General features: G+C 71.8%; 417 protein-coding genes, 4 tRNA genes and 2 pseudogenes (2 of these 423 running past the window's edge). 135 read left to right on the top strand and 288 right to left on the bottom strand.

What is annotated here, in order from left to right; all coding sequences use genetic code 11:
* Window positions 1-894, bottom strand: the 5' portion of a protein-coding gene (locus tag NR112_RS02645; protein ID WP_256792427.1) for a spermidine/putrescine ABC transporter substrate-binding protein. It extends 357 nt beyond the left edge of the window; only the first 894 of its 1251 coding nucleotides appear in the window; it begins with the start codon at window positions 892-894; its stop codon lies off the left edge, out of view.
* A gap of 128 nt (window positions 895-1022) precedes the next feature.
* Window positions 1023-2471: a gamma-aminobutyraldehyde dehydrogenase gene (locus tag NR112_RS02650; RefSeq protein WP_256792428.1), complete on the bottom strand. Its 1449-nt coding sequence runs from the start codon at window positions 2469-2471 to the stop codon at window positions 1023-1025.
* Window positions 2472-2584: 113 nt separating this feature from the next.
* Between NR112_RS02650 and NR112_RS02655 the strand changes: the two genes are divergently transcribed.
* The 3 genes from NR112_RS02655 (at window position 2585) to NR112_RS02665 (ending at window position 5382) form a co-directional block, all read left to right on the top strand.
* Window positions 2585-3088: an Lrp/AsnC family transcriptional regulator gene (locus NR112_RS02655; protein ID WP_256792429.1), complete on the top strand. Its 504-nt coding sequence runs from the start codon at window positions 2585-2587 to the stop codon at window positions 3086-3088.
* Window positions 3085-4524 (top strand): aspartate aminotransferase family protein, encoded by a 1440-nt coding sequence (locus NR112_RS02660; protein WP_256792430.1) that lies wholly within the window; start codon window positions 3085-3087, stop codon window positions 4522-4524. Before NR112_RS02655 ends, NR112_RS02660 begins: the two co-directional genes overlap by 4 nt.
* Before the next feature lie 180 nt (window positions 4525-4704).
* Complete coding sequence (locus tag NR112_RS02665; RefSeq protein ID WP_256792431.1) at window positions 4705-5382, top strand: hypothetical protein; 678 nt, start codon at window positions 4705-4707, stop codon at window positions 5380-5382.
* 116 nt (window positions 5383-5498) lie between these two features.
* On the opposite strand, the gene NR112_RS02670 is transcribed toward NR112_RS02665, so the two are convergent.
* Together NR112_RS02670 and NR112_RS02675 are read right to left on the bottom strand one after the other, a co-directional pair.
* The gene (locus tag NR112_RS02670; protein WP_256792432.1) at window positions 5499-6233 is read right to left on the bottom strand and encodes a hypothetical protein; all 735 of its coding nucleotides are present in this window, start codon (window positions 6231-6233) and stop codon (window positions 5499-5501) included.
* Window positions 6234-6287: 54 nt separating this feature from the next.
* On the bottom strand, window positions 6288-7247 hold the full coding sequence (locus tag NR112_RS02675) for an AEC family transporter (RefSeq protein WP_256792433.1): 960 nt from the start codon (window positions 7245-7247) through the stop codon (window positions 6288-6290).
* Between the two features lie 61 nt (window positions 7248-7308).
* On the opposite strand from NR112_RS02675, the gene NR112_RS02680 reads away from it, so the two are divergent.
* Window positions 7309-8421: an LOG family protein gene (locus tag NR112_RS02680; RefSeq protein ID WP_256792434.1), complete on the top strand. Its 1113-nt coding sequence runs from the start codon at window positions 7309-7311 to the stop codon at window positions 8419-8421.
* A gap of 120 nt (window positions 8422-8541) precedes the next feature.
* Here NR112_RS02680 and NR112_RS02685 read toward each other — a convergent pair whose 3' ends face one another.
* Both NR112_RS02685 and NR112_RS02690 read right to left on the bottom strand, forming a co-directional pair.
* The gene (locus NR112_RS02685; RefSeq protein WP_256792435.1) at window positions 8542-10449 is read right to left on the bottom strand and encodes an AMP-binding protein; all 1908 of its coding nucleotides are present in this window, start codon (window positions 10447-10449) and stop codon (window positions 8542-8544) included.
* A 4-nt stretch (window positions 10450-10453) separates the two neighbouring features.
* Window positions 10454-11827, bottom strand: a complete 1374-nt coding sequence (locus tag NR112_RS02690) for an MFS transporter (RefSeq protein WP_256792436.1) — start codon at window positions 11825-11827, stop codon at window positions 10454-10456.
* A 71-nt stretch (window positions 11828-11898) separates the two neighbouring features.
* On the opposite strand from NR112_RS02690, the gene NR112_RS02695 reads away from it, so the two are divergent.
* Window positions 11899-12906, top strand: a complete 1008-nt coding sequence (locus tag NR112_RS02695) for a GlxA family transcriptional regulator (protein ID WP_256792437.1) — start codon at window positions 11899-11901, stop codon at window positions 12904-12906.
* 87 nt (window positions 12907-12993) lie between these two features.
* On the opposite strand, the gene NR112_RS02700 is transcribed toward NR112_RS02695, so the two are convergent.
* From NR112_RS02700 to rpsB, 15 genes are all read right to left on the bottom strand, one after another.
* Complete coding sequence (locus tag NR112_RS02700) at window positions 12994-14142, bottom strand: N(5)-(carboxyethyl)ornithine synthase (RefSeq protein ID WP_256792438.1); 1149 nt, start codon at window positions 14140-14142, stop codon at window positions 12994-12996.
* A 92-nt stretch (window positions 14143-14234) separates the two neighbouring features.
* Window positions 14235-15458, bottom strand: coding sequence for a 23S rRNA (adenine(2503)-C(2))-methyltransferase RlmN (rlmN, locus tag NR112_RS02705; protein WP_256792439.1), 1224 nt, complete (start codon window positions 15456-15458; stop codon window positions 14235-14237).
* A 104-nt stretch (window positions 15459-15562) separates the two neighbouring features.
* Entirely contained in the window at window positions 15563-16378 is an 816-nt protein-coding gene (locus NR112_RS02710; RefSeq protein ID WP_256792440.1) for an SDR family NAD(P)-dependent oxidoreductase, read from the bottom strand.
* Window positions 16379-16381: 3 nt separating this feature from the next.
* Window positions 16382-17350, bottom strand: coding sequence for a phosphatidate cytidylyltransferase (locus tag NR112_RS02715; protein WP_256792441.1), 969 nt, complete (start codon window positions 17348-17350; stop codon window positions 16382-16384).
* Window positions 17351-17366: 16 nt separating this feature from the next.
* Window positions 17367-17924 (bottom strand): ribosome recycling factor, encoded by a 558-nt coding sequence (frr, locus tag NR112_RS02720; RefSeq protein WP_256792442.1) that lies wholly within the window; start codon window positions 17922-17924, stop codon window positions 17367-17369.
* Window positions 17925-18037: 113 nt separating this feature from the next.
* Window positions 18038-18766: a UMP kinase gene (gene pyrH, locus NR112_RS02725; protein WP_256792443.1), complete on the bottom strand. Its 729-nt coding sequence runs from the start codon at window positions 18764-18766 to the stop codon at window positions 18038-18040.
* Between the two features lie 79 nt (window positions 18767-18845).
* Window positions 18846-19985, bottom strand: coding sequence for an aminotransferase class V-fold PLP-dependent enzyme (locus NR112_RS02730; RefSeq protein WP_256792444.1), 1140 nt, complete (start codon window positions 19983-19985; stop codon window positions 18846-18848).
* A gap of 14 nt (window positions 19986-19999) precedes the next feature.
* The gene (locus tag NR112_RS02735) at window positions 20000-22714 is read right to left on the bottom strand and encodes a DUF4153 domain-containing protein (RefSeq protein WP_256792445.1); all 2715 of its coding nucleotides are present in this window, start codon (window positions 22712-22714) and stop codon (window positions 20000-20002) included.
* Window positions 22711-23478 carry a response regulator transcription factor gene (locus tag NR112_RS02740; protein WP_256792446.1) on the bottom strand — a complete coding sequence of 256 codons (768 nt, stop codon included), beginning with the start codon at window positions 23476-23478 and terminating at the stop codon, window positions 22711-22713. Before NR112_RS02740 ends, NR112_RS02735 begins: the two co-directional genes overlap by 4 nt.
* Window positions 23479-23591: 113 nt before the next feature.
* The gene (locus tag NR112_RS02745) at window positions 23592-24110 is read right to left on the bottom strand and encodes a DsrE/DsrF/DrsH-like family protein (protein WP_256792447.1); all 519 of its coding nucleotides are present in this window, start codon (window positions 24108-24110) and stop codon (window positions 23592-23594) included.
* Complete coding sequence (locus NR112_RS02750; RefSeq protein ID WP_256792448.1) at window positions 24110-24424, bottom strand: TusE/DsrC/DsvC family sulfur relay protein; 315 nt, start codon at window positions 24422-24424, stop codon at window positions 24110-24112. Before NR112_RS02750 ends, NR112_RS02745 begins: the two co-directional genes overlap by 1 nt.
* Window positions 24425-24455: 31 nt before the next feature.
* A complete protein-coding gene (locus NR112_RS02755; RefSeq protein ID WP_256792449.1) occupies window positions 24456-25703 on the bottom strand; it encodes an NAD(P)/FAD-dependent oxidoreductase in 1248 nt (415 codons plus the stop codon).
* Window positions 25704-25831: 128 nt separating this feature from the next.
* Window positions 25832-26425 (bottom strand): antibiotic biosynthesis monooxygenase, encoded by a 594-nt coding sequence (locus NR112_RS02760; RefSeq protein WP_256792450.1) that lies wholly within the window; start codon window positions 26423-26425, stop codon window positions 25832-25834.
* Window positions 26426-26576: 151 nt separating this feature from the next.
* On the bottom strand, window positions 26577-27407 hold the full coding sequence (tsf, locus tag NR112_RS02765; protein WP_256792451.1) for a translation elongation factor Ts: 831 nt from the start codon (window positions 27405-27407) through the stop codon (window positions 26577-26579).
* 63 nt (window positions 27408-27470) lie between these two features.
* The gene (gene rpsB / locus NR112_RS02770) at window positions 27471-28433 is read right to left on the bottom strand and encodes a 30S ribosomal protein S2 (RefSeq protein ID WP_256792452.1); all 963 of its coding nucleotides are present in this window, start codon (window positions 28431-28433) and stop codon (window positions 27471-27473) included.
* Between the two features lie 286 nt (window positions 28434-28719).
* On the opposite strand from rpsB, the gene NR112_RS02775 reads away from it, so the two are divergent.
* The 3 genes from NR112_RS02775 to NR112_RS02785 all read left to right on the top strand — a co-directional run bounded on the left by NR112_RS02775 (window position 28720) and on the right by NR112_RS02785 (window position 32784).
* Entirely contained in the window at window positions 28720-30636 is a 1917-nt protein-coding gene (locus NR112_RS02775) for a DUF6541 family protein (protein WP_256792453.1), read from the top strand.
* A gap of 240 nt (window positions 30637-30876) precedes the next feature.
* Entirely contained in the window at window positions 30877-32067 is a 1191-nt protein-coding gene (locus NR112_RS02780; protein ID WP_256792454.1) for a pyridoxal phosphate-dependent aminotransferase, read from the top strand.
* A 177-nt stretch (window positions 32068-32244) separates the two neighbouring features.
* Window positions 32245-32784 (top strand): peptidoglycan DD-metalloendopeptidase family protein, encoded by a 540-nt coding sequence (locus tag NR112_RS02785; protein WP_256792455.1) that lies wholly within the window; start codon window positions 32245-32247, stop codon window positions 32782-32784.
* 17 nt (window positions 32785-32801) lie between these two features.
* Here the strand turns inward: NR112_RS02785 and NR112_RS02790 are convergent, their stop codons facing one another.
* From NR112_RS02790 to rplS, 9 genes are all read right to left on the bottom strand, one after another.
* Complete coding sequence (locus NR112_RS02790; protein WP_256792843.1) at window positions 32802-33731, bottom strand: tyrosine recombinase XerC; 930 nt, start codon at window positions 33729-33731, stop codon at window positions 32802-32804.
* A gap of 115 nt (window positions 33732-33846) precedes the next feature.
* Complete coding sequence (gene dprA, locus NR112_RS02795) at window positions 33847-34950, bottom strand: DNA-processing protein DprA (RefSeq protein WP_256792456.1); 1104 nt, start codon at window positions 34948-34950, stop codon at window positions 33847-33849.
* Between the two features lie 66 nt (window positions 34951-35016).
* The gene (locus tag NR112_RS02800; protein WP_256792457.1) at window positions 35017-36579 is read right to left on the bottom strand and encodes a YifB family Mg chelatase-like AAA ATPase; all 1563 of its coding nucleotides are present in this window, start codon (window positions 36577-36579) and stop codon (window positions 35017-35019) included.
* Window positions 36579-36944 (bottom strand): YraN family protein, encoded by a 366-nt coding sequence (locus tag NR112_RS02805; protein ID WP_256792458.1) that lies wholly within the window; start codon window positions 36942-36944, stop codon window positions 36579-36581. Before NR112_RS02805 ends, NR112_RS02800 begins: the two co-directional genes overlap by 1 nt.
* 102 nt (window positions 36945-37046) lie before the next feature.
* Window positions 37047-37367 (bottom strand): DUF2469 domain-containing protein, encoded by a 321-nt coding sequence (locus NR112_RS02810; RefSeq protein ID WP_028785386.1) that lies wholly within the window; start codon window positions 37365-37367, stop codon window positions 37047-37049.
* Entirely contained in the window at window positions 37364-38134 is a 771-nt protein-coding gene (locus NR112_RS02815; RefSeq protein WP_256792459.1) for a ribonuclease HII, read from the bottom strand. Before NR112_RS02815 ends, NR112_RS02810 begins: the two co-directional genes overlap by 4 nt.
* Window positions 38135-38151: 17 nt before the next feature.
* Window positions 38152-39045, bottom strand: coding sequence for a signal peptidase I (lepB, locus tag NR112_RS02820; RefSeq protein WP_256792460.1), 894 nt, complete (start codon window positions 39043-39045; stop codon window positions 38152-38154).
* Complete coding sequence (gene lepB, locus NR112_RS02825; RefSeq protein ID WP_256792461.1) at window positions 39045-39833, bottom strand: signal peptidase I; 789 nt, start codon at window positions 39831-39833, stop codon at window positions 39045-39047. Before lepB (NR112_RS02825) ends, lepB (NR112_RS02820) begins: the two co-directional genes overlap by 1 nt.
* A 42-nt stretch (window positions 39834-39875) precedes the next feature.
* Window positions 39876-40250 carry a 50S ribosomal protein L19 gene (gene rplS, locus NR112_RS02830; protein ID WP_256792462.1) on the bottom strand — a complete coding sequence of 125 codons (375 nt, stop codon included), beginning with the start codon at window positions 40248-40250 and terminating at the stop codon, window positions 39876-39878.
* A 229-nt stretch (window positions 40251-40479) separates the two neighbouring features.
* Between rplS and NR112_RS02835 the strand changes: the two genes are divergently transcribed.
* A complete protein-coding gene (locus NR112_RS02835) occupies window positions 40480-41238 on the top strand; it encodes an ABC transporter permease (RefSeq protein WP_256792463.1) in 759 nt (252 codons plus the stop codon).
* Window positions 41239-41253: 15 nt separating this feature from the next.
* Here NR112_RS02835 and trmD read toward each other — a convergent pair whose 3' ends face one another.
* From trmD to ffh, 9 genes are all read right to left on the bottom strand, one after another.
* A complete protein-coding gene (trmD, locus tag NR112_RS02840; protein WP_256792464.1) occupies window positions 41254-42444 on the bottom strand; it encodes a tRNA (guanosine(37)-N1)-methyltransferase TrmD in 1191 nt (396 codons plus the stop codon).
* A 35-nt stretch (window positions 42445-42479) separates the two neighbouring features.
* On the bottom strand, window positions 42480-43007 hold the full coding sequence (rimM, locus tag NR112_RS02845) for a ribosome maturation factor RimM (RefSeq protein WP_256792465.1): 528 nt from the start codon (window positions 43005-43007) through the stop codon (window positions 42480-42482).
* A gap of 125 nt (window positions 43008-43132) precedes the next feature.
* Entirely contained in the window at window positions 43133-43375 is a 243-nt protein-coding gene (locus NR112_RS02850; RefSeq protein WP_020142764.1) for an RNA-binding protein, read from the bottom strand.
* A 2-nt stretch (window positions 43376-43377) separates the two neighbouring features.
* A complete protein-coding gene (gene rpsP, locus NR112_RS02855) occupies window positions 43378-43863 on the bottom strand; it encodes a 30S ribosomal protein S16 (RefSeq protein ID WP_256792466.1) in 486 nt (161 codons plus the stop codon).
* A 216-nt stretch (window positions 43864-44079) separates the two neighbouring features.
* On the bottom strand, window positions 44080-44979 hold the full coding sequence (locus NR112_RS02860) for a GNAT family N-acetyltransferase (RefSeq protein ID WP_256792467.1): 900 nt from the start codon (window positions 44977-44979) through the stop codon (window positions 44080-44082).
* 55 nt (window positions 44980-45034) lie between these two features.
* Window positions 45035-46123 carry an amidohydrolase family protein gene (locus tag NR112_RS02865; RefSeq protein WP_256792468.1) on the bottom strand — a complete coding sequence of 363 codons (1089 nt, stop codon included), beginning with the start codon at window positions 46121-46123 and terminating at the stop codon, window positions 45035-45037.
* Window positions 46124-46133: 10 nt separating this feature from the next.
* Window positions 46134-46985, bottom strand: coding sequence for an alpha/beta fold hydrolase (locus NR112_RS02870; RefSeq protein WP_256792469.1), 852 nt, complete (start codon window positions 46983-46985; stop codon window positions 46134-46136).
* Between the two features lie 263 nt (window positions 46986-47248).
* The gene (locus tag NR112_RS02875) at window positions 47249-48208 is read right to left on the bottom strand and encodes a hypothetical protein (RefSeq protein ID WP_256792470.1); all 960 of its coding nucleotides are present in this window, start codon (window positions 48206-48208) and stop codon (window positions 47249-47251) included.
* 321 nt (window positions 48209-48529) lie between these two features.
* The gene (gene ffh, locus NR112_RS02880; RefSeq protein ID WP_256792471.1) at window positions 48530-50170 is read right to left on the bottom strand and encodes a signal recognition particle protein; all 1641 of its coding nucleotides are present in this window, start codon (window positions 50168-50170) and stop codon (window positions 48530-48532) included.
* 89 nt (window positions 50171-50259) lie between these two features.
* Between ffh and NR112_RS02885 the strand changes: the two genes are divergently transcribed.
* The gene (locus NR112_RS02885) at window positions 50260-50691 is read left to right on the top strand and encodes an NUDIX domain-containing protein (protein ID WP_256792472.1); all 432 of its coding nucleotides are present in this window, start codon (window positions 50260-50262) and stop codon (window positions 50689-50691) included.
* Between the two features lie 85 nt (window positions 50692-50776).
* Here the strand turns inward: NR112_RS02885 and NR112_RS02890 are convergent, their stop codons facing one another.
* The 6 genes from NR112_RS02890 to smc all read right to left on the bottom strand — a co-directional run bounded on the left by NR112_RS02890 (window position 50777) and on the right by smc (window position 60518).
* Window positions 50777-53149 carry a [protein-PII] uridylyltransferase gene (locus NR112_RS02890; protein WP_256792473.1) on the bottom strand — a complete coding sequence of 791 codons (2373 nt, stop codon included), beginning with the start codon at window positions 53147-53149 and terminating at the stop codon, window positions 50777-50779.
* A gap of 68 nt (window positions 53150-53217) precedes the next feature.
* Window positions 53218-53556, bottom strand: a complete 339-nt coding sequence (locus NR112_RS02895; protein WP_020142775.1) for a P-II family nitrogen regulator — start codon at window positions 53554-53556, stop codon at window positions 53218-53220.
* Window positions 53553-55025: an ammonium transporter gene (locus NR112_RS02900; protein ID WP_256792474.1), complete on the bottom strand. Its 1473-nt coding sequence runs from the start codon at window positions 55023-55025 to the stop codon at window positions 53553-53555. The genes NR112_RS02895 and NR112_RS02900 overlap by 4 nt, the downstream gene beginning before the upstream one ends.
* 261 nt (window positions 55026-55286) lie before the next feature.
* Window positions 55287-56495: a signal recognition particle-docking protein FtsY gene (gene ftsY / locus NR112_RS02905; RefSeq protein ID WP_256792475.1), complete on the bottom strand. Its 1209-nt coding sequence runs from the start codon at window positions 56493-56495 to the stop codon at window positions 55287-55289.
* Between the two features lie 131 nt (window positions 56496-56626).
* Window positions 56627-56809 carry a hypothetical protein gene (locus NR112_RS02910; protein ID WP_020142778.1) on the bottom strand — a complete coding sequence of 61 codons (183 nt, stop codon included), beginning with the start codon at window positions 56807-56809 and terminating at the stop codon, window positions 56627-56629.
* Between the two features lie 130 nt (window positions 56810-56939).
* A complete protein-coding gene (gene smc / locus NR112_RS02915) occupies window positions 56940-60518 on the bottom strand; it encodes a chromosome segregation protein SMC (RefSeq protein ID WP_256792476.1) in 3579 nt (1192 codons plus the stop codon).
* Between the two features lie 119 nt (window positions 60519-60637).
* On the opposite strand from smc, the gene NR112_RS02920 reads away from it, so the two are divergent.
* Window positions 60638-61288 (top strand): MSMEG_1061 family FMN-dependent PPOX-type flavoprotein, encoded by a 651-nt coding sequence (locus NR112_RS02920; RefSeq protein WP_256792477.1) that lies wholly within the window; start codon window positions 60638-60640, stop codon window positions 61286-61288.
* Between the two features lie 40 nt (window positions 61289-61328).
* On the opposite strand, the gene NR112_RS02925 is transcribed toward NR112_RS02920, so the two are convergent.
* The gene (locus tag NR112_RS02925) at window positions 61329-61631 is read right to left on the bottom strand and encodes a chorismate mutase (protein ID WP_256792478.1); all 303 of its coding nucleotides are present in this window, start codon (window positions 61629-61631) and stop codon (window positions 61329-61331) included.
* An 18-nt stretch (window positions 61632-61649) separates the two neighbouring features.
* Window positions 61650-61967 (bottom strand): acylphosphatase, encoded by a 318-nt coding sequence (locus NR112_RS02930; RefSeq protein ID WP_256792479.1) that lies wholly within the window; start codon window positions 61965-61967, stop codon window positions 61650-61652.
* A 108-nt stretch (window positions 61968-62075) separates the two neighbouring features.
* Between NR112_RS02930 and NR112_RS02935 the strand changes: the two genes are divergently transcribed.
* The gene (locus NR112_RS02935) at window positions 62076-64067 is read left to right on the top strand and encodes an acyltransferase family protein (protein ID WP_256792480.1); all 1992 of its coding nucleotides are present in this window, start codon (window positions 62076-62078) and stop codon (window positions 64065-64067) included.
* Window positions 64064-64981: an NAD(P)-dependent oxidoreductase gene (locus NR112_RS22830; RefSeq protein WP_256792481.1), complete on the top strand. Its 918-nt coding sequence runs from the start codon at window positions 64064-64066 to the stop codon at window positions 64979-64981. The genes NR112_RS02935 and NR112_RS22830 overlap by 4 nt, the downstream gene beginning before the upstream one ends.
* A 124-nt stretch (window positions 64982-65105) precedes the next feature.
* On the opposite strand, the gene NR112_RS02945 is transcribed toward NR112_RS22830, so the two are convergent.
* Genes NR112_RS02945 through NR112_RS02955 form a run of 3 tightly spaced genes read right to left on the bottom strand, consistent with a single transcriptional unit; the run spans window position 65106 to window position 69222 of the window.
* On the bottom strand, window positions 65106-65975 hold the full coding sequence (locus tag NR112_RS02945) for an MOSC N-terminal beta barrel domain-containing protein (protein WP_256792482.1): 870 nt from the start codon (window positions 65973-65975) through the stop codon (window positions 65106-65108).
* Entirely contained in the window at window positions 65960-67885 is a 1926-nt protein-coding gene (locus NR112_RS02950; protein WP_256792483.1) for a M3 family metallopeptidase, read from the bottom strand. Before NR112_RS02950 ends, NR112_RS02945 begins: the two co-directional genes overlap by 16 nt.
* Window positions 67886-67926: 41 nt before the next feature.
* Entirely contained in the window at window positions 67927-69222 is a 1296-nt protein-coding gene (locus tag NR112_RS02955) for a hydroxyacid-oxoacid transhydrogenase (RefSeq protein WP_256792484.1), read from the bottom strand.
* 23 nt (window positions 69223-69245) lie between these two features.
* On the opposite strand from NR112_RS02955, the gene NR112_RS02960 reads away from it, so the two are divergent.
* Genes NR112_RS02960 through NR112_RS02970 form a run of 3 tightly spaced genes read left to right on the top strand, consistent with a single transcriptional unit; the run spans window position 69246 to window position 72684 of the window.
* Window positions 69246-70520, top strand: coding sequence for an NAD(P)/FAD-dependent oxidoreductase (locus NR112_RS02960; protein WP_256792485.1), 1275 nt, complete (start codon window positions 69246-69248; stop codon window positions 70518-70520).
* A 60-nt stretch (window positions 70521-70580) separates the two neighbouring features.
* On the top strand, window positions 70581-72338 hold the full coding sequence (locus tag NR112_RS02965) for a sodium:solute symporter family protein (protein ID WP_256792486.1): 1758 nt from the start codon (window positions 70581-70583) through the stop codon (window positions 72336-72338).
* Window positions 72339-72351: 13 nt separating this feature from the next.
* On the top strand, window positions 72352-72684 hold the full coding sequence (locus tag NR112_RS02970; protein ID WP_256792487.1) for a hypothetical protein: 333 nt from the start codon (window positions 72352-72354) through the stop codon (window positions 72682-72684).
* 69 nt (window positions 72685-72753) lie between these two features.
* On the opposite strand, the gene mutM is transcribed toward NR112_RS02970, so the two are convergent.
* The 8 genes from mutM to NR112_RS03010 all read right to left on the bottom strand — a co-directional run bounded on the left by mutM (window position 72754) and on the right by NR112_RS03010 (window position 80459).
* Window positions 72754-73614: a bifunctional DNA-formamidopyrimidine glycosylase/DNA-(apurinic or apyrimidinic site) lyase gene (mutM, locus tag NR112_RS02975; RefSeq protein ID WP_256792488.1), complete on the bottom strand. Its 861-nt coding sequence runs from the start codon at window positions 73612-73614 to the stop codon at window positions 72754-72756.
* Between the two features lie 7 nt (window positions 73615-73621).
* Window positions 73622-74365, bottom strand: coding sequence for a ribonuclease III (gene rnc, locus NR112_RS02980; RefSeq protein ID WP_374511450.1), 744 nt, complete (start codon window positions 74363-74365; stop codon window positions 73622-73624).
* A gap of 52 nt (window positions 74366-74417) precedes the next feature.
* Window positions 74418-74612: a 50S ribosomal protein L32 gene (rpmF, locus tag NR112_RS02985; RefSeq protein ID WP_020142793.1), complete on the bottom strand. Its 195-nt coding sequence runs from the start codon at window positions 74610-74612 to the stop codon at window positions 74418-74420.
* Window position 74613: 1 nt separating this feature from the next.
* Complete coding sequence (locus NR112_RS02990; protein WP_256792490.1) at window positions 74614-75189, bottom strand: DUF177 domain-containing protein; 576 nt, start codon at window positions 75187-75189, stop codon at window positions 74614-74616.
* An 89-nt stretch (window positions 75190-75278) separates the two neighbouring features.
* Window positions 75279-75779, bottom strand: coding sequence for a pantetheine-phosphate adenylyltransferase (gene coaD, locus NR112_RS02995; RefSeq protein ID WP_256792491.1), 501 nt, complete (start codon window positions 75777-75779; stop codon window positions 75279-75281).
* 55 nt (window positions 75780-75834) lie between these two features.
* Window positions 75835-76416 carry a 16S rRNA (guanine(966)-N(2))-methyltransferase RsmD gene (rsmD, locus tag NR112_RS03000; protein ID WP_256792492.1) on the bottom strand — a complete coding sequence of 194 codons (582 nt, stop codon included), beginning with the start codon at window positions 76414-76416 and terminating at the stop codon, window positions 75835-75837.
* Window position 76417: 1 nt separating this feature from the next.
* Window positions 76418-78679, bottom strand: a complete 2262-nt coding sequence (locus NR112_RS03005) for an ATP-dependent DNA helicase RecG (protein WP_256792493.1) — start codon at window positions 78677-78679, stop codon at window positions 76418-76420.
* A 1-nt stretch (window position 78680) separates the two neighbouring features.
* Window positions 78681-80459 (bottom strand): DAK2 domain-containing protein, encoded by a 1779-nt coding sequence (locus NR112_RS03010; protein WP_256792494.1) that lies wholly within the window; start codon window positions 80457-80459, stop codon window positions 78681-78683.
* Between the two features lie 165 nt (window positions 80460-80624).
* On the opposite strand from NR112_RS03010, the gene NR112_RS03015 reads away from it, so the two are divergent.
* Both NR112_RS03015 and rpmB read left to right on the top strand, forming a co-directional pair.
* Window positions 80625-81407, top strand: coding sequence for a fructosamine kinase family protein (locus NR112_RS03015; RefSeq protein ID WP_256792495.1), 783 nt, complete (start codon window positions 80625-80627; stop codon window positions 81405-81407).
* Between the two features lie 166 nt (window positions 81408-81573).
* A complete protein-coding gene (gene rpmB, locus NR112_RS03020; protein ID WP_020142801.1) occupies window positions 81574-81762 on the top strand; it encodes a 50S ribosomal protein L28 in 189 nt (62 codons plus the stop codon).
* Window positions 81763-81960: 198 nt separating this feature from the next.
* Here the strand turns inward: rpmB and thiL are convergent, their stop codons facing one another.
* Entirely contained in the window at window positions 81961-82929 is a 969-nt protein-coding gene (gene thiL, locus NR112_RS03025) for a thiamine-phosphate kinase (protein ID WP_256792844.1), read from the bottom strand.
* Between the two features lie 217 nt (window positions 82930-83146).
* Here thiL and NR112_RS03030 point away from each other — a divergent pair, with 217 nt between their 5' ends.
* Window positions 83147-83380 (top strand): Lrp/AsnC family transcriptional regulator, encoded by a 234-nt coding sequence (locus NR112_RS03030; protein ID WP_020142803.1) that lies wholly within the window; start codon window positions 83147-83149, stop codon window positions 83378-83380.
* Between the two features lie 91 nt (window positions 83381-83471).
* The gene (locus NR112_RS03035; protein ID WP_256792496.1) at window positions 83472-83837 is read left to right on the top strand and encodes a DUF3515 domain-containing protein; all 366 of its coding nucleotides are present in this window, start codon (window positions 83472-83474) and stop codon (window positions 83835-83837) included.
* Window positions 83838-83895: 58 nt separating this feature from the next.
* Here the strand turns inward: NR112_RS03035 and NR112_RS03040 are convergent, their stop codons facing one another.
* Window positions 83896-85032, bottom strand: a complete 1137-nt coding sequence (locus NR112_RS03040; protein WP_256792497.1) for a D-alanine--D-alanine ligase family protein — start codon at window positions 85030-85032, stop codon at window positions 83896-83898.
* Window positions 85033-85081: 49 nt separating this feature from the next.
* Between NR112_RS03040 and NR112_RS03045 the strand changes: the two genes are divergently transcribed.
* The gene (locus tag NR112_RS03045; protein ID WP_256792498.1) at window positions 85082-86167 is read left to right on the top strand and encodes a PLP-dependent transferase; all 1086 of its coding nucleotides are present in this window, start codon (window positions 85082-85084) and stop codon (window positions 86165-86167) included.
* An 85-nt stretch (window positions 86168-86252) separates the two neighbouring features.
* On the opposite strand, the gene NR112_RS03050 is transcribed toward NR112_RS03045, so the two are convergent.
* Both NR112_RS03050 and NR112_RS03055 read right to left on the bottom strand, forming a co-directional pair.
* Window positions 86253-87254, bottom strand: coding sequence for an NAD(P)H-dependent glycerol-3-phosphate dehydrogenase (locus NR112_RS03050; protein ID WP_256792499.1), 1002 nt, complete (start codon window positions 87252-87254; stop codon window positions 86253-86255).
* Window positions 87251-88051, bottom strand: a complete 801-nt coding sequence (locus tag NR112_RS03055) for a lysophospholipid acyltransferase family protein (RefSeq protein WP_256792500.1) — start codon at window positions 88049-88051, stop codon at window positions 87251-87253. The genes NR112_RS03050 and NR112_RS03055 overlap by 4 nt, the downstream gene beginning before the upstream one ends.
* Before the next feature lie 114 nt (window positions 88052-88165).
* Here NR112_RS03055 and cofC point away from each other — a divergent pair, with 114 nt between their 5' ends.
* Entirely contained in the window at window positions 88166-89035 is an 870-nt protein-coding gene (gene cofC / locus NR112_RS03060) for a 2-phospho-L-lactate guanylyltransferase (RefSeq protein WP_256792501.1), read from the top strand.
* 552 nt (window positions 89036-89587) lie between these two features.
* Here cofC and NR112_RS03065 read toward each other — a convergent pair.
* The 3 genes and pseudogenes from NR112_RS03065 to leuC form a co-directional block, all read right to left on the bottom strand.
* Window positions 89588-89791, bottom strand: a pseudogene (locus NR112_RS03065) (HU family DNA-binding protein); the annotation flags it as partial.
* Between the two features lie 298 nt (window positions 89792-90089).
* Window positions 90090-90683, bottom strand: a complete 594-nt coding sequence (gene leuD, locus NR112_RS03070) for a 3-isopropylmalate dehydratase small subunit (protein WP_256792502.1) — start codon at window positions 90681-90683, stop codon at window positions 90090-90092.
* Between the two features lie 3 nt (window positions 90684-90686).
* Window positions 90687-92132 carry a 3-isopropylmalate dehydratase large subunit gene (gene leuC / locus NR112_RS03075; protein ID WP_256792503.1) on the bottom strand — a complete coding sequence of 482 codons (1446 nt, stop codon included), beginning with the start codon at window positions 92130-92132 and terminating at the stop codon, window positions 90687-90689.
* 153 nt (window positions 92133-92285) lie between these two features.
* Here leuC and NR112_RS03080 point away from each other — a divergent pair, with 153 nt between their 5' ends.
* The 3 genes from NR112_RS03080 (at window position 92286) to fgd (ending at window position 95318) form a co-directional block, all read left to right on the top strand.
* The gene (locus NR112_RS03080; RefSeq protein ID WP_020142814.1) at window positions 92286-93038 is read left to right on the top strand and encodes an IclR family transcriptional regulator; all 753 of its coding nucleotides are present in this window, start codon (window positions 92286-92288) and stop codon (window positions 93036-93038) included.
* A 177-nt stretch (window positions 93039-93215) separates the two neighbouring features.
* Window positions 93216-94238 carry a L,D-transpeptidase family protein gene (locus NR112_RS03085; protein WP_256792504.1) on the top strand — a complete coding sequence of 341 codons (1023 nt, stop codon included), beginning with the start codon at window positions 93216-93218 and terminating at the stop codon, window positions 94236-94238.
* A gap of 72 nt (window positions 94239-94310) precedes the next feature.
* Complete coding sequence (gene fgd / locus NR112_RS03090) at window positions 94311-95318, top strand: glucose-6-phosphate dehydrogenase (coenzyme-F420) (protein WP_256792505.1); 1008 nt, start codon at window positions 94311-94313, stop codon at window positions 95316-95318.
* On the opposite strand, the gene NR112_RS03095 is transcribed toward fgd, so the two are convergent.
* Window positions 95311-95436 (bottom strand): hypothetical protein, encoded by a 126-nt coding sequence (locus NR112_RS03095; RefSeq protein WP_256792861.1) that lies wholly within the window; start codon window positions 95434-95436, stop codon window positions 95311-95313. The genes fgd and NR112_RS03095 overlap by 8 nt on opposite strands.
* A gap of 24 nt (window positions 95437-95460) precedes the next feature.
* A pseudogene (locus tag NR112_RS03100) lies at window positions 95461-95688 on the bottom strand (hypothetical protein); the annotation flags it as partial.
* 114 nt (window positions 95689-95802) lie between these two features.
* Here NR112_RS03100 and NR112_RS03105 point away from each other — a divergent pair.
* Complete coding sequence (locus NR112_RS03105) at window positions 95803-97974, top strand: DUF2156 domain-containing protein (RefSeq protein WP_256792506.1); 2172 nt, start codon at window positions 95803-95805, stop codon at window positions 97972-97974.
* A 103-nt stretch (window positions 97975-98077) separates the two neighbouring features.
* Here the strand turns inward: NR112_RS03105 and NR112_RS03110 are convergent.
* The 7 genes from NR112_RS03110 to NR112_RS03140 all read right to left on the bottom strand — a co-directional run bounded on the left by NR112_RS03110 (window position 98078) and on the right by NR112_RS03140 (window position 103644).
* Window positions 98078-98150 (bottom strand) — tRNA-Glu (locus tag NR112_RS03110).
* Between the two features lie 91 nt (window positions 98151-98241).
* Window positions 98242-98313, bottom strand: a tRNA-Gln gene (locus tag NR112_RS03115).
* Window positions 98314-98370: 57 nt separating this feature from the next.
* Complete coding sequence (locus tag NR112_RS03120) at window positions 98371-99039, bottom strand: HAD family hydrolase (RefSeq protein ID WP_256792507.1); 669 nt, start codon at window positions 99037-99039, stop codon at window positions 98371-98373.
* 13 nt (window positions 99040-99052) lie between these two features.
* Entirely contained in the window at window positions 99053-99691 is a 639-nt protein-coding gene (locus NR112_RS03125; RefSeq protein WP_256792845.1) for a GNAT family N-acetyltransferase, read from the bottom strand.
* A 19-nt stretch (window positions 99692-99710) separates the two neighbouring features.
* Entirely contained in the window at window positions 99711-101327 is a 1617-nt protein-coding gene (gltX, locus tag NR112_RS03130) for a glutamate--tRNA ligase (protein WP_256792508.1), read from the bottom strand.
* 34 nt (window positions 101328-101361) lie between these two features.
* Window positions 101362-102141 (bottom strand): fumarylacetoacetate hydrolase family protein, encoded by a 780-nt coding sequence (locus tag NR112_RS03135; protein WP_256792509.1) that lies wholly within the window; start codon window positions 102139-102141, stop codon window positions 101362-101364.
* Between the two features lie 42 nt (window positions 102142-102183).
* Complete coding sequence (locus NR112_RS03140) at window positions 102184-103644, bottom strand: hypothetical protein (RefSeq protein ID WP_256792510.1); 1461 nt, start codon at window positions 103642-103644, stop codon at window positions 102184-102186.
* 79 nt (window positions 103645-103723) lie between these two features.
* Here NR112_RS03140 and NR112_RS03145 point away from each other — a divergent pair, with 79 nt between their 5' ends.
* Window positions 103724-104590 (top strand): 3-methyladenine DNA glycosylase, encoded by an 867-nt coding sequence (locus tag NR112_RS03145; protein ID WP_306216729.1) that lies wholly within the window; start codon window positions 103724-103726, stop codon window positions 104588-104590.
* A gap of 37 nt (window positions 104591-104627) precedes the next feature.
* On the opposite strand, the gene NR112_RS03150 is transcribed toward NR112_RS03145, so the two are convergent.
* Window positions 104628-105014 (bottom strand): SRPBCC family protein, encoded by a 387-nt coding sequence (locus tag NR112_RS03150; protein WP_256792512.1) that lies wholly within the window; start codon window positions 105012-105014, stop codon window positions 104628-104630.
* A gap of 362 nt (window positions 105015-105376) precedes the next feature.
* Between NR112_RS03150 and NR112_RS03155 the strand changes: the two genes are divergently transcribed.
* Window positions 105377-105979 (top strand): DUF1349 domain-containing protein, encoded by a 603-nt coding sequence (locus NR112_RS03155; protein WP_374511219.1) that lies wholly within the window; start codon window positions 105377-105379, stop codon window positions 105977-105979.
* A gap of 95 nt (window positions 105980-106074) precedes the next feature.
* On the opposite strand, the gene NR112_RS03160 is transcribed toward NR112_RS03155, so the two are convergent.
* The 3 genes from NR112_RS03160 to NR112_RS03170 all read right to left on the bottom strand — a co-directional run bounded on the left by NR112_RS03160 (window position 106075) and on the right by NR112_RS03170 (window position 108118).
* Window positions 106075-106437: an HNH endonuclease gene (locus NR112_RS03160; protein ID WP_256792513.1), complete on the bottom strand. Its 363-nt coding sequence runs from the start codon at window positions 106435-106437 to the stop codon at window positions 106075-106077.
* A gap of 59 nt (window positions 106438-106496) precedes the next feature.
* A complete protein-coding gene (locus NR112_RS03165; protein ID WP_256792514.1) occupies window positions 106497-107651 on the bottom strand; it encodes a DUF222 domain-containing protein in 1155 nt (384 codons plus the stop codon).
* A gap of 80 nt (window positions 107652-107731) precedes the next feature.
* A complete protein-coding gene (locus tag NR112_RS03170) occupies window positions 107732-108118 on the bottom strand; it encodes a VOC family protein (RefSeq protein ID WP_256792515.1) in 387 nt (128 codons plus the stop codon).
* A gap of 99 nt (window positions 108119-108217) precedes the next feature.
* Between NR112_RS03170 and NR112_RS03175 the strand changes: the two genes are divergently transcribed.
* Window positions 108218-109822 (top strand): C2 family cysteine protease, encoded by a 1605-nt coding sequence (locus NR112_RS03175; protein ID WP_256792516.1) that lies wholly within the window; start codon window positions 108218-108220, stop codon window positions 109820-109822.
* 252 nt (window positions 109823-110074) lie between these two features.
* Here NR112_RS03175 and NR112_RS03180 read toward each other — a convergent pair whose 3' ends face one another.
* Complete coding sequence (locus tag NR112_RS03180) at window positions 110075-110632, bottom strand: TetR family transcriptional regulator (RefSeq protein WP_256792517.1); 558 nt, start codon at window positions 110630-110632, stop codon at window positions 110075-110077.
* Window positions 110633-110754: 122 nt separating this feature from the next.
* Between NR112_RS03180 and bioB the strand changes: the two genes are divergently transcribed.
* Genes bioB through bioD form a run of 4 tightly spaced genes read left to right on the top strand, consistent with a single transcriptional unit; the run spans window position 110755 to window position 115156 of the window.
* Window positions 110755-111831 carry a biotin synthase BioB gene (bioB, locus tag NR112_RS03185; protein WP_256792518.1) on the top strand — a complete coding sequence of 359 codons (1077 nt, stop codon included), beginning with the start codon at window positions 110755-110757 and terminating at the stop codon, window positions 111829-111831.
* A complete protein-coding gene (gene bioA / locus NR112_RS03190) occupies window positions 111824-113164 on the top strand; it encodes an adenosylmethionine--8-amino-7-oxononanoate transaminase (protein ID WP_256792519.1) in 1341 nt (446 codons plus the stop codon). Before bioB ends, bioA begins: the two co-directional genes overlap by 8 nt.
* Window positions 113161-114459 carry an 8-amino-7-oxononanoate synthase gene (locus tag NR112_RS03195; protein WP_256792520.1) on the top strand — a complete coding sequence of 433 codons (1299 nt, stop codon included), beginning with the start codon at window positions 113161-113163 and terminating at the stop codon, window positions 114457-114459. Before bioA ends, NR112_RS03195 begins: the two co-directional genes overlap by 4 nt.
* Window position 114460: 1 nt before the next feature.
* Window positions 114461-115156 carry a dethiobiotin synthase gene (gene bioD, locus NR112_RS03200; protein WP_256792521.1) on the top strand — a complete coding sequence of 232 codons (696 nt, stop codon included), beginning with the start codon at window positions 114461-114463 and terminating at the stop codon, window positions 115154-115156.
* On the opposite strand, the gene cimA is transcribed toward bioD, so the two are convergent.
* From cimA to NR112_RS03260, 12 genes are all read right to left on the bottom strand, one after another.
* A complete protein-coding gene (gene cimA / locus NR112_RS03205) occupies window positions 115135-116715 on the bottom strand; it encodes a citramalate synthase (RefSeq protein WP_156035144.1) in 1581 nt (526 codons plus the stop codon). The genes bioD and cimA overlap by 22 nt on opposite strands.
* A gap of 382 nt (window positions 116716-117097) precedes the next feature.
* Window positions 117098-117811, bottom strand: a complete 714-nt coding sequence (locus NR112_RS03210; RefSeq protein WP_256792522.1) for a gamma-glutamyl-gamma-aminobutyrate hydrolase family protein — start codon at window positions 117809-117811, stop codon at window positions 117098-117100.
* 32 nt (window positions 117812-117843) lie between these two features.
* Window positions 117844-118611 carry a 3-oxoacyl-ACP reductase gene (locus NR112_RS03215; protein ID WP_256792523.1) on the bottom strand — a complete coding sequence of 256 codons (768 nt, stop codon included), beginning with the start codon at window positions 118609-118611 and terminating at the stop codon, window positions 117844-117846.
* A gap of 50 nt (window positions 118612-118661) precedes the next feature.
* On the bottom strand, window positions 118662-120038 hold the full coding sequence (locus NR112_RS03220; protein WP_256792524.1) for an aldehyde dehydrogenase family protein: 1377 nt from the start codon (window positions 120036-120038) through the stop codon (window positions 118662-118664).
* Window positions 120035-121402 carry a glutamine synthetase family protein gene (locus tag NR112_RS03225; RefSeq protein ID WP_256792525.1) on the bottom strand — a complete coding sequence of 456 codons (1368 nt, stop codon included), beginning with the start codon at window positions 121400-121402 and terminating at the stop codon, window positions 120035-120037. Before NR112_RS03225 ends, NR112_RS03220 begins: the two co-directional genes overlap by 4 nt.
* A 19-nt stretch (window positions 121403-121421) precedes the next feature.
* Window positions 121422-122150, bottom strand: a complete 729-nt coding sequence (locus NR112_RS03230; protein ID WP_256792527.1) for an FCD domain-containing protein — start codon at window positions 122148-122150, stop codon at window positions 121422-121424.
* A gap of 167 nt (window positions 122151-122317) precedes the next feature.
* Window positions 122318-123910: an amino acid permease gene (locus NR112_RS03235; protein ID WP_256792528.1), complete on the bottom strand. Its 1593-nt coding sequence runs from the start codon at window positions 123908-123910 to the stop codon at window positions 122318-122320.
* Between the two features lie 195 nt (window positions 123911-124105).
* On the bottom strand, window positions 124106-124414 hold the full coding sequence (locus NR112_RS03240; RefSeq protein ID WP_374511232.1) for an HAD family hydrolase: 309 nt from the start codon (window positions 124412-124414) through the stop codon (window positions 124106-124108).
* Window positions 124333-124917: an HAD hydrolase family protein gene (locus tag NR112_RS03245; RefSeq protein WP_256792530.1), complete on the bottom strand. Its 585-nt coding sequence runs from the start codon at window positions 124915-124917 to the stop codon at window positions 124333-124335. Before NR112_RS03245 ends, NR112_RS03240 begins: the two co-directional genes overlap by 82 nt.
* 17 nt (window positions 124918-124934) lie before the next feature.
* Window positions 124935-126032, bottom strand: coding sequence for a branched-chain amino acid aminotransferase (locus NR112_RS03250; RefSeq protein ID WP_256792531.1), 1098 nt, complete (start codon window positions 126030-126032; stop codon window positions 124935-124937).
* Window positions 126033-126214: 182 nt separating this feature from the next.
* Entirely contained in the window at window positions 126215-127279 is a 1065-nt protein-coding gene (locus NR112_RS03255; protein WP_256792532.1) for a 3-isopropylmalate dehydrogenase, read from the bottom strand.
* Window positions 127280-127413: 134 nt separating this feature from the next.
* Entirely contained in the window at window positions 127414-127494 is an 81-nt protein-coding gene (locus tag NR112_RS03260; RefSeq protein WP_081633825.1) for a 3-isopropylmalate dehydrogenase, read from the bottom strand.
* Window positions 127495-127797: 303 nt separating this feature from the next.
* Here NR112_RS03260 and NR112_RS03265 point away from each other — a divergent pair, with 303 nt between their 5' ends.
* Window positions 127798-129120, top strand: coding sequence for an AI-2E family transporter (locus NR112_RS03265; protein WP_256792533.1), 1323 nt, complete (start codon window positions 127798-127800; stop codon window positions 129118-129120).
* Between the two features lie 10 nt (window positions 129121-129130).
* Here NR112_RS03265 and serA read toward each other — a convergent pair whose 3' ends face one another.
* Complete coding sequence (gene serA / locus NR112_RS03270; protein ID WP_256792534.1) at window positions 129131-130714, bottom strand: phosphoglycerate dehydrogenase; 1584 nt, start codon at window positions 130712-130714, stop codon at window positions 129131-129133.
* A 259-nt stretch (window positions 130715-130973) separates the two neighbouring features.
* On the opposite strand from serA, the gene NR112_RS03275 reads away from it, so the two are divergent.
* Complete coding sequence (locus tag NR112_RS03275) at window positions 130974-131738, top strand: SDR family oxidoreductase (RefSeq protein ID WP_256792535.1); 765 nt, start codon at window positions 130974-130976, stop codon at window positions 131736-131738.
* 90 nt (window positions 131739-131828) lie between these two features.
* Here NR112_RS03275 and ilvC read toward each other — a convergent pair whose 3' ends face one another.
* From ilvC to NR112_RS03290, 3 genes are all read right to left on the bottom strand, one after another.
* Window positions 131829-132857: a ketol-acid reductoisomerase gene (gene ilvC / locus NR112_RS03280; protein WP_256792536.1), complete on the bottom strand. Its 1029-nt coding sequence runs from the start codon at window positions 132855-132857 to the stop codon at window positions 131829-131831.
* Window positions 132858-132948: 91 nt separating this feature from the next.
* Window positions 132949-133461 (bottom strand): acetolactate synthase small subunit, encoded by a 513-nt coding sequence (ilvN, locus tag NR112_RS03285; protein WP_256792537.1) that lies wholly within the window; start codon window positions 133459-133461, stop codon window positions 132949-132951.
* A 2-nt stretch (window positions 133462-133463) separates the two neighbouring features.
* Window positions 133464-135323, bottom strand: coding sequence for an acetolactate synthase large subunit (locus NR112_RS03290; RefSeq protein ID WP_256792538.1), 1860 nt, complete (start codon window positions 135321-135323; stop codon window positions 133464-133466).
* 325 nt (window positions 135324-135648) lie between these two features.
* On the opposite strand from NR112_RS03290, the gene NR112_RS03295 reads away from it, so the two are divergent.
* Together NR112_RS03295 and NR112_RS03300 are read left to right on the top strand one after the other, a co-directional pair.
* Complete coding sequence (locus NR112_RS03295; protein WP_256792539.1) at window positions 135649-136599, top strand: GNAT family N-acetyltransferase; 951 nt, start codon at window positions 135649-135651, stop codon at window positions 136597-136599.
* Between the two features lie 9 nt (window positions 136600-136608).
* Window positions 136609-137031 carry an SRPBCC family protein gene (locus NR112_RS03300; protein ID WP_256792540.1) on the top strand — a complete coding sequence of 141 codons (423 nt, stop codon included), beginning with the start codon at window positions 136609-136611 and terminating at the stop codon, window positions 137029-137031.
* 99 nt (window positions 137032-137130) lie between these two features.
* On the opposite strand, the gene NR112_RS03305 is transcribed toward NR112_RS03300, so the two are convergent.
* A complete protein-coding gene (locus NR112_RS03305) occupies window positions 137131-137949 on the bottom strand; it encodes a phytanoyl-CoA dioxygenase family protein (protein WP_256792541.1) in 819 nt (272 codons plus the stop codon).
* A 127-nt stretch (window positions 137950-138076) separates the two neighbouring features.
* Between NR112_RS03305 and NR112_RS03310 the strand changes: the two genes are divergently transcribed.
* Window positions 138077-138913, top strand: a complete 837-nt coding sequence (locus NR112_RS03310) for an AraC family transcriptional regulator (RefSeq protein ID WP_256792542.1) — start codon at window positions 138077-138079, stop codon at window positions 138911-138913.
* A 92-nt stretch (window positions 138914-139005) separates the two neighbouring features.
* Here NR112_RS03310 and ilvD read toward each other — a convergent pair whose 3' ends face one another.
* The 4 genes from ilvD to NR112_RS03330 form a co-directional block, all read right to left on the bottom strand.
* Window positions 139006-140706: a dihydroxy-acid dehydratase gene (gene ilvD / locus NR112_RS03315; RefSeq protein ID WP_256792543.1), complete on the bottom strand. Its 1701-nt coding sequence runs from the start codon at window positions 140704-140706 to the stop codon at window positions 139006-139008.
* Window positions 140707-140787: 81 nt separating this feature from the next.
* A complete protein-coding gene (locus tag NR112_RS03320) occupies window positions 140788-141321 on the bottom strand; it encodes a histidine phosphatase family protein (RefSeq protein ID WP_256792544.1) in 534 nt (177 codons plus the stop codon).
* A gap of 46 nt (window positions 141322-141367) precedes the next feature.
* Window positions 141368-143431, bottom strand: coding sequence for a YhgE/Pip family protein (locus NR112_RS03325; protein ID WP_256792545.1), 2064 nt, complete (start codon window positions 143429-143431; stop codon window positions 141368-141370).
* Complete coding sequence (locus tag NR112_RS03330) at window positions 143428-144240, bottom strand: hypothetical protein (protein ID WP_256792546.1); 813 nt, start codon at window positions 144238-144240, stop codon at window positions 143428-143430. The genes NR112_RS03325 and NR112_RS03330 overlap by 4 nt, the downstream gene beginning before the upstream one ends.
* A gap of 57 nt (window positions 144241-144297) precedes the next feature.
* On the opposite strand from NR112_RS03330, the gene NR112_RS03335 reads away from it, so the two are divergent.
* Window positions 144298-144918: a TetR/AcrR family transcriptional regulator gene (locus NR112_RS03335; protein ID WP_256792547.1), complete on the top strand. Its 621-nt coding sequence runs from the start codon at window positions 144298-144300 to the stop codon at window positions 144916-144918.
* Window positions 144919-145007: 89 nt separating this feature from the next.
* Here the strand turns inward: NR112_RS03335 and NR112_RS03340 are convergent, their stop codons facing one another.
* Genes NR112_RS03340 through NR112_RS03350 form a run of 3 tightly spaced genes read right to left on the bottom strand, consistent with a single transcriptional unit; the run spans window position 145008 to window position 147375 of the window.
* Entirely contained in the window at window positions 145008-145304 is a 297-nt protein-coding gene (locus NR112_RS03340) for a MoaD/ThiS family protein (RefSeq protein ID WP_256792548.1), read from the bottom strand.
* 17 nt (window positions 145305-145321) lie between these two features.
* Entirely contained in the window at window positions 145322-146404 is a 1083-nt protein-coding gene (locus tag NR112_RS03345) for a sialidase family protein (RefSeq protein ID WP_256792549.1), read from the bottom strand.
* A 14-nt stretch (window positions 146405-146418) separates the two neighbouring features.
* Complete coding sequence (locus NR112_RS03350; protein ID WP_256792550.1) at window positions 146419-147375, bottom strand: 2-hydroxyacid dehydrogenase; 957 nt, start codon at window positions 147373-147375, stop codon at window positions 146419-146421.
* Between the two features lie 77 nt (window positions 147376-147452).
* On the opposite strand from NR112_RS03350, the gene NR112_RS03355 reads away from it, so the two are divergent.
* From NR112_RS03355 to NR112_RS03365, 3 genes are all read left to right on the top strand, one after another.
* Window positions 147453-148115 carry an MOSC domain-containing protein gene (locus tag NR112_RS03355; RefSeq protein WP_256792551.1) on the top strand — a complete coding sequence of 221 codons (663 nt, stop codon included), beginning with the start codon at window positions 147453-147455 and terminating at the stop codon, window positions 148113-148115.
* Between the two features lie 40 nt (window positions 148116-148155).
* A complete protein-coding gene (locus tag NR112_RS03360) occupies window positions 148156-149334 on the top strand; it encodes a sorbosone dehydrogenase family protein (protein WP_256792552.1) in 1179 nt (392 codons plus the stop codon).
* A gap of 109 nt (window positions 149335-149443) precedes the next feature.
* Window positions 149444-150127: a DUF937 domain-containing protein gene (locus NR112_RS03365; protein WP_256792553.1), complete on the top strand. Its 684-nt coding sequence runs from the start codon at window positions 149444-149446 to the stop codon at window positions 150125-150127.
* A 204-nt stretch (window positions 150128-150331) separates the two neighbouring features.
* Here the strand turns inward: NR112_RS03365 and gatB are convergent, their stop codons facing one another.
* The 3 genes from gatB to gatC all read right to left on the bottom strand — a co-directional run bounded on the left by gatB (window position 150332) and on the right by gatC (window position 153825).
* The gene (gene gatB / locus NR112_RS03370; RefSeq protein WP_256792554.1) at window positions 150332-151879 is read right to left on the bottom strand and encodes an Asp-tRNA(Asn)/Glu-tRNA(Gln) amidotransferase subunit GatB; all 1548 of its coding nucleotides are present in this window, start codon (window positions 151877-151879) and stop codon (window positions 150332-150334) included.
* A 1-nt stretch (window position 151880) separates the two neighbouring features.
* Window positions 151881-153407, bottom strand: a complete 1527-nt coding sequence (gatA, locus tag NR112_RS03375; protein ID WP_256792847.1) for an Asp-tRNA(Asn)/Glu-tRNA(Gln) amidotransferase subunit GatA — start codon at window positions 153405-153407, stop codon at window positions 151881-151883.
* Window positions 153408-153528: 121 nt separating this feature from the next.
* Window positions 153529-153825 carry an Asp-tRNA(Asn)/Glu-tRNA(Gln) amidotransferase subunit GatC gene (gene gatC / locus NR112_RS03380; RefSeq protein ID WP_256792555.1) on the bottom strand — a complete coding sequence of 99 codons (297 nt, stop codon included), beginning with the start codon at window positions 153823-153825 and terminating at the stop codon, window positions 153529-153531.
* A 175-nt stretch (window positions 153826-154000) separates the two neighbouring features.
* Between gatC and NR112_RS03385 the strand changes: the two genes are divergently transcribed.
* From NR112_RS03385 to NR112_RS03395, 3 genes are all read left to right on the top strand, one after another.
* On the top strand, window positions 154001-154606 hold the full coding sequence (locus NR112_RS03385; RefSeq protein ID WP_256792556.1) for a hypothetical protein: 606 nt from the start codon (window positions 154001-154003) through the stop codon (window positions 154604-154606).
* 77 nt (window positions 154607-154683) lie between these two features.
* Window positions 154684-155928: a glycosyltransferase gene (locus tag NR112_RS03390; RefSeq protein ID WP_256792557.1), complete on the top strand. Its 1245-nt coding sequence runs from the start codon at window positions 154684-154686 to the stop codon at window positions 155926-155928.
* A 52-nt stretch (window positions 155929-155980) separates the two neighbouring features.
* Window positions 155981-156640, top strand: coding sequence for a TetR family transcriptional regulator (locus NR112_RS03395; RefSeq protein WP_256792558.1), 660 nt, complete (start codon window positions 155981-155983; stop codon window positions 156638-156640).
* Between the two features lie 61 nt (window positions 156641-156701).
* On the opposite strand, the gene NR112_RS03400 is transcribed toward NR112_RS03395, so the two are convergent.
* From NR112_RS03400 to ligA, 6 genes are all read right to left on the bottom strand, one after another.
* Window positions 156702-157721, bottom strand: coding sequence for a branched-chain amino acid ABC transporter permease (locus tag NR112_RS03400; protein WP_256792559.1), 1020 nt, complete (start codon window positions 157719-157721; stop codon window positions 156702-156704).
* On the bottom strand, window positions 157718-158587 hold the full coding sequence (locus NR112_RS03405) for a branched-chain amino acid ABC transporter permease (protein WP_256792560.1): 870 nt from the start codon (window positions 158585-158587) through the stop codon (window positions 157718-157720). The genes NR112_RS03400 and NR112_RS03405 overlap by 4 nt, the downstream gene beginning before the upstream one ends.
* Window positions 158588-158727: 140 nt before the next feature.
* A complete protein-coding gene (locus NR112_RS03410) occupies window positions 158728-159972 on the bottom strand; it encodes an ABC transporter substrate-binding protein (protein ID WP_256792562.1) in 1245 nt (414 codons plus the stop codon).
* Window positions 159973-160096: 124 nt separating this feature from the next.
* Window positions 160097-160888 (bottom strand): ABC transporter ATP-binding protein, encoded by a 792-nt coding sequence (locus NR112_RS03415; protein WP_256792563.1) that lies wholly within the window; start codon window positions 160886-160888, stop codon window positions 160097-160099.
* Window positions 160881-161621 carry an ABC transporter ATP-binding protein gene (locus NR112_RS03420; protein WP_374511456.1) on the bottom strand — a complete coding sequence of 247 codons (741 nt, stop codon included), beginning with the start codon at window positions 161619-161621 and terminating at the stop codon, window positions 160881-160883. The genes NR112_RS03415 and NR112_RS03420 overlap by 8 nt, the downstream gene beginning before the upstream one ends.
* Window positions 161622-161909: 288 nt before the next feature.
* Entirely contained in the window at window positions 161910-164057 is a 2148-nt protein-coding gene (ligA, locus tag NR112_RS03425) for an NAD-dependent DNA ligase LigA (protein ID WP_256792566.1), read from the bottom strand.
* A gap of 128 nt (window positions 164058-164185) precedes the next feature.
* On the opposite strand from ligA, the gene NR112_RS03430 reads away from it, so the two are divergent.
* The gene (locus NR112_RS03430; RefSeq protein ID WP_256792567.1) at window positions 164186-165697 is read left to right on the top strand and encodes a long-chain fatty acid--CoA ligase; all 1512 of its coding nucleotides are present in this window, start codon (window positions 164186-164188) and stop codon (window positions 165695-165697) included.
* Between the two features lie 158 nt (window positions 165698-165855).
* Window positions 165856-167088 carry an Ig-like domain-containing protein gene (locus NR112_RS03435; RefSeq protein ID WP_256792568.1) on the top strand — a complete coding sequence of 411 codons (1233 nt, stop codon included), beginning with the start codon at window positions 165856-165858 and terminating at the stop codon, window positions 167086-167088.
* Between the two features lie 88 nt (window positions 167089-167176).
* Here NR112_RS03435 and NR112_RS03440 read toward each other — a convergent pair whose 3' ends face one another.
* Window positions 167177-168157: a methionine synthase gene (locus NR112_RS03440; RefSeq protein WP_256792569.1), complete on the bottom strand. Its 981-nt coding sequence runs from the start codon at window positions 168155-168157 to the stop codon at window positions 167177-167179.
* A gap of 383 nt (window positions 168158-168540) precedes the next feature.
* On the opposite strand from NR112_RS03440, the gene NR112_RS03445 reads away from it, so the two are divergent.
* Window positions 168541-169428 (top strand): GNAT family N-acetyltransferase, encoded by an 888-nt coding sequence (locus NR112_RS03445; RefSeq protein ID WP_256792570.1) that lies wholly within the window; start codon window positions 168541-168543, stop codon window positions 169426-169428.
* Window positions 169429-169441: 13 nt separating this feature from the next.
* On the opposite strand, the gene mnmA is transcribed toward NR112_RS03445, so the two are convergent.
* A complete protein-coding gene (gene mnmA, locus NR112_RS03450) occupies window positions 169442-170548 on the bottom strand; it encodes a tRNA 2-thiouridine(34) synthase MnmA (RefSeq protein WP_256792571.1) in 1107 nt (368 codons plus the stop codon).
* On the bottom strand, window positions 170545-171735 hold the full coding sequence (locus NR112_RS03455; protein ID WP_256792572.1) for a cysteine desulfurase family protein: 1191 nt from the start codon (window positions 171733-171735) through the stop codon (window positions 170545-170547). The genes mnmA and NR112_RS03455 overlap by 4 nt, the downstream gene beginning before the upstream one ends.
* Before the next feature lie 189 nt (window positions 171736-171924).
* Between NR112_RS03455 and NR112_RS03460 the strand changes: the two genes are divergently transcribed.
* Complete coding sequence (locus NR112_RS03460; RefSeq protein WP_256792573.1) at window positions 171925-173442, top strand: S8 family serine peptidase; 1518 nt, start codon at window positions 171925-171927, stop codon at window positions 173440-173442.
* 71 nt (window positions 173443-173513) lie between these two features.
* Complete coding sequence (locus NR112_RS03465) at window positions 173514-173987, top strand: hypothetical protein (protein ID WP_256792574.1); 474 nt, start codon at window positions 173514-173516, stop codon at window positions 173985-173987.
* Between the two features lie 96 nt (window positions 173988-174083).
* On the opposite strand, the gene NR112_RS03470 is transcribed toward NR112_RS03465, so the two are convergent.
* On the bottom strand, window positions 174084-175049 hold the full coding sequence (locus NR112_RS03470; RefSeq protein WP_256792575.1) for an electron transfer flavoprotein subunit alpha/FixB family protein: 966 nt from the start codon (window positions 175047-175049) through the stop codon (window positions 174084-174086).
* Window positions 175050-175090: 41 nt separating this feature from the next.
* A complete protein-coding gene (locus NR112_RS03475; RefSeq protein ID WP_256792848.1) occupies window positions 175091-175882 on the bottom strand; it encodes an electron transfer flavoprotein subunit beta/FixA family protein in 792 nt (263 codons plus the stop codon).
* 271 nt (window positions 175883-176153) lie between these two features.
* Between NR112_RS03475 and NR112_RS03480 the strand changes: the two genes are divergently transcribed.
* A complete protein-coding gene (locus NR112_RS03480; RefSeq protein WP_256792576.1) occupies window positions 176154-176951 on the top strand; it encodes an SDR family oxidoreductase in 798 nt (265 codons plus the stop codon).
* Between the two features lie 190 nt (window positions 176952-177141).
* Here the strand turns inward: NR112_RS03480 and NR112_RS03485 are convergent, their stop codons facing one another.
* The 3 genes from NR112_RS03485 to NR112_RS03495 all read right to left on the bottom strand — a co-directional run bounded on the left by NR112_RS03485 (window position 177142) and on the right by NR112_RS03495 (window position 178866).
* Entirely contained in the window at window positions 177142-177489 is a 348-nt protein-coding gene (locus NR112_RS03485; protein ID WP_256792577.1) for a hypothetical protein, read from the bottom strand.
* A 91-nt stretch (window positions 177490-177580) separates the two neighbouring features.
* Entirely contained in the window at window positions 177581-178360 is a 780-nt protein-coding gene (locus tag NR112_RS03490) for an enoyl-CoA hydratase/isomerase family protein (protein ID WP_256792578.1), read from the bottom strand.
* The gene (locus NR112_RS03495; protein ID WP_256792579.1) at window positions 178360-178866 is read right to left on the bottom strand and encodes a YbjN domain-containing protein; all 507 of its coding nucleotides are present in this window, start codon (window positions 178864-178866) and stop codon (window positions 178360-178362) included. Before NR112_RS03495 ends, NR112_RS03490 begins: the two co-directional genes overlap by 1 nt.
* A 78-nt stretch (window positions 178867-178944) precedes the next feature.
* On the opposite strand from NR112_RS03495, the gene glgX reads away from it, so the two are divergent.
* Window positions 178945-181086 (top strand): glycogen debranching protein GlgX, encoded by a 2142-nt coding sequence (gene glgX / locus NR112_RS03500; RefSeq protein WP_256792580.1) that lies wholly within the window; start codon window positions 178945-178947, stop codon window positions 181084-181086.
* 84 nt (window positions 181087-181170) lie between these two features.
* Here glgX and glgP read toward each other — a convergent pair whose 3' ends face one another.
* Entirely contained in the window at window positions 181171-183759 is a 2589-nt protein-coding gene (glgP, locus tag NR112_RS03505; protein WP_256792581.1) for an alpha-glucan family phosphorylase, read from the bottom strand.
* Between the two features lie 308 nt (window positions 183760-184067).
* Here glgP and NR112_RS03510 point away from each other — a divergent pair, with 308 nt between their 5' ends.
* Genes NR112_RS03510 through NR112_RS03535 form a run of 6 tightly spaced genes read left to right on the top strand, consistent with a single transcriptional unit; the run spans window position 184068 to window position 193627 of the window.
* The gene (locus NR112_RS03510; RefSeq protein WP_256792849.1) at window positions 184068-186086 is read left to right on the top strand and encodes an alpha-1,4-glucan--maltose-1-phosphate maltosyltransferase; all 2019 of its coding nucleotides are present in this window, start codon (window positions 184068-184070) and stop codon (window positions 186084-186086) included.
* A 3-nt stretch (window positions 186087-186089) separates the two neighbouring features.
* Window positions 186090-187796 (top strand): maltose alpha-D-glucosyltransferase, encoded by a 1707-nt coding sequence (gene treS, locus NR112_RS03515; RefSeq protein WP_256792582.1) that lies wholly within the window; start codon window positions 186090-186092, stop codon window positions 187794-187796.
* Window positions 187796-189223 (top strand): aminoglycoside phosphotransferase, encoded by a 1428-nt coding sequence (locus NR112_RS03520; protein WP_256792583.1) that lies wholly within the window; start codon window positions 187796-187798, stop codon window positions 189221-189223. Before treS ends, NR112_RS03520 begins: the two co-directional genes overlap by 1 nt.
* Window positions 189220-191502 carry a 1,4-alpha-glucan branching protein GlgB gene (gene glgB, locus NR112_RS03525; protein WP_256792584.1) on the top strand — a complete coding sequence of 761 codons (2283 nt, stop codon included), beginning with the start codon at window positions 189220-189222 and terminating at the stop codon, window positions 191500-191502. The genes NR112_RS03520 and glgB overlap by 4 nt, the downstream gene beginning before the upstream one ends.
* Window positions 191499-193145, top strand: coding sequence for a phosphoglucomutase (alpha-D-glucose-1,6-bisphosphate-dependent) (pgm, locus tag NR112_RS03530; protein WP_256792585.1), 1647 nt, complete (start codon window positions 191499-191501; stop codon window positions 193143-193145). Before glgB ends, pgm begins: the two co-directional genes overlap by 4 nt.
* Window positions 193142-193627, top strand: coding sequence for a hypothetical protein (locus tag NR112_RS03535; protein ID WP_256792586.1), 486 nt, complete (start codon window positions 193142-193144; stop codon window positions 193625-193627). The genes pgm and NR112_RS03535 overlap by 4 nt, the downstream gene beginning before the upstream one ends.
* Before the next feature lie 81 nt (window positions 193628-193708).
* Here the strand turns inward: NR112_RS03535 and NR112_RS03540 are convergent, their stop codons facing one another.
* From NR112_RS03540 to NR112_RS03575, 8 genes are all read right to left on the bottom strand, one after another.
* Window positions 193709-194656, bottom strand: a complete 948-nt coding sequence (locus NR112_RS03540) for a tetratricopeptide repeat protein (protein WP_256792588.1) — start codon at window positions 194654-194656, stop codon at window positions 193709-193711.
* 14 nt (window positions 194657-194670) lie between these two features.
* Window positions 194671-195663 carry a hypothetical protein gene (locus NR112_RS03545; protein ID WP_256792589.1) on the bottom strand — a complete coding sequence of 331 codons (993 nt, stop codon included), beginning with the start codon at window positions 195661-195663 and terminating at the stop codon, window positions 194671-194673.
* Between the two features lie 220 nt (window positions 195664-195883).
* A complete protein-coding gene (locus NR112_RS03550; RefSeq protein ID WP_256792590.1) occupies window positions 195884-196663 on the bottom strand; it encodes an ATP-binding cassette domain-containing protein in 780 nt (259 codons plus the stop codon).
* A complete protein-coding gene (locus NR112_RS03555) occupies window positions 196660-197610 on the bottom strand; it encodes an ABC transporter ATP-binding protein (RefSeq protein WP_256792591.1) in 951 nt (316 codons plus the stop codon). The genes NR112_RS03550 and NR112_RS03555 overlap by 4 nt, the downstream gene beginning before the upstream one ends.
* Entirely contained in the window at window positions 197607-200837 is a 3231-nt protein-coding gene (locus NR112_RS03560; RefSeq protein ID WP_256792592.1) for an FtsX-like permease family protein, read from the bottom strand. The genes NR112_RS03555 and NR112_RS03560 overlap by 4 nt, the downstream gene beginning before the upstream one ends.
* A 198-nt stretch (window positions 200838-201035) precedes the next feature.
* Window positions 201036-201557 (bottom strand): GNAT family N-acetyltransferase, encoded by a 522-nt coding sequence (locus NR112_RS03565; RefSeq protein WP_256792593.1) that lies wholly within the window; start codon window positions 201555-201557, stop codon window positions 201036-201038.
* Window positions 201550-201864, bottom strand: a complete 315-nt coding sequence (locus NR112_RS03570; RefSeq protein ID WP_256792594.1) for a thiamine-binding protein — start codon at window positions 201862-201864, stop codon at window positions 201550-201552. Before NR112_RS03570 ends, NR112_RS03565 begins: the two co-directional genes overlap by 8 nt.
* Before the next feature lie 59 nt (window positions 201865-201923).
* The gene (locus NR112_RS03575) at window positions 201924-202931 is read right to left on the bottom strand and encodes a GNAT family N-acetyltransferase (protein ID WP_256792595.1); all 1008 of its coding nucleotides are present in this window, start codon (window positions 202929-202931) and stop codon (window positions 201924-201926) included.
* Between the two features lie 292 nt (window positions 202932-203223).
* Between NR112_RS03575 and NR112_RS03580 the strand changes: the two genes are divergently transcribed.
* On the top strand, window positions 203224-204120 hold the full coding sequence (locus NR112_RS03580; protein WP_256792596.1) for a hypothetical protein: 897 nt from the start codon (window positions 203224-203226) through the stop codon (window positions 204118-204120).
* A 65-nt stretch (window positions 204121-204185) separates the two neighbouring features.
* Here the strand turns inward: NR112_RS03580 and meaB are convergent, their stop codons facing one another.
* Both meaB and NR112_RS03590 read right to left on the bottom strand, forming a co-directional pair.
* On the bottom strand, window positions 204186-205151 hold the full coding sequence (gene meaB, locus NR112_RS03585; RefSeq protein WP_256792597.1) for a methylmalonyl Co-A mutase-associated GTPase MeaB: 966 nt from the start codon (window positions 205149-205151) through the stop codon (window positions 204186-204188).
* Between the two features lie 20 nt (window positions 205152-205171).
* The gene (locus NR112_RS03590) at window positions 205172-206377 is read right to left on the bottom strand and encodes an acetyl-CoA C-acetyltransferase (RefSeq protein ID WP_056770408.1); all 1206 of its coding nucleotides are present in this window, start codon (window positions 206375-206377) and stop codon (window positions 205172-205174) included.
* 137 nt (window positions 206378-206514) lie between these two features.
* Between NR112_RS03590 and mce the strand changes: the two genes are divergently transcribed.
* A complete protein-coding gene (gene mce / locus NR112_RS03595) occupies window positions 206515-206958 on the top strand; it encodes a methylmalonyl-CoA epimerase (RefSeq protein WP_256792598.1) in 444 nt (147 codons plus the stop codon).
* Here mce and NR112_RS03600 read toward each other — a convergent pair.
* The gene (locus tag NR112_RS03600; protein WP_256792599.1) at window positions 206938-208191 is read right to left on the bottom strand and encodes a glycoside hydrolase family 15; all 1254 of its coding nucleotides are present in this window, start codon (window positions 208189-208191) and stop codon (window positions 206938-206940) included. The two genes, mce and NR112_RS03600, sit on opposite strands and share 21 nt — an antisense overlap.
* A gap of 112 nt (window positions 208192-208303) precedes the next feature.
* Between NR112_RS03600 and NR112_RS03605 the strand changes: the two genes are divergently transcribed.
* The gene (locus NR112_RS03605; RefSeq protein ID WP_256792600.1) at window positions 208304-209119 is read left to right on the top strand and encodes a polysaccharide deacetylase family protein; all 816 of its coding nucleotides are present in this window, start codon (window positions 208304-208306) and stop codon (window positions 209117-209119) included.
* Here the strand turns inward: NR112_RS03605 and NR112_RS03610 are convergent.
* Window positions 209047-209700, bottom strand: coding sequence for a DUF998 domain-containing protein (locus NR112_RS03610; RefSeq protein WP_256792601.1), 654 nt, complete (start codon window positions 209698-209700; stop codon window positions 209047-209049). The genes NR112_RS03605 and NR112_RS03610 overlap by 73 nt on opposite strands.
* Before the next feature lie 274 nt (window positions 209701-209974).
* Here NR112_RS03610 and ccrA point away from each other — a divergent pair, with 274 nt between their 5' ends.
* Entirely contained in the window at window positions 209975-211315 is a 1341-nt protein-coding gene (ccrA, locus tag NR112_RS03615; protein ID WP_256792602.1) for a crotonyl-CoA carboxylase/reductase, read from the top strand.
* A gap of 61 nt (window positions 211316-211376) precedes the next feature.
* Here ccrA and NR112_RS03620 read toward each other — a convergent pair whose 3' ends face one another.
* Complete coding sequence (locus tag NR112_RS03620; protein ID WP_256792603.1) at window positions 211377-211808, bottom strand: SRPBCC family protein; 432 nt, start codon at window positions 211806-211808, stop codon at window positions 211377-211379.
* Window positions 211809-211996: 188 nt separating this feature from the next.
* Here NR112_RS03620 and NR112_RS03625 point away from each other — a divergent pair, with 188 nt between their 5' ends.
* A complete protein-coding gene (locus tag NR112_RS03625; RefSeq protein ID WP_256792604.1) occupies window positions 211997-213388 on the top strand; it encodes an AI-2E family transporter in 1392 nt (463 codons plus the stop codon).
* On the opposite strand, the gene NR112_RS03630 is transcribed toward NR112_RS03625, so the two are convergent.
* Window positions 213385-214326 (bottom strand): NAD(P)-dependent oxidoreductase, encoded by a 942-nt coding sequence (locus NR112_RS03630; RefSeq protein WP_256792605.1) that lies wholly within the window; start codon window positions 214324-214326, stop codon window positions 213385-213387. The genes NR112_RS03625 and NR112_RS03630 overlap by 4 nt on opposite strands.
* A gap of 103 nt (window positions 214327-214429) precedes the next feature.
* Between NR112_RS03630 and NR112_RS03635 the strand changes: the two genes are divergently transcribed.
* Entirely contained in the window at window positions 214430-215008 is a 579-nt protein-coding gene (locus NR112_RS03635; protein ID WP_256792606.1) for a TetR/AcrR family transcriptional regulator, read from the top strand.
* 6 nt (window positions 215009-215014) lie between these two features.
* Here NR112_RS03635 and NR112_RS03640 read toward each other — a convergent pair whose 3' ends face one another.
* Together NR112_RS03640 and NR112_RS03645 are read right to left on the bottom strand one after the other, a co-directional pair.
* Window positions 215015-215323 carry a hypothetical protein gene (locus NR112_RS03640; protein ID WP_056824342.1) on the bottom strand — a complete coding sequence of 103 codons (309 nt, stop codon included), beginning with the start codon at window positions 215321-215323 and terminating at the stop codon, window positions 215015-215017.
* A 16-nt stretch (window positions 215324-215339) separates the two neighbouring features.
* Window positions 215340-217118: a 3-hydroxyacyl-CoA dehydrogenase family protein gene (locus NR112_RS03645; protein ID WP_256792607.1), complete on the bottom strand. Its 1779-nt coding sequence runs from the start codon at window positions 217116-217118 to the stop codon at window positions 215340-215342.
* An 85-nt stretch (window positions 217119-217203) separates the two neighbouring features.
* Here NR112_RS03645 and nucS point away from each other — a divergent pair, with 85 nt between their 5' ends.
* On the top strand, window positions 217204-217899 hold the full coding sequence (nucS, locus tag NR112_RS03650) for an endonuclease NucS (protein ID WP_256792608.1): 696 nt from the start codon (window positions 217204-217206) through the stop codon (window positions 217897-217899).
* Between the two features lie 54 nt (window positions 217900-217953).
* Here nucS and NR112_RS03655 read toward each other — a convergent pair whose 3' ends face one another.
* From NR112_RS03655 to murA, 5 genes are all read right to left on the bottom strand, one after another.
* Window positions 217954-218643: a DNA alkylation repair protein gene (locus NR112_RS03655; RefSeq protein WP_256792609.1), complete on the bottom strand. Its 690-nt coding sequence runs from the start codon at window positions 218641-218643 to the stop codon at window positions 217954-217956.
* Window positions 218643-218990, bottom strand: a complete 348-nt coding sequence (locus NR112_RS03660) for a hypothetical protein (protein WP_256792610.1) — start codon at window positions 218988-218990, stop codon at window positions 218643-218645. Before NR112_RS03660 ends, NR112_RS03655 begins: the two co-directional genes overlap by 1 nt.
* Before the next feature lie 20 nt (window positions 218991-219010).
* A complete protein-coding gene (locus NR112_RS03665) occupies window positions 219011-221029 on the bottom strand; it encodes a protein meaA (RefSeq protein WP_256792850.1) in 2019 nt (672 codons plus the stop codon).
* A 103-nt stretch (window positions 221030-221132) separates the two neighbouring features.
* On the bottom strand, window positions 221133-221501 hold the full coding sequence (locus NR112_RS03670; RefSeq protein WP_256792611.1) for an STAS domain-containing protein: 369 nt from the start codon (window positions 221499-221501) through the stop codon (window positions 221133-221135).
* 207 nt (window positions 221502-221708) lie between these two features.
* Window positions 221709-222995, bottom strand: coding sequence for a UDP-N-acetylglucosamine 1-carboxyvinyltransferase (gene murA, locus NR112_RS03675; RefSeq protein WP_256792612.1), 1287 nt, complete (start codon window positions 222993-222995; stop codon window positions 221709-221711).
* 66 nt (window positions 222996-223061) lie between these two features.
* On the opposite strand from murA, the gene NR112_RS03680 reads away from it, so the two are divergent.
* Entirely contained in the window at window positions 223062-223706 is a 645-nt protein-coding gene (locus tag NR112_RS03680) for a cob(I)yrinic acid a,c-diamide adenosyltransferase (protein WP_256792613.1), read from the top strand.
* Between the two features lie 124 nt (window positions 223707-223830).
* On the opposite strand, the gene NR112_RS03685 is transcribed toward NR112_RS03680, so the two are convergent.
* Together NR112_RS03685 and NR112_RS03690 are read right to left on the bottom strand one after the other, a co-directional pair.
* Window positions 223831-224268, bottom strand: a complete 438-nt coding sequence (locus NR112_RS03685; RefSeq protein ID WP_256792614.1) for a DUF2550 domain-containing protein — start codon at window positions 224266-224268, stop codon at window positions 223831-223833.
* An 8-nt stretch (window positions 224269-224276) separates the two neighbouring features.
* A complete protein-coding gene (locus NR112_RS03690) occupies window positions 224277-224552 on the bottom strand; it encodes a F0F1 ATP synthase subunit epsilon (RefSeq protein WP_028785412.1) in 276 nt (91 codons plus the stop codon).
* Between the two features lie 117 nt (window positions 224553-224669).
* On the opposite strand from NR112_RS03690, the gene NR112_RS03695 reads away from it, so the two are divergent.
* Window positions 224670-225107: a hypothetical protein gene (locus NR112_RS03695; protein WP_256792615.1), complete on the top strand. Its 438-nt coding sequence runs from the start codon at window positions 224670-224672 to the stop codon at window positions 225105-225107.
* A 107-nt stretch (window positions 225108-225214) separates the two neighbouring features.
* Here the strand turns inward: NR112_RS03695 and NR112_RS03700 are convergent, their stop codons facing one another.
* From NR112_RS03700 to rpmE, 17 genes are all read right to left on the bottom strand, one after another.
* The gene (locus NR112_RS03700) at window positions 225215-226594 is read right to left on the bottom strand and encodes an NAD(P)/FAD-dependent oxidoreductase (RefSeq protein WP_256792616.1); all 1380 of its coding nucleotides are present in this window, start codon (window positions 226592-226594) and stop codon (window positions 225215-225217) included.
* Between the two features lie 169 nt (window positions 226595-226763).
* Window positions 226764-228488, bottom strand: coding sequence for a hypothetical protein (locus NR112_RS03705; RefSeq protein WP_256792617.1), 1725 nt, complete (start codon window positions 228486-228488; stop codon window positions 226764-226766).
* Window positions 228489-228556: 68 nt separating this feature from the next.
* Entirely contained in the window at window positions 228557-230017 is a 1461-nt protein-coding gene (atpD, locus tag NR112_RS03710) for a F0F1 ATP synthase subunit beta (protein WP_256792618.1), read from the bottom strand.
* Window positions 230018-230044: 27 nt separating this feature from the next.
* The gene (locus NR112_RS03715) at window positions 230045-230983 is read right to left on the bottom strand and encodes a F0F1 ATP synthase subunit gamma (RefSeq protein WP_256792619.1); all 939 of its coding nucleotides are present in this window, start codon (window positions 230981-230983) and stop codon (window positions 230045-230047) included.
* 105 nt (window positions 230984-231088) lie between these two features.
* Window positions 231089-232720 (bottom strand): F0F1 ATP synthase subunit alpha, encoded by a 1632-nt coding sequence (atpA, locus tag NR112_RS03720; protein WP_256792620.1) that lies wholly within the window; start codon window positions 232718-232720, stop codon window positions 231089-231091.
* A 69-nt stretch (window positions 232721-232789) separates the two neighbouring features.
* Window positions 232790-233602: a F0F1 ATP synthase subunit delta gene (locus tag NR112_RS03725; RefSeq protein ID WP_256792621.1), complete on the bottom strand. Its 813-nt coding sequence runs from the start codon at window positions 233600-233602 to the stop codon at window positions 232790-232792.
* On the bottom strand, window positions 233602-234204 hold the full coding sequence (locus NR112_RS03730) for a F0F1 ATP synthase subunit B (protein WP_256792623.1): 603 nt from the start codon (window positions 234202-234204) through the stop codon (window positions 233602-233604). The genes NR112_RS03725 and NR112_RS03730 overlap by 1 nt, the downstream gene beginning before the upstream one ends.
* A gap of 56 nt (window positions 234205-234260) precedes the next feature.
* The gene (gene atpE / locus NR112_RS03735; protein WP_020142944.1) at window positions 234261-234470 is read right to left on the bottom strand and encodes an ATP synthase F0 subunit C; all 210 of its coding nucleotides are present in this window, start codon (window positions 234468-234470) and stop codon (window positions 234261-234263) included.
* Window positions 234471-234596: 126 nt separating this feature from the next.
* Window positions 234597-235379, bottom strand: a complete 783-nt coding sequence (gene atpB, locus NR112_RS03740; protein ID WP_256792624.1) for a F0F1 ATP synthase subunit A — start codon at window positions 235377-235379, stop codon at window positions 234597-234599.
* Between the two features lie 148 nt (window positions 235380-235527).
* Complete coding sequence (locus tag NR112_RS03745) at window positions 235528-235821, bottom strand: AtpZ/AtpI family protein (RefSeq protein ID WP_256792625.1); 294 nt, start codon at window positions 235819-235821, stop codon at window positions 235528-235530.
* A gap of 14 nt (window positions 235822-235835) precedes the next feature.
* Window positions 235836-236357, bottom strand: a complete 522-nt coding sequence (locus tag NR112_RS03750; RefSeq protein ID WP_256792626.1) for a hypothetical protein — start codon at window positions 236355-236357, stop codon at window positions 235836-235838.
* A gap of 144 nt (window positions 236358-236501) precedes the next feature.
* On the bottom strand, window positions 236502-237599 hold the full coding sequence (locus NR112_RS03755) for an MraY family glycosyltransferase (RefSeq protein ID WP_256792627.1): 1098 nt from the start codon (window positions 237597-237599) through the stop codon (window positions 236502-236504).
* Between the two features lie 43 nt (window positions 237600-237642).
* Entirely contained in the window at window positions 237643-238920 is a 1278-nt protein-coding gene (gene glyA / locus NR112_RS03760; RefSeq protein ID WP_256792629.1) for a serine hydroxymethyltransferase, read from the bottom strand.
* Window positions 238921-238968: 48 nt separating this feature from the next.
* Window positions 238969-239904, bottom strand: a complete 936-nt coding sequence (locus NR112_RS03765; RefSeq protein WP_256792630.1) for an L-threonylcarbamoyladenylate synthase — start codon at window positions 239902-239904, stop codon at window positions 238969-238971.
* Between the two features lie 55 nt (window positions 239905-239959).
* Window positions 239960-240829, bottom strand: a complete 870-nt coding sequence (prmC, locus tag NR112_RS03770) for a peptide chain release factor N(5)-glutamine methyltransferase (protein ID WP_256792631.1) — start codon at window positions 240827-240829, stop codon at window positions 239960-239962.
* Complete coding sequence (prfA, locus tag NR112_RS03775) at window positions 240826-241917, bottom strand: peptide chain release factor 1 (RefSeq protein ID WP_256792632.1); 1092 nt, start codon at window positions 241915-241917, stop codon at window positions 240826-240828. Before prfA ends, prmC begins: the two co-directional genes overlap by 4 nt.
* Before the next feature lie 89 nt (window positions 241918-242006).
* Window positions 242007-242222 (bottom strand): 50S ribosomal protein L31, encoded by a 216-nt coding sequence (rpmE, locus tag NR112_RS03780; protein WP_026863931.1) that lies wholly within the window; start codon window positions 242220-242222, stop codon window positions 242007-242009.
* A 241-nt stretch (window positions 242223-242463) separates the two neighbouring features.
* Between rpmE and NR112_RS03785 the strand changes: the two genes are divergently transcribed.
* The gene (locus NR112_RS03785; RefSeq protein WP_256792633.1) at window positions 242464-243447 is read left to right on the top strand and encodes a hypothetical protein; all 984 of its coding nucleotides are present in this window, start codon (window positions 242464-242466) and stop codon (window positions 243445-243447) included.
* A gap of 61 nt (window positions 243448-243508) precedes the next feature.
* Here the strand turns inward: NR112_RS03785 and NR112_RS03790 are convergent, their stop codons facing one another.
* The 11 genes from NR112_RS03790 to NR112_RS03840 all read right to left on the bottom strand — a co-directional run bounded on the left by NR112_RS03790 (window position 243509) and on the right by NR112_RS03840 (window position 256944).
* The gene (locus tag NR112_RS03790; protein WP_256792634.1) at window positions 243509-245665 is read right to left on the bottom strand and encodes an ATP-binding protein; all 2157 of its coding nucleotides are present in this window, start codon (window positions 245663-245665) and stop codon (window positions 243509-243511) included.
* Window positions 245662-247110, bottom strand: a complete 1449-nt coding sequence (locus NR112_RS03795; RefSeq protein ID WP_256792635.1) for a glycosyltransferase family 2 protein — start codon at window positions 247108-247110, stop codon at window positions 245662-245664. The genes NR112_RS03790 and NR112_RS03795 overlap by 4 nt, the downstream gene beginning before the upstream one ends.
* Complete coding sequence (locus tag NR112_RS03800; RefSeq protein WP_256792636.1) at window positions 247107-248165, bottom strand: HEAT repeat domain-containing protein; 1059 nt, start codon at window positions 248163-248165, stop codon at window positions 247107-247109. The genes NR112_RS03795 and NR112_RS03800 overlap by 4 nt, the downstream gene beginning before the upstream one ends.
* A gap of 13 nt (window positions 248166-248178) precedes the next feature.
* Complete coding sequence (locus NR112_RS03805) at window positions 248179-248580, bottom strand: response regulator transcription factor (protein WP_256792637.1); 402 nt, start codon at window positions 248578-248580, stop codon at window positions 248179-248181.
* A 117-nt stretch (window positions 248581-248697) separates the two neighbouring features.
* Complete coding sequence (gene rho, locus NR112_RS03810) at window positions 248698-250737, bottom strand: transcription termination factor Rho (RefSeq protein WP_374511462.1); 2040 nt, start codon at window positions 250735-250737, stop codon at window positions 248698-248700.
* 272 nt (window positions 250738-251009) lie between these two features.
* Entirely contained in the window at window positions 251010-251987 is a 978-nt protein-coding gene (locus NR112_RS03815) for a homoserine kinase (RefSeq protein WP_256792639.1), read from the bottom strand.
* Window positions 251988-251991: 4 nt separating this feature from the next.
* Window positions 251992-253086: a threonine synthase gene (gene thrC / locus NR112_RS03820; protein WP_256792640.1), complete on the bottom strand. Its 1095-nt coding sequence runs from the start codon at window positions 253084-253086 to the stop codon at window positions 251992-251994.
* On the bottom strand, window positions 253086-254402 hold the full coding sequence (locus NR112_RS03825; RefSeq protein ID WP_256792641.1) for a homoserine dehydrogenase: 1317 nt from the start codon (window positions 254400-254402) through the stop codon (window positions 253086-253088). Before NR112_RS03825 ends, thrC begins: the two co-directional genes overlap by 1 nt.
* 84 nt (window positions 254403-254486) lie before the next feature.
* Entirely contained in the window at window positions 254487-255905 is a 1419-nt protein-coding gene (gene lysA / locus NR112_RS03830; protein WP_256792642.1) for a diaminopimelate decarboxylase, read from the bottom strand.
* A 2-nt stretch (window positions 255906-255907) separates the two neighbouring features.
* Window positions 255908-256702, bottom strand: coding sequence for a DALR anticodon-binding domain-containing protein (locus NR112_RS03835; RefSeq protein ID WP_256792643.1), 795 nt, complete (start codon window positions 256700-256702; stop codon window positions 255908-255910).
* Between the two features lie 170 nt (window positions 256703-256872).
* A tRNA-Arg gene (locus NR112_RS03840) sits at window positions 256873-256944 on the bottom strand.
* Between the two features lie 210 nt (window positions 256945-257154).
* Here NR112_RS03840 and NR112_RS03845 point away from each other — a divergent pair.
* The gene (locus NR112_RS03845) at window positions 257155-257439 is read left to right on the top strand and encodes a hypothetical protein (RefSeq protein ID WP_256792644.1); all 285 of its coding nucleotides are present in this window, start codon (window positions 257155-257157) and stop codon (window positions 257437-257439) included.
* An 87-nt stretch (window positions 257440-257526) separates the two neighbouring features.
* Window positions 257527-258144 (top strand): ASCH domain-containing protein, encoded by a 618-nt coding sequence (locus NR112_RS03850; protein ID WP_256792645.1) that lies wholly within the window; start codon window positions 257527-257529, stop codon window positions 258142-258144.
* 40 nt (window positions 258145-258184) lie between these two features.
* Here the strand turns inward: NR112_RS03850 and NR112_RS03855 are convergent, their stop codons facing one another.
* Complete coding sequence (locus tag NR112_RS03855) at window positions 258185-259222, bottom strand: hemolysin family protein (RefSeq protein WP_256792646.1); 1038 nt, start codon at window positions 259220-259222, stop codon at window positions 258185-258187.
* On the bottom strand, window positions 259219-260625 hold the full coding sequence (locus NR112_RS03860; protein WP_256792647.1) for a hemolysin family protein: 1407 nt from the start codon (window positions 260623-260625) through the stop codon (window positions 259219-259221). Before NR112_RS03860 ends, NR112_RS03855 begins: the two co-directional genes overlap by 4 nt.
* Before the next feature lie 244 nt (window positions 260626-260869).
* On the opposite strand from NR112_RS03860, the gene NR112_RS03865 reads away from it, so the two are divergent.
* The 5 genes from NR112_RS03865 (at window position 260870) to NR112_RS03885 (ending at window position 268110) form a co-directional block, all read left to right on the top strand.
* Complete coding sequence (locus tag NR112_RS03865; protein ID WP_256792648.1) at window positions 260870-261922, top strand: ABC transporter ATP-binding protein; 1053 nt, start codon at window positions 260870-260872, stop codon at window positions 261920-261922.
* The gene (locus NR112_RS03870) at window positions 261919-262722 is read left to right on the top strand and encodes an ABC transporter permease subunit (protein ID WP_256792649.1); all 804 of its coding nucleotides are present in this window, start codon (window positions 261919-261921) and stop codon (window positions 262720-262722) included. Before NR112_RS03865 ends, NR112_RS03870 begins: the two co-directional genes overlap by 4 nt.
* Before the next feature lie 192 nt (window positions 262723-262914).
* Window positions 262915-266874, top strand: a complete 3960-nt coding sequence (locus NR112_RS03875) for a multifunctional oxoglutarate decarboxylase/oxoglutarate dehydrogenase thiamine pyrophosphate-binding subunit/dihydrolipoyllysine-residue succinyltransferase subunit (RefSeq protein WP_256792650.1) — start codon at window positions 262915-262917, stop codon at window positions 266872-266874.
* A 195-nt stretch (window positions 266875-267069) separates the two neighbouring features.
* Window positions 267070-267246: a DUF6104 family protein gene (locus NR112_RS03880; RefSeq protein WP_256792651.1), complete on the top strand. Its 177-nt coding sequence runs from the start codon at window positions 267070-267072 to the stop codon at window positions 267244-267246.
* Window positions 267247-267249: 3 nt separating this feature from the next.
* Entirely contained in the window at window positions 267250-268110 is an 861-nt protein-coding gene (locus NR112_RS03885) for a GDSL-type esterase/lipase family protein (RefSeq protein ID WP_308336216.1), read from the top strand.
* Here the strand turns inward: NR112_RS03885 and NR112_RS03890 are convergent.
* Window positions 268103-268531 carry a hypothetical protein gene (locus NR112_RS03890; protein ID WP_256792652.1) on the bottom strand — a complete coding sequence of 143 codons (429 nt, stop codon included), beginning with the start codon at window positions 268529-268531 and terminating at the stop codon, window positions 268103-268105. The two genes, NR112_RS03885 and NR112_RS03890, sit on opposite strands and share 8 nt — an antisense overlap.
* A gap of 342 nt (window positions 268532-268873) precedes the next feature.
* Here NR112_RS03890 and NR112_RS03895 point away from each other — a divergent pair, with 342 nt between their 5' ends.
* Complete coding sequence (locus NR112_RS03895; RefSeq protein ID WP_020142976.1) at window positions 268874-269122, top strand: WhiB family transcriptional regulator; 249 nt, start codon at window positions 268874-268876, stop codon at window positions 269120-269122.
* Window positions 269123-269224: 102 nt separating this feature from the next.
* On the opposite strand, the gene NR112_RS03900 is transcribed toward NR112_RS03895, so the two are convergent.
* The gene (locus NR112_RS03900) at window positions 269225-270712 is read right to left on the bottom strand and encodes a PAS domain-containing sensor histidine kinase (protein WP_256792653.1); all 1488 of its coding nucleotides are present in this window, start codon (window positions 270710-270712) and stop codon (window positions 269225-269227) included.
* A gap of 104 nt (window positions 270713-270816) precedes the next feature.
* Window positions 270817-275964: an NAD-glutamate dehydrogenase gene (locus tag NR112_RS03905; RefSeq protein WP_256792654.1), complete on the bottom strand. Its 5148-nt coding sequence runs from the start codon at window positions 275962-275964 to the stop codon at window positions 270817-270819.
* Between the two features lie 237 nt (window positions 275965-276201).
* Between NR112_RS03905 and NR112_RS03910 the strand changes: the two genes are divergently transcribed.
* The 3 genes from NR112_RS03910 (at window position 276202) to NR112_RS03920 (ending at window position 277582) form a co-directional block, all read left to right on the top strand.
* Window positions 276202-276513 (top strand): hypothetical protein, encoded by a 312-nt coding sequence (locus NR112_RS03910; RefSeq protein WP_256792655.1) that lies wholly within the window; start codon window positions 276202-276204, stop codon window positions 276511-276513.
* Window positions 276510-277001 (top strand): hypothetical protein, encoded by a 492-nt coding sequence (locus NR112_RS03915; protein WP_256792657.1) that lies wholly within the window; start codon window positions 276510-276512, stop codon window positions 276999-277001. Before NR112_RS03910 ends, NR112_RS03915 begins: the two co-directional genes overlap by 4 nt.
* A gap of 83 nt (window positions 277002-277084) precedes the next feature.
* Complete coding sequence (locus NR112_RS03920) at window positions 277085-277582, top strand: DUF2505 domain-containing protein (RefSeq protein ID WP_256792658.1); 498 nt, start codon at window positions 277085-277087, stop codon at window positions 277580-277582.
* A gap of 69 nt (window positions 277583-277651) precedes the next feature.
* On the opposite strand, the gene pruA is transcribed toward NR112_RS03920, so the two are convergent.
* From pruA to NR112_RS03960, 8 genes are all read right to left on the bottom strand, one after another.
* Window positions 277652-279280 (bottom strand): L-glutamate gamma-semialdehyde dehydrogenase, encoded by a 1629-nt coding sequence (gene pruA / locus NR112_RS03925; RefSeq protein ID WP_256792659.1) that lies wholly within the window; start codon window positions 279278-279280, stop codon window positions 277652-277654.
* Between the two features lie 122 nt (window positions 279281-279402).
* Window positions 279403-279801, bottom strand: coding sequence for a DUF4870 domain-containing protein (locus tag NR112_RS03930; RefSeq protein WP_256792660.1), 399 nt, complete (start codon window positions 279799-279801; stop codon window positions 279403-279405).
* A 130-nt stretch (window positions 279802-279931) separates the two neighbouring features.
* Window positions 279932-280645, bottom strand: a complete 714-nt coding sequence (locus NR112_RS03935; protein ID WP_256792661.1) for an SGNH/GDSL hydrolase family protein — start codon at window positions 280643-280645, stop codon at window positions 279932-279934.
* A gap of 60 nt (window positions 280646-280705) precedes the next feature.
* Window positions 280706-281656 (bottom strand): alpha/beta fold hydrolase, encoded by a 951-nt coding sequence (locus NR112_RS03940; RefSeq protein WP_256792662.1) that lies wholly within the window; start codon window positions 281654-281656, stop codon window positions 280706-280708.
* A 125-nt stretch (window positions 281657-281781) separates the two neighbouring features.
* A complete protein-coding gene (locus tag NR112_RS03945) occupies window positions 281782-282384 on the bottom strand; it encodes a TetR/AcrR family transcriptional regulator (protein ID WP_256792663.1) in 603 nt (200 codons plus the stop codon).
* A 61-nt stretch (window positions 282385-282445) separates the two neighbouring features.
* On the bottom strand, window positions 282446-283750 hold the full coding sequence (locus NR112_RS03950) for a phosphotransferase (RefSeq protein ID WP_256792664.1): 1305 nt from the start codon (window positions 283748-283750) through the stop codon (window positions 282446-282448).
* A 7-nt stretch (window positions 283751-283757) separates the two neighbouring features.
* Window positions 283758-284198 (bottom strand): hypothetical protein, encoded by a 441-nt coding sequence (locus NR112_RS03955; RefSeq protein ID WP_256792665.1) that lies wholly within the window; start codon window positions 284196-284198, stop codon window positions 283758-283760.
* Complete coding sequence (locus tag NR112_RS03960) at window positions 284198-285619, bottom strand: wax ester/triacylglycerol synthase family O-acyltransferase (protein ID WP_256792666.1); 1422 nt, start codon at window positions 285617-285619, stop codon at window positions 284198-284200. The genes NR112_RS03955 and NR112_RS03960 overlap by 1 nt, the downstream gene beginning before the upstream one ends.
* Before the next feature lie 40 nt (window positions 285620-285659).
* On the opposite strand from NR112_RS03960, the gene NR112_RS03965 reads away from it, so the two are divergent.
* Window positions 285660-286046, top strand: a complete 387-nt coding sequence (locus NR112_RS03965; protein WP_256792667.1) for a hypothetical protein — start codon at window positions 285660-285662, stop codon at window positions 286044-286046.
* Window positions 286047-286048: 2 nt separating this feature from the next.
* Window positions 286049-287431, top strand: a complete 1383-nt coding sequence (locus NR112_RS03970) for a hypothetical protein (protein ID WP_256792668.1) — start codon at window positions 286049-286051, stop codon at window positions 287429-287431.
* A gap of 15 nt (window positions 287432-287446) precedes the next feature.
* Here the strand turns inward: NR112_RS03970 and NR112_RS03975 are convergent, their stop codons facing one another.
* Both NR112_RS03975 and NR112_RS03980 read right to left on the bottom strand, forming a co-directional pair.
* Window positions 287447-288901, bottom strand: coding sequence for a hypothetical protein (locus tag NR112_RS03975; protein ID WP_256792669.1), 1455 nt, complete (start codon window positions 288899-288901; stop codon window positions 287447-287449).
* Complete coding sequence (locus tag NR112_RS03980; protein WP_256792670.1) at window positions 288898-289563, bottom strand: hypothetical protein; 666 nt, start codon at window positions 289561-289563, stop codon at window positions 288898-288900. The genes NR112_RS03975 and NR112_RS03980 overlap by 4 nt, the downstream gene beginning before the upstream one ends.
* A 285-nt stretch (window positions 289564-289848) precedes the next feature.
* Between NR112_RS03980 and NR112_RS03985 the strand changes: the two genes are divergently transcribed.
* Complete coding sequence (locus tag NR112_RS03985; protein ID WP_020142994.1) at window positions 289849-290076, top strand: helix-turn-helix domain-containing protein; 228 nt, start codon at window positions 289849-289851, stop codon at window positions 290074-290076.
* A 21-nt stretch (window positions 290077-290097) separates the two neighbouring features.
* On the opposite strand, the gene NR112_RS03990 is transcribed toward NR112_RS03985, so the two are convergent.
* Window positions 290098-290679, bottom strand: coding sequence for a hypothetical protein (locus NR112_RS03990; protein WP_256792671.1), 582 nt, complete (start codon window positions 290677-290679; stop codon window positions 290098-290100).
* A 62-nt stretch (window positions 290680-290741) separates the two neighbouring features.
* On the opposite strand from NR112_RS03990, the gene NR112_RS03995 reads away from it, so the two are divergent.
* Both NR112_RS03995 and NR112_RS04000 read left to right on the top strand, forming a co-directional pair.
* Complete coding sequence (locus NR112_RS03995) at window positions 290742-291893, top strand: LysM peptidoglycan-binding domain-containing protein (RefSeq protein ID WP_256792672.1); 1152 nt, start codon at window positions 290742-290744, stop codon at window positions 291891-291893.
* The gene (locus NR112_RS04000) at window positions 291893-292438 is read left to right on the top strand and encodes an Rv3235 family protein (protein ID WP_256792673.1); all 546 of its coding nucleotides are present in this window, start codon (window positions 291893-291895) and stop codon (window positions 292436-292438) included. Before NR112_RS03995 ends, NR112_RS04000 begins: the two co-directional genes overlap by 1 nt.
* 125 nt (window positions 292439-292563) lie before the next feature.
* On the opposite strand, the gene secA is transcribed toward NR112_RS04000, so the two are convergent.
* The 9 genes from secA to NR112_RS04045 form a co-directional block, all read right to left on the bottom strand.
* Window positions 292564-295407, bottom strand: coding sequence for a preprotein translocase subunit SecA (gene secA / locus NR112_RS04005; RefSeq protein WP_256792674.1), 2844 nt, complete (start codon window positions 295405-295407; stop codon window positions 292564-292566).
* Window positions 295408-295610: 203 nt separating this feature from the next.
* Window positions 295611-296876: a winged helix-turn-helix domain-containing protein gene (locus tag NR112_RS04010; RefSeq protein WP_256792675.1), complete on the bottom strand. Its 1266-nt coding sequence runs from the start codon at window positions 296874-296876 to the stop codon at window positions 295611-295613.
* A 76-nt stretch (window positions 296877-296952) separates the two neighbouring features.
* Window positions 296953-297636, bottom strand: coding sequence for a response regulator transcription factor (locus NR112_RS04015; protein ID WP_256792676.1), 684 nt, complete (start codon window positions 297634-297636; stop codon window positions 296953-296955).
* A gap of 135 nt (window positions 297637-297771) precedes the next feature.
* Window positions 297772-298425, bottom strand: coding sequence for a ribosome hibernation-promoting factor, HPF/YfiA family (hpf, locus tag NR112_RS04020; protein WP_256792677.1), 654 nt, complete (start codon window positions 298423-298425; stop codon window positions 297772-297774).
* Window positions 298426-298694: 269 nt separating this feature from the next.
* The gene (locus tag NR112_RS22835; protein ID WP_256792678.1) at window positions 298695-299264 is read right to left on the bottom strand and encodes a phosphoribosyltransferase family protein; all 570 of its coding nucleotides are present in this window, start codon (window positions 299262-299264) and stop codon (window positions 298695-298697) included.
* 429 nt (window positions 299265-299693) lie between these two features.
* Window positions 299694-301487, bottom strand: a complete 1794-nt coding sequence (locus NR112_RS04030) for a GerMN domain-containing protein (RefSeq protein ID WP_256792679.1) — start codon at window positions 301485-301487, stop codon at window positions 299694-299696.
* Window positions 301484-303238, bottom strand: a complete 1755-nt coding sequence (mtrB, locus tag NR112_RS04035; protein WP_306216600.1) for an MtrAB system histidine kinase MtrB — start codon at window positions 303236-303238, stop codon at window positions 301484-301486. Before mtrB ends, NR112_RS04030 begins: the two co-directional genes overlap by 4 nt.
* A 1-nt stretch (window position 303239) precedes the next feature.
* Entirely contained in the window at window positions 303240-303917 is a 678-nt protein-coding gene (gene mtrA, locus NR112_RS04040) for an MtrAB system response regulator MtrA (protein ID WP_020143004.1), read from the bottom strand.
* A 228-nt stretch (window positions 303918-304145) separates the two neighbouring features.
* Window positions 304146-304691 (bottom strand): hypothetical protein, encoded by a 546-nt coding sequence (locus tag NR112_RS04045; protein WP_256792680.1) that lies wholly within the window; start codon window positions 304689-304691, stop codon window positions 304146-304148.
* A 168-nt stretch (window positions 304692-304859) separates the two neighbouring features.
* Here NR112_RS04045 and NR112_RS04050 point away from each other — a divergent pair, with 168 nt between their 5' ends.
* Window positions 304860-306413: a hypothetical protein gene (locus NR112_RS04050; RefSeq protein WP_256792681.1), complete on the top strand. Its 1554-nt coding sequence runs from the start codon at window positions 304860-304862 to the stop codon at window positions 306411-306413.
* Between the two features lie 107 nt (window positions 306414-306520).
* Here NR112_RS04050 and ahcY read toward each other — a convergent pair whose 3' ends face one another.
* From ahcY to NR112_RS04090, 8 genes are all read right to left on the bottom strand, one after another.
* On the bottom strand, window positions 306521-307957 hold the full coding sequence (gene ahcY / locus NR112_RS04055) for an adenosylhomocysteinase (protein WP_256792682.1): 1437 nt from the start codon (window positions 307955-307957) through the stop codon (window positions 306521-306523).
* Window positions 307958-308205: 248 nt separating this feature from the next.
* A complete protein-coding gene (locus NR112_RS04060) occupies window positions 308206-309180 on the bottom strand; it encodes a hypothetical protein (protein WP_256792683.1) in 975 nt (324 codons plus the stop codon).
* A 196-nt stretch (window positions 309181-309376) separates the two neighbouring features.
* A complete protein-coding gene (locus NR112_RS04065; protein WP_256792684.1) occupies window positions 309377-310318 on the bottom strand; it encodes a DUF808 domain-containing protein in 942 nt (313 codons plus the stop codon).
* 42 nt (window positions 310319-310360) lie between these two features.
* Window positions 310361-311752 carry a mycothione reductase gene (locus NR112_RS04070; protein ID WP_256792685.1) on the bottom strand — a complete coding sequence of 464 codons (1392 nt, stop codon included), beginning with the start codon at window positions 311750-311752 and terminating at the stop codon, window positions 310361-310363.
* Window positions 311753-311847: 95 nt separating this feature from the next.
* Entirely contained in the window at window positions 311848-312996 is a 1149-nt protein-coding gene (locus NR112_RS04075; protein ID WP_256792686.1) for an SIS domain-containing protein, read from the bottom strand.
* A 5-nt stretch (window positions 312997-313001) separates the two neighbouring features.
* Window positions 313002-313247, bottom strand: coding sequence for a Trm112 family protein (locus tag NR112_RS04080; protein ID WP_256792687.1), 246 nt, complete (start codon window positions 313245-313247; stop codon window positions 313002-313004).
* Window positions 313244-314734, bottom strand: a complete 1491-nt coding sequence (locus NR112_RS04085) for a phosphomannomutase/phosphoglucomutase (protein WP_256792688.1) — start codon at window positions 314732-314734, stop codon at window positions 313244-313246. Before NR112_RS04085 ends, NR112_RS04080 begins: the two co-directional genes overlap by 4 nt.
* 8 nt (window positions 314735-314742) lie before the next feature.
* Window positions 314743-315135 carry a DUF3499 domain-containing protein gene (locus NR112_RS04090; protein ID WP_256792689.1) on the bottom strand — a complete coding sequence of 131 codons (393 nt, stop codon included), beginning with the start codon at window positions 315133-315135 and terminating at the stop codon, window positions 314743-314745.
* Between the two features lie 227 nt (window positions 315136-315362).
* On the opposite strand from NR112_RS04090, the gene NR112_RS04095 reads away from it, so the two are divergent.
* Complete coding sequence (locus tag NR112_RS04095; protein ID WP_256792690.1) at window positions 315363-315698, top strand: metallopeptidase family protein; 336 nt, start codon at window positions 315363-315365, stop codon at window positions 315696-315698.
* A gap of 30 nt (window positions 315699-315728) precedes the next feature.
* Here the strand turns inward: NR112_RS04095 and NR112_RS04100 are convergent, their stop codons facing one another.
* The 3 genes from NR112_RS04100 to NR112_RS04110 all read right to left on the bottom strand — a co-directional run bounded on the left by NR112_RS04100 (window position 315729) and on the right by NR112_RS04110 (window position 320765).
* On the bottom strand, window positions 315729-317195 hold the full coding sequence (locus NR112_RS04100) for a DUF5719 family protein (RefSeq protein WP_256792691.1): 1467 nt from the start codon (window positions 317193-317195) through the stop codon (window positions 315729-315731).
* The gene (locus tag NR112_RS04105) at window positions 317192-320386 is read right to left on the bottom strand and encodes a glycosyltransferase family 2 protein (RefSeq protein WP_256792692.1); all 3195 of its coding nucleotides are present in this window, start codon (window positions 320384-320386) and stop codon (window positions 317192-317194) included. The genes NR112_RS04100 and NR112_RS04105 overlap by 4 nt, the downstream gene beginning before the upstream one ends.
* Before the next feature lie 112 nt (window positions 320387-320498).
* The gene (locus tag NR112_RS04110; RefSeq protein ID WP_020143018.1) at window positions 320499-320765 is read right to left on the bottom strand and encodes a WhiB family transcriptional regulator; all 267 of its coding nucleotides are present in this window, start codon (window positions 320763-320765) and stop codon (window positions 320499-320501) included.
* A gap of 244 nt (window positions 320766-321009) precedes the next feature.
* Between NR112_RS04110 and cofD the strand changes: the two genes are divergently transcribed.
* Together cofD and NR112_RS04120 are read left to right on the top strand one after the other, a co-directional pair.
* A complete protein-coding gene (gene cofD / locus NR112_RS04115) occupies window positions 321010-322014 on the top strand; it encodes a 2-phospho-L-lactate transferase (RefSeq protein ID WP_256792694.1) in 1005 nt (334 codons plus the stop codon).
* Window positions 322011-323069: a coenzyme F420-0:L-glutamate ligase gene (locus NR112_RS04120; RefSeq protein ID WP_256792695.1), complete on the top strand. Its 1059-nt coding sequence runs from the start codon at window positions 322011-322013 to the stop codon at window positions 323067-323069. The genes cofD and NR112_RS04120 overlap by 4 nt, the downstream gene beginning before the upstream one ends.
* A 54-nt stretch (window positions 323070-323123) precedes the next feature.
* Here the strand turns inward: NR112_RS04120 and NR112_RS04125 are convergent, their stop codons facing one another.
* On the bottom strand, window positions 323124-324095 hold the full coding sequence (locus tag NR112_RS04125) for a zinc-binding dehydrogenase (RefSeq protein WP_256792696.1): 972 nt from the start codon (window positions 324093-324095) through the stop codon (window positions 323124-323126).
* A gap of 52 nt (window positions 324096-324147) precedes the next feature.
* Between NR112_RS04125 and NR112_RS04130 the strand changes: the two genes are divergently transcribed.
* From NR112_RS04130 to NR112_RS04140, 3 genes are read left to right on the top strand one after another with little or no spacing between them, the layout of a single operon-like run.
* Window positions 324148-324861 (top strand): biotin transporter BioY, encoded by a 714-nt coding sequence (locus NR112_RS04130; RefSeq protein ID WP_256792697.1) that lies wholly within the window; start codon window positions 324148-324150, stop codon window positions 324859-324861.
* Between the two features lie 7 nt (window positions 324862-324868).
* Window positions 324869-325579, top strand: a complete 711-nt coding sequence (locus tag NR112_RS04135; RefSeq protein WP_256792698.1) for an ABC transporter ATP-binding protein — start codon at window positions 324869-324871, stop codon at window positions 325577-325579.
* Between the two features lie 41 nt (window positions 325580-325620).
* Complete coding sequence (locus tag NR112_RS04140) at window positions 325621-326247, top strand: energy-coupling factor transporter transmembrane protein EcfT (protein ID WP_308336319.1); 627 nt, start codon at window positions 325621-325623, stop codon at window positions 326245-326247.
* Here NR112_RS04140 and NR112_RS04145 read toward each other — a convergent pair.
* From NR112_RS04145 to NR112_RS04155, 3 genes are all read right to left on the bottom strand, one after another.
* Entirely contained in the window at window positions 326244-327416 is a 1173-nt protein-coding gene (locus tag NR112_RS04145) for an NADP-dependent malic enzyme (protein ID WP_256792700.1), read from the bottom strand. The genes NR112_RS04140 and NR112_RS04145 overlap by 4 nt on opposite strands.
* Before the next feature lie 173 nt (window positions 327417-327589).
* Entirely contained in the window at window positions 327590-328882 is a 1293-nt protein-coding gene (locus NR112_RS04150) for an HD domain-containing phosphohydrolase (RefSeq protein ID WP_256792701.1), read from the bottom strand.
* Window positions 328879-330189, bottom strand: coding sequence for an HD-GYP domain-containing protein (locus NR112_RS04155; RefSeq protein WP_256792702.1), 1311 nt, complete (start codon window positions 330187-330189; stop codon window positions 328879-328881). Before NR112_RS04155 ends, NR112_RS04150 begins: the two co-directional genes overlap by 4 nt.
* Before the next feature lie 451 nt (window positions 330190-330640).
* On the opposite strand from NR112_RS04155, the gene NR112_RS23160 reads away from it, so the two are divergent.
* A complete protein-coding gene (locus tag NR112_RS23160; protein WP_369791897.1) occupies window positions 330641-330715 on the top strand; it encodes a 50S ribosomal protein bL37 in 75 nt (24 codons plus the stop codon).
* An 89-nt stretch (window positions 330716-330804) separates the two neighbouring features.
* Here the strand turns inward: NR112_RS23160 and rsrA are convergent, their stop codons facing one another.
* Genes rsrA through NR112_RS04175 form a run of 4 tightly spaced genes read right to left on the bottom strand, consistent with a single transcriptional unit; the run spans window position 330805 to window position 333489 of the window.
* Entirely contained in the window at window positions 330805-331101 is a 297-nt protein-coding gene (gene rsrA / locus NR112_RS04160) for a mycothiol system anti-sigma-R factor (protein WP_256792703.1), read from the bottom strand.
* Window positions 331098-331988, bottom strand: a complete 891-nt coding sequence (locus NR112_RS04165) for a sigma-70 family RNA polymerase sigma factor (RefSeq protein ID WP_306216602.1) — start codon at window positions 331986-331988, stop codon at window positions 331098-331100. The genes rsrA and NR112_RS04165 overlap by 4 nt, the downstream gene beginning before the upstream one ends.
* Before the next feature lie 17 nt (window positions 331989-332005).
* A complete protein-coding gene (locus NR112_RS04170; protein ID WP_256792704.1) occupies window positions 332006-332647 on the bottom strand; it encodes an alpha/beta family hydrolase in 642 nt (213 codons plus the stop codon).
* Window positions 332644-333489 carry an SOS response-associated peptidase gene (locus NR112_RS04175; protein WP_256792854.1) on the bottom strand — a complete coding sequence of 282 codons (846 nt, stop codon included), beginning with the start codon at window positions 333487-333489 and terminating at the stop codon, window positions 332644-332646. Before NR112_RS04175 ends, NR112_RS04170 begins: the two co-directional genes overlap by 4 nt.
* Before the next feature lie 189 nt (window positions 333490-333678).
* Between NR112_RS04175 and NR112_RS04180 the strand changes: the two genes are divergently transcribed.
* From NR112_RS04180 to NR112_RS04200, 5 genes are all read left to right on the top strand, one after another.
* On the top strand, window positions 333679-334209 hold the full coding sequence (locus NR112_RS04180; protein ID WP_256792705.1) for a DoxX family membrane protein: 531 nt from the start codon (window positions 333679-333681) through the stop codon (window positions 334207-334209).
* 37 nt (window positions 334210-334246) lie between these two features.
* The gene (gene aroA, locus NR112_RS04185; protein ID WP_256792706.1) at window positions 334247-335623 is read left to right on the top strand and encodes a 3-phosphoshikimate 1-carboxyvinyltransferase; all 1377 of its coding nucleotides are present in this window, start codon (window positions 334247-334249) and stop codon (window positions 335621-335623) included.
* A complete protein-coding gene (gene rsgA / locus NR112_RS04190; protein WP_256792707.1) occupies window positions 335620-336666 on the top strand; it encodes a ribosome small subunit-dependent GTPase A in 1047 nt (348 codons plus the stop codon). The genes aroA and rsgA overlap by 4 nt, the downstream gene beginning before the upstream one ends.
* 65 nt (window positions 336667-336731) lie before the next feature.
* The gene (gene hisN, locus NR112_RS04195) at window positions 336732-337523 is read left to right on the top strand and encodes a histidinol-phosphatase (RefSeq protein ID WP_256792708.1); all 792 of its coding nucleotides are present in this window, start codon (window positions 336732-336734) and stop codon (window positions 337521-337523) included.
* Window positions 337524-337582: 59 nt separating this feature from the next.
* Complete coding sequence (locus NR112_RS04200) at window positions 337583-338197, top strand: GNAT family N-acetyltransferase (RefSeq protein WP_256792709.1); 615 nt, start codon at window positions 337583-337585, stop codon at window positions 338195-338197.
* 51 nt (window positions 338198-338248) lie between these two features.
* On the opposite strand, the gene NR112_RS04205 is transcribed toward NR112_RS04200, so the two are convergent.
* Together NR112_RS04205 and NR112_RS04210 are read right to left on the bottom strand one after the other, a co-directional pair.
* Complete coding sequence (locus tag NR112_RS04205) at window positions 338249-339637, bottom strand: pitrilysin family protein (RefSeq protein ID WP_256792710.1); 1389 nt, start codon at window positions 339635-339637, stop codon at window positions 338249-338251.
* Window positions 339634-340968 carry a pitrilysin family protein gene (locus NR112_RS04210; protein ID WP_256792711.1) on the bottom strand — a complete coding sequence of 445 codons (1335 nt, stop codon included), beginning with the start codon at window positions 340966-340968 and terminating at the stop codon, window positions 339634-339636. The genes NR112_RS04205 and NR112_RS04210 overlap by 4 nt, the downstream gene beginning before the upstream one ends.
* Before the next feature lie 40 nt (window positions 340969-341008).
* Here NR112_RS04210 and NR112_RS04215 point away from each other — a divergent pair, with 40 nt between their 5' ends.
* Together NR112_RS04215 and NR112_RS04220 are read left to right on the top strand one after the other, a co-directional pair.
* The gene (locus tag NR112_RS04215; protein ID WP_256792712.1) at window positions 341009-341623 is read left to right on the top strand and encodes a hypothetical protein; all 615 of its coding nucleotides are present in this window, start codon (window positions 341009-341011) and stop codon (window positions 341621-341623) included.
* Window positions 341624-341747: 124 nt separating this feature from the next.
* Window positions 341748-343448 carry an aminotransferase class V-fold PLP-dependent enzyme gene (locus NR112_RS04220; protein WP_256792713.1) on the top strand — a complete coding sequence of 567 codons (1701 nt, stop codon included), beginning with the start codon at window positions 341748-341750 and terminating at the stop codon, window positions 343446-343448.
* Between the two features lie 18 nt (window positions 343449-343466).
* On the opposite strand, the gene NR112_RS04225 is transcribed toward NR112_RS04220, so the two are convergent.
* The 3 genes from NR112_RS04225 to NR112_RS04235 all read right to left on the bottom strand — a co-directional run bounded on the left by NR112_RS04225 (window position 343467) and on the right by NR112_RS04235 (window position 348594).
* Complete coding sequence (locus NR112_RS04225) at window positions 343467-344366, bottom strand: NADP-dependent oxidoreductase (protein WP_256792714.1); 900 nt, start codon at window positions 344364-344366, stop codon at window positions 343467-343469.
* A gap of 179 nt (window positions 344367-344545) precedes the next feature.
* Complete coding sequence (locus NR112_RS04230; RefSeq protein ID WP_256792715.1) at window positions 344546-347122, bottom strand: polynucleotide kinase-phosphatase; 2577 nt, start codon at window positions 347120-347122, stop codon at window positions 344546-344548.
* Window positions 347119-348594: a 3' terminal RNA ribose 2'-O-methyltransferase Hen1 gene (locus NR112_RS04235; RefSeq protein ID WP_256792716.1), complete on the bottom strand. Its 1476-nt coding sequence runs from the start codon at window positions 348592-348594 to the stop codon at window positions 347119-347121. The genes NR112_RS04230 and NR112_RS04235 overlap by 4 nt, the downstream gene beginning before the upstream one ends.
* A gap of 104 nt (window positions 348595-348698) precedes the next feature.
* Between NR112_RS04235 and NR112_RS04240 the strand changes: the two genes are divergently transcribed.
* A complete protein-coding gene (locus tag NR112_RS04240; RefSeq protein WP_256792717.1) occupies window positions 348699-349259 on the top strand; it encodes a DUF1990 family protein in 561 nt (186 codons plus the stop codon).
* 77 nt (window positions 349260-349336) lie between these two features.
* On the opposite strand, the gene NR112_RS04245 is transcribed toward NR112_RS04240, so the two are convergent.
* The 3 genes from NR112_RS04245 to NR112_RS04255 all read right to left on the bottom strand — a co-directional run bounded on the left by NR112_RS04245 (window position 349337) and on the right by NR112_RS04255 (window position 353231).
* On the bottom strand, window positions 349337-349843 hold the full coding sequence (locus NR112_RS04245) for a hypothetical protein (RefSeq protein ID WP_256792718.1): 507 nt from the start codon (window positions 349841-349843) through the stop codon (window positions 349337-349339).
* A gap of 146 nt (window positions 349844-349989) precedes the next feature.
* A tRNA-Met gene (locus tag NR112_RS04250) sits at window positions 349990-350063 on the bottom strand.
* A gap of 144 nt (window positions 350064-350207) precedes the next feature.
* The gene (locus NR112_RS04255) at window positions 350208-353231 is read right to left on the bottom strand and encodes a UPF0182 family protein (protein WP_256792719.1); all 3024 of its coding nucleotides are present in this window, start codon (window positions 353229-353231) and stop codon (window positions 350208-350210) included.
* Between the two features lie 239 nt (window positions 353232-353470).
* On the opposite strand from NR112_RS04255, the gene NR112_RS04260 reads away from it, so the two are divergent.
* Complete coding sequence (locus NR112_RS04260) at window positions 353471-354001, top strand: PPA1309 family protein (RefSeq protein ID WP_256792720.1); 531 nt, start codon at window positions 353471-353473, stop codon at window positions 353999-354001.
* A 29-nt stretch (window positions 354002-354030) separates the two neighbouring features.
* On the opposite strand, the gene NR112_RS04265 is transcribed toward NR112_RS04260, so the two are convergent.
* Both NR112_RS04265 and NR112_RS04270 read right to left on the bottom strand, forming a co-directional pair.
* Entirely contained in the window at window positions 354031-355149 is a 1119-nt protein-coding gene (locus tag NR112_RS04265) for a PDZ domain-containing protein (RefSeq protein WP_256792721.1), read from the bottom strand.
* A 14-nt stretch (window positions 355150-355163) separates the two neighbouring features.
* Window positions 355164-355613, bottom strand: coding sequence for a molybdenum cofactor biosynthesis protein MoaE (locus tag NR112_RS04270; RefSeq protein ID WP_256792722.1), 450 nt, complete (start codon window positions 355611-355613; stop codon window positions 355164-355166).
* Between the two features lie 146 nt (window positions 355614-355759).
* On the opposite strand from NR112_RS04270, the gene NR112_RS04275 reads away from it, so the two are divergent.
* Both NR112_RS04275 and NR112_RS04280 read left to right on the top strand, forming a co-directional pair.
* Window positions 355760-357592, top strand: a complete 1833-nt coding sequence (locus NR112_RS04275; RefSeq protein ID WP_256792723.1) for a zinc-dependent metalloprotease — start codon at window positions 355760-355762, stop codon at window positions 357590-357592.
* Window positions 357593-357714: 122 nt separating this feature from the next.
* Window positions 357715-358218, top strand: a complete 504-nt coding sequence (locus NR112_RS04280; protein WP_256792724.1) for an NUDIX hydrolase — start codon at window positions 357715-357717, stop codon at window positions 358216-358218.
* Window positions 358219-358292: 74 nt separating this feature from the next.
* Here NR112_RS04280 and NR112_RS04285 read toward each other — a convergent pair whose 3' ends face one another.
* The gene (locus NR112_RS04285; protein WP_256792725.1) at window positions 358293-358844 is read right to left on the bottom strand and encodes a M48 family metallopeptidase; all 552 of its coding nucleotides are present in this window, start codon (window positions 358842-358844) and stop codon (window positions 358293-358295) included.
* A 189-nt stretch (window positions 358845-359033) separates the two neighbouring features.
* Here NR112_RS04285 and NR112_RS04290 point away from each other — a divergent pair, with 189 nt between their 5' ends.
* The 3 genes from NR112_RS04290 to NR112_RS04300 all read left to right on the top strand — a co-directional run bounded on the left by NR112_RS04290 (window position 359034) and on the right by NR112_RS04300 (window position 361922).
* Entirely contained in the window at window positions 359034-359195 is a 162-nt protein-coding gene (locus tag NR112_RS04290) for a DUF5679 domain-containing protein (RefSeq protein ID WP_020143053.1), read from the top strand.
* Window positions 359196-359444: 249 nt separating this feature from the next.
* The gene (locus NR112_RS04295) at window positions 359445-360419 is read left to right on the top strand and encodes a hypothetical protein (RefSeq protein WP_256792726.1); all 975 of its coding nucleotides are present in this window, start codon (window positions 359445-359447) and stop codon (window positions 360417-360419) included.
* 171 nt (window positions 360420-360590) lie between these two features.
* Window positions 360591-361922 carry an AarF/ABC1/UbiB kinase family protein gene (locus NR112_RS04300; protein WP_256792727.1) on the top strand — a complete coding sequence of 444 codons (1332 nt, stop codon included), beginning with the start codon at window positions 360591-360593 and terminating at the stop codon, window positions 361920-361922.
* 53 nt (window positions 361923-361975) lie between these two features.
* Here the strand turns inward: NR112_RS04300 and NR112_RS04305 are convergent, their stop codons facing one another.
* The 6 genes from NR112_RS04305 to ppk2 all read right to left on the bottom strand — a co-directional run bounded on the left by NR112_RS04305 (window position 361976) and on the right by ppk2 (window position 366543).
* The gene (locus tag NR112_RS04305) at window positions 361976-362194 is read right to left on the bottom strand and encodes a hypothetical protein (protein WP_256792729.1); all 219 of its coding nucleotides are present in this window, start codon (window positions 362192-362194) and stop codon (window positions 361976-361978) included.
* Window positions 362195-362407: 213 nt separating this feature from the next.
* A complete protein-coding gene (locus tag NR112_RS04310) occupies window positions 362408-362542 on the bottom strand; it encodes a hypothetical protein (protein WP_255358547.1) in 135 nt (44 codons plus the stop codon).
* 74 nt (window positions 362543-362616) lie between these two features.
* Window positions 362617-362904 carry a WhiB family transcriptional regulator gene (locus NR112_RS04315; protein WP_020143058.1) on the bottom strand — a complete coding sequence of 96 codons (288 nt, stop codon included), beginning with the start codon at window positions 362902-362904 and terminating at the stop codon, window positions 362617-362619.
* A gap of 287 nt (window positions 362905-363191) precedes the next feature.
* Entirely contained in the window at window positions 363192-363455 is a 264-nt protein-coding gene (locus NR112_RS04320) for a hypothetical protein (RefSeq protein ID WP_256792730.1), read from the bottom strand.
* A gap of 143 nt (window positions 363456-363598) precedes the next feature.
* A complete protein-coding gene (locus tag NR112_RS04325; protein ID WP_374511466.1) occupies window positions 363599-365713 on the bottom strand; it encodes an ATP-dependent DNA helicase UvrD2 in 2115 nt (704 codons plus the stop codon).
* A 23-nt stretch (window positions 365714-365736) separates the two neighbouring features.
* Entirely contained in the window at window positions 365737-366543 is an 807-nt protein-coding gene (gene ppk2 / locus NR112_RS04330) for a polyphosphate kinase 2 (protein ID WP_256792731.1), read from the bottom strand.
* A 116-nt stretch (window positions 366544-366659) separates the two neighbouring features.
* Here ppk2 and NR112_RS04335 point away from each other — a divergent pair, with 116 nt between their 5' ends.
* Window positions 366660-366929: a mycoredoxin gene (locus NR112_RS04335; protein WP_256792732.1), complete on the top strand. Its 270-nt coding sequence runs from the start codon at window positions 366660-366662 to the stop codon at window positions 366927-366929.
* A gap of 19 nt (window positions 366930-366948) precedes the next feature.
* Here the strand turns inward: NR112_RS04335 and nudC are convergent, their stop codons facing one another.
* Window positions 366949-367971 carry an NAD(+) diphosphatase gene (gene nudC, locus NR112_RS04340; RefSeq protein ID WP_308336256.1) on the bottom strand — a complete coding sequence of 341 codons (1023 nt, stop codon included), beginning with the start codon at window positions 367969-367971 and terminating at the stop codon, window positions 366949-366951.
* Between the two features lie 117 nt (window positions 367972-368088).
* Between nudC and NR112_RS04345 the strand changes: the two genes are divergently transcribed.
* The gene (locus NR112_RS04345; RefSeq protein WP_256792734.1) at window positions 368089-369567 is read left to right on the top strand and encodes a phosphotransferase; all 1479 of its coding nucleotides are present in this window, start codon (window positions 368089-368091) and stop codon (window positions 369565-369567) included.
* A 62-nt stretch (window positions 369568-369629) separates the two neighbouring features.
* Here NR112_RS04345 and NR112_RS04350 read toward each other — a convergent pair whose 3' ends face one another.
* The 6 genes from NR112_RS04350 to moeB all read right to left on the bottom strand — a co-directional run bounded on the left by NR112_RS04350 (window position 369630) and on the right by moeB (window position 381301).
* Window positions 369630-373121, bottom strand: coding sequence for a UvrD-helicase domain-containing protein (locus NR112_RS04350; protein ID WP_256792735.1), 3492 nt, complete (start codon window positions 373119-373121; stop codon window positions 369630-369632).
* Complete coding sequence (locus NR112_RS04355) at window positions 373118-376354, bottom strand: ATP-dependent DNA helicase (protein WP_256792736.1); 3237 nt, start codon at window positions 376352-376354, stop codon at window positions 373118-373120. The genes NR112_RS04350 and NR112_RS04355 overlap by 4 nt, the downstream gene beginning before the upstream one ends.
* Before the next feature lie 216 nt (window positions 376355-376570).
* Complete coding sequence (gene katG, locus NR112_RS04360; RefSeq protein WP_256792856.1) at window positions 376571-378754, bottom strand: catalase/peroxidase HPI; 2184 nt, start codon at window positions 378752-378754, stop codon at window positions 376571-376573.
* 72 nt (window positions 378755-378826) lie between these two features.
* The gene (locus NR112_RS04365) at window positions 378827-379258 is read right to left on the bottom strand and encodes a Fur family transcriptional regulator (RefSeq protein WP_256792737.1); all 432 of its coding nucleotides are present in this window, start codon (window positions 379256-379258) and stop codon (window positions 378827-378829) included.
* Between the two features lie 101 nt (window positions 379259-379359).
* A complete protein-coding gene (locus tag NR112_RS04370) occupies window positions 379360-380112 on the bottom strand; it encodes an MGMT family protein (protein WP_256792738.1) in 753 nt (250 codons plus the stop codon).
* A 10-nt stretch (window positions 380113-380122) separates the two neighbouring features.
* Window positions 380123-381301, bottom strand: a complete 1179-nt coding sequence (gene moeB / locus NR112_RS04375; RefSeq protein WP_256792739.1) for a molybdopterin-synthase adenylyltransferase MoeB — start codon at window positions 381299-381301, stop codon at window positions 380123-380125.
* Window positions 381302-381402: 101 nt separating this feature from the next.
* On the opposite strand from moeB, the gene NR112_RS04380 reads away from it, so the two are divergent.
* From NR112_RS04380 to NR112_RS04395, 4 genes are all read left to right on the top strand, one after another.
* Window positions 381403-382095 carry a TetR/AcrR family transcriptional regulator gene (locus NR112_RS04380; protein WP_256792740.1) on the top strand — a complete coding sequence of 231 codons (693 nt, stop codon included), beginning with the start codon at window positions 381403-381405 and terminating at the stop codon, window positions 382093-382095.
* A 56-nt stretch (window positions 382096-382151) separates the two neighbouring features.
* Entirely contained in the window at window positions 382152-382373 is a 222-nt protein-coding gene (locus NR112_RS04385; RefSeq protein WP_026864027.1) for a DUF3107 domain-containing protein, read from the top strand.
* A 286-nt stretch (window positions 382374-382659) separates the two neighbouring features.
* Window positions 382660-382932, top strand: a complete 273-nt coding sequence (locus tag NR112_RS04390) for a GlsB/YeaQ/YmgE family stress response membrane protein (RefSeq protein ID WP_256792741.1) — start codon at window positions 382660-382662, stop codon at window positions 382930-382932.
* A gap of 193 nt (window positions 382933-383125) precedes the next feature.
* A complete protein-coding gene (locus NR112_RS04395; protein WP_020143074.1) occupies window positions 383126-383389 on the top strand; it encodes a GlsB/YeaQ/YmgE family stress response membrane protein in 264 nt (87 codons plus the stop codon).
* A gap of 141 nt (window positions 383390-383530) precedes the next feature.
* On the opposite strand, the gene NR112_RS04400 is transcribed toward NR112_RS04395, so the two are convergent.
* Window positions 383531-384259 (bottom strand): ferritin-like fold-containing protein, encoded by a 729-nt coding sequence (locus NR112_RS04400; RefSeq protein ID WP_256792742.1) that lies wholly within the window; start codon window positions 384257-384259, stop codon window positions 383531-383533.
* 250 nt (window positions 384260-384509) lie between these two features.
* Between NR112_RS04400 and NR112_RS04405 the strand changes: the two genes are divergently transcribed.
* Window positions 384510-386384 carry a DEAD/DEAH box helicase gene (locus tag NR112_RS04405; protein WP_256792743.1) on the top strand — a complete coding sequence of 625 codons (1875 nt, stop codon included), beginning with the start codon at window positions 384510-384512 and terminating at the stop codon, window positions 386382-386384.
* A gap of 206 nt (window positions 386385-386590) precedes the next feature.
* On the top strand, window positions 386591-387157 hold the full coding sequence (locus tag NR112_RS04410; RefSeq protein WP_256792744.1) for a pyridoxamine 5'-phosphate oxidase family protein: 567 nt from the start codon (window positions 386591-386593) through the stop codon (window positions 387155-387157).
* 107 nt (window positions 387158-387264) lie between these two features.
* On the opposite strand, the gene NR112_RS04415 is transcribed toward NR112_RS04410, so the two are convergent.
* The 9 genes from NR112_RS04415 to NR112_RS04455 all read right to left on the bottom strand — a co-directional run bounded on the left by NR112_RS04415 (window position 387265) and on the right by NR112_RS04455 (window position 397695).
* Window positions 387265-388311 (bottom strand): NAD(P)-dependent alcohol dehydrogenase, encoded by a 1047-nt coding sequence (locus NR112_RS04415; RefSeq protein ID WP_256792745.1) that lies wholly within the window; start codon window positions 388309-388311, stop codon window positions 387265-387267.
* A gap of 102 nt (window positions 388312-388413) precedes the next feature.
* Complete coding sequence (locus NR112_RS04420) at window positions 388414-389208, bottom strand: ParA family protein (protein ID WP_256792746.1); 795 nt, start codon at window positions 389206-389208, stop codon at window positions 388414-388416.
* A 239-nt stretch (window positions 389209-389447) separates the two neighbouring features.
* Window positions 389448-390137, bottom strand: coding sequence for a maleylpyruvate isomerase N-terminal domain-containing protein (locus NR112_RS04425; protein ID WP_256792747.1), 690 nt, complete (start codon window positions 390135-390137; stop codon window positions 389448-389450).
* Window positions 390130-391014: a PD-(D/E)XK nuclease family protein gene (locus tag NR112_RS04430; protein WP_256792748.1), complete on the bottom strand. Its 885-nt coding sequence runs from the start codon at window positions 391012-391014 to the stop codon at window positions 390130-390132. Before NR112_RS04430 ends, NR112_RS04425 begins: the two co-directional genes overlap by 8 nt.
* Before the next feature lie 55 nt (window positions 391015-391069).
* Entirely contained in the window at window positions 391070-392008 is a 939-nt protein-coding gene (locus NR112_RS04435) for a nitronate monooxygenase (RefSeq protein ID WP_256792749.1), read from the bottom strand.
* A complete protein-coding gene (locus tag NR112_RS04440) occupies window positions 392005-393780 on the bottom strand; it encodes a class I adenylate-forming enzyme family protein (protein WP_256792750.1) in 1776 nt (591 codons plus the stop codon). The genes NR112_RS04435 and NR112_RS04440 overlap by 4 nt, the downstream gene beginning before the upstream one ends.
* Window positions 393781-393888: 108 nt before the next feature.
* Window positions 393889-394893 (bottom strand): helix-turn-helix domain-containing protein, encoded by a 1005-nt coding sequence (locus tag NR112_RS04445; protein WP_256792751.1) that lies wholly within the window; start codon window positions 394891-394893, stop codon window positions 393889-393891.
* Window positions 394877-396394 (bottom strand): carotenoid oxygenase family protein, encoded by a 1518-nt coding sequence (locus NR112_RS04450; protein ID WP_256792752.1) that lies wholly within the window; start codon window positions 396392-396394, stop codon window positions 394877-394879. Before NR112_RS04450 ends, NR112_RS04445 begins: the two co-directional genes overlap by 17 nt.
* A gap of 50 nt (window positions 396395-396444) precedes the next feature.
* Window positions 396445-397695 (bottom strand): acetyl-CoA acetyltransferase, encoded by a 1251-nt coding sequence (locus NR112_RS04455; protein WP_256792753.1) that lies wholly within the window; start codon window positions 397693-397695, stop codon window positions 396445-396447.
* 169 nt (window positions 397696-397864) lie between these two features.
* On the opposite strand from NR112_RS04455, the gene NR112_RS04460 reads away from it, so the two are divergent.
* The gene (locus tag NR112_RS04460; RefSeq protein WP_256792754.1) at window positions 397865-399094 is read left to right on the top strand and encodes an acetyl-CoA C-acyltransferase; all 1230 of its coding nucleotides are present in this window, start codon (window positions 397865-397867) and stop codon (window positions 399092-399094) included.
* Between the two features lie 20 nt (window positions 399095-399114).
* On the opposite strand, the gene NR112_RS04465 is transcribed toward NR112_RS04460, so the two are convergent.
* Complete coding sequence (locus NR112_RS04465) at window positions 399115-399729, bottom strand: MarC family protein (protein ID WP_256792755.1); 615 nt, start codon at window positions 399727-399729, stop codon at window positions 399115-399117.
* Window positions 399726-400616 carry a PHP domain-containing protein gene (locus NR112_RS04470; RefSeq protein WP_256792756.1) on the bottom strand — a complete coding sequence of 297 codons (891 nt, stop codon included), beginning with the start codon at window positions 400614-400616 and terminating at the stop codon, window positions 399726-399728. The genes NR112_RS04465 and NR112_RS04470 overlap by 4 nt, the downstream gene beginning before the upstream one ends.
* A gap of 138 nt (window positions 400617-400754) precedes the next feature.
* Between NR112_RS04470 and NR112_RS04475 the strand changes: the two genes are divergently transcribed.
* On the top strand, window positions 400755-401333 hold the full coding sequence (locus NR112_RS04475) for a SigE family RNA polymerase sigma factor (RefSeq protein ID WP_256792757.1): 579 nt from the start codon (window positions 400755-400757) through the stop codon (window positions 401331-401333).
* A complete protein-coding gene (locus NR112_RS04480) occupies window positions 401330-402472 on the top strand; it encodes a hypothetical protein (protein WP_256792758.1) in 1143 nt (380 codons plus the stop codon). The genes NR112_RS04475 and NR112_RS04480 overlap by 4 nt, the downstream gene beginning before the upstream one ends.
* Before the next feature lie 65 nt (window positions 402473-402537).
* On the opposite strand, the gene NR112_RS04485 is transcribed toward NR112_RS04480, so the two are convergent.
* Window positions 402538-403167, bottom strand: a complete 630-nt coding sequence (locus NR112_RS04485; protein ID WP_374511470.1) for a MaoC family dehydratase — start codon at window positions 403165-403167, stop codon at window positions 402538-402540.
* Window positions 403168-403196: 29 nt separating this feature from the next.
* Window positions 403197-404741 carry a threonine/serine exporter ThrE family protein gene (locus NR112_RS04490; protein ID WP_256792760.1) on the bottom strand — a complete coding sequence of 515 codons (1545 nt, stop codon included), beginning with the start codon at window positions 404739-404741 and terminating at the stop codon, window positions 403197-403199.
* A 135-nt stretch (window positions 404742-404876) separates the two neighbouring features.
* Here NR112_RS04490 and NR112_RS04495 point away from each other — a divergent pair, with 135 nt between their 5' ends.
* Window positions 404877-406421: an aminopeptidase P family protein gene (locus NR112_RS04495; RefSeq protein ID WP_256792761.1), complete on the top strand. Its 1545-nt coding sequence runs from the start codon at window positions 404877-404879 to the stop codon at window positions 406419-406421.
* A 60-nt stretch (window positions 406422-406481) separates the two neighbouring features.
* Here NR112_RS04495 and NR112_RS04500 read toward each other — a convergent pair whose 3' ends face one another.
* The 6 genes from NR112_RS04500 to NR112_RS04525 form a co-directional block, all read right to left on the bottom strand.
* Window positions 406482-407687 (bottom strand): hypothetical protein, encoded by a 1206-nt coding sequence (locus tag NR112_RS04500; protein ID WP_256792762.1) that lies wholly within the window; start codon window positions 407685-407687, stop codon window positions 406482-406484.
* 69 nt (window positions 407688-407756) lie between these two features.
* On the bottom strand, window positions 407757-408359 hold the full coding sequence (locus NR112_RS04505; RefSeq protein ID WP_256792763.1) for a general stress protein: 603 nt from the start codon (window positions 408357-408359) through the stop codon (window positions 407757-407759).
* A 39-nt stretch (window positions 408360-408398) separates the two neighbouring features.
* Complete coding sequence (locus tag NR112_RS04510) at window positions 408399-409598, bottom strand: acyl-CoA dehydrogenase family protein (protein WP_256792764.1); 1200 nt, start codon at window positions 409596-409598, stop codon at window positions 408399-408401.
* Between the two features lie 113 nt (window positions 409599-409711).
* Window positions 409712-410581 carry a caspase family protein gene (locus NR112_RS04515; protein ID WP_256792765.1) on the bottom strand — a complete coding sequence of 290 codons (870 nt, stop codon included), beginning with the start codon at window positions 410579-410581 and terminating at the stop codon, window positions 409712-409714.
* Window positions 410582-410603: 22 nt separating this feature from the next.
* Window positions 410604-411479: a caspase family protein gene (locus NR112_RS04520; RefSeq protein WP_256792766.1), complete on the bottom strand. Its 876-nt coding sequence runs from the start codon at window positions 411477-411479 to the stop codon at window positions 410604-410606.
* A gap of 61 nt (window positions 411480-411540) precedes the next feature.
* Window positions 411541-415014, bottom strand: coding sequence for a CHAT domain-containing protein (locus NR112_RS04525; RefSeq protein WP_256792767.1), 3474 nt, complete (start codon window positions 415012-415014; stop codon window positions 411541-411543).
* Between the two features lie 252 nt (window positions 415015-415266).
* Here NR112_RS04525 and NR112_RS04530 point away from each other — a divergent pair, with 252 nt between their 5' ends.
* Window positions 415267-416175 carry a serine protein kinase RIO gene (locus NR112_RS04530; protein WP_256792768.1) on the top strand — a complete coding sequence of 303 codons (909 nt, stop codon included), beginning with the start codon at window positions 415267-415269 and terminating at the stop codon, window positions 416173-416175.
* 90 nt (window positions 416176-416265) lie between these two features.
* Here NR112_RS04530 and NR112_RS04535 read toward each other — a convergent pair whose 3' ends face one another.
* The 4 genes from NR112_RS04535 to NR112_RS04550 form a co-directional block, all read right to left on the bottom strand.
* Window positions 416266-416931, bottom strand: a complete 666-nt coding sequence (locus NR112_RS04535; protein ID WP_256792769.1) for a nitroreductase family protein — start codon at window positions 416929-416931, stop codon at window positions 416266-416268.
* Window positions 416932-417041: 110 nt separating this feature from the next.
* A complete protein-coding gene (locus NR112_RS04540; protein ID WP_256792770.1) occupies window positions 417042-418175 on the bottom strand; it encodes a His/Gly/Thr/Pro-type tRNA ligase C-terminal domain-containing protein in 1134 nt (377 codons plus the stop codon).
* The gene (locus NR112_RS04545) at window positions 418172-418450 is read right to left on the bottom strand and encodes a hypothetical protein (RefSeq protein WP_256792771.1); all 279 of its coding nucleotides are present in this window, start codon (window positions 418448-418450) and stop codon (window positions 418172-418174) included. The genes NR112_RS04540 and NR112_RS04545 overlap by 4 nt, the downstream gene beginning before the upstream one ends.
* A 34-nt stretch (window positions 418451-418484) precedes the next feature.
* Complete coding sequence (locus NR112_RS04550; RefSeq protein ID WP_256792772.1) at window positions 418485-419402, bottom strand: extensin family protein; 918 nt, start codon at window positions 419400-419402, stop codon at window positions 418485-418487.
* 200 nt (window positions 419403-419602) lie between these two features.
* On the opposite strand from NR112_RS04550, the gene NR112_RS04555 reads away from it, so the two are divergent.
* Complete coding sequence (locus NR112_RS04555) at window positions 419603-420388, top strand: alpha/beta hydrolase-fold protein (protein ID WP_256792773.1); 786 nt, start codon at window positions 419603-419605, stop codon at window positions 420386-420388.
* A gap of 9 nt (window positions 420389-420397) precedes the next feature.
* On the opposite strand, the gene NR112_RS04560 is transcribed toward NR112_RS04555, so the two are convergent.
* The 3 genes from NR112_RS04560 to NR112_RS04570 form a co-directional block, all read right to left on the bottom strand.
* A complete protein-coding gene (locus NR112_RS04560; protein WP_256792774.1) occupies window positions 420398-421276 on the bottom strand; it encodes a GNAT family N-acetyltransferase in 879 nt (292 codons plus the stop codon).
* A gap of 87 nt (window positions 421277-421363) precedes the next feature.
* Window positions 421364-422245 (bottom strand): CoA ester lyase, encoded by an 882-nt coding sequence (locus NR112_RS04565; protein ID WP_308336278.1) that lies wholly within the window; start codon window positions 422243-422245, stop codon window positions 421364-421366.
* A gap of 5 nt (window positions 422246-422250) precedes the next feature.
* Entirely contained in the window at window positions 422251-423324 is a 1074-nt protein-coding gene (locus tag NR112_RS04570) for a CoA ester lyase (protein ID WP_256792775.1), read from the bottom strand.
* Between the two features lie 89 nt (window positions 423325-423413).
* On the opposite strand from NR112_RS04570, the gene NR112_RS04575 reads away from it, so the two are divergent.
* The 4 genes from NR112_RS04575 to NR112_RS04590 are packed head-to-tail and all read left to right on the top strand — an operon-like array spanning window position 423414 to window position 427233.
* A complete protein-coding gene (locus NR112_RS04575) occupies window positions 423414-424151 on the top strand; it encodes a hypothetical protein (protein WP_256792776.1) in 738 nt (245 codons plus the stop codon).
* A 17-nt stretch (window positions 424152-424168) separates the two neighbouring features.
* Window positions 424169-425476: a magnesium transporter MgtE N-terminal domain-containing protein gene (locus NR112_RS04580; protein ID WP_256792777.1), complete on the top strand. Its 1308-nt coding sequence runs from the start codon at window positions 424169-424171 to the stop codon at window positions 425474-425476.
* On the top strand, window positions 425473-426033 hold the full coding sequence (locus NR112_RS04585) for a DUF1003 domain-containing protein (RefSeq protein ID WP_056770855.1): 561 nt from the start codon (window positions 425473-425475) through the stop codon (window positions 426031-426033). The genes NR112_RS04580 and NR112_RS04585 overlap by 4 nt, the downstream gene beginning before the upstream one ends.
* 57 nt (window positions 426034-426090) lie before the next feature.
* Window positions 426091-427233 (top strand): Mrp/NBP35 family ATP-binding protein, encoded by a 1143-nt coding sequence (locus NR112_RS04590; protein WP_256792778.1) that lies wholly within the window; start codon window positions 426091-426093, stop codon window positions 427231-427233.
* Between the two features lie 192 nt (window positions 427234-427425).
* Here the strand turns inward: NR112_RS04590 and NR112_RS04595 are convergent, their stop codons facing one another.
* The 7 genes from NR112_RS04595 to NR112_RS04625 all read right to left on the bottom strand — a co-directional run bounded on the left by NR112_RS04595 (window position 427426) and on the right by NR112_RS04625 (window position 435202).
* On the bottom strand, window positions 427426-429255 hold the full coding sequence (locus NR112_RS04595) for an ABC transporter ATP-binding protein (RefSeq protein ID WP_256792779.1): 1830 nt from the start codon (window positions 429253-429255) through the stop codon (window positions 427426-427428).
* Complete coding sequence (locus tag NR112_RS04600; RefSeq protein ID WP_256792780.1) at window positions 429252-431066, bottom strand: ABC transporter ATP-binding protein; 1815 nt, start codon at window positions 431064-431066, stop codon at window positions 429252-429254. The genes NR112_RS04595 and NR112_RS04600 overlap by 4 nt, the downstream gene beginning before the upstream one ends.
* Before the next feature lie 53 nt (window positions 431067-431119).
* Window positions 431120-431476, bottom strand: a complete 357-nt coding sequence (locus tag NR112_RS04605; protein ID WP_256792781.1) for a twin-arginine translocase TatA/TatE family subunit — start codon at window positions 431474-431476, stop codon at window positions 431120-431122.
* A 55-nt stretch (window positions 431477-431531) separates the two neighbouring features.
* Window positions 431532-433190: a S1C family serine protease gene (locus tag NR112_RS04610; protein ID WP_256792782.1), complete on the bottom strand. Its 1659-nt coding sequence runs from the start codon at window positions 433188-433190 to the stop codon at window positions 431532-431534.
* Window positions 433187-433909, bottom strand: a complete 723-nt coding sequence (locus NR112_RS04615) for a hypothetical protein (protein WP_256792783.1) — start codon at window positions 433907-433909, stop codon at window positions 433187-433189. Before NR112_RS04615 ends, NR112_RS04610 begins: the two co-directional genes overlap by 4 nt.
* A 19-nt stretch (window positions 433910-433928) precedes the next feature.
* Complete coding sequence (gene sigE / locus NR112_RS04620; protein WP_256792784.1) at window positions 433929-434588, bottom strand: RNA polymerase sigma factor SigE; 660 nt, start codon at window positions 434586-434588, stop codon at window positions 433929-433931.
* 155 nt (window positions 434589-434743) lie between these two features.
* On the bottom strand, window positions 434744-435202 hold the full coding sequence (locus NR112_RS04625; RefSeq protein ID WP_256792785.1) for a hypothetical protein: 459 nt from the start codon (window positions 435200-435202) through the stop codon (window positions 434744-434746).
* 72 nt (window positions 435203-435274) lie between these two features.
* Between NR112_RS04625 and NR112_RS04630 the strand changes: the two genes are divergently transcribed.
* Window positions 435275-435898, top strand: coding sequence for an O-methyltransferase (locus NR112_RS04630; protein ID WP_256792786.1), 624 nt, complete (start codon window positions 435275-435277; stop codon window positions 435896-435898).
* 119 nt (window positions 435899-436017) lie between these two features.
* Here NR112_RS04630 and NR112_RS04635 read toward each other — a convergent pair whose 3' ends face one another.
* The gene (locus NR112_RS04635; protein ID WP_013493416.1) at window positions 436018-436191 is read right to left on the bottom strand and encodes a DUF3117 domain-containing protein; all 174 of its coding nucleotides are present in this window, start codon (window positions 436189-436191) and stop codon (window positions 436018-436020) included.
* A gap of 152 nt (window positions 436192-436343) precedes the next feature.
* On the opposite strand from NR112_RS04635, the gene NR112_RS04640 reads away from it, so the two are divergent.
* Complete coding sequence (locus NR112_RS04640) at window positions 436344-437165, top strand: enoyl-CoA hydratase/isomerase family protein (protein ID WP_256792787.1); 822 nt, start codon at window positions 436344-436346, stop codon at window positions 437163-437165.
* Window positions 437166-437314: 149 nt separating this feature from the next.
* On the opposite strand, the gene NR112_RS04645 is transcribed toward NR112_RS04640, so the two are convergent.
* Genes NR112_RS04645 through dapE form a run of 4 tightly spaced genes read right to left on the bottom strand, consistent with a single transcriptional unit; the run spans window position 437315 to window position 440892 of the window.
* Window positions 437315-438529, bottom strand: coding sequence for a hypothetical protein (locus tag NR112_RS04645; protein ID WP_256792788.1), 1215 nt, complete (start codon window positions 438527-438529; stop codon window positions 437315-437317).
* On the bottom strand, window positions 438526-438975 hold the full coding sequence (locus tag NR112_RS04650; protein WP_256792789.1) for a cell division protein DivIVA: 450 nt from the start codon (window positions 438973-438975) through the stop codon (window positions 438526-438528). Before NR112_RS04650 ends, NR112_RS04645 begins: the two co-directional genes overlap by 4 nt.
* Window positions 438972-439745: a TIGR00730 family Rossman fold protein gene (locus NR112_RS04655; RefSeq protein WP_374511416.1), complete on the bottom strand. Its 774-nt coding sequence runs from the start codon at window positions 439743-439745 to the stop codon at window positions 438972-438974. The genes NR112_RS04650 and NR112_RS04655 overlap by 4 nt, the downstream gene beginning before the upstream one ends.
* Window positions 439746-439767: 22 nt before the next feature.
* Entirely contained in the window at window positions 439768-440892 is a 1125-nt protein-coding gene (dapE, locus tag NR112_RS04660) for a succinyl-diaminopimelate desuccinylase (RefSeq protein ID WP_256792790.1), read from the bottom strand.
* A 125-nt stretch (window positions 440893-441017) separates the two neighbouring features.
* Here dapE and dapD point away from each other — a divergent pair, with 125 nt between their 5' ends.
* Complete coding sequence (gene dapD / locus NR112_RS04665) at window positions 441018-441950, top strand: 2,3,4,5-tetrahydropyridine-2,6-dicarboxylate N-succinyltransferase (protein ID WP_256792792.1); 933 nt, start codon at window positions 441018-441020, stop codon at window positions 441948-441950.
* A 52-nt stretch (window positions 441951-442002) separates the two neighbouring features.
* Window positions 442003-442875 carry a hypothetical protein gene (locus NR112_RS04670; protein ID WP_256792793.1) on the top strand — a complete coding sequence of 291 codons (873 nt, stop codon included), beginning with the start codon at window positions 442003-442005 and terminating at the stop codon, window positions 442873-442875.
* Window positions 442876-442932: 57 nt separating this feature from the next.
* Here NR112_RS04670 and NR112_RS04675 read toward each other — a convergent pair whose 3' ends face one another.
* The 4 genes from NR112_RS04675 to fdxA form a co-directional block, all read right to left on the bottom strand.
* Entirely contained in the window at window positions 442933-443283 is a 351-nt protein-coding gene (locus NR112_RS04675) for a hypothetical protein (RefSeq protein ID WP_256792794.1), read from the bottom strand.
* A gap of 72 nt (window positions 443284-443355) precedes the next feature.
* Window positions 443356-444636, bottom strand: a complete 1281-nt coding sequence (locus tag NR112_RS04680) for a citrate synthase (RefSeq protein WP_081633811.1) — start codon at window positions 444634-444636, stop codon at window positions 443356-443358.
* A 159-nt stretch (window positions 444637-444795) separates the two neighbouring features.
* Window positions 444796-445932: a succinyldiaminopimelate transaminase gene (gene dapC, locus NR112_RS04685; protein WP_256792795.1), complete on the bottom strand. Its 1137-nt coding sequence runs from the start codon at window positions 445930-445932 to the stop codon at window positions 444796-444798.
* 2 nt (window positions 445933-445934) lie between these two features.
* A complete protein-coding gene (fdxA, locus tag NR112_RS04690) occupies window positions 445935-446261 on the bottom strand; it encodes a ferredoxin (RefSeq protein ID WP_256792796.1) in 327 nt (108 codons plus the stop codon).
* A 64-nt stretch (window positions 446262-446325) separates the two neighbouring features.
* On the opposite strand from fdxA, the gene NR112_RS04695 reads away from it, so the two are divergent.
* A complete protein-coding gene (locus NR112_RS04695; protein WP_256792797.1) occupies window positions 446326-447456 on the top strand; it encodes a GNAT family N-acetyltransferase in 1131 nt (376 codons plus the stop codon).
* Window positions 447457-447523: 67 nt separating this feature from the next.
* Here NR112_RS04695 and NR112_RS04700 read toward each other — a convergent pair whose 3' ends face one another.
* The 5 genes from NR112_RS04700 to NR112_RS04720 all read right to left on the bottom strand — a co-directional run bounded on the left by NR112_RS04700 (window position 447524) and on the right by NR112_RS04720 (window position 454550).
* On the bottom strand, window positions 447524-449251 hold the full coding sequence (locus NR112_RS04700) for a VanW family protein (protein ID WP_256792798.1): 1728 nt from the start codon (window positions 449249-449251) through the stop codon (window positions 447524-447526).
* Between the two features lie 110 nt (window positions 449252-449361).
* Window positions 449362-450294 carry an N-acetyl-1-D-myo-inositol-2-amino-2-deoxy-alpha-D-glucopyranoside deacetylase gene (mshB, locus tag NR112_RS04705; protein ID WP_256792799.1) on the bottom strand — a complete coding sequence of 311 codons (933 nt, stop codon included), beginning with the start codon at window positions 450292-450294 and terminating at the stop codon, window positions 449362-449364.
* A 33-nt stretch (window positions 450295-450327) separates the two neighbouring features.
* Window positions 450328-452100, bottom strand: a complete 1773-nt coding sequence (locus tag NR112_RS04710) for an ABC transporter substrate-binding protein (RefSeq protein WP_256792800.1) — start codon at window positions 452098-452100, stop codon at window positions 450328-450330.
* Window positions 452101-452107: 7 nt separating this feature from the next.
* Window positions 452108-454006 (bottom strand): translational GTPase TypA, encoded by a 1899-nt coding sequence (typA, locus tag NR112_RS04715; protein ID WP_256792801.1) that lies wholly within the window; start codon window positions 454004-454006, stop codon window positions 452108-452110.
* A 67-nt stretch (window positions 454007-454073) separates the two neighbouring features.
* Complete coding sequence (locus tag NR112_RS04720; RefSeq protein ID WP_256792802.1) at window positions 454074-454550, bottom strand: (deoxy)nucleoside triphosphate pyrophosphohydrolase; 477 nt, start codon at window positions 454548-454550, stop codon at window positions 454074-454076.
* A 72-nt stretch (window positions 454551-454622) separates the two neighbouring features.
* On the opposite strand from NR112_RS04720, the gene NR112_RS04725 reads away from it, so the two are divergent.
* The 6 genes from NR112_RS04725 to NR112_RS04750 all read left to right on the top strand — a co-directional run.
* Window positions 454623-454931, top strand: coding sequence for a 4a-hydroxytetrahydrobiopterin dehydratase (locus NR112_RS04725; RefSeq protein ID WP_256792803.1), 309 nt, complete (start codon window positions 454623-454625; stop codon window positions 454929-454931).
* Window positions 454932-455164: 233 nt separating this feature from the next.
* On the top strand, window positions 455165-456787 hold the full coding sequence (locus NR112_RS04730) for a hemolysin family protein (RefSeq protein ID WP_256792804.1): 1623 nt from the start codon (window positions 455165-455167) through the stop codon (window positions 456785-456787).
* Window positions 456784-457797, top strand: a complete 1014-nt coding sequence (locus tag NR112_RS04735; protein ID WP_256792805.1) for a hemolysin family protein — start codon at window positions 456784-456786, stop codon at window positions 457795-457797. Before NR112_RS04730 ends, NR112_RS04735 begins: the two co-directional genes overlap by 4 nt.
* 445 nt (window positions 457798-458242) lie before the next feature.
* On the top strand, window positions 458243-459235 hold the full coding sequence (locus NR112_RS04740) for an ABC transporter permease (RefSeq protein WP_256792806.1): 993 nt from the start codon (window positions 458243-458245) through the stop codon (window positions 459233-459235).
* Window positions 459236-459280: 45 nt separating this feature from the next.
* The gene (locus NR112_RS04745; RefSeq protein ID WP_256792807.1) at window positions 459281-461062 is read left to right on the top strand and encodes an ABC transporter substrate-binding protein; all 1782 of its coding nucleotides are present in this window, start codon (window positions 459281-459283) and stop codon (window positions 461060-461062) included.
* A 116-nt stretch (window positions 461063-461178) separates the two neighbouring features.
* Window positions 461179-461373, top strand: partial view of an ABC transporter permease gene (locus NR112_RS04750; RefSeq protein WP_256792808.1) — the 5' end (the start) only. 819 nt of this gene lie beyond the right edge of the window; the window shows 195 of its 1014 coding nt (coding positions 1-195); it begins with the start codon at window positions 461179-461181; the stop codon falls past the right edge of the window.

Here is a 461373-nt window from a genome sequence, read left to right on the forward strand (position 1 = left end):
GACGTCACCGGTCCACGCGGCACAGGCCGCGATCTCGCCCTTGGCCAGACCCTCGGTGTACTCGTTGCCCGTGAACCGCAGGATCTGCCCGGCGTCCTTGGCCTGCTGGAGCGTGGCGATCGCGGTGATGAAGTCGTCGTCGGTGAACTTCGAGATGTCCTTGCCCTGCTCCATCATGACCAGGCCCACCGTGTCGCGCATCTCGGTCAGCAGCGTCACCTTGCCCTTGAGGGCCGGGTCGGTGAGCAGCTGGGTCATCGACTCGACCTTCCTGCCGCCGGTCGCCTTGAGGTTGTAGCCGATGCCGGCGAACCCGCTCTGCCACGGGACCGAGTAGAGCCGGCCCGGGTCGAACTCGACGTTCGTGAGCGAGTCGCTGAGGTTAGCCACGTTGGGGATGTTGGCACGGTCGAGCTTCTGCACGAACCCTTGTCGGATCAGCCGGGCGACCATCCAGTCGGTGCTGCACCAGACGTCGCGACCGGTGTCCTTGCCGCCCTGGAGCAGCGGACGCACCTTGGCGTAGAACTCGTCGTTGTCGAGATAGTCCTCGGTGTAGTTGACGGCGATCCCGGTCTTCTTGGTGAAGGCCTCGAGCGTGGGCCGGGTCTTGCCGTCCGAGCTGGTGTCGATGTACTCGGTCCAGTTCGACCAGTTGACGAGCTTCTCCGTGTCGGACATGTCAGGCGCGGCGGAGGCCAGCGGTGCGATCGTGCCACCCAGCGTGCCGCCCCCGGAGGAGGACGGGTTCTTCCCCGCCGATCCGCAGGCTGCCAGGAATGCCGCTGCACCGACACCGGCGGCGCCCATCATGGCGCTGCGCCGGCTGACGAGACCGCGCATGAGGGCAGCACGCAGGATCGGGTTGTCCTTGTCGAAGGAGCTCTCGTTCATGGGTTCATCTCCAGAGGTTTCGTGGGGCTCGGGCGGTGGAGGGATCGACGTTGACCCGAGACGGTGCTGCGGTGGAATGCCTCGTCCGACAGACGAGCTGGCGCCGTCCGGGTCGGACGGCGCGACGCTCACGAGTCGATGTTGGCCATGACGTGCTTGATGCGGGTGTAGTCCTCGAGCCCGTACATGGACAGGTCCTTGCCGTAGCCGCTGTGCTTGAAACCCCCGTGCGGCATCTCGGCGACGACCGGGATGTGGGTGTTGATCCAGACGCACCCGAAGTCGAGCCGCTTGCTCATGCGCATGGCCTTGCCGAAGTCACGCGTCCACACCGACGACGCGAGGCCGTACTGCACGCCGTTGGCCCACGCGAGCGCCTCGGCCTCGTCGCTGAACTGCTGCACCGTGATGACGGGTCCGAAGATCTCGTTCTGGATCTGCTCGTCGTCCTGGCGCAGGCCGGCGAGCACGGTGGGCTCGAAGAAGTAGCCCTCGCCGAGACCCTCGGCACGGCGACCGCCGGCCTCGATGCGGGCGTGGTCGGGCAGGCGGTCGATCATCCCGCCGACGTGCGCCACCTGGTTCGGGTTGTTGACGGGGCCGAAGAGGGCGTCGGGGTCGTCGGGCATGCCGACCTTGGCCGAGCCCTTGGCGTACTCGGCGAGTGCGGCGACGAAGTCGTCGTGGATGTGGGGCCCGGCGAGGACACGTGTCGCGGCGGTGCAGTCCTGTCCGGCGTTGAAGTAGCCACCGATCGCGATGCCCTCGACGGCCGCCTCGATGTCGGCGTCGTCGAAGACGATGACCGGCGCCTTGCCACCGAGCTCGAGGTGGACGCGCTTGAGGTCGCGCGATGCGCTCTCAGCGACCTGCATGCCCGCGCGCACCGAGCCGGTGATGGCGACAAGGGCAGGAGTGCGGTGCTCGACGAGCATGCGTCCGGTCTCGCGGTCACCGGTGATGACGTTGAAGGTGCCCTCCGGCAGGAACTCCGAGGCCAGCTCGGCGAGGAGCAGGGTCGTCTCGGGGGTCGTGTCGGAGGGCTTGAGGACGATGGTGTTGCCCGCGGCGAGCGCCGGGGCGATCTTCCACATCGCCATCATCATCGGGTAGTTCCACGGCGTCACCTGGCCCACGACGCCGATCGGCTCGCGGCGGACGAAGGACGTGTGGCCCTTCATGTACTCCCCCGCAGACTTGCCCTCGAGCACCCGCGCGGCCCCGGCGAAGAAGCGCAGCTGGTCGAGCATCGGAGGGATCTCCTCGCTCTGCGTCAGGGCGTGCGGCTTGCCGGTGTTCTCACCCTCGAGGCGGATGAAGTCGTCGGCCCGGGCCTCGATGGCGTCGGCGAACTTCAGCAGGGCGGCCTGCCGTTCGGCGGGTGTCGTGTCACCCCACGTCTCGAACGCGGTGGCCGCGGCGGCATAGGCCCGGTCGACGTCCGCCTGGGAGCTGACGGGGGCCGTGGCCACGACCTGTGCGGTGGACGGGTCGACGACGTCGGTCGTCGCGTCGCCGTCGGGGTCGACGTACTGGCCACCGATGAAGTTGCGGAGCTGGCGCGGCTGCGAAGTCATGCGGGAATGCTAAACGCATACCTTCGCAATCGTGAAGACTTGTCGAGATAAAACTTCGGAATCAGTTGTGCAGGGACTTGCCAACAGCGTGTTCCACAGGTCAGTATCGGCCCATGACGACGATCCGAGGTGTGGCCAACACCGGGGGCAACGCGGCCAGGAAGCCCTCGGTCAATCTCGACGACGTGAGCAAGACCATCATCGAGCTCCTCCAGCACGACGGGCGCAAGTCCTACGCCTCCATCGCCCAGGAGGTCGGGCTCTCCGAGGCCGCGGTGCGCCAGCGGGTGCAGCGACTCCTCGACGCCGACGTCATGCAGATCGTCGCTGTGACGGATCCGCTGCAGGTCGGCTTCCAGCGCCAGGCGATGGTCGGGCTGCGGGTGTCCGGAGACATGACGTCGGTCGCCGACGCGCTGACCGACATGGAAGAGGTCTCCTACGTCGTCACGACGGCCGGGAGCTTCGACGTCCTGGCCGAGGTCGTCTGCGAGAACGACACCCACCTGCTCGAGCTGCTCACGACCCGCATCCGCCCGCTCCCGGGCGTCACGGCGACCGAGACGTTCGTCTACCTGAAACTCAACAAACAGCTCTACAACTGGGGTACACGATGAGCATCAACCCGAACGAGGTCTGGGAACCCACCTCGGACCACCGCACGCCCATGGGCACCCTCCACTCCGAGGCCGCCCGCGACCACCTGTGGATGCACTTCACGCGGCACTCGGTGTTCGAGGACCGTACCGAGGGCGGTCTCGGCCACACCGTGCCGATCATCTCCAAGGGCCAGGGCTGGAAGATCTGGGACGACCGCGGCAACGAGTACATCGACGGGCTCGCCGGCCTCTTCGTCGTCCAGGTCGGACACGGCCGTGAGGAGCTCGCCGAGGCCGCCGCCAAGCAGGCCAAGGAGCTCGCCTTCTTCCCGCTGTGGAGCTACGCGCACCCCAAGGCGATCGAGCTCGCCGAGCGCCTCGCGAGCCACGCTCCCGGCGACCTCAACCGGGTCTTCTTCACGACGGGCGGCGGCGAGGCGGTCGAGACCGCGTGGAAGCTCGCGAAGCAGTACTTCAAGCTGACCGGCAAGCCGACCAAGCACAAGGTCATCTCGCGCGCCGTCGCCTACCACGGCACGCCCCAGGGCGCCCTGTCGATCACCGGCATCCCCGCGGCCAAGGAGATGTTCGAGCCGCTCGTGCCCGGTGCGCACAAGGTCCCGAACACCAACCTCTACCGCGCCCCCGAGCACCTGCGCGACGACGAGAAGGCTTTCGGCCGCTGGGCCGCCGACCGCATCGCCGAGGCCATCGAGTTCGAGGGTCCCGACACCGTGGCCGCCGTCTTCCTCGAGCCGGTCCAGAACTCCGGTGGCTGCTTCCCGCCGCCCGCCGGCTACTTCGAGCGGGTCCGCGAGATCTGCGACGAGTACGACGTCCTCCTCGTGTCCGACGAGGTCATCTGCTCCTTCGGCCGCATCGGCTCGATGTTCGCGTGCGACGACTTCGGCTACGTGCCCGACATCATCACGTGCGCCAAGGGCATGACGAGCGGCTACTCCCCCATCGGCGCGATGATCGCGAGCGAGCGCCTCTTCGAGCCGTTCAAGCACGGCACGACGTACTTCCCGCACGGCTACACCTTTGGCGGCCACCCGGTCTCGGCCGCGGTCGCGATGGCCAACCTCGACATCTTCGAGCGCGAGGGCCTCAACGACCGGGTCAAGCAGAACGCCCCGATCTTCAAGGCGACGCTCGACAAGCTGCTCGACCTGCCCCTCGTCGGTGACGTCCGCGGCGCCGGCTACTTCTACGGCATCGAGCTCGTCAAGGACAAGGCCACCCGCGAGACGTTCAACGACGCCGAGTCCGAGCGGCTGCTGCGCGGCTTCCTCTCCAAGGCCCTCTTCGATGCCGGCCTCTACTGCCGCGCCGACGACCGCGGCGACCCCGTCATCCAGCTCGCGCCGCCGCTCATCATGGGCCCCGAGCAGTTCGACGACATCGAGTCGCGGCTGCGCTCGGTGCTCACCGAGGCCGAGAACCACCTCTGACGCCAGCCCTCACCCCTGCCTGCGCACGCCGTGGGGGTGTCGCCGGCCACGAAGCCACCCGTTCGCGGGTGGCTTCGTGCGTGGGTGGGCTGAAACGGGCCGGAACGCTCGCCCGTGCCGTTCGTTGGGGTAGGTATCCGACGAGTGCGACGCCGACGCACCGCCGACGAAGGAGAAGACATGGGATTCCTCGACAAGCTCCTGGGCCGTGAGCCCCTCCAGCAGCAGCAAGCCCAGCACCCGCCCACCGGGGCGCCGTATGCCGTCGCGCCGCCGCGCGGAGGCGCGTCGTCCGAGGACGAGCGGGCCATCGCCCGCTACACGTACCTGCTGCGCACCGCGCCGCCTGAGGACATCGAGAGGGTGCACACCGAGGCCTTCGCGAAGCTCTCCCCCGAGCAGCGCCAGATGGTCCTCCAGCGTCTCAACGAGGACCTCCCCGAGGGTGAGCGCCCGCGCAGCGACCAGCCGGCCGACCTCGCCCGCAGCGCGACCCGCGCCGAGATGAGCCGTCCCGGCTACCTCCGGGGCGCGTTCGGCGGGGGCGGCGGCATGGGCGGCGGCATGGGCATGGGCGGCATGATCGGCGGCTCGATGCTCGGCACCATCGCCGGTGTCGTCGTCGGATCGGCACTCGCCGACATGATGCTCGGGGGCTACGACTCCTCGCCCGAGGCCCAGGAGGCCGGCGACGCGAGCGCCGACGCCGGCGACACGGGCGATGCCGGTGACGCCGGGGGCGACGCCGGCGACGGCGCTGGGGACGCCGGTGGCGACGCCGGTGGCTCGGACTTCGGCGACTTCGGAGGCGGGGGCGACTTCGGGGACTTCGGCGGCGGGGACTTCGGCGGCTTCTGACCCCGCTCCGCAGCCAGGAACACGACGCGGCGTTCGGTTCCCGCGGCCCACCACTCGTTCGCGGCCACGGGAACCGAATGCCTGTCGGTCCGGCAGCCTGGTGCGTCGTCGCGTGCTCAGACCCGCGCGATGGCCCCGCTCGCCGCACCCCACACGAAGGGCTGGTCATACATCCGGACGCGGTACTCGCGCACACTCGAGACGGTGTAGCGGTAGGAGTAGCGCCCGAGGTTGTCCGCGACGACGTTCTTGAGACCGTGCCACGTCCTCGTGCCCGGTGTCCGCCACTCGATGAGTCCGGTGGAGCGCCCCCACGTGCCGAAAGCGTGCGTCGACGTCCAGTAGCGGTATGAACGCGTGGACACCGTGACCGTCGTGCCTGACCGGCGCGCGGACGCATAGCTCACGGAGCCGACCCGGACGTCCATGCGTGTCGTGTTGAGATCGTTCAGGGTCAGTGGGGCCAGCGTGCGTGCGGGCGTCCACGTCCACACCCCCAGTCGCTGGGTGTCCGAGACCTGAGGCGGCTCGTTGATCCCACGTCCGGTCGCGCTGCTGTCGGTGGCGTAGATGACGGTGCCCTGCCTGACCCCTCCTGCGAGGCCTGCCCACTCGTCCCAGGTGTTCGTGGCGTACTCCCAGTCCTGGCAGTCGGTCGTCACGGACGCGGGCAACACCCGCGAGGGAACGGACAGGTTGACCTTCGGCTGGACCGCGAGGTGCGCATAGGTGCACGGCCCGAGGGTGGCCGCAGCACGTTCGGTGGCGTGGGCGATGCGCGGCATCGCCATCGACATCGCTGCGGCGAGCGCGACCGACGCCGACACGGCAGCCCGTGTGCGTGTGACCATGCATCGAGGCTACGCCTCGCCCGGACCCGTCCGCCGTGAACGGCCGAACGACCGTCAGACGCCTGCGAGCCAGTGGAAGAGCGCGGCGATCCCGAGGATCACGGGGACCGACGCGAAGGTGCTGACGAAGATGACGTCGCGGGCGAGGTTGACCTCGCGTCGGTAGCGGACGGCATACGTGAAGATGTTCTGCGCCGTCGGGAGGGCTGCGGTCACGACCACGGCGAAGAGCGCCTCGCCCCGCAGCCCGAGCGCCAGGCCGACGCCGAGCGCGACGGCCGGCATGAGCAGGGTCTTGAGGACGACGATCGTCCACACGTGCTCGGCGGTCCGCCCGGTCGCCGGGCGCGGTCCGCGCCGCAGCGAGATGCCGAACGCGACGAGCATCGACGGCACGGCCATCGCGCCGAGCAGGTCGATCGGCGCCGCGATGACGCGTGGGAGGTGGATGTCGAAGACGGCAATGAGCAGGCCGGCCACCGCTCCGAGGGTGATCGGGTTGCTGAACATCCGGCGCAGGCTGCGGCCGAGGGTCGGTCGCTCGCTACGGGCGTCGCTGTCGAACAAGGCCATGTAGACCGGCGTGATGATGAGCAGCTGCATGAGCAGCGTCGGCGCGACCCACGCGACGTCGCCGAGGACGTAGAGCGCGATCGGGATGCCGAGGTTGCCCGCGTTGACGTATGCCGCCGAGAGGCTGCCGATGAGCCGTGACCCGAGCGTGCCTCCCGCCCAACGGAACCGGGCGATGAGCAGGTAGAGGCCGACAACGATCGCAAAGCTGATGAGCGACGTGACGAGGTTGGCCGACAGGACGGCGTCGAGCGAGGTGCGCTGCATGACGGTGAGCAGCAAGGCCGGCGAGGCGACGTGGAAGGCCAGGCGCGAGAGGTTGACCTGGGCGGAGTCGTCGAGCACCCGGCGGTCGGCGAGGAGCCAGCCGACCGCGACGATGACCGCGATCGTCGCGAATCCCTCGAGCACGCCGACCATGCCGCCGATCCTGTCAGCCACGGAGCAGGCGACGACGCCCGGGTCCGCTCCTCGGCCACACGGCCGGGGCAGGATGGGGCGCATGGAGATCGAGACGCTCGACGAGCTGGACGACCACCTCGCCTCCGACGGACCGCTCCGCGGCCTGCGGCTCCAGGACCTCGACCTCACCGGCTACGGCGACCGGCTCGCGGCCTGCGGCGACCTGACGGGCCTGGTCGTCCTCGGAGGCACGGTGCCGGTCCCGGTGGCCGAGGTGCTGCTGACCCGGGGCGCGATCCTCTTCCCCGGCATCGCCGACGCCCCGGTCGACCCGTGGCGTGGCCTCTACTTCCCCGCCGACCTCTACGCCGGTCTCGAGCACGGCTATGCGGCGACGCCCGACGCGAGGGCGTACGCGTGGTTCGTCGACGCGCGGCTGCGCACCGACGCGTACGCCACCCTCGTCCGCGCGATCCACGACGACTCGGTGACGGACGAGCTCGACGAGTTCGTCCAGGGGAGATCGGTTGTCGGGATCATGGGCGGCCATGCCTTGCAACGGGACTCGGCGGCATACGCCGGCGCGGCAGGGCTGGGCCACGCGCTCGCCGAGGAGGGACACCTCGTCGCGACCGGCGGCGGTCCGGGGGCGATGGAGGCGGCCAACCTCGGCGCGCTGTGCCGGAGCGCAGCCGCCGTCGAGGAGGCCGTCGGTCTCATCGCGACCGTCCCGGACTTCCGCCCCGACGTGACGGCGTGGGCCACGACGGCGCTCGCCGCACGGCACCTCGTCATCGGGGACGAGCCCCAGGCGCCGTCCGAGACGATGGGCCCGTCAGCCCGGTCGCTCGGCATCCCCACGTGGTTCTACGGTCACGAGCCGCCCAACGTCTTCTGCGACGTCATCGCGAAGTACTTCTCCAACGCGATCCGCGAGGAGGGCCTGCTCGCCCGGTCCAACGGCGGGATCGTCGTGCTCGACGGTGCGGCCGGGACGGTGCAGGAGATCTTCCAGGCGGTGACGCCGCTCTACTACGCACCTGAGGGTGCTTCCTTGCCTCCCCTCGTCCTCGTCGGACGCGAGCACTGGACCGAGCGCGTGCCCGTCTGGCCGGCCCTGCGCGCCATCGCCGCCGGCCGCCCGATGGAGCAGGCCGTCCGCCTCGTCGACTCCGTCGACGAGGTCCTCCCGCTTCTCCCCCCGCTCCCCTGACTGATCGCCACGGCCCCACCAGAAGTGCGCCATGGCGCAGTTTCGGGGGCCTTCGACACCAGGATCCCCACCAGAAGTGCGCCATGGCGCAGTTCCGGCGAGGGCGGGTGGGTCGTAGGGTCAGGAACCGCGCAGGACAGGCGTCAGGGTCTCGAGGACCGAGGCGTCCTCGATCGTCGCGGGCACGGCCGGCGTCTTGCCGTCGGCCAGCTCACGCATCGTCTTGCGCAGGATCTTGCCCGACCGCGTCTTGGGCAGGCCGGTCACGATGTCGACCTGGTGCAGGGCCGCCACGGCCCCGACCTCTGCCCGCACCCGGGCGACGAGCTCGCGCTTGATCCGGTCGCCGTCGGTCTCGGCGTCGACTCCCGACTTGAGGACGACGAGCGCGCGCGGCACCTGCCCCTTGAGGTCGTCGTGGACCCCGATGACCGCGCACTCGGCGACGGCCTCGTGGCCGGCCAGGGCGGCCTCGAGCGACCCGGTGGAGAGGCGGTGGCCGGCGACGTTGAGGACGTCGTCGGTGCGACCCATGACGTAGAGGTAGCCGTCCTCGTCGAGGTAGCCGCCGTCGCCGGTGAGGTAGTAGCCGGGGTACGCAGACAGGTAGGAGCTGACGTAGCGGTCGTCGTCACCCCACAGCGTCGGCAGCGTCCCGGGCGGCATGGGCAGCTTGATGCAGATGGCCCCCTCGGTGCCCGCGTCGACCTGGTCACCCATCGCATCGAGCACTCGCACGTCATAGCCCGGCACGGCGACGGTGGGCGAGCCGGCCTTGGTCGGGAGCAGCCCGATCCCCACGGGGTTGCTGGCGATCGGCCACCCCGTCTCGGTCTGCCACCAGTTGTCGACGACCGGCTTGCCGAGCGCCGCAGAGGCCCACTCGTACGTGTCCGGGTCGAGCCGCTCGCCCGCGAGGAAGAGCGCGCGGAAGTGGGAGAGGTCGTGGTCGGCGACCTTGGACGCCGTCGAGTCGTCCTTCTTGATCGCGCGGAAGGCGGTCGGCGCGGTGAACATGCAGACGGCGTCGTACTCCGCGATGACGCGCCAGAACGCCCCCGCGTCCGGGGTGCCGACCGGTTTGCCCTCGTAGAGCACCGTCGTGGCACCCGTCAGCAGGGGCGCGTAGACGATGTACGAGTGCCCGACGACCCAGCCCACGTCGCTCGCGGTGAACATCGTCTCGCCCGGGGCGACGTCGTAGATGTTGGCCATCGACCACCGCAGGGCCACGGCGTAGCCACCGCTGTCGCGGTAGATGCCCTTCGGCTTCCCGGTCGTCCCGGACGTGTAGAGGATGTAGAGCGGGTCGGTGGCCGCGACCGTGACGCACTCGCCCCCCTCGCGGGCCGCGTCGCCGGACTCGAAGTCGGTCCAGTCGACGTCCCGCTCGCCGAGCTCGGCGACGAGCTGCTCGCGCTGGAGCACGACGCAGTGCTCGGGCCGGTGCGTGGAGCGCCGGATCGCCTCGTCGAGGAAGGGCTTGTAGGGCACGACGCGGCTCGGCTCGACGCCGCACGACGCCGACAGCACGACCTTCGGCGCCGCGTCGTCGATGCGCGCGGCGAGCTCCTGCGGGGCGAAGCCGCCGAAGACGACGGAGTGGATGGCACCGATGCGGGCGCACGCGAGCATCGCGATGACGGCCTCGGGGACCATCGGCATGTAGATGACGACTCGGTCGCCCTTGCCGACGCCTAGCCCACGGAGCCCGCCGGCCACCGCACGCACCCGCTCGAGCAGGACGGCATACGTCAGCGTGCTCTTCGTGCCCGTCACCGGCGAGTCGTAGTGGATCGCGGGCTGTTCCCCGCGTCCGGCGGCCACGTGGCGGTCGACGGCGTTGAAGCAGACGTTGAGCTCGGCGTCGGGATACCACCGGTAGAACGGCGGTCTCGAGTCGTCGAGGATGCGCGTCGGCGGCGTCACCCAGTCGATGCCATCGGCCGCCGCGCGCCAGAACCCCTCAGGGTCGCGCAGGCTCTCGCCGTAGATGCTGTCGTATGCCGTCGAAGCGCCGTCGCTCATGGCCTCACTGTGCCGCCGGTGGAGCCTCCGCGCCAGAGTCGGTGCGCCGGGGTGACGCATCTGACAGCCGAGCGGTCGTGATCGCGACGCACATCACGGCGGCGACGAGGCACAGCGCGCCTGCGACGTACCAGGCGAGGTCGTAGGTGCCGAGCTGGTCGCGGACGAGGCCCGCGCCGAGGGCCGCGGCTGCGGCCCCGACCTGGTGCGAGGCGAAGACCCAGCCGAAGACGATCGGCGCCCGCTCGCCGTATGCGGTGCGGCACAGGGCCATCGTCGGAGGCACGGTCGCGACCCAGTCGAGCCCGTAGAAGAGGACGAAGGCCAGCATGTTGACGTGCATCGAGTCGCTGAAGAGGGCGGGCAGCAGGAAGAGCGAGCCGCCGCGCAGGGTGTAGTAGGCGGCCAGCAGGATCCGTGGGTCGACCCGGTCGGTGAGCCAGCCGGAGAAGACCGTCCCCACGATGTCGAAGACGCCGACGAGCGCGAGGAGGCCGGCGGCTGTCGTGGTCGGCATGCCGTGGTCGTGGGCCGCCGGGATGAAGTGCGTGCCGACGAGGCCGTTCGTCGAGGCACCGCACACGGCGAAGCTGCCGGCCAGCAACCAGGACACCTTGGTGCGGGCGGCGTCACGCAGCGTCGCGAGGGCCAGCTGCGCCGGGTGGCCCGTCGGTCGGGGTGGACGACCCACCGGAGTGCCGGACGGTGCGCCGTAGGCCGTGATGCCGAGAACGCTCGGGTGGTCGTGCAGCTTCCAGAGCACGAGCGGGACGACGGTCAGGGCCGCGGCCGAGGTGGCGACCGCCGCGGTGCGCCATCCGTGGTTCTCGGCGAGCCACGCCAGGACGGGCAGGAAGACGAGCTGGCCCGTGGCACCCGCGGCCGTGAGCACGCCGGTGACGAGGCCGCGCCGCTCGACGAACCAGCGCCCGGTGACGGTCGCGACGAGGCTCATCGCCATGGCGCCGGTGCCGAGGCCGACGACGATGCCCCAGCACAGGACGAGCTGCCACGAGGCGGTCATCCAGATGGGCAGCAGGGAGCCCACGCTGACGAGCACGAGGGCGACGGCGACGACCCGCTGGATGCCGAGGCGCTCCATCAGGGCCGCCGAGAAGGGCGCAGCCAGCCCGAAGAGGACGAGGTTGACGGAAACGGCACCGCCGATGACGCCCATCGGCCAGCCGAACTCCTCGTGGAGCGGCGTCATGAGCACGCCCGGCGTCGAACGGAATCCCGCCGCGCCGATGATCGTCAGGAAGGTGACGACGGCGACCCACCAGGCCGGGTGGATCCGGTGGGCGGATCGGCCCGGGGTGCCGGTGGGGTCGGGTGTGGCGTCGTCGGGGACGTCGTCGCGGCGGTCGGTCAGGCTCACCGACCCACTGTGCAGGATCGGAGCTCGCCACGACGAGTGGCCGGAAGGACATCATGTGCAAGGATCTGGCCATGACCGCAGCGCTTTCGCGACCGCACCGCGTCGCCGTCCTGGCCCTTGACGGCGTCGTGGCGTTCGAGCTCGGGCTGCCGCACCGCTTCTTCAGTGCGAGCGCCCTCGACCCCGGCTGGCCCGGCCGCCTCACCGGCGCTGCCCCGCCTTACGAGGTGTCGATGTGCACGCTCGACGACGGCCCCGTCATGACGTCGGCCGGCTACGCCGCCCTGCCGACACACCCGAACTCCGTTGTCGCGCAGGCTGACACGGTCGTCATTCCGGGCATCACGAACACCGCCGTCGTCACGCGGGGCGAACTGCCTGCCCGTCTCGTCGCGCTCGCCGGCACGGCCCGACCCGACGCGCGGTGGCTCTCGATCTGCACGGGCGCGTTCGTCCTCGCGGGCCTCGGCAAGCTCGACGGGCGCGAGGCGACGACGCACTGGGTCTACGAGGACCTCTTCCGCCGTCACTTCCCCGCCGTCCACCTCGACCCCGACGTGCTCTACGTCGACCACGGCGACGTCCTCACGTCCGCCGGCAACGCCGCGGGAATCGACCTGCTGCTCCACGTGCTGCGCACCGACCTCGGCACCGAGGCCGCGAACCGGGTCGCCCGTGGCGCGGTCGTCGCGCCGTGGCGGGCGGGAGGGCAGGCCCAGTTCATCGAGCGACCCGTGCCCGACGCGTCCGACGCGGGCACCGGGTCGACGCGGACGTGGGCCCTCGAGCACCTCGGCGAGCCGATCGGCCTGGCTGACCTGGCCCGGCACGCCGGGATGAGCGTGCGCACGTTCACGCGGCGCTTCCGCGAGGAGACGGGCGAGACGTCGGGCACGTGGCTCGCACGGGCTCGCGTCGACCGTGCCCGACACCTGCTCGAGTCGACCGACCTGCCCGTCGACAGGGTGGCCGCCGCGGCCGGCTTCGGCACGAGCGCCTCGCTGCGCCAGCACCTCGCGGCCGCCGTGGGACTCTCGCCCCTCGCCTACCGTCGCACCTACCGAGCAGAACCGGCCTGAACGGCCCCGCCCACGGCGATCATGCCCGCGCCGCTCCCGCGCCGACGAGGTCCGAGCGGGCCGCAGCGCCCGGGATACGGCCCCCTGTCAGGTCGCGAGCGGCAGGTGCGGGTGCTTCGGCGAGCGGCCCTGGAACGACAGGATCGCCGGGTTCTGGATCTCGCCGTCCCGGATCTCGATCGCCCGCCGGACCGTCGAGTTCGCGTCCCACGCGTCGGGCCCGCCCATGACGGTCGGCAGGAAAGGCAGCAGCGCCTCGCTGATCTCCCACGTGGCAGCGTCCCAGAGGTAGGACGGGCTGTGGTCGACGGCGTAGTAGAGCACGTGGTCGCCGACGAGGAAGGTGGGGTCGGTGAAGGTCGTCGGCTTGGCCCAGCTGAAGCCCATGCCCTCGTCGCACGACACGTCGATGACGATGCTTCCCGGCGTCATCCGCTTGAGGTCGTCGTCCGTCATGAAGGTGATCGGGGCGTCGGTGTCCTGGAGCACGCAGTTGACGACGATGTCGTGCTCGGCGAGGAACTCCCCGAGGGCCACCGCCCCGTCCTCGGTGACCGCGTGGCTGACGCGCGCCGTCGTGTCGTCGGTGTTGAAGTGCACGATCCGCGCCGAATGGATCGGCGAGGCGACGGCCGCCTTCTGGCGATGGGTCAGCACGTCGACGTCGCCGATCCCGAGCGCCTTGAGCGCGGTGACGGCCCCGCGGGCCGTGGCGCCGAAGCCGATGACGACGGCACGGCGCTGGGGGCCGTAGTCACCGGTGATCCCCGCGATCTGGAGGGCGTGGAGCACCGAGCAGTATCCGGCGAGCTCGTTGTTCTTGTGGAAGACGTGGAGGCTGAACGAGCCGTCCTTGTTCCAGTGGTTCATCGCCTCGAAGGCGATGAGCGTCAGCTCCCGGTCGATGGCGACCTGGGTGAGCTCGGCGTCCTGCACGCAGTGTGGCCAGCCCCAGAGCACCTGGCCGACGCGCAGGGCCGAGATGTCACGGAGCAGGGGCTTCGGGGCGAGGATGACATCACACCGCTCGACGAGCTCCTCGCGACCGAGGAACCCGCCGACGTAGCGCTCGAGCTGGTCGTCGGAGACGCCGTGTCGTTCGCCGTAGCCGGTCTCGAGGAAGATCCGCCCGCGCAGCTCCTCGGGGATGCGCTCGACGTGCTGGGGGTGCAGCGGCAGCCGGTGCTCGTTCTCCTTGAGGGACCGGGCCATGACGCCGAGGCTGAGCTGGACCATGCGAGGACCTCCTGGTGGGGTCGTCCCGCGCTCTGCCCGGCGACTGGTCGCCAGTTGCCCGAGCCGGGCACGACCCCGTCAGCGTACGCGGGTCAGGCCGTCGAGGCGGCGAGCTGGCCGCAGGCCCCGTCGATGTCCTGGCCGCGGGTGTCCCGGATCGTCGTCGGGATGCCGTGGGCGCGCAGGCGCTCGACGAAGTTCTGCTCGACGCCGGGGCGGCTCGCGGTCCACTTCGAGCCGGGCGTCGGGTTGAGCGGGATCGGGTTGACGTGCACCCACCCGCGACCCCGCCGGTTGAGCTTCTCGCCGAGCAGGTCGGCGCGCCAACCCTGGTCGTTGATGTCGCGGATGAGGGCGTACTCGATGGACACGCGACGGCCAGTGGCCTCGAAGTAGCGGTAGGCCGCGTCGAGCGCCTCGTCGACGGACCACCGGGTGTTGATCGGCACGAGCTCGTTGCGCAGCTCGTCGTCGGGGGCGTGCAGGGAGAGGGCGAGGGTCACCGGGATGCCCTCGGCCGTCAGCTTGTCGATGCCGGGGACGAGCCCGACCGTCGACATCGTGATGCCGCGGGCCGACATGCCGAGGCCGTCGGGCGCCGGGTCGGTGAGCCGGCGGATCGCGCCGATGGACGCCTTGTAGTTGGCGAGGGCCTCGCCCATGCCCATGAAGACGACGTTGCTGACGCGCAGCGGTGCCTCGCGGTCCTCGTCACCGCCCCCGGCGAGCTCACCCCGTCGCAGTGCCCGAGCCGCCCAGACGACCTGCTCGACGATCTCACCGGCGGACATGTTGCGGGTCAGGCCGGCCTGGCCGGTCGCGCAGAACGGGCAGTTCATGCCGCAGCCGGCCTGGCTCGAGATGCAGATGGTGACGCGCTTGGGGTAGCGCATCAGCACGGACTCGACGATCGCGCCGTCGTGCAGCCGCCACGCGTACTTCATCGTCTGGCCGTCGTCGGCGACACGCTGGACGATCGGCGTCAGCAGCGTCGGCAGCAGGCCGGCGACGAGCTCGGACCGCACGGCCTTCGGCAGGTCGGTCATCTGCTCGGGATCGTCCTCGAGCCGCTCGAAATAGTGGGTCGAGAGCTGCTTGGCTCGGAAACCCTTGTGCCCCAAGGACTCGACGGCCTCTTTGCGTTCGGCCGGCGTGAAGTCGGCGAGGTGCCGCGGCGGCTTGCCGCGACGCGGCGCCTGGAAGGTGAGCTGTCCCGGCACGGGGCGGGCGGTCGTCGGCTCGGGCAGCACGACGGGCGTCGGCACGGAAGCGCTCTCGGGGGCGGACTCGGACGCGGGGGCTGGGGTGTCGGTCATCTCCCCACCAGTCTCTCAGGTGGAGTCAAAACGGGTCGCCCCGACGCAGTCGCCGCCACCGAGGGCGTATGCCGCCCTCCCGCAAGCCGGTGCCCGCGTCAGGGTCACGCCTGCGCGCGCTGCTCGCTGACCGCGTTGCCGCCGTCCACGACGAGGACCTGGCCCGTGACGTAGGACGCCTCACGGCTGGCGAGGAAGGCGATGGCCGCAGCGACCTCGTCGGGGCTGCCGGAGCGACCGAGCGGCGTGGCCCGCCCCTCGCCGGCCTCCTCGTCGGTCTGCGAGCCGGTGGCGACCCAGCCCGGCGCGACGGCGTTGACCGTGGTGCCGTGCACCCCTTCATCGACGGCGAGGGCCCGCGCGAGCCCGACGAGGGCGGCCTTGGCCGTGGCGTAGGCAACCTCGCCGCGCATCGCCATGACGCCGCCGGTGACGCTGCTGACGAGCACGAGCCTGCCGGCCCCGGACGCCCGAAGGTGCGGCAAGGCGGCCCGACTCACGAGATAGGCGGTGTCGAGGTTGCGGGCGAGCGAGCCTCGCCAGCGCGAGGGGTCGGTGGACCCCAGGTCCCCGCCGAGCGGGTCGGGGTCGGCGGCGCTCGTCATGCCGGCGTTGTTGACGACGACGTCGAGACGACCGTGCTCTGCGAGGCAGGCGGCCACGAGCCCTCCGGCCTCCGGCTCGCGGGTCAGGTCGCCGACGTGGCCGCTGGCCACCACGCCGCCACGACGGAGCTCGGCGACGCGTTCGTGCACCCGGTCGGTCGTGGCCGCGACGACAACGGCGGCACCGAGACGGCCGAGCATCCGTGCGGCGGCGAAGCCGATGCCGCTCGCGCTGCCGGCACCGGTCACGAGCACGACCCGACCGGTCTGGTCGAAGGGCGCGGCCTCGGAGCCGGACGCCCGGTCCGCGGCCACCCGTCAGCCCGGCTTGGCGGCGAGGAGCGTCAGCACGGCCCAGACGATGGGGACGACGACGACGAGCGAGTCGAGCCGGTCCATGACGCCCCCGTGCCCGGGAAGGATGTTGGACATGTCCTTGATGCCGAGATCGCGCTTGATGAGCGACTCCATGAGGTCACCGACCGTCGCGGCGACGGCCACCCCCACACCGAGGGCGATCCCGATCACCCACGCGTGGTCGAGCAGGAAGTGGACGGTGAGCGAGCCGGCGACGACGCACAGCAGCACCGAGCCCGCGAAGCCCTCCCACGACTTCTTGGGGCTGATGGTGGGAGCCATGGGGTGCTTGCCGAAGAGGACGCCCGCGGCATACCCGCCGACGTCGCTGCACACGGTCGTGATGAGGAAGACGAAGAGACGAGCGACGCCGTCCTCGGGTGCGAGCAGCAGGATGGCGAAGCCGACGAGGAACGTCGGGTAGGTGGCGATGAAGATGCCGCCGAGGACGTCGCGCCCCGCTCCGTCGAGGCGTCCCGTGCCGCGCCAGAGCACGACGGCCAGGCACGTCAGCGACCACGCCACCACGAGGCCGGCAGGACCGTGCACGTAGGCCGCCCACAGCATGCCGACCATGCCGACGACCGGTGGCACGAGAGGCGCCTGCACGGCGGCGTGGCGCAGCGCGGCCCGCAGCTCCCAGATGCCCACGGCCACGGCGAGCGCGACGAGGACGATGAACGACTCCTTGCGGATGAGCAGGGTCGCGACGATGAGCACTCCCAGGCCGACTCCCACTCCGATGGCCGCCGGTAGGTTGCGCCCCGCGCGGCTCTGCTTCTGCTCGATGACCACGTCTGCGGGGAGACCCGCGAGCTCGTCGAGGGCAGGGTCGTAGGGGACGGGCTCGAGCGGCCCGGCCCCGCCGTCGCCGGCCTGGGCCGCGGGCGCGGGATCCACGGGGTCCGACGGGGAGTCAGTGGTCATCATCGGTCGAGCATCGAGGTCACACCTCGAGCAGCTCGGCCTCCTTGGCCTTGACGAGTCCGTCGACGAGGTCGGTGTGCTTCTTGGTCAGGCCGTCGAGCTCCTTCTCGGCACGCGACCCGTCGTCCTCACCCACGTCGCCGTCCTTGACGAACTTGTCGAGGTCGGTCTTGGCCTTGCGACGGATGTTGCGCACCGAGACCCGAGCCTCCTCCGCCTTGTGGTTGGCGAGCTTGATGTACTCGCGGCGGCGCTCCTCAGTCAGCTCCGGCATGACGCAGCGGATCTGGTTGCCGTCGCTGCTCGGGTTGACGCCGAGGTCCGAGTCGCGGATGGCGCGCTCGATCTCGTGCATCGCCGACTTGTCGAACGGGATGACGAGGATCGTGCGGGGCTCGGGGTTCTGGAACGAGGCGAGCTGCTGCAGCGGCGTCGGCGCGCCGTAGTACTCGACCGTGAGCTTGTTGAACAGGCCCGGGTTGGCGCGCCCGGTGCGGATGCCCGCGAAGTCCTCCTTGAGGACCTCGACGGCCTTGTCCATCTTCTCCTCGGCCTCGAACATCGTCTCTTCGATCATGGCTCTGGCTTCCTCGTCCCTCGTTCGTGGGGTGCTGCGGGGTGGTTCAGGGCTGACAGGTGGTTCGGTGCTTCGCGGTGGTCGTGCTCCCCCCGCGGCGGCGGCCGCGGCGCTCAGGCGTTGGTGACCAACGTGCCGATCTTCTCACCGAGCAGGGCGCGCGTGATGTTACCGGCGCCTTCCATGCCGAAGACGACCATGGGCAGCTTGTTCTCCATGCAGAGGCTGAAGGCCGCCGCGTCGACGACCTTGAGCCCCTCCACGATGGCGTCCTGGAACGTGACCGTCTCGAGCTTCTTGGCGTCCGGGTTGGTGCGCGGGTCGGAGTCGTAGACGCCGTCGACGCCGTTCTTGGCGATGAGCACCGCGTCGCACTTGATCTCGAGGGCGCGCTGGGCGCTGACCGTGTCGGTGGAGAAGAACGGCATGCCGGCGCCGGCGCCGAAGATGACGACCCGGTGCTTCTCGAGATGGCGGATGGCCCGGCGCGGGATGTACGGCTCGGCGACCTGCTGCATCGCGATCGCGGACTGCACCCGCGTCTCGATGCCCTCCTTCTCGAGGAAGTCCTGGAGGGCGAGGCAGTTCATGACGGTGCCGAGCATGCCCATGTAGTCGGCTCGCGTGCGGTCCATGCCGCGCTGCTGGAGCTCGGCGCCGCGGAAGAAGTTGCCGCCGCCGATGACGACGGCGACCTCGACACCGCCGCGCACGGCGTCGGCGATCTGCTGGGCGATGCCGGCGACGACGGCCGGGTCGAGGCCGATGCTCCCGCCCCCGAACACCTCACCGGAGAGCTTGAGAAGGACCCGGTGGAAGGGGGTTGTCTGGGCGTCGGTCATGGCGCAGGGCCTCCTCGTGGGCAGCGTTCCGGCGGTCGGTCGATCTTTCCACATCCGGCGGACATCGGCCGCATCGGGTTCACGCCGTGCGGACCTGGGACAGCAGGCCCGGCAGCGCGGCTGCGAGGCGGGCGTAGTCGTCCTCGTCGTTGTACGGCGCGGCGGCGAGCCGCACGTAGCCACGACCGCCGAAGGCGACGGGCGGCACGACGATCCCGGCGGCATACAACCGCTGCCACAGGGCCTCGGCCCCCTCCGTCGTCGTCGCCACCCCGTCGGGCAGCGCGACGAGGCGCAGGCACGGGGCGGAGGGTATGCCGCCGTGCGGGTCGTCCGTGCCGAGCGCGTCGCGCACGAGCTCGGTCCCGCGCCGGAGCAGGTCCGCGTTGCACCGGACCTGATCCCAGCCACCGAGGGCGGCCCAGGCGGCCAGGCCGTCGGGCACGGCCACCCACGACGAGTGGTCGACGGTGCCCTGGAGGTCGAAGCGCTCGGGAAAGGGGAGCCCGTGACTCCACGAGGTGACGAGGGGACGCATCGCGTCGCGGTGCTCGGGAGCCACCCAGAGCGTGGCGGCGGCGCGCGGCGTGTAGGCCCACTTGTGCAGGTTGCCCGCCCAGAACGCGACCCCGAGCGCCTCGACATCGAGGTCCGGCAGGGCTCCGGGCACGTGGGCCGCGTCGACGAGCACCGGGACGGGTGCGACGGCGGCTGCCACCTCGGCGACCGGGAGGACGAGGGCCGTCGGGGAGGTGATCTGGTCGATGACGACGAGACGGGTGCGCTCGGTCACGGCGGCCGCGAAGGCCGCCACGACGTCGTCCGGGTCGCTGTCGACTCCGAAGACCGCCGTTCGCAGCGTGCCGCCGCGCGCCTCGGCGGACCAGCCGGCCGTGAGGTAGCCGTGGTTGCCGACGACGACGTCGTCACCGGACCCGATGCCGAGCCCCTGGAGCACGACCCCGACTGCCTCGGTGACGTTGCGCACGAGGGCGGTGGACCCGGCCGGCACGCCGAGGAAGTCCGCCGCCGCCTCGCGGGCTCCGGCGAGCGCCGCGGGGAGATCGTCGCGGAAGGCCCGCATCGGTGCCCTCTCGACGCGGGCCCTGGCCCGGTCCTGCGCCTCGCGGACCGAGCGGGGCACCGCCCCGAACGCACCGTGGTTGAGGTGGGTCAGGGCCGGGTCGAGCTCGAAGAGATCGGCGATGTCGCGGCGCACCCGGACATCCTGCCTCAGGGGTTGAGACCTCCGGCCATCAGGCCCGGGCACCGGGCCGCCTCGACGGGGGTCATCGGCGCGACGTCCACCGAGGCCTCCCGGGAGCGGCCGAGGTTCCACGACAGGGCGTCCTCGCGGGAGGCGCGTGCCGAGATCGTCGACGGGAGCACGATGCAGGCCGAGACGCCGCGCGGGAGGCCGGCGACGATCGCCGGGGTGGCGTCAGCCCCCAGCGTCCGGAGGTAGGCCGCGTCGAGCTTGCCCGTCGCCTGATAGCGGTCGATGTTGCGCTGTGCGACCCACGCCTCGGGGTTGGCCAGGCCCCCGACGAGCACGATGGCAACGGCGGAGACGAGCGCCGCCCGCGGCAGCCACCAGCCCGAGAGACGCACCCCCGCGACGATGACGAGCACGACGAGCAGCCCGAGCCAGAGCTCGAACCCGTCGACGAGCACCCGGAGGAGCGTGAAGCCGTAGGCCTGCTGGTAGAGGTCCATCCGGTGCAGGGCCGAGCCGACGACGACGAGCGTCAGGGCGCACAGCGCTCCGAGCACCATCCGCAGCACGAGGCGCTCGCGGGACGTGGAGCGTGGCGCCTTGCGGACCGCGAGCGCCACGGTCGCGAGGGTGAGCACCGTGGCGGCCGTGAGCTGGCCGAAGCCCTGGTGGACGTACTCGGCGTACGTCAGCCCCGTCGTGCGCTGGACGTAGTCGTGACCGCCGAAGAGCGCCGCAGCCTGGGCGACGACGAACGCGGCGAAGAGGGCGACGACGAGACCGACGGGCACGACCCACTCCCAGACCCGGGCCACGGGGCGTCCCTCCGGCAGGGAGACCCGGTCGACGCGCGGCGGGTTGAGGGCGACGTAGCCGGCGGCGAGCAGGGCGCCACCCATGACGAAGCCGACGAAGAAGCGGAAGGTCAGCCCGTCCCACGCGACGTGCGGCACGATCGCCTGCGCCCACGACCCGAAGACCGCGTCACCGGAGGCGAAGAGGCCGCCGAAGACGACGAGCGCGACGAGCGAGATGGCGGCCGTGCGTACGACCGGCCAGACGACGTGGATGCGGCTCGTCGCGGCGACGGTGCGCCCGAGGAGCGGCAGGCCGCGCACGGCGGCGAGAGGCCAGGAGGCCAAGCCGGCGACGACGGAGAGGAATCCCTTGGCGTCGGAGAGGGCCGTGGTGAGCACGACGACCCCGAGCATGACGGAGATGACCGTGAGCCACTCGGCGGCTCGAAGCACCGAGAAGGAGGCGAGGCCGACGCAGAGCACGCTGCTGACCGTGGTCCAGAGGCGCGCCCGGTGGCGCGTCGTGCGCCAGAGCACGACGCCGCCGAGCAGGAGCACCCCGAAGAGGGCGACCCCGATGTCGCGGTAGGGCAGGACGACCGCGGACAGGACGCCGACGCCGAGACAGAGCAGCAGCAGGCGCACCTGCGGCCCGAGGCCGGCCTCGGGCCAGAGGTCGCCGAAGAGCGAGTCGACGACGGGCTTGGGCGCCCCGACCGGAACGCCGGCGTATGCCGTCGGGCGCGCCTCCGCGCCGGGGACGCCGGGCCCTCCGGCCGGGGTGGGTCCCGCCGCGGCGGGGACGGGTGCGGACACGGTGGGCTCCTCAGGGTCGGGCGCCGCGGTGTGCGCGGTCGCGTCGGTGGTGACGGTCTGGCTCGCGGGACCGGAGGGGACATCCGCGAGGCCCTCGGTGGCATACGGCGAGGTGCGGGCAGCGTTGCGCGGCAGGACGGCCCGGAGTCGGGCGCCGCGCTCTTCCTCGGGGGGCGAGACCGCGGAGATGGACCCGCCGTGCAGCTCGCACACCCAGCTCGCGATGGCGAGCCCGATGCCCGTGCCTCCCCCGGCGTCGTCGCCCGATCCGAACCGGTCGAAGATCCGGTGCACGTGCTCGGGCGGGATGCCCGGCCCCTCGTCGGCGACCATGAGCCACCACCGGTCGGGGCCGTCGGGCCCCGCGCTCACGGTGACGCGTCCACCGGCCGGGCTGTGCCGGTCGGCGTTGTCGAGCAGGTTGGCGAGCAGCTGGGCGAGGCGGGCCGCGTCCCCGGTGACGCGCAGGTCGGCGGGGACGTCGACGACGTGGACGGCGCCGCGCCGGGAGACGCCGGCCTCGGCCACGGCTCCCTCGACGAGCCCGCGGACGTCGACGTCCGCGAGCGCGAGCGGGGCGCGGCCGCCGTCGACGCGGCTGAGGTCGAGCAGGTCGCCGACGAGCGTCCCGAGTCGCTCGGCCTGGGCCAAGGCGGTGCGCAGGACGACGTCATCGGGGCGCACGACACCGTCGACGAGGTTCTCGAGGAGCGCCTGCTGGGCGGCGAGCGGCGTGCGCAGCTCGTGGGAGACCGTGGCGACGAGCTGGCGTCGCTGCTGGTCGGCGCCGGCGAGGTCGGCGGCCATGGTGTTGAAGGCGTCGGCGAGCACCCCCACCTCGTCGGCGGACGTCGCCGTGACGCGCTGCGAGTAGTCCCCCGTCGCCATCCGTGATGCCGCCGTCGTCATCTCGCGCAGCGGTGAGGTCATCCCGCGGGCCAGCCACTGGGTGACCCCGAGTGCGGCGGCGACCGTCACCGGGAGCGTCAGCCAGCCGGGCACACCGGCCCGGTCGCCGATGACGGAGACGAGCGAGGCGGCCACGATGCTGGCCGCGACGAGCAGACCGAGCTTGGCCTTGATCGAGCGGATGCCGTCGAGCGGCCGGTCGGCGTTCACGACCCCGCCTCGTCGGGCGTTCCGGGGGTGCTGTCGTGGTCGGGGGCGGCGGCCGCCTCGAGCGCGTAGCCGACGCCGTGGACGGTGCGGACGCGGTCGGCCCCGATCTTGGCGCGGAGCGACTTCACGTGGCTGTCGAGGGTGCGGGTGCCGCCGGCGTCCGCCCAGCCCCAGACCTCGCGCATCAGCTCGTCTCGCTCGCGCACGGCGCCCGGCTCGGCGGCGAGCGCCAGCAGCAGGTCGAACTCGAGCGGCGTCAGGTGCACCTCGCTCCCCCGAGCCGACACGCGCCGCGACCCGCGGTCGACGGTCAGGTCGCCGACCGTCAGCACGGGCGGCTGCTCGGCTGCAAGCTCGCGCGCCCGCTCGACGCGACGCAGCAGGGCACGGATGCGGGCGACGACCTCACGCATGCGGAACGGCTTGGTCACGTAGTCGTCGGCGCCGACCCCGAGACCGACGAGGAGGTCGGTCTCGTCCGCGCGCGCCGTGAGCATGAGGACCGGCACCAGGCGCTCCCCCTGGATGCGTCGGCACACCTCGAGCCCGTCGAAGCCGGGCAGCATGAGGTCGAGGACGACGAGGTCTGGGGCGTGCTCCGCGTGGGCGGCGACGGCGCCGGGCCCGTCGAAGGCTTGGACCACCCGGAAGCCTTCTGCCACAAGTCGATCCGTGACGGCTTGGTTGATCGTCGGATCGTCCTCGACCACGAGCAGCACGGGAGCGTGGGCGCTCGAGGACGGTGCGGCATACCCCTGGTTCATGCCCCTGAGCCTAGGAGCGGGCGCGCGGGTGGCGAGGGTGCGACGTGTGGAGATCGTGTGAAGGCCGGCCGGGCCCATCGGCCCGAGCGGCCACACCCACCCACCACGGTGGCTCAGATGAAGAGCAGCTGCGCGCCCTCCGTCAGCTCGATGAAGTCCGAGGCCGAGATGATCCCCTCGACGTCGTCGCGGAGGTCGCCCTCGGTCAGGTGCTGCATGTCCGCCGACATCCGGCAGGCCCACAGGTGGCCGCCCGAGCCGACGATCTGGTCGAGGAACTCCGGGACCTCGGGCACGTCGAGGTCGGCGATGGCCTTCTTCATCTGCGACGTGGCGAGGTGCGTCATCCCAGGGATCCCGCCGAGGCCCTGCGGCATGTGCGTCGCGGTGTTGCCGAGCATCGTGAACTTCAGGTCGCCCGAGGTCTTCCTGTTGATCATGTCGAAGCCCCAGAAGGTGAAGAAGAGGTGCGTCTCGACGCCCTCCCCCAGGGCCGCGTTGGCGAGGATGAGGCCCGGGTAGGCCATGTCGAGGTTGCCCTTGCTGCAGATGATCGCCAGTTTGCGGCCCTGCGACTCGGGCGCGTCGAACCTCGGCACGAACGGGGTGGTCTGGTCGGCGTGCGTGGTCATCACACACATCCCTTCGGCTTGGGCAGCCCCGCGACGTAGGCCATCTTTTTGGCCGGCTTGCCGGGGAAGAGGTCGAAGAGGGACTTGATCGGGGTGCCGGTCTGCGTGCTGACGCGGCGGAGGGTCGCGGTCTCGCGCTGGTGGGCGAAGTCGTCGCGGAGGAAGTGGACGAGCTTCCAGTGGTCGGCCGTCAGCTCGATCCCGATGAGCCGGGCGAGCTCGGTGCCGAGGTCGTCGGACCACTGGTCGGGACGGGTGAGGAAGCCCTCGTCGTTGACCTCGACGGCTTGGCCGGCGATCGTCGTGGTGGGCATGGTGACGCTCCTTGTCTGTGTCTGGTCGAGCTCAGGCGGCGGGGACCTTCCCCGCCATCGACATCTGCGCGGGCAGACCGAGAGGTCGTCCGGGGAGCAGGAGGTTCCAGTAGATGTGGCGGAACGCGAGCTTGCCGACGTGGTTGGCCCGCGACTCCTTGAGCAGGGTCATGGGACCCAGGCGAGGCAGCGGGAACGTGCCGGTCAGCGGCTCGGTGTCGTAGTTGAAGTCGAGGAGCATCGCCTTGCCGCCACCGGACTCGACGAAGCAGTTGGCGTGCCCGTCGAAGGAGTGGGTCATGGCCTGCCCGCGAGCGTGCTCGACGAAGTTGTCGACGAACACCTCGACGGAGAAGTGCGCGACGGAGCCGGCCTTGGAGGTCGGGATGGTGCTCGCGTCGCCGAGGACCCAGATCGCCGGGTGCTCGGTCGAGCGCATCGTGTGCTTGTCGACCGGGACGTAGTTGAGCTCGTCGCCGAGTCCCGACCGGGTGACGAAGTCGGCGCCCATGTTGAGCGGGATCGTCACGAGCTGGTCGTAGGCGACCTCGCGCTCGTCGTAGGACACGAGGACGCGCCGGTCCTGGTCCACGTGCTCGACCATGAAGTCGGTCTCGAGGGTGATCCCCTTGTCGGCGAGCAGGTGGCCCAGCTCGCGGCTCGCGACCGGCTTGGTGAAGGCGCCGTCGAGCGGGGTCACGTAGACGATCTCGGAGCGATCGCGCAGACCCCGGCGGCGCAGGAAGTCGTCGGCGAGGAACGCGAACTCGAGGGGCGCCACCGGGCACTTGATCGGCATCTCGGTGACGTGCACGACGAGCCGGCCGCCCGAGAAACCGGCGAGCGACTCGCGGAGCGCCAGGGCGCCGTCGTAGGTGTAGAACTCGCCGACGCTGCGGTGCCACTCGGCCCCGAGCATCCCCGGCGTCTGGTCGGGACGCGGGCTCGTGCCGGAGGCGATGACGAGCTCGTCGTAGACGAGGGTGCGCCCGTCGAGGAGCGACACCTCACGGGCCTGCGGGTCGACGCGGTCGACGTCGCCGAGCACGAGCTCGACACCCTGGGTGATGAGACCGTGACGGGTCCTTCTGACCTGCTCCGGCTCGATGAGCCCGAAGGGCAGGAAGAGGTAGCCCGGCTGGTAGTCGTGCAGGTCGTCCTTGTCGACGACGGTGATGCGCCACTCGCTGGTGGGGAGACGGTGCCTCAGCTTGTTCACGACCATGGTGCCGGCCGTGCCCGCTCCCAGGACCACGAGGGTTCTCATGGTGGTGGTCATGCTCCAAAAGTACCCCCGTGGGTATCAGGAGCGCTGTGAGCCACCAGACAGAGGGACTGTGAGGTGAGAGACAAAGGCTTGCCTCACAAGCGATTTCGCCGACATCGCTGTCAGCTGGACGCCAGTGGTCAGTCGGCCTTGAGCCACCGACCGAAGAGCCGCGTCACGAACGGGAGGAAGACGTAGGTCATCCAGGGCGTCGCGAGCAGTGTCGTCACGAGGACGCGCAGGATGACAGGCCAGTCGCCGCCGAACGGCGAGAGGAGGTAGGACAGCGCGAGGCTGGTCGGGAAGAAGGCGATCCAGATGACGCTCGCCTGCTTCCAGCGCGGCGGCGGTCCCGTCGGCGCGTCAGCTCCGGCCTCGTGCACCGACGACGACGCCGGCTCGTCGAACCAGCCCTCGATGCCGGTGCGGTACTCCGTGCGGCGGTGCTCGACGAGGTCCGCCGCCGAGCGCAGCCACCGCAGCCGCTCCGGCGACCGCTCCCACGTGTCGAGGTGGGCGCGCGAGTCGAACCGGTAGAGCATGTGCCAGTCCTCGGGGCCGGACCGCACCCATCCGGCGCCGAGGAAGCCCTCGAAGCGCTCGGCCATCGAGGTTCCGGCGTGGACCCAGGCCTGCATGAGCATCTCGTCCTCGGGAGCCACGCGACGGGTGATGGAGACGGTCAGCGGACCGTCGACCTCGGCGACGGTCGGCGTGTGGGTGGTGGTGCTCATGGGGCTCCTCCTGGGGTGGGTCCGGGGCGGCCGGTGACGGCCCCGGAACGCGACGATGCCGGCCGCCCCGGAGGGGGCGACCGGCATACGTCGTCGTGATGCGCGGGTTCGGCGCTACGCGTGGTGCGACGGCACGAAGGAGGTCAGGACCTCACTGGCCGACGCGGAAGCGCGCGAAGGACTTCGCCGTGGCGCCGCCCTCCTCGAGCACCTTGCCGACGGTCTTCTTGGCGTCCTTGGCGAAGGCCTGCTCGAGCAGGACGTTCTCCTTGAAGAAGCCGTTGACGCGACCCTCGATGATGCGGGGAAGTGCAGCCTCGGGCTTGCCCTCCTCCTTGGCCGTGGCCTCGGCGACGCGACGCTCGTTCTCGACCGTCTCGGCCGGGACCTCCTCGCGCGTCAGCACCGTGGGGCTGAACGCGGCGATGTGCATCGCGACGTCGCGACCGACGGTCTCGTCGCCACCCTCGAGCGCGACGAGGACACCGATCTGCGCGGGCAGGTCGGGGCTCGTCTTGTGGAGGTAGGACACGACCTTGTCGCCCTCGAGGCGCGCCACGCGGCGGACCTCGATCTTCTCGCCGATGGTGGCGTTGGCCTCGTCGAGCAGCTCCTGGACGGTCTTGCCGTCCTCGAGCGTGCTGGCGAGGAGCGAGTCGGCGTCGGTCGCGCCGGCGGCGACAGCCTGCGTGAGGACCTGGTCGGCCAGGGCGATGAACTTCTCGCCCTTCGCGACGAAGTCGGTCTCGCAGTTGACCTCGACCAGGGTGCCGACGCCGTCGGTGGCCGAGGCCGCCACGAGGCCGTTGGAGGCCGAGCGGCCCTCACGCTTCGTGACGCCCTTGAGGCCCTTGACGCGAAGGATCTCGATGGCCTTGGCGCGGTCGCCCTCGGCCTCGTCGAGCGCCTTCTTGACGTCCATCATGCCGGCGCCCGTCTGCTCGCGCAGCGCCTTGATGTCAGCGGCGGTGTAGTTCGCCATGCTCTGTATCGCTCTTTTCGTCAGTGGAGATTGACTCGTGTGATGCGGCTGGTGCGAAGGCCGTCAGGCCTGCTCGGCACCGGCCGTCGCCTCGGCGGGAGCCTCGGTGGCCTCGGCAGCCGGAGCCTCAGCGGCCGGAGCCTCGGTGGCCTCGGCAGCCGGCGCCTCAGCGGCCGGGGCCGCAGCGGCGTCAGCGGCGTCAGCGGCGTGAGCCTCGGTCGCCTCGGCGGCGGGGGCCTCGGTGGTCTCCGTGGCGGTCGCGGCGTCGGCGTAGAGCTCGCGCTCCCACTCGGCCAGCGGCTCCTCGGCCTGGGCGTCGCCACCGGACTTGCCCGACGAGCGCTGGACGAGACCGTCGGCGACGGCGTCGGCGATGACCCGGGTCAGCAGCGTGACGGAGCGGATCGCGTCGTCGTTGCCGGGGATCTTGTAGTCGACCTCGTCGGGGTCGCAGTTCGTGTCGAGGATCGCGATGACCGGGAGGCCGAGCTTGCGCGCCTCGTCGACGGCGAGGTGCTCCTTCTTGGTGTCGACGATCCACACGGCCGAGGGGACCTTGGCCATGGTGCGGATGCCACCCAGGGTGCGCTCGAGCTTGATCATCTCGCGCTTGAGGATGAGCAGCTCCTTCTTCGTGTAGCCCGAGCCGGCCACGTCGTCGAAGTTCAGCTCCTCGAGCTCCTTGAGGCGCGTGAGGCGCTTGGAGATCGTCTGGAAGTTGGTGAGCATGCCACCGAGCCAGCGGTGGTTGACGTACGGCATGCCGACGCGCGTCGCCTGCTCGGCGATGGGCTCCTGGGCCTGCTTCTTCGTGCCGACGAAGAGGATGGTGCCACCGTGGGCGACCGTCTCCTTGACGAAGTCGTACGCGTTGTTGATGTACGTCAGCGACTGCTGCAGGTCGATGATGTAGATGCCGTTGCGCTCGGTCATGATGAAGCGCTTCATCTTGGGGTTCCAGCGACGGGTCTGGTGCCCGAAGTGGACGCCGCTCTCGAGGAGCTGGCGCATGGTGACGACGGCCATGCCGTGTTCTCCCTAGCGTTGTGTGTTGTCAGTTGTGCGTGGGCGCGGACGCGGGACGGTCACGTGGATCACGTGGCCCGACCTGCGGCATACGACCTCACTCCTGGCGCCTGACGCACCCCGCCCCGCCGCGAACGGTGGGGACTGCCGTGGTGTGACCCGGTCCGGCGGACCGGCAGAAGACGCGCGAATTGCGGTCCGTGCGACGAGCACACGGGACCGCCGACCATCGTACGTCCTGACCCGGGTTGTGGAGAAATCGTGGCGACCCGACAGAATGGCGCGCATGGCGCACTGGGTGGAGACGATCCCGGCCTTCGCCGTCCTCTCGGTGGTGCTCTTCCTGCCCGGCTGGCTCGTCGTGCGCGCCCTGGGCGCGCGAGGCCTGGAGGCGCTGGCCGTCTCCCCGGCGGTCTCCGTCGGCATCATCGCCGTCTGCGCGACCCTCGCGCAGCGCCTCGGCGTGCGCTGGGGGCTGCTGCCGCTCGTCGTCGTCACGGCGCTCGCCGTGGCCGTCGCCTGGCTCGGGATGCGGCTCTTCGGCCGCCACGACCCGGAGCTCGGCGCAACCCGTCGCCTCCTCGGTCGGCCCCGGCCCGATGCGGTCGTCGCCATCGCCATCGGCGCCGTCCTCGCGCTCGCCACGATCCTCCCGGCGATCGGGCGACCCGACGAGCTCGTCGACTCCCCCGACGCCGTCTACCACCTCGGGCGCATCAAGACCTTCCTCGAGACCGGCAACTTCTCGATCGCCAACCCGACCTTCTACCCCAACGGCTTCCACTCGTGGATCGCGACGAGCCTCCTGCCCGGCGTCGCCGACGTGCTGCCCGGCACCAACGTCGCGACGATCGTGCTCGCGGCGCTCGTGTGGCCGGTCGGCTGCGTGGCCCTCGCGCGTCACGCGCTCGGCACCTCCCGCCTCGTGACGTATGCCGCCGGGTTCGCATCCGCGGCCTTCATCGCCTTCCCGACGATCCTCCTCGGCTGGGGCGTCCTGTGGCCCAACCTCATGGCGACCGCGCTGACCCCCGGCGCGCTCGCGCTCATGCTCCAGGCCGCGCGGTCCGGACGCATCGGGCAGTGGCTCGCCTTCGCCGCCGCCATGCCCGGCCTCGCCATGATCCAGCCCAACGCGCTCGTGGCCCTCGTGCTCTTCGCGCTCGTCTGGTTCGTCACCGCGAGGGTGCGGGCGGGGCTGCTGCACCACGTCTCGTGGTGGGTGGTCGCTCGCGACCTCGCCATCGTCGCCGTCGTCGGAGTGGCTGGGCTCGTGGCCGCCCCCGTCGTGTCGGCCCAGCTCGCCTCGACCCAGTCCTACGAGTGGAAGGACCGCGTGTCGTTCTGGACCGCCCTCGTCGAGGTCGTCGGCGGCCGACTGCAGATCCCCGACGTGCTCTGGGGCCTCGTCGTGCTCATCACCCTCGGGATCGGCTGGATCGCGCTGCGCGCCAGGGCCGCGCTGCCGGTCGTGGCCATGTGGGGCGCCGTCGTCGTCCTCTACGTCATGGCGGCGTCGTCGACGATGTCGTGGACCTCCCTCATCACGGGCTACTGGTACAACGACAAGGTCCGGCTCGCCTCGCTCGCCGCCGTCCCCGGCGTCGTCCTCGTCGCCGCGGCCGCCCCGGCCCTGCGCGAGCTGCTGCGCAAGGTGCCCGGACTCGGGTCGCGGCCCGCCGTCGTCGGGCTCGTCGCGGTGCTCGTCATCCCGGTCCTCACGCTCGGGCTCAACGGGGCCACCCGTGAGCGGATGCTCACCGGCTTCTTCCAGCCCGACGAGCCGCAGAAGGTCATCCTGTCGTTCGAGGCGCAGGACTCGTTGCGCCGGCTCAACGCCCTCATCCCGCCCGGCCAAGGTGTCGTCGGCCGCCCCGAGAACGGCTCACCGCTCATGTGGCCGCTGTTCGGCACCAACACGCTCTACCGCTCCATCCCCATCCCCACGACCGGCGACGAGATCGTCATCGGCACCGGCTTCGACGACATGGCGAACCGGCCGGACGTCTGCGCGGCGATGGCGCGCCACGACGTCCGCTGGGCCATCGACTCCACGCACGTCTACTGGCTCGACCGCCCGGAGCGCTCGTCCGGGCTCGAGAACCTCGCCGAGGTCGACGGCGTCGAGCCCGTGCGGACCGACGGGGACTACACCCTCTACCGCGTCACCGGGTGCGGGCTGGGTGCCGCGGCGGCCTCCTGAGCCGGCCGGACGGCATACGCCCTCGGGTCTGCCGTGCCGACGGTGAGACGGGGCGTAACGCTGTCGGCCTGCGCGCGATGGTGGGGGTGGAGATCCCACCAGGACCCCCTGACCGGGTGGGATCTCGACCCACGTCCGCGGCAAGGACCCCTCCACAGCCGCTGCGGACGCCAGAGCCCCCGCCGGTGCCCGGCGGGGGCTCTACCCGTGGCCGGCTCCGCTCGTGGTTACGCTCGGGCCATGAGCTCGCCGCTGATCTCGCGCATGCAGCCCTTCGGGCCGACGATCTTCGCCGAGATGTCGGCGCTCGCGAACCGGACCGGTGCCATCAACCTGGGGCAGGGCTTCCCCGACACGGACGGCCCTCGCGAGATGCTCGAGGCGGCGAAGGCCGCGATCGACGGTGGCCGCAACCAGTACCCGCCGGGCCCCGGGGTCCCGGAGCTGCTCGCGGCGGTCTCTGCGCACCAGGAGCGCTTCTACGGGATCCGTCTCGACCCGTCGACGCAGGTGCTCGTCACCGCAGGCGCCACCGAGGCCATCGCGTCGGTCGTCCTCGCGCTCTGCGAACCGGGCGACGAGGTCGTCACGTTCGAGCCCTACTACGACTCGTACGCCGCCACGATCGCCCTCGCGGGAGCGACCCGGCGCACGTCGGTGCTCCGCTTCCCCGACTTCGCGGTCGACGAGGTGTCCCTGCGGGCGGCGTTCTCGTCGCGGACCCGTCTCGTGCTGCTCAACACGCCGCACAACCCGACGGGGAAGGTCTTCACTCGGGCCGAGCTCGAGCTCGTGGCGTCGCTCGCGCGCGAGCACGACGCGTGGGTCGTCACCGACGAGGTCTACGAGCACCTCGTCTTCGACGACGCTGAGCACGTGCCGATGGCGACGCTGCCCGGCATGGCCGACCGCACCATCACGATCAGCTCGGGCGGCAAGACGTTCTCGGCCACGGGCTGGAAGGTCGGGTGGCTCTCTGGTCCTGCCGAGGCGGTGGCGGCGGCGCGCACCGTCAAGCAGTTCCTCACGTACGTCGCGTCCGGACCGTTCCAGCCGGCCGTCGCCCTCGCCCTCGGGCTCGGCGACGAGGTGTATGCCGGCCTGCGGGAGTCGCTCCAGGCCAAGCGAGACCTGCTGTGCTCGGCGCTCGAGGCGTCCGGTCTGCAGGTGGCCCGCCCGTCGGGCACGTACTTCGTCATCGCGGACGCCGCTCCGCTCGGTGCCGTTGACGGGCTGGAGTTCGCCCGCCGCCTGCCGGACCTGGCCGGGGTGGTCGGGGTGCCGGTGTCCGTCTTCCACGACGACCAGGAGGCGGCGCGCACGTTGGTGCGCTTCGCCTTCTGCAAGAAGGACGAGGTGCTGCTCGAGGCCAGTCGACGCCTCGCCGCCGCGGGCACCCGGACCACGTCGCCGGCGCCCACCACCCCCTGACCATCGAGCGAGTGCGCCAGCCGCTCGAGTGAGCACCCCGTCGGACTCGAGTGGCCGCTCCGCCCCCACCGGCCACGCAGCCGGCCGCTGTCCACATGTCCTCGGGAGACACGACCGTCGTCCACAGGTGCTCTGACGGACCGGATGTCCCTGCTGAACCCGGACGACCATGAGGCCATGTCGATCGGTTCCGCCCTGCTCACCGCCGTCCTCGCAACGGCGTCCGTGACGAGCATGAGCTCGGTGCCAGCCACGTCGGGGACGCCGGTCTCCGCTGGGGGGCCACTCCCCTCCCCGACGACCTCGGCTCGCTGGGCATGGCCGCTCGACCCGCCCCCGGAGGTGGTGCGGCGGTTCGACCGTCCCGACCAGCCGTGGCTGCCCGGCCACCGCGGTGTCGACCTCGCCGCCACGCTGGGCCAGTCCGTCACGGCCCCGACAGCGGGTCGGATCTCCTGGACCGGCGTCATCGCGGGACGCGCGGTCGTCGTCGTCGGGCACGACGGAGGACTGAGGAGCACCTTCGAGCCGGCCGCCGCGGCCGCACCGGCGGGCACGGCGGTGGCTCGCGGGGACCGGGTCGGCGTCGTGACGTCGACTCCGGGACACTGCGCGCCCCGCACCTGCCTGCACTGGGGCGTGCTGAGTGGTGAGACCTACCTCGACCCGCTGTCGTTCGTGGGTCGGGCGCCGGTCGTCCTGCTGCCGCTCCCCTAGCGGCGCGGACCCACGACTCAGGCCCGCGGGTGGGCCTGCGCGTAGCTGCGCCGCAGCCGGTCGACGGAGACGTGCGTGTAGATCTGCGTCGTCGCGAGGCTCGCGTGACCGAGGATCTCCTGCACCATGCGGAGGTCCGCGCCGCCTTCGAGCAGGTGCGTGGCAGCGCTGTGACGCAGACCGTGCGGACCGAGGTCCGGCGCGTCGGGCAGGTGCGAGAGCAGCTCGTGCACGACGGACCGGACCTGCCGGGCATCGACCCGCCGACCCCGCCTCCCGAGGAACAGCGCAGATCCAGAGTGCTCGCCGACCAGCCGCGACCGGACAGCGAGCCACGCCTCGATGGCGCGGCCGGCCGGGGCGCCGAACGGCACGACGCGCTCCTTGGCACCCTTGCCCATGACGCGCACGACGCCTTGCGCCAGGTCGAGCTCGTCGATGTCGAGCCCGGCGAGCTCACCCACTCGGATGCCGCTCGCGTACAACAGCTCGAGCATGGCGCGGTCGCGCACGTGGATCGGGTCCTCGTCGTCGGCTCGGGTGGCGGCGAGGTCGAGCATCTCGCTGGCCTCGTCCTGACGAAGGACGCCCGGAAGCGTGGCATGCCGCTTCGGTGCGACGAGGCGCAGAGACGGATCCGTGGGGATGCGTCCGGTGTGCTCGGCCCACCGGAGGAAGGTGCGCGCAGAGGCGGCGCGGCGCGCGATCGTGGCGCGGGCGGCACCTGCGTCGGCCTGGACCCCCAGCCACGCCCGGAGGTCACCGATGCGCAGGTCGCCGATCTCGTCGATCCCGCGGGCAGCGGCGAAGGTCAGCAGGTGCCGGACGTCGCCGAGGTAGGCCCGCCGGGTGTGGACCGAGCGGCCCCGCTCGGCGCCGAGGTGACGGGAGTACGCGTGGAGCAGCTCCGAGTGCCGCCCGAGCACGTCTGGTACCGCCTTGACCACATCCGTCACTCCCGCACCATCGCAAAGCGCGGGGGGTTAGGCAAGTACTGCTCCGACATCAGCCATGACGCCGAGTCGACGGAGACGGGTCGCTCACTCGAGTGGCGGCGTGGGCTCAGGGCCTGGCTGTGCGGGGCTGGGGGCGTTTGCGCCAGGTGCCGGCGGACTCGGTCACGAGGCCCAGCCGCTCGAGGCGTCCGAGCGCCGCCCGAACCATGAGCGGCGCGAGGGCGACCTGGCGGACGATGGCGTCGAGGGTCAGGCCGGAACGGAAGGGCACGACCTCGAGGACCGACGCATCGAGCGGTGGCAGGTCGTCCTCCGGCCGGACCGGCCCGCGGGCCGGCTCGCACGCGTCGTCGCCGAGGTCACCCACGAGGTCGATGACCTCGTCGGCACTCGTGACGAGGACCGCCCGGCCGTCGCGGATCTCCTGGTGACAGCCGGCCGACGTCATCGACGTGGTCGGACCGGGCACGGCGCCGACGTGGCGGCCGGCCTCGATCGCGTGCTTGACGGTGTTGCGCGAGCCGGAGCGGAGGTCGGCCTCGACGACGATCGTGCCGCGCGTCATCCCGGCGATGAGCCGGTTGCGGGCAAGAAACCGTGACTTCATCGGCGCCGACCCGGGGGCCACCTCCGACACGACGAGTCCGTCGCGGGCGATCCGTGAGATGAGGGTGGCGTGCGCCGAGGGATAGGGCCGCTCCACCCCTCCGGCGAGGACGGCGACCGTGGCGCCGTCGACGGCCAGGGCACCGCGGTGGGCACTTCCGTCGATGCCGAACGCAGCGCCGGACACGACGGCCCATCCTCTCCGTGCGACGCCGGCCGCGAGGTCGGCGGCGACCTGCTCTCCGTAGCCGGTGGCGGTCCGTGAGCCGACGATCGCGACGGACCGCTCCACCGTCTCGGCGAGATCGAGCGGTCCGCGGACCCAGAGGCAGTAGGGCGGTACGCGGATCTGCTCGAGCCCTTGCGGCCACTCGTCGTCGCCGGGCACGACGACCCGCGCGCCGACCTTCGCCGCGATGTCGAGGTCACGCTCGGTGTCGAGGGTGGCGAGCCGCGCCTGGAACCGGGTCAAGCTGCCCCGCCCGGCGCGGATGCGCTCGAACGTCTCGACCGCCCCGAGCTCCTCGATGAGACCCGGCACCTCCTTGTCGCACGGCTCTGCGAGACGCGACAGCGCCGCGCGGGCGAACCGGTCAGCGTCCACGGCACACCGCCTGCACGGAGCCCGGACGACGGCCGTGAGCCGACCCGCGGTCCCGGCCACGCGCGTTCACGCGGCCACCCCGGCCCGGTGGCGCAGCGACAGTGCGAGGTCGACCTCCTCACGCCCGGGGCGTTGGAGCCCCATGACGTCGGCGATGGTCCAGGCGCAGCGCAGGGTGCGGTCGTAGCCGCGCAGGCTGAGCGACCCGCTCTCGAGGGCGCGGTCGAGCGTGGTCGTCGCCGAGGTGGGGAGGCGCCACGGCCGACCGCGCAGGACCGAGCCCGGGACGTCGGCGTTGACCCCGCGACGGCGCTCGAGCACCTCGCGCCAGCGCTCGCCCTGGGCCTCGCGCGCCCCGGCCACCCGCGCGGCCACCGATGTCGTGGACTCGCCTGCAGGTGCCCCCGCCATCGACAGGCCCGGCGGCTGGACGTGGACCTGCAGGTCGACCCGGTCGAGGAGCGGACCGCTCAGCTTCCCGAAGTAGGAGCGGCGCATGAGCGGCGTGCACGTGCAGTCGAGACCCTTGCCCCACCCGTTGCCGCACGGGCACGGGTTCGCGGCGAGGACGAGCTGGAAGCGTGACGGGAACGTCACCGTCTCCTGGGCGCGGGCGATGGAGACGGACCCGCGCTCGAGCGGCGTGCGCAGCGACTGCAGCACCCCCTTGTCGAACTCGGGGGTCTCGTCGAGGAACAGGACACCTCGGTGAGCCTGGGTGATGGCGCCGGGCCGGATGTGTCCGCTGCCGCCACCGATGACGGCTGCCTGTGACGCGCCGTGGTGCGGCGCGACGAACGGTGGTCTCGAGATGAGGCGCGCGTCCTCACCGGCGCCGAGCGCACCCAGGACGGAGTGGATCGCCGTGACCTCCATCGACTCGGCCTCGTCGAGGGCCGGCAGCAGACCCGGCAGCCGCTCCGCGAGCATCGTCTTGCCGGCGCCGGGTGGACCGGCGAGCAGCAGGTGGTGCCCGCCGGCCGCCGCGATCTCGAGGGCGAGCTTGGCGTCGGCCTGGCCCACGACCTCGCTGAGGTCCCGCACCGGCTCGGGAGCCGGCGGCACGACGAGCGGCACCGGGACCTCGTCGACCGCCCGGCCCTTGCCCAGCGCCTCGTAGCGCCGAACCAGCTCGGTCACGTCGGCCACGGGATGGACGCGGACGCCCGAGACGAGACGCGCCTCGCCGGCGTTGGCGACGGGGACGACGACGTGACGCACCCCCGTCATCGCGGCCGCCCGGACCAGGGGCAGTACGCCGGGGACGGGTCGCACCGTCCCGTCGAGGCCCACCTCGCCGATGTGCACGAGGTCGCGCACGACCGTGGGTGGCACCAGCCGCATCGCGGCGGCGACCGCGACGAAGATGGCCAGGTCGAAGCCGGTGCCGATCTTGCGCTCACCAGCGGGCGAGAGGTTGACGGTGACGCGACGCTGGCTGACCGGCATGTCGTCGATGAGGGCGGCGGCAGCCTTGATCCGGTCGGACGACTGCTTGACCGCCGAGTCCCCTAGCCCGCTGATCGCGAAGCCGGGCAGGCCGGGCGTCACGTGCGCCTCGACATCGACGACGAACCCGTGCACCCCACGCAGCCCGACCGACCGCGTGCGACCGAGGCCGGTGCCCATCAGCACACCCCGCGCAGGTGCTGGAGACTGGCCCGTCCCGAGCGCGGACGCAGGATCGAGATGACGTCGATGCGCAGCGCGAGCCCGCGCGCGAGCTCGTCGTGCTCGTCGCGCCAGAGCCCCGCCAGTCGCCGCAGCCGGCGCTGCTTGCGCCACGTCACGGCCTCGAACGGCGCGCCGAAGGCCTCGCTCGTGCGGGTCTTGACCTCACAGACGACGAGCTCGCGGCCGTCGACGGCGACGACGTCGATCTCGCCGCGCACGCAGCGCCAGTTGCGGTCGATGATCGTCAGGCCCTGAGCGATCAGGTGGCGGCAGGCGAGCCGTTCGCCGTAGTCGCCGAGGGCGCGGGTGGAGAGGTCCATGACGACCACCCTCCCGGCTCCGACCCGGCGAGGACACCGGTCAGCGTGAGGCTGTGGACGGCATACGCGATCAGCGAGGGGGTGTGGACGACGCCCGACGGCTCAGCTGAAGTCGCCGTTCTCCGGGAGCTTGATGTCGGGCTTGGGCAGCTCCTCGACGTTGACGTCCTTGAACGTCACGACCCGCACGTTCTTGACGAACCGCGCGGGACGGTAGATGTCCCAGACCCAGGCGTCGGCCATGGTGACGTCGAAGAAGACCTCACCACCGTCGCTGCGCACCTTCACGTCGACCGAGTTGGCGAGGTAGAAGCGGCGCTCGGTCTCGACGACGTGGGTGAAGAGGCCGACGACGTCGCGGTACTCCTTGTAGAGCTGGAGCTCCATCTCGGTCTCGTACTTCTCGAGATCTTCCGAACTCACCTGATTGCCGTCCCTGTCTGCTCTGCCGTGATGGGCGCCGGAGCGAACGACTCCGTCCCCTCATTCAACACCTCGACCGGCTCGCCCACGTACACGCCGGGCAGGCGCCACGAGCGGCGGTGCAGCTCGCACGGGCCCAGACGCGCCAGCGCGTCCATGTGCTCGGGCGCGGAGTAGCCCTTGTTGAGCGACCAGCCGTATGCCGGGTGGTCGGCCGAGAGTGCCACCATCATGTCGTCGCGCTCGACCTTGGCCAGCACGCTCGCGGCCGCGACCGACGAACACTTCAGGTCGGCCTTGATCATCGTCGTCACCGGCGGCGTGGTCGGCGAGGAGTCCTCGGCGAAGGCGAAGAGCCCCACCTCGGTCGGGGCCGTCAGCCAGTCGTGGTTGCCGTCGAGGATGACGAGGTCCGGCACGACCCCCAGGCCCGCCAGCGCCCGCGTCCCGGCGAGGCGCAACGCCCCCATGATGCCGATCTCGTCGATCTCGTCAGGGCTCGCGTGCCCGACGGCGTGGGCCACGGCCCAGCGCTGGATGCGCGGCACGAGGACCGTGCGAGCGCGCTCGGTCAGGAGCTTGGAGTCCTTGACGCCGATCGGCGCCGAGCGCACGGTCTCGTCGATGACGACGATGCCGACGCTGACCGGCCCGGCGAGCGCACCGCGGCCCACCTCGTCCATGCCGGCGAGGAGTCGGTGACCGGATCGCTGCAGGGCGCGCTCGACGCGCAGCGATGGCTTCTTGGAGGGGGCGGGGCGTGCCATGGTGCTGCTCGAGCGGCTCAGCCCGCCGCGGCCTTCGTCGTCGTGGCGCTCGGCTTGCCGCTCTGGCTGGGGTTGACCGTGGCCTTCGTCGTCGGGGTCGTCGACGGCGTCGTCGGCGTCGGGACCTGCGAGAAGGTGCGCTCGGGAACGCCGAGCCACGTCACGTGGTCGATCGGCCAGACGACGAAGAGGGCGCGACCCACGATCTTGTCCATCGGCACCGAGCCCGTCGCCCCGGTGCCGTCGTCGTGCCAGCGGCTGTCCGAGGAGTCGCTGCGGTGGTCTCCCATGACCCAGACGCGCCCCGCGGGCACCGTGATGTCGAACTTCTTGCCCTCGCTCGGGTAGTCGCCGGGCTTGACGTAGGGCTCGGTGATCTCGACGCCGTTGACCTTGAGCTTGCCGGTGTCGCCGTCGGCCTGGACGTGGTCGCCCGGCAGGCCGATGACGCGCTTGATGAGGTGGTTCTCGGAGTCCTCGGGCAGCAGGCCGACGAAGACGAGGGCGTCGTGGAAGGGGCCACCGACGGTGCTGTGCTGCTCCTCGAGGTCGCCGAGCCACGGGGTGGGCACGCCGGGGTCCTCGAAGACGACGACGTCGCCGCGCTTGAGGTCGAGCGGTCCGGGCGTCAGCTTGCTGACGATGACGCGGTCGTCCTTGACGAGGGTGTTCTCCATCGACCCGGACGGGATGTAGAAGGCCTGGAAGAGCCAGGTCTTGACGACGAAGGACAGCGCCATCGCGAGCACGACGACGATGACGAGCTCCTTGACGCCGGCGAAGAGCGTGGCGCCGAAACCGCGGGGCTCGTCGTCGTAGTCGTCGTCGAGGTCGTCGTCGAGGTCACCGTCGGTGTCGTCAGCACCGCGCCCGCGCGTCGGGTCTTCGGGGCGTCCGGTGTACTGCGACATCACTCACCATTTCGTGGGACGGAGGCAATTTGTCCTTGGTCGACCGATCCGAGCCGACCGAGCGGCCAGTATCGCACCCAAACCTTGCCGATGATGTCGTCACCCGGCACCATGCCGCCGCCCGGATCGCCGAGGTGCGCACGGGAGTCGGAGGACGAGCCGCGGTTGTCGCCCATGACCCAGAAGCGGTCGGCGGGCACCCTCACGTCGAAGGCCAGGGCGCTCGGTGTCTGGCCCGGTGCGACGTAGGGCTCGCTGACGGCGACGCCGTTGACCTCGAGCCGTCCGTCAGTCGCACAGCACCGGACGCGGTCGCCCGGCAGACCGATGATCCGCTTGACGTAGTCGGTGGGCTGGCCCTTGCCGGCGAGGCTCTGGACGGCCTCGACGAGGGTCTGCACCATGCCGCGCTCGGGCACCCGCAGGTGGAACGCCTGGGAGGCGTCGAAGACGATGATGTCGCCGCGCTGGAGGTCGGCCGGCGTCGTGGTGCGGCTGACGAGGATCCGGTCGCCGATGAGGAGCGTGTCCTGCATCGACTCGCTCGGGATGCCGAAGGGCGTCACGAGGAAGGCCCGGACGACGACGATCGCGAGCAGGAGCAGCGCGGGGCCGAGCAGCCACCGGTGACGTCGCGCGGCGGCATGCGCCGCGGGGGTGTGCCGGCCATCGCCGGCCCCCGACGGCGACGGCGACGTCGCGACGTCGTCCGCACACGACGAAGGCGCGGCGGACCCCGCCTGCTGGGACGTTCCGGATCGTTCCGGAACGGCCCGCTCGGGGTCCACCGCGCCTCGCGTTACTGGACGGACGTCTGCGTCAGCAGGTCGTCAGCTCTTCGCGCCGGTCTTGGACGGGATGCTGTCGCGCTTCTCGCGGATCTTGGCAGCCTTGCCGCGCAGACCGCGCAGGTAGTAGAGCTTCGCGCGACGGACGTCACCGCGCGTCATGACCTCGATCTTGTCGATGACGGGGGTGTGCACCGGGAAGGTGCGCTCGACGCCGACACCGAAGGAGATCTTGCGGACCGTGAACGTCTCGCCGATGCCGCCACCGTGGCGACGGATGACGATGCCCTGGAACACCTGGACACGCGAGCGCGTGCCCTCGATGACCTTGACGTGGACCTTGAGGGTGTCGCCGGCGCGGAAGTCGGGAACGTCCGAGCGCAGCGATGCCGCGTTGATGTCGTCAAACGTGTGCATGATGCTTCGCTTTCCTGGGTGCCACAGGCCACCTCGTCACAAAGGTGTGGGTCGCGTCCGTCGGGCCGCGTCGAGTCACCGGTGGATCTGGGTCGAACTGGTGGTGACCCGACTCCCCCTGTGGCAGGGGCCGTCGTGTGCCGGACGCAAGGAGCAAGTCTGCCAGAGCACACGGCATACCAGAAATCGGCAGCGGTGGCGCCGACCCTCGGTGCCCTAGCGTGGGCCCGTGGACGTCTCCCCGGGCTGGCCCGTGTACCTCTGTCTCGCCGTCCTGCTCGTCGTGACGCTGCTCGCCAACCGGCTGAGCGGCGTGGGTCTGGGACGCCAGTCGGCGATCGCCGGCGCCCGGGCGGTCGTCCAGCTCTCCCTCGTGGCGCTCGTCATCACCGCCGTCGTCGGGTCGCTGTGGCTGTCGTTCCTCGCCGTGGGTGCCATGTTCGCCATGGCGGTGGCGACGACGTCCAAGCGGGTCGGTGCGCCACGCACGTGGCCGTGGGCTGCGGCGGCCATGGCCTGTGGCGTCGTGCCCGTCGTCGCCATCGTGCTCGCCACGGGCGCGGTCCCGCTGACGGGGATCGCCGTGATCCCGGTCGCCGGCATCGTCATCGGCAACACGATGACGGTGCACACGCTCGTCGGGCGGCGGACTTTCGCGGCGCTGCGCGAGGAGCACGGGCAGTACGAGGCGTCGCTGTCGCTGGGACTCACCTCGAGCCAGGCCATCGACGAGATCATCGCCCGACGGGTGCCCGAGGGCATCGTGCCGAGCCTGGACCAGGTGCGCACCTCGGGCATCGTCACGCTGCCCGGTGCCTTCATCGGCGTCATGCTCGGTGGCGGGAGTGCGGTGCAGGCGGCCACGGCACAGGTGCTCGTCCTCTTCGCCATCATGGCGACGCAGTCGATCACGGCCGGGGTGCAGGCGGCGCTGATCCGCCGTCGCCTCCTGCTCCCCACCGACCTCGGCGTGGCGCTGGTCTCCTGAGGCGCCCCCGGCCCGTCAGTGGCGGCGGCGCTTGACGAGGGTGACCGCGCCCGGGATCGGCGCGGCCGCGTCGACGAGGCGGTAGCCGGCCTTCTTGTACATCCGCAGGTTGTCGGTGCTGCGCGCGCCCGTGTGCAGCGTGAACGTGCGTATGCCGTCCGGCGCCGTCGACTCGGCGTGCTCGAGGAGGCGTCGGCCGAGTCCACGACCCTGGAGGTCGGGGACGACGCAGAGGCGCCCGACGAACCAGTCGTCGTCGGACGCCCCCGCGCTCGTGCGGACGGCTCCGACGAGGCGGCCGCCGCTCCGTGCGACCCACGTCTGCGTCGTCCCGAGGCTCGCCCGGACGTCGTCGAGGCTCTCGTGCAGGGCCGGGACGTCGAGCGTGTCGTTGGCGACGGCCTCCTGGACCCAGCACGCACGCATGAGCACGGCGAGCTCGGGCACGTCCCCCGGCGTCGCGGCGCTGATGACGACGTCACCGCCGTCGGGGGCGACGTGCGAGGCGTGGAGCAGGTCGGGCCGCCGCGCCGCCGTGCGTGCCAGGCGCTGCTCGTGCCGCCAGGCGGCGATGACGCCGTGGTTGCCCGAGAGGAGGACCGGCGGGACGTCGCGGCCGTTCCACGAGGCGGGCTTGGTGTAGATGGGGTACTCGAGCAGCCCGTCCTGGTGCGACTCCTCGACGAGCGACTCGGCGTTGCCGATGACGCCGGGCACGAGTCGGCCGACGGCCTCGACCATGGCGAGGACCGCCACCTCGCCGCCGTTGAGGACGTAGTCGCCGAGGCTCACGACCGATACCTCCAGCCCGAGGTCCTCTCGGGCGTGGTCGTAGACGCGCTCGTCGATGCCCTCGTAGCGTCCGCAGGCGAAGGCGAGCCACGGCTCGTCGGCGAGCTCGCGCGCGAGCGCCTGGGTGAACGGCTGCCCACCGGGCCCCGGGACGATCAGCCGGGGCTTCGCCTGCGACGGGTTGTCCTGGGCGAGAACATGGTCGAGCGCCTCGGACCAGGGCTGGGCCTTCATGACCATGCCGGCTCCCCCGCCGTACGGGGTGTCGTCGACGGTGCGGTGCCGGTCGTGCGTGAAGTCCCGCAGGTCGTGGACGCGGACGTCGAGGAGGCCGTCCTCGCGCGCCTTGCCGATGAGCGACAGGTCGAGCGCGGCGAGGTAGTCGGGGAAGATCGAGATGACGTCGACGCGCATGGCCGGATGCGTGTCGCGACGCGGGTGGGGCACGGTCACTCGGTGCCCTCACGGTAGAGGTCGAAGAGGCCGGGCGGCGGATCGACGACGACGTGGTCCTCGGCGACGACGGGCACGATGCGCTTGACGAACGGGACGTAGGCCGTAACGCCGTCGGTGAGCGTGAGGACGAGCCGGTCCTGTGCGGGACCGATCTCGAGTCCGCTCACGGTGCCGACCTTCTCGCCGCTCGGGTCGCGGGCCTCGAGCCCGACGAGGTCCTCCTCGTAGAAGGCCTCGTCCTCGACCTGGGGGTTCGACTCGGGCAGCACGAGCCGCGTGCCGCGCAGGCTCTCGGCGCCGCTGCGGTCGGGGATCTCCTCGAAGGTGATGAGCCAGATGCCGCGGTGCACGCGCGTCGACGTGATGGTCAGCGTGGTGGGCACGCCGGACCCCGGTTCGGCCTCGGTCTCGATGACGGTGCCGACCGCGAAGCGGGTCTCGGGGTCGTCGGTGTGCAGCTGGACGGTCACCTCTCCCCGCAGACCGTGGGGCTTGCCGATGCGGGCGAGGACGACGTTCATGGGCCGAATCCTCTCAGGTTTGGTGGCGGTCGGAGACCCGTGCGCGAAGGTCGGACGCGGGGACACGAGAGGGGCGCCCCGGTGGTCCGGGACGCCCCTCTCGGTGACTCTGTCAGAGTCGGCGCTCAGCGCACGCGGTCGGTGTCGACGATGTCGACGCGCACGTTGTTGTTGCCCGCGAGGGCGCCGACGACGGTGCGCAGTGCACTCGCCGTGCGGCCGGAGCGGCCGATGACGCGGCCGAGGTCGTCGGGGTGGACCCGGACCTCGAGCAGCTCACCGCGGCGCAGCTCCTTGCGGACCACGACGACGTCCTCGTCGTGGTCGACGATGCCCTTGACGAGGTGCTCGAGCGCCTCCTCGAGCATGCTCAGGCCTCGGCCTTCGCGGCGTCGTCGCCGGCAGCCTCGGCCGGAGCCTCGGTCGCCTCGTCGGTCTTGGCCTCGTCGGCCTTGGCCTCGTCGGCCTTGGCCTCAGCCTTGGGCTCGGCCTTCTTGGCGGCCTTCTTGCGGGGCGTCTGGCCGTCGGTGCCGGCGTCGTTCTTGCCGCCGGCAGCGGCGATCGCGGCCTCGTAGAGGTCCTTCTTCGGGGTCTTCGGCTCCTTGGTCTGGAGCTTGCCCTCGTCGACGATCTTGATGAGCGCCGCGACGGCCTCGGTCGGCTGCGCGCCCTGGCCGAGCCAGTAGTGCGCGCGCTCGATGTCGATGTCGATGAGCGACGGCTGCTCGGTGGGGTGGTACTTGCCGATCTCCTCGATGGCACGGCCGTCGCGCTTGGTGCGCGAGTCCATGACGACGACGCGGTAGAACGGTGCACGGATCTTGCCCATGCGCTTCAGACGGATCTTGACTGCCATGGTGGCGGTCTCCTCAACCAGTAGTGAGCGCGGCGAGACCGGCTGGGTTCAGCCGGGGTGCCGACGCTCGGTGTGTAGGCGTCCGGTCCAGCCTGGAGCGGCCGGACGGGTACAGCCCTCCATTCTGCCAGACCCGAAGGGGTGCTCCGGACACGCACCCCGCAGTGAGCGAAGGCGCCCGATCCGTCCGCCCGGTGGCGTATGCCGTCCGCACCCTCAGGCGTGGGCCGCGTGGGCCGCGTGGGCCGCGCGGACGGCGAGGGCGTGGCGCACGACCTCGCGACGGGACACGTCGGTGGCGCCCTCGAGGACCGGCACTCCGGCGGGCTCGAAGCCCGCGCGGGCCAGGCCCATCCGCAGCTCCGGGGCACCGAGCCGGCACTCGACGACCCCGCCGACGGGTGAGACTCGGAGCAGCTCGAAGAGCGTCGCCGTGCTCTCGACGACGGACGCGGAGTAGAGCGGGATCCCGAGCTCGGCTGCCAGGGCCGAGGCGAGGCTCGTGCCGCCGTAGGCGCCGAAGGCCGTGGACCCCGAACCGCTCACGACGCAGGCGATGCGGCGGTGCCCGTGCGGTCGGTAGGGCACGGCCGGCCAGTCGGTGGACAGCAGGGTGAAGCGGTCGTGGTCGCGCCAATCCCGCCGCCCGTCGATGCCGGGCAGGTGCAGGAAGTCGCGCGAGAAGCCCTCGTGGACGAAGCCGAGCGAGCGCACGAGCCCGGCCGAGCGATGGTTGGCCGGCTGGATGTTCGCCTCGACGCGGTGCAGGCCCATCCCGTGCGGCTGGTCGGCGAAGACGACGTCGAGCGTGAGACGCACGCCCTCGACGAAGAGCCCGCGGCCGGCATACGGGTCGTAGGAGTCGTAGCCCACGGTCGCGCTGCGGAAGGCCCCCTCGACGACGTTCGCGACGTTGATCCGCCCGACGAGGCCGTGCGAGCCCTCGGGGTCGAGCGCGTGCACCATGAAGGTCCGGTAGGTCGGCGACTGGTTGTCGATGACGACCGGGAGGTTGTGCGGGTTCGGCATCGCGAAGTCCGCGAGGCGCCGTTCCGAGAGGGTCACGGCTGCGGCATACGACTCGATGTCGGCCGTCGACGGGGGACGCACCTCCACGCGCTCTCCCACGGCGCTGAGGGGCGGCTCGTCGGCGGCGGGCTCGGGCCGGTGCTCAGACGACAACGCGACCTCGCAGCACGACACCCTGCGGGTCGCCGACGACGGTGACGTCGGCGATCGGGTCGGCGGCGTAGACGACGAGGTCGGCGTCCTCCCCCTCGACGATCCCGGGGCGTCCGAGCCACTCGCGCGCACCCCACGTCGCGGCCGCGACGACCTCGGCGTTCGTGAGGCCAGCCTTCGTCAGCTCGACCATCTCCTGTGCGACGAGACCGTGCGGGAGGCTGCCACCGGCGTCGGTGCCGACGTAGATCGGCACGCCGGCCTCGTGCGCCGCGCCGACCGTGGCGTAGCGCCGCTCGTGCAGGTCGAGCATGTGGCGGTGGTAGTCGGGAAACTTCGCCTTCGCCGGCTCCGCGAGGTCGGGGAACTGCGCGATGTTGACGAGGGTCGGCACGATGGCGATGCCCTGGGCGGCGAAGGTGTCGATGGAGTCCTCGCGCAGGCCGGTCGCGTGCTCGATGCAGTCGATGCCGGCGGCGGCGAGGTCGCGCAGGGACTCCTCGCCGAAGCAGTGCGCCGTGACGCGGACCCCCTCCTCGTGCGCGGCCGCGACCGCGTCGGCGACGGCCTGTCGCGACCAGCTCGGCGCGAGGTCGCCGACGTCGCGGTCGATCCAGTCGCCGACGAGCTTGACCCACCCGTCGCCACGGTGAGCCTCGAGCCGGACGTGGCGGACGAGCTCGTGCTCCTCGACCTCGTGGGCGTAGTTGCGGATGTAGCGCCGGGTGCGGGCGATGTGGCGACCGGCGCGGATGATCTTGGGCAGGTCGTCGCGGTCGTCGACCCAGTGCGTGTCGCCGGGCTGCCCCGCGTCGCGGATGAGCAGCGTGCCGCGGTCACGGTCGGTGATCGCCTGCTGCTCGGCCACCTCGCGCGGCACGCCGCCGTGCGGCCCCAGACCGACGTGGCAGTGGGCGTCGACGAGGCCCGGCAGCACCCAGCCCTCGAGCGTCTGCACGTCGCTCCCGTCGCTCGGCGGCGTGAACGACACACGTCCCCCGATGACCCACAGCTCGTCGACGACGTCGTCGGGACCGACGAGCACCCGACCGCGGACGTGGAGCACCGGTGCACTCATGGCACCGACCCTAACCTCCGTCGCGCGCCAGATCCGTGAGGACGTCCGCCCAGTGCGCCAGGAGCGTCGAGAGGTGTCCGGCGCCCTCCCGGACGACGAGCCGCGAGGTCGGCAGGTGGGCGTGCAGCCACTGCCCGTGCTCGAGCCCGACCGTCCGGTCATGGTCGCCGTACCAGAGGTGGACCGGGGCGCGGACGTCCCCGAGGTCGACGTCCCAGCCGGCCGTGAAGGCGAGCGCGTCCCGCGATACCCCGCGGTAGGAGGGCACTCCGGGGCGGCCGCTGCCGGTCCACGGCTCGAGGATCTCGGGCGACTCGAAGCCGCCCACGCGGACCGTCGCCCGAGCACCCGATCCGCGCCGCCCTCCCCCGTCGGTCATCGCGCCGTCCTGGAGGGTGACCGCCGCGTCGAGGTCGCCGGCGAGCGCCGCGCGGACGGCGGGGTCGCGGGCCGCGGACGGGTCGAGCTCGAGCAGCGGCCCGACCCCGGCGACGACCCCGACCACGCGCACGCGCTCGGGCAGGACGGCTGCGGCCGCGACGGCATACGGCCCTCCCCCGGAGACGCCGAGCACGGCGAAGGCGTCGATCCCGAGTGCGTCCGCGACTGAGCCGGCGTCCGACCCGACGGAGGTCAGCGTCGTGGGTCCGTCCGTCGAGCCGCCGTAGCCCGGACGGGAGAACGCGACCAGCCGGACGCCCGCGCGGGAGGCCGCCCCGTCGCCGAGGGCGGCCTGCAGCCGGCCGCCCGGCGTGCCGTGGAAGAAGACGAGCGGGACGCCCTGCGGGTCACCGCCGCGCCACACGTCGACACGCCGCCCGTCGGGCAGCCGCACCCGCGAGCGTCCGTCGGTGGTGACCACGCATCGAGCGTATGCCGCCCGGCGTGCACCGTCACGGGCGTCGAGATGCCACGGTGGCCGGGCACACCCGAGACCGTCCGCCGCCTGATCAGCGGACTGATGGGGAGAACGGACCAGACAGCGGATCAGTCGGCAGTTGGCGCAGCCCTGGCGACTCCACACGCCGACTGATCTGCCGACTGACGGCGAGAACGGACCAGACAGCGGATCAGTCGGCGGTTCGTGCACCCGTTACGCGCGAACGCACGCCAGTCCCCCCGAGGTCAGGCTGCCCACGCAGTGTCAAGCGGAGTGGCCACGACGTCGGGCCTGGGGCGCCGGCGCGCCCGTTCTAGTCCCGCCAGGACCGCCTCGAGCGCGGCACGAGGGCGTGAGCTGATGAGGCTGGGCGTTACTGGCACGACCTCGACTCCCGCGTCACGCAGATCCTGGTCTGCGAGCACCGTCGCGTCCCAGTCGAGGACCCCCGAGTGGAAGCGTCTCGAGTGGACCATCACGGCCAGACCGACGTCATCGGCCCACAGGTCGGGGGTGGTCAGCCGGTTGCCCCCGCCGTCCTTGAGTTCAGGGTTGGCCCACATGCCGGCCGTCTGCGGCGAGTGTCGCAAGATGTCGGCGAGCTCGGCCTCTGGCAGGGACCATGCCCCGGCGGCAGCCTCTGCAAGAGCGGCCTTCAGTCGCACAGTGCCGTTTCGGCGACGGACACCAACCCAGTGCTGCACGTCGGACAGGCGCACGAAGCGTTCCTGTACCGATCCGACAATGATCGCCCGAGCAGTGCGGTCGTCCACTGCGTCGGCCGCTGCATCGACGATCGCACGCGCGCGGCACGACATCCGGACACCGTCGCGCTCGATGGTGCGCTCGTTGGTGAGTTTGGTTGCGGCGATGGACACCCACATGACTCGACGCGAGCGCTGGGGATACGGCACGTACAGCTTGACGGGTGCACCGACCACTGACCGCGACCCCAGACAGGCGAGTGCCGTGTCGCCACGCATCCACGCAGCCGGACCCGCGTACAACTGAGCCGCGACGAGCCGTTGACGGTCGGTCGGCTGACCGGTGTTGAGCATCAGCACGCCGGGCAGCAGCGACCTCCAGTGCCTCGCGCTCTGCCAGCGGATCAGGCCGGCGGGGACGCCGGCCTCCAGGAGCTGAGTACGCGAAAGGACACCTAGCTGGGTGTCGGACAGGGCACGGATCTCATCAGGGAGCTGCATGCGATCGACGGTGGGACCGCAGCGGGCGCCGGGCAACAGAGGGTGCCCGTGCCGGTGGATGACGACGTCAAGACGCAGAGGATGTGGACGAGCATCGGATCGCGCATGCCCGACCCGATCAGCCTGCGCATCAGGCGGCACTTGCCGTTGTAGGGGCAGCACCACACGCCGACTGATCCGCCGTCTGATGGCGGATAAATGAGGTGGCGAATCAGTCGGCGTTCTGGGTGGTGGTGATGGGGGTGGCGTGAGGCGTCGTCGGTCCCTCGGCGTCCGGAGAAGCCACCGGGTCCGGCCCGAGCCACCTCGCCGCGCCGTGCCTCAGCGACCGCCGAGGAACTTCTCGAAGCCCTTGGGGAGGTTCGACGGGTCGAAGCCGGCCAGCGGGTCCTCCTCGGCGGCACCGGCGCCGTTGGAGCCGCCCGCACCCGGCGCCCCGAAGGCGCTGGCCGCCGACGCGGCACGCCCGGAGGCAGCCTTCTCCGCCGCAGCCCGCTCCTCGGCGGCCCGCTTGGCGGGGTTGCCACTCTTGCTCTTCTTGCGCTGCGGCTGCTGCTGCTTGCCGCGCTTGCCCGCGCCGGGGATGCCGGGCATGCCCGGAAGGCCACCCCCGCCGCCGCGGGCCATCGACTTCATCATCTTCTGGGCCTGGCCGAAGCGCTCGAGGAGCTGGTTGACCTCGGTGACCGTGACGCCGGAGCCCTTGGCGATGCGGGCGCGGCGCGAGCCGTTGATCTGCTTGGGGTGGGTGCGCTCGAAGGGCGTCATCGAGCGCACCATGGCCTCGACGCGGTCGAACTCACGGTCGTCGAAGGCGTCGAGCTGGTCCCGCATCCCCTGCATGCCCGGCATCATCTTGAGCATCGACTTGAGCGAGCCCATCTTCTTGATGGCGTTCATCTGCGAGAGGAAGTCCTCGAAGGTGAAGTCCTCCTCCGCGAGGAACTTGCGGGCCATCTCGTCGGCCTCGCGCTTGTCGAACGCGCGCTCGGCCTGCTCGATGAGCGTCAGCACGTCACCCATGTCGAGGATGCGGCTCGCCATGCGGTCCGGGTGGAAGACCTCGACGTCGGTGACCTTCTCACCGGTCGAGGCGAACATGATCGGCTCGCCGGTGATCTCGGCCACCGACAGGGCCGCACCACCGCGGGCGTCGCCGTCGAGCTTGGACAGGACGACACCGGTGAAGGCGACGCCCTCGTGGAAGGCCTGGGCCGTCTCGACGGCCGCCTGGCCGATCATCGCGTCGATGACGAAGAGGACCTCGTCGGGCGCGATCGCCGAGCGGATGTCGGACGCCTGCTGCATGAGGTTGGCGTCGACGGCGAGCCGGCCTGCGGTGTCGACGATGACGACGTCGTACTGCTTGGCCCGGGCCTGCTCGATGCCCATCCGCGACACGGTGACGGGATCGCCGAACGACCGGGTGCCCTCGCCGGAGTCGAGGACCGCGTCGTGGCCGCCCATGTTGCCGCGCTCGGGCGCGAAGACGGGGACACCGGCGCGCTCGCCGACGACCTCGAGCTGGGTGACGGCGTTGGGGCGCTGGAGGTCCGCGGCGACGAGGAGGGGCGTGTGGCCCTGGTCCTTGAGCCACTTGCCGAGCTTGCCGGCGAAGGTCGTCTTGCCGGAGCCCTGGAGGCCGGCGAGCATGATGACCGTCGGCGGCTGCTTGGCGAAGCGGATGGTGCGTGTCTGCCCGCCGAGGATCGCGACGAGCTCCTCCTGCACGATCTTGACGACCTGCTGGGCGGGGTTGAGGGCCTGGCTGACCTCGGCACCGAGGGCGCGCTCGCGCACCGACGCGGTGAACCGCTTGACGACGGGCAGGGCGACGTCGGCGTCGAGCAGGGCCAGGCGGATGTCGCGGATCGTCGCGTTGACGTCGGACTCCGTGAGCCTGCCCTTGCCGCGGAGGTTCTTGAACGTCGCGGTCAGGCGGTCAGACAGGGATGCAAACACCCGGCAAGGTTATCCGCTCCGCCGACCACTTCCGACTCGGCCGCCTCCCGCGGGGCCGAGGGCGTGTGCCGCCGCGTAGGGTCGCGCACGTGAGTGACCCCAGCGCCCAGCCGTCCACGACCCCGCCGTTCATCGACAAGATCGCGTGGATCCACCTCGAGGAGCGCCGGCTCCTCACGGCTCGCAACGCCGGTCGGGACCGCTTCTACTTGCCGGGTGGCAAGCGCGAGCCGGGCGAGAGCGACCTCGAGACGCTGGTCCGGGAGCTCGACGAGGAGCTCGCGGTGTCCGTCGACCCGGCGACCGCGGCGCACCTCGGCACGTTCGAGGCGCTCGCCGATGCCCGCACGGACGGGCTCGTGGTTCGCCTCACCTGCTACACCGCGACGCACACGGGCGCGCTCGTGCCGTCGCGGGAGATCGACGAGATCGCCTGGCTCACGGCCGGCGACGGCGACCGGGTGTCGGCCGTCGACCGGCTCGTCCTCGACCACCTCCACGACGCAGGCCTGCTCGACTGACGAGTCGACCGACAGGACGCTCGCGCGCGGCCACGCTCGGTCGGCCACCGGAGACGCCTTCGTTCCCGTTGGCCGACCCGTCGGGTCAGTCGGCGTCGCAGGTGTCGATGATCATCGCGACGGCCTGGGCGGCGCGGGCGGGCGCCAGCTGGCCCCCGCCGAACTCGGTCACGTAGAACGTGTCGAGCGTCTGGCCGGCATACGTCGCGATGTGCGCGGAGCGCACCGACAACGACGCCCGGGCGAGGGTGATGCCGATGTCCTGGAGCAGTCCGGGACGGTCGGTGGCGCGCACCTCGATGACCGTCGCGGTGTCGGACGCGCTGCTGATGACCATCGCGCGCGTCGAGTCGACGGACCCCGAGCCCGGGCTGCGTACCCCGCCCGATTTGCGCCGCTGGAGCTTGCCCAGGGGCGAGCGGTCCCCCTTCGCGACGCGGACGAGGTCGCGCGAGATGACCTCGGGCAGCGGGGTCTCGCTGCCCGGTGAGTCGACCCACCACTCGTTGACGGCGAGGCCGTCGATGGTGCGGACGATGGCCGAGCGCACGACGAAGCCGTGGGCGGCGAGCAGCCCGGCCGTGTCGGCGAAGAGGCCGGCGCGGTCGCGGTCGATGATGTCGATGCGGTGAGCGCCACCGAGGGATGTCACGGTGACGTAGGGCTCTCCGGACGCGATGCGGCCCCGCGCGTCGTCGGAGAGCGGCAGGGTCTCGATCGGTTCCACGACGACAGGCCCCTCTCCCTGGGTCTGGGCGGTCTGGGCGGTCAGGGCGGTGCGGCAGGCTTGGTAGAGGCGCTGGACGAGACCGGCGCGCCAGTCGCTCCAGGCCTTGGGTCCGGCGGCCGACGCGTCCGCCTCGGTGAGGGCACGCAGGAGGTCGAGGGTCATGGCGGACCCGTCCACGGCCTCGGAGAGGGCGGCGATGGTGGCCGGGTCCTCGGGGTCGCGTCGGGTCGCGAGGTCGACGAGGGTGAGGTGCTCACGCACGAGCCGCACGATGATCAGGCGGTCGGCCTCGGTGACGCCCATCCGCTGCAGCACCGTGCCGGCGAGCTCGGCGCCGGTGACGCTGTGGTCCTGCGACCCCGGCACCTTGCCGATGTCGTGGAGCACGGCGGCGAGCATGAGCAGGTCGGGCCGGGCGACGTCGCGGACCATGCCGCTGGCCGCCACGACGGTCTCGATGAGGTGTCGGTCGACCGTGTGCCGGTGCACGGCGTTGCGCTGCGGACGGCTGCGAACGGCTCTCCACTCGGGGATCCACCGCTCGACGACACCCGCGAGATCGAGGCCCTCCCACACCGTGACTAGCCCGGGGCCCGACGCGAGCAGGTCGGCGAAGAGGTTGCGGGCGACCTCCGGCCAGGGCTCCGGCAGGACCGGGGCGGTGCCGGCGAGGTTCTTCAGCGTCGTCGGCGAGAGGGGTATGCCCCCGCGCGCGGCCACGACGGCGGCGCGCAGCGGGATGATCGGGTCGGACGAGAGGTCTGCGGACGGTCCGAGGACAGCCTCGCCGTCGTGCCGGTAGAGGCCGTAGCCGAGCGGTGCCAGCTGCGGACGACGCGGGCCGACGCGCAGGGTGCGGGCACGCTGGGACTGCATCGCCCGGCGCAGGGTGCCGTCGACGGCATACGCGATGGTGCGCGCCGACGTCGAGAGGTCGGTGAGGAGGTCGTCGGCGTCGGTGTAGCCGAGCAGCGCGGCGCACGCGTCCTGGTCGTCGCGGGTCAGCCGGTCCCTCCCCCGCCCGGTGACGACGTGGATGGCGTCACGCACGTCGAGGATGCGCTCGTAGGCCTCGTCGACCTCGCCGTGCGGCCGGTCGGTCAGCCACGCGGCGGTGAGGGCCCGCAGCACCGACATGTCGCGGAGGCCGCCGTGGGCCTCCTTGAGGTCCGGCTCGATGAGGTGGGCGAGGTCGCCCTGGCGGGCGTGGCGCTGGATCACCGACTCGTGCATCTCACCGAGCCGGGTGCGGGCGTTGGCCCGCCAGTCGTGCGCCACGGTGGACCGGGCCGCGTTGACGACATCGGCATCCCCGGCCACGTGGGTGAGGTCGAGCAGCCCGACCGCCGCGGAGAGGTCGTCGGACGCGACGGCCCGGCACTCGGCCACCGTGCGGACACTGTGGTCGAGCCGGACTCCGGCGTCCCAGATCGGGTACCAGAGCTTGTCGGCGAAGGCGCCGACCTCCTTGCCCGACAGGCCCCGTGGGTGGTGGACGAGCACCAGGTCGTAGTCGCTGAGCGGTCCGCCGTCGCCGCGGGCGAGCGACCCGACCGCGGCGAGGGCGACTCCCTCGTGACGACGCCCCGCGCAGGCCTCGCGCCAGAGCTCCTGGAGCCACCCGAACCCGAACTCCGCGAGCGCCCGGCGGCGGGTCGGGCCCGCGCCGGGCGTCGCGAAGGTTCGGGTGCCGGCGAGGTCCAGACGTCGTGAGGTCACATCCGTCATGTCAGGTCTCGCCGTCCCCTTGAGTTGCGTGTGGTGATTCTTCGGTGCTGCGCGTGGACCGCCGACGCTCAGAGAGCGTCGACGCCCCGCTCGCCGGTGCGGACCCGCACGACCTCCTCGACCGGGACGGACCAGATCTTGCCGTCACCGATGCGACCGGTCTGGGCCGCCTTGAGGATGACCTCGAGGACGTCCGCGGAGTCGACGTCGTCGACGAGGACCTCCAGGCGCACCTTCGGCACGAAGTCGACGGTGTACTCGGCGCCGCGGTAGACCTCGCTGTGGCCGCGCTGGCGGCCGTAGCCGCTGGCCTCGCTGATGGTCATGCCAGCCACCCCGAAGGCTTCCAGCGCCTCCTTGACCTCGTCGAGCTGGTGCGGCTTGATGATGGCAGTGATGAGCTTCACGCGGATGCCCCTTCCTTGGAGGACGGCTCGTCGGCGACGGGCTGTCGGGTTCGTTCGGCCACGACGCCCGAGGAGGGCAGGCTACGGCTGCCACCCGTGAACGAGCCCAGGTCGTACGCGGTCTCCGCGTGCTCCAGCAGGTCGATCCCGCTGACCTCTTCCTCCTCGGAGACCGTGAAGCCCATGGTCTTGTGCAGGACCCAGCCGATGATGAAGGTCACCACGAAGGAGTAGATCAGCACCGCGAAGGCGCCGAGAGCCTGGGCCCCCAGCTGGCCGAAGCCTCCGCCGAGGAGGAGACCGTCGTTCATGCTGAGGCCGGCCGTACCGGTCGGGCTGTTGGTCGCGTCGGCGAGGAAGCCGATGAGCAGCGTGCCGATGAGGCCGCCGACGAGGTGCACGCCGACCACGTCGAGGCTGTCGTCGAAGCCGAACCGGAACTTGAGTCCGACGGCCAGGGCGCAGCCGACGCCGGCCGCGAGACCGACGACGAGGGCGCCCCACGGGGAGACGGTGGCGCAGGCCGGGGTGATGGCGACGAGACCGGCGACGACACCGGATGCCGCGCCGAGCGAGGTGGCGTGGCCGTCACGGATCTTCTCCGTGATGAGCCAGCCGAGCATGGCTGTGCAGGTCGCGCCGAGGGTGTTGACCCAGACGCCCGAGGCCAGGGTGCCCGCGCTGAGGGCCGAGCCGGCGTTGAACCCGAACCAGCCGAACCAGAGGATGCCGGCACCGATCATGACGAGGGTCAGGTTGTGCGGACGCATCGGCTCCTTGGGCCACCCGACCCGCTTGCGGAGCAGGATCGCCAGGGCGAGGCCCGCGATACCGGCATTGATGTGGATGGCCGTGCCACCGGCGAAGTCGTACGCGCCGGCGCCACCGAGGAAGAGGCCGTCCGCCTTGTTGGCGATCCAGCCACCCGTCTCGGCCGCGAAGCCGTTGAAGGCGAAGACCCAGTGGGCCGCGGGGAAGTAGACGAGGGTCGCCCAGATCACCGTGAAGACGGTCCAGGTGACGAACTTGGCCCGGTCGGCGATCGCGCCGGAGACGAGGGCCACGGCGATGATCGCGAAGACGACCTGGAAGGCGACGAAGGCCCCGCCGGGGATGCCGCCTGCCGCTGCGGTGCCCGCGGCCGCGTCGGCCGGTACGTAGCCGTAGATGGCATCGAGCACGCCGGTGAGCCCGAAGTGTTCGAAGGGATTGCCGATGAGACCGCCGCCGACGTCGTTGGCGAAGGTCTCGCTGTAGCCCCAGAGGATCCACACCGTGCCGACCGTGCCCATCGTGATGAACGACATCATCATCATGTTGAGGACGCTCTTGGTGCGAACCATGCCGCCGTAGAAGAGGGCGAGACCGGGGGTCATGAACAGGACCAGTGCGGCCGCTGCGAGGACCCACGCGGTGTTCCCGCTGTCGGTGAACGGCGCGTCTGCCGTCACGAAGGTAAGTGCGCTCATGGCGAGAACGATGGACGGGGCTAATTTCGGGCGACCGCGTCGTTTGTTACAGCCGTGTCAACAACCGGTGGGCGGTGTTAGCGGATGGTTTCCCCCACCGGGGCCGTCCGGATCGTGGACTCCCCCGCTCGCCCACCGGACGCGGGGAGCACGTATGCCGCCCGGCTGGGCCGGGCGGCATACCGGCATGAAGGGCGGGAGCGGTTGCAGGCTCACGCTGCCGCCCTTCCCGGGCTCCAGTGCGGAGATGTGCGGAGTCCGTCACATGACGATGGCGTCGACGAAGGCCTCGGGGTCGAAGGGGGCCAGGTCGTCGGGGCCCTCGCCGAGGCCGACGAGCTTGACCGGCACACCGAGCTGGCGCTGGACCGCCACGACGATGCCGCCCTTGGCGGTGCCGTCGAGCTTGGTCAGGACGATGCCCGTGACGTCCACCGCCTCGGAGAAGACCTTGGCCTGCTGGAGACCGTTCTGCCCGGTCGTCGCGTCGAGGACGAGGAGCACCTCGTCGATGGGGCTCTGCTTCTCGATGACGCGCTTGACCTTGCCGAGCTCGTCCATGAGGCCGACCTTGTTGTGGAGGCGTCCGGCGGTGTCGATGATGACGACGTCGACCTCCTCCTCGAGGCCGGCCTTGACGGCGTCGAAGGCGACAGCGGCAGGGTCGGCGCCGTCCTTGTCGGAGCGCACGGTGGCGACTCCGACGCGGGCTCCCCACGTCTCGAGCTGGTCGGCGGCCGCGGCGCGGAAGGTGTCGGCCGCACCGAGCAGGACCTCCCGGTCCTCGGCGACGAGGACGCGGGCCAGCTTGCCGACGGTCGTCGTCTTGCCGGTGCCGTTGACGCCCACGACGAGGATGACGGCGGGGCGGTCGCCGATGCGGCTGCTCGCGATGCGGCGGTCCATGTCCGGCTGGACGAGGGCGAGCAGGTCGTCGCGGAGCCAGCCGCGCACCGTGGCCTCGTCGGTGGTGCCGTCGATCCTGACGCGGGTGCGCAGCGAGTCGACGAGCTCGGTCGTGGCCTCGACACCGAGGTCGGAGGAGATGAGGGTGTCCTCGACCTCTTCCCAGGCCTCCTCGTCGAGCTTGCCTCGGGAGAGCAGGGCGAGCAGTCCCTGGCCGATGGAGGAGTTGGACCGGGCCAGACGGGCCCGCAGGCGCTGCAGGCGACCCCGTGCGGACTCCGGTCGCTCGAGGGTCGGCTCAGGGGCCGGCGCCGGCGCCGTGGGAGCCTCGGGCTCGAGCGTCGTGGTCGTGGGCGGGCCTGCGGGCGGAGCGACGGTGTCGGTCGAGTCGGTGGGCGGCCGGCGGTCGAGGTCCTCGCCCGGCAGCCCCGGGCGGGCCGGGGGGGCCTCGCGCTCGATGGTGCGGCCGCGGCCGCGCACGAGGCTGACGCCGTAGGCGACCGCGCCGACGAGGATGGCGACGCCGATGATGACGTAAGTCCAGACAGTGTCCACGTCAGCCATCCAACCACGCGGGCGACGCGGTCCCGGACGTCGCGACCGGGCCTCGAGCACCCGCGCCGGCGGGGCCGGACACGGCTCGGCCACCGGGGGTCCCGGTGGCCGAGGAGGTTTGGGCAGGCGGTCGAGCGCGGCTAGTGCGTGCGGGCGCGCGGACGACCGAGGGTGCCCGCGCGGCGACGTGCCGAGCGTGCGACCCCTTCCCCCTTGGCGGTGAGCAGGTCCCGGCCGCCGCGGTGCGCAGGCACCGCGACGACGCCGACGACCGCCACAGCGAGCACGGTGACGACGAGCATCGAGATGACCAGGTAAACCATGTGACAAGAGTGACGTATGTGACCCCTGTGACGCAAATAGCACCGAGTGACGATTTCGCACCCCGAGGCGCCGACGCGAACCCCGGCCCGCGCCCCGAGGGCAGGCGGACGGAGGGCGTATGCCGTGTCGTCAGGCGGTTCGCTCGGCGACGTCGCGCAGTCGCTGGGACACGACCGTCGTGACGCCGTCGCCGCGCATGCTGACGCCGTAGAGGGCGTCGGCGATCTCCATCGTCTTCTTCTGGTGCGTGATGACGATGAGCTGCGAGCTGTCGCGCAGCTCCTCGAAGAGGGTGATGAGACGGCCGAGGTTGGCGTCGTCGAGCGCGGCCTCGACCTCGTCCATGATGTAGAAGGGCGAAGGCCGCGCCTTGAAGATCGCGACGAGCAGCGCCACGGCGACGAGTGACCGCTCGCCACCGGAGAGCAGCGAGAGCCGCTTGATCTTCTTGCCCGGCGGCCGCGCCTCGACCTCGAGACCCGTCGTCAGCATGTTGGACGGGTCGGTGAGGACGAGACGTCCCTCGCCACCCGGGAAGAGCCGCTGGAAGACGCGCTCGAACTGGACCGCCGTGTCCTCGAAGGCCTCGGCGAAGACGCGCTCGACGCGCTCGTCGACCTCCTTGACGATGTCGAGCAGGTCACGCTTGGAGTTCTTGAGGTCCTCGAGCTGCTCGGTGAGGAACTTGTGCCGCTCCTCGAGCGCCGTGAACTCCTCGAGCGCGAGCGGGTTGATGCGACCCAGGGCGTTCAGCTTGCGCTCAGCCTGGCGCAGTCGCTTCTCCTGGGCCTCGCGGACGAAGGGGACCGGATCGGGCTGCGGCGCGTCCGGGTCGGCGTCGGGGTCGGGCACGGCCGGGACGAGCTGGTGCGGACCGTACTCCTCGACGAGGTCGGACGGCGAGATGCCGAGCTCCTCGACGGCCTTCGTCTCGAGCTGCTCGATGCGCAGCCGCTGCTGGGTGCGCGCGACCTCGTCGCGGTGGACGGTGTCGGTGAGCTCGCGCAGCTCGGCCTGCAGCGTCGCGATGTCACGGCGCACGACGGCGAGCTCGGCGTCCCGCTCGGTGCGCTCGGCCTCCCCGGCGGCGCGGGCGCGACCCGCCTGCTCGGCCGACTCGGCGAGCAGCTCGTGCGCCCAGGCCGCCGCGGTGCGGACGGCCCCGGCGACGGCGGCCTCGCGCTGACGTCGGGCCCGCTTCTCGGCGAGGCGCTGGCGAGCCTCCTCCTCGTGGCGGGCGCCCCGCTCGAGCGCGTCGGCGCGGTCCTTGAGGGCGCGCGCGCGCTCCTCGCGGGTGCGCAGCGACAGACGCAGCTCGGTCTCGGCGGCCCGGGCCTCGCGGGCCACGGCCTCGAGCCGGTCGCGCTCCTCGGTCGACGGCTCGTCGGCGAAGTCGCCCTCACCGCTCGCCGCCTCGAGCCGCTCGAGCAGGGCGGCGTGCTCGGTCTGGTCGGCCTCGAGGGCCGCGGTGGCGTCGGCGATCGCCTTCTCGGTGCGCTCCACCTCGGAGCGTGCGGCCCGCAGGGTCTGGCCGAGCGAGCCGAGCTTCTCGGCGATCGCGGCCATCCGGGCATCGCTCTCGTTGAGGCGCTCGAGGGCGGCCTCGACGGCGTCGGCGAGCTCGGCGCGCTCCGCGTCGGCACCCGAGACGCGGAAGCGGGCCTCCTCGCCCTCGCGGGTGGCCCGGGCCATGGCGTCCTGGGCGTCGTCGAACGCGGCCTGCAGCTCGAGCAGGCTGGGCGCCGTCGTGCTGCCGCCGCGGACCGCTCCGGGAGCGTAGACGTCGCCACCACGGGTCACGGCGGTGACCCCGGGGTGGGTGCGCACGAGGGTGCGGGCAGCCGCACCGTCGGGCACGAGGGCGACGCGCTCGAGCACCTGCTCGACGGCGGGGCGCACCGAGTCGGGGCACTCCACGACGTCGCGGACCCAGCGGGCGTCGCCCGTCAGAGCCGGCCACGACGTGGGGTCGACGCCGGTCGCGGACTCCGCGACGAGAAGGCTGGCGCGGCCGTTGTCGCCGTCACGCAGCGCGTCCAGCGCCGCCGCGGCAGCGTCGAGCGAACCGACGGCCAAGGCCTCGGCAGCCGTCCCCAGGGCGGCTGCCACGGCGTTCTCGAGCCCGGGCTCGACGGTCACGAGCGACGCGACGGAGCCGAGGATGCGGTGACCCTCGTCGGCTGCGGCGAGCAGGGCAGCCGCGCCGTCCTTGCGGCTCAGGCTGAGCCCGAGGGCCTCGACGCGGGCGGCGGCCGTGGTGCGGGCACGCTCGGCGGTCGCTTCGGCCTCCTTCCAGCGGGCGAGCTCGGCGTCGGCGGCGTCGAGGCGCGCGGCCGCCTCCTCGTAGGCGGTGTCGAGCCCCTCCTCGCCCTCCTCGTCCTGGGCGACGCTGGACTCGAGGCGGGAGAACTCGTGCTCGGCCTCGGCGGCGCGGGCCTGGGCGGCCTCGATGGTGCCGCGGAGACGTCCGACCTCGGCCTCGCGGGCCTCGATGCGTGATGCCTTGGCGCCGACCTGGCCGCCGAGCTTGGCCAGGCCCTCCCGCCGGTCAGCCGCGGCCCGGGCCTCGCGCTGGAGGCGGGTCGTCTCCTCGGCGTGACCGCGCTCGGCCTCGGTGCGGGACAGGACGGCGTTCTCGAGGGCGGCCTTGGCCTCGGCGATCTCCTCGAGGAGGAAGGCCTCCTGCTCGCGGACGTCGGCGGCCTGGGCGCGCAGCTGCTCGGGGTCGCGGCTCTGGCCGGGGGCCTCGGGCTCGTCGTCCTCGCTCAGCAGTCGCACGCGCTCGGCGGCGAGCGACCGGGTCGAGGCCATCCGCTCGACGAGCCGGCCGAGCGAGACGTACTCGTCCTGGGCCCGGGTCAGGGCCGGACGAGCGGCCTCGGCGGCCTCCTCGAGGGTGGAGAGCCGGTGGCCGAGGTCGCCGATGGACGCCTCGACCTCGGAGCGGCGCTCGATGAGGGCGGACTCGTCGGCGACCTCCTGCTCGAGCGTCGACGTCAGCTGGACGAGGTCGTCGGCGACGAGACGCAGGCGCGCGTCGCGGGCGTCGGTCTGGATGACGGCCGCCCTGCGCGCCGTCTCGGCCTGACGCCCGAGCGGACCGAGCTGGCGGCGGATCTCACCGGTGAGGTCCTGGACCCGGGTGAGGTTGGCCTCCATCGTGTCGAGCTTGCGGAGTGCGCGCTCCTTGCGCTTGCGGTGCTTGAGGACGCCCGCCGCCTCCTCGATGAACCCGCGGCGCTCCTCGGGGGTCGCGCGCAGCACGGTGTCGAGCTGGCCCTGGCCGACGATGACGTGCATCTCGCGGCCGATGCCGCTGTCGGAGAGCAGCTCCTGCACGTCGAGCAGGCGGCACGGCGTGCCGTTGATGGCGTACTCCGAGCCGCCGTTGCGGAACATCGTGCGGGCGATCGTCACCTCGGTGTAGTCGATCGGGAGCGCGCCGTCGGTGTTGTCGATGGTCAGGGCCACCTCAGCGCGGCCGAGCGGCGCACGTCCGGACGTGCCGGCGAAGATGACGTCCTCCATCTTGCCGCCGCGCAGCGACTTGGCGCCCTGCTCCCCCATGACCCAGGCGAGCGCGTCGACGACGTTGCTCTTGCCGGAGCCGTTGGGGCCGACGATGCAGGTGATGCCGGGCTCGAGACGCAGGTGGGTCGCCGAGGCGAAGGACTTGAAGCCCTTCAGGGTGAGGCTCTTGACGTACACGACCCGAGAAATCCTTTGTCCAGCCAGCCAGCGATCCCGGTCAGCGTACTAGTCGTGGGCCCGTGCTCCGGGGAGGTGAGCGCCTGCGCGTGCGGGGACGGACGGCATACCGTGGTCGGGTGGATGCCGAGGAGCGCGCTGCGCACGACGAACACACGGTCACCTCCCTCGAGCGGCTGCTCGAGGTCTACCCCACGGCGCCGGCCGCCAACAGCCTCGCCAAGGAGTCCGCGACCATCACGGCGAGCCACGCGCGGATCATCGAGGCGGCGCCCTTCGTCGTCGTGGCCACGGTCGGTGACGGCGGCCTCGACCAGTCGCCGCGCGGGGACCGTCCCGGATTCGTCGTCGTGCGCGACGAGCGCACGCTCGTCATCCCAGACCGCCGTGGCAACCACCGCCTCGACACCCTGCGCAACGTCGTCGCCGACCCGAGGGTGGGCCTGATCCTCCTCGTGCCGGGCCTCGGCGAGGAGCTGCGCGTGCGCGGCACCGCAGTGATCTCGACGGACCCGGACGAGCTGGCCCGCCACGAGGTCAAGGGCGTGCTGCCGGCCTCGGTGCTCGTCGTGTCCGTCGAGCGCGTCTACTTCCAGTGCGCGCGTGCGATCAAGCGAAGTCGCTTGTGGGACAGCGAGTCCCGGGTGGACCCGAAGACCCTGCCGACCGCGGGGGCGATGACGCGTGAGGCCGGCGGGTTCGCCTCCGACGCCGAGGCGGCAGCCTATGACGAAGCCCTCGACGCACGGCAGGACGCGACGCTCTACTGAGGGCGGCGCCGGTGCGACCCGTCGCCATCCGGCACGAGGCCTACGAGTCGCCGTTGGCGATGCGCTCGTGGTGGTGGATGACCTCGGCGATGATGAAGCCCAGGAACGCCTCGGCGAAGACGGGGTCGAGGCCGGCGCTGTCGGCGAGCGCCCGCAGCCGCGCGATCTGGCGCTCCTCGCGCTGCGGGTCGGCGGCAGGTAGGTGCTGCTCGGCCTTGAGCCGGCCGACCTGCTGGGTGCACTTGAAGCGCTCCGCGAGCAGGTGGACGAGCGCGGCGTCGATGTTGTCGATGCTGCTGCGCAGCCGAGCGAGCTCGGCGGGGACCTCGGGCACGTCGCTCACCCGGCCAGCCTAGGCGGGTCAGCGTTCGACGAACCCGGAGATTCCGTCCCTCGGAACGCCCTGCTGCACGACCACGCTCTCGACGTGTCCCGGTCGTCTGGTCGTCGAGGGAGACTCGCGCAGCAGCGCCTCGAGCGCGTCGACGTCCTCACGGCGGCCTTGGGCGACGACCTCGACGCGGCCGTCGGCGGTGTTGCGGGCGTGACCGTCCAGACCGAGCTCGAGCGCCCGGGCTCGGGTCCACCAGCGGAACCCCACGCCCTGCACCTGCCCGCGCACGAACATCGTCACGCGCACGGGCGCGCCGGCCCCCTCGGCATCCTGCTCGTCAGCCACCCCGACACGGTATGCCGCGTGGCGCCGCAACGGGAGCCCCACGCGTACCTATGCTCACAACAGGCACGGCGGTGACTCCACTCACCGCGGCCCACGGAAGGAGCGACGTTGACGACGTCGGCGATTTCACGGGCGGCTGGCACGGGTCAGACCGCCGACACGGCCACGGGGGCCACCCCCCGATCGGGGCGTGCTCCGTCGGGACGCCCCGCTCGGATCGAGGGCCTGGACGGGCTGCGGGCCCTCGCCATCGTCGGGGTCCTCGTCTACCACCTCAACGCCTCGTGGCTGCCGGGCGGCTTCCTCGGCGTCGACGTCTTCTTCGTCGTCTCGGGCTTCCTCATCACGACGCTGCTCGTCCGCGAGCACCACCGCACCGGCCGGATCGCGCTCTCGCAGTTCTGGGTGCGACGCGCGCGCCGGCTCGTGCCCGCCCTGGTCCTCTGCGTCGTGACGAGCGTGCTCATCGCACGGGCCGTCAGCCAGGACCTCCTCGTCGACATCGGCCGGCAGATCGTCGGGGCCCTGACCTTCTCGACGAACTGGGCGGAGATCACGGCTGGCACGAGCTACTTCGACCAGACCGCGCCGCAGCTGTTCATGAACTTCTGGTCGCTGGCCGTCGAGGAGCAGTTCTACCTGCTCTGGCCGCTCGTGACCCTCGCCCTGCTCGCGGTGTCGAGCCGGGTTCGCGTCGGGGTGGCGGTGGCCGTCGGGGTGGGCTCGTCACTGCTCATGGCCCTGCTCTTCACGCCGGGCACCGACGCCACGCGCGTCTACTACGGCACCGACACCCACGTCGTGGGGCTCATGGCGGGAGCCGCTCTCGCCTTCGCCTGGGCCAGCCCGCAGCTCGCGCTGTGGGTGGCGCCCTCGCGGTGGGGTCGCTTCGGGTCGTATGCCGTCCCGCTGGCCCTCGTGGTCCTGCTCGCCGAGATGGTCCTCCTCGACGAGCAGTCCACCGTGACCTTCCGCGGCGGGATCGTGCTCGCGTCGCTCGCGACGGCGGTCCTCGTCATGGGTGTCATCGAGCGACGCCCCGACCGGGTCACCGGCGTGCAGCGGGTCATGCGGCACCCGGTCGCGGGCTGGGTGGGCGCCCGGTCCTACTCCATCTACCTCTGGCACTGGCCCGTCATCCTGCTCGTGGCGCTCGACAACCCGTCGGCGCCCGGCACCACGTCGCACCTGCTGACGCGGCTGTGGTGCGTGCTCGTGACGGTCGCGCTCGCCGACCTCACGTTCCGCTTCGTCGAGACGCCGTTCCGCACCCTCGGCTTCCGGGGCGTGGCGACGCGGCTGCGCGGGCAGGTCTCGAGCCTGACCCGACGTACCAAGCAGGTCGTCGGCGCGGGCGTCGCCGCCCTGGCCGTCATGACGGCGGTCATCGTGCTCACCGCCCCCGACCAGAGCGAGACCGCGCGCATGCTCGCCGCCAACGAGGCGGCCGCCGAGGCCATGGCGAGCCACTCCCCCGCGACCGCGGCGCCCGGTTCGGCGACGTCGCATCCCGTCGCGACGACCGGTGCGAGCCCGTCCTCGTCGGGAGCGGCGTCCGCCGCCCAGGCCTCGTTCACGATGCCCTCCGGGCCCGAGATCGACGCGTACGGCGACTCGATCATGGTCGGCAGCCTCCAGGCGCTGCGCTACTACTTCCCGGGCATTCGCATCGACGCGAAGTCCAACCGTCGCTGGTCCGACGGTCTCGCCGAGGTCTCCGCGCGCGGTGACGGCAACCGGCGCGCGATCATCCTCGCCTTCGGCACCAACGCCGGCGTCGACGAGGACCGCGTCAAGCAGGTGCTCGACGTGCTCGGCTCCGGCCGCATGGTCGTGCTCGTCAACATCATGGGACCGTTCGCCCGCGTCGACACCGACAACGCGACGCTCGACCTCATCGCCCGTGGGCGGCCCAACGTCATCGTGGCCGACTGGGCCGATGCCATCCGGGCCCACCCCGAGCAGGTCCAGTCCGACCGCATCCACCCGACGATCAAGGGTGCGCACCTCTTCTCCAAGACGGTGCGACAGGCCATGGCCGACCTGTCGCAGCGCAGCACCGGCAAGGCGGTCGTGCTCAAGGACCTCCCGATCCCGTGAGCGTCGGGCCGGCGCGCGGACCCTCCACGACGGGGGAGCTCCTACCGGGAGCCCGCACTGTGCGGACCATCGCCATCGTCTCGCCGGGGGCCATGGGGGCGGCCCTGGGGCGTGCGTGGGCGGCCGGGGGCACCAGGGTCGTCGCGACCGTGCGAGGACGCAGCGACCGCACGGCCGCCCTGGCCACCGGCCTGGAGCTGCTGCCCGACCTCGAGGAGGTCGTCGCGGCCGTCGACCTCGTCGTCAGCATCTGCCCTCCCGCAGCTGCCGACGCAGTGCTCCGATCCGTCATCGACGCGGCCAGGGCGACCGGTTCGACGCCGCTGCTCCTTGACGCCAACGCCGTGTCGCCCGACCGGGTCTCCGGCCTCGCGGACCGGGCGGCCGCCGCGGGCCTCGACCTCGTCGACGGGTCCGTCAGCGGCGGTCCGCCGGAGCCGGACGGCGACACGATGCTCTACCTCTCCGGCGTCCGCGCGGCCGAGGTGGCTCGGGTCCCGGCCCTCGGGCTGAGACGGCGCATCGTCGGCGACCGCGTCGGCCAGGCCTCAGCGGTGAAGATGTGCACGGCGTCCGTCTACAAGGGCACGACGGCCGTCTGGGCGCAGGCCCTCCAGACGGCCGAGGCCCTCGGGGTGCTCGCGCCGGTCCTCGACGACCTCGCAGAGGAGCTCCCTGCCCAGGTCGAGGGCGCCGCCCGACGGGTCGCCGTGGCTGCGGCCAAGAGCGGGCGCTTCGTCGACGAGATGGAGAGCATCGCGTCCACCCAGCGCTCGGCCGGCGTCTCGCCCGAGCTCTTCGAGGGGATGGCCGCGGTCTACCGACGGCTTGCGACCACGCCGCTGGCGGCCCTCAGCCCGGAGGAGGCACGCGGCCTCACGGACCTGCGCGAGGTCCTGTCCCGCCTCACCTGACGCCGCACGCCCCGGCTCGTCGTGCGTGGGATCGCGCAGGCCGGGTGGCTGGGGTGCCTCAGCGGCGGGATCTCACGTCTGATCGCTCGCACCTCCGCGCGGCTCGGCTCGCGACGTCACGGGTTCAGTCCGGCTCGACGGGGTCGCCGACCTGCAGCACGGCACCGTCGGCGAGCGGCAGCTCCGGCGTGAGTCGGATGCCGAACCACGTGGCGCCGTCCCACTTCCGGTGTCGGGCGAGGGTGCGGATCGGCTCCTTGGCGGTGCGCAGGGCGACCCGGTCGACCGTCGTCATGACGCAGCGGTCGCACACCATGGTCGCGCGGAACGGCACGCCCCCGATGCGGACCGTCGTCCAGGCGTCCTCGGCAAACGGCTCGCTCCCGGAGACGACGACGTTGGGCCGGAAACGGTCGTGCCCCAAGGGATCTCGGGGCTCCTCGCCGCGCTCGGCCGCTGTCTCCAGCAGCCAGTCGTTGAGCCTGGCGAGGGACGACTCCGACGTGACGTGGAGGGGTGCGGCGTCGGACAGCGAGTTGCGGTCGCCGTCGGCGCCGCCCATGTCCGGACGGATGGGCCGGTGCGTCTCGTCGTCCTGCCACACGAGTCGGAGCGGGCGGCCGACCAGGGCGGTCAGCCAGGCGTCGGCGTCAGCGCCCGCGGGGAGCGCGTGGTCCTGCCCGGAGAACGCGACGGGGACCGGCGCAGCTCCCCGTGGCGGGGCGAGCTCGAGCGCGTCGGCGCCGGGTGCGACGAGGCGCACTCCCCCGCCGTCGAGCGGCTCGGCCCGCAGGCCGAGGAGCGCGTGCTGCTCGCGCGCCGTGACCTTGGTGCCTTCCGGATCCACGACGGCCCAGCGCCGGTCGCCGTGCAGTCCGCGGGTCTCGACCCACGCCTCGTCGAGCGGGACTCCGGCGAGCGACTTGACGGGGTAGACCGTCAGTGCCGTGACGTGCAGGCCGTGAGGCCCCGCCGCGGTCACTCGGCGAGCCACGCGGCATACGCGTCGAACGTGTAGGGACGGCCGAGGAAGTCCTCGACGAGGTCGGCCGCGTCGCGTCGCCCACCCTGCGCGAGGACCTTGTCGCGGTAGGCACCGGCGACCTCGGGGTCGAAGAGGTCACCCTTGTCGAAGGCCGAGAACATGTCCTTGGCGATGACGAGCGACCACATGTACGTGTAGTACGCCGAGCTGTAGCCGTCGAGGTGACCGAAGTGGCACTGCATGTGCGTGCCGTCGAGGTACGGGAACACGGAGTAGCGCTCCATGAGCTCACGCAGGCGGGCCGTGAGGTCGTCGGTCTCGTTGACGTGGAAGTCGTAGGAGAGCGCGGCGTAGAACATCTGCGTCCGGGCGTCGTAGCCCTTGCCGAAGTCGTCGGCCCGGCGCATCGCCTCGACGAGCTCGGCGGGGATGGTCTCGCCCTCGGCGTTGCGGGCGAAGGTCGCGAGCACGTCGGCGTCCCAGGCCCATTCCTCGAGCATCTGGCTCGGGGCCTCGACGAAGTCCCACTCGGTCGCGACGCCCGAGAAGCGCACCCACTCGGTGCGGCCGGCGAGCACGTGGTGCACGAGGTGGCCGAACTCGTGGAAGAGGGTGACGACCTCGTCGTGCTCCATGAGGCCGCGGTTGAAGTTGCACACGAGCACGCCCTCGGCGAGTTGCGTGCCGGCGACACCGCGCGCGAGGTCGAACTGGGCCGCGTGCTTGTACTTCCCGTCGCGGGGGTGCAGGTCGAGGTGGATGCGGCCGATGCGCTCGCCGTGGAAGGAGACGTCGTAGGTCGTGACCTCCTCGTGCCACGTGCGGGCGTCCTCGCGCGGCACCGGCGACCACTCGAGCCCGAAGAGTCGGCCGGTCACGTCGAGCAGCCCCTGGCGCACCGACTCGAACGGGAAGTACGTGCGTACGCGCTGCGCGTCGACGGCGAGGTCCTCCTTGCGGACGAGCTCGGCGTAGTAGGAGACGTCGGCCCCGTCGATGTCGGTGGCGTCGGGACGGTCCTGGCGCAGACGCTCGAGCAGCACCGCCTTGTCACGCTCGGCGCTCGTGGCCGACAGCTCGGTGATGCGGTCGATGAACTCGCCGATGGCGTCGCCGCTGCCGATCATCTTGACCTCGGCGTCGTAGTCGGCCCAGGAGGCGTAGCCGAGGAGAGCGGCGTGCTCGCGCCGGACGGAGAAGATCTCCTGCAGGACGCGGTCGTTGTCCGGCCACGCGATGGTGAGGAACTCGGTGACGAGGTCTCGGCGGGCCTGCGCGTCGTGCGCGAAGGTCCGGAAGGGCACGACGTCGGGGTAGTCGGTCGTCACGGTGACGAGGCCGTCGTCGTCGACCGGGTGCGCCTCGATCCAGTCCTGCGGCATCCCCGCGAGCCGGTCGGGCGTCACCCGGATGCTGCGGACGTTCTCGCGGATGTTCTTGCTGAACTCCTGGCTGAGCAGGATCGCCCGCTCGCTCAGGGCACGGAGGCGGTCGCGAGCATCCTCGTCGCGGTCGACGCCCGAGCGACGGAAGTCGCGCAGCGTCCGCTCGAGCACCCTCGTCGCGTCGGCGTCCAGGCCGCTCGCGTCGAGCCCGGCGAGGACGGCATACAGCTGGGTGTCCAGACCGAGATCCGTGTCGAGCTTCTGCACCTGCTGGGCCACGGACTCGGCGCGCTCGCGCACGGTCGAGTCGGGGTGCACCTCGGAGAAGAGCGACCCGACGGACGCGGCATTGGACAGAGCCGTCTGTGCGTCGTTCCAGACGCGGAGCGCCTCGAGCGGCTCCTTCGGAGGGTCGCTGCGCAGGCCTTCGACGAGGGACCGCGCCAGCGCGAGCTGCTGCTCGCCGCGGGCGCCGACCCAGTCGAGCCAGTCACTGTCGAGGGGCAGGGGCAGGTGCGTGGGCTCCGTGGTCACAGACGGCACTGTATGCCGCCACCCTCCCTTCGCGTCGACCGCTATTCCCAGAGCTGCAGCGAGCGGGTCATGATGCCGGCGAGGTCGTCGGGCCCGACCTCGCGAGGGCTCGTCGCGAGCAGCCGCTGCTGCTTGAGCGAGCCCTCCACGAGGGCCTCGACGTCGCGCTCGTCGTAGCCGACGCCACGAAGGCCGTTCGGCATGTCGATGTCGCGCATGAGGTCGACGAGGACGCCGGGCAGCACGTCGCGGGGCGCGGACTCCCAGCGGCTGCCGTGCTCCGGGTCGAGGAGCCGGGCCGCGGCGAGGTGTCGTTCGGGGTCGGACCCGAAGGTCCACCGGAACGCCTCGGGCGCCGTGAGCGCGACCGCCATGCCGTGCGGCACCATCGGCTCGTCGCTCGGGTATCCGTCCGGGTGGAAGTCGCGCACCCGACCGGCGATGGGGTACGCGTTGGCGTGCGGCACGTGGACGCCCGCGTTGCCGAACCCGAGGCCGGCGAACGTCGCCGCGAGCGCCATCTCGCCGCGGGCGGACTCGTCGGAGCCGTCACGGACGGCCCTCCGGAACGCCTTGGTCAGCAAGGACATCGCGCGCTCGGACCACATGTCGGCGATGGGGTTGCTGCCGCAGTAGGGGACGCGCTCAGCGGGCTGCTTGCGCTCGTAGCTCGTGAATGGCCGCGCCGTCCAGCTCTCGAGGGCGTGGCAGAGGATGTCCATGCCGGCGCTCGCCGTCACCCCCGCGGGCTGGCTGGCCGTGAGTCGCGGGTCGACGACGGCGAGGCTCGGCCGGAGGCGCACGTGGCTGATGCCCGTCTTGACCTTGAGCGAGAGCACGTCGAGGACGCAGATCGTCGTGCTCTCGGCTCCGGTCCCCGTCGTCGTGGGCACCGCGACGAGGGGCGCGAGCGGGCGGGTCGGCGCGCGACCGGCACCGACGGGCGCGTTGACGTAGTCCATGAGCTCCCCGCCGTCGCTGAGGAGCAGGTCCACCGCCTTCGCGGTGTCGATGGCCGAACCACCCCCGACGGCGACGTAGCCGTCGAACGGCCCGTCCGCTCGGGCCTGCCCGACCGCGGCAAGGAGGCTCGCATCGGTCGGCTCGACGTGCGCCGAGTCGTGGACGACGACCTCGATCCCGAAACCGCGGATGCCCTCGGCGACGCGGTCCGGCCAGCCGGTCGCGAGCACGCCGGCGTCGGTGACGACGAGGACGCGGGACGCACCGAGCCCCAGGAGGTCGTGCCCGATCTCGTCCGCCGCGCCTGCCCCGAACTTCAGCTGTGGGGCGCCGTAGGTGAAGACGGACTCGGGGTTCGCGGGAGACCACGTCATGGGCCCACCCTAGGGTGGGACGCATGGCCACCGCCGCGACCGTCAGCACCCTCGTCGTCGGCGCCGGGCAGGCCGGCATCTCGCTCGTCACGGCCCTGCGCGAGCTCGGTGACACGCAGCCCGTCGTGCTCGTCGGCGCCGAACCCGAGCCCCCCTACGAGCGGCCACCCCTGTCGAAGAGCTACCTGCGCGGCGAGCACGACCGCGGCTCCCTCGTCTTCCACGACGCCGCCTGGTTCGCCGAGCTCGGGGTCGAGCTCGTCACGGGTGACCCCGTCGTGTCGATCGGCCGGGACACCTCCGGAGGCAGCGCCACGACGGCCTCGGGCCGGACCCTCACCTTCGAGCGCCTCGCCCTGACGACGGGCGCGGTCAACCGCGGTCTCGGGGTCGAGGGCGCCGAGCTCGACGGGGTCCACTCGGTGCGCACCCTCGCGGACGCCGACCGACTGGCGCCTCGCCTCCGCGCCGCACGAGAGGTCGTCGTCGTCGGCGGTGGCTTCATCGGGCTCGAGATCGCCGCCGGCGCTCGGGAACTCGGGGCCCGCGTCACCGTCGTCGAGCTGACCGACCGCCTGCTCGGGCGCGCCGTCACCCCGCTGCTGTCCGAGGAGGTGCTCCGGGCGCACGAGCGCCGCGGCACGCGGATCCTCCTGCGCTCCGACGTCGTTCGCGTGACCGGCGAGGGCGGCCAGACGACGGGAGTCGAGCTGGCCAACGGCACGGAGGTGCCTGCCGACCTCCTCGTCGTCGGGATCGGAGCCGTACCCAGCACGGCGCTCGCCGAGCAGCTCGGCCTGCTCGTCGACACCCGCGGCATCGTCGTCGACGAGCACGCACTCACCTCGGACGGGGTCACCGTCGCGGCCGGCGACTGCACCGTCGGACCCAACCCTTTCGACCGCGGCGAAGCCGGATCGATGCGGCTGGAGAGCGTGCCGCACGCGACCGACCAGGCGCGGGCGGCAGCAGGGACCCTCACCGGCCACCGAACGGCATATGACCGCGTGCCGTGGTTCTGGAGCGACCAGGGCGACCTACGACTCCAGATGGCGGGGCTCCCGCACGGCGCCGACCGGACGGTCGTCCGGGGCGACGTCGCGGCCGAACGCTTCTCGCTGCTCAGCTACCGCGACGGGCTCCTCATCGCCGTCGAGTCGGTCGGCGTCCCGACCGACTACCTCGCCGTGAAACGCGCGCTCGAGAAGGGTATGACGATCGACGCCGACAGCGCGGCGGACACCTCCGTCCCGCTCAAACGGCTCATCACGAGGGCACGCGGCACTCGCACATCCTGACTCGCCTGGCTCCACGGGCTGCGCTAGCGTCGGTCGTCGCCCAACGAAGGGACTGAACGCATGCACGCACTGGCGGGTCTGCCCACGGCGGACGCCCTCATCAGCGCCAAACCGGTCGACTACCTCATCATCGCCCTCTACTTCGTCTTCGTCCTCGGCATCGGGGTCATGGCGAGGCGCGCGGTGTCCGACTCCATCGACTTCTTCCTCTCCGGCCGGTCCCTGCCGGCCTGGGTCACCGGTCTCGCCTTCATCTCGGCGAACCTCGGTGCCGTCGAGATCATGGGCATGTCGGCCAACGGGGCTGAGCTCGGCATCTCGTCCGTGCACTACTTCTGGGTCGGCGCCATCCCCGCCATGCTCTTCCTCGGCGTCGTGATGATGCCCTTCTACTACGGCTCGAAGGTGCGCTCGGTCCCCGAGTTCATGTTCCGCCGCTTCGGCACCGGGGCCCACCTCGTCAACTCGATCAGCTTCGCCGTCGCGCAGCTGCTCATCGCCGGCGTCAACCTCTACCTGCTCGGCTCGATCGTGCACGCGCTGCTCGGCTGGCCGCTCTGGGTGGCGCTGCTCGTCGCCGCCGCGATCGTCCTGTCGTACATCACACTCGGTGGCCTCTCGGCCGCCATCTACAACGAGGTGCTCCAGTTCTTCGTCATCGTGGCCGCCCTGCTGCCGCTGACGCTGATCGGCCTGCACCGCGTCGGCGGCTACCAGGGCCTCAAGGACAAGATCACCGAGTTCGCCACGTCGGCTCCGGCGTCGGCGGGCGTCCCGTCGGCCGAGCAGCAGCTGCACTCGTGGCCGGGCCAGGCGCTCTCGGGCTTCGACTCGCCGTTCTGGTCGGTCGTCGGCATCGTCTTCGGCCTGGGCTTCGTCCTGTCCTTCGGCTACTGGACGACGAACTTCGTCGAGGTGCAGAGGGCCATGGCCTCCAACTCGATGTCGGCTGCTCGCAAGACACCCATCATCGGGTCGTTCGCCAAGATGTTCGTGCCCTTCATCGTCATCATTCCCGGCATGGTCGCCGCCGTGCTCGTCAAGGAGATCGGCGAGCTCAAGGCGGGCGGCACCCCACCGGGCGGAGCGTCGGGCGAGGGCGTGAAGTACAACGACTCACTGCTCCTGCTCATGCGCGACATCCTGCCCAACGGGCTGCTCGGCGTCGCGATAGCGGGACTGCTCGCCGCCTTCATGGCCGGCATGGCCGCCAACATCTCGGCGTTCAACACCGTCTTCAGCTACGACCTGTGGCAGCGCTACATCCGCAAGGACCACAGTGACGACTACTACCTGCACATCGGCCGGCTGGCCACGGTGGGAGCGACGGTCGTCGCGATCTTCACGGCCACCATCGCCAGCTCCTTCAGCAACGTCATGGACTACCTCCAGTCGCTGTTCGGGTTCTTCAACGCACCGCTCTTCGCAACCTTCATCCTCGGCATGTTCTGGAAGCGGATGACGGCAACGGCCGGGTGGGTCGGCCTGACGGCCGGCACGCTCTCCGCCGTGCTCGTCGCCTTCCTCAGCGAGGACGGCTTCGGGTCGGCGAGCCTCGGGGTCATCCCGCTGAGCGGCCAGGGCGCGGCGTTCGTGGCGGCATCCGCGGCGTTCGTCGTCGACATCGTGCTCAGCGTCGGCGTGTCGCTCGTGACCGAGCCCAAGTCGTCCGCCGAGCTGCGCGGCCTCGTCTACTCCGAGACGCCGAGGGAGGAGCTCGTCGACCCCCAGGAGCGCACGATGCCGTGGTTCCGCCGCACCCTGCCCCTGGCCGGCATCTCCCTCGGCCTCGTCATCGTCCTCAACTTCTTGTTCTGACAGGAGCCTCGACATGAGTGACCACCACCGGCTCGACGCGCCTGACCCCGACGGCACGCGGGGCGAGAAGCACACCGCGGGCGCCTTCGACATCCGCAACTTCATCGGCGCCCTGCTGGGCCTCTACGGCCTGATCCTCCTCGTCATGGGCATCTTCGGGGACCAGGCGCTGCAGAAGACCGGCGGCGTCAACGCCAACCTGTGGGCCGGCATCGTCCTGCTCCTCATGAGCGCGTTCTTCTTCGTCTGGGCGCGGATCAAGCCGATCGTCGTGCCCGCGCACGTCGAGCCCGTCGACGACGACCCGGCGCGTCCCGCGCCGAAGCGTCGCCCGACGGGGAGCTGACTCGACCGGCACGGTTCGCCGCCGGACCGACCTGACGAGACGCCGTGCCCCGTCCACCGTTCCCGACGGTCAGGACGCGGTCCGGCGTCTCGGGCGAGGCTGGCAGACGGGGCACGAGAAGGACGAGCGGTTCATGAACTGCTCCCGCCGCATGATCGTGCCGCACCGGTCGCAGGGCGTGCCGGCGCGGCCGTATGCGTGGAGCGACCGGTCGAAGTAGCCGCTCGCCCCGTTGACGTTGACGTAGAGCGAGTCGAAGCTCGTGCCCCCCTGCCCGAGCGCCTCCGCCATGACCTCGCGCGCTCGGTCGAGGATGGCGGAGAGCGTCGGCTTCGTCAGCGACGAGCACAGCCGTTCCCCGTGCACCTTGGCGCGCCACAGCGCCTCGTCGGCGTAGATGTTGCCGATACCGGACACGAGCGACTGGTCGAGCAGAGCCCGCTTGACCGCACTGTCGCGCTGCTTCATCCGCCGCACGACGGCCGCCAGGTCGTAGACCGGCTCGAAGGGGTCGGGCGCGATGTGGGCCACGGACTCGGGGATGCCGTCGGGACGCAGGGGCGACAGCGCGAGGCCGCCGAAGGTGCGCTGGTCGACGAAGCGCAGCTGCGGCCCGTCGTCGGCGAAGTCGAAGCGGGCGTGGCAGTGCTTCTCGAGCGGAGCGTCGGCGGGCTCGACGAGCATCTGGCCGCTCATGCCGAGATGCACGATGAGCGCGTCCTCGCCGTCGAGCGCGAGCCAGAGGTACTTGCCGCGACGCGAGGCGGCCGTGACCGTGACGTCGTGCAGTCGCGCGGCGAGGTCCTCCGGCCCGGCGTCGTGACGACGCGCGACGCGGACGCCCGTGATGCGGGCACGCGTGACATGGCGACCCACGACGTGGTCGGCGAGGCCGCGGCGGACGACCTCGACCTCGGGCAGCTCCGGCACGCGCGGCTCAGGCTTGCGTACGGCCCGTGGCCGCCGACGACACGGCGGCGCTGCGACGACCGTCGAGCGTGTGCCAGGCCTCCTTGGCGGCCTTCTGCTCGGCTTCCTTCTTCGAGCGGCCGCGACCCTCGCCGAGGATCTCCTCGCCGACGACGACGCGGGCGTGGAACTCCTTCTCGTGGTCGGGTCCCTGCTCGCTGACGCGGTACTCCGGCGACCCGAGGGCCGAGCCGGCCGCCATCTCCTGGAGGCTCGTCTTCCAGTCGAGACCCGCGCCCAGCGTGGCAGCCTCCTCGATCAGGGGATCGAAGTGGTGGTGCACGAAGCGTGCTGCGAAGTCGATGTCGGTCGACAGGAACACCGTGCCGATGAGCGCCTCGAGGGTGTCGGCCAGGATCGAGGCCTTGTCGCGGCCGCCCGTAGCCTCCTCGCCCTTGCCGAGCATGACGTACTGCCCGAGGTCGAAGACCCGAGCGACGTCGGCGAGCGCCCGCATGTTGACGACGGCGGCGCGCAGCTTGGCCAGCTGCCCCTCGGCGAGGTCGGGGTGCTCACGGTAGAGCGACTCGGTGACGACGAGGCCCAGCACGGAGTCGCCGAGGAACTCGAGGCGCTCGTTGTTGGGCAGGCCACCGTTCTCGTAGGCGTACGACCGGTGCGTCAGGGCACGCAGGAGCAGCGGCTCGTCGATGTCCTGGCCGACCACCTCGCGGAGGTGGGCGATCAGAGCATCGACGGGCCGCTGCGGCACCGCCGGAACACCCCCAGCACCAATGCTGCTCACGGGGCTGCTCACGGGGTGATCAGGCCTGGTGCTCGGTGCGCTCGGCAGCGGCGTAGTGACGGCCCTTGTACGTGCCACACGAGGGGCACGCGATGTGCGGCTGGGTCGCCGCACCGCACTGGGGGCACGTGGTGAGCGTCGTCGGCGTTGCCTTCCAGTTCGCGCGACGCGAACGGGTGTTGGAGCGCGACATCTTCCGCTTCGGGACAGCCACGTCAGTTCCTCTTCTCTTGCGGGTCGTTCCCCAGCAGTCCGCTGAGGGACGACCACCTCGGGTCGATCACTTCATGATGATGGTCGGGGTCCTCCGCGAGGTGCATCCCACACTCGGAACACAACCCCGGGCAGTCAGGCCGACACACCGGTTGGAACGGCAACGTCGGCACGACAGCGTCCCGGAGCACGGGCTCGAGGTCGATGAGGTCACCGACCAGCTCGTGCACCTCGTCCTCGTCCGAGTCGGCTCCCACCTCGTGGTGGTGCGCCGCCCGGTCGGCGTAGGCGAACAGCTCCTGGAAGGTCCCCTCGACATCGAGCTCGAGAGGATCCAGGCACCGCACGCAGGCGCCGGTCGCCGTGCCACTGGCCGAACCCGTGACGAGGACACCTTCGACGACGGACTCGAGGCGCACCTCGACCTGGACCGGCTCGCCGGTCTGGATCGCGATGACGTCGGTTCCGAGGTCGTCGGGCAACGTCACCGTGCGCGAGATCTCGTGCATCGTGCCCGGTCGCCGAACAAGCTCTCTGGTGTCGAGCACCAGAGGAGAACGGGGATCGGGACGGTCCATGACTCCTGCGCACAGTTGAGGATTCGGCCCGCGCCAAGACGGACGTGGACCGACCTCCAAGGCTACTAGAGGCTCGCCGTGCGCCCAAATCAGCCCGAACGCTCCCCCAGCCGCTCGGTCAGGGCTGCCAGCACCGGGTCCGGCACGAGGCCGCGGACGTCGCCGCCGTAGCGCACGACCTCCTTGATCAGCGAGCTCGAGACGTGCTGGAGCGTGGGGTCGGCAGCGATGAAGAGCGTCTCGACGCCGGTGAGGTGGTGGTTCATGTGCGCCATCGGCAGCTCGTAGGCGAAGTCGGTGCCGCCCCGCAGTCCCTTGACCATCGTCGCGGCTCCGACCTCGCGACACACGTCGACGACCAGGGTGCCGGCCCAGGCGCCGATGCGCACGTTGGGCAGGTGGCCCACGGACTGCTCGATGAGAGCGGTGCGCTCCTCGATGTCGAACGTGCCGTGCTTGCTCGGGTTGTGCAGGATCGCGACGACGACCTCGTCGAACAGCCGGCTGGCCCGGGTCACCACGTCGACGTGACCGTTGGTGATCGGGTCGTAGGAGCCGGGGCAGACACAGCGGCGCGCTTCGCTCGTCACGCGGCCCAACCTACCGTCCGGGTCCCGGGCGGCGCGTGAACCTCGCGCCACGGGCTCACGCGACGACGTCGCTCGGCGGCGGCTCGGCGAACCACATCGCGGTCTCGCCGTAGCGCTTCTCGCCGGAGAGCTCGAGCCCCTCGGGCCACGTCGGTTGCGGTGAGCGGCTCGAGCGCTCGACGACGACGAACGCGTCGCGTGCGAGCCACTGGTGCCCGACGAGCGCGGCGAGCACGGCTGAGAGAGCATCCTCGGACACGTCGTAGGGCGGGTCGACCAGCACGAGGTCCATCCGTACACCGGCGGGTGGGCCTGCGGCGAGGGCGCGCTCGACGGTGTCGGCGAGGACACGGACGTCCGGGTGCCCGATGACGGCGGCGTTGGCGCGGATGACCTTCGCGGCAGCCTTGTGCGACTCGACGAGCAGGACCTGCGCGGCACCGCGACTCGCGGCCTCGAGGCCGAGCGCACCGGACCCGGCGTAGAGGTCGAGGACGCGCGCTCCCTCGAGCAGCCCGCGGTGCTCGAGTCGGCTGAAGAGCGCCTCGCGGACCCGGTCGGACGTGGGCCGGGTCGAGGACCCTGGCGGTGTCTGGAGGCGACGACCGCCTGCCGTGCCGCTGATGATCCGGGTCATGTCAGCCCCGCTCGAGCCATACGGCCTGCTCCTCGTCGAGACGCATCGCGACGGCGGCGGCGAGCGCCGGGTGCTCGCGCAGCCCCGGGTCGGCGTCGACGAGCGCGAAGGCGTCCTCGCGGGCGTCGGCGATGATCTGTTCGTCCTCGAGTCTCCCGAGGCGCAGGTGACGCACGGAGTTGCCGCGGCCGCTCTGGCGCGCCCCGAGCACGTCGCCCTCGCGGCGCAGGAGCAGGTCGGCGCGGGCCAGCTCGAACCCGTCGGTCGTCGCGGCGACCTGGTCGAGGCGCGCGGCGGCCCGCTCCCCCGCGCCCTGGGTCATGAGCAGGCAGAGTCCGGGCACCGCACCGCGGCCGACGCGTCCGCGCAGCTGGTGCAGCTGCGAGATGCCGAACCGGTCGGCGTCGACGACGACCATGACGGAGGCGTTCGGCACGTCGACGCCGACCTCGATGACCGTCGTGGCGACGAGGACGTCGATCTCGCCGCCACTGAAGGCCCGCATCGTGGCGTCCTTGGCATCGGGGTCGAGCCGGCCGTGGAGCACCCCGACGCGGATGCCGTCGAGGGCCGGGGTGGCACGCAACGTGCTGAGCATCGCGTAGACGCCGGTCAGCTCCCGCTCGGGAGCGTCGCCCTCGACCTCTCCCTCGTCGCCCTCCCAGTGGGCCTCCCAGCCGGCGTCCTCGTCGGACGTGTCGCCGGAGGCGGCGCTGCCTCCCGGGGCGAGAGCGGCCTCGTCGTCGACGTCACCGATGCGCGGGCAGACGACGTAGGCCTGGTGGCCCTTGGCGACCTCCTCGGCGACGCGCTGCCACGTGCGGTCGACCCAGCCGGGACGGTCGGCGTCGACGACGTGGGTCGTGATGGGTGAGCGACCGCGCGGCAGCTCACGCAGCGTCGAGGTCTCCATGTCGCCGAAGACCGTCATCGCGACGGTGCGCGGGATCGGGGTCGCCGTCATGACGAGCACGTGAGGCGGCCGGATGCCCTTCTCTCGCAGGGCATCTCGCTGCTCGACACCGAAACGGTGCTGCTCGTCGACGACGACGAGGGCGAGGTCGGCGAACTGGACGTGCTTCTGGATGAGCGCATGGGTGCCGACGACGATGCCAGCCTCGCCGGAGGCCGCGTCGAGCAGGGAGCGGCGGCGGGTCGCGGCGTTCTGGCTCCCGGTGAGCAGCGCGACGGTGGTCCCGAACTCGGATCCGCCGAGCATGCCGCCCTGCGCGAGGTCGCCGAGCATGGCCGTGATCGAGCGGTGGTGCTGGGCCGCCAGGACCTCGGTGGGGGCGAGGAGGGCCGCCTGGCCACCCGCGTCGATGGCGGCGAGCATGGCCCGCAGCGCGACCACCGTCTTGCCCGAGCCGACCTCGCCCTGGAGGAGCCGATGCATCGGGCGGTCGGACGCGAGCTCGGTCGTCAGCACCTCGCCGATCTCGCGCTGTCCGACCGTGAGCTCGAAGGGCAGCCGGGCGTCGAAGGCGGCCAGCAGGCCGCCGGGACGGGGAAGCCGCGGCGTCGCGAGCTCGGACTCTGCGGCCTTGCGGCGCTGGGCGAGGATCGTCTGGAGGACGAACGCCTCGTCGTACTTGAGCCGGTCGAGCCCGCGGGACGGCTGGTCGTCGACGGCGGGCCGGTGGACGAGCTCGAGCGCGACGGCACGGTCGACGAGACCCCGCGCCGCGCGTACGTCGTCGGGGACCGGCTCGCGGATGCGGTCGACGCTGTCGAGCGCGGTGTGCACGAGCTTGCGCAGGCGCAGCGAGTTGAGCTTGCCCGTCGTCGAGTAGACCGGGACACGGTGGGTCCGGTACCACTCGACGGCGGCCTCCCCCTCGGCGTCGTCGTCGAAGAGCTCGTACTCGGGATGCGTCAGCTGCAGGCGCTGGCCGTAGGCGCCGATCTGACCGACGAAGAAGCCGCGTACGCCCACCGTGAGCTTGCCCTCGTGGCCGTAGGCGCTGAAGAAGGTGACGTCGAGCTCGTTGCCGCGGTCGTCGCCGATGACGACGGTGAGCATCTTGCCGCGTCGGTTGCGCATGGGCCGGGACGTGGCCTTCTTGACCTCTGCGACGACGAGGACGTCCTCACCGACACGCAGCGACGAGAGGTCGGTCAGCTGCCCGGGGCGGACATAGCGACGGGGCACGAACTCGAAGAGGTCGGCGACGCTGAGCAGCCCCTTGGTGCGGGCCAGCTGCTCGGCCTCGTTCTTCTTGACGAGCTTGCTGAGCGGCGAGTCCTCGGTGAGCACCGGCACCTCACTCCACCCCGAGCAGCACGGAGTAGACCGCCTGGCCGCCGTCGAGGAGCGAGACCTCGACGCCGTGGTGGGCGACGCGGGCCTCGGCGGTCACGGCCTCGAGCAGCCCGTCGGGCGCGTCGACACCCGCCACGACCGTCAGCAGCTCACCGCCGCTCGCGAGCAGCCGCTGCACGACCTGGCGGGAGACGTCGAGCTGGTCGGAGCCGACGATGACGACGTCACCGTCGACGACGCCGAGCACGTCACCCGCCTCGCACGGGCCGCCGCTCGTCAGCGCCGCCCGGTTGGCCACGGTGACCGCGCCGTGCCGGGTCGCCGACGCCGCCGCCTGCATGGCGAGCACGTTGGCCGACGCCGCCGCCGTCGGCTCGAAGACGGCGAGGGCGGCGATGCCCTGCACGGCCGTGCGGACGTGGACGAGGTGGGCCTCGATGCCGTCGTCGGCCACCGCACGCACGGCGGCGGCCGCGGCCAGGAGCGTGTCGCCGTCGTTGGGCAGGACGACGACGCCCGAGGCACCGCGCGCGTGCTGCTGGCGGATGGCGTCGATCAGGCCGCCGGTCGAGGCCCTCCGACCAGGACCAGAGCGGACCACGACCGCACCGGCGTCCTCGAAGAGCCCCTCGAGGCCGACCCCGGCGGCGCACGCGACGATGGCGGCGCCACCCGCTGAGGTGCCGGCACCGTCGCCCCGGGGAACGCGCGTGCCGTGGCCGTGCTCGTCGGTGAGGCGGGTGATGCGCACCCGGTGCGGGCGGCCGGCCTCGATGCCGGCCTCGACGGCGGCGCCTGCGTCGTCGACGTGGGCGTGGACGTTCCACTCCCCGTCGCCGCCGACGACGAGCACCGAGTCGCCGAGCTCGACGAGGCGGGCGCGCAGGGCGTCCACAGCGGTGTCGTCGGAGTCGCGCAGGAGGTACATCACCTCGAACTCCGGGATAGCGGGACCTTCGGCGCCGTCGGCCGGACGAGCCGCGCTGAGCGCCGCGCTCCGGGGGTCGGGCCGACGCCGGGAGCGGCGGTCGGAGGCGTCGGCCCCGGAGCGAGCGCGCTGGCCGGCGCACACCCGCTCGAGGCACTCGAGGAGCACGACGAGCCCGGCTCCCCCGGCGTCGACGACGCCGGCACGAGCCAGCACCTCGAGCTGCTCGGGCGTGTGCTCGAGAGCCTCCCGGGAGGCGTCGAGGGCCGCGAGGGCGACGGCGTGCACGCCGACGGCCTCATCGCCTGCTGCGGGGGCACCCGAGGCGGGCACGTCGGGGCCGTCGCTGACGGCATACGACCCGGGGGCGGTGGACCCGGCGGCCCGGGCGGCGGCGACGGCCATGGCACGGGCCACCGTGAGGATCGTCCCCTCCTTGGGGTCCGTCACCGCCTGGCGGGCGCGCTTCTCCGCGTGCTGCAGACCCTCGGCGAGGACCCGGCCGTCGATCTCGGCTGCCCCGGCGCAGCCCTCGGCGAGCCCGCGGGCCAGCTGGCTGAGGATGACGCCGGAGTTGCCCCGGGCGGTCCAGAGAAGGTGCCGGGCGAAGACCGCGAGCAGGGCGTCGGCTGTCGTGACGTCCGCGGTGGCGAGGGTCCGCTCGACCGCGCCGTCGAAGGTGAGGTAGAGGTTCGTGCCCGTGTCCCCGTCGGGGACGGGGAAGACGTTGAGGGCGTCGATCTCGGCGCGGCGTGCCGCGAAGAGCGACCGGGTCAGCACGGCCCAACGGCGGACCGCGACGAGGTCGAGCAGGCTGAGCGGCCCGTCGGGCGGCGGCGCTGCGCCGGGCATCGGACCTCCTGCTCGTCGTGCGTGTCCATCGGCCTGGGGATCGGCTCGCCGATGCTCGGCAGGCTAGCGCCTCGTCCGGACGGTCGCATGCACCAGTCCCGTGCCGGACCGGTGTCGTGGGCGCGCCTCGACGGTCGGGACCGCCGACGACACCGGGCGACTAGCGTGGGCGCGGTGTCGAGCGCCTCCCCCGCCCACCGGAAGTCGTGGCCCGCTGCCCCCGCCGGCTTCTTCGAGGTCGAGGCTGCCGGTCTGCGCTGGCTCGGGGAGGCGCAGGCGCGCGGCGGCGCCCGCGTCGTCGAGGTCCGCGGCGTCGGTGCCCGGCACATCGACCTCGTCCGGCTGCACCCCGCTCGTCCGACGGAGGACGCGGCCGAGGCCCTCGGGCGGGGTCTCGCCGTGACCCATGCTGCGGGCGCGCCGGCCTTCGGGTCTCCCCCTGCCGGCTGGACCGGTGACGCCTGGATCGGGCGCCAGACGCAGAGGAACGAGCCGACGGCGTCGTGGGGCCTGTTCTACGCCGAGCAGCGGGTGCGCCCCTTCGTGCGCCGGGCGCTCGACCGCGGTCACCTCGACGCCGCCGGGGCCCGCACCGTCGACCGCGTGTGCGACCGACTCGCGTCCGGCGCCCTCGACGACGACCGGCCACCCGCTCGCATCCACGGCGACCTGTGGGCCGGCAACGTCGTGTTCACCGCCGACGGCGCTGTCCTCATCGACCCGGCCGCGCACGGCGGGCACGGTCTCACCGACCTCGCGATGCTGGCCCTCTTCGGGTGCCCGGGCCTGGGCCGCGTCGTCGCCGCCTACGAGGAGACCGCCGGACTTCGCCCGGGGTGGCGCGAGCTCGTGGGCCTGCACCAGCTGCACCCGCTCGCCGTGCACGCGGCGTCGCACGGACCTGCGTACGCCGCCCAGCTCGTCGAGACGGCCCAAACGTTCGCGTGAGGCAGGGTCGGCGGGGTGCTCACGCCGTTTTGTCGTCCGAGCATCTCGTCGGCTACGCTTTACCGGTTCCCCCCGTGACTGCGGGGTGACGCGCGCCCTCGTGCGTCTGCCCCGATCCAGTGGTGGAGCTCAGCACTTCGTCAACATCGAATTTCAGGAGATACCCGTGGCTGCCAACTGCGACGTCTGCGGCAAGGGACCGAGCTTCGGTCACAACATCTCGCACTCGCACCGCCGCACCAAGCGCCGCTGGAACCCCAACATCCAGCGCGTTCGGACGCTGGTGGACGGTGTGACGCCGAAGCGACTCAACGTCTGCACCTCCTGCCTCAAGGCAGGCAAGGTCGTTCGCTGAACGTCCCTCACCACAACGCTGAAGGCCGGTCCCCCGAGGGGGCCGGCCTTTGTCGTGCCCGCCGGCATCGGCTCGAGGTGACCGTCCGCGTCCGGACACGACGGCATACCTCGTCAGGCCCGTGATCGCGCACGTGGCGTCGCCCCGGCGCACGGGCCTCCGCGAGCCCGCTCCCGTGGCCGCCGCCCGCCGCCCCGGTCAGGCGCCGCGGAAGTGGTCCCAGCCGGTGTGGGTGACGACGCGGCCGTCGACGAGGATGCCGGCGACCTCACCGTCCTCGGGAGCCCGCACCGACCCGATGCGTCGCCACCCGCTCGGCAGCTGCCCCGCCGGGAAGGTCGCGAGCAGCGAGTGCTCCTCGCCGCCGGCCAGCACGCAGTCGAGCGCGGTCTCGGCCCCGAGGGCCTCGGTCAACGCCTCCACGTCTGCGGCGAGCGCCCGGCGGTCGAGGTCGATGACGACGCGGCTGGCCCGGGCGATGCGGCCGCCGTCGCGCAGCAGGCCGTCACTGAGGTCGAGCATCGCCGTCGCCCCGGCGGCCGCCGCCTCGGGCCCGGCCGCGAGCGGGGGCTCGGGACGTCGCTGACGGGCGACCGCCACCGGGTGCCGCTCGACGGCGTCGGCCCGGAGCAGGCGCAGGCCCGCGTCGGCGAGGCCGAGCGACCCGTGGACGGCGAGGACGTCCCCGGGCCTCGCCCCCGAACGGAGCACCGGCTCGCCGTCCAGGCGGCCGAGCGCCGTGACCGAGACCATGACGACGCCGGGGGGCGCCGACGAGAGGTCTCCACCGAGCACGGCCACGCCCGCGGCCGCGCACGCCTGCGCCAGGCCGCCCACGTGGTCGAGCACCCACTCCAACGACAGGTCCGGGTCGGCGACGAGCGTGACGAGGATCCCCGTGGGCCGGCCGCCCATGGCCGCGACGTCGGCGAGGTTCTGGGCCACGACCTTGTGCCCGATGTCCGCGCCGGAGGACCACACGTCGAGCCAGTCGCGGCCGAGGACGACGGTGTCCGTCGTGGCGATCGTGCGCTCGGACGTGCGCAGGACCGCGGCGTCGTCACCCGGGGCCACGAGCAGCTCGTCGGTGCCCGGGAAGCCCGGGAGGATGCGCCCGAGCAGCTCGTCCTCGTCGAGGTCGCGCAAGGGCGTCCCGCCCGTCATCATCGGCCCACGCTGGAGCCGCTGCCCGTCCGGCACGGATCACACACCCTTTCGGTGGACGGCCGTCTCAGGCCCCCGGTTTCCATGGGACGTGAGGCCCCATGGCAAGGTAGCGTCAGGGCACGGTCGCAGTCACGCTGGGACCTGCCGTTCCGAGCGGTCGGGCCAGCGCGTCGCGCCTGCACGACCGTCCAACGATCGACACACAGTGAGGTGACACGTGGTCCAGGCCTACATCCTGATCCAGACCGAAGTCGGCAAGGCCGCGAGCGTGGCGGAGGCGATCGCGGGCATCTCGGGCGTGACTCTCGCCGAGGACGTCACAGGTCCCTACGACGTCATCGCGCGCGTCGAGGCCTCCAACGTCGACGACCTCGGTCGTCTCGTCATCGCCAAGCTCCAGGACGTCCCCGGCATCACCCGGACCCTGACCTGCACGGTCGTCCACGTCTGAGGCCAGCCCCCTGAACCGACGCCCGTACCTCACGACGGCGGCGCTCATCGGCGCCGCCGTCGTGCTGTCCGCGTGCAGCCGCGCCCCCGAGGTGGCACTCGCGCCGCAGGCGTCGGCGCCGGTCTGCGCGTCGGCCCGGTGGCCCGCCGACGTCAGCGGCCACGCGCGCGTCACGACTCAGCCCGACGACGGGTCGGTCGCGGCCTGGGGCGACCCGGCGCTCATCGCACGCTGCGGCCTCGACCCGCTCGGCCCGACCACCGACGACTGCGTGACCGTCGACGGCGTCGACTGGGTCGTACGTCCCCTCAGCGACGGGTCGGTGGCGACGACCTACGGCCGCGACCCGGCCATCGAGGTGCTGGCCCCCGGCGCCTACGGGGCGGTGCCGCTGCTGCTGCCGGCCTTCACCGACGTCGCGACGTCCCTGCCGTCCAACGGCCGCCACTGCTCCTGAGGACGTATGCCGTGTGTGGCCGGCCCTGTCGTCCCCGCGCGTGCGGGGTCGGCCCGGTTCAGCGCAGGCCGGTGCGCCGTTCGAGGGCGAGGGAGATGAGCTCGTCGATGAGGTCGGGGTAGTCGACGCCCGAGGCCGCCCACATCCGCGGGTACATCGAGTGCGGCGTGAAGCCCGGCATCGTGTTGATCTCGTTGATCAGGACCCGTCCGTCGTCGGTGTAGAAGCAGTCGACGCGCGCGAGCCCCTCGCAGCCGAGCGCCTCGAACGCCTCGGCGGCGAGCCGTCGGACCTCCTTGGAGACCTGCTCGGGCACGTCGGCGGGACAGGTGAGGTCGACGTCGGCCTCGGCGAGGTACTTCGCCTCGAAGTCGTAGAAGCCGTGGTTGTCGTGGACGGCGACCTCGCCCACCTCGGACGTGCGCGGCCCGGACGTGCCGTGGCCCTCGAGCACGGCGCACTCGATCTCCCGGCCGGCGATCCCCGCCTCGACGAGGACCTTGGGGTCGTGGTCGCGCGCCGCCTCGATGGCGGCCTGGAGCTCGGCCGGGTCGTCGACACGGGTGATCCCCATCGACGAGCCGGCCCGGGCGGGCTTGACGAAGAGCGGGTAGGCGAGACCGGCGCAGGCATCCATGGCGGCGGCCGGGTCGGTGCGCCACGCGCGGTCGGTGATGACGGCATACGGCCCGACGGGCAGCCCGTGGCCGGCGAAGACGACCTTCATGAAGTGCTTGTCCATGCCCGCGGCGGAGGCGAAGACGCCGGAGCCGACGTAGCGGACGTCGGAGAGCTCCAGGAATCCCTGAAGCGTGCCGTCCTCGCCGAACGGCCCGTGCAGCAGTGGGAAGACGACATCGACCTGGCCGAGCTCCTGCGGTGGCCGGCCGGCCTCGAGAGAGGTGAGCGAGCTCTCGCGCGTCGAGAGCGGCAGGACCACGTGGGCTGCGCTCGGCTCGACCTCCGGGGTGCGCCCGGCGGTCAGCTCGAAGCGGCTCGGCTCGTCGGCCGCGAGGACCCACTGCCCGTCGCGGGAGATGCCGATCGGGATGATGTCGTACTTGCTGCGGTCGATGGCGCGCAGCACCCCGGCGGCGGTGGCGCAGGAGACTGCGTGCTCCGAGGAGCGCCCTCCGAAGACGATGGCGACGCGGGGGCGGCTCGGCAGGTCGGGCTGGGGCTGGTCCGTGGTCATCAGACGAGACTCTATCGAAGACCGTGGGGGCCGCTCGTACGCTGAGGGCGTGGGCACCGAAGCGGATTCAGAGCACCTGCACGTCGAGACGTTCCTCGTGGCGGCGGGACGCCCCGAGCGCTCCGCCGGCTCGCCCGCGAACGTCGCCGTCGAGCTGACCTCGACGTATGCCGCGGACGGGCCCGTCAACTACGCCCGCTCGGGCAACCCGACGTGGACCGCGTTCGAGGAGGCGCTCGGCGGCCTCGAGGGCGGTCGGGCCCTCGTGCACGCGTCGGGCATGGGGGCCATCTCGGCGGCTCTCGCGCTCGTCCCGGCGGGCGGCACGGTCATCGCCCCCGACACGACGTACAACGGCACCGGCGACCTGCTCGTCGCCCACGAGAAGGCCGGCGGCACGGTCGTCCGCGTGCACGCCACCGACACGGCCGCCTTCCTCGCCGCCCTCGAGTCAGCCGACCTGCTCTGGCTCGAGTCCCCGACGAATCCGCTCATGGACGTCATCGAGCTCGACGTCGTCCTCGCCCGGTCACGCGAGCTCGGCGTCGCGAGCGTCGTCGACAACACCCTCTCGACACCGCTGCTGTGCCGGCCGCTCTCGCTCGGCGCCGACGTCGTCGTGCACTCCGTGACGAAGTACCTCTCGGGTCACAGCGACGTCGTGCTCGGCGCGACGGTCGTCGCCGACTCCGAGCGCGGACGCGAGGTCGGCGATCGGCTGCGTCGCCACCGCACCCTGCACGGGGCGATCGCCGGACCGATGGAGGTCTTCCTCGCGCTGCGCGGCCTGCGGACGCTGTCCGTGCGGTTCGAGCGGGCCAGTGCCAGCGCGGCCGAGCTGGCCCGCCGCCTCGAGGGCCATCCGGCCGTCGAGCGCGTGCGCTACCCCGGCACCGGCGCCATGGTCTCGATCGACGTGGCAGGCGACGCTGACGCCGCCGAGCGGGTCTGCGCCTCGACGCGTCTCTGGCTGCACGCGACGAGCCTCGGCGGCGTCGAGTCACAGCTCGAGCGCCGCCGGCGTCACCCGTCCGAGTCCGAGCAGGTACCGGTCAACCTCGTCCGGCTCTCGGTCGGCATCGAGCACGTCGACGATCTGTGGGCCGACCTCGCGCAGGCGCTCGACCACGCCTGACTCCGGGGCCTGCGGGCCGGGCGGCGTCAGGATCCGGCGGACACGCCCTTCACGGCACCCACGACCAGGCGGAGGGCATACTCCCTCAGTGCTTCTCGGCCTTGAGGTCACGTGACATGAGGCGCGGGCCGACCTCGCTCGCCGAGTGACCGTCCCGGATCACGGCGACGACCTGCTCGCAGATCGGCATGTCGACGTCGTGCTGCCCGGCCAGGGTGAGGATCGACTCGCACGACTTGACGCCCTCGGTGGTCGTGCGCAGCTCGGCGGTCGCCTCCTCGACGGTGCGGCCGCGGCCGAGCCGCACGCCGAAGGTGTGGTTGCGCGAGAGCGGCGACATGCACGTCGCGATGAGGTCGCCGACCCCGGCGAGCCCCATGAACGTCTGGGGGTGCGCGCCGAGGGACAGGCCCAGGCGGGTCGTCTCGGCAAGACCACGAGTGATGATCGTGGCCTTCGTGTTGTCGCCGAATCCCATCCCCTCGGCCATGCCCGACGCGAGCGCGACGACGTTCTTCGTGGCCCCGCACACCTCGGCGCCGATGACGTCGGTGTCGGTGTAGGGCCGGAACCACGGGGTTGCGCAGGCGCTGGCGACGCGCTCGGCGGTCGCCATGTCGCGGCACGCGACGACGCCCGCGGCCGGCTGTCGACGGGCGATCTCGGGCGCGAGGTTGGGGCCGGACACGACGACGATGCGGTCGGTCGCGACGTCGGCGGCCTCGGCGATGACCTCGCTCATCCGCATCGTCGTGCCGAGCTCGACGCCCTTCATGAGGGACACGACGGGGGCGTCGGTGGGGATCGAGGCGCCCCAGCGGGTCAGGTTGTCGCGCAACGTCTGCGACGGCACGGCGAGCACGACGACGTCGGCGCGGTGGAGTGCCTCGGCCGGGTCGACGGTGGCCCGGACGGCCGACGGCAGCTCGAGCTCGGGCAGGTACGCCTCGTTGCACCCGGCGTTGATCGCGTCGGCGACCTCCGGTCGACGCGCCCACATCGTCACGTCGCACCCGGCGTCGGCCAGGATCATGCCGAACGCCGTGCCCCAGTTGCCACTGCCCATGACGGCGACGCGAGCCGTCACGACGGGCTCCCGTCCCGGCCGCGGTGACGCTTGGCGCGCCCGATCTCGTGATGCCCCAGGGGGTCGCCGATCTCGGGGACGCCGTGCTGGCGCGGGTCGAAGCGCTCGGTCGGACGCTTCTCGTCCCGGAGCACCTCGAGCAGCTCGGTGATGCGGTCCATGAGCCGGTCGGTCGCCTCGCGCAGCACCTTGGTGTCGATCGGGCGGTCGTAGAGGTCGGACAGGTCGACGGGCGGACCGGCGTACATCATCATCGTCTTGCGCGGGAAGAGCGAGGGCTTGTGGCCGTAGGGAGACAGGATCTCCTGAGCACCCCACTGCGCCACGGGGATCAGCGGGCAGCGCGTCTCGAGGGCGACCCTGGCGGCGCCGGTCTTGCCGCGCATCGGCCACAGGTCGGGGTCACGCGTGATGGTGCCCTCGGGGAAGATGCCGAGCGCCTTGCCGGCACGCACGCCCTCGACCGCGGCCCGGTAGGAGTCCGTCGCTGCCGCGGAGTTGCGGTAGACGGGGATCTGGCCGCACTTCTTGAGCAGCCAACCGACGAACGGGATCGCGAAGAGACTGTCCTTGCCGAGGAAGTAGGGCTCGCGCCCGCTGTCGAACATGAAGTGCGCGAAGACCAGTGGGTCGGCGTAGGAGATGTGGTTCGTCGAGACGACGAAGCCGCCCTCGGCCGGGATGTTCTCGAGCCCGCGCCAGTCGCGCTTGGTGACCCACATCAGGAGCGGCCGGAGCAGCAGGGCCACGAGCCGGTAGGCCCACGGCAACCGCCTCTTGGGTGCGCCGGCAGTCACGGTGTCACGTCCTCCTCGTCGTGCGCACGCCGGTCGACGTGGCTGGGCTTCATCTTGTCCACCTCACGGCGCGGTGTCGAGCAGCAGGGCGGCGAGTGGGACGATATCGCCAGCATGACGACCTCCTCGTACGCGCACCCCCCGGCAGAGCCGTCCGCCGGCTGGCACGTCGTCGTCCCCGTCAAGGACACGAACCACGGCAAGTCGCGCCTCGCCCGCGCCGTCGGCTCGGACCGCGCCGAGCTCAGCGCCGCGATCGCGACCGACACCCTCGCCGCGGCCGCCGCGGCAGTCGGGCCGGACCACCTCGTGCTCGTGACGAGTGACGCGGGCCTGGCGGCCACGTGGCGTACGCGTGGGGTCCACGTCGTGGCCGACCCCGGCACCGGGCTCAACGACGCCGTCTCCGCAGGTGTGCGGCACGCCGGGCCGGGCGCCTGCGTGGCCGCCCTGCTCGGTGACGTGCCCTCGCTCGACGCCGCCTCGCTGCGGTCTGCCCTGGAGGCCGCGGCGTCCGTCGAGGAGTCGTTCGTGCCCGACGCAGACGGCACGGGCACGGTCCTGCGCTGTGGCCGCGGCTTCACGCCGCGGTTCGGCACCGACAGCGCCGCGCGTCACGAGGCCGACGGGGCCGTGCGCCTCGAGCTGCCGCTCCCCCGCCTGCGCACCGACGTCGACGACGCACGCAGCCTCGCTCGGGCGCGCCGGCTCGGGCTCGGCCCGGCGACACGCACCGTCCTCGAGCACCGCGCGTCTGGTTGGATCAGGAGCATGCAGGCCACCGTCCACCGCTTCGACCCCGAGACCCACACGGGGAGCGTGCTGCGCGACGACGGCGTCGAGCTGCGCTTCGAGGCACCGGCGTTCGAGGCGAGCGGCCTGCGCCTGTTGCGCCTCGGCCAGCGCCTCACCGTCGAGGTCGTCGACGACCTGGTCATCGCGCTGCACATCGTGGGCGTCGGACCGGGCCAGCCCATCCGCTGACACGCGCGTGGGCCCGACCGTCGCCGGTCGGGCCCACGTCACGTCCGGCAGCGTCCCTGCCCGGCGCCGCCGAGTGGCCTCACCTCGAGGCGGTCTTCTTCGCGGTCGTCTTGCGGGCCGTCGTCTTCTTGGCGGCCGTGGTCTTCGTGGCAGCGGCCTTCGTCGTCGTCTCCTCGCCGCGGCCTTGGCCGGGGCGGCCTTGGTCGCCGTGGCGCGCCTGGCGGGGGCAGCCTTCGTGGCAGCGGCCTTCGTCGTCGTCCTCGCCGCGGCCTTGGCCGGGGCGGCCTTGGTCGCCGTGGCGCGCCTGGCGGGGGCAGCCTTCGTGGCAGCGGCCTTCGTCGTCGTCGTCTTCCGTGCCGCAGCCTTGGCGGGGGTGGCCTTCGTGGCGGTCTTCTTCGTCGCCGTGCGTGTGGCCGGGGCCGCGGCCACCGAGCTGCCGGCGGAGGCACGCGAGGCGGCGGACTCGGTCTTGGAGAGCTTCTTGGCGCCCGACACGACCTCCTTGAAGTTCGTGCCCGAACGGAACTTGGGGACGCGGGTCTTCTTGATCCTCACGGTCGCCCCCGTCTTGGGGTTGCGGCCGGTACGTGCGGCCCGGTCGGCCCGCTCGAAGGTGCCGAAGCCGGTGATACCGACCTTGCCACCCTTGGCGACCTCGCGGATGACGACGTCGAGGAACGCCTCCAGCGCGTCGGATGCGACCTTCTTGCTGCCGAGCTTGACCTCGAGCGCGTCGATCAGTTCTGCCTTGTTCACGTCTTCCCCTCCAGAGGACTGTCGGCGTCAGGCGACCCGACGATGTGCGTCCGGAACCGGTCCGGCTACCTCCTGACGTTAGGCTGCCGCGGCAGGCACGTCCATCACCGGTCGGTGGGTTTTTCGTTGTGTCGCAAGGAGTTTGACGGGTTCTGAGCGGGTTCTGAGCGGGTTCCGGGACGACATGGGGACTTCTCGGCCGTGTCCGATTCGCCCCGAAACCAAAACGGATCCCCTTGTCTGACAAGGGGATCCGTTTGCTCGCGGGGCGCCAACTGGGGGCCCGGGGAGCGTGTCGTCAGGCGGGAGCCGTCACCGGCTTGTGGCTCGGCCGGTGCGACTCGAAATCTGCGACGAGATCCTCGTGTCGCAGGGTCAGCCCGATGTCATCGAGGCCCTCGAGCAGCCGCCAACGGGTGTAGTCGTCGATCTCGAACGGCGCGACGATCTCCCCGGCGTGGACGCTGCGAGCCACGAGGTCGACCGAGATCTCGGCACCGGGGTTGTTCTCGAGGTACTTCCAGATCAGCTCGACGTCGTCCTGCGACACGATCGCGGTGAGCAGGCCCTGCTTGCCGCTGTTCCCGCGGAAGATGTCGGCGAAGCGAGAGCTGATGACGACCCGGAAGCCCCAGTTCATCAGGGCCCACACGGCATGCTCGCGACTCGAGCCCGTGCCGAAGTCGGGTCCGGCCACGAGGACCGAGCCGTCGGCGTACACCGGGCTGTTGAGGACGAACGACTCGTCCTTGCGCCAGGCGGCGAAGAGGCCGTCCTCGAAGCCGGTGCGCGTCACGCGCTTGAGGTACTCGGCAGGGATGATCTGGTCGGTGTCGACGTTGCCGCGGCGCAGCGGCACACCGACGCCCGTGTGGGTCGTGAACGCGTCCATGGCTCAGGCCTCCCCGGTCGTCGCGGATGCCAGCTGGCCGTTCGACCGGCTGGCACTGTCGAGGTCGGAGGGGCTCGACAGCGTGCCCCGGACGGCGGTCGCTGCCGCCACGAGGGGGCTGACGAGGTGGGTGCGGCCACCCTTGCCCTGCCGGCCCTCGAAGTTGCGGTTGGACGTCGACGCGCTGCGCTCGCCCGGGGCGAGGGTGTCGGGGTTCATGCCGAGGCACATCGAGCAGCCGGGCAGGCGCCACTCGGCGCCGGCCTGGGTGAAGACCTTGTCGAGCCCCTCGGACTCGGCCTGGAGGCGCACCTTGGCCGACCCCGGGACGACGAGCATGCGGACGCCGTCGGCGACCCGGTGACCCTGGACGACGGCGGCGGCGGCCCTGAGGTCCTCGATGCGGCCGTTGGTGCACGAGCCGACGAAGACCGTGTCGACCTTGATGTCGCGCAGGGGCGTGCCGGGCTCGAGGCCCATGTAGGCGAGGGCGTTGGCGGCGGCGAGACGGTCGCTCTCGTCGGCGAACTCCTCCGGATCGGGCACCGAGGCCGAGAGCGGCAGCCCCTGTCCGGGGTTGGTGCCCCACGTGACGAAGGGGGTCAGCTCCGCGGCGTCGAGGTCGACCTCGGCGTCGAAGACGGCGTCGTCGTCACTGCGCAGCGAGGTCCACTCGGCGACCGCAGCCTCCCAGTCCGCACCGGTCGGGGCGTGCGGGCGACCCCGGAGGTAGTCGAACGTCGTCTGGTCGGGCGCGATCATGCCCGCGCGGGCCCCGGCCTCGATGGACATGTTGCAGACCGTCATCCGGGCCTCCATCGACAGGGCCTCGATGGCCTCGCCGCGGTACTCGATGACGTAGCCCTGGCCACCGCCGGTGCCGATCGTGGCGATGACGGCCAGGACGATGTCCTTGGCGGTGACGCCGTCGGGCAGCTCGCCGCGCACGTTCACGGCAAGGGTGCGGAAGGGCTTGAGGGGCAGCGTCTGCGTGGCGAGCACGTGCTCGACCTCGGAGGTGCCGATGCCGAAGGCCAGCGCACCGAAGGCGCCGTGCGTCGAGGTGTGGCTGTCGCCGCAGACGACGGTCATGCCCGGCTGCGTGAGGCCGAGCTGCGGACCGACGACGTGGACGATGCCCTGGTCGGCGTCCCCCATCGGATAGAGGCGGACACCGAACTCCTCGCAGTTGCGGCGGAGGGTCTCGACCTGGATCTTCGACACCGGGTCGGTGATGGGTCCGGGCGTCGTGGGGACGTTGTGGTCCTCGGTCGCGAGCGTCAGGTCGGGGCGGCGCACGGGCCGACCGGCGAGCCGCAGCCCGTCGAAAGCCTGGGGGCTGGTCACCTCATGGAGGAGGTGGAGGTCGATGTAGAGGAGATCGGGCTCCCCTTCGGCGCGACGTACGACGTGTGCGTCCCAGACCTTCTCGGCCAGTGTCCCTGCCATGACGTCCCTCTGACTTCCCTCCGCGGCGGCGTTCCGGTGGTCGAGCGCGTGCGCCATCGAGGACCTGGTCGCGACATCGCTCTTCGGCAAGACTGAACCTTTTGTGGGTGCGATGGATTGACGTCTCAGTGCCTGAGACGTCAGTATCAGTGCATGGACAACTCTTCAGGGGTCGGTGTTCTCGACAAGGCCGCCACGGTGCTGGGCGCCCTCGAGGCCGGTCCGGCCACTCTCGCCCAGCTCGTCGGAGCCACCGGGCTCGCCCGCCCGACGGCCCACCGTCTGGCCGTCGCGCTCGAGCACCACCGTCTCGTGTCACGGGACATGCAGGGACGCTTCGTGCTCGGTCCACGCCTCGGCGAGCTCGCCTCGGCCGCGGGCGAGGACCGTCTGCTCGCGGCAGCCGGTCCGGTGCTCGGCGCCCTGCGCGACCACACGAACGAGAGCGCGCAGCTCTTCCGCCGCCAGGGCGACCAGCGCATCTGCGTCGCCGCGGCCGAGCGACCCGTCGGTCTGCGCGACTCGATCCCGGTCGGCGCGACGCTCTCGATGCTCGCCGGCTCCGCCGCGCAGGTCCTGCTCGCGTGGGAGGAGCCCGACCGGCTCCACCGCGGCCTGCAGGGTGCGGCCTTCACGGCCACCGCTCTGTCCGGAGTGCGCCGTCGCGGCTGGGCCCAGAGCGTGGCGGAGCGCGAGGCGGGCGTCGCGTCGGTGTCGGCGCCGGTGCGCGGCCCGTCGGGTCGCGTCGTCGCAGCGGTGTCCATCTCGGGGCCCATCGAGCGCCTCTCCCGCCAGCCGGGTCGGCTGCACGCCGCCACGGTCGTCGCCGGGGCCAACAAGCTGACCGAGGTGCTGCGGCGCCACCACGCCATGCAGCAGCAGCAACAGCAGCAGCACAACGCCTGACCCCGTCGGCTCCCGGCCGCCTCCCGACAACGGCGTCGGGGACGGCAGGCCGTGCACAACGGATCGGTCACGATCCGGATCGACACCCCGACCCGGACAACCAATCCGGGCGTCGTGGCGTCACCCTCAGTGCAGTGCACCGACGCACGGCACGTCGCGTTCAGACAAGGGGCCACGATGCAGACAGCCACCTCACCGCTCCGGGCCACCGGCGGCCTGCGCCACGCCCTCGTGCTCGGCGGCCTCGCGGCCCTCGTCGCAGCCACGACGGCCTGCAGCCCGGAACAGACGGTCGGGGCTGCCGCCACGCACGTCGGCCAGACCGCAGCCTCCGGAGCGTCCGGCGGCACACCGGCCCCCACGACCCAGACCCCCACCGGCACCGCGAGCGAGACGCCGCCGTCCACCCCGTCCACCGTCACGCCGCCGTCCGCCGTCACGCCGCCGACCACCGCTCCGCCGACGCCCGCGCAGCAGACGCCCACGCAGTCGACACGCCCCTCGGAGCCCACTCCGTCCGCGACGGCCGAGCCCGGGCCGGCACCGGTCATCATGCTCCGCGCGGGCGACACCGGTGCGAAGGTGCGCTCCCTGCAGGCCCGGCTGCGACAGCTGAGCTGGTTCGACGGCGACGTGAGCGACCGCTACGGCACCAAGACGACGGCCGCGGTGCGTGGTTTCCAGGCCAAGCGCGGCTTCGACGCGACCGGCACGCTCGACGAGCGCACGTGGGACCGCCTCGTCTCGATGACGCACCGACCGACGTCCGACGAGCTCGCCAACGTCAAGCCGAAGGCCGCCGAGCCGAGTCCCGCGTCCGTCTCCTGGGACGTCGACGAGCGCTGCATGACCGGCCGGGTCATGTGCGTCAGCAAGTCGACGAAGCGTCTGACCTGGGTCGTCGACGGCGTACCGCAGTACGGCTTCGACGTGCGGTTCGGCAGCGACGAGCTGCCCACCCGCGAGGGCGTCTTCTCCGTCTACAAGAAGAAGGTCGACGTCATCTCGAACCTCTACCACACGCCGATGCCGTACTCGATGTTCTTCTCCGGCGGCCAAGCCGTGCACTACTCCTCGAACTTCGCCCGCCTCGGCTACGCCGGCGCCTCGCACGGCTGTGTCAACGTCCGCAACAAGCCGCTGCTCATCCAGCTCTACGGCGAGGTGCGCATCGGCGACCAGGTCGTCGTCCACTGGTGACGGCCCGACGGCCCCCGGGGACCCCGACGTAGGCTGACGGAGGTCACTCCCCCACGGCCCGAAGGAGTCGGTGTGCTCAAGGTTGGTTGGAAGGCGTCCGCGGAGCAGTTCGGTCCGCGCGACCTCGTCACGTTGGCCACGCAGGCCGAGCAGGTCGGGCTCGACTCGGCCTTCATCTCCGACCACTTCCAGCCCTGGCGGCACCAGCAGGGTCACGCGCCCTTCGCGATGAGCTGGCTCGCGGCCGCGGGCGAGCGCACCGAGCGGATCCAGCTCGGCACGTCGGTCATGACCCCGACGTTCCGCTACAACCCGGCCGTCGTGGCGCAGGCCTTCGGGACGCTCGGAACCCTCAACCCCGGACGCATCGTCCTCGGCATCGGTACCGGCGAGGCCCTCAACGAGGTGGCCGTCGGCGCCGCGGGCTCGCCGTGGCCGGAGTTCAAGGAGCGCTTCGCGCGCCTGCGCGAGGCCGTGACGCTCATGCGCAAGCTGTGGACCGAGGAGCGCGTCGACTTCGAGGGCGACTACTACCAGACGCACGCGGCCACGGTCTACGACCGCCCTGAGCAGCCCATCCCCGTCTACGTCGCGGCCGGCGGTCCGCTCGTCGCGAGGTATGCCGGCCGGTCGGGTGACGGGTTCATCTGCACGTCCGGCAAGGGCCGCGAGCTCTACGAGGACAAGCTGCTCCCTGCCGTCGACGAGGGCCTGGCCAAGTCAGGGCGCACCCGTGACGACATCGACCGGATGATCGAGATCAAGCTCTCCTACGACCGAGACCCCGAGCAGGCCCTGCACAACGTGCGCTTCTGGGCGCCCCTGTCGCTCAGTGCCGAGCAGAAGCACGGCGTCGACGACCCGGTCGAGATGGAACGCCTGGCCGACGAGCTGTCCGACGAAGAGATCGCCAAGCGGTGGATCGTCACGAGCGACCCCGCCGAGGCCGTCGACGCAGTGCGCCAGTACGTCGACTGGGGTTTCAACCACGTCGTCTTCCACGCGCCGGGCCACGACCAGGGCCGGTTCCTCGAGCAGTTCTCCGCCGACGTGCTGCCCGGCCTGCGCGAGCTCAGCTGACCGCACCCTCCGGGGCCACTCCGGCGGCGGCGACCTCGTTCCGGCCGATCCGGGCGTGCCGTCGACGGCTGCGGTCCTCGGTCAGGCCGAAGGCCATGCCGAGCCCGGTCGGCGGCATCCCGACGTAGAGGCTCTCGTGCGCACCGGCCTGGACGGCATACGTCTCGTGCCAGCTGCCGACGGCTCCTGTCGGGGCCCCTCCCCGCGTGCGGCAGCGGACTTGGCGGCATACAGCTCGCTGATCATGCCCGGCCCGCGGCGAACACCGGACCCCAGAGGTCGGGGCGCCACGGATGGTTGACCCGCATGCCGATGAGGAAGACGGCGAGCTCGCCGTCGTGGGTGTGCTCGTGTGGACGAAACCGCTCATGACACGCCTCTCGGATCGTGGCGCCGGCACGACGGCCGCCCCCTCCCCGAGCACCGCGCACTAGCATCGCAACAGGTCCACCGCGGACCGGAGACCCGGGAAGGGGCCGCGCGCGTGACGACAGCTTCGAACGACCCCGACGACGCACCGGACCCCGGTCCGACGGCCCGGGCGACCGCCCTCGCCCGACGCCTGCCCTTCACGATCGTGGTCGTCGGCACCATGCTCGTGCTGGCACTGGCGACCGGCACGCTGTGGAACGCGCTCGAGGACCGGGACCTCGTCGACCACGTCGCGTACGGTCTCCCGGCTCTCCAGGACGGCCGTTGGTGGACACCGGTCACCGGCGCCTTCTTCGCCCTCACCCCGTCGCAGTACCTCCCCGTGGCCGGCGGAGCCCTGCTCATGGTCGGCTGGTCGGAGTGGCGTCTGGGCACGCGTCGGGTCGCCGTCGCCGCGACGTCGACGCACCTGTCCGGCGTCCTGCTGGCCTCGCTGTTCCTGCTCGTCGTGGACGGCACCGGCTGGGAGTGGGCCGCCCGACTCGCGACAGAGCTGGACGCCGGGTTCAGCGCGGGCGCCCTGGGAGCGGTCGCCGCGGCGAGCGCGACCCTGACCCCGCCGTGGCGTGGGCGTCTGCGAGCGGTCCTGTCGCTCTACGCCGTCGTCGCGCTCCTCTACGTCGGACGCCTCTGGGACCTCGAGCACGCCATCGGCATCTCGGTCGGGCTCGCGCTCGGGCCGGTCCTGCTCGGCCGCCGACCGTCGCTCGCGCTGCCTCGCTTCAGCCGGCACGAGTGGCGGGTCGTCTCGTCGGCCTTCTACCTCGTCAGCGCCCTGGTCCAGATCCTGCTCTACTTCACGCCGTCGGACGGGCCGCTCGGGGCGACCTCAGACGACACGGACGCCTTCAGCGTGCTCATCAGCGCGGCCATCTCGCTCCTGCTCGCCGACGGCCTGCGGCGCGGCTCGCGTCGGGTGTGGTTCCTCGCCGGCGGGCTCGCGACGCTCTCACTGCTGGCCCAGTCCCTGCTCATCGTCGTCGAGGTCGTGGCACCCGACCAGCTCAACGGCGACGGACAGGTCGCGACCTCCATCCCCGAGCTCGTCGTCACCGTGGTCATCACGCTGCTCCAGCTCGCCGTCCTCGTGCTCGGGCGGTCGGCCTTCCAGGCGCGGTCACGACGGAAGCGGCGCAGGGAGCTCGCGACCGGGGCGAGCGACCGGGACACCGCAGTGGCCCTGCTCAAGGAGCACGGTGGGTCCACGATGGCGTGGATGGGCACCTGGCCCGACAACCACTGGTACGTCCACCGCGACCCGTCGGGTGGACCGGTCGGCTACGTCGCCTTCCAGGTGCACCGGGGCACGGCCATCGCCCTCGGCGACCCCGTCGGTGCGGACGCCGCGACGCGCGCTGACGTGCTCCAGGGTTTCGTGGACGAGCAGGAGACGCACGGGCTCATCGTGTGCTTTTTCTCCGTCACGCAGGAGGTCGCCGACTGGGGGCGTGCTAACGGCCGGCGCGACGTGCTCGTGGCCGAGGAGGCGATCATCGACCTGCCCGACCTCGAGTTCAAGGGCAAGTCCTGGCAGAGCGTCCGCACGGCCCTCAACCGCGCGACGAAGGACGGGATCACCTACCGCGAGGGGCAGCTCGCCGAGATGCCCCGCGGCCTGCTGACCCAGGTGCGCGCCATCTCCGAGCTCTGGGTCTCGGACAAGGGGCTGCCCGAGATGGGCTTCACGCTCGGGAGCGTCGACGAGGCCCTCGACCCCGACACGCGGGTCGGGCTGGCGGTCGACGCCGACATGACGGTCCACGGCGTGACCTCGTGGCTGCCCGTCCACTCTCCCGGCGGTGAGGTCCGCGGGTGGACGCTCGACGTCATGCGCCGCCTCCCGGACGGCTTCCGACCCGTCACCGAGTTCCTCATCGCGAGCGCCTGCCTGTCCTTCCGTGAGCAGGGTGCCTCGTTCGTGTCGCTGTCAGGGGCCCCCCTCGCGCACTCCGGCGACGGGACGGCCGAGCGGGCCGCGCTCGAGCGCCTCCTCGACCAGCTCGGTGAGGCCATGGAACCCCTGTACGGCTTCCGGTCGCTCGACAGCTTCAAGCACAAGTTCCGGCCCCGGCACCAGCCGGTCTACCTCGTCTTCGCCGACGAGGCCGCCCTGCCGCGCATCGGGCTCGCCCTGACCTCGGCGTACCTCCCCGGCGCGTCCCTGCGTGACCTCGCCCGCGCCGGGCTCCAGTCACGCCGGGACGAGGCTCAGGTGTCCTTGTAGGGCCGCTCGTCGAGGACGGACCCGGAGTCGCCCGCGCCCTGACATGCACGAAGACCCCGGTCCGTGTGGACCGGGGTCTTCTTGCGCTCTCGCGAGCATCACGTAGCCCCGACGGGATTCGAACCCGCGCTACCGCCTTGAGAGGGCGGCGTGCTAGGCCGCTACACAACGGGGCCGTGAGCGGTGCCGAGCGAACTCGGCACGGGAAGAAACCTTACCGTGAAGGCTGGATTTCTCCGAATCGGCCCACGTTGCCGTGAACCAGAGCTGGGGTACCAGGACTCGAACCTAGAATGACGGAACCAGAAACCGTAGTGTTGCCAATTACACCATACCCCAAGGGGTTTCACTCCGAGCTTGCCTCACGGCCGGTACGGGGTGAACCGAATGGGAATACTACCGGTCCGTGAGCGGTGGCCCAAATCGGCGGTCGAGCGCGGCCGCGACCTCGTCCAGACCGCGCACGGTGGCGACCGGCTCGCTCGTCCCGAGACCCGGTCGATCGAGCCAGACGGCACGCAGGCCGGCAGCCTGGGCCCCGAGCACGTCCCACTCGATGCTGTCGCCGATGCAGACCACCCGGTGGGGCTGGGCACCGACGAGCCGGCACGCCTCGAGCTTGACGCTGGTCGGCGCGTGCGCGGAGTTCGTCAGCAGCGCGACGGGAAGTCCCGCCTGCTGCGCGGCGGACAGCAGGCCCGGCACGTCGGGGAAGAGCCGTTGGGCGCTGCGGAAGGCGGGGGCGTACGCGTCCTCGAAGGACCGGTGGGCGCCGTCGGGGACCTCGAGGCCGAAGGCCACCGCCACCTCGGCGAGTCGACCCGACCGCATCGCGTCGAACGGGACGTCGCCAGAGGCATAGCGCGGGAACCAGCGCTCCGGGTCGTCGTAGTAGCGCTGCGCCATGGCGCGGTGGTCCGCGCCCGGGCGGTGTGGCCAGATCGCGGCGGCTGCCTCGGTCCCGGCGGCGACCATCGCCTCCTGCGTGTCGACGATGGTGTCGTCGACGTCGAGCAGCACGGCGTGCACGCCGTCGAGGACGGTGGCGAGGGTGGGCGGGATCACGAGTGGACTCCTGTCACGGATCGAGGCCGAAGAGGGGCCGGGCGGGGACGACACCCTCGACGACGACGTGACGCGACAGGCCCGAGGCGTCCCACGTCGCCCGGTCGAGACGCACGTGCTGCAGCGTCTGCCCCGAGTGCTCGAGCACCGAACGGTGGGTGTCGTGGTAGCCGAGGGAGCGCGAGACGCCGAGGGACGGAGCGTTGTCGACCACCGCCGAGCTGATCGCCGCCTTGGCTCCCAACGGGCCGAAGGCGAGGGCGAGCACCGCGGCCCGCATCTGCCTGCCGAGGCCCCTCCCCCGTGCCCCGGCGACGAGCCAGGACGAGGAGTCGACGGTGCGGTCGGAGCGCCAGTCGGGCCCCTCGAGCCACTGGGCGCCCACGACGGCGCCCGACGAACGGGCCACGAAGGGCAGCGCCCAGTCGTCGGGCGACCACATCCCCAGGGCGCGCCAGTAGCCCTGCGCGAGGACGGCCCGACGATTCGCCGGGACGTCGAGGCCGGCATACGTCGTGGCGTGCGGGTTGAGCTCGAGGTCGTCGGGCAGCAGGGCCCACAACGTCGGCAGGTCCGCCTCGGTCATGACCCTCAGGTCGAGGTCGGACGTGTGCAGGCGGATGCCGTGCAGCGGCCAGGACCAGCCCCCCATGCCCTCCACACCGGTGTCCTCAGAGCGAGTCGCGCAGCGACCGGAGGCGACTCAGCGTCGAGGTCTTGCCGAGGATCTCCATCGACTCGAACAGCGGCGGCGAGATGCGGGCGCCCGAGACGGCCGTGCGCAGCGGTCCGAAGGCGAGGCGCGGCTTGATGCCGAGCCCGTCGACGATCGCGGCTCGCAGCGCCTCCTCGATCCCCGCGGCGTGCCACGGGCTGCCGGTGCCGAGGACGCCGGTGCCATGGTCGTCGATGTCGCCGAGCACCGTGAGCGCCGCGTCGAGCACGGCCGGCGCGTCGTCCTTGAGCTGGGCACGTGCGTCGTCGTCGATGACGAGCTGGTCGTCGGAGACGAAGAACGGACGCACGAGCGCCGGCGCCTCGGTGAGCAGGGCCATGCGGGTCTGGATGAGCTCCGCCACGGACTTGAGGCGCGCCAGCTCACCGAGCGACTGCATCTCGCCGAGCACGCCGTCGGCGACGAGGTAGGGCAGCAGCCGGCTCGCGAACTCGCCTACCTCGAGCGACCGGATGTAGACGCCGTTGAGCCAGTCGAGCTTCTTGAGGTCGAAGATCGGGCCGATCGGGTTGACCTTGGCCCAGTCGAACGTGCGGCTGAACTCGTCGAAGGTGAAGACCTCGACGTCGGTGCCCTCGGCGTCTTGCTGCGGCGGGTAGGCCAGCAGCGCAAGGAAGTTCACGAGTGCCTCGGGTAGGTAGCCCTGCTCGCGGAACCACGTGAGCCGGGCGGCGGGGTTCTTGCGCTTGGAGATCTTCGACTTGTCGGTGTTGCGCAGCAACGGCATGTGCGCGAACGCCGGCGGCTCCAGCCCGAGCCAGCGGTAGAGCAGGACGTGCTTCGGCGTCGAGCTGATCCACTCCTCGCCGCGCACGACGTGGGTGATGCCCATGAGGTGGTCGTCGACGACGACCGCGAGGTGGTAGGTCGGGAAACCGTCGGCCTTGAGGATCACCTGGTCGTCGGGGCGAGGCGCCGAGACCTTGCCGCGGATGACGTCGTCGAAGACGAGGGGCACGTCGTCGGGGACGAGCATGCGCACGACCGGCGTCTCACTGAAACCTGGCAGCGCGGCGCGCTCCTCACGGGTCTTGCCGACGCAGAGACGGTCGTAGCCGGTCGGCTGCTTCGTCTTCTGCTGGATCTCGCGCATCTGGTCGAGGCGCTCCTTGGAGCACCAGCAGTGGTACGCGTGGCCGTCCTCGAGGAGGCGCTCGACGTAGGGGCGGTACGTGTCGAGACGCTCGGACTGGCGGTACGGCGCGAAGGGTCCACCGATGTCCGGACCCTCGTCCCAGTGCAGCCCGAGCCACGCGAGGGTGTCGTAGAGCTGGGCCTCGGAGTCCTCGCGGAAGCGCGCTCGGTCCGTGTCCTCGACGCGCAGGACGAACTGGCCGCCCTGCTGTCGGGTGAAGGCGAGGTTGAAGAGCGACATGTAGGCCGTGCCGACGTGCGGGTCGCCGGTCGGGCTCGGGGCGACACGGGTGCGCACCGGGCCGGAGCCGTCCGAGGTCGAGACGCGGACGTGCTCCTCGGTGCGGATCTCGACGTGCTCGCCGGCGTCGCTGGCGGGGGATGACGGCATACCTGTGCTGGTCGTGTTGTCGCTCATGGTGCGACCCAGCCTAGTGGGAGCCCGAAAGGGGTCAGCGACGCACGAAGGTGTTGGTCAGCGACCCGATGCCCGCGATCTCGACGGTGACCTGCTGGCCCGCCTCGACGAGCCCGACGCCGGCCGGGGTCCCCGTCAGGATGACGTCACCGGGCAGCAGCGTGAACGCCGCCGAGGCGTACTCGATGATCGTCGCGATGCCGTGGATCATGTCGGCGGTCGTGCCGTCCTGCTTCACGTCGCCGTCGAGCGTGGTGACGATCGAGAGGTCGGCGGTGTCGAGCTCGGTCTCGACCCACGGGCCCAGCGGGCAGCTCGTGTCGAATCCCTTGGCGCGAGCCCACTGGCCGTCGCTGCGCTGCCAGTCGCGTGCCGTGACGTCGTTGGCGATGGTGTAGCCGTAGATGCACTCGGCCGCATCCTTGGCCTTGACGCCCTTGGTGATCGTCTTGATGACGACCGCGAGCTCGCCCTCGTAGGAGATCTCGCTGCTGCCGGCGGGGAGCACGACGGGGTCGAACGGACCGACGACGGCGGTGTTGGGCTTGAAGAACATCATCGGCTCGGCCGGCGCCTCGCCGCCCATCTCCTTGGCGTGGTCCGCGTAGTTCTTGCCGATCGCGACGACCTTGGAGCGCGGGATGACGGGGGCGAGCAGGCGCACGTCGTCGAGCATGACGGGCGGCTGTCCGCTCGGCTGCAGGCCGATGTAGAGCGGGTCGCCGGCCAGCGGCGTGATCACCTCGCTGCCGGGGTCGCCCTGGACGATGCCGTATGCCGGGTCGTCCCCGGTCGTGAACCTCGCGATGCGCACGCGCCCACCCTACGACGGGTGGCGCTCCCCCGCGGAGGGCGGTCAGCGCGGCCAGACGATGGTGACGTCCGCCGGCGAGCCGGGCTGCCCGCTGGGGCGGGTGCGGTACTCCGGGACGCCGACGCACGTCCAGAGCAGACCGGCCACGTCCGTCCCGAGGAGGGGTCCGAGGTCGGAGTCGCGGAAGGTCATCCCCGACGCGGCCGCGCCCAACGCGTACGCCATGAGGTGGAGCCGGCCCTCGGTGACGCCGGCCAGCAGCTGCGCCTCGCGGTAGGCATGGTCGTCGAGGTCGTCCAGTCGCGTGCCGCTCATGGCGACGAAGGCGGCGTCTCGGGCGAGTCCTTGCTCGAGTGCGGCCACGTAGAGCTCGTCGCGGACGGACGGCTCGTCGAGGGGCCGCACCGGCGACGAGAGGTCGGGCCACCGGTGGATGCCGGTCGGCACGTCGTCGACGCCGCTGACGCCGACCCAGTGCGGGACGCCGATGCCGCGCAGCGAGGCGCTCATCGCGTCGACGAGCACGTGGCGCGGGAGCGACCGGTCGGGGTGGAGCCGGCGGATCGACCCCTTGCTGACGACGACGGCATCGGTGCTGGGACCGCCCTCGGCGGTGATCGCGACCGGGGCCCCGCGCTCCACCTCGGCGCCCAGCGTGCGCTGCTCCCCCGCGCGTTGGGCGGCCGTCACGAGCGGGAACTCGAGACCGTCGGCGTCGTGGTGGCCCGCCATCGGGTCCCCCGTCAGGTGCACGGCCGGGTCGCCGGGACCGAGGGCCACGAGGGCGACCGGGAACTCGTGCACGCGGTCGGCGCCGACGAGGGCGGACACCTCGGCATCGGGGAAGGTCGTGAAGAGCCGCGCTGTCAGGCCTGCCGCGTCGGCGAGGGCAAGCGTCTGGGCCAGCATGGTCCCGGCATCCCAGTAGATGTGGCGGAAGCCGCGCTCGCGGTAGCGCCAGCCGGTGCGCCACGGCACCCCCGTCACGACGACGGTCACGGCGTCCCCCGACGGCGCGGGGCCGAGGACGACGAGGGCATGGGCCTCGGGGTCGTACCAGTGCAGTCCCGGCTCGAGCCCCTCGACGTCGGCCCCGCGCGGCACGGCGACGTAGAGCTCGAGCGGGAAGCGCGCCCCGGCCGAACCGGCCGCGCGGAAGAGCATGACGCCGCCGTCGGGGCGCGTCGTGCGCCGGGTGACGCCTGACGACAGGAAGAGCAGGCGGGCCAGACCGGGGAGGTCGAGCCGGCTCGGCGCGACCGTCGCCGTGCCGGCGAGCACGGCCGTGGCCGCGGCCGACGACGCGGGGAGGTCGGGCGGCAGGAGGACTCGTCGCAGGTCGTCGTCGTAGCGCTTGTAGGCCTGGGGACGCCGCGTCAGGTCGTTGGGCACGAGGTCCTGCACGAGCCGGTCGTCGTCGGGGACCTCGGTCCATTCCCGCTCCGGGGTGTAGGAGGTCAGCCGATGCAGCAGGTGGGTGGGTCGCTCCGCGTCCGGTGCCATGAGGCCATCCTGCCCTCGGGGCCCGGGCGCGCGGTGGGGTTCGGCCCCGCGACTCGCCTACCCTCGTGGGGTGCAGGTGATGAGCGAGCCGGAGTGGCGCGAGCGGACGGCGGCGCACGAGGCGCGGGTCGATGCTTCGACCTCCGCGCACCGGGCTCGCCGACACGACCACCGCAAGCACCCGGTCGAGGACTTCCTCTTCACCTACTACTCGTTCAAGCCCGCACAGCTGCGCCGCTGGCACCCCGGGGCCGGTACGTCCCTCGCGGGGGCGGGGCGCGCGCCGCACGTCGACTGGCGCTTCTACGAAGTCGACGGCGACGTCGTCGGCGTGGACGTCGAGGCCTTCGCCGCCGCCCGCGGCGACACGTTGCGCTTCGTCCGCGAGCTGCTCGTGCGCACGGCAGGACGGCCGGCGCGGTTCGGCTGCTTCGGGCTGCACGAGTGGGCCATGGTCTACCGGCTCGACCCGACCGAGGTACGGCACTCGGGGTGGCCGCTGCGGCTCGGCGGCGCCGGGACCGACGCCGTGGTCGAGAGCCACCAGGTCGCCTGCTCGCACTTCGACGCGTACCGCTTCTTCACCCCGGAGGCCGCTCCACTCAACGCGTTGACGCCGACCCGGGACAGCCAGACCGCCCTCGAGCAGCCGGGGTGCCTCCACGCCGGAATGGACCTCTACAAGTGGGCGCACAAGCTCGTGCCGGCCGTGTCGAGCGACGTCGTCATGGACTGCTTCGAGCTGGCTCGCGACATCCGCACCCTCGACATGCGGGCGGCGCCGTACGACCTGAGGGAGCTCGGCTACGAGCCAGTGCTCATCGAGACTGCCGAAGGCAAGGCTGTCTATGTCGCTGAGCAGCGTGCCTTCGCCCAACGCGGTCAGGTGCTGCGAGAGCGCTTGATCACTGCTTGCGACCGTATTCTGCAAACCTCCCCCGGTTGACTTGTCGCAACGCGGCATATCCGTGACAGGCCCGCGCTCAAAAGCCTGGTCGGATGCGTCTGCTGCGGCTACGAGAGTTCGTTCTCAACCAGTGATTGCGTTGTGTCAAGAGACGAGTCAGGTAGGTGGTCAGGACCACCGTGTCGACGAGCCGGCCGAGGGGCCCTGCGGGTGACCTGAAGTGCACCGTGTCTGTCATCAGGGTCGCGTTCTCGCGCTCCTCGAAGACGTGTTCATGCCACCAGGATGCGAACGGACCGGAGACCTGCTCGTCGACGAAACGGCTCGGAGCAGCGAACTCGGTGATTCGAGACGTCATCGTGAACGGGATGCCAAAGTGTCGGGCTCGCCAGGTGACGGTGTCACCCGACCTCAACGCACCTGAACTGACCCCGCCGACGATCCGCTCATCTGTTCGCGACATGGATGCAGCGTGGGCGTCGACCGACAGACTCAGGTCGAAGCACTGCTGGACTGTAGCTGGGATGCTCGTAGCCAAGACGATTCGCGGCACCCGCGAGCGGTACCGGGATGCGCCGTCCGCGATGGGCACCACCAATGGCGGGATGTGCGGATGTTCGGTCCTCTCGTCCTGGCCGCTGCGCCTTGATCGGCTATCGACGGCGATGCTGCGAGGCCGTGGTCGTGCGCCCGGCGAGATTCGATGGATGCGACCAGGTTGAAGGCGACCGCCAGCGCTGCCTGCCGTCAGAGCGCCGGACACACGCCGCTCGGTTGGACGACCACTGCAACCGCGCGAAAGCGCAGTCGTGAAAGGATGATTCCGTGACCGACCGAGGACCGGCTGACGGGTGGCGTACGGGTTGGCGGCACCGTGATTGGCTGAACCCACCCCCGCAGGTCTCCCGCGACCAGGACGACCTGCTGGTCACGGCGGCGGAGGGCAGCGACCTGTGGCGAACCACCTCCTACGGGTTCATCCACGACACGGGCCACGCCCTGCTCACCGACTTCCCCGACGGGACGGCCGCGGAGGTCAGGTTCATCGCTGACTTCTCGGCCCAGTTCGATCAGGCGGGCCTGCTGATCCGTGCCGACGCGGAGCAGTGGATCAAGGCCGGTGTCGAGTTGGCCGACGGCGTCCTGCAGCTAGGAGCAGTCGTCACTCGGGGTGTCTCGGACTGGTCGGTCGCCCCCGTGCCGGAGTGGTCGGGCCACGCCGTCGTCGTACGCGCAAGTCGCAACGGCGACGCCCTCACGGTTCGGGCCCGAAGCGGCGACGAAACCTGGCGGCTCGTGCGCGTAGCACCCTTACCGCCCGGGCCTCTACGCGTGGGACTTCTGTGCTGCGCGCCCACACGCTCGGGCCTTGTCGTGCGGTTCACCGACCTGCGGCTCGTCGAGGCGGACCAGTCTCTTCACCCCTGAGCAGACCGAAGTGTCGGCGACGAGCGCCCGAACCCCGCATGAGCGGAGGACTTCTTCCCGAGTTGTGCCTCCGGGGAACACGCACAGATGGACCTCTACACGTGGGCGCACCAGCTGGTGCCGGCCATGTCGAGCGGGAGCTGACCGGGGAGCAGAGGCGGGGCCTGCGACATGTAGGTGTGCCCGGTGGGGGTGGTGGTGCGCACCGTGTGGGGCGCGCCGGGTTGCCGGGTGGCGACGGTCGCGGCGGTGAAGCCGGGGAGCTGCTTGGTGTGGTTGCAACGCACGCAGAGGCTTTGGCCGTTGGCGTCCGTCGTGGGCCCGCCGTTGGCATGGTCGCGAACGTGGTCCAGGTGTCGGGCGGCGGCGTCGCACCAGGGGGTTCGGCAGGTATCGGTATCGCGGGTCAGTAGGTAGCGGCGCAGTCCTGCCTCGAAGGTGCGGCGGGTGGAGTCCATGGCGACGAGGGTGCCGGTCGCCGGGTGGGTGTAGAGCCGGCGCAGCCACACCTGACCCTTCAGCGATTCCGAGTCAAGCGTCTGCGCGACGTCAGACTGTGCGCTCCTGCCCGCTCCCATGCCGACCGCGGAGTTCGACACCGAGCCTGTGCCTGCACCCGTGCGTCTCGTGAGCAGGTCGCGGCCCAGGCGGCAGGGACGATGCCGTAGCCGGGGATCTGCGCGGGGGTGGCGTCGCCAGCGAGCAGGGCCCGGTCGGTCATGACGAGCTGGACCTCGACGGGGACCGCGTCGGCGGCGGACTGCCCGGTGAGCCGGGTGACGAACGTGTCGGCCATGACCTGGCCCTTGCCGCGCTCGTCGCCGCCCGCGCGGGCGGCATCGGCGGCCGCGGTGAGGGCGGCGTGCGCGGCTACGGCCTGCGCGAGGGGGAGCAGGGCAGTGAGGTAGGCCATCGTGTCGGGGGCGGGACGGATCGTGACCCGCCGCTCCCCCTCGGCCTTGGCCGCGCGCGCCATGACCGAGGCGGCGTCGACCCGGTACGCGACCGACCGGACCCGGCGGACGAGCTCACGGTCGCCCCAGGCACCGACCTGCTCCACGAGGTCACCGGGATCCCCCACTGGCCCGACGACCTCGGCGTCCACGAGGGTGTGCTGCTCGCTCGTCAGGGTCGCGGTCTCGGTCACGATGATCTGTGCGCGCCACTCGCTCACCTCGCCGGCCTCGAGAGCGGCCAACGTGTGAGGCATGTCCTGGGTCAGGGCCAGCGCCAGCCGTACGTGCTGAGCACCCCGGACCGGGGACTCACGGCGGGCGAGAGCGACCTGCGCCACCACTCCCGTCAGACCGGACGCACCTCGCCTGCGCGACCGCGTCGACCGCTGCCCGGTCGCCACACCGTTGTCGTCGAAGGACGCCGCCCGGGCCTGCTGGCGCGCGGCGCGCCACCCGTCGAAGTCCCCGGCGTCGGAGCACTCCCTCGCCCGTTCCAGCCAGGCCTGCGCGACCTGCTCCTGGGACTCGACGAAAGCCGCCGTGAGCCGCGCCTGAGCGGCCGCCGCCGCGGCCTTGATACGCTCGAGCGCCGCGACCTGGTCGACCCGCACCTGGTCCGACATCGAGTCGGGCCGGCCGTCGGAGCCGACCCGCGACAGCGCCGACACGAGAGCCTCCAGACCCTCCGTCGACACCAGCGCCACACCGTCGAACATGTGTTCGATTCTATGCGGAACTGGCCTTCGTCACCAGACCCGTCCACAACCGATTCGGTTCGCGCAGAGCGGAATTCGCATCAGTCGGAGTCGACATAGAGGCAGAAGGGATGGCCGGCAGGGTCCAGCAGGACCCTGACGCCTTCCTGGGGCTGGAACTCCGCGAGCTCCGCCCCCACGTCCACGGCGTGCGCAACCGCAGCGTCCAGGTCGTCCACCTCGAGGTCGAGATGGAGCATCATGATCGGCTTGCCAGGCTCACTGGGCCAGACCGGTCGCACGTAGTTCGGCTCGGTCTGGAACGCGAGGTTGTAGCCGTGGCTCTCCGACGGTGCGAGCGTCGCCCAGCCCGGGGTGTCCTTGTAGAGCGTCCACCCGAGCAGGCGCTGGTAGAAGTGCGCCAGCTCGGAGGCGTGGGGGGCGTCCAGCACGACACCGAACCAGTGCTTCGTCGTTCGTAGCGGCATCAAGCCAGTGTGCCGCTGGGGCCGGGGTATCAGGGGCCGGACGTCCGAGCACTGACCGTCGTCGAGGGAGGGTCCCCCGACCTGAGAATCGAGGTCACGATGGCCAGCAGGACCACGACCCCCGCCGTGCGCAACGGTCGGCCCACGACGCGACGTGACGGTGCGGCTGCCGCGTTGCCAGAGCCGAAGGACGCCGCCCCGCTCGCCGACATTGGCGTGCCGAGCCCGTACGCCCTCGCCGAGCTCATCGCGCACCGCTCGATCGACTGGGACGCCGTGCCCAACCGGCCGGCGTTGCTCGAGCAGATCTTCCAGACGCCCTACGGCGACCTCTTCGACCCGGCCAGCGGTTCGCCCCTGTACGTGGGTCAGACCCTCCGACCGGACGGCAGCGTGGTTCGCGCAAGGCCCGACTTCGCCCGTGGCTCAAGCCGATCCAAGGCCAGCGCGACGCACCTCGAGACGGACGCGGACCTCACCGACGTGCGCGACCTCGCGCAGCTCGTCAAGCGGCTCGGGGGGCCGTCGCTGGCCGACGTGCCGGTGCGAAACGCGTTCACAAGCGCCAACAGCGTCGTCGTGGAGCTGGGTGAGACGGCGGCCGCACGCACGCTCCGCTTCGAGCGGCTCTTCGACACCGGCCTCATCGACATCCTCTTCCCCGAGCTGCTCGGCTACCACCCGGCCGGCTTCACCTGGCAGGACGTCGGGCGGTTCTACAACGAGTCGACCGAGTTCCTCGACCCGGTGCAGGGCTACGTCGGAGACTGCTACGTCATCGCCGCGATGTCGTCCGTGGCGTGGTCGATGCCCTACGTCATCGCCGACCGGACCCGCGCCACCGGCATGGACAACGAGTCCTTTGTGCACCAGATCGGCTTCCACGGGGCCCACGGCCTGGAGCAGGTCGAGGTGACCGACCGGATCCTCGTCAGCAGCGGCAGCTCGGTGGAGTACGCGAAGTCGAAGGAGCCCGGCGAAATCTGGCCGTCCGTCTACGAGAAGGCCTACGCGAAGTGGCGTCTGGGCGAGCCGACAGACTACCCGGCGATCCCGAACATCGCCGGCGGGGACCCATCCATCGCCTGCGTGGCCCTGACCGGCCTCAGCGACTACCGCAACTGGCACAGCTCGTTCACGGCCGCCCAGATCCTCCAGCTCGTCAAGGACCACACGGTCAACGGCCGCACGACGACTCCGATGGTGTCGTGGACGTACGGCTCGGGCGAGCAGGCCGATGTCGCCTACCGCGATGCGAACGTCGTTGCCGGACACGCCTACTCGGTGCTCGGCTGGATGCGACGGAACGAGTTCGTCCGCACGTCTCGGATCACCGACGAGATCATCCCCGCGGTGGTCCGGCCCGACCTTCCGTTCCCCGGCCCCGGCCCCCTCGACGTCCGTGGTGGTGCCTCGGTCATGGGAGGTGCCACCGACGAGTTCGGGGGGCGGCTCGACGGCGGTCTCACGGGTCGGTGGACGCCCGGCGGTCTCTTCGACTACGTCGTGCGCCCAGTCGACTATGTCGTCCTCCGCAACCCCTGGGGCTACTGCGAGGGGACGGGCTCCTCGGTCGCCGCGGGGGCGCACCAGGCACGGGACGTCGACTGGTGGCGCTCGGTGCCGCTCGGCACCGACGGCGTCTTCGCGATGGAGATCAACGCCTACCACCGCTACTTCGCCGGGACGGGCGGCGCCCACTAGAGCGACCCTGCCGACACCGGTGTCGTATGGCGCCGGGCGGACCCTCGGGTCCGCCCGGCGCTCTGCGCGTGGCGGTGGGCAGGTGTGACGGTGCCGGCGAGGAGGACCTTGAAGACCTCGTGTATCACGAAGGGTGGTCGCGCCTCTGAAGGGTGTCGGCGAAGGTCCAGGCACGCGCGTCGACGATCCCCACCCTTCAGGGGGTGGTGCTGGGCGGGGCCTGGACCGCCCAGCACTTGCCTGCCCCGGCGCTCAGCCCGACGCCGCGAGGCCCCGGACGATCACGGCGAGCCCGACCTCGAACGCCTTGGCCTCGGCCGTCGCATCGGGGGCTGGGAGGTCCGGTTCGACGGTGGCTGCGAGGGCCCGATCCTGCTGTCCTGCAACAGATCCCAGGATGTGGTGCATCACGAGGGCTGCCACCTCGTCGCGCTCGGACGCGGGGGCCCCGGCACCGTGGACGAGGCGCGCGAGGTCGCGGAGCGCCCGCGCGCCACCCGGCTCGACGGCATACGCGAGCCCGACGACGTCGGCGGCATCCGGCACCTGCACGAGCGCGTCGCGGACGGTGACGGCCAGACCGACGAGCGCCTCGGCCGGGGGGCGGTCGCCCGCCGGCGGAGGGATCTCGGCGAGGAGCACGTCGGCCACCTCGACGAGCAGCTCCTGCTTGTTCGCCACGTGCCAGTAGAGGGCCCCGGGCGCGACGCCGAGCTCACGGGCGAGGCGACGCATCGACAGGTCACCGAGCCCGTAGCGCCGCAGCAGGTCGACGGCGGTCGCGACGACCTGCTCCCGACTGAGTGCCACGCGCTCCCCTGCCCTCGACATGCGGTTCCGGCGGACCCGCGTTGACAGCCGAGCCTAGCGACTCGGCATACTGAACACCGTTCAAGTTGAACACCGTTCAATGCCGCGCGCAAGGAGCCTGCATGACCCGCCGATTCGACGACCTCGCCGATGCCGTCCTCGCCGGCATCCCCGCGAGCACCGACGACGCCCTCGACGTCCTGCGCGCCACGGACGAGGAGCTGCTGGCTGTCGTCGCAGCCGCGGCACGCTTGCGCCGCAAGCACTTCGGCAACACCGTCAAGGTCAACTACCTCGTCAACCTCAAGTCGGGCCTCTGCCCCGAGGACTGCCACTACTGCTCGCAGCGACTCGGCTCGCAGGCCGACATCCTCAAGTACACCTGGCTCAAGCCCGACCAGGCGATCGAGCAGGCGGCCGCAGGACTGCGCGGGGGCGCGACCCGGATCTGCATGGTCTCGAGCGGACGGGGGCCCACCGACCGAGACGTCGACCGCGTGGCGGGGATGGTCGGCGCGCTCAAGCAGGAGCACCCTGACGTCGAGGTCTGCGCCTGCCTCGGGCTGCTCAAGGACGGGCAGGCCGAGCGGCTGCGCGAGGCCGGCGTCGACGCGTACAACCACAACATCAACACAGCCGAGTCGCACCACGACGACATCGTCACGAGCCACACGTACGCCGACCGCGTCGACACCGTGACCAAGGCGAAGAACGCCGGCCTGTCACCGTGCTCGGGCCTCATCGCCGGACTCGGCGAGACCGACGAGCAGCTCGTCGAGGCCCTCTTCGCCCTCCGCGACCTCGGGTCGGACTCGATCCCCGTCAACTTCCTCATGCCGTTCGACGGGACACCGCTCGAGGGCACGTGGGAGCTGACGCCCGGACGCTGCCTGCGCATCCTCGCGATGGCGCGGATCGTCAACCCGGACAGGGAGATCCGCATCGCCGGAGGTCGCGAGATGCATCTCCGCTCACTCCAGGGCCTGGCCCTCCACGTCGCCAACTCGATCTTCCTCGGCGACTACCTCACGTCCGAGGGCCAGGCTGCCGAGGCCGACCTCGAGCTGATCCGCGACCACGGCTTCGTCGTGCTCGGCGCCGACGAGGACACCTCTGCCCCGAGCCGCGTCCCGAGCGCCACGCATGACCCGGCGAAGCGGCGTCGGGGGGCCGGGACGGACCTTCCCGCCAATGCCTGAGGCCCCGGGATCACCGCTCGCCGCCCGTGACGGCGGGCTCGTCTGGCACCCCTATGCCCCGCTCGACGGACCCGAGCCGTATGCCGTCGAGGGCGCCTCGGGTGTCCGGCTGTCCCTCACGGCCCCCGACGGCGAGCAGTTCGAGGCCGTCGATGCGATGGCGTCCTGGTGGTGCGCCGTCCACGGGTACCGCAACCCGGTCCTGGACGCCGCGGCCCACGAGCAGATCGACCGTTTCAGCCACGTCATGTTCGGCGGACTGACGCACGAGCCCGCGGTCCGGCTCGCCGAGCGCCTCACGACGATGGCCCCCGGCCCGATGGCCCACGTCTTCTTCGCCGACTCCGGCTCGGTCTCGGTCGAGGTCGCCCTCAAGCTGGCCCTGCAGTACCAGACTGCGCGCGGACGCCCCAACCGCCAGCGCTTCCTCACCGTGCGCGGTGGCTACCACGGTGACACCTTCGCGGCGATGAGCGTGTGCGACCCCGTCGACGGCATGCACTCAGCCTTCCCCGGCGCCCTGGCTCGACAGGTCTTCGCCCCCAGGCCCCCGGCCGCACGCCTCGTCACCACACCCAGCGGTGAGGACCACTGGGGGGCAGACCGCTCCGCGCTCGACCTCTGGGCGGCGGAGGTGCGCATCCTCGCGCAGACCCACGCCGACGAGCTCGCCGCCGTCGTCGTCGAGCCGGTGCTTCAGGGCGCCGGCGGCATGTACGTCTACCACCCCGACTGCCTCCGCGTGCTGCGCGAGGTCGCCGACGAGCACGGCCTGCTCCTCGTCGTCGACGAGATCGCCACCGGCTTCGGTCGCACCGGTCGCCTGTTCGCCTCGGAGTGGGCGGACGTCGTCCCCGACGTGATCTGCGTCGGCAAGGCTCTGACCGGCGGATACCTGTCTCTCGCAGCGGTGCTCATGACGCGCGAGGTCGGTGCTGCCATCACCCGATCGGAGTTCCGAGCCCTCCTGCACGGGCCGACCTTCATGGCCAACCCGCTCGCCTGCGCCGTGGCCAATGCCTCCGTCGAGCTCGTCGAGAGCAGCTGGAAGGACCATGTGCCGCGCGTCGGGCGCCTTCTCACCGAGCACCTCTCTCGGGCGGCGGCACTCCCCCACGTCGCCGACGTGCGGACCCTCGGAGCCGTCGGCGTCGTGCAGCTGACGTCTCCTGTCGACGTCGCCCGCGTCACCCGGGCCGCGCTCCGCCGTGGTGTCTGGGTGCGCCCCTTCCGTGACCTCGTCTACACGATGCCGCCCTACGTCTGTACGGACGACGAGGTCCGTCTCATCGCCGATGGGGTCGTCGGCGCGGTGGCAGAGGTCCACGCATGAGCAGCTGGGACGCGTGGCTGGCGGAGCGCTCCGACCTCCGCGCCGAGCGGGGCACCGAGCGCTTCGACCCCGTCCTGCGACTGGGCGGTCCGCGGCGCGGGTCACGTGACCCGCTCGACCTCGCCTCCAACGACTACCTCGGCCTGTCCCGCGACGACCGCGTCGTGGCCGCAGCCCGCGAGGCCCTCGAGCGCTACGGGGCCTCGGCGACGGCGAGCCGGCTCGTCACCGGGACCCTTCCCGTCCACCGTGACCTCGAGGCCGCCCTGTGCCGGCTCACGGGCCAGCCGAGCGCACTCGCCTTCTCGACCGGGTATGCCGCCAACCTCGGGGTGCTGACGGCGCTCAGCGGGCGCGGGGCCGAGATCCTCCTCGACGCCCACGCGCACGCCTCTCTCCACGACGCGGCCCGCATGTCGCGGGTGCCCCACGACACCTTCGCCCACAACGACCCCGACGCCCTCGACCGCGAGCTCGCAGCGCGGCCCGACCGGCGAGTCCTGGTCGCCGTCGAGTCGATCTACTCGGTCCTCGGCGACGCCGCGCCCCTGCGCGCACTGGCGGACGTCTGCCACCGTCACGGCGCCCTGCTCGTCGTCGACGAGGCGCACGGCATCGGGGTGGCCGGTCGCGGCCGCGGCCTCGTCCACGAGCTCGGCCTGGTCGGGGCCCGCGACGTCGTCGTGACGCTCACCCTGTCGAAGGCGCTGGGATCCCAGGGCGGCGCCGTGCTCGGCCCGACCACGGTGCGCCACCACCTCGTCAACACCGCGCGCAGCTTCATCTTCGACACGGGACTCGCGCCCGCGTCGGCCGGCGCAGCCTGCGCCGCCGCTGGCCTCGTCGCCGACGACCCGAGCCTGGCGGCCGCCGTCCGCGCCAACGCCGGCACCATCGCGGCCATCTGTGGGATCGACCAGGCGGCCGGAGCCGTCCAGTCGCTGCCGATGCCGTCGCCCGAGAGCGCCGTCGCCGCGGCCCTCGAGCTGCGCGCGCAGGGTGTCCTCGTCGGCTGCTTCAGGCCGCCCAGCGTTCCCGACGGGGTGTCCCGGCTCCGTGTCACGGCTCGGGCGGACCTGTCGGGCGACGACCTCTACGAGGCCGCCCGGCTCGTGGCCCGGGCAGCCGCGACTCACGGCGAGGCTCCCGGTCCCGGTACCGTCGAGGGGCCACGGGCAGGGGATGCTCCCTCCCCCGTCCGTGGCCTCCCGTCGGTCGCGGCCGTAGAGGGTGTGCAGCCACCGGCGCCACCGTCGCCACTCGGGTCCATCCCCCCGCACGGCGACGATGACTGAGGTGCACCTCCCGCGCGTCGTCCTCGTGACGGGCACCGACACCGACGTCGGCAAGACCGTCGTGACGGCGGCCGTCCTCGCCACGGCACGGGCCGCGGGACGCAGCGTCACGGCATACAAGCCCACGCAGACCGGGGTGGCACCCGGCGAGCCGGGAGACATGGCCGAGGTGGAGCGCCTGACGGGCGTGGCGACCGTCGAGGGCGTGCGCCTGCGGGCGCCCATGGCGCCGAGGCCGGCAGCCGCGCTCGAGGGCGTCGGCCTGCCCACCCTGGCCGACCACGTGGCCCGGGTCGCGGACCTGGGCGTACGCCACGACCTCGTCGTCGTCGAGGGCGCGGGCGGTCTGCTCGTCGAGCTGACCGACGCCGGTGAGACTCTGGCCGACCTCGCCACGATCCTGGAGGACAGCGGGGTGCTCGTCGTGGCCCGGAGTGCACTCGGCACCCTCAACCACACCATGTTGACGCGAGAAGCACTGTCCCACAGAGGAGTCCGGCAACTCGGCATCGTCATCGGCGCGTGGCCCGACCATCCCGACGTCATCGAGACGACGAATCGCGACTACCTCGGGGCGCTCCCCGGGGGTCTGGTCGGCGCCGTGCCGCTCGGCGCCCCACGCCTCGACCCGGCGACCTTCGCCGCCGACGCTCCAGGCTGGCTGCCGGGACTGGCTCAGCGCCTCGGGACACCCTGACGCAGCAGGCCGTGCACGATGCCGTCGGTGAGGGCACGCCACGACGCGGCGAGGATCGAGCCGGCGACACCGATGGTGTCCCACGACGTCTCCCCGTCGGAGGTCTCGATGAGCACACGCGTCACGGCGTCCGTGCCGTGCGAGGCATCGAGGATGCGCACCTTGAAGTCGATGAGCTCGATCTTCTCGATCTCGGGGTAGGCGCGGGCCAGGGCTTCGCGCAGCGCGTGGTCGAGCGCGTTGACCGGACCGTTGCCCTCGCCGGTCGCGATGAGGCGGGCACCGTCGGCACGCAGCTTGACGGTCGCCTCGGACGTGGCGTCACCTTCGCCCGAGGAGTCGGTGATGACCCGCCACGACTCGACCTCGAAGTAGTCGGTGCACCCCGGCTCGAGCGCCTCGCGGAGCATCAGCTCGACGGTCGCGTCGGCGGCGTCGAAGGTCCACCCGCGCAGCTCGAGGTCCTTGACCTCGGCGAGCACCGCGGCGACGACGTCGGGGCGGTCGGACAGGTCGAGCCCCGCCTCACGCGCCTTGAGCTCGATGCTCGCGCGCCCGGCCATGTCGGAGACGAGGGTGCGCATGCCGTTGCCGACGAGCGACGGGTCCATGTGCTGGTAGAGGTCGGGATCGACCTTGAGCGCGCTCGCGTGCAGACCCGCCTTGTGCGCGAAGGCGCTGGCGCCGACGTAGGGCTGGCGACTGTAGGCAGGGACGTTGGTCACCTCGCTGATCGCGTGCGCGATGTGCATGGCCCGGCGGAACGCATCGGGCTCCATGGCGTCGAGCCCCAGCTTGAACTGGAGGTTGGCGGCGACCGTGAGCAGGTCCGCGTTGCCGGTGCGCTCGCCGTAGCCGTTGACGGTGCCCTGGACGTGGGTCGCGCCGGCCCGGACCGCCGCGACGGAGTTGGCCGCCGCGCAGCCGGTGTCGTTGTGGCAGTGGGCACCGACGCGGGCGCCCGTCGAGGCGATGACGTCGGCGACGACCTCCTCCACCTGGTGCGGGAGCATGCCCCCGTTGGTGTCGCAGAGCACGACGACCTCGGCGCCGGCCTCGTGCGCGGTGCGCACGACCGAGAGGGCGTAGTCGCGGTCGAGGTGCCAGCCGTCGAAGAAGTGCTCGCAGTCGAGGAAGACGCGCCGACCCTGGGCGACGAGGTGGCCGACCGTGTCGCGGACCATCTCGAGGTTCTCCTCGAGCGTCGTGCGCAGGGCGCGTTCGACGTGGCCGGTGTGGGACTTCGCGACGAGGCACACGACCGACGCCTCGGAGTCGAGGAGGGCACGCACGAGGGGGTCCTCCGCCGCGACCCCGCCGGCGCGACGGGTGGCCCCGAAGGCGGCGAGGGTCGCGTGACGCAGGTCGAGCTCGGTGCGGGCCCGCTCGAAGAACTCCGTGTCCTTCGGGTTGGCTCCGGGCCAGCCGCCCTCGATGAAGTCGACCCCGAGATCGTCGAGCAGCCCGGCGATGGCGAGCTTGTCCGACACCGAGAGGTTGAGCCCCTCCTGCTGGGCGCCGTCGCGCAGGGTGGTGTCGTAGACGTGCAGCGCTTCCATGGCCTTCATTGTCCTCGATCTCGGGGGTTCGGCCGACCGCCTGTTCGGGGCGGGCGACGCGGGGTGGGGAGGCGTCCCGGTCTCTTCTCGTGGTCGCGGCGGCCGGGGTGGTGGCCTTCGCGGTGTCTCCCTCGGGGTGGTTCGGGAAACAAAAAGACCCCCCAGGGTTGGGAGGTCTGCGCGACGAGGGGTGCTCGTCGCGCTATTCGATAATGAGGGTGCCGGTCGGCACGGGTCGCTTCATCACACGCTCACGGTAGGGCTCACGAAACAACCGCGAAACAGCACGTCCGGATCGTGGGACCGCCGTCCCACTCCGCGGTTGGGGTGATCCCGCCGCCCACGGGTCCGACGACACCTCGCACCCGCGCGACGGCATACGTCATCGGCTGGTGGCGGCGGCCTCGACGAGGGCGCGGAAGAGGCGCGGGTCGGTGCCGACCTCCGGGTGCCACTGGACCGCGAGCCGGAAGAAGGCGTCCGGGTCCTCCATCGCCTCCAGCGTGCCGTCGTCGGCCCACGCCGAGGCCTCGTAGCCCGGGTGGGTCAGGACGGACTGGTGGTGGTAGCTCGGCACGTCGGACTCCTCACCGAGGATCTCGGCCAGCCGGGTCCCCGCGACGGTGCGAACGGCGTGGTTGCCGTACGTCGCCGGCGCCGGTGAGTGCTCGTCGTGGCCCACGCGGTCGGGCACGTGCTGCTCGAGGAGCCCCCCGGCCGCGACCGCCATGACCTGCATCCCCCGGCAGATGCCGAGGACCGGCAGGTCGGTTCCCGCCGTCGCCCGGGCGATGGCGAGCTCCGTGGAGTCCCGGTCGGGACGCGAGGCCTGGACGGAGGCGTGCCGTTCGTCCGCGTAGAGCTCGGGCGCCACGTCGACCCCACCGGCGAGGATGACGCCGTCGAGGCGCTCGACGATCTCGAGCGCCGTCCCGTCGTCGAAGTCCGGGCGCGGCGGGATGACGATCGCGATCCCGCCCGCCTCCTCGACCTGTCGGACGTAGCGGTGCGGCACGAGGGCCCCGGGCACGTCGACCCAGCGACCCCACGACGCACGTTCGACGTAGGCGGTGATCCCGATGACCGGACGACCCATGACGACCTCCTGCTCCAGCCTCCCACGCGCCCTCAGAGCGGCGTGACGTACGCGCCCGAGATGCCGCCGTCGACGAGGAAGGTCGACGCCGTGATGAAGCTCGACTCGTCGGAGGCGAGGAAGAGCACGGCATTGGCCATCTCCTCCGGCTCGCCGAATCGGCCCATCGGCACGTGGACGAGGCGCCGCGCGGCGCGCTCCTCGTCCTTGGCGAAGAGCTCCCGGAGGAGCGGGGTGTTGACCGGGCCGGGGCACAGGGCGTTGACGCGGACCCCCTCCCGGGCGAACTGCACGCCGAGCTCGCGGGACATCGAGAGCACGCCGCCCTTGCTCGCGCTGTAGGAGATCTGCGACGTGGCTGCGCCCATGACGGCGACGAACGAGGCCGTGTTGATGATCGAGCCCTTGCCCTGCTCGAGCATGTAGGGCAGGGCGGCCTTGCAGCACAGGTAGACCGACGTGAGGTTGACCTCCTGCACCCTGCGCCAGGCGTCGAGGTCGGTGTCGAGGATCGAGTCGTCCTCGGGCGGGCTGATGCCGGCGTTGTTGAACGCGATGTCGACGGAACCGTACGTCTCCTTGGCCGTGCGGAAGAGCGCGTCGACGTCCTCCTTGCTCACGACGTCGACCCCCACGAACGTGCCGCCGACCTCCTCGGCGATGCGGGTGCCGTTCGCCTCGTCGAGGTCGCCGATGACGACCTTCGCGCCCTCCTCGGCGAACCGTCGCACGGTCGCGAGACCGATGCCCGAGCACCCGCCCGTGATGACCGCGACCTTGCCGTCGAGCCTGCCTGCCATGTGGATTTCCTTCCAGCCGGATGGATCTGCGTGGTGGTGTGCGCCGACCGTCAGTCGGTCGAGATGAAGACGTTCTTGACCTCGGAGAACGCGTCGAGCGCGTCGGGGCCGAGCTCGCGGCCGATCCCGCTCTGCTTGAAGCCGCCGAACGGTGTCGAGTAGCGGACGCTGCTGTGCGAGTTGACGGAGAGGTTGCCGGCCTCGACGCCACGCGCGACCCGCAGGCCGCGACCGATGTCGCGGGTCCAGATGGACCCCGAGAGGCCGTATGCCGTGTCGTTGGCCTTGGCGACCGCGTCGGCCTCGTCGTCGAACGGCATGACCGCGACGACGGGCCCGAAGACCTCCTCCTGCCAGACCCGGTCGGTCGTCGAGCGCGGCAGGACGACCGTCGCGGGGTACCAGTAGCCGCTGCCCTCGGGGGCCTCACCGCGGAAGGCGACGTCGACGTCCTCGCTGGCGTCCTCGACGTAGGAGCGCACCGTGTCGCGCTGCCCGGAGCTGATGAGCGGGCCCATCTCGGCGGCCTCGTCGCGAGGGTCGGTGACGACGACGCCGCGCACCGCCGTCTCGAAGTGCTCCATGAAGGTGTCGAACACGCTGCGCTCGACGAGGATGCGACTGCGCGCGCAGCAGTCCTGGCCGGCGTTGTCGAAGACGCCGTACGGGGCTCTCGCCGCGGCGAGCTCGAGGTCGGAGTCGGCGAAGACGATGTTGGCGCTCTTGCCACCGAGCTCCAGGGTGACGCGCTTGACCTGGTCGGCGGCGCCGCGCATGATCCGCTGGCCGACCGCGGTCGAGCCGGTGAAGCAGACCTTCCGCACGTCGGGGTGCGTGACGAATCGCTCCCCCACGACCGTGCCCTTGCCGGGCACGACGGTGAAGACCCCCGCGGGGATCCCGGCCTCGAGGGCCAGCTCACCGAGGCGGACGGCGGTCAGCGGGGTCAGCTCGGCGGGCTTGAGCACGACCGTGTTGCCGGCGGCGAGGGCCGGTGCGAAGCCCCAGCCGGCGATCGGCATGGGGAAGTTCCACGGGACGATGATGCCGACGACGCCGAGCGGCTCGCGGAACGTGACGTCGATGCCGCCGGCGACGGGGATCTGCCGGCCGAAGTGCCGTTCAGGCGCCCCGGAGTAGTACGCGAGGACGTCGCGGACGTTGCCCGCCTCCCAGCGGGCGTTGCCGATGGTGTGGCCGGCGTTCTCCACCTCGAGGAGGGCGAGCTCCTCCTGGTGCTCACCGACGAGGTCCGAGAAGCGGCGCAGGAGCAGCGACCGGTCGGCGGGGCTCACGGCGCGCCACGGAGGGCTCGCGGCCGAGGCCCGGGCGATCGCGGCGTCGGTCTGCTCCAGCGAGGCGAGCTCGACGGTGCGGACCACCTCCTCGGTGGCCGGGTTGATGACGTCGTGAGTCGTGGTGGTCACAGTCGCTCGAATCCTCTCCTGCGCTCCCAGTCGGTGACGGCGGCGTTGAAGGCCGTGATCTCGACGTCGGCGGCGTTGACGTAGTGGTCGACGACCTCGTCCCCGAAGGCCTCCCGAGCCATGGTCGACCCGGCGAGCAGGTCACGGGCCTCCTGGAGCGTCGAGGGCACGCGTGGCTTGTCCGACGTGTACGCGTTGCCCTCGAGCGCTGGTTCGAGCTCGAGCTCGTGCTCGATGCCGTGGAGGCCACCGGCGAGCATGGCTGCGACGGCGAGGTAGGGGTTGAGGTCACCACCACCGATGCGGTTCTCGACGCGCAGGCCGGCACCGTGGCCGACGACGCGGAGCGCGCACGTGCGGTTGTCGCGGCCCCACGCCACCGTCGTCGGGGCGAAGCTCGCCGATGCGAATCGCTTGTAGGAGTTGATGTTCGGCGCGTAGAAGTAGGTCAGCTCTCGCTGCGTCGCGAGGATGCCTGCGAGGAAGTGCTCGAACATCGGGCTGTGCCCGTGCTCGCGCTCCTCGTCGACGAAGACGGTCTCTCCGTCGAGGCCGCGCAGCGAGAGGTGGATGTGGCACGAGCTGCCCTCGCGCTGGTCGAACTTGGCCATGAAGGTCAGCGACTGGCCGTGGTGGGCAGCGATCTCCTTGGCGGCGTTGCGGTAGACGACGTGGTTGTCGCACGTACGCACCGCTTCGTCGAAGAGGAATCCGATCTCGTGCTGGCCGTAGTTGCACTCGCCCTTGGCGCTCTCGACGACGGCGCCGGCGGCATACATCTCGTTGCGGATCTCGCGCAGCAGCGGCTCGACGCGGTCGCCCCCGAGGATCGAGTAGTCGACGTTGTAGCGGTTCGCCGGGGTCAGCCCCGTGTAGTTCGCGTCCCAGGCCTGCTCGTAGGACTCCTCGAAGACGATGAACTCGAGCTCGGTGCCGCAGTGCGCGGTCATCCCGAGCCCGGCTGCCCGGTCGACCTGGGCCTTGAGCACCGACCGGGGCGACTGCGCCACGGCGCCGCTGCCGTCGAGCCACGTCAGGTCGCACTGCACGGTTGCCGAGTGGCGGCTGCCGGGCGTGCGCCGCAGCGTGTCGAGGTCGAGGTCGAAGAACATGTCGCCGTAGCCGCGCTCCCACGAGGACATGGCGTAGCCGTCGACGGTGTTCATGTCGACGTCGACGGCGAGGAGGTAGTTGCAGCCCTCGGTGCCGTCCTCGAGCACGTGGTCGAGGAAGTAGTGGCCGTGCAGACGCTTGCCCTGCAGCCGCCCCTGCATGTCGGTGAAGGCGACGACGACGGTGTCGATGTCACCGGACTCGATCTCCTCGCGGAGCCGGTCGAGCGTGAGCGTGGGTGTGGGCGCCATGTCGTGCCTTCCTGTCGTCTCAGCCGATGAGGCCACGGAGCAGCGCCGAGGTGGCGTCGCAGTGCTCCTCCATGACCGCCCGGGCTCGTTCCGCGTTCCCGCCGAGGATGGCCCCGACGATCTGGTGGTGCTGGTCGTTCGAGTGCTCGATGTTGCGCCGGAGCACGGGGATCGCCATGAGCATGTCGTGCAGGGCCGCCTGCGACCGCGTCACGGCGTCGATGAGCATCGGCGACCCGGAGAGGGTCGCGACGGCCAGGTGCAGCCGCGAGTCGGCGACACGGTGCGCGGCGGGGTCGGGGGCGTCGTCGACCTCGGCGAGGCTGTCGGCGAGCCACGCCCGTTGGTCGCCCGCCAGGGACTGGGTCGCTGCGAGCCAGGCGGCCCCGGGCTCGACGACGCGGCGGAAGGTCAGCGCGTCGCGCATGGCCGCGCCGCTGCGGACGAAGGCGCCGGGGGTGCTCGAGGGCAGCTCGGCGGACTCGGTGACCCACGTGCCACCGCCACGTCCGCGTCGGGTCGTCACGAGGCTCGACTCGCGCAGGGCGGCGATCGCCTCGCGCAGCGTGTTGCGGCTGACGCCGAGCCGTTCGGCGAGCTCGCGCTCCGGCGGGAGCTGCTCACCGCGGGCGAAGACGCCAAGCCGGATGGCCGTCGCGAGCTGCTCGACCGTGCCCTCGAAGACGTTGCCGGTGGCCGGGCGCAGCACGACATCCGGCAGGGACGGCTGTCGTTCGGCTGCACTCACACGTCGATCCAATACCGTCACCCCCACCTGGTCAATGGTCTGAGAAAGGACCATTTTGTCGGCGACGAGACGCGCACGACGACGTCGAGGGCGACCGTGGGGACGCGGTGGTCGCCGTCGGCCAACCCGCCCGGGAGCGGGATCCGGCCGGGGCCGCCGTTCCGTCGTCACTCGCTGAACGCGTCGACGACCTCGGGGTCGATGTTGGTCTTCGGACCCTTGAACCAGTGCCGTGCCGAGACCCGCCACCACACGGCGAGCACGAGCAGGGACCCCAGCGTGAGGATGGGCGCGTAGTTGACGAACTTCCACTCGAAGCCGTCGGTGAAGGGCACGCCGCCGGGCACGAACGGCAGGATGAAGTAGATCGAGATGATCGCGATCTCGATGACGGCCACGAGGTTCATCCACTTGTACTTCGGCCCGTTGGTCCACGAGCCGGGCACGAACGCGTCGCCCATCTTCCAGCGGAGCCAGATCGGGATGAGGAAGGCCAGGTAGAGGCCAATGACGGCGACCGAGACGACAGCGTAGAAGGCGGTCGGGACGATGAGCGGAGCCTCCTCGGTGCCGATGTTGACCTCGACGAGCGCGGGCAGCGTGATGATCGCGCTGACGACACCGACGAGCATGACGGCGTTGGCCGGCACCTTCGCCCCGGTCAGCGTCGACCACAGCCGCGAGCCGGGCACGGCGCCGTCGCGGCTGAACGCGAAGGTCATGCGCGAGGCGCTCGTCATGCACGAGGTCGTGCAGAAGAACTGGCCGATGCACGAGATCGTCAGGATCGCGGCCGCCCACTTCGAGTCCATGGCGTGCGTGAAGATGTAGGCCACTCCCCCACCACCGACGCCCGCGTTGTCGGGCTTGCCGTCCGCACCGTCCGGCACGGCGAAGAGGAAGCAGAGCAGGAGGATCCAGCCGCCGATGGCGGAGTAGAAGATCGAGCGCCAGATCCCTTGTGCCGCAGCCTTGGACGCGGCCGAGGTCTCCTCCGACAAGTGCGCCGAGGCGTCGAAGCCGGTGATCGTGTACTGCGTCAGCAGCAGGCCGAACGGGACGATGAGGAGCCAGTAGGTGGGCGAGCTCGTCGAGCCGTCGGCATAGCCGGAGTTGTTGAACCTCTCGGTGAAGACGTAGGAGAAGCTCTGGTGGTTGTCGGGCACGACGATGAGGATGAGGATGATGGCGGCGGCCCCGACGACGTGCCACCACACGGAGACGTTGTTCATGACGGCCATGAGGTGGCCGCTGAAGATGTTGAGCACCGCCGCCGCGATGAGCACGACGAGGAAGATCCAGAAGACGCGCGTCAGCGAGTAGCCGTCGGCGTAGTCCTTGGACCACGTGCTGAGGGCCAGGTCGATGAAGGTCGCACAGCCGTAGGCGACGGATGCCGTGACGGCGACGAGGCCGATGAGGTTGAGCCAGCCGGTGAAGAAGCCGGCACGGGCGCCGCCCATCTTGTTGGCCCACCAGTAGATACCCCCGGAGGTGGGGTAGGCCGAGACGAGCTCGGACATCGTCAGACCGATGACGAGGATGAAGGCGGCGACGATCGGCCAGCCCCACGAGATCGCGATCGGGCCGCCGTTGTTGAAGCCCTGGCCGAACGTCGTGAAGCAGCCGGCGAGGATCGAGATGATGGAGAAGGAGATCGCGAAGTTCGAGAAACCCGACCACGAGCGGTCGAGCTCCTGCTTGTAGCCGAGTTCCGCCAGACGGCGTTCGTCGTCGGAGAGACCAGTTGCCTGAGCCATGCCCTGCACTCCCATCTTCGGTATGAAGTTGGACCGATGCTAGCGCCGCACACCGCAGCCGAACAGACCTCGGAGCGACCTCTTCCGGGCCGGGACAGACGTGTTTCCGAGGCGTTTCGGCGGCGTGACCGGGCCCAGAGAGCCACACCAGACCATTCGGACAGCCCGCCGGTATTCGAGGCGGCATGGCCAAGGTCAGAGCCTGAGCGCCCACTCCAGGGTGCGCGCGACGCCGTCCTCGTCGTTGGACGCGCACGTGCGGGACGCAGCGGCGCGGGCGTCCGGGTGTGCGTTCGCGACGGCCCACCCGACTCCGGCCCACTCGAGCATCGGGACGTCGTTGGGCATGTCACCGAAGGCCCACACGTCAGCCGGGCGGATGCCGGTGCGGGCGCACCACCGCACGAGGCCTGCTGCCTTCGTCACTCCGGGTGCCGAGATCTCGGCGAGACCCCCGGTGCCCGAGTGCTGCACCAGGGCGCGGTCGCCGAGCACCTCGGCCACGCGCGGGATGACCTCGTCCTCGGGCAGGCGCTCGGTGCGGGCGAGCAGCTGCCGACGACGGCGTCCGGCGGCAGGTCCTCGATGGGAGCCGGCACGAGGTCGTCCGGCACCCAGCGGCGGTGCAGCTCAGGGTAGTCCGGCTCGGTGTGCACACCGCCGCTCAGCTCGGCGCTGAAGCCGATGCCCGGCACCGCGGCCCGCAGGTCCGCGACGATCTCGAGCAGCAGGGCACGCTCGAGCGGATAGGACGCGACGACGGTCCGCGTGCGCACGTCGTAGTCGAAGGCGCCGTTGGCGCAGATGACCGTACCGTGCCCTCCGACCGCGCCGGCGAGCGGTTCGAGCCACCGGGGCGGACGCGCCGTCACGAAGACGATGCCGGCGGACTCGGCCGCTCGCAGCGCAGCGCTCGTCCGTGGCGAGATCACGCCGTCGGAGCGCAGCAGCGTCCCGTCGAGGTCGGTGGCGACGAGGCGCGGGCGACGCACCGGCGCGTCACCCACGGACGCCACTGCTGGACTCAGACGAGGCGGGTCAGCCAGCCGTGCGAGTCCTCCGCGCGGCCGTACTGGATGTCGAGGAGCTTGGCGCGGACGGCTTCGGCGTAGCGGTCCTCGTGGCCCTCACGGCGGTGGTCGACGGAGCCACCGTCCCATCGCAGCTCGCCGACGGGGGTGACGACGGCGGCGGTGCCGCACGCGAAGATCTCGACGATGTCCCCGCTGGCCGCGCCCTCCTTCCACTCCTCGATCGGGATGCGCCGCTCCTCGGGCTCGAGGTCGAGCTCCTTGGCGATCTGGAGGATCGAGCTGCGAGTCACGCCTTCGAGGATCGTGCCGGTCAGCTCGGGCGTGATGATGCGCCCGTCCTTGGTCACGAGGAAGAGGTTCATGCCCCCCAGCTCCTCGATGTAGGTGTGCGTCGAGGAGTCGAGGAAGACGGCCTGGTCGCAGCCGTGCTCGATGCCCTCGAGCTGTCCGGCGAGCGAGCTGGCGTAGTTGCCGCCGCACTTGGCCGCGCCCGTGCCCCCCTCGCCCGCACGGGCGTAGTCGGTGGAGATCCACAGCGTGACGGGCTTGAGGCCGCCGGAGAAGTAGGCGCCGGCCGGGGAGGCGATGACGGAGTAGGTGACCTGCTGGGCCGGCCGCACGCCGAGGAAGGCCTCGGAGGCGAACATGAACGGGCGCAGGTAGAGGCTCTTCTCCCCGGCGTCTCCGGCGGGGACCCACGCCTGGTCCACGTCGACGAGCTGGCGGAGCGACTCGATGAAGTCGGCCTCGGGCAGCTCCGGCAGCGCGAGGCGGCGGGCCGAGCGGGCGAAGCGGGCGGCGTTGGCCTCGGGGCGGAACGTCCAGATCGACCCGTCCGCGTGACGGTAGGCCTTCATGCCCTCGAAGATCTCCTGGGCGTAGTGCAGCACCGCGGCCGCCGGGTCGAGCTGGAAGGGACCGTAGGGCTTGACCTGCGCGTCGCCCCAGCCACCCTCGGCCGTCCACGTCGCGACGACCATGTGGTCGGTGAAGGTCTTGCCGAAGCCGGGGTTCTCGAGGACCTCGGCGATGCGCTCGGGCGACGTGGCGTCGTCGCGGCGCGTGACCGCGAAGGACAGCTGGGACATGACAAACCTCCAGGAGCAAAATCAACGGTGATCCGGTTGTCAGGCTATCGCCCACATCGTGAGACGACGAAGTCGGGCACCCGCCCACGGGCTCCGTCCGGAACGCGCGCGGCGCCCCACGCGTACGACACCGCCGCCCGCGGGCGACGCCCCCGTCGGGGGTATGCCGTCCGGCGTCGCGGTCAGAGGCGCGCGACGACGGCGTCACCGACGACCGTCGTGCTGCGTACGGCGTCACCGCGCTCAGCAAGGTCGGCGGCGACGGCCGCGTCCACCCGACCCGCCTCGGCATCGAGGCCGAGGTGCGCGAGCAGCATGCCGACCGAGAGGATGGCGGCGGTGGGGTCGGCCTTGGACTGACCGGCGATGTCGGGGGCCGAGCCGTGGACCGGCTCGAACATGCTGGGGGTCGTGCGCGCCGGGTTGATGTTGCCCGACGCGGCGAGCCCGATGCCGCCGGCGATCGCCGCGGCGATGTCGGTGAGGATGTCGCCGAAGAGGTTGTCGGTGACGATGACGTCGAAACGCCCGGGGTCGGTCGCCATGAAGATCGTCGCGGCGTCGACGTGCTGGTAGGCGGTCTCCACGTCGGGGAACTCGGCTCCGACCTCCTCGACGGTGCGGCGCCAGAGGTGGCCGGCGTACGTCAGGACGTTGTGCTTGTGCACGAGCGTCAGGTGGCGACGCGGGCGCGCCTGGGCGCGGGAGAAGGCGTCGCGGACGACGCGCTCGACACCGAAGCGGGTGTTGACGCTGACCTCGGTCGCGATCTCGGCCGGGGTCCCGACGCGAAGGGCGCCGCCGTTGCCGGTGTAGGGCCCCTCGGTGCCCTCGCGGACGACGACGAAGTCGATGCCCTCGGGGGCGACGCGCGCGACGTCGAGCGGGCTCGCGACCCCCGGAAAGAGCCTGGCGGGGCGCAGGTTGACGTAGTGGTCGAGGGCGAAGCGCAGCGGCAGCAGCACGCCGCGCTCGAGGACGCCGCTCGGGACGCTCGGGTCGCCGATCGCGCCGAGCAGGATCGCGTCGTGGCCGCGCAGCTCCTCGAGGACGGAGTCGGGCAACGTCTCGCCCGTGGCGTGCCAGCGGCGGGCGCCGAGGTCGTACTCGGTCGCCGTGAACTTCGGACCGGTCTCGCCGGTGACGGCGTCGAGGACCTTGAGTCCTTCCGCCACCACCTCGGGACCGATGCCGTCACCGCCGATCACGGCGATGGAGTAGGCGTCCTTGACCAGCGTCTGTGCCATGTCGTCAGCCTAGAACCCGTCTTGTGATGTGGAATCTGCGTCTCAATTATTGAACCGACGACGGCCCCCACCCGGGAGGTGGAGGCCGTCGTCACGATGGCGCGGCGAGGCCGCGGACGTCGTCGGGGTCTGGATCAGTCTTCGGTGTGACCCTGGTCGCGCAGGTCCATCGACTCCTGCAGTGCCTGACGGGCAGCCTTGGCGTCTTCGCTCATGGTGATCACGTCTTTCGAGTTGCGTGCGGTGTGGTGGTCTCAGGTGGCTCCAGCCCGGGTGGGCGAACCGGTCAGCAGAGGGGTGCGCGGGGTCTCCGCGGCGAGGTGCTGACTACCTGGACTCGCCGCGGCTGGGAATAAGTACGACCTGCCGCGTCATGCATTTCACGGTACGCCGGGCTACCCCCGGGTAAAGGGGGTTTCCACTGGATGAGACGCGATGTCCGCCATTCGTCAGGGCCGGAGCCGCGGCACGAATCGCGCATCCCCCGCTATCCCCGCTGGGAGCCGTAGGCTCGCCGCGTGAGCGCCGACCATCCCGACGCGCCTGCCGACCCCTCCACCGGCACCGCTCGCCACCACGCCGACCACCCGAACCACCGGGCCGCTGCCAGTCGCGCCCGGCACACCAGCCACGCGGTCCCGGGGGTGCCGTTCGACGACGAGGCACGATGGATCGCCATCACGCCGGGCAACGCCAGGCGCATCATCGTCATGGTGGTCGTCGCCGTCGTCCTGCTCTCCGTGGCGACGTGGGCCTTCCACGCGATGGGCAGCTTCCTCTTCCTGCTGCTGCTCGCGTGGCTGCTGTCGATCGCGATGGAGCCGGTCGTGCTGTGGCTGAGCCAGCGCGGCATGAAGCGGGGCCTCGCCACGGGGATGACCATGCTCGGGATGCTCCTGCTCTTCGCCGGGCTCGCCGAGCTCTTCGGACAGGTCTTCGTCTCGCAGCTCTCCCAGCTCGGGTCGCAGCTGCCCGGCGCGATCACCTCGGCGATCAACTGGGTCAACTCCACCTTCGGCACCCAGTTCGACATCGAGCAGATCCAGACCGCCCTGAGCCTGACGCCCGACAAGCTCGGTGAGCTCGCGGGCAAGTACGGCGGCGGCATCATCGGCGTCTTCGGCTCCGTCATCACCTTCCTCTTCGACGCCCTGACGATCCTCGTCTTCGCCTACTACTTCTCGGCCGACAGCCCACGGCTGCGCCAGACGATCGGCTCGTGGCTCCCCCAGCGCTACCAGCGCGTCTTCATCACGGTCTGGACGATCTCGGTCGAGAAGACCGGCGGCTACGTCGTGTCCAAGCTCCTCCTGGCTTCCCTCTCGGCCGTCTTCCACGTCGCCTTCTTCTGGTTCATCGACGTGCCGTTCTGGCTGCCCCTCGGCATCTTCGCCGGCATCGTCGGCCAGTTCATCCCGACGATCGGCACGTACATCGGCGTTGCCCTGCCGGCCCTCTTCGCCCTCCTCGACAAGCCGATCAACGCCCTGTGGATCGCGGTGTTCGCGACCGTCTACCAGCAGCTCGAGAACTACGTCTTCACGCCGCGCATCAGCCGCCGAACCATGGACGTGCACCCGGCCGTCGCCCTCGGTTCGGTCATCGCCGGCGCCGCGCTCTTCGGCCCGATCGGCGCCCTCATCGGGATCCCCATCGCGGCGGTCGCCCTCGCCATCGTCGACACATTCAGCAAGCGGCACGAGCTCGTCCCCGAGCTCGCCGGCCTCGAGCCGGGCGACGACACGGACGACGAGGACGACGAGGACGACGAGGACACCGAGGACGAGCGGGACGACGAGAGTCCCCAGCGCGTCGAGACGGACGCCGGCCAGCGGACCTGACCGGCCCGGCTCAGTCCTGCAGGCCGATGACCGAGAAGGTCTTGGCCTCGATGACCTCCGACAGCTCGGCTGCCATGGCTGCGGGCACGGCACTGTCGACGTTGAGCACGCCGATGGCGCGGTCGTCTTGGCGTGAGACCTGCATGCCGCCGATGTTGATGCCCGCGTCGCCGAGGATCCGGCCGACCGCGCCGATGACGCCCGGACGGTCGGAGTACTCGAAGACGAGCATGTGGTCCGAGAGCGGGACCTCGAGGTCGTAGCCGTTGACACCGACGAGCTTCTCGACCATCTTCGGGCCGGTCAGTGTGCCCGAGACCGAGACGACCGACCCGTCGGCGAGGGTGCCGCGCAGCGTCGTGACGTTGCGGAAGTCACCGGAGTCGGGGTCGGTGACGAGCCGCACGACGCAGCCACGTTGCTCGGCGAGGACGGGGGCGTTGACGTAGGTGACCGCGTCCTCGACGACGTCGGTGAACAGTCCCTTGAGCGCGACGAGCTTCCACACGCTGACGTCGTGGGCGGTGATCTCGCCGCGGACCTCCACGTCGAGCTGGGCCGGCACGCTGCCCGACACCGCGGTGAAGATGCGACCGAGCTTCTCGACGAGGGGGATGCCCGGACGGACCTCCTCGGCGATGAAGCCGGTGCTGACGTTGACGGCGTCCGGGACGAGCTCGCCACCGAGCGCGAGACGCACCGACCGGGCGACGGCGATGCCGGCCTTCTCCTGGGCCTCCTCGGTCGAGGCGCCGAGGTGTGGGGTGACGACGACCGAGTCGTGCTCGAAGAGCGGTGACTCGGTGGTCGGCTCGGTGGCGAAGACGTCGATGCCGGCGCCCGCGACGCGGCCCTCGGCGATGGCTCGGGCCAGGGCGGCCTCGTCGACGATGCCTCCACGGGCAGCGTTGACGATGCGGACCGAGGGCTTGACCTTCGCGAGGGCCTCCTCCCCGATGAGGCCGAGCGTCTCCGGCGTCTTGGGTAGGTGGATGGTAATGAAGTCGGACTGGGCGAGCAGCTCGTCGAGGCCCACGAGCTGGGCCCCGAGCTGTCCGGCCTTGGCCGGCGACGCGTAGGGGTCGTAGGCGAGGATCTTCATGCCGAAGCCCTTGAGGCGCTCGGCGACGAGGGCGCCGATGCGGCCGAGGCCGACGACCCCGACGGTCTTGTCGAGCAGCTCCACGCCGGAGAACGTGCTCCGCTTCCACGCCCCTGCCTTGAGGGCCTGGTTGGCCGGCGCGATGTTGCGGGCCGTCGCAAGGAGCAGGGCCACGGCGAGCTCGGCGGCGGACGTGATGTTGGACGTCGGCGCGTTGACGACCATGACCCCGGCCTGCGTCGCCGACTGGACGTCGACGTTGTCGAGGCCCACACCGGCGCGGGCGATGACCTTGAGCCGCTTCGCGGCAGCGATGGCCTCGGCGTCCATCCTCGTGGCCGAGCGGATGAGGACCGCGTCGACGTCGGCGAGCGCCGGGAGCAGCGCCTCGCGGGCGGCCCCGTCGACCGAACGCACCTCGAAGTCCGGTCCCAGTGCCTCGATCGTGGCGGGCGACAGCTCTTCGGCGATGAGGACAACGGGCTTGGTCACAGAGGAACCCTTCCGGACGGGCGGGGCCCTACGCACGACAGGGGGCGCGCGGGCCGTCGGCGGCACCGCGATGTGCCGTCGGCGAGTCTAGGCCGTCGTTCGCGCGGAATCACGGGATGTAACCACAATGTGAACTCGGGTCCGAGAGGTGTCCCGGGTGGTCAGTTCCCGGAACACCGATTCCGTATGCCGGAGGCTTCGTCACCTCGAACCGCGCGAGGCGTTGCGCAGGGAGGGGCGAGCACGTCAGGGTGGGGTCATGCGCATCGTCGTGACGGGAGGTGCCGGAGACCTCGGGTCGCGGGTCGTCCGGGAGGTCACGGGTCGCGGGCACCAGGCGGTGCCGGCGAGCCGGAGGACCGGCGTGGACCTGGCGACCGGAGAGGGTCTCGAGGCCGTCCTGGCGGGCGCCGATGCCGTCGTCCACTGCGCCGACGAGACGTCACTCGGCGACACCGTCACGGTCTACGGGACGCGCCGGCTGGCCGACGCGGCTGCCGAGCACGGCGTGCACCTCGTGCACATCTCGATCGTCGGCATCGACGAGCACCCCCTGGCCTACTACCGCCGCAAGCTGCGCGCCGAGCAGGGCATCGAGGCGGCGGGCGGGGTGGCCTCCGTGATGCGCGCGACCCAGTTCCATTCCCTCGCAGCGTTCTTCGCCCGGAAGCTGAGCACCGGTCCGATCACCCTGACCATCGGCGACATGGCCGTCCAGTCCGTCGACACCGACTACGTCGCCGGACGCCTCGCCGACCTCGCGCTGGGAGCGCGCCCCACGGCATACGCCAGGGCGACGGACGTCGCGGGTCCCGACGTGCTCACGGTCGGCGAGCTCGCGGGCCTGCTGCGCGCGCACCGGGGCGCGTCCGCGCCGAAAGTGGTGCGCCTGCCGGCCGTCGGCGGGGTCCTCAAGGCGTTCGCCGAGCGGCGCAACGTCCCCTTCCCCGGTGACGCGCAGACCGGCGGCCAGACCTTCGCCGACTGGCTCGCCCTCCAGCCGCAGCGGCTCAGCGGCCGCTGACGCGGCGCTGACGCGGCGCGACGCGACGAAACGCGCGGACGGCCGGCGCCCCCACGAACGGGGCGCCGGCCGTCGAGCCGTGCGGACTGGTCAGCGAGCGGCACTGCCCTCGACGTAGTCGGAGTCGGTCTGCTTGACCCACGCCATGAGCTTGCGCAGCTCGCGGCCCGTGCCCTCGATCGGGTGCTGGGCACCCTTCTCGCGCAGCTGCTTGAACTCCGGGGCGCCGGCGTCCTGGTCGTCGATGAAGCGCTTGGCGAAGGTGCCGTTCTGGATGTCCCCGAGCACCGCCTTCATGTTCTCCTTGACGTGCGGGTCGATGACGCGCGGACCCGAGACGTAGTCGCCGTACTCGGCGGTGTCGGAGACCGACCAGCGCTGCTTGGCGATGCCGCCCTCGATCATGAGGTCGACGATGAGCTTGAGCTCGTGGAGGCACTCGAAGTAGGCGACCTCGGGCTGGTAGCCCGCCTCGACGAGGGTCTCGAAGCCGTACATGACGAGCTGGCTGGCGCCACCGCAGAGGACGGCCTGCTCGCCGAAGAGGTCGGTCTCGGTCTCCTCGGTGAACGTCGTCTTGATGCCGCCGGCACGCAGGCCACCGATCGCCTTGCCGTAGGCCTTGGCGAGGTCCCAGGCCGTGCCCGACGCGTCCTGCTCGACCGCGAGGAGCACGGGCACACCACGGCCGTCGGCGAACTCGCGGCGCACGATGTGGCCGGGTCCCTTGGGGGCGACCATGAGCACGTCGGCGTCGGCCTCCGGCTTGATGTAGCCGAAGCGGATGTTGAAGCCGTGGCCGAAGAGGAGCGCAGCACCGCCCTTGAGGTTGGGCTGGATGTCGTTGGCGTAGACCGTCCGCTGCACCTGGTCGGGCGTGAGGATGACGACGAGGTCGGCTTCCTTCACCGCGTCAGCCACCGATGTGACCGTCAGTCCCTCGGCCTCGGCCTTGGCCTTGCTCTTGCTGCCCTCGGCGAGGCCGACGCGGACGTCGACGCCGGAGTCGCGAAGGTTGAGGGCGTGGGCGTGGCCCTGGCTGCCGTAGCCGATGACGGCGACCTTCTTGCCCTGGATGATCGACAGGTCGGCGTCGTCGTCGTAGAACATCTCGGCCATGGTGGCCTTCTCCTTCGGTTGCTGTGTGCGGTGGGTCTGGTGTGCGGTGGGTCTGGTGTGCGGTGGGTGGGCCGGCCGGGCCCAGCCCCGGTCAGGCGCTGCGCAGGCTGCGGTCGGTGATCGAGCGCGAGCCACGCCCGACGGCGACCATGCCGGACTGGACGAGCTCCTTGATGCCGAACGGCTCGAGGACGTCGAGCAGGGCTCGGAGCTTGTCTGAGGTACCGGTCGCCTCGATGACGATCGCGTCGGTCGTCACGTCGACGACCTTGGCCTTGAAGAGCTGGATCGTGTCGATGACCTGGCTGCGGGTCGCCGGGTCGGCGCGGACCTTGACGAGCAGGATCTCGCGCTGCACGGAGGCGTGCGGGTCGAGCTCGACGACCTTGAGCACCTCGATGAGCTTGTTGAGCTGCTTCGTCACCTGCTCGAGGGCCGCTCCCTCGACCTCGACGACGACCGTGATGCGCGAGATGTCGGCCAGCTCGGTCGGGCCGACGGCGAGGGAGTTGATGTTGAAGCCGCGTCGGGAGAAGAGCGCCGCGACGCGGGTCAGGACGCCGGGCTTGTCCTCGACGAGGACCGACAGGGTGTGCTTGCTCATGCTCAGTCCTCCCGCTCCCAGACCGGCGCCTCGTGGCGCGCGGCCTGGATCATGTCGTTGCTGACGCCGGCCGGCACCATCGGCCACACCATGGCGTCGCGGTGCACGATGAAGTCGATGACGACCGGGCGGTCGTTGGTCTCGAGCGCCTGCTTGATGACGGCGTCGACCTCCTCGGGAGTCTCCGCCCGCAGGCCGAGGCAGCCGTACGCGTCGGCGAGCTTGACGAAGTCGGGGACGCGCTGGCTCATCGGCTGCAGGTCCGTGTTGGAGTAGCGCTCGTTGTAGAAGAGCGTCTGCCACTGCCGCACCATGCCGAGAGAGCTGTTGTTGATGATCGCGACCTTGATCGGGATGTTGTTGATGACGCAGGTTGCGAGCTCCTGGTTGGTCATCTGGAAGCAGCCGTCGCCGTCGATGGCCCAGACGGTGCGCTCGGGCTCGGCGACCTTGGCGCCCATGGCTGCCGGGACCGAGAAGCCCATCGTGCCAAGGCCACCGGAGTTGATCCACGCGTTCGGGCGTTCGTACTTGACGAACTGCGCGGCCCACATCTGGTGCTGGCCGACCCCCGCGACGTAGGTCGCGTCGGGACCCGTCAGCGCGCCGATGCGCTCGATGACGTACTGCGGCGAGAGGGTGCCGTCCTCGCTGTCGGTCCAGCCGAGCGGGAACGTCTGCTTCCAGTCGGCGACCCGCTCGCGCCAGGCGGCGTAGTCCCACGCGTCGGGGTCGGCGTCGGCGGTGGCGCGGTCGAGCGTCACCTGCTCGATGAGGTCCTTGATGACCTCGCCCACGTCACCGACGATCGGCACGTCGGCGATGCGGTTCTTGGAGATCTCGGCCGGGTCGATGTCGGCGTGGATCACCTTGGCGTCCGGGGCGAAGGTCGACAGCTGGCCGGTGACGCGGTCGTCGAAGCGCGCCCCGAGCGTGATGAGGAGGTCGGACTTCTGCAGGCCCGTCACCGCGGCGACCGTGCCGTGCATGCCGGGCATGCCGAGGTTGAGCGGCTCGCTGTCGGGCACCGTGCCCCGCGCCATGAGGGTCGTGACGACGGGGATGCCCGTGAGCTCGACGAGGCGGCGCAGGGCCTCGCTCGCGCGGGCCCGGACGACCCCACCGCCGACGTAGAGGACGGGCCGCTTGGCCGCGGCCATGAGGCGGGAGGCCTCGCGGATCTGCTTGCCGTGCGGGCGCAGCACCGGGCGGTAGCCGGGCAGGTCGATCTGCGGCGGCCAGCTGAAGGTCGTCGTCGCCTGGAGCGCGTCCTTGCTGATGTCGACGAGGACGGGACCCGGGCGGCCGGTGCTCGCGATGTGGAACGCCTCGGCGATGGCCTGCGGGATCCTCGCCGGGTCGGTCACGAGGTAGTTGTGCTTCGTGATCGGCATGGTGATGCCGCGGATGTCGGCCTCCTGGAAGGCGTCCGTGCCGATGGCGCAGCTCGCGACCTGACCGGTGATCGCGACGACGGGCACGGAGTCCATGTGGGCGTCGGCGAGGGGCGTCACGAGGTTCGTCGCGCCGGGGCCCGACGTCGCCATGCAGACGCCGACCTTGCCGGTCGCCGACGCATACCCCTCGGCCGCGTGGCCGGCACCCTGTTCGTGGCGCACGAGGATGTGACGGACCTTCTTGGAGTCGAGCATCGGGTCGTAGGCGGGCAGGATCGCGCCGCCGGGGATGCCGAAGACGGTGTCGCAGCCGATGGCCTCGAGGGAGAGTACGAGCGCCTGTGCCCCGGTGACCTCACGGGCCGGCGTGACGGGCCCGACGGGCTTGGCCTCCGCCGCGGGTCGGGGACGGGCCAGGGAGGCCACGTCGGCGGGCGAGGGCGCCTGCTTCGTCGTGTCGCTCACGATCTCTTCCTTTGTCTCGAGCACTGCGTGGTGATGCCGGTTCGGGCTGACTCCAGCCACAAAAAAACCCTTCGGTCCCGCGGTGGGACGGAAGGGGGCGCGCTGACCGTTCGAGCTGGTCGGCGCGCTAGGGAAGTACGAGGAGTCGGGCCACGTGACAACCGTCCTACCAAGCCCCAGCGGTGTCAATCGACCCTATCGGGCGTCTCAGCATGTGACCTCGTGATCTCACCCACTGTCACGCCGATGGGCGTCACCTCGTCGCCTCCCCGGGTCCGCGAAAGTCGGTTGTCGCCGGCGGGAACCGCTCGGGACACTGGCCGACATGACGAGCGCCATGCCCCTCCAGCTGCCGCCCCCGGCGGCCCACCTCGCCGAGCGACCGCTGACGCGGGACGACGCGGCGGCCGTCACCGCGCTCATGGCCGCCTGCGAGCTGCACGACGTCGGCGAGGTCCTCATCGAGGAGGCCGACATCGTCGGCGACTGGCAGCGCCCCGCCTTCGACCTCGCCACGCAGTCGGTCGGCGTGCTCGACGGCGACCGGCTCGTCGCGTACGCGGAGGTCTACAAGGGTCGCTGGGCCGACGCGGCCGTCGCACCGACCCACCGCGGGCTGGGCCTCGGGACGGCCCTCTCGCGCTGGACCCGAGCCGTCGGCGCGCGTGACGGCGGCGCCATCGTCGGCCAGCCGGTGCCCGGCGACTCGGCCGGCGAGCGTCTCCTCTCGGCCCTCGGCTACCGCACCCTCTGGACGTCGTGGGTGCTCGAGCTACCGGCCGGGCAGGCGATCGAGCCGCAGCCCGTTCCGGAGGGGTATGCCATCCGCGAGCCCCGCGACGAGGACGACCTCCGGGCGACGTGGACGGTCAACGAGGACGCCTTCCTCGAGTGGTCCGAACGCGAGCGATCGACCTTCGAGGAATGGACGGCCACCGTCTCGCGACGCCCCGGCTACGAGCCGTGGCAGCTGCGGCTCATGGCCGACGCGTCCGACACCGTCGTCGGCATGGCCTTCGTCGTCGTGTCGAGCGGCTGCGCCTACGTCGACAAGCTCGCCGTGCGCCGCGACGAGCGGGGCCAGGGTCTGGCCCGGGCGCTGCTCGTCGACGCGTTCGAGGTCGCCCGCGCGCACGGTGGCGAGCGGTCCGAGCTGTCCACCGATTCCCGCACCGGCGCCCTCGGTCTCTATGAGAAGGTCGGCATGCAGGTCACGTCGGTCTGGCGGCACTGGGCGGCCGACGTGGCCCCGGAGCCAGGGGCCGCACCAGCCTGAGGAGACGTCGTGGAGCAGCACACGAGCATCGACATCGACGTCCCGGTCGCCCGGGTGTGGGCCGTGATGCGCGACGTCGAGCGCTGGCCCGAGTGGACCGCGTCGGTGCGGTCGGTGGCGCTGCTCGACGACGGGCTGCGGGTCGGGTCGCGGGCCCGCATCGACCAGCCGCGGATCCCGACGACGGTCTGGACCGTCACCGGCCTCACCGAGGGACACGACTTCACGTGGGAGGCGAGCGGGCCCGGCACGTTGACGACGGGTCGCCACGCCGTCGAGGCGACGGGCTGCGACACGTGCCGGGCGACGCTCTCGATCACCCAGTCCGGCTGGCTCGGCGCGGTCGTCGGTCGCGGCTACCGCTCACTGACCGAGCGCTACCTGGCGATGGAGGCCGCGGGCCTCAAGGCCCGCGCCGAGTCGGGAGGCTGAAGAGTCGCCGAACCCCCTCCCACCGCAACACACCGAGCAAGTCCCAACGCACCAGGATCGGATGCCGGTGCGTCGTGACCTGCTCGGTGTGTTGCTCAGTCAGAGGGTCAGCACGGGGTTGGCCGGTGACGCCGCGACGTCGCCCGGTGCGAGCCCGGGCAGCCACGAGGTCAGGTCGTTGGCCTGCGCCGAGTTCGCCGGTTCGAGCACCGACAGTCCGTCGGCGAACCAGATGACGGTCATGACCTCGCGCATCCGGTCCGAGGAGTTGCCGAGCGCCTTGTGCACCGTCCAGCCCGAGTGGAAGGACGCGTCGCCGGCACGCATCGCGACCGGTTCGTCGACGACGAGGCCACGCTCCGCGAGCAGCCGGTCGAAGTGCTCCTCCGACGCGTCGGAGATTCCGATGTCGCTGAGAGGCCCGTCGACGTGGCTGCCGGAGGCGAAGGCGAGCCCGCCGTGCGCTGGCGTGATGTCGACGAGCGGCATCCACATCGTCAGGCAGCGCGAGCCGTCCAACGGCCAGTACATCGCGTCCTGGTGCCACGGGGTGTAGCCCCCGCCGGGCTCCTTGAAGAGCGCCTGGTCGTGGTAGAGCCGCACCTTCGGGACGCCGAGCAGGCGGGCCGCCACCCCGGCGAAGCGGGCTGCCATGACGAAGCGCGCCACGTCCTCGTCGTGCTGCCAGAGGTTCATCACCTGGAGGAACGCCATGCCGTAGCTGTCGCGCTCGGCGAGGGGCCGGGTCTCGGTGCTGAGGCGCTCGACGGCCGCTGCGACGGGCACGCGGTACGCCGCCACCTCCTCGTGCGTGAGCAGCTGGGCCACGCGGACGTGGCCGTTCGAGCGGTAGGCCGCGACGTCGTCGTCAGAGATGGGGTATGCCGTGGTGAGCGCGGGCAGCAGGCCGGTGGGCATCTGGTGGCTCGTCCTCCGTGGATCGTGAACGACCCGAGCGGTCGTCGCAGGTCCAAGGACACCAGTCGATCTCAGGCGTGACCCGGAACGTCATGGTCAGAGGGGAACGATCTGGTTCGATGTCCCTATGGACGAGCGGGCGGCGCACGGCGACGGCGCTCGCCGCGTGCCGTCGGGCCGGCTCGGGGAGGTGCTCGTGGCCGGACGCATCACCGGCGGCAGCGGTCTACCCGTGGGCACGACGCGGCGTCACCCGACGTGGGGCCTGACCTTCGTCACCGCGGGCACGGGCCGCTACCGGGACGCGCGGACCGACGACGCCCTGGGCCCGGGCTCCCTCGTCGTGGTGCACCCCGGGCACCCGCACTGGTACGGCGCCGACCGCGGCGGCTGGGACGAGGTCTTCGTCGTCTTCGACGGGGTGGCGTTCGAGCTGGCCCGACGACGTGGGGCGCTCACGCCCGACCACCCCCTCGTGCACGGTCTGCCGGTCGCCCGGTGGCGCCACCGGTTCGCGGCCTTCGCCGAGCGGACCCGCCCCACGACGGTCGCCGGCCGGGACGCCGAGGCCCTCGACCTGCTCACGGCCCTGCTCGAGGCGATCACGACCGCAGGTTCGGCCAGAGATCCTCGCGGACCTGCGAGGCTCGGCTGGCTCGATCGCTCCCTCGAGCTGCTCGACCGCGACCTCGCCGAGCCGTTGGACCTCCCGTCCGTGGCCGCCGACGTCGGGATGGCCTACGAGACGTGGCGCCGCCGGTTCCGGTCCGAGACCGGCACGAGCCCCTACGCCCACCGCGCCTCACGACGGCTCGAGGCCGCGACCGACCTGCTCGTGCACACCGGGCTGGGTGTCCGGGACATCGCGGCGGCAACCGGGTTCAGCGACGAGCGGCACCTCATCCGCCGGTTCCGCGAGCACACCGGGACCACGCCCCGCGCCTTCCGTGACGCCGCTCGCTGACCGGGCCACCCCGCATACGCCATCGACCGCCCACCCTGGGTCGAGGTGATGGCGACACCCACTCGGGCGTCGCCATCACCTCGAACCTCAGGTCAGCCGCAGACAGCGCCGCGGCTGGCGCTGCCGACGAGCTTGCGGTACTTCGCGAGCACGCCGCGCTGGTACTTCGGCTCGGGGTGCGTGACTCCCGCGGTGCGGCGGCGCTCCATCTCCGCGTCGTCGACGAGGACGTCGAGCGTGCCGTTCGCGACGTCGAGGCGGATGGTGTCGCCGTCGTGCACGAAGGCGATGGGCCCGTCGTCGACGGCTTCGGGGGCGACGTGGCCGACGCAGAGGCCGGTCGTGCCGCCGGAGAAGCGGCCGTCGGTGAGCAGGAGGACGTCCTTGCCCAGGCCGGCGCCCTTGATGGCGCCGGTGACGGCGAGCATCTCGCGCATGCCGGGGCCTCCCTTGGGGCCCTCGTAACGGATGACGACGACGTCGTTCTTCCTGAGCGAGCCCTGCTCGACGGCATCCATCGCGGCGCGCTCGCCGTCGAAGACGCGGGCGGTCCCCTCGAAGACGGACTCGTCGAAGCCGGCCGACTTCACGACGGCACCCTCGGGAGCCAGCGAGCCGGTGAGGATCGTCAGGCCGCCGGTCTTGTGGATCGGCGTCGCCATCGCACGGATGACGCGGCCGTCGATGTGCGGCGGGTTGATGTCGTCGAGGTTCTCGGCCATCGTCTTGCCCGTCACCGTGAGGCAGTCGCCGTCGAGCAGTCCGGCCTCGAGGAGCGTCTTCATGACGACGGGGATGCCGCCGATGTGGTCGATGTCCTTCATGACGAAGCTGCCGAAGGGCTTGACGTCTGCCAGGTGCGGCACCTTCGCGCCGATGCGGCGGAAGTCCTCGATCGTCAGGTCCACCTCGGCCTCGTGGGCGATGGCGAGCAGGTGGAGGACGGCGTTCGTCGACCCGCCGAAGGCCATGACGACGGCGATGGCGTTCTCGAAGGCCGGCTTCGTCATGATGTCGCGGGCTGTGATCCCCTTGCGGAGCAGCTCGACGACGGCCTCGCCCGACTTGCGGGCGTACATGTCGCGGCGCCGGTCGGTGGCGGGCGGTGCGGCCGAGCCGGGGATGGACATGCCGATGGCCTCGGCCACAGCGGCCATCGTGTTGGCCGTGTAGAAACCGCCGCAGGCGCCCTCCCCCGGGCAGATGGCCCGCTCGATGGCGTCGACGTCCTCCAGCGACATCTTGCCGGCGGCGCACGCACCGACCGCCTCGAAGGCGTCGATGATCGTGACCTCTTTCTCGGTGCCGTCGGACAGCTTGGCGATGCCGGGCAGGATCGTGCCGGCGTAGAGGAAGACCGACGCGAGGTCGAGACGGGCGGCAGCCATGAGCATGCCGGGGAGCGACTTGTCGCAACCCGCGAGCAGCACTGACCCGTCGAGGCGCTCGGCGTTCATCACCGTCTCGACGGAGTCGGCGATGATCTCGCGGGAGACGAGGCTGAAGTGCATGCCCTCGTGGCCCATCGAGATGCCGTCGGAGACGGAGATCGTGCCGAACTCGAGCGGGTAGCCCCCGCCGGCGTGCACGCCGTCCTTGACCGCCTTGGCCAGCCGGTCGAGCGACAGGTTGCAGGGCGTGATCTCGTTCCACGAGCTCGCGACGCCGATCTGCGGCTTGACCCAGTCGTCGTCGCCGAGACCCACGGCCCTGAGCATCCCCCGCGCCGCGGTCTTCTCGAGACCGTCGGTGACGTCGCGGCTGCGGGGCTTGATGTCAGGCGTCTGCGTCATGCGAGCAGCATAGAACCGTGTCCGCTGGTTGGACACCGCATCTCACGGCCTGAGCGCGTGCGTGGATGGGCCCGGCAGCCGTCAGTCCTCGCGGCCCCGGCTGACGTGGAAGCGCGTGAGCTCGCACGAGCCGAGGTCGAGGTCGGCCCAGTCCCCCGCGTAGCGCAGGACCGCGAGACCGCTCGTGACGAAGCCCTCCCCGAGGGCTTCGTGCGCCTCGCGCGAGCCCTCGCCGTCGGTGAGCAGGCTCGTCAGCTGGGCCATCGTCGGGTTGTGACCGACGACGAGGACGGTCGAGGTGTCACCGGCGTCCTCGCGCACCGTCTCGAGCGTCTGCTCGGAGCCGCCGAGGTAGACGCTGCGCCGGAACTCGACGAACTCCGTGTGCGCGCCGCCGCGGCACGCCTCCTCCCACGTCTGTCGGGTGCGCTGTGCGGTCGAGCAGATGACGAGGTCGGGCACGAGGCCTTCGGCATGGAGCCACTTGCCCGCCGCCTTGGCGTCCCGTCGACCACGGGCCGCGAGCTCGCGGTCGTGGTCGACCTTGCCGGGCCCCTCCTCGGCCTTGCCGTGTCGCATCAGGATGAGGGTCTTCTCTCTCGAGGCGCTGCTCATGACTCCGAGCATGCTCCGGACCGGCCGTGTTGTCAGCCCGGACCGCTCAGAGGCTCAGCTCGGGCTTGATCCGCGACGGGGTCCACATCCGCGAGCGCCGGGCCGCGACGGTCGACACGGCGAGGGCACCGACGAGGTATGCCGCGAGCACCCCGATGCTCCCCAGCACCGGACCGAGGTCGGCGCCGTACATGAGCCGACGGAGCCCGTCGATCGCGTACGTCATCGGCACGACGTGGTGGATGGCCTGGAGCGGCGCGGGCAACGTCTGCCAGGGGAACGTGCCACCCGCGCTGACGAGCTGGACGACCATGAGAACGAGGCCGAGGAACTTCCCGACGGCGCCGAGCCGTGCGGCGAGCGCGTGCAGGATCGCGACGAACGTCATGGACACGAGGACGAGGAAGAGGAAGGCGAGCACCGGGTGCGCGATCCGGATGTCGACGCCCCTCCCGACGACGAGCACGAGCGCTGCGGCCTGGAGGACGCCGACGAGCGCCGGGGCGAGCCAGCCGCCGACGGCCGTGCGGACCGATCGCTGGCTCGTCGCGAGGGCACGCGTCGACAGGGGCCGGACGAAGAGGAAGAGGACGTAGGCGCCGATCCAGAGCGCGAGGCTCATGAAGAAGGGCGCGAGCCCGGCACCGTAGGAGCCTGCTGACGAGAGGGAGTCGGAAGAGACCCCGACGGGGTTGCCGATCGTCTGGGCCATCGCCTTGCGCTGGGCCTCGGACGGGTCGGGAACGGCGTCACGACCCTTGACGAGACCTGCGTGCAGGTCGGTGGCGCCCTTGACGAGCGAGTCGAGGCCGGAGGCGAGGGAGGTCGCACCCGACGAGAGCTGGTCGGCGCCCGTGGCCGCCTTCGTCGCGCCGGACTCGAGCGCGCTCGAGCCGGTCTTGAGCTGGTCGAGACCGGTGGCGAGCGTGCTCGCGCCGTCGCGGACCTGGACGGCCCCGGAGTGGGCCTGGGCGATGCCACTCGTCAGGGCCGGCGTGGCCGAGGCGAGCGTCCGGGCGCCGGTCGCGACCTGGTCAGCGCCCTTGGAGAGTGTGGTCAGGCTGCCGGAGGCCGACTGGATCGTGCCGTCGGCCGTGTCGACGTAGCCGTCGATGACGTCCAGCCGCGACTCGACGACGGCGAGCTGGCCGTCGGTGAGCCCCTGGGCGCGCAGGGCCGACAGGAAGCTCGAGCGGTCGGCGGCGATCCGGCTCTTGAGCTGGGTCGACGCGGTCGCGGCCTTGGTGCCGTAGGAGGCGATGGTCCGGTTGCCTGCGGCGACCTGCTCGGCGCCTTCTGCGAGACGGGCCGTCTGGGCCGGCAGGTTGGCGGTGCGGGACTGCAGGGTGGACAGGCCCGAGGCGAGCTGGCCGGCGCCCGCCTCGAGGCTGTCAGCGCCGGAGGCCGCCTGGCCGACACCGGTGTCGAGGCGCCTGGCCCCCGAGGCGAGGTCGTCGAGGCCGGTCGCGAGGGTGCGCGCCCCGCTCGCGAGCTTCTTCGCGCCGTCGTCGGCCTTGACCGCACCGGCCCGCAGCTGGTCGGAGCCGTCGGCGGCCTTGACGAGCTGGTCGTGGACGTCGCTGAACCCGAGGAGCAGCTTGCTGGCCGCGGTCCGGCTCACCTCGCTCGCGACCGACGACGTCACCTGCTTGATGACCTGGTTGCCGATGGTCGAGGTCATGTAGTTGTTGGCGTCGTTGGTCTCGAGCACGATCGTGGCCTGTCGCGGCGTGAACTCGGCCGTCGAGGCCAGGTCGGCAGAGAAGGTCCGGGGCAGGATGACGGCGAAGGCGTAGGTCCCCTCGTCGACACCGCGCATCGCCTCCTCGTGCGAGACCAGGTGCCAGTCGAAGGACTTCGAGTCGACGAGCTGGTCGGCGACCCGACCACCGACCTGGAGCTTCTCGCCCGTGCTCAGGGTGGTGCCGGTGTCGTCGCTCACGACGGCGGCCGGCACCTGCGGGAAGCCGCCGTAGGGGTCGTGGTTGGCGTAGAGGTAGAGGCCGCCGTAGAGCGTGGGGATGAGCACGAGAGCGGCAAGGGCCAGCCGGGCCAGGCGCGAGCTGGTCAGACGGCGTAGCTCGGCGACCGCGAGGCGGACGGGGTTCATGCCGAGGGCTCCTTCGAGGTGGTGGTGTCTGTCGTGCGTCGCGGATCGGGCTGGGGCTCGGGCTCCGGCTCCGGCTCCGGCTCGGGCTCGGGCTCCGGCTCGGGCTTGGGCTCCGGTTCGGGCTCGGGCTCCGTCTCCGGCTCGGGCTCCGACTCGGGCTCGACCTCGACCTCGACGGGAGGCGGCAGTGCGGATGCCAGGGCAGCCGTCGTCAGGACGATGACGGCGAAGCCTTCCCGGGCCAGCCCGTGACAAGTCTCGAGCCAGACACCGTGGTCTCCGCCGTGCCGCTCGGCACCTGCGAGGACGAGGACGCGTACGTGGGGGTGGAGGGCCCCGAGCTCGAGCAGGAGGCTCGTGCGCACCCCTGCGGGCAGCTGCTCCCAGGGCACACCGGCACGGTCGGCGACATCGTGCTCGTCCAGGAACGCGGCGACGGCTGAGCGGGTGGCGGGCCGCTCCGCGAGGGCGAGCTCCTCCTGCACGACGGCCCGCACCGTCAAGGAGTCCTCGGGGGCCGTGACGTCTGCGACGTCGACGAGCCGCGTGCGCAGCTGCAGCTCGGCTCGCTCCGGGACCCCGCCGATGCTGACGCGCCCGCGCAGCAGGGCGACCCGGCCGCCGATGGCGAGGGCGAGTGCGACCTGAGGGATCCCCGGGTCGGTCGGGACGAGCGTGACGACACCGTCCGGAGCCACAAAGCTCACGTGCTCGACGAACGGCTCGTGCGTGCCGGCGACGCCGACATCGTCGACGACGACGGTGCGCCGGTCGGTGTTGGTGGGTCGTCCTGGGCTGGGAGTGGTCACCCGACGAGTATGCGCCGATACGAGGTCGTATTCAATTCGAGGTTGTATCCTTGGCATATGCCGTCCGCCACAGCACCGTCCAGCGCTCCCCGCGTCAGCGCGCGTCGCCAGGCCACCCGCGACCGTGTCCTCGAGGCGGCGAGCGAGGTCTTCGCCGAGCGCGGGTTCCACGGCGCCACGGTCGAGGACATCTGCGAGCGCGCCGGCTTCACTCGAGGTGCTTTCTACTCCAACTTCACCTCCAAGGACGACCTCGTCGTCGAGCTCTCCCGGCGCCACTCGGAAGCGCTCGTCGACCGGATCCGGCGCGCGAGCAAGCGCGAGCACGCGAGCGCCGACGAGGTGCTCCGCGATGTCTTCGCGGCGCTCGCGGACGACAGCCGCGAGCGCTGGCTCGTGCTGACGACCGAGTTCACCCTCCACGCCATCCGTGACGCCGACGCGCGACGCGCCTGGGCCGCCCAGCAGCGCCGCGTCCGCGACGAGCTCGTCTCCGTCGTCGACGAGGCGGTGGCGCGCCAGGGGCTGACGCTCCCGATCCCCACCGACCTCTTCGTCCGCGCCGCCATCTCACTCGCCCAGGGGTCGATGACCCAGCGCCTCGTGGAACCGCGCTCGCTCACGGTCGGCGAGCTCGAGCGCACCGTCCTGCCCATCCTCCTCGGCGTCGACGCCTGACGCTCCGCACCCGGCGGACGTGCGAGATCGCCCCGAGATCGCGAAGCGGGTGGCGTCCAGCGACACCCGCCGCGCGTCCAGGCGCGCGATCAGCCGCCGGAGACGGCGTTGATGATGTGGACGCGGGCGCCGGCCGGGACCGGCGCGCCGATGCCCTCGCCGCGCGTCGCGTCCTCGCCGTTGACGAAGACCTTGACGTGCCTGCGGATCTGGCCGCGCTCGTCACGCACCTTGCCGTCGAGGATGCGATGACCCGAGAACGCCCGGTCGAGCAGCTCGGCCACGGTCTGCGACTCGGCCGGCGACTCGACCTCGATCTCAGCGACGCCGCCCACGAGGTCACGGAGCATGCCGGGGAGGATGACGCGGACGGGAGCAGACGGCATACGGAATCCCTTGCGTGTCAGGTGAGCTGGGCGGCGCGCACGACGAGCACGTCGGGCAGCTGGGTCGCGATGCGCTGGAAGGTCTCACCCTCGTCAGCCGAAGCGAAGACATCGCCGTTGCGCGTGCCGATGTAGACGCCGACCGGGTCGGCCGCGTCGAGGGAGGCTGCGTCGCGCAGCACGCACGTGTAGCTGTGGCCGGGCAGTCCGGTCGCCTGCTGGCGCCACGTCGCGCCGGCGTCGTCGGACCGCTGGACCTGCAGCTGGGCGTCCGGCGGGATGCGCTCACCGGAGTCGGCCACGGGCACCACCCAGACGACGCCGGGACGGCGGGGGTGGGCGAGGACCGTGAAGCCGAAGTCCGTCGGCAGCCCCTCGGCGATGGAGTCCCACGTCGCGCCGTTGTCGTGCGAGCGGTAGACACCGTTGTGGTTCTGGGCGAAGAGCTCCCCCTCGCCCTGGCCGCGAGCCACCTTGTGCACGCACTGGCCGTACTCGGGGTACTCGTTGTCGGGCATGAAACCCGCCCGGATGCCCGGGTTGCTCGGCGCCCACGTCTGCCCGCCGTCGCCCGAGCGGTAGACGCCGCCCGCGCTCATCGCGACGAGCACCGACTCGGGACGTCCGGGCTCGGGGACGATCGTGTGCACCGCGCCGCCGCCGAAGCCGGGCTCCCAGGTCGGGCGGTGGGGGTGGTCCCACAGGCCCCGGACGAGCTCGTAGTGCTCGCCGCGGTCGGTGCTCTTGAAGAGGGCGTGCGGCTCGACCCCCGCCCACACGACGTCGGCGTCGTTCGGGTCGGGCGTCAGCTGCCAGACGCGTTCGAGCGCGGTGTCCGTGTCGGCCGGGAAGGCCAGGGCCCGCTCGGCGCTCTCGGTCCACGTGCGGCCACCGTCGGTGGAGGCCTGGACCGTGGGTCCCCAGTGCCACGACTTGACGCCTGCCAGCACGGTCGAGCGCCCCTCGCGGGTGTCGACGGCGACGGAGGCGACCTCGCTCATGAGGAAGTGCGGGCCCTCGAGGGTCCAGTCCTGCCGGTCGGTGCTGCGGGCCATCCAGAGCCCCTTGCGCGTGCCGATGGCGACGATGGTCTCGGTCATGTTGACAGTGTCCACTATGCGTGTGGGGCAGACAAGGGTCCGGCGACGGCGTTGTCGACCGGCTCCCCGGCGAGCAGCGCCTCGACCTGTCGGCGCACCAGGGCGATGGCGCGCGGGCGCATCGCGTCCGTCGCTCCTCCGACGTGCGGTGTGACGAGGACGCCCGGTGTCGTCCACAGCGGGTGGTCCTGCGGCAGCGGCTCGGGGTCGGTCACGTCGAGCGCGGCCCGCAGCCGGCCGGAGGCGCACTCGGCCACGAGGGCGTCGGTGTCGACGACCGGACCACGGGCCACGTTGACGAGGAGGGCGCCGTCCGGCATACGGCTGAGCAGCGACGCGTCGAACAGACGACGTGTCGCGGGGGTCAGCGGCACGATGACGACGACCACGTCGTGATCGGGCAGCAGGTCAGGCAGCTCGTCGATGCCGTGGACCTGCGGCACGAGCTCATCGCCCTCCCGGGCCCGAGATGCCACCGCCGTCAGGGTGACCTCGAACGGGGCGAAGCGCCGTGCGATGGCCCGGCCGATCTGCCCGTAGCCGACGACGAGCACCCGCCGGTCGGCCAGCGAGGAGCGCAGGCGCAGCGGCTCCCAGTGCCCTTCCTGCTGCGACCCGACGAACTCAGGGATGTCGCGGATGGACGACAAGGTCAGGGCCAGCGCGAGCTCCGCCGTCGAAGCGTCGTGGACGCCCGCCGCGTTGCAGAGGGTCACGCGCTCGGGCAGCTGACCGACGAACTGCTCGTAGCCGGCGCTCTGCAGCTGGACCACCTCGAGGGCGTCGAGGCCGCGGGTGACGTCGGCCAGGTCGAGGCTCGTCATGTACGGCATGACGGCGTAGCGGATCTCCGGACCGCGTGGGGGCGCCCCCTTCATGTCCCAGACGACCGCGTCGACACCGTCGAGGTCGGCGAGCGCGTCTGCGTACTCGGGCTCGGGCACGGACACGACGAGGGGAAGGACAGCCATGGCGCCCACGCTAGTCAGAACGAGTGGTCCGCAAGGGACCCGGGCCCCTCCCCCGCCACGCCGCTAGGCTCGCGCGGGTGACGAACCACCCCCGCGTCCTCGCCCTCGGCTCGGGTCGCCGTACCGCTCCCGAAGGTGGCGGCCGACCCACCGCTATAGACAAGCGACCCGTGGAGTCGTTCGCGGTGCGCGACCCCGGCCCGAAGCACGGCGGTCTCGGCAGCGGAGTCGTCGGTGACGAGATCGGCAACCCGAAGCACCACGGCGGCGCGCTCCAGGCCGTCTACGCGTACCCGCGCGAGGACCAGGAGTTCTGGGAGCAGCAGATCGGGCGCGCCATCCCCTCAGGGGGATTCGGCGAGAACATCACGACGCTCGGGGTGGACACGACACACGCGCTCGTCGGCGAGCTGTGGCGCATCGGGGACGTCGTGTTGCGGGTCGAGGTGCCGCGCACCCCGTGCCGCACCTTCGCCGCGCACGTGGGTGAGCCCCGCTGGGTGCGCCGCTTCACCGAGGCCGGGCGCACCGGCGCCTACCTCTCGGTCGTGACCGCCGGCACCGTGCACACCGGCGCGACCATCGAGATCGAGCGGCCCGCCCACGACATCGACCTGCTCGTGCTCTTCCGCGCCTTCACCGGCGACCTCGCCGCCGCCCGACGGGTCGTCGACGCCGACGTCGTCCACCCCGAGGTGCGCCACGGACTCGTCGAGACGCTCGAACGACGCGGGGGCTGAGACACCGCGGTCCCACACGGCACGTGGGACACAATGAGGTATGCCGCACCCCTCCCGACCGACCGGCCGCGCGCTCGTGGGCGGCGTGGTCGTCGCCCTGGTCACGGCCGCGTGCTCGACGGCCGAGCCCGCCGCACTCGAGACCCGTGCCGGCACGACCACCTCGGCGACCTCGAGCGCCACCGCCCCCACGGGGAGCACCTCGGCGCCGTCGTCCCCCACGACCCCAACGCGTCCGACCGCAGCCCAGCCGGCCGGACCCGTGACCCTGCTGAGCGGCCTCGACATCGCATGGTCGGTGGCCGTGCTGCCCGACGGCAGCGCCCTCGTGAGCGAGCGCAACACCGGCGTCGTCCACCACGTGCCCAAGCCCGGCTCCCGGGACAGGGCGACGGTCGCCGGGAAGCTGCCGATCACCCGCACGGAGGGCGAGGGCGGCCTGCTCGGGCTCGCCGTGCCCGAGGACTTCGACGCCGACCCCGTCTTCTACGCGTACTACTCGACCGAGAGCGACAACCGCATCGCCGCCGTGCCGTGGCGCGACAGGACGATCGGCGAACCCGTCGTCATCTTCTCCGGCATCCCGCGTGGTCGGAACCACAACGGGGGCCGCATCGCCTTCGGGCCTGACGGCTTCCTCTACGTCGGCACGGGCGAGGCCGGTGACACCTCGCTCTCGCAGAACCTCGACTCCCTCGGCGGGAAGATCCTGCGCATCACACCGGACGGCGACCCGGCCCCCGGCAACCCGTTCGGCGGTTCCCCGATCTGGTCCTACGGACACCGAAACGTCCAAGGGCTGGCTTGGGACAGTCGCAAACGCCTGTGGGCCAGCGAGTTCGGACAGAACACCTTCGACGAGCTCAATCTCGTCGAGCCCGGCAAGAACTACGGCTGGCCGGAGGTCGAGGGCCGTGCCGACAACCCGGACTACGTCGACCCCGTCGCCGAGTGGCCGACCTCCGAGATGTCGCCGAGCGGCATCGCCGTCGGGCCCGACGGCGCCGTCTACATGGCAGCCCTGCGCGGGCAGTCGGTGTGGCGGGTGCCGGTCGACGCCGACGGCTCCGCCGGCACACCGAGCCGCCATCTCCAAGGCACCTACGGGCGTGTCCGCGACATCCACTTCGTCGGCAGCCGGGTGTGGATCACGACGAGCAACAACGACGGCGCCGACCGGCTCATCTCGCTGCCGCTCTCCGCGGTCGGAGCCGCATGACCCGTCGCTGCCCCCTTCGCACCGCGTGGTCCGCCGTGGGCGCCCCAACCTGACTAGCCTGACGAGCAGGGGTCGGCACCGGCGCCACCCACGAGCAGGAGGGGCACCCATGGGTTCGTACGACGAGATCCTCGACCAGGTACCGATCGACCAGCTGGCGGGCCAGTTCGGGGTCGGGAGTGACGAGGTCCGCCAGGCGGCGGAGAGCGCCCTGCCCGCGCTGCTCGGCGGGCTCCACGCCAACGCCTCCGACCCCGCCGGCGCCGACTCGCTGCTCACGGCGCTCTCGGACCACCAGGGCACGATCAACGGACTCGACGACGTCGACGAGCAGGACGGGAAGGCCATCGTCGGCAACATCTTCGGCGGCAGCACCGACCAGGTCGTGGGCCGCCTCGGCGGTCTCGGCGGGACGTCCGGAAGCCTCGTGCAGAAGCTGCTGCCGATCCTCGCCCCGATCGTCATGTCGTGGCTCGCCAACAAGCTGGGGCAGGGCGGCCTGGGCGGGATGCTCGGCGGCGGGTCGAGCTCGGCCGGCACGACCACCACGGCGGGCAGCGGGTCGCCCGACGGTGGCCCGCTCTTCCCCGGTGGCGTGGGCGCCGACAGCGGACCGGTCCAGGCTCCGGGCAGCGCGACGTCGACGGGTGCCGCGTCCGGCGGCTCGAACCCGCTCCAGGACGTCCTCGGCCAGGTGCTCGGTGGCGGCTCCGGCTCGACCGGTGGCAGCGGGGGCGCCGGTGACATCCTCGGTGGCCTGCTCGGAGGCCTCCTCGGCGGCGGCAAGCACTGACCCCAACCCACGTCAACCGTCGAGAGGCCACGAGCGGCCGCCCCTCAACCGTCGAGGGGCCACCAGGTGCCGCCGTGCACAGGTCGAGGGGCCACTTTCTGTGACCAGAAGTGGCCTCTCGACGTGGGTGAAGCGGCGGGAGGTGGCCCCTCGACGGTGGGGAAGCGGCCGAAGGTGGCCTTTCGACGGTTGCGGGGCGGGGGTCTACTGGAGCTTGGCGAGGATGAGCTCGCGGGCCTTGCCGGCGTCGGCCTGGCCCTTCATCTCCTTCATGACCTGGCCGATGAGCGCACCCGCGGCCGCCACCTTGCCGTCGCGGATCTTGGCCGCGACGTCGGGGTTGGCCTCGATGACCTTGTCGACGGCGGCCTCGAGGGCGCCGTCGTCCTGGACGAGCTCGAGCCCACGTGCGTCGGCCACTGCCGTCGGGGTGCCCTCGCCGGCGAGCACGCCGTCGAGCACCTGGCGCGCCATCGAGTCGTTGAGGCGCCCTGCTGCGACCATCCCGTCGAGCTCGGCGACGTGCGCCGGCGTCAGACCCAGCCCGGCGGCGTACGTGACGATGTCCTGACCCTCGGCGTTGGCGCGCCGTGACGGCTCACCGAGCCACCACTTCTTCGCCGCGCCGGCGCTCGCGCCGGCTGCGACGGTCTCCTCGATGAGCTCAACCGCTCCGGCGTTGACGACGTCACGCATCTCGAGATCGCTGTAGCCCCAGTCGGACTGGAGCCGCTTGCGACGGAGGCCGGGAGGCTCGGGGAGCGTGCCCCGCAGGGTCTCGACGGTCTCACGCGTCGGTGCGACCGGCACGAGGTCGGGCTCGGGGAAGTAGCGGTAGTCCTCGGCGTCGGACTTGACGCGTCCCGAGGTCGTGATGCCGGTGTCCTCGTGCCAGTGCCGGGTCTCCTGGAGGATCGAGCCTCCGCCGTCGAGGATCGCCGCGTGCCGCGAGATCTCGTAGCGCACCGCCCGCTCGACGGAGCGGAGCGAGTTGACGTTCTTGGTCTCGGTGCGCGTGCCGAGCGGCACCGCGAGCTGGGCCTCGTCGAGCGGCTCGCCGACGCGCGGGCGCAGCGACACGTTGGCGTCGCAGCGCATCGAACCCTGCTCCATCTTGACGTCGCTGACGTCGAGGGCGCGCAGCAGGTCGCGCAGCGCCGAGACGTAGGCCTTGGCGACCTCGGGCGCGCGCTCCCCCGCCCCGACCATGGGCTTGGTGACGATCTCGATGAGCGGGATGCCGGCGCGGTTGTAGTCGACGAGCGAGTGGTCGGCGCCGTGGATGCGACCGGTCGCGCCGCCGATGTGCAGCGACTTGCCGGTGTCCTCCTCCATGTGCGCGCGCTCGATCTCGACGCGGTAGACGCTGCCGTCCTCGAGCTCGACGTCGAGGTGGCCCTCGAAGGCGATCGGCTCGTCGTACTGCGAGGTCTGGAAGTTCTTGGGCATGTCCGGGTAGAAGTAGTTCTTCCGGGCGAAGCGGCACCACTCGGCGATCTCGCAGTTGAGCGCCAGGCCGATGCGGATCGCCGACTCGACGGCCTTCTCGTTGACGACGGGCAGTGCGCCGGGCAGGCCGAGGCACACCGGGCAGACCTGCGAGTTGGGCTCGGCGCCGAACTCCGTCGGGCAGCCGCAGAACATCTTCGTGGCCGTGTGCAGCTCGACGTGGACCTCGAGACCCATGACCGGGTCGAACTTCGTCATGGCCTCGTCGTAGTCCATGACGGCATCCGTCGCGACGGTGGTCATGTCAGGCTCCCTTCGCAGCAGCAGCGCCCAGCTCGGGCGCGCGGTCGAGGATCGGACCGCCCCAGCGGTCGACGAGCGCGGCCTCGAGGGCGGCGCCGACGGAGTAGAGACGCTCGTCCTTCATCGCCGGGGCCAGGATCTGGATGCCGGCCGGCAGCCCGTCCTCGTCGGCGAGCCCGGACGGGATCGACATGCCGGGGACGCCGGCGAGGTTGGCCGGGATGGTGGCGATGTCGTTGAGGTACATGGCCATCGGGTCCTCGAGCTTGTCACCGAGCTTGAACGCCGTCGTCGGGGCTGTCGGGCTGACGAGCACGTCGACCTGGGCGTACGCCTCGTCGAAGTCCTGCGCGATGAGCGCGCGCACCTTCTGCGCCGAGCCGTAGTAGGCGTCGTAGTAGCCGGAGCTGAGGGCGTAGGTGCCCAGGATGATGCGGCGCTTGACCTCGGGTCCGAAGCCCGCGTCTCGCGTGGCGGCCATGACCTGCTCGGCGCTCGGTGCGTCGACGCCCTCGGGCAGCACGCGCATGCCGTAGCGCATCGCGTCGAACTTGGCGAGGTTGCTCGACGCCTCGCTCGGGAGGATGAGGTAGTAGGTCGCGAGGGCGTACTCGAAGTTCGGGCAGCTCACCTCGACGACCTGGGCGCCGAGCTCCTCGAGCAGTGCGACGGACTCGTCGAAGCGGGCGCGCACGCCGGGCTGGTAGCCCTCGCCGCCCAGCTCCTTGACGACGCCGATGCGCATGCCCTTGACGCTGGCGGCGCGAGCGGCCTCGACGACCGGCGGGACCGGCGCGTCGATCGAGGTCGAGTCCATCGGGTCGTGGCCACCCATGACGGCGTGGAGCAGGGCGGTGTCGAGGACCGTGCGACCGCACGGGCCGGCCTGGTCGAGGGAGCTCGCGAGCGCGACGAGGCCGTAGCGCGAGACGCCGCCGTAGGTCGGCTTGGTGCCGACCGTCGCCGTGACGGCGGCGGGCTGGCGGATCGAGCCGCCGGTGTCGGTGCCGGTCGCGAGCGGCGCCTGGAAGGAGGCGAGCACCGAGCTCGAGCCACCACCCGAGCCGCCCGGGATCCGGTCGAGGTCCCACGGGTTGTGCGACGGCCCGTAGGCCGAGTGCTCGGTCGAGGAGCCCATCGCGAACTCGTCCATGTTCGTCTTGCCGAGGATCGGCAGGCCGGCCTCGCGCAGCTTCGACACGACGGTCGCGTCGTAGGGCGGGATCCACCCCTCGAGGATCTTGCTGCCGCACGTCGTCGGCAGGCCCTTCGTCGTCATGACGTCCTTGACGGCGATCGGCACCCCGGCGAGGGCGCCGAGGGTCTCGCCGGCCCGACGTCGCTCGTCGACCGCCCGGGCCTGGGCGAGCGCCCCGGCCCCGTCGACGTGGAGGTAGGAGTGCACCTGGCCGTCGACGGCGGCGATCCGGTCGAGGTGCGCCTGGGTCACCTCGACGGAGCTGATGGTTCCGCTCGCGAGCGCGCCGGCCAGGTCGGCGGCGCTGGCCCTCGTCAGGTCAGTTGGCAGGTCGGTCACGTCAGTGCCTTCGGTTCGTAGCTGCTGCGACAGGAGTGTTCGTGGTGCCCGTCACGGGCGGGGGCGTATGCCGGGTGCCCGGGACCGCGGCATACGCGGGCTTCAGGGTGGCTCAGTCCTCGTCGAGGATGCGCGGCACCGAGAAGCGCTGCTGCTCGGCCTCGGGCGCCCCGGCGAGCACGGCCTCCGCGCCGAGGCTGGGGCGCACCACGTCGGGGCGGGTCACGTTGGTCAGCGGCATCGGGTGCGACATCGGGGCGACGCCGTCGGTCGGGGCCTGCTGGACCTTGGCCACGGACTCGAGGATGACTCCGAGCTCACCCACCATGCGGTCGAGCTCGGCGTCCGAGAGCTCGATCCGGGCGAGGCCGGCCAGGTGGGCTACGTCGTCGCGGGACAGGGATGACATGCGGGCCAGTCTATGGGGCAGCCCCTCGGACCCGGACCACGGTCCGGAGCCCCACGGACACCGCGCGCCCTCTCGTGCTCCCGCGCCCCGGAAGTCGTCCGGGGCAGGGCGTGTCCTGCCGCCGGTCTCGCTCGTTGACCACGTCGGATCCACGAGCCACCTAGGAGAACCCTCGATGACGAGCCCGGCCAGCCCGACCACGACGACGACCGCGCCCAGCCAGGACGCGCCAGCGGCTCCCGCCCCCGCCGCCGAGGCGGCCGACCCGCCCCCCACCGCCGCGGCCGGCCCAGCACCCACCCCGACGACGACCGACACGTCCACCGCCGCGCCGACCGCCGCACCGACCGAGACGTCGACCGACGCGCCGACCGACCGGGCCTCTGCCAAGGCCGAGATGGCCGAGGTCGCCCCACGGGCGCGCCGATCCACCGACGTGCGGGCCGGGGCCCGCCGCGCCGCGACCCTCACCGGAACCGGCATCAGGCGCGTGCGCACCCTGCTCGGCGAGATCGTCTGGTTCGTGTGCCTGCTCGCCGCCACGGCCCTCCTGCTCGGAGCCGTCCTCGTCGTGCTGGACGCCAACACGAGCAATGCCCTCGTGGCAGCGGTCCTGCGCGCCGCCGACTGGGCCGACCTCGACGTCTTCAGCCGCACCGCCGGTGTCAAGCAGTTCACCGGGGACGGCGCCGTCGTCAAGAACACCATCACCAACTGGGGTCTCGGCGCCGTCGCCTGGCTCGTCGTCGGCCGGGTCGCGCGCCGCATCCTCACGCCCTGACGCTCCGCCGACGTCGTCACGCAGGCTGAGCTGCGCTACGCTTCTTTTGCTAACACTGTTCGCAAAGGAGTGGTCGTGTGAAGGTCCTCATGCTCGCCCCGGGCACCCGCGGAGACGTCGCCCCAGCCGCCGGCCTCGGCAGGTCGTTCGTCGACGACGGGCACGACGTGGCGATCGTCGCGGGGGCGGAGTACGCGCGCCTCGTGGTCGAGGCCGGCTGCACGCACGTCGGCTTCGACGCCCCGATGACGCTGCCCGAGCCGTCGGACCCCGACTCGTCCGAGGGGCGGAGGGGGCCTGGTGTCGCCGCCTACCTCAGGGTGCTCCGTTCCTACATGGACGACGCCGCGACGGCCGCCCTCGCGGCTGCCCCAGGTGCCGACGTCGTCCTCACCAACGCGATCTCGCCCTACGGCCACGACATCGCCGAGCACCTCGGGGTGCCGTCGGCCGCGGCCCTCCTCCAGCCGGCAGAGCCGAGCAGCGCATACCCGCCGATGATCGCCAGCCGGCGCGACCTGGGTCCGGCGAACCGGCTGGCCGGACGCCTTGCCGAGCGTGTGCGCACGCCGTACGACGCCGCCTGCGCCCGGGTGCGTTCCGAGCTCGGCCTGCCTGCTGAGAGCCGCGCGCACGCGCAGCGGCGACGCCGAGCGGCGAGCCTGCCGGTGCACCACGGGATCAGCCCGGTCGTCCTCCCACGACCGAGCGACTGGTCGGACCGGCTGAGCCTCGACGGCTTCTGGTGGCCGGCACCGGTGGGATCCGGAATGCCAGAAGCCGCACTGGCCGAGGCCCTGGCCTCGGGTCCGCCGCCGGTCGTCGTCAGCCTCGGCAGCCTCCCACCGGGGGGCGCCGTCGTCCGCGCGGTCGCCGATGCGGTGCGGGGCACCGGGCTGCGCACCGTCCTGCAGGGCGCGGCTCTCGAGGCCACCGCGAGACACCTGGCGGACGAGCTCGGCCCCGACCGGGTCCTCCATGTCGGGGACGTGCCGCACGCGTGGCTCCTCCCCCGTGCGGCCGCTGTCGTCCATCACGCCGGTGCCGGCGTCACCGCTGCCGCCCTCCGGGCCGGCGTACCGTCGGTGCCCCTCCCGATGCACACCGACCAGCCGTTCTGGGCGCGCCGGCTCGTGGCCCTGTCCGCCGGCACCGCACCCGTCCCCATGACGCGGGTCAGCGGCGAGGTGCTGGCAGCTCGCATGACCGAGGCCGTGACGTCGCGAGAACTGCGCGACGGGGCGGCGTTAGTCCGCGACGCGATCGCCCGCGAGGACGGGACTGCGCCGTTGCGGGCCTGGTTGCAGCGGGTCGGCGCATGACCGGGCGGACCCCGGCGCGGGTCGGCCCGCCGACGGCGTCGAGACTCGACCGGTGAGCGACGACGTCATCTGGATGCGGCCGGACCACTCCACCGTGGGCCGACCGGCACGCCTGACGCGTGAGGCCCTGACGCGGGCAGCTGTCCGCGTGGCCGATGCCGAAGGTCTGGCAGCCGTGACCATGCGCAGCATCGCCTCGGAGCTGGGCACCGGAGGCGGCTCGCTGTACCGGCACGTGACCGGCCGCGACGAGCTGGTCGATCTCATGGTCGACCACGTCGCCGGTGAGTACGTGCTCGAGGCACCGACGGGAGACGCGATTGCGGACCTGACCGCGCTCGCGCTGCAGGGACTGGCCATCCACCGACGCCATCGCTGGCTCGGCGACGTCGGGGCGACACCGGTCCTCGGGCCCCATGGCCTCGCCTTGACCGAGCACGTCCTGACGGTGCTCGAGAGACACCCGGCCGCCGACGGTCGGAAGCTCGTGGCCTTCGCGACGATGAACGCCCTCACGACCGCCTACGCCAGGTCAGGCCACAGCGACCAGGACCCGGCGCGCGCCCGGGGGCAGGCAGCCTACGTCGCGCACCTCGTCGCCGAAGGACGCCTCCCGCGCCTTGCCGCTCTGCGTCCGGAGGTCGGCGTCGAGCCCGACGAGGTCTTTCCGGTCATGCTGCGGAGGGTCCTGCGAGGGCTGCTCGACGACTGACGCGACGCCTCGCACTCCCCCGGTTTTAGGTATCCGCGCTGACCTCAAACCAGTGAGTCGCTCAGTCGCGCCGTCTGCCGCGCCGTTCGAGGACGTAGCGGCGCAGGACGTTGCGCGCCGTGCCCCAGATGCCGTGACGGAAGAGCAGGACGATGACGACGAAGATCGTGCCGGTGATGAGGCCGATGCCCTCGAAGCCGGAGCTCGCGAGATAGTCCTCCAGCGTCACGACGACGCCCGCGCCGACGAGGCCACCCCAGAGCGTGCCGATGCCGCCGAGGACCGTGATCAGCACGACCTTGCCCGACGTCGTCCACATCAGCTCCTGGAGCGACGCGAACTGGTGGCTGACCGCGAAGACGCCGCCGGCGAGGCCGGCGAGGCCGGCCGAGATGATGAACACCGTGATCTTGTAGCGCTCGACGTCGTAGCCGAGGGCTCGCGCCCTGGCCGGGTTGTCGCGCACGGCCGTCAGCACCCGGCCGAAGGGCGAGTTGACGACGCGCCACGCGACGAGGATGCCGACGAGGATCATCGCGGCGCCGACGTAGTAGAAGTAGAACGGGTCGGTCTCGACGAGCTCGATGCCGAAGAAGTTGCGCGGGATGCCCTGGAGGCCGTTCTCGCCGCCCGTGAGGTCACGCGCCTGGTTGGCGATGAAGTAGAGCATCTGCGCGAAGGCCAGGGTGACCATGGCGAAGTAGATGCCGGTCCGCCGCACCGAGAGGTAGCCGATCGGCCACGCGATGAGCATCGCGAAGACGGCGCCCCCGATGACGGCGACGGGGAACGGCACGCCCCAGTGGGTGGCGATGAGGCCCGTGCAGTACGCCGAGCCACCCCAGAACGCGGCGTGGCCGAAGCTGAGCAGCCCCGTGAAGCCGAGGAGCAGGTCGACGCTGATCGCGAAGAGCCCCCAGCAGAGGATGTCCATCGCGACGGGCGGGTAGATCCAGTACGGCAGCATCACGAGCACGGCGAGGCCGGCCAGGAGCATGACGTAGCGCAACGGGTTGCGCCGCGACAGGATCGAGGGCTGGGCCAGGTCGACGTCGACCTTGGCGGTCATCTGCTCGCTCATGCGACCTCCTCCCGTCCGAAGAGCCCCGAGGGCCGGACGAGAACGACGAGCGCCATCAGCACGAAGATGACGATCTGGGCGTACGTGGGGGCGTAGGCGATGCCGTAGGCCTCGACGAGTCCGACGAGGAAGCCAGCGACCACCGCCCCGAGGATGGATCCGAGGCCGCCGATGACGACGACGGCGAAGAGGATGATGATGAAGTTGCTGCCCATCTCGGCGGTGATGGCGCGGGTCGGCGCCGCGAGCACACCAGCGAGGCCCGCGAGCGCGATGCCGAAGCCGAAGACGGGCGTGACCCAGAGCCCCACGTTGATGCCGAGGGCCCGGGTCCGGTCGGGCGCCTCGGTCGCGGCGCGCACGATCATGCCGATGCGCGTCTTCGTCAGCAGCAGCCCGACGGCGACGCACACGACGACCGAGAAGAGACAGGCGAAGATCGCGTAGACCGAGAGGTTGACCGACCCGACCGAGACCTGGCCACCGAGTCCGGCGGGCACCTGGTAGGGCAGGCCCGAGACGCCGTAGCGCTGTTTGACCGCCTCGACGATCACCAGCGTGAGCCCGAACGTCAGCAGGAAGTTGTAGAGCGGGTCGAGCTCGAGCAGCCAACGCACGAGCAGGCGCTCCATGAGCACGCCGAACCCGAACATGAGGATCGGGACGATGACGAGCGCGGCCCAGAAACCGACGTTCAGCTCGGCGAGCAGGACGGCTGACAGGACGGCGCCGAGCATGTAGCAGGCGCCGTGGGAGAAGTTGACGACCCCGAGGACGCCGAAGATGACGGCGAGGCCCAGCGCGGACAGCGCGTAGAAGCCGCCGGCGGCGAGCCCCTGGAGGGTGTACTGGATGAATTCGCTCATGTCTCTCGCTCGGTTCGCGGTCGATCGGGCTGGGTGCCGCTGTCTGGACAGTCGCGCTGTGCCGTATGCCGTCCGGCGCGTCCTCGTGGACGCCACCGGACGGCATACCGGCCCAGAGCGCTGGCTCCAGACGCCTGAGCTCAGCTCATCGAGCAGGCGGGGTTGGCCTCGCCGTAGGCCTCGGCGGCCGGGATCGTCTTCTGGATGTCCTCGTAGTCCCACTCCTCCGGGGCGGAGCTCTTGACCTTGGCGAGGTAGACGTCGTGGATGACGGCGTGGTCGGCCTTGCGGATCTCGCCGTTGCGCAGGAAGACGTCATCGATCTTCTTGCCCTCGAGCTTGCCGACGATGGCGTCGGCGTCGTCGGTACCGGCCTCCTGGACGGCCTCGAGGTAGTTCATCGCGGCCGAGTAGTTCGCAGCATGGGCGAAGGACGGCCGGGTGTTCGTCTTCTCCTTGAAGCGGTCGGCCCACTTCTTGTTCTGCGCGTCGAAGTTCCAGTACCACGCGTCGGTGAACTGCGTGCCCGCGAACTGGTCGACACCGAGCGAGTGGATGTCGGTGATGAACATCAGGCCGACCGCGAGCTGCACCTTGCCCTTGAGCGAGCTCTGGTTGAACTGCTTGACGAAGTTGATGAGGTCGCCGCCAGCATGCATGGAGCCGACGACGTCGGGGTTGCCCTCTCCGGCCTTGGTGATGAAGGTGGCGAAGTTGTCGCTCGGGAAGGGCGACGCGATCGACTGCCCGACGGTGCCGCCGTTCTTCGTGATCTCGGCGGTGAAGGACTTGTTCATGTCCTGGCCGAACGCGTAGTCGGGGTAGACGATGTTCCAGGTCTTGCCGCCCTCCTTGGTGATGGTGCCGGCGGTGCCGCGCGCGAGGACAGCGGTGTTGTAGGCCCAGTGGAAGGTGTACTTGTTGCAGCTCGCACCGGTCAGGGCCGTCGTGCCCGCACCGATGTTGATGTAGAGCTTCTTCTTGTTCTTGGCCTGTGTCGCGACGGCGAGGGCCGCGGCCGAGTTCGGCACGTCGAGGATGATGTCGGCCTTCTGGCGGTCGTACATCTCCTGCGCCTTGGAGTTGGCGATGTCGGCCTTGTTCTGGTGGTCGGCCGTGACGACCTCGATGTCCTTGGCGACGGCCTTGTCGCCGTACTTCGCCTTGTAGTCCTCGATCGCCATCTCGATGGCGACCTTGCTGTTGGGACCGGACAGGTCCTTGTAGACGCCCGACTGGTCGTTGAGCAGACCGATGACGACCTTGTTGTCGGTCAGCTTGCTCGAGCCGCCGGACTGGGGGCCGCCGGCCCCTCCGCACGCGGCGAGCGCGAGCGACGCGGTCGCGGCGATGGCGACGCTGCCCTGGACTGTCCTGCTACGCATGTCCCCTCCTGGGGTTGTGACGAGATGTGACGGGTGTCTGACGGGTGTGACGGGATGACGCGAGGGCGTCGTGGTCGTGGCGTGGTGCGCCCGGCGCGTGCCGCGGCCGGGACGTGGGCGGGGGCTACATCCCGAGGTAGGTGAGCAGCTCTCCCTCGCGGGCCTTGAAGTCGTCGTTGCCGAGGTGCTCGACGACCTTGCCCTGAGCGAGCAGGTAGTGCCGGTCGGCAACCGTCGAGGCGAACTTCACGTTCTGCTCGACGAGGAGCACGCCGACCCCCTGGCCCTTGATCTCGCGGATGATCTCGCCGATGCGCTGGACGATGACGGGGGCCAGTCCCTCGCTCGGTTCGTCGAGCAGCAGCAGCCGCGAGCCCATCCGCAGCACCCGGGCCATGGCGAGCATCTGCTGCTCGCCGCCCGAGAGCTTCGTGCCGGGGAAGTCCCGGCGCTCGTCGAGCACGGGGAAGAACTCGTAGACCCGCTCGAGGGGCCAGGCGTCGGCGTGGACGACCGGCGGCAGCAGGAGGTTCTCGGCGACGGTGAGGCTCGCGTAGATGCCGCGGTCGTCGGGGACCCAGCCGATGCCGGCCCTGGCCCGGGCGTCGGCCGAACGCTTGACGAGGTCGGACCCGTCGAGCGTGATCGTGCCCTCGATCTGCCGGTGCAGGCCCATGACCGAGCGCAGCAGAGTCGTCTTGCCGGCTCCGTTGCGCCCGACGAGGGTGACGACCTCCCCGGGGGCCACGTCGATGCTGACGTCGGTGAGCACGCGGGCCTCGCCGTACCAGGCGGAGAGGCCGGACACCTCGAGCATCCGTGCTGTCCCGCGACCGGGGCTCCCGGGCTCAGGCGCACCGGCGCGGTCGGGCGCCGGCTGCTCCGTCGTCGTCGCGGCGGTCGTGTCGTCACTCATGGGCTGCTCCGAGGTATGCCGTGATGACCCGCTCGTCGGCGCGCACCTGCTCGTAGGGTCCCTCCGCGAGCACCTGCCCCGACTGGAGCACGGTGACACGGTCGGCGAGCGATCCGACGACATGCATGTTGTGGTCGACGAAGACGACGGTCCGGCCCTCGGCGAGCTGCTTGACGAGGGCGATGGTGCGGTCGACGTCCTCGATGCCCATGCCGGCTGTCGGCTCGTCGAGGAGCAGCAGCTTGGGGTCGAGGGCCATGGCGATCGCGAGCTCGAGCGCGCGCTTCTGGCCGTAGGCCAGCGACGAGGCGGGTGCCCCGGCCCGGTCCGCGAGGCCGACCTGCTCGAGCAGCTCCATGGCACGGTCCTTGAACGTGGCCATGCGGGTGACCGAGCGCCACCACTGCTTGCCCATGCCGGTCGGGCTGGCGAGGGCCAGCTCGAGGTGCTCGCGCAGGGTCATCGCCTCGAAGAGGCTCGTGATCTGGAAGGAGCGCGCGATGCCGAGCGGCGCGATCTGCTCCGGGTCCTTGCCGGTGATGTGCTGACCGTCGAAGAGCACGGCGCCGGACGTCGGGGTCAAGAAGCCGGTGAGCAGGTTGAAGAGCGTGGTCTTGCCCGCACCGTTGGGTCCGACGAGCGCGTGGACGGTGCCGCGGGCGACCGTGAGGTCGACCTCCGACACGGCCCGGAAACCACGGAACTCCTTGGTCAGGGCCCTGGTCTCGAGCATCGGGGTACCCGTCAAGACCTGCACCTCCTCGTGCGTCGCGCTCGGGTGAGCGTGGTGTCGGGCCGCCCCGGCCGGTGTGACCGGCTGACGACGACTCCGGAAAGTCCGGGAAACTTCGGCAAAGCCTAGGAGGGCTGCCCGCGGAAAGGACGGTGGGGACCCACACACCTGACGCGGTTCTGTGGGCTCGCGACACATGCGCGTCAGCCGCCGGACCGAGCGGGCGCGGGTGCGATCACGCGGACTCGCCGGGGTGCGAGCGGGTCCGACGAGGTCGGGCGGCACGGCTCAGTCGGCCGCACCCGTCTCGAGCAGGCGGCGGAAGCCGTCCTCGTCGAGGATCGTCAGACCCAGCTCCTCGGCCTTGGCCGCCTTGGATCCGGCGTTGGCGCCGATGACGACGAAGTCGGTCTTCTTCGACACCGAGCCCGAGGCCTTGCCGCCTCGGCTGATGATGGCCTCCTTCGTCTCGTCGCGGGAGAAGCCCTCGAGCGAACCGGTGACGACGACGGTCTTGCCTTCGAGCGTCCGCGGGGTGGACGCGTCGACCTCGTCGGCCATGCGGACGCCGGCGTCGGCCCACTTGCGCACGATCTCCTGGTGCCAGTCGACCTCGAACCATGCGGTGACGGCCTCGGCGATGACCCCGCCGACGCCCTCGGCCTGGGCGAGCTCCTCGGTCGACGCCGACCGGATCGCCTCCATCGAGCCGAAGTGGGTGGCCAGCGCCCGGGCCGCCGTGGGCCCGACGTGCCGGATCGAGAGGGCCACGACGACCCGCCAGAGCGGCTGGCTCTTGGCCTTCTCGAGCTCGGCCAGCAGCTTGTCGCCACCGGCCGACAGCACGCGTCCGTCGACGACGGACTCGTCCGGGTCGGTCTTCTTGGCGGCCCTCGTGTAGAGCGGGACCTGCGCGAGCTTCGCGCGGGTGATGCCGTACTCCCCCGCGCGGGGGCTGTCGGCGGCCGGGGCGAAGAGGTCACCCTCGTCGGTGATGATGCCCGAGTCGAGCAGCGCGATGGAGCCCTCCCAGCCGAGCGCCTCGATGTCGAGCCCGCCGCGGGCGGCGAGCGCGAAGACCCGCTCGCGCAACTGGCTCGGGCACGACCGGGTGTTGGGACAGCGGATGTCCTTGTCGCCCTCCTTCTCGGGGGCGAGCGGGGTGCCGCAGGCCGGGCAGTCCGTCGGCATGACGAACGCCCGCTCGGTGCCGTCGCGCAGGTCGACGACGGGACCGACGATCTCGGGGATGACGTCTCCCGCCTTGCGCAGCACGACGGTGTCGCCGATGAGCACCCCCTTGCGCTCGACCTCGTACGCGTTGTGCAGCGTCGCCTGTTCGACCGTGGACCCGGCCACGACGACGGGCTGCATGACGCCGTAGGGGGTGACTCGACCGGTGCGCCCGACGTTGACGCGGATGTCGAGCAGCTTGGTGTTGACCTCCTCGGGCGGGTACTTGAAGGCGATGGCCCATCGCGGCGCACGGGAGGTGGCACCGAGCTGGCGCTGCAGCGGCACCTCGTCGACCTTGACGACGATGCCGTCGATCTCGTGGGAGCGGTCGTGGCGGTGCTCGCCGTGGTAGGTGACGAACTCCTGCACGGCGGCGATGTCGTCGAGCACGCGCACCTCGTCGGAGGTCGGCAGCCCCCAGGCGCGGAGGGCGGCATACCCCTCGCTCTGGCGCTCGACGTCGAAGCCCCGGCGCGCTCCGATGCCGTGGACGAGCATCCGCAGCGGCCGGGTGGCGGTGACCTTGGGGTCCTTCTGGCGGAGCGAGCCCGCCGCGGCGTTTCGGGGGTTGGCGAAGGGCGCCTTGCCCACCTCGACGAGGCTCGCGTTGAGGTCGGCGAACGCCGCCGTCGGGAAGAACACCTCGCCGCGGATCTCGACGAGGTCGGGCACGTCGTCGCCGGCGAGCCGCTCGGGGATGCCCTCGATGGTGCGGACGTTGTTGGTGACGTCCTCGCCCGTGCGGCCGTCGCCGCGGGTCAGGGCGCGCACGAGGCGGCCCTTCTCGTAGAGCAGGTTGATGGCGAGGCCGTCGATCTTCAGCTCGGTGAGGAAGTGCGCGCCTGTGCCGACCTCGCGCTCGACGCGCTCGGCCCACGTCTGCAGCTCCTCGAAGGAGAAGGCGTTGTCGAGGCTCAGCATCCGCTCGACGTGGTCGACCGTCTCGAAGCCGGTCGCGAACGACGCGCCCCCGACGTTCTGGGTCGGGCTCTCGGGCGTGCGCAGCGAGGGGTGCTCGTCCTCGATGGCGTTGAGCCTGCGGATCAGCGCGTCGTACTCACCGTCACTGATGGTCGGCGCATCCTTGACGTGGTAGGCGAACTGGGCCGCCGCGGCCTGCTCGGCGAGCTCGGCCCACTCCTGGTGGACCTCGGTCGGGACGTCGTCGGTGACGGGCGTGGGGCCGCTGCTCTCGCTCACGCGCTCATCCTGCCAGCCGACTCCGACGGTCACGGCCCGATGAGACTCCTCACGTGGCGACGGGTCTGTTCACCGGGCGACCCAGCAGTGACAATGGGCCGGAGCCCGCCCCCTGCGAAGGAGCAGAGATGACCAACCTCGCCGCCAACCTCACCGCCACCGCGGCACGCGTCCCCGACAAGGTGGGCATCAAGCTCGACCAGGTCGAGCTGTCGTGGTCGGCGCTGCACCGCGCGGCGGCGGCCGTGGCAGGCCAGCTGCGTGCGGCGGGACTCGAGCCCGGCGACCGGGTGTCCCTCATCCTCCCCAACGTGCCGGCATACCCCGTCGCCTTCTACGGCACCCTGCTCGCGGGCGGCGTCGTCGTGCCGATGAACCCGCTGCTCAAGTCCGGCGAGATCCAGTACTTCTACGAGGACAGCGGCGCCCGCTTCAGCTTCGTGTGGCCGGACTTCGCCGACGAGGCCGGGAAGGCTGCGGCCGAGACCGGCACCCGCCTCGTCGTGTGCGGCCCGATGGGACCGGCCGACGGCCAGTTCGACGCGTCCGAGACGGCGGGCCCTCCGGTGCTCGAGCCGGTCGAGTGCGCCGACGACGACACCGCCGTGATCCTCTACACGAGCGGCACCACCGGCAAGCCCAAGGGCGCCGAGCTGACGCACTTCAACCTGCACCGCAACGCCGAGCGCTCGGCCACCGACATCATGCAGATCACCGAGGACGACGTCATCATGGGCTGCCTGCCCCTCTTCCACGTCTTCGGCCTCACGTGCGGGCTCAACACCTCCGTCCAGCGCGGCGCGACCCTGACGCTCATCCCGCGGTTCGACCCGGCCAAGGCCATCGAGGTCCTCGGCCGCGACCACGTCACGATCTTCCAGGGCGTCCCGACGATGTATGCCGCGATCCTCCACCACCCGAACGCCGACGAGGCCGACACGAGCAGCCTGCGCACGTGCGCCTCGGGCGGATCGGCGATGCCAGAGGCCGTGATGAAGGCGTTCGAGGAGAAGTTCCACTGCCAGATCCTCGAGGGCTACGGCCTGTCCGAGACCTCCCCCGTCGCCTCGTTCAACATGCCCGACAAGCCCACGAAGCCGGGCACCATCGGCCGCGCCATCCCGGGCTGTGAGATGAAGCTCGTCGACCTCGAGGGCAACGACACCCCGGCGGGCGAGATCGGCGAGATCGCGATCCGCGGCGAGAACATCATGAAGGGCTACTGGCACCGTCCCGAGGCCACGAAGGAGGCCATCCCGGACGGGTGGTTCCGCTCGGGCGACCTCGCCACCGTCGACGACGAGGGCTACTACACGATCGTGGACCGCAAGAAGGACATGATCATCCGCGGCGGCTTGAACGTCTACCCGCGCGAGGTCGAGGAGGTGCTGTACACGCACCCCGAGGTGCTCGAGGCCGCGGTCGTGGGCGTCCCCGACGACCTCATGGGCGAGGAGGTCGGTGCCGCCGTGGTGCTGCGCCCCGGCTCGACGGCCACGCTCGAGGACGTCCAGAACTACGTCAAGGAGCGCCTGGCGGCCTACAAGTACCCCCGCCGCATCTGGTCGCTCGACGAGCTCCCGAAGGGCCCCACGGGCAAGATCCTGCGTCGCGAGGTGCGTCCGCGGACCACGTCCTGAGCCGCCCCCCGACCCTGCGACACGCAGGAGTTTGGACTCGCCGTACGTTTTGGCGTATTGGGCGGGATCGGTGACACTGGAGCAGGGTCACTATCGACGTGCCGCACCCCGTCCCGCCCTGGGACGCCCGGCGTCACGTCTGCGAAGGGTATTCACGCGTGAAGTTGAGCATCCGTTCCGCCGCAGTCTCGGGGATGGCCGTCCTGGCCATGCTCGGCGTCACGGCCTGCAATGCCACCGCCACGGCCGAGAACGGCAAGCCCGCGGGCTCCTCATCGGCCACCGCTGGTGGCACGACGTCGGCTGCACCCACGCCGACCACCGACCCGGTGGTCTTCAAGACGACCCCGGGCGACGAGTCCGAGGACGTCTCCGTCGACACGCGGGTCACCGCCTCGGCCGAGAAGGGCACGCTCAAGAAGGCCTCGCTCTCGTACAAGAGCAAGAAGGGCAACCGCATCCCCGTCGACGGCACCCTCGACGGCGGCACGTGGACCGCGTCCGACCTGCTCGAGCCCGGCGTCAAGTACACCCTCGACCTCACGGCCGAGGACTCCGACGGCAAGACCACGGAGGCGACGGAGACGTTCCGCACCGCGAACCTCACGCTCGACGACCAGGTCTACGTCGCCGTCTCCCCGCGTGACGGAGGCACCGTCGGCATCGGCATGCCGGTCGTCGTCCGCTTCGACCTCCCGGTCGTCGACAAGGCGAGCTTCGAGAAGCACATGAAGGTGACCTCGACCCCCGCCCAGGCCGGGTCCTGGTACTGGCTCAGCTCGCGCGAGGCGCACTGGCGTCCCAAGACGTACTGGAAGGCCGGCACCAAGGTGCACGTCGAGGCCGACCTCAACGGCGTGCCCGCCGGCGCCGACCGTTACGGCCAGATGAGCCGCACGTCGGACTTCACGATCGGCCGCGCGGTCGTGGCCAAGGTCAACCTCAAGACGGACCAGCTGGACCTCTTCATCAACGGCAAGTGGACCAAGCGCATCCCCGTCACGGGTGGTCGTCCCGGCTTCGTCACCCGCTCGGGCGTCAAGGTCATCATGGACAAGCAGACCAACATCACGATGCGTGCCGAGACCATCGGCCTGAAGAAGGACGACCCGAACTACTACGCCGACACCCCGGTGAAGTACGCCATGCGTGTCACGAACTCCGGTGAGTTCCTGCACACGGCGCCGTGGTCGGTCGCCGACCAGGGCAAGCGCAACGTCAGCCACGGCTGCACGGGCATGAGCGATGCCAACGGCCAGTGGCTCTTCGGCCAGATGCAGATCGGCGACGTCGTCGAGACGACGGGCACCACCCGTCCGATGACGATGGGCAACGGCTACTCGGACTGGAACCTCAGCTGGGCCAAGTGGGCCGCGGGCTCCGCGCTCTGAGCTGATCGACCGAGCTCACCGAGCAGAGCCGGCCTCCCTTCGGGGTGGCCGGCTCTTGCCGTTCGGGGCGGGGAGCCCCCGGCGACGGTCAGCCGGCGCTGCGCTCCTCGAGCTCGCGAGCGGTCTCCACGGCGGCCCGCTGCACCGCTCTCGCGACCTCCGGTGAGGCGGTGGCCAGGCCGCACGCGGGGGTCACGACGACGTCCGCGAGCGACCGGAGCGGCAGCCCGGTCCGCGTCCAGACCCCGACGAGGTCAGCGGCCAGGTCCTGCGGTCGCGTCCGGCTCCCGTCGGTGGGCACGACACCGGCATGGAGGCGTATGCCGTCCTCGACCGCGACGGCGACGCCCTCCCACTCGCGGGGGCGCAGCAGGGAGGTGTCGAGCGACAGAGCAGTCGGCTCGGTGGCCCGCAGGAGTGGCAGGGGCGGGCTGGCCGCACAGCAGTGCACGACCGTCTCGCCGTCGTGCGCGCGGAGCACCGTCATCAGGCCGGCCGCGGCCACCTGGGGGTCGAGGCTCGGCAGACGGCCGAAACCCGACGAGGTCGGCAGCCGGCCCGCGAGCACGGTCGGCAGGCTGGGCTCGTCGACCTGGAGCACGACCTGCGCCCCGGGGACGAGGCTGCGCACGGCTGCGACGTGGAGGCGTACGCCCTCGGCGAGCGACTCGACGAGGTCACGGCTGGCGCCGTCGTCGACGATGACGCGCTCGCCGCGCGAGAGCCAGACGTTGGCAGCGAGGGTCCATGGCCCGACGACCTGGAGCTTGAGCGCCCCGGTGTGCCCGTCGTAGGCCTCGGCGAGCTCGTCGAGGTCCTCGCGGAGCATCGCTGCCGTGCGCGACGCGTCACGTCCGGGGCGGTCGACGAGGCGCCAGCCGACGGGCTGGAGGTCGACGGGCAGCTCGACGAGCAGGCCCGCCGTGCGCCCGACCATGTCGCCGCCCGGACCCCGTGCGGGCAGCTCGGGGAGGTAGGGCAGGTGGCCGTCCAGGATCTCGCGCACCTGCCGCACCGCGTCGCGCACCGAGGTGCCGGGCCATGAGCCGATGCCGGTAGCGAGAGTCACCGCGCCAGCCTAGGCGCACGGGGCGCGGGGCCGAGACCGCGAGGTGGGCTAGAGCAGGACCCCTGCGCGCTCGCCCCGCTCGAAGCGCAGCCCCCCCGGTCCAGGGTTCCGGCCCCGTGCCGGTGATTCTCGGCTCGTCGTCCATCAGCGGCCTGATGGCGTCCATGGCCGTGAGCTGCTCGGCCAGCGAGTGCGGCACCTCGACGAGGTGGACGGCGCCGGGGTGCTGCCCAGCGACCCCCGTGACGCTCCCCCGTCTGTGCTCCATGGGGACAGTGGGGGCGCTTCGGCCGCCTGCGTGTGCGGTTCTTGATCTGACGTGGGTCGCGAGCAGGGAACGACGGTGTCGGTCGGCTCGCGGTCACGGCAGTAGCGTGGTGCCGGTGCGCCGCCAAGACTTCTCGGGACCTGCCGACCTGCGGGCGATGCAGGGCCTCGCCTCGCGGCTCTGGACACCCGCCTCGCGCTTTCACCCCGGTCAGCTCGCATGGAGCCGCTACTACCGGCCGGTCGACCCGATGGGTCTCGACGACGGCGAGGCCATCGCCCTCTGGACCGACAGCGGCGAGGTGGTCGGTTTCGGTTGGGCCGAGGCACCCGACTGGCTCGAGCTCCAGGTCGACCCCGCGCGTCCCGACGTCGCCGAGGAGGTCATCGACTGGTTCGAGGAGGTGAGCGACGCAGAGACTCAGTCCGCCCTCGTCATGGAGGGAGACGTCGCCGAGCAGGCGCTCGCCGCAGCAGGATTCGAACCACACCTCGGCGAGCCCTTCTTCGCCCACCACGTGCTCGACCTCGCCGACCTTCCGCCGGTGCCGGACGTGCCGGGCTACACCTTCCGGCACATCGAGCGGCACGAGGCCCGCACCCGCGCTGCCGTCCACGTCGCGTCCTGGTCGGACGTCGGTCCGTCGAAGGTCGACGAGCAGGCCTACGAGCAGCTCATGGCCGCGTGGCCCTACCGCCACGACCTCGACTGGGTCGCCGTCGACGCCGACGACACCATGGTGGCCTCGGCCCTCGTGTGGCTCGACCCTGCCCACGGTGCGGGGCTCGTCGAGCCGGTGGGCTGCGTGCCCGAGCGCCGCGGTCGCGGACTCGCAGGAGCCGTGACGCTCGCAGCACTGCACCGGGTCGCCGAGGTGGGCGCCTCTGTCGCACAGGTGAGCCCGCGCGGCGACGACGACTATCCGGGACCGCAGCGGCTCTACCGCGCCCTGGGCTTCCGACCGCGCGCCCGCACCGTCACGTGGACCCGCTCGCTGGACTGAGGTCGGCTCCCGGCTACCCGACGGGGGTTCGCTCGAGCCGAGACGCGGAGATCGTGGCCGAGCCGACGACCCGCGTCCCCTCGTAGAGCACGACGGACTGTCCCGGCGCGACGCCACGGACACGGCCCTCGAGCCGCACCTCGACGCGGTCGCCGTCGGCCCGGGCGGTCGCGGCATACTCCTCGCCGTGGGCGCGCACCTGCGCGCCGACGTGCACGACGCCCTCCGGTGCCAGGCCGCACCAGCGGGCGTGGTCGCCGGTGATCGCGTTGACACCGAGCAGGTCGGCGGCGCCGACGACGACCTGGTTGGTCTCGGCGCGGACCTCGACGACGTAGCGCGGCTCGCCGTCGGCGGCGGGCCGCGAGAGCGCAAGCCCGCGGCGCTGTCCGACCGTGTAGGCGAAGGCCCCGGCGTGCTGGCCCACGACCTCACCGGACGTGTCGACGATGTCTCCGGGGGCCTCGCCGAGCTCGCGCGTCAGCCACCCCTTGGTGTCGCCGTCGGCGATGAAGCAGATGTCGTGGCTGTCAGGCTTCTTGGCGATGAAGAAGCCCCGCTCGGCCGCCTCCTCGCGAATCCGCGGCTTCGTCGTGTCCCCGAGCGGGAAGAACGACCGGGCCAGCTGGTCGGCATCGAGCACGCCGAGGACGTAGCTCTGGTCCTTGGCCATGTCGACGGCGCGGTGCAGCTCGCGCCGCACTCTCCCGTGCCCGTCCTCGGACTCGACGACCTGGGCGTAGTGGCCCGTCGCCACCGCGTCGAAGCCGAGGGCCAGGGCCTTGTCGAGCAGCGCGGCGAACTTGATCTTCTCGTTGCAGCGCAGGCATGGGTTGGGCGTGCGCCCGGCGGCGTACTCGGCGCGGAAGTCGTCGACGACGTCACGCTTGAAGCGGGCCGCCATGTCCCAGACGTAGAAGGGGATCCCGAGCACGTCGGCCACCCGACGGGCGTCGCCGGCATCCTCGATGGTGCAGCAGCCGCGCGCCGACTCGCGCAGCGTCGCCGCGCTCTGGCTCAGGGCGAGGTGGACGCCGACGACCTCGTGACCGGCGTCGAGCATGCGGGCGGCGGCGACCGCCGAGTCGACGCCACCGCTCATCGCCGCCACGACCCTCACGACGCGGTCGCCTCCCGCGCGCGGCGCGCCCGCTCGATGGCAGCGGGCAGCGCGTCGACGAACGTGTCGACGTCGGCCTGGGTCGAGGTGTGCCCGAGCGTCAGGCGCAGCGCGCCCCGGGCATCGCTCTCGGCGACCCCCATCGCGAGCAGCACGTGGCTGGGCTGCGGCACGCCGGCCTGGCACGCCGACCCCGTCGAGCAGGAGACCCCCGCGGCATCGAGCAGGTAGAGCAGGGAGTCACCGTCGCACCCGGGCACGAGCAGGTGCACGTTGCCGGGGAGCCGGCTCACGCCGTCGCCGCGGCGCCAGACCCCGGACGGCCGGATGTCAGGGGCGATCGCCATGGCCCGCTCGATGAGGTCGTCGCGCAGGGCGACGAGCCGGGCCGACTCGGCCTCGATCGAGGCCGTGGCCTCGGTGAGCGCGGTGGCGAAGCCGACGATGGCCGGGGTGTCGAGGGTGCCGGACCGCACCTGCCGCTCCTGTCCCCCACCGTGCGTCAGCGGGACGAGCCTCGCGTCACGGCGCAGCACGAGGGCGCCGACGCCGATGGGACCGCCGAGCTTGTGCGCCGTCACCGACATGAGGTCGGCGCCGCTCGCCTCGAAGTCGACCGCCACGTGCCCGGCTGCCTGCACGGCGTCGGTGTGGAAGGGCACCCCGAACTCGTGGGCGACGTCGGCGATGGCGCGGACGTCCTGGACGGCCCCGACCTCGTTGTTGGCCCACATGACCGTGACGAGGGCGACCGAGTCCGGGTCGGACTCGATGGCGGCGCGCACCGTCGCAGGCTCGATGACCCCCTCCGCGGTGCACTCGAGCCAGGTGACCTTGGCGCCCTCGTACGCGACGAGGAAGTCGACGCAGTCGAGCACGGCGTGGTGCTCGGTCGCGCCGACGAGGAGACGCACGCGAGCAGGGTCGCGGTCTCGGCGAGCCCAGTAGGTGCCCTTGACGGCGAGATTGTCCGACTCCGTGCCGCCCGAGGTGAAGACGATCTCGGAGGGTCGCGCCCCGAGGCAGCTGGCGATCCTCTCGCGCGACTCCTCGACGGCCCGGCGCGCGGCGCGACCCGTGCGGTGCAGGGACGAGGCGTTGCCCACGACCGCCAGCTGCTCCGTCATCGCCGCGAGGGCGGCGGGGAGCATCGGCGTGGTCGCCGCATGGTCGAGATAGGCAGTCACCCACCGATTCTAGGACGCCCGGACACCCCGGCCGGACGGGCGCAGGACGAGGCCGCCCACCCGCTCCCGTGGGCGATGGCGTATGCCGTCCCGCCGGCACCCGCGCGTGACCTCCCACCACTCCCCCTCGTTGGCCTGTCACGTCGCCACCCTCCACTGACGTGGGGTGGCCCAGCAGAGAGGGATCTCATGCGATCGACCGCCACACGCCGCCTCCGTCTCGGAGCGGCCACCTTGGCAGCAGCCACCGCCCTGACCTCGGCCACGGTCGCCGCCGCCTCGCCGGCCTCGTCCGGCCCGCAGTCCGCGCCGTCCGGCGCCGCTGCCGGCCTGCTGAGCACCGGCCAGGGCCGCGCACCGCTGTCGAGGTGGCTCGCGCAGCACTGGTCGACCCTGTCCGCCGTCACGCCGACGACGGTGCTCGTCCACGCGACGGACATCGGGGCCGCGCGCCGTGCCGCCACCGCGTCCGGGCTCACGGTCCGCGACACCTACGACAAGATCGGTGTCGTCGTCGCGGCCGGGCTCCCCGTGCAGATCGACGCCGTGCGCTCCGTCCCCGGCGTCACGTACGTCGAGGGCAACCAGCCCATCGACCTGTTCCTGTCGACGTCCAACACGGCCACCCGCGGCTCCGAGGCCCGGGCGACCCTCACGGGGGCGAACGGCACGGCCCTCGACGGCTCCGGCGTGAGCGTGGCCGTCATCGACTCCGGCGTCGACCCGACGCACCCCTTCCTCCAGAACGCCGACGGCAGCTCGGCCGTCGTGAGGAACCTCAAGATGGTGTGCGACCCGCTCGAGCTGCTCCCCTGCCAGCCCGTCGACGCCGGCAGCCTCAACACCGACCTGCTCGCCGCGGGCGGTCACGGCATGCACGTCTCCGGCATCGTCGCCGGACGCGACGTCACCCTGTCCGACGGCACGAGGATGCACGGGGCCGCCCCCGGCGCGAGCATCGTCAGCCTGAGCACCGGCGCCGTGCTGCTCATCGTCGGCGCCGACTCGGCGCTCAACTGGGTCCTCGAGCACCACGCCGCGCCCTGCGGCGCGGGCGTCCCGGCCAGCACGTGCCCGCCGATCAAGGTCACGAGCAACTCCTACGGACCGACGGGCGGAGGCGAGTTCGACCCGAACTCGGCGACGGTCAAGCTCCAGCGCGCGCTCGTCAGCGAGGGCGTCGTCTCGGTCTGGGCCAACGGCAACGACGGCGGCGACGGCTCCGCCAACCTCTCCAACCCTCCCGGCCAGGACCCGACGGGCGGCATCATCTCCGTCGCGTCGTACAACGACCAGGACACCGGCACCCGCAGCGGCACGGTCAGCGACTTCAGCTCGCGCGGCCGCTCGGGACAGTTCGCCAGCTACCCCGACATCTCGGCGCCGGGTGAGGGCATCACGTCGTCGTGCCGCATCTACCTGCCGATCTGCACGACGGGCGGCGACCCGCGCAACAACGGCGACTACAACACGATCAGCGGCACCTCCATGGCGACGCCGCACATCTCGGGCATCGTCGCGCAGCTCTTCCAGGCCAACCCGAGCGCGACGCCGGCCCAGGTCGAGGCCGTCATCAAGGCGACGGCCTGGAAGTACACCGACGGGGCCGCCTACGTCAGCGACCCGACCGGCAACGGCACGACGTCGTTCGACAAGGGCCATGGCCTCGTCGACGTCGTCGCGGCGGCCACCGCGATCCGTCCCTGAGGCCGGAGGCAACACCAGCCGCGTCGCCCGTCCACCCCACCGGTGGGGCCGGTCTGCCTATGATCGGCCCCATGGGTGGCAGGCACGAGGGCACCGGCGGCAGCCGGCTGCGTGCTCCTGCCGCTCACCGGGCCGTCGCGGCCCTCGCCTGTCCCGTCATCGGCTACTTCGTGGCCCGCCTGCTCGTACGGCTCGTCCCGTCGCTGCCCGCGACGATCGCGTATGCCGTGTGCGTGGCCCTCGCTCTGGCGCTCGGCTGGCGGGCGTGGTCGGCCCGCATCGACCTCGGGACGAAGAGCCTGCGCGTCCACAACACGCTCGCGACGACGACGATCGACCGGCGCCACGTCCGCCGTGTGACGTCGAGGGGACGCCTCGAGTGGCGGCGCGGCCAGGGCCGTCCCGTGCGCCTGCCGTCGGAGGCGCTGCGCGGAGCGTGGTGGACGGTCGGGACGGGGCGTTCGGCATACGCCTTCAACCGGCAGCGGCTCGAGAGCTGGATCCGGCTGTCGTCGCGGGTCGACCTCGACCCCGAGGCCGCCTGAGGCCGACCGGTCACGTGCTCGCACGACAGCGGCCCCCGACCACGATGGTCGGGGGCCGCCGTCGTGCGGCGTCGGGCACTCGGCCCGACGCGGCGGTCAGTCCTTGGCGGCCGTGATCGCCTCGGTCGCCTGCGGGAGGACGGTGAAGAGGTCGCCGACGACGCCGAAGTCGACGAGCTCGAAGATCGGGGCCTCGTTGTCCTTGTTGACGGCCACGATCGTCTTGGACGTCTGCATGCCGGCGCGGTGCTGGATGGCACCGGAGATGCCGCACGCGACGTAGAGCTGGGGGCTGACCTGCTTGCCCGTCTGGCCGACCTGGCTGGTGTGCGGGTACCAGCCGGCGTCGACCGCGGCACGCGAGGCGCCGACGGCGGCGCCGAGGCTGTCGGCGAAGTCCTCGACCGTGGAGAAGTCGCCACCGGTGCCACGGCCGCCGGAGACCACGATGGCGGCCTCGGTCAGCTCGGGGCGGCCGGTGGCCTGCTTCGGCTTGGACTCGGTGATCTTGGCGCCCTTGGCAGCCTCGGACGGGGTGAAGTCGAGCACCTCGTCCGCGGCCGCACCGGCGACCTCCTCGGGGGTGGCCGAGTTGGGCTTGACGGCCACGATGGGCGTGCCCTTCGTGACGGTGGCCGACACCGTGTAGGAGCCGGCGAAGACCGACTGCGTCGTCGCGACACCCCCGCTGCCGTCACCAGCGGCCTGGACGTCGACGGCGTCGGTGATCAGGCCCGACTCCGTCTTGACGGCGAGGCGGGCGGCGATCTCCTTGCCCTCCGGCGAGGACGGCACGAGGACCGCGGCCGGGGACGCCGAGGAGACGAGCTGGGCGAGCAGCTCGGCCTGCGGGACGACGAGGTGCTCGAGCACCTCGGGCGACTCGACGCGGTAGACCTTCTCGGCGCCGAAGCGGGCGAGGGTGTCCTTGGCGGCGTCGAAGCCGGGGCCGATGAAGACGGCGGACGGCTCGCCGAGGCGGCGGGCGATCGTCAGCAGCTCCGAGGTGGTCTTGCGGACCTTGCCCTCGACGTGGTCGACGAGCACGAGTACTTCAGCCATGGTGCGGATCTCCTTTGCTGGCTGGGAAGGTCAGGGGCAGGTCAGACGAACTTGCGCTCGGTGAGGAACGCGGCGAGCTTGGCGCCGCCGTCGCCCTCGTCGGCGACGATCTCGCCCTGGCTGCGCGGGGGGCGCGCGGTGAAGGACTCGACCTTCGTCCAGGCGGCGTCGAGGCCGACCTGCGCGGCGTCCACGCCGAGGTCGGCCAGGCTCCACTGCTCGACGGGCTTCTTCTTCGCGGCCATGATCCCCTTGAAGGAGGGGTAGCGCGGCTCGTTGATCTGGTCGGTGACCGACACGAGGGCCGGCAGCGTGGCCGTGATCGTCTGGGTCGAGGCATCGCCGTCGCGGCGGATCGTCGCCGTGGAGCCCTCGACGGTCAGCTCGGACGCGAACGTCACGGCCGGCAGGCCGAGTCGCTCGGCGAGCATCGCGGGCACGACACCCATGGTGCCGTCGGTCGAGGCCATCCCGGTGACGACGAGGTCGACAGCCGTCTCAGCCCCGATCTTCTTGATGGCCTCGGCGAGGACGAGGGAGGTCGCGATGGCGTCGGAGCCGTGGATGGCGGCGTCGTTGACGTGCACGGCTTTGTGGGCGCCCATCTGCAGGGCCTTCTTGACGGCGTCGGCGGCGGCGTCGGGGCCCACCGTCAGGACGGTGACCTCACCCTCGCCGGCCTCGACGATCTTCAGGGCCTCCTCGACCGCGTACTCGTCGAGCTCCGACAGCAGACCGTCGACGTTCTCGCGGTCGGTCGTGTTGTCAGATGCGTTGAACGTGCGCTCGGCCTGGGCGTCCGGCACGTACTTGACACAGACGACGATGTTCATGGGTGAACGTCCTCTTCCGTTGCTGGTGGTGGTGCTCATGGAACTGCCGGAGGTCGCTCCGGCACTGCCGTCCATCCTCTCACTGAGCGGCCGCTCAGTCCGCACGCCTCTGGCGTGACGCTCACCACCAGACCCTTGGCGTATGCCGCCCCTGTCGTCCGCGCGCACGCGGCGGGCCTGCCGGGTGGGCCTGCCGGGTGGGCCTGCCGGGTGGGCCCGGACGAGCAAAACCGGTTGTCGAGGGTGGTCCGACCTGCGGAGGATGGGCGCCATGTCGTCCGCCTCTCCCGTCCCGTCCACGAGCCCCCGGGTCGCCCTCGTCACCGGGGTCGGCAGGCGCCGTTCGATCGGCTCCGAGCTCGCCCTCGGACTCGCCACGGACGGCTGGGACCTCGCCCTCGGCCACTGGCAGCCCTACGACGAGCGGCTCGGCTACGAGCGCGGCACCGATGACCCGGCGGCCGTCGCCGACGAGTGCCGAGCGCTGGGTCGCCGCGTCGAGCTCGTGCCCGGCGACCTCTCGGACCCGGCTGTCCCCGAGGCCCTCGTCGCCACGGCGACGGAGCGGCTCGGACCCGTGACCGGCCTGGTCATGTCGCACTGCGAGTCGGTCGACAGCGGGATCCTCACGACCTCGCTCGAGAGCTGGGAGCGGCACTACGCCGTCAACGCCCGTGCCACCTGGCTCCTCATCCGCGCGTTCGCCGAGCGGCTCCCCGAGCAGGCAGCGGGTGGCCCCGCAGCCGCGCACGTCGTGGCGCTGACGAGCGACCACACGGCGCACAACCTGCCCTACGGCTCGAGCAAGGGCGCCCTCGACCGCATCGTCATCGCGGCGGCGATCGAGCTGGCCGCCCGCGGGGTGCGTGCCAACGTCATCAACCCCGGCCCGATCGACACGGGCTGGATGGACGACCGGCTCCGGGCCCTCGGCACCGCTGACACCCCCGCGGGCCGGCTCGGCACGCCGCGCGACACGGCCGACCTGGTGCGCTTCCTGCTCTCGGAGCAGGGCGGCTGGATCAACGGCCAGCTGCTCTACAGCAACGGCGGCTTCAAGACCTCCTGACCGCAACCGCGCCACGGCGAGTGTCCCGCGCCGGACCGCATACGTCCCCGCCACGCCAACTGCGCCACGGCGCAGCAAGCGCGCCACATCTGCCCCACCGACCCTGCCAACTGCGCCACGGCGCAACAGGCGCGCCAGATCTGCCCCCACCGACCCTGCCTCCCAAGGGTCGGGTGACACGGACCGGCGGTCAGGCGGGGTCGACGTCGGCGGTCTCGAGGACGTGGAAGGCCGGCTCCTCGTAGGGGTGCGCGGCCCGGAGCGCGGCGACGACATCGGCCCGGAGCGCCCGGTCGAGGACGAGCTCGACGCGGTTCTCGGAGACCTTCTCGAGGTCACCGACCGTGCCGATCGTCGGTGTCGCGCCGGCAACCGGTCGGAACTGCCCCGTGCCGCGGGTGACGAAGGCGCACTCGCGGTAGTCGCCGACAGTCCCGGCCCCGGCGGCGAAGAGTGCCTCGAGCAACGCGTCGGTGTCACCGACGGGGACGTAGACGACGAGGACGTCGAGGGGCCGGCGGCCGGGCACGGCGGTCACGGCACAGTCCTCCCGAGCTCCCGGAGACGCCCGAGGCGGACCCACCGGCACGGGCGCCGCGGGCCCGCCTCGGGCGGCGTGCGGGTGAGGGTCATCGACCCTCGAACTGCGCCTTGCCGGGACCGTGCTCGACGAACGAGGACATGCCGATCTCCCGGTCCTTCGTCGCGAAGAGCGAGGCGAAGAGCAGCCGCTCGATCTCGAGCCCGGTCTCGAGGTCGACCTCGAGACCACGGTCGATGGCCTCCTTGGCGGCGCGGACGGCATACGACGCGGCACCGACGAAGGTCGACGCCCACTCCCGAGAAGCGGTGTAGACGTCGGCGGCCGGCACGACCTTGTCGGCGAGGCCGATGGCGAGCGCCTCCCGGGCGTCGACGAAGCGGCCGCTGAAGATGATCTCCTTGGCGCGCGAGGCTCCGACGAGACGCGAGAGGCGCTGCGTGCCGCCGGCCCCCGGGATGATGCCGAGGAGGATCTCGGGCTGGCCGAGCTTGGCGTCGTCGGCGACGACACGGAAGTCGCACGCGAGCGCCAGCTCGCAGCCGCCACCGAGCGCATACCCCGTGATCGCGGCGATGACCGGCTTCGGGATGCGCGCCACGGCGCTGATCGAGCTCATGAGCGGACCGGAGCGCTCGACCATGTCGGTGTACGACATCGTCTGCATCTCCTTGATGTCCGCGCCAGCGGCGAAGACCCGCTCACCGCCGTAGACGATGACCGCCTTGACGTCGGTGCGCGCGGTCGCCTCGGCGGCGGCCTCGCGGATCTCCTCCTGGACCTGGACGTTGAGGGCGTTCATCTTCGGCCGGTCGAGACGGATCGTGCCGACGCCGTCCTCGACCTCGAGCCGGACGAACTCGCCCATCAGGCGTCGCCGGGAGCGGGCGCGTCGTCCATCGGCAGCCAGGACTGGAAGAAGAAGCCGACGCTCTGGAGGATGTGGTTGACCGACAGCGGCACGAGGATGTCGAGGTCGGCGTTGGGGGTCACGACGTGCTCGGCCGAGACGACGAGGCTCTCCTGGACGAGCGAGAGCTTGACGATGTTGAGCTGCATCGTCAGGTCGTTGCAGCGGGCGAGGCGCTCGTTGCGATCAGGCGAGACGGGCTCGGCCAGCTGCCACTGGCCGAAGAAGCGGACGAGGGCGAGGTCGCCCTCGGCGACGCGGGCGAAGAGGGTCGTGCTCGTGCCCTGGTCGTCGACGATGGCGAACTCGAGGTCGCCGTCGCCGTCGATGCTCGCCTCGATGCCGAGGCCCTTCAGCACGTCGAGGATGCGGTCGCGCACGGGCGCGTCACTGACGGAGGCGCCGTTGGGGCCGGCGTCGGGGGCGCTCGGCATGAAGTTGGGCAGCGAAGTCGGATCGGTCATGCGCCAACCGTAACGAGCCTGCGCGGCGAGGTCGATCCGGCCCGGGGGTGCGATCGGCCACCCCCTACGCTCGGACACATGTGCCCGCCCTCTCCCGCGACGCCAGACCTGCCTCCCGAGCACGGGGTCCGGCTCACCGCCGAAGGAGCCCAGTTCTCCGTCTACGCCGGCCATGCCCGGGCCGTCGAGGTGTGCCTCTTCGACACCGACGCCGACGGCGCCGAGACCGAGCGACGGGTGCCGCTGCGGCACCGGGCGCACGGCACGTGGTTCGACACCGTGCCGGGGGTCGGGGCGGGCCAGCGCTACGCCTTCCGCGTCGACGGCGACTGGGACCCCGACCGGTCCCTGCTGCACAACCCTGCCAAGCTGCTCCTCGACCCCTACGCCCGTGCCGTCGAGGGCGGCGTCCGGCTCGACCCGGCCGTCTACGCCCACCGCGTCGGCCCGGACCTACACGGTGACCTCTGGGTGCGTGACGACCGCGACTCAGCGCCACACATGCCCCGCTGCGTCATCGTCGAGGACGAGTTCGACTGGGGCGCAGACGAGTTCCCACGACGCTCACTCACCGAGTCGATCATCTACGAGGTCCACGTCAAGAACGCCACCCGGCTGCACCCGGGCGTCCCCGAGGAGCTCAGGGGGACGTATGCCGGCCTCGCCCACCCCGCGTTCGTCGACCACCTGCTCGGGCTGGGTGTCACGGCCGTCGAGCTCCTGCCGGTGCACACCTTCACGCACGAGCCCGACCTGGTGCTCCGCGAGCTGACGAACCACTGGGGCTACAACACGCTCGGGTTCTTCTCCCCGCACGCCGCCTACGCGTCGACGGCAGACCCGCAGGGCGCCCTCGACGAGTTCAAGACGATGGTCAAGGACCTCCACGCGGCCGGTATCGAGGTCCTTCTCGACGTCGTCTACAACCACACGGCCGAGAACGCCCGCGAGGGGATGACGCTCTCGTGGCGCGGGCTCGACCAGCGGGCGTACTACCGCGTCGACGGTCGGGGCCGCGACATCGACGTCACCGGGTGCGGCAACACCCTCGACCTGACGCACCCCGTCGTCGCCCGGATGGTCCTCGACTCGCTGCGCTACTGGGTGCAGGAGTGCCACGTCGACGGCTTCCGCTTCGACCTCGCCGTCGCCCTCGGCCGCGGCAAGGACGACGGCTTCGACCGCGACCACCCGTTCCTCGTGGCCCTGCGCACCGACCCCGTCCTGTCCCGCGCCAAGCTCGTGGCCGAGCCGTGGGACCTCGGCATCCACGGCTGGCGCACCGGGCAGTTCCCGCCGCCGTTCTCGGAGTGGAACGACCGCTACCGCGACACGACCCGGACCTTCTGGCTGCGCGACCTCGCCGCCTCCGCGTTAGGAGGGGTCGGCCACGGCGTCCGCGAGCTGGCCACCCGCCTGGCCGGGTCGCAGGACCTCTTCGACCGACACGACCGCGGCACCATCGCCTCCGTCAACTTCGTGACAGCTCACGACGGCTTCACGCTCGCCGACCTGACGACCTACGACACGAAGCACAACGGTGCGAACGGCCACAGCGGCGCCGACGGCTCCAACGACAACCGGTCGTGGAACCACGGCGTGGAGGGCCGCACCGACGACTGCGCCATCACGACCGCGCGGCGCCGCTCGATCCGCAACCTGCTCGGCACGCTCCTGCTGTCGACCGGCGTGCCCATGCTCAACGCCGGTGACGAGCTGGGACGGAGCCAGCGCGGCAACAACAACCCCTACTCCCAGGACAACGAGATCAGCTGGATGTCCTGGGACCTCGAGCCATGGCAGGCCGACCTCCTCGACACGACGCGGCACCTCGTCCGACTGCGGCACGAACACCCCGTGCTCCGGCAACGGGCGTTCTTCTCCGGCAGGCAGATCCATGCGGATGGCTCGACCGACCTCGGGTGGTTCGCGGCCGACGGACACCCCATGGGCGATCGCTGGGACGGCCCTGCCGCCCACGTCCTGCAGGGCCTCTACGACGGTGCGCGCCTCTCCCAGCGGTCGGTGCTCATCGTCGTCAACGGCTCGGCGCACCCGGTCGAGGTCACCCTGCCGACGGCGCCCGGAGCGGCGGCCTACGAGCTGCTCTGGGACAGCGCCGAGGAGCGGCCCGCTCCCCCGTCGGATGCCGTCGACGCGGGCGTCCCCGTCATGATGGGTGCCGCATCGATGCGTGTCTGGCGCTCGACCGCCGACTGACGTCGAGACCCCGGCACACGGCATACGTCCTCGGACGACGAGAGCCCGGACCCCACGCGGGGTCCGGGCTCTCGTCAACGAGCCTCAGGCGTTGCGCGCGAGTCCCAGCTCGGCCGGCCCGGCGAGGCCGGGGTGCTTCGGGACGACGCGGACGCTGTAGCCGAACGACCCGGTGCGGCGCAGCGGCTGCGAGCCGGCGAACTGGTGCCGGCCGTCGGCGTAGGACTCGACGAGGGTGAGCGGGGCGACCTCCATGCCCCACAGCTCGTCGACGTCGTTGACGTGTCCGTGGACGAGCTGCACCTCGACGTCGTCGGGGGTGAGCCCGTCGAGGGCGACGTAGGCGCGCAGGTCGAGGACGTCGCCGATCTGCGGCGAGTCCGACAGGCCCGAGGACTCGACGTGCTCGACCTTGACCTTGGGCCAGGCCGTGCGGATCTTCGTCTTGTAGGTGGCGAGGTCCTTGGCGCCGGCGAACTCCGACCCGGACACCGAGCGCCCGGCTCCGGCGGCGGGGCTGTAGAGCTGCTCCGTGTAGTCCTGCACCATGCGGCTCGCGAGCACCTTCGGACCGAGCGTCTTGAGGGTGTGGGTCATCATGGCGATCCAGCCCTGCGGCAGACCCGCGGCGTCCCGGTCGTAGAACTTCGCGGCGACGTCGTTCTCGATGAGGTCGTAGAGCGCCGAGGCCTCGATGTCGTCACGCCGGTCGGCGTCCTCGACGCCGTCGGCGGTCGGGATCGCCCAGCCGTTGCGACCGTCGAACCACTCGTCCCACCACCCGTCGAGGATCGAGAGGTTGAGGCCACCGTTGAGAGCCGCCTTCATGCCCGACGTGCCGCACGCCTCGAACGGGCGCAGCGGGTTGTTGAGCCAGACGTCGCAGCCCGGGTAGAGGTGCTGGGCCATCGCGATGTCGTAGTTGGGCAGGAAGACGATGCGGTGACGCACCTCGGGGTCGTCGGCGAAGCGGACCATCTCCTGGATGAGGCGCTTGCCGGTCTCGTCGGCCGGGTGCGACTTGCCGGCGATGACGAGCTGCACCGGGCGCTCCGGGTGGAGCAGGAGGCGCTTGAGCCGCTCGGGGTCGCGCAGCATCAGGGTGAGGCGCTTGTACGTCGGGACGCGCCTGGCGAAGCCGATCGTCAGCACGTCGGGGTCGAGGATGTCCTCGACCCAGCCGAGCTCGGCGTCGCTCGCGCCACGCTTCTGCCACGAGGCCTTGACGCGACGCCGCGCGTCGGCGACGAGCTTCTCGCGCATCACGCGCTTGGTCGACCACACGGCGTCTGCGGGCACCTCGTCGATGCGTTCCCAGGCGTTCTCGCCGGAGATGTCGGTGGTGCCGAGGTGCTTGCGGGCCACGTCGTAGACGGCCCGGTCGACCCAGGTCGGGGCGTGGACACCGTTGGTGATGCTCGAGATCGGGACCTCGACGTCGTCGAAGCCCGGCCACAGTCCGTCGAACATCTCGCGGCTCACGACGCCGTGCAGCTGGGACACGCCGTTGGCGCGCTGCGCGAGACGCAGGCCCATGACGGCCATGTTGAAGATGCCCGGCTGGCCACCCTCGTAGTCCTCGGCGCCGAGGGCGAGCAGGCGCTCGACCGGCACTCCGGGGATGGCGTTGGCGCCGCCGAAGAAGAGGTTGATCTTCGCGGCGTCGAAGCGGTCGATGCCGGCGGGCACGGGCGTGTGGGTCGTGAAGACCGTCGCGGCGCGCACGGCCTCGAGGGCCTCGTCGAAGGTCAGGCCGTGGTCGCGGACCAGCTCGGTGATGCGCTCGACGCCGAGGAAGCCGGCGTGGCCCTCGTTGGTGTGGTAGACCTCCGGCGTCGGGTCGCCGGACAGGCGGGACCACAGACGCAGGGCGCGGACACCACCGATGCCGAGGAGCAGCTCCTGCTCGAGGCGGGTGTCGCCGCCGCCGCCGTAGAGCGACTCGGTGACCTTGCGGGTCTGCTCGTCGTTGCCGGGCACGTCGGAGTCGAGCAGCAGCAGGGGCACGCGGCCGACCTGCGCCTTCCAGACGTGGGCGTGCAGCTGGCGGCCCGCGGGCAGGCTCACGGTGACGACGGCAGGCGTGCCGTCCTCCTCGCGCAGCAGCGACAGCGGGAGACCGTCGGGGTCGAGGACGGGGTAGGTCTCGACCTGCCACCCGTCGCGGTTGAGCGACTGCTTGAAGTAGCCGGTCTTGTAGAAGAGCCCGACGCCGACGATCGGCACACCGAGGTCCGACGCGGTCTTGAGGTGGTCGCCGGCCAGGATGCCGAGGCCGCCGGAGTACTGCGGCAGCACGGACGTGATGCCGAACTCCGGGCTGAAGTACGCGATCGCGGCCGGGGCGGCCTTGCCGGCGGCCTCCTGCTCGCGGCTCCACGACTGGTACCAGCGTTCGTCGGAGAGGTAGTGGTGCAGGTCCTCGTTGGCGGCCACGACACTGCCGACGAACTCGTCGTCGGCGGCCAGGGAGGCCAGCTCGTCGGAGGACAGGCGGGAGAGGAGCTTGACGGGGTCCTCACCGGCCTGGGCCCACTTGCGGGCGCTGATGCTCTCGAACAGGTCGCGGGTCGGCGGGTGCCAGGACCAGCGCAGGTTGCTCGCGAGGACGCCGAGTCCCTCGATGCGGCTCGGCAGGACGGTACGGACGCTGAAGCGACGGATGGCCTTCACAAGGGGACAGCATAGGGGTCGCGATGACGGCTTCTTGCAACCCTTGCAGCGGGGTTTCACCCATCGGACGGGGCCTCGGCGCGTCATGGGCCAAACGCTGCAACTTCGATACGGTCGATCACGTGACTGGCTCAGCGAAGAAGCCCCGTTCCAGCAAGCCGAACCGCGTGCGCAGCGCCGCTCCCCCAGCTCCACGACGCGACGATGCCACCCCGACCGCAGACACCGCGTTCGTCGACGACACCGAGGCAGGAGCCGTCCACCTCGCCCCCGACCACCCCGTGAGCGCGCCGCCGACCGTCGAGGGCATGCCGGGTGGCGCGCTCCCGATGGGCCGCATCCCCGTGAGCGACGTCCGCCCTCTCGTCGACGGCGGCACGCGCCCGGCGAAGTCGGTCGTCGGCGAGGAGTTCACCGTCCGGGCCAAGGTCTTCCGCGAGGGCCACGACGCGGTCAACGCGACCGCAGTGCTCACCGACCCTGACGGCACCGACCACTACTTCGCCATGCACAGCGTCAACCCCGGCCTGTCCGAGTGGGCCGCCACCGTCGTCGCCGACCGCGAGGGTTGGTGGACCTACCGCGTCGAGGGCTGGTCCGACCCGTACGCGACGTGGGTGCACGACGCCGGCATCAAGATCGCCGCCGGCGTCGACGAGGACCTCATGTGCGCCGAGGGCGTCCGCGTGCTCGAGCGTTTCGCCACGGCCGTCCGCGGCCTCGGCGTCGACGCCTCCGAGATCGACAAGGGTGTCGTCGCCCTGGGCGACAACCGGACCCCGGCCGCGCACCGCTTCGGCGCGGCGACGTCACCGGAGATCGCCGGCCTCGCCGCCCTCGTGCCGCTGCGGGAGTTCGTGTCGGCCTCACCGGCATACTCCCTGCTCGTCGAGCGCGAGCGCGCGCTCTACGGCGCCTGGTACGAGATCTTCCCCCGGTCCGAGGGCGCCCACCGCGACGAGAAGACCGGCGAGTGGGTCTCGGGAACGTTCAGGTCCGCCGCCGAGCGGCTGCCCGCCATCGCCGACATGGGCTTCGACGTCGTCTACCTGACGCCGATCCACCCGATCGGGACGACGGCCCGCAAGGGCCGCAACAACTCGCTCGCGGCCCAGCCCGGCGACCCGGGATCCCCTTATGCCATCGGGTCGCCCGACGGCGGCCACGACGCGATCCACCCCGACCTCGGCACGTTCGAGGACTTCGACCACTTCGTCGCCGAGACGCGACGGCTCGGCATGGAGGTGGCTCTCGACATCGCGTTGCAGGCCTCCCCCGACCACCCGTGGGTCCAGACCCACCCCGACCTCTTCACGACGCGGGCCGACGGCACCATCGCCTACGCCGAGAACCCGCCGAAGAAGTACCAGGACATCTACCCGCTCAACTTCGACAACGACCCGGCCGGGTCCTACGCCGAGGTACGCCGGGTCATCCAGGTGTGGCTCGACCACGGGGTGCGCATCTTCCGCGTCGACAACCCCCACACGAAGCCGGTCGCCTTCTGGCAGTGGCTGATCGCCGATGTCGCACAGAACCACCCCGACACCATCTGGCTGTCCGAGGCCTTCACCAAGCCGGCGATGATGCACCACCTCGCCAAGGCCGGCTTCCAGCAGAGCTACACCTACTACGCGTGGCGCAACGCGAAGTGGGAGCTCGAGGAGTACGGCACCGAGCTCGCGGGCGAGGACACCGGGTCGGCGTACATGCGCCCGGCCTTCTGGCCGACGACGCACGACATCCTCACCCCATACATGCAGTACGGCGGCCCCACCGCGTGGAAGCTGCGCGCCGCGGTCGCCGCGACGATGGCCCCGACGTACGGCATCTACGCCGGCTACGAGCTGATGGAGCACGTGGCCCGTCCGGGGGCCGAGGAACAGCTCGACAACGAGAAGTACGAGTACAAGGACCGCCAGTGGTACCTCTACGAGCCGGGCGGGCCCCTCGAGAGCCGCTCGCTCGCCTGGTACCTCAAGCGGCTCAACGACATCCGCTCCTGGCACCCCGCGCTGCACTGGCTGCGCAACCTGCGCTTCCACGCCGCCGACGACGAGAACGTCATGGTCTTCAGCAAGTCCCGTGTCGTCGACCGGGCCACGGGCGAGCGCGACACCGTCCTCGTCATCGCCAACCTCGACCCGCACGCCACGCGTGAGACGTGGGTGCACCTCGACATGGAGGCACTGGGTATGGCCACGTGGTCGACGTTCGACGCACACGACCACATCACGAACCAGACGTGGGAGTGGCGCCAGGACAACTTCGTGCGGCTCGGTCCCGACTCCGAACCCGTCCACATCATCCACGTGAGGAGCCACTGACGCATGCAGGGCCTCAACCTGTCCCAGCCCGGCCTCAAGCACGACCCGCAGTGGTTCAAGAAGGCAGTCTTCTACGAGGTGCTCGTCCGCGCCTTCGCCGACTCGAAGGGCTCCGGCGCCGGTGACTTCACCGGTCTCATCAACCGGCTCGACTACCTCCAGTGGCTCGGGGTCGACTGCCTCTGGCTGCCGCCCTTCTACGCGTCGCCGCTGCGCGACGGCGGCTACGACATCGCCGACTACAAGGCCGTCCTGCCCGAGTTCGGCACGCTGCCGGAGTTCACCGAGCTCGTCTCGCAGGCCCACGCCCGAGGCATCCGCATCGTCACCGACTTCGTCATGAACCACACGAGTGACCAGCACCCGTGGTTCCAGGCGAGCCGTGCCGAGCCCGACGGCCCCTACGGCGACTTCTACGTCTGGTCCGACACCGACGACGGCTACGACGACGCGCGCATCATCTTCGTCGACACCGAGGTGTCGAACTGGACCTTCGACCCGGTGCGCCGGCAGTTCTTCTGGCACCGCTTCTTCAGCCACCAGCCCGACCTCAACTTCGAGAACGAGGCCGTGCAGGAGGCGATGTTCGACATCGTGCGCTTCTGGATGGACCTCGGCATCGACGGCTTCCGTCTCGACGCGGTCCCCTACCTCTTCGAGGAGGAGGGCACCAACTGCGAGAACCTCCCGCGGACGCACGAGTTCCTCGCCAGGCTGCGCGCCATGGTCGACGCCGAGTACCCCGGCCGGATCCTGCTCGCGGAGGCCAACCAGCCGCCCGCCGAGGTCGTCGACTACTTCGGCACCGAGGAGGCGCCGGAGTGCCAGATGTGCTTCCACTTCCCGGTCATGCCCCGGCTCTATTACTCGCTCCGCGAGGAGACCGCCGCCCCGATCATCGACGTGCTCGCGGACACGCCGGCCATCCCGTCGGGCACCCAGTGGGGCACCTTCCTGCGCAACCACGACGAGCTGACGCTCGAGATGGTGACGCCCGAGGAGCGCGCCGCGATGTACGGCTGGTACGCCCCCGACCCCCGTATGCGTGCCAACGTCGGCATCCGCCGCCGCCTCGCTCCCCTCCTCGACAACTCACGGCCCGAGATCGAGCTCATCCACGCGCTGATCCTCTCGCTCCCGGGGTCGCCGTGCCTCTACTACGGCGACGAGATCGGCATGGGCGACAACATCTGGCTCACCGACCGCGACGCGGTGCGGACACCGATGCAGTGGACCCCCGACCGCAACGCCGGCTTCTCGAGCGTCGACCCGGGCAAGCTCTACCTGCCCGTCATCAGCAGCCTCGTCTACCACTACAACAACATCAACGTCGAGGCGCAGATGGCGTCCTCGGCCTCGCTCCTGCACTGGGTACGCGGCATGCTCCAGATCCGTGGGCGCCACCCCGTCTTCGGGCTCGGCGACTTCACGATCGTCGAGGCCGACAACGAGGCCATCCTCGCCTTCACCCGCACGATGGAGGCCGACGGCAACGAGCCCGGCGAGGCCGTGCTCTGCGTCAACAACCTCTCGAGCCGGCCCCAGGCCGCGACGATCCAGCTCCCGGAGGAGCTCGCCGGACGTGAGCTCATCGACCTCTTCGGCGGCAGCGGCTTCCCGTGGGTGGCGAGCGACGGCCGCGTCACCCTGACGCTCGGCTCCCGGGACTTCTTCTGGCTCCGCCTGCGGGGCGGGGAGGACCGCGGCTGATGGCCATCGTGCACCAGGGCGCGACGATCGTGCCGACCAAGACCGAGATGGTCACCGAGTGGATGCCGCACCAGCGGTGGTACCACGGCAAGGGCCACGTGCCACAGCTGCGCCGTGTCGGCGGGTTCCGCTTCGAGGATCCCGAGGGCGAGGTGGGCTGCGAGACGCTGCTGCTCGCCGACGAGGCCGTGGCTCCGGCCGTCGTCTACCAGGTGCCCCTGACCTACCGCCCGGCCCCGCTCGAGGGCGCCGAGCACGCGCTGCTCGGCACGATGGAGCACAGCGTCCTCGGCACGCGGTGGGTCTACGACGGACCGCACGACCCGGTCTACGTCAGCCAGCTCATGGCCACGATCCTCGGCGGTGGCGTCTCCGACGACGCGCAGGCCTCGGTCGGCAGCAACGCGCTCGCCAGGGGCTCCTCGACCGGACACGCCGAGGGGTCGGTGTCGTCGTCGACCGTGCTCAGCGGCGAACAGTCCAACACGTCGGTCATCTGCCGCATGACCGCTCCTCACGGCGGCCCGGCCGAGCCCGTCATCGTCAAGGTCTTCCGCACCCTGCAGGACGGCGACAACCCCGACGTCGTCGTCCAGTCCGCGCTGACCCAGGAGGGCTCGGACCGCGTCCCGACGGCCATCGGCCACCTGTCGGGGGCCTGGGACGCCCCGGGCGACGGCGCGACGATGCACGGCCACCTCGCCTTCGCGCAGGAGTTCATCCCCGGGGTCGAGGACGCGTGGCGGGTCGCGCTCGTCGCCGCTGCGTCGGGCACGGACTTCACCGACCGTGCCCGTGACCTCGGCGTCGTCACCGCGCAGATCCACACGGCGCTCGCGCACGCCCTCGGCACCCACGAGGTGACGCCCGAGGCGCGAGAGGCCGTCGTCACGTCGATGCGCCAGAGGTATGCCGCCGCCTTGGCGCTCGTGCCCGACCTCGCCTCCCGCTCGGCCGCCGTCGAACGCGTCGTCGCGTCCGTGCGCGACGTGCACTGGCCGTCGCTGCAGCGGATCCACGGCGACTACCACCTCGGCCAGGTGCTCGACGTGCCCGAGCGCGGGTGGGTGGCCCTGGACTTCGAGGGCGAGCCACTGCGCCCGCTCGCCGAACGCGTACTCCCCGATCTCACGGCGCGCGACGTCGCGGGGATGCTGCGCTCCTTCGACTACGCCGCGGGCTCCGTGGCGCTGGCCGAGTCACCGGTCGACGCGACTGCCTGGGCGGCGGCCTGCCGGGCTGCCTTCCTCGACGGGTACGCCTCCGTCGCAGGGGCGCCCGACGCCGACGCGCAGGCACTGACCCGCGCGCTCGAGCTCGACAAGGCGCTCTACGAGGTGGTCTACGAGGCCCGCAACCGGCCCTCGTGGCTGCCGATCCCGCTCGGCGCCGTCGAGCGACTCACCACCGAGGAAGGCACGCCATGACTACCGAGACCGCCCACGGTCCCTCCCTCGACGACGCCGCCATCACGGCCTTCCTCCAGGGCCGCAACGGCCAGCCGCACGACCTGCTCGGCCACCACGTCGGGCCCGGCGGACTGACGATCACCGCCTACCGCCCCTTCGCCACCCGGGTCGGCGCCCGGCTCGACTCGGGTGAGCGGGTCGAGCTGCAGCACGTCCGCGACGGCATCTGGTCGATGACCTCGCCCGACTTCGGCACGACCCACGACTACCGCCTCCTCGTCGAGTACGGCGACGGCGTCGAGCACGAGCAGGACGACCCCTACCGCTTCGCCCCGACCCTCGGAGAGATCGACCGCCATCTCATCAACGAGGGGCGCCACGAGCAGCTGTGGACCGTCCTGGGCGCGCACGTGCGCCACTACCCGGGTCCCCTCGGGGACGTGTGGGGCGTGTCCTTCGCGGTGTGGGCCCCACGCGCACGCGCCGTCCACGTCATCGGGGACTTCAACGACTGGGACCGCCGCTCGCACCCGATGCGGGCGCTCGGCGAGAGCGGCATCTGGGAGCTCTTCCTGCCCGGCGCCCAGGAGGGGATGAACTACCAGTTCGCCGTGCGCGGCCCCGACGAGCTCGTCCGGCTCAAGAGCGACCCCATGGCGCGGATGACGGAGGTCGCGCCCAAACAGGCGGCCATCGTCACCGAGACCCACTACGACTGGCGCGACGACGACTGGATGGAGCGCCGCCGCACGGGAAACGCCCACCAGGGTCCGATGAGCATCTACGAGGTCCACCTCGGCTCGTGGCGCCAGGAGCTCGGCTACCGCGGTCTCGCCGAGCACCTCGTCAACTACGTGCGCGACCTCGGCTTCACGCACGTCGAGTTCCTGCCCGTCATGGAGCACCCGTACGTCCCGTCGTGGGGCTACCACGTGACCGGCTACTACGCCCCGAGCTCACGCTGGGGAAGCCCCGACGACTTCCGCTTCCTCGTCGACGAGCTTCACCGGGCCGGCATCGGGGTCCTGCTCGACTGGGTGCCCGGGCACTTCGCCACCGACGAGTGGGCCCTGGCTCGCTTCGACGGCCTGCCGCTCTACGAGCACCCGGACCCCCGCAAGGGCTGGCATCCCGAGTGGGGCTCCAACATCTTCGACTACGGCCGGCCCGAGGTGCGCAACTTCCTCGTCGCCAACGCCATCTACTGGCTCGAGGAGTTCCACCTCGACGGCCTACGCGTCGACGGCGTCGCCTCGATGCTCTACCTCGACTACGCCCGCGACGCCGGTGCCTGGGTGCCCAACAAGGACGGCGGGCGCGAGAACCTCGAGGCGGTCGAGCTGCTCAAGGAGACGAACGGCACCGCCTACAAGCGCGTCGGCGGGATCGTCACGATCGCCGAGGAGTCGACGACGTGGCCGGGCGTCACGAAGCCGACCAACGAGGGCGGCCTCGGTTTCGGCTTCAAGTGGAACATGGGCTGGATGAACGACTCGCTGAAGTACCTCGGCGAGGAGCCCATCTACCGCAGCTACCACCACGGCAAGCTCACCTTCTCGCTCATGTACGCCTTCGACGAGAACTTCGTGCTGCCGATCAGCCACGACGAGGTCGTCCACGGCAAGGGCTCGCTGCTGCGCAAGTCGCGCGGCCCGCGCGAGGAGCAGGTCGCGACCCTCCGCGCCTTCCTCGCCTACCTCTGGTGCCACCCCGGCAAGCAGCTGCTCTTCATGGGCTGCGAGTTCGGCCAGGAGTCCGAGTGGTCCGAGGGACGCAGCCTCGACTGGTGGTTGCTCGAGCAGCCGCTGCACTACCGCGTCCACAACCTCGTCAAGGACCTCAACGGCATCTACCGGGGCAACCGGGCGCTGTGGGAGCTCGACGCCGACCGCTCGGGCTTCGAGTGGCTCGAGGCCGACGACGCAGCCCACAACACGTTCTCGTGGCTGCGCTTCGGCACGGGCGACCGGGCGACCGATGCCCCCGTCGTGGCGTGCGTCATGAACTTCAGCGGCGAGACGCAGCAGTCCTACCGCATCGGCCTGCCGCGCGGCGGGCGGTGGACGGTCGTCCTCGACACGGCCGGCTACCACCCGGATGCCCCGAGCAGCACCGGCATCGTCGTCGAGGCGCGCGAGGAGGCCTGGCACCAGCAGCCGTATGCCGCCGACCTCACGGTCCCGCGCCTGTCGACCATCTGGCTCGTGCCCGTCGACGAGCCCTCCGTCCCGGCCGTCGTGGCCGGGACCGTCGCGAGCAGCGACGCCGGCCCGAACCCGAACGGAGACCCCTCATGACCCACCCGCGCGCCGGTCAGCCCGCACAGGCCGAGGACCTCGTCGACGTCGACGCCCTCGTCGGGGCGTACTACGACCGGCACCCCGACGTCGACGACCCCGACCAGCAGGTCGCGTTCGGCACGTCGGGCCATCGCGGGTCGAGCCTGCGCACGGCGTTCAACGAGGACCACATCCTCGCCACGACCCAGGCCATCGTCGACTACCGCGTCTCGCAAGGCTTCGACGGGCCTCTCTTCATCGGCCGCGACACGCATGCCCTGTCCGAGCCCGCGTGGCGCTCGGCGCTCGAGGTGCTCGTGGCCAACGGTGTGCAGGTGCTCGTCGACGACCGGGACGGGTTCACCCCGACCCCGGCGGTCTCGCACGCCATCCTCCGCGCCAACCGCGGCAAGAACTCCGGGGCCCCCGGGCTGGCGGACGGCATCGTCGTCACGCCGTCCCACAACCCCCCGGCCGACGGCGGCTTCAAGTACAACCCGCCGCACGGTGGACCGGCCGACACCGACGCGACGTCGGTCATCGCCGAGCGCGCCAACGACCTCATCCGCGATGGCATGCGCGAGGTCCGCCGCGTCGCCTTCGAGCAGGCGCGCAGCGAGGCCGGCTCCTACGACTTCATGGGCACCTACGTCGACGACCTGCCGAACGTCGTCGACCTCGCCCGCGTCCGGGAGGCCGGCGTGCGCATCGGAGCCGACCCGCTGGGCGGCGCGTCCGTCGCCTACTGGGGCGAGATCGGCGAGCGTCACGGGCTCGACCTCACGGTCGTCAACCCGCGCGTCGACCCGCAGTGGGCCTTCATGACCCTCGACTGGGACGGCAAGATCCGGATGGACTGCAGCTCGCCGTCGGCGATGGCCTCGCTCATCCACGCCAAGGACGCCTACGACATCTCGACGGGCAACGACGCCGACGCCGACCGGCACGGCATCGTCACGCCCGACGCCGGCCTGATGAACCCCAACCACTACCTCGCCGTCGCCATCCAGTACCTCTACGGCGGCGCCCGACCGGGTTGGCCCGAGAGCACCGCCATCGGCAAGACCCTCGTGTCCTCGTCGATGATCGACCGGGTCGCCTCCGACCTCGGCCGCACGCTCCTCGAGGTCCCCGTGGGCTTCAAGTGGTTCGTGCCCGGACTGCTCGACGGCTCGGTCGGGTTCGGCGGGGAGGAGTCCGCCGGGGCGAGCTTCCTGCGCCAGGACGGCACGGTCTGGTCGACCGACAAGGACGGCATCCTGCTCGCCCTCCTGGCGTCCGAGATCCTCGCCGCGACCGGCAGGACGCCCAGCCAGCACTACGCCGAGCTGACCGCGCGACACGGCGACCCGGCATACGCCCGCATCGACGCGGCGGCGTCGCGTGAGGACAAGGCCAAGCTCGGCGCCCTCTCCCCCAGCGACGTGACGGCGCAGTCCCTTGCGGGAGAGCCGATCACCGGCAAGCTGACCGAGGCCCCGGGCAACGCCGCGAAGATCGGCGGCCTCAAGGTGACGACCGAGAGCGCGTGGTTCGCCGCACGGCCGTCCGGCACCGAGGACGTCTACAAGATCTACGCCGAGTCCTTCCAGGGCGCCGAGCACCTCGCCCGCGTCCAGGCCGAGGCCAAGGACGTCGTGTCGGCGGCCCTCGGCGGATGAGCGAGCTCGACGACCCTGGTCCGCGGGGCCGACTGGTGCTCGTGACGGCGGCCCGGGCCCCGGCCCGGGCCGTCCTCGCCTCAGCCGTCGCTGCCCGTCTCCAGCGGGCGGTCGTCGTCGACGGCGCGGCACTCGAGGCGGCCGTCACGAGCGGCGCCGTCCCCGGGTGGGACGAGCCACCGACGTCCGAACAGCTGCGGAGGCGGCTGCTGCGCTGGTCGGCGGCCCTGGCCGTCGCCGAGACCTACCAGCTCGAGGGCCTCGACGCGGTCGTCGCCGAGGACGCGCTCGGTGACCGGCTCGAGGACTTCCTCGACCTCGTCGAGCCGGAGCCGGTCCACGTGGTCGTCGTCCGAGACGGCGCCGACCCCGCGACCCCGCACTGGGGCCTGTGGGTCGACGGCACGGACCCGGTCGAGGCCACGGCCGACGACGTGGTCAGCCGGCTGGCCGACGCCCTCGTCGTCACGTCGGCCACCTGACGCCGACGGCGCGCAACCGCCCGCCGACAGCGCAGCGGGCCACCCTCCGACGTGGAGGATGGCCCGCTGCGCATCTGCCCCTCAGAAGAGGGCGCTCATGAGGGACTTGCGTGCCTTCGCGACGCGCTCGTCGGTGACGCCGACGACCTCGAAGAGCTCGACGAGGTGCTCACGCGCCGTGTTGCGGTCGGCGTCCACCGTGACGCGCACCGTGTCGATGAGCCGCATGAAGGCGTCCTCGACGTGACCACCGAGCAGGTCGAGGTCGGCGACGAGGATCTGCGCCTCGACGTCGGTCGGCGCAGCCGCCGCAGCGGCACGGGCGGCCTGGAGGTCGGCGCCCTGGGTGCGCTGCATGAGCCCGACCTGGGCGAGGCCGAGCTTGGCGTCGGTGTCGGCAGGGCTCTGAGCGAGGGCCTCACGGTAGGCCGAGGCGGCTCCGTCGAGGTCACCCGCCTCGATGGCGTCGAAGGCCTTCTGGTGCAGTGGCGGCAGCGGTTGCTCCACGTCGGCCTCGTCGGCCGACACCTGGGCGTCGTCCCCGACCGTGACGGTGCCGGTGACCCCGTGCTGGGCCGCGAGCTGGAGCACCTGGTCGATGACGGCCGTGACCTGGGCCTCGGGCTGCACGCCCTCGAACAGCGGCACGGGTTGGCTCTGGACGAAGGCGAAGCTCACCGGCACGGCCTGGACCTGGAAGGCCTGCAGGATCGTGGGGTTCGCGTCGACGTCGACGGTGACGAGCTGGAAGCGACCCGCGTAGCGGCGGGCCACCGAGCCCATCGTCGTGACGAAGTCGGCCGACTCCTGCAGCCGCGGCGACCACAGCACCATGACGACGGGGTGCCGGTCGGACGCCGCGATGACGTCACGGATCGAGGCGTCAGTGCCCTCGATGACGAGGCCAGCACCGTCCGCGGAGGTGGAGGCCCCTTCGGATACGGGGCCAGCCGGCTGGGCCGGACGCTTGAGCGATGACAGGTCGACGGCACCGCGAAGTGCTGCTGCGGTGAATGGCTGGTGACTCATAGATCAATCCTCCCTCACCGACCCGAGCCGGCGACGAGCTGGTCCGAAGCGGCGACGATGCGCGCCTGTCCGGACGCAGGGATGACGATGGCGACGATCTCGTCGGAGGTGAGGTTCGCCTCGGTCGTGATCTGCTTGATGCCGGTCAGGAGCGTCAGGTCCTTGGCCGGGGTGAGCTTGACGGGCGTCCGCATGGCGATGGCGTCGCTGCGCACGAGGTGGGCGAAGACGATGGCGCCGTTGCCGTCCTTGAGGCGCAGGCCACCGATGACGCCCTTGGGCTCGTGCTCCTGGGTGAAGGCACCCTGGTTGTTCAGGGCCTGCGACTGCGCGCGCGCCGACTGGCGCAGCTGCTCCGAGAGCGGGTCGTCGGCCAGCACCTTGGTCGCCGTCGGGTCGGGGTACTTCACCGAGGCGGCGAACGCCGAGACGACGTCGTCCGGCTTGGCACTCAGGCCCTTGCCGTCGGCGATGGCGGCCGAGCCGTCGGTCGTCGGGTCGAGAGCATCGAGCTTGGCGTCCGGGAGCATCGGGGTGACCGCGGCCGCCTTGAACGGCGCTCCGGGCTGCCCACCGACGAGCAGCACGAGGACGGCCGCACCGGTCTTCTTCAACGTCGTCTGGGCGAGGATCTGCGCGGGGGCGTCGCCGGCGCGGGACAGCGCGAGCACCTTGACGCCGGTCGTGGCGAGCTCGGCGTCGGCCTTCTCCGCGGCGGTGCGCCCGGGCAACGTCTTGGCATACGCGTTCGCCGACGTGAGCGCGGCACCGACGAAGGCCTTGCTCCGAGCAGCCGCACCGGCGGCCGAGCCATCGAGCGAGGATGTCGCTGCCGCACCGACGGCCGAGGCGGCGGTCGTGTCGGCAGCGTCTGCCGCTACGACAGGCGTCGCCGAGACGCCGGTGCCGGCCGTGCCGTCGTCGGAGTTGCCGGTGCAGGCGGAGAGCATGGCAGCGCAGGCGAGCGCGGCGGCAAGAGCACGTCGACGAGTCGCGGTGCGGGGCATGGAAAAGCCTTTCGTGACGCAAGGGGACCGGCCGAGCGCGTTCGGCCGCGACCCACGATACGCACGGACCGTGCTGCATCCCCAATCCGCTGGTACGGCTCGCCGAGGACATTTCCGGACACTCCTGACGCAGTTCGTGCAGCGACGCGAGCCGATGTCAGACGGGTCACGCTCGGCGTCGCCACCTGATGCCCCTTATGCGCGGTTTGTCCTGCGCGCCTCAGGCGCGAGCGGTCCCTCGCCCGGCGTCGAGGACGATTCCGCGGTGGGCGCCGGCCGCGGCCTCGGGGTCGTTCGTCGCCATGACGACGCACGCACCGCCGGAGGCCAGACCGGTGAGCAGGGCAAGGACCCGTTCGCGGTTGGCGTGGTCGAGCTCGGACGTGGGCTCGTCGGCGAGGAGCACCGTCGGTCGGGCGGCGATCGCGCGAGCGACCGCGACGCGTTGCTGCTGCCCGCCCGACAGCTCCTCGACGAGGTGGTTGCCCGAGTCCTGCAGACCGACCGCCTCCAGGGCCTGCGCCACGCGGGCCCGGGCCTCGCGGGCCGACACCCCTCCGTCGACGAGCGGCACGAGGCAGTTCTCCGCGGCCGTGAGGACTGCCGCCAGGCCGTTGCCCTGCGGGATCATCGCCACCCCGAGCGGCACGGTGCGCTCACGCGCGCCCCTGGGGTCGATGGCATCGCCGAGGACCGTCACCCGACCGGACACGGCCGCGGCCGGGTCGAGTGCACCCGCGAGCGCCCAGAGCAGCGTCGTCTTGCCTGCGCCGGACGGTCCGCTGACCGCGACGAGCTCGCCGCGCACCGCGCTCATCGTCACGTCGACGAGCGCCGACAGCTCCCCGAAGCGGACCGACAGGGCCTCCGTCGCAACGCCCTCGTCGGCGGCGTCGGTCAGGCCGTCGGTCAGGCCGTCGGTCAGGCCGTCGGTCGCGGCGACGGCGCCGGGTCCGATCCACACGTCCCGTGCCCGCGGTCGTCGGTGTCGACCGGTCATGTCCCGACCTCCCCCGACTCCGACGACCACGCCGCCCCTGCCGTCGGCGCGTCGTCCGATGCCCCTGCAGCGGCGTCGGACGACGAGGCCTGCTCACCCTCGAGGACCCATGACGTCCCGTCGTGGCGCACCCGCACGAGGGAGCCGGGCGGGAAGTCGTCGAGCGCCGGCCCGGACAGGGGCAGGGAGCCGTCCGCGGACACGACGGCATACTCCTCTCCCAACCGGCCCTCGGCACCCACCCGACCGTCACGGATCGTCACGGTGCGGGGCAAGCGCGCGGCGACGTCCGGGTCGTGCGTCACGACGACGACGGTCGAGCCGACCTGCGTGTTCACGACGTGCAGGGCCTCGAGCACCCGGTCGCGCGACGCGTGGTCGAGCTGGCTCGTCGGCTCGTCGCCGAGCAGCAGGCCCGGGAAGCAGGCGATCCCGACAGCGATGGCGCACAGCTGCAGCTGCCCCGGCGACAGCGAGCCGAGCGGCCGGTCGGCGAGCGCGCGCACCCCCAGCAGCCCGAGCACGTCGTCGACGTCCGGGACGGACCGACCGAGGCGCCTGGCCGCGCCCTGCGCGAAACCGACGTTCTGGTGGGGAGTCAGGTAGGGCAGCAGGTTGCGGCCGGCGCCCTGGAGCACGAGGCCGACGTCTCCGGCCCGGTAGGCGTCGAGCTGTTCGGGGCCCATCGCCTTGACGTCGTGGTGGCCGACGTGGACCTTGCCCGCACTCGGCTCGACGAGGCCGCCGAAGACCGTCAGCAGCGTCGACTTGCCGGCGCCGCTCGGGCCGAGCAGCCCCACGACCTCCCCCGCCGCGACGCGCAGGTCGACGCCGGAGAGAGCCGCCACGTCGTGCCCCTCGGAGCGGTAGATGACGACGAGGCCGCGAGTCGTCACGTCGAGACCCCGTCGCGCGGTGGAGGACGGAAGGACGACGGGCGCGCTCATGTCGTCTCCCGGACCCGACCCACGACGGCACGTCCGGCGAGCCAGGTGCCGAGCGCGGCCGCAACGACCACGAGCCACAGCAGCGACCCGGCTGCCGCGGCCGCCATCGGCGCAAGCGCCGGACGGAGGTCCTGGACGAACGTGTCCGACGGCGTCGTGAAGAACGGCACGAGCCCGAGCGAGAGCCGCGCGCCGGCGGAGCCGCAGAGCGCGCCGACGACCGTGGCGAGGAGGATGACGATGACCTGCTCCGCCACGGTGACGCGGCGCAGCCGTCCCGGCGGGACGCCGGCCATGCGCAGGGAGGCGAGGTCCTTGGACCGTGAGCGCCACGACGTCACGGTGACGAGCACCAGGGCGAGCGCGGTGAGGAGCAGGGCCAGGACGGCCATGACGATCGCGAGTCTCAGGGACCAGGCCGAGGCGGACCGGTCGTAGGACTGTCGGAGATCCTCCACGCCGGCCCTCGAGCGCACGGTGACCCCGGCGCCCTCGAGGGCGGCCTGGACGGCCGGGGCGAAGCCCGCGTCGCGGATCCAGACCTCGATCGACCCGCTCGCATAGAGGCGGCTGGCCTGCGCGGCCAGCGCGTCGTAGTCCACGACGGCCACGTTCGTGGCGTCGCCGGGAGCGACAGCGACGCGTCCCACCTCACGCACCCGGACGGTCATGCCACCGAAGCCGACGATCCCGTCCGGGGGTCTCGTGCCTCCAGGGGCGCCGGAACCCTCGGGGTCGGTGTCGGGCGGCGGCACGACGACGACCGGCAGGGGTGGTGGTCCCGTGACGAGGGAGACGATGCCCCCGGTGGACGCGAACGTGACCCGGATGCCGTCCGGGGCTCCCGGAGTCGCCGCGACCGTCCCGAAGCCGGGCCGTCCCGGCTGGAGATCGCGCAGCGGGAAGGGAGTCCCGATCTGGTCCCAGGTCAGGTCGGACAGCGGGATCGCCGCCGAGCCGTCCGTGACCACGCTCGCGATCCGGAAGTGCCCGGCGACCAGACGCGTCTCGCTGTCGGCGCGGTCGACGTCGACACCGGTCAGGGTGCAGGAGGTGGTCTCGCACGGAATCGTCGCGGCGAGCCTCACGGGGCCCCGCGCCGTGAAGGGCACGGACCCGAGCGGGACGTTGACGTCGGCTCCGGTGCCGTCTCGGAGGGCGAGCCGGAAGGGAACGGCGTCGGGCCCGGTCCTGCCGCCTGTCTCGCCGGCGGCGACGTCGGCCCCGGGCGCCACCTTGTCGATGGCGAGGTCGGCGATCGTCACCGAGACGGTGCGCCCGTGCAGCTCGGTCGAGCCCGCCGGCGGGGCGACGACGCGCCCCCAGTCGACGCCGGGCCCGGTGCTGCCTCCGGGGTCGAGCGCCACGGCCCGCATCGCGGCAGGGACGACGGCCATCGTGGCCAGGGACCCCGAGTCGGCGGCGGCGAGGTGCGCGACCGGCGCCGTCCGGTCGGAGCCCGGGTCGACCGTGCGCAGGACCTCGCGGACGAGGCGCGGCTCCTTCGAGTCCGTCTGCAGGACGACGTCCGCCCCCGCCTCGAGCGCCGCCCGCTGGCCCCGGTTGCGCTCCGCGACGAGGTAGGCGTCGGTGGCGAAGACGAGCAGCGCGGTCGCGACCGTGACGATGGCCACGAGTCGCCGCACGGCCGGCCGGCGGGCCAGCGACAGTGCCGTGAGCCCCGCAGGGACGTGGCCCCGCCGGAGCAGGACGTGCCCTAGGCCGGCCGAGACGGGCACGACGACGAGGGCGAGCAGCAGCCCGACCGCGAAGGCGAGGAGGGCCGGAGTCACCATCGCCAGCGGACCGGACACGCCGCCCGTGACGATGGTCAGCACGCCGGCACCGGCCACGGTGATGACGACCGCGTCGAAGAGACCGACGACGAGAGAGCGCGGCCGCGGAGGCACTCGCCGCAGCAGCGACGGGATCGGTTCGCGGACCGGGCGCCGTGCCGCGAGCAGGACGGCGAGAAGGCCGGCGGAGAGAGCCAGACCGGCCGCGGCCCAAGCGCTCCTCGGGACGTCGAGGGGGGCGCCCTCGGGCAGCCAGCCGCGGGCCGCCACGACGTCGAGGCCGACCGCCAGGGCCGCCCCGAGGGGGACACCGAGGACGACGAGCGCCCCGAGCTCCGAGACCACGAGCCTCCGAGCGCCCGCGATGCCCTCACCACGCAGCCGGGCCAGCGCGATCTCGGGACGACGCTGCTCGACGGCGGCGGCCGAGGCGAGGCCGAGCACCACCACGGCGAGCAGGGCCAGCTGACCCATGAGGAGCGGGACGAGCAACGAGGCCTGCTCCTGCCCCAGCACGACCGTGTGCCCGATCTGGTCGAGCCCGGAGCGCAGCCGCGGAGCGGTGGGCCCGTCGGGCACGCGAACCTCGGCGGCCCGGACCCCGGACACGAGGCCGGCCAGCTCGTCGACCCCGAGGCGGTCGCGTCGGAGCAGGTAGGTGAGCGTCGTCGTGGTACCGGTCGGGCTCTGCTCGAAGAAGGCGGGCGCGACGACGGGGGCATCGACCTTCGGCACCGACGCGAGCCCGGCGACGGATCGCGTCCCGGCCCGGCCGGTCAGCCGCAGGCCGAACCACACGGCGTCGTCGATCCGCTGGTCGTAGGTGCCGACGAGCCGGACGTTCCGGTCGGTGGCTCGCGCCGACGGGCTCCCACCGGGGGCGGCCACGACCTCGAGAGTGTCGCCCACCCGCCATCCCTCGAAGGAGGCTTCCGCCGTCGAGACCATGACCTGCCCGCCGGCCGTCGGGCACACGCCGCCGGTGACGACGAGGCCGGTGCACCCAGCCAGGGGCGCGTATGCCGTGGTGAGCACGTCGACCCCGCCCCGACCTTCCGCCTGCCGCAGCACCACCTGACCCGAGAGGGTCGCCACGGGCTCGTCGAAGGCGCCGCGCAGCGAGGACGGCACGGCCTGGGCCACCGCGTCGGGGGATGGCACCGAGGTCTCGTCGGACTGCGCCTCGGCCACGAGCCCCGTCGTCATGACCGTGCTCCGGGCCAGGGCGTCCCGCAGGAGGCTGTGCTCGACCGACCGGGCATACAGCGGGCCGAAGACGGCCGAGGCGGTGACGAGCGCCGACAGGAGCACGAGGGAGACCGCCTGTGCCGGACGGTGCCTCGTCGCGCTGACGACGGTCCGCGCAGCCGTCGACCACCGACGCGCGAGACGGCCCGCAGGACGACGCCACGGTGAGGTGCGCGACGTCACGGTCGGCGTCCCAGACCGTCGTGTGCGCGTCCCAGCGGAGTCCCCCGTCGCTTGTGCCGCGGTCGGACCGGTGCCGCCGTGCGGTACAGAGTCTGTCCCTTGACGCTCGGCGCGCGGGGCGTTCCGGCGGCGCACCCGTCGATCGTGACCGCTTCGCAACTCATCGTGCGGACGATGCCGGACGCGGCAGGCGGCCCGTCAGTTGCCCGTCGACCCGCGAGTACGACGGACCATCCGGACCTCCGGGGTGCCCGTGGCCGGGTGGACGTCCCTGCCGCCCTCGTCGACGAAGCCACGCCGCGCGTAGAAGGCCCGGGCTCTCGCGTTGCCGTCGATGACCCACAAGGTCGCGTCGCGGTCGGCGAGGAGCTCATCGACGAGCCGGTCGGCGACGCCCGTGCCACGGGCGTGCGAAGCGAGGTTGACGGCATACAGCTCCCACTCGGTGGGGGCGTCCTCGTCTCGACTCGGGCCGGCGCTGCCGAAGCCCGCGAGCCGGCCGTCCGCGTCCACGACCACGAGGGTGCGCTGCGGAGCATCCGGCGGCAGGGCGACCCGCTCACGCCAGCGGTCCGCACAGCGCTCGTCACTCAGCCCGGCGAGGTAGTCGGCCGGCATGAGGTCGGCGTACGCGTCGCGCCAGATGGCCATGTGCACGCGGCCCAGCTCGTCGCAGTCCTCGCGCGCGAGCGGGCGCAGGCCCCAGGCGTCCTCAGTCATCCTGCTGACGGCCGAGCGCATCCTCGAGCCGCTCGAGCTTGCCGTCGAGCTCGCCCGTCCAGCCGGGACGGATGTCGGCCTTGAGCACGAGCCCGACACGCGGCGAGGTCTCCGCCAGCACGTCGCAGCACTGCTTCACGACAGCCATGCACTCGTCCCACTCCCCTTCGATGGTCGTGAACATCGCGTCGGTGCGGTGCGGCAGACCGGCGTCGCGCACGACGCGAATGGCTCGGGCGACGGCGTCCGACACGGATCCGGTGTCGTCGGCCGCGACGGTGGGGGCGACGGAGAAGGCGATCAGCATGGCCTCACCGTATGCCGCCCCCGCCGCCGTCACGCGAGCACCCCACCGCGCCGCTCGGTCTAGAAGGCCTTCTTCATCGTCAGTGCCTCCTCGATGATGGCGAAGCCCAGGTCCTTGTTGATCTGGACCATCCACGGGTTCTGCTCGTCGTTCATCGTCTGGACCGAACGCCGCTCTGGCGCAAGGCGGCACAGCTCCTTGAGGTTCGCGACCTTGACGGCCATGCCGAGCCGGTGGCCGCGGTGCTCGGGCAGCACGAGGGTGCCCCACTGGAAGACGACGTGCGGGTCCCCCGAGGGGATGGAGAGGTCGGTGTACGCCGCGACGACGCCGGACTCGCGGTGCACGGCGACCGCCGTGACCATCGTGCGACCGGTGTCGCGCAGATGCTGGAGCAGCGTCTCGTAGTCGTCGACGGTCATCGACTCGGGCTCGAACTCGACGTCGCCCGTGGGGGCGTCGAGGATGAGCCGGTTCGACGCGTCGCAGACGCCCTGCCGCAACTCGGCGGGCACGCCGTCCACGTGGACGGTGAGCTCGTAGAGATCGCCCATGGCCTCGGCGGCACGACGCTCGTGCTCGGCCATGACATCGGCCGCGACCGGGAGCGGGATCGAGCGCACGATCTCGATGCTCGACACCGTGAATCCACGGCGGAGGGCGAACTCGCGGTCCGCATGCGACTCGCGGTCGCCCACCGGGACGAAGACCTCCGTCAGGAGCATGTCCCGGCCTGCTGCCCGGGCCTGCTGCTCCATCCAGCCGACGAGGGCGGTCCCGACGCCCTGCCGGCGGTGCTGGGGGTCGACCTCGAGGTGCGACCAGCACTTGTCGAGGTTGTCGCGCTCGGGGAAGAACACGCGAGCCCAGCCGACCGGTGAGCCGTCGACGACCGCGACCACGCTCTCCTCGCGCTCGCCGGGGAACGAGAAGCGCACCATCTTGAGGAACTCGTCCTCGGTGCGCTGGACCGGCTGCACGCGCGAGACGGACTCGCTGCGCGTGGCCACGCCGAAGAGCTCCTTGAGCATGACGTCGTCGTCATGGTCGAGCGGGATGATGTCCATCCCTCGACGGTGACACCGCGGCGTCCCCAGCGCCATCCATTTACGTCCTCTGCCCGCTCCCCCGCGTCCGTCTGCGGCCTAGTTCCCCCACGCCCGTATGCCGCCGCCTCACCCTGCCCGCCGTCCCCACCCACGAGACCTCGCGCGCCCTGCGAACGGGCCCCACGACACAGCAAGCACCAGCGCGTGCTCGCCCCACGCAGGGCCTCGGCCGCCAACGCCGACTTCATGTGTTCTCAGGCCCTGTGGACAGCGCGCTCGAGACCGATCGACGGCTCGGCAGGCTGGCGACGTGGATCCTGTGGTGGACGCGCTGCGGCGCCTCGGCGGCGTGGCGACGCATGCCGAGCTGCGCTCCTTCGTCTCGAAGAGGCAGCTTCGACGCGCGGTGGCGCAGGGGCGTGTCCTGCGCCCGCGTCCCGGCCGATACCTGCTCCGCGATGTCGACGCCGCCACGGCCGTGGCGCACGAGCTGAGTGCCATCGTCTCGCACCGCTCCGCGGCGCTCGCGCACGGCTGGAAGGTCAAGACGGTGCCGCCGAAGCCAGAGATCACCGTTCCTCGTGGGCGCAAGATCGCGGTCGACGTTCGGCCGCGGGCGCGGATCCGGTCCTCCCTGATAGACCCAGGGGACGCGGCCGAGGGCATCACGTCACCGGTCCGCACCGTGGTGGACTGCGCCCGTCACCTTCCCTTCGACGAGGCTCTCGCCATCGCCGACTCCGCGCTTCGGTCCCGTCGGGTGGCGGCCCGTGACCTCGCGACGGCGGCGCAGCAGGTTCGCGGCCCCGGACGACCGCGCGTGCTTCGTGTCCTCGCGCACGCGTCGAGCAAGGCGGCCAACCCGTTCGAGTCCGTGCTGCGTGCCATCGCGCTCGACGTGCCCGGTCTCGACCTCCGCCCCCAGGTCGGCATCGCCGTGGCCGGCGGCGAGCGGGTGACCCCGGACCTCGTCGACGTGGCGCTGGGAATCGTCGTCGAGGCAGACAGCCACGAGTTCCACACCGGCAGAGAGCAGCTCGTCGTCGACTGCTGGCGGTACGACGAGCTGACGCTGGCCGGCTGGGACGTCTACCGGTTCACCCACGAGCAGGTGATGTGGCGTCAGGGCTGGGTCGCCTCGGTGCTCCTCCGCGCTGAGGCGAAGGCCCGCGCGACACAGCAGCTCCACGCAGCTCTCCAGCACTGAGCGCGAGCTGCACCGCGACACCCGACTTCATGTGTCGCGGTGGACCTTCAGACCGAAACCGCCGCTCAGGGCCCGAGCTGCTCGACGAGACGGTCGGCGGCGGCATACGGGTCGGTGCGCCCGGCGATGACGTCACGCGCCAGCGCGTCGACGCCCTCGTGACCGCCGACGTGCCCGAGCCGGGCGCGCAGGGTCGTCAGCGCGATCGTCTCGATCTCGTCGGCGACGCGACGCTCACGGCGGCGGGCCAGCTCGCCGTTCTCCTCGACGAACGCCCGGTGCTTGTCGAGGGCCTCCATCACCTCGTCAATGCCGACCTTCTGTGCCGCAACGGTTTTCACGACCGGAGGCCGCCACAGCCCCGGCTCGGTGCGGTCGCCGAGCGAGATCATGTGGCGCAGGTCGCGGACCGTCGCATCGGCACCGTCGCGGTCGGCCTTGTTGACGACGAAGACGTCACCGATCTCGAGGATGCCGGCCTTGGCGGCCTGGATGCCGTCACCCATGCCGGGCGCGAGCAGCACGACCGACGTGTCGGCGAGCCCGGCGATCTCGACCTCGGACTGCCCCACCCCGACGGTCTCGACGAGCACGACGTCGCACCCGGCGGCGTCGAGCACCCGGATGGCCTGCGGTGTCGTGAACGACAGCCCGCCGAGATGGCCGCGTGAGGCCATCGAGCGGATGTAGACCTCGGGGTCGAGGGCGTGGTCCTGCATGCGGACGCGGTCGCCGAGCAGCGCCCCGCCCGAGAACGGCGAGCTCGGGTCGACCGCGAGCACGCCGACGCGCAGGCCGCGCTCGCGGAAGGCGCCGACGAGCGCAGTCGTCGTCGTCGACTTGCCGACGCCCGGCGAGCCGGTGAGACCGATGACCCACGCGTTGCCGGCGTGCGGCGCGAGGGCCGACATCACCACGCGGAGGGACTCGTGGCCGTCCTCGACGAGGGAGATGAGGCGGGCGACGGCGCGCGGCGAACCTGCCCTGGCCGACTCGACCAGGGCGGGGACGTCGACGGATCGGCGCGCCACGCGGTGCAGGACCCGGGCGATCAGGCGGTCGCGGGCACGCGGACGATGAGGGCGTCACCCTGGCCGCCGCCACCGCAGAGGGCAGCCGCGCCGACACCGCCGCCGCGACGCTTCAGCTCGAGCGCGAGGTGCAGGGCGATGCGGGCACCCGACATGCCGATCGGGTGGCCGAGGGCGATGGCGCCGCCGTTGACGTTGACCTTGTCGACGTCGATCCCGAGCTCCTTGGCCGACGCGAGTCCGACGGCCGCGAAGGCCTCGTTGATCTCGACGAGGTCGAGGTCGGCGGGCGTGATGCCCTCCTTCTCGCAGGCCCGGGCGATGGCGCGAGCGGGCTGCTGCTGGAGCGTCGAGTCGGGCCCGGCGACCATGCCGTGCGCGCCGATCTCGGCGAGCCACGTGAGTCCGAGCTCCTCGGCCTTCGCCTTGCTCATGACGACGACCGCGGCGGCACCGTCGGAGATCTGCGACGCCGAGCCGGCCGTGATCGTGCCGTCCTTGCTGAACGCCGGGCGCAGGCCGCCGAGCGACGCGGTCGTCGTGTCGGCGCGGATGCCCTCGTCGTTCTTGAAGACGACCGGGTCGCCCTTGCGCTGCGGGATGCTCACCGGGACCACCTCGTCGTCGAAGAGGCCGTCCTTCCACGCCTTGGCCGCGAGCTGGTGGCTGCGCGCCGAGAACTCGTCCTGCTCCTCGCGGGTGAAGGCCTGCTCGCCCGTGTTGGCCTGCTCGGTGAGCAGACCCATGGCCTGGTCGGTGAAGGCGTCCCAGAGGCCGTCGAAGGCCATGTGGTCGCGCATCGTGACGTCGCCGTACTTGTAGCCCTCGCGCGACTTCGTCATGAGGTGCGGCGCGTTGGTCATCGACTCCTGGCCACCGGCGACGACGACGTCGCACTCGCCCGCGCGGATGAGCTGGTCGGCCATGGCGATGGCGTTGATGCCGGAGAGGCAGACCTTGTTGATGGTCAGGGCCGGGACGGTCATCGGGATGCCGGCGGCGTGCGCGGCCTGCCGGGCCGGGATCTGGCCGGCGCCGGCCTGCAGCACCTGGCCCATGATGACGTAGTCGACCTGCTCCGGGGCGACGCCCGCCTTCTCGAGGGCCCCCTTGATGGCGACGCCACCGAGGTCGGACCCGGAGAAGTCCTTGAGCGAGCCGAGCAGCCGACCCATGGGGGTGCGGGCGCCCGCGACGATCACGGAGGTGGGACGGTCAGCAGTCATGGGTGAAGCCTCTTCCGACGTCATGGGGGATGTCGCCGTCAACTCTAGTCGCGCCCCCTGCAGGCCCCCGACGAGCATGACCAAGCGCACACGGCATACCGCAGCCGTATGCCGTCACGCCGCCCTACGTTGGGACCATGAGCGCGACTCCCGACCCCCTCTTCACCCACATCGACCACGTCGGCATCGCGGTCCCCGACCTCGACGCGGCCATCGCGTTCTACGAGGGGACGTACGGCATGCGGATGCTCCACGAGGAGACGAATGCGGAGCAGGGAGTCCGCGAGGCGATGATGGGCGTCGGCGACTCGGGCTCGTGCATCCAGCTGCTCGCGCCGCTCTCCCCCGAGTCGACGATCGCGAAGTTCCTCGACCGCAGCGGGCCGGGCATCCAGCAGCTCGCCTACCGCGTCACCGACATCGACGCCGTGTGCGCGACGCTTCGCGAGCGCGGCCTCCGGCTGCTCTACGACACCCCGAAGCGCGGCACGAGCGACAGCCGCGTCAACTTCATCCACCCCAAGGACGCCGGAGGCGTCCTCGTCGAGCTCGTCGAGCCGTCAGCCCACACCGGGCACTGACGTCAGGCCCGCACCCGAGCGGTGCGCCGCCAGCTCGGCCTCGGTGAGGACGACGAGAGCCGCCGTCCAGGCGAGCGGCGCCGGTCCTGCGGGGCTCCCGTCCGGCAGGACCTTCTCGGGCAGGCTCCCCCACGACGTGCAGTGCCCAGCGAGCCACGTCAGCCAATGCTCTGCCAGGAGAGGGTGGCCGGACGCCGCGGCCGTGTAGGCGACCATGGCGGTCTCGGGCGTCCACGAGACACCGTCGGACTTCCACTCGACACCGGGGGCGAGGCCGCCCGCGGCCCGCAGGGCGAGCACCGGGTAGTGCTCCCAGGCACGCTCCGCGGCCACGTCGCCCACGGCGGCGAAGGGTGGCATGAGCATGGTGACGCCCGCATCGAGCCCTCCGGACCGCCCGTGCCGCTCGTACGCGGGCCCGAGCTCCGCACGGATCAGGGACCGCAGCCCACGCGCCGCCCGCCTGGCCAGGTCCTCCAAGCCGGTGTCTCCCTCGGCCGCCAAGGTCCCGGCCGCGGCCTCGAGGCCGGCCGCGAGCGGAGCCGCCGTCCCGAGGGTGACCTGTCGCTCCGGCACCTCCCAGTAGTCGGGCGACACCTCGGGCAGCCGGGTGCCCGTCGCCGTCTGTGCCAGGACGAATCGGAAGGCCCGGTCGCGCAGCCCGCGCAGGCCTGCCGGTAAGACTCGGCCGGGGCTCGCCATCCTGACCTGCTCGAGGGACCAGAGCACCCACCCCGCGCCGTCGCTCTGGCGAGGACGGTCGTCCGGCGGACCGGCTCCGTCGAGCCGGTAGCGCGCCTCGAAGCCGCCGTCCGGCCGCTGCACGCGTGCGAGGAAACCCAGGACGCGCTCGGCGTCGGCCAGGTGTCCGGTCTCGGCGTAGGCCACGGCGACGAAGGCGGAGTCCCGCGGCCACGCGTACGCCCACGGGGCGTCGGGTCCGGCGGCGACGGCCCCGTTCGCTCGGGTCAGGGCGTGCAGGTCCTGGAGCGCCTGGGCCGCGACGCGTGTGCGCGCGCCGGCCGCGGGGACCGTGCCGTCGACGAGCCAGAGGGCTTCGGCCAGCGGCTCCACGAGCCGGTCGCCGAGCGCGGCAGGCGCGAGGACGGACGTCGCGCGCCAGCCCGCGCCGTTGCGCAGGACCGGCAGCGGGTCTTCGGCGACGAGCAGCGGGACGAGTCCGGCACCGGCCATCACGACCGCAGCCAGAGCGCCCACCACGGCACGCCGCACGTCCACCTCCGTCCACCCGCGGTCGACCTCCCCGTCGACCGGGCGCCAGTGTGGCACGCGTGGTGCCGACTCGCCCGAGGATCGTGGCGGTCTGCCCGTAGCATCGGCTGACATGGAGGTCACACGCCGGCAGGCCCTGACCGCGGCGGCCGGTGCAGCCGTCGGGGCAGCCGGGGCCGTCGGAGCCGTGCGACTCGTGGAGCGGCTCGACGAGAACACCCCGCTGCCCTTCTACGGCAGCCCGGTCAGCGCCGTGCGTCCCGACCGATCCACCCCCTCGGCGACAGCCACGTCGGTCGTCTGGGCGGGTGCGGGCCATCAGCGCCGCGTCGCACTGACCTTCGACGACGGTCCGCACCCCGACTGGACCCCACGGGTCCTGGCCGCGCTCGAGGCGGAGGACGTGCCGGCCACGTTCTTCTGCCTCGGGCGCAACGTGCGCGACCACGGCGCGCTGCACCACGACAGCGTCGGTCGGCACGAGCTCGCGAACCACACCTTCGAGCACCCCGACCTCGGTCGCCTCGACTGGTCCCGGTGCACGGACGAGATCACGAGGACGACCCGGCTCATGGCCGAGACGTACGGCGTGGCGCCGACGCTCTTCCGGCCGCCGTACGGACACGTCGGCGGCGCCGGTCTCCTCGCAGCGGCGGAGTCGGGCCTCACGACGGTGCTGTGGTCGGCCCAGGCCCGCGAGGACCTCGTGGCACCCCATCCGGACGGCATCGTCGACGACATCGCGTCGCAGGTGCGTCCCGGCTCGATCATCCTCGCCCACGACACGGGCTCGGACGACCGGCTCATCACCATCGACCGGCTCGTCGCGATCATCCGCAGGCTCCGCGACGACGGCTACACCTTCGCGACCGTCTCCGACCTCCTGGCGACGAGCAGCGCCCAGGCGACCACGGCCAGCCACGGGTAGGTCGGCCACAGGGCGAGGCGCTCGAGGGCACCGGACCACGTCGGGTCCCCCAGACGCAGCCCGAACGCGGCGGCCGCGGCCACCATGAGCCCGCCGAGCACGAGACCCGACACGGCGACGACCCGTGACACGGCGCGTGACCGCCGCAGCGCCTCGGCCGTGACGAGGACGGCGAGCGGCTGCAGGACGAAGACGGGAAGCGCCACGACCGCGTGCCACCCGGGGTGCTGGTCGACGGGCACGAGTCCGACGGCAGCGGCGAAGAGCGCAGACCCGACCCAGAGCCAGACGGCGGCCAGCGCCCATCCGCCGGCGCCGAGACGCGGTCGCAACAGCACGGCGCCCGCGGCGCGCAGGAGGCCGAAGACGATGAACGCGACGTCGAGCACGGCATGGGCCGAGGAGCAGACGTCGATCGTCGCACCCGCGTGACCGGGTGCGCACGTCAGCATCCCGAGCGCGCTGATCGTGTCGTCGCGCAGGCTGTAGGCCGCCGAGGCGCCTGCTGCCACGACGAGCTCGACGAGCAGGTAGGCCGGCTGGACGAGCCAGCAGCCGAGACCCGCCGTCGTCCGTCGCACGCGCCGACCGTATCCCGCGGGCTCCCGCCCAGAGCGACCGGACCGCCACCACGTGCGCGCGGCGGACGCCCACGGTCGGCGGCGACACCGCATACGACGTCGTGGCGGTCCGTCGGCACACCCGGAGCACGACACGGGGCCGTGACCCAGGTCACCTGTGGTGGCCGTCTCAGAAGGGGCTGCCCGCGGGTCGCGTCTCGCTACGTTCGGGGGCACACCGCACGGGTTCGACCTGTCTCGACCCACCAATGACGCTGCGACGTAAGGACCTTCAATGCAGGCCATCCGCGACGCCATCCTCTCCGGCGACCGCACCCAGGAGACCTACGCGAACATCGAGATCCCCGCCACGTACCGCGGGGCGACCGTCCACAAGGACGAGGTCGGCATGTTCGAGGGACTCGCCACGCGCGACAAGGACCCGCGCAAGTCGCTGCACATCGACGAGGTACCCGTGCCGGAGCTCGCACCGGGCGAGGCGCTCGTCGCCGTCATGGCCAGCGCGATCAACTACAACACGGTGTGGACCTCGATCTTCGAGCCGGTCTCGACCTTCGGCTTCCTCGAGCGCTACGGCCGCATGTCGGAGTTCTCCAAGCGCCACGACCTGCCGTACCACGTCGTCGGATCGGACCTCGCCGGCGTCATCCTGCGCACCGGCCCCGGCGTCACGAAGTGGAAGCCGGGCACCGAGGTCGTCGCCCACTGCCTCTCGGTCGAGCTCGAGGACGCCGAGGGCCACGACGACACGATGCTCGACCCGCAGCAGCGCATCTGGGGCTTCGAGACGAACTTCGGCGGACTCGCCGAGCTCGCGATCGTCAAGGCCAACCAGCTGATGCCCAAGCCCGGCCACCTGACGTGGGAGGAGGCCGCCTCCCCCGGGCTCGTCAACAGCACCGCCTACCGCCAGCTCATCTCCAAGAACGGTGCCGCCATGAAGCTCGGCGACCGGGTGCTCATCTGGGGCGCGTCCGGCGGCCTCGGCTCCTACGCCACGCAGATGGCCCTTGCCGGCGGCGCGACCCCGATCTGCGTGGTCTCCTCGCCCGAGAAGGCCGAGATCTGCCGAGCCATGGGCGCCGAGCTCATCATCGACCGCAACGCCGAGGACTACCGCTTCTGGAACGACGAGGGCACCGAGCAGAACCCGCGCGAGTGGCAGCGGCTCGGCAAGAAGATCCGTGAGCTGACCGGCGGCTACGACGTCGACATCGTCTTCGAGCACCCGGGCCGGGAGACCTTCGGCGCGAGCGTCTACGTGGCGCGCAAGGGCGGCACCATCGTCACCTGCGCCTCGACGTCGGGCTACATGCACGAGTACGACAACCGGTACCTCTGGATGAACCTCAAGCGCATCGTCAGCTCGCACTTCGCCAACTACCGCGAGGCGTGGGAGGCCAACGAGCTCGTCAACCGCGGGCTCATCCACCCGACCCTGAGCAAGACCTACACGCTCGACGAGGTGGGCCAGGCGGCGCTCGACGTCCACCGCAACGCCCACCAGGGCAAGGTCGGCGTGCTGACGCTCTCCCCCGAGCCGGGCCTCGGGGTCACCGACCCGGAGAAGCGCGCAGGCTTCGAGTCGGCGATCAACCGCTTCGCCGACCAGTAGCCGTCCTGCGGCACGCCCGAGGGCCGGCCCCATGGTGGCAGGGCCGCCCTCGTCGGTGGCGTCAGCGGGACTCGAGCACCCGGGTCAGCTGTTCCTCGGTGTCGTTCGCGAGCTTCTCGAAGACGAGCTTCATGGCGGGCGCGGCGAGGTTGGCGAGTCCGTGCATGTCGAGGTCGGCCTGATAGGTGATCTCGCTGCCCTCACCCGAGGGCAGGACGGTGATCGTGTCGGTCGACGTCGCGCTGTCGTTGCGCCCGACGAGGACGATCCGCGTGTCGGTGAGCTCGGTCAGCTCGTAGTCGAGCTCGGTGGTCACGCCGGCGATCTTCGAGACGTTGTGCCACCGTGCGCCGACCGCGACCGGGCCGTCGCCGAGCCGCGTGCACGACTCGGTGCCGGGATCCCACTCCTCGGCGTTCGCGAAGTCCTTGAGGTAGTCGACGACGACGGCGGGCGCGGGATGGACGGTGAAGCTGCGGGTCACGCTGGGCACGGGTGCTCCTCGAGCTGGTCGGGTGGGTGAGCCACCCGCCGCGGCGGGGGGCCGTCGTGTTCTCCTGCACCTGTCCCGTGCCCGTATGCCGTCCCGCGCGGGCCGCGGGCGCGCACCGCGACGTGGCCCGGGCTGACACGCCACGGGCAACCGTCGCCCCGGCGCGTGCCTGACGTAGGCTCGCGGACGTGAGCATCTGGGGACGCTGGACGCGGTACCGACGCGCCCAGCGCGCCCGGATGGACGAGTTCCGGGCCCGCGACCTGGGCTTCGACGAACGCGCGTCGCGGGCCGCGTACGGCGAGCCCCCGCCGTCGCCCGACGGGCCGCCCGACCTCCTCACGACCACGCTCCCGCTCGGGGTCGGGGAGTCGGACACGACCGAGCCCGCCGGCGCTCCGCCGCCCGGTGCCCGGCCCGACGCCTCCGGCCCCACCGCCGGGTCCCACGCCGCGAGCGCTGCCGACCCGGCCCTCTCGGGGACGGGCAGCGGCAAGCGGAGCAAGGGCGGCCGGCGCGACTTCGGTCAGAGCGGCACGCCGTTCAACCGCCAGTCGCCCTTCTACATCGGCTTCGTCGGTGCCGTCGGCGTGCTCACGGCGTATGCCGTCGTGCAGGCCGTCGGCCGTCTCGGCACGGTCATCACGCTGCTCGTCATCTCCTTCTTCCTCACGCTCTCGCTCGACCCGCTCGTCGAGGCGCTGGCCCGCCGCAGGCTGCGCCGGGGCTGGGCCGTCACCCTCGTCTTCCTCGGCGTGCTCGCCGTCTTCGCGCTCGTAGCCTGGGTCGTCATCCCCCCGGTGGCCGACCAGGGCAGCGAGCTCGCCACGAACGCCCCCCGGCTCTTCGACAACCTCCTGGCGAACCCGTGGGTGCAGGACGTCGACCACCGATACCAGCTCGTCCAGCGCATCCAGGAGGAGGTCAACAAGCGCGTCGCCGACGGCAACCTGTGGGCGGGCGTCTTCGGCGGCGTCCTCGACGCCGGCAAGGTCATCGCGACCGGCGTCTTCAGCGTGTTGACCGTCCTCGTCCTCACCCTCTACTTCCTCGCCTCCCTCCCGGCGGTCAAGCAAGGGGCCTACGCCCTCGTCCCCGCCAGCCGGCGCCCGCGCACCGTCTCGCTCGCCGAGGAGGTGATGCGCCGGGTCGGGTCGTATGCCATCGGCCAAGTCGCCGTCGCCGCGATCAACGCGTTCTTCGCCTGGATCATGATGAGCCTCATCGGGCTCCAGTTCGCCGCCGTGCTGGCGGTGCTCGTCGGCTTCCTCGGGCTCATCCCGATGATCGGCGCGACGCTCGGGGCGACCGTCGTCGCCATCGTCGCCTTCTTCGACGAGCCCAAGAAGGCGCTCATCGTCATCATCTACTTCATCGTCTACCAGCAGATCGAGAACTACGCCGTCATGCCGCGCATCATGCAGCGCACCGTGGCGGTCCCCGGCGCCGTGACGGTCGTCGCCGCGCTCGCCGGTGGAGCGCTGCTCGGCATCCTCGGCGCGCTGCTCGCGATCCCGTTCGCCGCCGGAGCGCTGCTGCTCTACGAGGAGGTGCTCGTCCCCCGCCAGCGCCGGCACTAGCCGTGGTCCCTCCCCGAGGGCGTATGCCGTGTGGCGGGACCCGACGAGACCCTCCCTGCGCGGCCGGTGTCCTGCCGCTCCAGCGCCGTCACGACGGCCGCCATGTCGAGCGCCCCCAGGCCGGCGGCCTCGGTCTCGCGGAACAGCTCACGGGTCGCCTCGAGCACCGGGCTGTGCACCCCGGCCGCCCGGGCCGCGTCGGCGATGAGCCTGGTGTTGGTGTGGACGTCGCGCACCGCCGCCTGGGCCTCGAAGTCACGGGCCACGAGCTTGGCGAGCTTGACGGCGGACACCGCGCTGGCCATCGGACCGGAGTCGAGGGCACGCCGGAAGACCTCGAGGTCGAGGTCGAGACGGTCGGCGAGGTGGAAGGCCTCCGCGAGCCCGGCGACCATCGTGCAGAGGTAGAGGTTGACGGCGAGCTTGGTGCCCGTCCCCGCGGGTACGTCGCCGCACCGGACGACCTCGCGGCACATCGCACCGAGCAGCGGCTCCACCCGGGCGACGACGTCCGGTCGGCCGCCGACGAGGGCCACGAGCTCCGCCCGCTCGGCCGGGATGCGCGACCCGGAGACGGGCGCCTCGACGTAGTCGCCGTCGACCGCCTCGACGTCCCGCCCGAGCGCGGCCGAGAAACCGGGAGAGGTCGTGCCGAGGTGCACGAGCGCGCGCCCCGACACCATGCGGACGAACGCCTCGCTCCCCCGCTGCAGCACCTCGTCGACCGCTGCCTCGTGGGCGAGCATGAGCAGGACCACGTCACTCGCCTCGAAGACCGCAGACGGTGTGGGACGCACCACGGCGCCGAGGCTCGCCAGGTCAGCCGCGGCTCGGGGTGACCGGTTCCACACGGTGAGAGGAAGACCCGCGCGCCGGAGGTTGGCGGCCATTGGTCGTCCCATGATGCCGAGACCGATGAACCCGACCCGTGTCTCCATGGCAACCTCCGAGCGCTCTCATCTTCTATGACATTCGTCATAGTAGCGCTTTGGTCATGACAGATGTCATAGTCGAGACCCACGCCATCGCAGGAGAGGTGTCATGTCAGCCAGCACGCACGGACCCCGCGAGCGCATCGTCTACGAGGCCGCCCAGCACCTGCGACGCACCGGAGTCGCCGGCACGGGGCTGCGGGAGGTCGTGGTGGCGGCGGGTGCACCGCGGGGCTCCCTCCAGCACTACTTCCCTGGCGGCAAGGACCAGATCGTCGGCGAGGCGCTCGAGTGGTCCGGCGCCTGGGCCGCCGCCCGGGTGCAGGAGCACGTCGCGCGGATGCGTCGGCCGACGCCCGGGCACCTCTTCACGGCGATCGTCGACGACTGGGCCGCCGACCTCGCGTCCCGTGACTTCGAACGAGGCTGCCCGGTCGCCGCCGCGGTCGTCGACTGTGCGGACGCGAACGACGCCGTCCGACAGGCGGCGAACTTGGCCCTGCAGACGTGGCAGCGCCCGATCACCGAGGCCCTCGTCGCGATGGGCCGTGGCCCGCGACGGGCCCAGGTCCTCTCGACCCTCATGCTGTGTGCCCTCGAGGGAGCCGTCGTGCTGGCCAGGGCCCAGCGCGACACCGCTCCCCTGCGCCTCGTGGCCCGCGAGCTCGCCCCCGTCCTCGACGCGTGACGCAGGTCAGCGGTAGGAGTTGCCGCTCGGACGCGCGTCGCGCTTCTGCCAGCAGCCGGTGTGCCAGTGCCGCCGGTCCCCCAGCCCGCCCACGCCCTCGGCCGGCCACACGACGACGTGTGGGAGGCCCGGGGGAATGTCCTGCTGGCAGCCCGGACACAGGTAGTCACGGGTGGCGGACGCGCCGCTCACCGAGCGCACGGTCCAGCGCGTGCCGGCATACGACTCCTCACGGGTCGAGCCGCCCTGGATCCGCGTCACGTCGAGCGGCACGTGCTCGCGCGCGTGCTTGCTGGGACGTCGACGCGAGGGCATGGCTCCAGCGTAGGTGTCAGGCGTAGGTGCGGAAGCCACGTCCCGTCTTGCGGCCGAGGTAGCCGGCCGTGACGAGGTGCTCGAGCAGCGGCGCCGGCGCGTAGCCGCGCTCACGGAACTCGAGGTAGAGCTCGCGCTCGATCGCGAGGGACACGTCGAGGCCGACGACGTCGAGCAGCTCGAACGGGCCCATCGGCAGCCCACAGCCGGTCTTCATGGCCGTGTCGATGTCGTCGGCCGTCGAGTAGTTGGCCTCGAGCATCTTCACGGCGTCGTTGAGGTAGGGGAAGAGCAGGGCGTTGACGATGAAGCCCGCGCGGTCGCCGCACGTCACGGCGTGCTTGCCGACCGTCGCGCAGAGGGCCTGCACGGTGGCGATGACGTCGTCGGCGGTCGAGACCGTGTGCACGACCTCGACGAGCCTCATGACCTGGGCCGGGTTGAAGAAGTGCATGCCGATGACGTCCTGGGGACGCTTCGTGGCGGCCGCGCACTCGACGACGGGCAGGGAGCTCGTCGTCGTCGCGAGGATGGCGCCCGGGCGACAGATCTCGTCGAGGTTCTCGAAGAGCGCGCGCTTGACGGTGAGGTCCTCGACGACGGCCTCGACGACGAGGTCGACCTGCGCGAGGTCCTCGAGGCGGGTCGTGCCGCGCACGTGGGCGAGCGCCGCCTCGCGGTCCTCCTCGGTGGCCTTGCCGCGCTGGACGGCCTTCTCGAGGCTCGTGGCGAGCGCGGCCCGGACCGCCTCCACCTTGGCGTCGCTGCGGGCCACGAACGTCACGTCGAGGCCGGCCTTGGCGAAGACCTCGACCATCCCCGTGGCCATCGTGCCGGAGCCCACGACGCCGACCGTCCGGACCGGGCGGGTGCCGGCCGTCGAGTCACCAGCGGCAGCCGGCGTCAGCGCGTCGTCGACGACCGCCGAGCTGCCCGGTGCGGCATACGTGTAGAAACCGCGGCCGCTCTTGCGACCCTTGAGCCCTGCGCTGACCATCTGCTTGATGATCGGGCTCGGCGCGTGCAGGCGGTCACGGCCCTGCTTGTACATGGTGTCGAGGATCTCGTAGGCGGTGTCGAGGCCGATGAGGTCCATGAGGGCGAGTGGCCCCATGGGGTAGCCGCAGCCGAGCTTCATCGCGGCGTCGATGTCCTCGCGGGTGGCGTACTTGCTCTCGTACATCGCGACGGCGTGGTTGAGGTAGCCGAAGAGCAGCGCGTTGGCGATGAAGCCGGCCTTGTCTCCGACGATGACCGGCTTCTTGCCGAGCCGCTCGGCGAGCGCCTTGACGTCCTCGAAGGTCTCGTCGCTCGTGATGACGGTCTTGATGACCTCGACGAACTGGAGCACGGGGGCCGGGTTGAAGAAGTGCATGCCGACGACGCGCTTGGGGTTGATCGTCGCGACGGCGATCTCGGTGACGGGCAGCGAGCTCGTGTTCGTCGCGAGGATCGCGTCGTCGGCGACGATCGCGTCGAGCTTGGCGAAGATGTCCTTCTTGAGGTGGAGGTGCTCGGGCACCGCCTCGACGACGAGCTGGCACTCCTTGAGGTCGGCCATGTCGCTCGTGAAGCCGACCCGGGCGTGCAGCGCGGCCTGGTCCTCGGCAGCGAGCTTGCCGCGCGACACGGCCCGGTCGGTCGAGTGCTGCAGGACGCCCTTGCCCTTCTCGACCGCCTCGTCGGTGACCTCCACCGCGACGACGTCGATGCCGTTGCGTGCGAAGACCTCGACGATGCCGGCACCCATGGTGCCGAGTCCGATGACGCCAACCTTGGTGAACTCACGAGCCATGGGCGAAAGTCTCGCAGAGGGTGTGCGCCGCCCACACCCGCCCGGGGCGTGACGCTGCCCACGCACCCTCCTCTAGGGTGGACCGGTGCGTCTCGTCATAGCCCGGTGCAGCGTCGACTACGACGGTCGCCTCACCGCCCACCTCCCGCTCGCGACCCGCCTGCTCGTCGTCAAGGCGGACGGCTCGGTGCTCGTCCACAGCGACGGCGGCTCGTACAAGCCGCTCAACTGGATGTCGCCGCCCTGCACGATGGCCGAGGTGGAGCCCGAGGAGGTCCAGGCCGCCGAGGGGGTCGTCGCGGTGTGGCGGGTCCAGCACGCCAAGAGCGAGGACCGCCTCACCGTCCTGCTGCACGAGGTCCTCCACGACTCGGACCACGAGCTCGGCGTCGACCCGGGCCTCGTCAAGGACGGCGTCGAGGCGCACCTGCAGAAGCTGCTCGCCGAGCACATCCACACCCTCGGCCACGGCTGGTCACTCGTGCGTCGCGAGTACATGACGGCCATCGGTCCGGTCGACATCCTCGCGAAGGACTCGGCGGGCACGAGCGTCGCCGTGGAGATCAAGCGCCGCGGCGAGATCGACGGCGTCGAGCAGCTGACCCGCTACCTCGAGCTGATGAACCGCGACCCGCACCTCGCACCTGTCACCGGTGTCTTCGCCGCCCAGCAGATCAAGCCGCAGGCACGCACGCTCGCCGAGGACCGCGGCATCCGCTGCGTCGTGCTCGACTACGACGCCCTCAAGGGCATCGACGACGCGGAGTCCCGTCTCTTCTGACCCACCGAGGGCGTATGCCGTGTGGCCGCCCCAGGCACACCGCGCGGCGGGTCGTCACACCCAGCGCGACCGAAGGTCCGACGGCAGCTTCTCGACGGCGAGCCGGACGGCTGGACGCGGCATCCCCTCGACATGCTCCTCGAGGAAGGTCACCAGCCGGTCTCGGTCACGCTCACCTGCATGCTTGGCGAAGATGCCGACGGGCTTGTGCACCAACGGATCCCGGTCGGTCGCGAGCTGGGCGGCGAGCTCCCAGCCGACCTCCACGTCGTCGGTGTCGAGGAAGCCGAGCGGCGCCGTCATGGCGGTGCGCCGACGCAGCGGCTCGGGCGAGAGCGCGAGGTCGCGCAGGATCTGCTTGTCACGACCGACGAGCCACTGGCCGATGACGCGCGGTGCAGCCCGGTCGACCATGTCCCACGTCGTGATCCGGTCGTGGTGACCGAGGTAGGTCCGGGCGAGGGTGCCGCGACCGTGACCGTCGATCCGTTTGCGCCGGGCCTTGAAGTCGAGGATGCAGAGGGCAGCGAGCCGAGGTTCGTAGGCCGGGTGGGCGAGCAGCCGCTGCACCTCGCTGAGCGGTAGCGCCGTCTGTCGCTTGGCGACGGCGAAGACCGTGCCCATCCGCACGCCCAGGGCCTCCTCGTCGGGGGCGAGGCGCGTGCGCACCGATGCGAGCGCCTCCGGCGAGCCCTCGGCCTCGAGCTCGGCGACCACGGCCGCGGCCGTCGCCACCGACGCCATCAGGACAGGCCCTCGATCGGCTGGGCGGTGACGCCGTCTGCGTCGACGAGCAGCATGAGCGGGTCGGGTGCCTCCCCTCCGCGCACGACGACGACGGTCTCGCCGCGGTGCCGGTCGACGAGCTCCTCGAGTCCGGACGACCCGTCGTGGAGGTCGCCGTGCCCGAGGTGCGAGGGGACGCCGAGGTCGTCGGCCAGCGACTCGACCGGGCCGGTGTCGGGGACGTCGTCAGCGGCATACACCGCCTGGACCTTCTCGAGGTGGATCGCGGACGCCAGCCAGGCGACGTCGGAGAGCGCCGGAGGGTTGACGACGATGACGCGCGCGGCGCACTGCAGGTCGCTCATACCTGCGACGCTACGCCTGCTCAGACGGGCGCGGACTCGAGGGGCACCAGGCCCCGCGCGGCGCGGATGACACCCACCATCTCGCCCATGATGTCGTTGAGGCCGAAGTCCTTCGGCGTGAAGACCATGGCGACGCCGGCGGCCCGCAGTGCCGCGGCGTCGGACTCGGGGATGATGCCTCCGACGATGACCGGTACGTCGCCGGCACCCGCCTCGCGCAGGCCCCGGAGGACCTCGGGCACGAGCTCCATGTGCGAGCCGCTGAGGATCGAGAGGCCGACGAGGTGGACGTCCTCGGCCACGGCGGCCGCGACGATCTGCTCGGGCGTCAGCCGGATCCCCTGGTAGACGACCTCGAACCCGGCGTCGCGGGCCCGCACCGCGACCTGCTCGGCGCCGTTGCTGTGGCCGTCGAGGCCGGGCTTGCCGACGAGGATGCGCAGCTTCTCGCCGAGCTCCTCGCCGGTGCGTGCCACGAGCCGGCGTACGTGGGACAGGGCGTCGCCGGGCTCGCTCGAGCCGACGCCCACCGAGCCGGAGACCCCGGTGGGTGCGCGGTATTCGCCGAACTGCTCGCGCAGTGCGGCGGCCCACTCTCCCGTCGTCACCTCGGCACGGGCGCACTCGAGCGAGGCTGCCATGAGGTTGACGTCGGTGGCCGCGTCGGCGCGCAGACGCTCGAGGGCCGCCGCGGCGCGCGCCCGGCGCTGGGGCTCGGCGTCGCGCGTCGCGCGCCACGCGCGTACGGCCTCGGAGGCGTGGCGCTCGACGTCGGCGTCGACGGTCTGGATCGCGGTGTCGAGGTCGGCGGTGAGGGGGTTGGGCTCGGTGGTCTCGAAGCGGTTGAGGCCGACGATGACGGCCTCCCCCGCCTCGATGCGACGACGACGCTCGGCGTGGGAGGCGACGAGCGCGGACTTCATGTAGCCGGACTCGACGGCAGCGACGGCGCCGCCCATCTCCTCGACCCGGGCCATCTCCGCCTTCGCCCCGGCCACGAGCTCGGCGACCTTGGCCTCGACGACGACCGACCCGGTGAAGAGGTCGTCGTGCTCGAGCAGGTCGGACTCGTAGGCGAGCACCTGCTGCATGCGCAGGCTCCACTGCTGGTCCCACGGGCGCGGCAGGCCGAGCGCCTCGTTCCACGCCGGCAGCTGGATGGCGCGGGCCCTGGCGTCCTTGGAGAGCGTCACGGCGAGCATCTCGAGGACGATGCGCTGGACGTTGTTCTCGGGCTGGGCCTCGGTGAGGCCCAGGCTGTTGACCTGCACGCCGTAGCGGAAACGGCGGGCCTTCGGGTCGGTCACGCCGTAGCGCTCCCGGGTCAGCTCGTCCCACAGCTGCACGAAGGCGCGCATCTTGCACATCTCCTCGACGAACCGCACGCCGGCGTTGACGAAGAAGGAGATCCGGGCGACGACGCTGGCGAACTCCTCGGGCGGCACCTGCCCCGAGTCGCGCACGGCGTCCAGCACGGCGACCGCCGTCGACATGGCGTACGCGATCTCCTGCACGGGGGTCGCCCCGGCCTCCTGCAGGTGGTAGCTGCAGATGTTGATGGGGTTCCACTTCGGGATCTCGCGCACGGTGTAGGTGACCATGTCCGTGATGAGCCGGAGCGACGGCGCGGGCGGGAAGACGTAGGTCCCGCGCGAGAGGTACTCCTTGATGATGTCGTTCTGGGTCGTGCCCGCGAGCTCGTGCACCCAGGCAGCCGGGTCCTCGCCGGCGGCCTCCGCCTGGCGCTCGGCGGCGACCTGGTAGAGCGCGAGCATCCACATCGCCGTCGCGTTGATCGTCATCGAGGTGTTCATCTCGCGCAGCGGGATGGCGTCGAAGAGGGCTGCCATGTCGCCGATGTGGCTGATCGGGACCCCGACCTTGCCGACCTCGCCGCGAGCGAGGACGTGGTCCGGGTCGTAGCCCGTCTGGGTCGGCAGGTCGAAGGCGACGGACAGACCCGTCTGGCCCTTGGAGAGGTTGCGGCGGTAGAGCTCGTTGCTCGCGGCGGCACTCGAGTGACCGGCGTACGTGCGCATGACCCACGGCCGGTCGGGCGTCACCCGGGCGGCCGGATGCGGCGTGCTCTCCGTCGAAGACATGGCTCGACGGTAGCGGCGGGGTGCAGCCGCGGGGAGGCGCTCAGGCGGTGAGAGGCGCCACAGTCAGACTCGCCGGAGCCGGGTGGCGCGGGGCGAGGATGCGCTCGAGGCGGCAGCCGCGCAGCAGACGCGTCGTGCGGTCGCTCGCGTCGACGAGCACCAGCCGACGCTCGGCGCGGGTGGCCCGCCGGTGGAGGTGGACGATGACACCGAGGCCCGTCGCGTCGCCGATCTCGGCGCCGCCGAGGTGCAGGCGCAGCTCCCCCGGACCCTGGATGATGACCGCGTGGATCGCGTCGCGGATGTCGGGCACCGTGTGGACGTCGAGACGCCCCTCGATGATGACATCGTGGCCGTCGGGTGCGTCGAGCACTCTGACCGGACCCCTGCGGTGGGTGTTCAGCGTCATGTAGACCCCTCTCAACGCTGTGCCGTCACCATGATGACGCCTCAGCCAGCCAAAACGTTGCCCCTAGGAGTCAAGAAGTGGTCAAGAAAATACGAACATCAAGCGAACAACCCCGGCGGCCTCGGTGCCTCCATTGAGCGCTCCTGACACAGCGACGATCCGCCCCCCGCAACCGCGGAATCGGCGTGGCGTGTGTCCGAGGTTCGGCTACTCGAACGGGGGCTCGTCGTCAGGCTCGCGCGTCACGTCGGCACCGAGGGCGCGCAGCGCCTGCTCGAACCGCGGGTAGCCGCGGTCGATGTGGTGGACACCGCTGACGAGGGTGTCCCCTTCGGCCACGAGGCCGGCGATGACCAGGGCGGCGCCGGAGCGGATGTCGCTGCTCTCGACGGGGGCGCCGGACAGCAACGGAACACCGTGCGTCATCACGTGGTGCCCGTCGATCTGCGCGTCGGCGCCGAGACGTGCGAGCTCCTGGACCGTGCGGAAGCGGGCCTCGAAGAGGTTCTCCGTGACCATGGCGGAGCCGTCTGCGACGGCGTTGTACGAGAGCGCGAAGGGCTGCAGGTCGGTCGGGAAGCCCGGGTAGGGCAGCGTCGCGACGTCGAAGGCACGCGGGCGCCGGTCGACGGCCGACACCCTGAACCCGCGAGGCGTGACCTCCACGTGGCACCCGGCCTCCTCGAGGGCGCCCAGCGGCGCCCGGAGATGCTCGGCGACCCCACCGACGACCTCGATGTCTCCCCGCGTGGTGGCGGCAGCGAAGGCCCACGTGCCGGCCGCGATCCGGTCGGAGACGACGGCGTGCTCGGTCGGGACGAGGGCCTCGACGCCATGGACGGTGATGCGTGACGTGCCGGCGCCCTCGAGCTCGGCGCCCATCGACACGAGCATCTCGGCGATGTCGATGATCTCCGGCTCCTTGGCGACGTTGTCGATGGTTGTCGTGCCGCGGGCCAGGACGGCCGCCGTGAGGATGTTCTCGGTGGCCCCGACGCTCGGGAAGTCGAGGCGGATGTCGGCGCCGCACAGGCCGCCCGGAGCCGTGGCCACGAGGTAGCCGTGCGTCACGTGCACCTTGGCGCCGAGGGCCTCGAGGCCGGCCGCGTGCAGGTCGAGGCCACGCGAGCCGATCGCGTCGCCACCCGGGACGGCGACGTCGGCCTCGCCGACGCGGGCCACGAGGGGGCCCAGCACCGAGATGGAGGCGCGCAGCGCCCGGACGAGCTCGTAGTCGGCCCGGTGGCCGATGCGCTCGGGCACGTCGAGGACGACGACGCCCGCGGCCGGGTCGTAGTCGACGCCCACCCCGAGCCGGCGCAGCAGCTCGGCCATGATCGTCACGTCGGCGATCGCCGGCACGTTCGTCAGAGTCGTGCGGCCCACGGCCAACAGGGCCACGGCCATCAGCTTCAGGGCGCTGTTCTTGGCGCCGACGACGGCGACCTCGCCCACGAGGTGGGCGCCACCGACGACACGGAATCGCTCTCTCACCCACCGAACCCTATCGGGGCACCGACCCACCGACGGCGCCTCCACGACGGGTGAGAGAGTGGCCCCATGGTCAACCTGACGCGGATCTACACACGCACCGGCGACGACGGCACGACGAGCCTCGGCGACTTCTCGCGCGTCAGCAAGAACGACGCCCGGCTGCACGCCTACGCCGACTCCAACGAGGCCAACGCCGCCATCGGCATCGCCGTCGCGTGCGGCGACCTGCCCGACGAGGTCAGGGCCACCCTCCAGCGCGTGCAGAACGAGCTCTTCGACGTCGGCGCCGACCTGTCGACGCCACTGCGGCACTCGTACGACTACCCGCCCCTGCGCGTCGAGCAGCCCTGGATCGACGACCTCGAGGCGGACTGCGACCACTACCTCGAGCAGGTCGAGAAGCTCCGGTCCTTCATCCTCCCCGGAGGCACGGCCGGGTCGGCGCACCTGCACCTCGCGACGACCATCGTGCGTCGCGCCGAGCGTTCCGCGTGGGCGGCCGCCGAGCAGCACGGCACCGAGCCGGCCCCCGAGGACACGGACGCGCGGGGCGTCGGCGGCGTCAACGTCCTCACGGCGAAGTACCTCAACCGCCTCTCGGACCTGCTCTTCATCCTCGCCCGGATCGCCAACAAGCCGATCGGCGGCGACGTGCTGTGGCAGCCCGGTGGCGGCCGCGTCGAGAAGCCCGAGCGCACGAAGAAGCACTGACCCGCCCGCCGTGCGGTCGACGCGCCGCGGCACGGATGTGCGCCACGGCGCGGTTGCGCACGTTCAGGCGGCCGCATTCGGCACGGAAGTGCGCCAAGGCGCAGTTTCGGGCCGAACGGCGGCGTCAGGCGACGTTGACGTTGTAGCCGGGGGGTGCGGCTTCCTGCCACGAGCGCAACGCGGTGTAGGCGGGCCCCTGGAGGGCCAGCTCGAAGTCGCTGCCGCCGTCGCTGCAGGGGACCCGGCTCGCGTCGGGCAACAGCGGGATCGAGTCGCTCGCGCTCAGCGGCTCAGGGGCGTCGAGCAGCAGGCGCTGACGCAGCCAGCGGTGCTTGGGGCGCACGGAGACGCCCCCGAGGGCATACCACTCGAGGGCGTTGTCGCCGAACCTGATGAGACCCAGGCGCCAGCGGTCGGACTCCGTGCGGCGCATGCCGCAGAGGGTCAGGGGCAGACCCTTGGCGATGTAGCGCCGGCGCAGGTAGGTCGTCGCGAGGACGACCACCGCGACCACCAGGAGCATGCCGATCACGATCTCGGTCGAGGCGAGAACGGACGGCACGCGGGGCCTCAGCTCGTCTGCAGGGATGAGGCGTCGACGTGCTCGGCGACGATGGTCACGACGTCGGAGTCGACCGAGAGGAACCCACCGTCGACCGTCACCGTGCGACGCTCGCCCTCGAGGGACTCGATGGAGACCTCGCCCTCGACGAGGACACCGAGCAACGGGGTGTGGCCGGGCAGGATACCCAGCTCGCCCGAGATGGACCGGGCGCGTACGAACTTGGCCTCGCCCTCCCAGACCTTCCGGTCGGCGGCAACCATCTCAACCTTGAGCGAACTCACGTTTCCTCCGGATCGTGGGGGTGTGCTCTGCAGTTTAGTGCCTCTGCGAGGATGCTCCGTACGCGAGGTGGCGCAGGCCGCCCGCACCGATTCCCATCCTCCACAGGAGTCCCATCCATGAGCACTGCCGTGTCCGACGCCCTTCTCGAACCGACCCGCCGCCCGGTGGCCGTCGAGACCCTGACCGACGTCATCGACGCCGAGGTGGCCGACAAGTCCGGGCTGGGCGGAGCCGCCGTCAAGGCCGGCTACGCCGCCGCCAGGAAGCTCGGTGGCAACTTCGTCACGAGCGCCACCGACCGTCTGCTGCCCCAGTTCGCGAACGCCCTCGACTCCTTCTGGGCGACCAAGGGTGACACGTCGTTCGGTGCGCACCTCGCGGCCCAGCCCGACGCTGCGGCCGACGCCCTCCTCGCGGTGACCGACGCGAAAGCCGCCAGGACCTCGCACGGCTCGGCCGCCAAGGTCTACGGCTCGCTGCGCGGCAAGGCCAAGGGCCACGTCGTCGCCGCACTCCCCCGCCTCGGCGCCGCCGTGGAGCGCCTCGTCCCCTGACGCGTCCCCGGCGCGCGCCCGCGGGCACGACGCCGACCACGTATGCCGCCGGGCCGGCTCCCTCGGGGAGCCGGCCCGGTCGTGGGTCCCCGTCGCAGCCGGGCCGGTCAGGACTCGTCGTGCGCGCGGTCCGTCGCGATGCGCGGCAGCTCGGGACTGAACTCCGAGCCGAGGTCGGCGATCGCCTGCCGGGCGAACACCTGCTGCTCGGTGACGACGCGCTCGGACCGACCGCGTCCGATGAAGGTGACGGCCCAGTGCAGCAGCGTCGTGATCCGGTGCTTGAAGCCGATGATGTAGACGAGGTGCACCGCCAGCCACAGGATCCAGGCGAAGAACCCGCTGAACTGCGCCTTGCCGACCGACGCGACGGCCGAGAAGCGCGAGATCGTGGCCATCGACCCCTTGTCGAAGTACTCGAACGGTCCCTTGGGCTCCTTGCCGTCGAGGCGTCGCTCGATCTGCTCGGCGGCGTAGCGACCGCCCTGGATGGCGACCTGGGCGACGCCCGGCAGCCCGTCGAGCGCCATCATGTCGCCGACGACGAAGACCTCGGGGTGGCCCGGCAGCGTGAGGTCGTCGCGGACCTCGACGCGGCCGGCCCGGTCCAGGCGGGCGCCGGACTGCTCGGCGAGCTGGCGACCGAGCGGCGAAGCGCTGACGCCCGCGGCCCACACCTTGCACACCGACTCGATGCGCTCGCGGCTGCCGTCGCCGTGCTCCACCTCGATCCCGGTCGCGTCGACGTCGACGACCTTGGCGCCGAGGCGCACCTCGACGCCCATCTCGGTCAGGCGCTCGACAGCACGGTCGCCGAGCTTCTCGCCGAAGGAGCCGAGCACCGCGGGAGCCGCGTCGAGCAGGACGACCCGGGCCTTCGTCGGGTCGATCCGCCGGAAGTCGCGCTTGAGGGTGCGTCGCGCGAGCTCGGAGATCTGGCCCGCCATCTCGACACCGGTGGGACCCGCACCGACGACGACGAACGTCATGAGGCGGTCGACCTCGGCCTGCGTCGTGGCGAGCTCGGCGAGCTCGAACGAGCCGAAGATGCGACCGCGCAGCTCGAGGGCGTCGTCGATCGACTTCATGCCGGGGGCGTGCCGGGCGAACTGGTCGTTGCCGAACCACGACTGCCCGGCGCCGGCGGCGACGATGAGCGAGTCGTAGGGGGTGACCGTCTCCCTGCCGACCGCGGTGTGGGTCACGGTGCGCGCCTCGAGGTCGATCGTCTCGACGTCACCGAGCAGCACCTTCGCGTTGTCCTGGCGGTGCAGCACCTCGCGGGTCGACGGGGCGATCTCGCCCTCGGAGAGGATGCCGGTGGCCACCTGGTAGAGCAACGGCTGGAAGAGGTGGTGCGTCGTGCGGGCGATGAGGGTCACGTCGACGTCGGCGCGCTTCAGCTTCTGCGTGCTGAACAGACCGCCGAAACCCGATCCGATGACCACGACCCGGTGGCGCGGGGCCTGCTGGGTGGGCGTGCTCACGATTCTCCTTGTCCTTGAGCTGTGTCCTGGTGCGAGGTGGTGGGCTCGTCGGCGCTGACGGGTGCATCTGTGTCAACACCATGAGTCGTACCCGCATGCCCCGTGGGCGACGCCGAGGGCCTCCACGGGCTGCGGTTCTCGTCACACCCGGCGCGGTTGGTCGCTCGTCTCATCCGGCCCGCCTCAGGACGACGATCTGCGAGGTCTGTGACACGACGCGGTAGTGGGCGACGACCCAGTCACGCAACGGGTCGGCCTCGTGGACGTAGCGGTGGTGGCCGTACCCCGGCCAGAAGTCCCGGGCCGCCACCACGCACTCCGGCACGCGTCCCGAGCGCTGCATCCAGTCGAGCACGTCCTGGCTCGTCGTGCCGAAGAAGTCCATCCAGACGATCGGGGTGTCGAAGCGGAGGTCGGCATAGAGGAAGGCCGCCGGGTGGATGTAGTCGAGCGCCCCGTCCCCGGGCCGTGCGCACGCGTGCACGGCCTGCTCGTTGGCCTCGAGCTCGGCACGGTGCGGCTCGGTGGTCCGGAGCCCGGCGAAGGCACCGCCCGGGGCGTCCGCCACGAGGGCGGTCGGTGGCCCGTCGCGGAAGCTGTTGAGCGCGTGGACCGTCCCGAAGGACGCGAGGAGGAGACCTGCCACCGCCACCTTCGCCGGGCGCGTGCCGACGTGCACGAGTGCGGCGACGGTCACGGCGAGCAGCCCGGGCGCCAGCACCGCCGCCGTCGCCCCCCACACCGGGCCGGAGGAGGTGAACGCGGCGAGGAAGGGCATGCCGACGAGCGTGGGTGTCAGGCCGAGAAGGGTCAGGCGGGCCACGGGTCCCCGGGTCCGTACCGCGACGACGACGAGGACCGGCAGCAGGACGACGACCAGGACGGTGCCGAGCAGCGGGGTGAGCCACGACAGCACGGTGTACGTCGTCGAGACCACCCCGCTCTGGAGGGCCTGGACCGTGACCGCACCGACGGCGAGGAGCACGAGCGGCACCCTCAGGCGTCGCGCAGCGGGAACCGCAGCGAGCAGGGCGAGTGGCACCGCGAGCAGGACCCACGGGCTCGCGAGGGCGGTCCCGACCTGGGAGGTCCACCGCCCGAGCCGGTCCCAGCGACTCGGGCGCGCGGCCTGGTAGGCGTCGGTGAAGGCCACGGTCGCCGAGATGTCGGCCGGGCCCCAGACCACGAGGGCGAGGACCCCGACGACCGCACCGACGACGAGTGCACCGCACGCGACCGCCAGCACTCCGCGCCGCGCCGAGACGAGGTCGAGCGCGCCGGGACGCCGTTCGCCGGGCGCGCGACCCGACCTCGAGGTCGCCGCGTCGAGGCGCCAGAGCAGCACGCCGAGCACGACGAGGAGCGCGGCTGCCGCTGGGGCTGTCACGGGGTGGCTCACCGCCCCGAGCGCGGTCGCCGCCCCCGCCGACACGGCATACGGGCGCGCGCAGCGGACGCAGCGGATGGCGGCGCCCAGCCCGCAGCACACGGCGAGGAGGTACATCAGCGCCGGGGTCGTGTTGTACGACACGACCTGCTGGTTGTATGCCGCCGGCAGCAGCGCCACGGCCAGCGCGCACGCGCTCGTGCCCCGACCGAACGCCGGTGCGATCGCGCGCCAGCACACGGCCCCCACGCCGGCGCAGACGAGCACGAACCACACCCGCGAGGCGAGCACGAGGCCGTCGAGCCCGACGACGTGTTCCCAGATCCACACGAACGGGACCGCGGGCCAGGCACCGAGCGCCTGGACGTTCATCTCGTCCCGGAACGGGACGTCACCCTGGGCGAGCCGGAGCGCCAGCTCCACGGCGTGCGAGCTGTCGCTGAGGTCCACCCCGTAGCGGGCGCGGGCGATCGCGACGGCCACGACGGCCACCGCGAAGCACGGCACCCAGAGACGACGAACGGGGAGGGCCCCAAGGGCACCTCCCCGTCGTCGGGTGAATCGATCCATCCAGATCAGAGGTTCTTCTGGATCTCCGCCCACTGGCGCTCGACGTCGTCGAGGCCACCACACATGAAGAAGGCCTGCTCGGCGACGTGGTCGTACTCGCCGTCAGCGATCTTCGTGAACGCCTCGATCGTGTCGGAGAGCGGCACGGTCGAGCCCTCGATGCCGGTGAACTGCTTGGCGACGTAGGTGTTCTGCGACAGGAAGCGCTGGATGCGACGGGCGCGGTTGACGAGGATCTTGTCCTCTTCGGAGAGCTCGTCGATGCCGAGGATCGCGATGATGTCCTGCAGCTCCTTGTTGCGCTGGAGGATCGACCTGATGCGCACGGCCGTGCTGTAGTGGTCCGCCGCCACATAGCGCGGGTCGAGGATGCGCGAGGTCGAGGACAGCGGGTCGACGGCGGGGTAGATACCCATCGACGCGATGTCACGCGAGAGCTCGGTCGTCGCGTCGAGGTGCGCGAACGTCGTGGCCGGGGCCGGGTCGGTGTAGTCGTCGGCGGGCACGTAGATCGCCTGCATCGAGGTGATCGAGTGACCACGCGTCGAGGTGATGCGCTCCTGGAGCGTGCCCATCTCGTCGGCCAGCGTGGGCTGGTAACCCACGGCTGAAGGCATACGGCCCAACAGGGTCGAGACCTCCGAGCCGGCCTGCGTGAAGCGGAAGATGTTGTCGATGAAGAGGAGCACGTCCTGCTTCTGGACGTCGCGGAAGTACTCCGCCATCGTCAGCGCCGAGAGGGCCACGCGCAGACGCGTGCCCGGCGGCTCGTCCATCTGACCGAAGACGAGCGCGGTCTGTCCGAGGACGCCCGCCTCCTCCATCTCGACCATGAGGTCGTTGCCCTCGCGGGTGCGCTCACCGACACCGGCGAACACCGACACACCACCGTGGTCACGGGCGACACGGGCGATCATCTCCTGGATGAGCACCGTCTTGCCGACACCGGCACCACCGAAGAGGCCGATCTTGCCGCCCTGGACGTACGGGGTCATGAGGTCGATGACCTTGATGCCCGTCTCGAACATCGTGGTCTTGGACTCGAGCTGGTCGAAGGCGGGAGCCTTGCGGTGGATGCCCCAGCGCTCCTTGACCTCGAGCCGCTCGCCCTCGGCGAGGTTCATGCACTCGCCGGTCGTGTTGAACACGTGGCCGAGCGTCACGTCACCGACGGGGACGGTGATGGGGCCACCGGTGTCCTGCACGGCCGAGCCGCGCACGAGGCCGTCGGTCGGCTGGAGCGAGATCGCACGAACCATGTTGTCGCCGATGTGCTGCGCGACCTCGAGGTTGATGTTCTTCGTCTCGCCGGCGAGGGTGACCTCGGTCGTGAGCAGGTTGTACTGCTCCGGCATGGCGTCGACGGGGAACTCCACGTCGACGACCGGGCCGATGATGCGGGAGATGCGTCCGACGCCGCCCGCGGGCGGGGCCGTCCACGTGGTGTCGCTGACAGTTGCAGTCATGGTGGTCTGCTTCCTTACCTGTGGGCGTTACTTCTTGGCGTCGGCGAGGGCGTTGGCGCCGCCCACGATTTCGCTGATCTCTTGGGTGATGCCGGCCTGACGGGCCTGGTTGGCGAGGCGCTGGTAGGTCTTGATCAGCTCCGTCGCGTTGTCGGTGGCCGACTTCATCGCCCGCTGGCGGGCGGCGAGCTCGGAGGCCGCCGAGCTGAGCAGCGCGGTGAAGATGCGGTTGCGGACGTACTTCGGCAGCAGCAGGTCGAGGACCTCGGCAGCGCTCGGCTCGAAGGAGTACTCCGGCGGGATCTGGCCGTCCTCGTAGCGGTTGACGCTGAGGTCGAGGCTCTCGTCGTCGCCCGCCGCGTCGGCCTCGACGACCTCGAGCGGCAGCAGGCGCAGCACGAAGGGGTCCTGGCGGACCATCGAGCGGAAGCGGGTGAACACGACGTGGATCTCGTCGTGACCGCCCTCCTCCGTGGGCTTGAGGAAGTCGGCCGTGATGCGGTCGGCGATCTCCTTGGCGTTCTCGAAGGTCGGGGCGTCGGAGAAACCGGTCCACTCGGCGGCGTAGTCGCGCTTGCGGAACTTGAAGTAGCTCACGGCCTTGCGACCGACGAGGTAGGGCACGACCTCCTTGCCCTCGGCGGTCAGCTTGGAGATCAGCTCCGCGCTCTCCTTGATCGCCGCGACGGAGTAGGCACCGGCAAGTCCGCGGTCCGCCGTGATGATGACGACGCCGGCCCGCTTCGCGGTCTCCTTCGCCGTCGTCAACGGGTGGTCCTCGTTCGTGTTGGTCGCCACCGCGGACACGGCACGCGTCAGCGCGGTCGTGTACGGCATCGCCTCGGTGGCCCGCTGGCGGGCCTTGACGACGCGTGCGGCCGCGATCAGCTCCATCGCGTTGGTGATCTTCTTGATGGAGTTGACGGACTTGATGCGCTGGCGGTAGATCCGCATCTGCGCTCCCATGTGCTCCGCCTCTCTTGGTCTGTAAAAGTCTGTGGTTGCCTGCGGGGTGGGCTCACGCCCGCTTCCGTCTGCCGCCCGGCTGGCCGGGCGGCATACGGAAGGTGGTCACTTCTGCTTGACGATCTTCGCCTGGGTGATCTGGTCGTCGGCGATCTCGTCGAACTCCTCGTTGCCGGCCTCGAGGCCGTCCTTGCCGGTGCCCCGGAAGGTGAACTTGACCTCGTCCACGACCTTGGACAGGGCCGTCTCGGTGTCCTCGTCGAGCTTGAGGGTCTCGCGGATCGTCTGGAGGATCTTGCCGTCCCGACGCAGCGTCTCGAGCAGCTCGGCTTCGAAGTTGCGCACGTCCTCGACGGCGACGTCGTCGAGCTTGCCGGTCGTGCCGGTCCAGATCGAGACGACCTGCTCCTCGACGGGGTACGGCGAGCTCTGCGGCTGCTTGAGCAGCTCGACGAGGCGCGCACCACGGGCGAGCTGGGCCCGCGAGGCCGGGTCGAGGTCGGAGGCGAACATCGCGAACGCCTCCATGGCGCGGAACTGCGCGAGGTCGAGCTTGAGTCGACCGGCGACGGACTTCATCGCCTTGATCTGCGCGGCTCCGCCGACTCGGGAGACCGAGACACCCACGTCGATCGCGGGACGCACGTTGGCGTTGAACAGGTCGGCCTGGAGGTAGATCTGGCCGTCCGTGATCGAGATGACGTTGGTCGGGATATAGGCCGAGACGTCGCCGGCCTTGGTCTCGATGATCGGCAGACCCGTCATCGAGCCGTGGCCGAGGTCGTCGGACAGCTTCGCGCAACGCTCGAGGAGGCGGCTGTGCAGGTAGAAGACGTCACCCGGGTAGGCCTCGCGGCCCGGCGGACGGCGCAGCAGCAGGGACACGGCGCGGTAGGCCTCGGCCTGCTTGCTCAGGTCGTCGAAGACGATGAGGACGTGCTTGCCCTGGTACATCCAGTGCTGGCCGATGGCCGAGCCGGTGTAGGGCGCGAGGTACTTGAAGCCCGCCGAGTCGGACGCGGGGGCCGCGACGATCGTGGTGTACTCCAGCGCGCCGGCCTCTTCGAGCGTGCCGCGGACCGACGCGATGGTCGAGCCCTTCTGGCCGATGGCGACGTAGATGCAGCGGACCTGGGCGTCGGGGTCGCCCGACTCCCAGTTGCGCTTCTGGTTGATGATCGTGTCGATCGCGACCGTCGTCTTGCCGGTCTGGCGGTCGCCGATGATGAGCTGGCGCTGGCCGCGGCCGATCGGCGTCATCGCGTCGATCGACTTGATGCCGGTCTGGAGCGGCTCGTGGACCGACTTGCGCTGGACGACGTTGGGGGCCTGCAGCTCGAGGGCACGACGCTGCTCGGACTTGATGTCGCCGAGACCGTCGATGGGGTTGCCGAGCGGGTCGACGACGCGACCGAGGAAGTCGTCACCGACCGGGACCGAGAGGACCTCGCCCGTGCGCTTGACGGTCTGGCCCTCCTCGATGCCGGCGAAGTCACCGAGGACGACGACGCCGATCTCGTGGACGTCGAGGTTGAGCGCGAGGCCGAGCGTGCCGTCCTCGAACTGGAGCAGCTCGTTGGTCATGGCCGAGGGCAGACCCTCGACGTGAGCGATGCCGTCACCGGCGTCGGTGACGCGGCCGACCTCTTCGCGGGAGGCCGCGCCGGGCTCGTAGGACTGGACGAACGAGTCCAGTGCGTCCCGGATCTCCTCCGGACGGATCGAAAGCTCCGTCATGTCAGATCTTCTCCTCGGTTTCGACCCGCAGGACGGGCCGGTGGTTGATCACAGCTGGTGGTGGGTGCCTCAGGCACCCATGGCCCGGCGGGCCGCGTCGAGCTTGCGGATGACGGTTCCGTCGATGAGCTCGTCACCGATCTCGACCTTGACCCCGCCCATGACCCGGGGGTCCACGACGGTGTTGACGTGGACCGTGCCGCCGTAGATGGCAGCCAGGCCCGCTGCGAGGCGGGCACGGTCGTCGTCGGTGAGCGGGACGGCCGAGGTGACGGTGGCCGTCTGCTGCTCGCGGCGGCTCGAGGCCGTCTCGAGGTACTTCTCGAGGACCCGGTCGAAGCGCAGGCCGCGCGGGGCGACCACGGCCTGACGGGCCAGCACGAGGGTCTCGGGTGCGACCTTCTCCCGAAGGAGCGAGGACACGAGGTCGGCCCGCTTGTCGGCGGGCGCCTGCGAGTCGGCCAGCGCCGAGCGCAGCGGGGCGTCGGCCGCCACGATGCGCTCGAAGCGGAACAGCTCGTCCTCGACGCGGTCGGCGCGACCCTGGGTCTCCGCCTCGGCGATGACGGCCTCGACGGCATACGACTCGACGGTGTCGGTCAGGTCACGCTCGGAGCTCCAACGCTGCCCGAAGGCACCCTTGAGCACGACGAGCGTCTCGGCGCTGACCTTGCCCGCGAAGAGACGCTCGGCGAGCTGGGCCTTGTCGACACCGTCGCGGGACGGATCGGCCACGGCGCGACGCAGGGTCGCGCTGCCGTCGATGATCCCGACGACCGCGAAGAGCTCCTCGGCCAACCGCGAACGGTCGGCACCGGCAGCGAGGACGCCGGTGAGAGCCTCGCGGCTCGCCGCCGCTGCTGCGCGTGAGGGTCCCTGCATCAGGCGTCCCCGCCCTGGCTGCCGGCGGCGCCGCCGACCTTCTCGCGCACGACGTCGCCCGACTCGAGCTCGGCGAGGAAACGCTCGACGATGCCCTTCTGACGGGTCTCCTCGTGCAGGGACTCGCCGACGATGCGGCTCGCGAGGTCGGTCGAGATGCGGCCGACGTCACTGCGGAGCGAGACGACCGCCTGCTGGCGCTCGGCCTCGATCTGCTTGTGCGCCGTCTCGGTGATCCGAGAGGCCTCGGACGCCGCGTGCTCGCGCATCTCGGCGATGATCTGCGCGCCCTGGGCCTTCGCGTCCTCACGGATGCGGGCGGCCTCGGAGCGGGCCTCGACGAGCTGCGCCTGGTACTGCTCGAGCGCGGCCTGGGCCTGCGCCTGGGCCTCCTCGGCCTTGTTCATCCCGCCCTCGATCGCAGCAGTGCGCTCGGCGTAGATCTGCTCGAGGCGCGGCACGACCTTCTGCTTCACGACGACGTAGAGAATCGCGAAGCACGCCAGGCCGAAGAAGAACTCGAGCGGGTGCGGGATGATCGGTGCCGCGGTGGCCCAGAAGCCGCCCTCGCCGCCCTCGGCGGTCACGGTCACTGCTTGCATGAGGTTCTCCTAGAGAGAAAGACGATCGATGCTTCGGGCTGCCCCGGAAAGGGGCGTCAGCCCTTGAAGACGAACGCGAGCGCGATACCGAAGATGGCGAGCGCCTCGGTGATGGCCATGCCCAGGAAGGCGATCGGCTGCAGCATGCCGCGAGCCTCGGGCTGACGGGCGACGCCGTTGATGTAGGCGGCGAAGATCAGACCGACACCGATACCGGGGCCGATGGCGGAGAGGCCGTAACCGAGGATGGCGATGTTGCCAGTCATGTTTATTCCATTCCTTCTTGTCTTGTCCGGCTGGCGGTTACCAGACGGGCGGGGGCGAAGCTGGGGTGTGGTGCTTGTGCGGTGGTGCAGTTCGTGGGGCGCCGGAGGCGCAGGGAGACCGCTGCCTCAGTGCTCGTCGGCGACCGCGCCGCCGATGTAGAGGGCGGCCAGCAGGGTGAAGACGTAGGCCTGGAGGAACTGGACCAGGATCTCGAAGAGCGTCATGACGAAGGCGAAGATCCACGTGACGCCGCCGGCGAGGACGAGGATGCCGCCGTTGGTGAGCATGTACCAGCCACCCGTGATGAACAGGACGATGAGGATGTGGCCGGCGAACATGTTGCCGAAGAGTCGCAGGGCGAGGGTGACCGGGCGCGTGAAGAGGTCGGTGATGAGCTCGAGGAAGAAGATCGCGGGGATCATGGCCTTGGGAAGACCGGCGGGCACGAGCGACTTCCAGTAGCCGATGAAGCCGTGCTTGCGCATGCCGACGACGTGGAAGACGACCCACACGATGAGCGACAGCGCGATCGGGAAGCCGATACGGCTCATCGTCGGGTAGCTCATCGGCGGGATGACGCCGAACAGGTTGTTGACGAGGATCGTCGTGAAGAGCGCGAAGAGCAGCGGGACGAACCGCATGAACTCCTTGCTGCCGATGAGGTCCTTGGCGATGCCGTTGCGCACGAGGCCGTAGACGGCCTCCGTGCCCATCTGGCCGCGGCCGGGCACGAGAGCCTTCTTCTTCGTCGTGGCGAGCAGGAACCACGCGACGAGGCCGGTGGCCAGGACCATGAGCAGGATCGGGCGGGTGATCGCGAACGGCCCGTCGGTCCCGAAGAGGGGCTGCCAGAACTCCTCGATGCCGGGGGCGGTGTAGTCCGTCGGGGCGGCGGCCACGATGCTCACGGGTTACTCCTTTGTAGGTTCTGGGCACTTCGGCTGACGACCTGCGTCAGGGATGGAGAGTCGGTGCTCGGGAGCGGGCTCCCGGTGGGGCTCCAGGTCGGCGGGCCGGCGGGCGACGCGCTGACGTGCGGCACGGGGGCCGTCGGGCTCAATGGGTACCGTATCGGAACCAGATCAGGTAGAGCGACAGGGCCATTCCACCCACGATCCCTACCCCGACGAGCCAGGTCGTGCCCAGCCAGTGGTCGGCCAGGGCACCGAGACCGCCGTAGATGAGCGGACCCGTGAGCATGTACGCGACGGCACGCCAGGCGGAGTCCTGCTCGCGGGTGTTGAACCGGCGCAGCTCCTCGGCCTTGTCCTCCGCAGAGGGCTCGCTCGGCTCGCTGGGCGCCGTGGGCTCGCTCGAGTCGCCGGGCTCCGGCGTCGGTGGTGTGGTCATGTCGACCTCCCGTGTCACGGCTCATCACGCGGCTCCCGGTGGGGTGCCGCCTCGGGCGTCGAGTCGGGCGTCGAGTCGGGCGTCGCGTCGGGCGTCGCGTCGAGCGAGGCCGCGCCGTCGGGGTCGTACGCGAAGATCCGCAGGCGCTTGTAGGCGCGCATCTCGAAGAAGAGCCAGACGACGGCGCACACCGTGATCGACAGGCCGATCGCGAAGCCCGAGGCCCACGTGACGTCGCGCAGCGCGAACATGACGACGCCGAGCACCAGCACCTTGACGGTGTAGGTGACCATGACGATCATCATCGTCGTCGTGGGCGGCAGGTCGGCCGTGCGCTTCATGACGAGCAGCGTCAGGCTGAAGAAGAAGAGGACGATGGCGGCGCCGAGCGCGGCCGACCAGGCGGCCTTGGGGCTCGAGACGAGCCCGACGACGACGCAGACGAGGCCGGCCACGGCCGTCGGCAGCAGGGAGCCCCGGAGGAGCTGCGCGAAGGCATCTGACTGTGATGCGTCGCGTGCCGGTGTGGCGCTCAAGAAAACCTGCCTGGGTGCGTCGTGAGGCGTAGTGCGGGCGGGGTTCGGGCTGATCCGGATGGTGCTCGGATCGCTTGCGTGGAAAGGACTTCCGGGCTCCTGTGGCGGTCTTCCCAGACTCCCCTCAGGTGCTTGTGAATGCTATCACAAGCGCTCGGAGGGCCTCCACCGCGGAAGCCAGACGGTGAGCACGACACCCATCGCGGCGGCCGCCCCCACGACCGCGAGCGGACGGGGGCCGTCCCAGATGACGAAGGACACCGAACCCAGGGCGACGATGGCGGCCCACAGGTAGAGGATGAGCACGGCACGGCGGTGGCCGTGGCCGATGCGCAGCATGCGGTGGTGCAGGTGCATCGCGTCGGGGTGCCACGGTCGCTGGCCGGCACGGGTGCGCCGGACCACGGCGAGCAGCATGTCGAGCAGCGGCAGCAGCAGGACCGCGAGCGGGACGAGGATCGGCAGGAAGGCGGCCGACACGTCGTTGGCGCTGACCTCTCCCGGGTCGACGTTGCCGGTCAGGGTGATCGTCGCGGCCGACAGCAGCAGGCCCAGGGTCAGCGCTCCCGAGTCGCCCATGAAGAGTCGCGCCGGATGGAAGTTGTGCGGCAGGAAGCCGGCACAGCAGCCCACGAGGGCGGCCGAGATGAAGGTCGCGGTCGAGAACACGTTGGCCGGCACGAACGACCGCGACACGATGTAGCTGTAGACGAAGAAGGCGAATGCCGCGATGCAGACGACCCCCGCGGCGAGCCCGTCGAGCCCGTCGATGAAGTTGACGGCGTTCGTCGAGGCGATGACGACGAGCACCGTGAAGAGCACGAGGACCGGGGTCGGCAGGATGGTCGTGCCGAAGATCGGAAGTGACAGCAGCTGCACCCCGGTGTAGGCCATCAGGCCCGCGGCGAGCATCTGTCCCGCCAGCTTGGTCAGCCAGTCGAGCTCACGGATGTCGTCGAACGCCCCGAGCAGGCACACGATGCCGGCTGCGGCGACGACGCCGAAGATCTGTTTCGTCGAGAAGAGCGTCCCGAGGTAGGGCAGCGCCCTGGCCACGAGCGCCGCGGCCACGAAGCCGATGTAGATCCCGACTCCCCCGAGCCGCGGGATCGGGGTCGTGTGGACGTCGCGCTCACGGACGGCCGTGAACGCCCCGGTCGCGACGGCGAGGCTCCGGACGAAGGGTGTGGCGAGGTACGTGACCGCAGCGGCCACGATGAGGACGAGGACGTACTCGTGCACCTACCGACCTTCGCTCGGGCGCCGACGCTGGCGGGGGACTGACTCAGCGAGGGTATGCCGGGAAGCGCGTCACGAGATCGGTGACCTCCGCACGGACGTCCTTGCTCACCGCGTGGTCGGGGTCGGCGTCACCCTCGGTGACGGCGCGGTGGATGAGCGAGGCGATCTGCTTCATCTCCTCCAGGCCCATGCCCTGGGTCGTGACCGACGGCGTGCCGACGCGGATACCCGAGGCGATGTTGGGCTTCTGCGGGTCGAAGGGGATGGCGTTCTTGTTCAGCACGATGCCCGCCGCGTCGGCCCGCTCCTCGGCCTCCTTGCCGGTGACACCGACCCCCTGGAGGTCGAGCAGCGCCAGGTGGGTGTCGGTGCCGCCCGTCGTCGGTCGGATGCCGAGCTCCAGCAGGCTGGCCGCGAGCTGCTGGCTGTTGGCGATGACGTCCGTGGCGTACTGGGCGTACTCGGGCGTCGCGGCCTCCTTGAAGTTGACCGCCTTGGCCGCGATGGTGTGCATCTGCGGGCCGCCCTGCATCATCGGGAAGATCGCCTTGTCCATGGCGGCCGCGTGCTCGGCCTTGCAGACGAGGGCGCCGGAGCGCGGGCCGCGCAGCACCTTGTGCGTCGTGAAGGTGACGACGTCGGCGTACGGCACGGGTGAGGGGATGGCCTTGCCCGCGACGAGACCGATGAAGTGGGCGGCGTCGACCCAGAGGATCGCGCCGACCTCGTCGGCGATGGCGCGGAAGCGCTCGAAGTCGATGAGACGCGGGATGGCCGAGCCGCCGGCACAGATGACCTTGGGACGGTGCTCACGGGCGAGCGCCTCGACCTGGTCGTAGTCGATGTTCTCGGTCTGCTGGTCGACCCCGTAGTGCACGGCGTTGAACCACTTGCCGGAGAAGGAGACCTTGGTGCCGTGCGTCAGGTGGCCGCCCATCGGCAGCGCCATCGCGAGGATCGTGTCGCCAGGTGCCATGAAGGCGCCGTAGACGGCCTGGTTGGCGCTCGCGCCGGAGTGCGCCTGGACGTTGGCGTGGTCGGCGCCGAAGAGGGCCTTGGCGCGCTCGATCGCGATCGACTCGGCCTTGTCGACCTCGGAGCAGCCGCCGTAGTAGCGGCGCCCGGGGTAGCCCTCGGCGTACTTGTTCGACAACGTCGACCCGAGCGCCGTCAGGACCGCGGGCGAGCTGATGTTCTCGCTCGCGATGAGCTGCAGTCCTCCGCGGATGCGGTCGAGCTCCGAGATGAGCACCCCGGCGATGTCGGGGTCGAAGGACTGCAGGGCACCGAAGTCGGAGCCGTAGAACGTGTCGTCAGCCATGGGAGTTCTCCGGGTGGGTCGGGAGTGGGGCGCGAGCGCGAGCCAACTCTATTGCGTCGTGCTGGCACCGTCGGACGGCCGCTCGGTCGTGGCCACGTCGTGCCACTCACCGAGCGTCTCGGCAGGCTCGTCCGACATGGCCTCGGCAGGCTCGTCCGACATGGCCTCGGCAGGCTCGTCCGACGTGGACTCGACGAGCACGTCATCGGCTGGCACGGAGGCCTCCGCCGGTGTCTGGCCTCCCGGCTCGACGTCGGCCTCCGGGTCCGGCTCGGTCGCGGGGTCCGCCGCGGGCGTCGCGTCGGCCTCGGCGGCCGGCACGGCGTCGGGCTCGGGCGCCTCGAGGACGGGGTCGGGCACGAGGGCCTCGTCGAGCTCCTCCTGGCTCACGGCACCGAGCCGCAGGGTGACGGGGGTCTCCCCGGTGCAGTCGACGATGGTCGACGGCTGTCCCTCGCCGGCCGGGCCGCCGTCGAGGTAGACCCCGACGGACTCGCCGAGCATCCCGACGGCCTCGTCGACCGTGCGGGCCGCGGGGTCGCCGGTCGTGTTGGCGCTCGTGACCGCCATGGGACCGATGTCGCCGAGCAGCTCGAGGGTGAGCTCGTGAGCGGGCACGCGCAGGGCCACGGTCCCGTTGGTCTCGCCGAGGTCCCAGTGCAGCGACGTCTGCGCCTTGAGCACGAGCGTCAGCGGTCCGGGCCAGAACTTCTCCATGAGCCGCTGGGCGTAGTCGGGCACCTGCGTCGCGAGACCTTGCGCCGTGCGCGCCGTCGGGATGAGGACCGGCGGCGGCATGTCGCGGCCGCGGCCCTTGGCCGCGAGGACGGACGCGACGGCAGTCGCGTCGAAGGCGTCGCAGCCGATGCCGTAGACCGTGTCGGTCGGCAGGACGACGATCTCGCCGCGTCGGACGGCCGAGGCCGCGGCCGGGATGCCCTCGGCACGGCCCTCGGGGTCGGTGCAGTCGTAGCGCTCGCTCACGGGCAGAGCCTACTGGGGCGCGTTCGACCCGCCGGGCGGCGGGCCGACCCGCGGGTCAGACCGAGCGGCGCGCCACGGTGACCCGCGGCCGGCCGGACAGGTCGTGGTGGTCGGTGACGTCGGTCCACTCCCCCGTCGCCGCGAGGCGGCGCGGCAGGCTCTCGCCCTGCGAGTCGGCGTGCTCGACGAGGACGAGGCCACCGGGACGGAGCAGCCGGGCGGCCGTGCGGGCCACCGCGAGCGGGATCGCGAGCCCGTCCTCGCTGCCGCCGTAGAGCGCGACATCGGGGTCGTGGTCACGCACCTCGGGGTCGACGGGCACGGCACCGACGGGAATGTACGGCGGGTTGACGGTCACGACGTCGACGGCACGCGACCAGTCCTCGAAGCAGGGCTGCGTCGCGTCGCCTCGCTCGAGCCGGACGTCGAGGCCCAGGCGGTCGCGGTTGGCCACCGACCAGGCGCAGGCGTCGGGCGACAGCTCGAGACCGCGCACGTCGGTCTCCGGCCGCTCCGCCTTGACGGACAGGGCAATCGCGCCGGAGCCCGAGCAGAGGTCGACGAGCCGGACGGCCTCGGCGCCCCCTGCCGACAGCCGGTCGACCTCGACGAGCGCGAGGTCGACGAGGACCTCGGTCTCGGGCCGGGGCACGAAGACCCCCGGGCCCACCGACAGGGTCAGCCTGCGGAAGTGCGCACGGCCCGTCAGGTGCTGCAGCGGGACGCGGCGGGCCCGCTCGTCGACGAGGACGGCATACGACCCGGGAAGGGTGCGGCCGCCGAGCACCATGAGCCGCCGGACCTCGGAAGCGTCGACCTGGAGCACGTGGGCCGCGAGCTCGACCGCGTCGACGTCGGCGGAGGCCACGCCCGCGTCGCGGAGCCGCGCGGCGGCGGCGCGGACACCCTGACGCAGGTCCGTCACGCGCGCGGCCCGTCACCCTCGGCGAGCGCCGCGAGCTTGGCGGCCTCGTCGGCGTCGAGCGCCGACTGCACGACCGGGTCGAGGTCGCCGTCGAGCACCGAGTCGAGGTTGTAGGACTTGTAGCCGGTGCGGTGGTCCGAGATCCGGTTCTCGGGGAAGTTGTAGGTCCGGATGCGCTCCGACCGGTCGACGGTGCGCACCTGCGAACGGCGGGCGGCGCTCGCCTCCGCGTCGGCCTCGTCCTTGGCCATCTGGTGCAGCCGCGCCCGGAGCACGCGCATCGCGGCCTCCTTGTTCTGCAGCTGCGACTTCTCGTTCTGGCACGACACGACGAGGCCCGAGGGTAGGTGGGTGATGCGCACCGCCGAGTCGGTCGTGTTGACGCTCTGTCCGCCGGGCCCGCTGCTGCGGTAGACGTCGATGCGCAGGTCGTTGGGGTCGATCGTCACCTCGACCTCCTCGGCCTCCGGCATGACGAGGACCCCGGCCGCCGAGGTGTGGATGCGCCCCTGGCTCTCGGTGACCGGCACGCGCTGGACCCGGTGGACGCCGCCCTCGTACTTGAGGCGGGCCCACGGCCCCTCCCCCAGCCCGGGAGCGCTCTTGGCGCGCACCGAGACCCGGACGTCCTTGTAGCCACCCAGGTCGCTCTCGGTCGCGTCCTCGACGGCGGTGCGCCAGCCGCGCTGCTCGGCGTAACGGAGGTACATCCGCAGCAGATCGCCCGCGAACAATGCGGACTCGTCGCCGCCCTCTCCCGCCTTGACCTCGAGGATGACGTCCCGGTCGTCGTCGGGGTCGCGGGGCACGAGCATCCGCAGCAGGTGCTCCTCGGCCGCGGCGCGGCGGGCCTCGAGCGAGGGCACCTCCTCGGCGAACGACTCGTCGTCGGCAGCGAGCTCACGTGCGGCCGCGAGGTCGTCACCGGCGGCCGTCCACTCGCGGGCGGCGGCGACGGTCGGCGCCAGGGCGGCATACCGCTTGTTGAGGGTGCGGACGAGGTCCTGGTCACCGTGGACGGCGGGGTCGGCGAGCTGCAGCTCGAGCTCGGCGTACTCGTCGAGGATCGACTGGACGGATTCGAGCACGGCGGGCCCTTCGGCTCAGGGGACGGGTCGGGGTAAGACGAACGCCGGCTCCCGACGACCGAAGTCGTGGGAGCCGGCGTGCGGGAGACCTACTTGGCGGCCTTCTTGCCGTAACGGGCCTCGAACCGGGCCACGCGGCCACCGGTGTCGAGGATCTTCTGCTTGCCCGTGTAGAACGGGTGGCACTGCGAGCAGACGTCGGCAGAGATCTTGCCGGAGGTCTCGGTGCTGCGCGTGACGAACGTGCTGCCACAGGTGCAGGTCACCGTGGTCTCGACGTACTCGGGGTGAAGGTCCTTCTTCAACGTTGTCTCCTTGAGGTAGTCGGCCGGGTCGGTGTCATCGCTGCTCACGCTGGGGAGCTGCTCTCCCGTGAACCGGTCCAAAGGAAGAGTGTGCCAGAAAGGCGCACCTCCTCCCAAACGCACGGGAGGCCCTCGGCATTCCCCGCGCGACCCCTCGGCGGCCGGCGCGACGTGCATCGATCCGGTCCCCACAGGTGTCTTTCATCGACGACGGGGGGGGACCGGCGACAGGGAGGCAGTCATGATGGTCAGGGCCAGAGTGGCCCGCCACCGCGCGGCGGTGGTCGGAGCGGTCGCCGTGCTGCTCGCGGCCACGGCCTGCTCGGGCGCGGACTGCGCCTTCGACGACTGTCCCGACGTGCCTGCCGCCGAGGCCGGACGCCTCACCGGCACCGACCCGTCCGGCGCGGTCCGTTGGACGACGACGGTGGCCGACCTGCTCTCGGAGCCCCCGGTCGTCAGCAACGGGCACGTCCTCGTCGTCGGCTGTCACGCCACCCACGTCGTCGACGTCGCCTCCGGTGCCGTCTCGACGCCGTCCGACCTCGTCCAGGTCATCGGCGTCGTCCAGAGGTATGCCGTCGGGACACCTGCCGAGGGCGACGCGATCGTGGCCGCCGAGCGGCTCGACGGCGCCGTGGGCGGCTGGTCGTGGCAGGGGTCGCCGCCGGACGAGGACGCAGACCTGGGCTACCGCTCGTCGGCCGTCGTCACCCGCGGCGGGATCGTGGGGGTGCGGGGTCAGTCGCTCGTCGCCTGGTCACCCGGGTCCGACTCATGGGACTCCGTCGAGGTCCCGCTCCCCGTCGGGGCCTGGCGCCTGCAGCGCCTCGTGGCTGCCGACGAGACGCACGTCGTCGTCCCCGGCTCCGACGGCTCGGTCCTCGGCGTGGACCTCGGCTCCCGCTCGGTGACCTGGCGCTCGCTCCCGACCCGCCCCGCCGCCCCCGCAGACGTCAGCGTGCGGCGCGTGGGCCGCGACGTGCAGGTCGAGGTGTGGTACCCGCGGACGACGGTTGCGGCGATCACCGGGGAGGCCGTCTGGGACACCGAGCGGTGGTCCCTCGACGCACGCACGGGCGCGGCCCGCTCACCCCGGACGACGAGCACCGGGCCGCGGTCGACGACGCGCAGGGCGCCGTCCCCGACGGTGCTGCACGACCCGTCGACCGGATGGACGGTCACGCTGGGACTGCGCGAGCGCCCGAGAGGTGGTTGCTTCTGAACGCCCGGCAGCCACGCCGGGGCGTCGCCGGCCCGCTACCAGGACGCGACTCGAGCCCGTTTCACCGCCGCGCCGGGACGGCAGCCGGCTGGGCGACGGGGAGCACGACCTGCATCGTGGTCCCCTCCCCCTCGACCGACGCGATGACGAGCTCGCCGCCGTGGCCCTCGACGATGGCACGCACGATCGCGAGTCCGAGGCCGGTGCCGGGGATGGCCGCGGCCGTGGCGTTGCCGGCGCGGAAGAAACGCTCCGACAGGCGCGCGAGGTCGCTGGCCGGGATGCCGATGCCGGTGTCGTGCACGGAAATGATCGTGGAGTCACCGGAGCGCTCGGCCGACAGCAGCACCTGGCCGCCCTCGGGGGTGAACTTCACGGCGTTGGAGCCGAGGTTGATCAGCGCCCGCTCCACCTGTCCTCGGTCGACCCGGACGACGAGGTCGTCGGGCACGTCGGTGCAGAGCAGCTGCACTCCCCCGGCGGCGGCCACCGGCTCCATCGTCTCGGTGACCGTGCGCAGGAGGTCACGGACGGCAACCTCCTCGGACACTGCCTGCAGGCCGCTGATCTCGATCTTGTTGAGGACGAGGAGGTCCTCGATGAGCCCGCGCAGCCGGGTCGCGTTGCGCCCGATGATGTCGAGGGCGACGTGCTGGCCGTCGGAGACCTCGCCGAAGTCGCCATCGACGAGCAGCTCGAGGTAGCCGCTGATCGAGGTCAGCGGGGTGCGCAGCTCGTGGCTGACGGTCGCCATGAAGTCGGTCTTCTGACGGTCGAGCTCGGTGAGGCGTCGCACCTGCTCGTCCTGCATCTGCGACAGGCGCAGGGCAACGATCGACTGGGCGGCGATGGCCGCGCACTGCTGCGCGGCCTGGATCTCGTGGCGGTGCCAGCGGCGCGGCGCGCTCACCATCATCACCGACAGGATGCCGAGGCCGCGGCCGCCCGTGCCGACCGGGAGCATGAGCAGGGACCGGGCCCCGGTGGCGCGGTGGAAGGCGCGGGAACGCTCGTCGTCGTAGGCCTGGTGGGCCAGCAGGTCCCCGAGGTCGAAGAAGCCCACGTCGCGGCGCAGCTCGTCGTTGACGGCACCCACCTGCTGGGCGAGCGAGCGCGGCAGCGGCGGCAGGTCGGGCAGGTCGTCGGTGTGCCACTGGAGGCGGTCCTCGATCGTCTGTCCGTCGTCGCCCAGCGTGTAGAGGAGCACGCGGTCGGCGCCCAGACCCGCACCGAGCTTGGTGGTGACCCGCTGCAGCGCCTCGTGGACGTCGACGGCCGACCGCGCGCCCCGGCCGACGTCGAGGACGAGCTCCTGCATCTCGAGCACCGCGGCCTGCTGGTCGACGAGGCGGGCGTTGGCGCGCGTCAGGTCGTTGAAGTCGCGCGCGAGCATGCGGACCTCGAGCGCGCCCTCCTCCTGGTTGGCCATCGCGATGACGTCCTCCTCGGCCTGCCGGCGCACGACCTCACGCAGTCGGGCGAGCGGGAGGCCGACCGCACGGTCCATGCCGAAGCCCGCCGCGATCAGCACGAGGACGACGACGGCCGCGACGGCGATGATGACGCCCGACGTGATGCCGGTCGCCTCGCGCGACTCGACCCGGGCGGTGTCGCGCTGGGAGCGGATGGCTTCCTCGAGCGCGCCGTTGGCGCTCTGGAAGGCGGCGTATGCCGTCTCGACCCGCGTGCGCTGCTGCGCCTCGGGGGTGGTCGGTGCGGTGCCGGTGCTTGCCGGCGCGGGGGTGCTGGGCGGCGGTCCCGTCGGGGTCGCTGTCGGAGGACCGCTGGGGACGTTCGCGAGCGAGGCCTCGGCGGCGGTGTACCAGCCCTCCACGGCGGTGCGCTGCGCCGCGACGAGCGGTGCGAACCTGGCCCGGTCCTCGGCTGCGAGCTCCAGGTGCTGCGTGCCCGTCTCGACGTCGGCCAGCTCCTGCTCGATCGGGGCGCGCAGGGAGAGCGGGTCGAGGGGGGCCGGGACGCCGACGACCTTCTCGCGCCAGGCGCCCTCGGCGCGGGTCATGTCGAGCAGCACCGCACTGTTGGCCTCGCGCGCCGGGCCCAGCGCGAGCGTCAGGGCGCGCACCGAGGCTCCCTGCGAGTGGATCGTGGCCACCGAGATGATGGCGCCGATCGGCACGAGGACGACGAGGATGCCGATGAGCAGCCGGATCTGGCTGCCGACGGAACGCCTCGAGACGACCGGCAGGCCGCCCGTCACGCCGGGTCCTCGTCGAAGCCCGTGCGAGTCATGACTCCCCAGACGTGCTTCTTCCCGCGCAGGCTCGACCACCACCCCTCGAGGCGCCACCACACGGTGGCCTGGCGGTAGCCGATGTTCTCGAGGATCGAGGCCGCGATGGTCTGCCAGACGGCACGCCACCGGTCGTGCTTGTGGAAGGCCCACTCGTCGACGACCATCGCAGCCAGCGTGACGAGCACGGCATACCCGTAGGCGAGCACGAGGAAGAGGATCGCGAAGGGCACGTTGACGATGCCGAGCGCCAGCGCGAGCGGCACGATGATGATCCCGAAGAGCTCGAGCAGCGGTGCGAACAGCTCGAAGAGCCAGTAGTAGGGCAGCGCGAGCCAGCCGATGCGGCCGTACTTCGGGCGGAAGAGCATCGAGCGGTAGGCCCAGAGCGTCTCCCAGAGACCCCGGTGCCACCGGCGGCGCTGGTTGCGCAGCACCTTCGCGGTGACCGGGACCTCGGTCCAGGACACCGGCTCGGGCACGAACTCGATGGAGTAGTCGCGGCCCTCGTCGCGCAGTCGCTTGTGGATGCGCATGACGAGCTCGAAGTCCTCGCCGATGCTGTTCGGGTCGAGACCGCCGACCTCGACGACGACGTCGCGCCGGAAGAGACCGAAGGCCCCGCTGATGAGGATGAGACCGCCGAGGCGCGACCACCCGGTGCGGCCGAGGAGGAAGGCCCGGAGGTACTCGACGAGCTGGATGCGGGGGATCCACGTCTGCGGCATCTCGACGCGCACGATGCGGCCCGACACCACCCGGCTGCCGTTGACCGGCCGGATGGCGCCACCGGTCGCGACCATGCGCGTGGGGTCGTCGGCGAAAGGACGGGTGACGTGGAGCAGGCCGTCGGGCTCGAGGATGGAGTCCCCGTCGATCATGGCGACGAGCGGCTCGCTCGCGGCGTTGATCGCGACGTTGATCGCCTCCGAGCGGCCGGAGTTCTCCTTGCGGACGACGACGAGGCGCGTGCGGCCGTCGCGCGGGACGAAGATGCCGAGCACCTTGGCCCGGATCGGGATCTCGTGCGGCAGCTCGCGCGGGACCTGCACGAGGTCGAAGGCCTCCGCGAGGCGGGCGAAGGTCTGGTCGCTGCTGCCGTCGTCGACGACGACGACCTCGTGCCGCGGGTAGCGCAGCGTGAGGAACGACTTGACCGCCATGACGATGCCGGCCTCCTCGTTGTAGGCCGGGACGAGGAGCGACACCCCGGGGGCCAGGCCCGCTCCCTGCCACGTGACCGCCGTCGACCGACGACGCTGCTGGGCGCGGAACCCGAGGTAGGCCAGCACGATGAGCACGAGCAGCGAGGTGTTGATGAGGATGAAGTAGACGATGATCGGCACCGCGGTGACGTCCATGCTCCACAGGACGAAGGACCGCAGCCCCTCGACGAAGCCGTCCCAGCTCATGCAGATGCCTTCTGCAGGCTTGCCAGCAGGCGCGCGGAGCGCACGGCGGGGTCGTTCTCGTGGCCCGCCAAGGCGTCGCGGCCGCCGGGACCCATCGACAGCAGGGCCGTCGCGGCGAGCTCGGCCAGGCGCGGGTCCGAGTCGTCGAGCAGGACGGCGAGCGCGGGGATCGCCTCCGCCTCACCGAGGTCGCCGAGGGCGATGACGCAGGCCCGGCGCAGCTCCAGCGGCTCGGAGGGCACCGTGTGGCGCACGAGGATGCCGACGTCCTCACGTCGGCCGAGGCGGCCGATGGCCGATGCGCTCGTCTCGCGGACCGTCAGGTCGGGGTCGGCGTCGAGCAGTCCACGCAGCTCCGGGAGCCCACGGGTGAAGCTGCGTTCGCCGCTGAGGTGGGCGGCGACCATGCGGGTGCGGGCGTTGGGGTCGGCCATCCCGTCGCGCAGCACCTCGGAGATGCCGACCCCCATCGACTGCAGGGCCTCGGCTGCCGTCGCCGCAGGCAGCCCGCGGTCGGGCGCACCGATCGCGGCCAGCACCGGCCCGGCGGCCGCAGGGTCGCCGATGAGCCCGAGGGCGTAGGCGGCGCTGTTGCGCACCTCGACCGCCTCGTCGCCCAGAGCATCGATGAGGAGCGGGACCGTCTGTCCGGCACGCGCGAGCCCGAGCAGCTGGGCGGCCCGGGCTCGCTTGACGGCGGAACGGCTCGACATCTCCGCCACGGCGGCGTCGACCGCGCCATGGACCTCGAGCACGTGGACGAGCTGCTCGGCGGGGACGCCGCGGATCTTGGTGAGCAGCTCGACGATGTTGCGATCGAGCACGGCGCGCGAGACGCCGGCCGCCCACGTCAGCTGCTCTGCGGCCGCACCGTCGTCGTCCTCGCCCGAGGCCACCGTGATGAGGGGCCGCCGGAGCGGAGAGAGCAGCATCTCGTCGCGCTGGGTGCGGCTGTGCCGTCGCGCGCGGACCGCGACGACGGCGAGGATGAGCAACAGGCACCCGCCGAGGATGACGACCGTGGCACCGACGAGCAGCGCCCCGCCGATGATCACGACGGCCCGCCCCTCATCGGGCCCGGGCGAGCATGCCGTTGACGCGATGGAGCAGCTCGCGCGGGCTGAACGGCTTGATGACGTAGTCGTCGGCCCCGACCGCGAAACCGGTGTCGACGTCGGAGTCGCGCGACTTGGCGCTGAGCAGCAGCACCGGGACCGTGGAGAACTCGCTCTCGCGGATCTTGCGGAGGACGTCGATGCCGGACAGGCCGGGCATCATGACGTCGAGCACCGCCAGCTGCGGCGGGTTGGCTGCGAATGCCTCCCACGCGCTGATGCCGTCGGAAACAGCCTCGACGGCATACCCCGCCTGGGTCAGCTTGAACTCGACGAGGTCTCGGATGTCTGCGTCGTCATCGGCCACGAGGACACGGACGGGGCTGGCATCAGGGTCGCCGGCGGGCGCAGACATGGTTCTCCATGGTGGATTCGGGGTGGTGAATCCATTTTAGGAACATTTGGCCCGAATAGCCCATGAAACGCCGAACGGGGACGGCGCCGATTGGCGCCGTCCCCGTCCGGTGGTCGGTCAGGACTCGTCGTCGAGCTTGGAGCCGCTCGTCTGCTGGACCTGGGTGAGGAACTCGTAGTTCGTCCGCGTCTTCTTGAGGCGGTCGATGAGCAGCTCGATGGCCTGCTGCGCGTCGAGGCCGCCGAGGACCCTGCGTAGCTTCCACATGATCTTCAGCTCCTCGCTCGCGAGGAGGATCTCCTCGCGGCGCGTGCCCGAGCTGTTGATGTCGACGGCCGGGAAGATCCGGCGGTTGGCCAGGTCGCGGCTCAGGCGCAGCTCCATGTTGCCGGTGCCCTTGAACTCCTCGAAGATCACCTCGTCCATCTTCGAGCCGGTCTCGACGAGGGCCGTCGCGAGGATCGTGAGCGAGCCGCCGTTCTCGATGTTGCGCGCGGCCCCGAAGAACTTCTTCGGCGGGTAGAGCGCAGCCGAGTCGACACCACCGGAGAGGATCCGGCCGCTCGCCGGCGCGGCGAGGTTGTAGGCACGGCCCAGCTTGGTGATCGAGTCGAGGAGCACGACGACGTCGTGCCCGAGCTCGACGAGGCGCTTGGCGCGCTCGATGGCGAGCTCGGCGACCGTCGTGTGGTCCTCGGCCGGCCGGTCGAAGGTCGAGGAGATGACCTCGCCCTTGACGGCGCGCTGCATGTCGGTGACCTCCTCCGGGCGCTCGTCGACGAGGACGACCATGAGGTGGCACTCCGGGTTGTTCGTCGTGATCGCGTTGGCGAGGGTCTGCATGATCATCGTCTTGCCGGCCTTGGCCGGGGCGACGATGAGGCCGCGCTGGCCCTTGCCGATGGGCGCGACGAGATCGATGATCCGCGTCGTCAGGACGTTGGGCTCGGTCTCGAGGCGCAGCCGCTGCTGCGGGTAGAGCGGCGTCAGCTTGCCGAAGTCGACGCGCTTGGCGGCCTCCTCCGGCGTCTGGCCGTTGACCGTGTCGAGGCGGACGAGCGCGTTGAACTTCTGGCGTCCGACGTTGCCCGAGGGCTGCTCGCCGTCGCGCAGCGCCTTGACGGCTCCGGTGACCGCGTCGCCCTTGCGCAGACCGTTCTTCTTGACCATGCCCAGCGGCACGTAGACGTCGTTCGGACCGGCGAGGTAGCCGGACGTGCGGACGAAGGCGTAGTTGTCGAGGACGTCGAGGATGCCGCCGACGGGGACGAGCACGTCATCGTCGCCGACCTGCAGGTCGGCGTCGTTCCAGTCCTGCCCACCCTCACGCCCGCGGCCACGCTTGCGGTCCCGGCTGCGCTGGCGGTTGCGGCTGCGACGGCTGCCACCCTCGTCGTCGTACGGCGACTGCTGACCACGGCCCTGGTCGTTCACGTCGCCCTGCTGGCGGTCCTGGCGGTCCTGCTGACGGTCGCCCTGCTGGCGGTCCTGGCGGTCCTGCTGACGGTCGCCCTGCTGACGGTCGCCCTGCTGACGCGACTGCTGACGGTCGCCCTGCTGACGGTCGCCCTGCTGACGATCCTGCTGACGCGACTGCTGACGGTCGCCCTGCTGACGGTCGCCCTGCTGACCGCGGTCGGACTGCTGTCCGCGACTCCGGTCACCCTGACGACCCTCGTGGTCGTCACCGTCGGACGCCTGCTGGTCGCCGGCGTCGGCCCGCTCGGACGACGTGGGGTCCTGGGCGTCCGCACGCGACGCACGGTTCTCACGGGAGCCGCGGGCACCTCGCTCGGCACGCGGGGCCCGGTCCCCGGACGGGACCTCTTCCCGGCTCTGTGCGCGATCGTCGACGGGCGCCTGGCCGGCCGACTCGGTGGACGTCGTGGTGGAGGACTCGGTAGTCGCCTCGGCCTTCGTGGCGGAGCCCGCCGGGCGGCTGACCCGGCGCGAGGCACGGGCCGGGGCGGCCTCCGTGGCGGCCTCGGCGTCGGAGCCCGTCGGCAACGACGAGGGCGCCGACGAGGGCGTCGACGGAGCTGAGGAGCCGCCCGACTGGCGCGCCTTGATCGCTTCGACGAGGTCGCTCTTGCGCATCTTCGTCGTGCCGGTGATGCCCATCGACGACGCGACGCCCTTGAGCTCGTCCAGCTTCATGGCCGACAGGCCAGAGAGCGGACGGGTGGTTGTTTCTGACACGAAGGATCCTTCCCCCTCGTTTGCGGCCCGGGACATTCCAGCGGGCCGGACTTGGACCAGGTGACCTGGCCGTCTGAGATCCACTTCGGCGCAGAACGCGCCCAGAGACAAAGGATTTCGCCTCAGTGTGGGGGTGGTGCACCGGCCTGCGGTGTCGCGGCGAGTGGTGCGGGCTCAGAATACCACCCAGGGGCCTTCCCGCGGGTGAGGGAGGTCACGGATGTCGCGCCTCAGCGAACGTGCACCGTGGCGCCGCGTGCCGGCACGCCGGGCGTGAGCCGCTCCCACCGGGCGGCGAGGGGCCCAGCCTGCACGTCGACCGCGGCATGGGTCGTCGTGAGGACGAGGACGCTCGGACCGGCCCCCGACACGACGGCAGCGTGCCCCTGCGAGCGGAGGAGGTCGACGAGCTCCATCGTGGCCGGATAGGAGGGGCGCCGGGCCTCCTGGTGGAGCCAGTCGCGGGTCGCGGCATGCAGGTGCGAGGGGTCGGCCGTCAGTGCATGCACGAGCAGGGCGGCGCGTCCGGCGCCGGCGGCAGCCGCCGCGAGCGAGACCCTGGCGGGCAGCACGGCGCGGGCCGAGCGCGTCGCGAGCTGGGTCTCGGGGACGAAGACGACGACCTCGACGTCGGGGTGCGGGTCGAGACAGGCCGTGACGGTGCGTTCGCCGCGGTCGAGGCCACTGCCGTCCGGCATCCAGCTCACCGTGAGGCGGCCGTGCACGCTTGCGGACGCATTGTCGGGGTGCCCCTCGAGCTCGCTCGACAGGTGCGTCGCCAGCCCGAGGTCGACGGGCACGGTGGCACCGGGAGCCGGCCACGCGGCATACCCGTTCCCCTCTGCGCCCCACGAAAGCGCTTGTGCGGCAATAACGCCCGCGACGATCGCCGTCGCCGACGAACCCAGCCCGCGGCTGTGCGGGACACCGTTGGTGGCCTGGATGTGCAGGCCCGGGGGCGGCTCGGCCCCGAGTGCGCGCCACGTGTGCTGCATGGTGGCGTGCACGAGGTGCCGCCCGTCGGTGGGCACGTCGGCCGCACCCTCGCCGGTGACCTCGATGTCGAGACCGGCTTCCTCGGACGTCGAGACGACGTAGTCGTCCCAGAGGCCGAGGGCCAGGCCGATGGAGTCGAAGCCCGGACCGAGGTTGGCGCTGCTCGCCGGCACCCGCACGCTGACGGAGCGGCCCGCGGGCACCCGGCTCACGCGGTCAGCCCTCGAGACCCAGGGCCTGGGCCGCCGAGAAGGCATCGACCGAGACGCGGGTCGGCACGACGTCGCTCCCGTCGGCGGTGCGCAGCGCCCACTGGGGGTCCTTGAGCCCGTGGCCGGTCACGGTGCACACGATGCGCGCCCCGGACGGCACGAGCCCCGCGGCGTGGCTCGCCAGCAGGCCGGCGACCGACGCAGCCGAGCCGGGCTCGACGAAGACACCCTCCTGCGACGAGAGGTAGCGATGGGCGTCGAGGATCTGCTCGTCGGTGACGGCCTCGATGCGGCCCCCTGACTCGTCGCGGGCGGCGACCGCCTGCTCCCACGAGGCGGGGTTGCCGATGCGGATCGCGGTCGCGATCGTCTCGGGGTGGTCGACCGGGTGGCCGAGGACGATCGGCGCGGCACCGGCGGCCTGGAAGCCCCACATCCTCGGCAGGTGCGTGGCCGGTCCCGCGGGCGCGTCGGTGACGGGCTGGGCGAGGTACTCGCGGTAGCCACGCCAGTACGCCGTGATGTTGCCGGCGTTGCCGACCGGGAGGCAGTGGATGTCCGGGGCGTCGCCGAGCGCGTCGACGACCTCGAAGCTCGCGGTCTTCTGGCCCTCGATGCGGGCGGGGTTGACCGAGTTGACGAGCTCGACGGGATAGGCCTCGGCGAGCTTGCGCGCCAGGGTGAGGCAGTCGTCGAAGTTGCCGTCCACCTGCAGCAACGTGGCCCCGTGGGCGATCGCCTGGCTCAACTTGCCCATCGCGATCTTGCCGTCGGGCACCAGGACGCCGCACGTCATGCCGGCCTTCGTGGCGTAGGCGGCGGCCGACGCACTCGTGTTGCCCGTGCTCGCACAGATGACGGCCTTGGCCCCCTTGCGGGCGGCGACGCTGATCGCCGTGGTCATGCCGCGGTCCTTGAACGAGCCGGTGGGGTTGAGGCCCTCGTACTTGAGGTGCACCTCGGCGCCGACGAGCTCGGAGAGCTTCTCCGCGTGGATGAGCGGCGTCCCACCCTCGTGGAGCGTGACGACGGGCGCGCCCTCGAGCATGGGGAGGCGGTCGGCGTACTCGCGGATCACTCCGCGCCACTGGTGGGCCATCACGAACCTTCCACGCGCATGACGGAGTTGACGCCACGGACGACGTCGAGCGTGCGCAGGCGCTCGACCGTGGACGAGAGCGCGGCGTCGCTCGCCGTGTGCGTGACGATGATGAGGTTGGCCCTGGCCGCCTCGCCGTCGCCGGCGGGGACGAGCTGCTGGCGCACCGTCTCGATCGACACGTCGTGGTCGGCGAAGGCGGCTGCGACCTGGGCGAGGACACCCGACCGGTCCTCGACGTCGAGGCTGATGTGGTACCTCGTCTGGGCGTCGCCCATCGCCAGGACGGGCAGGTCGGCATAGCTCGACTCCCCCGGCCCGAGGCCACCCCCGACGCGGTGGCGCGCGACGGCGACGAGGTCACCGAGCACCGCCGAGGCCGTCGGGTCGCCGCCGGCGCCCCTGCCGTAGAACATCAGCTCACCGGCGGCGTCCGCCTCGACGAAGACGGCGTTGAACGCCTCGCGGACCCCCGCCAGCGGGTGCGAGCGCGGGATCATCGCCGGGTGCACGCGGACGCTGACGCCCTTGTCGGTGTGCTCGCAGATCGCCAGGAGCTTGACGACGGAGTCCATCTCGCGTGCCGCCGCGACGTCGGCCGCCGACACCTCGGTGATGCCCTCGCGGTAGACGTCGGTGCCCGAGACCCGGGTGTGGAAGGCGAGCGAGGCGAGGATGGCGGCCTTGGCCGCGGCGTCGAAGCCCTCGACGTCGGCGGTCGGGTCGGCCTCGGCGTAGCCGAGGGCCTGGGCCTGCTCGACGGCGTCGGCGAACCCGGCACCGGTCGTGTCCATCTTGTCGAGGACGTAGTTGGTCGTGCCGTTGACGATGCCGAGAACCTTGCGCACCTCGTCGCCGGCGAGCGACTCGCGCAGCGGGCGCAGCAGCGGGATCGCCCCGGCGACGGCGGCCTCGTAGTAGAGGTCGACGCCGTGTCGGGCGGCGGCGTCGTAGAGGGCGGGGCCGTCCTCGGCAAGGAGCGCCTTGTTGGCCGTGACGACCGAGGCGCCGTGCTCCATGGCGCGCAGGATGAGCGATCGGGCCGGCTCGATGCCGCCGATGACCTCGACGACGACGTCGGCCCGGGTCACGAGCTCCTCGGCGTCGGTCGTGAAGAGAGCGGGGTCGACCCCGAGGGCGGCACGGTCGCGGCCGGCGCGACGGACCGCGATGCCCACGATCTCGAGCGGCGCCCCGACGCGGGCCGCCATGTCGCCCGCGTGCTCGGTGAGCAGGCGTGCGACGGCTCCGCCCACGACGCCGGCCCCGAGCAGGGCGACGCGCAACGGCTGGGGGTCACTCACGGCGCTGTCCACGGCGGCAATCCTGCCGCCTGTCCGGGTGCTGGACGGTCATTGTTTCGCCATCCGGACGTCCGTGGCGCAGGATCTGCAGATCCATCAGACGTCGAGCGCGAGCAGGTCGTCGATGGTCTCACGCCGCACGATGACCCGGGCGACCCCGTCGCGGACCGCGACGACGGGTGGGCGCGGCGTGTGGTTGTACTGGCTCGACAGGGAGCGGCAGTAGGCGCCCGTGCCGGGGACGGCGATGAGGTCACCCGCGCCGACGTCGGCAGGCAGGAACTCGTCCTTGACGACGATGTCGCCGCTCTCGCAGTGCCTGCCGACGACGCGGGCGAGCACCGGAGGAGCCGTCGAGGCCCGACTCGCGAGCGTGCACGAGTAGTTGGCGTCGTAGAGCGCGGTGCGGACGTTGTCGCTCATGCCGCCGTCGACGGAGACGTAGACGCGCTCCGCTCCCCCGTCGAGGTCGACCGGCTTGACCGTGCCGACCTCGTAGAGGGTGAAGGTCGTCGGGCCCGCGATGGCGCGTCCCGGCTCGACCGAGATGCGCGGCACCGCGACCTCCTCGGCCCGGCACTCGCGCTCGATGATCTCGGCCATGCCGGCCGCGAGGTTCTTCGGCGGCAGCGGGTCGTGCTCGGTCGTGTACGCGATGCCGAAGCCCCCGCCGAGGTCGAGCTCGGGCAGCTCGACGCCGAGCTCGCGCGCGATGCGGGTGTGCAGTCCGACGATGCGGCGGGCCGACACCTCGAAGCCGGCGGTGTCGAAGATCTGAGAGCCGATGTGGCTGTGCAGACCGAGGAGGCGTAGCGACTCGGGCCGGTCGAGGATGCGGCGCGCGGCCTCGAAGGCGTGTCCGCCGGACAGCGACAGGCCGAACTTCTGGTCCTCGTGGGCCGTCGCGATGAACTCGTGCGTGTGCGCCTCGACCCCGACGGTGACGCGGATGAGGACCGGTGCGACGACGCCGAGCTCTGCGGCGACCGCGGCGACGCGCTCGATCTCGTCGAAGGAGTCGATGACGATGCGGCTCACGCCGTAGTCGAGGGCGTCGCGGATCTCGGCGACGCTCTTGTTGTTGCCGTGCAGGCCGATCCGGTCGCCTGGGATGCCGGCCCGCTTGGCCACCGCCAGCTCGCCGCCGGTGCAGACGTCCAGGTGCAGGCCCTCGTCGTGGACCCACCGCGCCACCTCGGTGCAGAGGAAGGCCTTGCCGGCGTAGAACACGTCAGCGCCGCCCGACAGTCCGTCGAACACCTCGGCGTACGTTCGCTTGAAGTCCCTTGCGCGCGAACGGAAGTCGTCTTCGTCAATGATGTATGCCGGGGTGCCGAACTCGCGCGCCAGCTCGGTCACGCTCACCCCCCCGACTGTGAGGACACCGTCGGCGCCCCGCCCGACCGAGGTCGCCCAGAGGGACGGGACGAGGGCGTTGACGTCGACGGGGGTCTGGAGCCACGCGGGGCCGCGATAGCCCTCGGCGTGCAGCGCTCCTGCTTCGTGTGCGCGCATGACTACATCCTCTCGGGGGCGGCCGCGTCCAGGCGGGCGAGTCCATTGCGCAAGACGATGCGGACGGCGTCGGCGAGGAGCAGCCGAGCCCCGTGGACGGACTGCGGGTGCACCCCGACGACCGTCGGTCGCACCGGATGGTCCCAGGCATCGGCGAGCGCCGCGAGGTCGGTCACGGCCCGACGCTGCTGGATCCCGTCGCCGACGTGGGTCGCAAGGCGCTGCGGCAGGTCCGCGAGGGCGACGAGCAGATGGCGTTCGGCCACGTGGGTCAGCTCGCCGAGCCGGTTCGGCGGACGCCGGTCGACCCCTGCGGCCTCGGCGTTGCGGATGATGCGGCACACCCGGGCGTGCGCGAGCTGGGCGGAGCGGACGGGGTCGTCGACGGCCCGGGTGCCTGGCGCCTCGACGAGGTCGCGCCTACCCTCGCCCGCTGCGAGGGCGTAGTGGTCCTGGTCCTCGATGACGAGCGGGACGATCGCCGAGCGCGCGGAGTCCTCCAGGGTGAGGGCGATGAGGCCGCTGGGCGCCACCTCGACGGCCGCGACCGGCTTCTGCAGGGTCAGCCCCTGGGCGAGCACGCGCGCCAGGTCGCGCGGCTCGAGGTCGATCTGCGGCGCCCACCGCTGGGCGACCGGTGTGACCCAGTCGGCGACGACGCCGGCGACGCGAGTGTCCGTGGGGCGGAAGAGCGGGCCGGCGGGTGGGCCGGCCTGCGCCTCGTCGGGCAGCTCCCCGGTCCGGGCCGCCTGCGCGGCGACCTCCTCGAGGAGGGCGCGCAGCTGCTCCGGCGTCATGCGGCCGAGTCTACGAGTCCGCCCTACGGCTCCCCGGATGCCCCGGATGCCCCGGATGCCCGGACGCCCCCGGTCGTCGGAGCCCTGACAGGACTCCGACGCTGACTGGCACACGAAAAGGCCCAGCCGTGGACCGCGCTTCGCGTCGGTCCAGGGCTGGGCCTGGAAGGTGCCCCCGGCAGGATTCGAACCTGCGCTCCCGCCTCCGGAGGGCGGTGCTCTATCCCCTGAGCTACGGGGGCGGCGCGCACTTTCGTGCGCCCCGGTGAGATTAGCAGCAGACCGCGGCGGACGCGGAATGCACCCCCGCGTCGGGCACCTGGCACCCGACGACCTACCGCGCCGACGATGGCCGGGCGACGCGTCACGACGACATCGACTGGTGCGCTCTCGAGGGGGCGGGCGTCCGCCGATAGTGCCCGCCGTACGCCCGCGTCGGCCGGACTGCGTCGATGCAGCCCACGATCCGCCGGCTCGTGCGGGACGCCGGCCGCCACCGCACCGTCGGCCTCGCCCTCGGGGCCGTCAACCAGCGGTACTGGGCCGCCCGGTGCCACGGGGGCACCGACAAGACGACACACGGCCACCTGGCGCTCTACGCCCGGCACCTCGGCCCGATCCCGATGCGGCGCAACGTCGTCCTCGACCGCAGCCCGACGTGCTCGTCCTGCCCGACGTGGCGGAGGTGCACGTGCCCCCCGGAATCGCTTTCATCCGCAAGGCCGCCCGGGCCCTGACCACGGCCGGGGGCCCGTCGCACGAGGACGTATGCGTGCGGACGGGCGAGCGCGCCACCGCCGCCCCGCACGTGCCACGATGAGGTCGTGCTCATCTCCAAGCCCGTGGCCGAGGCCATCCGTGCCGGCACGGTGACGCAGGCCTTCCGCCGGTGGGACGCCCCACGGGTCAAGGTGGGCGGGTTGCAGCTGACCGCGGCCGGCATCGTCCGCTTCGACACCGTCAGCCGGGTGCGGGACCCGGACAAGCTCACCGAGCGCGACGCGCGCACGGCCGGTGTCAAGGACCTCGCCACCCTCCAGCGGTTCCTCGCTCCGAGGGAGAGCAAGCCCTCGCCTCGAGGCGGCAAGGGCGGTGACACCGTCTACCGCATCCGGCTCAGCTGGGCCGGTGAGGACCCGCGGATCGCCTTGCGAGAGAGCATGCCCGACGACGAGTCGCTGAGCGACATCGCGGCTCGGCTCCGACGGCTCGACGCGCGGCCGACCGGTCCGTGGACCCGCGAGATCCTCGAGTGGATCCGCGACAACCCGCACGTCGTCTCGAAGGAGCTGGCGGCCCTGCGCGGTGTCGAGCTGCTCCCGATGAAGGTCGACATCCGCAAGCTCAAGGCCATCGGGCTGACGATCAGCCACGACGTCGGCTACGAGCTCTCACCGCGCGGGACGGCATACCTCGAGTGGCTGGGGCGGCAGCCCGGCTGAGCAGGACCGCTCGACCCCGACGGCTCGACCCGACGGCAGGTCAGCGCTGGGTCGTGTCGGTGACCTCGCCGACGAGCTCCTCGAGCACGTCCTCGAGGAAGACGACCCCCGTCACCACGGCGTCGTCGTCGATGACGCGCGCGAGGTGGGCGCCCGTCAGCTGCATCGTGGCGAGCACGTCCTCGATGTCGTCGTCCTCGCGCACGGTGGCGAGTCGACGGACCCGCTTGGGCGGGATCGGCTGCTCGTGCCGCTCGTCGTCGGCGTAGAGGATGTCCTTGAGGTGCAGGTAGCCGGCGATCTCGCCCGCCGCGTCCCGGACCGGGTAGCGCGAGAAGCCCTGCTTGGCGACGAGGCGCTCGATGTCGGCGGGCGTCGCGCCCAGCTCGACGGTCGTCAGCGACCGCCGGTCGACCGCCACCTCGCGGGCGCGCTTGTCGGAGAACTCGAGCGTCTTGGCGACGAGCCCGTGGCGCTCCTCCTCGATGAGGCCCTCCCGACGGGACTCCCCGACGATGTGCGCCACCTCCTCGACGGTGAACGCCGACGTGATCTCGTCCTTGGGCTCGACCCCGAAGAGGCGCACCAAGGCCTTCGCGACCGCCTCCATGGCGTGGATGATCGGGCGCAGCGCGCTGGCGATGAAGAAGAGCGCCGGCACGAGGACGAGCGCCGCGCGGTCGGGCCCCGCGATCGCGAGGTTCTTCGGGATCATCTCGCCGACGACCACGTGGAGGTAGGACACGATGAGCAGCGCGAGCGCCAGGGCCACGCCGCTCGCCCACGCGTCGGAGAGGCCCCAGCCGTGGAAGATCGGCTCGAGCAGGTGGTGCAGCGCCGCCTCGGCCAGCGCACCGAGGCCGACCGAGCACACGGTGATGCCGAGCTGGGCGGTCGCGAGCATCGACCCGAGGCGCTCGAGCGCGAGCAGGCACGACTGGGCGCGCTTGCTGCCCGCGTCGGCCAGCGGCTCGAGCGTCGAGCGTCGCACCGCCATGGCGGCGAACTCGGCGCCGACGAAGAAGGCGTTGCCGAGCAGGAGGAGGACAGACACGAGGTAGACCCAGGCGCCGCTCACGACCTCTCCCCCGTCTCCAGCGTGGACGGCATACGTCCATCCCCGTCCGGCTGGCTGGACGCCGCGGACGCGTCGCGTGCGTCCCCACCGTCGCCCGGGGGCAGTGACTCAGGGTCGGGCACGAAGCGCAGGCGGTCGACGCGGCGGCCCTCCATGCCGACGACGTTGATGCGCCAGCCGGGCACCCGGACGACGTCACCGACCACGGGCACCCGGCCCAGGCTCGTCATGACGAAGCCGCCCATCGTCTCGTAGGTCGACCCGTCAGGGACGTCGGCGTCGAAGGCGTCGCGCACCTCGTCGGGGCGCCACAGACCGGGCACGGTCCACGACCCGTCGATGAGCTCGCGGCCACCCTGCCGGCTGCGGTCGTGCTCGTCGGAGACCTCGCCGACGATCTCCTCGACGACGTCCTCGAGCGTGACGATGCCCGAGGTGCCGCCGTACTCGTCGACGACGACGGCCATCTGGAAGCCGCCCTCGCGCAGCTCGCGCAGGAGGGGGTCGAGCCGGATCGTCTCCGGCACGACGAGGCGGTCGGACATCAGCGCCGAGACGGGCACGTCCTTGCGCCGCTCGTGGGGCACGGCCATCGCCTTCTTGACGTGGACGACCCCGTCGATGTCGTCCCAGTCCTCGCCGAGCACCGGGAAGCGCGAGTGCCCCGTGCGCCGCGAGAGTCGCAGCACGTCGTCGGCGGACTCCTCACGGTGGATGCCGGTGCACCGCACGCGCGGCGTCATGACGTCGTCCGCCGTGCGCTCGCCGAAACCGAGCGAGCGCGTCAGCATCCGCGCGGTCGTGACGTCGAGGGTGCCCGCCTCGGCCGAGCGCTGCACGAGGCTCGCGAGCTCCTGTGGCGTGCGCGCGCCCGACAGCTCCTCCTGCGGCTCGATCCCGAACGCGCGGAGGAAGGCGTTGGCCGAGCCGTTGAGCACGATGATGAGGGGCTTGGCGATGACGGCGAAGACGCGCACGGGCAGGGCCACGACCTTGGCCGTCGCGAGCGGCGCGGAGATGCCGAGGAACTGCGGCAGCAGCTCGCCGAAGACCATCGAGAAGATCGTGGCCAGCAGGAGTGCGAGGGTGCTCGAGACGGCCTCCACCGCACCGGGGCCGAGGCCGAGGGCCTCGAGAGGCCCGGCGACGAGGACCCCGATCGAGGGCTGCGCGAGGTAGCCGACGACGAGGGTCGTGATCGTGATGCCGACCTGGGCCGCCGACAGCTGCGTCGAGAGCTGCTTGAGCGACTGGAGCACGACGCGGGCCCGCGAGTCCCCGGCGTCGATGGCCCGCTGGACCGTGGGCCGGTCGAGGGCCACGAGGGAGAACTCGGCGGCGACGAAGAGGGCGGTTCCGGCCGTGAGCAGCACGGCGCCGAGGACGAGGAGCCACTCGGTCACGGCCGGGCCACCCGTCGAGGGGTGCCCGCGGTCACGGGAGCGGAGACCTGGCTGGTGGCGGGGGTGGCCGGACCCTGGTCGCGGAGGGAGGTCATGGTGCGCTCAACTATAGGGAGCCGCACCGGCCCGCCGCGGCGGGACCGCTCGCCCGACCTCCGTGTGGACGGGGTACGCCGTGTGGTTGAGTTGGGCGCATCACGGCGGGGCCGTGGCGCCCACGTGGGCCGACGGAGGGAGCACGGTGGTGCACGGACGACCGGAGTTCACCGGGCACATCGAGGTGCGCGGGCTGACGAAGCGGTTCGGCTCCTTCACTGCCGTCGACCAGCTCGACTTCGATGTCGAGCCCGGGCGGGTGACCGGCTTCCTCGGGCCCAACGGCAGCGGCAAGACGACGACCCTGCGCATGCTGCTCGGCCTCGTCCGGGCCACGGGCGGCACGGCGACGATCGACGGCCACCGCTACTCCGAGATCCCCAACCCGCTCACCGTCGTCGGTTCCGCCCTCGAGGCGACGAACTTCCACCCCGGCCGCACGGGACGCAACCACCTCCGCGTGCAGGCTGCGGTCGCCGGTGTCCCCGACTCGCGCGTCGACGAGCTGCTCGAGCTCGTCGGCATCCCGGCCGCAGCCCGCAAGCGGGCCGGCGGCTACTCCATGGGCATGCGCCAGCGGCTCGGCCTCGCAGGCGCCCTGATCGGCGACCCGCGCGTCATCATCCTCGACGAGCCGGCCAACGGCCTCGACCCCGAGGGCATCCGCTGGCTGCGCGGCTTCCTGCGCCACCTCGCCGACGAGGGTCGCACGCTGCTCATCTCGAGCCACATGCTCTCCGAGGTCGAGCAGACGGTCGACGACGTCGTCATCATCGCCAACGGCCAGCGCGTCGCCCAGGGCACCGTCGCCGAGCTGCGCGGCGAGCCCACGGCATACGTCCGCACGTCCGACCCCGACCGGCTGTCCGAGGCGCTCCGCGGTCGCGGCCTCGCGGTCACGCCGAGCGGGCGGGGCCTGCGCGTCACCACCGAGGACCTCGCCGTGGTCGGGGACGTGGCGCACGCCAGCGACGTCGCGATCCACGAGCTGCGCAGCGAGCAGACCCACCTCGAGGAGCTCTTCTTCAACCTCACCGAGAGTGACGCGCACCGCAACCGCAACCTCGGGCTCGACGCGCCAGCAGATGGCGGCACGCACCCCGACCTCCCGCCGCCGAGCGGACCCCCCATCGACCCTGCCCTGCTGGCCGAGCCCGCGCCGGTGGCGGGTCCGGCTGACCGCGAAGGAGACCCGCGATGACCGCGGCGGTGCGGGCCGAGCTCCGCAAGCTCTTCACGACCCGCCTCTGGTGGGGCATGGCCATCGCCGTGTTCGTCAGCGGCGCCGCCTTCGCCGTCCTCTTCGCCTTCGTGTTCACGAGCGACGCCCTGCGCGGGCCGCAGGCTGCGGCGGCCCCCACCACCGACGTCGCCATCGCCAAGGCCGTCTTCACCGGCGGCCTGCAGGTGGGCTACCTCCTCACGTTGTCGATCGGCGTGCTCACGATCGGTTCGGAGTACCGCCACCAGACCATCACCGCGACCTTCCTGGCGATCCCCCGGCGCGGTCGCGTCATGGCGGCCAAGGTCATCTCGCTGCTCGTGATCGGCGTGCTCTACGGCCTGCTGTCGCTCGCGGGCGCCGTCGGGGCGGGCACCCTCGTGCTGACGTCCAAGGGTGTCGCTCCCTTCGCCGACCCGGCGATCTGGCGCACCCTCGCGCTCTCCCTGCTCGTGCTGGGCCTCTGGGCCCTCATCGGCCTCGGCGCCGGCATCCTCATCCCCAACCAGGTCGCCGCGCTGCTCATCTCCGTCGCCGTGGCGTGGATCGTCGAGCCGGTCCTCGGGCTCGTGCTCGCCCTGACCGACTGGGGCAAGAGCATCTCCCCCTACCTCCCGAGTCGCGCCACGAGCGCGATGCTCGAGTCGACGAGCAGCGGCTTCGACGGCCAGCCGGTCGACCAGCTCTCCTGGTGGGCGGGAGCGCTCGTGCTCATGGCGTATGCCGCCGTGATGGCCGGTCTCGGCACGTGGCGGACGCTGCGCGCCGACATCAGCTGACGCGAGCGTCCAGCAGGCACAGGCGGTACCCGACGACGCCCCCGAGGGCCAGCCCCGCGGACGTGAGGAACGCCTCGTCGACGGTCGGGCTCGACATCCGAGCCCCCGTCCGGTACGAGAGCATTCGGGTCTAGGCTTGACCCCTGTATAGGCAACGACGCACCCGAGCCAAACGAAAGAGGCGCATTCGCCGTGTCCGATCAGTCCACGTCCGGTGACCCGATTGCAGCATTCGGGCCGAACGAATGGCTCGTCGACGAGCTCTACCAGCAGTTCCTGACCGACAAGACGTCGGTCGACAAGGCCTGGTGGGGGTACTTCGAGGACTACCGGCCGGGTGAGACCGACACGAGCGCGGCCCCGGGCCGCACGGCGACCGCGACGAAGCCGCAGACGACGCGCGCGCCGGCCAACCCCTCGCCCACGGGGTCCACCAACGGGTCGGCCAACGGCGCCCCCGTGAAGGCCCCGACGACCCCGGCGCAGAGCCCCGCCCCGGCGGCGGCCGCGACCACCCGTCCGAAGGTGGCGCCCGCGCCTCCTGTCCAGGCTCCCGCCGCACCGGCCGCCAAGGCCGAGCCCAAGACCGAGGCGAAGACCGAGCCCAAGACCGAGGCGAAGACCGAGGCGAAGACCGAGGCGAAGACCGAGCCCAAGGCGGCACCCAAGGACGAGCCCGCCGCCGAGACCCCCAAGCCGCGCGACATCCCCGCGGTCAAGGGCACCGGCCCGGTCAACGACGACCGGGTGACCCCGCTGCGCGGCGCGTCCTCCCGCGTCGTGGCCAACATGGAGGTCTCCCTCACCGTCCCGACCGCGACGAGCGTGCGCGCCGTCCCGGCCAAGCTGCTCATCGACAACCGCGTCGTCATCAACAACCACCTGGCCCGCTCGCGCGGCGGCAAGGTGAGCTTCACCCACCTCATCGGCTACGCCATGGTCAAGGCCCTGGCGCTCATGCCCGAGATGAACAACGGCTTCACCGAGAAGGACGGCAAGCCCGCCCTCGTCGTGCCGGCCCACGTCAACTTCGGCCTGGCCATCGACCTCCAGAAGGACGACGGCAGCCGCACGCTCGTCGTGCCCTCGATCAAGTCGGCCGAGGAGATGGACTTCGTCCACTTCTGGACCGCCTACGAGGACATCGTCCGCAAGGCCCGCGCCAACAAGCTGACCGTCGAGGACTTCCAGGGCACGACGATCTCGTTGACCAACCCGGGCGGCATCGGCACGGTGCACTCGGTTCCGCGCCTCATGAAGGGCCAGGGCGCCATCATCGGCGTCGGCGCCCTCGACTACCCCGCCGAGTGGCAGGGCGCGAGCACCGAGACCCTCAACCGCAACGCCGTGAGCAAGATCCTCACGCTCACCTCGACGTACGACCACCGCATCATCCAGGGCGCCCAGTCCGGCGACTACCTGCGGATCATGCATCAGCTGCTCCTGGGCGACAACCGCTTCTACGACGAGATCTTCGAGTCGCTGCGCATCCCCTACGAGCCGATCCGCTGGATCCAGGACGTCGACTCCTCGCACGACGACGACATCAACAAGGTCGCCCGCGTCCAGGAGCTCATCCACGCCTACCGCGTGCGCGGCCACCTCATGGCCGACACCGACCCGCTCGAGTACAAGCAGCGCCGCCACCACGACCTCGACGTCACGACGCACGGCCTGAGCCTGTGGGACCTCGACCGCACCTTCGCGACCGGCGGCTTCGGCGGCTACCCGTTCCTCAAGCTGCGCAAGATCCTCGGCATCCTGCGTGACTCGTACTGCCGCACCGTCGGCATCGAGTACATGCACATCCAGGACCCCGAGCAGCGCAAGTGGATCCAGAACAAGGTCGAGCGGCCCTACGAGAAGGCCAACCGCGACGAGCAGATGCGGATCATGCGCCGCCTCAACGCCGCCGAGGCCTTCGAGACCTTCCTCCAGACGAAGTTCGTCGGGCAGAAGCGCTTCTCGCTCGAGGGCGGCGAGTCCGTCATCGCGCTCCTCGACCGCATCCTGTGCCGCGCCGCGAGCGAGAACCTCGACGAGGTCTGCATCGGCATGCCGCACCGTGGCCGCCTCAACGTCCTGGCCAACATCGCGGGCAAGTCCTACGGCCAGATCTTCCGCGAGTTCGAGGGCACCCAGGACCCCAAGTCGGTCCAGGGCTCGGGCGACGTGAAGTACCACCTCGGCACCGAGGGCGAGTTCGTCTCCGAGGACGGCAGCAAGACAAAGGTCTACCTCGCCGCCAACCCGAGCCACCTCGAGGCCGTCAACCCGGTGCTCGAGGGCATCGTCCGGGCCAAGCAGGACCGGCTCAACCTCGCGGGCGAGTCGTTCACCGTGCTGCCCGTGCTCATGCACGGCGACGCCGCGTTCGCCGGGCAGGGCGTCGTGGCCGAGACGCTCAACCTCTCGCAGCTGCGCGGCTACCGCACGGGCGGCACCATCCACGTCGTCATCAATAACCAGGTCGGGTTCACGACCTCGCCGAGCAGCTCGCGCTCGTCGGTCTACTCGACCGACGTCGCCCGCATGATCCAGGCGCCGATCTTCCACGTGAACGGCGACGACCCCGAGGCCTGCGTGCGCGTGGCCGAGCTGGCCTACGAGTTCCGCCAGGAGTTCAACAAGGACGTCGTCATCGACATGGTGTGCTACCGCCGACGCGGTCACAACGAGGGCGACGACCCGTCGATGACCCAGCCGCTCATGTACAACCTCATCGAGGCCAAGCGCTCGGTCCGCAAGCTCTACACGGAGTCGCTCATCGGCCGCGGCGACATCAGCGTCGAGGACGCCGAGGCCGCGCTGCGCGACTACCAGCAGCAGCTCGAGCGCGTCTTCGTCGAGACCCGCGAGGCGAAGAAGGCCCAGGCCGCCACACCGGCCCCGCCGACCGACCGCGACTCCGACGCCCCGGACAACGCCGGTCTCGAGCGCCCCACGGCGCAGGTCCAGGACGACGAGGCGCCGGTACGCTCCGCGACCGAGACCGGCGTCGAGGCGAGCGAGCTCGTCCACATCGGGGAGACCTTCGCGAGCCCGCCCGAGGGCTTCACGATCCACCCGAAGCTCAAGCAGCTCATGGACAAGCGCGCCCAGATGGTCCACGAGGGCGGCATCGACTGGCCGATGGCCGAGCTGCTCGCCTTCGGCACGCTCCTCAAGGAGGGCACCCCGATCCGGCTCGCCGGTCAGGACAGCCGCCGCGGCACGTTCGTGCAGCGCCACGCGGTGCTCATCGACAAGAACAACGCGGAGGAGTGGACGCCGCTGCTCTACCTCGGTGAGGGCCAGGCCCGCTTCTGGGTCTACGACTCGCTGCTGTCCGAGTACGCCGCGATGGGCTTCGAGTACGGCTACTCCGTCGAGCGTCCCGACGCCCTCGTGCTGTGGGAGGCGCAGTTCGGCGACTTCGGCAACGGTGCACAGACGATCGTCGACGAGTTCATCAGCAGCTCCGAGCAGAAGTGGGGCCAGCGCAGCTCGGTCGTGCTGCTCCTGCCGCACGGCTACGAGGGCCAGGGTCCCGACCACAGCTCGGCGCGCATCGAGCGCTACCTGCAGCTCTGCGCCGAGAACAACATGACGGTCGCCTACCCGTCCACCGCTGCGAGCTACTTCCACCTCCTGCGTCGACAGGCCTACGCCCGCCCGCGCACACCGCTCGTCGTCTTCACCCCGAAGTCGATGCTGCGCAGCAAGGCGGCAGCCAGCTCGGTCGAGGCCTTCACGCAAGGCGGCTTCCAGCCGGTCCTGGCCGACCACGAGGGCGTCACCCAGGACGTCACGCGGGTGCTCTTCGCCAGCGGCAAGATCGTCCACGAGCTCGACGCCGAGCGCGAGAAGCGCGGCGACACCTCCACGGCCGTCATCCGCGTCGAGCAGCTCTACCCCATTCCCGAGAAGGAGATCATCGACGCCGCCTCGAGGTACCCCGGCGCCGAGCTCGTGTGGGTGCAGGACGAGCCGCGCAACCAGGGTGCGTGGCCGCTCATGGCCCAGTGGCTGCACGAGGACCTCTGCGACCTCGGCGAGACCCGTCCGTGGCGCGTCGTGGCCCGCAAGGCCGCGGCCTCGCCGGCCACCGGCTCGTCGAAGAAGCACGCGGCCGAGCAGGCCGAGCTCATGGAGCGCGCGTTCGGGCGCTGAGCCCGCACACACGCCGTACACGCCCGCACGGGCACACCGAGCACCCGAGGGACCCCGCCACGACGGCGGGGTCCCTCGCTGCGTCCCCGGCGTGACGGCATACGCAGGCGGTGGTCCCGACGGCACGCAGGCCGATGTGCCCGGTCCTCGGCCCGCCTCCGCCAGCCCCACCCCGGCACGCGATAACCTCCCCTCGTGTACTTCACCGACAGGGGCATCGAGGAGCTGGCGGCGCGCCGCGGCGAGGACCAGGTCACCATCGAGTGGCTCGCCGAGCAGCTGCGCACGTTCGTCGACCTCAACCCCGAGTTCGAGGTGCCGGTCGAGCGACTCGCGACATGGCTCGCCCGGCTGGACGACGACGAGGACTGAGCAGTGAGTGACCGCAGCGACAGGGCCCAGACGCACGGCGAGGCTCCGAGGGAGCCCTACGGCGTAGGGCCCGCCTACCCCTCGTCCCACACCCAGTTCACGACCGACGCCCCAGGGCGGTATGCCGCCGTGTCGGCTGCCGCGCCCACCCCGGAGCCCGCTGCCCCCACCGCAGCGGACGCACCCGCGCCGCCCGAGCAGGCTCCGGCCGACGTGGCCCCGACGGACGACCCGTACTACGCCCCGAGCGCCGAGTTCACCGTCGCCGAGGGCATCCGCGACGTCGGCATGGTGTTCGTCGGCGCCTCGATGACGGCCGGCTACGGCGACCCCAAGGGCCTGGGCTGGGTCGGGCGCGTCGTGGCCCGCACGCAGCACCCCGACCTCGACCTGACGGCCTACAACCTCGGCGTCCGCGGCAACACCTCGGGCGACGTCGTCACCCGCTGGGGCGCCGAGTGCCACCCACGCTGGAAGGGTCGCGCAGAGCGACGTCTCGTGCTCAACGTGGGCACCAACGACGTGCTGTCGGGCATGACGATGGCCCGCTCGAGGCTCAACCTCGCCAACGTCCTCGACGAGGCCACCAACGCCGGTATCGGTGTCTTTGTCGTCGGCCTGACGCCGACGCTCGACGACGAGATGAACCGCAAGATCGAGGCGCTCGCCGAGGCCCAGGCCGACGTGTGCTCACGGCGCGGCATCACCTACGTCGACTGCTACCGCCCCCTCGCGACGCACGACCAGTGGATGGCCGACCTCGCGGCCAGCCCCGACCGGGCCCACCCCGGGCAGGCCGGCTACGGCCTCATCGCCTGGCTCGTGCTCCACAACGGGTGGAACGACTGGCTCTCGCTCAGCTGACGACGTCCGTGTCGCGCTCGCCGTCCGGGCGGCCGTCGGTCCGGCGTCCCGGAGCCGACACGGCGGCCACGATGCTGGCCACCGCGACGAGGCCGACGGTCAGGGCCACGGGGGTGCGGTCCGACTCGTGGAGCGACCACGCGACCGGCAGCAGGAGGGCGTTCCAGAGCACTGTCGGCGTGCGCGGCCAGTCGGCGGCCCGGGCCCAGCCCCGGGCCAGCGCGAGCAGGCCCAGCCCGAAGACGAGGATGAGGGTCCCGGAGGTCGCCGCCCGGGTGACGTCGTCTGTGGCGCCCGTCACCATCTCGTAGACGTAGAAGCCGGCGAAGCCGAGGACGGCGAGGGCCTCGAGGAGCGTGAGCAGCCCTGCGGCGCGGTGGGATCCGCGCACCTCGCGGCTCGGAGAGGTCGATTCGGTCACCTCGCCAGCCTAGCGATCCGGCTGATCTCGACCGTCCGGGAGGGTCCCGGACCCCACGGACGGGCCGGAGGTCTGGAACTGGGAGCCGTCTGCCGATAGACTCAATCCTTGGTGTGATCCGCGCCTAGGCGTTGAACACGGACATGGTTGCTGGTCACACTGGTTCATGGCCCTCAACGCGTACGGAACAACTTCGTGCGCGTTTCCGTTGGTCAGGGGGTCATCCCCGCACGACGACACCATGACTTGGCTCCGACAACGACGCTGGCGCCCCGAGCACATGCACTGCGACCGATACCCGGCGTCGGTGCGAACCGAGATACATGAAGGAGCACGATCCACATGGATTGGCGCGACCGCGCTGCCTGCCTGGAGGCCGATCCGGAGCTGTTCTTCCCGATCGGGAACACCGGCCCGGCCATCCTGCAGATCGAGGAGGCGAAGGCTGTGTGCCGGACCTGCCCGGTCATGGACACCTGCCTCAAGTGGGCCCTCGAGACCGGCCAGGATGCCGGCGTCTGGGGCGGCCTCTCCGAGGACGAGCGCCGCGCCCTGAAGCGCCGCAACGCGCGGGCTCGCCGCGCCGGCTGAGCCCCGCACGACCATCGTCGTCGAGCCCGGTGACCTGTCAGGTCGCCGGGCTTTTGGCTGCCTCCGCAGGCCGTCCGGCGACGATCGAAGTGTTCGGGCCCCTCAGGTGATGGGGCGCAGGCTCGCGGTGAACCGGGCCCGGGTGCCGTGCGGCACGACGGGCTCCCACGAGATGCGCCCCTGGAGGTCGCTGACGAGGGACTGGACGATCTGGGTCCCGAGACCCGAGCCGGGCCGGCGGGCCGGATCGATGCCCTTGCCGTCGTCCTCGACCGAGACGACGACCATCTGCTGTCCGCGCTCGTCGGCCTGACGGTCGATGAAGATGCGCACCTCTCCCCCGGCGTCGCCGAGGCCGTGCTCGATGGCGTTCTGGACGAGCTCGCTCATGATCATCGCGAGCGACGTCGCGTCCTCGGCGCGCAGGCGTCCGAAGGATCCCTCCGTGACGGTGTGGACCGGCGCACCGTTCGCCGAGACCTCGACGACGGCGTTGAGCCCGCGCTGGGCGATGGTGTCGAACTCCACCGTCTCGTCGAAGCCCTGACTCAGCTGGTCGTGCACCATGGCGATGGTCCCGACCCGGCGCTCGGCCTCGGCGAGCGCGACCTTGGCCTCGCCGTCGGGGAGCCGGCGCGACTGCAGGCGGAGCAGCGCGGCCACGGACTGGAGGTTGTTCTTGACGCGGTGGTGGATCTCGCGGATCGTCGCGTCCTTGGTCATGAGCTCGCGCTCGCGGCGGCGCAGCTCGCCGACGTCGCGCATGAGCACGATGGCCCCGAACCGCTGCCCGGCCTCGGTCAGCGGGATCGCCCGCATCGAGACGGTCGTGCCGCCCGCCACGACCTCGGTGCGCCAGGGCTGACGTCCCGTGACGACGAGCGGCAGCCCCTCGTCGACGGGATAGGTCTCGCGGATGTTGTCGGTGACGATCTGGGCGAGGCTCGCCCCGACCACCTCGCCGAGGTGCCCGAGCCGGTGCAGGGCGGAGACGGCATTCGGGCTCGCGTAGGTGACGATGCCGTCGACGTCGAGTCGGATGACACCGTCGCCGACCCGGGGTGCTCCGCGCCGCAGGCCCGTCGGGGCGCCGCTGTGCGGGAACTCTCCCCCCGTGACCATCCGGCACAGGGCGTCGGCCGTGGCGAGGTAGGTCAGCTCGAGGCGGCTCGGGGTGCGGGTCGTCCAGAGGTTCGTGTGGCGGGTCAGGACGGCGACGACGTGGCCACCACGGACGACGGGGATGTACTCCTCGCGCACCGACTGGTCGGCGCCGTGCTCGTGCGGGACGACGACCTGGCGCACGCGCAGGATGCGCTGCTCGGCCGCCGCCTCGTCGAGCAGGTCGCGGGTGCGGCCGGGATCGGCGATGCGGCCCACCTGGTCGTCGACGAAGACGAGCTGGCCCGTCGTCGGGCGCACGTGGGCGACGGCCTCCCAGCGGTCGCTGGTCGACCGGACCCAGAGCACGAGGTCGGCGAACGAGAGGTCGGCGACGAGCTGCCAGTCGCCGACGAGCAGCTGCAGCCACTCGACGTCATGGTCGGGCAGGTTCGTCCGCCCGCGCAGGAGCTCGCTCAGGGTTGCCACGTCCCGAGCCTAGTGAGCCGCGCCGTCCCCGGTCGCGTGGGTCGAGGTGATGCCGTCGCGACCCGGCGCGACGGCACACCTCGACCCGCGGAGCGGGCGTCAGGTCAGCTGCGGGAGCCGGCGCTGGCCCGAGGTGCCGCCTTCTTCGCCCGCACCTTGGTCGCCGCGGTCTTCTCCGCCGGCTTGGTCGCCGCCTCTTTCGTCGCTGTCCTGGTGGCGGCCTTCTTCGTGGCAGCCTTCGTCGTGGCAGCCTTCGTCGTGGCAGCCTTCTTCGTGGCAGCCTTCGTCGTGGCAGCCTTCTTCGTGGCTGCCTTCTTCGCCGGCGCGGGCCGGGCCGAGGACGGCGTCGGGGCGGCCGCGGGGGCACCCGACGAGGCCGGCTTGGTCACGGTGCGCAGCGTGCGCAGGGCGACCGAGAGCGCAGCGATGCCGGCGTGGCTCATCCGCTCGATCCCGCCGAGGGCGGCTCGGGCCCGACCGAGCGCGTCGGCATTGAGCTCGGACCACTCGGCGAGTCGGGCCGCGGCGTCGTGGCGCGGGTTGCTCACCTCGAGCACCGACCGGGTCAGGCTCTCGAGGACGGCGTAGAGGTCGTCGCGCAGCGCGCCGCGGGCCATGGCGTCCCAGCGGTCGTCGCGCGGCAGCATCGTGACCCGCGTCAGCATCGCGTCGATGGAGAACGTCTCAGAGGTCAGGAAGTAGACGCCGACGACGTCGTCGAGCTTCTCACCGGAGTCCTCGGCGATCTCGATGCAGTCGAGCAGCGAGTAGAGGTCGAGCAGCGACGCGGCGGCGAGCGCGAGCTCCTCCGGCACGCCCTTGCCCTCGAGCTCGCGGGCCCGCCGCTGCAGGCGCGTGCGCTCACTGCCCTGGAGCAGCTCGGCGATGCGGCCGGAGAAGGCCTCGATGCCGGGGCGGAAGCGCGCCACCTCGGCCGCGATGTCGAGCGTCGCCGGACGCGAGGTGAGGAACCAGCGCACGGAGCGGTCGATGAGTCGACGGAACTCGAGGTAGAGCGCGGTCTGTGCGGCCGTGCTCACGACGTTGTCGGTGGCCTCCACACCCCGCACGAAGCCGGCGAGGTCGAACACCTCACGGCAGACGACGTACGCGCGGGCGACCTGTTCCGGGGTGGCGCCGGTCTCCTCTCCCGCCCGGTAGGCGAAGGTGATGCCGCCGCGGTTCACCATCGAGTTCGCCACCGCGTTGGTGATGATCTCGCGGCGGAGCGGGTGGGCTGCGATCTCGTCGGCGTGCTTGGCGCGCAACGGCTTCGGGAAGTACTCGGCGAGGGTCGACTCGAACCACGGGTCGTCGGGCAGCGACGTCGTGATGAGCTGGTTCTTGAGGTAGAGCTTCGCGTAGGCGACGAGCACCGAGAACTCTGGCGAAGCGAGGCCCAGTCCGTCCTTCTGTCGTCGTGCGATCTCGGCGTCGCTCGGGAGGAACTCGAGCGAGCGGTCGAGGTCGCCGTTCGCCTCGAGGAACTGGATGAGGCGCTCGTGCACGCCCAACATCGCGTGCTGCTGCGCGCGGGCGTTGCCGAGCAGGACGTTCTGCTCGTAGTTGTCGCGCAGCACCTGCTCGGCGACCTCGTCGGTCATCGAGGCGAGGAGCGTGTTGCGACGCTTCGTCGTCAGCTCGCCGGAGCGGGTCAGCTCGGTGAGCAGGATCTTGATGTTGACCTCGTGGTCGGAGGTGTCGACGCCGGCACTGTTGTCGATGGCGTCGGTGTTGATCCGGACACCCGCCAGTGCGGCCTCGATGCGGCCGAGCTGGCTCGCCCCGAGGTTGCCGCCCTCACCGACGACCTTGCAGCGCAGGTCGCTGCCGTTGACGCGGATGGCGTCGTTGGCCCGGTCGCCGATCTCGGAGTTCGTCTCGGCCGCCGCCTTGACGTAGGTGCCGATCCCGCCGTTCCACAGCAGGTCGACCGGCGCGAGGAGGATCGCCTTCATGAGCTCGGCAGGCGTCATCGACTTCGTGCCCGAGCGCAGACCCAGGGCCGCGACCATCTGCGGGCTCACCGGCACCGACTTGGCCGATCGCGGGAAGATGCCGCCACCCTTGCTGATGAGCTTCTCGTCGTAGTCGGCCCACGACGAGCCGGGAAGGTCGAACATCCGCCGGCGCTCGGCATACGACGTCGCGGCGTCCGGGTCGGGGTCGACGAAGATGTGCCGGTGGTCGAAGGCCGCGAGCAGGCGGATGTGCTCGGAGAGCAGCATCCCGTTGCCGAAGACGTCGCCGCTCATGTCGCCGACGCCGACGACGGTGAACTCCTGGGTCTGCGTGTCGACCCCGAGCTCGCGGAAGTGGCGCTTGACCGACTCCCAGGCGCCGCGCGCCGTGATGCCCATGCCCTTGTGGTCGTAGCCGGCCGAGCCGCCGGACGCGAAGGCGTCGTCGAGCCAGAAGCCGTAGTCGGCGGAGATGCCGTTGGCGATGTCGGAGAACTTCGCGGTGCCCTTGTCAGCGGCCACGACGAGATAGGTGTCGTCCTCGTCGTGGCGCACGACCCGGTGCGGTGGCACGGCGGCACCCGAGACGAGGTTGTCTGTGAGGTCCAGCAGCCCGGAGATGAAGAGCTTGTAGGACGCGATGCCCTCGTCCATCCACGCCGCGCGGTCGACGGCGGGGTCGGGCAGCTGCTTGGCGTAGAAGCCACCCTTGCTGCCGGTCGGCACGATGACGGCATTCTTGACCATCTGCGCCTTGACGAGTCCGAGGACCTCGGTGCGGAAGTCCTCGCGTCGGTCCGACCAGCGCAGCCCGCCGCGCGCGACCTTGCCGAAGCGCAGGTGCACGCCCTCGACCCGTGGGCTGTACACCCAGATCTCGAACATCGGGCGCGGGGCCGGGAGGTCGGGGACCTTCTTCGGGTTCAGCTTGAGCGACACGTACGACTTGTCGCGGCCGTTCTCGTCGGGCTGGTAGAAGTTCGTGCGCAGGCTGGCCTGGATGACCCCGAGCAGGGCACGCACGATGCGGTCGTGGTCGAGGCTCGCGACGTCGTCGAGCGCCTCCTTGATGCGCGTGACGACCTGCTTCTGCCGCGACGCCCGCTTGTCGTGACCGGACTCGGTCTCGGGGAAGGCGTCGGGATCGAAGCGCGCCTCGAAGAGCTCGACGAGGCTGCGCGCGATGCCGGTGTTCGCGGCGAACGCCGACTCGACGTAGTCCTGCGAGAAGGTCGAGCCCGTTTGACGGAGGTACTTCGCCACGGTGCGCAGGATGACGACCTGCCGCCAGGTGAGACCGGCGGCGAGCACGAGGGCGTTGAAGCCGTCGGACTCGGCCCGGCCGTCCCAGACGGCACGGAAGGCCTCCTCGAAGCGGTCGCGGACGTCGGCCGAGAGGGCTGCGTCGCCGGACCCCCACGTGCGGGCGTCGGCGCACAGGCCGAAGTCGAAGATGTGCAGCGTGCGGCCGTCGGGTCCGGGCACCTCGTAGGGGCGCTCGTCGGTCACCTCGACGCCGAGGTGGGTGAAGAGCGGCAGCACCTGCGTCAGCGACAGGTCGGCGCGACGGTAGAGCTTGAAGCGCCGCTCGCGCGGGTCGTCGGACGCCGGGTCGTCGTAGAGGTGCAGGCCGGTCGTGCGGTCACCGTCGCCGAGCGCGTCGATGCGGTCGAGGTCCTCGACCGCCGTCTCGACGTCGAAGTCCTCCTTGTACGCCTCGGGCAGGGCCTTGGCGTAGGCCGCCATCGTGCGGGCCGCGCCCTCGAGACCGCGGGCCTGACCGAGCGCCTCGGAGAGGTCCTCGTCCCAGGTGCGGGTCGCGTCGATGACGCGCTTCTCGAGCTCCGCCTCGTCGATGTCGGGGATGTCGGCGCCTGCCGGCATCCGCACGACGAAGTGGAGGCGCGCGAGCGTCGACTCGCTGACCCGCGTCGTGTTGTCGATGTTCTCGCCGCCGAAGGCCTCGAGCAGGATCGCCTCGATGCGCAGGCGGACCGTGGTGTTGTAGCGGTCGCGCGGGAGGTAGACGAGGCACGAGACGAAACGGCCGAACTCGTCGTGACGCAGGAAGAGCTTGGTCTTGCGGCGCTCCTGCAGGTGCAGGACGCTCGTCGCGATCTCGGCCAGCTGCGCGGGGCTCGTCTGGAAGAGCTCGTCGCGCGGGTAGGTCTCGAGGATCTGGAGGATGTCCTTGCCGGAGTGGCTGTCGGCGCTGAGCCCGGTGAGGCGCAGCACCTCCTGCGCCCGCACGTCGATGAGCGGGATGTCGTGGATCGTGTCGTTGTAGGCGGCCGAGGCGTAGAGGCCGAGGAAGCGCTGCTCGCCGACGCACTCGCCGCGGGCGTCGAAGCGCTTGACCGAGATGTAGTCGAGGTAGACGTCGCGGTGGACCGTCGCGCGCGAGTTGGCCTTGGTGATGATGAGGATGGTGGAGTCGCGAGCGGCTCGGCTGGCAGCCGGCGTGAGCACGAGTCCCTTTCCGGCAGAAGGCCGGTCGTAACGCAGCAGCCCGAGACCCGTGCCCGGCACCTGGCGCGAGACGTCCGTGCCGTTCTCGTTCGAGAGGGAGTACTCGCGGTAGCCGAGGAACGTGAAGTTGTTGTGGGCGAGCCACTCGAGGAAGCGGCTCGCCTCGCGCGCCTGGTGCGGGTCGGTGCCCGGCGGCGTCGCGGAGCGGAGCTCGCTCGCGATGGTCAGCGCGTGGGCGCGCATCTTGGGCCAGTCCTCGACGGAGTCACGGACGTTCTCGAGGACGTGCCGCAGCCGGGCCTCGACGTCGGGCAGGGCATCGGCCGGCAGGCGGTCGATCTCGAGGTGCATCCACGACTCGCGCACGAGCCCGAGCGAGCTGGACGCTACGGTCGTGGAGCCGTCGGTGATGACCGACCTGAGCTCACCGGTGATCGTGCGAGAGACGGTCATCTGCGGGTGCACGATGAGGTGGACGCCGCGGTCGAAACCGCCGAGCGCGGCGACGACGGAGTCGACGAGGAACGGCATGTCGTCGACGACGATCTGCACGACGGAGTGGCCCGTTGACCAGCCCTCGTCGTCGGCGGTCGGGTTGAAGGCGCGCACGTTGAACGTGCCGACCGGGCGCTCCTGGGCGAAGGCCCGGTGCTCGGTGGCGATGGTGGCGAGCTCGCGCGCCGGGCGGGCGAGCAGGTCCTCGGTGGCGACCAGACGGTAGTACGCGAGGAGGAACTCCTCGAGGTCGCGGGCCGCGGCGCCGCCGGATCGGCCTCGACCCCGTCGAGAGGGAGGCGCCACTGCCGCGGCAGCGGCCTTCATGACGTCGATTCGAGTCTGTTCGAGTGACGCTGACATGCGGTCGTCGGATTCCTCACCGTGTGGCCCGTACGGCGGCACGTCGTTGTGCCGCCCATCTCACCATGTGAGCCTATCCCCGTCGGCGTCCACGCCCGAACCACCCCCGCCGGACACTGCAGGACTGTGACGCGAGTGATGGACGGGACAGGCGGTGGAGAACTCCGGGGTGCCCGGACGCGCAGTCCCTAGAGTGGTGCCATGACGGAGGGGAGCCGGGTGGCGGGCGCTGCGGACCCTGCGACGCTCCGAGCCCTCGCCGCCGGCCGGTCGACGACGCGGACGCTCTCCGACGACGTGCTGACGCACCTTCCCGACCTCGGCGACCTGCCCACGCAGCGTGCGCTCGACACCTGGGTCGAGCAGGCAGCCGACACCCTCCGGGCCCTCTCGGAGGCGCTCGAGGAGCGGCTGCTCGACCTCGGCACCGGCCCCGGGCGCGCACCCGCCGGTGCCGACGAGCACCTGACGCGAGACGACCGTCCGGCCACGCAGGTGGGTGACACACGATGAGCCTCTCCCCGGGCGACCCAGGCTCGACGTCGGCGCTCGGCGGCGCCCTGCGCACCCAGGCCCACCAGCTCGCCGACCTCGTCGTCGACCTCGACGCGGCCGCGCGGCGGGCCGGGCGCACCGGGGCGCTCGATCCCACGGGCCACGAGCGCGATCTCGTGACCCGCGTCGCCACCGAGCTCGACCGGATCGGCGGCCTGCTCCAGTCCTGGACCACGACCGCCGTCGAGTCGGCGGCCCGGGTCCGCGCGCTCGAGCCCGCGCTGACGCGCTGCGACCTGACCATCGACGGCCGGCTCGTCGTCGAGCGTTCAGGCCCGAGCCGCGTCGAGCCGGGCGAGCGCCTCGCCGAGCGCGAGCGGCTCCAGGAGCTGCTCAACCGCGTGACAGCCTTCCGCTCGCGCGAGCTGGCCCGGCTCCGCCGCGAGCTCGAGACGTCCAGCACGACCCTCGCGACCCTGTCCGACCGCGCCCGTTCCGGCCCCTGAGCGAAACTCCGCGTCGCGCAGGTGACCCCGCCGCCCGGCATACGTCCTCGGGACGTGGTGGACGGTGCAATAACGTGTCGGCCATGAAGATCTCCGAGACGATCACGTATGCCGCCCCGCCCGAGACCGTCTACGCCATGGTCACCGACGTGGCCTTCCAGGAGCGCAAGTGCGTCGAGGCCCACGCCCGACGGCACGAGGCCGCGGTCAGCCCGGCAGGTGAGGGCGCCCGCGTCGTGACGAAGCGCGACCTGCCTGCCGACGACCTGCCCGACTTCGCGAAGTCGATCGTCGGCCCGACCCTCTCGGTGACGGAGACCTACGAGTGGGGTGGGGCCGCCGGTGACGGCACCCGGACCGGCACCCTCACGGTCGAGGTGGCCGGCGCTCCTGTCGCGATGCGGTCGAGCGTCCGGCTGGCCCCGGCCTCCGGCGGCACGCAGATCAGCATCGACGGCGACCTCAAGGCCTCGATCCCGCTCTTCGGTGGCAAGGTCGAGAAGGCCGCCGCCCCTGCCGTCATCGACGCGATCCGCAGCGAGCAGCGCACCGGCACCGCATGGCTGTCCGAGCGCGCCTGACGTGCCTGCACGGCGTTGGGCCCGCCTCCTGACGGAGACGGGCCCAACGCCGCACGTGCTCGGGGCAGGTCAGCCCATGTGCGGGTAGGTGTGGTCCGTCGGCGGGACGAACGTCTCCTTGATCGAGCGGACGCTCGTCCAGCGCAGCAGGTTCTGCGCGGCGCCCGCCTTGTCGTTGGTGCCCGACGCGCGGCCCCCGCCGAACGGCTGCTGGCCGACGACGGCGCCGGTCGGCTTGTCGTTGACGTAGAAGTTGCCGGCGGCGAAGCGCAGGCGCTTCGTGGCGTCGGCGATGACGCGGCGGTCCTGGGCGATGATCGAGCCGGTGAGCCCGAAGGGCGCGAAGCGCTCCATCTGGTCGAGCACCGTGTCGTACTGCGCGTCGGGGAAGACGTGGACCGACAGGATCGGGCCGAAGTACTCGGTGCGGAAGGACTCGTCGGCGGCGTCCTTGATCTCGAGCACCGTCGGGCGCACGAAGTAGCCGACGGAGTCGTCGTAGGTGCCGCCGGCCACGACGTCGATGCCCGTGGTCGCGTGGGCCCGGTCGATGGCGTCCCGGTGCTTGGCGAACGCGCGGTCGTCGATGACGGCACCCATGAAGTTGGACAGGTCGGTGACGTCGCCCTGGGTCAGGCCGTTGGTGATGTCGACGAGGTCGCCCTTGATCTGCTTCCACACGGAGGCGGGGACGTAGGCGCGCGACGCGGCCGAGCACTTCTGGCCCTGGAACTCGAAGGCGCCGCGGATCATCGCGGTGCGCAGGACGGCCGGGTCGGCACTCGGGTGGGCGAGGATGAAGTCCTTGCCGCCGGTCTCGCCGACGAGGCGTGGGTAGGTGCGGTAGCGGTCGAGGTTGGTGCCGACCTCGTGCCACAGGTGCTTGAACGTCGGCGTGGAGCCAGTGAAGTGGATGCCGGCGAGGTCCTCGTCGCGCAGGGCCGCCTTGCTGACGTTGATGCCGTCGCCCGTCACCATGTTGATGACACCGGGAGGCATGCCCGCCTCCTCGAGCAGCTCCATCGTCAGCTGCGCCGCGAGCTGCTGGGTCGGGCTCGGCTTCCACACGACGGTGTTGCCCATGAGGGCGGGGGCGGTCGGCAGGTTGCCGGCGATCGCGGTGAAGTTGAAGGGCGTGACCGCGTAGACGAAGCCCTCGAGCGACCGGTAGTCGGAGCGGTTCCAGATGCCCTTGGCGTTGAGCGGCGGCTGCTGTTCGAGGATCTGGCGGGCGAAGTGGACGTTGATGCGCCAGAAGTCGATGAGCTCGCAGGCGGCGTCGATCTCGGCCTGGTAGGCGGTCTTGCTCTGTCCGAGCATGGTCGCCGCGTTGAGGCGGGCGCGCCACGGGCCGGACAGGAGCTCGGCGGCCTTGAGCAGGATGGCGGCGCGGTCGTCGAACGACAGCTCGCGCCACATCGGGGCGGCGGCCTTGGCGGCGTCGACGGCGGCCTGGCCCTCCTTGACGGTGGCGTTGCGCAGCGTGCCGAGGACCTTGCGGTGGGCGTGCGGCTGGCGGACCGGGATCTTGCGACCCGTGCCGGTGACACGCTCACCGTTGATCGTGTGGGGCAGCTCGGTCTGGGTCGACCCCAGCTCGGCGAGGGCGACCTCGAGCGCGGCTCGCTCGGGCGAGCCCGGCGCGTAGTCGAGCACCGGCTCGTTGGCCGGTGCGGGCACGTGGGTCACGGCGTCCATCAAGTTCTCCTGCTGTTGGCACGGGGTCTCGCCCGGTGCAGGCGAGTGGGGTGGTCCGCCTCGTGGGCGGAGCCACCCCATCGTTCCATGCCGGCCACCGTGCCCGTCAGCCCTGCGGAGGCTCAGTGCAGGACGGGGATGCTCCACGGGTAGTGGAAGCTCTCTCCCCGGCTGGCCGCCATCGCCGCCCTGATGTGGAACCACAGCGCGGCCACGACGGCGACGATCCACAGGATGATGGCGACCGGGATGAGGATCACGGTGAAGAGCATGACCCAGCCGGCGATGATCGCTGCCCAGACGGCGAGGTTGAAGTTGAAGGAGTCGGCGGCGGCCTTGCGGACGAAGGCGCTGCGGTCCTTGTAGACGGCCCAGATGAGCAGGGGGCCGACGAAGCTGAGCCAGCCGACGGAGATGACGGCGGCGACGATGGCGGCGAGGTGGCCGAGGACGGCCCACGTGCGCTCGTCGCTCGTCGGGGTCAGGGACTGGCCGGACGGGTTCGGGATCGGTTGTGTCATGACTCCATCGTCGCGTCACTTCGGCCGTGGCGCTGCCGGGGAGCGCCCTGACCAGACCCTGAGCCGCCCCTGAGCGACGCCGCCCGCCGTCGGGGTGGAGGCGTTGTGGGGTCGGGGTGGCCCGGCGCCGTCAGGCGGTCGCGCCGACGGCGTCGCCGACGACGAGGGAGCAGACCTCGCTCGTGGGGTCGGCGACGCCGATGGCCGACAGCAGGGTGAGGGTGAGCCGGTGGTGCCCTCGCGCGCCGGGGTGGAACGAGTCGTCGAGCCACCCGTCGGGCGCCACGTCCCGGCCGGCGTCAGCCGCGTCCGCCTCCCACGCGGCAGCATGGTCGACGACGAGCACCCCGAGGTCGCGCGCGACCTCGCGCACTGCCTCGGCGTAGAGGGCGATGAGGCCGGGGCCGCGGCCGCCGTCCTCGAGCACCGGCGGGGGCGTCTGGAGCACGACCGTGGCTCCGACGTCGCGGGAGCGCTGGACGATCTGGTCCAGGCGGTAACGGAAGCCGCGCACGCCGTCCTCCCCCGCCAGGATGTCATTGGTCCCGAACATGACGAAGACCACGTCGGGCGCGAATCGTCCTGCCCGCCAGTGGAACTCGGGCAGCAGGTCCTCGGTCGTGGCCCCCGACACGCCGGAGTTGATGACGGCGTCGCCACGACGGCCGAGCTCGCCACGGACGCGCTCGGCGAAGTGCTCGACGTAGCCGCGGCGGCCGTGCGTGTGCACGACACCCTGCGTGATGCTGTCGCCGAGGAAGACCCACGTCACGGGTGGTCCGGCGAGGATCTCGCGGAGACGGTCGGCATCGCGGCGGGCGTACTCGTCAGCGGTGAAGTCCATCCGCGCAACGTAACAAGGGATGACGCGCCCGCGACTCCCCCGGACCAGCCTGTGGGACGGTCAGGCCGCTCCGGCGCGGGCGCGCACGCCGGTTGCCGAACGGTCGTGGGCGTCCCCGTCCGGCCATGGCTGGGGACGGTCGTCGCCGTGCAGGGTGGCCTCCAGCGGGAGGCGATCGACGAAGCGAGCGACGGCGCCCCCGACCGCGGCGTCCGCGAGCACCCGACGATGCCCGAGGCCGGCGGTCGTGAGGAGCTCGGCCCCCGGCCAGGAATGCACGAGGCGCGCCGAGGGCGCGTGCGGCACCTCTCGGTCGAGCAGGTCGTGGACGACGAGCAGCTCGGGCCGATCGCGCCGATCGAGCGAGGTCGCGATGGTCACGAGGTCGAGCTCGTCGGGCGCGTAGCCGGTGCGGAGGCGGACGCGCTCGACGAGCCGGCGCGTCGTCCGCGCGCCCAGCCCCAGCTCGCCCCGAAGGCGCACGAGCAGGTCGGGTATGCCGCTCGGCGGGGCGATGAGGACGAGCCGCTCCGTCGCCACCCAGCCGTCCCGGATCGCCAGCAGCGCGGACAGGGCACCCATCGAGTGTGCGACGACGGCGCGGGCCGGCCCATGACGCGCGGCGACGGCGTCGAGCGACCGACCGAGCTCGACGGCATCGGAGGAGCCGGAGCCGCGGACCCCCGGGTCCGAGCGGCCGTGACCGAGCCCGTCGAACGCGATGACCTGCAGGCCACGGTCGAGCAGGGGCGCGACGAGCGGGGTCAGCTGCTCGAGCGAGCCGCCCCAGCCGTGCACGAGGTAGACGACCGGCCCTTCGCCCCAGACCCAGCCCCGCACGGAGCGGCCGCGGAGCGCAACCTCGAAGGCCGCGCCGAGCAGCTCCCGGATCGGCGTCTCCCCCGGGGCCGCGGCCTTCGAGGGTCTGGTCGGGGGCAGTCGGAACCAGAGCCGTTCGGCGCCCTGCGCTCCCACGCGGGGCGCGAGCGCTTCGGAGATCCGGAACGCCACGTGAGCGGCGATGGACTGAACAGACCGATCGTTCGTGCTTTTCTGTGGCGACATGAGGACCATGACTGCTCCTTCTGGGTGGTGGATCGGGATGGGTGGTCCGCGCAGGACCGGAGGTGTGGCGGTCAGGCCGAGCGGGCGACGGCCCGACAGTCGTCGATGAGGCGGTCGAAGGCCCGGCGCGCCCGCTCCTCGGCCCGACCGTCGCGCATCAACCGACGCGCATGGTGGTGCGCGAGCACGATGCCCTCGAGCTCGTAGGCGAACTGCTCGGGATCGACGTCGGCACGGAAGTGCCCCTCGCCCACCGCGGTGCCGACGATGAGGGTCAGGGACTCGAGCTTGTCGCGCTCGGCGCGCACCAGCTCGTCTCGGACCGGCCCCTCCTGGTCGTCGAACTCGCTTGCTGCGTCGACGAAGATGCAGCCGCCATCGAAGGCGGTGGATTGCCAGGTGATCCAGCGGTCGAAGAACTCGCGCACGCGCGGCTCGCCACGGGGCGTGGCCACGGTCGGACGCATGACGACGTCGGTGAACCGCTCGCGGGCGTGCTGGAGCACCTCGACCTGCAGCGCCTCCTTGGAGGCGAAGTGGGCGTAGAGCCCGCTCTTGCTCAGCTTCGTCGCCGCGGCCAGCGTGCCGATGGTCAGCCCACCGAGCCCGACGAGCGACGCGAGCTCGGTGGCCTCGTCGAGGATCGCGGTCCTCGTGCTCTCACCCTTGCCCATGACGTCTATAAAAGCACGATCGTTCGGTCAGAACAAGAGTGAAGCCACGGCACCACGCCCGTCAGGCGCCGCGCCACCAGAGCAGACGGGAGACCACGACCTCAAGGTCGTGTGCGAGCGCAGGGGACGGGTCAACGTCCACGGTCTCGGGGTACGCGACGTCGTGGTGGGCGTCGAACCACGGCGCGAGCGCCCACCAGGCCCGGGCCCTGGCCCTCGTGTCGTCGTCCACGCCGGACGCCACAGCATCGGCGAAGGCGACGGATGTCGCGTTGAGCGCCCACGCGAGGTCGACAGCGGGGTCGGTGACCCGGGCGTCGCCCCAGTCGATGACCCCGGACAGCCGCCCGTCTCGCGCGAGGACGTGCTCGGTCACGAGGTCCCCGTGGCACAGGGCCTGCTCACCGACAGTCGCCACCCGCTCGAGCAGCGCCTCCGCGGTCGAGCGGTGCTCGGGCGGCAGGAGGGGCAGCACGACGAGCCCGAGCCGCTCCACCCGGACGGTTCGTTCGACGTGGTCGTCCGCTGCCGACGGGCACCCCGCGTCGGCCGCGAGGGGAAGCGGGGTGGCGTGCAGCACCTCGAGGAAGGCCGCGAAGACCTCGCCGTCCGCGGAGGTCAGGCGTGTCGGATCGACGGCCTCGCCCGCCACGAGGGCGTGCCGCAGCCGCAGCGGCGCCCGGTCGAGCACGACCGGGCGGGGCACCTCCACCGGAAGCCCGTCCGCGATCGCCGGGAGCAGGACCGCCTCGGCGAGCAGGGCCGTCTCGACCTCGGGCCTGCGCGCGGTGCGGTCGACCCAGCGCTGTTCCACGAGCGTCGCCACGCTGTCCCAGCCCTGGCGGAGCGGGACCCGGTCGGCATGCCATCCGCGCACCAGGGACGACCACACCGCCACGCTGTCCGGCACGATGCTGTCGGCCTCGTCGTCGAACCGACGCACGAGCTCCTCGACCGTCACCCACTCGCCCCATGACACCTCCTCGGGCTGCCATCGGATCGGGCCGTCCCACGTCACGACGAAGCGGAAGGCCCGGTAGCGCGTGTGCTCGTCGGCGTAGTCCGCCACGCCGAGGGGCTGGAGCGGGACCCCGGCGACACCGAGCTCCTCGTCGACCTCGCGTACCGCGCCCACAGCAGGATCCTCCCCCGCCAGGACGACCCCGCCGGCCGCGAGGTCGAGCAGACCCGGGTAGACGTCCTTCGTCGTCGTGCGGCGGTGGAGGTAGACGCGGCCGAGCGAGTCACGCACGACGATCGACGACGCCGCGTGTCGCAGGTTGCGGGCGCGCATCACCGAGCGCGGTGACGATCCCGACACCTGACCGGCCTCGTCGTAGAGCGCGACCACCTCGTCGTCGGCCATGCGCGACTCAGCCGAAGAAGGAACGCACGTCGTCGAGCTCGGTGACGTCGTACCAGAGCAGCTCGTCGGCCTCCTCGTCGACGTCGCCGGTCACCACGTCGTCGACGTGGAAGGACGCGACGCGAGAGAGTGGCACCGGGGCCGTGAGCACGACCTTCGACAGCGGAGCGCCGTCGCGCGGTGAGACCCACGTGGCGTCCGCGTCGGCGGCCGCGACGACGCGGCGGTCCGAGCGCCCGGACCGCAGCCCGCCCGCAGCCTCGACGGCGTCGCTGAATGCGGCGTACTCGAGGTCCTCGACGTCGAGGCCCGGCGCGGCCCGTTCGAGACCCGACGTGACCGCGAACGCCGTCCTGGGGGTGCCCGGGCCGGCAGCGAGCGCGCCTGCGGTCGCGAGCTCCTCGAGGCCTGCCCGCCCCACCGGCACGTAGACGCGTACGACGGGCATCAGGACTCCCTCCCGCTCGTCAGCTCGGCGAGAGACTCGACGATGGACTGTCCGAGCACGTCGACGTCGGGCATCGCGTCGCGGTCGGCGTTGAGGCCGAAGTAGACCCCGCCGTTGTACGACGTGATGCCGATCGAGAGGGCCTGTCCCTTGGCGAGCGGTGTCACCGGATAGGTCGAGAGCATCTCGGCGTCCCCGGCATAGAGCGGAGTCTGCGGCCCCGGCACGTTGGTGATCATGACGTTGTAGAGGCGGCGCGACATCGCGGAGCCGAGGCGCGCCCCGAGGGCGTGCAAGGTCGGCGGAGCGAAGCCCGCGAGGTTGGCGAGCGACGTCGCCCCGACCGCCTGGCCGCCCTCCATCTGCTGCCGCATCGCGAACGCGATCTGGTGCAGGCGCATCGAGGCGCCGGGCTCGCCGACCGGGAGGTTGACCACACAGGCCATGACCTGGTTGGCGTACATCCCCGCCGGGTCGTCGCCGTAGATGCTGACCGGCACCATGGCACGCACCGACGTGTGGGGGCTGACGGCCTCGCCACGCCCGAGCAGCCACGCCCGGAAGCCGCCCGCGATCGTCGCGAGCACGACGTCGTTGATCGTCACGTCCTCGGCGTACGCACCGCGGGCCAGCCGCTTGCGCACGAGGCGGTAGTCCTCGAGATCGGTCGCGATCATGACCCACCGGCGGGCCGAGCCGATCTCGGCGTTGAGGGGCGAGTCGGGCGCGGGGCGCGCTGCGGTGCGCGCCACCGTCGAGAGCACCTGACCGGCCGACTCGACCGCACGCAGGCCGACGTTGAGGGCGTCGTTGAGCCCGCCACGGACCAGGTCGACGAGCTGCGTCGGGCGGCGCACCGCGTCGATGACGGCCCCCGTGACGAGCTCGACCGACGACGGCGACCGGCTCGGCTCCCACGGCGCGACGACATCGTCCTGGCCCTCACCCTTGACGGCGTCGACGATGACGTGGGCGATGTCGAGGGCGTTGACGCCGTCGATGAGCGCGTGGTGGGTCTTCGTGACGATCGCGAACCGCCGGTCGTGCAGGCCCTCGACGAGATAGACCTCCCACAGCGGGCGGGTGCGGTCGAGCTTGCGCGGCTGGACCCGGGCGACGAAGTCCTGCAGCTGCCGGTCACTTCCCGGTCGTGGAAGGCCCGCGCGGCGCACGTGGTAGCCCATGTCGAAGGCCTCGTCGTCGACCCACACGGGGTTGCCGATCCGGCCCGGCACGTCGCGGACCTTCTGCCGGAAGCGCGGGATCGCCCCGATCCGGCTCTCGATGATGCGGACGAGCTGGTCGTAGTCGAAGCCGTCGCGAGGCGGCTGGAAGACCATGACCGATCCGACGTGCATCGACGTGGTGGACTCCTCGAGGTAGAGGAACGACGCGTCGAGCGAGGTCAGGCGGTCAGACATGCTCACACTCTGCCAGAAGCCCGTGAATAGGATCGTGGCCATGCGTTCGTTTCGCGCCCTCCCGTATGCCGTGTGCGCCCTCGCGCTCGTCGGTGCCGCCGCCTGCTCGTCGGGCACCCCCGATCCCGGGCCGGGCGGAGGCACCGGCGTCGTCTCGACCGGCAGCGTCAAGCGCCTCGAGGTGACCGTCACCGGGACGACCGTGACGCCCGCCCCGGCGCAGGTCGACCTGTCGATCGGCTCGACGCTCGAGCTCGTCGTGACGAGCGACCACGACGACGAGCTGCACGCCCACGGCTTCGACGTCGAGGCGACGCTCAAGGCCGGCACCCCGACGACCCTCCGCCTCACCGGCACCGAGGCCGGCCTCTACGAGGTCGAGACCCACGAGCCGGCCCTGACCCTGCTCACGGTCGCTGTCCGCTGACCGTGGCGTCCCTCGCGGCCGCCCTCGCCACCGCCCTCCCTCCAGCCCTCGGCCAGGGCTTCGTCCCGGCTGTCGTCCCCGCCCACGGCGTCGGTAGCCGCGGCGACCTCCCCCTGCCGTTCACCGCCCTCGTCATCGCGGCGGTCGCGGCGCTCGTCATCTCGTTCGTGGCCATCGGCACGCTGTGGCGCGAGCCGCGGCTGCGCGACACCGACGGGGTGCTGCTGCCCGGACCGGTCGCCGCTCTCCTCGACTCGCACTGGCTGCGCGTCGTGGCTCGAGTCCTCACCTGGATCGTCACGGTGTGGACCCTCGCCGCGCTCGTGCTCGGACCCGACACGGCCCGCAACCCGGTGCCCCACGTCGTCTACGTGTGGCTGTGGGTGGGGCTCGCCTTCTCCTCGATGCTCCTCGGCCCGGTGTGGCGGGTCGTCAACCCGCTCCGCGCGCTGCACGCCGGTCTGCTCCGCCTCGCCCGGGTCTCGCCCGATCTCGCGGCCCTGCCGTACCGCTGGGGCCTGTGGCCCGCGGCCCTGGGGCTCGGGACCTTCACGTGGGTCGAGCTCGTCGCCGAGGACAACACGTCGCTCGGCTTCCTCCGCCTGCTCGTCGCAGGCTTCGTCGCCGTGTCCCTGCTCGGCGCGGCGGTCTTCGGTCGCACGTGGTTCGACCACGCGGACCCTTTCGAGGCATGGTCACGGCTGCTCGGCCTGCTCTCGCCCCTCGGCCGGCGCCGCGATGGTCGCTGGGTGCTGCGCACCCCACTGCACGGTGTCAACGGCCTGCGCGGCCAGCGGGGTCTCGTGCCCACGGTCGCCGTCATGCTCGGCGGGACGGCATACGACGGCTTCTCGGCCAACCTCTCGTGGGCGACGTTCGTGCAGTCCTCCCCCGTGCCGTCGGCACTGCTCAGGACGGCCACCCTTCTCGCCTTCTTCGGCTTCGTGGCCGTGACGATCTGGCTGGCGTCGGTCGTGTCGGTGAGGCTCGCCGGCGAGCCCTTCTCCCGCTCGTTCTCCTTCGTCAGCGACGTCGCCCCGTCGCTGATCCCCATCGCCGGCGGGTACGTCATCGCGCACTACTGGTCGCTCTGGGTGTACCAGGGGCAGTACGCGTGGCGCCTGCTCAGCGACCCGCTCGGCACGGGCGCCGACCTGCTCGGGACCGCGGACCTGACTCCGAACGACCTGCTCATCCAGCCGACGCTCGTCGCGACCATCCAGGCCCTGAGCATCGTCGTCGGGCACCTGCTCGGCGTCCTCGCCGCCCACGAGCGGGCGATCACGGTCCTCGACCGTCGCGCCGCCGTCATCGGTCAGGTTCCGCTCATGGTGGTCATGGTCTTCTACACGCTCGGTGGCCTGACGATCCTCTTCGCGCCCTGACCGGGCGCGTTGCCCTCAGGCGCCGACGGCACTCGACGATCGGCGCCCATGGCCCCGGCGGCGGCCTCGCTCTCTCCGCTCGCCGCGCTCGGTCGGCGCCACCGTCCACGGCAGCAGACCGGTCGCGAGGTCGGCCACCGCATGACGGACGGGCGAGTCCGGCGCGTGCTCGACGATCGAGCGCCCCGCGAGCAGGGCCGCGTCGACGGCGGCGGCGTCGTCGGGCACGAAGCGCACGGACGCCAGCCCGGCGAACCGCAGGAGCGAGTCGGCGATGCGGGACTGGGGACGGGACCCGACCGCGCCGCTGCGCACCCGGTTGACGACGGGCACGGGCTCGCCGGACGGCACCGTGCCGAGCTCCTGCAGGCCCCGGACGAAACGCTGGAGCGCGACCGGGTCGGCGCCGCCCACCGCGACGACGAGGTCGGAGGCGGCCAAGGACGTCAGCGTGGCCTCGTTGCGTCGCGGGGCCACGGTGTCGTAGCTGAGCTCCTCGTCGTCCTCGAGGCAGAAGCCGCAGTCGACGACGACGACGTGCACGAGCGACCGGCTCAGCTCGAGGACCCGCTCGAGTGCCGCGGCGCGCACCTCGGGCCACCGCTCGGCCTTGGGGAGGCCGGTCAGGACGCGCAGTCCCGGGACGACCGCCGGGGCGATGCGTGCGAGAGCGGGCAGGTCGAGCAGGCCCTGGTCGGCCGCACGGCAGGCCGCCGCGACACCCGGCGCCTCGTCGAGCAGCCCGAGGGTCTGGGCCACGCAGCCCCCGTAGGTGTCGGCGTCGATGAGCAGCACCTCGACGCCACGGGCGGCGAGCTCGGCGGCCAAGGTGGTCGCGACGGTCGTGCGACCGGGTGCGCCGGTGGGCCCCCAGACCGCGATGACGGGCGCGCGCTCCGGGCCAGGCCGGGAACCGGTCACTCGCCCCACGCCCGCGTCGTCAACGGACGGGTCGTCGTCCTCGAGCGAGCCGACGCGCTCACGGCCACCGGTGAGGCCACCGGAGCCAGCAGGACGCCAGCCCGCGCCACCGTCGGTCGCGGCCTCGGGGTGGTCGGGTGGCGCTTGCTGGACGGCGCCGGAGGCGAGCTCGCCGCTCAGGGTCGCCTCGAGGTCGTCGGCCGCGCCGCCCTCCTGCAGCGACACCTCCCACCGGTCCGTCCCCGCGTCGACGGGTAGCGTCACCGTGATCGTCAGCTGCCGCAGGTGGCGCTCGGCGGGCTCGTCGTCGGCGGGGTGCACCCCGATCACCCGGATCCGGTTGGCGCGGAGGCGATTCACCACGGCGAGGTCGAGGCCGCGCAGGTCGGAGGAGACGACGGCGGTGTCGCCGAGACCCGCGTCGGCCACCGACAGCAGCTCGGACACGTCGGCACACCGCCGCGTCACGGTGACGTCACGCAGACCCTCGAGCGTCGTCGCGACCGACGACTCCCACTGGTGGCTGAGGGCGGTCAGGACCTCGGTCATGCGCCGCCGCCGGTGACCGCCCCGACGGAGGGGACGAGGGTCAGCTTCGCCTCGCCGTCCACGGCCTCGACGAGCGGCTGGACCTTGTCGGCCGGGACGTAGATCTGCACCGACGTCATCGAGCCCGCGCCGAAGCCTCCGCTGCTCGTCATCACCGCGGCCACCGCGGCGGACTCGAGGACCTTCTTCGTCGGGGTGGTGGTGGCTGTGTCGCCCGTCGACGGGGCCTTGGGGGTGACGAAGACGTCGACGCGGCTCCCCCGCGCCAGACCGGTCGTCGACATCGCGTCGGCGCGGACCGTGACGCGCTGCACGGCGACGGCATCAGCGCCGCCGACGGCAGACACGGGCACCAGCTCACCCGCGCGCACGTCACGCACCATGAACGAGCCGGTCGGCGCCGGAGCGTCGGCAGCGAGGTAGGCGTTCATCCCATCCGCGAGCCGCACGTCAGCCCGCACGAAAGAGGTCTCCGCGACCTCGTCGCCGGCCACGAGGTTGCTCGCCGCGACCCACACCGGCACGCGGTCGTCGGCACTGGCGACGGCCTTGGCCCCCAGCGTCGCGGCGACGACGACGAGCAGCACACCGACGACGAGGCGGCTGTCACGCCAGGACGGTCGTTGCAGGCGCTTGGCGCTGGGACTGGCCAGCTCGGTCATGTGGGCCCCCTGTGGTCCGGTCGGTGATGGCTGCGACCCGCCGCACGACACGGGACGGACGCGGCAACATCTTGCATCAACCGGGCGCACACCGCCCGTCCAGGTGCACGGCTGGGGACGACGAGCGATGACCACGGCCCGGATCCCTAGGATGGAGCCGTTCCCTGCCCCCGACCCTCGAGCCCGTGCCGGAGTCCGGGTGGCACCGCCCGTGGACGGACGCGCTGCGGCGGGTACGGGTGTGGTCGACGCCGTCAAGAGACGGCGCCCAGAGGAGGAGTCAACGTGGCCCAGCGGTTCCTGCAGCTCGCCGAGGTGTCGGAGATCCTCAACATCTCCTCCGCCCAGGCGTACGCCCTCGTGCGCTCGGGCGAGCTGCCGGCCATCAAGATCGGTGGACGGGGCCAGTGGCGCGTCGAGGCCACCGAGCTCGAGGGCTACATCCAGCGGATGTACGCCGAGACGAAGTCGTTCGTGCAGGCACACCCGTTCGGAGGCTCCGCCGAGGAGTGAGGCCAGTCCGGTCCCGGCTCCTCAGAGCCGGCGGACCGAGCCGAGTGACCAGAAGGGCACGAGCGACCGCCCGGTGACGTTGGCTGCTCGACGGGCCTCGTCGGCCGCGTGCTCGGCGATCTCGAGGTGGTCGGACCCCACGACGTCGATCGTCCCCGTGGATGCGTGACCGTCCACGTCCACGACCTCCACGACGGCACGGTCGCGACTCACCGCGCGAAGGGCCGCCCCCAGGCGGAACCGCCGGGCCACGACGGAGGGCGTCCGAGCTCCCGGCGCCAGTCCCGTCACCCCGCGGACCGCGGGGAGAGCCACGAGGACGGGCCGTCCGGGAGCGGTCTCGACGAGGGCCCAGTCGGGCCCGACGTCGACGAGCCGACCTGTGAGCACGCGGTCGCGCACCCGCAGCCCCACGTGCGTCGCACCGACGTTCGCGAGCAGCCGCGTGTGGACGTCGAGCAGCGCGCGCTCGCGCCGGGTGCGTTCGGCGACCTCGGCCTCGAGCTCGCGCACGTCGCCCAGCGCGAGCTGCGCCTCGAGGTCGTCGAAGAGCCGGTCCCAGCGCATGCGCACACCCTCTCCTGCCCCGACGTCGCGGGCCACCCGACGATTCTTGACCAACACCATACTTGACCAAACACAAGCAAACTGCATTGAATGAACGCATGGACAGGGGACAGCAGTCATCGCGAGGACAGCAACCAGGAGCGCGCACCGCGGCGCGATGGGACGAGCGCGACCACCCGACGGGGCCACACCCCGCCCAGCGGCATCGGACGGGCCTGAACGGCCCGCGCCTGCGCGAGGTCGGGGCCGGCGCCGTCGGGCTGGCCGTCGCCGTCATCACCCTGCTGACGCTCGTGATGGTCGCACGGCGGGGCAGCCACACTGCTGACACCGCCCGACCGGACGACGTCCTCCTCCTCGCTCTCGCCTGGATCGGCGTCCTGCTCGCCGCGTGGCTCGCGCTCGGGTGCCTGTTCGCCGTCGCTTCCCTCCTGCCGGGTGCAGCAGGACGGGTGGCCCGCGAGGTCGCCGACCAAGTCACCCCGACCGCGGTGCGCAAGGTGCTGACCCTCACGCTCGGCGCCTCGGTCGGCTCGATCGCCCTGCCCCCAGCGCCTGTCTCGAGTGCCGGCACCGCTCCGACGGCACGCGGCCCCGAAGCTGAGCCGCCGTCCGCCGCCCGGATCGCCACGCCAGGCCTGGCGCCCGGCTACACGCCCACCGACCTGACGCCGGGCTACTCTCCATCAGCCGGGTCTGCCAGATCTGCCGGGTCCGCCGGGCCTGCCAGTCCGTCGCCGTCGGCCGACTCGCCGCTCGCCGGCCTTCCCGACCTCCGCGGGCTCTCCGTCGATCCGGGCTACTCCCCCACGCCACTCACCCAGCAGGGCGTCGAGGCACCTGCGCCCCCGAGGCCGCCCGACGGGCCCGGCTACCTTCCGACGCAGCCCGTGTCGGTGCTCGACGCAGACCGGTCGCAGCTCATGGCTCCGACCCCACGTCCCGCCGCATCGGCGCACGACCTCGTCACCGTGCGCCGTGGCGACTCGCTCTGGACGATCGCCGCTCGACACCTCGGTCCGGGCGCCTCTGACGCCCAGATCTCCCGCGAGTGGCCGAGGTGGTATGCCGCCAACCGGGACGTCGTGGGTGAGGACCCCGACCTGATCATGCCGGGAGTGCAGCTGCGTCCGCCCTCGAGCGCCCCGGCAGCGCCGGACACCCACGACGCCCGCGCTTCTGCGCCCCGACCGTCCAGCACCCACGTCGGCGCCGGCGACGGCTCCCCCGCGCAGCAGGGAGCCTCGTGATGCGAGCGACCACGACGCCCGGCCAGACCGGCCCAGTCGGCACGTCCACCCGCGCCGGCTTCACCGTTCGGCGCATCCCCCAGACGGCGCCTCGCATCATCAGCGCCGACGAGGCCTGGCACGGGGAGCCGCCCTACGCCCAGGACGCCCTCGCCCTCGACTTCTTCGGCGCGCGCGATGACGAGGACTTCGGCCGGCAGCCGACCCGCACGAGCCTGCTCCCGGACCCGGCCGAGCTCGTGGCCCGCCTCGCGCAGGCGATCGTCGAGGTCGTCTCGGGCCAGCGCCCCGCTCCCCAGCTCATCCGGCACACGGCGCCGACGATCTACTCGGTCATCGCCCGGCAGGCCATGGTCGCCGGCCGGCGCCGCACTCCCGGCCCTCGTCGCTCGGCGGTCGTGCGCCGGGTGCGCGTCTGCGAGCCGGCCGACGGCATCGTCGAGGCCTGCGCCGTCGTCGTGTCCCACGGGCGAGTCCGGGCCCTGGCACTACGGCTCGAAGGCCTCGACGGGCGGTGGCTCGTCACGGCGCTCACCATCGGCTGACCCGCGACACCGGCGGCGCATCGGCTGACCGCGCGACACCGGCGGCCGCCGCCCCCGGTCCACGACCCATGAGGGCGGGCAGACGGCCCGGGCGCCTTCAGGGGCCCGGGCCGTCGCGCGCCGCGTCAGCGGCGCTTGCGCTTGACCTTCTTGCCGCGACGGTCGGCCTTGCGCTCGACCGTCTGCTGGCCACCGGTCTCGACGGCGCGGCCGTCCTCGCCGGGGGCGGTGTAGTGCAGGGCAGCCGGGCGCTGCGACTCGGGGTCGAGGTCGACGCCGGAGACGCGCACGCCGGAGCCGAACGGGCGCCGTCCTGCGGCCGCGGCCTCGGCCTCCTCGTCCGTCTCGCCGTTGCGGGCGGCGGCACCGGTCGCGTCGTCGGCCACGTGACCGGCGGCGGCGAGCCCGCCGACGAGGTCCCCGACCGACATCGGCGCTGTGCCGACGGGGGCGGCGGCGGCCTCCGGCAGCTGCACCTCGACGGAGAAGAGGTGGCTCACCGACTCCTCCTTGATGGCCTCCATCATCGCCTCGAAGAGCTGGAAGCCCTCGCGCTGGTACTCGATGAGCGGGTCGCGCTGGGCCATGGCCCGCAGGCCGATGCCCTCCTGGAGGTAGTCCATCTCGTAGAGGTGCTCACGCCACTTGCGGTCCAGGACCGACAGGACGACCCGGCGCTCGACCTCGCGCATCGTCTCCGAGCCGAGCATCTCCTCACGCTGGTCGTACGCGTGATGGGCGTCGGACATCAGCTGCTCGCGGAGCAGGTCGGCGGTGATGGCCTGGCGGCCGCCGGCCATGTCCTCGACCGCCTCGATGGTCAGGGACACGGGGAAGACCTGGCGCATCGCGTCCCAGAGCTTCTCGAGGTCCCAGTCGGCAGCGAAGCCCTCGGCCGTGGCGGCGTCGACGTAGGAGCCGACGACGTCGTTGACGAAGAGACGCAGCTGCTCGTGGAGGTCCTCCCCCATCAGCACCGCACGACGCTCGTCGTAGATGACCTGCCGCTGTCGGTTCATGACGTCGTCGTACTTGAGGACGTTCTTGCGGATCTCGTAGTTCTGCGCCTCGACCGAGCCCTGGGCCTTCTGGATCGAGTTCGTCACCATCTTGGACTCGATCGGAACGTTGTCCTCCATGCCGGCGGTCTGCATGAAGCGATCGACGAGGCCGGCGTTGAACAGGCGCATGAGGTCGTCGTTGAGCGAGAGGTAGAAGCGAGACTCACCGGGGTCGCCCTGGCGACCGGAACGGCCACGCAGCTGGTTGTCGATGCGGCGCGACTCGTGGCGCTCGGTGCCGAGGACGTAGAGGCCGCCGAGCTCGGTGACCTCCTCGTGCTCGGCCGCGACGTCGCGCTCGGCCGTGGCGAGGGCCTCGTCCCAAGCGGCTTCGTACTCCTCCGGCGTCTCGTGCGGGTCGAGCCCGCGACGCTTCAGCTCGGCGACGGCCCGGAACTCGGAGTTGCCGCCGAGCATGATGTCAGTGCCTCGACCGGCCATGTTCGTCGCCACGGTGACCGCGCCCTTGCGGCCCGCGTCGGCGACGATGGCGGCCTCTCGCTCGTGCTGCTTGGCGTTGAGGACCTCGTGCTTGATGCCGCGCTTCTTCAGCTGCTGCGAGAGGTACTCGCTCTTCTCGACCGACACGGTGCCGACGAGGACGGGCTGACCGACGGCGTACTTCTCGGCGATGTCATCGACGACCGCGTCGTACTTGGCGACCTCCGTGCGGTAGACGAGGTCGGCCTGGTCCTTGCGGATCATCGGGCGGTTCGTCGGGATCGGGATGACGCCGAGCTTGTAGATCGAGTTGAGCTCGGCGGCCTCGGTCTGGGCCGTGCCCGTCATGCCCGAGAGCTTGCCGTACATGCGGAAGTAGTTCTGCAGGGTGATCGTGGCGAGCGTCTGGTTCTCGTTCTTGATCTCGACGCCCTCCTTCGCCTCGATCGCCTGGTGCATGCCCTCGTTGTAGCGGCGGCCGGGGAGCATGCGGCCGGTGTGCTCGTCGACGATGAGGATCTCGCCGTTCATGACGACGTAGTCCTTGTCCTTCTTGAACAGCTCCTTGGCCTTGATGGAGTTGTTGAGGTAGCCGATGAGCGGCGTGTTGACCGTGTCGTAGAGGTTGTCGATGCCGAGGAGGTCCTCGACGCGCGCGATGCCGGACTCGAGAACGCCGACGGTGCGCTTCTTCTCGTCGACCTCGTAGTCGCCGCGGCCGTCCTCGCCGCGGTTGAGGCGGGCGGTGATGCGGGCGAACTCGACGTACCACTTGGTCGCGAGGTCGGCCGGGCCGGAGATGATGAGCGGCGTGCGCGCCTCGTCGATGAGGATCGAGTCGACCTCGTCGACGATGCAGAAGTTGTGACCGCGCTGGACGAGCTCGGCGGGGTCCCACGCCATGTTGTCGCGCAGGTAGTCGAAGCCGAACTCGTTGTTGGTGCCGTAGGTGATGTCCTTGGCGTACTCGGCCCGACGCTGCTCGGGCGTCATCGACGCGAGGATGCAGCCGGTCTCCATGCCGAGGGCGCGGTGGACGCGGCCCATGAGCTCGGACTGGTACTCGGCGAGGAAGTCGTTGACGGTGATGACGTGGACGCCCTTGCCCGACAGGGCGTTGAGGTAGCTCGGCAGGGTCGCGACGAGCGTCTTGCCCTCACCGGTCTTCATCTCGGCGACGTTGCCCTGGTGCAGCGCGGCGCCACCCATGAGCTGCACGTCGAAGTGACGCTTGCCGAGGGTGCGCTTGCTCGCCTCGCGGACGGCCGCGAAAGCCTCCGGCAGCAGCATGTCGAGCGTCTCGCCGTTGTCGAGGCGCTCGCGGAAACCCTTGGTCTCGTCGCGCAGCTCCTCGTCGGTGAGCTTCTCGAAGTCGGCCTCGAGGGCGTTGACCTGCTTGGCAAGGCCCTGGAGCTTCTTCAGGGTCCGGCCCTCGCCGGCGCGAAGCAGCTTCTCGATGACGGCCATCTGGTGATCTCACTCCCGACTGAACGTGTGGACTCGCCCGGTGGGCGGGCTCCATCGCCCGTGATGGGTCACGGGACCCGCCTAGGCTAGCCGCCTTCCGGACACAACGACCAACGCATCGGCGCCCGGCCCGGTTCCGGCACCGGCGCAGCCCGCGCCCCCTCCCGTCACCGACGGCGTATGCCGTGTGTCCGGGGGCGCGCTCAGCGGCTCGTGGCGGCGCCGGCCGGGGCGGGCGGCTCCGACGCGGTGCGCGCGTCGCCCGACGGGTCGAGGGGCAGGTCGACACGGCCGAGTCCGAGCCAGTCGGCCATCGACTCGAGGTTGGCGACCAGGGCGGGGCGGGCCTCGACGGGGGCCCCGGGCTCCCACGTGACCCGGTGGCAGCGCAGCACCCCCGCGACGCGGTCGGCCTTGAGGTCGCAGCGCGCGACGAGGGCGTCGCCGTACAGGAAGGGGAGGACGTAGTAGCCGTGCACGCGCTTCTGCGCCGGCGTGTAGATCTCGATGCGGTAGTGGAAGTCCCAGAGGGCGTGGATGCGCTCGCGCTGCCAGACGAGCGAGTCGAAGGGACTGACCAGGGCCTCGGCGTGCACGCGCCGGGGCAGCCGGGCCTCGGCGTGCAGCCAGGCGGGCTTCCAGCCCGGCACGCTGACCGGGATGAGCTCGCCGTCGGCGACGAGGCGGGCGATGGCCGGGCGGGCGTCCTCGCGCCTGATCCGGAAGTAGTCGGCCAGGCACAGCTCGGTGCCGACGCCGTGGGCCCGAGCGGCGATCCGGACGAGCTCGAGGTAGCGGTCGGGGTCGGCCTCCGGTCCGGGACGGTCGATCCAGGTCGCCCGAAGCGGCGGCGGCGCGGTGGCTGCGAGCGCGGCGTACCGTCGCTCGAACTGGGACGTGCGCCCTGCCGAACTGATCTGTCCGGCCCAGAAGAGGTACTCGAGGGCCTGCTTGACGTCGGACCAGTTCCAGCCCCAGTGGTCGGTGCGGCGGGGCTGGTCGTGCGCGAGGGCGACCTCGACCTCGCGCGCGGTCATCGGGCCGCGTGCCTCGACCTCGGCCCGCACGAGATCGACGTGGTCGGGGCGCTCCTCGAGGATGCGCCGCATGCCGCCCCATGCCTTCTCGGCGGCCGCGCGCATGCGGAAGTCGAGCAGCGGCCACGTCGAGGGCGGGACGAGGCTCGCCTCGTGCGCCCAGTACTCGACGAGGCGCCTCGGGGCGCGGTCGCGGGCCCGGTCGAGCAGCGCCGGGTCGTAGGGGCCCAGCCGGGAGAAGAACGGGAGGTACTGGCTGCGCGCGAGCACGTTGACGCTGTCGATCTGGACGACCCCGACGCGGTCGACGACGCGCTGGACGTGGCGCATCGTCGCCGTGAAGGGCTCGGGTCGCGGGTCGAGGAAGCCCTGGGCGGCGATGGCGGTGCGGCGCGCCTGCGCCCGCGTCATCCGGCGCGTGGCAACGGTCATGGACGGTGCTCCTGGGCGACTCGGCCCGGTCGGTCGTGGTGGTCGTGGTGCTCGTGGTGCTCGTGGTCGGCCGGCGTCAGTCGGGGTCGATGAGCCGCTGGCGGACGGCATACATCGCCGCCTCCATGCGCGAGTGCATCTGCAGCTTGTCGAGGATGTTGCGGATGTGGTTGCGCACGGTGTTCTCGGAGATGAACAGCTCAGCGCCGATCTCACGGTTGAGCTTGCCCTTGGCGACGCTCCGGAGGATCTCGAGCTCGCGGTGGGTCAGCCGCGGCAGCTCCAGCCCCGGCGTGGGCGCGGGCGGCACGTCCTTCTGGCTGATCGCCTTGAACTCCTCGAGCAGCTTGGACGCCATGAGGGGCGAGAGGAGCGACTGACCCTGGAAGACGCTGCGGATGCCGGCCGCCACCTCCTCAGGAGGCACGTCCTTGAGGAGGTAGCCGTTGGCCCCGGCCCGGACGGCCTCGAAGAGGTTGGCCTCGTCGTCGGAGCTCGTCAGCATGAGGATGCGCGCCGAGGGCACCCGCTGCTTGATGACCCGGCACGCGTCGATGCCGCCGCGCTTGGGCATGCCGACGTCCATGACGATGACGTCGGGAAGGATCTCCTCGGCCTGGTCGACCGCCTCGATCCCGTCGGCCGCCTCACCGACGACGTCGATGCCGTCCTCCGTCGACAGGACCGTCTGCAGACCCCGACGGTAGAGGGCGTGGTCGTCGACGATGAGGACACGGATGACGTCGGGGGGTGGGTTCACGGCTCCATCTTGGCCCAGACCACGGACACGCCGCCCGATCGAGGGCCCGCGTCGGCGCGGCGCGCACCGGACGCCCGTCGGGGCGCCCCCGACACGGGGACGCCCCGACGCGGTCGACGTCCGGAGAGCAGGGGATCAGCCCGTGGCGGCGACGGCGGCGTCCGCGTCGGTCTCGAGGTGCAGCACCCCGTAGCTCCAGCCGCGGCGCCGGTAGACCACGCTCGGACGATCGGTGTCTGCGTCGTGGAAGAGGAAGAAGTCGTGTCCGACGAGCTCCATCTGGTTGACGGCGTCCTCGAGAGACATGGGCGCGGCCGTGTGGATCTTCTCGCGGACCTCGATGGGCGAGTTGCCGAGCGCACCGAAGCGCTCGAGGTCGTCGACCCGACCGTCACCGGCGTCGCCGGCTGCGGAGTCGTCGGAAGCCGCGCCGTTCGCCGAGGCGTCGATGCGGGCGGTCGCCTGCGCGACCGACTCGGGGATGCGTCGTCCGCGACTGACCTTGCGCTTGTCGTGCACCCGCCTCAGGCGGTCCATGAGCTTGTCCACGGCCGCGTCCAGAGCGGCGTACTTGTCGTCGAGACAAGCCTCCGCCCGGATCACGGGGCCCTTGGCGTGGCACGTGATCTCGACCTTCTCGGACCCACGGGCGACCCGCTCGTGGGTGACGACGACGTCGATGCGGTGCACCTTGGGCGCGAGCGCGGGCACCTTGGCCAGTCGCTCGTCGAGCTGCTCACGGAATCGGTCGGGGATCTGGACGTGGCGTCCAGTGACGACGATCTCCACGGTTCCTCCTTCATCACGCACGTCTTCTTCGTGCGGGCAGTGAGAGTGTTTCCGGGCCGCTGGTCACCTAGGACGGGCCCGCGGTCGACGCGGCACCACCCCTTCCTGTCGATCTCGTCCCCGAGGTCGGCCGGCAGGCCGTTCCCCCGTGGGACGGGGTCCATGACTCGACACTACTGGGGCCGCGCGCCCACTGGAAGGCGTGCCGGACATCCCCCTGCAACATCACACGCACGGCGCCCGCCAGCGCCTCGCCCGCGGGCCACAGGTCATCCGCGGGTCCGCTGGGTGGCGGCCAGGGCGGCCCCCACGACAGACTCGGCACCGGCGGCCCGCAGGGCCCGAGCGGCCTCGGCGAGGGTGGCCCCGGTCGTCACCACATCATCGACGAGCAGGCATCGTCGACCCCGGATCACATTGTCCCACAAAGGGATCACCGACAAGGCCCCGGCGAGGTTACCGCGGCGCTCGACCGTCCCCAGTCCGGACTGGTCCTCCACGCGGCGCACGTGACGCAGTGCCGGGGCGACCCGGAGCGCCGGCCCGGGTCGTCCGACGAGCTGTGCGACCGCTGCCTCGCACAGACCTGTCATCGGCGTGTCGCCCCGCTCGCGGACAGCGCGTCGCGAGGAGGGAGCCGGGACGACGAGCACGACCCCGGCGTCCCAGCCGACGCCGGCCATCGCTGCGTCGAGCGACACTGCGAGGAGGGGCACGAGGACGGCTCCGAGGTCGCGCCGGCCGGCATCCTTCCACGCGGACACGGCCGCGCGCAGCGGGTCGGCGTAGACACCCCAGGCGTGCACGGGCGGCATGCCGTCCGGGACCGGATGCGGCACGACCCAGGGTCCGCCGCCGTGCAGGCGCGCGTCGCCCTGCGCGGCAGATGTATGCGCCGAGTGACCGCCGGGGTCACGAGAGGCGGGTGCCCCGAAGGCCAGGCCCTCGAGGGCACGTGCGCACCGAGCACACCAGACGGCACCCGGTCGGAGGCACCCGCCACACTCTCGCGGCAGGACCAGGTCGACGAGGTCGCTGTCGCGCACCGTGGCCGCACCGTGCGAGAGGGCGGCCCCGATCGCTCGCCCGAGGTCACCCGCCCAGCGCCCCGCGCGTCTCTCGCGGTGCGGCGGGTCCGCCAGCCGTGACCCGCGACGCCCTCGCACGAAGCCAGCCCACCTCATGGCGGCGGGAAGGTCGAGGCCTGCGGCCGTCACTGGGGACGACGGCCGTCGGGCGGGCAGGGGTGTGGACGGCCAGAGCGGCGCTCAGCCGCCGGGGACGAGGACGTCGCTGCCGCGCTCGATGAGGGGCCAGTTGGAGCCGGCCCTGGCGAGCACGCGGTTGTCGCTCGTGACGATGATGATGCCGCGCGGGCCGCCGACGGTCGTGATGGTCACGGCCCCGGGGACGGCACCGAGCCGCGCCGCGCCCGTGCGCGTGCCGTCGACGCCCGCACCGATCGTCGCGAGCCACGCACGCATCGGGTCACCCTTGCGCTCCTGGCCCAGGACGGCGTAACCGACCGGGTCGAGCCACGTGACGTCCTGGATGCGGGCCAGGGACTGGGCCTGGCGCAGCGGCTGCGCGAGCGCCTGCGGCTCGCCGTTCGTCGCGCGGACGATGCCGCTGAGACCGAGCTGCTCGTCGCCTCCCGACCGGTCGGTGGTGACGATGAGCACGCGGGTGGCGTCCGCGGCCACGGCGATGGCCTTGACCCGACGGTCCCCGAGCCACGGCGTGCTGATCGGCTTCGGGGTGGAGCCGGGGTCGCTCGAGACGGAGTCGAGCACGAAGACGCGGTCGTCGCCCTGCTCGTCGCTGCCGGCGATCCACAGGTAGCCCTCGGCGTCGTAGACCGGGCGGATGAGCGACGTCGCGAAGGAGGCCACCGTCCTCGGCTGCTCGGTCGCGCGCCAGATCGACAGGTCGCGCCCGTTGGCCGACACCGCCGCCACCTGCTTGCTGTCGACGGAGAGCGCGAGGCTGCGCCACGTGTCGGGGATGCGCGCGATGTCGCCGTCCTTGGGCTTGAGGTCGGGCCGCTTCGCGTCCTGGGTGTCGGGGACGTAGCGTGGGTCGAAGCGTCTCAGGGCATCGCCCGTGCGCAGCTGCGCCGTGTCGAGGAAGGTCTTGGGGACGACGTCGTAGCCGAGCTCGGCCGCGGACGACACCGTGGTCACACCGCCGGGCAGCTCGAGCTGGGTGCTGTCGACGGCGAGCGACACCGAGCTCACCGACGCGATCTGACTCAGCGTCTTGGTCAGCTGGGCCCACATCGCGGCGCGACCGGCCGGGTCGGCCGAGAGCGCCTCGCTGCTGAGGTTGACCTGGGCCCTGCCGTTCGACACCGGGACGGCGTTGACGGCCAGACGGGTGCCTGCTGGGACCCCGGTGGCGACGGCACCGGCGAGGTGGCTGGGCACGGCGCTCAGCTGGGCGCGCGCCAGGGTCGTGGCCAGACGGGACCCGATCGGGAACCACCTCGAGTCGGGCACGAGGTCGCGCCCGGTGCGCGTCACGTAGTGGACGACCCGGTTGACGTAGACACGGTTGAACTGGTCGTTGTCGAGCCACAGCCCGAAGCCGCTCCTGGGCAGCTCCACGCGCCATTCGCCGCCGACCTTCGTCAGCCCGAAGGTGACCTTCTCCCGAGTACCCGGCGGCTGCTCGACGTAGCGTCCGTCCGGCGTCAGCCGAGCCAGGGCGTCGGCGCTCACCTCTACCCTGTCATCGGCGAGACGGCGCACCGTGAGGTCACCGTCGTAGACGACGACGTCCTCGCTCGACCACCGCCAGAGATCGACCGACTGAGGCGTGAGGAACGCCTGCCCGGTGGCATGGGTCTCGTCGGTGTCCTCGCCGGCCCGGAGGAACCCCCGGACGACAGCCTCCTGGCTCGCCCCGTCGAACGGACCGACGGCCACGACGCGGACCGGCTCGTTGAGCACCTCGCCCAGCGCGCGGCCCTCGACGACCGGGCCGGTGTCGGGTAGGCCACCGCACGCCGCGAGGGCGGTGGAGGCGGCGAGCAGCAGCGCCGCGAGACCGCGGGCTCTCACGGAGCGCGCTCCACGACGATGCGTCGCAGACGCAGCGTGTCGTCGTCGGCCGGGCCGCCGGCGTACGAGGACCCGTCGCCACCCGCCGGCCCCGTCGAGTCGGCCCCTTCGGCCGCGCGGGCCCGGGCCGCCTCCGCCGCGAGCGGGCTGAGCGGCAGGGGCGAGCTCGTGATCGTCGCGTCGGCCTGACGCGGCAGGGTGAGTCGGAAGCACGACCCCTCGCCCCGTGCTCCCCATGCCTCGAGGCGGCCCGCGTGCAGCCGGGCGTCCTCGAGCGCGATGGCCAGGCCGAGACCGGTGCCACCGGTCGTGCGGGCCCGGGCCGGGTCGGCACGCCAGAAACGGGTGAAGACGAGCGCCGCCTCGCCCGGACGGAGCCCGACACCGTGGTCGCGCACCGTCACGGCGACGGCGGAGTCGTTGGACCCGATCGTCACCTCGACGGGCCGGCCCTCGCCGTGCTCGATGGCGTTGGACACGAGGTTGCGCAGGATGCGCTCGATCCGGCGAGAGTCCATGTCGGCGACGACGGCGCTGGCGGGTGCGTTGACGACGAGCTGGGTGCCCTTGCGGGCGGCGAGGGTACGGTGCGCGTCGACGGCCCGCTCGACGCAGGCACGCAGGTCGCTCGCCTCGACCTCCAGCACGGCCGCGCCGGCGTCGAACCGCGAGATCTCGAGCAGGTCGCTGAGCAGCGACTCGAAGCGGTCGAGCTCGCCGCGGAGCAGCTCTGCCGAGCGAGCGACCGTCGGCTCGAAGTCGTGCCTGGAGTCGTGGATGAGGTCACCGGCCATGCGGATCGTCGTGAGCGGCGTCCGCAGCTCGTGCGAGACGTCCGAGACGAAGCGTTGCTGCACCCGCGAGAGGTTCTCGAGCTGGGCGATCTGCTGCTGGATCGAGGCGGCCATCCCGTTGAAGGACGTGCCGAGTCGCGCGAGGTCGTCCTCGCCCTTGGCCTGCATGCGCTCGTTGAGGTTGCCCTCGGCGAAGCGCTCGGCGACGGAGGCGGCGCGACGCACCGGGTCGGCCACGAGGCGCGTCACGACGAAGGCGATGGCACCGATGAGCAGGATGAGGGCGGCGCCGCCGAAGAGGAAGGTCTGCCCGATGAAGCTGATGATCTCGCGCTCACGGTCCATCGGGTAGATGAAGTAGAGGCCGTAGTTGCCCGCCACCGGGAGCACGACCTTCTGGCCGACGATGACGGCGGAGATGCTGTCGCTGCCCTCCTCGATGGTCGCGACCTGGAGGTGCTGACGGTCGGGCTGGGCCGCGACCTGCTGGCGCAGCTCGTCCGGGATGAACCGGACGCCGACGCTGCCGCTCTCGACCGTCCTGACGATGAACGGTGACGTGTTGTCGTCGAACCGCGTCAGCACGACGTAGCGCGTCTCGTTGCCCGCGTCGCGCCGGTAGGTGTTGATGAGCGTCGTCGCGAACTGGGTCAGCTTCTCCTGCGTGTCCGTCTGGTCGGTCGAGTCGAACTGTCCCTGGGCGTCGGTGGCGTCGCGCAGGCTGTCCTCCGACGCGATGCGCTGGCGGCTGTCGACGAGCCCCTGGGCGATCGAGCCGTAGAGGTAGGTGCCCACCGCGGTGAGCACGAGGATGCCGAGGAGCATCGTCACCACGACGACGCGGAAGCCGAGGGAGGCCCGCCACAGGTGGAGCAGCCGGCGCCAGGCCGTGCGCAACGCCGCACCGGCCCGCGAGGCCATCCCCGCGGGTCCGCTCCGGGCCGCGCGCTCCGTCATGTCAGGACGGGCCGGCCTTGTAACCGACGCCACGGACGGTCACGACGATCTCCGGCCGCTCGGGGTCGTGCTCGATCTTGGAGCGCAGCCGCTGGACGTGGACGTTGACGAGGCGGGTGTCGCCCGCGTGGCGGTAGCCCCACACCTGCTCGAGGAGCACCTCGCGGGTGAAGACCTGCCAGGGCTTGCGCGCCAGCGCGACGAGCAGGTCGAACTCGAGCGGCGTCAGGGACAGCGACTCGCCGTCGCGCTTGACGGAGTGGCCGGCCACGTCGATCTCGAGGTCGCCGATCGACAGCTTCTCGGGCGCGGGCTCGTCGCCGCGGCGCAGCCGGGCGCGGACGCGGGCGATGAGCTCCTGCGGCTTGAAGGGCTTGACGACGTAGTCGTCGGCACCGGACTCGAGCCCCACGACGACGTCGACGGTGTCGGTGCGCGCGGTGAGCATGACGATGGGCACCCCGCTCTCGGCGCGGATGCGACGGCAGACCTCCATGCCGTCGAGTCCCGGGAGCATGACGTCGAGCAGCACGAGATCGGGCCGCGACTCACGGAACGCACCGACCGCCTCGGAACCGTCGGCCACGTGGGTGACCTCGAGCCCCTCGTTGCGCAGCACGATCCCGAGCATCTCGGCGAGTGCGAGGTCGTCGTCGACGACCAGTACCCGACCCTTCACGACACACTCCTTCCCGGGACCGCTGACCACGCGGCCCCGTACGTCCTGACCAAATCATCACACACGCCTGACGACCTGCTGACCGATCAGAGCGTGACGGGGCCGTATGCCGTCCGCGCACCCTCTGCGGGCACGTGCCGTGAGCGGGCCACGCGGCATACGGGCCCGGGACGCGGCGAGGGGCCCCGACGGTGTCGGAACCCCTCGTGGAGCGGTGTGGTCAGGCCGTCAGCTCTGCGTGACGTACCACTTGCCGCCGATCTTGACGGCCTTGAAGCTCGAGACGACGTCGGCGGCGAGGGCCGGCTCGGTCGTGACGCTCTCGAAGGTGGCGTTGTTGCCGTTGACGGTGGCGCCGCTGATCTTCAGTCCCTGGAAGGCCGCGCCCAGCTCCTTGATCTGGTCGAGCATCGGCGTGATGGTCTTGCCGCAGGCCGAGGCGGCACCCGGGATGCTCGAGATGGCCTTGCCTCCTGTGGCCATGAGCGCACACACGGTGTTGCCGTCGCCGGCGACCATGGCGCCGAGCCATGAGGTCATCGCCGCCTCCGGCGTCCCCTGGTCGACGGGGCCGGCCGTCGCGCTCGTCGTGGCCGTGTCGGTGGCGCCGGTGTCGTCGGTCGTGCCCGACGACATCGTGTCGGACGGCGTGGTCGCGCTCGAGGTCGTGCCTGCCGGAGAGGTCGGTGTCGCTTCCGGGTCGACGGACTTCGAACAGGCGGCGAGCGAGACGGAGAGGGCCAGTGCGAGTGCACCGGTCAGGAGCTTCTTCATGGAGGGTCCCTGCCAGACGGGTGGTCGGTGAGTCCCCCGATCCTCCCATGGGAGGGCCCTCGGGGAGCGGCGCGGAGCGCGTCGGGAGCGGTGCGCGCGACCAGCGGCGCCGCTTGCCAATCCGCCCAAAAGCCCCCGTCCCGTCCGACGAGCGGGGATGATCGCCCGGTGACGAGCGACACGAGGGGAAGCACCCCGGCCGCCGAGCTGGCCCCGGACACCGGCCGGGTCGACGGCCGGGTCGACGGCCGAGTCGGCGGCGCGGTCGACGGCCCGGTCGAGGTCCCGGTCGACGGCCCCGTCGACAGGGGGCCGGACCCGACCACGCGCGGCCGACGCGGCCCGCTGCCGCTCGGCGTCCGCCAGGCGCTGCCCGGCCTCGTCATCCTCGTCGCCGTCGTCCAGATCGCCCGTCCGATCGGCGACCCCGACACCTTCTGGCACCTCGCGGCCGGCGACCGGCTCCGCGAGACGTGGACGTTCAACGGGCCCGACCCGTGGAGCACGATGTCGACGCAGCCCTGGCGACTGCACGAGTGGCTGCCCGAGCTGCTCATGAGCGTCGTCCAGCAGCTCCTCGGGCTGCCGGGGGTGGCCTGGCTGCTCCCCCTCGGCGGGGCCGTCATCGGGCTCACCCTGTGGCGCGCGACCCGGCCGCGGGCCTCGCTCCTCGCCTCGGCCGCCGTCACGTCCGTCGCGCTCGTCGCGATGAGCCAGAGCCTGTCGCTGCGACCGCACCTGCTCTCCTTCGCCTTCGCCGTGGCCTTCACGGCGGCCTGGCTGCGCTCCGCCGCGGACGCCCGCCCGCGGTGGTGGCTCGTGCCGGTCACGTGGGTCTGGGCCTGTACCCACGGGATGTGGTTCTTCGGGGTCGTCATCGGGGTCGTCGCCCTGCTCGGGATCGCGCTCGACCGAGCGGTGACCCGAAGGCAGTGGCTGCGCCTCGCGCTGGTGCCGCTGGCCTCCCTCGCGGCCGCCGCCATGACGCCGACCGGACCCGAGCTGCTCCTGTCGCCCTTCGCCGTCAACGAGACGACCCAGTTCATCGAGGAGTGGATGCCGCCGTCGCTCCGGCAGCCCGGTTTCCTCGCCTTCCTCGCGCTGGCCGGGGCCGTCGTCCTCGTCTGGGCCCGCTCCCGGCACCGCGCCCGGTGGACCGACATCCTCCTCGTCGGGCTGGCGATCGGGCTGGCCCTGCTCTACAGCCGGACCGTCGCGGTCGGCGCCGCCGTCATCGCCCCGGTCGCTGCGGCGACGATCCAGGGCCTGCTCCCGCCGGACCGCGAACCCGTGACACGGCGCGAGGTCGGCCTGACCGTCGGCCTCGCGGCGCTCGGGCTCCTCGTCGCCGCCCTGGTCCTGCCGACCCGCGCGGCCGTTCCCACGTGGGGCGCCAACGACCTCGACGCACCTCTGTCCGCACTGCCCCAGGGCACCGTCGTGTGCAACGACTACGGTGTCGGCGGCTGGCTCATCTGGCGCCACCCGAACGTGCGGCCCACCATCGACGGGCGCGTCGAGGTCTACGCGACGGGACACGTCAAGGAGCACATCGACTTCGAGCGGGCAGCGCCGGGCTGGCAGGCCTACGTGCGCCGGACGGGGTGCACGTACGCCCTGCTCACGAAGGGCCAGCCGGTCGTCGAGGCACTGACGGAGCAGGCGCGATGGACGGTCGCTCAGCGCGGCTCGGAGTACGTCCTGCTCCGCGCACCGAGCTGACCGGCAGCCCTCGCGGCCCCGGACACACGGATGCCGCCCACCTCGTGAGGTGGGCGGCATCCGTACGCCGCGGGGACCGCCCCCGGGCGGGGGCGGTCCGGGCGGGCTCAGTATCGGTAGTGCTCCGGCTTGTACGGGCCGGCGACGTCGACGCCGAGGTACTCGGCCTGGCCCTTGGTCAGCTCGGTGAGCCGAACGCCGAGGGCGTCGAGGTGCAGGCGCGCGACCTTCTCGTCGAGGTGCTTCGGCAGGGTGTAGACCTGCTTGGCGTAGTCGCCGGTCTTCGTGAAGAGCTCGATCTGGGCGATCGTCTGGTTGCTGAAGCTGTTGCTCATGACGAAGCTCGGGTGGCCCGTCGCGTTGCCGAGGTTCATCAGGCGGCCCTCGGAGAGCACGATGATCGAGCTGCCCGAGGTGAAGGTCCACTCGTGGACCTGCGGCTTGATCTCGGTCTTCTGGATGCCGGGGACGCGACCGAGGCCGGCCATGTCGATCTCGTTGTCGAAGTGGCCGATGTTGGCCACGATCGCCTTGTTCTTCATCTTCGTCATGTGGTCGGCCGTGATGACGTCGTAGCAGCCGGTCGTCGTGACGAAGATGTCGGCAGTCTCGACGACGTCCTCGAGGCGGGCGACCTGGAAGCCCTCCATCGCAGCCTGCAGGGCGCAGATCGGGTCGATCTCGGTGACGATGACGCGAGCACCCTGACCGCGGAGGGACTCGGCGCAGCCCTTGCCCACGTCGCCGAAGCCGGCGACGACGGCGACCTTGCCACCGATGAGGACGTCGGTGGCGCGGTTGAGGCCGTCGATGAGCGAGTGGCGGCAGCCGTACGTGTTGTCGAACTTGCTCTTGGTCACGGCGTCGTTGACGTTGATGGCCGGGAAGAGCAGCTCGCCGGCCTCGGCCAGCTGGTAGAGGCGGTGGACACCGGTGGTGGTCTCCTCGGTGACGCCCTTGATGCCGGCGGCGACCGTCGTCCACTTCTGCGGGTCGGTGGCCAGGGTCTGGCGGACGAGCTCCTTGAAGACGCCGAACTCCTCGGAGTCCTCGTCGGTGGTGGGCGGCACCTGACCGGCCTGCTCCCACTCGCGGCCCTTGTGCACGAGCATCGTCGCGTCGCCGCCGTCGTCGAGGATCATGTTCGGGCCCTCGCCACCGGGCCACGTGAGGATCTGGTCGGTGCACCACCAGTACTCGGGAAGGGTCTCGCCCTTCCAGGCGAAGACGGGGACGCCCTGGAGGTCGTCGGCGCTGCCCTTCGGGCCCACGACGACGGCCGCGGCGGCCTCGTCCTGCGTCGAGTAGATGTTGCAGGAGGCCCAACGGACCTCGGCGCCGAGCGCGGTGAGCGTCTCGATGAGCACGGCCGTCTGGACCGTCATGTGGAGCGAGCCGGCGATGCGAGCGCCCTTGAGGGGCTGGGCCTCGGCGTACTCCTCGCGGATCGCCATGAGGCCGGGCATCTCGTGCTCGGCGAGTCGGAGCTGGTGTCGGCCGGCCTCGGCGAGGCTCAGGTCGGCAACCTTGTAGTCGAAGGACATGAGTGATCGTTTCCTTTGATCGTCGGTCTGCAGACCCGGCGCGCCCCTCTGGGCTCATCTGGCGGGTCATCACCCACGCCGGCAGTCGCCCAGTCTAGCCGCGCGCCCGGTCGGCCTCGAATCACGTGTCGAGCCCTGCGGCGTCCGTCTCCGCGCTCTCCGTCACCCACACACCCTGGGGTCGGCTACCCACCACCCCCGGCGTGATGGTGGCCTCGACGTGTGCGGGTGAGTGAGGGACGCGCAGGTCAGGCGGCACGACGAGCAGCTCGGCGGGCTGCGCTCTCGATCCGGCGTCGGATGCCACCGGGGTCGCCGAGCTGTGACCACACCACACGGACGACCTCGTAGTCCTCGTCGCGGATCGCGTCCTCGCGGATCTTCTCCGCGAAGAGAGGGTTGTCGGCCGGCAGGCCGGTCCTGCCGTCGCCCTCAGCCGCGCGGGCTGCACCTGCGACACCTGCGGCGGGGCGGTACTTCACGGCACCGTCGAACTCGAGGACGACGGGATGGTCGTCGAGCAGTGCGTCGACCCGTTTGGGCCCCTGCCTCGTCCGGATCCACACCTGGGGCGTCGCACGAATCTCCAGCCCGCGCAGAACTGCTCCGAGCCGGGTCTCGCCCGGTGACTCGTGCCGCCCGTCCGCGTGGGCCAGCGCGGCTCGGACGGGTGCGATCCCGGTGCGACCCGCGAACACCCGGAGCGCCTGCTCGATGCCCTGCGCCGTGACGAGCTCGGCGTGCAGCGCTGCGTCGGCCGCGATGAGGGCGTCCATCGGGCCGTTGAGGATCCCGGTCTGCACCACCGCGACGGCGATCGGCAGGACGGGGCCCGACGTGGTCTCGCGGACCCGCGGGCCCCGTAGGGCGGGATGCACCCGGTAGCCCTGACGTGACCTCGACCCGCGGTCGCGAACCCGGGTGAGGTGGACGACGGAGAGGTCGGCGCGCCACACAGGGATCCCGACCGCGAGCAACCGCGAGTGGTGGCTGGCCGCGACCCGGCCCTCGAAGTGGCGGAGCAGCGCCCGCAGGCTCAGCAGGTGCCGGTCTACGGTGTCCACCGGCTCACGGGTGGCGAACCAACCGCGGACGAGTCGGTGCAGGCGCCCGTCCCTGCAGAGCCGCTCGATGTCGTGCGAGGTCAGGCCGAGCTCGTGCAGTCGGGCGGCGTCGACGACGTGGTCGTCGCAGTGGGGCACGAGATCGGGTGCGCGGTCCATAGGGTCAGGGTGCCCGCCACAGGCCGCCGTCCCCGGTGCCGCAGCACCCATGTGGACACCGGTGGGTGCCGTGCCGGGGGTGTGGACGGCGGCGTGAGCCCGTCCCACCACGCGAGGGCACACGGTGCGGACAGCAGCACACGGCATACGCGGTGCGGTGGGCCTCGAGGTGTGCGGCTGGACCCCGCCCGCGTCGTCAGTGCGTGGTCGCGGGCTTGTCGTGCTTCGCGCGGCGCGGGATGACGTGCAGGACGGCGACGACGACGGCGCCGACGACGAGACCGATGAGGGCGGACGCCAGCGTGTTGACGACCCAGGCGAGGAAGCCGCCGATCCCGGCCACCCCGGACACGCTCTCCTCGAGGTGGTGGACGAGGTCGTACAGCACGTGCCAGCCGAGCTCGTCGACGCCGACGAGCAGGATGTGGCCACCCACCCACAGCATCGCCGCGATGCCGACGGTCGACAGCACCGAGAGCAGCTTCGGCATGCCCTTGACGAGGCCGCGGCCGATGCGCTGCGAGGCACCAGACTCGCGCCCGGCGAGATGCAGGCCGACGTCGTCCATCTTGACGATGAGGCCGACGACGCCGTAGACGAGAGCCGTGATGAGCAGCGCCACGATGACGAGGATGATGAGGCGCGAGACGAACGGCTCGGTGTCGACCTCGTTGAGGGCGATGACCATGATCTCGGCCGACAGGATGAAGTCGGTGCGGATCGCGCCGGAGACGACGGCCTGCTCGTCGACCTCGCCGACCTCGGCCTCCTCCTCCTCGTGGCCCGAGACGATCTCCCAGACCTTCTCGGCGCCCTCGTAGGCGAGGTAGGCGCCGCCGACCATGAGGATCGGCGTCAGCAACCAGGGCAGGAACTGGCTGAGCACCATGATGACCGGGAGGATGATGAGGAGCTTGTTGCGCAGCGAGCCGATCGCGATCCGCTTGATGATCGGCAGCTCACGCTCGGGTGCCAGACCCTGCACGTAGCGCGGCGTCACGGCTGTGTCGTCGACGACGACGCCGGTGGCCTTGAGGCTGGCCTTCGCGGCCGCGGCGCCCACGTCGTCGACGGACGCCGCCGCGAGCTTCACGAGTGCCGCGACGTCGTCGAGGAGCGCTACGAGTCCGCCTGCCATGGCGTCATCCTAAGGTGGTCTGGGAGCCCGCTGGGAACGCGCTCAGGCCGGCTCGTCGAGCTTCAGCCCGAGCAGGGCGTTCTCGACGACCTCCGCGAGAGCCGGGTGGATCCAGTACTGTCCGCGGGCGAGGTCGTGGACCGTCGTGCCGAACGCCATCCCCTGCACGAGTGGCTGGATGAGGGAGGTCGCCTGCGGACCCATGAGGTGGGCGCCGAGGAGAAGGCCCGTCGTGGGGTCGGCCACGAGCTTGCAGATGCCCGTCCTGTCCTCCATGGCCCAGCCGTATGCCGTGTCGCCGTAGGCCTGGACGTACGCCGTGTGCGCCCGGCCCTGCTCGGCGCACTCCTGCTCGGTCAGGCCGACGGTGGCGACCTGCGGGTGGCTGAAGACGCCGGACGGCACGTTCTCGTGCGGCAGGACGCGCAGGTCGTCGGGGTGCACGAGGTTGTGCGCGACGGTACGGGCCTCGGCGTTCGCCAGGTGCTTGAGCTGGTGCGGCGCGCTGATGTCGCCGAGGGCCCAGACACCCGGTGCGCTCGTCCGACCGTACGAGTCGACCTCGACCCGTCCGTCGTCGAGCAGCCGCAGGCCCCCCGCCTCGACGCCGAGGCTCCCGCTGTTGGGCACGCGACCGGTGGCGACGAGCAGCAGGTCGGCATCGACGGCCGTGACGTCGTCGAGGCGCAGGCGCACGCCCGCTCCCCCGGCGCCGGTCTCGACGGCCGTGACCGTCGATTCGGTGCGCACGTCCCACTGCTCGCGGGCCAGGTCGGTGAAACGCCGTGCGATGTCGGTGTCGAGATGGCGCAGCAGCAGGGACGACCGCGCCACGACCGTCACCTGCACGCCGAACGAGGCGAAGACGTGGGCCATCTCGGCGGCGATGAAACCGCCGCCGATGATCGCGAGCCGTTCGGGCAGCGCGTCGATGCGCATGATCGTGTCGGACGTGTGGAACGGCACGCCCGACTCGGTGACGACGTCGGGCACGAGCGGATGGGCGCCGGCGGCCACGACGACCTGGTCGGCCCTCAGCGTCTCCTCGCGGCCGTCGCCGAGGTCGACCGTCAGGGTCCGGTCACCGGTGAAGCGCGCGTGCCCGAGGTAGGCCGTGGTGTTGGGACCCTCGACGCGGTAGCGCCGGCCACCGTCCGAGATGGGGTCGATGCGCCCGAAGACGCGGTCGCGGACGTCGGCCCAGCGCACCCCTTCCAGCGTGGCGTCGACGCCGTAGCGGCCGGCCTCGCGCACGTCGCGCGCGAGGTCCGCGGCGTAGACGAACATCTTCGTCGGGATGCAGCCGACGTTGAGGCAGGTGCCGCCGAACGTCCCGCCCTCGATGATCGCGACGCGCTTGTCGTCGAAGTCTGGGGTCACGAGCGAGTTGCCCGAGCCGCTGCCGATGATGGCCAGGTCGTAGTGCTCCGTCACCGTGGCAGCCTACGTGGGTGACCCGACCGACCCCGGACGGCATCCGTTTGCGCGCGGTCGGCACCCGGCATACGCCCCCCGGTGGTGGTGGGTGATCAGGTGTCGCGGGCGCCCTGCAGCAGGCGCACGTGGGGCGAGTTCGCGGGGTCGAAGCCGAAGCCGAGCGCGAGGTAGGTCGCGGCGAAGTCCGCCAGGGCGACGTGGTGCGCGAGGCGCAGCAGGGGGTCGGCGGCCGGGGCGTCGACGAGCGAGACGCGCACACCGGCGTCCTCAGCCACGGACACGACGGTGTCGACCAGCCCGTGCGGCTCCCCGGGCGAGGTGTCGCGAAGCATGATGAGCCGCAGCGGCGGCCGCGTCGGGCCGTCGAGGAACGGGTCGGCGAAGATGTCGTCGGTCCCGCCGCCCCCGGACTGGCCCGGCGCGAGGGGGCCGTCGAAGCACGCGACGATCTGGCTCGCGGCGTCGGGCAGGGCGCCGTGCGCGACGGGCACCCGGCCCGTGCGGCCGAACATGGCGGCGGCCCGGCGGGCCGTGACGTCGCCGAAGGGTCCCTCGCCGAGGACGATGGGCGTTGACTCGGCGAGCTCGGTCGCGAGCACCTTGGCGGGGTTGACGAACGACTCGGACGACGGTCGCGCGTCGGTGGCCGTGCGGTCGAGGACGTCGGCGAGCTCGGCGAGCGTCTCGTGGCTGACGGACGCGATGCCCATGGCGTCGGCGGCGAGCAACGCAGGGATGGCCTGGGCCCACACCGACGTCCGTGACGACGCCCCGCTGAGCGCGATGGGGACGTGCACGCCGTGGGCCCGGGCACAGACGTCGGCCAGCGGCGAGTCGGCCGCCCCCACGGTGACGAGGAACGCACCACGCCGCGCGGCCTCGGCGGCGAGGGCGAGCGTTCCGGCCGCCCGACCGGACTGGGACACGGCGATGACGACGTCGAGGGCCCCCACCCAGCCGGGGAGCGACCCCGATGAGCAGCTCTGGACCGGCAGGGCTGCCGCGCCGCGGGACACGGCCTCGAAGAGGTCGGCCACGGCGACGGAGCCGCCGGCGGCCGCGACGACGACCCCACGGGGCCCGACGTCACGGAGCCGGTCGAGGCCGGCTTCGGCCGAGGCCGCGACCGTGCGCCGCACCTGGGCACCCGCGCCGGCCAGGGCGCGCAGCGTGTCGCTGGCGTCGAGAGAGGCCAGGGCGCCCTCGTCGTCGAGGCGGGCTTCGTCGAACACGGCGCCCACGGGTCTCAGCCGTCGGTGCGGCGGGCGAGGTCGACGAGCAGGACGGGGACGCCGCCCTCGACGGGGTAGGCGAGGTGGCACGCGTCGCAGCGAAGCTCGGCGGTCTCGGCAGTCGTGGTGGTCGCGGTGGTCTCGCTCGTGCCGGCCGGCTCACCCGTCGTGTGCACGGCGTCGACGAGCTCGCCCTTGCACTGCGGGCACCGGAGGATGCCGCGCAGCCACGGCTCGATCGTCTGCTGGCTCTGGCTCACGAAGCGTCTCCTGCGTCCTGGGCGGTGGTGGACCCGTTCTCGTCGCCCGCGGTGGCACCCGACCGGATCAGGGCGAGCAGCTCGTCGCGCACGTCCTGCATCGTCTCACGGTCGGCGGCCTCGACGTTGAGCCGTAGGAGCGGCTCGGTGTTGGAGGCCCGCACGTTGAACCACCACATCGGGGCGTCGCCCTCGGGGCTCGTGATTGTCAGCCCGTCGAGCTCGTCGGTGCCGGCGCCGCGCACCTGGGCCCACGCCCGTACCTGTTCGACGACGGCTGCCTGGTCGGTCACCGTGGAGTTGATCTCGCCGGACGCGACATAGCGCTCGTACTCGTCGCAGAGGTCGGACAGCGGGCCGTCCTGCTCGCCGAGGGCGGCAAGCACGTGCATGGCGGCGAGCATGCCGGTGTCGGCGTACCAGAAGTCGCGGAAGTAGTAGTGGGCCGAGTGCTCGCCGCCGAAGACGGCTCCGGCGCGGGCCATCTCGCCCTTGATGAAGGAGTGACCGACGCGGGTGCGCACCGGCGTCGCGTCGTGCTCGACGACGATCTCGCGCACCGCGGCGCTCGAGATGACGTTGTGCACGATGGACACCTCGGTGTCGCCGCCTTCGCGGGCACGGAGGATCTCGCGGACGGCGACGAGCCCGGTGACGGCGCTGGGCGAGACGGGCTCGCCGCCGGCGTCGACGACGAAGCAGCGGTCGGCGTCACCGTCGAAGGCGAGGCCGATGTCGGCCCCGTGCTCACGCACGGCGGCCTGCAGGTCGACGAGGTTGGCCGGGTCGAGGGGGTTGGCCTCGTGGTTCGGGAAGGTGCCGTCCAGCTCGAAGTAGAGCGGGACGATCTCGAGGGGCAGCTCGGGCAGGCCGGCGCCCGTGCCGAGCACGGCAGGGACGGTGTGGCCGCCCATGCCGTTGCCGGCGTCGACGACGACCTTGAGCGGGCGCGAACCGGACAGGTCGACGAGCCCGCGCAGGAAGGCGGCGTAGTCACCGAGCAGGTCGCGCGTCGTCACCGAGCCGGGACCCCCGGCGGGGTGCGCGAGACCGGTACCGCCGTCGAGCAGCCACTGGGCGAGGTCGCGGATCTCGGCGAGGCCCGAGTCCTGGCCGACGGGGCGGGCCGCCGACCGGCACAGCTTGATGCCGTTGTACTGGGCCGGGTTGTGGCTCGCGGTGAACATGGCGCCCGGGAGGTCGAGGGCGCCGCTGGCGTAGTAGAGGCCGTCGGTCGAGCAGAGCCCGATGACGGTCACGTCGACGCCGCGCGAGGTCACACCGGCGGCGAAGGCCGCGGAGAGCTCCGGCGAGCTCGGGCGCATGTCATGACCGATGACGACACCGCTGGCCCCGTCCGGGACGGCGACGACCTCGGCGAACGCGGCGCCGATGGCGTGTGCCACGTCGGGCGAGAGCTGGTCGGGCACGATTCCACGTACGTCGTAGGCCTTGACGAAGTCTGCGAGGTGGGGCACGCCGAACACCCTAGTGGTCAGGAGTCCTTGAGGATGCGCAGGTGTCCGCGGCGGCCGGACTCGACGGCGCCGGACTCGGCCTCCGCCGTGGCCTGTCCCCTCGAGGTCGTGCGGTTCTCGCCGGGCCGGATCGTGCGCGGGCGGCCGGCCTCGCGCACAGCATCAGCCAGGGCCAGGAGGTCGTCGGGGGCCAGGGCCGGCTCGGGGAAGTCGCCACCCACGCGCACGACCTCCCACCCACGTGGAGCCGTCATGCGCTCGGCGTGCTCGAGGCACAGGTCGTACGTGTGCGGCTCGGCGTAGGTCGCGAGCGGCCCGACGACGACAGCACGGTCGGCGTAGGCGTACGTCAGGGTCGCGACGGCAGGACGGGCGCATCCCGTCTTCGAGCAACCACGTGTCAGACCCACGATCCGGGACTCTAGTCCGCGCTCCCGAAGAGGACGAATCACCACGCCGTCCGAGCACGAGATCGCCGCGGGCGTATGCCGCCGGGTGGCGTCCGCGCGCGGGCTGACGGTCGATCTAGAGTGGAGACGTGGACACCGCCTCCCCCCGCACGCCCGGGCGCCCGCGTCGGCGTGACCGGCACGGACGCGGCCGCCGGGGACCTCTGGCGTGGCCGCCGGTCCCCGCCATGACCTCGCGCCGCGACGAGTTCGACGACTTCGTCCTCGACGCCGCGGCCCGGCTCGAGGCGACGTGCGGGCGTGCTTTTCCCGCAGTGGAGTTCGCTGTCGAGGACGTGCCTCGCGGACCGGCTCCGTGGGATCACCGCGAAGTCCCGCTCGGCCGGCTCTACCCGGCGACGAGCGCGCGTCCGGCGCGGATCGTCGTCTACCGCCGGCCTGTCGAGACGCGCGTCACCGACCGTCGAGACGTGGCCGCCCTCGTGGCCGACATCGTCACGGAGCAGGTCGCCGGGCTGCTCGGGGTCGCGCCCGAGGACCTCGACCCCGGCTTCGGGGAGTGACCCTCCGACACCGGCCGGGCGGTGCTGTCGCTAGTTGCGCACCTGACGCACCGGCACCGACAGGGCCCGCACGGGCGCGTCGCTGAGCGAGGCCACCGAGAAGAACGGCACTCCCGCGTCGACCCCGGCCACGGAGACGGCGCCTCGCAGCGTCCCCCTCGTCGGCACCACCCAGACGCCCTTCGCGTCCTTGGCGTCGACGGCCACGGTCGAGTCGGCCGGCACGTCGATCGTGGACACCCGGGCGTCGTCACCTGAGCCGAGCCGCACCTGCGCCGTGGCGGGAGCCGAACCTGACGTCAGGAGAAGGTGTTTCGTGGTGCCGTCAAGCCCGGGGAGCAGGACTCCGGCGACACCCCGAAGAGGCGGGGTCGCGGGAGTCCAGGCGAAGTCGCCCATCAGGTCGCCGGTCGTCGCGCGGCGTTCGGTCCAGGCTGCCCCCACGAGCGGCTGGTCGGACCGGACGCCCAGACCCATGGCAGCCGGGTTGGACGGGATGGCCAGGTCGAGCGTCGAGCCCGCCGGCACGCGTACGGCCCGGAGGTCCGCGGGCTGCACCGCCCCCTGGGCGGTGAGCAGTCGCACCTGGGCCAGGGCCTCGGTGCTGCCCGGGTTGGCCAGGCGCAGCCAGATCCCGCCGCCGGTCTCGACACCGGGCACGACGAGGTCGGTGTTCGGTGAGGCGGCGCGGGTGGCGTCGTCGATGCCGCGGCCCGTGGCGCCGAGGATCCACTGCTCGTCGAGCACGGCCGACACGACGCCGCCCGTGGCGGTGACGTGGACGACCGGACCGGCCTCGTCGGGCGCGAGGGCGTCGAGGGAGACGACCTCGCGCGAGAGGGGCGGGATGGAGATGCTGCGCGCTCCGCCGGCGTCGACGGGTCCACCTCGCCCCAGCACCTCGAGAGAGACGGTCACGGCGTTGGCGCCGGGGTTGCTGACGATGACGCGCTCGGTGCGCGAAGGGCCCGCGCCGCCACCGACGAGCCAGACGTCGGACGACGGCAGCTGGCAGGGGGTCACGGCCAGGCCGCGGTCGTCGTCACCGGTGTGGCGCCACACCTGCGTGGCGACGAGCCCGGGGGCGAAGGCGCCCCGCGCCCTCGCGATGACGACGTCGGGGGCTGCGGTGGCCGCCGAGACCTCCGCTGCCCGGTCCGAGCTCTGGGCGAGGCCGGTGGACGACGGGCCTCCGAGCAGCGCCACGGTGCCCGAGCCGCCTGCCGGCGCACCGGCGACGACACCCTGGTCGGGAGTGGCCGCCGCGACGGTGACGGTGCCCGCGACGTCCCGCAGCCCCGTGGCTCCGAGTCGCTGCTGGCCCGGGCACACGAGGGAGGACTCGTCGAGCAGGACGGTGGAGGACTCGGGCAGGCCGGCCTGCTCGCCCGGGGTCGCGAGCTGCACGGAACCGCTGACCCGGGTCGCTCCGACCGCGAGTCCCGCCGCGACGAGCGCCACGGCGCCCGCCCGGACCATTCCGGACACGTTCGTCATGTGCGCCTCCTCGAGCGTCGGTTGCCGAAGGGGACGGCCATGAACACCACGAAGCCGAGCAGCAGCCCCTGGCCGAGGCGCCACCACGGCTGTGCTGCAGCGAGATCGATCTCGAGCTCCCCGGCGGTGGGTGGCACGGCATACGTGGGCTGGACGGCCCCAGCCACCGGCAGGAGCTCTCGCCCGTCGTAGGTCACGAGCGCCTGCTGCGACCACTCGGTGGGCTCGGCCAGGACGACGAAGCGCGCGGCGCTCCCGGCCGGGAGCGTCGTGTCGACCGCGGCGTGCGGTCCCGACGTGGGCACGACCCGCAGCAGCGCTCCGTCGGCATCGACGAGGCGGGCACGCGACGGGGCGGTCGCAGAGACCCCGCCGTCGGCGGCCGGCAGCGGCTGCACCTTCCAGAGGATGCCGCGCTCGCTCGTGCCGAGACGGCTCAGACCCTCGGAGGAGTCGAGGCGGCGGGCGAGGGCGGAGTCGGCCGTCGCCCGCACCTGCACGAAGCCGACGCCGAGGCGGGCCAGGGTCGTGGAGTCGAGGGAGTCGGCCCCGCGGCCGCCCACGAGGTTGGCCACGGCGTCGACGAGCGGCGCGTCATCGGCGTCGGGTGTGCGATCGAGGTCACGCAGCAGCTCACCCGGCTCCTGACCGGCGAGGACGAAGTCCACGACGTCGTCGGACGGCCGCAGGAGCAGCAGGCGGTTGCCGAGCGGGCCGCTGCCCTGCTCGATCGCGACGGCGGGGAGGGTCGCCTGCCCCACCGAGAGCGTGTGGCCGATGCCCCGGACGCCCCAGGCGGCGGCCCCGGCGAGGACCGGGACGACGGCGAGCGTCGCGGCGGCGACGGCTGCGGCGAACCCCCAGCGCCGACCCGGACGGGCCAGTGACTCGAGCACGGGCCTGCTGCCCGCCAGCACCCCGACGAGCAGACCGGCCAGCCAGAGCTGCAGGCCGAGGCCGGCCCAGAGGTGTGCCGTGGCGGACTGTCCGACCCCGGTCTCGGCCGAACCGAGGACCACCGCCCCGGACGCGAGGGCAACGGCGAGCCCGAGCAGCGCGAGCACCCCGCCGACGAGCAGACCGACGGACTCGGCGCGGCTGCGTCCCCGCGTCGCGAGCCCGAGGACCCCCAGCACGACGAGCGGCGCGCCGAGCCACACGGCCCAGCTGGTCGCGCCCGGCTCGCCGAGGACGTGCGCGAGCACCCCCGACGGGCCGCGGACGTCGACGGTCGTGACGAGGCCGGGACCGGAGAGCAGCAGCCGTGGGTCCTGGACGAACTGGGCCGCCCACGGTCCCAGGAGCGCGGTGGGCACGACGAGCAGCACGAGAGCGCGGGCCCGGCGCAGGCCCGGGCCGAGGACGAGGAGCAGCAGGGCGGCGACGACCGAGAGCGCGAGCAGCGGCGGCGCGAAGGCGCCAACCACCGCCGTCGCGAGCGCCGTCGCGAACGAGGCGGTGAAGGTGCCGTCGCGGCGGGCCGCGAGGCAGAAGCCGGCGAGGACGAAGGGCAGCAGGACGTGGACGACGGCCACGCCGACCCGGCCCTGCGAGATGCCGACCGCGGCGACGCCGGCCGTGCCCCAGGCCAGGGCACCCAGCGCCCGGGCGACCCGCGAGGAGGTGACGACACGTCCGGCGAGGTAGGCCGACCACGTCGCGAGCACCGGCGCGAGGAAGAGCAGCCAGGCGATGGTCACACCGGCGCTCGACCGGCTCTCGGCGACGCCCGGGACCCGCTCGGCCAGCCACGTCAGGGCGGAGAGGACGGCGAGATGGGGGCCGGACTCGGCTCCGGTGCCGAGCCCCGCGCCGTGCCAGGCGTCGCGGAACGCGTGCCACAGACCGGACGCGTCGGTCGACACGGGTCGCAGCTCGCCGCCGGCCACGCCGGCGTTCGTGGGTGAGAGCGCCCCGGCCCGGATGGTGTCGCGCCAGGCGGCCGTCGTCGCGACAAGCACGGCGAGGACGGCGAGGAACCCGGGGTGCGAGACGATGCGACGCGGCAGCGACGCCGGCAGGTGGTCGAGCGACTCGGAGTCGTCGGCGACGGGGCCGGTCTCGGTGGTGAGGGCCGCCTCGCGCCGCAGGCGGCTGCGCTCGGGTGTGATGGCGTCCTGGATGTGGTCGATGGTGGTGCGGGCGGCCACGGCTGGCGCGACGAAGAGCGTGCCGAGGTGGTCACGGCGCAACCGCTTGGTCCGGCGTCCGCGCCAGCGGGCGCCGAGGGTCGCGAACGGGTGGAGCAGCGCGCTGACGTCGGTCAGCTCGCGCCAGGCCTGCCTCGGGCGCTTGGCCACGAGGAGCGTCACGGACGACACGAGGGCGGACAGCGCCATCCAGACGGCGAGGAACGGTACGGCCAGCGGCGAGCAGCGGGCCAGTGTGACCTGCCGGGCGGCTCGGCGCCCCCGGCGTTCGAGCTCACGCGGCCTGGGGACACCCGGTCGCTCCCCGTCGATGCCGGCGGACGCGTCGCGCACGACCGCCCCCGGCACGACGACGACGCGATGGCCGGCGAGCTGGGCCCGCCAGCCGAAGTCGAGATCGGCTCCGTGCTCGACGAACGCAGGGTCGAAGCCACCGAGGTCGTCGTAGGCGGAGCGGCGCACGAGCATGCCGCTCGTGCTCACCGCGAGGACGTCCGCGCGGTGGTCGTACTGGCCCTGGTCGGCCTCCCCGCGGGCGGGCGAGGCCAGGCGGCGGCCCGTGCGGGTGATCTGGATGCCCATCTCGACGAGGCGTCGCGGGTCGTCCCAGGCGACGATCTTCGGCCCCGCCACCCCGACGGACTTCGAGCGGAGCCCGGCCTGGAGCAGCTGCGCGAGCGCGTTGGCGCGCGGCACGGTGTCGTCGTGGAGCACCCACACCCAGCTCGTGGACGCGTCGGCGCCAACGGGGAGCGCCGCGACGCCGGCGGCGATGGCGCGACCGATCGGCACGCGGCCGTCGAGACGCACGATCTCGACGGACGGGACCGCCCGGCGCACGCCGGAGTGGGCGCGTGCGATGGCGTTCGACGTGTCGCTGCTCGCGACGTCGACGATGACGAGCCGCGCTGGCGGCAGTGTCTGGGCGGCCAAGCCGTCGAGACACTGCGCCAGCCACGCAGCTCCGTTGTGCACGACGACGATCGCGTCGACCGTTCCGTTCGGTCGCTGCCCGGTGGAGGGAGGGGCGGACAACGACACGGACGACACACTCCCCGCGCCAGCGGGGGTGCTCAGGTCTTCGGCGAGCTCGTCGGGCACAGCGGCTACCTGCACCCGGACACCAGCGAGGTGCCGGGCTGGAACCTCACGATCAGACCGCGCGCTTCTTCAGCTTGCGGCGCTCTCGCTCGGACAGTCCGCCCCAGATGCCGAATCTCTCGTCATTGGACAGGGCGTACTCGAGGCACTCGGATCGCACCTCGCATCCCACGCAGACCTTCTTGGCCTCGCGGGTGGAACCGCCCTTCTCCGGGAAGAACGCCTCCGGGTCGGTCTGGGCGCAGAGCGAACGCTCCTGCCAGGAGAGCTCACCCTCCTGCTCGCCCGTGTCCGACCAAACCACCATCAACTCGTGCATGACCCCTCCTCGACCCTGACTGCACTTTGTGTCAGCACTGTCGCACCGAGCGGCACCGTTCTCCGGAGGTTCCGGACAAATACGTCCAAGAGCTCCAGCGATCCAACCCCGACCGACTACAACAATGAAATTACATGCGTGTCATATGCCCCACGTCAAGCCCGTTGGTGATATTCGCAGGTTCGACATGTCCGGGCCGACCCCGCGCGACGTGCCGTGGGCAGACTGCTGAGAGGATCGGCGCATGCGCATCACCGCCCTGGCCGGAGGAGTCGGCGGCGCCCGGTTCCTCCGGGGCCTGCTCCACCACGCCCGACAGACCTACCCACTGGTCGCCGATCCCGACCGCCCCGATCCGCTCGAGCTGACCGTCATCGGCAACACCGGCGACGACATCACGCTCTTCGGCCTGCGGGTGTGCCCAGACATCGACACGCTGCTCTACACCCTGGGCGGAGGCATCCACGAGGGACAGGGCTGGGGGCGCGCCGACGAGTCGCACCACCTCGCCGCGGAGCTCGCCGCGCTCGGCGCCGAGCCACAGTGGTTCACCTTGGGAGACAAGGACTTCGGCACCCACGTCTACCGCTCGCAGCTGCTGGGCCAGGGTATGCCGCTGAGCGGCGTCGTCGAGCGGCTCTCCGCCCGCTGGGGCCTCGGTGAGCTCGGCGTACGCCTCCTCCCGATGACCGACACCCCCGTCGAGACGCACGTCGTCGTCGAGCAGGACGGTGAGCAGCGGGCGATCCACTTCCAGGAGTGGTGGGTGCGCCACCGCGCCGAGCTCGCAGCCGACCGGTTCGTCGTGGCCGGCCTCGACCGCGCCACGCCGGCTCCCGGCGTGCTCGACGCGATCCGCGAGGCCGACGTCGTCATCCTGCCGCCGAGCAACCCCGTCGTCTCGATCGGCATCATCCTCGGCGTCCCTGGTGTGCGTGAGGCGCTGCGCGGCACGCGCGCGCCCGTGGTCGGAGTCTCCCCCCTCGTCGGGGGGCGCCCGGTGCGGGGGCACGCCGACGTGTGCCTGCGCACGATCGGGGTCGAGGAGTCGAGCGCGGGAGTCGCCGGGCTCTACGCCGACTTCCTCGACGGGTGGCTCGTCGACGAGGAGGACCCCATGCCGGCACGGCGCGGTGTCGAGGTCCTGCGCCGCCCGCTCCTCATGAGCTCGGTCGAGGCGGCCGCCGACATGGCCGGGGCGGCCCTGGACCTGGGTCTGCGGCTGCGCACGGAGCGAGCCCCGGCGTGACCGCGCCGATCACGATCACCCCGCTCACCGGCATACCCGAGGTGCGTGAGGGGGACGACCTCGCCGAGGTGATCGAGGTCGGTCTCGAGCACGCGGGCGTCCGGCTCGTCGACGGCGACGTCGTCGTCGTCTCGAGCAAGATCGCGAGCAAGGCACTCGGTCTCGTGACGCACGACCCCGACAAGGACCGCGTCGTCCACGGCGAGACCGAGTACGTCGTCGCCGAGCGGTCGGCGGGCGACCGCGTCACGCGGATCGTCCGCGCCAAGGCCGGCCCCATCATGGCGGCGGCGGGTGTCGACGGCTCCAACACGGGGGCGCGTGGTGGGTGGCTGCTGCTCCCCCACGACCCCGACGGCATCTGCGAGCAGGTCCATGACGCCCTCGTCGCACGGCACGGCGTCCGGGTCGGTGTGGTCCTGAGCGACACGGCCGGACGGGCCTGGCGCGTCGGACAGGTCGACTTCGCACTCGGCGCCCACGGGCTGCGCGTCCTCGACGACCTGCGCGGGGGCACCGACGCCGACGGCAAGCCGCTCGAGGTGACGACCCGCGCGGTCGCCGACGAGATCGCCGCCGCAGCAGACCTCGCGAAGGGCAAGGTGTCGGCCGTACCCGCCGCCGTGGTGCGGGGGGTGCCGGGGATCCTCGTCGACGAACCCCTCGAGTCCCACCCCCGCGGACGCGACCTCGTGCGCACCGGCCCCGGGGACTGGTTCGGCTACGGCCGGGTCGAGGCCGTGCGGGCAGCCCTCGGCATCGAGCCCGGCAGCCCGGAGGCCGTTGACGTGGGCATCGCCCCCGCCGGCACCGACACCCGCCTCGACGCTGTGTCTCGCGCGGTCCGCGCGGCCCTGCACGGCGTCGAGTCCGGCACCGCCGACGTCGGTCGGCTCTCGGTCACCCTCGGCGCCGACAGCCCCTACGAGCTCGGACAGCTCGTCGCCCGGCTGCGGGCCGCGCTGTGGTGCGAGTGGCTGGCCGCTGAGGCCGGCCCGCCGTCTGCGGACGGACTGTCGGCGGTCGTGCACGTCTCGGGCGCGCACGGGTCCTGACCGCCGGGGACCGGAAGGGCCGAGCCCGCCGACGTCACCCGACGTCACCCGACGTCACCCGACGGTGAAGACGACCTTGCCGAAGACGTCGCCGTCGACCATCCGCGCGAAGCCGTCCCGAGCCCGGGCGAGCGGCAGGACGGAGTCGACGACCGGCTCGATGCGTGCCTGCTCGACGAGGCGGGCCAGCTGCCCGAGCTCCTCGCGCGTACCCATCGTCGAGCCGACGACGCGCAGCTGCTTGAAGAAGATCTTCGTCAGCTCGGCCTTCGCCGGCGCGTCGCCCGACGTGGCCCCGGAGATGACGATCGTCCCGCCGGGGCGGAGCGAGTTGACGGAGTGCGACCACGTCGCGGCGCCGACGGTCTCCATGACCGCATCGACCCGGTCAGGCAGGCGCTCGCCCGAACCGAAGACGCGGTCGGCGCCGATCTCGAGGGCCCGCTGGCCCCGGGCCTCGTCTCGTGACGTGGCCCACATCCGGTAGCCGGCGGCCGAGCCGAGCTGGATCAGTGCCGTGGCGACACCCCCACCGGCGCCCTGGACGAGCACCGTGCCCCCCGGCTGCACGCCGGAGTTGGTGAAGAGCATGCGGTAGGCGGTGAGCCACGCCGTCGAGAGGCAGGCAGCCGTCTCCCACGGCATCGACGCCGGCTTCGGCACGACGTTGCCTTCGGGGACGAGGACCTTCTCGGCGAGGGTGCCGTCGTGCAGCTCTGACAGGAGGGTGCGTCGCGGGTCGAGGGTCTCGTCGCCGCGCCAGCCCTCCGAGGGGACGACGGCGTGGACGATGACCTCGTTCCCCTCGGCGTCGACCCCCGCGCCATCGCAGCCGAGGACCATCGGGAGCCGGTCCGGCGCGAGGCCGACGCCACGCAGCGACCACACGTCGTGGTGGTTGAGCGCCGCGGCGCGCAGGTCGACGACGATCCAGCCCGGTCGGGCCTCCGGTTCGGGGCGGTCCCCGACGACGAGACCCGAGAGCGGGTCGGAGGCGGACTGACCGGCGGCGTAGGCAGCAAGCATTCCAGCACCATAGTGACCGGCGGCCGGACGGCGCCCCGGTAGGGTCCTGCCCGTGACCGACAACACCTCCGTGCGCCAGGATCCCCAGCAGACGACGACGGCGACCCGGGACCGTGCCGAGTCGAGCACCACGACGGTCGGTCGGGCCTTCACGGCTGCCGACCGCGGCGCCGGTCCGCAGGCCCGCGGCGTCGACGCCCAGTCGGTCGCCCTCGTCGCCGTCTTCACGGCGCTCCTCGTCGCGGCCGCGGTCGTGCCCGGCATCCCCGTCGGCGGGTTCGGCGTGCCGATCACGCTGCAGACCCTCGCCGTCGTGCTCACCGGGCTCGTGCTCGGCCCGCTCCGCGGCGGTCTCGCCGTGGCGCTCTACCTGCTGCTCGGCTTCGTCGGGCTACCGGTCTTCAGCCGGGGTCAGTCTGGCCTGCAGGTGCTGAGCGGACCGACGGCCGGCTACCTCGTGTCGTTCCTCGTCGCGGCGCTCCTCGTGGGGGTCGCCGCCCGAGTGGTCGTCCGACGCACCAACCGGTCGCTCTGGGTGCCGCTGCTGCTGTTCGCCTCCTTCGCCACGACCGTCGCGGTCGTCCACACGCTCGGGGTCGTCGGGCTCATGGTCAACCTCCGGCTGCCGCTGTCGGCTGCGATCAGCGCCGACCTGCCCTTCCTCCCGGGCGACCTCGTCAAGGACGTCGTCGCCGTCGTCGCCGCCGTCGCCGTGCACCGCGCCTTCCCGGACGTCCTCGCGCGCCCGTGGCGCTCCCGCGCGTGACCCGTCCGTGACGGAGGTCAGCCTCGAGGCTGCGACGGTGGCGGTGCCCGTCGACGGCTCCCCCGGGCAGCGGACGCGCACCATCCTCGGGCCCGTCGACCTCGTCCTGACCGAGTCCCGGGTGACGGTCATCGGCGCCAACGGGTCAGGCAAGTCGACGTTGCTCCGCCTCCTCAACGGCCTGGTCACCCCGACGTCGGGCACCGTGACCGTCGACGCGCTCGACACCGTGCGTCACGGGGCCCGCGTGCGCCGCCGCGTCGCGTTCGCCTTCACCGACCCGATCTCCCAGCTCGTCATGCCCACCGGGCGCGAGGACGTCGAGCTCTCGCTGCGGCGCCTGCACCGATCGCGCACCGACCGCCGGGCCGCCGCCGAGCGGGTTCTCGAGCGCTTCGGGCTGGCCCAGCTCGCCGACCAGAGCGTCTACGACCTGTCCGGGGGTGAGCGCCAGCTCATGGCCCTCGCCGTCGTCCTCGCCACGGAACCGGGCCTGCTCGTCCTCGACGAGCCGACGACGCTCCTCGACCGACGCAACACCCTCCGGCTGCGCTCCCTGCTCGACTCGCTCCCCCAGTCCGTCGTCGTCGCGACCCACGACCTCGACCTCGCCCTCCACGCCGACCGGACCCTCGTCGTCGACGACGGGCGCATCGTCTTCGACGGTGAGCCGGCGACGGCCGTGGAGCGCTACCTCATGTTGTCCGACGCACCGTGAACGGTCCCGGCCTGTTCACGGCGCACGTCCCCGGCACGTCGGTGGTGCATCGAATGCCGCTGTGGCTCAAGCTGGTCGGCGTTCTCGCCGTCGGGGCGATGCCGTGGTTCACGCAGTCGGTGTGGCCGCTCGCCGTCACGACGATCGTCCTGGTCGGAATCGTTCTGGCAGCCCGCCTGCCGGGCCGCCGTCTCGTGCGGTCGATGCGTGGGCTCCTCCCCGTCCTCGTCGTCCTGCTGGCCTTCCAGTGGTGGTCGCGCGACGTCGCGTATGCCGTCCGCGTCGTCCTCGGCATCGTCAACGCGTTCGTCGCGGCGGGCATCCTCACGGCGACGACGCCGGTCACCGACCTGCTCGACGGCGTCGTGCGGGCGGCCCGCCCGCTGCGTCGCGTCGTCGACCCCGAGGTCGTGGCGCTCACCCTCGGTGTCGTCGTCCGTTCGGTGCCCTGGGTGGCCGGATCGTTCTCCAGCGTGCGCGAGTCGGCCCGTGCCCGAGGCCTCGACCGCGATCCTCGCGCCGTCGTCGTGCCGACCGTCGTGCACGTCGTCGCCTTCGCACGGTCGACGGGTGAGGCCCTCGCGGCCAGAGGTCTCACCGACCCGGCCGACGACGAGGACGCTCCCGGACCGGACGGACCGGGAGCGTCGTCACGGTCGCCTGACTAGCGCACCGCGTCGAGGACCCGACCCGAGACGGCCTCGGCCACGGCCGGAGCCACGCGCTCGTCGAACACGCTCGGCACGATCCGGTCTGCTGTCGGCGCGTCGACGAGGCCGGCGATGGCATGCGCGGCGGCCAGCTTCATCTCCTCGGTGATCCGGCGGGCCCCGGAGTCGAGCGCGCCGCGAAAGATGCCGGGGAAGGCGAGGACGTTGTTGATCTGGTTCGGGAAGTCGGAGCGTCCGGTCGCGACCACCTCGGCGAAGCGGGCGGCGACGACCGGGTGCACCTCGGGGTCGGGGTTGGCGAGCGCGAAGATGATCGCGCGCGGCGCCATCCGCAGGAGGTCGCGCTCGGCGACCGTGCCCCCCGAGACGCCGATGAGGACGTCCGCCCCGGAGAGCGCGTCGCCGATGGCGCCGGTCACCCCGTGCCGGTTGGTCACATCCAGGAGCTCGCGCTTGTGGGTGGCGAGGTCGTCGCGGTCGGGACCCAGCACGCCACGGGAGTCGACGACCACCACCTCGCCCACGCCGGCCGACACGAGGATCCGACTCACGGCGACGCCGGCGGCACCGGCGCCCGAGACGACGACGGTGAGGTCGGCGAGGGCCTTGTCGACGACCCGGACGGCGTTGAGCAGGGCGGCCAGGGCCACGATCGCCGTTCCGTGCTGGTCGTCGTGGAAGACCGGGACGTCGAGGCGGTCCTGGAGCCGGCGCTCGATCTCGAAGCACCGCGGCGCCGAGATGTCCTCGAGGTTGATGCCGCCGTACGTCGGTGCGATCCGCGCCACCGCGTCGACGATCTCGTCGACGCTGCCGGTCTCCATGCACACGGGGACGGCGTCGACGTCGGCGAAGTGCTTGAAGAGCACAGCCTTGCCCTCCATCACGGGCATCGCGGCCAGCGGCCCGACGTCGCCGAGTCCGAGGACGGCGGTACCGTCGCTGACCACGGCGACGGTGTTGCGGCGGCTCGTGTAGACGGCGGCCAGCGTCGGGTCGGCCGCGATGGCCAGGGAGACCTGGGCGACCCCGGGCGTGTAGAGGACGGAGAGATCGGCAGCACCGCGCAGCTCCGACGTGGCGTGTACCCCGAGCTTCCCACCCAGGTGGGCCCGGAAGACCGGATCGCTGGGGTCGAAGAGCTGGCTGGTGGGCAACGCACTCATGCTGGAACACCTCGTTCGCATGGAGACGAAGAGGGCAGGCGCCCTCACTGGTGGACAGTGCCGGGGGTCTGGCCTGCAGGTTTCGTTCTCGCGACGGGGGTTGCCCGAAGTCGCCATCATGGCACGCCGCCACGGACCCACCCAAGGGGCGCCGGCGCGGTGTGACCCCTGTCTCAGGCGTGGGCCGAGGAGCCGAGGGACTTCAGGAGTGCGTCGACGACGCGCGGGTCGTACTCGTAGCCGAGGCCGAGGTAGATGCGTTCGACGGCTGCCTCGCGCGCCCGCGCGCTGCGGGCCCCGGCCGTGAGGTCCTCGTAGGCGTTGACGACCTTGACGATGCGGCTCGTCAGGGGGATCTCCTCGCCGAGCTCGCGCACCTGGCGGTAGGGCGTCGTCTGGTGCTCGAGGATCCGCGCGACCCCCTCGAAGACGCCGGTCTCTCGGACGATGGCGACGGTGTCGGCCTCGATGCGACGTTGGTCTGCCGGCGCCGCCAGGACCGTGGCGCCACCGGGGATCGGCTCGACGAGGGCCACCTGTCCGATGTCGTGGAGCAACGCGGCGTACTCGAGGTCGAGCAGCTCGCGCTCCGACAGGCCCAGCTCGCGGCCCACCTGGACCGACAGGGCTGCCACCCGCTCGGAGTGCCCGGACGGGGTGTAGCCGGCGGCGTCGGTCAGGCGCGAGAGCGTCCGGATGCTCTGGAGGTAGGTGGCGCGGATGCTGACGTAGCGGCGGAACGCGAAGAGCGTCAGCACGAGCGGGATGAGGAAGAGCGGCAGGGCCGCGATGCCGAGGGGTGGGGCCGCGAGCGCGATGAGGACGCCCGTGACCGCGACCGCGATCGACAGCGCGAACGACGAGCGGAACTCCTCGATGAACGTCCGACGCACGTTCGCACCGGCCGACAGCCCACGGAGCAGGGAGGTGAAGAGGGCATCCGTGACGAGGGCCAGAAGGCAGATCCCGAGCAGCAGGGCAGCCTGCTGCCACGGAGCGGCCGCCATCTCCCGGGCAGGCTCGCCGGGTCGCTGCCCGAGCACCAGCACGCGGTAGACGATCGTGGCCACGACGATGGCCACGAACCGGCCGGCCGTGTCGACGAGGCTCGTGTCGCGGCGGGCCGCGACCCGCACGGTCGTCCCGAGCGCCATCGCTGCCGCCGTCACCGTGAGTGCGAAGGGGGCGCCGTAGGGAACGGCGACATCGCCGGGAAGCTCGGTGGTGAGGCCCAACCCGAAGGCGGCTGCCATCGCGATGGGGGCCGCCCCCCGGAAGCCGGGGGCCGAGATGTGGAACCACTCACCGAGCACGATCGTGACGCCGAAGGCCGCGACGACCCAGACCGTGGTCGAGTCGTTCAGCGAGGGGACGTCCCCGGTCTGGATCGCGGCGAGGGCCGACGCGAGCAGGCAGAGGACCCCGAGGACCCCGGCCACCGGCTCACGTCTCAGGGCGCCGTTCACGAGGCCACCTCCGCTGGTGCCGACGCGGGCCATCCGTGCTTGTCCAGCGCGACGATGGCAGCGGCCACGACGTCGGGGTCGAAGCGTCCCGGGTCGGCACGGAGCCGGCGCGCGACGTCGGCGATCGACACGACGGGTGCGGCGTCGGGGTCGCGCACGACGTCGTCGATCGCGGTCGTGACGGCGACGATGCGCGCGGCGACGGGGATGGCGTGGCCGGCCTGGCCGTCGGGCCGGCCCGTCCCGTCGAAGCGCTCGTGCTGGTGACGGATGCCGGACCGCGCGTCCTCGAGGAAGTCGATGCCCTCGATCATCCGGGCGCCCACGACGCAGTGGCCGTCGATGACCCGGCGCTCGGTGGGGCTCAGCGAGGACGGGGACCGGCGCAGCAGTCGGGTGGCGACCCCCAGGTGGCCGATCTCGTGGAGCGTCGCGGCATACCGCACTGTGCCGATCTGGCCCGGTGGCAGGCCGAGCTCCTCGGCGATCCACTCGGCGAGGACGGCCGCGCGCCGACTTCGGTCCACGGCGGCGGGCTCCTTGGTGCCGAGGGCGGTGACGAGGGTGTCGATCGTCCGTTCGTGCGAGCGGAGCTCCTCGCCGTACTGGATGAAGGCCCAGCGGGCAGCGAGCAGCGGCGCGAGGACGAGCAATGCACTGAAGGCGCCGAGTCCTGCAGGGAACCAGAGGATGACGAACAGCAGGCCGATGATGCCGTAGCCGACGTAGGCGACCCCGGATCCGCTGAGGACGCGGCGGAGCTGGACGCCGAAGGGAATCCCCTGGTCGAGGTGCAGGACGCCGGAGATGAGGCTCGCGTTGACGAGGCAGCCGACCACGTCGGCCGCGAGCAGGGGCAGTCCGACGTGCAGCCCGAGCTGGGCGGTGCTCATGTGGGTCATGGCGGAGCCCTCGGCGCCGCCGAGCAGTCGGTAGGTCAGGGCGGCGGCAGCGCCGAGCAGGCCGCACATGGCGGCGTTGAACATCGTCGCCGTCCACCGCGGCTGACGTCGGTCGATGAGCATCGACACGGAGCCGACCACCCACGCGCCGAAGACGCCGACGATGGCGGCCGAGGCGACGAGGATGATCGACAGGAACGAGAAGCTGATCCGCAGTCCGACGTCGGGTTCGCGGATCTGGAAGCTGACGATGCCCATGAGGCACAGCAGCAGAAGAGGTCCGAGCTCGGGTCGGGGCAGCACGAGCCAGGACGCCACTCCGGTGGCGATCGAGGTCGCGACGACGAGCGCGAGATAGGCCGGCAGCCACCGGGACCTGACGGTTGCGGTGGCTGCCTGACTCACATCAGTCACGGTAGCGCGACGGCACCGGGGTCTTCAGGGAACCCCGGTGCCGTCCAGCGGCTCTGGAGGGGCTCAGCCGCCCCAGCCCCAGACGCCGGCGAGGGAGATGATGGCGCGGGTGGCGAGGTCGTTGGACGCGAGTGCCGACAGGAGGGCAGCGAACATTGGGGGGCTCCTTGTTAGATGGATGTTCCGGATGCGTGCGCCATTGGAGGGGCGTTGCTACGGCAGCACAGAACAACAGAGGTTTCCCTCGATGCTCAGGATGCCTTGCGCGCGGGGGCGCATGGAAGCAGATCCGGCCTATTCATGCCGGATCTATACGAAGATTTTAAGGTTCGCAGGGCGACCCCGCGACCAATTGGGCCGCTCGCGCCGGATGTGGAAGAATCGGGTCTTCGTGTCCCGCACCGGGGCCCGAGACCAGGGTACGACCCATTAGGAGCCGACGATGAGCAAGCGCGCCCGCAAGCGCCGCTCCCGCAAGGGCAACGCCGCCAACCACGGCCGCAAGCCCAACGCCTGAGCCGCAGACGTCAGAGGCCCGCACCCGAGCAGCTCGGGGCGGGCCTTCGTCGTGACCCTGGGACCCGACGTGACGTCGTGGGCCGGTGATCAGCCGCGGTCGACCTGGATCACGGTCATCGAGATGCGCGACATGATCGTCAGGCGCAGCGCCTCCGGCGCCTGCTCGCACTCGCACGAACGCTTGATGAGGGACTTGAGGGTCGTGTCGAGGTCGTACTCCTTGAGGCACGGCCCGCACTCGTCGAGGTGCGCCTGGATCTTGGCGCACTCGTCGGGTCCCAGCTCGCCGTCGAGATACTCGTAGACCCGCAGCAAGGCCTCAGAGCAGTCGGTGCGCGTCGCGCTGTCCGACGCGCCCTGTCCACCCGTCGTGTGGTCCTTCATGACCGGCTTCCTTCCGTGCCAGCAGCGATCCCGGCACCCATCGCGGCACCGTCGGAGGTGCCGGCCGCAGCGAAACCGCGGTCGGCGGCGTACTCCGAGAGGAGCTCGCGGAGCTGACGGCGTCCGCGGTGCAGCCTGCTCATGACGGTGCCGATGGGCGTGTCCATGATCTCGGCGATCTCCTTGTAGGCGTAGCCCTCGACGTCGGCGAAGTAGACCGCCAGGCGGAACTCCTCGGGGATCGCCTGCAGCGCGCGCTTGACGTCGCTGTCGGGGAGGTGGTCGAGCGCCTCGGCCTCGGCCGAGCGCAGCCCGACCGACGTGTGCGACTCGGCCCGCGCGAGCTGGTAGTCCTCGATCTGGGCCGCGTCGGACTCCAGCGGCTGGCGCTGCTTCTTGCGGTAGCTGTTGATGTACGTGTTGGTGAGGATGCGGTACATCCACGCCTTGAGGTTGGTGCCCGGCTTGTACTGGTGGAACGCGGCGTACGCCTTGGCGAACGTCTCCTGCACGAGGTCCTCGGCGTCGCTCGGGTTGCGCGTCGTGCGTAGAGCGGCGCTGTAGAGCTGGTCGAGCAGGGGCATCGCCTCGCGCTCGAAGCGCGCCCGGCGATCGTGCTCGTTCTCGCTCGCCACGTCGACGGTCGCGTCGGCGCGGGCGAGGTCGTCGGGGTCGGCAGACGCTGCAGGCGCCGGCCCCCGGGCCGTCGCGCTCGTGTCGGGTCTCGTGTCGGTGCTCGGGTCCGTCAGCCGCAGGGCTGCGCTCGGATCGGTCTTCTTGTCCTTTGCCATCGCCTCCCAGCCTAGACCGGTGGGCTGGGGCAGCAGACCGTGCTCGGTCGGCACGGTCGCGACGCGCTCGGGCTCACGGGTGGGGCAGGTGACCATGCTCCGTGCAACGACACCTAGCCGGGCAGCATTCCCGCGATCGTGCCGAGCGCCTCGGTGAGGGCGGCGCGCGAGCCCTTCGGGAAGCTGTGCGCGCCCGGGACCTCGACGAGCGTCGTGCCCGCCGAGAGGTGCCGGCGCACCTCGTCGGGCGTGCCGAACGTGTCGTGGGTGCCCTGCACGACCCACGACGGCGTGGGCGCGAGCGCGAGCTCGTGGGCGCGCAGCTTCTCCGGCTGACCCGGCAGGTGGAGCGGGAAGCTGAGCAGGAGGCCGGCATCGGCCTCGAGCGGTCCGGCCGTGCGGCACGCCACGCGCGCTCCCGCACTGCGGCCGCCGACGACGAGGGGGCGCGGCAGACGGCCCCTGCCGGTCATGAGCGCCTCGACGATCGGCACCCAGGCGACGTCGAGCGTGGGCGGGCGGCCGGCCACCTTGCGACCTGCCACCAGCCACGGCTGCGCGACGAGCACGACGGCCCATCCGGCGCCGACGAGCACCTCGCGGGCGATCGCGAGGTCGATCGCTCCGAGCCCTCCCCCGGCGCCGTGGCCGAGGACGACGGTGCCGCGTGGCCGCGTGGGCCGCTGGATGTGGGCGCGTCCGGGACCTCCCGGCGTCTCGATCTCGCGGACCGTCTCGCGGGCCCGTGCGCTCACGCGCCGACCACCTCACCGGTCATCGGGTCGACGACGCCCTCGAGCTCGGACTCGGGGACGGGCTCGACGAGGGCCGGACCGTTGTTGCGGGTCGCGCCCACGGCTCGGCTGACCGGGTGGGCCTCGAAGCGCCCGGGCGCGGCGAACTCGAGGACGCCCTGGACGTAGGCCGGGTCCTTCTCGTCGGGGTCGAGCCAGTGCTCCCACTGGGCGGGCTCGAGGACGAGCGGCTGGCGGTCGTGGATGCGGTCAATGCCGGGGTCGGCGGCGGTCGTGATGATGGTGAAGGTCGTCAGCCAGGCCGCCGGGTCGCCCTCGGGCAGCTCGCGGTCGCGCCAGAACTCGTAGAGCCCGGCGAAGGCGACGGGGGCTCCGTCGGCGCGGTGGATGAAGAAGGGCTGCTTGCGCGGCTTGCCCTTGGCGTCGACGGCGGTCGGCGAGACCTGCCACTCGTACCACCCGTCGGCCGGCACGAGGCAGCGGCGCGAGAGGGCGGCCTTGGCGAAGGCACCCTTGCCGAGGACCGACTCCGCTCGGGCGTTGGTCATCCGCAGACCCGTCGAGACGTCCTTGGACCACGCCGGCACGAGACCCCACGTGAGCATCCGGAGCTGCCGGGCGGGGACGGTCTCCTCGTCGACTCCGTCGGTGCCGCGAGGCCTCCGGGTCAGCACGACCGCCGCCTGCTTGGACGGGGCCATGTTCCAGTCGGGTTCGCCCACCGGCGGGTTCTGGGGGTTCTTGAGCACGCTGCGCGCGGGCTCGTCGGTGTGGTCCTCCTCGACGTCGAAGGCCTCGATGAGCTCGTCGGGCCGCGCGCTCGCGGCATACCTCCCGCACATGCGCCACAGCGTATGCCGGGTGGCCGACGACAGGGATCGTGACGGCATACGCGTCCTTCTGGCCGGCGACGACCGCGGGGCCCGGCGTGGGCGGCACGTCCTGCGGCGCGGGTATGTCGATACCGTAGGTGTCCACAGGTCCACGATGGTCACGACGCGTTCGTCGTCGCGGCCAGAGGAGGAAAACGCATGATCGTCCGTCGTCTCGCCCGCCCGCTGCTCGCATCCGTCTTCGTCGCCGCCGGCGTGGAGGCCCTGCGCCACCCGGCTGCGCGCACCGACCAGGCCGCGCACCTGCTCCAGAAGGTGCCGGACATGGTGCCGGGGGCCGAGGTCGCCGCGAAGGACCCTGACCTCTTCGTCCGGATCAACGGGGCCGCCCTGCTCGGCGGTGGACTCCTGCTCGCGACCGGTCGGATGCCGCGGCTCGCCTCGACGGTGCTCGCCGCCTCGGTCGTGCCGACGACGGCGATCGAGCACGCCTTCTGGGAGGAGACCGACCCCGCCCGCAAGGCGCAGAGCCGCAGCCTCTTCCTCAAGAACGTCGGCCTGCTCGGCGGCCTGCTCCTCGCCGCCGTCGACACCGAGGGCAGGCCGGGCCTGGCCTGGCGCGCCCAGCACGCCACGAAGACGACGCGCCGCGAGGCCCGTCACGCCCAGCGGGCCGCCACGCGTGAGGCGCGCCTGCTCGCCCATCGAGCCCAGGACGTCGTGAGCTGAGTTGAGTCCCGCTGATCCATCGCCCCACCCCCTGTCCGTGACGGACGGCGCCACCGAGGGCGCCACCCTGACCGAGGATCCCGACTGGGCAGCGCCGCTCGCGCCCGGACCGCTCGATGCCACGGTCTTCCTGCCGGGCAGCAAGTCCCTGACCAACCGCTACCTCGTCCTCGCGGCGCTGGCGAGCGACCGTTCACGCCTGCGCGCTCCCCTACGCTCGCGTGACACGCTGCTCATGGCCGAGGCGCTGCGCGCCCTGGGCGTACGCATCGACGACGTCGCGTCGGAAGGTGAGTCCGGGGGCGCCGGGACCGGGACGGTCGGCGGAGTGCTCGACTGGGTGGTGACGCCCCCCGAGACGCTGAGCGGTGACGTGACGGTCGACTGCGGATTGGCCGGCACCGTGATGCGCTTCCTGCCCGCGGTGGCGGCGCTCGCCGACGGACGGGTGCGTCTCGACGGCGACCCCCAGGCGCGGGTGCGTCCGATGGGTCCGGTGACCGACGCGCTGCGTGCGCTCGGCGTCGTCGTCGACGACCACGAGGGGCACCTGCCGGTCACGGTCCACGGGCGCGGACGGGTGCCGGGCGGGTCGGTGACGATGGACGCCTCGGCCTCGTCGCAGTTCATCTCGGCTCTGCTCCTCGCGGGGGCACGCTACGACGAGGGCGTCACGGTGCACCACGACGGCAAGCCGGTGCCGAGCGAGCCTCACATCCTCATGACGGTCGAGACCCTGCGCGACGCGGGCGCGATCGTCGACGACAGCGAGCCGAACACGTGGCGTGTCGAACCGTCCGAGATCAACGCCCTCGACGTGTCGGTCGAGCCGGACCTGTCCAACGCCGGGCCTTTCGTCGCGGCGGCCCTCGTCGCCGGCGGGACCGTGCGGGTGCCCGGGTGGCCCCAGCACACGACCCAGGCCGGCGACCTCCTCCGCGAGATCCTCGACACGATGGGCGCCGACGTGCGCCTCGACCGCTCGGGACTCACGGTCGTCGGCAGCGGTGAGCTCGTCGGCATCGACATCGACCTGCACGACGCGGCCGAGCTGACCCCCACCGTGGCGGCTCTCGCGGCGCTCGCCTCGACACCCACGTGGATCCGCGGGGTGGCCCACATCCGCGGCCACGAGACGGATCGTCTCGCGGCGCTCACGGCAGAGCTCGGGCGCGTCGGGTCGCACGTCACCGAGACCGACGACGGCCTGCGCATCTCGCCGGCACCCTTGCACGGTGGGCGGTTCCGCACCTACCACGACCATCGCATGGCCACCGCGGGCGCGATCATCGGGCTGCGCGTGCCCGGCGTGCTCGTCGAGGACATCGACACGACGCGCAAGACGCTGCCCGACTTCGTCGGGCTGTGGCAGGGCATGCTCGACGGCTCACGCCCCGTGGTGCTCTCTCGATGAGCTGGCGGGACCTCGACGAGGGAGACATCCGGGTCCGCCCCAGTCGCAAGGGGTCCCGGCCCCGCACCAAGGAGCGTCCCGCCCACGCGGACGCCGTCGTCGCCATGGTCATCGGCGTCGACCGCGGCCGCTACACGTGCCTCATCCCCAAGGGCTCGCTCGGCAAGAAGGAGCCCGAGCGCGTCGTCACGGCGATGAAGGCCCGTGAGATCGGACGCACCAGGGTCGTCGTCGGTGACGACGTCGCCCTCGTCGGCGACCTCGCCGGGGGTCCGGACGCCCTCGCCCGGATCGTGCGCATCGAGGAGCGTCGCTCGGTGCTGCGGCGCACGGCCGACGACACGGACCCCTACGAGCGGATCATCGTGGCCAACGCCGACCAGCTCGTCATCGTGACGGCCCTGGCCGACCCCGAACCGCGCCCGCGCATGGTCGACCGCTGCCTCGTCGCGGCCTACGACGCGGACCTCGAGCCGCTGCTCGCGCTGACGAAAGCCGATCTCGTCGACCCGAGCGACTTCCTCGCGCACTACACGCCCCTCGAGGTCGAGCACGTCGTGACGTCGTGGAAGGACGGCGACTTCTCCGGCCTCGAGGAGCTTCGCGCCAGGCTCTCCGGCAAGGTCTCGGTCCTCGTCGGTCATTCCGGCGTCGGCAAGAGCACGCTCGTCAACGGCCTCGTCCCCGGCGCCCTGCGCGCCACCGGCGTCGTCAACGACACGACCGGCCGCGGGCGCCACACCTCGACGAACGCCGTGGCACTGCGGCTGCACGGTGCCGACGGCTCCGACGACGGCTGGGTCATCGACACGCCGGGCATCCGGTCGTTCGGACTCGCCCACATCGACGTCGACCACATCATCGACCACTTCCCCGACCTCGCCGAGGGCACCGACAACTGCCCGCGCGGCTGCACGCACGACGAGGAGGAGTGCGCGCTCGACGCCTGGGTGGCGGACGGTCACGCCGGACCCGCGGGCGCGTCACGTCTCGAGTCGCTGCGTCGCCTGCTCAGCAGCCGGAGCACGACCGAGGAGCACTGAGCCGCAGCGGCCTTCGGCGCCGGGCTCAGCGCCCCTGCTCGGACCGATGCCGCTAGGTTGTGCCGGTGACCTCCTACGACGACGATCTTCGTCTGGCCCATGTCCTCGCGGATGCCGTGGAGAGGGTGACGATGGCACGCTTCCGCGCGGCCGACCTCGTCGTCGAGAGCAAGCCGGACCTCACGCCCGTCACCGACGCCGACCGCGCCGCCGAGGAGCTCGTCCGGCTGCAGCTCAAGCGCACCCGACCGCGTGACGCCGTCGAGGGCGAGGAGTTCGAGACGACCGGCCACGGTCCGCGACGGTGGATCATCGACCCCATCGACGGCACGAAGAACTTCGTCCGCGGCGTGCCCGTCTGGGCCACGCTCATCGGCCTCGTCGTCGACGACGTCCCGGTGTTGGGGCTCGTCGCCGCGCCGGCCCTGCAGCGTCGCTGGTGGGCCGCGACCGGCTCCGGCGCCTGGAGCGGCCGCTCCCTGTCGTCGGCCACGCGCATCTCGGTGTCCCAGGTCGGACGACTCGGCGACGCCTCTCTGTCGTACTCGTCGCTCGCGGGCTGGCGGGTGCGCGGTCGGCGTGACGACTTCCTCGACCTCATGGACGACTGCTGGCGCACCCGCGCCTATGGCGACTTCTGGTCCTACATGCTCGTGGCCGAGGGTGCCGCCGACATCGCGGCCGAGCCCGAGCTCGCCGTCCACGACATGGCCGCCCTCGTCGCGATCGTGCAGGAGGCCGGTGGACGGTTCACCGGACTCGACGGCAAGGACGGCTGCTGGAGCGGCAACGCGCTCGCGACCAACGGCCTGCTGCACGACGAGGTGCTCTCGCGGATCGGCACCGCACCCGCGTGACGCCACGCCGTCCTGAGGCCGCGCTGGGCGGGCTGCGCTGTCCGGCATAGCCTTTCGGTATGAGCACCGACTCCGCCGATCCCGCCGACCCCTCGGTCCCTGCCCCTGCGGTCCCCGTCGCATCGGTCCGCCCCGCCCGCGAGGGTGACGTGCCGGCGCTGGCCGAGGTCGCCGCGGCGACGTTCGTGCTCGCGTGTCCGCCGTCGATGACCGTGGACCGCGTCGACGCGTTCGTCGAGGAGGTCCTCTCCCCCGCTCGCTTCACCGACTACCTCACCGACCCCCACCGTCACGTCCTCCTCGCCGAACGCGACGGGGCCGCACTGGGCTACGCGATGCTCGTCGCCGGCGACCCCCAGGACGACGACGTCAGGGCCGCGATCCGGCTCCGCCCGACCGTCGAGCTGTCCAAGATCTACGTCCTGCCGCAGGCCCACGGCACGGGCGCCGCGGCCCTGCTCATGAGCCGGGCTCTCGACTGGGCACGCGACTCCGGCGCAGCGGGTGTGTGGCTCGGCGTCAACCAGCAGAACGAGCGCGCCCAGCGGTTCTACGGCAAGAGCGGCTTCGACCGGGTCGGCGCCAAGCGCTTCCTCGTCGGCGGTGTCTACGAGGACGACTACGTCATGGAGCGCCCCCTCCGGCCGACCGACCCACCCCGCGGTTCGAGGTGATCCCGTGACCCATCCCGGTGTCGGCATCACCTCGAACGCAAGGTTCTCGGGTCAGGCGTCGGTGACCACGGTCACGTCGCCGAGGCCGAGGGCTTCGATGGCAGGCAGGTGGGCGGCGGCGTCACCGACCATGACGATCGTCCACCCTGTTCCGGGTTCGCCCGTCCCGACGCCGGCGCCCTCGACGAAGCGGGCATAGGCCGCCTCGACCCGACCCCGGTCGACGGTGGCGAGGTCGCGGAGGTTGTCGGTCGTGAACGCCGTGGTGCGACCGTCGAGAGCCATGCCCACCGCCTCGTCGGCGATGGAGTCAGCGGTGGCGTAGCGACCGGGCGCGGTCTTGGAGATGAAGTCGACGCCGGAGCGGATCTCCTTGTCGCTGAACCCGTCCCGGCCGCTCTCGAGGATCTCGACGAGCAGCCTCAGCGACTCGGCGGTCGAGTCGGCGCGCACGGAGCCGGACGTGAGGAACACGCCACCGCGACGCCGCGGGCGGAAGCTCGACCGGATGCCGTACGTGTAGCCCTTCTCCTCGCGCAGGACGGCGTCGATGCGGGCGTTCGGCGAGCCTCCCAGGACGAAGCCGAGCACCGGGTAGGGCGCCCACCCACCCTCGACGGAGCGGTCGGGTCCCGGCGCGCCGATGACGAACTCGGTCTGCACCGATCCCGAGCGTGACACGAGGACGATGCGACCGCGGTCGGGCGCGAGGGCGGCGGCGTGCTGGAGGTAGCGCTCCCGGTCCCGGGGACCGTGGGCCCACCCCCCGAGGGCGGCCTCGACGAGGGCCGGCACGTCGAGCCCGTCGAGGTCTCCGGCGACGACCATCGTGCCGCCGGCGGCGACGACGTGCTCCGCATGGAAGGCCACGACGTCGTCTCGCGTGATCGACGAGACGGTCTCGCGCGTGCCGCCCGTGGGCCGGGACGAGCGGTCGTCGGGGGCGTAGAACGTGCGGACGAACTCCAGCCCGGCGCGGTGTGCAGCGACGGAGCGCTCCTGCTCGATCTCGGCGAGACGTGTACGCACCTGGCGCGCGACCTCGTTCTGGGGGAACGCCGGCTCGGTGAGGATCTGTCGGAGCAGGTCGAGCGCGGGCTCGAGGTTGCCCTTGACGACATCGAGGTCGAGCGAGAGGCCGGCGTCCGCCATTCCCGCGCCGAAGCTGACACCCTTGCGCTCGAGCAGCCGGGCGAACTCCTCGGCCGTGTGCTCCGCGGTGCCCTCGTCGAGGGTGCGGGACATGATCGAGGCCACGCCCTCGCGCTCGAGCGGCTCGTCCCGGAGCGACACGGGCAGCCCGAGGCGTACCGAGACGACGTACTGGCCGGGGACGTCGTAGGTGAGCAGGCGCAGGCCGTTGGGCAGGTCGTGGGCGCTGCCCTCGGGGAAGTCCCACGGCTCGGGGGGTGCGACGACGGGGCGGGCGACGGCGGTCATGCGGCCTCCTCCGAGTCCTTGTCGGTGCGGTCGGTGTCGTCGGGCTGGTCGGCGTCCTTGCTCGTGTCGGCGAGGTAGCGCACGACCGCCCGCGACGCGGGGTCGAGCCACGCCGCCGCAGCAGCGCGGGCCTGCTCGGCGGTCACCGCGCGGATGCGCTCGACGAAGGTGTTGACGTATGCCGGGTCGCCCGTGAGCAGGGCGTGGTGGCTGATGTGGTCGGCGCGCTCCTCGATGCTCGCGAGCGCGCTCAGCCACGAGCGTTCGGTGTCGGCGATGACCGACTCGAGCTCGGCGGCATCCGGCCCCTCGTCGATGAAGCGGCGGATCTCCTCGCACACCGCGGCCTCGACGTGCTCGACGTCGGCGCCCGCGGACACGTCGACGGTGATGGTGCCGAGCCCGACGCCGTCGACGAGTCCCATCGTCCATCCGCCCACGGCCACGGCGGTCTCGTCGGTGCGCACCAGACGGCGCACGAGCCGAGAGCTCGCCAGGCCGCCGAGCACGTCGACGGCCACCTGGCAGGCGAGGTAGTCGGGCGTCGTGTCGACGGGGAGCCGGAAGGAGACGTAGATGCGGTCGTTGGGGACGTCACCGACGCGGTCCAGCCGGACCGGCTCCGACAGCGGTGGCAGCTGCGCGTGCCGCTCCCGCGGGTGCAGCTCGATGGCTGGCAGGCCGCCGAAGTACCGCTCGGCAGCGGCGAAGCCCTCCGCCGGCGTCACGTCGCCGACGAGGGTGAGGACGGTGTTGTTCGGCCCGTAGTGCGCGCGGAAGAAGGCGTGGACGTCCTCGAGCGTCGCGGCGTCGAGGTCTTCCATGGAGCCGATCGTCGGGTGGTGGTAGGGGTGGTCCTCGGGGAACGCCGTCGCGTAGATGTCGATGAGCGCGGAGCCGTAGGGCACGTTGTCGTACCGCTGGCGCTTCTCCTCCTTGACGACGTCGCGCTGGTTGTCGAGGTTCTCCTGGGTCACGGCGTCGAGCAGGTGGCCGTGCCGGTCGGCCTCGAGCCACAGCGCGAGCTCGAGGGCACCGGTCGGCACGGTCTCGAAGTAGTTCGTCCGGTCGAACCACGTCGTGGCGTTGAGCCGGGCGCCCTCGTCCATGAGGGCCGAGAAGTGCTCGCCCGACGCGACGTTGCGGCTGCCCTGGAACATCAGGTGCTCGAAGAGGTGGGCGAAGCCGGTGCGTCCGGGGGTCTCGTGGCGGGAGCCGACGCCGACCCACAGGTTCACCGCGACGTTGGGCACCGTGTGGTCCTCGCTGACGATGACGCGCAGGCCGTTGGCGAGCGTGTGCTCCGCGAGCGGGTAGGAGATCGCTGTCACGAACCGACCCTATGCGACGGAGTGCGGAAGGTGACGAGTCGTGAACGCGCACCAGGCCGTCGAGTACGTGCAGAATGCGGGGGCCGAACTCGGCACCGCCGCCTTCTTCCGTCAGGAGCACGCTCACCCCATGACCGACCACCCCGTTCCCGAGGCCAGCTCGTCCGAGCCCGTGGTCCCACCGGTGCCGTCGACGGGCGTCCCCTCGGCTCCCGAACAGCCGACTCCCGCGCAGCCGACTCCCGCGCAGCCGACTCCCGCGCAGCCGACTCCCGCGCAGCCGACGTCGGCTCCGCCGGCTCACGCTCAGGTCACCGGCGGCAGGCCGGGTCGCCTGTCGGGGCTCAAGCGCTTCGGCGGCTTCCTCTTCGCAATCCTCGCCTTCTTCCTCTTCCGGGCCCTGACCGCGGACGACGGCACCCACGGCATCAAGACCGGGGAGTGCATCGCGTCGGTCGGGACCGACGACTTCAAGAAGGTCGACTGCGGGGACTCGACGTCGCTCGGTTCGGTCACCTTCGTCGAGAAGAACGCCCCCACCGACGAGACGTCGGCACTGGCCCTCTGTGCGAAGCACGACGCCACGAACGCCTTCACGAGCGCTACCTCGGACGGTGGGGCCGGCACGATCATCTGCGTCGCCGACCGGAAGTAGGAGACGCACCAGCACGTCCACGACGGGCGCCCGGTGTGACTGTGCGCCCCTCTGACGCACCGACGTCAGATAACTGTTGGTTATGCTGTATTCGGCTAGCATCACCACGCGGTATGATCGGGTCATGGCTGGAGCTCCGGAGAACGACCTGCTGACCACGATCCGCGCGAGCGTCATCGGTGACGACCAGGTGATGCACGGCCCCTACGGCCCGCGCCGCGTCACGTACGCGGACTACACCGCCTCGGGCCGTGGCCTGACCTTCATCGAGGACTTCATCCGCAACGAGGTCCTCCCCCGCTACGCCAACACCCACACCGAGAGCTCGGGCACCGGGCTGCAGACGACGCGCCTGCGCGAGGACGCCCGGCGCACCATCCGCGACTCCGTGGGTGGTGACGACGAGACGGTCGTCGTCTTCGCCGGCTCGGGCTGCACCGGAGCCATCGACAAGCTCGTCGGCATCCTCGGCCTGCGCATCCCGTCGAACTTCGAGGACCGTTGGCACGCCAGCGATCTCGTACCCTCCGACCAGCGGCCCGTCATCTTCATCGGGCCCTACGAGCACCACTCCAACGAGGTGATGTGGCGCGAGTGCGTCGCCGATGTCGTCGTCATCCCGCAGGACCTCGACGGGCACGTCGACATCGAGGCGCTCCGCGAGCGCCTCGTCGAGCACGCCGACCGCCCGCTTCTCATCGGCTCCTTCTCGGCCGCGAGCAACGTCACCGGCATCGTCACCGACACCGACGCGATCTCCTCGCTCCTCCATGAGCACGGCGCGCTCGCCTTCTGGGACTACGCCGCCGCCGCGCCCTACGTCGACATCGAGATGTACGGCCGAGGCGGCCGGGGCGTCGCCGACCCGACGGCATACAAGGACGCCGTCTTCCTCAGCCCGCACAAGTTCATCGGCGGCCCGAGCACGCCGGGCGTCCTCGTCGTGCGCCGCGAGCTCATGACCAACCGGGTGCCCGACGTGCCGGGCGGCGGCACCGTCACCTACGTCAACCCCGATGCCCACGACTACCTCACCGACCCCGCGCACCGGGAGGAGGGCGGCACGCCCGCCATCATCGAGGCCATCCGCGCCGGGCTCGTCTTCAGGCTCAAGGAGGCCGTCGGCGTGGAGACCATCCGGGCCCGCGAGGACCGCTTCCTCCAGCGCGCGGTCACGGCCTGGCGCGACGAGGCGGCCATCGAGATCCTCGGCAACCTCGACGCCGAGCGCCTGTCGATCGTGTCGTTCGTCGTCCACGCCCAGGGCGAGCGCTACCTCCACCACAACTTCGTCGTCGCCGTGCTCAACGACCTCTTCGGCATCCAGGCCCGCGGCGGCTGCTCGTGTGCCGGGCCCTACGGCCACTACCTCCTGGGCATCGACCTCGAGCGCTCGCACGAGTTCGAGCGCGAGATCGGGCGCGGCTGCGAGGGCATCAAGCCGGGCTGGGTGCGAGTCAACTTCAACTACTTCATCTCCGACGTCGTCGCCGACTACGTCATCGAGGCCGTCCGACTCGTGGCCCGCGACGGCTGGCGGCTGCTCGGCGACTACGACTTCGAGCCGGCGACGGGGATCTGGCGCCACCGGGACGGCCCGGTCGAGCCCCCGCTACGGCTGCACCAGGTGAGCTTCGAGCAGGGGCGCCTGACCTACCCCGCGCAGCTCGAGCGGGCCGGGGAGGACGCACTCGCCGGACACCTCGCCGACGCGCGAGCGATCCTCGCCGCGGCCGACCCGCAGCGGTGCGACGAGGCACACGTCAACGTCGACTTCGACCACCTCAGGTGGTTCGAGCTGCCCGTCCGCAGCCTCTCTCGCTGAGCGGGCGGGCACCCGAGGTCAGGGGACGAGCACGAGCTTGCCGCCGGCGTGGCCGCTGTCGCTCAGCGCCTGCGCCTGCGCCGCCTCCGTGAGCGGCAGCACGCGCGAGATCGTCGTCGTGAGCGCGCCCGACGCCCTGAGTGCCACGAGCTCGGCGAGGTCCTCCGCCGACCGCTGCGACGTGCCGCTGAAGGTGATGCCGGTCGTGAAGGCGGCCGGGTCGGCGATCGTCACGAGCCGGTCCGGGCCACCGAGCAGCTCGACGGAGTCGTCGAGGACGCCGGCACCACTCGCGTCGAGCACGGCGTCCACCCCGTCCGGCGCCAGTTCCCGCACGCGGTCGAGCCAACCATCGCCGTAGGTCGTCGGTGTGGCGCCGAGCGCGGCGACACGCTCCTGGTTGGCCGCCGAGGCCGTGCCGATGACGGTGGCACCGGCCGCGACGGCGAGCTGGGTCGCGACCTCGCCGACCACCCCACTGGCCCCGTGCACGAGCAACGTCTCGCCGGGCTGCACGCCGAGCAGGCGCAGCACGCGTCTGGACGTCTCGCCGGCGACGGGCAGCGACACGGCGACGGTGGCGTCGAGCGCGTCGGGCACGACGGCATACGTGCTCAGCACGGCGAGCTCGGCGTACGCACCGCCCTCCGCGAAGCCGACGACCCGGTCACCCACCGCGACGTCGGTGACCCCCTCCCCCAGCGCGTCGACGACACCGGCGGCCTCGAGGCCGGGCACGAGCGGGAACGCCGTGTCCGGCGAGGCCATGCGGCCGCTCCGGGCCTTGCCGTCGGCCGGGTTGACCCCGACCGCCTCGACCCGGACCCTGACCTGGCCGCGGGCCGGTTGCGGGTCGGGCCGCTGCGCCTCGTGCAGCTCCTCGGGTCCGCCGAAGCGGTCGATGACGATGGCCTTCATGGTGCCTCCTGCTGCCCGGCCGCCCGGCGGGCGACGTCATCCGCACAACGACGCGGACCGCTCGCGTATGCCGTCGCGTCCGGTCCCTGGGCACCGCGGCCTCCGAGCGACCACCCAGCCCCACCACGGCGCCATCGCGGCGTGGCCGTCGAGTCCGTGGACGGCGATGTTGGAGTGCGTCAGAGACGGGGGTCGACCGGCTCCGACTCGAGGGCGAGCACCGCGAAGACGGGCTCGTGGACGCGCCACAGCGGCTCGCCCCGGGCCAGCCGCTCCAGGGACTCGAGCCCGAGCGCGTACTCGCGCAGGGCGAGGGACCGCTTGTGCCCGAGGTTGCGCTCGCGGAGCCGCTCGAGGTGCTGGGGCAGCGTGTAGTCGGGTCCGTAGATGATCCGCAGGTACTCCCGCCCGCGCACCTTGAGGCCCAGCTGCACGAGACCCGAGCGGGTGCGCAGGAGGCCGGCCGCCGGCTTGACCACCATGCCCTCGCCACCCGAGGCGGTGAGGTCTTCCCACCACCGCACGCCGGCCGCGACCGACGCCGGGTCGCCGGTGTCGACGACGAGCCGGCGCGTCGTGCGGAACGTCTGCGGGTCGGCCTCGACGAGGCGGTCGATGCGGTCGAGGTGCCATCGGTGCCCGCGGTCGTGCCAGGTGCTGCCCTCGCCCGCGAGCAGCTGGAAGGGCGCGAGCTGCACACCGTCGAGACCGTCGACGTCCCAGCAGTACCGGCGGTATGCGGCCGTGAACGCCTCGGCGTTGGCCCGCCGTGCCATGGTGCGACCGAGCAGGTCGGCGACGTCGAGACCGCGTCCGGCGGCGCGCTCGAGCACGTCGACGGCGGCGGGCAACGCGGCGCGGGCAGCCGCGCCGACGGAGGCGTACTGCTCCCGCAGCAGCGCGTCGGCCTTGAGCGACCAGGGCAGCAGCTCTGCGTCGAGCAGCAGCCAGTCGGTCCCGAGCTCGTCCCAGAGGCCGGCCTCCCCCACGGCCGTCCGCACCCGCGTGAGCAGGGACTCGGTGAGGTGGCCGTCGAGGAAGGACCGACCCGTGCGGGTGTGCACGACCCCGGTCTCGCCGGCCGGGGCCCCGAAGCGTCGCGCGGCCGTGGCGGCGTCGCGACACACGAGCACGACGGCACGCGAGCCCATGTGCTTCTCCTCGCACACGACCTCTCCGACACCGGCTTCGGCGTAGGCGCCGAAGGCCTCGTCAGGGTGCTCGAGCAGGTCGGTGCGTCGCGATGTCGCGACCGGCGCCATGGTCGGCGGCAGGTAGCCGAGCCAGCGCGGGTGCACGGCGAAGCGGCTCATCACCTCGAGTGCGCCGGCGGCGTTCTCGCCGCGGATCGAGATCCGCCCGTGGTGGGCCGTCTCGACGACGCGGCGGCCGAGGACGTCCGTGAGGTCGAGGTCGTCGTCGCCACGCGCCTGCCCGGCGCGGATGTCGCCTGCGGCCACGGTGCTCCCGCCGGCGACCGGGAACGGCTTGGACGGCGCGTACCAGACCTGCTCCGCGGCGATCTGCACGACCTCCTTCTCCGGGTAACGCAGCGCCGTGAGGTGACCTCCGAAGACGCACCCGGTGTCGAGGCACATCGTGTTGTTGACCCACTCGGGGTCGGGCGTCGGCGTGTGGCCGTAGAGGACCATGGCCCGGCCGCGGTAGTCGCGCGCCCACGGGTAGCGGACGGGCAGCCCGAACTCGTCGGTCTCCCCCGTCGTGTCGCCGTAGAGGGCGAAGGACCGGACCCGCCCCGAGGCCCGCCCGTGGTAGGCCTCCTTCAGCCCGGCGTGGGCGACGACGAGCCGCCCGTCGTCGAGCACGAGGTGCGACACGAGGCCGTAGCACCAGTCGCGCACGGCCGCGCGGAACTCGGCAGGCTCCTGCCCGAGCTGGGCGAGCGTCGTCTCGAGCCCGTGGCTCACCTGGACCCGGGCTCCGTCGAGAGCCCGGACGAGCTTGTGCTCGTGGTTGCCGGGGACCGCGAAGGCGTGCCCCGACGCCGTCATGCCCATGGCGAGGCGCAGCACCCCCGGGGTGTCGGGACCCCGGTCGACGAGGTCACCGACGAACACGGCGCGACGGCCCTCGGGGTGCTCGGCGTCGACGGCTCGCCCCTCGTCGTCGCGGACCAGCGCGTAGCCGAGCCGGTCCAGCAGCCGCTCCATCTCGAGCCGACAGCCGTGCACGTCGCCGATGACGTCGAACGGGCCGTGCTCGTCGCGACGGTCGTTGAGCAGTCGCTCACGGACCACGTCGACCGAGGCGATCTCGTCCACGCCGTTGAGGATGTGAACCTTGCGGAAGCCCTCTCTCCCCAGGCCTTTCAGTGACCGCCGAAGCTGGTCGTGGTGCCGCTTGACGACGTGGGCGCCGAAGTCGCGGTCGGGCCGCTCGCGGTTGCGCTCGACGGCGACCGACACCGGCACGTCGAGGACGACGGCGACCGGCAGCACGTCGTGCGCCCTGGCGAGCTCGACGAGCTGGCGCCGCGCGTCCTTCGAGACGTTGGTCGCGTCGACGACCGTGAGTCGTCCGGCGGCGAGTCGCTTGCCTGCGATGTAGGCGAGCACGTCGAAGGCGTCCTTCGAGGCCGCCTGGTCGTTCTCGTCGTCGGACACGAGCCCGCGGCAGAAGTCGCTCGAGATGACCTCGAAGCGACCGAAGTGCCGGGCCGCGAACGTCGACTTGCCCGATCCGGACGCACCGACGAGGGCGACGAGGGCGAGCTCCGGGATCGCGATCGTCGTCATGCCGCACCACCTTCCGTCGTCGAGTGGGCGGAACCGTCCTGTCGGAGGTCCACGCGTCGGAAGAGCGCGAGCTGGGTGGGTGCCCCCAGCTCCGGGTCGACGTCGCCCACGGGACGCAGCTCGACGGCATACCCGTGGGCCTCGGCGACCGCCGAGGCCCACCGCCCGAACTCGTCGCGGGTCCACTCGAACCGGTGGTCCGGGTGGCGCATCGCGCCGGCCGCGAGGCGCTCGTAGCGCACGTTGAACTCGGCGTTCGGCGTGGTCACGACGACCGACGCCGGGCGCGCGTGGCCGAAGACGCTGCGCTCGAGGGTCGGCAGCCGGTCGAGGTCGAGGTGCTCGACCACCTCCATGAGGACGACGGCGTCGAAGCCCTCGAGCGCGCGGTCGCGGTAGGTGGCCGACGACTGGCGCAGGGTCAGGCGCGCGCGGACGCTGTCTGGCATGCGCTCCAGCCCGAGACGCCGCTCGGCACGCTCGAGGGCACCCGCAGCGACGTCGACACCGACGACCTCCGTGAACGCGGGATCGGCCAGCAGCTCGCGCAGCAGAGCGCCCTCGCCGCAGCCGAGGTCGACGACGCGGTGCGCGGCCGTGTCGCGCAGGGCGGCGAGGACGGCGGCGGACCGGAGCCGGACGAGCGGGGTCGCCGGCTCGACATCGTCACCGCCTGCGGTCGGCTCGGCCGACAGCGACTCGGGCTGCGAGGACTCGGGGGCGACGTCGTCGAGCGCGTCGAGGCGCTCGGTGGCCTCGGCGACGAACACGCCCTGGTGCTTGAGGTAGCGACGGGTGACGAGGTCGCGCTCCGGGTGGCTGCCGAGCCACGCACCGGCGTTGCGGACGAGCTTGTCGACCTCGTCGGTGCTGACCCAGTAGTGCTTCGCGCCGTCGAGCACCGGCAGGAGCACGTAGAGGTGGCTCAGGGCGTCGGCGAGCGGCATGGTGCCCGTCAGCGTCACCTCGGCGTAGCGCGAGTCACCCCACCGTGGCACCTCGGGGTCGAGTGCGACGGCGTCGGCCCGGACGTGCCAGCCGAGCGGTGCAAAGAGTCGCTCGACGAGGTCGATGCCCCCCGAGCAGGGCAGCGCCGGCACGGTGACCGTGAGCGGGAGCGCGGCGCCCTCGAGGTCGGGCCGAGCCGGGCAGCGGCCCTTGAGCGCCGTGCCCCACACCTTGCCGAGCGCCACCGCGAGCATCGACGACGCGGCATACGGCCGGTCGTTGACGTACTGCGCGAGGGCGAAGCCGTCGCCGCCGAAGCGCTTGCCCCGGACGATGCCGATGGGGTCGACCTCGAGCAGCAACGCTGCCGTGCACCGTTGCTCGTCCGACTCGGGGTAGAAGACGTGGGCCGTGCCGACCGGCAGCTCGAAGGACTGCACCCGGTCTGGGTGCTTGTGCAGGAGGTAGCCGAGGTCGCTCGCGACCGTGGTCCCGGTCGCCGTCGTCGTGATGGTCAGCAGCACGCGCTCATTGTGCACGCCACGAAGGGGGAGGCGGGCGACCCGCGGGCCTCCGCCGGATGAGCCGTCCTCGTCGCGGGACCGCGGTGATCGGGCATGCTGGGCGCATGAACGGGCCCCTCCTTCTCGCCGGCGACCGCCTCGCCGAGCTGGCGCTGGCGCCGCTGACCTACCCCGAGGTGGGCGCGAGCCTACGCAAGGGGCCCCTCCCGGCCGGCTACGGGCACCTGCGACGGCGCGCCGTCGTCGGCCAGGGCACGGACGCCCTCGACCGTGCGACGGAGGCGCTGCTCGGGTGGGCGGTCCAGCGCCGCGCCGGCGTGCGCGTGGTCGCGTCGAGCCCGGTCGTGCTGCCCGCCGTCGTCGCCGACCTGCGCCTCGGCCCGGGGCCGCTGTCCCTCCGGGCACCCGTACGCGTCGTCGACGTCGTCGAGGGACCGCGGCGTCGCGGCTTCGCCTACGGCACGCTCCCGGGACACCCGGAGACGGGCGAGGAGTCATTCGTCGTGTCGCTCGGGGAAGACGGCGACGTCACCTTCACGGTGCGCGCCTTCTCACGCCCGAGCGGGGCCCTGACGCGTCTCAGCGGCCCGGTCGGGCGCCGGGCCCAGCGCCTCGTCGCCGACCGCTACCTGCGGTCCCTGGCGTCCCTCGTTCGGACGTCCTGAACCTCGAGGCTGCCTCGGGCGACGTGCTGGCCCGGCGGCGGCCGAGGGCGGCCGAGGGCGACGGCCCGGGGCGACGCTCAGTGCAAGAACGTCTTGGAGACGACCATGACGACGCCGAGCAGGGCCGCTGCGAGCGACTCCCGGACGGCCCTGCGCGGGCTCGAGCCCGCGGCGCGAGCCCCGAGGTAGCCGACCGCCCCGAGCTCGATGACGGTGAGCCACAGGGCGAGGTTGACCGCGAGCGCGGTATCGGCCCCGAGCAGGTCGGCGACGAGGACGACCACGATCGCGGGTACACCGCCCATGAGCACGCGCGACTCGTGGCGTACGGCGGCCACCATCCGCCGTGGCAACGGCGACCCGACGTGCGTGAACTGGTCGGAGAAGGCCCGCACGTAGACGTCGGCGAGCCAGTAGACGACGAGGACGAAGACCGCCGCGAGGACGACGCGCCCCGTCGACGGCGCGTGGTTCGCGGTCGCGCTCATGACGGCGCCGGTGATGATGGCCCCGTAGAGCAGCCCGGCCGGGTTGTCCCGGGCGATGAGCCGCGTGGCCCGCTCCCGGGCTGTCTCCTCCACCACGGCCGGCTCCCCTCAGCGTGCGCCACCCGACGCGGCGCCACGGGCCCAGCCTGCCGCGACGGCAGGTCGTTGCGCCAGTGGCTCGCCCGGGAACGACGAAGGGCCCCAGATCTCCCTGGGGCCCTTCGTGTCGCTGACGCGATCAGTAGCGGGGGCAGGATTTGAACCTGCGACCTCCGGGTTATGAGCCCGGCGAGCTACCGAGCTGCTCCACCCCGCGTCGGCAAGAGCAACGTTACGCGAAACCTCGCGCAGGACCAAATCGAGGCCACGTCGTGCACCGATCCGACGCGGTCGACCCCGGAACGACCTGTGGCAGCACGCGATTCGCGTGCTGCCACAGGTCGTGATCGGGATCGGCCGGTCAGGGTGTCGCCGTCGGCGCCGACCGCGGTGAGGCCTCGACCGCGCGCGTCAGCGCCTCCTTGAGCTTGGCCTGCGCCTGGCCGTAGGCGGCGAAGTCACCGCGCTTGAGAGCCGCCTCACCCTCGACGTAGGCCGCCTGGGCGTCCTTGAGCGCCTTCGACAGCGCCGCCGTGTCCGGGCTCCCGGGCGTCGCCGTCGACGAGGGCGTCGGCGTGGGCGTCGCCGTGCTGCCCGGCGTGGGCGTCGGAGTCGGGGTGGGGGTCGGAGTCGTGCCGGTGTCGCCCGCCTGCGCGCCCGACGAGCCACCGAAGAGGTCGTTGAGAGCCGCATCGAGAGACCCGGCCCAGGCGATCTTGTCACCGAAGGCGACCGCCACGGCCGAGAGGCGCGGGTAGGTGCCCGAGCCGCTCGACCGGGCCTGGACGTAGATCGGCTGGACGTAGAGCAGGCCGCCACCGACCGGAAGTGTCAGCTGGTTGCCGAAGATGACGCTGGCGCCCGTCGACGAGGTCGTCGAGATGAACTGCGCCAGGGTCAGCTGGCGACCCAGGGACGCGTCGTTGGAGGTGACCGTCGAGGTCCGCATGTCGTTGTAGACCTGACCCGGACCGTTGACCGAGCCACCCGTCGTCTCGAGAAGGCGCAGCTTCCCGTAGTTCGCCGACTTCTTGCCGGTCTGGGTCCCTGCGTCCCCGTCGACGGCGAGGAAGCCCGAGAGGACGTTGCGGTCACCGGTCGGCATGAACGTCGAGGTCAGCGAGAAGGCGGGGCTCGACTGGTCCGGCATCGCGAGCGAGAGGTAGTACGGAGGCTGGAGCAGGTTGTCGGCCGGCTGCGTCGGGTCGTCGGGCACGCGCCAGAAGTTCTGGCCGCCGTAGAACGACGCTGCGTCCTGGTCGTGGTACTTCTCCAGCAGCGTGCGCTGCACCTTGAAGAGGTCCTCGGGGTAGCGCAGGTGCGCCATGAGCGAGCCGCTGATGTCGCTGAGCGGCTTGACGGTGCCCGGGAAGATCGACATCCACGCCTTGAGCACGGGGTCCTGCTCGTCCCACTGGTAGAGCGTCACCGTGCCGTCGTAGGCGTCCACCGTCGCCTTGACGGAGTTGCGGACGTAGTTGACCTGGCCGGCCTGCACGGCACGCACCGAGTTGCGGGTGCTCGTCACGGCGTCCTCGGTCGCCGTGTCGAGCGTCGTCGTCTGGGAGTACGGGTAGTTCGCCGACGTCGTGTAGCCGTCGAGGATCCACTGGACCCGACCGTCGACGACCGCGGGGTAGGCGTTGCCGTCGAGCGTCAGCCACGGGGCCACCCGCTGGACGCGCTCACGCGGCGTGCGGTGGTCGAGGACGCGCGAGTCGTTGGTCACCGCGTCGGAGAGGAGGAAGTTGATCTCGCGGTACTTCACGGCATACGCGAGCCGCCTCACGGCGTCGAGCTGGACGCCACCCACGCCGGCGTAGGTGTAGTTGATCTGCCCGGTGCCCTGCGGGTCCGGGTAGTCGAACTCCTGCTTGTTGCCACCGACGACGGAGTACTCCGGCGAGTTCTCCCCGAAGTAGATGCGCGGCTCGTACTTCCCGAGGGCGCCTTCCGTGCCGATCTGCGACTCGATGAAGGTCGGTCGACCGTCCGGCTCACGGGTGTTGCCCTTGGCCGCGACGACGCCGTAGCCGTGGGTGTAGACCGTGTGGTCGTTGAGCCAGTTGCGCTGGCCGTCGGGCACGCCGCTGAGGTCGAGCTCGCGGGCCGCGATGACGGTGTCCTGCGACTTGCCCTCGATCTGGTAGCGGTCGACGTCGAGCACGTCGGCGAACTGGTAGTACCCCTTGCTCGCCTCGAGCTGCTTGAACGTCGGGCCGACGACGTTGGGGTCGATGAGGCGGATGCCCGGCACCGTCGCCGCGTCGCCGCGCAGCTGACCGGGGGCCGCGACCGTCTTCGTGTCGTAGGAGTCCACCTTGATGTCACTGAAGCCGTAGGCCGCTCGGGTGGCGTTGATGTTGCGCTGGATGTAGGGGACCTCTAGGGACTTCTCCGACGGGCGCACCTTGAGTGACTGCACGAGGGCCGGGTAGATGCCGCCGACCGCGACGACGATGACGGCGAGCACCGCGACGCCGACGAGCGGAAGGCGCCACGAGCGCGTCCAGATCGTCGTGAGGAACATGATCGCGCACATGACGGCGGCGAGAGCGAGGATGCCCTTGGTCGGGATGATGGCGTGCGACTCGGTGTACTGGATGCCGGTGATCTTCGTCGACTGCGCGGTCGCGAGGTTGTAGCGGTCGACCCAGAAGGCCACCGCGCGCACGAGCACGAGGGCCGCCGCGATGACCGACAGGTGCACGCGGGCCGCCTGCGTCGAGCGCATCTTGTTGCCGGCGACGATGCCGCCGTAGAGGTAGTGCGTGAAGGCGGCCGTGATGAAGCCGATGACGAGGATCATCGTCAGGAACGCGACGACGAAGTTGATCCACGGCAGGTCGAAGACGAAGAAGCCGATGTCGAGGCCGAACTCGGGGTCGGTGGCGCCGAACGGGCTGCCGTTGCGCCACAGCAGGAAGGTGTCCCACTGCGTGGCTGCCGACAGACCGGCGAAGAGGCCGACCGCGAGCGGTGCCGCGATCGTCGCGGTCCGGCGCATCGGCTCGACGAGCTGGCGGTAGTGCTCCATGGCCTGCGTGTCGGGCGACGGGGCGTAGATGGGGCGGTTGCGGAACGCGAAGTGGATGCTCGACCACACCATCGCTGCCGTGAGCAGGCCCCCGACGAGACCGAGCACGAGCTTGGTGACGATCTGGGTGCTGAAGACCCCCGCGAAGCCGACCGACTGGTACCACAGCACCTCGGTCCAGAACTGCGCCGCGATGGCGATGACCACCAGCAGCGCGGCCGCCACGACGAGGGACGTGACGAGCGGGCGTCGGGTGGGCGGCAGCGTGGCCGCGTCGGGGCGTCGGGGCGGGCCCGAGTCGTCGTCGTTGAAGTTGCCCGGCGGGGGGCCGAAGTTGCTGTCGCTCACGTGGAGTGCCTTGGGTGCTGGGGCGGGCAGGTGGTCGGGCGGACCCGTGGGCAGCCTCCTGAGGCCGCCTGCGGCAACCATAACCCGCGCTCGTGCGGCACCCGCGGCGCGATACCGCAACGTGACCGGCACGAGACCCCGGGCGTCGATGGCGTACGCGTCAGGCCCGTCCCAGGGGCGCCGCCCGGTCCGCGCCGGGTCCGCGCCGGTCACCCCACGGCATACGGCAGCATGGGGGCGTGAACGCGCAGCCCGTCATCGACCCACTCGCCATCGCCGCCCTCGACACCGAGCGGCACGTCGCAGCCTCCGGCTGGGACCAGCCCGCCCGGCTCTTCGCGCTCGTGCGCACGGCCGACCTGCTCGAGCGCGAGCCGCAGCTGCGCGACCAGATGGGACCCTCCGACCTCGCCGACGGCGCCCTGACCGCCATCGAGCAGGAGGGTCTGCCCACGACGAGCTCGCTCGAGACGCTGCTCGGACGACTCGCCTGGCCCGACGAGGTCGACGGCTGCGCCTTCGCCATCGAGCGCATGGTCGTGCCGCCCGAGGCCGAACGGGAGCTGCCATCCCGGGGCGACGAGGCCGTCGACCACCTCGCAGCCCACCCGGACCGCAAGGACGTGCGGCTCGTCGTGGCGGTCCTGCGTGACGGCACCTCGATCTGCCTGCTGCGCCAGCGCGACCACGACTCGGACGACGCCGTCGCGACCGGCAAGGACATCGCCCCGGGACTCGTCGAGGCCCTCAAGGCGACCTTCGAGGACTGAGCGCCCGTGGGCGGCCCACTCCTGCGTCGTCAGCAGCGGGGCAGCGAGCCCGTCTGGCCCTTGGCGATGGCCTCGACCGCGGTGCGGGCCTCGTCGAACGTGCTGACCTTGAAGACGTCGAGGCCGTCGGGCACGTGCCCGACCACCTCGGTGCAGTTGTCCGCCGGGGCGAGGAAGTAGGCGGCACCGTCGGACCGGGCACCGGCGAGCTTCTGGCGGATGCCACCGATGGGGCCGACCTTGCCATCGTCGTCGATCGTGCCGGTGCCGGCGATCTGGCGACCCCCGGCCAGCGGGCCGGGCGTCAGCTTGTCGTAGATGCCGAGGGAGAACATGAGTCCCGCGGACGGACCGCCGATGGCGCCCGCGTCGATGGTCACCGTGGCCGGGAAGTCGTGGTCGAGCCCGAGCAGGACCCCGAGGGCCGTGCGGCCGCCCTGGCCCGCGACGGTCGGGACGTCGACCGTCAGCTCCTTGCCGGCGCGCGTGACGGTGAGCGACACGCTCTCTCCGGGCTTCTTCTTCTGGAGGGCGTCGCGCAGGGCCTGCGTCGTCGTCACGGGCTCGCCGTCGATGCTGTCGAGACGGTCGCCGACCTTGAGCAGACCCTTGGCCTTCGACGAGTCGGTGATGCCGGCGATGGCGACGTGGGTCGGCACCTGTTTGCCGATCGCGCGCAGGGCGACGGCGGTGGCCTCCTCCTGCGAGCCCTCCATCTGGACGGCGTTCTCCTCGGCCACCTGCTCCTGCGTGACCTGTGGGTCGAAGAGGTCGTCGACGGGAAAGACGTCGCGGGCGGGGTCGATCCACGCCTGCAGGATGTCCCAGGCGTCGACGGGGTAGCCCGGTCCGCCCTCGACGCGCACCGTGGTGAAGCGCAGCGCGCCGTCGGTCGGATAGGTCGGCAACCCTGAGATCGCGATGATCGGCTTGTTCTGGGCGCCGGACGTGCCGAGGGTGTTCTGCGTCGGCCCGGGGCTCATGACGGCATACGGCAGGTGAACGACCGAACCGACGACCATGAGGACGAGGAAGAGGAAGAACGCCGCCAGCACCGCCTTGTTGCCGCGGGTGAGCCTGCCCGTGTCCTCGCTCTCGAGCACCTCGGCGCGAGTCGGCAGGTCGGTACCGGTGGGCTGCTCCGGCACGCGCTTGATCGTCCTCACGGCAGCCCGACCCACTCGTCGGCGCCGTCGGCGAAGCGCTGGTGCTTCCAGATCGGGATCGTCGCCTTGAACTCGTCGATGAGCTCGCGGCAGACGTCGAACGCCTCGCCGCGGTGCTCGGCGCTGACGCCGACGATCACCGCGACGTCACCGACCTCGAGGTGACCGACCCGGTGGACGACGGCCAGGCGCACGGAGCGTCCGTCGGCCGCGAGCCGGTCGGCGAGCGCACGGGCCGCCTCGGCCGCCTGCGGATGCGCGGAGTAGTCGAGGGCGGCCACCGTCTTGTCGGCGGTCTCCTCGGTGGCTTCGCCCACGGGCCCGTCGTGGTCACGCACCGTGCCGACGAAGAGGCAGACGCCGCCGGCCCTGGGCGAGGAGACGCTCGTGAGCACCTCGTCGACCGACAGAGGTGTCTCACGGATCTCGGCAAGGGTGACCGTCACGCCCGCAATCGTATGCCGCCCCGCGGGCCCCCGCGTTCCGCGCCCGCCCGCGCACGGGGTGGGGAACCAACGAGGTCGATCCGTGGTTGTCTTGGTGTACGGCCAGACGGCCGGCAGGAGATCCGTTCGAGTGGGGATGAGCAGGCATGGCCGACGACCGTGGACGCGGTGACGACAACCACAGCGACAAGGACGACGTGTCCGGCGAGGAGCAGGACGACGCGGGCCAGCAGGACGACGCGGGCCAGCAGGACGCCGGCCGGCCTGACGACGCCGCCCGGGCTGGCGACGCCGGCGACCAGGTCGGCCAGCCCGATGCGGGCCGGGGACCCGGCGAGTCCCCCTTCGGCCTGCCGCTGAACCGCCCCGGCGGCGGCTCCCCCGGTTCGGGAGCCGGACCGGTCGGCTTCGGCAGCGGCTTCGGGGGCGGCTTCGGTGAGGGCTTCCCCGGCCTGCCTGACCTCGGCGGGATGGACCCGTCCGACCTCGGGGCCATGCTCGAGAAGGTGCTCGGCGAGGCTGCCGACAACCCCGAGCTCGCCGAGGCGATGAAGAGCATGGGCGTCGACCCCCGCGACCCGGCCACGCAGGCCGCGATGCGGGCCCAGCTCGGCACCTTCATGGCTGCCCAGGACTCCCCGACCGGCTCGCGCGACCTGGCGACCGAGGTCGCCCGCCGGCACGTCATGGCCGCGCAGGGCAACGACGTGCACGACGCAGCCGCCGCACGTGCGGTCGCCGATGCGGTCGCCGTGGCGACCCTGTGGCTCGACGAGCAGACGACGCTGGCCCCCCCCGCCTGGCGTGCGACCGGCCTGAGCCGCGCCGAGTGGGTCGAGGCGACGATGCCGCGCTGGTTCGAGCTCATCGAGCCCGTCTCCGACGGCGTCACCGCCGCGACGTCCGACGCCATGCGCAAGCAGGTCGGCGAGCTCGGCCCGGAGGCCTTCGGCGATGCCATGCCCGAGGGACTGCCGGAGGGCTTCGACCCGCGGCAGATGGTCGAGCAGTGGGCGCCGATGCTCGGCAACCTCAGCCGCCAGATGTTCTCGGCCCAGCTCGGCCAGGCCGTCGGCACGCTCGCCACCGAGGTCGTGACCGGCACCGAGGTCGGCCTCCCCCTCACCGAGCCGGGCGTCGTCGCCCTGCTTCCCGGCAACGTCGCCGAGCTCGCCGAGTCGCTCGAGATCGACATCGCGCAGGTGCGCCTCTACCTCGCGGTCCGCGAGGCGGCTCGCGTCCGCCTCTTCTCCGAGGTGCCGTGGCTCGGGCCGCAGCTGCTCTCGGCGGTCTCCGACTACGCCCGCAACATCACGATCGACACCGACGCCATCGAGTCGGCCCTGTCGACGATCGACCCCTCGGACCCCGAGGCGCTGCGCACGGCCCTGCAGGGCAACCTCTTCCGGCCGCAGCCGACGCCTGCCCAGCGCGCCGCGCTCGACCGGCTCGAGACGCTCCTCGCCCTGGCCGAGGGCTGGGTCGACCACGTGACCGACCGCACGACGGCCCGGCACCTGCCGCTGTCGGCGGCCCTGGCCGAGACGATCCGCCGGCGCCGGGTGGGCGGAGCGGCTCAGAAGACGTTCGCCGGGCTCGTCGGGCTCGAGCTGCGCCCGCGCCGGCTGCGCGACGCCGCGAACCTCTGGGCCGCGCTGGAGAGCGCGGGCGGCGCGACGCTCCGCGACGGCCGCTGGGCCCACCCGGACCTCGCCCCCACGTCGGCCGACCTCGACGACCCGATCGGCTACGTCGAGCGGGCGACCGGCACCTCCGCGACGGGCGCGCTGCCCGAGGGCGGAGACAACCTGGGGTCGGACCTCGACTCCGTGCTCCAGGGCATCCTCGAGGAGGCCGACCGCGAGCGCGGAACCGACCCAGGCACAGGCACCGGCACCGGTGCGGCCGACGGGGACGACGGCGACACCAGCGGTGACAGCGACGGCGACGGCGACACCAGCGCCGGCCCGCAGCGGTGACGGGGGCACGCCGCCCTCCGGAGCAGCCGGACCCGCGCGGGTCCCACCGGCCCCTCGACGGGCCGGACGGGACCGCCTGGCGCCGGCTGCACGACGACGCCGTCGCTCGGCTGGAGTCGTGGGTGGCACCGGACGAGGAGCAGGAGCGCCTGCGCACGGAGTTCCTCCACCACCTCCACACCCACCCGGACGCGATGAGCAAGGCCGGACCGCCGGCACACCTCACGGGCAGCGTCATCGTGCTCGACGACGACGGCGACGCCGCTCTGCTGACCCTGCACCGCCGGGCCCGGGCATGGTTCCAGTTCGGCGGACACTTCGAGCCGGGCGACGCGACGGTGTGGCACGCGGCCACTCGTGAGGCGCGTGAGGAGTCGGGCATAGCGGACATCACGGCCTTTCCGGAGATCGCGCAGCTCGATCGGCATCTTCTTTCCGGAGATTTCGGCAGGTGCCGTGAGCACCTCGACATCCGCTTCGCGGCGCGTACTCCGAGGTCGACGGAGTCGACGGTCAGCACCGAGTCGATCGACGTCCGGTGGTGGCCGGTGGACGCCCTCCCCGAGGGGACGCGAGAAGACCTGCGCCCCCTCGTGGACGCCGGTCTGAGACTGCGCCGGCGCTGACCGAACGGCCGGTGCGTGGGACGTCGTCACGGCATACGTGGTCGTCTGCCGTCAGGCGGAGCGTGTCGTGGCGTTCACTCGTCACTGAGGTCGAGGCCGGCGGCGGCCGAGACGCCCTGGAGGTAGCCGCGGGCCCGCTCGAGACGCGGGTACCCCTGCAGCAGGGCCCAGAACTCCGCACCGTGCCCCGGCTGCAGCAGGTGGGCCAGCTCGTGGAGCAGGACGTAGTCGACGACCCAGCTCGGCATGCCACGGAGCTTGTCGGACAAGCGAATCGAGCCCTCGGCCGGAGTGCACGAACCCCAACGGGAGTTCTGGTTGGAGACCCAGCGCACGCTCGCGGGAACCGCGCGTCCGCCGAGGTGCTCGCGCGACAGGGCGAGCGCGCGTTGCTCGAGGTCGCCGTCAGTGCGCTGGCGTCGCTGCTCGGACGCGGCCACTCGCGCCACCATGGTGCGCACCCACTCCCCCTCCTCGGCGCGGCTCATCCGCGCCGGGACGAGGACGACGAGACGTCCCTCCTGGCGATAGGCCGACACGGTGCGGCGACGCTTGGCACTGCGGCGGACCTCGACGGTCACCCCGTCGACCACCGTGTGCACCACCTCGCGTCGCACCGTCGCCATGAGGGCAGGGTAGGCCAGCACGGCGACAACGGTCCGGAGCACGGGGCCGACACGGCCGCGTTCGCGCGTCATACCTCATCGCGGACGGGCGCGCCAAGCGGGGATGAGCATGATTTCGTGCTCAGCGTGCCTTAGGGTTGAACGAGTCGAGGCACCCGTCGGATGGGTGCCATCTACAAGGAGACATCAATGGCTGACGAGACCTACAAGGGCGAGTTCTACTGCGTGAAGTGCAAGGAGAAGCGCGAGGCCGAGGGCAAGGTTGTCGTTTCTGACAACGGTCGCCGCATGGCCAAGGGACAGTGCCCCGTCTGTGGCACGAACCTCAACCGCATTCTGGGCAAGGCCTGACCAGGTCGCGGCGGCGTCGCTGACGTCGCAGATCGAGGGGGCGGGACCACACGGTCTCGCCCCCTCGCGCGTACCCACCTCGAACCGGCCCAGGGCGACTCACCGCTGGACGACGCCCGACCGGAGACGTCAGGCCCTCGGACGGCCCGTCAGAGGCTGTGGACGACGATCACGACCACACCCGGGCGGCTGCGAGCCTGACGACCGAGGGTGGCGCACGCTGGTGGCGCCACCGGGTCTGGAGGTCCGATGTCCGCTGCTGCCGTCCCACCCCACCCCCGCGTGCCCGTGTGGCTGCGTCCGCTGACGAGACGACACGGGGAGGTCCAGTTCGGCGTGCTCCCGGGCGGTCCGGTCGTCACGGGGGTCAGCGACACCGAGGCCGACCTGCTCGCCCACCTCGACGGCACCCTCCCCCTCGTCCTGACCGAGCGCGTGGCGGCCGACGCGGGCATCCCTCCCGCACGATGGCGTGCGTTGCTCGAGCTCGTCGCCGAGCTCGGCGTGCTCACCGACCGGCTCCCGACGGGGACGTCGATCTCCGGCGCTGCCCGCGCAGCACGCGTCAGCGCCACCGGGCGGGTCGTCGTCGACGGCTGTGGGCACGTCGCAACCGACATCGCCGAGGCCGTGGCGCACGCCGGCGCGACCGTCGTGCACGGCCGCACCGCGGTCGACAGATCGGTCGCCGCGCCGCTCCGTCCACGACCGGACCTCGTCGTCCTCGTGGGGTCGCCCGTCGTCGACCCTCGTCGTGGCGACCTCTGGCTGCGTCACGGCGTGCCGCACCTGCCCGTGGCTCCGGCCGGACCCCGTACGGTGATCGGCCCACTCGTGGACGGCTCCCCCGCCGCGCCGTGCCTGTGGTGCCTCGACCGCCACCGGACCGACCGCGACGACGCGTGGCCGACGCTGATGAGCCAGGCGATGCCGACCCGGGCCCTCGCGCCGGCCGGGTCGCCGGAGGGCGAGCACGACGGCCTCGCTCCGGGCCTGTCCCATCTCGTCGTCGGCAGCGTGACCCTCCTCGTCAACGGGGTCCTCGAGGGCCACCCTCCTCCGCCGGGGGTCTCGGTCGAGGTGAGCCCACCGTGGCCGCGGATGGACCACCGGCGCTGGCCGACGCACCCGCTCTGCCCGTCGCACCCTGCCTCAGGCGGCACGAGCGGCCCCGTCGGCGCGCAGCCGGGCCCCAGGGACGCATCGCTCCGTCGGGGCGCGTGACCGGCTTCCGGCCCAAGGCTGGACAGATGGTCTGGCGCACCCGCCCCGGCGGGTACACATAGAGTCGAGGGTGGGCTCGACCCGCCGCCGCGCGATGCTGTCTCGTTCCCCGGCGCCGGGCCGACCGCTCGCGCCCGCGCATGACCGTCGACCCGCCCGAGGAGGTGCGCCGTGACCGACCTGCCACGCAAGGCCGTCGTACGCTCGGCCAAGCTCGCCTCGGTGCCGCTCGGTTTTGCCGGCCGGACCGCGCTCGGCCTCGGCAAACGGCTCGGCGGTCGGCCCGCGGAGGTCGTAGCCGCCGAGCTGCAGGCCCGCACGGCGCAGCAGCTCTTCCAGGTCCTCGGCGAGCTCAAGGGCGGCGCCATGAAGTTCGGGCAGGCGCTCTCGATCTTCGAGGCCGCCCTGCCCGAGGACCTCGCCGTCCACTACCGGGTCATGCTGACGAAGCTGCAGGACAGTGCCCCGCCGATGCCGACGACCTCCGTGCACGGCGTGCTCCGTGCCCAGATGGGCACACGGTGGCGCAGCAGGTTCGAGTCCTTCGACGATCATCCCGTGGCCTCCGCGTCGATCGGGCAGGTGCACCGGGCCGTCTGGAGGGACGGTCGCGACGTCGCGGTGAAGATCCAGTACCCCGGCGCCGGCGCCGCCCTGATGAGTGACATCCGACAGATCAGCCGGGTCGCGAAGGTCGCGGCGAGCTGGGTGCCCGGCATCGAGCTCGGGCCGATCCTCGACGAGCTGCGCGACCGGATGGCCGAGGAGCTCGACTACCGCCTCGAGGCCGAGTCCCAGGCGACCTTCGCGGCCGCCTTCGACGGCGACCCGGACTTCGCCGTGCCGCATGTCGTCGACGGCCGCGAGCACGTCATCGTCTCGGAGTGGCTCGACGGGCTCCCCCTCTCTCGGATCATCGCCGAGGGCACCCAGGAGCAGCGCGACACCGCCTCGCAGCTCTACCTGCGCTTCCTGCTCGCGGGGCCCGCACGAGCGGGGCTGCTGCACGCCGACCCGCACCCCGGCAACTTCCGCATGACGCCCGACGGGCGCCTGGGCGTCATCGACTTCGGGGCCGTGAACCGGCTTCCGAACGGCATGCCGCCCGAGATCGGGCCGCTGCTCACCACCGGCCTCGAGGGCAGCGCCGAGGACGTCCTCGAGGGTCTCCGTGGGATCGGCTTCGTCAAGGACAACATCGACCTCGACCCCCAGCGACTGCTCGCCTACCTCGAGCCCTTCATGGCGCCGTTCCGCACCGACACGTTCACCTTCAGTCGGGACTGGCTCCGGGGTGTCTTCGCGCACATCAACGACCCGCGCCAGCCCAACTACGCGGTCGCCTACAAGCTCAACCTGCCGCCGGAGTACCTCCTCATCCACCGGGTGTGGGGTGGCGGGATCGGCGTGCTCAGCCAGCTCGGCGGCACGGTCCACGGGCGCGCCATCGTCGACGAGCTGCTCCCCGGTGCGGACCTGCCGCCGGTGGGCGACGCCGACTGAGGGACGCCGTTCGGGCGACTGCGCGGACGTTCGCGCTCACACGGCCCTGCTCGTCACCACCAGACGGGGTCGAGCTTGCTCTCGATCGAGCGGAGGTTCTCGCGGCTGCAGCGCTCGCAGCTCCACGTGGTGCGACCGGCGTCGGTCCCTCGGCTCCAGGTGAGCCGGGCCGCGGTCTGTTCCTCGGGCGGCGGGGTCGTGCCGCAGCCGGAGCAGACGAGGGTCTCGTCACGGGCAGCGGCATCGGTGGCCGCATCGGTAGAAGTGTTCACGGGGTTCTCCCTTCTCCTCCTTCGAGTATCCGCCGATCGAGGCGCCGTTCGTGGCGCCACGCGGGATCGCGGGTCGGACGGGAGGGTCGGGACGACTGGTTCAGGAACGGAGCACGCTGCCCCGGACGTGCGGAACCGCGGGTGACGTGCGCGTCACCCGCGGCTCGCTCACTCGATTCAGTTGTCCTGCAACGCGCCCCGAGGCGCGGTCGTTCACTTCTCGCTGTGGCGTCGACTGGCGCGGATCTCCTGGGCGATCAGCCGGGCGCTGCGACGGATGCCGCTGCGTTCCTGGCGCTGACTGCGCTGGTTGATCCGGTCGCGAGCCAGCATCTCGAGCTGGTTCATGACGATCTCCTGGTCTGTGGAAAGGGTTGCTGTCGGGGGCCGTTGGCGTCTGGGTCATGCGTGGTCACGCAGGCTCAGGCAGCCACGGGGTGCTTGCGCGGACGGCCGCGGGGCCGCTTGCGAGCCACGATGGCGCCCTGGACGAGCAGCTGCCCGCCCCAGACTCCCCACGGCTCCTGGCGCTCGAGGGCGCCGGCGAGGCACTGGACGCGCGCCGGGCAGAGCCCGCAGAGCGTCTTGGCGAACTCGACGTCCTCGGGTCGCTCGGCGAACCAGAGCTCCGCGTCGTAGTCGCGGCACGGAATGGTCTCGCCGACCTGCTCCGCCTCGGTTCTCATGTCGATCAGTTCGCTCAGCTGCATCGTTCTCACCTCCATCTCCTGGGCGCCCGTGGTGGGGTGCCCCTGCTCACTCGTGTCTGGTCTGGCCCGAAGACCTGCACCGGTGGTGCGCGTCTCGGTCCTGCTGCTCGGCATCCGGGGAGTCATCTGTGTCCCTGATCTGTCAGGCACCCGGTCGGGTGCTGTTCTGGCGGTGTCGGTCATGCGGTGCGGGAGCGGCATCCGGCCGGGGAACTCCCCGGGAAACACGAAGGCCGCGGACCCGGTGATGTCGGGTTCGCGGCCTGGAGGTGAGGCTTCTGGTCTGGTCAGACCGGTGGCCTCCCAGAGCGGGAGCGAACGACATCGAAGGTCTTGTAGGAGCGGGCGAACGTGAGGCCGGCGACCGAGACGTCTCCCTGGATCGGAGCGCGGAAGTCGGCGACGCGGCCGCCCATGACGGCGGCGATGGACACAGTGGTCCCCTGCTCCGGAGCGTGCGTGGCCGCCAGGCGGACATCGCCGGTGGTCGGCCGCAGACGCACGGAAAGGACGCAGGAGACTGCGTTCATCGTCATCGTGGTGTTGTCCATCAGGCCGACCTCCTCACTTCTGCTCACGGGCCCCAGCTGGCCACCGAGACCACTGGGCTTGACTTCGTCAAGGGTACGCGTGCGCCTCGCGGGCGAACAACTGATTTAACGAAGTTTTCCGAACTTATTTTGCGCGAATGCCTCTACCCCGCGGATTCCTTTGCCGCAGAACGGCTTTCGATGAGTTCTTGCGGATCGGCGCCGGCCAGGATGGCGAGGACGTCGCTGCCGTACTGGTCGAGCTTCCGCGCGCCGACGCCGCTGATGACCGACAGACCACCTTCGTCGGAGGGCGCGTGCTCGGCGATCGCGGTGAGCGTCGCGTCGGTGAAGACGACGAATGCCGGCACGCTCGCCTCGCGCGCGACGGCGCGGCGCCACGTGCGCAGCCGCTCGAACGTCTCCTCGTCGTAGGTGGGCGGACAGTCGTCGCAGCGGCCGGTCTTGCGCTGCGCCGCGGAGACGAGCTCGGCGCCACAGCCGCGGCAGTGCGCGAGCGGCGCCACCTTCGGCGCGGACCGCTTGGACCCGCCCGACCTCGCTTCGCTGCGCGCACCCTGGCCGAGGATGTCGGCCGCCGGCGCCAGGAACCGCGAGACGCGGCGCGTGGCCCGGGCTCCGGGCGTGCGGGCACCGGACCACGACAGGAAGAGCTGCTTGCGGGCGCGCGTGAGCCCGACGTAGAGCAGGCGCCGCTCCTCCTCGACAGCGTCGGGGCCCTCGGCCATCGAGATGGGCATGAGGCCGTCGGAGGCGCCGACCAGGAAGACGGTGTCCCACTCCAGGCCCTTGGCGGCGTGCAGGCTGGCGAGCGTCACGCCCTGCACGGTCGGGGCATGCTGCTCGGCCGCCCGCCGCTCGAGCTCGGCGACGAGCTCGGGCAGCCGGGCCTCCGGAGCCGCTGCGGCGATGTCGTCGGCGAGCGTCGCGAGCGCGGTCAGCGACTCCCACCGCTCACGGGTGGCCCCGCTACCGGACGGGGGCTCGTGCGACCAGCCCGCGCCGGTGATGACGTCGCGGGTGATCTCACCGAGCGGCTTCTCGCCGTCGTCGCTCCGGGCGGCGCCGCGCAGGAGCAGGACGGCGTCGCGCACCTCCTTGCGGGCGAAGAAGCGGTCGCCACCCCGCACGAGGTAGGCAACCCCGGCGTCCGTGAGAGCCGACTCGAACGCCTCGGACTGGGCGTTGGTGCGAAAGAGGACGGCGATCTCGGCCGCCTCGTGGCCGCCCGCGACGAGCGTGCGGATACGGTCGGCGACCGCGGCAGCCTCAGCCGGGTCGTCGGGATGGCTCGTCAGCTCCGGCGCGGGACCCGGCTCGGACTGCGCGAGGAGGCGCACCGCCCCGTCGCGCGCCGCCTGGGTGCCCGACGCGACGATGGTGTTGGCGAGCCCGACGATCTGCGGTGTGGAGCGGTAGTTGCGCACGAGGCGCACGACCTGCGCGCCCGGGAACCGCTGGGGGAAACCGACGAGGTGTCGCGGGCTGGCCCCGGTGAAGGAGTAGATCGTCTGGGCCGGGTCGCCGACGACGCAGAGGTCCTTGCGCTCCCCCAGCCACTGGTCGAGGAGCCGCTGCTGGAGGTCGTTGACGTCCTGGTACTCGTCGACGACGAACTGGCGGTACTGGCCGCGCACGGTGCGGGCGATGTCTTCGCGCTCGTCGAGGATGCCGACGGTCAGGAGCAGGACGTCCTCGAAGTCGATGACGCCGCGGCGCTGCTTGACGTCCTCGTACGCCTCGAAGAGGCGTGCCATGGCCGTGAGGTCGAGGCCCGGAGGCTCACGGCGCTGCTCACGCGCGCGGGCGGCGTACGACTGCGGCGTCAGCAGGTTGACCTTGGCCCACTCGATCTCGGCGGCGAGGTCGCGGACGGTGGTGCGGTCGAACTGCATGCGCAGCCGGCTCGCGGCCTCGGCGACGGCCGCCGCCTTGTGGCTCATCACCTCGGGGGCCGCGCCGCCGATGGCCTGCGGCCAGAAGAAGTGCAGCTGCCGCAGCGCAGCGGCGTGGAACGTGCGGGCTTGGACGCCCTGCACCCCGAGCCCGCGCAGGCGCGTGCGCATCTCGCCCGCGGCGCGGGCCGTGAAGGTCAGCGCGAGCACCCGCTGCGGCTGCTGCGCACCCGAGTGGACGGCATACGCGATGCGGTGGGTGATGGCGCGCGTCTTGCCCGTGCCGGCACCCGCGAGGATGCACAGGGGGCCCGGCGGGGCCATCGCGACCTCGCGCTGCTCCGGGTCGAGCCCGGCGAGGATCTCGTCGGCGGACGGTACTGCGCTCAGGAGCTATCACCCTTCGAGGTGGCCAGCACGCTCGCGGCGTGGTCCGGCACGTAGTTCTGCTCGTGCTGCGGCGGGCGCTCGTAGCCACGCGGAGCGGGGCGCTCGGGCACGGGCGGCACGACGGGCGCCACCGCGGCGTGCGGGATGGAGCTGAGCAGGTGGTGCATGACGTTGACCCGCGAGCGCCGCTTGTCCTCCGACTCGACGACGTGCCACGGCGCCCAGTCGGTGCTCGTCGCGGCCATCATGACGTCCTTGGCCTCGGAGTAGTCCTCCCACCGGGTGATGGACTCGAGGTCCATCGGCGAGAGCTTCCACTGGCGCATGGGGTCCTTGGCGCGGCTGCGGAACCGGCGCTCCTGCTCGACGTCGGAGACGCTGAACCAGTACTTGCGCAGGACGACTCCGTCATCGACGAGCATCTGCTCGAAGAGCGGCGCCTGCTCGAGGAAGCGGGCGAACTGCTCGTCGGTGCAGAAGCCCATGACCCGCTCGACGCCGGCGCGGTTGTACCAGGACCGGTCGAAGAGCACGATCTCGCCGGCAGCGGGCAGGTGGGCGATGTAGCGCTGGAAGTACCACTGCGTCCTCTCGCGGTCGGTCGGCGCCGGGAGGGCCGCGATCCGGGCGACGCGAGGGCTGAGGTACTCGGTGATCCGCTTGATCGCCGACCCCTTGCCGGCGGCGTCACGCCCCTCGAAGACGACGACGACCCGCTGACCCGTCGCACGCACCCACTCCTGGAACGCGACGAGCTCGGCCTGCAGTCGACGGACCTCGGTCTCGTAGACGTCGAGGTCCATCCTCGGGGATCGTTTTGCGCCGCGCTTGGCCATGGGGTCATCCTTGCACCGAGGGACGACGCCCGTGGGAGCCGTCCCCACCACCACGCACGACGTCGCGACACGAGTAGGAACCGATGCCCCAGTCCACGCAGGTCACGCCCGACGAGGGCTCGATCACGATGTTCACGACGACGTGGTGCGGCTACTGCACACGCCTCAAGGGCCAGCTGACCCGCGAGGGCGTGCCGTTCACCGAGATCGACCTCGAGGCCAATCCCGAGCACGTCGACTTCGTCGAGCACGTCAACGGCGGCAACCGCACGGTCCCGACCGTCGTCTTCCCCGACGGCTCGGCCGCGACGAACCCCTCGCTCGCCGAGGTCCGTTCGCGCCTCGCGAGCTGACGGGTCGCACCGACCGGGCTCAGAAGCTCGTCCGCGTGCCCGGCTCGACGACGGACTCGACCGTCTGGCCCAGCCAGTGCTCGATGATCCGCTTGGCGATCGAGATGCCGCTCGGCGTGCGGATCGAGCCGTCGCGGAGCAGGTCGCGGTACTCCTCACGGCTCACCCAGCGCGCCTCGGCCATCTCGACGGGGTCGATCGTCAGCTCGGTCTCGCGCGTCGTCGCCTGGAAACCGATCATCACCGACGAGGGGAACGGCCACGGCTGGTTGCCGAGGTAGCGCGCCGCCTCGACGGAGATGCCGACCTCCTCGGCGACCTCGCGGGCGACCGCGGACTCGAACGACTCCCCCGGCTCGACGAAGCCGGCGAGCACGGAGAAACGCCCCTCGGGCCAGTGCGCCCCCCGCCCCAGCAGCAGCCGGTCGTCGGGGTCGACGACCGACATGATGACCGCCGGGTCGGTGCGCGGGTAGTGCTCGCTGCCCTCGCGCTCGCAGCGCCGCACCCAGCCACCCTGCCGGGGCTCGGTCGGCGCACCGCAGCGTGGGCAGAAGCGGTGCGTCGCGTGCCAGTTGGCGAGCGCCAGCGCGGTGGTGAAGACGCCTGCGTCGCGGGGTGCGAGCGCCTCGCCGGCCTGCCGCAGGGTGAGCCAGCCGTCGGGCCGCCGGTCGGGGTCGTCGACCCCGTCTGCGTCGTCCGTCGAGACGACACCCACGTATGCCCTCCCGTCGCCGTCGCGACCGAGGTGCAGTCCGAGCCGGGCGTGGTCCTCGGGCTCGGGCGCGCGCAGGACGAGCGTCAGCCCGTCGTCACCGGCGCCCTCGGCGCCCGCTGCACCTCCTGCACCTCCTGCACCGGCTGCACCGGCTGCACCGAGGGCCGACACCTGCATGCGGTCACCGCGGACCTCGGCGACCCGGGTCTGCGGGTCGTCGAGCAGCTCGGTGAGGACCTCGGGTCGCCGACGCTCGAGCGCCACCCGGTCCAGGGAGCTGCGCGAGAGCGCGAGGTCGGCCAGGGTCTCGTCCGTCACTGCCACGCGACCCACCCTAGGCGGCGAGCCGGCGCCGGCGCCCGGGTGTCGAGCCTGCGGCGAACCGACCGGCGCGGGCGTCGCCTCCCACGCTCGGCGCGCCGCTCGACCTACGGTGGACCTGTGACGCGCAGCCCCCTCTTCCTCGCCGCCTTGGCGAGCTCGGCCGTGCCGGGCCTCGACCCGGTGACGGTGGAGGGTGTCCCGGGCCGTCCCGGCGACCTCTTCGAGATCGCCTACGTCCAGGACAGCCAGGACCGGCGCTGGGTCGTCAAGGCGCCGTGCACCTCGGCGGCCGGCGCGATGCTCGACGACATCTCCGCGCTCTCCGGCCTGCTCGGGCGGCGGCTCGACGTGGCCATGCCGATGGTCCGCGGCTTCGCCCAGGTACCGGAGGGCCGAGCGGCCGTCTACCTGCGCGTCCCCGGTCGGCCCCTCGACTTCGCCGGGCTCCGCCCGGGCCCCCTGACGGCGGAGGTGGGTCGCACCCTCGCGCACATCCACAACGTCGAGCACCTCCTCTACGAGGAGGCTGGGCGACCCACGTACGACGCCGAGGCCTACCGCCGCCGCCAGCTCTCCGAGCTCGACCGGGCCGCCGCGACGGGGCACGTGCCCACCGGGCTCCTCACGCGTTGGGAGCACGCGCTCGAGGACGTCTCGCTGTGGCGCTTCGCCCCCAGCACCGTCCACGGCACCTTCACCGGGGAGAACGTCCTCGCGTCGTTCGACGACGATGACGACTCGTCGAGCGGTCATGTGCGTGGCGTCCTGGCCTGGGAGGCCAGCCGCGTCGGCGACCCGGCGGACGACTTCGCCGAGCTCGCCCGTCTCGCGCCGGCCGAGACACTCGATGCCGTGCTCGAGGCCTACGCCGAGTCGCGCATCGAGCGACCCGACGTGCACCTCGTGCGCCGAGCCCGCCTCGCGGCCGAGATGGCGCCGTTGCGGACCCTGCTCCACGCTCTCGCCTCGGGGCAGCTCGACGTCGTCGAGCGCACGGCCGATGAGCTGCGCGCCCTCGACGGCCGGGTCGAGGACGACGACCGCCGTCACGCGCAGGAGGACGCCGAGCGCAGCGAGCGCACCCGACAGGCCCGGGTGCGCGCCGCCGCGGTCCTCGACCCCGACGACCCCGAGCGGCCTGAGCCCGAGTGGGACGCCACCCAGCCGCACGTGCCCTTCCCCATGCTCGGCGAGACACAGGCCATCTCGATGACCTCCCTGCTCGACGAGCCGCAGGCCCCCGCCGACGAGACCGCCGACGAGACCGCCGACGAGACCGCCGGGGACGCCGAGTCGCCCACGCCGTCGCAGGAGACCTCGGATGCGGCGCCGGGTGACGTCGTCGTCGACGACGTGGCGCCGGGCCTCGGTCACGCGGCTGAGCCGGAACCGTCCCCGTGGCCCGACGAGACCGTCGAGGAGTCCCAGTCGGTCCCTCTGACGGCCGCGGACGCCGACGCGTCCACCTTCGAGATCGACGAGGTCGAGGCCCTGCCCGAGGACGCCGACGGCGTGCTCGACCTGCATGAGGGCGCCTCCGACTTCGTGCCGGTGGAGCACCGTCCCGACCACCCCGCCCACGACGCGCGGAGCTGACCGGCCCGGGCCGGTGGGACGACGGGGCCACCCGGCCGGGACGGGACGCTCACCCGAGCGGGTTACTCGGGGAGGGTGCGGAGCAGGTCGACGAGGGCGGCCTCGCCCGGGAGGTCGGGACGCACCGTGACGCCCTCTCCCGCGTAGTAGAACGCCGCGTCGACGAGCGAGGGGTCGACACCGCGCAGCCGGGCGAAGGCGACGGCATACGCCCCGAGCTGGAGGGCACGCACCGTCGCGTCGCGCCCGGTCGGCCTGGCACCCGTCTTCCAGTCGACGACCGTCCAACCGCCGTCGTCGCGGGGGAAGACGGCGTCGACCCGACCGCGGACGGCGATCCCGTCGATGACCGTCTCGATCGACAGCTCGATCTCCTCGGGGATGCGGTCGGCCCACTCGCTGGCGAGGAAGCGCTCCTTCATGGCGTCCAGGTCGCCGTCGTCGGCCGCCCCTTCGTCGGCGCTGCCGGGTAGGTCGAGCAGGTCGACGAACGCGGCGCGCGAGTAGTGCTCCTCGATCCACGCGTGGAAGGCTGTGCCCTGCCGCGCGGCGACGGCCGGCGGGCTCGGCATGGGGCGCCGCAAGGACATGGCGAACGCCTCTGCGTCCCGGGCCAGCGAGACGACCGCGGAGGCCGACAGGTGGCGCGGGACGTCGACGACGGACTCATCACGAGACCGTCGGGCCGCCTGCTCGGCGAGCAGGATGCGGAGGTCGTCGACGCGCGGATCGCCTTGCGGCACAGTGGGACCCGCGTCGACGAGGGTGGCGATCCGTCGGTGCGCGTCGAGCAGGCCGGCGCGCCTCTGCCCCATCGGGTCGTGCGGCCACAGCTGTGAGATCGGGACGGCCAGGTGCGGGTTGGTCGGTGCCGACGCCTGGCCCTTGTCGTCGAGGACCGGCTCGGGGTCCGGCGCCCAGGCGGTGCGCACGACGGACCCTGGCAGGGTCTCCTCGACCTCGGTCAGGAAGCGCGACGGCACCGACAGCGTCTTCTTCGCCGCACCCCAGAGATGGGTCGTCAGGAGCATCGAGGCGCGCGCACGGGTCAGCGCGACGTACGCGAGACGCCGCTCCTCGGCCACTGCATGCCGTCCGCCGTCGAGGACGAACGCGTCGATGGCGGCGCTCAGCGCCTTGCGGTCGGGCACGCCGCGCCAGTCGAGGTGCGGCAGGCCGGCACGGTCACCGCGCAGGTCGTAGGGCAGCGAGTCGAGCCCGATGAGCCAGCCCTTGTCCTTGACGTCCCCCGAGCAGGCGAATGCCGTGGGCTCGCTGTGGGCGACGGGCGCCACCGCGGTCGCGCCGTGCGCCGGGAAGACACCCTCGACGAGCGTCGGGACCGCGACGACGTCCCACTCGAGGCCCTTGGCCGCGTGCACGGTCAGGACCTGGACGGCGTCGGCGTCGGACTCGGTGTGGACGGCGTCGAGGCCGCGCTCCTGGTCGCGGGCGGCGTCGAGCCAGCTGAGGAAGCCGGACAGGGTCGGCCGGTCGGCGGTCGTGGCGTAGCGCGCCGCGACGTCGGCGAAGGCGTCGAGGTGCACGCGTGCGGTCGAGGCCGTGTGCTCGGGACGTGAGAGCACCTCGATGTCGAGCCCGATGGCGACCTCGGCCTCGGCGACGAGGTCGACGAGGGGCAGGGCCGTGAGCCGACGCAGCCGCCGCACGACGTCGCCCAGGTCGTGCAGCCGGGCCAGCGCCTCGTCGCCGATGCGGGCGCCGTCGCGCCCGGTCCAGCCGGGGCGAGGCAGGTCGTCGAGGGCCTCGACGAGCGTGGCGGTGTCTGCGCTGTCGGCCGCGAGGTCCGAGCCTCGGCGGTCGTCGGCTGACGCCTCGGCCTCATCGGCACTCGCCGCCTCCGTCACGCCGTCGTCCGCAGGAGCGGCGTCACCCGTGGGTGGCTCGCCTCCGGAGGTCCCCGACCCCGGCCTCCCCGGCGCGACGGTTGCGCCGGCCCCCGCCCGGTCGGGTGCGGTCGACGTGGGGGTCCCGGCTCGCGGCGTCCGCTGGTGCAGCTCACGCGCCCACGCCCACAGCCCGGCCAGGTCGGCCGCGCCGAGGCGCACGACTGGCCCGGTCAGCAGGCGCATCAGCTGGTCTCCGCGGCTGGGATCCTGCACCACCCACAGGGCGGCGACGAGGTCGCTGACCTCGGGCGTGACGAGCAGGCCACCGAGGCCGACGACCTCGACGGGCAGCTGGCGGCGGCGAAGCGCCTCGAGGACGACGGGGAAGGTCGAGCGCCGCCGGCACAGCACGGCGGCGCTGCGGCCGGTGCGCCGGCCGCTCGGGCTGAACCAGTGCGCGGCGATCCAGGCGGCGAGGTGGTCGGCCTCCTCCTCGGCGGTCTCGAGTCGAGCCACCTCGATCGTCCCGACCCCCGCGCCGGGCCGCGGTCGCAGCGGCCGCACGTGCTCCGTCGCGAGCGGCGCGGCGACGGCGTTGGCCGCGTCGAGGATGACCGAGTCGTTGCGCCAGCTGGTCGACAGCGGCAGGACGTCAGCGGGGCCCTCGTCGCCGCCGAACTCGGACGGGAAGCGCAGCAGCGTGGTCGCGCTCGCGCCGCGCCAGCCGTAGATCGACTGGTTGGGGTCGCCGACGGCGGTGAGCGCCACCCCGGGGTGGTGGAAGAGCGAACGCAGCAGCTCGAGCTGCGCCTCCGACGTGTCTTGGAACTCGTCGAGCAGCACGGCCCGGAACCGCTCGCGCTCGATCTCACCGACAGCCGGCACCGACCGGGTGAGCCGGGCCGCGATGGCCATCTGGTCGGCGAAGTCGAGGGACTCGCGCTCGCGCTTGAGGGCGAGGAAGGCCTCGACGATCGGCAGCACCGTGCGGCGCTCGCGCAGGACGGCGATCGCGTCTCGCGCGGCGGTGAGCGACCCCCGGCCCTCACCGTCGGGCAGGGCGTCGAGGCGCGTGAGCACGGCGTCGAGGTGGTCCATCACCTCGGCGGGCGTGCGCACGTGCTCTGCCATCTCGCCCGCGAGCGCCATGACGGCCTGGATGACCGTCGCCTCGCTCTTGACGACGTCGTCCATCGGCCCGTCCCAGCGTGACACCGCCTCGGCCGCGAGCTGCCACGCCCCGGCCTCGGTGAGGATGCGGAACTCCGGCTCGATGCCCACCCGGAGGGCGTGCTCGCGGACGAGCCGGCCGGCATACGCGTGGTAGGTGGAGACGGTGGGCGTGCCGCCGAGCACCTCGGCACCCGTGCCGTCGTCGGCGGGCGGCGTCCAGATGCCGGCCCGCTCGAGACCACGCAGGCGCTTGGCGATGCGCTGGGAGAGCTCGGCCGCAGCCTTGCGGGTGAAGGTGAGGCCCAGCACCTGGTCGGGGTCGACGAGGCCGTTGGCGACGAGCCAGACGACCCGGGCCGCCATCGTCTCGGTCTTGCCCGAGCCTGCACCGGCGACGACGAGCAGGGGGCGGGCGCCCGCCTCGATGACGGCGGCCTGCTCGGGGGTGGGCGGCGGCATCTCGAGCGCCGCGGCGATGTCGAGAGCGCTGTGGCGCATCGTCGTCTCCGGGCGTGCCTCGGTCGTCGTCACAGGGCGTCTCCCTCGGGCTGGACGGGGCACGACGACCGCACCGGGCACGTCTCGCAGGCCTTGCCCTGCGCAGCCCGGAACTCGGCCGCCCCCATCCCCTCGGCCGTCTCCTGAACGAGCGTCCGTGCCCACGTCGGGTCGTCGCTGCTCGCGAGGGGCGGCTGTGGCAGCACGCTCGGCTTGAGTCCGGAGAGCCCTCCCTTGCCGATGAAGGCGAGCGCCGCCCCGGCACTGCGGTCTCCGAGCGCGGGGAACCCACCTTCCTCGACGGCCACCTGGTAGGCCCCGAGCTGGCCGTGGTGGGCCAGCTCGGCCTTGGTCGGCTTGGACTTGCCGGTCTTGAGGTCGACGATGCGCAGGCGGCCCTCGGCGTCGCGCTCGATGCGGTCGACGCGCCCGGCCACGACGGCGCGCCCCACCTCGACCCGGAAGTCGGACTCGATCCCGACGCGCTCCCAGTCGCGCTCGGCGGCGGACCGGTAGGCCACGAACCGCGCCACCATGTCGTGCGCCTCCTGGTGGGTGCGGTCGGTGACCCAGCCGGGCTTGAGCCCGAGGCGTCCCCACCGTGCGTCGACCTCGTGCTTCAGCTCCTCGAGCGGCGCGTCGGGCAGCTCGGCGACGATGTCGTGGACGAAGGTGCCGACGGAGGCTGCGCCGAGGGAGACGCCCTCGCCACCGACCGACGTGAGGAACCAGCGCAGCCCGCACTCGGCGAAGTAGGTGACCTTCGACGGCGACACGGGCACGGGCTCGTCGGGTCGGCGCACGGGACGCTCGCTCGTGACCGACCGGAGCGCCCACCACGAGGTCGGGTCGGCCCCGCGCACGCCCTCGCGCGCCGCGGCGGCGAGCAGGTTGAGGGCCGGCTCGGCGACGCCGGGGTCGGGGCTGACGGCCTCGCGCCTCAGCTCTCCGACGAGCCCCGGCAGGGTCATGGTGCGCGCCACCTCGGAGTGCGGGCGCACCTCGTCGGCCAGACGCGTCGTGGCAGGCGGGTCGACGAGGTCGAGGTAGACCGACGGCTGCTCGTCCTCGTTGCCGACGGCAGTGACCACCAGCCGCTCGGTGGCGCGGGTGACGGCGACGAGGAAGAGGCGCGTCTCGTCGTAGCGCACCGCGGCCTGGGCGGCGCGGAAGCCGAGCGGCCGCTGGGCGACGACGTCGACGAGGTCCTCGGACCCGAGGACCGAGCCGCGCAGGCGCAGGTCGGGCCACACGCCCTCCTGCACGCCCGCGACGACGACGATGCGCCACTCCCGGCCCGCGGCGGTCTGCGGCGTCAGCAGCGCGACCCGGCCACCGGACTGACCGCCGACGAGCAGGGTGTCGCCGGGGACGTCCTGGCCCTGGATGTGCTCGAGGAACTTGTCGGGGCCGGCGGTCGGCAGCCGGTCGACGAAGGCGCCCGCCGCGTCGAAGAGCGCGAGCACGGCGTCGAGATCGCGGTCGGCCCGCTCGCCCGACGTGCCTCCGGAGAGCGCCTGCCGCCGCCACCCGTCGGCAACCCCCGCGCCCTGCCAGATGGCCCACAGCACGGACTCGGCCGTGACCCCGCGCGCCCACCGGCCGTCGTCGGCGACGCGCGCCGCCGCGGCACCGGCGGCGAGCGCCGTCGCGATGCGTTCGGCGGCCCGCGCTGTCGACCCCAGCATCCGGGCGCGGGGCTGCGACTGGAGCAGCTCGGCGAGCAGCTCGTCGCTGGACCGCCCACCGCCGGAGGCGAGCTCGTCCTGTCGCAGCAGCCATCGCAGGCGCCGCAGCCCGACGGTGTCGCTCCCGCCGACGGGGGACAGCACGAGGTCGGCGGCCCGCACGGCGTCGATGACGTGGGTGTCGCCGCGGTGCTCGGCGCGGGCGATGGCGATGCTCTCGTCGAGCAGGTGCAGCAGCGGGCGCACCGCGCTCTCGTCGCGGACCGGAGTCTCGGCGCTGCCGGCCTGGACCGGCACCCCGGCCTGCCCGAGCAGGCGACGCATCGCGTCGGCGCGGCCCGATCCGCGCACGATGACGGCCATGTCGGTCCAGGGCACGCCCTCGACGAGGTGCGCCCGGCGCAGCAGCGCCGCGACGTGAGCCGTCTCCTGCGCGGCGGAGCGCAGCAGGGCGACCTCGACGGTGCCGCGCGACGGGTCTCCGGTCGCGGACGTCATCCGGCGTTGCTCGCCGCCGCCGAGCGCCCCGATGCGCCGCGAGACGCGGTCGGCCACCCCCATCATGTCCGTGCCGAGCCGGTGGGACCGATCGAGCACGACGGTCTCACTGAGACCCTCACCGGCGTCGTCGATGAGATCGAAGAGCCCGCCGACGAAGCGGGGGTCGCGGCCACTCCCCGCGAGGTCGCTCCAGCCATCGGCGAGGAAGCGCGGGTCGGCGCCGCGGAAGGTCTGGACGGCGACGTCGGGGTCGCCGAGGAGGACGACCCGAGGGCCACCCGCACGGGCGACGACGCGCAGCAGCCGCGCCGCTGCCGACGTCAGCTCCTGGGCCTCGTCGACGACGACGAGGCGGATGCGCTCGTGGAGCCGGTCGAGTGCCGACGGGTCGTCGTCGAGCAGCTCGGCCACCGCGGTGAGCACCCAGGCGGGGTCGTAGGAGCCGTGCCGGCTGAACGAGGTGACCTGGTCGTACTCGCGCAGCACGTGCGCCGCGGCAGCCCACTCGGGCCGCTCGTGCTCGTCGGCGAGGCGAGCGAGACCGTCGGGGCCCTGCCCCAGCTCGACCGAGCGCATGAGCAGGTCGCGCAGCTCGTTGCGGAAGCCGCGGGTCGTCAGCGCCTCGCGCAGCTGCTCGGGCCACACCGGCCCGCGCACCTCTCCCGAGGCGTGCCCGGCGAGCAGGTCGCGCAGGATGACGTCCTGCTCGGGGCCGTTGAGCAGCCGAGGCGATGGGTCGCCGCGCAGCGCCGCCTCGGCCCGGAGCACTCCGAAGCCGAAGGCCTGCCACGTCCGCGCGAGCGACTCGGTGGACGTGCCGCCGAGCCGCGCCGTGACCTGCTGGCGCAGCTCGCCGGCCGCGCTCCGGCTCGAGGTGAGCACGAGGCACGAGTCGGCCCGCAGGCCCTGCCGGCGCACGGCGTCGACGACGAGCTCGACCGCGAGGGTCGACTTGCCGGTGCCCGGCCCGCCGAGGACACGCAGCACCCGGGCCGAGGAGTCGAGCGCGGCCTGCTGCCGCTCGCCGAGCCGCACCTGCGCCGGGACGAGAGCGGGAGCTCGACGGAGGATGACCACCGGAGGATTCCATCACGCCCGACCGACACCCGCGCACGACCCGAGGGCGAATGCCGTCCGCCCCGCCCCGCCGCAGCGGACACGCCCAGTCGTCCACCGGCGAGGACCCGGGCCCTCGGTGACCCGACCGGGACCAGCCGCCCGCGGCGTGAGCGGGCACGCGAAGGGCCCGGGACGGCATACGCCGTCCCGGGCCCCGCGCAGTGCGTCAGTCCCTCACTTGACGTCGAAGCGGTCGGCCTCCATGACCTGCGACCACGCGGCGACGAAGTCGTGGACGAACTTCTCGGCGGCGTCGTCGCTCGCGTAGACTTCGGCGAGGGCACGCAGCTCGGAGTTGGAGCCGAAGAGGAGGTCGACCCGGCTGCCGGTCCACGTCTGCTGCCCGGCGGCGTTCGTCGCGGTGAACGTGTCTCCGCCCTCGTCGGCCGCGGTCCACGTCGTGCCGAGCTCGAGCAGGTTGACGAAGAAGTCGTTCGTCAGCGTGCCGACGCGGTCGGTGAGGACACCGGTCGTCGAGCCACCGGTGTTGGCACCGAGGACGCGCAGGCCCCCGACGAGGACCGTCATCTGCGGGGCCGAGAGGCCGAGCAGGTTGGCCCGGTCGACGAGGAGGTACTCGGCGGGCACGCGGCCCGGCTTGCCGATGTAGTTGCGGAAGCCGTCGTGCTTCGGCTCGAGATAGCCGAACGACTCGACGTCGGTCTGCTCCTGCGTGGCGTCGACGCGGCCGGCGCGGAAAGGCACCTCGACGGTCACGCCGCCTGCTGCAGCGGCCTGCTCGACCGCGACGTTGCCGCCGAGGACGATGAGGTCGGCGAGCGAGACCGTGGCGCCGCCGCGGCCGTTGAAGTCGGCCCGGATGCCCTCGAGGGCCCGCAGGACGGTGGCGAGCTCGGCGGGGTCGTTGACGTCCCAGCCGCTCTGCGGCTCGAGGCGGACGCGGGCGCCGTTGGCACCGCCGCGCTTGTCGCTGCTGCGGAACGTCGACGCGGACGCCCACGCGGCCTTGACGAGCTGGGTGACGGTGAGGTCGGAGTCGGCGATGGCCTGCTTGAGGGTCGCGACGTCGTCGGCACCGATCGTCTGTCCGGTGGCGGCGGGCAGCGGGTCCTGCCAGAGCAGCTCCTCCTGCGGCACCTCGGGGCCGAGGTAGCGCTCGACCGGCCCCATGTCGCGGTGGGTCAGCTTGAACCACGCGCGGGCGAAGGCGTCGGCGAACTCGGCCGGGTTCTCGTGGAAGCGGCGGGAGATCTGCTCGTATGCCGGGTCGACCCGGAGCGCCAGGTCGGTCGTCAGCATCGTGGGCAGTCTCTTGGCGCCGCCCTCGTCGGGCGCCGGGATGATCGCCTCGGCGTCCTTGGCGACCCACTGGGCCGCGCCCGCGGGGCTCTCGGAGAGCTCCCACTCGTGACCGAAGAGCATGTCGAAGAAGGTGTTGTCCCACTGCGTCGGCGTGGGCGTCCACGTGACCTCGAGGCCGGAGGTGATGGCGTCCTGGAGCTTGCCGGTGCCGTAGGACTGCTTCCAGCCGAGCCCCTGCTCCTCGAGCGGGGCGCCCTCGGGCTCGGTGCCGACGTACTTCAGCGGGTCGGCGGCGCCGTGCGTCTTGCCGAACGTGTGGCCACCGGCGATGAGGGCGACGGTCTCCTCGTCGTTCATCGCCATGCGGCCGAAGGTCTCGCGGATGTCGCGCGCCGACTGCAGCGGGTCGGGGTTGCCGCTGGGACCCTCGGGGTTGACGTAGATGAGACCCATCTGGACGGCGGCGAGGGGGTTCTCGAGGTCACGGTCGCCGGTGTAGCGCTCGTCGCCGAGCCACTCGGCCTCCGAGCCCCAGTAGACGTCGGCGTCCGGCTCCCAGACGTCCTCGCGTCCGCCGCCGAAGCCGAACGTCGCAAAGCCCATCGACTCGAGGGCGACGTTGCCGGTGAGGACGATGAGGTCGGCCCACGAGAGCTTCTGGCCGTACTTCTTCTTGACCGGCCAGAGCAGGCGGCGGGCCTTGTCGAGGTTGCCGTTGTCGGGCCAGGAGTTGAGCGGGGCGAAGCGCTGCTGGCCGGCGCCGGCGCCGCCGCGACCGTCCTGCACGCGGTAGGTGCCCGCGCTGTGCCACGCCATGCGGATCATGAAGGGGCCGTAGTGGCCGAAGTCGGCGGGCCACCAGTCCTGCGAGTCGGTGAGCACGGCGGCGATGTCTGCCTTGACGGCGGCGAGGTCGAGGCTGTTGAAGGCCGCGGCGTAGTCGAAGTCGGCCCCGTTGGGGTTGGCCACCGTGGGGTTCTTGGCGAGGATCTTGAGGTCGAGGCGGTTGGGCCACCAGTCCTCGTTGCTCGTGCCGGCGGGGCGGGTCGACCGGTCGTGGGCCACGGGGCACTTGCTGGCCTCCGGCTCGTTCATCTCGCCGACTTCGGCGTTGGGCTGGTGGAGCTCAGACACGAGGACGTCCTTCTCTTTCTGGGGTGGGCAACTTCAGGAGGCGGCGGCCTCGGCGGCGCACGCAGGACAGATGCCCCAGTACGTCACCTCGGCCTCGTCGATGACGAATCCGTGGGGGTCGGATGCCGTGAGGCAGGGGGCGTGGCCGACCGCGCAGTCGACGTCGCCGATGGCACCGCACGAACGGCACACGACATGGTGGTGGTTGTCGCCCACGCGCACCTCGTAGCGGGCGACGGAGCCCGTCGGCTGGATGCGGCGCACGAGACCGGTGTCGGTGAGGGCGCGCAGGACGTCGTAGACGGCTTGGTGCGACACGTCGCCGGCGACCTCGCGGACTCGGCGGATGACCGTGTCGGTGTCGGTGTGCGGGTGGTCGTGCAGGACCGAGAGGACGGCGACGCGCTGGCGCGTCACCCGAAGACCCGCCTCGCGCAGCTGCACCTCGACGTCGGTTCCGGTCATGTCCCGAGTCTTCCGCCCTTTCTGGAACAAATCAAGTCTTTGTCCGTGCCGGAGGGACGGTGGGGCCAGGCCCGGGTCGGCGATCGTCATGCCGCACCGGTTCAGCCTGCGACGACCTCGACCTCGAAGCCCTCGCCGCTCTCGAGGTAGGCGGCATAGTGCTGCGGGCCACCGGCATGTGGGTGTGTGTCTGCGAACATCAGCGTCCAGCCGCCCTCGCCGCAGGCGTCGACGAGCGCGTCGACCTCGGCGCGCGAACCGCCATGGAAGGCAAGGTGGTTCAGGCCCGCACGGGTGCGCTCATGGCGTCCGGAGACGACGTCGGGGCCGGCCTCGACGACGACGTAGAGGGAGCCGAGCTCCCACGCCTGGCCGTGCCCCCAGTCGTCACCGAGGTGGTAGCCCAGCCGCCCCAGCAGCCAGCCCCACTCGCGCGTGGCCGCGGCGATGTCGTCGACCCAGATCTCGACGTGGTGCAAGCCGCCGCGCGGTCCCGCTCCCCCCGCTCCCCCCGCTCCCCCGGCTGCACCGGACGCTGCCGGCGCCGCACCGAAGTCCCAGCGTGCCCGTCCCATGTCGGCGCGGCCACCCTCGACGAGCCCGCCCACCATGGGCGTCCCCTCGGCCCGCCAGTGCTCGAGGGCCTCGTCCTCGAGGCCCTGCGGCGGCCGACCGTCGGACCGGATGACCCGCCACCACGGCAGGTCGGACCCGTAGCGGCTCATCACGGTGCCCACCGTGCGCGGACCCATGCCACCGAGTCGCTTGGCGATGTCGCCGTAGGCGAGCACCCGCCCCTCGGGGATGGTCGCGACGAGGTCGAGCACGCGCTCGGCGTGGTCCTCCAGCGGCACGGGCGTCCTCTCAGTACTCGGGTTGGCTCGGGTCGATCTCCCGGAGGTAGGCGAGTATGCCGCCCTCGACGTTCGCGACGTCCGTGAGCCCCGCGCGGAGGGCGAGCCGCGTCGCCTCGGCCGAGCGGCCACCCACCTTGCAGTGGATGAGCACCCTTCTGTCCGTGGGCAGCTCGTCGAACGCCTCCCCGGAGCGGAAGCGGTCGAGGTGAATCGCGATGGCGCCGGGGATCGAGGCGATGGCCCGCTCCTCGTCGCCGCGGACGTCGACGAGCAGAGGCGGATCAGCGGCGGCGAGCTCGCCCACCATGTCGTGGACGGTGACCGTCGGCAGGTCGCCCTCGTCGTGGGCGGCCGCTCCCGGCACGCCGCAGAACTCGACGTAGTCGATGAGCTCGGTGACGGTCGGCTCGTCGCCGCAGACCGGGCACCCGGGGTCGGCCCGGACCGTCAGGGTGTCCCAGGTCTGGCGCAGCGCGTCGTGGACCACGAGCCGGCCGACGAGCGGCTCGCCGATGCCGAGCAGGAGCTTGATCGCCTCGGTCGACTGGATCGACCCGATGGCGGCGCACAGGACCCCGAGCACGCCGCCCTCGGCGCAGCTCGGCACCGAGCCCGGCGGCGGCGGCTCGGGGAAGACGCACCGGTAGCACGGCCCCTGACCGGCCCACCACACCGAGACCTGGCCATCGAAGCGGAGGATCGAGCCCCACACGTGCGGCTTGCCGAGCATGACGCAGGCGTCGTTGACGAGGTAGCGGGTCGGGAAGTTGTCGGTGCCGTCGACGACGAGGTCGTAGTCGCCGATGATCCCCAGCGCATTGGCCGAGTCGAGCGCGACGTCGTGCCGGACCACCTCGACGTGCGGGTTGACGCGGTGGACGGCCGCCTCCGCGGACTCGGTCTTGAGTCGGCCGATGTCGGCGTCGGAGTGGATGACCTGACGGTGCAGGTTGGTGAGGTCCACGACGTCGGCGTCGACGACCCCGATGGTGCCGACCCCTGCCGCGGCCAGGTAGAGCAGCGCGGGCGACCCGAGGCCACCGGCACCGACGACGAGCACCCGGGCGGCGGCAAGGCGCTCCTGCCCGTCGCGGCCCACGTCGGGCAGCAGCACGTGGCGGGCGTACCTCGTCGTCTCGGCCTTGCTGAGCGCCCGACCCGTCTTGACCAGCGGATCCGTCGACATGCCCTCACCGTACTGCTCGGTATGGTGGGACGGACACGGTCGTCTGCGGGGGCGGACGCCGAGGACCGACGAGCGACGCGCCCACAGCGAAGAGGATCCGCATGGCAGACGAGACCACCCCGCCGGGCCGCGGCCAGCGGCTGCCCCGATCGGAGCGGCGCGCCCAGCTGCTCGACGCCGCGCTCGGCGTCTTCGTCGAGAACGGCTACCACGCTGCCGCGATGGACGACATCGCCGCGCGGGCCGGGGTGTCCAAGCCGGTGCTCTACCAGCACTTCCCCGGCAAGCTCGAGCTCTACCTCGCGCTCATCGACCAGCACACGGGCGAGCTCGAGCAGCTCGTCCGCGACGCCCTGGCCCTCTCGGACAACAAGGCCCGCATCAACACCATGACGCGCGCCTACTTCGACTTCGTCGGGCAGGAGGGCGCGGCGTTCCGACTCATCTTCGAGTCCGACCTCGCCAACGAGCCCGAGGTGCGCCGGCGCCTCGACCAGATCGACCTCACGTGCGCCCAGGCGATGGCCGAGATCATCCGCAGCGAGACCTCGATGGACCAGGATGAGGCCGTCCTCGTCGGCGTGGCCTTCGTCGGCCTGGCGCAGACGTCGGCCCGTCACTGGCTGACCCACGAGGCGACACTCTCCAAGGAGACGGCCGTCCGCCTCACCGCCGCGCTGATCCGCCGCGGCTTCGGTGCGTTCCCGGTCGTCGGACGGGGCGAGGGCCGCGGCGACGAGAGCGACAGGCCCGGCGGCGCGGCCAGGGAATCGGTCGGCACGCCGGCTCGTTAAGGTGACGACAGGACGCGGTCGACCGCGTCCACCAGCACTGAGAAAGCAGGTTTGACGTGGAGGTCCGCATCGGCGTGCAGAACGTGGCACGCGAGATCACCTTCGAGACGACCCAGAGCAGCGACGAGATCTTCGCCGCCGTCAAGGCGTCGCTCGGCTCCGAGGCCCTCGAGCTGACCGACGACAAGGGCGGTCGCATCATGGTCCCGTCCGCCTCGATCGGTTACGTGACGACAGGTGCCGAGCGCAAGTCGGGCGTCGGCTTCGGCGCTCACTGAACTCACTGACCACGCCGGGGGACGACCCGCCGACAGTCCCGGTACCGCCACGGCGACCGCCGTGTGACCTGCCGGACGCCACCGCCCGAGACGGGCTGCCGGGCACGACGAGGGCCGCCGACCACCACGGCCGGCGGCCTTCGTCATGCCCGGCGGGCCCGCGTCCCGACACGACCTCCATCGGGGTGTGGCCCGGAGCGATCATGCGGGTACAAGGTGGAGGAACGAGCCCGGATCGCCGGGTCGTCGCCGCCCGCCCTGCGGGCTCGAAGGAGGAAGCGTAGACATGATCGGAACCATCCTTGCCGCCCTCGTCGCGGGTGCGATCGTGGGACCGCTCGCCCGACTGGTGCTCCCCGGGAAGCAGGACATGAGTGTCCTGCTCACCGTCATCCTCGGTGCCATCGGCTCCCTGATCGGCGCGTTCATCTACTACAAGGCCACCGGTGTCAGCGACACCAAGGGGATCGACTGGATCTCCGGCCTCATCGGCGTCGTCGTCGCAGCCGCACTCATCGTCGGCTACGGCATGATCACCGGCAACCGCCAGACGCGCTGACGCTTTCCGACGGGCTCCCGACCCGGGTCGCCTGTCCCCTTCGTCCCCTTCGCGCGCGAATCCTCCTGGAATTGGCAGACGCCACATCCACCACACCAGCCCCACGCGATGGGACATTGATCTCGTCGCATGTGTTGTCCGCACCCCTCGCGGACCAAGCGGCCGCCCCCGCGGCGGCCAGAAGGAGCGTCACATGATCGGAACAATCATCGGGGCCATCATCGTCGGTGCCATCATCGGTGCACTCGGCCGCCTCATCCTCCCCGGCAAGCAGAACATCTCGCTCGTCGTGACGATCCTCATCGGCATCGTCGCCAACGTCATCGTGACGTTCGTCGTGCGTCAGCTCGGCTACTCCAACAACTCGGGCATCGCGTGGATCCCGCTGATCCTCGGCGCCATCGTGGCGGCGATCATCATCGTTCTCTACGGGCGCATGAGCCACAAGTCGGTCTGACCGACCGCACGACCGAAAGGGCCCGACCGCGCGCGGTCGGGCCCTTTCGGCATGTGGGCCCGGCGCATGGCGTATGCCGTGTCGACCGGTCGCGGGCACTGCGGCCTTCGTCGGATGGCCGGCAGGGCGGCATACGCCCCCTCACGCCGACAAGCCGAGACGCTCCATCCGGCGGGAGTGCTCGTCGGTGAGGCGGGCGAACATCCGGCCGAGCTCGGCGAGGTCCGCCCCGGCTCGCCCCGGGGCCCCCACGAGGATGCTTGCGAGGGCGTCGCGCTCGACGCCGACGCGCTGGGCCTGGGTGATGGCTTCCCCGACGAGGCGACGGCCCCAGAGCGCGAGCCGGCCGGCGAGTCGCGGGTCGGCGGCGATGGCCTCGCGCACGACGGTGACCGCGAAGTCGGCCTGACCGGTGTCCTCGAGGACGCTGACGACGAGCGAGCGGGTGTCCTCGTCGACGTACCGCGAGATCTCGCGGTAGAAGTCCTGGGCGATGCCCTCGCCGACGTAGGCCTTGACGAGTCCCTCGAGGAAGTCGGAGGCGGCCGTGCGCTCGTGGAAGGCGTCGACGGCCGCCACGAAGGGCTCCATGGCCGACTCCGGCTCGACGCCGAGGGACTGGAGGCGCTCGGTGAGCACGGAGTAGTTCTTCAGCTCGTGGGCGGCGAGGACGGCGAGCGCCGACTTGTGACGCAGCGTGGGCGCGAGCTCGGCGTCCTTGGCCAGCTGGCTGAAGGCACGCAGCTCGCCGTACGCGAGCGCCCCGAGCAGGTCCGTGACAGCAGCGAGGTAGCCCGGCTCGTCGATGCTCTCCTCGAGGCTCGCACCGTCTGTGTCGACGTGGAGGCCGGGCGTCGCGTCGTCGCTCATGCGCCCAATCTAGTGAAGGAGTTCGGGCGTTCTGCCCGCATGCCGGTAGACTGGGCTTGACAACTCGGTGCCCGGTCGGCCCGATGGTTTGCCCAGATGGTGCTCGCGGAGTCCCCGCGCACCGGTGGAGCCCGCACCGCGTCCATGCAGTGCGAGAGCCACCCACCGTCCCTGACAGTCTCCGATCGGCCCGTCACGCGCCACTGAGCTCCCGCACCGTCGGGGTGCTCGTGCCGATCGAGAGATGCCCATGACCCAGCCCCACGAGACCCCCGCCGACGCGGGGGTCGCCACGGACGCGCCCGAGCCCACCGTCGCCGAGACGGTCGCGGACACGGCTCCCGAGGCCCCCACCGAGACGGCCGAGCCGCTCACCCCCGCGGCCGAGGAGCCGGTCGCCCCCGAGCTGACCTTCGCCGACTTCGACGTCCACCCCGACATCGTCGCCTCGCTCGCCGAGCACGGGATCGTCCACCCCTTCCCCATCCAGGCGATGACCCTTCCGGTCGCCCTCGGTGGCCACGACATCATCGGCCAGGCCAAGACCGGCACCGGCAAGACCCTCGGGTTCGGCGTGCCGATCCTCAACCGCGTCCTCGCCCCCGGCGACGCCGGCTTCGACGAGCAGGCCCGTCCGGGCAAGCCGCAGGCCCTTGCCGTCGCCCCGACGCGCGAGCTCGCGGTCCAGGTGGCGAGCGACCTCGAGCGGGCCGGTCGCAAGCGCGGCGTCCGCGTCCTCACCGTCTACGGCGGCCGCGCCTACGAGCCGCAGATCGAGGCCCTCAAGAAGGGCGTCGAAGTCGTCGTCGGCACGCCCGGCCGACTCATCGACCTGGCCAAGCAGGGCCACCTCGACCTGTCGCAGGCGCGCACCGTCGTGCTCGACGAGGCCGACGAGATGCTCGACCTCGGCTTCCTGCCGGACGTCGAGACCCTCATGTCGCTGACGCCGGCCTCGCGCCAGACGATGCTCTTCTCCGCGACGATGCCGGGGGCCATCGTGGCCCTCGCCCGCCGCTACATGTCCCAGCCGACGCACATCCGCGCCATGGGCGACGAGAACGAGAACGCCCACACGGTCAAGGCCGTCGAGCAGTTCGTCTACCGGGCGCACGCCATGGACAAGGTCGAGATGCTCTCGCGCATGCTCCAGGCCAACGGCCGCGGCCTGACGATCATCTTCAGCCGCACCAAGCGCACCGCCGCCAAGGTGTCCGACGAGCTCGTCGAGCGTGGCTTCGCGGCTGCCGCGATCCACGGCGACCTCGGTCAGGGTGCTCGCGAGCAGGCGCTGCGCGCCTTCCGCAACGGCAAGGTCGACATCCTCGTCGCCACCGACGTCGCGGCCCGAGGCATCGACGTCGAGAACGTCACGCACGTCATCAACTACCAGTGCCCCGAGGACGAGAAGACCTACCTGCACCGCATCGGCCGCACGGCCCGCGCCGGCAACACCGGTGTCGCGGTGACCTTCGTCGACTGGGACGACCTGCACCGCTGGGCGCTCATCAACAAGACGCTCGACCTCGGCATCCCCGAGCCGCAGGAGACCTACTCCAGCTCCGACCACCTCTACAGCGACCTCGACATCCCCACCGACGCCAAGGGCCGCCTGCGTCGCTCGCAGCAGACGCTCGCGGGCCTCGGTGCCGAGGAGATCGAGGACCTCGGCGAGACGGGCAAGCGCCACGGCAAGTCCGGCGCGGGCGCCGGAGCGGGTCGCGGCGACCGTGACCGAACTGAGCGCAGTGACCGAGGTGACCGTGGAGGCGACCGCGGGCGCTCGCGCTCCGACCGCAGCCGCGGCGACGCGGAGGTCAACGCGTCGTCCGACTCGTCCGGCCCCTCCGACGCCGGTGAGACGCCGGCTGCCGAGGGTGGCGAGAGCCGCCCCCGTCGCAGCCGCAACCGCCGCCGTACCCGTGGTGCCGGCGCTGCGGCCGCCGGTGCCGCAGGCGAGGCCGATGGCTCCCAGTCGTCGGCTCCTGCCGGCAACGGTCCCGACGGCGGGTCCGAGGCCGCCGAGGGTGGCTCGCGTCCGCCGCGCCGTCGCCGTCGTGGCGGTGCCGGACGCAGTGGTGGCGGTCGCGGCGAGTCTGCGCCCGCGACGGCCGCTGCAGAGTGACGCCGCGGCGTCGAGCCGCATCGGCTGACGTCGCACCCAGCACGTGAGAGGCCCGGGCGGCCGACACCAGTCGGTGTCCCGCTCGGGCCTTCGTGCACCCCGAGGCCGCCGGGGCGCCCGGTCGGGTCCACGCTGCGGTCAGTGCGAGTCAGCCTCGTGCGCGGCTCCTACGCTGGTGCGAGACGCCCGTACCGAGGAGGCCACCCATGAAGCTGCACGATCGCATCGACGAGCGCCTGCGCGCCTTCATCGAGGCGCAGCACCTCTTCTTCGTCGCGACGGCCCCGCTCGCCTCCGACGGGCACGTCAACCTCTCCCCCAAGGGCCTCGCCGGCACCTTCGCGGTGCTCGGCGAGCACGAGGTCGCCTACCTCGACCTCACGGGAAGCGGCTCCGAGACCGTGGCACACCTGCGCGAGAACGGTCGCATCACCGTCATGTTCTGCGCGTTCGAGGGGCCGCCGAACATCGTGCGGCTGCACGGGACCGGTCGCTACGTGACGCTGGGCGAGAGCGAGTTCGACTCGTACCGTGGGCTCTTCGCTGAACACCCCGGTGCACGGGGCGTCGTCGTCATCGACGTCGAGCGCGTCTCCGACTCGTGCGGCTATGCTGTCCCGTTCATGAGTCACGAGAGCGATCGGGACCTGCTGACCCGGTGGGCGGGCAACCGGGGTGACGAGGGTCTGGCGACCTACCGCGCGACGAAGAACGCGGCGTCCATCGACGGCCTCCCCGCCCTCGGCCCGGCCGGCGACCCCGCCTCGGCCTGACCCAGCCCCTGACGGCAACACACCGTGAAGGTCACAACACCCCGGGATCGGATCCCGGGGTGTTGTGACGTGCTCGGTGTGTTGCGAGGACGCCGGGTCGTCGGGCCTCAGGCGTTGATCGTCGCGGTGTCGATGACGAAGCGGTAGCGCACGTCGCCGGCCACGACGCGGTCGTAGGCCGCGTCGACCTCGTCGGCCGAGATCGTCTCGACCGACGCGCCGATGCCGTGCTCCGCACAGAAGGCCAGCATCTCGGCGGTCGCGGGGATGCCGCCGATGTTCGAGCCGGCCACGACGCGGCTGCCGCCGACGACGGCACCCGGGGCGAAGTCGTAGTTGCCCGTGGGCAGCCCGACGTTGGCGATGACACCGAGCGGGCGCAGCAGGCCGATGTAGGTCTGCATCGGCAGGTCGGCGCTCACCGTGTTGATGATGATGTCGAAGGTCCCCTTGAGGCCCTTGAGGACACCCTCGTCGCCGGTCGCGACGTAGTGCGTCGCGCCGAGCGCCTCGCCGTCGCCCTTCTTGGCGTCGGTGCGGCTGAGCACGCTGACCTCGGCGCCCATGGCGGCGGCGAGCTTGACGGCCATGTGGCCCAGGCCGCCGAGCCCGATGACGGCGACCTTCTTGCCGGGGCCGGCGCCCCAGCGCTTGAGCGGGGACCACACGGTGATCCCGGCACAGAGCAGCGGGGCGGCGACGTCGAGCTCGATGCCGTCGGGGATGCCGACGGCGAAGCGCTCGGAGACGACGACCTGCTGGGCGTATCCACCCTTGGTCGGCTCGCCGTCGTAGCCCGTGCCGTTGTAGGTCATGACCGCGCCCTTGGAGCAGAACTGCTCCTCGCCGTCCTTGCAGAACTCGCACTCGCCGCACGAGTCGACCATGCAGCCGACACCGACGCGGTCGCCGACCTGGTACTTCGTGACACCGTCACCGACGGCGGACACGACACCGGCGATCTCGTGGCCGGGGACCATGGGGAAGGTCGCGCTGCCCCACTCCTCGCGGACCTGGTGGATGTCGCTGTGGCAGATGCCCGCGAACTTGATGTCGATGAGGACGTCGTCGTCTCGCAGGTCGCGGTGCTCGACGGTCCTGGCCTCGAAGGCGGCTCCGGCGCTCGGTGCGACCAGTGCGGGGGTGGAAATCAAGGGGATTCTCCTTCGTGGTGGGTGGCGACGCCTCAGGTGCAGCGCGCCCTCACCACGGTTCATTCCCCGTCGGCGGGTCCCGTCGAACGTCCGGGACGTGCGTCACAGCCTCGCGAGCAGGGAGGCGGCGACGTCGCGGTAGGCCTGCGCGCCCTTGGACGTGCGGGCCGTCGTGAGAATGGAGCGGCCGACGGCGGGCGCCTCCGCGAAGCGCACGGTCTTGGGGATCGGCGGCTCGAGGACGGGCAGGTCGTAGCGCTCCCCCACGTCGGCGAGCACCTCGCGCGCGTGGTTGCTGCGACCGTCGAAGAGGGTCGGCAGGATGCCCCACACCTCGAGGTCGCGGTTGAGGATCTTCTGGACGTCGGCGACGGTGTCGAGCAGCTGTCCGACGCCGCGGTGGCTGAGCATCTCGCACGGCATCGGGATGATGAGGGCGTCGGCGGCCGTGAGCGCGTTGAGCGTCAGCACCCCGAGGCTCGGCGAGCAGTCGAGCAGCACGACGTCGTATGCCGTGTCGGCGCCTTCGAGGGCCGAGCGCAGGACGTACTCGCGACCGGGTCGCGGGAGCAGCATGGCCTCGGCGCCGGCGAGGTCGATCGTCGATGGCACGAGGTCGATGCCCTCCTCGCACGTGACGACGACGTCACCGAGCTCGGCGGAGCCGGTGAGGACGTCGTGGATCGATCGCTCGACCGTGTCGGGGTCGACGCCCAGCGAGAAGGTGAGGCAGGCCTGCGGGTCGAGGTCGACGAGGAGGACGCGCTGCCCGAGCTCGGCGAGCGCGGCGCCGATGCTCGCGACCGACGTCGTCTTGGCGACGCCGCCCTTCTGGTTGGCCAGGGCCACGACGGTCGGTGCTCTCTTCACGTCGCTGATGCGGCTGCGGGTCCCCATGCCCGACAGTGTGTCAGGCGCGGGGGCCCGGGATGAACAGGACGTCCGTCGTGCTCCGCAGGTCGCGGACGTCCACCTCGTCACCGTTCACCGGGGGTGGCCTTCAGGACCCCCGTCAGCCCTCGAGGTGCATAGGCCCTGCGGATCGACGACAGGTCTGGCATGGCACGACGGAAACGACCACGGCGTCGGTAGGCGCTGACGCCGGCATCGCCGGTCGGAGCTCCCCTGCGACGAGGTCAGAAGGCCGAGATCGTTCGTGGGGCGCGCTCGGAGCGTGACAGGGCCGACACCAGGGCTCCCTGACCGTGCCGGCGCGCGGCCAGTCGGGTCAGCAGGGCCACGACGGGCGCGAGCACCTCGTCGGGCAGCGTCGGGGCGGTGAAGCCGACGCTCGCGGCGACGTCCTCACCGTGGACGACGACCTCCATCATCCGGCCGGTGAGGAAGTCGTCGCGGCGCAGCGCCCAGCCCGTCCACGGGATGAGGACGGCTCGGCCGGCGTCCTGGTCGGCGAGCACGGCAGGCAGCTCGTCCCGCGCCGCGACGACCCGCCTGAGGACGACGTCGCGGCCGTCCCCGGCCTGCTCGTCGCTCCCGGACCGGATGGCGACGTTGACGTCGTCGTCGAGGCCGCCAGACACCCATGCCGACCGCGCGTAGTGCTCGTCGAGCGCGATGGCGTCGGTCACGGGGTCGGCCCGCAGCAGGGTCAGGGCCGTGATGGGCTGGCTCGCCAGGTGGGCGACGAGTCCGCCGACGCTCCACTCGGGCAGCGCGCTCGGCCGGTGCCAGGCGGCGGCGACGTCGTCCCGGGACAGGATGGCGATGACGTGGTCGGTGGCCGCGAGGAACGCCGGCCTCAGGTCGCGCTCGGGTGCGGACCGGGTGGTGGGCTCAGTGGTGGGCTCAGTGGTGGGCTCAGGCACCGTCGCGCTCCGGTGGGGTCGTCTCGTAGCCGGCAGGCTCGAGGCCGGCCCAGTCGGACTTCTCGGGGCCCATCTGCTGGCCCTCGGGGCAGTGCGCGCGGAAGTCGCACCACGAGCAGATCGCGGAGGTGCGGGGCGCGAACCTCGTCGACTCGACGCCGAGCTCCTTGAACTCGGCGTCGGCCCGGCGCAGGTCGGAGGCGATCGACTCGGCCTCGGCGATCTTGCGCGCGAGGGACTCGTCGGTGTGCTCGTGCGCGGCGATCGTGCCGGAGGGCACGTGGTGCAGCTCGACCCGGTGGCACGGCCGGCGGAACATCCGGGAGGCCGCGACGGCATACAACGCGAGGGGCAGCGAGGTGCGCGCGTCGTCGTCGGTGGGGACCTGGCGGCCCGTCTTGTAGTCGACGACGACGAGCTCGCCCTCGCGGTCGTCGAGGCGGTCGATGCGGCCGGTGATGGCGACCTCGTCGGTCTTGAGCGAGACGCTGCGCTCGATGCCGACGGGCTGGTTGTCGCGGTCGCTGGAACGGAGGTAGTCGGTGACGGCGTCGCGGACCCGAAGCCGCCACCCGGCGGACTGCTCGGGGTCACGGAAGCCGACGTCGATCCACGACGAGCGGACGAGCTCCGCGACGCCGGCCGGCGTCCGCTGGCCCACCGGGAGGTCCCAGAAGTCGCGAAGCGCGTTGTGGGTCGCGATGCCGACCGAGGTGTGGGCGCGCTGGGGGCGCGCCTGCGGGCGTGGTCGGTCGAGGTACTGCATGCGGTAGCGCCGCGGGCAGTCGAGCCAGGCGAGCAGCCGCGACGGCGAGCCGGTGTAGAGCGGCGTGGGCATGCCCGCGAAGGTCGTCTGCTCAGCCGGTCCCGTCGTCACGCCGACACCCTACGACCCGCCCGCGACATCCAGCCGACGACATCCCCAGCCCCGGTCAGTGGGCGCTGGCGGCGACGCGGTCGAGGCGTGCCGCGGCGGCCCGGAACTCGCGCTCGAGGTCGTCGACGACGTCGGCGACCGGGTTCACCGACCGGATGCTCTGGAGCCCCTGCCCGGCCGACCACAGCTGCGACCACTTCTTCGCCGGTGACTCGGCCGCGTCGTAGCTGCGAACCCCGTCGTGCACGAGGTGGTCGGGGTCGAGCCCGTGAGCCTGAAGGCTCGGCCGGAGCCAGGACGCGTCGGCTCCCGTGATGCCGTCGCTGACGACGAGGTCGTCGGGGCCGTGCGCGACGACCATCAGCTTGTAGTCGTCGGCGGCTCGGCTCTCCGTCGTCGCGAGGAAGCGGGTGCCCATGTAGACGAGGTCGGCGCCGCCGGCCACGGCGCCCGCGACGCCGGCGCCGTCCGCGATGCCCCCGCCCACGGTGACGAGACCGTCGAAGAGGTCACGCACTGCGGACACGAAGGCGAAGGGCGACAGGTGCCCGGTGTGTCCCCCGGCCCCCGCGCTGATGCAGGCGAGGCCGTCGACGCCCGCCGCGATCGCCTTGCGGGCGAGGACGAGGTCGATGACGTCGGCCACGACGAGCCCGCCGTAGGCCTTGACCGTGTCGATGACGGGACGCGGCGAGCCGAGGGCGGTGATGACGACGGGCGGCCGGTGCTCCGCGACGAGGGCGAGGTCGTCGGCCAGACGCGTGTTGCTCCGGTGCGTGACGAGGTTGACCGCCCACGGAGCGTCGCCCGCGCCCGACGCGATGGCCGCGAGCCACTCGTCGAGCTGTTCGGGCGTGCGGCAGTTCTGCGTCGGGAACGCACCGAGGATCCCCGCGCGGGCCGCGGCGACGACGAGCTCGGGCCCCGAGACGAGGAACATCGGCGCCGCCACCACGGGTAGCCGCAGCGCCGCGAGCAGCTCCTGCGGCGTCACCCGGTCGCCCCCGGAATCCCTGCTGCGCCACCGCCGGGGAGCTCGCGGACCGCGGGCGCATCCGGTTGCCGCAGCAGCCGCTTGAGCACCTTGCCGACGGGGTTGCGGGGCAGCTCCTCGCGCACCTCGAGCCGCTCGGGCAGCTTGAACGAGGCGATGCTCCGCTCGCGCAGCCAGGCCACGAGCGACTCGAGTGTCAGCGACTCCCCGGGTCGCAGCACGACGACGGCCGCGACGCGCTCGCCCAGCCGCTCGTCCGGGTCGCCGATGACGGCGACGTCGGCGACGGCCGGGTGGTCGGCGATGAGGCCCTCGAGCTCGGCCGGGGCGATGTTCATGCCGCCACGGATCACCTGGTCGCGGGCCCGGTCGAGGTAGCGGAGGAACTGCCCGCGTTCCCCGGCGATCTCGAAGAGGTCCCCGGTGCGCAGGTAGCCCCTGTCGTCGAAGGGGCTCGGCAGGTCCTCGCCGTGGAGGTAGCCGGCAAAGACGCTCGGACCGCTGATGTGCAGCTCCCCGGGGTGGCCGGGCTCGGTGACGTCCTCGCCCGTCACGATGTCGACGAGCCTGGTGTCGGTCCACTCGCCGGCCCGGGTCGACCACGTGACTCCCGGCGCTCCGAACCGCGGGAAGAACTGCGCGCGATCGTCGGGGTCGGGGAAGTCGACGGGGCTCGAGAGCAGGCCGATCCCCTCGTTGGACCCGAAGAAGTTGATGACACTGATGCCGTGCCGTTCCTGCCAGCCGCGCACCATCGCCGGCTGCAGCGGCGCCGAGCCGGAGCCGATGCGGGTCAGGCTGCTGATGTCGACCGTCGCCATGAGCGCCTCGTTGCCGAGCAGCATCCACAGCAGCGCGGGAGGGGCGCACGTGTAGGTGGCGCGCTCGACGGCGACCTGACCGAGGAACGTCGGCAGGTCGAAGGGGTGGTGCTGCACGAGGACGCAACCGGTGAGCAGCCACGGCAGGAACATCCCGCTGATGCCGGCCATGTTGATCATGGGGAAGGGGTTGAGCAGCACGTCGTCGACCGTCACCTGCGGCGCCTCGGTGGTCGCGACGCCGACGGCGAGCCAGTCCATGTGGCAGCGCGGCACGCCCTTGGGCGCGCTCTCGGTGCCCGACGTCCAGCAGATCGTCACAGCGTCGTTGGCCTCGTTGGGGTCGGCGGCGGCGCGTGCCTCGACGGCCTCGCGGTCCTCGTCCGTCGCGGGACCGGGGTGCCACACGCGGACGCCGATGGGCACGTCGGCCGTCTCCTCCTGGGGGCCGTACGCGATGACGGCCCGCACCGACTCCACCAGCCCGAGCGCCGTGGCCGCGTCCACGGCGAGGGCCCGGTCGCCGAACCGGGCGCTGCCGATGTAGGCCGTCACGCCGGCCCTCGCGCACATGGCGGCCACCTCGCGCTCGCGCAGCTGCACGGGCATCGGCGACACCACGACGCCGAGGCGCCAGGCCGCGAGGTAGACCTCGACGAGCTCGACGGAATTGGCGAGCTGGACCCCGACCACGTCACCTCGGACGAGCCCGAGCGACAGCAGCCGCGCCGCGAGGGCCGTGACCTCGTCGTCGAGCTCGCGCCACGTCAGCCGTCGCGGCGTCGAGCCCAGCAGCGACTCGCGGTTGGCGGGGTCGACGACGGCGAGGGCGTCACCGCGGGCGCGCACCCGGTCGGCGAAGAGCCCGTCAAGGGTGTCCTCGCCCCACCAGCCCCTGGCCCGGTAGTCAGCGACCTTCTCCGGCGCGTGCAGTCCCCGTGCGTTCGCCATGGCTCGGCACTCCTTCGTGGGTCGGCGTGTGGTGGTCACTGCGGGATGTCCGTGTGCGTGAGCTGCCTTGCAGCGGAAGGTCTTTCGTCTCGGAGCGGTTGCGCGCACCTACCGGTCGGACCGGCGGCGCGCGCGTGGCACGACCTCGATGTCGCTGCCATGGAGGTCGGCCGAGCACTGGTCACAGGCCAGTGCGACGGCGAGCGGGGCCCCGCACGGCACGTGCTGCTGGACGAGCGCGGGACCCTCCTCGGCGGCATACCAGTGGTGCGCCCAGTCGATGGCCACGGCGACCACCGGGTAGAAGGCGTGGCCCTTGTCGGTGAGGTGGTACTCGGCGCGGCCGTCGGCACCGCCCGTCCGACGACCCCTGGGCTCGAGCACGCCGATGTCGCAGAAGGCGCGCAGCCGCTCGGCGACGAGGCTCGGCGGCGCGCCGAGGGCCTCCTCGAAGTCACCGAAGCGCGTCAGGCCCCGTAAGGAGGCACCGATGAGGGCGGAGGACCACCGGTTGCCGAAGATCGCCATCGTCTCGGGGAAGAGTCCTGCGGAGCTCCGGTCCACGCGGGGGTCGGAGCGCCTTCGCGTCGTCGACTCCGGGACGGACCGCTCCCACGAGCCGCTCTGTCCCCACTCGGCGTGGACGTCGGCGGAGCGCACGACCTCGCGGCAGCCCGTGCACGTCAGGACCGGTGCGAAGTTCTGGCCGCAGAGCGCGTGGCGCATCGCCGGCAGGGTCGCGGCATGCCGCGGCACCCAGCGTCGCTCCCAGTCCCAGATCGCGATGGTGACCGGCCACAGCCCTCGGCCCCGCTGCGTGAGGACGTACTCGGCCCGCACCGGCCGGTCCTGGTAGACGACGCGGCGCAGCAGTCCCTCGCGCTCCATCGTCGCGAGTCGGGAGGTGAGGACGGCGTTCGAGATGGCGACCTCGTCGAGGAACTGGCCGTAGCGGGTCGTGCCGCGCAGCGCCCGCTGGAGGATGAGGAGGGTCCACTCGTCGCCGAGCAGCCCGAGCATGCGGCCGATGGCGTTGGTCGACCCGGGATCGAGCCGGGTGGGCACGGTGCCGGGGTCGACGTCGTCGACCACCGGCTCAGAGACCGATCGCATCCGCTGCCGTGTCCGCCGTGCTCCACCGTCGCAGCTCCGCACCGGGGGCCCACGTCGAGTGGGTGCCGCTCGAGATCCGCTCGGGCAGCCGGAGCTTGCAGACCGGCCCGTCGGAGACCCGAGCCGCGTCGAACACGACGCAGTAGGAGGCGTCGTCGTTCATGTCGGTCGTCAGGGTGACGAGGTAGCCGTCGTCCTCGGCGGCGCTCCCGACGCGCGGCGCCATCGCGGTCTCGCTGCCGAAGACGTTGTCTCCGAAGGAGAATCGCTCCTCCGTACCTGAGTGGAGGTCGTGCTTGACGAGACCGTCGAAGAGGAACCACGCGGGCTTGCCGGTCGCGGCGTAGGCATACCGGTACTTCCCGCCGGCGTAGGCGCCGTTCATCATGCCGAACTCGGTGATGCTGTCGGAGAGCGGCGACTCGGTCACGAGGCCGGTGCGGAGGTTGAGCCGCCAGCGGTGCAGGCGTGCTTGCATGCGGTCGAGGGCGAGGAAGCGGAAGGCCCGCTCCCACCGGTTGCCCATGCCGTTGTCCTGCGGCTCGGGGTCGCCCTGGAAGAAGCCGTCGAGGACGATCTCGTCGCCGTCCTCGTAGGCGTTGACGAAGTGCAGGACGTACGTCGGGTCGGCCTCGAACCACCGGATGTCGCTCGTCTGCCCGCGCCGCGGGATGACGGCGAAGCGGCTCGGCATGTCGCGGTGGAAGCGCGCGACGTGTGCGCCCTTGGCGAGGGCTTCCGGCTCCCAGAAGAGCGGGAAGTCACCCAGGACCACGTAGTTCTCGGTGAAGGCCATGTCGTGCGGCAGTCTCGGCCCGGGCAGCGGCACGTCGACGTAGTGGACGAGGTCGTCCGCCTCGTCGACGACGCCGTAGTGCATGTACGGCGCCTCCTTGCTGTAGTTGAAGAAGAGGAGCTCGCCCGTGCGGTCGTCGACCTTCGGGTGCGCCGAGACCCCCCAGTCGAAGGGGAAGCGGCCGTTCCACGTCGCCTTGCCGAGGGTCTCGGCCGACATCGGGTCGACGCGGTAGAGGTCGCCGCACTGGTAGAAGCTCGTCAGGGCCGTACCGCGGTGGACGATGACGTCGGTCGAGGACGCGTCCTTCATCTGGCGGCGGGCACCCCAGCCGTCCTCGCGGAGTGAGAGGTAGGGCGGTTCGGCGAGACCGGCCCACAGAGACTGTCCTGCCTCCTGCTCGGCGAGAAAGCCGTCGGTGCGCACGAACCGGTTGCGGTAGAAGGCTTTTCCGTCACGGAAGCCGACGACGTGGACCATCCCGTCGCCATCGAACGGGTGGTAGTGCTTGAGCGAGGGGTGGACGGGGTTCTCCGTGTTCCGGAGGTAGACGCCATCGAGGTCGGCGGGCACCTCGCCCTCGACGACGTCGAGGTCGTCCGCCCTCCACTCGGTCGTCTGCGGCTGCCACGGACCGGTGCGGTAGGGATGGTCGTCTTCCGCGGGCAGGGTCGAGAGCATCCGACCGACGATGTCGACATCCATCCGGGTCTCCTTGGCTCGCAGTGGTTTCCGTGGTTCGGGGAGTTTCGCCGTCAATGGGCGACGGCGCCGACCACGAGGCTGACGGTGGTGGCGGTGCTGCCCCCGAAGTTGAGCGTGCCGAAGGTGCGGGCACCCTCGACCTGGTAGTCGCCGGCCGTGCCGCTCACCTGCTTGGCCGCGTCGACGAGCATGCGTATGCCGCTGGCTCCCACGGGGTGCCCGCCGCCGATGAGCCCACCGCTCGGGTTGATGGGCAGGCGACCACCCATGGCGATCGAGCCGTCCTCGACGGCCTTCCACGACTCCCCCGGGCCGGTGAGCCCGATGTGGTCGATGGCGAGGTACTCGGTCGGGGTGAAGCAGTCGTGGACCTCGAAGCCGTCGAGATCCTCGAGGGTGACGTGGGCCCGGTCGAACGCGTCGGTGACGGCCCGGCGCACGTGGGGCAGGACGTAGAGCTCGTCGCGGTCGCGGTCGAGCTTCTGCCGGAGACCGAGGCCGACGGTGCGGTGGCCCCAGCCCTCGATGCGCGCGATGGGTCGGCGTCCCGGGTGGTCACGGAGCCAGGCGTCGGAGACGAGGACCACCCCGGCGGCCCCGTCGGTGACCTGGCTGCAGTCGTAGCGGCGGATGCGGCCCTCGACGACGGGGTTCCGCGTCTCGTCCGTGGCGTCGGGACCGGTGAGGTCCGGGACGTCCCATCCGCGCGTCTGGGCGTTGGGGTTGCGCCGGGCGTTCGCGAGGTTGAGCGATGCGATGGCGCGCAGGTGGGCATCGTCGAGACCGTGGCGCCGGTCGTACTCGTCGGCGATGGCGCTGAAGACGTGCGGCCACATGAAGCGGGCGCCCTCACCGTCGTGCCCCACCCAGGCGGCGGCGCCGAGGTGCGTGGCTGCCTCGTCGCCGGGCACGGTCTTCTCGAGCTCGACGCCGAGGACGAGGGCGCAGTCGTAGTGCCCGGCCCGGAGGTCGGCCATGGCGGCGAGCAGGGCCACCCCGCCCGATGCGCACGCGGCCTCGTGCCGCGCGGCGGGCAGGCCCCAGAGGTCGGGACGGACCGTCGCCGGCATGGCACCGAGGTGCCCCTGTCCGGTGAAGAGCTGCCCGAAGGCGTTGCCGACGTGGATGACCTCGACGTCTGCCGCCCCGGTGTGGCTCGCCTCGAGGGTGCGGTCGACGATCTCGCCGACGAGGTCGGAGACGTCTCGACCCTCGCGGGTCAGGTGGCGCGCGAAGTCCGTCTGCGAGCCACCGAGCACCCAGACCCCCGTCGGGGAGGTGCTCGTGCTGCCGACCGTCATGTCCGCCTCCGCTCCCGACGCCGCCGTCGGTGCCCAGCCTTGCCCTTCTCCGGGCACGGTACTACAACTAGCAGAGTGACTCGCCGGGTGCGATGAGCCGATCCGGCCCCGGGCCGGGCGACCGGGAGCGGGGGTCCCCACGCTCCGGCAGGACCGATCGGGAGGATGCATGGGCGACGTCGACGACGCATACGTCCTCGACGTCGTACGCACGCCGCGCGGTCGTGCCTCCGCCCGTGGGTCGCTGCACGGCCTCACCGCCATCGACCTCGTCGTGCACCTCCAACAGGCCCTCGTCGAACGCACCGGGATCGACCCGGAGCGCGTCGACGACGTGACGCTGGGCTGCGCGACCCAGGTCGACGAGCAGGGTGCGGACCTCGCCCGCACCGCCTCCCTCGTCGCCGGCTGGGGCGCGTCCGTCCCGGGCGTCACCCTCAACCGCTTCTGCGCGTCCGGCATCGACGCCGTCGGCCAGACCGCCGCCCGGGTGCGCGCAGGCGACCTCGCGCTGGCCGTCGCCGGGGGCGTCGAGAGCGTCTCGCGCGTGCCGATGTTCGCCGACCGCGGCGCGCTGTATGCCGACCCGGCCCTCGTGCGCCGTCTCGGCTCGGTCCACATGGGCATCGCTGCAGACCTCAACGCGACGCTCGAGGGCTTCACCCGCGAGCAGCTCGACGCCTATGCCCTCGAGACGCAGTCCAAGGCGACCCGGGCCCGCGCGGAGGGCGCCTTCGCCCGGTCGCTCGTCCCGGTACCGGCCGACGACCGCGGCCCCGGCCTCGACCACGACGAGCTCGTCCGGCCCGGCACGACCGCCGAGTCGCTGGCGACCCTGGCGCCCGCCTTCGCGCAGCTGGGTGCCGACGGCCAGGACGCCATCGCGCTCGCGGCTGCGAACGGCATACGCCCCCTCGACCGGATCGCGCACCTTCACACGGTGGGCACGTCCCCGGCCGTCGCAGACGCCGCAGCGCTCGTGCTCGTCGGCTCGGCGCGCGCCGCCCGGACGACAGGTCTCGTGCCGCGGGCGCGGATCGTCTCGGCCGCCTCGACGGCGGTGGACCCCGTCGTCATGCTCACCGCCGGGCAGTCGGCCGTGGAGCAGGTGCTCGCCCGGGCCGGTTTGTCTCCCAAGGACATCGACGTCTTCGAGTTCGCCGAAGCCTTCTCGGCCCTGTGTCTCCGCTTCCGTCGCGACCTCGACGCCGGGCCGGACCGGATGAATCCTGACGGCGGCACCATGGCGATGGGCCACGCCTTCGGCGCCACCGGAGCGATCCTCGTGGGCCAGTGCGTCGAGGCGCTGGAGCGTCGCGGTGGGCGCTGGGGCGTCGCGGCCGTCAGCGGTGCCGCCGGCCTCGGCACGGCCGTGCTCGTCGAGCGCGTCGACGGCTGAGCGGCCAGGCGCTTCGGCCGTCAGCCCTCGCCGTTGACGAACGCCCGCACCGAGTCGGCGACCATCTGCACGGCGATCGCCGACAGCAGCAGCCCGGCGATGCGGGTGAGCAGCATCGTGCCGCTCTCACGCAGCAGTCGGCGCACCTGCCCGGCGAAGCGGAGCACGAGGTAGACGACGAGCATCGCCCCGACGAGGGCGGAGCCGACGGCGACGTACGCCCCGGTCGTGTCCGAGCCCTGCACCGCGAGCATCGTCGCGACGATGGCGCCCGGACCCGCGAGGAGCGGCGTCCCGAGCGGCACGAGGGCCACGTTGACGCCTGCGTCGGCGAGCGAGTCGGACTCCTTGCCGGTCAGCAGCTCGAGCGCGACGAGGAGCAGGAGCAGGCCGCCGGCCCCTTGGAGCGCGGCGATCGAGATGTGGAGGTAGTCGAGGATGCTCTTGCCGAAGAGCGCGAACATCCCGATGACGAAGACGGCGACGAGCGAGGCACGACGGGCCGCGACGTGGCGCTGGACCCTGGTCAGCGAACCGGTCAGGGCGAGGAAGATCGGCACTGCGCCGGGCGGGTCGAGGATGACGACCAGGGTGATGAAGGTGCTGAGGAAGACGGTCGTGTCGAAGACGCTCACGGCCTGATGACCTCCGTGGCCCCGCTCGAGGCTGCCTCGATCGCGTCGAGCACCTCGAGGGTCGTCGTGTTCTCGGCGAGGCGGTTGCGCTTGCCCTCGCCGTGGTAGTCGCTCGAGCCCGTGAGCAGCAGGCCGAGCCTGTCGGCGAGCGCCGTCGCCCGCGCGACCTCCTCGGGGCCGTGGTCGCGGTGGTGCGCCTCGAGCCCTACGAGCCCGGCATCGCGCATCCGCTCGACGAGGGCGTCGTCGAGGCCGCCCGAGCGCGTGCGTGTGAAGGGGTGCGCGATGACCGGCACCCCGCCCGCTGCCCGGACGAGCTCGACCGCGCGTACGGGGTCGGGCGCGTAGTGGCCGACGTAGTAGGGCGAGTCGTCGCCGAGCCACGAGCGGAACGCCTCGTCGCGGTGCCGGATCGTGCCGTTGGCGATGAGGGCGTCGGCGATGTGGGGGCGTCCCGGGGTGGCACCGGGGCCGACCTGCGCGAGCACCTCGTCGTAGCCCAGGGGTATGCCGTCCGCCGCCATGAGCGCGACCATCCGTTCGAGACGCGTCGAGCGGGAGTCGCGGGCGCGGGCGAGCTCGTCCCGGAGCGGCCGGTCGTCGGCGTCGGGGAGGTAGCCGAGCAGGTGGATCGAGGAGTGGCGCCAGGCGCACGAGATCTCGATGCCGCGCACGAGCGTCACACCGTGGACACGCGCTGCGTCGGCGGCCTCGGCCCAGCCGCCGACCGTGTCGTGGTCGGTGATGGCGAGGACGTCGACGCCGGCCGTGGCTGCAGCGGCGACGAGCTCGGTCGGCGTCTCCGTGCCGTCGCTGACCGCCGAGTGGGCGTGCAGGTCGATGACCGGGCGTGGGTGCCCTGCACTGTCGGTCCCGGTCGGAGTCACGCCCCAAGCGTAGGGGCGTCCGCGGGCCGCCTCGGCCACGCCCTGTCCGTGCCCGTGAGCGTCCGGTCACCCTTGCTGGCAACCTTTGCGGTGCACGGCCCGTAGGTAGGGCATGACGAGCAGGGACAGGGGAACGACGTGAGCCGACGCAGCGCTGCGCGCGATGCCGACTTCACGGCCTTCATGGAGCAGGCCGGACCGGCGCTGCTGCGCACGGCGTGGCTGCTGACGGGTGACCACCACAAGGCTCAGGAGCTGACCCAGGCCTCGCTCGTGAAGACCTACGTCGCGTGGCCGAGGGTCCGCGAGGGCGAGGCACTGGCGTACGCCCGCCGGATCCTCGTCAACCACCGCACCGACGTGTGGCGCGCGACGCGACGCGAGCTGACGACCGACACCCCGCCGGAGACGCCCGGAGGGCGGACCCGGCGCGACGCGGTCGGGACGAGCGACGACCGCGACCTCGTCGTGCGCCTGCTGCGCACGCTCCCGGAGCAGCAGCGCACCGTCGTCGTCCTGCGCTACTACACCGACCTGTCCGAGCAGGCCACGGCCGACGTGCTCGGCATCTCGGTCGGCGCCGTCAAGAGCGCCGGCTCGCGCGGCCTCGCCTCCCTCCGCACGGCTCTGGCCGCCACGCACAGCGCCGAGGCACCTGACGCAGCCCCGCCCACCGAGACCCATGACCGCACCGATGCAGGCAGGAGCGCCCGATGAATGCAGCACCGGACACAGACGTCAGGGCGGCGCTGGCCGACGCGGCTCACGTCACGGGCCTGGCCTTCGATCCCGAGACCGTGCTGACGCGGGGACGGCGCGTCGTGCGCCGGCGCCGCGTCGCGACCACCGGCCTCGTCGCTGCCGCCGTCGCCGGCATCGCCGTCGTCGCGGTCGAGCTGGGCACGGGCCAGCCCCGCGCCCTCCCGGCCGGCCCCACGACCACGAACGGTGTGGTGACCGACGCCCCCCTGGTCCTCGACGGCACGACCTTCGACGCCGGTCTGCCCCGGGTCGGGGCCGGCGTGACGGTGGACGTGTCTCCGACGGGTGCCGGTCAGGTCGTCGAGCGGTGGGAGCTGTCCGACGGTGCTGAGGTCCTGCGCACCGTGGTGCGCACCGTTCCGGCGACGCCCCTCGGTCGAGCGAGCTTCCTCATGCCGTCCGAGTCCGGCCAGCCGGGCGTGGTCTACGGCTACGCCCTCACCGGAGCCGAGGGGCCCGAGACCGGCTACGCCATGGCCCAGCTCGTGACCGCGCCGGCCCTGGCGACGGGTGGAGCCGGGAGCAGCCGGGGCACGCTCAGCGACCCGACGAGCAGGAAGGCTGTCGGGTCCGTCTTCCGCAGCGACCTGGGCTCCACCGACCCCGAGCAGGTGATCGGGATCATCTGGAGCCGGACCCGGCCGACCACCACCGCGACACCCGCCGTCGACTGGCTCGCCGACGGCGCCGCCCTGCGTAGGGGGCGGGCGGGAGGCGTGGACGCGGCCGTGGTCACCGTGAGCGCGCGGACGTCGGTCCTGCTGTGGCGCGACGGCGAGCGTTTCGGCTTCGGTCGGCGCAGCGGCCCCCTCGCCCTGAAGGACGCCGGCAGTCTGCAGGTCGGGGTCGAGCCGCACTCGGTTGCCGCGCCCGGCACGGAGCACGACCTCGCCGTCGGGTGGGTGACTGCCGGACCGATCGCCCTGACCTCGACCGACCCGGCCGACGCCTTCACGGTCTCCTACGGCCAGCCGGTCGGCGGACGCACCCCGTTCGTGGCGAGGTCGACCCAGTCCGAGGTCAAGGGCACGGTCACGGTGACCGGCGGGGGCGAGACGCAGAAGGTCGCGTCGTGGGAGTTCCCTAGCTCCTGATGTCGCGCCTCCGTGGAGGTCTTCCGGCACCTGGTGCCGGGAGATCTCCACTCAACCCACGTGGGTCAGGACTGGCCGGGTGCCTCGGGAGCGGCCTCGCGGCCGGGCCAGTTCTTGTCGGGCACCGGCACGGGGCGGCCGGGCTGCTCGCCGCCTCGGGCCTCGAGGTAGTTCTCCTTGGGCACCATGACCTTGCGCCGGAAGATGCACACCACGGTGCCGTCCTGCTTGTAGCCGATCGTCTCGACGTGCACGACGCCGCGGTCGTCCTTCGAGGTCGACTCCCACTTGTCGAGCACGGTCGTCTCGCCGTAGATCGTGTCGCCGTGGAAGGTCGGCGCGACGTGGCGCAGCGACTCGATCTCGAGGTTGGCGATGGCCTTGCCCGACACGTCCGGCACCGACATGCCGAGGAGCAGCGAGTAGACGTAGTTGCCGACGACGACGTTCTGCCCGAACTGTGTCGACCCCGCGGCGTAGTGGGTGTCGAGGTGGAGCGGGTGGTGGTTCATCGTCAGCAGGCAGAAGAGGTGGTCGTCGTACTCCGTGACCGTCTTGCCGGGCCAGTGCCGGTAGACCGCACCGACCTCGAACTCCTCGTAGCTGCGTCCGAACTGCATGCCCGCTCCTCGTCGAAGGTGGTCACCCGGCCCCGCTGGGACGAGCGGCTCCCAGCCTGCCGGAGCGGGCGGCATACGCCCATGGTCGTATGCCGTGTGCTTGCTCACGCCTGCGCGTCCGCGTCGCTCGTGGCAGCGAGGTCGCTCGTCTCGGAGAGCACCGGCGCGGTGCTGCCGGGCGCGTCGGGGTCGGGGTCGGCGGGGAGGGTCGCGCCGGCGGCGGGACGCGGCCGCACGCCCTGGCTCTTGGCGACGAGCAGGCTCGCGAAGTACGTGCCGAGCGAGACGCCCGCGGCGAGCCCGAGGCCGAGCCCGAAGGCCAGCAGGAGCGTCGGCACGCCGACCGCGAACCCGTTGCCGTCGGGGTTCGTGACGATCTGCGAGATGCCCTCGTAGGCCATCCGGCCTGGCAGCAGCGGCACGATCGCGGCCGTCGTGACGGCGAGCGCAGAGATGGTCAGGTGCCGGGCGACGAGCCGGGCCGCGAAGCCGATGACGAGCGCGGCCGTCGCCGACGCGCTCACCGCGCCGAGCTGCAGCAGCCGTTCCCCCAGCGCGAGGACGGCCCAGCCGAGGCCGCCCGCGACCCCGGCCACGGCGACCGCACGGCCGCTGGCGTAGGACATGACGGCGAACGAGACGGCGATGGTGACGGCGCAGACGACCTGCACGACGACGTCGTCGCTGAGCAAGGTCTGCGAGCTGATCGCGATCGGGTAGTCGAGCCGGTTGCCGAGGGAGAGCACGACGGAGATGCCGACCGCGATGCCGAGCGAGAGCACGATCACCTCGAAAGCCCGCGCGCCGGCCGTGACGTAATAGCCCTCGAGGGCGTCCTCGGCGGCGCCGACGACCGACAGTCCCGAGAGCAGCAGGACGATGCCCGACGCGACGACGAGCGACGGCGACACGTCGCCGACGAAGGTCATGCCGGCCGACTGGGCCACGACGACGAGCGTCGCCACCGCGGTCGGGATGGCCGCGCCCACGCACTGCGCGAAGAAGGCCGCGACGCCCGCCCCCGTGAGCCAGCTGAGGACACGGCCGACGACGGTCGCGGTGAGGAAGCTGAGCAGGATGATGAACGGCCCCGCCCCGACGAGGCCGGCGGCACCCGCGGCGAGCGCACCACCGGCGACGGTGACGAGCCAGCGGCGGTAGGGGTGCGGGGCCGTGATGACCGAGTCGAAGCGCACCCGGGCCTCGTCGACCGGCACCGGGTCCTGCGAGAGGTCGACGATGAGCCCGCGGAGGCGCTCGAGCCGCGTGTAGTCCTGGACGCGGAACCGCACGATGCGCATCACGGTGATCGGGTCGGCGTTCGGGCCGCGGTGGTAGGAGACGGTGACCGACGTGTAGGTGACGTCGACGTGCACCGAGCTGAGGCCGTACGCCTTGGTCAGGGTGAGCACGGTCGCCGTGACGTCCGCAGCGGCCGCACCGGTGGCGATCATCGCGACGCCGGCGCGCATGGCGAGGTCGATGACGGCCTGGGCGGTCACCGAGTCGACCCCGTCCGGTGTCGTCCAGATGGGGATCTCGTCGGTCGGCGGCCCACTCGGTCTCATGGCCCGCCGGGTGCTGGCCCTCAGCGAGGGCAGGCTCCGGTGGGCGGTGGTCGGCCGGGCGGGTCGGTCGGTGCGGGCCACTCCCAGACCGTATGCCACCGCCGTGGTCCCGGGGGTACCCCACCGGGGTGCCCGGCGGGAGCGGGACGGGCCGTACGCGGGCGCGGGGAAACCTGGTTCGGCGGTGCCCGTGCCGCGTGGCACCATGGCGGGGTGATGAGTGAAGAGCAGAAGACCTCTCCGAGCCGCAAGCGCCCGACGACCGACGAGTTCCGGGCCTTCGTCGCGACAGGGTGGGCACCGCGCGACACCGGGGTGACCCCCCGGGCCGAGGTCGCCGACCACGCAGCCCGCCGCCGTGACGCCGTCAGTGCCGCCTTCCCCGGTGAGCGCCTCGTCGTCCCGGCCGGCGGCCTCAAGGTGCGCAGCAACGACTGCGACTACGTCTTCCGTCCGCACAGCGCCTTCGCGCACCTGACGGGCCTGGGCAGCGACCGCGAGCCCGACGCCGTGCTCGTGCTCGAGCCCCGCGCCTCCGCCGACGGCGAGGCCGGCGACGGGCACGAGGCCGTTCTCTACTTCCGACCGCTCGCCGACCGCGACACCGAGGAGTTCTTCGGCGACTCGCGCTACGGCGAGTTCTGGGTCGGGGCCCGCCCCACCCTCGCCGACGTCGAGTCCGAGCTCGGCGTCACGGCCCGTCACATCGACGAGTTCGGTGAGGCCGTCGGCAAGGACGCCGGCCAGGTGACGATCCGCGTCGTGCGCGACGCCGACGCCGAGGTCGCGACCCGCGTCGACAAGGCCCGCGCCGCCGCGGCCGAGACGCAGGAGTCCGCCGAGGCCGAGGCCCGCGTCGACCGCCAGCGGGAGGCCGACGAGCAGCTCGCTGCGTTCCTCTCGACGCTCCGCTTCGTCAAGGACGAGTGGGAGGTCGAGCAGATGCGCGACGCCGTCGACGGCACCCACAAGGGCTTCGACGCCGTCATCGCCGACCTGCCCGAGGCGGTCCGCCGCGGCCGCGGCGAGCGCTGGGTCGAGGGCGTCTTCGGCCTGCACGCCCGCCACCACGGCAACGGTGTCGGCTACGACTCGATCTGCGCCAGCGGCGACCACGCCAACACGCTGCACTGGATCAAGAACACCGGCGACATCAAGGACGGCGACCTGCTGCTCCTCGACGCCGGCGTCGAGGTCGACTCGCTCTTCACCGCCGACATCACCCGCACCCTGCCGGTGAGCGGCACCTTCACCGACGCGCAGCGCAAGATCTACGACGCCGTGTACGCCGCCCAGGAGGCCGGCATCGCGGCCTGCAAGCCGGGCAACAGGTTCAGCGACGTCCACGCCGCGGCCATCCGGGTCATCGCCGAGCACCTCCACGAGTGGGGTCTGCTCCCCGAGGGCGTCGACGTCGAGGGCACGCTCGACGCCGACCACGGTCAGCACCACCGCCGCTGGATGGTGCACGGCACGAGCCACCACCTCGGCATCGACGTCCACGACTGCGCGCTCGCGACCCGCGAGGAGTACTCCGACGCCGAGCTGAAGCCCGGGATGGTCCTCACCGTCGAGCCGGGCCTCTACTTCAAGGCCGACGACGAGCTCGTCCCGGACGAGTTCCGCGGCAACGGCGTGCGCATCGAGGACGACATCCTCATCACCGAGGACGGCTGCGAGAACCTCTCGGCCGCCATGCCGCGCAGCTCCGACGAGGTCGAGCAGTGGATCGCCCGCATCTGGGGCGGCGCCAAGGCCTGAGCGCCTGACCGACGATCCCCCACCTGACCGAACGCCGCGTTCGGTGTGTCAGGAGGAGGGTCACTTCGTCATCGGGATCTCGGTCGGGACCTCGGTCGGGATCTCGGTCGGGGTCGCGGGCTCGATGCCCGTGCTGCCGGTGGACCCACCGCCGGCGGGGCCCGGGACCTCGGAGGTCGCCGGGACGTCGGGCGGCGAGGGCACGACCGAGCCGTCCGACGACACCGAGCCGTTCGGGTCGGGGGCCGGGATCGGCGGGCTCCACTGCTCGACGAGGTCGAGGACGGAGCCCGCGTCCTGGGACTCGAGGCCCGAGCCGAGCACCGAAGGCGTGCAGCCCGGGTCGACGTTGATGCGCACCGGCGGCCCGGCGGCATACGCGAGCACCAGCGCGAACCGCCCGTCGCTCGCCTTGTCCGAGCCCTGGCAGGTGTGCCCAGTCGGTCGTGTCGGCAGGACACGGAGCGCCGCGGTGAGCTCGGCCGACTGGGCCGCGTCGAGCCGAGTCGCCTTCACGGTGCCGTCCGCGGCGTCACGGCACACCGTCACGGTCGGGTCGCCGTCGGGAGCCAGGCTCCGGTCGTCGCCGAGGCGTCCCCACGACGCCCGGTTGCAGGCGACGACGTCGGCGGCGGCCGGAGGGGCGCGCGTGCCGAACATCTGGTCGAGCACCACCGCCGGGCCGGGACCCGACCGGAAGTCGCCGTTCGTCGACGTCGAGCAGGCGTTCGCGTCGGCCAGCGCGCTGACCCACACGATCGCGTCACCGTAGGCCGCCCCGACGAGGTATGCCGTCTCGTTGCCGGCCATCAGCGTGCACACCCCGGGCCCACCCGTGACCCGCGGCGACCAGGTCATCGCCTCCACGAGCGCCTCCCGTTGACCGACGCTCGCGACGGTGCGCTTCGCCAGACGGAACGGGGCCGAGAGCGGCTTCCTGATGTCGGCGGTCGGGTAGCCGCACACGACGACCGAGGCCGGGTCGCGGTCGGGCAGAAGCCGAGCCGCACCGTCGACGCCCTGCGGCTTCTGCGGGACGGCCGCGGGCTTCGACAGGTCGACGGAACCGACCGACTGGGGGCACCGGAGCGCACCGTCGGCCTCGACGGGCTGGCCGGTGACCGGCCGGACCGGGCCGGTCGCGAGTGACGTCTCTCCCGGCTGGGGCGCGGTGGTGGTGCCGCACGCGACGAGCGCGAGCGCGGCGGCCGCGCCGGTCAGGAGGACGCGGCCGACGGCATACGGGCGGGGCCTTCGGGACTGCATCGGGCGCTCCTTTGTCGGGGATCCGTCACCCGGAAGGACACGTGGGCGAGCGCTTTCGTTGCAGCTGCGTCAGCCGGCGGGAGGCGGCGGGCCCGGCTGGTCCGGACTCGACGGCTGCATCGGCGGCGAGGTCGGAGTGACGGGGGCGATGCCGGTGCCCGCCCGGCCACCGACGTCGATACCCGCGTCGGCCAGGATCTGGCGACCCTGCTGGGCGAACTTGTGCTCGCAGAAGACCTCGTAGCGCGTCGCGACGACCTGGCTGACCGACGAGAAGTCGCGCGCACCCCGGGTGAAGGCGTAGCCGACTAGCGACCAGATGAGGCCGAAGACGGCGCCGTAGAGGGCGGTGGAGAGCAGCAGGGTCAACGGGTTCGAGGGGCGGGAGAAGAGCGAGAGGATCAGGCCCACGAAGAGCCCGAGCCACACGCCGGAGAGCAGACCGCCGAGGGCGACACGTCCCCACGTGAGGCGTGCGGTCACCCGCTCCATCTGCTTGAGGTCGGTGCCGACGATGAGGCAGTTCTCGACGGGGAACTGGTTGTCGGACAGCGTGTCCACGGCCTTCTGCGCGTCGACGTACTGCTCGAACACACCCAGCGACATGGGGTACTCCAGAGAGAGTGTCGCGAATCCCTGGCGTCCCCCCGGACCCTTCGGTTGCAGGCTCATACGTCCATCCTCGCATCCCCGCCCGGAGGAGAGGGGCCCTCAGGCCTTGAGCTTGTAGTCCTCGACGAGGCGGCGGCCGATGATCATCCGCTGGATGTCGGCCGTGCCTTCCCCGATGAGCAGCATCGGCGCCTCACGGTAGAGGCGCTCGATCTCGTACTCCTTGGAGTAGCCGTAGCCGCCGTGGATCCGGAAGCTGTCCTCGACGACCTGCGAGCAGTACTCAGACGCAAGGTACTTCGCCATGCCGGCCTCGAGGTCGTTGCGTTGGCCGGAGTCCTTCTTCCGGGCGGCCTTGACCATCATCTCGTGCGCGGCCTCGACCTTGACGGCCATGTCGGCGAGGCGGAAGAGGACGGCCTGGTGGTCGACGATCTTCTTGCCGAAGGTCTCGCGCTGCTGGGCGTAGGAGATGCCGAGCTCGAAAGCCCTTCTCGCGACACCACATCCGCGCGCAGCGACGTTGACACGGCCGACCTCGACGCCGTCCATCATCTGGTAGAAGCCTTTGCCCGGCTCGCCACCGAGGATCTGCGCGTCGGTGGTGCGGTGCCCGTCGAAGATGAGCTCCGTCGTGTCGACGCCCTTGTAGCCCATCTTGTCGATCTTGCCGGGCACCGTGACGCCCTGGGCGGTCTCGCCGAGGCCCGACTCCTTGTCGACGAGGAAGGTCGTCATGTTCTTGTAGACGGAGTCGGCCCCGGTGTCGGTCTTGACGAGGACGGCGACGAGGTTGGCCGAACCACCGTTGGTCAGCCACATCTTCTGCCCGGTGATCGACCACTCGCCGTCGTCGCCCTTGACGGCCTTGGTCTTGATGGCGGCCACGTCCGAGCCGCAGCCCGGCTCGCTCATCGAGAACGCCCCCCGGATCTCGCCCGTCGCCATCTTGGGCAGGTAGTGCTGCTTCTGCTCCTCGGTGCCGTGCTGGAGCACCATGTACGCGACGATGAAGTGGGTGTTGATGATGCCGCTGACGCTCATCCAGCCGCGCGCGATCTCCTCGACGCAGAGGGCGTAGGTCAGCAGGGACTCGCCGAGACCGCCGTACTCCTCGGGGATCATCAGTCCGAAGATCCCCATCTCCTTCATCCCGTCGACGATGGCCTGCGGGTACTCGTCCCGGTGCTCGAGCTCCGTGGCGACAGGGATGATCTGCTCCTCGACGAACTCACGAACGAGCTTGATCAGCTCGGTCTGCTCCTCGGTGAGGCCGTCGGTCTGCTGCAGTCGGGACATGCTCGGATCGCCACCTTGCGTCTGGGCTCTCGGACAACTGCGATCGAGTATGCCGTCGCGCCGGGCACGCGGTCAGCGCGCCCGCGTGTGAGTGTCGACACCTGTGCGTTGGGTCACCAGGGGTAGAGGAAGGCACCCCGTCCCGCCGACTTCGGACCCTCGAGCATCGAGCTCTGGCTGAAGCCCTGCTCCTTCAGCGCGGTCGACACTGCCGACGTCAAGGCCCGCCGGCTCCGGCCGGGGTCGCGGGTGAGCTCGTCGAGGAAGACGTGGGTGAAGGCCCCGTTGGGGCGCCCGTCGAACGTCGCGTCCCTCGCGGTCTGATCGGGACGGCACGCCGAGTGGACGACCGCCCGCAGGGGCACCGACCGGTAGGGGCGGCGCCGGGCGTCGGCCTCTCGACGCGGGGCCGCCGGAGCGAGCCGTCGGGCCAGACCGGTCTGCACGGGGCTCGGCAAGAAGCGCGGGCGGCCCTGGGCCGGGCCGCCCGCGCCGGAGCCAGCGGGCCCCTCGACGTCCCTCAGGCCGGTGCCGCTGTGGCACGTGTCGAGCAGCACCTCGAGCAGCACCCCGCGGGGCACGCTGCCCATGAGGTCGCGCAACTCGTCGTCGAGGATGATGGTGTCGCGGTCCCAGCCGTCGGCGCCGGCCCGCAGGTCGGCGCAGGCCAACGCCTCGTCGAGGCCGTCCGGCTCGTCGTCGACGTCGCCCGGCAGGTTCGGCACCTGGACTCCGTGGGTCGAGATGCTGAAGACGACCGTGTCGCCTGGACGCGATGCGGACACGAGGCGGGTGAGCCGCGACCACACCGCTTCCTTGGTCGCCTTCCGGTCAGAGAGCACGACGATGTCGGAGGCCACGAAGTGCAGCGCGGTGAGCGACCCGGCCATGTCATGGGCGTCGTTGACGCAGCCGCGCAGCCACGCCGTCTCGGGTAGAGACGCGAACTCGTTGATGCCGACGCACAGGGCGGACCGTGTCACGGCGCGGCCAGGCCCGTTGCGTTCACCACAGCTGTCCGAAGGCGACCTTCTTGGCCTTGACCGGGCCCTCGAGCGTCGAGCGCTGGCTGAAGTCGCCGTCCTTGAGCCCGGCCGTCACGGTGCGGAGCAGATCGGTGCGGGACGCCGTCGGGCTGGCCTTCATGGCCTTGAGGAAGAGGTAGGTGAAGGCCCCGTTGGAGCGGCCCTCGAACGTCGCGTCCGACGCCGTCTGGTTGGGCTTGCACGCCGCGAAGAGGACGGGCTTCGAGGCCGTGGCGCGGCTCTTCGTCAGCTCGACGAGGGCCTTGCGGTCGACGGTGCGCACGGGCGTGACGGCCCGGATGGACCGGGTCTGCTCGAGACCTCGAGGAGTCGGCGGCGGAAGGTAGCGCGGCTTGCGGCCGAGGAGCTGCGCCTGGAGGATCTCGTCGAGGTCCTTGAGGCCGGTCCCGCTGTGGCACGTGTCGAGCAGCACCTCGAGCAGGACACCGGAGGGCACCCGGGTGAAGAGGTCACGCAGCTCGTCGTCGACGATGACGGTGTCGCGGTCCCACTGGTCGCCCTTCTGACGGATGTCGTGGCACGCGAAGGCCTCGTCGAGACCGTCCGGCTCGTCGTCGCCACCGGGCTCGTTGGGCACCTGCGTGCCGTGGCTGGAGAAGGTGAAGATCAGGTGGTCGCCGGCCTTCGCGGTGTCGACGAGCGTCGTCAGGGCCGTCATCACGGCCTTCTTCGTCGCGCCGGCATCGGTGAGCACCGTCGTCGCGCGGGCCGTGAAGCCGAGGGGCCGCAGCGCCTTGGAGATGTCGTTCGCGTCGTTGACGCAGCCGTTGAGCCAGCTCGTCTGCGGCAGCGACTCGAACTCGTTGATCCCCACGCACAGAGCCCTGCTTGCCATGGCCGTTCCTTCCTTCTCGGAACCCCTCGGGTGAGCGGGTTCGACTGGGATGTATGCCGTTTCACACTGTCTCGAGGACCGCGTCGGGTCTCGCGTACACGACGTAGGCGAGCCAGGTCGGGTCGCCCGCGTCCCGCGCGGCCGCCCGGGCGAGCGCACTCGCCCGGGACATCTGCGTGCCCTTGAGCAGCTCCTCGTACAGCGTCTCGACGAAGACCCGAGCCGGCTCCTCCTGGACGGACCACAGGCACGAGACGAAGGCCGACGCTCCGGCGTCGAGGAACGCCTTGGCGAAGCCGCCCACCGTCGTGAAGAGCTCGCCGGACCGTCCGGTCTGGCAGGCGTTGAGGACGACGATGGGACCGACGCTGTCGGGTCCGGTCCAGTCGAGGTTCTGGGAGACGTCGGTCGAGCTGAGGTACTGCTCGCGCACGGCGGAGCCGCGCCGCTGGCCCTTGAGCAGCACCTTCGCCTCGGCGATGTCGTCGGAACGTGCCGCCCCGTGGCCCGAGAAGTGAAGCAGGTCGAAACCGCCGCCGCGCAGGAGCCGCTCGACGCCGTTCGGGGTGGCCGTCACGGCCTTGGCGCCGAACCGGTCCTTGAGGTAGCCGGCCTCGGCCGCACCGACGTCGTTCTTGAACATCGGGTTGGCGTAGACGGGACAGATCGACCGTGCGTGGCCCCGGCGCACGCGGACGGCCCGGGGCGGGAAGCTCCCGAGCTGCCAGCGCACGAGCCCACCGGAGGCCAGGAAGCGTGGAGTGGCGCCACGCTTGCCCCGAGCGGGCTTGAGGTGGACGAGCTCCCACGGCACGAACGGCTCGTCGGTGTAGACGATGAGGTCGTGCACGAGGTCGCGGTGCTCCCAGAGGTAGGCCTGCATGTCCTCGGGAAAGAACTGGTCGAAGAGCATGGTGCCGGTGTTCTGCAGCTGCGACATCCGCTGGCGCGACGTGAGGTCGGGATCCTTGATGACCCGCTCCACCTCGGCGATCCGGTCGCGCACGAACTCGTCGCGCCCGAGGATCGGCGCCGACTCGAAGACCCGCTCGACCTCGCCCGGCACGAGCCGGAGCGCATAGCTGTAGACGCGCTCACCCGTGACCCGCCGGCACTCGACGATGTCGAGGCAGGGCAGACCGTCGAGCTCTGGGGCGTCGATGCCGGCGTGGACCGTGGCGGTGACGGGCGTCGGGGCGACCATCCCCGCAGCGGCTGCGGTCGACTCCAGGGTGACCGTGGCGACGGGCACCCAGCCCTGTCGCAGGACGACGGAGACGCCGACAGGCCCGGGCGCCAGGGCACGCACCCGGAAGGTCAGCTCGCTGGCCCAGTCGCCGCTCGGCAGGCCGAAGACCTTGGCGTCGGTCTCGAGGACCTGCACGTTGTCCTTGGCGTAGACCTGCACGCTGATCGGGCGCTCGGCGTCGACGTGGACCGTCCTCGAGACGTGAACCGTGCCCTCCGTCGGTGCCAGCGTCTGCCGTGCCAGCCGGACCCGCACCGTGGCGTCGGCACCCGGGGACACCGTGGAGGGCATCTCCGCCGCGAGCTCGGCCTCCGTCGTGCCCTCGAGAGGACTCGTGGGTCCAGCGCTCGGCGGCTTCATCCGGTCGCGGCGTGCCACCTTCTTCGCCGTCGCCTTCTTCGCCGTCGCCTTCTTCGCCGTCGCCCTCTTGGCCGTCGCCGTCTTCGCCGTCGCGCCCCTGCCGCCCGCCATCGACGGCGGCTCCGCCCGGGGGCCGGTGGATGGTCGCGCCGGCGGGCGGGCATCCGTGCCCGGAGGCCTGGTCGCGGACGGCGGACGGGCGGCCGTCGGCGGTCGGGCTGCGGTGGTCGGCGCGTCCACCTCGGCCATCTCGAGTCCACGCTCGTCACCACCGCCGTCGGCGCCGAGCACCGGACCCGCGGTCATCCACCCGGGCAGGTGCGCCTCCTCGTCGGACGCGCCGAGCCCGAGCGGCAGCCACTGCGAGATCGCGCCGATGACCGAGAGCTGTGAGAAGTAGTTGACGTGGTAGACGACGTCGTTGGTGCCGAGGGCGAACGTGTCCCGCACGTAGCCGCCGCTCGGTAGGCCGATCGCCGACATCGATTCGGTGTCGACGACGAGGTCGTTGCGCCCCTTGAAGATCCCGTCGACGAATCCCTCGGCGAGACGGACCGCGAGCTCGCGGGGGAACTCGGGCGGGTTGTGGTGGTCGTCGAAGAGGGACACGTGGAAGTCGGACGAGACGACGTACCAGCTCGTCCCGGGCCGGGGCTGGCCCGGCTGGTCCTCGTTGAGGGTCGTGACGAAGGGCCCGTCGGGCGTCATGGCGGCGAGGCCGGGCACGCCGTCGTTGCCGGCGGCGTACGACACGAGGTACTTCACGAGCGCGCCGACGCCACGGACGACACCGCTGACCACGGCTGCGAAGGGGGCACCACCGGGCACGAGCGAGAGACCGGCCGCGGTCACCATGACGAGGTTCGTGTAGAGGTCGACGAGGTCGTGCCAGCGCTCGGGGTCGGCGAGGTGGGTGCCGCCGTTGGTGGAGGCCACGAAGACGATGGAGTCGACGGCGACGCGCAGTCCCGCACCCGGCAGCACCGACTCGACGAACGACCGCGTGACCAGCCCGCCGCGGCTGTGCGTGATGACGTCGAGGACGAGCTCGCCGTCGTGGGGCGCGAGCAGCGCGAGCAGGTCGCGGGCGTTGCGCTCCGGGTCGACGCTCAGCGTGCGGTGGTCGAAGCCGATGACGGCGTCGTACGCGGACACGAGGGTGTCGACGAAGCCCTCCGCGCCGGGTGTGACGGCGAGAGCCCCGAAGGCGCTGGTCGTCGAGGAGAACGTGCCGTGGACGAGGAGCAGGACCCGTGCCGCACGGTCCGTGGGGAGACCCACCTCCGCGAGCGAGCCGACCGGCTTCCACGCGTCGAGTGCTCCCCCCGTGACGTGGACGAGCCCGGTGCGCACGCCTGACTCGAGTCGCTCGACGACCTTGTCGACGATGACGGGCGCCGCGAAGCGCAGCACGATCGCCTGGAGAACGCCGTGGGCGAGGTCGCCGAGCAGCCCGCGGTCGGCCGCTGCCGCGCCAGGTCCGTCGAGGCCTCGTGATCGCGGGCGCGGACGCCGCGGGCGCTCCGGTTGCACCGACAGGGCGAACGACACCGTGCGGGGGCCGGGGTCGATCGACCGCGTGCGCTCGGCAGCGTCGACCGGCAGGTGCCACGAGTAGACCCCGTCGCGTTCGAGCAGGACGACGGCGTCGTTGCCGGCCGGCACATCGACGTCGAGCTTCACGGTGGCCGCCCTGTTGGCCGGCGCCGGACCACCAAGATCGCGAGATCGCTGTGGTGTCAGGTCGATTCGATCGACGACCACGAAGTCGTCGGTGCGCAGGGCCTCGACGAGGGCGGCCCGCTCGGCCGCCCGCCGGTCGCCGGTCGGCAGATCCCTGTCGGTGCGGTCGGTCGCGGCGGACGCGTCGTAGCCGCGGGGCGCGCGCACGCGCACCGCTCCCCCACCGAAGGACGCGGACGGCATACCTGGGCTCCCTCCGAGACGTCTCCCCTGCTCCTTGCCACGGTAGAGGTGAACGGGGTGCTCGGTGATACAGATCGCGGCAAACGCCTCGAACGCGGCGCGGATTCAATTCTGTTGCGCCGGACCCGCTCGATGCGCCAGTCTCGTCGCGAGCACAGCGGCACACGGCCGCGTGCCAGGACCCAAGGAGGGTGACATGACCATCACGGCCCCGGGCATGCCCGCCCACATCTCTTCTTCCTTGGAGTTCTCTTGTCATCCAACGCTTTTCACGACGACGACCTCTCGGTCGTCGAGACCCGACTGACCGCTCGGCGCACCCTCGGCCTCGACGACGAGCAGTACGCGGTCGACACCGACCCCGGCGGCCCTCCCGAGGGCGACCGGTGGTCGAGCTGGGACGGAGCCACCCACGGCCCGAAGCCGCGCCCCGACTGGGTCATCACCGACCTCGGCGCGGTCGAGGCCGACCTCGGGGTGCTCAAGACCGGCAAGGAGGCGGACGTCCACCTCGTTCGACGGTGGGTGCCCGGAACCTCCGACCGGGACGTGCTCATGGCCGGCAAGCGCTACCGGTCGAGCAAGCACCGCATGTTCCACCGTGACTCGGGATACCTCGAGGGGCGGCGCGTGCGGAAGTCGCGCGAGACCCGGGCCATGCGGACGCGCACCGCGTTCGGAAAGGAGCTGATCAGCGGCCTCTGGGCCTTCGCCGAGTTCGAGACGCTGGTCCGCCTCTGGCACGAGGGGCTTCCGGTGCCCTACCCGGTGCAGATGTCCGACGACGAGATGCTGATGGAGTTCATCGGCACCCCCGACGGGCAGGCCGCGCCGCGGCTGGCCCAGGTGCGTCCGGACCCGGAGCTGCTACCGGTGCTCTTCGAGCAGCTGCGTGAGGCGATGCTGCGGCTCGCCGAGCTCGGCTGGGCGCACGGTGACCTCTCCCCGTACAACGTGCTGCTCGAAGGCGAGGGGGACGACGCGCGGCTCGTCCTCATCGACTGGCCGCAGGTCGTCGACGTCATCGGCAACCCGCACGGGCCGGAGTTCCTCGAGCGCGACGCACACAACATGTGTGACTGGTTCACCCGTCGTGGGTATGCGGTCGACGAGGGCCTGCTCTTCGGGGACCTCATCGCGGCGGCGACGTCGCGGTGGTGAGGACGCCCGTCGTCACACCGAAGGGCCATGGACCAGATGGAGGCCACCCGTTCGTGGGGCGGCCTCCATCGTCCGTGCGGGCGCTCTCGGTCAGTCGGTGAGGAAGTCCGCCGGGTGGCCGAACTTCCCGGAGTGGACGAACGCCTCGAGCGGCAGGCGGGACCGGGGCAGCCGCGCCCGCGCCAGCACCCAGTCCGGCATCTGGCCGTCGTCGTCCGGGCCGGCGGGCAGTCCGAGGGCGATGCCCGTCGTGACCGCCCAGTGCGGCGGCACGGCGAACCGCTCCGTCGCCGCCGCGTGGTCGAAGCCGCCGAACTGACGCACCTGCAGGCCCATCGAGCGCGCCTGCACGGTGATGTGGGCGACCGCCTGCCCGAGGTCGAACATCGCGTAGTCGCTGTAGGCGAGCTCGTGGTCCTCGTCGGTCGCGACCTGGTGCAGCGTCAGGATGATCGCCGAGGCGGACGGCGCCCACACCTGGTTCGCCGACGAGAGGACCTCGACCATGGCGGCGTGGGTGTCGTCGCCGCGCCGGCCGACGATGAAGCCCCAGGGCTGCGAGTTGCCGGCCGACGGCGACCACCGCGCGGCCTCGAGGATCGCGCGCAGGGCGTCGGGGCCGAGGACGTGCGAGCGGTCGTAGACCATGACGCTCTCGCGGTCGCGCAGCAGGGGCGTCAGCGTCTCCGGCTGCGCCGTCGGCGCCAAGGGAACCGCGGGCGTATGCCGTCCGCTGACCACCGTCTCGTCGCTCACGTCTCGATCGCCGTCCTCACGCACTCGTCAACCATCCCTCAGCCCGGTGTCTTCCCGGCCCGGGTGTGCGCGGCACCACGCCGGTGGCCGACGGACCGGCGGGCGGCACGTCAGTACGCGCGTCCGACGACCGCGAGCACGCCGTCGTCGGACTCCGCGGTCGGCACGGTGCCGTCGGGCATCGTCAGGCACCGCACCGTGACGGCCGACTCCGCGAGCTGCGACTCTCCGTCCTCACCGAGCGTCGACCACGGGATGGTGGCCCAGCCGCTGCGAGCCGCCTCGGCGGCCTCCTCGATGCTGCTCACGGCGGCGGTGTTCGTGTCGCGGTGGGCGAGCGCGGCGGCATACAGCGCGTCGTGGTCCTCGTCGAGCGCCCCGGTCACCGTGTCGACGACGCCGCCCAGCGGCACCGACGACTTGCCACCGGCGATGCGCCGGGCGACGGTGACCGAGCCCTCGGCGAGGTCGCGGGGACCGACCTCGACCCGCAGCGGGATGCCCTTGAGCTCGGCGTCGACGGCGCGACGTCCGAACGGCGTGTCGACACGGGCGTCGAGCTCGGCCCGCACCCCGCGCGCGAGGAGGTCGGCGACGACCTGACGCGCTGCCTCGACCACGCCCTCGCCGTCCTTGACGACCATGACGAGCGCCTGGACGGGAGCGAGCCTCGGCGGCACACGCAGACCGTGGTCGTCACCGTGGCCCATGATGAGGCCGCCGAGCATGCGGGTCGAGCTGCCCCACGACGTCGTCCAGCACGTCTCCTGGCGGCCCTGCTCGGACAGGTAGGTGATGTCGAAGGCCTTGGCGAAGTTCTGGCCGAGCTCGTGGCTCGTGCCCATCTGCAGGGCCTTGCCGTCGCGCATCATCCCTTCCAGCGCGAGGGTGTTCGTCGCACCGGCGAAACGCTCGCGCTTCGTCTTGCGACCGAGGACGACGGGCATGGCGAGCATCTCGCGCATGAACGGCGCGTAGACCTCCTCGTGGATCCGCTTCGCGTAGAGGCGCGCGTCCTCCTCGGTGGCGTGCGCCGTGTGGCCCTCCTGCCAGAGGAACTCGCTCGTGCGCAGGAAGATCCGCGGGCGCAGCTCCCACCGCACGACGTTGGCCCACTGGTTGAGCAGCAGCGGCAGGTCGCGGTAGCTCTGCGTCCACTTCGCCATGTACTCACCGATGACCGTCTCGGAGGTCGGGCGCACGACGACCTTCTCCTCGAGCTCCTTGCCCCCCGCGTGGGTCACGACCGCGAGCTCGGGGCTGACCCCTCGACGTGCTCGGCCTCGCGGCTGAGGTAGGACTCCGGGATGAAGAGCGGGAAGTAGGCGTTGCGTGCACCGGCCTCCTTGATGCGCCGGTCCATGTCGGCCTGCATCCGCTCCCAGATCGCGTAGCCGTACGGTCGGATGACCATGGTGCCGCGCACCGGACCGTTGTCGGCCAGCTCCGCCTTGGCGACGATGTCCTGGTACCACCGGGGGAAGTCCTCGGACTGGGGGGTGAGCACGGTCTTGGCCATGGGCCCGATCCTATGATCGGCTCCGGGGGCGCCGTCACCTCGTTTCCGGCTGGGCCTGCTCCATGGTGGCGACCATGAAGGCCTGCCAGGCCTCCCGGCTGTCGCCGAGCTCCCCGGGGCTGCCGGCCTGCTCGAGGATGCGGCTCGTCGCCTCCCGGGTCACGTCGTCGAAGTCGCCGGTGATCTGCACGTCGGTGCGACCCCAGACCTGCCGGCACATCGCCTGGACGGCCTGCACCTGGGCGTCGGAACGGCGGATCAGGCGCGGACGCTCCGGTCCGAACCGGCCGAGGTCGACGTGGATGTGGTTGCTGTGCGCCGCGTCGAAGAGGTAGGTCAGCACGTCGGCGAACTCGTGGTGCAGCCCGGCGGCCGTGCGCCAGTAGAGGGCGAGGCGACGCCGCAGCTCGGGTGCCGGCGCGTCACGCCACAGGTCGTAGCGCAGGCTCGTCAGGTCGCGTCCGTCGGCGCGCAGCCGCGCGATGTCGATGGCCTCCCCCGAGCTGTGCCAGGACGTCGCCCTGCCGCGGACCCAGCCCCCGTAGCAGCGCACCTCGTCGGGCACCTGCCCGACGTGGCGCCGGTGCAGGGCCAGCCACTGGTCCAGGCGCGCCCCGAACTGCTCGGTGACGTAGTACCTGGCGGGACGGGCCGTCACCTCGTAGACGTACGCCGCGGCCCCGATGCGCCGCCTCGCCTGCAGGGCCGAGCGGTCCACGGGCTGCGGGTCGATGCGCAGCTCCGGCGGCGTCGGCTCGCCCAGACCCGTCAGCTGCGGGAGGGACGCGAGGCCGGGACCGCGCGACACGGCATACGCCCCTCCGGCGGCGACGGCACCCACCGCGCCGAGGGTGAGCAGGCGCCGGCGGGTCAGTCCGCTCTGACCCGACCGCGGCGCGTTCGGGTCGGGGCGCCGGGCCGCCGGCTCCCCTGACTGCATCTGCTGGCCCACGCCTGGTCCAACGTGCGAGGCGGTCAGAGTGTCCCCCGGCGAACGAAGCCGATGGGCAGACTGAAGGAAGCCAGCGCGGGGCGCCGTCCCGGGAGCGCATCGCCGCGCCGACCACACCGCTCGGGGCGGTTCCCGTATGCCGGGTGCGTCCCGGCGCGCGTCGCCCCGTCGAGAGGCCGCCTGAGTCCTACGCTCCCCGCATGTCCTCCGACACCGGGCCGTCTCGACGCGTCGTCCTGCTCGCGGCGCTCGGGCTGGCGACGGCGACGACCGGGTTCGGCGGCTGCTCCGCCACGGACGGGCCGATCCCCAGCGAGGGGGTGCTCTCGAACCACTTCGGCGTCGAGGCCCCGCGCTGGCGGCTGGCCGTGCCCCGCGCGAGCCGACCGCGTGGCCTCGTCGTGGCGCTGCACGGTTTCGGAGGGGGCGCCGATGACGCGTTCAACCTCGGTTTCGGCGATGCCGTCGAGCCCACGAGGATGGCGCTGGTCTCCGTCGACGGGGGCAACAGCTACTGGCACCCACGCCGCGACGGCAGCGACACCGGGGCCATGGTCCGTGACGAGCTCGTGCCGATGGCGCTCGAGGCCTGCAGGCTGCCGCCCTCGTCGCCGGTCGTCCTGCTCGGGTGGTCGATGGGCGGCTTCGGTGCGCTCCTCATCGCGAGCGAGCTCGGGCGTCCTCGCGTCAGCGGCGTCGTCGCCGCGAGCGCGGCGCTCTGGCGGAAGGGCAGCGAGACGCCTGCCCGGGCCTACGACGGGCGGGCCGACTTCGACCGGCACTCGGTCTTCAACCGACTGGACCGGCTGCGGGGCATTCCGGTGAGGCTCGACTGCGGCGCAGCCGACCCGTTCATCGCCGCGAACCGCCTTCTGGCCCAGCGCCTTCCGGGCAGCGAGGCCCACTTCACCCCGGGTGGTCACGACGACGACTTCTGGAGGGGCAACATCAGCGCCGAGATGACGTGGGCCGCAGCCCGGTCCTGACGCCCCGCCTCACGCAGTGCGGTGCAGGTCGTGGGAGTCCGGCAGGCGGCGGAAGCCGGCCGAGACGTAGGCGGCGACACCACCGACGTTGGAGCTCGGAGTGCAGACCAGGGCGCTCGACGCGCCGAGCTCCCGGAGGGCGGCCGCGCACGCGAGGGTGATCGAGCGTCCGTGGCCGCGGCCCCGGTGGTCGCGGTGCGCCCCCAACGGCTCGATGAGACCGGGTCGGCCCGGGCCGGCCGACCACACCGTGGCGGTGGCCACCGCGGCTCCGGACGCGTCGTAGGCGACGAGGCACCTCGCGTCGGCGTAGGCCGGCCCGGAGGCCATCTCCCGCCAACGGTCCTCGCTGAACGTCGAGGTCTCGAACGACGCGCGCTGGACCGCCACCCGGTCCCGGAGCCGCTCCGGCCCCGGGTCTGTGCCGACGACCTCTACGCGCAGTCCGCTGTCCTCGACGGGCTCGGCCAGGTCACGGACGAGCGGCGTCCACGGGTCTCCTTCGGCCCACCCATCGGCCGCGAGGGAGGCGCGGAAGGCATCACCGAAACGCGCCTCGACCGAGGCCTCCCCGGCGGGCAGCACGCCACGCTCGGGGCGCGACACGTCGGAGAGCAGCTGCTGCGCCAGCTCTTCGTCGTCACCGGACTCCGGCGCGATCGCCATCCGGAGCACGCGCGGGTCGTCGAGGAACCCGACGGCGACGAGGCGCCCGTCGCGGCTCCACGTGCGAACGGCCGCCGCGGTCGTGGCGGCGCCGAAGCTCCAGTTCCAGCCGAGGTCGCCGGGGTGCAGCTGGACCGGCATCCCGTCCTGCTGCCACTCGCGCATCGCGTGCACGGTCTCGACGAGGCCATGGACTCCCGGCGCGCTCAGCTCGATCGACATGTCTTGATCCAACACCGTCACCGGACGAGCACACACCTCGTTTTGCGACGGCACCCCGCTCCGCCGCGCGAGTGGTCGGCGGTCTCGTCAGGACAGCGCGGCGATGGCCTCGGCGGTGGCGAGGACCTTGTGGGCGGTGTCGACGTGCAGGCTCTCGATGAGCCTCCCGTCGAGGGTGACGACGCCCTTGCCCTCCGCCTGCGCGGTCTCGAAGGCCTCGATCACGGCCCGCGCCTGCTCCACCTGCTCGGCACTCGGGGCAAAGACCTCGTTGCACGTCTCGACCTGCCCCGGGTGGATCAACGTCTTGCCGTCGAAGCCCATCTCCCGGCCCTGGTGCGCCTCGGCGAGAAAGCCCTCGGCGTCCTTCACGTCGTTGTAGACGCCGTCGAGGACGGCCACCCCGGCGGCCCGCGCCGCGAGGACCGCGAGCTGGAGCGAGGTCTGGATCGCGGCCCGCCCGGGGGCGTAGCTCGCTCCGAGCTCCTTGTAGAGGTCGTTCGTGCCGAGCACGAGACAGCCGAGCCGGTCGGACGCGCGCGCGATCTCCTCGGCGTGCAGCACGGCCACCGGCGTCTCGACCATCGCCCAGAGCCGCGTGTGCCCCGGAGCGCCGGCGGCCTCCATCGCGGCGACGAGGCCGCGCACCTCGTCGGCCGAGCCGACCTTGGGCACGACGATCGCGTCAGGTCCGGCGGCGCCCGCCGCCGAGAGGTCGGCGTCGTGCCACTGCGACCCCAGGCCGTTGATCCGGATCGTCACCTCGCGGCGGCCGTATTCTCCGGACTGCACTGCGGCACAAGCCTTCTCGCGCGCCTGCTCCTTGGCGTCGGGCGCGACGGCGTCCTCGAGGTCGAGGATGAGGGCATCGACCGGAAGGGTCTTCGCCTTCTCCAGTGCGCGCTCGTTGGAGCTCGGCATGTAGAGCACCGAGCGGCGCGGGCGGTATGCGTCGGTCTCGACGGGCACGGCAGTCAGCCCTCCTGCGTGGCGGGCTCGACGGCATACAGCTCGGCGAGCGCGGGGTCGGTCTGGGACAGGCGCTCGGCGAGCTCGACGATGACGAGACACTGCTTGAGGCTCGCGTCGTCCTCCATCTTGCCGTCGAGCATGACGGCACCCGTGCCGTCGCCCATGGCGGCGACGACGCGGCGAGCGTGCGTGACGTCCTCGGCCGACGGGCTGAAGACTCGCTTGGCGATCTCGATCTGCACCGGGTGCAGCGACCACGTGCCGACGCAGCCGAGGAGGAAGGCGTTGCGGAACTGGTCCTCGCACGCGACGACGTCCTGGATGTCGCCGAACGGTCCGTAGTACGGGTAGATCCCGTGCATGGCGCACGCATCGACCATGCGGGCGATCGTGTAGTGCCAGAGGTCCTGCTGCGCCGTGGCGCGCGCTCCCGTGATGTCTCCGTCGACGGGGTCGGTGCGCACGAGGTAGCCGGGGTGCCCGCCGCCGACGCGGGTCGTCTTCATGCGTCGGTCTGCCGCGAGGTCGGCCGGGCCCAGCGACAGGCCCTGCATGCGCGGCGAGGCGCCGCAGATCTCCTCGACGTTGACCATGCCGCGCGCCGTCTCGAGGATCGCGTGCACGAGGATCGGACGGGTCAGGCCGGCTTTCGCCTCGAGCTGGGCGAGGAGCCGGTCGACGTAGTGGATGTCCTCGGCGCCCTGCACCTTCGGCACCATGACGACGTCGAGCCTGTCGCCGATCTCCGTGACGAGGGTCGTGAGGTCGTCGAGCGCCCACGGGCTGTCGAGCGCGTTGATGCGCGTCCAGAGCTGGGTGTTCTCGCCGAAGTCGGTGGCCCTCGCGATGTCGACGAGGCCGGCGCGGGCCGCCTCCTTGCGGTCGGCCTTGACGGCGTCCTCGAGGTTGCCGAGGAGCACGTCGACGGTCCCGACGAGGTCCGGCACCTTGGCTGCCATCTTCGGGTTGCTCGGGTCGAAGAAGTGGATGACCCGGGACGGGCGGGCCGGCACCTGCGTCAGGGGCGTCGGTGCCCCCACCGCGAGCGGCCGGAAGAAGTCCTTGGCGCTGCGCATGGGCGTCAACGTAGCAACGCCCGGACGGCCCGCGTTATGACGACAGTCACGCGCGCCGCCGATGAGGGCGGGATCACTAAGGTGGCGGTGTGACCGAGCGCGCGACCGAGCCTGTGACCGAGCACGGCGCAGGGACGAGCCCGAAGAAGAGCACGGAGACCGGCACCGATCAGGTGCCGTCCGCGCCAGCGCCCGACCCCCAGTCCGACTCGCAGTCGGACGCGGCCGCCGCCTCAGCGGCCGCCCTGCTCGGCGAGGCGATGGCGAAGTCCGGTCTGCTCTGGATCGAGGTCGCCGACGACCGTACGTGGCCGGCCTGGCACGTGTGGGACGACGGGGCTGCCCTCGTCGTCAGCGGACCGGGCGAGCAGCCGCTGCCGTGGTTGCCCAAGGAGGTCAGGGTGATCCTGCGCAGCAAGGACACCGGGGGCCGCCTGCTCACGGTCCGCGCGCACGTCCACGTCCTCGAGCCCGGGACCCCCGAGTGGCAGCGCGCCGCCGACCTGCTCCGGGCGTCGCGACTCAACTCGGTCGACGACTCCCTGACCCGCTGGGCGGCGGAGTGCACCGTCACCGCGCTCGTGCCCTTCGACAGCCCGCTCGAGTCCCCCGGGGCCTATGCCGCCCACGACCACCGCGAGCCCCCGGCGCGCACTGCCGCGACGACGACGTCGTGGCGCCCGTGGCACTGGGGTGGGCGCGGTGAGGAGAAGGCCGAGCGCAAGCGCGCCCGGGACGAGGTCAAGGCCGGCAGACGTGCCGCGAAGGAGCGAGCGAAGCTGCGCAAGAAGCGCCAGCGACGTGGCACCCGTCGCCGCGGACGCTGACCCCATAGCCTTGGGCCATGAGTGCGAGCACCCGCGTCTTCGTCGCGCGCCTGACCGGACTGAGCGTCTTCGACCCGCTCGGTGACCAGGTCGGGCGCGTCCGCGACGTCGTCGTGATGTTCTCGGTCAACCGACCCGAGCCCCGCGTCATCGGCCTCGTCGTCGAGGTGCCCGGTCGCCGCCGCGTCTTCGTGCCGATGACCCGGGTGACCTCGATCGACGCCGGCGCCGTCATCACGACGGGCCTGGTCAACATGCGCCGCTTCGAGCAGCGGACCAACGAGGTCCTCGTCGCCGCCGAGCTGTTCGACCGGACCGTCCGCGTCACGACCGCCGAGGCCGTCGAGGCCGGCTTCGCCGACTCGCTCGTCGAGGACCTCGCCATCGAGCAGGGTCCGCGCCGCGACTGGCTCGGCACCCGGGTCTTCGTCCGGCAGGCACCGGCCGGGGTCTCGTCGGCCTCGAAGGCGATGTCCCGGCTCACGCGTCGCCGGTCGGGCAAGACGATGCTCGTCGACATCCGCGACGTCGTCGGCCTCCACGAGCAGGCGGGCGCCCAGAGCGCCGAGCGCCTCCTCGAGACCTACGACGACCTCAAGGTCGCCGACCTCGCCGAGGTCATCCACGACCTCAACCCCAAGCGCCGGGCCGAGGTGGCCGCCGCGCTCGACGACGAGCGCCTCGCGGACGTCCTCGAGGAGCTGCCGGAGGACGACCAGGTCGAGATCCTCGCCGGCCTGGCCAACGAGCGCGCCGCCGACGTCCTCGAGGCGATGGAGCCCGACGATGCCGCCGACCTGCTCGCCGACCTGCCGCCCGAGCAGGCGGAGGAGCTGCTCCAGCTCATGGAGCCCGACGAGGCCGCTCCCCTGCGTCGCCTGCTCGCGTACGACGAGAAGACCGCCGGCGGCATGATGACGACCGAGCCCGTCATCCTCGGCCCCGAGGCGACCATCGCCGAGGCGCTCGCGACGGTGCGTCGCGAGGAGCTCGCCCCGGCGCTCGCGTCGATGGTCTACGTCTGCCGCCCGCCGCTCGAGGCCCCGACCGGCCGCTACCTCGGCCTCGTCCACATCCAGCGCCTGCTGCGCGAGCCGCCGCACGGCGCCGTGGGGTCGATCATCGACAAGGAGATCGAGCCCGTCGTGGCCACCGCGTCGCTCGAGACGGTGACGCGCACCCTCGCGACCTACAACCTCGTCTCGCTGCCCGTCGTCGACGACGACGGACGCCTCATCGGAGCGGTCACCGTCGACGACGTGCTCGACCACATCCTCCCGGAGGACTGGCGTGAGGAGCGGCACGAGTTGGGGGTGAAGCCGTGAGCGAGCGCGCCGAGCGTCGTCCCGGCGCCCGGGCGGTCCGCGGAGACAAGCTCGACCAGCCCCAGGAGAAGCGCGCCCGGGTCCTGCCGCGGATCACCCTGACCCAGGAGGCCTTCGGCGTCCTGTCCGAGCAGTTCGCCCGCTTCATGGGCACCGCCCAGTTCCTCATCGGCATGACGGTCTTCGTCGCCGCGTGGATCGCGTGGAACGTCCTCGCGCCCCCGGCCCTCGTCTTCGACGAGTTCCCGTTCATCTTCCTGACGCTCATGCTGAGCCTCCAGGCGTCGTATGCCGCGCCGCTCATCCTGCTCGCGCAGAACCGTCAGGCCGACCGCGACCGCGTGGCCCTCGAGCAGGACCGGGCCCGCGACGAGCGCAACCTCGCCGACACCGAGTTCCTGACCCGCGAGGTGGCCTCGCTGCGGCTCGCGCTGCGTGAGCAGGCCACGCGTGACTTCGTGCGCTCCGAGCTGCGTTCGCTGCTCGAGGAGATGGAGGACCGCGGGATCGTCCGCGGCGCCGACGACGAGCCCAAGGACAACCGGCACCGACCGTGAGCGAGCGCACCCCGGCCGTGGTCCGGGGGCCCGGCACGGCGGCATACGATGGAACACATGTCTGTCGCCGCACTGCCCAGCCGTGACGCCATGCTCACGGCGCTGTCGAAGGTCAACGACCCCGAGATCCGCAAGCCGATCACCGAGCTCGGCATGGTCAAGTCGGTCGAGATCGACGACACCGGCAAGGTCGACCTCGCGATCTTCCTCACCGTCTCCGGCTGCCCCATGAAGGAGACGCTCACCAAGGACTCGAGCAACGCGCTCCTCGCCCTCGACGGCGTGACCTCGGTCGAGGTCGAGCTCGACGTCATGAGCGACGAGCAGCGCGCCGAGCTGCGCTCGCAGCTGCGTGGCGGCGCCCCGGAGAAGGAGATCCCCTTCGCCAGGCCCAACAGCCTGACGCGGGTGTATGCCGTCGCCTCGGGCAAGGGCGGCGTCGGCAAGTCATCGGTGACCGTCAACCTCGCCGCCGCGATGGCCGCGCAGGGCCTGCGGGTCGGCGTCGTCGACGCCGACGTCTACGGCTTCTCGGTGCCGCGCATGCTCGGCGTCGAGCAGCGACCGACGCAGGTCGACGACATGATCCTGCCGCCCATCAGCCACGACGTGAAGGTCATCTCGATCGGCATGTTCGTGCCCGGCAACCAGCCCGTCGTGTGGCGTGGCCCGATGCTGCACCGCGCGCTCCAGCAGTTCCTCGGCGACGTCTTCTGGGGCGATCTCGACGTCCTCCTGCTCGACCTGCCGCCCGGCACCGGCGACATCGCGATCTCGGTAGCGCAGCTCATCCCGACGGCCGAGATCCTCGTCGTGACGACCCCGCAGCAGGCCGCCGCCGAGGTGGCCGAGCGGGCCGGCTCGATCGCCCTGCAGACCCACCAGCGGGTCGTCGGCGTCATCGAGAACATGAGCTGGCTCGAGCTGCCGGACGGCACCCGCCAGGAGATCTTCGGCTCGGGCGGCGGGCAGGCGGTCGCGGACTCGCTGACGAAGAGCATCGGTGCCCCGGTCGAGCTGCTCGGCCAGATCCCCCTCGACACGCGCCTGCGTGAGGGCGGCGACAACGGCACCCCGGTCGTGCTCGGCGATCCCGACACCGCTGCTGCCGTCGCGCTGCGCGGCATCGCCCGCACGCTCGGCTCGCGTGCCCGCGGCCTCGCCGGCCGCTCGCTCGGCCTCACTCCCGCCGGCCGCTGACCGACCCGACAGACCCGACTGACCCCGACCCCATCCCCCTCGCTTTCGCCACCGAACGCCGCGTTCGGTGGCGAAAGTTCTGCTCGAACACGGAGTTCGCGGCCGAACGCCGCGTTAGACGACGACGAGCGCCCGGGGACGCGCGACCGGCGGGGTCGCGGTGACCGGCGGGGTCGGGCCGGCTGACTCGGGTCAGGCGAGCGAGTCGACCCAGGCTCGGTGCAGGTCCGAGTAACGGCCGTGGCCGGCCGCGACGAGGTCGTGGGGCGTCCCGTCCTCGACGATGCGGCCGTGCTCGAGCACGAGCACCCGGTCGGCGATCTCGACCGTCGAGAGGCGGTGCGCGATGACGATGGCGGTGCGCCCGGCGAGGATCGTCCCCAGCGCCTGCTGCACGAGCCGCTCGGAGGGGACGTCGAGCGAGGACGTCGCCTCGTCGAGGATGAGCACCGCGGGATCGGCGAGGAAGGCGCGCGCGAAGGCGACGAGCTGGCGTTGACCGGCGCTCAGCAGCCCACCCCGGTTGGACACCGGCGTGGCGTACCCCTGCGGCAGCTCCGCGATGAACTCGTGCGCGCCGATCGAGCGGGCCGCCGCCTCGACCTCGTCGTCGGTGGCGTCGGGCCGGCCGAAACGGATGTTGTCGGCGACGGTGCCGCTGAAGAGGTAGTTCTCCTGCGTCACCATGACGACGGCGCGGTGCAGGTCGTCGGATGCCAGCCGGGTGAGGTCGACCCCGTCGAGGCTCACCGTCCCGGAGGTCGGGTCGTAGAAGCGGGTGGCGAGCTTGGCGATGGTGGTCTTGCCGGCACCGGTCGTGCCGACGAGCGCGACCGTCTGCCCGGCGGGCACGGTCAGGTCGAGACCGGGAAGGACCGCGGTGCCGGCGACGTACTCGAAGCGGACGTCGTCGAACCGGATCTCGCCCCGGGGAGCCACGAGTGGCAGGGGGTCGGTGGGCTCCGGGACGTCGGGCACCTGCTCGAGCACCCCGGAGAGCTTCTCGAGCGCGGCCGAGGCCGACTGGAAGGTGTTGTAGAACTGCGAGATCTCCATCATCGGCTCGAAGAACTGGCGCAGGTAGAGCAGGAAGGCCGCGAGGACCCCGACGGTGACCTCGCCCTGGTAGGCGAGGTAGCCGCCGTAGACCAGGACGACGGCGATCGTGACGTTGCCGATGAGCCGGATGCCCGGCATGAACCACGCCACGAGCCGGAACGCGACGAGGTTGGCCCGGCGGTACTGGTCGTTGACGTCCTCGAAGATCGCCTGGTTGCGCGGCTCGCGGCGGAAGGCCTGCACGGCCCGGATACCGTTCATCGACTCCACGAAGTGGACGATGACGAGGGCGACCTTCTCTCGGGTGGCGCGGTAGCTCTTGGCCGACTCCTTGCGGAACCAGTTGGTCAGCAGCGCGAGGGCGGGGCCACAGAGCAGCGCCACGAGGCCGAGCTTGACGTCGAGGACGAGCAGCAGCACGGAGGTGCCCACGAGGGTCAGCGCGGCCGTGACGAGCCCGTCGAACCCGGTCTCGAGCATCTCGTAGATGGCGTCGACGTCGGAGGTCTGCCGGGAGATGACCCGCCCGGACGTGTAGCGGTCGTGGAAGGCCGGGCTCAGGTGCTGGAAGTGGCGGAAGACGCGTCGCCGGATCGACAGCAGGATGTCCTGGCCGATCAGGCCGGAGCGCACGAGGAAGAGGTTGCGCGAGACCGCCTGCGTCAGCGTGGCGACGAGGACGAGCCCGACGACGAGCAGGAGCGGGCCGAGGTCGCCCGACTCCCGGATCGGCGGGATGCCGGTGTCGATGCCCACCTTGACGAGGTACGGGATCGACAGCCGAGCGGCGTTCTCGATGACGACGACGACCATGAGCCACCAGAGCGCCGGGCGCCACGGCCGGAGCACGTCGCGCAGCAGCCGCCTGGAGCGGCCGGCGAGCCGGGCGGAGGTCTCGGCCGTCAGGTCGCCGTCGATGTCGTCGGCGGCGACGCCGCGCCACTGCTGGGCCGAGGCGGTCATGCCGGCACCTCCTGGGTCGCGTCGGTGGCGCGGCCGCCCGTCGCGGAGGCCTCCGCCTCCTCCACGGCGTCGGCCGCGAGCAGCTCGCGGTAGGCCGGGACGCCGTCGAGCAGCTCGCGGTGGGTGCCGACGTGGGTGATGGTGCCGTGCTCGAGGAGCGCGACGCGGTCGGCGAGCATCACCGTCGAGGCGCGGTGCGCCACGACGAGGCCGGTGGTCTCCGAGAGGACCCTCGACAGCGCCTCCTCGACGAGCTTCTCGGTGTGCACGTCGAGGGCCGAGAGGGTGTCGTCGAGGACGAGGACGGCCGGACGGGCGAGGACGGCTCGGGCCAGGGCGAGCCGCTGGCGCTGACCACCTGAGAGTGACAGCCCCTGCTCGCCGATGCGGGTGTCGAGACCCCAGGGGAGGTCGTGGACGAAGTCCGCCTGGGCGATCTCGAGGGCGGCGAGCACGTCGTCCTCCGAGGCGTCGGCGCGTCCGAGGGTGACGTTCTCGCGGGCGCTCATCGAGAAGAGCGTCGGCTCCTCGAAGGCCGTCGCGACGACACTGCGCAACGCGGCCAGCTCGAGGTCGCGCACGTCGACGCCGTCGATGGTGATGCGGCCGCTCGTGACGTCGAAGAGGCGCGGGACGAGCGCGGTGAGGGCGGTCTTGCCCGAGCCGGTGGCACCGACGAGCGCGAGGGTCTCGCCGGGCGCGATGTCGAGGTTGACGTCGCGCAGCACCCGCTGGTCTGGCGCGTCGGGGAAGGCGAAGTCGACGTGCTCGAAGCGCAGGTGGCCGCGACGCGCCCCCGCCTCGTCGGCTCCCGAGACGATGTCGGGCTCGGTGTCGAAGATCTCGAGGACGCGGGCCGCTGCGGTCATCGCCTCCTGCGCCATGGCGAGGATGACGCCGAGGGAGGACACGGGCCACACGAGCGAGAGCATCAGCGTGATGAACGCGACGAGCTCTCCGGGCGTCAGGTCGCCGTGGCCCACGCCGATGGCGCCCAGGAGGAGCACGACGACGACGGCGAGGTTGGGGATGACCTCGAGGAAGGTCCAGAACTTCGCCGACAGGCGGACCTTGTCGAGGCTCGTCGCCCGCAGCTCGAGCGCCGCGTCGTCGTAGCGACGGGCCATGTGGTCGCTGCGTCCGAAGGACTTGATGACGCGGATGCCGACCGCGCCCTCCTCCGCCTGGGTCGCGAGGTCGCCCTGCTGGTCCTGGACGCGCCGGGACATCACGACATAGGCCTTCTCGAAGCGCATCGAGAGCCAGGTGATGGGAACCGCCGTCATCGCCACGACGAGCCCGAGCGGCCAGTACATCGTCAGGAGCACGATCGTGACGGCCGTGACCTGCAGGACGTTGACGACGAGGAAGAGCAGGCCGAAACCGCTGAACCGGCGGATGGCCGACAGGTCCGTCGTCGCGCGGGAGAGCAGCTGCCCCGACTGCCACCGCGTGTGGAAGCTCATCGGCAGGGCCTGGAGGCGCTCGTAGAGGTCGCGGCGCAGCTGCGTCTCGAGCCCCAGCACGGCGTTGGACTGCACCCACCGGCGCACGAAGATGAGGACGGCCTCGAGCACGCCGAGGGCCAGGGCGAGCAGGCCGAGCGGGAGGACCGGCCCGAGCTCGTGCTCGGTGATCGGCCCGTCGATGACGGCCCGTGTCACGAGGGGGACGGCGATGGAGAGGCCGACGCCGGCGAGCGACGCGGCGAACATGACGACGAGGGCCCAGCGGTGTGGGCGCAGGTAGCCGCGCAGCCGCCAGAGCGACCGGGCCGAGGCGGGCGGGTGGGAGGCAGGATCAGCAGGCATCAAGGAGTGACGATAACCCCGACCACCGACAGAGTTACCTCTGGGTCAGAGATTCACGTCGCTTCGCTGTCCCAGGGCGTCGGGACCGACGGGTCGTGGCCGCGCGGCGTGCTCACCGGCTTGTCGACGACGGGCGAGGGCTGGTCGTCCTCGTCGGGTGGCGCGGAGAGCGCGTCGCGCACGATCTTGCGCGGGTCGTACTGGCGCGGGTCGTAGGCCCGCCAGTCGACGTCGGAGAACTCGGGCCCCATCTCGTCCTTGAGCTGCTGCCTGGCCCGGTCGGCCATGCCGCGAGCCTGACGGACGAACTTGCCGAACTTGGCGGCGTACTCGGGCAGGCGCTCCGGACCCAGGATGAGGATCGCGAGCAGACCGAGCAGGAGCAGCTCCCACCCGTTGATGTCGAACACAGTCCCTCGCTTCCACGCGTACCGGCTGCGCCATCCTACGGTGGCGCGTCGTGCTCTACTTGCCCGGATCCGCTTCCAGCGTCATCTGGAGCTGGAGCTCCGTGCCGTCACGCTCGACCTTGAGGCTCACGGTGTCGCCGACGGCCCGTGCGCGGATCGAGACGATGAGCTGGTCCGGGGTGCGGATGCGCTTGCCCTCGAAGCCGACGATGACGTCGCCGGCCTTGACGCCGGCCTTGTCAGCCGGTCCACCGGAGGTCACCGCGTCGGGCGCGTCGGAGACCTGGGCGCCGTCACCGACGAAGGTGCGGCTGAGGTTCACGCCGATGACCGGGTGGGTGGCCTTGCCCGTCGCGATGAGCTGGTCGGCGGTGCGTCGGGCCTGGTCGCTCGGGATGGCGAAGCCGAGCCCGATGCTGCCGCCGGTGGAGCCGCTCGTCCCCGGGACCCGGGCGATGGCGCTGTTGACGCCGATGACCTTGCCCGTCATGTCGAGCAGCGGCCCACCGGAGTTGCCGGGGTTGATCGCCGCGTCGGTCTGGATGGCGTTGATGTAGGACGACTCACCGGGGTCGCCCGGCTGCACCGGCCGGTTGAGCGCGCTGACGATGCCCGTGGTGACGGTCTGGTCGAGGCCGAGCGGCGCACCGACGGCGATGACCTGGTCGCCGACGACGACCTGGTCGGACGCGCCGAGGGTCAGGGGCTTGAGGTCGGTGCGGTTGATCTTGAGCACCGCCAGGTCGTAGCTCGCGTCGCGCCCGACGATCGTCGCCTTCTCGGTGTCGCCGTTGCTCAGCACGATCTCGATGTCGCCGTTGACTCCGGGCTCGACGACGTGGTTGTTCGTCAGGACGTGGCCCTTGGAGTCGATGACGAAGCCGGAGCCGGTCGCCGATCCCTCGCTGCCGGCGTCGACCTTGATGGTCACCACGCTCGGCAGGGCGACGGCGGCGATGTTGGCGACCGAGCCGGCCGGTCGCTGCGTGGCGCCCGGTCCGGGCTCGGGCAGGGTCGTGCCGGCGAGGTTGATGCGGTCCTCGGCGACCTGGCTGGCGATGCCGCCGATGACACCGGAGAGCAGGCACAGGCCGATGACGGCAGCGACCACCTTGCCGCGACCGCGGCGAGCGGACGGTGCCGGCGGGTCGGAGAGCGCCACGCTCCCGGGCGGCACGGGACCGCTCTCGAGGGCAGGGTCGCCCCCCGCAGGTGCGTGGGGCACGGAACCGAGGTATGCCGTCCCGCCGGGCGCCGCGGCGGCGCCTGCCAGCACGTCGCCCGGGTGGGTGGACGCCGCAGGCCCGGTCGCGGACGGCGCGTCGGCGGTGGGGGTCGGTGGGGCATACGCCGAGCGGTGGGCCTCTTCGGCGAGGGAGTCGGCGCGATCGCTGCCCCAGGCGGCATCCGCCCGGGCTGGGACGCCCGCGCCCTCGGTCGGGTGCTCGCCTCCGAAGACGTCGAACCAGGCATCGTCACCGGTGTCGGCGGGACGAGCGCCTGAGGCGCCCACGGGCGGCTGGGTCTCCGTCTCGGACGGGGCCGGAGCCGGTGTCGTCGGCGACGCGGACGGGATGGCCCGGGTGTCGTGCAGGTCGATGATGCCGGTCCGCTCCACCTCCGGCTCACCGGCGGTGCCGGGGGCCGCAGTGAGCTCGCGAGGCTCGGGAGCTGCCGTCGGATCGGGGTCCGGCGTCGTCGACTCGTCGCTCATGGCCCTGATTGTGCCGAACGGACGTCGGTGACCCGAACCGGGTCCACCAGCGCGGTGGTCGGACCCACGGTCAGCGACGTGGTGCGGGCCGACGAGCCGGTCGTGACGATCCAGTACGGGACGTTGCCGGCGCCCACGTCGCCGAGACCCTGGGCCTGACGCGTGACGGGCGTGATCCTGTTGCCGGGCAGCACGGCGCCGCCGAAGTTCACGGCACTGACGGGACCGGCCCCGAAGCTCGCGACCGGACCTCGGACCGAGGGGGTGCGCGAGCCTGGCACGGGGGAGATCGCGAGCCCCCAGGCGGCAGCGACCGACGCGCCGGCCGCGATCGAGGCCACCACCGCAGCACGCATCGGCGAGCGGTGCAGGGCAGGAGCAGTGGGCCGGACGGTGGGCACGGGCTCGTAGGACGGCGTCGAGGGCATACGGAAGCCGACGGGCGGGAGCGGGATGCGCGGGGCCCTCGTCCCGAGAGCGGGAGCCGGAGCGGGCTGCGGCTCGCCCGAGGGGGCCGCACCGAGACCCATGAGGGACGTGCGCAGGCTCATCGGGACGCCGGTGTCGGAGCGCAGCGACGCGACGATGCGGCGCTCCTGGTCGGCGGCGGCGCGGCAGACGGTGCAGCACACGAGGTGCTTGTCGTAGAGGTGCAGCATCGCCGGCGGCAGGGCGCGGTCGACGTAGGCGCGGACGTATCCCTTGAGGTGCGGCGTCACGACATCACCTCCGGACCCATCAGCGCGAGCTCGCCGCGACTCGGCGGCCGGGAAGGCGCAGGCCCGCGCGAGCGGCGCGCGCCTCGGGCTTGGCAGGACGGGCGGCCGCGGCCACCTCGGGCGCGCGGTGCGCGAGCGCCTCGCGCAGCTGGGCGCGGCCACGGTGGATGCGCGAGCGTACGGTGCCGAGCTTGACGCCGAGCGTCGCGCTGATCTCCTCGTAGCTGAGGCCCTCGATGTCGCACAGGACGACGGCTGCGCGGAACTCCGGCGCGAGAGCGTCGAGAGCACGCTGCACGTCGTCGTCGAAGCGGGCGTCGTGGTAGGTCTGCTCCGGCCCCTTCTCGGTGCTTGGGAGCCGACCGGCGGCGTCGTCGGGCAGGGCGTCGAAGCGGATGCGCTGCTTGCGACGCATCTTGTCGAGGAAGACGTTGGTCGTGATCCGGTGCAGCCAACCCTCGAAGGTGCCCGGCTGGTAGGAGTGCAGCGACCGGAAGACGCGGACGAAGACGTCGTGCGTCAGGTCCTCGGCGTCGTGCGGGTTGCCCGTGAGGCGGTAGGCCAGGCGGTAGACGCGCGCCGAGTGCTGCTCGACGATCTCCTCCCACGTGGGAGGAGTCCACGCCGAGTCGGCCTGCTCCACCGAGGTGGGCGAGGTGGACGTCACACTGGTGCTCACAGGGGGCTGTGCCTTTCACGGAGAGGGGTCAACGACAAGAACGCCGTCAGATCTCGATTCGTTCCCGTCGATCGTCTCGGATTGGCCTGTCCGGCCGCCAGCCAGAACCTGTGGTCCTGCTGTGGACGGGGGTGGCGAGGCGGCGCCGGGGGTGGTCAGCGGGACTGCTCGCTGCCGTCGTGCGGGACCGCCTCGTGGTGGGCCCGCCCGTGCGTGCGTCGGTCCTCCTTCATCTCCGCCTCGAAGAGGTGGCGCCGGCCGCCGACGAGGTCATCGCGTGCCGTCTTCTCGAGCTCCTTGAAGGTCGCGTAGTAGCCGTCGTCGTACTCCTCGACGACCTGAAAGGTCCACCTTCCCTGCACGACGTTGCGCCCGACCAGCTCGGTCTGGAGCCGGTCCGCGAGCTCGGTGTGACCGGCCTCGCGCAAGAGGTCGACGGCCTCGCCCAGGGTGAGGTCGGCCATCCCCGTGAGCCGGTGGAAACCGTAGAGGTGGCCGCGGGCGTCCTCGACGACCTCGAGCGCCTCCGACAGCTTGCCAAGGGCCTCGACCGTGGCATCGTCGACGTCGCCCGGACGCAGGTGTTCCGCGGTCGGGGTGTCCTGTTCGTCCATGACCTGATCCTTACCCGCTTCCGGGCGACGGGGTGCCGAATCGGCCCGGCACGTCGCAGTAGGGTGACGAACATGAGCACCCAGAAGGTCGCCGCGTGGTCGCACGCCGAGGAGTTCGTCACCCCGAGCGAGCACGTCGAGGAGGCGACCCACCGCGGTGAGGAGCTCGGCGCGCCGGCCGTCGGCAACGGCGTCGGAGCCGTGCTCCAGATGCTCGCTGCCGCCACCGGGGCCAAGGCCGTCATGGAGATCGGCACCGGCGCGGGCGCCTCGGGCCTCTGGCTCCTCGGCGGGATGCCCGCCGACGGCATCCTCACGACCATCGATCTCGAGACCGAGCACCAGCGGGCCGCGCGCGACGCCTTCGCGGCAGCCGGCATCGCCCACCAGCGCACCCGCTGCATCGCCGGTCGCGCCCTCGAGGTGCTGCCCCGCATGACGGACGGCGCCTACGACCTCGTCGTCGTCGACGCCGACAAGGAGGAGTACCCCGACTACCTCACGCAGGCCACTCGCCTGCTGCGGTCCGGCGGCACCCTCGTCATGACGTGGACCGACAAGGAGTCCGACCCCGCCAACCGGGACGCCGAGACCCGGACCCTGCGCGAAGTCGGCCGCGCGATCCGCGAGCACGACCAGTTCACCGTGTCGCTGCTGCCGGTCGGCGACGGTCTGCTCGTGGCCGTCAAGCGCTGAGCGCACGTATGCCGTCCGGCCTGCCGGACGGCATACGTCATCCACCGCGCGTGGCGGGGATGCGAGACGGCCCCCGACCGTGAGGTCAGGGGCCGTCGAACCTGGATCAGGCGGAAGGGTCAGTTGACGCCGTCACAACCCTGGATCGCGTCACGCAGAGCTGCAGCCTCGTCGGGGGTCATCTCGACGACGAGACGCCCGCCGCCCTCAAGGGGCATCCGCAGCACGATGCCGCGGCCCTCCTTGACGACCTCGAGCGGGCCATCGCCGGTCCTCGGCTTCATTGCTGCCATGGTTCCCCTTCCCTAGGAATCCTCGGTCTTTGGCCCCATTATTCCGTGTCTCGTTTGCGAGACCTAATTGGGGATGTGACAGAGGGCACGTCCGGGCCCGCGGAGGCTCGTCACGCTTCCGCCTCGGGACGGATTGGGACAGAGTGGCGCCCATGACGCAGACGCCCGACTCCCCCTCGTCGCCCGCCCCCCAGCCCCTGCTCGTCGAGGTCTCCGACGGCATCGCCTGGCTCCGGCTCAACCGTCCGGACGCCATGAACAGCCTCGACAACACCCTCAAGGACGCCCTCGTGGCGGCCCTTCGCGAGGTCGGAGAGGACCCCGCCGTGCGATGTGTCGTGCTCACGGGGACCGGACGGGCCTTCTGCGTCGGGCAGGACCTCAAGGAGCACGTCCGCAGCCTCGGCGCCCCGACGTCGACGCTCGCGACGACGGTGACCGACCACTACAACCCGATCGTCATCGCGCTCTCGACGATGAACAAGCCCGTCGTCGCGGCCCTGAACGGGGTGGCGGCCGGGGCGGGGATGAGCTTCGCGCTGGCGTGTGACTTCCGGGTCGCCTCGGAGCAGGCCGGGCTCAACACCTCGTTCGCGGGCATCGCGCTCTCGTGCGACTCGGGGGCCTCGTGGACGCTGCCCCGTCTCGTGGGGCCGGCCCGCGCCAAGGAGCTGCTGCTCCTGCCGCGCACGGTGTCCGCGGCAGAGGCGTTGGCGATGGGGCTCGTCACGAAGGTCGTGGCCGCCGACGACCTCGAGGCGACGGTGACGGAGCTGGCCCGGACCCTCGCCGACGGCCCCACGCTGGCCTACGGCTCGATCCGGCGCGCCGTCGCCTACTCGGCGGGCGTCGACCTGCCCGCCGCGCTGGCCCACGAGGCCGAGCTGATGGCCCTCACCGGCGGCAGCAGCGACCACCGGGCCGCCGTCGACGCCTTCCTCGCCAAGGAGAAACCCACCTACACCGGCGCCTGACCGCCGGACTGTCGGCACGCTGGACCTGGTCACGCACGAGATCGCGCACCGGCCGTCGACAGGGCGCACGGAGCGCCGATCTCGCACCCGATCAGCGGCCGTGTCGGCCACACGCGACCGGGGCCGAGGGTGCGATCAGGGACGACGGGTCACGGTGGGTAGTCGCTCGGGGGGACGAAGCGCCACAGGATGTCGGTCCAGTAGTACTGGCCGACGATGCTGAGGACGAGGAGGGGGACGAAGCGCCACAGCAGCCGCTTCCACGTGTTGCCGCGGCGGTCGGCCCAGCCCGCACCAAGCACGACGACGAGGAGCGGGAAGAGCGGGATGAGGTAGCGGAAGATGCTCGTGAACGGGTCGAGCACCGCCGCGAGGTAGGCCGGGTAGGCGAGCGTCCACGTGCGCAGGTCGGCGCCGAGGTTGCGGGCCCACGGCCCCGCCACCGTGGCGATGATCACGAGCGGCACGACGACGAGCATCACTGGTCCCCACGTCTCGCCGAACGCATACTCCGACATGCCGACCCACGGCGCGAACGGCTCGACGGTGCCCGAGCCACGCCACGACGCCATCGTGTCGGTGTAGGCCGACGGCACGCCGGTGCGCCACCACGCGATCGCGGGCCACAGCAGGCCGGCGACACCGCAGCCGACGAGGGAGGCGAGCATCGCGGCATACGTCCCGCGACTGATCGGGCGCTCGCGACGTGCCCGCCAGCGCAGGAAGACCACCACGAGCGTCACGAGTCCCAGCGGCACGGCGATCGGTCTCGAGAGCCCGACGAGCAGGGCCACTGCGGTCGCGACGAGCCACCGCTCCTTGGCCAGCGCGTAGAGGTAGCCGACGAGCAGCAGCATGGCGAGCGACTCGGTGTAGGCCAGCTGCAGCGTCACCGACGCCGGGAAGCTCGCAAACAGTGCGACGACGAGGTATGCCGCCGGGTCGCCGATGCGGTCGCGCAGCAGCAGTCCCATGAGCACGGCCGCGCCGGCCCCGCAGAGCAGGGCGATCGTCGAGCCCACCGCGGGGAAGTCGAGCCCGGTCAAGGCCATGCCGGCCCGGGCCATCAAGGGGAAGAGCGGGTAGAAGGCCCACGGGTTCTGCTGGACGGCGCCGCCCTCACCGACGGGAAGCTCTGAGGGGTACCCGTGCTGGGCGATGGTCTGGTACCACTGGCCGTCCCAGAGCGCCGTGAAAGGGAGGTAGGACACGGGCACGTCGTCGCCGCCGGTCATGCCGGACGGGACCTGGTGCTGCATGACGAGCAGCAGGATCGTCGTCGTGACGACCCGGGCCAGCGCGTAGACCGCGAGCACCCGGGCGACGAAGACGCCGCGTGAACGCAGCGAGAGCACCTCGGTCATGTGGTGCGTTCGCGGCCGACCGTCGGATGGGACTGCTCGGGTGGCTCGGGCTCCTCGGCAGGCTCGCCCCGCTCGGGCATCGGCTCGAGCCCCTCCTCCGCCGGCTCGGCGGCCTCGCCCTGCCCCACCGCGGGCTCGGTGGGCTCGGCGGGCTGGACCATCTCGGCGGGCGTGTCCCCACGCAGCACGGCGATCTCCTCGTCCTTCTCGCGGAGCTCGCGCCTCAGCCGGTCGACGACGCCGTCGACCTGGCTCATCCGGTAGCCCCGGGCGCCCACGTCGAAGACGAGGTCGTCGAAGTCGGTGTCGCGGATCGGCTCGTCGGGCAGGGGCTCGTGGCTCAGGCTCGTCGTGTTGCGCCCGAGGCCACCCCCGGCGAGCCCGAGGATGAGCGCGACGACGAAGCACAGGACGACGATCCCGACGAAGAGGATGAACCACTTCACGCGCGCGGCCCCTCGTACGTGCGGATCGCCTTGACGGCCTCGTCCGGGTCGTCGGTGACGATGAGCCGCTCGAGATCTGCCGGGCTGATCATGCCGTGGTCGAGCACCGTGTCGCGCAGCCAGTCGATGAGCCCCTGCCAGTACGCGACGCCCATGAGCACGATGGGGAACTCGGTGACCTTCTGCGTCTGGGCGAGGGTCAGCGCCTCGAAGAGCTCGTCGAGCGTGCCGAACCCTCCGGGCAGCACGATGAAGCCGCGGGAGTACTTCAGGAACATGACCTTGCGGGCGAAGAAGTAGCGGAAGTTGATGCCGAGGTCGACGTACTCGTTGAGACCGGTCTCGAACGGCAGCTCGATGCCGAGCCCGACCGACGTCCCCTTCGCCTCGAAGGCGCCCTTGTTCGCCGCCTCCATCGCGCCCGGGCCACCGCCCGTGATGACGGCGTAGCCCGCCTCCGCCAGCAGGCGGCCGACCTCGACCCCGATGGCGTATGCCGGGTCGTCGGGTCGCGTGCGCGCCGAGCCGAACACCGCGGCCGCCGGTCCGAGCTCGGAGAGCGTGCCGAAACCCTCGACGAACTCGGACTGGATGCGCATGACGCGCCACGGGTCGGCGTGCAGCCACTCGTTCGGCTGGGGCGCCTCGAGCAGTCGCTGGTCGGTCGTCGTCACCGGCACCTTGTGTCGGCGCAGCGTCACGGGACCCGTCTGACGCCGGTCGTCGTTCAGGCTCCCCCGGGTCGCGGGTGCGGGCTGGTGGTCGGTCACAGCGCCACCCTATGCGGAGAGGTCAGCCGAGCCAGCGGAGCAGGGCAGCCTCGGCCTCGACGTACTGCTCGACCGGGCAGCGCTCGTCGTCCATGTGCGCGAGGTTGGGGTCTCCGGGCCCGAAGTTGACGGCAGGGATGCCGAGCGCGGAGAAGCGCGCGACGTCGGTCCACCCCTCCTTCGGGTTGACGGGGACCCCGAGCGCGTCGATGAACGCCTTGGCGGCGGGCAGCAGCAGACCCGGTCGCGCTCCGTCTGCTGCGTCGCCCAGCGTCACGTCGAACCCGTCGAAGACCTGACGCACGTGCGCGAAGGCCTCCTCGGTGTTCTTGTCGGGGGCGTAGCGATAGTTGACCGTGACGGTGCAGCGGTCCGGGATGACGTTGCCGGCGATCCCACCGCTGATCCCGACGGCCTGGAGGGCCTCGTGGTAGTCGAGCCCGTCGACGGTGATGGTCTCGGCGTCGTACGCGGTCAGACGCGAGAGCACGGCGGCGGCGTCGTGGATGGCATTGTGCCCCTTCCACGGGCGGGCCGAGTGGGCGGCGACGCCCTTGGTGACGACCTCGACGCGCAGGGTGCCCTTGCAGCCTCCCTCGATGGCGCCGTCGGTCGGCTCGAGCAGGACGGCGAAGTCGCCGGCCAGCAGCTCGGGCGAGGTGTCGGCCAGGCGGGCCAGACCGTTGAACGTGCCGTCGATCTCCTCGCACTCGTAGAAGAGGAAGGTCAGGTCGCGACTCGGCTCGGGCACCTGCGCCGCGATGCGGAGCATGACCCCGACACCGCCCTTCATGTCGACGGTGCCCCGGCCCCACAGCTCCCCGTCGACGCGGCGCGTGGGCAGGTTGGGCACGGCGGTGAGCGGCACGGTGTCGATGTGTCCGGCCAGCACGACTCGCTCCGAGCGGCCCAGGGAGGTGCGGGCGACGACGGTGTTGCCGTCGCGGACGACCTCGAGGTGCGCGAGGGGCCGCAGGGCGGCCTCGATCGCGTCGGCGAGCGCCGCCTCGTCCTGGCTGACCGACTCGATGTCGCAGATCGCGGCGGTGAGCGTCGTGACGTCGGCGGACAGGTCGAGGGTGACGGCGCCGGCCCCCGTCGCGGCGGGGACGGTGGTCGGTTCGGCGGACGGTGAGGTCGACGGCATACGCGAAGGTTATCCGGAGGCCACCACGTCGCGGCGCCCTCGGGACCGTCCGACCGCCACTGTCCGGTGACCACGGTGCGGGTCCGTGTTCCACCGGCACGGGCCGTCCCCATATCCTTGCGGCCATGTCGGAGCGCAACGCATGGGGACACGGACTGACGACGACCACGGACGACGGGCAGGTGCTCGACACGTGGTTCCCGCAGCCGGCTCTCGGTGAGCGCCCGGACGACGCGACGGCCCCCGAGGGCCTCGATGCCCTCGGCGGCACCGACGAGGCGCGCCGCGTGCGCACCGAGGTGCGCCTCGTCGAGATCGACCTCGACGCTCCCCCGGCCGACGCGCCCGACGCCTACCTGCGCCTGCACCTGCTGTCGCACTGCCTCGTGGAGCCGAACACCATCAACCTCGACGGCGTCTTCGGCGCGCTGCCGAACATCGTCTGGACGAGCGCAGGAGCGTGCGCCGTCGACGGCTTCGAGCAGACGCGGATGCGGCTGCGGGCCCGGGGCCAGCACGTCGCCGTCTACGGCGTCGACAAGTTCCCGCGGATGACCGACTTCGTGGTGCCGCAGGGCGTACGCATCGCCGACGCCGACCGGGTGCGCCTCGGCGCGCACCTCTCGGCGGGCACGACGGTCATGCACGAGGGCTTCTGCAACTTCAACGCCGGCACCCTCGGCACCTCGATGGTCGAGGGCCGCATCGTGCAGGGCGTCGTCGTCGGGGACGGGTCCGACATCGGCGCCGGCGCCTCGATCATGGGCACCCTGTCCGGTGGCGGCACGGAACGCGTCAGCATCGGCGAGCGTTGTCTGGTCGGAGCCAACGGCGGCATCGGCATCGCGCTCGGGGACGACTGCGTCGTCGAGGCCGGGCTCTACGTGACGGCGGGCACCAAGGTGACGCTGCCCGACGGCACCGTCGTCAAGGCCAAGGAGCTGTCGGGGTCGAGCAACATCCTGTTCATCCGCAACAGCGTGAGTGGTGCCGTCGAGGCCCGCGACCGCGCGGGGACGGGCATCACCCTCAACGCCGCACTGCACGCCAACGACTGACCGAGACCGGACGCCACCGGTTCAGACCAGAGCCGGACCACCTGAGGACCCCATGCCGAAGAACCGACCGGGCCCGACCCTTGCCGACTCCCGGGGCCGCCCCCGCGCTCGTCGCCGACCCCGCTGGGTGCCGATCCTGCTCGTGCTGGCGGTCGTCGGCACGGCCGCGTGGTTCGGCGCCCGCTTCCTCATCCAGAGCGTCGTCAACCCGCAGTGCACGATCAGGGCCGGCGGGATCACCGAGACCTTCGACCCCGACCAGACGGCCAACGCCGCCCTCGTCGCGGCGCTGTCGATCAAGCGCGAGATGCCGCCGCGTGCGGCCACGATCGCGTTGACGACCGCGTTCCAGGAGTCGAAGATCCGCAACCTGCGTTACGGCGACCGCGACTCACTCGGCCTCTTCCAGCAGCGGCCGAGCCAGGGCTGGGGCACGAAGGAGCAGATCCTCGACCCCGTCCACGCGACCAACGCGTTCTACGACGCCCTCGAGAAGTACCAGGGCTACGAGACCGCCGACATCACGAAGATCGCCCAGCGCGTCCAGAAGAGCGGCTTCCCCGAGGCCTACCGCGACCACGAGGGCCAGGGCCGGGTGCTCGCCTCGACCCTGACCGGACACTCCCCCGCCGGCCTGACGTGCCGCCTCGACGCGGTGAGGACGAGCGTCACGCCGCAGCGCGTGGCGGCCGACCTGTCCCAGCAGATGGGCGTCACCTCGGTCCGTCCCGGCGAGAGCACGCTCACCGTCACCGCTCCCGACCGCACGACCGCCTGGGCCGTCGCCCAGTGGGCCGTCGCGCGGGCCGAGATCTACGGGGCCAGCACGGTGAGCGTCGGTGAGCGGGTCTGGGACCGCGCGGCCGGTGACGAGGGCTGGTCGGCCGGCCCGGACGGCACGACGGTCACGATCCACCTCGGCTGAGCCACCCGGCACACGCCATCCGCCGCTCCCGGAAAGGTCGGTACGGCAGGGGCGGCGTCAGCCGGACACGTGGTCGAGGTGCTGGAGCAGGTCGTGCGCGGCGAGCTCGACGTCCTTGTGCCGCCACTCGCTCGCGCGGTAGACGCAGGCGATGAGCGCCGTGCGGTGCACCCGCCGGAAGTCACCGACGACGAAGGCGTAGCGCGCCTTGGTGCCGTCGTTCGCACCCTCGGTCAGGCCGAGGTGCCACGCGGCGTAGTTGTGCGACGAGTGTCGCTCGAGGTAGGCGTTCTGCGCCTCTGCATCCGGCTGGGCCTGCCCCCAGTCGCTGTCGAGGACGTACTGCCGCTTGTCGATGAGGTCGCGGCACCGGGCGACGGCCGCGTCGTTGACGAGGTACTTGGCCATCGCCCCATCATGCCGATGCCCCCGTCCCAGGAGGGGCGGGGGCATCGGGTGGATCTCGGGTGAGCCGGCGGCTCAGGCGGGGTAGCTGCGCTGGGCCTCGCCGGTGTAGATCTGGCGCGGACGGCCGATCTTCGTCTCGGGGTCGGTCATCATCTCGCGCCACTGGGCGATCCAGCCCGGGAGGCGGCCGATGGCGAAGAGCACCGTGAACATCTTCGACTCGAAGCCCATGGCCTTGTAGATGAGGCCGGTGTAGAAGTCGACGTTCGGGTAGAGCTTGCGCTCGACGAAGTAGTCGTCGGCGAGGGCGATCTCCTCGAGGCCCTTGGCGATCTCGAGCAGCGGGTCGTTCTGGCCGAGCTTCTCGAGGATGTCGTCGGCGGCCTTCTTGATGATCGCGGCGCGCGGGTCGTAGTTCTTGTAGACGCGGTGCCCGAAGCCCATGAGGCGGACACCGTCCTCCTTGTTCTTGACCTTCTCCATGAACTTCTTCGGGTCGTCGCCCGACTCGTGGAGCTTGCCGAGCATCTCGAGGACCGCCTGGTTGGCGCCGCCGTGGAGCGGGCCGGACAGGGCGTGGATGCCGGCCGAGACCGAGTTGAAGAGGTTCGCGTGGGCCGACCCGACGAGGCGCACCGTCGACGTCGAGCAGTTCTGCTCGTGGTCGGCGTGCAGGATGAAGAGCAGGTCGAGGGCCTTGGCGACGGTCGGGTCGACCTCGTAGGGTTCGACGGGGTAGCCGAACGTCATCCGCAGGAAGTTCTCGACGAACGACAGCGAGTTGTCGGGGTACATGTACGGCTGGCCGACGCTCTTCTTGTGCGCCATGGCTGCGATGGTCGGCAGCTTGGCGAGGAGGCGGACGGTTGAGATCTCGACCTGCTCCTGGTCGAAGGGGTCGAGGCTGTCCTGGTAGAACGTGCCGAGCGCCGAGACGGCCGAGCTGAGCACGGGCATCGGGTGTGCGTCGCGCGGGAAGCCGTTGAAGAACGCGCGGAGGTCCTCGTGCAGCATCGTGTGCCGGCGGATCGAGTCCTCGAAGCGGGTCAGCTCCTCGGGCGTGGGCAGCTCGCCGTAGATGAGCAGGTAGGAGACCTCGACGAACGTGGACTTCTCGGCCAGCTCGGCGATGGGGTACCCGCGGTAGCGCAGGATGCCCTCGTCGCCGTCGATGTAGGTGATCGCGCTCTTGCACGACGCCGTGTTGACGAAGCCGACGTCATAGGTGACGAGGCCGGTCTCCTTCAGCAGGGAGCCCACCCCGAGCCCGTCGTTGCCCTCGACGGCGTCGACTCCCGGGAACGTGAGTTCCTTGTCTGCGACCTTGAGTGTCGCGTCCACTGCCTTCGTCACTGTTCCTCGCCTCCTGTCACTCCGGCCCAAACGGCGCCGGACGTATCCGCGAGCGACGTTACCCCAGCGTCGGGTCGGCTGAGAAAACAGGTCCACTCCATACCACCGCACGAGGCCGGGCGTGACCGGGGCCGGCACAGGGCCGACGCTGCCCGGGAGTCAGAGCCGGGAGCAGGCGGCGGCGATGCGTTCGTCGGTGGCCGTGAGCGCGATCCGCACGTGCTGGCTGCCGGCCGCACCGTAGAACGTGCCCGGCGCGACGAGGATGCCGCGGTCGGCGAGATCGGAAACCGTTGTCCAGCAGTCCTCTTCGCGGGTGGCCCAGACGTAGAGGCCGGCCTCGGAGTGGTCGACGCGCAGCCCCGCTCGGGTGACGGCCGCGAGCAGCTGCTCGCGACGGCGGGCGTATGCCGCCCGCTGCGCCTGCACGTGGGCGTCGTCGCGCAGGGCGACCGCCATGGCGTGCTGGACGGGGGTGGGCATGATCATGCCGGCGTGCTTGCGCACCTCGAGGATCGCGCCGACGAGCGCGGGGTCGCCCGCGACGAACGCGGCGCGGTAGCCGGCGAGGTTGGACTGCTTGGACAGCGAGTAGACGGCGAGCAGCCCCTCGTGGGACCCGCCACAGACGTCCGGGTGCAGGATGCTCGGCGTCGCGGTGCCGGCCTGGCCCTCGCGCCAGTCGAGCTCGGCATAGCACTCGTCACTGGCGACGACGACACCGTGCGCACGCGCCCACTCGACGACCTTGCGCAGGTGGGGGACGCCCAGCACCTGGCCGTTGGGGTTGCCGGGACTGTTGAGCCACAACAGCTTCGGCGTCGTGGCTGCCGTGAGCGGGCCGAGGCTGGTCAGCGACTGCGCGACGACGGCCGTGGCCCCCGCGATGCGCGCACCGATGTCGTAGGTCGGGTAGGCGACCGCAGGGATGCCGACGACGTCACCGGCGCCCAACCCGAGCAGGGTGGGCAGCCAGGCCACGAGCTCCTTGCTGCCGATCGTCGGGAGCACCGCGTCGGAGGTCAGGCCCGGGACGCCGCGGCGACGCTCGAACCACTCGCAGATGGCGGCCCGCAGGTCGGCGGTGCCGACGGTCAGGGGGTAGCCCGCCGCGTCGGACGCGTCGGTGAGCGCCCGACGCACCACCTCGGGGGTCGGGTCGACCGGGGTGCCGACCGACAGGTCGACGATGCCCTCCCGATGCGCGACCGCTCGCGCCTTGTAGGGCGCGAGCGAGTCCCACGGGAAGTCCGGGAGGTCGAGCCCGCGCCCGGAGGCGCTCGGCGCGACGGGCACGGTCACTCGTCGTGTTCCTGCGGCGGGAGGGCCTCGATGAGCGGGTGGTCCTTCTCGATGACGCCGAGCTTGGCGGCGCCGCCGGGGCTGCCGAGGTCGTTGAAGAACTCGACGTTGGCGTTGTAGTAGTCGGCCCACTGCTCGGGGACGTCGTCCTCGTAGTAGATCGCCTCGACGGGGCACACCGGCTCGCAGGCACCACAGTCGACGCACTCGTCGGGGTGGATGTAGAGCGACCGCTTGCCCTCGTAGATGCAGTCGACCGGACACTCCTCGATGCAGGCACGGTCCTTGAGATCGACGCAAGGCTGGGCGATGACATAGGTCATGGGGAGCGGACCTCCTGCTGTGGAGCGTTCGGGAGCGGATGCTGCACGGCCTAGTATGCCGGACATGAACGGCGAGCCCACGCACGGCCCCACGGATGAGACCGACCCGGAGACGACCTCCTCGCAGGACCCCACGACGGGCTCGGGGGCGGGCTCGCTCTCCCCCACCGCAGCCGTGGACACCACCGGCCACCGCCTCACCGCGGGCCTGACCATCGGCAGCAGGGTCGTCGTGCGCTACCGGCTCGCCGAGGGCGCCGAGGCGGCCGCCACCGACTTCGTCGGCGAGCTCGTCGCCCGCAACGACGACTTCCTCATCGTCGACACGAAGACCGAGCGGGTGAAGCTGATCCGTGCTGACGTCGTCGCCGCCAAGGACGTGCCGCCGCCCGCCAGCCGCCCCGGCCGCGCGCACGAGCGTGTGTCGGCCGACGACCTGGAGAAGCTCATGGCCAAGGGCTGGCAGGCGCTCGACCGCGGCGGTATCGGCGACTGGGTCCTGCGCGCCTCCGACGGCTTCACGGGTCGGGCCAACTCGGCCCTCGTCGTCGGCGACCCGAGCCTGCCGCTCGACAAGGCGATCGACTTCGTCGAGAAGTGGTACGCCGAGCGCGACCGCCCGCCGATCTTCCAGGTCCACGGCGAGCGCGGGTTCGCCGTCGACGGGGTCCCCGCGGCTGCAGCACTCATCGAGCGCGGCTATGCCGTCGGTGGCGGCCGCGACGACTGGGAGCGGGTGCTCGTCATGACCGGCCTGTCCGCCGCCGTGCCGCCCCTCACCGAGGAGTCGGTGCCGGTCACCGCCGACGCGGAGCTCAAGCTCGACTGGCTCATGAGCTACGCCGAGCAGCGCACCGTCGTGCCGGGAGCGACCGAGGCGGTCCTGACCGGCAGCGACGGGCAGCTCTTCCTCTCGGTCACCGATCCCGAGTCGAAGCGGATCATCGCCCTGGCGCGCATGGCGATCCACCCCGGATGGGCCGGCGTCTTCGGGCTCTGGGTGCACCCCGACCACCGCCGCAAGGGCCTGGCCACGACCATCGTGTCCGCCATCGCCATGGTCGCCCGTGAGAACAACATGCCGGCGATCTACCTGCAGGTCTCGGCCGACAACGCCGACGGTGTCGCGTTCTGGGAGCGCCTCGGGTTCGGCGTGCACCACGAGTACACCTACCTGGCCCGTCCGACCGCCTGAGGACCGGGGCGCACGCGACACCGCACCGACGCGGCACCGACGCGGTACCGCATCGTCGCTGCGTCCGTCACGGCGGCGTGGCGGCGGGGTTCGTGCAGATGATGTGGTCCTCGGGCACGTAGTGGGTGCTGACCGGCTCGCTCCTGACGAGGGCGCTCGACCCGGGCCGACGCCACTCGCGCGTCACGGTCACGTCGAAGCCCGGGTTGGGCTGCTGCGGGTAGCACTTCAGGCTGTCCGTGCGGATCGTCTGGGGGGGCACGACGTTTCGCCGCGGTCCCTTGACCGACGTGATGTCCCACGTCTTCGTGCTCCACACCCGTCCGTGGACGAAGCCGCCCTCGACCCAGGTCTGCAGGAGCATCCCGTAGGGCGTGTCGTTCTTCCACTTGTTGTCGATCGTCGGCCAGTAGACGGTGGCCTCACGGCCCTCCGGGTAGCGCGGGATGAAGAACGCGTGCGGGCTGAACTGGAGGAAGTCCACGCCGGCGAAGTAGGCCAGGTTGTAGACGACGGTGGACACCTGGCTGATGCCACCCCCGGTGCCGCGCGTCAGCCGGCCGTCGATGATGACGGTGCCGTCGGCATACCCCTTGTCCTCGGTGCGCTCGCCCAGGATGCCGTTGAGGCTGAAGGTGCCCCCGGGCGGCACGTAGGTGCCGTTGATGCGCTTCGTCGCGACGACGAGGTTGTTGGTGCGCGTCGCGTCGTCGGTCGGGAAGGGCGAGCGGAAATCCACCACGAGGGTGGTGACCCCGGCCTTCTGGGCGTCCTCGGTGGTGAAGGGCGGCTGGGCGGCCGCGGCCCGGACGTCCACCGTGCGGTCGGAGCCGGAGATGGCGGCGACGACCTGCCGCGCGACCGCGTCCTCGTCGAGGGTCAGCCCGTCGACGGAGGGCACGAGACGGGGCCTGCCGTTGTTCGGCTCGAACACCCAGCGGGCGCTGCTCGCCGTGCGGCTCGGGACCGTCACCTTGCCGGCGACGAGCCGGGCGAGGCCGGGCTCGTCGAAGCGGGGCGTGAGGCCGCCTGAGCCGTCGGGCACGACCGAGACCATCGGGGCGTACTCGGCCGGTGAGAGCAGCACGTGCGTCGAGCCGGACACGAGCGTGAGCGGCCGGGACATCGCCGTGCTGCCGAACTGCGAGCCGACCTGCTGGACGACGTCCGCGCTCACGGCCGGCGGCACCTGGCGCACCACTGCCGTGGCCTGGCTGGAGTCGGGGAACGCGCGGCGCAGCGCGAGCTTCGTCGCGGCCACGTCGAGCGTGCTGCCCGGGGCCGGCATGTCGACGGAGACGGAGCCGTCGGGGAAGGTCACCCGGCCCTCCACGGGGGCGACGGCCAACCCGGGTGCGAGCCGGTCGAGGTAGGCCGTGAGGGCCTCGTCGTCCGCGGCCGTCAGCAGGGGTGTCCGGACCGACCCCGTGAGCTTGTCCCACACGACCCGTGGGTCGAGCGTGAACCCGGTGAGCCCCTCGAGGGAACGCTCGGTGTCGACCGTGAGTCCGGCGTCACGCGGCACGACGTCGATCGGCGCGGGACGGCCCGGCACGCTGAGGACGATGGGGGTGTCGAGCAGGGACCGCGAGCCCTTGTCGATGGCGGCCCGAGCGGACTCGGGCGTCATCCCGCCGACCCGGATGCCACCCACCGACACGGATGCCGGGACGTGCTGCGAGGACCACACGCAGAGGCCGGCATAGCCGCCACCGAGGACGATCGTGGCCACGAGCAGGCGCAGCACGGTCGAGCGCCGCTCGTGGGGCGTGTCGTCGGACCAGTCGTGGGCCATCGGCTCTCCGGGCAGGGGACATCGGGTGTGGCACGACGGTAACGCTGCAGCTGTCCGATGTCGGCGAAGCACCGCGAGGTGTCGGCGCCGTGACGAGATCGTTGCCGTCGTCAGGCGAGCAGACCGGACTCGCCCGCCGCGACGGGACCACCCACGGTCTGCCACGTGAGCGGGTCGACGCGCCGGAAGCCCTCGCGGGCCGTCGTCCGCGCGGCGACGAGGTTGGACAGGGCGTGCACGTCCGCGCTCGCGACGATGACCTGGGTCGCGTGCTCGCGCAGCGCGTCGCTCTGGACCGTGCGGGCCGCCTCGTCGACGACGGCGTGCGTGACGCGGTCGTCGTCGACGACCGATGGCGGGAACGCGTCGTCGGCCGTCGGCACGACGAGCCGCGGCGGCGCGGGCGGTTCCGGGCCGAGGTCCTGACGGCTCCACCAGGCGGTGGTGTCGAGCAGGTCGGGGTCGGCGGCGGTCAGCCACGCGCGGTCCTCACGCGCCCAGCCGAGCGGCGTGAGGATCTCGTACACGCGCGTCGGGCGGTCGACGGCGTCGAGCAGCTCGAGGGCGCGGCGCGTCACCCGGTGGGTCTGGACGTGGTCGGGGTGGCCGTAGCCTCCGTGCTCGTCATAGGTGACGACGACGTCGGGTCGCAGCTCGCGCACGAGCTCGGAGACGAGACCTCCGGCCACGTCGAGGTCCGCTGCGGCGAAGGCCTCGGGGCGCGCCGCCGCCGGGGAGCCGACCATGCCGGAGTCGCGGTAGCGCGAGAGCCGCCCGGCCGCCTCGTCGGCCCCGAGCACGTGCACGACCGCCCCGATCCGGTCGAGAGCGCGCGTCAGCTCACCGTGGCGGTACGGTCCGAGCCGGTCGTCGGGGTCACCCTCGAGCTCGGCGAGCCCCGGGGGGATGACCTCGCCCTCCTCGCCCAGGGTGCACGTCAGCACGTGCACCTCGTCGCCGCGGGCGACGTGGTGGGCCATCGCGATGCCGCACGTCAGCGTCTCGTCGTCCGGGTGGGCGTGGACGAACAACAGTCGGGCCATGGTGGTCCTCTCGAAGCGTCGGTGCTCGGCGAGTCAGCGCACGGACACGGTGGCGAGGTCGACGATGCCCCCGACGCTGTGGTCCTCGTAGCTGTTGACGCCTGCGCCGTGCAGGTAGAGGGCCTTCGTCGCCGACAGCGCGATGTAGCCGCCCTCGTCGCGGATCGACCGGTCGGCCTGCTCCCACACCCTGGCCCGGGCCGTGGGGTCGGCGGTGGCGTCGGCCCTGTCGATGAGCGCGTTGACGGCGTCGCTGCTGAAGTAGCCGACGTCCTGGCCCGGCCCCGACGAGTCGATGTTGATGCGGGAGTCGAAGAGCGCCGGCAGCACCCCGCCGGCGGACGGCCAGTCGGGAGTCCACACCCCGCGGAAGACGTCGTAGGAGTCGACCGACGTCGGCTTCTCGATCGTCTCGTAGTACTCCTCGGGCGGCACGCCGGTGAGCTGCACCGAGAAGCCGGCACGCTCCCACCCGGCGGCGAGGGCGGCATAGGCCTTGTCGCCGAGCACCGAGCGGGCGTAGACGACACGCACCGGGACCGGGAGCTTGAGGCCGGACTTCTCGAGCAGCTTCCGGGCGGCCTCGGGGTCGCCCTCGACGCCGAGGCCGGGCGGCGGCGTCACGGACTCGGGGTCGACGGTCGGTGACAGGACCGACCACGTCGGAGTGCCCGCCCCCTCTCCCCCGGTCGCGGTGACGTACGTCGCGCGGTTCGTCGACAGGGACAGCGCCTTGCGCACCGCCGGGTTCGACATCACCCTGCTGCGCATGTTGACGGCGAGGTAGTCGACGTTGCCGGTGTAGGGGAAGGTGAGCCGCGTCTGGAGAGCGGTGCCGGCCTGGTTGCGCAGGGTGGGGCTCGCCTGGACCCACGACACGGCGTACGCGTCGTCGTCCTGCTGGTTGAGCAGCCGCTGGATGACCGTCGACTCCCCCAGCCCGGACGTCACGTGGATCTCGTCGGGGTAGGCCTGCCGGATCGGGTCGGTGCGGGCGTCCCAGTGCTCGTTGCGCACGAAGGTGCCGCCCTTGCCGACGATCCACGGCTCCTTGAGCCGGTAGGGCCCACTCGACATGACGGCATACGACGCCTTGCCGCTCGTGGTGTCGGCCGCGACCTTGCGCGGCGCGAACTCGGGCAGCGCCACGATGTGCGCGAAGTCGGGCTCGGCGTCGCGCAGCCGGAAGGTGATGGTGCGGCCCGTGCACGACACGGCGCGGTCGAAGTCGGACTGGTGGGCCGTGTCGGACGGTCCGGCGTAGACGGGCTTCTCGAGCCCTTCGGGTGTCACCTTCGTCGGCATCGCGAGCAGGTAGCTCGCGTAGTTGGTGCCGCCGACGTGCGTGCGCCGGTCGAACGTGCGGGCGACGCCGTGGCGCACGTCGTCGCACGTGATCGGCGAGCCGTCCTGCCAGGTCAGCCCCTCGCGCAGGGTGAAGGACCACGTGCGGGCCCCGTCGCTCGGCGTGCCGGTGTCGGTGGCGAGGTCGGCCTCGACGTCGCGCTGGTGCTCACCCGTGCCGTATGCCGTGAGGCCGCGGGCGAAGGTGCGCTGGGCGAAGAAAGCCTCGGGCCCGACGTACATCAGCTGCGGGTCCCACGTCGCGATGGTGCCCGAGACGAGGACCTGCAGCGTGCCGCCCGGCTGGGGCTGCCCCGTCGCTGCCGACGGGGCGGCCCCCAGCGCCTCCTGGGTGCTCGTCGGGTCGCTCGACCCGGTGCACGCCGCGGTGCCCGCTGCCAGGACGGCAGCGACGACCGCGACGGCCGACGACCTGCTCAGCCCGCGCACCACGTTGCGCACGGCTCGGTCAGCCCTCGGCCTTCGCCGCCGAACGCGCCCGTGACGCGGTCCGCGCGCGCTCGCCGGCGTCGAGGACGACCTTGCGGATGCGGACCGACTCTGGCGTGACCTCGACGCACTCGTCCTCGCGACAGAACTCGAGGCTCTGCTCGAGGCTCAGCTTGCGCGGCGGGACGATCTTCTCGAAGTTGTCCGAGGAGGAGGCGCGCACGTTGGTGAGCTTCTTCTCCTTGGTGATGTTGACGTCCATGTCGTCGGCCCGGGAGTTCTCGCCCACGATCATGCCCTCGTAGACCTCCGTCGTCGGGTCGACGAAGAGCGTGCCGCGCTCCTGGAGGTTGACCATGGCGTAGGAGGTGACGACGCCCTTGCGGTCGGAGACCAGCGAGCCGCTCGTGCGGGTCGTGATGGCGCCGAACCACGGCTCGTAGTCCTCGAACACGTGGTGGGCGATGCCCGTGCCGCGCGTCTCGGTGAGGAACTCGGTGCGGAAGCCGATGAGGCCACGGCTGGGCACGAGGAACTCCATGCGGATCCAGCCGGTCCCGTGGTTGGTCATCTGCTCCATGCGGCCCTTGCGAGCGGCCATGATCTGCGTGATGGCGCCGAGGAACTCCTCCGGGGTGTCGATCGTGAGGCGCTCGACGGGCTCGTGGACCTTGCCGTCGACCTCGCGCGTGACGACCTGCGGCTTGCCGACGGTCAGCTCGTAGCCCTCGCGGCGCATCTGCTCGACGAGGATGGCGAGCGCGAGCTCACCACGGCCCTGGACCTCCCAGGCGTCCGGACGCTCCGTGTTGAGGATGCGCAGCGACACGTTGCCGATGAGCTCCTTGTCGAGGCGGTCCTTGACCATGCGGGCCGTGACCTTCGAGCCGCGGACCTGGCCGACCATCGGGCTCGTGTTCGTGCCGATGGTCATCGAGATCGCAGGCTCGTCGACGGTGATGAGGGGAAGCGGGATCGGGTTCTCGGGGTCGGCGAGCGTCTCGCCGATGGTGATCTCGGGGATGCCGGCCACGGCGATGATGTCGCCGGGGCCCGCCTCCTCGGCAGGCTTGCGCTCGAGGGCCTCGGTCATGAGCAGCTCGGTGATCTTGACGCGCTGCTGCGACCCGTCGTGGCGGCACCACATGACCTGCTGGCCCTTCTTGATCGTGCCGTTGAAGACACGGAGCAGGGCGAGGCGGCCGAGGAAGTTGGAGGCGTCGAGGTTGGTGACGTGCGCCTGCAGGGGCGCCTCGTCGTCGTACGTCGGCGCGGGGATCGTCTGGAGGATGGTCTCGAAGAGGGCCTCGAGGTCCTCTCCCTCCGGCAGGCCACCGTCGTCCGGGCGCTCGAGGGAGGCGCGGCCGGCCTTGGCCGACGCGTAGACGATCGGGAAGTCGATCTGCTCCTCCGTCGCGTCGAGGTCGAGGAAGAGCTCGTAGGCCTCGTCGACGACCTCGGCGATGCGCGAGTCCGGACGGTCGACCTTGTTGATGCAGAGGATGACCGGCATCTTCGCGGCCAGCGCCTTGCGCAGCACGAAGCGGGTCTGGGGCAGCGGGCCCTCGGACGCGTCGACGAGCAGGACGACGCCGTCGACCATCGACAGGCCGCGCTCGACCTCGCCACCGAAGTCGGCGTGGCCGGGGGTGTCGATGATGTTGATGGTGACGCCGTCGGTCAGGCCGCGGTCCTGGGCGGCGTTGCCCGTGTAGTGCACCGCGGTGTTCTTCGCGAGGATCGTGATGCCCTTCTCGCGCTCGAGATCGCCGGAGTCCATCGCGCGCTCGTCGACGTGCTGGTGCTCGCCGAACGCGCCGGACTGCCAGAGCATCTTGTCGACGAGGGTGGTCTTGCCGTGGTCGACGTGGGCGACGATGGCGACGTTGCGGATGTCCGCGCGGGTCTTCATGGGCATGAGGGACAGTCTCTCAGGGTTTCGAGGGTGGTTCGGACCACGGCGACGTGGGTGGTTCTCGTGTGGTTCAGGAGGCGCTTCGGGCGTCCGGGTCGGACGCGGGCGGCCGCAGCAGCCGCTCGACCTGCTCGACGATGGGCAGGTCGGCGGGGAGCCACCCGACCGCACGGAGGTCGCCCCGGTCGAGCCAGCGCAGCTCGTCGTGGTCCTCGAGGGGCTCGGGCGTGCCCTCGACGACCTCGGCGAGCCACACCAGCATCTCGTACCGGTCTCCCAGCGGCCACGTGGAGCCCGGCTTGGGACCGGGCACGTGCGCGCCGAGGCGCACGCGTACACCGAGCTCCTCGAGCAGCTCGCGGTGCAGGGCCGACAGCGGGGACTCCCCCGTGTCGACCTTGCCGCCGGGCAGCTCCCAGCCGCCGGCGAGCGCCGACGGCTCCGTGCGGCGGGCCGACAGCAGTCGGGTCGGTCGCTCCAGGTCGTCGACGACGGCGGCCCCGACGACGAGGCGGACCGGGTGCTGGACGGGGTCTGGGCTGCTCATGGCGCCACCGATGGTGCCACAGCACGAGGTCCAGGACGACCGGGCGAGCGCGGTCGGGCGTTTACTGGTGGCATGACACGACGGCTCACCGACGAGGAGATCGAGCGACAGCTGGGCGACCTGCCCGACTGGACGCGTGACGACGACACGATCCGGGCGTCCTTCGAGGCGCCGGACTTCCTGACCGGCATCGCGTTCGTCCAGGAGGTCGCGTCCGCGGCGGAGACGATGGACCACCATCCCGACATCGACATCCGCTGGCGCACCGTGGCCTTCGCGCTGTCGACCCACTCCGAGGGCGGCCTGACCCAGCTCGACGTCGAGCTCGCGCACCAGATCAGCCAGGAGGCCGCCCGCCGGGGCGCCGCCGCGACCGGCTGAGCCGTGGCGGCTCCGGCCGAGGTCCCACGGGAACGCTCGGGGGTCGTCCAGGACCGCCCTGGTCCGGTCCGGACGTCGCCGGGTGGACGGGTCGCCGCCGTAACTTAGGATTGCCTCATGCGATCCCACTCACGCTCCGACTCGCGCGCCGAGTCCCGGGAGGGCCATAGTCCCTGGCCGGACCCGATCCGGCCGCCCCAGACGCACCACTCGCTCACCCGGGTGGTGAACGCATGAGCACCGCCCTCGGCATCTGCCTGGGCATCGCACTGATCCTCGCCCTGACGGCGGCGACGGGCTACTTCGTCGCCCAGGAGTTCGCCTACGTCGCCGTCGACCGCAACGCCCTCAAGCAGCTCGCGGCCGAGGGTGACGCGCCGGCCGAACGCGCCCTGCGCGTCACGTCGCAGCTGTCGTTCACGTTGTCGGCCTCCCAGTTCGGCATCACCGTGACCGCCCTGCTCGTCGGCTACGTCTCCGAGCCCCTCGTCGGCGCGGGCATCGCCGAGCTACTCGACCCCTCGATGTCGTATGCCGCCCGGCTGAGCCTCTCGGTCACAGCCGTCCTCGTCTTCTCGACCGTCGTGCAGATGGTCTTCGGCGAGCTCGCGCCCAAGAACCTCGCCATCGCGCGGACCGTGCCCCTGGCCCGCTCTCTGAGCCGGTCGACGCTCGCCTACCTCACCGTGGCCGGGCCGATCGTGCGGCTCTTCGACCGTTCGTCGACGGCCTTGCTGCGCACGGTCGGGATCGAGCCCGTGGAGGAGCTCGAGCAGGGCGCGACGGCCGAGGACCTCACCCGCATCATCGACGAGTCGCACGCGGGCGGCCTGCTCGACGACGACCTGTCCGACGTGCTCGAGGGCGGCCTGCGCTTCCGCGAGCTGGATGCGGGAGACGTCATGACGCCGCGCGTGCGCGTCACGACGATCCACGCCGACGCACCGGTCTCGGCCCTCGTCGACCTGCTCGGCACCGGCTGGTCACGCTTCCCGGTGACCGGCCGCGACGGTGACGACATCGTCGGGGTCGCCGGCATCGCCGAGGTGCTGGGCGTCGAGCCCGACCTGCGCAGCACGACGACCGTGGGCTCCGTCGTCTCGGACCCGACCGTCGTCCCGACGAGCGCTCCGCTGCCTCGCGTCCTCGAGCAGATCCGGGCCGACCACCGGCAGCTGGCCGTCGTCGTCGACGAGCACGGCGGCTTCGCCGGCATCGTCACCTTCGAGGACATCGCCGAGGAGGTCGTCGGCGAGATCCTCGACGAGGACGACTCCCCGGAGCCGGGCGTCGTCGAGACGGGGACCGACACCTGGCTCGTCCCGGGCCACCTGCGCCTCGACGAGCTCGACACCGCGACCGAGCTGCGCCTCGCGAGCAGCGACGAGTACTCCACCATCAGCGGACTCATCCTCGAGGACCTGGGCCGCACGGCCGTCGTCGGCGACGAGGTCCACGTCGAGGCACGCCGCGAGGTCGTGTCCGACGGTCACCACGAGTCCGATGGAGACGGGGCCGACGTCCGCGCCGGTGACGCCGACGAGAACGCCGAGACGTCCGGCGACCACGAGTCCCGGGGGCACTCGGGCGCCCCGCTCGCGCACCACCGTGAGCACGACCGTGAGCACGACCGCGAGCACCGGCACCTGCCGGTCTCGGTCCGCCTCACCGTCGAGGCCGTCGAGCGACACGTCCCGTCGGCGGTGCGCGTCGAGGTGCTCGACCTCATGTCCGACCTCGAGGCCCTCGACACCTTCACCGACACCGACACCGACGCCGACACCGACGGGTCGGACGTGGAGGGCGCCGATGCGACCGACCCCACGGCCGGCTCACGGACGGAGGCCGGCCGATGACGACCGCCCTGCTCGTCTCGCTCCTGCTCCTCGTCCTCAACGCGTTCTTCGTCGCAGCGGAGTTCGCGCTCGTGGCCAGCAAGCGCCACCGGCTCGAGGACCTCGCCGAGCGCGGCAGCGTCGCGGCGCGGGCCGCCGTGCGCGGCAGCCGCGAGCTCTCGCTCATGCTCGCCGGCGCCCAGCTCGGCATCACGCTGTGCACACTGGGGCTCGGCTCGCTGGCCAAGCCGGCCGTGGCGGAGCTGCTCACCCCGGTGTTCACCTTCGCGCGCGTCCCGGAGGCGGCGGCATACGTCGTCTCCGTCGTGCTGGCCGTCGGCATCGTCGTGTTCCTGCACATGGTCGTCGGCGAGATGGCCCCCAAGTCGTGGGCCATCGCCCACCCCGAGCGTTCGGCGGTGCTGCTGGCGCTGCCGTTCCGCGGTTTCGCGCGGGTCATGCGCCCGGCGCTCAGCCTGCTCAACGCCATGGCCAACGGCTGTCTGCGCCTCGTCGGCGTGACGCCTCAGGACGAGCTCGGCCAGGTCCACGGCCCCAAGGAGCTGCAGCTGCTCATTGCGAGCTCGAAGGACCACGGCATGCTCGCCGAGCCCGAGCACCGCGTCCTGGCCGGTGCCATCGACCTCGACACGACACCGGTCCGCGAGGTCCTCGTCCCCACCGAGCGGGCCGTCGGGGTCCCCACGACCGCGACCTGCGCGGACGCCGAGGCCGTCTCGCGTGACACCGGTCGCTCGAGGCTGGTCGTCCGGGAGGGCGACACGCCGGTGGGCATCGCCCATGTGCGCGACATCGTCCGCGCCGCTCCCGGCGCGCCCGTCACGACCGTCACGTCCCCGGCGGTCCACGTCGACGCCGGCCTCTCGCTGCTCGACACCGTGTCGGCGATGCGGGCGCAGCACGTCCAGCTCGTCCTCGTCGACGGCGCGTCGGGCCCGATCGGTCTCGTGACGATGGAGGACCTTCTCGAGCGCGTCCTCGGCCAGTTCGACGACGAGACGGACGCGTAGCGCTCGTCCGTCCCGGACCGGCCGGACGCGTACCGCCGTGTCACGGGCGACGCTGGGCTCGGCTCCTGCTGGTCGTCGCCTCGGGGCTTCCTCCGAGCCTCCTGCAGGTCCCCTCCGAGCTTCCTGCAGGTCCCCTCCGAGCCCGCTCGGAGGGGACCGCGTGCCCGTCGGCGGGCGTCAGCGGATCCGCTCGGGGCGCCCGGCCGACCCCGTCACGGCCTCACGACGCCGGGCGGCGGGTGCGGGCGATCTTCCGGTCGTGCGCGCCAGGTCGCCGGAAGATCTCCTCCGAGTCACGATTCGGCCAAGTCGGTTGCTGACCGTGTCAAGCCGCTGAATGATGAAGCGCGCGGTCGTGGGGGCGGTAGGTTGCGGCTGCTACCCAGCATGTTGGAGGGCCGACCCGGTCTCCGGCACCGATCACGACCCGGAGGTGACGGCACCCATGAGCACTCCCCTTGACCTCGAGCCCGGCGCGACCTCGGCGGAGCCCGAGTCCGTCCTGCAGGGCGAGGGACACATCGAGGGGCGGTCGCTCGGTCAGATCGCCTGGTCGCGGCTCAAGCGCGACAAGGTCGCCCTCGCCGGCGGCTTCTTCGTCCTCTACCTCATCGTCGTCGCGATCGCCGCGCCGCTCGTCGTCGGCCTGCTCGGCCACCCGCCGAACGAGTTCCACCAGGAGCTCATCGACCCGAACACCCAGATCCCGATCGGCCCGTACGGCGGCATGTCCTGGGACTTCCTCTACGGTCTCGAGCCGGTCAACGGCCGCGACATCTTCAGCCGCGTCATCTACGGCTCGCAGGTCTCCCTGCTCATCGCCTTCCTCGCGACCCTGCTCTCGGTGGTCATCGGCACGGTCCTCGGCGTCGTCGCCGGCTTCTTCGGCGGCACCATCGACACCCTGATCAGCCGCACGATGGACGTCTTCCTCGCCTTCCCGCTCCTCGTCTTCGCGCTGGCCCTCGCCGGCGTCGTGCCCGACGAGGCGTTCGGGCTCAAGGGCGACGCGCTGCGCATCTCCGTCATCGTCTTCATCATCGGCTTCTTCAACTGGCCCTACATCGGCCGCATCGTGCGCGGGCAGACCCTGTCGCTGCGTGAGCGTGAGTTCGTCGACGCGGCACGCAGCCTCGGGGCGCGCACGCCCTACATCCTCTTCAAGGAGCTGCTGCCCAACCTCCTGGCGCCGATCCTCGTCTACGCGACGCTGCTCATCCCGAGCAACATCCTCTTCGAGGCCGGCCTGTCGTTCCTCGGTGTCGGTGTGCAGCCGCCCACGGCCACGTGGGGCGGCATGCTCTCCGACGCCGCCCAGTGGTACCAGATCGACCCCTGGTTCATGCTCTGGCCCGGCCTCGCCATCTTCGTGACGGTGCTGGCCTTCAACCTCTTCGGGGACGGCCTGCGTGACGCCCTCGATCCGCGGTCTCGGTAACCCACCGCAGGCCGCATCCCGCAACACGAAGGAGCGCATCCACTCATGAGAAACACACGCGTGATGGTGGCCGCGACCGCGGCCGCCCTCGCCTTGGGTCTGTCCGCGTGCGCGGGCAGCACGACGCCGGGCACGACGCCCAGCGGCGGCACGGCCGGAGGTGGAGCGGGAGCGACTCCCACCGCGAACGCTGCCCTGACCGCGGTCTTCAACCCGTCCGACAAGAAGGGCGGAACCCTGCGCTTCGGCATCTCCAGCGACTGGGACTCCGTCGACCCCGGCGACACGTACTACGGCCTGTCGTGGGACTTCCTGCGCAACTACGCCCGTCAGCTCGTGTCGTTCAAGTCGGCCCCGGGCAAGGAAGGCGCGCAGCTCGTGCCCGACCTCGCCACGTCGCTCGGCAAGGCCAGCGACGGCAACAAGACGTGGACGTACACCCTCAAGGACGGCCTGAAGTACGAGGACGGCTCGCCGATCACGACCAAGGACATCAAGTACGCCGTCGCGCGACAGCTCGACAAGGGCACGTTCCCCAACGGCCCGACGTACTTCAACGACTTCCTCGCAGGCGTCCCCGATGGCTACTCGGTCTACAAGGACAAGAACCTCGACGACCTCAAGGCGATCGAGACGCCCGACGACAAGACGATCATCTTCCACCTCAGCAAGCCCTTCGCCGGCTTCGACTACTTCGCCCAGCTGTCCTCCACGTCACCCGTGCCGGTGGCCAAGGACACCGGCACGAAGTACAAGGAGCACGTCATCTCGAGCGGGCCCTACAAGTTCTCGGTCTACCAGACGGGCAAGCGCATCGAGCTCGTCCGCAACGACCAGTACGACCCGGCGACCGACACGGACACGGGCCGCAAGGCGCTCCCGGACAAGATCACCGTCGAGATCGGCCTCAACGCCGCTGACCTCGACAACCGCCTCATGGCCGGTGACCTCGACATCGACCTGGCCGGCACCGGTGTGCAGGCCGCGGCCCAGGGCAAGATCCTCGCAGACCCGAACCTCAAGGCCCGGACGGACAACCCGACGACCGCGCGCGCCAACTACGCGCAGATCAACAGCGACGTCGCGCCGTTCGACAACATCGACTGCCGCAAGGCCGTCATCTTCGCCACTGACAAGACGGGCTACCAGCGCGCCTACGGCGGCGACATCGGCGGCACCATCGCCACGGGTCTGCTGCCCCCGATCATCCCGGGCTTCCAGGAGATGGACCTCTACAACTCCAAGTCCAAGCCGACCGGAGACGTCGACTCGGCCAAGGCCGCGCTCACCAAGTGTGGTCAGCCGAACGGTTTCGAGACGAACATCTCCTACCGTCCGGAGCGCCCGAAGGAGAAGGCAGCCGCCGAGTCGATGCAGCAGTCGCTCGCCAAGATCGGCGTCAAGCTGACGCTCAAGCCCTACCCGGCTGGTGACTACTTCAAGCTCTACGCCGGCAAGCCGGACTTCGCCAAGGCCAACAAGCTCGGCCTCATGGTGATGAGCTGGGGTGCTGACTGGCCGGACGGCTTCGGCTTCCTCCAGCAGATCGTCGACAGCCGCGTCATCCGCCCCGCGGGCAACACCAACCTCGGCATCAAGATCCCCGAGGTCGACAAGCTCATGGACCAGGCGCTCAACGAGGCCGACACGACCAAGCGTGAGGCCATCTGGGGCCAGATCGACAAGGTCGTCATGGAGCAGGCACAGGTGATCCCCGGCGTCTGGCCCAAGTCGCTGCTCTTCCGCCCGGACACGATCGCCAACGTGTTCGTCAACGACGGCTACTCCTACTACGACTACGCCTCGACGGGCGTCGCCAACCCGTGACCCACGGACCCGTCCTCGGGTCCTCCGGTTCGAACCTTTTCATCGAAAGTAGGTGAAGGCGTGACGCGGCGACGGGCAGCACCGAGCTGCTCGTCGTCGCGTCCGGCCACCACATCGTGCTGACGTACCTGATCCGCCGGCTCTTCGCCGCCATCCTGCTGCTCTTCATCGTGAGCGCGGTCGTCTTCGTGATCTTCTTCCTCGTGCCCCGCATCGGCGGTGCCACGGCGGACGACCTGGCCTCGCGCTACGTCGGCAAGAGCGCCGGCGAGGCCCAGATCCACGCACAGGCGATCAAGCTCGGCTTCACC

Source organism: Terrabacter sp. Ter38 (genome assembly GCF_024519435.1).
In the GTDB taxonomy this organism is placed as follows: Bacteria; Actinomycetota; Actinomycetes; order Actinomycetales; family Dermatophilaceae; genus Terrabacter.

Coding starts and splice junctions, on each gene's coding strand:
- NR112_RS04735 (WP_256792805.1), top strand. CDS start 456,784: ATGACGACCGCCCTGCTCGTCTCGCTCCTGCTCCTCGTCCTCAACGCG.
- frr (WP_256792442.1), bottom strand. CDS start 17,924: ATGATCGAAGAGACGATGTTCGAGGCCGAGGAGAAGATGGACAAGGCC.
- NR112_RS04180 (WP_256792705.1), top strand. CDS start 333,679: ATGATCGTCCGTCGTCTCGCCCGCCCGCTGCTCGCATCCGTCTTCGTC.
- mtrB (WP_306216600.1), bottom strand. CDS start 303,238: ATGACGGAGCGCGCGGCCCGGAGCGGACCCGCGGGGATGGCCTCGCGG.
- NR112_RS03420 (WP_374511456.1), bottom strand. CDS start 161,621: ATGCTCGAGACCAGGGCCCTGACCAAGGAGTTCCGTGGTTTCCGGGCC.
- NR112_RS04480 (WP_256792758.1), top strand. CDS start 401,330: ATGAATGCAGCACCGGACACAGACGTCAGGGCGGCGCTGGCCGACGCG.
- NR112_RS03640 (WP_056824342.1), bottom strand. CDS start 215,323: ATGCCCTCGCGTCGACGTCCCAGCAAGCACGCGCGCGAGCACGTGCCG.
- NR112_RS04555 (WP_256792773.1), top strand. CDS start 419,603: ATGTCCTCCGACACCGGGCCGTCTCGACGCGTCGTCCTGCTCGCGGCG.
- NR112_RS02650 (WP_256792428.1), bottom strand. CDS start 2,471: ATGACTTCGCAGCCGCGCCAGCTCCGCAACTTCATCGGTGGCCAGTAC.
- NR112_RS03745 (WP_256792625.1), bottom strand. CDS start 235,821: ATGACCACACCACCGACGCCGGAGCCCGGCGACTCGAGCGAGCCCACG.
- NR112_RS04230 (WP_256792715.1), bottom strand. CDS start 347,122: ATGACGACGATCGCGATCCCGGAGCTCGCCCTCGTCGCCCTCGTCGGT.
- NR112_RS03085 (WP_256792504.1), top strand. CDS start 93,216: ATGCAGACAGCCACCTCACCGCTCCGGGCCACCGGCGGCCTGCGCCAC.
- typA (WP_256792801.1), bottom strand. CDS start 454,006: ATGCCCATGAAGACCCGCGCGGACATCCGCAACGTCGCCATCGTCGCC.
- NR112_RS04720 (WP_256792802.1), bottom strand. CDS start 454,550: ATGAGCAGCCCAGACCCCGTCCAGCACCCGGTCCGCCTCGTCGTCGGG.
- NR112_RS04730 (WP_256792804.1), top strand. CDS start 455,165: ATGAGCACCGCCCTCGGCATCTGCCTGGGCATCGCACTGATCCTCGCC.
- NR112_RS03995 (WP_256792672.1), top strand. CDS start 290,742: ATGGACAGGGGACAGCAGTCATCGCGAGGACAGCAACCAGGAGCGCGC.
- NR112_RS03905 (WP_256792654.1), bottom strand. CDS start 275,964: ATGAAGGCCGCTGCCGCGGCAGTGGCGCCTCCCTCTCGACGGGGTCGA.
- NR112_RS04675 (WP_256792794.1), bottom strand. CDS start 443,283: ATGGCCAAGTACCTCGTCAACGACGCGGCCGTCGCCCGGTGCCGCGAC.
- ilvN (WP_256792537.1), bottom strand. CDS start 133,461: ATGAGCAAGCACACCCTGTCGGTCCTCGTCGAGGACAAGCCCGGCGTC.
- NR112_RS02800 (WP_256792457.1), bottom strand. CDS start 36,579: ATGGGCACCGGCCTCGGTCGCACGCGGTCGGTCGGGCTGCGTGGGGTG.
- NR112_RS03325 (WP_256792545.1), bottom strand. CDS start 143,431: ATGAACCCCGTCCGCCTCGCGGTCGCCGAGCTACGCCGTCTGACCAGC.
- NR112_RS04310 (WP_255358547.1), bottom strand. CDS start 362,542: ATGAACCAGCTCGAGATGCTGGCTCGCGACCGGATCAACCAGCGCAGT.
- NR112_RS02745 (WP_256792447.1), bottom strand. CDS start 24,110: ATGACCACGCACGCCGACCAGACCACCCCGTTCGTGCCGAGGTTCGAC.
- NR112_RS03605 (WP_256792600.1), top strand. CDS start 208,304: ATGGAGGTCACACGCCGGCAGGCCCTGACCGCGGCGGCCGGTGCAGCC.
- NR112_RS04525 (WP_256792767.1), bottom strand. CDS start 415,014: ATGCCGTCCGCGTCCTTCGGTGGGGGAGCGGTGCGCGTGCGCGCGCCC.
- NR112_RS02910 (WP_020142778.1), bottom strand. CDS start 56,809: ATGGTTTACCTGGTCATCTCGATGCTCGTCGTCACCGTGCTCGCTGTG.
- NR112_RS02805 (WP_256792458.1), bottom strand. CDS start 36,944: ATGGACCTCTCCACCCGCGCCCTCGGCGACTACGGCGAACGGCTCGCC.
- NR112_RS03415 (WP_256792563.1), bottom strand. CDS start 160,888: ATGAGTGACGACACGACCGCCGCGACGACGACGGAGCAGCCGGCGCCC.
- NR112_RS03965 (WP_256792667.1), top strand. CDS start 285,660: ATGCGTTCGTTTCGCGCCCTCCCGTATGCCGTGTGCGCCCTCGCGCTC.
- NR112_RS04640 (WP_256792787.1), top strand. CDS start 436,344: ATGACGCAGACGCCCGACTCCCCCTCGTCGCCCGCCCCCCAGCCCCTG.
- NR112_RS04725 (WP_256792803.1), top strand. CDS start 454,623: ATGACACGACGGCTCACCGACGAGGAGATCGAGCGACAGCTGGGCGAC.
- NR112_RS04700 (WP_256792798.1), bottom strand. CDS start 449,251: ATGGCCCACGACTGGTCCGACGACACGCCCCACGAGCGGCGCTCGACC.
- rlmN (WP_256792439.1), bottom strand. CDS start 15,458: ATGACCGACACCCCAGCCCCCGCGTCCGAGTCCGCCCCCGAGAGCGCT.
- NR112_RS02785 (WP_256792455.1), top strand. CDS start 32,245: ATGTCGATCGGTTCCGCCCTGCTCACCGCCGTCCTCGCAACGGCGTCC.
- NR112_RS04635 (WP_013493416.1), bottom strand. CDS start 436,191: ATGGCAGCAATGAAGCCGAGGACCGGCGATGGCCCGCTCGAGGTCGTC.
- NR112_RS03910 (WP_256792655.1), top strand. CDS start 276,202: ATGACGGAGGGGAGCCGGGTGGCGGGCGCTGCGGACCCTGCGACGCTC.
- NR112_RS02955 (WP_256792484.1), bottom strand. CDS start 69,222: ATGACGTGGTCTCCCGCGAACCCCGAGTCCGTCTTCACCTACGGCGCC.
- NR112_RS04100 (WP_256792691.1), bottom strand. CDS start 317,195: ATGACGAACGTGTCCGGAATGGTCCGGGCGGGCGCCGTGGCGCTCGTC.
- pruA (WP_256792659.1), bottom strand. CDS start 279,280: ATGGACGCCGTGACCCACGTGCCCGCACCGGCCAACGAGCCGGTGCTC.
- pgm (WP_256792585.1), top strand. CDS start 191,499: ATGACCCACCCGCGCGCCGGTCAGCCCGCACAGGCCGAGGACCTCGTC.
- NR112_RS03225 (WP_256792525.1), bottom strand. CDS start 121,402: ATGGCGCCCACACCCACGCTCACGCTCGACCGGCTCCGCGAGGAGATC.
- NR112_RS03665 (WP_256792850.1), bottom strand. CDS start 221,029: ATGCGCACGTACGCCGGTCACTCGAGTGCCGCCGCGAGCAACGAGCTC.
- NR112_RS03170 (WP_256792515.1), bottom strand. CDS start 108,118: ATGCCGCTACGAACGACGAAGCACTGGTTCGGTGTCGTGCTGGACGCC.
- NR112_RS04500 (WP_256792762.1), bottom strand. CDS start 407,687: ATGCAGTCCCGAAGGCCCCGCCCGTATGCCGTCGGCCGCGTCCTCCTG.
- NR112_RS04695 (WP_256792797.1), top strand. CDS start 446,326: ATGAACGGCGAGCCCACGCACGGCCCCACGGATGAGACCGACCCGGAG.
- leuD (WP_256792502.1), bottom strand. CDS start 90,683: ATGGACGCGTTCACGACCCACACGGGCGTCGGTGTGCCGCTGCGCCGC.
- thiL (WP_256792844.1), bottom strand. CDS start 82,929: ATGATGACGGGCGGGACGCCCTTGCGCGACCTCGACGAGGACGAGCTG.
- fdxA (WP_256792796.1), bottom strand. CDS start 446,261: ATGACCTATGTCATCGCCCAGCCTTGCGTCGATCTCAAGGACCGTGCC.
- NR112_RS03520 (WP_256792583.1), top strand. CDS start 187,796: ATGGCCATCGTGCACCAGGGCGCGACGATCGTGCCGACCAAGACCGAG.
- NR112_RS03715 (WP_256792619.1), bottom strand. CDS start 230,983: ATGGGAGCGCAGATGCGGATCTACCGCCAGCGCATCAAGTCCGTCAAC.
- glyA (WP_256792629.1), bottom strand. CDS start 238,920: ATGGCTGACGACACGTTCTACGGCTCCGACTTCGGTGCCCTGCAGTCC.
- NR112_RS03275 (WP_256792535.1), top strand. CDS start 130,974: ATGCGCATCGTCGTGACGGGAGGTGCCGGAGACCTCGGGTCGCGGGTC.
- NR112_RS03150 (WP_256792512.1), bottom strand. CDS start 105,014: ATGTCGCGAACAGATGAGCGGATCGTCGGCGGGGTCAGTTCAGGTGCG.
- NR112_RS03400 (WP_256792559.1), bottom strand. CDS start 157,721: ATGAGCGAGCAGATGACCGCCAAGGTCGACGTCGACCTGGCCCAGCCC.
- NR112_RS02750 (WP_256792448.1), bottom strand. CDS start 24,424: ATGCCCACCACGACGATCGCCGGCCAAGCCGTCGAGGTCAACGACGAG.
- NR112_RS04495 (WP_256792761.1), top strand. CDS start 404,877: ATGAGTGAAGAGCAGAAGACCTCTCCGAGCCGCAAGCGCCCGACGACC.
- NR112_RS02685 (WP_256792435.1), bottom strand. CDS start 10,449: ATGAGCGACGGCGCTTCGACGGCATACGACAGCATCTACGGCGAGAGC.
- NR112_RS03480 (WP_256792576.1), top strand. CDS start 176,154: ATGTCGTCCGCCTCTCCCGTCCCGTCCACGAGCCCCCGGGTCGCCCTC.
- atpA (WP_256792620.1), bottom strand. CDS start 232,720: ATGACGGAGCTTTCGATCCGTCCGGAGGAGATCCGGGACGCACTGGAC.
- NR112_RS03845 (WP_256792644.1), top strand. CDS start 257,155: ATGCAGCCCACGATCCGCCGGCTCGTGCGGGACGCCGGCCGCCACCGC.
- NR112_RS04520 (WP_256792766.1), bottom strand. CDS start 411,479: ATGGCAAGCAGGGCTCTGTGCGTGGGGATCAACGAGTTCGAGTCGCTG.
- NR112_RS04175 (WP_256792854.1), bottom strand. CDS start 333,489: ATGTGCGGGAGGTATGCCGCGAGCGCGCGGCCCGACGAGCTCATCGAG.
- trmD (WP_256792464.1), bottom strand. CDS start 42,444: ATGCGCGTCGACGTCATCTCGATCTTCCCCGACTACCTCGCCGCGCTC.
- NR112_RS04580 (WP_256792777.1), top strand. CDS start 424,169: ATGAGTGCGAGCACCCGCGTCTTCGTCGCGCGCCTGACCGGACTGAGC.
- NR112_RS04645 (WP_256792788.1), bottom strand. CDS start 438,529: ATGACCGAGGTGCTCTCGCTGCGTTCACGCGGCGTCTTCGTCGCCCGG.
- leuC (WP_256792503.1), bottom strand. CDS start 92,132: ATGGCAGGGACACTGGCCGAGAAGGTCTGGGACGCACACGTCGTACGT.
- NR112_RS04455 (WP_256792753.1), bottom strand. CDS start 397,695: ATGACGGTCGGCAGCACGAGCACCTCCCCGACGGGGGTCTGGGTGCTC.
- NR112_RS03160 (WP_256792513.1), bottom strand. CDS start 106,437: ATGGACTCCACCCGCCGCACCTTCGAGGCAGGACTGCGCCGCTACCTA.
- bioA (WP_256792519.1), top strand. CDS start 111,824: ATGCCTGAGGCCCCGGGATCACCGCTCGCCGCCCGTGACGGCGGGCTC.
- NR112_RS03430 (WP_256792567.1), top strand. CDS start 164,186: ATGACCAACCTCGCCGCCAACCTCACCGCCACCGCGGCACGCGTCCCC.
- NR112_RS04390 (WP_256792741.1), top strand. CDS start 382,660: ATGATCGGAACCATCCTTGCCGCCCTCGTCGCGGGTGCGATCGTGGGA.
- NR112_RS03365 (WP_256792553.1), top strand. CDS start 149,444: ATGGGTTCGTACGACGAGATCCTCGACCAGGTACCGATCGACCAGCTG.
- NR112_RS03645 (WP_256792607.1), bottom strand. CDS start 217,118: ATGGCTCGTGAGTTCACCAAGGTTGGCGTCATCGGACTCGGCACCATG.
- NR112_RS03165 (WP_256792514.1), bottom strand. CDS start 107,651: ATGTTCGACGGTGTGGCGCTGGTGTCGACGGAGGGTCTGGAGGCTCTC.
- NR112_RS04625 (WP_256792785.1), bottom strand. CDS start 435,202: ATGGACGAACAGGACACCCCGACCGCGGAACACCTGCGTCCGGGCGAC.
- rplS (WP_256792462.1), bottom strand. CDS start 40,250: ATGCACACGTTTGACGACATCAACGCGGCATCGCTGCGCTCGGACGTT.
- NR112_RS04000 (WP_256792673.1), top strand. CDS start 291,893: ATGCGAGCGACCACGACGCCCGGCCAGACCGGCCCAGTCGGCACGTCC.
- NR112_RS04060 (WP_256792683.1), bottom strand. CDS start 309,180: ATGGACCGCGCACCCGATCTCGTGCCCCACTGCGACGACCACGTCGTC.
- NR112_RS04610 (WP_256792782.1), bottom strand. CDS start 433,190: ATGAGCGACGAGTCGACGACGCCGGACCCCGATCCGACGGCAGCTCCC.
- NR112_RS02760 (WP_256792450.1), bottom strand. CDS start 26,425: ATGAGCACCACCACCCACACGCCGACCGTCGCCGAGGTCGACGGTCCG.
- NR112_RS04510 (WP_256792764.1), bottom strand. CDS start 409,598: ATGTCCCGACTGCAGCAGACCGACGGCCTCACCGAGGAGCAGACCGAG.
- NR112_RS02990 (WP_256792490.1), bottom strand. CDS start 75,189: ATGGACCGTCCCGATCCCCGTTCTCCTCTGGTGCTCGACACCAGAGAG.
- NR112_RS03210 (WP_256792522.1), bottom strand. CDS start 117,811: ATGGGTCGTCCGGTCATCGGGATCACCGCCTACGTCGAACGTGCGTCG.
- atpE (WP_020142944.1), bottom strand. CDS start 234,470: ATGACTGGCAACATCGCCATCCTCGGTTACGGCCTCTCCGCCATCGGC.
- ftsY (WP_256792475.1), bottom strand. CDS start 56,495: ATGGCTGACGTGGACACTGTCTGGACTTACGTCATCATCGGCGTCGCC.
- NR112_RS03670 (WP_256792611.1), bottom strand. CDS start 221,501: ATGACGCTGAACACCCACCGCAGGGGTCCGGTCAGAGTGCTCGACGCA.
- NR112_RS03140 (WP_256792510.1), bottom strand. CDS start 103,644: ATGGCACCGGACGCGGAGCGACCCACCCACCTGCTGCATCGGCTGACC.
- NR112_RS03095 (WP_256792861.1), bottom strand. CDS start 95,436: ATGCCGCCGACCGGGCTCGGCATGGCCTTCGGCCTGACCGAGGACCGC.
- NR112_RS03215 (WP_256792523.1), bottom strand. CDS start 118,611: ATGGCAGGCAGGCTCGACGGCAAGGTCGCGGTCATCACGGGCGGGTGC.
- NR112_RS04440 (WP_256792750.1), bottom strand. CDS start 393,780: ATGGCGAACGCACGGGGACTGCACGCGCCGGAGAAGGTCGCTGACTAC.
- NR112_RS04045 (WP_256792680.1), bottom strand. CDS start 304,691: ATGAAGAAGCTCCTGACCGGTGCACTCGCACTGGCCCTCTCCGTCTCG.
- NR112_RS03080 (WP_020142814.1), top strand. CDS start 92,286: ATGGACAACTCTTCAGGGGTCGGTGTTCTCGACAAGGCCGCCACGGTG.
- lepB (WP_256792460.1), bottom strand. CDS start 39,045: ATGTCGCAGTACACCGGACGCCCCGAAGACCCGACGCGCGGGCGCGGT.
- ppk2 (WP_256792731.1), bottom strand. CDS start 366,543: ATGGACCTCGACGTCTACGAGACCGAGGTCCGTCGACTGCAGGCCGAG.
- cofC (WP_256792501.1), top strand. CDS start 88,166: ATGACGACCTCCTCGTACGCGCACCCCCCGGCAGAGCCGTCCGCCGGC.
- NR112_RS04205 (WP_256792710.1), bottom strand. CDS start 339,637: ATGACCGCCGTCGCCCGCCCCGTCGTCGCACCCCCCGAGCCGTGGGAC.
- NR112_RS03335 (WP_256792547.1), top strand. CDS start 144,298: ATGCCGTCCGCCACAGCACCGTCCAGCGCTCCCCGCGTCAGCGCGCGT.
- NR112_RS04010 (WP_256792675.1), bottom strand. CDS start 296,876: ATGACCGTTGCCACGCGCCGGATGACGCGGGCGCAGGCGCGCCGCACC.
- NR112_RS03475 (WP_256792848.1), bottom strand. CDS start 175,882: ATGAACATCGTCGTCTGTGTCAAGTACGTGCCGGACGCCCAGGCCGAG.
- NR112_RS02755 (WP_256792449.1), bottom strand. CDS start 25,703: ATGACCACCACCATGAGAACCCTCGTGGTCCTGGGAGCGGGCACGGCC.
- NR112_RS03385 (WP_256792556.1), top strand. CDS start 154,001: ATGACGAGCCCGGCCAGCCCGACCACGACGACGACCGCGCCCAGCCAG.
- NR112_RS03410 (WP_256792562.1), bottom strand. CDS start 159,972: ATGCGTAGCAGGACAGTCCAGGGCAGCGTCGCCATCGCCGCGACCGCG.
- NR112_RS04400 (WP_256792742.1), bottom strand. CDS start 384,259: ATGAGCGACGACGCGACGCCCGGCCTCCACGTCGACACAGACGGTGCG.
- NR112_RS02695 (WP_256792437.1), top strand. CDS start 11,899: ATGACCGCAGCGCTTTCGCGACCGCACCGCGTCGCCGTCCTGGCCCTT.
- NR112_RS04125 (WP_256792696.1), bottom strand. CDS start 324,095: ATGCTTGCTGCCTACGCCGCCGGTCAGTCCGCCTCCGACCCGCTCTCG.
- NR112_RS04630 (WP_256792786.1), top strand. CDS start 435,275: ATGAGCACCCAGAAGGTCGCCGCGTGGTCGCACGCCGAGGAGTTCGTC.
- treS (WP_256792582.1), top strand. CDS start 186,090: ATGCAGGGCCTCAACCTGTCCCAGCCCGGCCTCAAGCACGACCCGCAG.
- NR112_RS03975 (WP_256792669.1), bottom strand. CDS start 288,901: ATGACCGAGGTCCTGACCGCCCTCAGCCACCAGTGGGAGTCGTCGGTC.
- NR112_RS03935 (WP_256792661.1), bottom strand. CDS start 280,645: ATGGACTTCACCGCTGACGAGTACGCCCGCCGCGATGCCGACCGTCTC.
- NR112_RS03835 (WP_256792643.1), bottom strand. CDS start 256,702: ATGACGCCGGAGCAGCTGCGCGCCCTCCTCGAGGAGGTCGCCGCGCAG.
- ilvC (WP_256792536.1), bottom strand. CDS start 132,857: ATGGCCGAGATGTTCTACGACGACGACGCCGACCTGTCGATCATCCAG.
- NR112_RS02655 (WP_256792429.1), top strand. CDS start 2,585: ATGACGACGATCCGAGGTGTGGCCAACACCGGGGGCAACGCGGCCAGG.
- NR112_RS04145 (WP_256792700.1), bottom strand. CDS start 327,416: ATGAGTGCGTTGCCCACCAGCCAGCTCTTCGACCCCAGCGATCCGGTC.
- NR112_RS02890 (WP_256792473.1), bottom strand. CDS start 53,149: ATGACGGATGTGACCTCACGACGTCTGGACCTCGCCGGCACCCGAACC.
- thrC (WP_256792640.1), bottom strand. CDS start 253,086: ATGGCCCACCAGTGGCGCGGAGTGATCCGCGAGTACGCCGACCGCCTC.
- NR112_RS03255 (WP_256792532.1), bottom strand. CDS start 127,279: ATGGCACAGACGCTGGTCAAGGACGCCTACTCCATCGCCGTGATCGGC.
- NR112_RS03360 (WP_256792552.1), top strand. CDS start 148,156: ATGCCGCACCCCTCCCGACCGACCGGCCGCGCGCTCGTGGGCGGCGTG.
- NR112_RS04225 (WP_256792714.1), bottom strand. CDS start 344,366: ATGAAGGCCATCGTCATCGACCGCTTCGGCGGACCCGAGGAGCTGCAC.
- glgX (WP_256792580.1), top strand. CDS start 178,945: ATGTGCCCGCCCTCTCCCGCGACGCCAGACCTGCCTCCCGAGCACGGG.
- glgB (WP_256792584.1), top strand. CDS start 189,220: ATGACTACCGAGACCGCCCACGGTCCCTCCCTCGACGACGCCGCCATC.
- NR112_RS03945 (WP_256792663.1), bottom strand. CDS start 282,384: ATGGGCAAGGGTGAGAGCACGAGGACCGCGATCCTCGACGAGGCCACC.
- NR112_RS03950 (WP_256792664.1), bottom strand. CDS start 283,750: ATGGCCGACGACGAGGTGGTCGCGCTCTACGACGAGGCCGGTCAGGTG.
- bioB (WP_256792518.1), top strand. CDS start 110,755: ATGACCCGCCGATTCGACGACCTCGCCGATGCCGTCCTCGCCGGCATC.
- NR112_RS04065 (WP_256792684.1), bottom strand. CDS start 310,318: ATGGCAGGCGGACTCGTAGCGCTCCTCGACGACGTCGCGGCACTCGTG.
- NR112_RS03490 (WP_256792578.1), bottom strand. CDS start 178,360: ATGGGCGAGTTCGTCCGGCTCGAGGTCGAGGACGGCGTCGGCACGATC.
- katG (WP_256792856.1), bottom strand. CDS start 378,754: ATGAACGAGCCGGAGGCCAGCAAGTGCCCCGTGGCCCACGACCGGTCG.
- NR112_RS04335 (WP_256792732.1), top strand. CDS start 366,660: ATGCCCCAGTCCACGCAGGTCACGCCCGACGAGGGCTCGATCACGATG.
- NR112_RS04485 (WP_374511470.1), bottom strand. CDS start 403,167: ATGCCGCCCGCTCCGGCAGGCTGGGAGCCGCTCGTCCCAGCGGGGCCG.
- NR112_RS04220 (WP_256792713.1), top strand. CDS start 341,748: ATGGCTGGAGCTCCGGAGAACGACCTGCTGACCACGATCCGCGCGAGC.
- NR112_RS02775 (WP_256792453.1), top strand. CDS start 28,720: ATGGCGCACTGGGTGGAGACGATCCCGGCCTTCGCCGTCCTCTCGGTG.
- NR112_RS03805 (WP_256792637.1), bottom strand. CDS start 248,580: ATGTCTGCGCCCGCCGGCGACCCTGATGCCAGCCCCGTCCGTGTCCTC.
- NR112_RS03535 (WP_256792586.1), top strand. CDS start 193,142: ATGAGCGAGCTCGACGACCCTGGTCCGCGGGGCCGACTGGTGCTCGTG.
- NR112_RS03405 (WP_256792560.1), bottom strand. CDS start 158,587: ATGAGCGAATTCATCCAGTACACCCTCCAGGGGCTCGCCGCCGGCGGC.
- NR112_RS03320 (WP_256792544.1), bottom strand. CDS start 141,321: ATGAGCAGCGCCTCGAGAGAGAAGACCCTCATCCTGATGCGACACGGC.
- NR112_RS02680 (WP_256792434.1), top strand. CDS start 7,309: ATGGAGATCGAGACGCTCGACGAGCTGGACGACCACCTCGCCTCCGAC.
- NR112_RS04745 (WP_256792807.1), top strand. CDS start 459,281: ATGAGAAACACACGCGTGATGGTGGCCGCGACCGCGGCCGCCCTCGCC.
- NR112_RS03955 (WP_256792665.1), bottom strand. CDS start 284,198: ATGCCCGTCGTACGCGTCTACGTGCCGGTGGGGCGGGCAGGCCTCGAG.
- NR112_RS03635 (WP_256792606.1), top strand. CDS start 214,430: ATGTCAGCCAGCACGCACGGACCCCGCGAGCGCATCGTCTACGAGGCC.
- gatC (WP_256792555.1), bottom strand. CDS start 153,825: ATGTCATCCCTGTCCCGCGACGACGTAGCCCACCTGGCCGGCCTCGCC.
- NR112_RS03260 (WP_081633825.1), bottom strand. CDS start 127,494: ATGAGCGAAGACGCCAAGGCTGCCCGTCAGGCACTGCAGGAGTCGATG.
- NR112_RS03550 (WP_256792590.1), bottom strand. CDS start 196,663: ATGACCGGTCGACACCGACGACCGCGGGCACGGGACGTGTGGATCGGA.
- lysA (WP_256792642.1), bottom strand. CDS start 255,905: ATGCGCGCACACGAAGCAGGAGCGCTGCACGCCGAGGGCTATCGCGGC.
- NR112_RS03295 (WP_256792539.1), top strand. CDS start 135,649: ATGACGAGCGCCATGCCCCTCCAGCTGCCGCCCCCGGCGGCCCACCTC.
- NR112_RS02740 (WP_256792446.1), bottom strand. CDS start 23,478: ATGAACCAGGGGTATGCCGCACCGTCCTCGAGCGCCCACGCTCCCGTG.
- NR112_RS02970 (WP_256792487.1), top strand. CDS start 72,352: ATGAGTGACCACCACCGGCTCGACGCGCCTGACCCCGACGGCACGCGG.
- NR112_RS03175 (WP_256792516.1), top strand. CDS start 108,218: ATGGCCAGCAGGACCACGACCCCCGCCGTGCGCAACGGTCGGCCCACG.
- rho (WP_374511462.1), bottom strand. CDS start 250,737: ATGAAGCTGGACGAGCTCAAGGGCGTCGCGTCGTCGATGGGCATCACC.
- NR112_RS03590 (WP_056770408.1), bottom strand. CDS start 206,377: ATGACTGCTGACCGTCCCACCTCCGTGATCGTCGCGGGCGCCCGCACC.
- cofD (WP_256792694.1), top strand. CDS start 321,010: ATGCGCATCACCGCCCTGGCCGGAGGAGTCGGCGGCGCCCGGTTCCTC.
- NR112_RS03730 (WP_256792623.1), bottom strand. CDS start 234,204: ATGCAAGCAGTGACCGTGACCGCCGAGGGCGGCGAGGGCGGCTTCTGG.
- NR112_RS02900 (WP_256792474.1), bottom strand. CDS start 55,025: ATGAGCGCACTTACCTTCGTGACGGCAGACGCGCCGTTCACCGACAGC.
- NR112_RS04590 (WP_256792778.1), top strand. CDS start 426,091: ATGTCTGTCGCCGCACTGCCCAGCCGTGACGCCATGCTCACGGCGCTG.
- NR112_RS02700 (WP_256792438.1), bottom strand. CDS start 14,142: ATGGTCCAGCTCAGCCTCGGCGTCATGGCCCGGTCCCTCAAGGAGAAC.
- tsf (WP_256792451.1), bottom strand. CDS start 27,407: ATGGCGAACTACACCGCCGCTGACATCAAGGCGCTGCGCGAGCAGACG.
- NR112_RS02670 (WP_256792432.1), bottom strand. CDS start 6,233: ATGGTCACACGCACACGGGCTGCCGTGTCGGCGTCGGTCGCGCTCGCC.
- NR112_RS03195 (WP_256792520.1), top strand. CDS start 113,161: ATGAGCAGCTGGGACGCGTGGCTGGCGGAGCGCTCCGACCTCCGCGCC.
- gatB (WP_256792554.1), bottom strand. CDS start 151,879: ATGACCACCGTCGCGACGGATGCCGTCATGGACTACGACGAGGCCATG.
- NR112_RS03540 (WP_256792588.1), bottom strand. CDS start 194,656: ATGAGTCACCAGCCATTCACCGCAGCAGCACTTCGCGGTGCCGTCGAC.
- NR112_RS03510 (WP_256792849.1), top strand. CDS start 184,068: ATGCCGGGTGGCGCGCTCCCGATGGGCCGCATCCCCGTGAGCGACGTC.
- rsmD (WP_256792492.1), bottom strand. CDS start 76,416: ATGACCCGGATCATCAGCGGCACGGCAGGCGGTCGTCGCCTCCAGACA.
- NR112_RS02815 (WP_256792459.1), bottom strand. CDS start 38,134: ATGGCACGCCCCGCCCCCTCCAAGAAGCCATCGCTGCGCGTCGAGCGC.
- NR112_RS03235 (WP_256792528.1), bottom strand. CDS start 123,910: ATGGCTCAGGCAACTGGTCTCTCCGACGACGAACGCCGTCTGGCGGAA.
- NR112_RS02665 (WP_256792431.1), top strand. CDS start 4,705: ATGGGATTCCTCGACAAGCTCCTGGGCCGTGAGCCCCTCCAGCAGCAG.
- rpsP (WP_256792466.1), bottom strand. CDS start 43,863: ATGGCAGTCAAGATCCGTCTGAAGCGCATGGGCAAGATCCGTGCACCG.
- NR112_RS04275 (WP_256792723.1), top strand. CDS start 355,760: ATGGCCGACGACCGTGGACGCGGTGACGACAACCACAGCGACAAGGAC.
- dapD (WP_256792792.1), top strand. CDS start 441,018: ATGTCGGAGCGCAACGCATGGGGACACGGACTGACGACGACCACGGAC.
- mce (WP_256792598.1), top strand. CDS start 206,515: ATGAGCGCGACTCCCGACCCCCTCTTCACCCACATCGACCACGTCGGC.
- NR112_RS03570 (WP_256792594.1), bottom strand. CDS start 201,864: ATGCTGATCGCCTTCTCCGTCGCCCCCACCGTCGCGGCCGACGACACC.
- NR112_RS03250 (WP_256792531.1), bottom strand. CDS start 126,032: ATGTCCCAGCTGTCCTTCGCGGTCACGCGCCGCGACGACGCCACGTCG.
- NR112_RS02960 (WP_256792485.1), top strand. CDS start 69,246: ATGGCCACCGCCGCGACCGTCAGCACCCTCGTCGTCGGCGCCGGGCAG.
- NR112_RS03545 (WP_256792589.1), bottom strand. CDS start 195,663: ATGCCCCGCACCGCGACTCGTCGACGTGCTCTTGCCGCCGCGCTCGCC.
- NR112_RS03660 (WP_256792610.1), bottom strand. CDS start 218,990: ATGAGCGACCTGCAGTGCGCCGCGCGCGTCATCGTCGTCAACCCTCCG.
- NR112_RS04505 (WP_256792763.1), bottom strand. CDS start 408,359: ATGAGCCTGCAACCGAAGGGTCCGGGGGGACGCCAGGGATTCGCGACA.
- NR112_RS04740 (WP_256792806.1), top strand. CDS start 458,243: ATGAGCACTCCCCTTGACCTCGAGCCCGGCGCGACCTCGGCGGAGCCC.
- NR112_RS03305 (WP_256792541.1), bottom strand. CDS start 137,949: ATGCCCACCGGCCTGCTGCCCGCGCTCACCACGGCATACCCCATCTCT.
- NR112_RS03930 (WP_256792660.1), bottom strand. CDS start 279,801: ATGACACAACCGATCCCGAACCCGTCCGGCCAGTCCCTGACCCCGACG.
- secA (WP_256792674.1), bottom strand. CDS start 295,407: ATGGCCGTCATCGAGAAGCTGCTTCGCGCCGGCGAGGGCCGGACCCTG.
- NR112_RS02875 (WP_256792470.1), bottom strand. CDS start 48,208: ATGCAGCTCCCTGATGAGATCCGTGCCCTGTCCGACACCCAGCTAGGT.
- NR112_RS03795 (WP_256792635.1), bottom strand. CDS start 247,110: ATGAGCTGGGACGGCTTCGTCGAGGGGCTGCGGTCCTTCGTCCTGTGG.
- NR112_RS02715 (WP_256792441.1), bottom strand. CDS start 17,350: ATGATGACCACTGACTCCCCGTCGGACCCCGTGGATCCCGCGCCCGCG.
- gltX (WP_256792508.1), bottom strand. CDS start 101,327: ATGAGCGACAACACGACCAGCACAGGTATGCCGTCATCCCCCGCCAGC.
- NR112_RS03575 (WP_256792595.1), bottom strand. CDS start 202,931: ATGGACATCATCCCGCTCGACCATGACGACGACGTCATGCTCAAGGAG.
- NR112_RS03655 (WP_256792609.1), bottom strand. CDS start 218,643: ATGGCGTCGGTGGCGACGGCCGCGGCCGTGGTCGCCGAGCTCGAGGCC.
- NR112_RS04450 (WP_256792752.1), bottom strand. CDS start 396,394: ATGGATGTCGACATCGTCGGTCGGATGCTCTCGACCCTGCCCGCGGAA.
- NR112_RS03340 (WP_256792548.1), bottom strand. CDS start 145,304: ATGCCGTCTGCTCCCGTCCGCGTCATCCTCCCCGGCATGCTCCGTGAC.
- NR112_RS04295 (WP_256792726.1), top strand. CDS start 359,445: ATGTCCGCTGCTGCCGTCCCACCCCACCCCCGCGTGCCCGTGTGGCTG.
- NR112_RS03350 (WP_256792550.1), bottom strand. CDS start 147,375: ATGGCTGTCCTTCCCCTCGTCGTGTCCGTGCCCGAGCCCGAGTACGCA.
- ilvD (WP_256792543.1), bottom strand. CDS start 140,706: ATGACGCAGACGCCTGACATCAAGCCCCGCAGCCGCGACGTCACCGAC.
- ccrA (WP_256792602.1), top strand. CDS start 209,975: ATGCAGGCCATCCGCGACGCCATCCTCTCCGGCGACCGCACCCAGGAG.
- NR112_RS03010 (WP_256792494.1), bottom strand. CDS start 80,459: ATGCCCGGCGCAGCGCCGCCGCCCGACGGGCCGCTCAGCCTGCTCGAC.
- rsgA (WP_256792707.1), top strand. CDS start 335,620: ATGAGCTGGCGGGACCTCGACGAGGGAGACATCCGGGTCCGCCCCAGT.
- NR112_RS03495 (WP_256792579.1), bottom strand. CDS start 178,866: ATGACCGATCCGACTTCGCTGCCCAACTTCATGCCGAGCGCCCCCGAC.
- NR112_RS03460 (WP_256792573.1), top strand. CDS start 171,925: ATGCGATCGACCGCCACACGCCGCCTCCGTCTCGGAGCGGCCACCTTG.
- NR112_RS03920 (WP_256792658.1), top strand. CDS start 277,085: ATGAAGATCTCCGAGACGATCACGTATGCCGCCCCGCCCGAGACCGTC.
- NR112_RS04600 (WP_256792780.1), bottom strand. CDS start 431,066: ATGCCTGCTGATCCTGCCTCCCACCCGCCCGCCTCGGCCCGGTCGCTC.
- rimM (WP_256792465.1), bottom strand. CDS start 43,007: ATGAACGTCGTCCTCGCCCGCATCGGCAAGCCCCACGGTCTGCGGGGA.
- NR112_RS03555 (WP_256792591.1), bottom strand. CDS start 197,610: ATGAGCGCGCCCGTCGTCCTTCCGTCCTCCACCGCGCGACGGGGTCTC.
- atpD (WP_256792618.1), bottom strand. CDS start 230,017: ATGACTGCAACTGTCAGCGACACCACGTGGACGGCCCCGCCCGCGGGC.
- NR112_RS02850 (WP_020142764.1), bottom strand. CDS start 43,375: ATGCTCGAGGAGGCGCTCGAGCACCTCGTCAAGGGCATCGTCGACCAC.
- NR112_RS03465 (WP_256792574.1), top strand. CDS start 173,514: ATGGGTGGCAGGCACGAGGGCACCGGCGGCAGCCGGCTGCGTGCTCCT.
- NR112_RS03980 (WP_256792670.1), bottom strand. CDS start 289,563: ATGACCGAGCTGGCCAGTCCCAGCGCCAAGCGCCTGCAACGACCGTCC.
- NR112_RS04315 (WP_020143058.1), bottom strand. CDS start 362,904: ATGCAGCTGAGCGAACTGATCGACATGAGAACCGAGGCGGAGCAGGTC.
- NR112_RS02660 (WP_256792430.1), top strand. CDS start 3,085: ATGAGCATCAACCCGAACGAGGTCTGGGAACCCACCTCGGACCACCGC.
- NR112_RS04200 (WP_256792709.1), top strand. CDS start 337,583: ATGAGCACCGACTCCGCCGATCCCGCCGACCCCTCGGTCCCTGCCCCT.
- dapE (WP_256792790.1), bottom strand. CDS start 440,892: ATGCCGTCGACCTCACCGTCCGCCGAACCGACCACCGTCCCCGCCGCG.
- NR112_RS04670 (WP_256792793.1), top strand. CDS start 442,003: ATGCCGAAGAACCGACCGGGCCCGACCCTTGCCGACTCCCGGGGCCGC.
- NR112_RS04545 (WP_256792771.1), bottom strand. CDS start 418,450: ATGGCCAAGACCGTGCTCACCCCCCAGTCCGAGGACTTCCCCCGGTGG.
- NR112_RS03040 (WP_256792497.1), bottom strand. CDS start 85,032: ATGACCACGGACCAGCCCCAGCCCGACCTGCCGAGCCGCCCCCGCGTC.
- NR112_RS04095 (WP_256792690.1), top strand. CDS start 315,363: ATGACCTCGCGCCGCGACGAGTTCGACGACTTCGTCCTCGACGCCGCG.
- NR112_RS04380 (WP_256792740.1), top strand. CDS start 381,403: ATGGCAGACGAGACCACCCCGCCGGGCCGCGGCCAGCGGCTGCCCCGA.
- NR112_RS03915 (WP_256792657.1), top strand. CDS start 276,510: ATGAGCCTCTCCCCGGGCGACCCAGGCTCGACGTCGGCGCTCGGCGGC.
- pyrH (WP_256792443.1), bottom strand. CDS start 18,766: ATGACCGACGCCCAGACAACCCCCTTCCACCGGGTCCTTCTCAAGCTC.
- NR112_RS03895 (WP_020142976.1), top strand. CDS start 268,874: ATGGATTGGCGCGACCGCGCTGCCTGCCTGGAGGCCGATCCGGAGCTG.
- NR112_RS04595 (WP_256792779.1), bottom strand. CDS start 429,255: ATGACCGCCTCGGCCCAGCAGTGGCGCGGCGTCGCCGCCGACGACATC.
- NR112_RS03310 (WP_256792542.1), top strand. CDS start 138,077: ATGGACGAGCGGGCGGCGCACGGCGACGGCGCTCGCCGCGTGCCGTCG.
- NR112_RS03470 (WP_256792575.1), bottom strand. CDS start 175,049: ATGGCTGAAGTACTCGTGCTCGTCGACCACGTCGAGGGCAAGGTCCGC.
- NR112_RS03960 (WP_256792666.1), bottom strand. CDS start 285,619: ATGTCTGACCGCCTGACCTCGCTCGACGCGTCGTTCCTCTACCTCGAG.
- NR112_RS04110 (WP_020143018.1), bottom strand. CDS start 320,765: ATGCACGAGTTGATGGTGGTTTGGTCGGACACGGGCGAGCAGGAGGGT.
- cimA (WP_156035144.1), bottom strand. CDS start 116,715: ATGGAAGCGCTGCACGTCTACGACACCACCCTGCGCGACGGCGCCCAG.
- NR112_RS04395 (WP_020143074.1), top strand. CDS start 383,126: ATGATCGGAACAATCATCGGGGCCATCATCGTCGGTGCCATCATCGGT.
- NR112_RS04420 (WP_256792746.1), bottom strand. CDS start 389,208: ATGGGGACCCGCAGCCGCATCAGCGACGTGAAGAGAGCACCGACCGTC.
- NR112_RS03870 (WP_256792649.1), top strand. CDS start 261,919: ATGACCGCGGCGGTGCGGGCCGAGCTCCGCAAGCTCTTCACGACCCGC.
- NR112_RS04365 (WP_256792737.1), bottom strand. CDS start 379,258: ATGACCGGAACCGACGTCGAGGTGCAGCTGCGCGAGGCGGGTCTTCGG.
- NR112_RS02965 (WP_256792486.1), top strand. CDS start 70,581: ATGCACGCACTGGCGGGTCTGCCCACGGCGGACGCCCTCATCAGCGCC.
- NR112_RS03680 (WP_256792613.1), top strand. CDS start 223,062: ATGGTCAACCTGACGCGGATCTACACACGCACCGGCGACGACGGCACG.
- NR112_RS03145 (WP_306216729.1), top strand. CDS start 103,724: ATGAGCGAGCCGGAGTGGCGCGAGCGGACGGCGGCGCACGAGGCGCGG.
- NR112_RS04320 (WP_256792730.1), bottom strand. CDS start 363,455: ATGGACAACACCACGATGACGATGAACGCAGTCTCCTGCGTCCTTTCC.
- NR112_RS04405 (WP_256792743.1), top strand. CDS start 384,510: ATGACCCAGCCCCACGAGACCCCCGCCGACGCGGGGGTCGCCACGGAC.
- NR112_RS04560 (WP_256792774.1), bottom strand. CDS start 421,276: ATGTCGATCGAGCTGAGCGCGCCGGGAGTCCATGGCCTCGTCGAGACC.
- rsrA (WP_256792703.1), bottom strand. CDS start 331,101: ATGAAGGACCACACGACGGGTGGACAGGGCGCGTCGGACAGCGCGACG.
- NR112_RS03565 (WP_256792593.1), bottom strand. CDS start 201,557: ATGACTGAGGACGCCTGGGGCCTGCGCCCGCTCGCGCGCGAGGACTGC.
- NR112_RS02865 (WP_256792468.1), bottom strand. CDS start 46,123: ATGAGTGCACCGGTGCTCCACGTCCGCGGTCGGGTGCTCGTCGGTCCC.
- NR112_RS04165 (WP_306216602.1), bottom strand. CDS start 331,988: ATGGTCACCTGCCCCACCCGTGAGCCCGAGCGCGTCGCGACCGTGCCG.
- NR112_RS04240 (WP_256792717.1), top strand. CDS start 348,699: ATGAACGGGCCCCTCCTTCTCGCCGGCGACCGCCTCGCCGAGCTGGCG.
- NR112_RS03345 (WP_256792549.1), bottom strand. CDS start 146,404: ATGACCGAGACCATCGTCGCCATCGGCACGCGCAAGGGGCTCTGGATG.
- NR112_RS03695 (WP_256792615.1), top strand. CDS start 224,670: ATGAGCACTGCCGTGTCCGACGCCCTTCTCGAACCGACCCGCCGCCCG.
- ahcY (WP_256792682.1), bottom strand. CDS start 307,957: ATGTCCTTCGACTACAAGGTTGCCGACCTGAGCCTCGCCGAGGCCGGC.
- NR112_RS04285 (WP_256792725.1), bottom strand. CDS start 358,844: ATGGCGACGGTGCGACGCGAGGTGGTGCACACGGTGGTCGACGGGGTG.
- NR112_RS02780 (WP_256792454.1), top strand. CDS start 30,877: ATGAGCTCGCCGCTGATCTCGCGCATGCAGCCCTTCGGGCCGACGATC.
- NR112_RS03125 (WP_256792845.1), bottom strand. CDS start 99,691: ATGGGGGGCTGGTCCTGGCCGCTGCACGGCATCCGCCTGCACACGTCC.
- mshB (WP_256792799.1), bottom strand. CDS start 450,294: ATGGCCCGACTGTTGTTCGTCCACGCCCACCCGGACGACGAGACGCTG.
- NR112_RS03630 (WP_256792605.1), bottom strand. CDS start 214,326: ATGGAGACACGGGTCGGGTTCATCGGTCTCGGCATCATGGGACGACCA.
- NR112_RS04570 (WP_256792775.1), bottom strand. CDS start 423,324: ATGCGCAGCGCCAAGGACTTCTTCCGGCCGCTCGCGGTGGGGGCACCG.
- NR112_RS04445 (WP_256792751.1), bottom strand. CDS start 394,893: ATGCGATCGGTCTCTGAGCCGGTGGTCGACGACGTCGACCCCGGCACC.
- NR112_RS04410 (WP_256792744.1), top strand. CDS start 386,591: ATGAAGCTGCACGATCGCATCGACGAGCGCCTGCGCGCCTTCATCGAG.
- rpsB (WP_256792452.1), bottom strand. CDS start 28,433: ATGGCCGTCGTCACCATGCGCCAGCTCCTCGAGAGCGGCGTCCACTTC.
- NR112_RS04290 (WP_020143053.1), top strand. CDS start 359,034: ATGGCTGACGAGACCTACAAGGGCGAGTTCTACTGCGTGAAGTGCAAG.
- NR112_RS03725 (WP_256792621.1), bottom strand. CDS start 233,602: ATGCAGGGACCCTCACGCGCAGCAGCGGCGGCGAGCCGCGAGGCTCTC.
- NR112_RS04460 (WP_256792754.1), top strand. CDS start 397,865: ATGGGCGACGTCGACGACGCATACGTCCTCGACGTCGTACGCACGCCG.
- NR112_RS03785 (WP_256792633.1), top strand. CDS start 242,464: ATGATGGTCAGGGCCAGAGTGGCCCGCCACCGCGCGGCGGTGGTCGGA.
- moeB (WP_256792739.1), bottom strand. CDS start 381,301: ATGTCGACGGATCCGCTGGTCAAGACGGGTCGGGCGCTCAGCAAGGCC.